Genomic DNA, 461373 nt, shown 5'->3' on the forward strand with positions numbered 1-461373 from the left:
ACCAATTGCATTATTCCAGAAACCTTTTACAGCAATAATCAGCGAACCGATGGCTATACCAGGCCAAACCCTGCGCCCGAGCAGCATAACCAACGCCAGACCAATGCCGGCAGGCGGCCACAGCGGCAGAACTCCTGTAGTGCCAAAGTACAGAAAGTACCCGAGCTCGGCCATCAGGTAATATGCCAGAGCAACCAGCAAAATCATCAAATCGGGCGATTGCCAAATCATCAACTTTTTCATAGGGGCAGGTTTTCCAACCTACATATTAAGCTGTTCATGTTTGTGGCAACAGAATTATTGTATCAAGAGATTAAAAGTCCGATATAAAGACAGATTACCCGCTAAACAGCAGGTACTTATCGTTTCATGAACAAAAAATACTTCAAATAGCATTTAACTATAAACTAACTCTAAACACAAATACGCTCTCAATATTTGATTTATTGAATCGATAGAATAACTTAACTACTGAATATAACCCGATAACTCATGAAAACGACCTCCCCTCTCCTTATCCTTACGGTCTGGTTACTAACAGCCTGCTCCTTTAGTGCCGGAACCAAGAAAGACTTAACCACGGGTCTCTCCTACTCCTACAATGGATTTACGGTTTCGGAGGTTTATTTTGTTGATGCCGAAAACATACCCAAAGGCACAAACGAAGTTGACCTCAACACCGAAGTGGCCCTGGTTGTACAGGGCATCTCAAACTATACGCTGGTTGATGAAAAAGCCTACCCCGGTATGAGCCTTTATGTTACCGATAACAACGGAAACCAGGTTATTGCAGAAGCCGATATGTTTGCAAGTAACATTGGTTACTCGGCCGAAGATGCGTCCGTGCTGCGGGGCACCATCACGGTTGGGGAGCCGATGGTGTCAGGCGAAACCTACCATGTAGAAATGAAAATATGGGATAAAAATAAAACCGATAACACTATTTCGGTCGGGGTTGACCTACGCGTTAAGTAATTGGCTGCAACCAAAATCGCTATTCGCGGAACAACCATTTTTTGAATTTACCCCACAAGCTATCGGGTTGCTGTATGGAAGTAATTGGTTGTGATTGAACAACTCTTTTAGCTGATGACTTACCTGTCTTTACACGCTTATAGCCTGAAACTTTAGCCTGGTATTTCTGCGTACGTCTTTGCTTTTGCTGTTCTGCTTCAAGTTGCTTTTGTTTTTCAAGGTCGCGCTGTTGGCGTTCACGGGCTATGGCAATAGGATTTTTCTGCTGGCGTCTAAACCGTTGGCGATTCTGGAATGTTTCCTTAATCGATAACTCAGCAGTCTTTTTATTTTCATTTTCAGTCGGGACAACTTCCTTTTTCTTCTTTTCAGGCAAATCTATCTTACCAATTACTTTAAGCCCGGGCAGTTCAACCTTTGGCGCTTTTATCAATTCAGGTTTTTGTTCTGATGCCTGATTCATTTCTTCGGTAAATGCTGGGGAGTCAGGAATCACCTCCTCTTGCACGGGTGGCACACCACTTTCCTGGGGTACTATATCAACCTCATCTTCTGCTAAAACTTCTGGTAAAAGGTTTGCCCAATTTTCAGGTTTAAAAAACTGCACAACCTCCTTAACCTGGCCATCGGTAAGCCGGGTATTTGAAGTAGTATCAGGCGGTACGCTTCCGGCCGGGAGCGCAGCCATTACATCGGCAGGGCGAAGATTTAGCTTTCGGGCAAGTTGTCCGAGACGCATAATAGGTTCGTTAAAAGAAGGCAAAAATAGATACAGCCCGGCAATTGTAAAAATCAACTGAATGACCCGAAATACAACGGATAGTGGTTGGAACAACCGGGGTTAAACAGCGCCCCGCAATGCAGACACTGGTTGTTACACGCCAGGTATTGGTTAATCGTCAGGGTTCGTTTACATACTCCGCATAGCACCGCCTGCTCCTCATATTCCTCAGTAAGCCAAACGGTTGCCGGGTGGCCGGCCGCCTCATGGTGGCAGTAGTAACAGGCATACCACGTATTACAGCATTTAAACTTGATGGCTATAACATCGCGGTGAGTATGATAATGAATACAGCGGGTCTGTTCATCTACCAATGTACCTTTAACCATGTCAGTAAAGTTTCTTTCGCCATTGTTTCTTTTCGGCTTTACGCTTTTTCCCTTCCAACCGTTTCAGGCGGGAGGCACTGGTTGGCCGGGTTGCCATCCGCTTCTTTTTTACAGCAAACGCCTTTTGCAGCAGGGTGTCAAGTTTTTGAATAACCTGAGATTTGTTTTGAAGTTGCGACCGGCTAGTTTGGGCGTGCAAAACAAGGTCACCGTCATGCGAAATGTATCGTGCCAGCTTTTGTATACTCAAAAGCCGTTGCTCGTGAGTTAATGCTGTTGAGTTGGCCACATTCCAGCGCAACGTTACACGCGAATTGGTTTTGTTAATATGTTGCCCACCCGGACCGCTGCTGCGCGAGGTTACAAAATGAAGTTCATGGACTATATTTTGGCTTGTTATTCTTTGCATTATCCTACTTCTACGGCTCGCCCGTTTTCCCAAATTAACCCGAAAAGATGACCGTACCGCTTAACCCAATCGCGATCGGTTGCAAAATCAAAAAGTTCGATTAACCCTTTCTGGTACAGTTCTTTTAACTCCTCATCCGGCAAACCGGTTATCGAAATGAATCCGCCCGGTGAAAAGTTAAAGCGGGCGCGGTTAAACAAACGGGCTTCATTAACCAGTTTCTTTAATTCTGCTAACCGGGCATTGATCTCTTCAATAAGGCGGATGGCTTCATCAAGGGTTTTGGTTATATCGGGTATTTCACCTTCATTATTAAAATCGTGGTGGCGCAATATCGGAACGGGGTTCAGGTGAATTTCACCTGTGTAGCGGTTAATCATAGATTTCGAAGAAAAAATTGAACTCCAAGGTAATTATTTTACCTAAGAGTAATCCGGCCGTTAACTGCCCTGACTTTCAGCCAGCCGGAAAAAGATGGGAATAACCATTCGCTGGCGTACCGGTTTGCCGCGTTGTTTGCCGGGGTTCCACGGTGGCGCGTTTTTCAAAACGCGCACCGCTTCTTCATCGCAACCGGCACCGATGCCTTTTACCACCGTAAACTGAGTTAGGGTACCATCGCGATCAACCACAAACTCAACAAATACTTTCCCCTCAATACCCATGCGCCTGGCCTGTGCCGGATAGCGGATGTTATCGCTGACATATTTATAGAATGCAGCCATACCGCCTGTTGGCGATGCCGACTGCTCAACCACCAGAAAAATCTTATCCGCTTCTTCTTCGGGTTCTTCAATCTTCGGGGTTTCGATAACCGGCAACTCCTGGATGACGGTTTTATCGGTAACATCAATATCAAACTCCACTTTAATTTCTTCCTTTATTTCCTCTTCATTGGGCACTTCCACAATCCGGGGCTGCTGCAAAACAGGTGGTGGTGGCGGAGGTATTTCAGTTTGAGGAATTTCGGTCATTTCCTCAAACGTGTTACTGCTGCGGGAAATAGCTTTTACATCAGGCTTATCGATGGTTTTCCACTCAAAAGCCAAAACCACCATCAGCATCGTAATGGTTAAACTTATGCTTAACAACAGGGGCTTTATTTTTTCCAAATCGGCCCCGCTATATTTTTTCGGTTCATAAAAAGGGCCCATAAAAAAATCATTTGCCGATTTTACCTCATTATTTCAAAACACTAAATGATATTTGTTAGGAACCGGTATGACAATTAGCAGGATATGATGACAGCCAATTATATTTGAATTAACTTCCAGTTTATGAAAGCCGTTGTAATCGTTTTACTTCTTAGTAGTCTTTATCCCGCTCTTGCCCAGGACAGCCTGGTTTATTTAAATGAAATACAATTCGATTCGCCTTTCGAAAAATATGTATTTGGTACAGTGAATGCCAGTAAAGATTTTGCTCCATTTGATCTGCTTATTGCAAACGGGACTCTGTTGAACGAAGCGCAGATTGCCAAATCCAGGAACCGATTTTATGACTACCTGAAGTCACAAGACAACGAAAAATTTCATAAGAAAAGTGCTCCTGCCAAAATAAAAATCTTAACAACCGACTTTCGAAAGGACTACCTTTTGAAATATGTTGCACTAAGCCGGTTTGAAGACATCTTTGCGGCCGGTCATTTTAGTGAAGTTTCAGGTACAGCGCTTTATTGTATCGCCTTTGAGTACCTGAACATTCCCTATAACATTCGTGAAGAACAGGCAAATACCTATGTGATTGCCTACCCGGAAACAAGCCGAATTGTTGTAGAATCGACAACCGCAGCCATAACATTCTTTACTTACGATGCTACTTTTAAACAGGAGTATGTACAATCTTTACGAAGGCAAAGGATTATTAGCGAGCAGGAGTTTGCCAAATCAACTATCAATACGCTGTTTGATAAATATTACATCGGGCAAAACCAGTTTATTACCATCAGGGATCTGGCAGGACTTCAATACCTGAACGAAGGTGTTATGCTGCTTCAAAACAACAATCCGGAAGGGGCATTCAGCAAATTGGAAAAGGCTTATTTTCTTTCACCATCACCAAAGATTACTTATATGCTCATGCAGGCGGGTAGTCGTGCATTTTTAAATCGTTCAAAAAGAGATTTAAACCATGCTGCGTTACTTGGTAAGCTAAGCCGGTATTCGGGAATTGGGATAACGGACGATGCTGTTAGTGGAGAATTTTATCAGGTAATCCAGGACCTGCTTTTTGACCGGGGCCAACCTGACCAATTGGAAGCATATTATAACGTTCTTGCTGAAACCATCCGCAAACCCGAAACAAAGCAAGAAATTGATTTCATCTATCAGTTTGAGAAGGGCCTATATTATTACAATAAGGATCGATGCTATTCTGCCCTCACCCATTTCGAAAATGCCCTGAAACTAAAGCCTGCCAACCAACAGGCAGCCAACATGATTATTGGGTGCATGGGTACGCTTGCCGAAAGCTGGGTACATGATGAAGACTTTATTAACAAGTTGGCGTTCTTCCGACAACAATATCCATCACTGGCAGATAATAACACTTACAATGCACTGGTAGCCCATGCTTACCTCATTAACTGCGCTTCGAATTTTGAAGACAATAAACCGACCGAAGCCGAGCGGTTCAGGAATATGTTTGAAGAATTAGTGAAGATGGAACCGGACCTCAATCTGCGTAGTGACCTGGTTGGCCGCGCTTACTCAGCAGGCGTTGTATATTATTTCCGGAAGGGGCAAACCAAACGCGCCCAGGCTTTACTGGATGCCGGATTAAAAATTTCGCCAGGAAATTACGAGCTTACGGTAAGAAAAAACATGATTCGTTGAATACCCTGCTAATTGTGCTCAATAGCAATGTTGTACCGTTTCTCGGTAATGTAATAGTTATCCTGAACCGTTTTTACTTTAGCAATTACATTAATGGTTCTCATCATAAAAGTTCCTTTCGGCAAGTAGAAGTCAAGCGTTGCCACACCATCCCGATCAAAATCATCAACCTTCTCAAGCCGGTTGATCATACAGCCTTCCTTGCTTAATTCCCCTATAAAAAATTCGACCGCCCGATGATTATCGGATAACGAAAAACGGAGCGTATATGTATCGTTCTTTAATAAACTATTAATCGCGGTTATCACGATGGTGGGATAGTTTTTCTTAATAGTTCCATCGCGCAAATATTCTACTAAACCCCTACAAGGCTCATCCTCATAGTAGGTTGCAACCGAAAGCACAGAGCCGTCTGACTTGAATTTTTCGAGTTTGCCATGCCGCCTGTTTGAATCGTAAGTAGTTACCTGATGGATAGCACCGTTTTCATAGTACCGTTTGGCAAGGCCGTGTTTTAACCCGTTTCTATATTCAATTTCCTGGTAAATAATGCCGGTTTCATAAAATTCCCTGCCAATACCGCTCTTCTTCCCCTTTTGATAGGGTATCTCCACCTTCAGTTTTCCATTTTTGAAGTAAGCCTTGTAAACACCATCAGTAACGGCAGGTTCATTTTGCGTTGCCTCGCTTATTCCTTTCGTTTTCTTTCGCTGGGCCTGCGTGTCGCACGACAATTGACTGAGTGACACGATTAGGCAAAAAAGCGAAAATAAAACACTTGCTCTTTCTACCATCGGATACACCAGTATCCGACTCATTTCGCAGAATGATAATCTGAACTTTTGCATAAACACAAAACAGAAAACTGGAACAAAACAGTCTTAAAATTAAACCGTATCTTTGAGGCTGACAATACAACTCCATTACCCCTCCTTTGCGGCCTAAGGCCTCTAACCGGGAAATAGACTGTAGTTCCCAAACAAACTTAAATCCAACTCATGAAATCATTTCAAAGCCTGGGGTTATCCCGGGAATTAACACAAGCCGTTGAACTAATCGGCTTTGAAACACCCACACCCATCCAGGAAAAAGCCATTCCGGTACTGCTTAAAGGCAATCGCGACTTTATCGGGCTGGCTCAAACCGGAACCGGCAAAACAGCCGCCTTCGGCTTGCCGCTGCTAGAACTGGTGGATGAAAAAATTGAAACTACCCAGGCGCTGGTGCTTGCCCCAACACGCGAACTGGGCCTTCAGATTGTGAGTGACCTTGAAAACTTTACCGAAAATTTCAAAAACCTTAGCATTGTTGCCATTTACGGTGGGGCCAGCATCAGCGAACAAATCCGAAAGGTTAAACGCGGAGCACAACTTATTGTAGCCACACCCGGCCGGCTGATTGACATGCTCGGCCGTAAAGCCGTTAACCTCAGTTCCATCCGCTATGTTATCCTTGACGAAGCCGATGAAATGCTTAACATGGGCTTCAAAGAAGATATTGACGAAATCCTGTCAAAAACTCCGGATGAAAAAATAACCTGGCTCTTTTCGGCTACCATGCCCGCAGAAGTACGGGGCATAGCCAGCAACTACATGGATAATCCGGTTGAACTAACCGTTGGCGAAAAAAATACAGGTAATGTTAACATTGAGCATCAGTATATGGTGGTTAATGAAAGCGACAAGTATATCGCCTTAAAGCGATTGCTTGACTTTACCCCCGATATCTTCGGATTAATCTTCTGCCGCACACGCATCGACACCCAGCGCATTGCCGAAAACCTGCTGAAAGACGGGTACAATGCCGATTCACTGCATGGCGATTTAAACCAGGCCCAACGCGATAGGGTGATGATGAAATTCAGAAACCGGTCGCTGAACATCCTGGTTGCCACCGATGTTGCAGCCCGTGGCATTGATGTAGAAAGCATCAGCCACGTCATCCACATGAATTTGCCCGATGAGATGGAATTTTATACGCACCGCAGCGGACGTACGGCACGTGCCGGTAAAAAAGGAATTTCCATAGCGTTAATAACACCTAAGGAACAGGGCAAGATCAAGCAGATAGAGAAGCGGCTGAAAAGTCCCTTCAGGCAAATACCAATTCCAACCGGGGCAGCAGTATGCCAAAAACAGTTATTGGCTTTGATGCGAAAAGTACATGAGGTGAAGATTAACGAAGACGAAATTGAATCCTTCTTACCTGCTGTATATGAGGAACTTAAGGACCTATCAAAAAATGAACTGATTAAGCGCTTCGCCTCAATTGAATTTAACCGGTTTCTGGATTACTACCGCGATGCCCCGGATTTGAATGTTAAAATACGGGAAACCCAAGCCGCAGAACGGTATACCACAGGTACGCGTTTTTTTATTAACCTGGGAAAAATGGACAACCTGGACAAGGCTACCCTGCTGGAAATGCTGGACGACTGTTGCGGAGTTAGCAAAAAGTACATTGGAAAAATTGACATCAAGGGTGCATACTCCTTTTTTGAAATTGAGCCCGGCAAAGCAGATGACATACTGGCCGGATTGAACGGGATCGAATTCAGAAACCGACCCGTTCGTGTTGAACGAACCGATGATCGAAAATCAGCATCCAGCGGATGGCCCGGCAGAAAAAATAAGAAGAAAAAAACGTTAACCGGAAACAGTACCAGGCCGGTTAAACCACGTTAACATGATATACATCCTGCCGGTTTCGGCAAATGCCGGAAACAAAAAAACCGCCCGGCTGGGGTATATCCTCAACCAGATTAAAAACCCGGCATGATTTGCTTAGGCCCTCAAATATTAACAGAAAGGAATACGCCTGACCTGGCGGCACCAACGTCCACACCGGGGCATAGGTAATATTTTCAGCATGGAGTAAGGCCCGCCCGATTTGGTGCATGTTGATCAATGAGATAGGTACTTTTCCATATCCGGATAAGCACTTCCTGCACGGACACCGGAACATGGCAATGGATGTAGATGCAGGCTTCATTCAGTAAATCGGGTCTTTCCGAAAACAATTTATTAAGGTCAATGCGGGGCTTTGCCGTAACCGGCAGGGTTTCGGTATGCGATATTGGTATAGAACCCATTTCCAAAAATACCAATGGAGCCGGTAATCCTGACGATTGACGGCAAGCATCCTGATTTTACTCATACCCGCCTGTTTATTAAGCAATTACCTTGGCTTCTAAAATTAAAGGCATATGAAACGGATACTTGTTACCCTTAAAAAGAAAGTGGACCCCGCCCCAAAACTAATGGTTACCGAATGGGTAACCGAAGAGGAACTGAAGGCCATCCGCAAAAAATACGGTAACCAGTTTGATCCGGAGGAACCCATAATTAATTTCCTCAGCGACCAGCTTGTACTGGTTTCGTTTACCGTTTGGGTGAATAGCTGAGTAAAAAAAATTAAAGCCCAACGGTTAACGGAGCACTGAAATATTTTATACTTTTCAGTTCTAAATTTTAAGTTGCTATGGCTAAGAAAAAAGCTACCAAAAAGTCGAAAGCGAAACCCAAAAAGGCTGCGAAGAAATCAAAAGCCAAGGGTAAGAAGGCGGCAAAACCGGCTAAAAAGAAAGTGGTAAAGAAAGCTGCAAAGAAAAAGGCTGCCCCCGGCAAGAAGGCCGCCCCTAAACCTGCCCCAGCCCCCGCACCACAACCGGCCGCCCCTGCTCCAGCCCCCACCTTGTTCGGTACAAGCGAAGGCAGCGGAACGGGTATGTAATACCGGGTTTCCCGACACAAAAAAGAAGCGACCGTGGGTGGTCGCTTTTTTTATAAATGCCCCAGGCCATATTCGGGAATTTTACCCTGAATCGGCCTGAAAAACGAAAGTATCTTTTCAAAATCGGCAGCCGGATTGTCCGTAACCTTAAACGGCTCAGAAAAAATTACCTGTTTATTTCCAAAATCCAACGCCACCATAACAATCGGCACATTTGCCTGCTTTGCAATATTGTAAAATCCGGTGCGCAGCCGGTCAACCCGTTTACGGGTACCTTCGGGCGACAAGGCCAGTGCAAATTCAGTATTAGCGTTAAACAGTTTTACCACCTCTTCAACCGCATTCTGGCTCGAGGTGCGGTCAACAGGTGTACCGCCAAGCCACCGGAAGATGAACCCAAAAGGCGGCCTGAACAACTCTTTCTTACCCAGGTAGCGGGCGTGCTCAAGCCGAAGTACACTGCGGTAAAGTACACCTATAACGAAATCCCAGTTGCTGGTATGCGGAGCCACAATAACCACGTATTTTTTTTCATTTACCGGAAAAGCACCAAGCGGTTTTGTTTGCCAACCCAACACCATTAAAATAAATTTTGCAAGCCAGCGAAACATAGAGATTACACGGCAATCATACTGAGTTTGGTATTACGCGGCAACACAACTTTAAACGTTGTACCTAAATCAATCTGGGAGGTAAAAGATATTTGGCCATCCAGTTTTTCAACGGCTTTCTTAACAATATAAAGTCCCAGTCCATTGCCTTTCGAATAATGGCTGGCCCTGAAGTACATATCAAAAATTTTATCGTGGTAGGCCGCATCTATCCCATGGCCGTTATCAGTCAGTTCCAATACTACCTTGTCGCCTTCTTCATAAACCTGTAAACTTAGTTTAGGATTTACGGGTGAGGCAAACTGAAGGGAGTTCTCAACCAGGTTTTCTAGAATAACTTTTATCAGCACCGGGTATGATGTAAAGGGGGTTGCCAGGTTAACGGTGCAGTCTATCAAAAAATGTTTGCGTGTCAATTCTTCACGGTAACTGTCGCAAACCGAATCAAACAGTTCCCGTACTGCCACTTCTTTGTAATACAGTTCCAGGGTACCCACATCGCTGATGGATTGAAGTTTTACCAGCATTTTATCCAGGTTCATGGCTGTTTCGCGCACGCGTTCAAACAATTCAAGCGCGGCCGGATCTTTAACGGTAATCTTAGCAACCTCGGCCAAACCCAAAAAAGTGGTAAGCGGCCGCCTGAAATCGTGCGATGAGCGGTAAAAAAAGGTGTCTAACTCTTTATAGGCCTGTTTTAACTCGTTGGTACGCCTGCTCACCTCTTCTTCAAGGCCGCGGTTAATTTCGTTAATGGTTTGGTTGGCCTCCATCAGTTCTTCCGACTGGGCCTGGATTTCTTCCTGCTTTTCGGCCAATTGCTGATTAAGTTTAGAAAGTTCACGGTTCGCCTCAGTTAGTTCTTCCGTTTGGGTTTGAATCTCCTCATGCTGCTCTTTTATTTCCAGGTGGGCCCGCTGGATAGTTTGCTTTGACTTGTAAATATTCCAGGCCAATGCACTTATCAGTACAAAAGCAAAAATTGCAGATGCAATAACCAGCCGCTGTGTTTGAATTTGAGTTTGTTGTATTGACAATTGGTTCTCACGGATTTGCTTCTCCTGGTTTAGTAGTTTAATCTGCTGTTCTTTCTGTTCAATCTGGTAGATAGCCTGCATCTCGGCCATCTTGGCCCGGCTGCTGGTAGTATAAATACTGTCGCTCAGTACCTTTGCCTTTCGCTGGTATTCGAACGCCTTTTTATAATCGTTACGGCTACTGTAAAACTCCGCATAATTTTCATAATTATTTTTTAGAAGCAATCGTGAGTTCGTCTCAATGGCTGCCTTGTTGGCCATGCGTAAATAGCCTTCAGCTTCGCCCAGCCGGTTAAGCCGCATTAAGGTTTTGGCAATGGCATTGTACGAAATACCCTGACTGAGTTTACTGGTTACCCGCTCTTCAATACTGATGGCCTGTTTTTGAAGAGCTAATGCTTTTTCCAGTTGCCCCATGTCTTCATATACCAGCGACAGGTTGAAAATGGTTGCCGATACACCTTCAAGGTGCCCGATAACTTCCCTGATTTGTTTTGATTTCTCCAATTCCTGAATAGCCTCGGCATGCCGTTTCTGCAGGAGGTAAATGAGCCCGCGCACATTGTGGCAATACGAAACACCGTGCTGGTTGCCAATTGCCGCATGGATGGACTGCGAACGATTTACATAATCTAAGGCCAAGTCATAATTACTTAATTCCTTATACACCCAGGCCAACTCGCTATAAGCCGTTGCAGTACGCAAACGCAGGTTGTGCTTTTCGGTAATTTTAAGCGTTTCGTAAAAATATCTGGCTGCCATCTCAAACTGACCAAGTTCCTCATAAATTTCACCAATGCGTTGAAGTACTTCGGCCTGCTGGGGCGGGTATTGGTACTGCTTTAGTATCTCAAAGGCCTCAAAAGCTTCTTCAAGCGCTTCGGAGTAATTGCTTTGGCGCATGGCCAGATCGGCCAGGTTAAGATGGTACTGAATGAGTTGATAGCGATTTGCAATCCTGTTTACCAGGGTCAGGCTTTTAAGGTAGTATTCCTTTGCCTTATCATATTGCAAAAGGTTGGCATAGGCCTTTCCGGTATATAACCAGATGCCTATTTGAACAACAGGATCAGAAACCTCATCGGTATATTGTTGGGCTAACGCCAGTGCTTCCAGCGCTTCAACATTCCGATACCGGACTACATTAGTTAAACCAATGTTTTTATACGCTGTGGCAATGGATTTTCTATCGTTTGTGGCCAGCGCCTCTTTCAGGGCCAGGTTGTAATAATGCTCGGCTGAATCAAAATTGGACAGATCGCGGTAGGCGCTTCCCATCATAGAATAATTATACAGCGTCAATTCGGTTGAATTTTCAACCTTTACCGAATCCGATAACCGATAGTACCGGAAAGCTGTTGGAAAATCGGATTTACTAACATAGCCTATGCCCACATAACAGTAACTGCGTTTAATGCCTTTAAGGTAATTTGCAGCCAATGCCTGCTTCAGGGCTTTTTCAGCAAACTCAAGGGCTAAAGAATCATCAAAATCATAAAGTTCATAGGCAATATCGCAGAGAATGTCAACCCGTTTTGCCGGGTCTCGCTCAATCGTAAGTATCGTACGAAGACTATCGGCAACAGGGGTTTGACCCAAAAGGCTGTTTGTAATGAGTAAAGCAAAAAAGCCACCCAGCCAAAACCTACTACGAAACCTCACTGCAGACAATTTAATGACCTCAAGCTAAGAGTTTTATACGGCTCAATCAATAGATTTAATTTCACAGCAAAATCCTTATTAACTTTCAGCCTGATGCTTGGTAAATTATCATTTGTTGGAAGCAAAGGACTTCAGCAGGAAAAACAAAAGGACTACCGCAACGTGGTGCTCATCCAGGTAGCTATTATTACCATGGGGATGCTCCTGTCGGGTCCACTGCTGGAGGATTCCCGGAGCGAGATTTCTAAATTCATTATTTCGGTTTTCTCATTTTTTGGTGCGCTTTATGCATTTTTGCTATGGGACCTGCTTCGGAATTTCACCACCAGCAACCTGCTCATCCGGGTCATCCTCTTCATCTTAATAGGCATTGTGGTATTCGGCATTCTGATTGAATTCCCCTATTATAAGCTAATAGAAATTGAAAACAGGCGGGCTGCCCTGCTGGTTATCCACGGCTTGCTCTTCCCTATTGAAATCATCGTCATTGCCTTTACGATACGGGATATATTCGGGTCAGAATTTCTAACCCCCGATAAACTTTGGGGCTCGGCCTGTGTTTACCTCATGACGGGTATTTCGTTTGGAAGTTTGTACGACCTAATCTGCATCAGCGGCTTTGGCAACCTGGGTATCGATTTGGAGCTGGGCATACCCAACTATGCCGAGTGCGTTGGCCATAGCCTGAGCCTGCTGGGCGGAATAGACTCACGTTATCCGGATGCTACCTACCTGATTAAAAACCTGGGCGTAATTGAAGGACTGTGGGGCAGTTTGTTTACCGTGCTCATTATTGGCAAATTGCTGGGCTTACCCAAACCCACTGAGAAAAGTTAACATGCACTTAAACCAAAATTAAAATACCACTATGAAAGGAAACCGTTTCTTACCCTTTATTATCCTCGGTGTAATCGCCCTGTTTGTGATAGCCGGGATATCATCAAGCTTATTTTACACCGTTCAGGCCGATGAGCGCGCTGTTATTTTTTACAAGTTTGGCAGCGGGCTGGATAAAGAAAATGTGATTCAACCCGGGTTTCATACCAAAGCCCCGTGGAACGATGTGTACATCTATACCGTAAGGGAAACAGCCACCGATGAAAACATGGATGTACTTGATAAAAATGGCTTACCCATCCATGTAGATGTAACGGTTCGTTTCTTTCCTGTGCCTGAAAAAATCGGCTACATCCACGAAAAGTTTAACCGCGGTTATGTAAACACCCTTATTATACCCGAAGCCCGCTCGGCCGTGCGCCAGGTGATGGGTCGTTACACTGCCGAAGAAATTTACTCGACCAAACGGGCCGAAGTAGAAAACACCATCAAGTCTGAATGTGAAAACATCCTCAGCCAGAACAATGTACACATGGCCGCCCTGCTTATCCGGTCTATCCAGTTGCCCGAACAGATTCGGGTGGCGATCCAGAACAAATTGCAACAGGAACAGGAGGCGCTGGCCTACCAGTTCAGACTTGAAAAAGAAAAAAGCGAAGCCGAGCGTAAGCGCATCCAGGCCGAGGGTGAGGCCAGGGCCAATAACATTATTAACAACAGCCTTACCGATAAACTGCTAAAAATGAGGGGGATAGAGGCAACTTTAGAATTGGCTAAATCGCCTAACTCAAAGGTGGTTGTTGTCGGCTCCGGCAAGGATGGTTTGCCGATGATACTGGGAAATAATTAATTACAACAACCATATTTTTTTGAAAAAGGCAACCTGTTATCTTTAAAAGCATCAGAAAAAAATACTAAGCACCAGAAAAACAAACTGACATGGCAAAAACGGTTGAACTTATTATTGAGGGTAAATCCTACACCTTCCCTGTAGTTGAAGGCAGTGAAAAAGAACTGGCCATCGACATCAGCGACCTGCGCGACAAAACCGGGTACATAACGCTCGACATCGGGTATAAAAATACCGGTTCAACCAAAAGCGCCATTACGTTTCTGGATGGTGAACAGGGCATATTGCACTACAGAGGGTATGCCATCGAAGAACTGGCCGAAAAATCGACTTTTCTTGAAGTTGCCTATCTGTTGATCTTCGGTGAGTTGCCTACCAAGGCTGAGTACGAAAAGTTTACAACCGACATCACCAAGCGCACGCTGGTGCATGAGGACATTAAAAAAATATTGGATGGGTTTCCGTCCACCTCCCACCCGATGGGTGTGCTTTCTTCGCTTTTCTGTGCGCAAACGGCCTTCTACCCCGAATCGCTTAACCCAAACCGGCCTCCGGATGGCGTGTACCTGAGCATCATCCGCTCGCTGGGCAAAATGCCCACCTTCGCGGCCTGGTCGTACAAAAATGCCATCGGCCACCCCGTGAATTACCCCGACAACAAGCTGGATTACTGTGCCCGTTTTTTAAAGATGATGTTTGCATTACCCGGGCAGGACTATGAAGTTGACCCTGTTGTTGCCGATGCCCTGGATAAACTCTTCATTCTGCATGCCGACCACGAGCAGAACTGCTCCACCTCTACGGTTCGCATAGTAGGGTCATCCAAAGCAAGTATCTATTCAGCCATATCAGCAGGTATTAATGCGCTGTGGGGCCCCTTGCATGGTGGCGCCAACCAGGAAGTGATCATTATGCTGGAAAACATCCGCAAAGACGGTGGCAACATTGATAAGTGGATCGCCAAAGCAAAAGACAAAAACGATCCGTTCCGGCTGATGGGTTTCGGCCACCGTGTGTACAAAAACTTCGACCCCCGTGCTAAAATCATCAAGAAAGCTGCCGATGACGTGTTGACAAAACTAGGCGTTAATGACCCGATATTGGACATAGCCAAGCAATTGGAAGAAATTGCATTGAAGGACCCTTATTTCGTTGAGCGCAAGCTCTACCCGAATGTTGACTTCTATTCAGGTATTATTTATCGGGCATTGGGCATTCCTGTAGACATGTTTACCGTAATGTTTGCCATGGGCAGGCTGCCCGGCTGGATTGCCCAATGGAAAGAACTGCGCGACCAGGGCGAACCAATTGGCCGGCCGCGCCAGGTGTACACCGGCAAAACCATCCGGCCGTTTGTGCCCATTGATAAACGGTGAGCCGCGTTCGTCATTTGAATTTCTAAGGCTGAAGGATTACTTTCAGCCTTATTTTTTTTATGGAACTCAGCGAACAATTTAACCAGGCCGTAGGCCGCTCGAAAGAACTGACCAAACGGCCGACCAACGAGGAACTGCTTCAACTCTATGCTTTGTACAAACAAGGATCCGAGGGCGATGTCAGCGGAGAGCGACCCGGTGGCTTTGATTTTAAGGCGATTGCTAAGTACAATGCGTGGGCCGAACTCAAAGGTAAAACCCGCGAACAGGCTATGCAGGAATACATCATCCTTGTAAAAAAACTGGAGGAAACCTATCGGTAACGGGTATGCAAACCCTGTTTTATCAGCCCGGCATTCTAACAGGAGTAACACACCTAAATCCGGAAGACTCGCGTCACTGCGTTAAAGTACTCCGAAAAAAAAGCGGAGATACGATTTATATTACCGATGGTGCCGGGTCAATTGCTGAGGCTGTTATTAACGATGCTTCGTCCGACCGATGCATTTTTAGAATACAGCAAACAATACAGCATGCTCCCCGTGGCTATTTCTTTTGGTTGGCCGTTGCCCCCACAAAAAACACCGATCGGATGGAATGGCTTGTTGAAAAATGTGTTGAAATCGGGATTGACCGCATTTCGTTTATTCAAACCGTGCATTCAGAACGAACGAATGTAAATATAGAGCGAATACAGAAAATTGCCGTCAGTGCAATGAAGCAGGCCCTTCTACCCTTTTGTCCGGTCATTGATCCGGTGCTTTCCTTTGATCAGTTTATAGGCAGCATAACCAGTGGCCAGCGGTTTATTGCAAAAGGTAATGCCGGTAACATGCACCTGATGGATAGTGCAAAAGCCGGCCAGGCGTGTACGGTTTTGATTGGCCCGGAGGGCGATTTCACCGATGATGAACTTTCGATGGCCATCCATTCCGGTTTCATCCCTGTTTCATTGGGTAATTCCCGGTTGCGTACAGAAACGGCAGGGCTGTCTGCCTGCCTCACCATCAGCTTGATAAACAGGCATTTGAACCAAAACCTTACACAGCCATGAAAATGGACACACCGCCCGTGGAGGATGTCAATGTTTCTAAGTAACATTGTGGTATGGAACGAAAAGCCGAAATTCAAAAAACCATCTACGACAACGCCAAGTCGCACTTTTTAGGAAATTTTCCGGACTCACTGCCAATCGAACAAGCCTATGTGCACATTGGCATGTACCTGGGTTGGATTATCGACAATGACCTGTACTCAGAATACTTTGAGGAAGAAGCCTCCATCCAGATTTTCCGGTTTAAACGAAGAGAAATTTCATGTACAATATTAAGCGAGATATGGGACGGATACCTTGGTTATGAATTGTTTAACCGGCAGGGCAATATGTTTACGTACTACTACTACGGTGGCGGCCTGTATCGCAACGATTATGATGAAATCCTGGTAAAATCCTTACCCTCCATTTACCACGTTACCGATAGCTGGGAGAATTACGAAAAGATGAAAACGCGGATTGACATGCGTTTTCAGGATTGGAAAAAACTGGTGGGCAACTAAGCTATTTTATCTTTCCGGATTTATCCACTACGATTCGCTGCTCGCCAGCCCGCAGTATTAAATCGCCAGTATCAACTTGAAATTGTAGTTCTTCCGGAACAAAGTCCATCGGCAGGTTAATAGCCCACGATAACCCATCGGATCGGTAAATTTTTGTAAGCGTAGCCGGGTATTTTTCTTTAACCTTCTGGCCCCACCAAATAAGCACGAAAAATATATTTTCTCCTTGATCCACAGTAAGACGTGCCCTGATACCTTCCAATCTGCGTTCTTTCAGGTTCGCTTTATCAATAGGAAACTTTACTTTGATAGTTGGTTTACGCGAGGGGGTAATGTTATAAAAGTATCCTTCGCCATTCAGTGAATCCGTAAAAACAATGCCTGCCGAGTATCGCTGTTCAATAAGCAGGGGCTTAAATTTAGATTTACGCTGAATGGTGAGCGGAATGGAATCTGAACCGGCCAGCAGCCAATTGATGGCTTCTGTCCGCTGTGCCAACTCCTCGAATTTTTTCTTCATTTCACGGTCGGCAAATTCACGTTCAGCTTTTATCCAGCTTTTAAGCAACGAAGTACTGTTGTAGGTGCTGGTAACAAAGTGCTGATAGTTCAGGGCTTCTTCATCCACATTGCGCATCAACAACTTAACAGCCAGACTATCAACCTTTTTCAGTTGCTTAATCTCACGTTTGATCAGTTCAAGCTGCAAAAAAACATCGGCTGAATCTTTTAATTTTCTTGAATCCACCAGGGCCGATTTATATTCCAAATCAGCCATCTTCAATGCTAAAACATCCATGGGCAATGGTTCCGGATCCAGCTTTTTGAGTTTGTCGTTCAGTAAACTTTCGGCCAACCGGGCCAAACCGCTTTGCACCGATACCGAGTCGGCCTTTAACTTATCGGAAAGTTTATTGATTTCGATGTCGTAAGTAACCAGATCAGCTTTTACCGGCTTGAGTTCATTGTCAATTATCTTAATGGCCTGTTCAGCAAACAATTTATAGTTCCAAATCAGCAGGTTGTTTTGGTAAAAATCTGTCATTTCGGCTCCATCAGTTTTGAAGTCCTTAATCTCGCGAAGATTCCATTGTTGATTATAGGGTGTTTTGCCCAGGTTGCTGATACTGGTTTTATAGTTTTCGAATGACTTTGAAGCTGCGTCAAACGTTGTTGAAAGTTCCTTCAACTGAGCCACTACACGGTCATCGGCCCGCAGGTAAAATTCGCGTAAACCCGGATAGCCCTGTTGCAGGCCCACAAACAACTCGTTGCAGCGGGTATAGGCTGATTGTGTTTCCGTAAAGTAATGTTTAACCATGTTTACCTTATCCTTCCGCTCGCGCATACCGTTAATGCGGTTTTGTAAATCGAACTGGATATGCGCCAGTTTTATTTCCATAACACCGGTGCGCAGGTCGCGCTGTGAATACATGGCATAATAATCCTTCTCCTTTTTAATTTCCTTATCGGTAATCATGGCGTTGGCCTTGTTAAATAACAGAATGGCCGAATCCATGTTGACCAGCGCCTGCTGGGTATTCTTCAGCACGTCCTCTTTAATGGCTTTTTGTTCATAAATTAAGCCCAGGTACAGGTACGCGTTTGGATTGTCGGTAGTTTCTTTAAGGTACTTTTTAAGAAAGGGTTCAGCCGCTTCGTACTGGTTGGTGCTGAGCAGAGAAAAAATATCCTTATACTTCAGTTTTTGCGGAAAGGCCACCACCGAAGCTAAAGCAAAAAGAAGAAGATTGAAGGCTCTAATCATTCGTTACTACGGGTTTTCGGTCGAAATTAAGTATTTTCCGAATATTGCATAATTTGTACCAACAACGCGTCCAAAATGAAAATTTTTAAAGCTCAATACAAAACTACAGGCCTATACCGTTTTGCCAAACCACTTTTAACGGTGTTGGTTATTATGCTTATCCTCCATTACTCTGGAATGCTTGCCGGGGTGACGGGCTTAACCAACAGCCAACCGGCCTATTCGGGCAAAAGAGAATTTAGCGAAGAAAGTACCGCAACAACCGAACGCTTTAATTACGACTTTATGGTTAAGGATATGGATGGTAACCGGTTTAGCTTTACTGACTACAAAGGCAAGGTTGTATTCCTTAACCTGTGGGCAACCTGGTGCGGCCCCTGCCGGGCTGAGATGCCCGGTATTCAAAGCCTGTATTCAAAAATTAAAAACGAAAATGTTCGATTTGTTATGCTCTCTATTGATGAGGACAGGCAGCAGGCAAAGGTAAAAAAGTACGTAAGCGACAAGCGGTTTACTTTTCCTGTATTTATGCCCAGCGGCCAGTTAACGCAGCAATTGTCAGTACCATCTATTCCTACCACGTTTATCATCAATAAATACGGCATAGTGGTTCAAAAAAAAATCGGAACCACCAATTTCGATACACCTAAATTCAAGAAATTTCTTGAGGACCTGGCCGCTGAATAAAATTTAAACACGCTCCCCCACCAGCCGGAGGCCGTCAAGTGTCAGGTTTGGATCAACCGCTGTAAATGTTCCGTTTAACGGTGTGATAATGGACGATAATCCGCCTGTTGCAATGGATTTTATTTCCGGATCATTGAGTTCTGTTTTGATCCGCGTAAGCATGGATTTAACCAATCCTTCATAACCCATCAGAATACCCGCCTGAATGGCGTGCACGGTATTTTTACCGAGCACCGAGTGGGGTAGCTCCAGCGGAACATCAAAAAGCTTAGCCGTATTTTGCGAGAGCGCCCGGATAGCGGTTTTTAAACCGGGCACGATGGCCACACCTTCAATGCTGCCAGCCCCCGAAATGGTAGTGAACGTTAGTGCAGTACCAAAATCAACCACTACACAGTTGGCTTTGTACTTATCGTAAGCAGCCACTGCATTGGCTACCAGGTCGCTGCCGATTTCATAGGGATTAAGCACTTTAATGTTCAGCTTAGGATACACGTCAGGGCCCAGCACAACCGGGTTCTTTTCAAAAAGTGTAACCGTTACGTTAATAATTTTTCCGGTAAGGTTTGGCACTACGCTGCTCATGATGATGCGGGCCACATCGGCAGTCTGAATACCGGCTTCAGAAAAAAACTCACGGATTTTAATACCATAAAACAATTCAGGCCTATCAGCCACGGCTGGAATACGCCATACGTGCAACCAGGAAGTACCTTTGGCAAGGCCAATGGTTACATCCGAATTGCCGATATCAATTACGAGTATCATGCCAGTTCGATGAGTTGTTTTTTTAATTTCTTCATTCCGCTACTGGCTTTATCGGCTATTCCGGTCAGTTTGGAAATACCGTAAACATCCGGAAGTTTTGGATCAACAACAAATTTAGGGGTATCATAAGGAACATAATGGATGAGTCCGGCTGCCGGATAAACCACCAGCGAAGTTCCCACCACCAGAAAGACATCGGCTTGCTGAGCATACAGAATGGCCTCGTCCATACGAGGCACCAGTTCGCCAAACCAGACAATGTTGGGCCGCAACTGCGATCCTCTTTCGCATAAATCGCCAGGGTTAAGCTGCCAGCCGGTTATGGGATACACCAGGCTTTCATCGGCTGTACTGCGCGATTCAAACAGGCTTCCGTGCAGGTGAATGACACGGGTTGAACCCGCGCGTTCATGAAGGTCATCCACATTCTGCGTAACAACCGTTACATGAAAATACTCCTCAAGTTCGGCAATTACCCGATGCCCTTCGTTAGGTTCTGCTTCACGAGCGCGCTTTCTGCGTTGATTATAAAAATCCAACACCATAGCCGGGTTACGCGCCCAGCCTTCAGGTGAGGCCACGTCTTCAACACGGTAGCCTTCCCACAAGCCACCGTTGTCGCGGAAGGTGGGTATGCCGCTTTCGGCACTGATGCCCGCCCCTGTAAGCACCACCAGTTTTTTCATGTTTATTCAACCGCTTTCTTCCTGCGCGTAAATCCACGGCCTTTTCTTTCGGGTGCAGCATCGGCAAGAGCTACACACTCCTCCAGAGTTAATTCCTTAGGGTTTTTATCTTTCGGGATCTTTACATTCTTCTTCCCCGCCTTTATGTACGGACCAAACCGGCCATTCAATACCTGGATATCCGGGTTCTCATCAAATACCTTAATGGTTTTGTTGGCATCGGCTATACGCTTGTTTTGTATTAACTCAATGCACCGATCATAAGTAACGGTGTAAGGATCATCTTCTTTCGGGATGGAGACATACTTCTTATCGTGCAATACATAAGGACCGAAGCGGCCAATGCCTACAACCACAGGCTTGCCTTCAAACTCGCCCATCTGCCGGGGCATCTTCATTAACTCCAGCGCCTCTTCAAGGGTAATGCTTTCGATAAACTGCCCTGGCCGCAGGCTTGCAAATTTTGGTTTTTCACCGCCATTATCATCGGGGTTTTCGCCTATTTGCACATAGGCACCAAACCTGCCCAGCTTGGCATACACGTTCTTACCCGTTTTCGGGTCAACACCCAACTCACGACTTTTACCTACCGATGATCGCTCAACCTGCTCGGTCTTCCGCACCTTTTTGCTGAACGGCTTGTAAAAGTTATCAATCATTTTACGCCATTCCAGCTTCCCTTCGGCAATCTCATCAAACTCCAGTTCTATCTCCGAAGTAAAGGAGTAGTCGGTAATATCGGGGAAATGTTCTACCAGAAAATCGTTTACCACCATGGCGGTGTTGGTCGGGAACAATTTATTCTTCTCAGCACCAGTAATCTCAGTCTCCTTCGTCTTGGTTACTGAGTTATTTTTCAAAATAAACACATTGTATTCCCGCTCAACGCCCTCGCGGTTCTCTTTAACAACGTACCCGCGTTTCTGAATGGTGGAAATTGTAGGTGCATACGTTGACGGCCGGCCAATACCCATTTCTTCCAGCTTTTTAACCAGGCTGGCTTCGGTATACCGTGGCGGTGTTCGCGAAAAAGCCTGCCGCGCCAGCATTTCGTTCAGGTTTAGAGTCTGTCCCATGGTAAGTGGTGGCAGTACTTTACCGTTTTCCTGCTCATCATCCTCATCGCCCGACTCCATATATACTTTCAGAAACCCTTCAAACTTCACCACCTCGCCAGTGGCCGATAGTGTTTGCGGATTGGTGGATATTGAAATAGTGGCCGTGGTTTTTTCCAGTTCCGCATCGGCCATTTGTGAGGCGATGGCGCGTTTCCAGATTAACTCGTACAACCGGAGGGCGTTTCGGTCCATGTTGGGATCCAACACCGAAAAATCCGTAGGCCTGATGGCTTCGTGTGCCTCCTGGGCTGAAGATGATTTGTTTTTATACTGGCGCAGTTGAACAAATTCATTTCCATAAGCCGAAATGATTTGCTGCCGGGCCCCCTGTTGGGCTTCGTCCGAGAGGTTAACCGAGTCGGTACGCATGTAGCTGATCTTACCGGCTTCATACAACTTCTGAGCAACCACCATGGTTTGCGATACCGAAAAACCAAGTTTGCGTGCCGCTTCCTGTTGCAGGGTTGACGTTGTAAACGGAGGCGCTGGCGAACGCTTAACGGGGCGGGTTTGTAAATCAGCAATGGTATAAACTGCCCCTTTGCATGACTCAAGAAATTCAAGCGCTTCTTTTTCCGTTTCAAAACGCTCACCTAATTCGGCCTGCAATTGCTTACCATTGCCTAAATCAAACTGGGCGGTTACCCGGTAAGCACTCTTTATTTTAAAGTCGGCTATTTCACGTTCGCGTTCCACCACCAAACGCACAGCCACCGACTGCACCCGGCCGGCCGAAAGACCGGTTTTAATTTTCTTCCAAAGAATAGGCGATAGCTCATAGCCCACCAGCCTGTCAAGCACCCTGCGTGCCTGTTGCGCATTAACCAGGTCGGTATCAATGCCGCGAGGATTTTCAATGGCGTTGAGAATGGCCTTTTTGGTTATCTCGGTAAAAACAATACGCCTGGTTTTCTTATCATTCAGGTTCAGTACTTCCTTCAGGTGCCAGGATATAGCCTCTCCTTCGCGATCTTCATCGCTGGCGAGATAGACCATCTCCGCATCCTCAGAAAGTTTTTTAAGTTTATCAATAACCTCCTTTTTATCGGGGCTTATTTCATAGGTAGGCTCATATCCATTCTCCACATCAATGGCATCACCGCCCTTGGGTAAATCGCGCACATGCCCCATGCTGGAAGCAACTTTATATTCCTTTCCCAGGTAGCTTTCTATTGTTTTTGCTTTCGCAGGAGACTCAACAATTACAAGGTTTTTTGCCATGCTTTGGGTTTATCAACGGTTTCAAATATCTGTAAAATTTTAAATAATCAAATTTTGATCAGTACAGCATGTACACGAACCGGATAACTAAGTAACTGAATTACACCAAGGTTATTGCAACTTTACACACACGTTTGATAATTCTTTTTTGATGTATGTATCATCCGATTTGCTGGTAAAATCTCTGATAAAGTACTTCGCGGGCTGTGCACAGAAGATATAGTATATTCACGCAAAATTTTTGTTCGTATGACGCACGATGAGTCAATACAATCCTTTAATCCGAATGCTCCCGGTCTTACGGGAAATGTATTTGGATTACCATTTACGCCAGAAAATGCGGAACTCATTATTGTACCGGTTCCATGGGAAGTAACAGTATCGTACCAAACGGGTGCGGCACAAGGGCCGGAAGCTATACTACAGGCATCGGTACAGGTTGATTTATACGACAGAAACATTGCCGATGCCTGGAAGATTGGAATTGCCATGGTTCCGGTTAATGATGAAATTTTAAAGGAAAACATCCGCCTGCGCGAATTGGCTGCCCAGCACATCGCATCGCTTGAAGGGGGAGACGAAACAGGCGCCAACAATCCGCTGCTCAGAAAAATCAATGAAGGGTGCGAAAACCTGAATGTATATGTAAAAGCCACCACCACAAACTACCTGAAAGAAGGCAAACTCGTTGCTTTGCTGGGAGGCGACCACAGCACACCGCTGGGTTTCATCAGGGCGCTAAGCGAACGGTACGACCGGTTCGGTATTTTGCAGATTGATGCCCATGCCGATTTGCGAAAAGCATACGAAGGATTTATTTACTCGCATGCCTCTATCATGTACAACGCACTAAAACTTCCGTCAGTAAACCGCCTGGTACAAGTGGGAATCCGCGATTTTTGTGAAGAAGAAATACAGGTGATGGATCGATCGATGGGGCGCATAAAAACATTTTTTGATGAAGACCTTAAAGCCCAGCAATTTGCCGGAAAAACCTGGGATGCCCTGTGCGATGAAATCATCCGTGAATTGCCTGAACTGGTGTACATCAGTTTTGATATTGACGGCCTCGACCCGAAACTTTGTCCCAACACAGGTACTCCTGTTGCCGGTGGGTTTGAGTTTCACCAGATTACCTACCTGCTAAGGAAGCTGGTTCAGTCCGGACGGAAAATCATCGGTTTTGATTTAAACGAAGTGGCTCCGGGTAGTGACGAGTGGGATGCCAACGTAGGCGCCCGCATGCTGTACCAATTATGTAACTGGATGGCCGTCTCGCAAGGTAAAGCAAAACCTGCACGCTGATGCTAACGGGTAATTTCCTATTTTGCTGCCTTAACACCTCTTCATGAGCCAACTTATTCAAACCATTGCCAACGGCATCTGGACGCCCGTACTCTTCCTGTTAATACTTGGCGGCCTGTTCTTCTTTTTCTACTCACGGTTTATTCAGTATAAATATTTTTTTCATGCCATCGCCATTTTACGCGGCAAGTACGACAACCCGAACGATCCGGGTTACATTAATGCCTACCAGGCATTATCCACTGCCCTGGCTTCAACAGTTGGCATGGGCAATATTGCCGGAGTAGCCTTTGCCATTAGTATTGGCGGGCCGGGCGCGTTGTTCTGGATGTGGGTAGCCGCATTTGTAGGTATGTCATCTAACTTTTTTACCAGCACACTTTCGGTTATGTACCGTGGTAAAGATTCGGAGGGTAATATTCAGGGCGGCCCGATGTATGTTATCCGCGAAGCACTGGGAAAAAACTGGTATCCGCTTGCCGTAATTTTCAGTGTGTGCTGTTTAATCGGATGTTTACCCATCTTTCAGGCTAACCAGCTTACGCAGGCTATTATTGATATCGGATTTCCTGCAGTTTCGTTCGGTGAATTTGTTATCGGTGACTTTGCAGTTAACAATTTTAAATTACTGATTGGTGTGGTGCTGACAGTTTTTGCCGGTATTGTTATTCTGGGCGGCATTCAGCGCATTGGTAACTGGGCCGGTAAAATGGTGCCGCTGATGATTGTGCTGTACTTTCTTTCGGTACTAGCAATTTTGCTGCTCAATATTGAGGTCGTTCCCAAATACCTCTGGATGATCTTTACCGATGCCTTTTCAGCCGAATACTATAAAGGACCGCTGTTTGGTGGTGTTGTTGGCGGACTCATTCAAACCGGAGTGCGCAGGGCATCGTTTTCAAATGAAGCCGGGATTGGTACAGCACCCATGGCGCTGGGTGCATCACGCAGTACGGAGCCCATCCGCGAAGGACTCGTATCCATGCTGAGCCCGGCCATCGATACGCTGCTGGTTTGCACGCTTACGGCACTTGCCATACTTGTAACCGGTGTATGGCAGTCGAGCGACTCAAACGGAGTAACGCTAACGGCTACCGCGTTTCAAAACGCCTTGCCCGGCTTTGGTAAATACCTGTTGCTGTTGTGCTGCTTCTTTTTTGCGGTTACTTCGCTGTTCTCGTACAGCTATTATGGCAGCAAGGCCATGTCGTTTCTTGTTGGCGTTAAAAATGGAGAGCTGTATAACTATTTTTACCTGGCCACTATTATTTTCGGAGCTGTGGTTTCCATGGAAACCATCATCAATATTATTGATATCGCCTACGCCATCATGGCGTTTCCTACCATGATCTCGGGGTTTATACTGGCACCTAAGGTTATGGAAGAAGCAAAACGGTATTTTGCCCGCTTAAAATCAACCACCTAAAAACAAAAAGGGCTGTTTGCAAAAACAACCCTTTCTGTATCAGGTAGTACCTTAATCAGTAGGTGCGCTTTGCACTCCATGTACCACTGCCCTCGCCTTGCGCCCAGGTACCGCTCATCGAGTTACCGCTTATCGTTCCGGTAAATTCCATATCGCCTGTACCATCGCCATCTATGTCGCAATCGCAACCCAAGGTATTGCCATTCAGTTCGCCGTCCAGTTCAGCCTCATCATCAGATGAGCCACCGTCAGGACGTGCCAGGGCTGCCCATTCATCATCAACAATTAAAAAATTGATAATACCCGAGTCGGAGCCGGAAAATGTTCCTTCAAAACACCGCACCAGGGCGTTGGATTTCTCCTTAACAAGAATGAAGGATACATCGGGATGGCCCGGGATTTCTACGCCAAAAAACCCGAATTCGGTACCCGTGGTATTGGTATAAAATCCAACGGTAGCAAGGCCACCGGTTACTGCCCCGGTGAAGTATCCCTGAAACCCAACATCCGGATTGTATGTCTGCTCAGTTTCCAGATCATAGGATTCACCATCCAGATTTAAGGTTAAGGAGATTACGCCATCGCCAAGGTTATCAAGGTTAACTTTAATAAAGCCGGATGAGCCGATAAATACACCTTTGTAAACTCCTTTGCCGCTGGCATCGTTTTCAGAGCGTGCTTCCGGAGTAGTTACGAAAGAAGGCCCGGAATCATCATCACCACAGCCTGTGTAAACAAGCAGGGATAAAAGCAAAAATAACGATGAAATTTTTGTTCGCATAAGGTTTAAAATTTGGTTTAACATTTATGGCCGTCCATCCTGCCATTTGCTGAAAAGTAACCCCGTAAGCGGCTGCTCATCGGACATCCACGGAAAAAAATCCTGTAAATCAGGGCTTAAGAAGTAACCGGGGTTGGACTATTTTTTTAGATAATCAACGGCAGCCGGATTTTCCATTTTAGTGAGCGGGTACTCAAATAAGCCGTTTTCTTTAATGGCTTCTTCTACCTTGTGCGGCACAAACTTTTCCCAGCCCGGTTCACCCTTCTTAATCATGGCCAGTACGTTATCGCTGATGATGTGCAGGTTATTCACGTTGGCATCGTCAATATCTTCAAGTTTGTTATTGTCCATCAGGTAGCGGAACAGGTTTTTAAGGTTTTTGGGAAGTGTGTGTTCAAAATCACGTAGGGTGAACAACTTACCCGTATCGTTAATCAGGGCAGGATAAATATAAAGTTTAACATTTGTGCCGAATAGGGAAGCGAAGCACTCAAGAATACCTCCCCGGATATTGACATAGGTACGCTCATCGAATACTTTCTGTAAAGCATTTATCCCCATCACAATGCCTATTTTTTTACCTTTCGTAATGCGCGACAGGTAATCCATCAGCCGGTAGTATTCAAAGTAATTTGAAATCAGCACGTTCTGGCCAAGCGAACACAGAATATCAGCCCGGTTTAAAAAGTCTTTTTCATCAATGGCGCCATCCGGCCCAAGGTCGTTCAACGTAAGTTCGGTAAGAAGCACCATTTTTGACCGATCAACATCCGGTTCATTCTTAAAATGCCTGCGCGAGGTAAGCAGCATATCCACGTTTACGTGGGTTGGCGGTCGAAACCTGCCACGCAGCACCAGCACATTTTTTTTGTACAATTCATCGGAGGGTTGCATTACCTCGCCATCGGGGCCAAACATGGCGGCACGGGTCAGGCCGTTCTTCACCAGCTTCAGTGCCATTAACCGGTTATCAACATGTTTAAAATCCGGTCCGGTAATACGAAACATGTCAATTTCTATCCTGCGGGTACTCAGCCCATCCATTAACGCCATCAGAATCTGCTCCGGATCAGTATAAAACGAGCAGGCATAAATCATATTAACTCCCACAATGCCCAATGCCAGTTGCTGCTGTATCGAATCATTATCATGCATCTTTACATGAATGATGCAATCGTTGGGTTCGGCTTCAGGCCGCAACTGAAAACGCAGGCCCATCCAGCCATGCGCCTGGTTGGTACGCTCGAAGTTTAAAACCTCCACGGTATCGGCAAAGGCAAAGAAGCGGGTATCATTAACACGGTGAGGCAGCCGCTCCGGTAACAATTCGTATTCGTGGTCGAGCATTTTAAAAAGCCGTTCTTCGCACACATAGCGTTCGCAATAACCATAAATGGCATCGCTGAATTTCATGTCGTAAGCGCTGATGGTTTTGGCAATGGTGCCGGAGGCTCCACCGGCTTTAAAGAAGTTTGCGGCTACTTCCTGCCCTGCCCCGATTTCGGCAAAGGCCCCGTAAATATCTTTTTTGAGATTGATGCGGAGGGCTTTCTCCTGTGTGGTTAGTTTCCTGAATTCATCCATATCCAACTGCGACAGTAAAAGTAAATCAAATTAATCAGGTCATCAAAATGCAATACAAAGTTTACTGTATAAGTAACCTGTTTTTGATTATTAAGGTTTAAGGTCTATTTTTCGAAATTCAACCCCCCTCACTGCATGGAGTTACGTGGTAGTTTTACGAGTCGGATTGGTTTTATTCTGGCCGCTGCAGGTTCAGCCGTTGGGCTTGGCAATATCTGGCGGTTCCCCTACCTGGCCGGCCAAAATGGTGGTGCGGCTTTTTTGCTTATCTATCTGATCTTCATCTTCTTACTCTGCTTCCCGGTACTTGTTGGTGAAATAGCCATTGGACGTGCAGCCGGGCGTGATGCCTATGGGTCGTACTCCCACCTGGGTGGTAAACGCTGGGGGTACCTGGGTATATTTGGTATTCTGGCCGGGATTTTCATACTCTCCTTTTATAATGTAGTGGCCGGTTGGGCTTTTGGCTATTTTTTGGAGATATCCTTCGGCAACCTGCTTGGCGAACCGGATTTCGGGAAATTCTTCGGCAATTATGTAAACGACATCAGCGACAATTTTTGGTTTTCGCTTGGTTTTATGGTCATCACTGCCCTGATCGTTTCACGGGGCATTCAAAAAGGTGTTGAAGCGGCCAACAAAATCATGATGCCGGCACTTTATATAATTTTGATTCTGCTTATCGCATACAGCCTCACCTTACCCAACGCCTGGGCCGGTGTACGGTTTTACCTGGTACCGGAATTGAATGAAATCAACGCTCAAACTATTTATGACGGCCTCAAACAAGCATTCTTTTCGCTCTCTCTTGGAATGGGGTGCCTAATTACCTATGGTTCGTATGTTAGCAAAACCCAAAACGTAATAAAGTCGGCTGCCATTATATCTGTGGCCGATTCGATGGTAGCTTTTCTGGCGGGATTTATGATTTTCCCGATGGTCTTTTCTCAGAACATCTCTCCTACCGAAGGACCTGCCCTGGTGTTTATTGTTTTACCCGATGTATTCCGGGACATGGGCCCGCTGCTCGGGCGCATTGTGGGCGGTTCATTCTTTCTGCTACTTTGTTTTGCTGCCCTTACTTCAACCATTTCATTGTTGGAGGTGCCCACAACTTACGTGGTTGACCAACTTAAGTTCAGGCGCACACGCGTGGTTTGGTTTCTGGCATTACTCATTTTTGTACTGGGCTTACCCACCATGTTTAGCCAGGGCATGATACCCGCATTGAACAAGTTACCGTTTTACCTTAACCGCGACTGGCTGTCGTTTGTATCGGATATGTGCGACATCAGTTTAACTGTGGGGGGCTGCCTGATGTGCATTTTCATCGTCAGACAATGGAAGATTAATAACATGGATGCCGAACTGGTTAACGGAAACCCCGGTTACATGAATTCCTTTATGCGGAAGTATCTGCATGTTATGATAACGTGGGTTTGCCCGGTACTTTTAGGCGGACTATCGGTGTTGATAATTGACCGGTATTTCGGTTTAGGCGTGTTCTTTTAGCCTTTCTTTTTATTAAGATATTTTTCCTGGGCTTCGCGTTTTATTTCGGTCCATTCATCGGGCGGTGGCGGGGTTCCGTTTTCGAAGACCTGGAGCAACCAGGGCACAATTTCTTTTTTCATCCCAAACCGTTTGGCTACATCCTGGCAAAATTCAATCTCCCGTTTTTCTACTTTTTCATCGGCATACACCATTAAAATCAAATCGTACAGCAGGTTCATCCGATCGTTAAAGTTATCAGGGATGTTCAGCTCAAATTTCTCTTGGCTGTCCACCAGGTTTTTTACCTGCCATTCTTTAAGGCCGTACCGCTGCCCGATTTTGTAAAGCAGCTCAACTTCTTTTTTGTGCATGTGTCCATCGGCATTGGCCAGGGCCAGCAGGTTGCGGATGTGATTTTTTTTGTACGACAGGTACTGGTGTTCAAAGAAACCGATCATAACCGTTGGATGTGTTAGAGACTCACCTTCAAAAGTATCAAACAAATCCTTAAAGGCCAATTGCAGTTATTCAACCCAATCGGCCACAAACAGGTTGGTATCGCGGGTACCGTTATTGTTGCGGTTGCTTGAAAAAATAATCCGCTTGCCGTCAGGCGAAAACATGGGGAACGAATCGAATACCTTGTCGTAGGTAATTTGCTCCAGGCCGGTGCCGTCTTCATTAATCATAAAAAGATTAAACTGAAAACCGCGCTGGCTGTGGTGGTTCGAGCTGAAAATGATCTTCTTTCCGGAGGGATGGTAAAACGGAGCCCAGTTTGCTTTCCCCAGGTTAGTAACCTGGCGAAGATTAGAGCCATCGGCATTGCAAACAAAAATTTCCATGGCCGTAGGTGCTACCAGCCCCTGCTTCAGGTAATCAATATATTCCTGTTTCTCCTCCGCTGTTTTAAACCGAGAAGCCCTGAATACAATTTTGGAGCCATCGGGTGAAAAGAAGGCGCCTCCGTCATAACCCAATTCATTTGTAATCTGCTTAACGCCAGAACCATCAATGTTCATCACATATAAATCCAGGTCACCGTTTCGCATGGAGGTAAACACAATTTTATCGCCTTTAGGCGACACGGTAGCCTCAGCATCATAGCCGGGTGTTGTTGTAAGTTGCTTCCTGATTTTTCCTTTAAGATCAGCAACAAAAACATCGTAGCTATCATAGATGGGCCACAGGTATTTTCCGCCCGGGGTGCGGCCCGGTTCGGGTGGGCACGCTTTGTCGCCCAGGTGTGTGGAAGCATAAAGTATTCGTTTGTCGCCCGGAAGAAAATACGAGCAGGTAGTACGGCCTGAACCGGTACTGATAAGTTGCGGCTTCTTACCCGGCTGCAGGGCGGGGCCATCCACATTCAGGTAAAAAATCTGATCGCACGCAAGGCCCCAGGCCTTGTTGTTGGATTGAAAGGCTACCATCTTGCCGTTAAAACTCCAATAGGCCTCGGCATTATCGCCACCAAAAGTAAGTTGGCGTAAATTTCTCAGGTGCTTTTCCTGTGAATAGCGCAGAGAGTCAGTTGAAGTACCTCTGTTTGCAGGCGCCTTATCTATAAACGATAAACACAGCCCCAATACAAAAACAAGCAGCAAAACCGAATAAAGCCGTTTCATACCAAAAAATTTGGCAAAAATAGATTCTTTAGTTGAGGTAAAATATCCTTCTGCGTAATAATTATGCCGCCCGGGCTGGTTCTTCTTCACGCAATAGCCTTCGCATAATTTTACCAACATTCGACTTTGGCAGTTCATTCCGGAAGACAAAGTACTTGGGAACTTTATAGTTGGTCAGGTTTTTATGGCAATACTCCCTGAGTTCGTCTTCGGTAAGACTTTGATCGCGTTTCACTACAAAAGCTTTTATCACCTCACCCGACCGCTCATCAGGCACACCAATAGCGGCCACCTCCAGGACTTTCGGATGGGCGGCAATTATGTTTTCGATTTCGTTCGGATAAACATTAAAGCCCGATACTTTGATCATATCCTTTTTCCGATCGACAATTTTGAAAAAGCCCTGCTCATCCATCAGGCCGATGTCGCCTGTTTTAAACCACCCGCCCGGATAGAACACATCCGAGTTATCTTTCTCCCAATAGCCGGAAAACACCTGGGGCCCTCTTGCACAAATCTCACCGGTTTGTCCTTGTGGTAGTTGGTTGCCGTTGTCATCGAAGATGGCTACTTCCGTGCTGGGCATCGGCAAACCGATGGTACCCAGTTTGTGGGTGCCATCCAGCGGATTGCAACAGAGCACTGGCGATGTTTCGCTCAGTCCGTACCCTTCAACCAGGGGCTTACCGGTAACTTGCTCCCACTTTTTGGCTACCACATCCTGAACGGCCATGCCTCCGCCAACGGCTCCTTTCAGTTTCGAAAAGTCGAGATTTTTGAAATCCGGATTATTCAACAGGCCGTTGAATAATGTGTTCACCCCGGTTATGATGGTAAACTTGTGCTTCTTAAGTTCTTTTATAAATCCCGGTATATCGCGTGGGTTAGTAATCAATACATTTTTGGCACCAACGCTAAGCTTCAAAATTCCATTAACCGTTAGTGCAAATATGTGGTACATCGGGATGGCCGTGATAATAATATCCTGTTCAGCCGACTGGCTGTGGTACGGTTTAAACCATTGGGTAATCATGGAGTTGTGTGCCACCAGGTTAGCGTGTGTTAACGCAGCGCCTTTTGAAAGACCGGTGGTGCCACCGGTATATTGAAGTACGGCAACATCGGTAAGCGAAAATGATGGTTTAGTAAATGCAAGCACTGCACCTTTTTTAAGAGCCGAATTGAATGAAACAGCGCCCGGCAGATGGTAAGCCGGTACCATTTTCTTTACACGCTTAACCACAAAATTTACCAGGGCACCTTTCAGGCCACCAAGCATATCGCCCAACTCAGTAATAATTACATGTTTTATTGGTGTGTTATGAATAATCTGCTGCAGGTTGTTGGCGAAGTTGGCTACGATAACAATAGCCTTGGCACCCGAATCTTTAAATTGGTGCTCCATTTCGCGTGGTGTATAAAGCGGATTCGTATTGACAACAATCAGGCCGGCACGGAGCGCACCAATAAAAGCAACCGGAAATTGAAGCAGGTTAGGCATTTGTATAGCAATCCTATCACCTTTCTGTAATCCTATCGACTGAAGGTAGGCCGCAAAATGTCTCGACAGTTCATCAACCTGTTCATAGGTTAACTGTTTACCCATATTTTCATAAGCAACACGACTACTGTACTTTTTAAATGAATCTTCAAACAACTCAACAATGGAGTTGTAGTCGTAAAGGTTAATTTCAGCGGGAATACCTGTTGGGTAGCTTTTTATCCAGGGAAAATCTTTCATGATTAGTTGTGGTTAATGCCGAACGATTGTTTGTTTTCAAATATAGGCATCGGAACAAAAAAGTCCTGACCGTTGGTCAGGACTTTACCCTAAATAATAACCGCGAAAAAGTGGCTGTAGAGGGAGGGCTCGAACCTCCACGGGGAAGTTAGCTACAGAACAACCAGTGGTGGTCAACCCCTGTCTGCCGCAGTACCTTCGGCAGGCTATATCCTGCGTTTATCCTTGACTCCCCACCCCCGAGACAGGAGGGCTTGTCTGCCAATTTCAACACCCTACAGTGTACAAACGTTGACAAAGAGAAAAATTGTTATGTTTTTATTCAACATATTCATTTTTTTTTATAAAATATTTAATTAATTTGATATTAAATGAATATTTTTTATAAATGAAAGAGATGTATGCCCCAGAATTATAAAATTGACAATACCGATTTGAAGATTCTTGAAATCTTAATGCGTGATGCCAGCAGGCCGCTTAGCGAGATAGCCAACAAGGTTCATGTTTCAGTAGGCACGGTACATGTGCGCACCAACAAGCTTCGTGAGTCCGGCATTATCGAGAAGACAACCCTGAAGGTAAACTACGCAAAACTCGGTTACGACATTACGGCATTCATAGGTATCTTCCTGGAAAAGAGTGCTTTATACGATTCAGTGATGGCTAAACTTAAAGCCATACCGGAAATTACCAATATCCATTATACCACAGGTAACTACAGCATGTTCGTAAAAATCCACTGTAAAGACACTAACCACCTCAAACTGGTATTGCACGATAAAATCCAGCAGGTTGATGGAATTGAGCGTACAGAAACCATGATTTCGCTGGAAGAAAGCCTGGATCGTAACCTTAACCTGCTTTAAACAAAGGTTCGAAAAGAACCTATTTACCGCATTTCTGTTATATCTTTGAGCTTTATTTGAAATTAGTCTAAATAATTACCCTTACATGAGCAAAGACAACCAGATTCTGGAAGAGCTGACCTCCAGGGAATACGAGCACGGCTGGACTTCCAACATCGAAATGGAGTCGGCTCCTAAGGGCCTTAACGAGGATATCATCCGGTTTATAAGTGCTAAAAAACATGAACCCGAATGGCTGCTGGAATGGCGCCTGAAAGCTTACCGGCAATGGACAAAGATGGCCGAACCAAAATGGCCAAACGTAACCTACCCGGAAATCAACTACCAGGACATTATATATTACGCAGCCCCTAAACAGAAAGTAAAGCCGAAGAGCCTGGAAGAGGTGGACCCGGAGTTATTAAAGACTTTCGAGAAGCTGGGTATCTCTCTTACCGAGCAAAAACGCCTGACGGGAGTGGCCGTTGATGCCGTACTGGACAGTGTATCAGTAGCAACAACGTTTAAAGAAAAGCTTGCCGAACTGGGTATCATCTTTTGCTCGTTCAGCGAGGCGGTGCGTGAACATCCGGAACTGGTAAAAAAATACCTGGGCTCGGTTGTGCCAATGAATGACAACTATTTCGCAGCTCTTAATTCGGCCGTCTTCAGCGATGGTTCTTTCTGCTACATACCCAAAGGCGTTCGCTGCCCGATGGAATTGTCAACCTACTTCCGGATCAACGCGGCCAACACAGGTCAGTTTGAGCGTACGCTTATTGTTGCCGATGAAGGATCATACGTAAGTTACCTGGAAGGCTGCACCGCACCCCAGCGTGACGAAAACCAACTTCATGCGGCTGTGGTAGAGATTTATGCAATGAAAGAGGCGCATGTAAAATATTCAACCGTGCAAAACTGGTACCCGGGCGATAAAGAAGGCAAAGGCGGCATCTATAATTTCGTTACCAAGCGGGCCTTGTGTGCCGGAGAAAGCTCCAAAGTTTCGTGGACACAGGTTGAAACCGGTTCGGCCATCACCTGGAAATATCCTTCGTGTGTACTCAAAGGCGATAACTCCAGCGGTGAGTTTTACTCCGTGGCCGTTACCAACAACCACCAGCAAGCCGACACCGGCACGAAAATGATTCACATCGGCCGAAACACCAAATCGCGAATTGTCTCAAAAGGTATTTCAGCCGGTCATTCACAAAACAGCTACCGCGGCCAGGTGCATGTACTGAAGCGTGCCGAAAATGCCCGCAACTTCTCGCAGTGCGACTCGCTGCTGATGGGCAACAAATGCGGGGCGCACACCTTCCCCTATATTGATGTGGAGAACAATACGGCCCGCGTTGAGCATGAAGCAACCACATCGAAAATTGGTGAAGACCAGATTTTTTATTGCCAGCAGCGCGGTATCGATGAAGAGTCGGCTGTTGCCCTGATTGTAAATGGCTATGCAAAAGAAGTATTGAATCAATTACCGATGGAATTTGCCGTAGAAGCGCAAAAACTGTTGGCGCTCACACTTGAAGGAAGTGTAGGGTAATCGATTCAGCACCCGTATCAATAACCTTGAACCTTGAACCTTGAACTTTGAACCTTGAACTTTGAACTAAGCATATGTTATCAATAAAAAACTTAAGCGCCCAGATTGACGGCAAACAAATTCTTAACGGAATAAACCTTGAAGTAAAAGCCGGTGAAGTGCACGCCATTATGGGGCCAAACGGCTCAGGAAAGAGCACCCTGGCTTCGGTTCTTGCCGGCCGCGAAGAGTTTGAAGTAACCGGTGGCACCGTTGAGTACCTGGGAAAAAATTTACTCGACCTGGAACCAGACGAACGTGCCCGCGAAGGTGTATTCCTCGCATTTCAGTACCCGGTTGAAATACCCGGGGTGAGCACCATCAACTTTATGAAAACAGCGGTGAACCAGGTGCGGGAGCACCGCGGACAAGATCCATTGGATGCTGTTTCTTTTTTGGGGCTGATGAAAGAAAAAATGAAACTCGTTGAAATCGATCAGTCGCTTTTAAACCGGTCGCTCAACGAGGGCTTCTCGGGCGGAGAAAAAAAACGCAACGAAATTTTTCAGATGGCCATGCTGGAACCCAAACTGGCTATACTGGATGAAACCGATTCAGGGCTTGATATTGACGCCTTGAAAATTGTTGCTAACGGTGTAAACAAACTACGGTCGAAAAATAATGCCATTATTGTAGTTACCCACTACCAGCGCCTGCTTAATTACATTGTTCCTGATTTTGTGCATGTGCTTTATAAAGGAAAGATTGTAAAATCAGGTGGCAAAGAGCTTGCGCTCGAGTTAGAGTCGAAAGGATACGATTGGATTAAAGCCGAAGCAGAAGTTGCATGAGCGAAAATTTAATACATACCAACCTGCTGGATACACTTACCGAATCTGTTTATCCGCAAACTGATTTACAAAAAGAAGCCTTATCGGTTCTACGCCAACTTGGACTACCGGGTAATAAAAACGAAGAGTATAAGTATACACCCCTGACCCGTGCATTGGAAAAGGGCCTACAGTTAGGCCACTCATTTGTAACCAGCGGGGATTTACCAACGGATGAACACTGGAAAATACCCGGGCTGGATGCTTACGAGGTTATTTTAGTGAATGGTAAATTCATTGCCGAAAAATCCTCCCTGCCGGTTACAGCAAAAGCAACTCCCATGCACCAGGCCTCCGATCGCCTGCATGCCGATAAACTTATCGGAAGGTATGCTGATTTCAAAACCGATGCTTTTGCGGCCTGGAATACTGCAACGTGGAATGACGGCCTTTACCTGGAAATTCCGGATGGCATAAAACTGGATAAGCCACTCATTATATATTACCTCCACGATTCCGCCAACGGACAAGTTAAATCAGTAAGCCGGAACATGGTAGTGGCCGGTGCATCAAGCGAAGCTACTTTAATTGAAAAATGGTGTTCATTCGGAAACAACACCGCCCTATCTAATACGCTTTCGGAGATTGTGCTGCACGAACATGCTCAGCTAAATCACCTGGTCATTCAAAACGATGTACCTACACATATTCAATACCTTTTTAACCAGTTCTGGCAGCGCACCGGCAGTAAACTTAACAGTCATGTAGTTACGTTAGACGGTGCCTTCATCCGCAACAACACGCGCGTTTCATTAGATGGTGAAAACTGCGATAGTCACCTTTACGGATTATACCTGCTTCATAACCATACGCTGGCCGATAATCATACGGTGGTTGATCACCGGAAGCCGAACTCATACAGTAATGAACTGTATAAAGGGATTCTGGAAGACCAGTCGAAAGGTGTATTTAACGGAAAAATTTTTGTGCGGCCGGATGCACAAAAAACCAATGCCTTCCAATCCAACCGTAACATCCTGCTTTCGGATAAAGCAACAATCAATACTAAACCGCAGCTTGAAATATGGGCCGATGATGTAAAGTGCTCGCACGGTTGCACCACCGGTCAGTTGGATGAAGAAGCCATCTTTTATCTGCGCTCGCGTGGTATTAACCAAGAAACTGCCCGGGCCATGGTACTGTACGCTTTTGCCAGCGAAGTGCTTGAAACAATAACTGACACTTCACTGAGAACCTATATTGATAACCTTGTCAGCGAGAGGCTGCATAAAAACTTCTGAAGATGGATAGTCAGGTTATTGCGGCTAATGTTGCGGAAATCCGGAAGCAATTTCCGGTACTGAACCAGCAGGTAAATGGCCGTGACCTGGTTTATTTTGATAATGCCGCCACCACGCAAAAACCTTTGCGGGTCATCAACGCATTAACTGAGTACTACAAGGGCTATAATGCCAATATCCACAGGGGTATTCACACCCTGGCCGAAAAGGCAACCAAAGCCTATGAAGAGACACGGCAGGCAGGTAAAGACTTCATTAATGCTAATTCTGCTGAAGAAATAATTTTTGTTCGTGGCGTAACAGAGGCCATAAATCTTGTTGCTTCTTCATACGGAAGAACTTTTCTGAAGCCGGGTGATGAAGTAATCATCTCCGGTCTTGAACATCACTCCAACATAGTTCCCTGGCAATTGGTTTGCGGAGAAAAGAGAGCCCATCTTAAAATCATTCCGGTTTTAGAAAATGGCGAACTTAATCTAAATGCCTACCGGAAATTGCTTTCCGATAAGACCAGAATTGTGGCCGTCAATCACGCATCAAACAGCCTGGGCACGATTAATCCTGTTAAAGAAATTATTGATTTGGCTCATCAGGTTGGTGCGGTGGTTCTGATTGACGGAGCCCAGGCGGGCGCACATGTACCCATTGATGTGCAATACCTCGGTTGCGATTTCTATTGCCTCTCCTCACATAAAATGTACGGGCCAACCGGCACGGGCATTCTGTACGGAAAAAAAGAACTGCTTGAAAAAATGCCTCCTTACCAGGGCGGAGGGGAAATGATCAAAGAAGTTACCTTCGCAAAAACAACGTATAACGACCTGCCCTACAAATTCGAAGCCGGCACACCCAACATTGCCGATACCATTGCCTTTAAAAGTGCTATAGACTTTATTAATGAAACCGGAAAGGAAAATATAGCTGCTCACGAAAGTAATTTGCTTGCTTATGCTACAGGAAAAGTGGAAGCCTTACCCCGTACTCGGATTATCGGCCAGGCATCACAAAAAGTAAGTGTTCTCTCATTTATTATCGATGGCATTCATCCGTTCGACATCGGCCAGATGCTGGATGCGCGAGGTATTGCCGTTCGTACCGGGCATCATTGCACGCAACCCCTGATGGACCAGTTTGGTATTGATGGAACTGTTCGCGCCTCATTCGCAGTTTATAACACAAAAGAAGAAATTGATCAACTGGTGGAGGCACTTAACCGCATCATCAACTTTATGAGATGAAATCCATCGTTGACATACAAAACGAGATTATACAGGAGTTCTCGCTGCTGGATGGCGACATGGAGATGACTGTATTTTACATCATGGAGCTGGGTCAAAAACTGCCTCCAATGAACGAATCGGGTAAAACGGATGAAAACCTGGTGAAAGGATGCCAATCAAAAGTTTGGCTAACAGCCCGATTGCAGAACGACAGTGTGTACTTTGAGGCCGACAGCAACACAGCCATTACCAAAGGCCTGGTAAGTTTGCTGGTACGTATTTTCAACGGCCAAACTCCTGAAGCTATACTAAATGCCGATTTGTACTTCATGAACAAAATCGGGATGGAGCGGTTTATCGGTACGCAGCGGTCAAACGGTTTTGCCGCCATGATTAAACAAATGAAGTTGTACGCACTGGCTTTTAAAACAAAACAGGAAGTATGAAAGAAGAAAACCAAACAGACGTACAGCAAACCGAAATAGCCAACCTGCGTGAGAAGGTGATAGGCGCGATTAAGAGCGTGTATGATCCGGAAATACCCGTTGATATCTATGAACTTGGCCTGATATATGAAATCAACGTCTATCCTATCAATAATGTGTATGTACTGATGACGCTCACCTCACCCTCCTGCCCCTCGGCTGAGGTAATACCCGGTGAAGTGGAACAGAAGATAAAAGCCATAGAAGGCGTAAACGATGTGAAAGTTGAAATCACATTCGATCCACCCTACTCGCAGGACATGATGAGCGAAGCGGCTAAACTGGAACTTGGCTTTTTATAATTCAAGGTTTAAAATTCAAGGCTCAAGGTTTAAGGTTTAAGATTGAAAGGAAAGTGGCAACAATAAATTCATTCGAAGACCTGGAGGTTTGGAAAAAAGCCAGAACGCTGGCCAGGGAAATTTTTGAAATTACGCTACGTGGAAATTTGAGGAAGGATTTTTCGCTTAAAGAAGCAATCAATAAAACTACCGGTAGCATTATGGATAATATTGCCGAAGGTTTTGATCGGGGAGGAAATAAGGAGTTTATTCAATTTCTATTTATTGCCAAGGGCTCTGCCGCAGAATTGCGATCTCAACTTTACCGTGCACTTGACAGAAACCACCTGGAGCAAGGTGAATTTGAATCACTGAAAGTCCAGGTAGAAACCATCAGTAAACAATTATCTGCATTAATCACCTATTTGAAGTGTTCAGATCTCAAAGGTCCGAAATACGTAAACGAACCACTTGAAAATTATGGAAACCTGAAATAAACCTTAAACCCGAAACTTTGAACCTTGAACTTTGAACTTTGAACTTTGAACTTTGAACCTTGAATCTCTAACGAATGTTGAACCAAAAAAAAAATGAAGTATGTATCCCGAACCACTTGTAGCCCCCATGCGCTCCGACCTGACCAGCGCAGGCTTTAAAGAGTTGCGCACCCCTGCCGATGTTGACACAACCCTGAAAGACAGCAAGGGCACCATCTTGCTCGTATTTAATTCTGTATGCGGGTGTGCTGCAGGCGCTGCACGCCCCGGTATTAAATGGGCATTACAAAACAGTACTAAAAAGCCCGACCAGCTAACAACCGTATTTGCCGGTGCCGATATTGAGGCGGTGGCCCGTGCCAGAGAATATACATTGCCTTACCCGCCATCATCGCCATCCATCGCGTTATTTAAAGATGGCGAACTGGTGCACTTCATTGAACGCCACCATATTGAAGGCCGCAACGCCCAGATGATTGGCGAGCATCTGGTAGAAGTGTTTGATGAGTATTGCTGATTTTAGTTTAGCATTGTATTTAATAAAAGCGACTGATTGAGTCGCTTTTATTGTTTAAAACGTTGAGTATCTTCTACAAGATTACCAAAAGGTTAACTGATAATCCGTAAAGATACCTAAGCTGAATACGCTCCCGGGCCGTATGGCCCCGCATACTCGTTCAACGCTGTGCCCAATCCGCACCTGCCCCGCCAGTCCAAAGATTGGCCAAGGCGTTGTCTGAGTATACTGAAAATAAACTCACATTCAATGGTTAGTGAATTATAGTGGTATGATTGCGAGCCATCAGAAAAGGTTAATAGTAAAATTAACAAATCAACCATTTGCATAAGTGCCAAAATATAATGAAACTGGAAGAGGAAATTTACAATTTATGAAGCAGGCTTGGCTACTAACAGCTCTGTTACTTTTTATTCTCGGGGGCGTATTCAATATCCAGGCGCAGACAAAAAAGGTTAAAGAATCATTTAAGGTACTGGATGATGGTACTGTTCATATCCAAAACGAAGCCGTGCAGGATGAGAACTGCTTGTTTGGCAGTGATGGTGAAATCGATATCAGTGTGTATGGTGGTGTTTCACCTTATACCTACGAATGGACAGATGGTATCGGTACGGTGGTTGCCACAACGCAAGACCTGATTGGCGTTGTTGCCGGTGACTATTCGGTTACCGTTACCGACAACACCGGGTGCTCCTCCTCGGCAAATTTTACCCTGGGTTATTTTTGTCCCTATACCTGCTCCGGCCTGCTGGAAGTTACCACTATTGATCCAAGTTCCTGCCAGGCATCTGATGGGGAGATTAACGCCACTTTACTGGAGCCGGGCCCCTACGTGTACAACCTTTACCGCTATGATCAATACAACAATTCCTACACCCTAATTGATAATGGCTCATCAGTAGGCGCCACCTTCAACCGGCTGTTTACCAATTTACCGCCCGGTCGGTATGAACTTGAAGTTACCGCAGCCGGACCCTGTACGTATACTACATCAGCCGACCTTGCCGGCACCGACTTTTACCTTACCGGTTCTTCAAGTACAAACAATACTTCGTGTGTAACACCCAACGGATCCATTACTGTTGATATTCTTGACACTACCCTTCCGCATAATTTTCAGGTTCGCTGGAAAAACATTTATACCGGGGCTGAAGATTCGCAGCTCGAAAACTCCACAACCATAACAATCAGTAATCTGGTGGCCGGTTATTATGTTGTTGAGGTGCGCGACCTGGATACCGGGTGTATGATTCAGCATGGATTATTTGTTAATAGTTCAGCTCCTTTTCTTACCGTTACCACCAACAGCATTGTGCCACAATCCACCTGTACACCTCCTAATGGCTCAATTAGTATTGACGTAACCGGAGGAAGCGGGTCATATACCTTTACCTGGTTCACTCCTTCGGGTGTACAGTCCACCAAAGACATCACAAATCTTACGGCTGGGTCTCATTTTCTTTATGTTAATGATTTGGTGAGTGGCTGCACCAATGACGTTGCCAGCAACACCTTTACAGTTGCTAATACTGCCGTTACCCCTTCAGCAATCTATGTGGTAACGCCAAATACATCCTGTACCGGAAATAATGGCGCCATCGACCTTACACCCATTGGAATAGGCCCCTTTACAATTACCTGGTACAACGAGATGTTGGATCCGATAGCCGGCACCGAGGATTTGATTAATGTTGCGCCCGGAATTTATGGCGTGCGTATTACAGACCAATCCAACGGATGCTCGCGCTTTTTGTTTCCGGGAGACGGTAGTCCGGAAGTTACCGACCATTCCTTGCCGGCCATATCCCTCACCAGCCAGGTGTTTAACAGCACCGATTGCAACGGTATTCCCGGTAATGGAGCTATTGACTTAACCGTAACTACTGCTGCACCAACAGTAACCTACCTGTGGAACGGGCCTTTTGGCTTTACTTCGCCCGATGAAGATATTGCCAACCTTCCGGCAGGCGACTATACAGTTACTGTTGAAGTGACCTGCATTGCCAACACGCCTCCTGTAATTACTCCTGATCCTTTATCGGCAACCAGCGGCCAAACCCTCATTGACCTTGACCTGCTGGCTATTATTACCGATGCCGAAAACAACTTTGTGATTGACTCCCTCAAAATCATTCGCCAGCCGGTTAGCGGAGCCTTTGCCGAACTGATTAAAACACCCACTACGGCATCGCTTCGCATTGATTATTCCGGCATCAGCTACCTTGGTATTGATTCGGTTCGCATTGAAGCCTGCGATGCCCTGGGCGCCTGTTCGCAGCAGGAAATTTTTATTACGGTAGAGGTAACCTCATCCATAGTTATCTACAATGCCGTTTCACCGGTTGGGGCCCCCGGCAACCAATACCTCCGTATTGATGGACTACCACAATCCGCAAACCGGGTTAGCATTTACAACCGCTGGGGTGATCTGGTCTTTAGTATTAATGATTATGATAACCTGACCAGACGGTTTGAGGGTATTAGTAATTCAGGAAAAGATTTACCTTCCGGTACTTATTTCTATAAAATTGAAATCAGTGGTGGCCCGGTAGTAACCGGCTTCCTTTCATTAAAACGCTAAGGTTATGAAACTGCGCTACATCACATTAGTTCTCCTGTTCTTTTACTCGGCAGCTAAAGCACAGGTTGACCCGCTTTACGCCCAATACCTGAACAATCCATTCCTGATAAACCCTGCTTATGCCGGCATGAACAAATACCTTAATGTAATGGCGGGTTTCCGCAAGCAGTGGACTGGTTTTGATGGCAGCCCCACCACCCTGGCACTCACCGGGCACACCAGCGTGGCCGATAATAAGATGGGGCTGGGAATACTCATATCGCAGGATAGAATCGGTGAAAACACCAACACACTTGTTCAGGCGGTGTATGCCTATAAAATAAATCTGAATCAAAGCACGTTGTTGTCATTTGGGTTACAGGCCGGCATGATGAATTACCGAACCGACAACAGTGAACTGAATCCCTACGACCCGACCGACCCGCTCTTCTCGGGCGTGCAAAACACCACCAAGCCAACGTTTGGCGCAGGTGTTTTGGTCAAAAGCGATAAGTATTTTGTTGGCCTGGCGGTGCCCCGGTTACTAAAAGCAACAACCGATTTTGAATCAACTTCCGGTACCGGTGAGGTTGACCTGTACACCCAGCATTTCTATGGATTTGCCTCCTATTTATTTATGATCTCAGACCGGCTTCGGTTTAAACCTGGTGTTTTGGTGCGAGCGGTTTCCGGTTCACCGCTTTCAGCGGATATCAACGCACAATTGAATATCGAGGATCGTTATGCAGTAGGATTATTCACACGTAATTTCAATACCTATGGGCTGTTGGCCCAAATCAAATTCAATCAATTCCGATTTGGGTATACCTTCGAACTACCTACCAACAAATCGGTGGGTACTAATTTTACCACCCATGACCTGACCGTGGGTATCAACCTGGGATTGCTCCGCTTTCACGATACGCTTGAACTGAGTGATTTTTAGAGACGGAAGATTTTACCAAAGCCATAAACTTTAGCATACCAACCACGCTTCATTATTCCGAAAGTTATTCAAAGAGGTTACTCGCAACCTAAAAACCCGCTTGTGGAACCATGGGCCTCTTTTTCATTTCTCAATAAACCGGTAGTAATGCCGCTGCATAAATGAATCTGGTATTTCAGATTTGAAATAAACTCCGTGTTGGCGGACAAACGAAAAAAGCGCAAAAGCGCTGGGCCCTTCCAAGTTGCATTGATGCAGATCTAGTTCTATTGGGCTTTTTGATTCTGACTTATAAAAAATCAATACCGGCAGCGGATATACGTGATTTCCTCTATCGATCTCCTGATTAAACTTTGCGTACACATTACCGAGTTCTTTTTGATTATTCATTTCATTTAATTGAAGAAATTCCTCTACTGAAATAACTCCATTTACAGTTGCCCTACTTAAGAAATCAGCGAACTTAAGAACAAACTCATCATAAACGCTCTTATCTGACAATTGGGCTTGATGAAGGTACCAGTACTGGTACACAGGAGGATGGACTGGTTGAGGCAAAGCCCCCCCATATGTGCCGCTTTTATAGTCACCAAAACTAATACCGGCATATAGATGTGTGGTTACATTCATCATAAAAAGTGAGTATGTAAAAAACAACTATTGTTACAAACGGTTATAAAGCTAAAGTTATTACTTTGCAAGTACTAGTAGAAATTAAAATTCGAAATAATGAAAATTAGCAAACAGTTTTTAAGGGAAGCACTGGCCATCATTTTTAACGACCAACTCTTCACATTCAGTCCTTCCGATGATTTTCATCATGCGGATCCTTATCTTTTCGAGCAAAGTTTAAAGAAGCTTGCCGCCTTAATAAACAATAATCCACATTCCCTGTATTACTTCAGGGCAGGCTTGGCATTTCTTTATAATAATCCAAAGCTTGTTCACCCTGGTTTACTTTCTTTGCACGCTATTCCATTTACAACACAAGAAATAAAACCTATTCTAGCCAAGGCATTTAATCACTTTTGGCCTGATGAGGATATTGCCTCATACAACATTGATCATTTGCTTCCTGTTGAAATTGTAGAGATGAGCGAGGATGAGTGGAGAGTTCGCACAACCCCTGATTCCTCAGAAGGCGGCCTGTTTAAGAGTTAAGCTGGCTTAACTAACATTTAGAAACTGAATTTATCCAGAAACGCACGTAGTTCCGCTTTGAACGTTTCAGCGTTGCGTATATCCAGAGACTGGTTAACTAACTGATTAACTTTTATGCTCAACTGACTAAACCGGATATGCTGGTTAATCATAATAAATTCCAGGTCGGGAATGAGTTGCTTTAATTCATCCACAATATCAATCACCTTCAGGTTGCGGCTTACCAGGTTATAGGTGCCGCCCGGCAGGTTGGTATGCAGGGTTGCCGCCAGCGCCTGTGCTACCTGGTTGATGTGAATAAACGCGCGCGCCTGGTTGCCATCGCCATGAATGGTGATGCGCTTTTCAAAGTTGGCTTCAAACACAAACTTGTTGATAACAGCATCGAACCGCATGCTGCGGCTGTAGCCATATACGTTGCCGCACCGGAAAATAAAGGTATCCATCCGGCCGGCCAGCCTGCGCACATGTTCCTCACCACGAAGTTTGGATATCGCATAAAAGGTAGTCGGGTGGGGTTTGTATAATTCATCAATTTCATCATCCGAAGAACCATACACCCCTGCGCTGCTGGTATAGATGAATCGGTTAACCTTGCTCTCTTCAACGGCATACACCAGTTCAGCCGTACCCCAGTGATTTACCTGTTCGTACAAATGCGCATCGGCATTGGCAAACGGTGTGGTAACCCGTGCAGCCAGGTGATACACTACATCTATTCCCTGCAGTGATCTTTTAAGTCCGCGGCTATCCAGCAGTTCGCCTTTCTGGAAATGAATCTTTCCGTGCTCTTCAATCTTGCCGCCCAGAAACAAATTAAAATTGCTTCGGCTCAGGTTATCAAAAATCACAATCCGGTCAACAGCCGGATTGCGGGCCAGCAGTTCAACCAGTTCCGTTCCGATATACCCGGCTCCACCGGTAACAAGCACATTCATTGCTTAACCATTTACTTCGAAACTAATTCTGTATGCAGTCCGCATTCTACTTTCTTCAGTCCAAACCAGCGCGCCTCACGCTCCTGCATGTTGGGGTCTAACCTTCGGGTGCATGGCTCACAACCAATGCTTACATAGCCCTGTTCTTCCAGCGGATGCCTGGGCAGTTTAAATTCCTTCTGGTATTCCCAAATCATTTTGCTTGTCCAGTCGAGCATCGGGTGAAACCGCAGTTTTCCATACGGGGCCGGTTGTTCCACCCGCATGGCGGCTCGCACCGAACTTTGGTCGGCCCGCACCCCGTTTATCCACACATCGAACTCGCGCAATACGCCATCCATGGGCTGGGTTTTATTCAGGTAGCAGCAATGGTCCGGGTCGGACGTAAACAGTAACTTTCCTTCGGCATCGCGCTGCATAAACTTGGGCACTTCGGGCTTTAAATCAATGGTATTTATACCAAACAATGCGGTCACTTCATCGCGAAAGCGGATTGTTTCAGGAAAGTGGTAGCCGGTATTAATAAAGTACACGGGTATGGTGCGGTCTATCCGGCTCAGCATGTGCAGCAACACCAGGCTGTGCGACTGGAACGATGAACTTGTAAACAGTTTCTTACCGGCTGCCTGGTAACGGTGAATCTGGTCATATAGAGCTTCGAAAGTCATAAAAGCTGTACCCAATATTAAAAATATTAATCGGCAAACCGGTAATTCCTGAACCTTTTAACCGCAATCCTGTTTAACTTTAGACGCCACAAATGAAAGTAAAGATTTCGCGCAAGGAGCACTTTAACGCAGCCCACCGCCTGTTTAATCCGGCCTGGACTGACGAACAAAACCAAAAGGTATTTGGCAAATGTGCCAACCCGAATTATCACGGCCATAACTATGAAATTATTGTAAGCCTTACCGGAGCGCCTGATAAAGAGACCGGGTATGTGTATGATATGAAAGAACTTAGCGACCTGATACGCGAACAGGTAACATCAAAGTTTGACCACAAAAACCTTAACCTTGATACCGAGCATTTTAAAAACCTGAACCCCACTGCCGAAAATATTGCCATGGTTATCTGGAATATTCTTCGAAGCAAAATTGATAAATCACTTGACCTGAAAATCACACTTTATGAGACAGAAAGAAATTTCGTTGAATATCCGGCCGATTAATCCTGAAGTTTATCTTGACGACCAGGGCGATGACCATGTAGGCACCTCGTACAACACACCCCTTCGAGCCGATGCCTTTGATATGCCCGATGACGAGAAAGTGGAGAAGATTGAAAAGCATTTCCGCGAAATCATGCACATTCTCGGGCTTGACCTCACAGACGACAGCCTGCAAGGTACACCACGAAGGGTGGCGAAGATGTATGTAAAAGAAGTGTTCAGCGGACTGAACCCGAAAAACCGCCCCCATGCGAGGCTGTTCGAAAACAAATACAAGTACAACCAGATGTTGGTAGAGAAGGAGATCACCTTCTACTCACATTGCGAACACCACTTTGTGCCTATTTACGGCAAGGCCCATGTGGCCTACTTCTCAAGTGGTAAGGTTATCGGCCTTTCGAAAATCAACCGCATTGTTCAGTATTTTTCAAAACGCCCGCAGGTACAGGAGCGCCTTACCGTACAGATTGCCCGCGAAATGATGCGCGTACTAAAAACCGAAGATGTTGGTGTGGTGATTGACGCTACCCATTTGTGTGTTGCCTCCCGGGGTGTGGGCGATACGAACAGCCGCACGGGAACGGCCTATTTTTCGGGTAAGTTTAACGATGAGAATATCAAACGGGAGTTTTTGAATTATATCAACAGCAAATAGGCCCTCCACATAATTTGCCCGGAATCCCGACAGGCCACCGGCCAGATCGCAAATAATCCAATTACTTAGTAGATTAGCGGGTCTAATTAAATTACGCATATGGTATTCGACCTCGACATGATTAAAGCGGTTTACCGGGAACTGCCCGGCCGCATTGCGAAAGCCCGCAAAACAGTAAACCGCCCACTCACCCTATCTGAAAAAATCCTGTTTTCGCACCTGCACAGCGACCAGAAACTGGAAGATTTTGCGCGGGGCAAATCCTATGTAAACTTCTCGCCCGATCGCGTTGCCATGCAGGACGCTACCGCCCAGATGGCCCTGCTCCAATTTATGTCGGCCGGAATACCCAAGGTACGCGTTCCCTCAACCGTGCACTGCGACCATCTGATTCTGGCTAAAAACGGAGCTGCCCAGGATTTGAAAGAATCGCTTACCGCCAGCGGTGAAGTGTTTAATTTTCTTGAATCGGTATCCAATAAATACGGCATCGGTTTCTGGAAACCGGGGGCCGGCATTATCCACCAGGTTGTTTTGGAGAACTACGCTTTTCCGGGCGGTATGATGATTGGTACCGATTCGCACACGGTAAATGCCGGAGGGCTGGGCATGGTAGCCATTGGCGTTGGCGGAGCCGATGCAGTTGATGTGATGTCGGGCATGCCATGGGAACTGAAGTGGCCTAAACTGATTGGCGTCAAACTAACCGGTAAACTAAGCGGATGGACTTCTTCAAAAGATGTGATTCTAAAAGTGGCGGGCATTCTAACTGTAAAAGGAGGAACCGGTGCCATTGTCGAGTATTTCGGACCGGGTGCGTTAACCCTTTCGTGTACCGGCAAAGGAACCATCTGTAATATGGGTGCAGAGATTGGTGCCACCACCTCCACTTTCGGTTACGATGAAAAGATGGCACAATACCTGCGCGGCACCGGCCGCAAAGAAGTGGCCGACCTGGCCAACAAGGTAAAAGAACATTTAACGGGCGACCCGGAAGTATATGCCAACCCCGAAAAGTATTTCGACCAGGTAATTGAAATTGATCTTTCCACACTTGAACCGCATGTAAACGGACCCTTCACCCCCGACCGCGCCATACCGGTTTCGAAGTTTGCTGATGAGGTGCGTAAGAACGGCTGGCCGCAACAATTGGAAGTCGGCCTGATTGGTTCTTGTACCAACTCCTCGTACGAAGACATAACACGTTCGGCATCGCTGGCAAAACAGGCGGTGGATAAAAAACTAAAAGCAAAAGCCGAGTTCACCATTACACCGGGTTCGGAACAAGTTCGCTACACGGTTGAACGTGACGGCTACCTGGGCATATTCGAAAAGATGGGTGGCGTTGTGCTTGCCAACGCGTGCGGCCCGTGCATCGGGCAGTGGGCGCGGCACACCAACGATCCGAACAGAAAAAATTCCATCATCACTTCGTTTAACCGGAATTTCGCCAAGCGCAACGATGGCAACCCGAATACCCATGCGTTTGTTGCTTCACCTGAAATAACAACTGCTTTTGCTATTGCCGGAGATTTAACCTTTAATCCCCTAAAGGATACCTTAATTAACGAAGAAGGCAAGCCTGTAAAACTGGACGAGCCCACTGGTGTTGAGTTTCCGCCAAAAGGCTTCGATGTGAAAGACCCGGGCTACATTGCCCCGGCCAAAGACGGCAGCAAAGTAAAGGTAAAGATCGATCCGAAATCAAACCGCCTGCAGGCGTTAAGTCCGTTTGCCCCGTGGGACGGCAAGAACCTGACCGGCATGAAGCTGCTGATTAAAGCCAAAGGAAAATGCACCACCGACCATATTTCCATGGCCGGCCCGTGGCTGCGCTTCCGTGGGCACCTCGATAACATCAGCAACAATACCTTAACGGGAGCAGTGAACTACTTTAACGATAAGACCGACAGCGTGAAGAATCAATTAACCGGTGAGTATGGTCCTGTTCCTGCTACACAGCGCGCGTACAAAGCGGCTGGTATCCCGACCATCGTGGTGGGCGACCATAACTATGGCGAGGGATCCTCGCGCGAGCATGCTGCCATGCAGCCCCGCCACCTGGGCATCCGGGTTATTCTGGTCAAATCATTTGCGCGCATTCACGAAACCAATCTGAAAAAACAAGGCATGCTGGCGCTGACGTTTGCCAACGAAGCGGATTACGATAAAATTCAGGAAGACGATACCATTGATATTGTTGACCTGACTTCCTTTGCTCCGGATAAACCGCTTACACTGGTGCTGAAGCACAAAAACGGAACTACTGACACCATTAAAGCCAACCATAGCTACAATGCCGGGCAGATTGAGTGGTTCAAGGCGGGCTCAGCCCTTAACCTGATGGCTAAGCAAATTGCCGCATCAGAGAAAAAGCCTGCCAGCAAAAAAGTGAAGAAGAAACCGGCTAAGAAGAAACCGGCAAAAAAAGCTGCACGCAAGACAGCTAAAAAGTCAGTTGCCAAAAAGAAAGCAAAGAAAGTTGCCAAACCGAAGAAAGCTGTGAAGAAACCTGCAAAAAAGAAAAAGGAACGGTAAACCGGTAAACCAATGAAACAACAAATCGTTACTCCGGCCCGGTCGCTTACCAAAGAAACCGAGGCGCTGCTGAACAAGCAGATAGTGATGGAAGGCAAATCGGCTGCCGCTTATTTGTCGATGGGCTCCTGGTGCGAAACCAAAGGGTATGAAGTCTCATCGCAGTTTCTGTTTAAACATAGTGATGAAGAGCGCATGCATATGCTGAAGCTTATTCACTATGTGAACACAGCCGGGGGTCATGGCCTGCAACCCGAGATCACTAAAATAAAGCATACCTTTAAAAGCCTGCGCGAAGTTTTTGAAACCGTGCTCAACCACGAACTTGAAGTAACCAAATCCATCAACAGCATTGTTGACCATTGCTTTACCATCAAGGATTTTGCCACGTTTAATTTTCTGCAATGGTATGTGATGGAACAACGCGAAGAAGAGACCCTGGCCCGCAGGGCAGTTGAACTGTTCGACCTGATTGGCGAAGAGGGTGTTGGTTTGTGGATGATTGACCAGGAAATCGGTAAACTGGAAATGTACGCTGCGAAAGTTTCGGGTAAACCGGCCTGAGTATTTACAGTACATCGCGAAGCACAAGCCTGAACTCATTCAGCATCATGGCGGTAGCGCCCCACACGATTTCGCCATCAATTTCGAAGTGGGGCGCCAGCATGGTGTAGCGGTTAGCGACAACAATCTCTTTTGATTTGATGGCGCTGTCATCAAGAATGTCCGACAGTTTACCCATCAGAATCTTTACAACTTCATGCTGATCCGGCTTGAATACCGGTGTTGCTTTTGCAAAGCCCACGACAGGCGTTACCATAAAGTTGCTGGGGACGACAAAAAAATCTGTCAGTCTGCCAAGTACGTTTACCTGAGCGGGGTCAATACCGATTTCTTCTTGTGCCTCGCGCAAAGCGGTTTCAACGGCTGTTTCCCCGGATTCAGCCTTCCCTCCCGGCAAACTTATCTGGCCACTGTGCAAACCGGAATAATCCGGTCGCTTGATGAGCGGAAAAATAAAGCTATCGGTTTGCGGGCACAGCAGAATCAACACACTGCCGGGCCTTGGCGGAGTTTTATGCTCAAACCGCGGAATAACCTGCCCCACCGGCTTTGCCCGCAGGGGTTCGTGGGCAAAAGAACCAGGAAGTTTACCTGCCAAACGTTTGGTAAGCGTCTTTAAAAAAGATTCATCGGTCAGGTACATGACATGGTGAAGTATATTCGATAAACTTTTGAAAGTAATACAAGTATTACAAAAAAAATACTTATAAATTTGATAAGGTGCGGATTATCCACACCTACAGGCGTATCTAAACCAATAATCTATGAAGAAAATGTACCACTTAAAAAGTGCTGCCTTGTTGCTACTGATTTTAGTAACAGGGTTTGTTTATGCACAAAACTACACGGTTACCGGAACCGTGAAAGACGCAAAAACAGGTGAGGGAATGGCCGGAGTGAACGTTGTTGTGAAAGGCACTTCACAGGGAACGATCACTGACAATACCGGTGCCTTTACCATCAGTGTTCCAACCAGTCCAGCGACCCTTCAAATCTCATTTATCGGCTACAGGACTGCTGAGGTTCAAGTAAGTACATCTGTAACAAGCATCAGTGCATCATTAGAAGAAGATGTTACCAGCCTTGAAGAAGTTGTAATATCAGGGCTGGCAACAACGGTAAAACGAACAAATCTTGCTAATGCCGTTGCCAGTGTTGATGGAAAAGAGTTGATGGGGACTACAAATCCACAAACATTAGATTATGCATTGTATGGCAAAATGACAGGGGTAAACATGAACTCTAATGGAGGTGCTCCTGGCGGAGGTGTAAACGTTAACTTCAGAGGGATAACCACATTGGGTGCCGGTTCTTCACAACCCTTATACATTATTGATGGCGTTTACATGAATAACTCAGCCATTCGTAATGGACGTTCGGAAGCAAATCAGGCCGGAGCCGGTTCAAACACCAGCAATCAGGATGATGCCGCAAATCGACTGGCCGACCTGAACCCGGATGATGTTGAGCGCGTAGAAGTATTAAAAGGCCCATCAGCGGCTGCCATCTATGGAACCCGGGCCAATGCCGGTGTAGTTATCATTACCACCAAGAAAGGAAAGCAGGGCAAAACCAAAATTTCGTTTAACCAGGATTTGGGTTTTGCAAAAGCACAAAACCTCAATTTCTACGAGCCATGGAACGAAGACAAAGTGACTTACTATCAAACTGAGTACTTAGGTAATCCGGGAGCAATACCAACAGAAGTTGCTGCGCTGAATCAGGCCCTTGCAGAGGGTAGAAATCTAGATTTAGAAAAAGAGATGTACGGAGAAACCGGATTTCTAACCAATACCCAAATCAGCGCCTCAGGTGGAAATGAAAAAACCTCATTCTTTGTATCCGCAGGCATTCAGGATGAAGATGGAATAATCAAGCATACAGGTTTCAAAAGGTATTCAATAAGAACAAACATCGACCATAGTATTTCAGACCGGATTAAGCTTGGTTTGAATACAAACTATGTTAAAACAGACAATCAACGGGGTTTCACCGGGAACCAGAACAACACCGGGGGTAGCCTGGGTTATGCCATTGCTTATACACGGTCATACCGAAACTTAAAGCCCGATGCCAATGGAAATTATCCTGATAACCCCGATTTCAATGATAATCCATTCGCCATACGCGACTTAGCAGAAAATAACCAAACAGTAAACAGGTTCATTACTGCCGGAAACCTGAGCGTTGGCATCTTACAAAAACCAAACTACGACCTTAAAGTTATTCTGAATGGCGGTGTTGACTATATGGGAGCCAACACAAAAGTTTATATGCCTGAAATTCTGCAACACCAGCGCGCATTACCAAATCCGGGCGATGTTATTTATGGTAACCAGAATGACCTGAACTCGAATATCCAGGGCTTTCTTGTATTCAACCTGTCGCAGGGCGCCACAACTTTCACAACGCAGGCCGGTGCTGTTCGGCTTGACCAAAATTCCAGATACCAACTAATCCGTGGGCAGGGACTCAATGGCGGCCAAAGCAATTTGGCCTACGCTCAGGTTGTTTCAAACATGTCACAGATAAATCAACGAACTTCGGATGTCGGATTATATGCACAGCAGGAAGTGAATTGGGGCGATAAAATAATTGGTACACTCGGGCTACGCTTCGATAAATCAACCCTAAACCTCGATCAGGATAAGTTCTACTCATTCTATAAAGGCTCAATTGCAGCAAATATTTCCAATTTTGAGTTCTGGAATGTTGAACAGGTTAATCAATTAAAACTTCGTATGGCATTTGGTCAATCCGGTGGTCTGCCCCTTTATAACAGAACGTTTGTTGTAATGAATTCTCAACTAATTGGTGGCGAGATTGGCTTTCAGGTTGGAACAAGAGATGTTGACCCTAACCTTAAACCCGAAATTGCGAATGAGTTGGAATTTGGAGTTGATGCCGGGTTTTTGAATAACAAAATCTCGCTTGAGGCCAGTTACTACATCAAAAATGTAAATGACTTAATTATCGACCTGGTACCAGCCGAATCAACCGGCATTACTGCCATTGCCACCAATGGTGCTGACTTACAAAACAAAGGTATCGAACTTGCATTGGGGGCAACGCCTGTTAGTACAAATCAAATCAACTGGTTTACACGCGTTGCGTGGTGGCGGAACAGAGCTGAAATAACTGATTTAAAAATTCCAGCATACACATTTGGAGGATTCGGTACGGCACTCGGAACGTACATTATTGCGGAAGGCTACTCACCAACCACCATTGTTGGAACACCTGCCGATGTTGACAACCCAACACCAGTTCCGGGGGTACAGGTTATCGGTGACCGCCAAGCTGATTTTGATATGTCGTGGTACAATTCAGTAACCTTCCTTAAAAACTTTGAATTTTCGTTCTTATTGCACTATAAAAAAGGTGGTGATAACATTAACCTATCAGCCTTACTTTGGGATGATGGAGGCTCAACACAAGGGTATATGAATGATCCGGATGGCGATGGGCTGGTTTTTGGATTAGGTCGCTTATTGGATTGGGTCGGTACCGGACAGGGGCGCGTTCCGGCTACCTATATTCAAGATGCCAGCTACTTGAAACTTCGTGAAGTTGGTCTTTATTACAATGTTCCGAAATCAATCACAACAGGATGGTTTAACGGAGCTATTAGCAATGTAAAAATTGGTTTTTCAGCTAACAACATCCTGGTTTCAACTAAATATGGCAGCTACGACCCTGAAGTTTCAAACTTTGGCGCACAACCCATTAACTCGAACGTTGAGGTTACTCCTTATCCCAGTTCAAGGAGATACTTCTTCCACTTAAGTGTTGACTTCTAACAATTAACCATGATTACTATGAAAATTAAAGTTATAATCTTATCCATCAGTTTGGTGATACTCACGCAGACTGCCTGTGAAATAGAGCCTGTAGTTGACCCGGATAACCCAACACTGGCCGGTGTGCTTACCAATGCATCCAAAGCTCAATTACGGGTGTTGGTTACAGGCCTGGAAGCACGAAGCCGCGGGTATTTTGAGAATGCGACAGAAATGTTTGGAAGTTTTGCACGCGAAGTCGCACCTTTTTTTGCTTCCGATCCGCGGTTCGGCAACGATTGGTATGGAACAACCACGTACCCTGATTTCTTTGCTTCGAATGGCACGTACCTGACTCCCTATCTTGCAGTGAAACAGGCTAACATTCTTATTCAATCTGTAAATAATACTTCAGCAGTAACTGCCACAGAGGCCGCTGGCTATATTGGGTTTGCCAAGACCATGAAAGCCTACCAACTTTTATGGCCTCTTATGCAGCAATATCAAAATGGTATCCGTATTGACGTAGAACAAACGCTTAATCCCGGGCCAATCGTTGATTACAATACTGCACTTGCTGCCATTCGTTCGCTACTTGATGAGGCAAAAACCGATTTACAGGCTGCCGGAAGTTCCTTTGACTTCAGTTTGACAATGGGTTTCTCATCTCCCGCTGAATTTTTGAAGGTTAATCGGGCAATAGCCGCTCGTGTTGCACTTTATGCAGAAGATTTCGCTGGTGCATTAACTGCGCTAAATGAATCATTTATAGACCTTAGTGTAACACCCGGAACCAGCGATAAGATGTTTATCGGGCCGGTGCATGTTTACGGAAATAACCCCGATGTTGAGAATCCCTTGTTCTATACCAGAAATACCCCGACAAATACTATTCTTATCGTTCACCCTGCCATGATTGATGACCTCCTGCCTGGTGACACCCGGGCCAGTAAATTCTATCAGCGAACAAACCTTGTTACTTATGGACCGATTCCTTTTCCAGGCGAGTATCAGGATAATCGCTGGGATTCAAACACAGACCCAATTCCATTCATCCGAAATGAAGAGCTGATATTAATTAAAGCCGAAGCCGAAGCCAGAAAGGCTGCCCCAGACTTTGCAGCTGCCTTTGCAGCTATTAATGTTGTTCGTAATACATGGGGATTGACTGACTACACCGATGGTACTCCCACCGTTGATGAAACCATTGAGGAGATATTATTCCAGAGAAGATATTCCTTGTGGGCTGAAGCTGGTCACCGTTGGATTGATCTCCGAAGAACCGGACGGCTGGACGCTGCTCATGTTGACCTGACGTATGACAGAGGTGATCCACCTTCAAGTACTCAGTTAATAACACAAGTAGCCCGGAGGGCATCTGAAACCAACTGGGACGAAAACAATTAAAGCATAGAATTTCAGTAAGGGGCTCAGGCCCCTTACTTATTTACAATAACTTAAACGCAACTTTCTGCTTTCATTCCGAGTGATTGATTCCTTAACCGCTTTACAAGCTTCAGCCTCATTACCGGCAAGCCAATACGCTTCGGCCAGGTATGAAAAGACATCATCTACAAACGGGTCCATATCAGCAGCCTGCTTAAGCAGCCGTATTGCGGCTTCTGCATCGTTTATTTTCAGGTAATAAATCCCCTTGTTACGATAAGCCCACGCGTTGGCCGGACCGTTGGCAATACTTTGGTTAATATCTTCAACAGCAGCCTGTAATTCACCCTTCATCAGGTTAATGTAGCCGCGGTTATTAAGATAATATGAATCTCCGGGTTTCAGAAGCAATGCCTGGGCGATGAACTTTTCAGCGTTTACTAAGTCTGATTGGGCAGCATAAACCAACGCCAGCGCATTATAGGCGTTGGATTCATCGGCATTAATGATTAACGCTTCCTGAAGTGCCCATCTGGCGCTGTCGTACTGGCGGGCATAAAAGTGCACCGTACCCAGGTTTATCCATAGTTCCGTGTTTTTTGAATCCAGCACAAGGGCTCTTCTGAACGAAGCCTTCGCCCGGTTATACTCGCGCATTTTGGTGTGAATCAACCCTTGCAAAAAGTAAACGGGCATCGAATCAGGCTTAAGCTCTGCCAGCCGGCTAACATCCTGCAATGCTTTATCAGCAAAATTTAACTCATAATACGTGTTCGCCCTGTTAAATAAACTGTTTATGAAGTCGGGCATACACCCCAGGGCGCGGTTATAGTATTCCAATGCTTCAGCATAATTCTTTTGCCTGAACTGTACCGTACCCAGGTTATTCAGCGCATCGGCATAACACGAATCGAACTCCAGGGCTGCGTTGAAATTTTTTACGGCCGATTCAAAGTCTTGTTTAAGCAAGGCCTCATTGCCGATTAGAAGAAATCGTTGTTTGCGTGTTTGGTCTGACTCACAGGCCGAAGCAACCCCAAGTACCCCCAAGATAACAGGTGTGTACAGCTTAGAAGCCCAGCGGATTTTTAATATAAAATTCTTTACTTGCATTGGCACGTTATGGCTATTAACCCGGAATACGAAAACGAAGTAAGGCTGCTCCTGAAACAAAATAAACGTTTCGAGGCCGTTCGCTATTTACAAAACACACTTAACGTTTCAAACACCGATGCCGACCGGCTGGTTCAGGCTGTAGAAAATGAAATTGCACTGGAAAAGCAACAGGTATTAAACCCTGCTGCTGAAACGGCAAAAGGCTGCGGCAGTATGGTTATAAAGGTTATCAGTTTCGGGTTTGGCTTTTTCGGTGTAGTGTTTATACTGATTGGCATTGGTGCCTACCTGCTGTTTAACTATATCGAGGCTGATGCCGTAGAAGTTCAGGGCCACGTGGTTGACCTGCGTCCCAGCCCGAACGGAGGCGATGGCTTCGCACCCGTTATTGAATACGAATGGAACGGCCAGACCAAAACCCATCAAAGCGAAGTGTACTCCTCCCCTCCCGATTTTGAAACCGGGCAAATGGTGCCGGTTTATGTTAACCCGTCAAACCCGGATATTGTTACGATTATCTATGAGGAAACAGGCTGGATATTCATTTCAGTTTTTGGAGGCATCGGGGCCGTCTTTATCGTAATCGCCATTGTATTATTCCGGTTTGGAAAGAAAATGAACCGCCCGCTTTGAAAATTGATACGTGTTTTGTTGCTTTGGCCCTGCAATGAGTTACCGGAATAACATAAACAATCATCACCACCACCATGTTAACACCATGTTGCGTGGCAGGTTTATGTTTTAACTGAACTATAAAGACTTTACTTAAAGGCTTGCCGCGATAACGGCAGGCCTTTTTTGTTTTATACCCGATAACAAATTACTCTAATTTACATGAACGAAACAGTACGGATTGCCATTCAGAAATCAGGACGGCTGCAGGAAGGATCCCTGAAACTGCTTAAAGACTGCGGCCTGAGCATCAGCAACGGCAAAGACCAACTCAAAACGCAGGCATCCAATTTTCCTGTTGAAGTACTTTTTCTGCGCGATGATGACATACCCCAATACATTGAAGACGGGGTGGCCGATGCCGGAATAATTGGCGAAAATATATTCGCTGAAAAACAGAAAAACGGAGCAATCATTAAGCGACTCGATTTCGCGAAATGCCGCCTGGCCCTGGCTGTTCCCCGCACAACCGACTACCCGGGTTTAGCATGGTTTAACGGCAAAAACATCGCTACCTCGTACCCGAACATCGTCAGCAACTACCTGAAAAGGAATACCATTACTGCAGGTATTCATGAGATCAGCGGCTCAGTTGAAATTGCCCCGGGCATTGGTTTGGCAGATGCCATCTGTGATATCGTGAGCACAGGCAGCACCTTGCTCAGTAACGGACTTAAAGAAGTTGAAGTGGTTATGCAGTCGGAAGCTGTTTTGATTGGCGGAAATCTTAGCACAACAAAAAAGCAAATCCTTGACAAACTGGTGTTCCGCATCGAAGCTGTACAGCAGGCCCGAAACAACAAATACATTCTGCTAAACTGCCCAAACGAAGCCATTGAACCCATTACCCGAATTATACCGGGTATGAAAAGCCCCACTATCCTGCCGCTGGGCAAACCCGGCTGGAGTTCACTGCACTCAGTGGTAAACGAAAATGACTTTTGGGAAAAAATCGATCGGCTAAAACATTTGGGTGCCGAGGGAATTTTAGTAGTACCGATTGAGAAGATGATTAAGTAGACATTAGTAAGAAGACGCAAGACTTAAGACCTATGAATGCAGGTAACTAAGAACCAAGAACTTTGAACTAAGAACTAAGAACCCAAGAACTAAGAACTAAGAACTAAGAACCAAGAACCAAGAACCAACAGCACACAAACCCAATGAAACTTTATATCAATCCCTCCCGCGACACCTGGCCGCAACTGTGCGAACGCCCGCAATTGCAGCTGGAGTTCCTGGAGAGTTCGGTAAGAAATATTCTGGCCAGAGTTAAACAGAGTGGCGATTACGCTCTTAAAGAATTTACCCGCCAGTTTGATAACCTGGAACTGGAGAACCTTATCGTAACCAAAGCCGAAATACAAAAGGCTGCTACCCTGGTTGAACCCGCACTAAAGACTGCTGTACAAACTGCTGCATCGAATGTTAAAAAATTTCATCAGGCACAACTGCCATTGGCAATTCAAGTAGAAACAATGCCGGGTGTAACCTGCTGGCGCAAAAGCGTACCGATTGAAAAAGTTGGTATTTATATACCCGGAGGAACTGCCCCGTTATTTTCAACCGTACTCATGCTGACAATTCCGGCTGCGCTGGCGGGCTGCCACGAAATAGTGCTGGTTACTCCTCCTGATAAACAGGGCCTAATCCACCCGGCCATCCTGTACGCTGCACAACTAACGGGTGTAAAAAAAATTTATAAAGTCGGGGGCGCACAAGCCATTGCTGCCCTCGCTTACGGCACGGAAACCATTCCGAAAGTGAACAAAATTTTCGGGCCCGGTAACCAGTATGTAACCAAAGCCAAGCAACTGGTTAACCAGGAGGGAACGGCAATTGATTTGCCGGCCGGGCCCAGCGAATTGCTGGTATGGGCCGATGACTCGGCAATACCTGAATTTGTTGCTGCCGACCTCCTGTCGCAAGCCGAACATGGTACCGACAGTCAGGTGATGCTGGTTACCAACAAATCAATACTTGCCGAAAAAGTTTTCGATGAGATAGACCGCCAAGTTGCGCTATTACCCCGGATGGAAATTGCCGGGCTTGCCCTGCAAAACAGTCGGGCACTTGTTTTTGGTAACGATAATGAGGCATTGGATTTTATAAATACCTATGCACCCGAACATCTGATTATTAACAAAAGACAGGCGGATGAACTGGCAGAAAAAATCACCAATGCCGGTTCGGTGTTTATCGGCAACTACACGCCCGAAGCAGCCGGTGATTATGCCTCAGGAACAAATCACACGCTGCCGACCAATGGATTTGCTACTACGTATGGCGGTGTCTCAGTTGAAAGTTTTTTAAAGCACATCACCTTTCAGAAAATCTCAGAAGAGGGTATCCGGCAGGTTGGTCCGGCAGTTGAAGTGATGGCACAGGCTGAAGAATTAATTGCGCACAAAAATGCGATCACCATCAGGCTTAACTACCTGTCAACCCGAAAACAGAATCCATAACATGGACATACAATCGCTACTCAGAGAAAATATAAGAGCACTAACGCCCTATTCAACTGCAAGAGATGAATACAAGGGAACAGCCGAAGTGTACCTGGATGCCAATGAAAACCCTTTCCCTTCCGGTTACAACCGGTACCCCGATCCACATCAGCAAAAACTAAAAGAAAAAATCAGTACCCTAAAAAATATGCCGGTAAAAAATATTTTTCTGGGTAACGGCAGCGATGAAGTTATTGACTTGATTATTCGTGCATTCTGTGAACCAGCAGCCGATTCCATACTCATCACCGAACCAACGTACGGCATGTATGCCGTTTGTGCTAACATTAATAATGTACCGGTTAAGCGGGCCCTACTGAGTTCCGGTTTCGATTTGGATTTGCAGGCTATAAACAAAAGGCTGGATAAATCGGTAAAAATTATTTTTCTGTGTTCCCCCAACAATCCATCGGGTAACCTGCTGAACAAAGAAAAAGTAAGAAGCCTGATTACCAGCTTTGCCGGCATTGTGGTGATTGATGAGGCCTATATCGACTTTGCAAACGATGCAGGTTTTTTACCGGTTTTGGATAACCATGCTAACCTCATCATTCTGCAAACATTTTCAAAAGCATGGGGTTTAGCGGGCCTCAGAATGGGCATGGCATTCGCTTCCGAAGAAATAGTTTCGGTGCTGAATAAAATAAAGTTCCCATACAACATTAATACCCTAACCCAGCAAACAGTTATGGAAAAACTTTCCTCGGATGAAAATAAAAAACGGCAGGTAGAAATAGTTATAACTGAGCGTAACAAACTATCCCGGCAGCTGGCCGGTATACCGGGTGTAACTAAAATATTCCCCTCCGATGCCAACTTTATCCTGGTACGATTTAACAATGCTGCCCATGCGTATAATCAATTGTTAAAGCAAAAGATTATTGTACGCGATCGCTCGTCCTTAACATTATGCGAAGGTTGTTTACGGATAACCGTAGGCACACCTGAAGAGAATACTAAACTTATCGAAACACTGAAAACGTTATGAAACGGGTATTGTTTATTGACCGGGATGGAACCCTTATCATCGAACCAGCAGACGAACAAATCGACAGCCTGGAAAAACTGGAATTTTATCCGGGCGTTATCCAATGGCTGGGCCGTATTGCCAGCAAAACGGATTTCGAACTGGTGATTGTAACCAACCAGGATGGATTGGGTACCGCCAGGTTCCCTGAAGAATCATTCTGGCCGGCTCATACCAAAATGCTTAAAACTTTTGAAGGAGAGGGTATCCGGTTTTCAAACGTATTTATTGATCGATCATTTGCACACGAAAACAAGCCCACCCGAAAGCCGGGTACTGCCATGCTTACCGAATACATTACCGGAAATTATGACTTAGCCAACTCGTATGTTATTGGCGACCGGCTTACGGATGTGGAACTTGCTTATAATCTCGGCTGCAAATCAATCCTTATAAACGATGGCCGGCTTACAGAAAAATTAAGTGAAAAGCCTTACGCGTACGTAAATCAGCTAAGTACAACCAGTTGGAAAGAAGTGTATGAATGGCTCTCAAAACCCATGCGTGAAGCAACAAGTACCCGAAAAACCAATGAAACCGAAATAACTATCTCGCTTAATCTTGATGGAAGCGGAAAGTCGTTTATCCATACCGGCATTGGCTTTTTCGATCACATGCTGGATCAATTGGCAAAACATGGAAATATGGATTTGCAAATTCAGGTTCAGGGCGACCTGCATGTAGATGAACACCATACCATTGAAGACACCGCCCTTTTACTGGGCGAAACTTTTTATAAAGCACTGGGCACCAAGCTTGGTATTGAACGATACGGGTTTGTGTTGCCGATGGACGATTGTCTGGCGCAGGTAGCGGTTGACTTTGGCGGAAGACCCTGGTTGGTTTGGGAGGCAGAATTCAAGCGCGAGAAAATCGGTGAAATGCCAACTGAAATGTTTTACCACTTTTTTAAATCATTCTCCGATACGGCACGGTGTAACCTGAATATTAAAGCTGAAGGAACAAACGAGCACCATAAAATTGAAGCCATCTTCAAAGCCTTTGCCCGGGCCCTGCGCATGGCAGTGAAACGAAGCGGAAATGAATTACCAACTACCAAAGGAACGTTGTAACATCAAATGAAAACAGCCATTATAAAATATAACGCAGGCAACATTCAATCAGTAGCTTACGCACTGGAACGGCTTGGGGCCAGCTTTATTATAACTGATATCCCTGAAGAAATTGCATCGGCTGACAATGTAATTTTCCCCGGTGTAGGCCAGGCACAAACCACAATGGCGTATTTACGAAAGCAGAACCTGGATAAACTAATCCGTAAACTTAATCAACCCGTATTAGGCATTTGCCTCGGCATGCAACTACTATGTGGTTTCTCCGAAGAAGGAAACACCCCATGCCTCGGAATATTTGATGAGACCGTAAAACGTTTTGCGCCCGATGCGCAACATAAAGTTCCGCACATGGGCTGGAATCAGGTGGAGTTCAAAACTAATGGAATAGGGCTATTCATGCAGCCGGCTAACTTCTATTTTGTTCATAGCTATTATGTTCCTGTAAACAAATACACCATCGCCCAATGTCATTACGGAGAACCCTTCAGCGCCATGATGCGAAAGGACAATTTTCTGGCGGTGCAGTTCCATCCGGAAAAATCAGGTCAAGCCGGTGAACATGTTTTACGCTATTTTCTACAATCGTTTTAGTTGTACCTATGAAAATGAAAATCATACCAGCAATTGATATCATCAATGGAAAATGTGTCCGCCTTGTTCAGGGCAACTTTGGCAAAGTAACGGTGTACAGCAAAGATCCTGTTAAAGTTGCCCGCCAGTTCGAAGAAGACGGATTTGAATTCCTGCACCTGGTTGACCTTGACGGTGCCCGGCTGGGCGGTGTAACAAACTGGAAGGTAATTGAAAAAATTGCGGAGAACACGGCCTTAAAAACCGATTTTGGCGGTGGTGTAAAAACCGATGAAGAGATTGAGCGGCTACTGGGTTTAGGCATTGACTACATTAATGCAGGCAGCCTGGCTGTTCAGCAACCTGACACGTTTAATGCGTGGCTGAAGAAATACGGCTCAGATAACTTTATCCTTAGCGCAGATGTACAGCATGAAATGGTAAAAATTTCAGGATGGCAGAAGGAGGCCGGTATTTCGGTCTTTGATCTGATCAGGAAATTCAAGGCTGTACGGCACGTAACCTGCACCGACATCAGCACCGATGGCATGTTAAACGGACCGAACATTACACTCTATAAAAAGCTGAAAATAAAATTCCCGAACCTGGGCATCATCGCCAGCGGTGGAATAAGTACTGCTGATGATGTGGAGGAACTGAATTACCTTAAACTGGAGGGTATTATTATCGGAAAAGCGCTTTACGAAAAAACAATTTCAGCCGAAGAATTAAAAAACAGAAACCTGTTGTAAATGCTTGGTAAACGCATTATACCATGCCTTGACGTTGCGGGCGGCCGAACCGTTAAAGGCGTCAACTTCAGCAACCTTCGCGATGCAGGCGATCCGGTTGAATTGGCCGCCACGTATGCCAGCCAGGGAGCCGATGAACTGGTATTTCTGGATATTTCGGCTACGCTGGAAGAGCGTAAACCGATGACCACCTGGGTTAAAGCCGTTGCGCGCCAAATCAACATTCCGTTCACCGTGGGCGGAGGAATTTCGACCCTGAATGATGTTGATGTTCTGCTCAATGCCGGAGCCGATAAAGTAAGCATCAATTCGGCAGCCGTCCGCAACCCGCACGTGCTCGATGAACTGGCCGGCCATTTTGGCTCTCAGTGTATTGTGCTGGCCATCGATGCACGCAAAATCCATAATAGCTGGGTAGTCCATACCCATGGCGGCAAAAACCCGACTGACAAAAAGCTTTTCAGTTGGGCAAAAGAAGGCCAGGAGCGCGGTGCCGGAGAAATTCTGTTTACCAGCATGGACCACGATGGCACAAAAAACGGATTTGCCCTTGACCCACTGGAAAAGCTGCATCACTTGCTTACCATACCCGTTATCGCTTCGGGTGGAGCAGGCACCATGGGGCACTTTGCCGATGCATTTGCCTTGGCTAAGGCTGATGCTGCATTGGCGGCCAGCATTTTTCATTTTGGCGAGATTAGCATACCGGAACTGAAAAAATTTTTACACAAACACCATATACCCGTTCGGCTATGAAACCCGATTTTTCTAAAAACAACGGACTGCTGCCTTGTATAATTCAGGATTACAGAACGCAAAAAGTGTTAACGTTAGGGTACATGAATGAAGAAGCGTGGTTAAAAACACAAGCTGAACAGCGGGTAACTTTTTTCAGCCGGTCTAAAAACCGGTTGTGGACGAAAGGTGAAACCTCCGGAAATTTCCTTTATGTGGTTGATATGCTTCCTGATTGTGATAAGGATACGCTGCTGATTAAGGTGAAACCAGCAGGGCCTGTATGCCATACCGGCACCGATACCTGCTTTGGTGAAACAAATAACGTGTTTAGCCTTGCTACGCTTGAAGAGGTCATCCGGTTTCGCAAGGAAAAACCTGAAGGGGCCTCATATACCTCTGCATTATTTCAGGCCGGCATTAATAAAATAGCCCAAAAAGTGGGCGAAGAGGCAGTTGAATTGGTTATTGAAGCGAAAGATTACAATGATGAAGGATTCCTCAATGAAGCAGCTGATTTACTATACCATTACCTGGTTTTGCTGGCCGCACGCAATAAAACACTGGCCGATGTGGAGCAGGTGCTGAAAGACAGGCACCGTTAATTTCAACATAACCGAAAGAATTGTCAACCGGCTTACACTTTAAAACAACGGATATAGCGGGGGATTTTTATCTTCGTGAATGAAATTACCCGAAACAAAAACCATCAACGGCTTTTCTTTTATCCGATACACGCGTGAACCCTATCCGGAATCTGAAGTAACTTCACGTAGTCAATGGTTTTACGAATGGATGAACCAACGCAGAACCGTGCGCGAGTTTTCTGATAAACCCGTTTCTAAGGAAGTCATCACCAACCTGGTATTAACGGCCTCAACAGCACCCAGTGGTGCACACAAACAACCATGGACATTTTGCGTGGTTGAACGGCCGGAACTAAAGAAAAAAATACGCGAAGCAGCCGAACAAGAGGAGTACGAAAGTTACACTAACCGGATGAGTGAGGAGTGGCTTAACGCCATTAAACCGCTGCAAACCGACTGGCATAAACCCTTTCTGGAAACGGCCCCCTATCTGATTGTTGTTTTCAAAAAGCTTTACGATTTACATCCTGATGGCTCCAAAAGCAACAATTACTATGTAAGCGAATCGGTTGGCCTTGCCTGCGGCTTTCTACTGGCTGCCATCCACTATGCCGGGCTTGTTGCTTTAACACATACGCCCAGTCCGATGAATTTTCTTACCAAAATCCTTAACAGACCTGAAAACGAAAGACCGTTTCTGTTAATACCGGTAGGTTACCCAACTGAAGAATCTTATGTACCCGATTTAAAACGGAAGGATTTATCAGAAATAGCGGTGTACTGCTAATTTTTGTTAATTAAGCGATTGTTCTTGGGGTATGTTTTAAGATAAGTCAATGTATAGGTAATTGTTTGGTTTCCTTTTACAAATGAATAAACGCCCTCCAGAATATCAGGCTTCATCGAATCATAAACAAAGGTAAACGTCATCACCTTTCCATCGGGTTCAAAATGCTTGTATATAAATCCTCCTCCTTCTGATAAACTGTTTACTTCGGCCACCACCGGATACTCAGCGCCATCTTTATTTGTAATGGCAATTTCTATGTATTCGTTTTTTGATTCGGGCCAGTCTTTTAAAATGGCTACCGTGGCATAGTTTTCCTTTCTAACCAGTGTTCTCTCACGTTCTGTGGATGACAACAGGGTTGGTCCTTTCTTTTTTATCACACAGGATACCGAATAAATGCCTTCGATAGACGTTTCAACAAAATCACGGGCGATATACCGCCTGATCATCTCTTCGGCATTAACCATTTTATAAACAGATTTCTTCTGAGGCACCTTGAAAGAAAACAGTTGTGCTTCGCAGTGAAAGCTGAGAAGCAGCAACAAGCATGTGAAGCGTATAGTCATGCTAAAAATGCAGGTCCTGGTAAACGCCCTGCGTGGAGGTTCGGCACGAAAGCTTACCGGTTAAAGCGCTGGGTTTAAACATGGATTTACCCAGCAGCATACGCACACACTCCTGAATGCCCTCCGTGATAGACGGATGCGGGTGCACACATTCGGCCAGTTCTTCAATCCCTTTATCCATAGAAATTAACAAGGCTACCGCCTGGATGGCACTGGAGGCATGGTTGCCCACTACCTTCATACCCAGAATTTTCATGTGCTCATCGTTGGTAACAAGTAATTTAATAAAACCCTGCGTATTACGCTTGGCAATGGCTCGTGGAATGCAACTGTAATCCAGGGTAACTACTTTATAGTCAATACCCTTTTCGCGCGCTTGTGTTTCATTAAGGCCCACACCTGCCACTTCCGGATTTAAAAACATAATGGTACTGATGTTTTCATACACCAGTTTACGTTCCGGTTTTCCAAAAATCTTTTCAACTGCATAGCGGCCTTCCAGTTCGCCAACGTTTACCAATGAAATATCCGCTGTAATATCGCCAACGGCATAAATATTCGACACATTGGTTTGGGTGTCGTTATCTTCAATACCGCGCTTCGAGATGTGTATATCCACCCGGTTTTCATCCCATAATTCCTCATAATTAGGTGTACGCCCTACGGCCACCAACGCCTTTTCAACATTAAAAATTTCTTTGCCTCCATCGGTGTACTCCAGTTCATACTCCACACGCCCGTTCTTTATTTCCATCCGAACCAGCCGCGAGTTCCGGTGTATCAGCACACCGCTGTTTTCCATATTCCGCTCAATAACACGCACCACGTCTTCATCTTCAAACGGCAGTATGCGATCGCCCTTGTCAATCAGGTGAACCTTGGTTTTGCCGAATCCGGAAAAAATGGTGGCGTATTCGCAGCCGATAACTCCGGCACCGACAATCACCATGCTTTCTGGAAAATCTTCCATATTTTCAATTCCCTCACTTGTCATAACAATCTTTTCATCAAGGGGCAGTTCGGGCAAATGGCGAGGGCGGCTACCGGTGGCCAGAATGATATAATCGGTTTTAACTACTTCCTTGTGTGCTCCGTTAACAATTTCAACTTCGTGCTGGCTTATTAACCTGGCTGTTCCGGTTTTAAAGGTCAGCAGCCTGGCGTAGGCCGAATCCTGCAGCAGGTGCATATGCTCTTCCAGCAAAGACTTTCGTTCGTTTACAGCTCTTCGAACTTCGGCCTGAATTTCTTTATAGGAGATGCTGGGCGCCTGAATGTTGTACCGTTTTAAACTTTTACGAAAACTGGCTGCCTCCCGCGATAGTTCCCACCAGGTTTTTGATGAAAGTGCACCGTTGGTAACACCGGCACCCCCTACGCGGTTGCGTTCAATGAGTAGAACCTTCTTTTTGAAATCAAGTGCGCGCATAGCCGCAGCATAGCCTGAGGGACCGGCACCTATAACCACCAAATCGAATTTTTCCATACGAAAAAAGCTTAACTATAATTGACCGGTTGCCAAGTTACTTGTTTATAACATCAATGCTTATCCCGTAAAGGCAAAAAATTACCGGCTATCATACACCGCACACTGCCACCACCGTATTTTTCAATAGTTGGTATGGGGATGGGGATCATCTCGGCAAAGCGTGAAATGGCATTAACCTGACCGGGTAACAGCGAATTGAAAGCCTGTTCAGATAGCAGCACGTACGGCTCATTATTTCGGTTTCTTACTTCCATCATATTTCCGGCAAACGCCCGCATCTGCGCATAACTAATAGCTACTACTTTATGGCCGGTTGTTAAAAAACTGTTTAAAAGAAGCTCCTGGTCTTCATCATCCCTTACAGCATCAAGACAGATAACCGCAAAACCAGAACCCACGCACATCATCACGTTAGTATGATAAATAGGAATCTTCTGCTCATCAACAGCATTGAAAATCAATGAAGTGAAACCCAATTTGTTGGTTACAGTTGCAACCAATGCTTCGTTTGTTCTGGACGAGCGGGCTGCGTAAGCTATCCGGTTAACGTAATCAAATACAAGACTTCCGGTTCCTTCCAGAAAGCGGTTTTGTTTTTCTTCACCGGTTATATCAACCACTCCATTAATAATAAACTGCTTTTTTAGCTGGTCAATAATATCGGCCCTGCGCTCAGATCTGCGGTTTGGGGCCAGCATCGGGTACAGCACCAGGGTACCGTCTTCGTGTAACGAAATCCAGTTGTTTGGAAACTGGGCATCAGGCTTTACCGGCTGGGGCGTGTCATCAAATACCTGCACATCAATATCATGCGAACGCAACAAATCAACCATCCTATCAAATTCCAAAAGCGCTTTATGCCTTACTTCTTCTCTGACTGGGCTTTCCAAGGGTTGTTGAAACATATTGGAGCCGGCCGTATCCGGATTATAGCCGAATGCGGCCGGGCGTACCATAAAAACAGAAGCGGGAGCCTGATGCATGCCGTTGCAGTTACAATTATAAACTTAATTTTGCAGCAGCAATAACGCTTACTCCCTATACCTAAACAGTATGCTGGATACCCTGCTGGAACTTGATAAACAACTTCTGCTATGGCTTAACGGTTTTCATGCCCCCTGGCTGGATCCGATAATGCTTGTTCTTACTAAAACCATCGCCTGGTTGCCCTTGTATCTCTTCCTGCTCTATCTTGTAATTAAAGATTATCAGAAAGAAAGCTGGCGGGTATTGCTGGTTATTGCTGTAACTATTCTCCTGACCGACCAGCTGACAAGTAGTGTGATGAAGCCGTTTTTTGAACGGCTTCGCCCATCGCGCGACCCGGAACTGGCCGGACTGATTCACCTGGTTAACGGATACAAAGGTGGATTGTACGGTTTTGTCTCAGGCCATGCTGCCAACAGCTTTGGCATTGCCATGTTGTTTTGGTTATTATACAAACAAAGTCGGAAGTGGATTTGGACACTGTTTATCTGGGCAGGTTTTCTTACTTATACACGCATTTATCTGGGGGTACATTTCCCCGGTGATGTATTAGTTGGGGCTCTTGTCGGCATTGGCTGTGCACTCCTAAGCCATTACCTGTATAAGCGTTTTTTAGAACCCGCTAAATTAACTCAAGCTTAATTGTCTCTTCCCCTTACCTCGGCACCAAAATTGGTGTTGGTATGGCGCACGGCCGGGCTTCCTGCGTAATCAACCACAGCACCCAACCCGGCTGAAACCTCAATCTCATCGGTTACGGAAACAAAAACTTCTGACCCCATGCTGGCTTTTACATAAGCCGATTTACTCTGCAATTGCCGGGCTTTAATAACACCACCCATACTGGATTTCACTTCAAGATATTCTGTACGGCCATTTAAGCGCAGAACTGAACCCATGTTTGACTTGAGATACAAATTCTTCGCCAGCACCTCCATTGATATTTCAGCGCCCATGCTGCAATCAATTGCCAGGTTCTTTGATTTTAACCTGTCGGATGTGGTAACCACGGCACCCGCGCTCGCTTTGATCTCGTCAATATCGGTGTAATAAACTTTTACACGGATGTACTCATCCCACTTCGAATCGGAACCCCAGTCGTTAAAATAATGGCGGTTGCGAAGTTTAAGTTTTAACGTGTTACCACTAACACCGGCTACAACGTCCTTCGAATCAACTCCTTTATACTCCAGTTCAACACGGTTTTTGTCGGAGTAAATCAGTTCCACATCGAAAGGTCCAAATACATCAATAGCATTAAAAGTTTCCAGGTTAACCGATTGCCGTTGTGCCATGGCACTAACCGGGAGACTGAAAAGAAGGGCAAGAATAAGGTTTTTCGCCATAATTAATCAAGTATATGCGAATGACGACAACAACCGCCTAAAGGTTGCATCACTCCCGTTGTTTTATCAGCCGTTGCACGTACTTGCCAATGATATCAAACTCAAGATTCACACGGTCACCGGGCTGCAGACTTTGAAAACTGGTGTTTTCGAAGGTGTAAGGAATAATAGTAACCCTAAAGCCATTCGCTTTAGTATTAAAGCAGGTTAGGCTAACCCCGTCAACACTAATGGAGCCTTTTTCAACCGTAATGTTTCCTGTTGCGGAGTCATACTCAAAGTCAAACAACCAACTGCCCCCAACTTCCTGAACGCGCACGCAAGTACCTACCTGGTCAACATGCCCCTGAACAATGTGGCCATCGAAGCGGCCATTGGCTACCATGCATCGCTCAAGGTTAATAAGGCTTCCCTCTTTCCATAGACCCAGTGTTGATTTCTTTAATGTTTCATCCACTGCGGTAACCCAATGTTTACCACCTTCGGCCTTCGTTACCGTAAGGCACACCCCATTATGTGAAACACTTTGATCAGTTCTTAATTCTTGGGAGATCGGGCTACTGATACAAAAATGTTTGTTGGTTTGATCGGTAACAATCCGCTCAACTCTTCCTAAGGCTTCAATAATACCGGTAAACATGCTATCTCTTCGACTCTAATCTTTGAAGTGCGTCTTTCTGGTCAGGCCGCAAGGTAGGATATTGAATACCCAATTGATCAAGATAGGTTTTATATTTTGCCGGATTGTAATACAGCGGCTTGAGTTTGGGCTTGTATTCTTCCATGATTTTCTGGTTCAGGTAAATGGCTGGATTGTCTTTTTCTCCTACCAGTGGTGTATACTGGATTTCTTTAGTTTGCTCGTTTTTATAATACGTCCACGCATTGGCTATGATTTCGGGCTTCAATAACATATCGAGCAGCGTCATCGCTTCGGCCCTCGCTCCGTAAAGAATTCCTTTGTGTGCAATGGGCGTGGCCATGGTAATGGCATTACTCCAATGATGACCCGGCAAGCCGGGGATATTCGATGGGTAACGAAGAACGATTGTAGGCAACGACCAACTAATGTCGGCAATGTCATCAGAACCACCGCCCATGGCCATAAGCTGGCGCCCCATAATGTTGATTGACCCGGTAGGACTTGGAAGGCCAAGCGTATCCAGTTTTACCGCCAGGCCTTCCACTTTAGGTGCTTTCATTTCCAGCTGTACCGCTTTGGCCAACAGTTGGTCTTCGGCCGACCATTTTGGCAGACCAACTTTCTTGATGTTTTCGTACATCGCTTCGGCCAGCGGTTTGTTAAAATGACCGGGCCATGCCGAGCCAAGAATTTCGTAGGTAAACTTTGTGTCCGTCATCATGGCCGCACCTTCGGCAATCTTTACACCGGTGTCGAACAATTTTTTGATATCCGGATAGGTGCGCTCGCGGAAATAATACCATACCGATGCTTTAGAGGGAACAACATTCGGCTGATCGCCTCCATCGGAAATAACGTAGTGCGATCGCTGGGTAAGTTCCAGGTGCTCACGCCTGAAGTTCCAGCCTATGTTCATTAACTCCACAGCATCAAGCGCACTTCGCCCCCGCCACGGTGCGCCCGCGGCATGAGCAGCTGATCCTTCAAAATTAAAGCGAACAGAAACCAATCCGTTCATACCCGAATCGCCATATGAAACGCCCAGGTTGTTGCCAACGTGAGTGAAAATACAGGCGTCAACATCTTTGAAATATCCCGCACGCACGTAATACGCTTTTGTACCCACCAACTCCTCGGCAATGCCGGGCCACAACATCAATGTTCCTGAAATTTTTTCGCGCTCCATTATTTTTTTGAGCGCCAGTGCAGCGATAATGTTAACGGCCTGGCCGGAGTTATGCCCTTCACCATGGCCGGGTGCACCTTCGACTAATGGATCATGGTAGGCTACACCAGGTTTTTGCGAAGCTTTGGGAATACAATCCACATCTGAACCTAATGCGATTAATGGCTTGCCGGAACCCCAGGTGGCAATCCATGCCGTGGGCACACCGGCTATCCCCTTCTGCACGTTAAACCCGTTTTTCTCCAGCAGTGTGGTGAGGTAATTAAAGGTTTCAAATTCTTGGAAGCCAAGCTCGGCAAAACTGAAAAGCATATCGTTTATTTGCTGGCCAAGCGGGGCAAGTTTTTCAACTTCAGCAACAGCTTCCGTTTTAAGTTTTTCAAGCCGCTGCACTTCCGGTTGGGAATAAAGCAACAGCGATGAGCACAACAGGAAGAAGGTAAAAATCCGCGTCATAGGTTAATCGGGTTTAGATGTGGTTTCCGAAAGTAGCGGATTATACCAGCCCAAACAAATGCATTTTTATTACCGTAAACATGCGATTTTGGCCTAAAATCAAACAAAATTTTAATATTTGGTTTATAATATAAACTATTTTATGTTTGTATCGTTAATGCCGTATATGGAAACCAAAAACGACAACCTGAAGCCGCAAGAAAGCCTGGAACTGATTGCCGCTATGATCAACCAAGCCAAGGGAAACATCGGACGCAGCAGCTTTTACTTTTTATTGTGGGGCTGGGTCATTGCCATCTGCAATTTCAGCATGTATGGGATTTTTAAATTTTCAAGTTTTCCACAATACGCACCCTTTGTTTGGATACTTGTTGTACCGGCCTGGATTGCCACTGTGATCTATGCCAATAAGCAACAAAAGCAAAAAGGCGCTACTACACATCTTGACGAGATAAATAAGTGGCTCTGGATTACCATGGCCATCAGTATTTTGCCGGTTTGGTTTTTTGGAGCCCAATTAAACTGGATGATTAACGCCATTGTTATGATGCCCATAGGCTCAGCTACTTTCCTTTCGGGAATCATTCTTCGATTCAGGCCGCTCATACTTGGTGGCATAACATTTTGGTTAGCAGGCATTGCCTGTTACCTGGTCAATCCCACCGAGCAAATTCTGATTGGCGGCTTGGCTGTTTTGCTGGGCTATTTAATTCCGGGTTACATGTTAAAAAATCAGCGGGAGAACAATGTTTAAAGAACTTGATCCGTTGCTGCATTCACAATTACGACTGGGCGTCATGTCCTTACTGATGAGTGTGGAGTCAGCTGAGTTTACCTTTCTGAAAGAAAAAACAAACTCAACGGCCGGAAACTTAAGTGTGCAATTGGATAAACTTTCGGAAGCAGGTTATATAACCATTGAAAAATCATTTAAAGGAAAAAAACCGCTGACTACGTGCAAAGTGACAAAAAAGGGGATGAAAGCTTTTGAAGACTATGTAAATGCACTGAAGCAATACATCAAACCATAATTTTTTTACCCATTTAGTTTATAAAATAAACCAGTTTAATAATGAGAACAAAAACAAAGAAAATCTACCTCATAGCCGGCTTGATTACCTGTATAATCGCCCTCTGCATGCTTCAATCAGAAGCAACTGCCCGTCCGCCATTTAAAGTTGAAAAAGTTGGAAAAGGAAAACAGCACATCATTCTTATTCCCGGGCTTACCAGCCCGGGTGAAGTGTGGAATGAAACCATAGCCCGGTATAAAACCAACTACACCTTGCATGTGATTTCACTTCCAGGTTTTGCCGGAACGCCCGCCATTGAAACCAGTGAGTATCTGAAAACCATGCGTGATGAATTGATTAGGTACATCAAAGACAACAAACTAAAGCAGCCAATCCTGATTGGTCATAGTTTGGGTGGTTTTTTAAGCTTGTGGATTAGCGCAACCGAACCGGACTTAGTTGGTGCAAATTTCATTGTTGATGCGCTCCCCTTTCTGCCGGCTATTCAAAATCCTTCCGCTACTGTGGAGTCTATAAAACCCATGGCCGCCAGCATGCGCGACATGATGAAGAACGCAACACCTGAACAAACCAAACAAAGTCAGCAATATTACCTGAGCAGCATGGCCACCGCACCCGATAAACTTGAATTGATTGGCCGCTGGGGCATTGAATCGCACGCACCTACAGTGGCGCAAGCCCTGTACGAACTGCACACCATCGACTTGCGGAATGATGTTGCCGCCATCAAAGTGCCCGTAACCGTCTTAGGTGCATGGATAGCCTACAAAAGCTATGGTGCAACCCATGAGAGCACGTTGAAAAATTTCTCCGACCAATATCAGAAAGTAAAAAACGTAACCATCCGGTTAACCGATACCGCAAAACACTTCATCATGTATGATGATCCGATGTGGTTCTTTGAACAGCTGGACAATTTTCTTAGAAACAACAAATAAATACTACCTATGAAATCACTGATTATCATTGCCATCACTTTTCTGGGAACGTTGCTGGCAAAAGCCCAGGGAACCGCACCCGAAGGTTTAAAGCAGGAAATGCAAAAGCTGGCCTTCATGGCCGGCAAGTGGCGGGGTGTGGCCGCCATCAGGCAACCAAACGGAACGTTGCTCAAAGTAAACCAGGAGGAAGACGTCCAATTTAAACTGGATGGAACTGTATTACTGATTGAGGGTATCGGAAGAAATACAGTTGACAATTCGATATCATTCAACGCGCTCGCCATACTTTCATTCAATCAGCAAACCAAAGAATACGTATTCAAATCTTATGTAATGGACGGTAACCAGACTGATGCCTACTTTAAAATCATTGAAGAAAACCACTTTGAATGGGGATTTGACTTACCAACCAAAGCCAAAATCCGCTATGATCTCGTTCTGAACCCGCAGAAAAAATTATGGTTTGAAAAAGGAGAATATTCACCTGATGGCAATACCTGGTTTCCGTTTATTGAAATGACTTTAACCAAACTTGAAAAATGAATTCATTAGTACACAGTCCTACAGGACTCATTCATTTATTCAGTGCAATCATGGCGCTAATCACAGGAACAGTCGTTCTCTTCAGCACGAAAGGAACACGGTCGCATCGTATTACCGGTTACTGGTATGTTGCTTCGATGCTCATACTAAACGGCACCGCCTTTGGATTATATCAGCTATTCGGGCGGTTTGGGCCCTTTCATGTTGCGGCATTGGTGAGTATGTTAACGCTATTGATGGGAATATTACCGTTGATTAACCGGCAGCCATCAGGCAAGTGGTTGATGCGCCACTTAACCTGGATGTACTATTCCGTCATCGGGCTGTACGCAGCCTTTGCATCAGAAATCATTGTGCGCATCCCGGGCCTACCTTTCGCTGCCATGGTGGTTACTGCTTCCGTTACCATAACTGCTGTGGGAATCTTTATCTTTATAAAAAACCATCGATCGTGGATTAAAAATATTCATACACATAAACCCCATTCATATGAACAACACCGATGACAAACTTTACCGCGAAGCACGCAAACGGGTAAAGCGCAAGAAAGAATTTTACAGCCACCTGCTAAGTTATTTAACCATTGGCTTATTCCTAACTTTTATCAATTGGTACTCTAACCCGGGTGGCTGGTGGGTACAATGGGTATGGCTTGGCTGGGGCATCGGTATTTTCTTCCACGGCATGAGCCTGTTCCGGAAAAACATCGTGTTTGGCGATGAATGGGAAGAGAAGGAAATACAGAAAGAGATAAAGAGGATGAGAAAACAATGATTCAATTTTCAATTAGCCAATTTGGAGACCCATCGGCTAATTGATACATTGGCTAATTGAAAATTGAACAATGGAATTCGGCCGCGTTTCTTCTGATGAGTTAGAAAAAACAGATTTCACCCTCCCACCCGATCATCCCGGAACTACAGCCATCCTTAAAAATCAGAAGAAAAAATCTAAGTCCACTGTTTTTGTCGGGTGCGCCAAATGGGGCCGGCCCGACTGGGTTGGCAAAATTTATCCCAAGGGAACAAAGGCTGGTGATTTCCTTGAACATTATGCGCGACAATTCAACTGCATTGAGTTAAATGCCACCTTTTACCGCATGCCCACACGCAAGCAAACCAGCGGGTGGAAAAGCAAAGTAGGCGATGATTTTAAGTTTTGCCCCAAGTTTGTTGACCAGATTACGCACATCAAACGATTAAAAGATGTTGATGAACTAACCGATCGTTTTTTAGACGGCATCTCCGGCTTTGAAAAAAATCTTGGCCCGGTTTTCCTGATGCCGCACCCGGGCATGGGACCTAAAACGCTGGAGGTCCTTGAAACTTTTATCCAGTCCCTTCCCAAAGACATTGAACTCTATACCGAGTTGCGTCATAAAGACTGGTTCGCCAACCCGGAAGCGTTTGAAGCTGTTTTCACCATGCTCGAACGGAACCAATCGGGCTCCATTATTACCGATGCTTCCGGCCGCAGGGATTGCCTGCACATGCGGCTTACCACACCATCGGCATTTATCCGCTTTGTCGGTAATGGGCTCCACCCCACAGACTACACGCGCTGTGATGACTGGATCAACCGGATGAAAGCGTGGGCTCAGCAAGGCATTGAATCCATGTACTTTTTTATGCACCAGCATGAAGAACTTCACTCACCCGAACTTTGCCGGTACCTCATCCCGAAAATCAATGAACAACTGGGAACAACCATCCATGTTCCGGAGTTTGTTAGCCAGTAAAGTTTATTACGAAAAACCAACAACCAACAACCATCAACTATTCACTTTTTAGTAGTTTCGCTCCGACTTTTGTATTATGACTTTGTTTGAAAAATACCCGGTTTCCATAACCAATTCGCTTTCGGGCAAGAAAGAAGTATTCATTCCGCTGAAATCGCCTTTTGTTGGACTGTACTCCTGCGGACCTACCGTATATAATGAAGTACACCTGGGCAACCTGCGCACCTTTACAGCTTTTGATGTGGTGTACCGCTACTTAACACACATCGGCTACAAAGTCCGCTACGTGCGCAACATTACCGATGCCGGCCACCTGACCAACGATGCCGGTGAAGGGGTTGACCGCATTGAAGAAAGCGCCAAGCTTGAACAACTGGAGCCCATGGAAATTGTTCAAAAGTACACCTTCAGTTTCCATGAAGTATGCCGGATATTCAACATCCTTCCGCCCTCTATTGAGCCCACCGCAACCGGGCACATTGTTGAGCAGATTGAGATGGTGAAGAAAATTTTAGCAAACGGCTATGCCTACGCGGTAAACGGCTCGGTGTATTTCGATGTGCGCAAGTTCATGGAAAAGTATAAGTACGGAGAACTCAGCGGCCGCAATATTGATGAACTACTGGAAGGCACACGCGAACTGGACAGGCAGGATGAAAAACGACATGCCGTTGACTTTGCCATCTGGAAGGCCGTATCGCCAAATCACATCCAGCGTTGGCCCTCACCCTGGGGCGAAGGCATACCCGGCTGGCATTTGGAGTGCTCGGCCATGGGAACAAAATACCTGGGTGAACAATTTGATATTCATGGCGGTGGAATGGATTTAAAATTTCCGCACCACGAATGTGAGATCGCTCAAAGTATAGGCGCTTACGGAAAAGCACCGGTGCGCTACTGGATGCACGCCAACATGCTTACCGTAAACGGTGAGAAGATGAGCAAGTCGAAAGGCAACTCGTTTTTGCCGCGCGAATTATTCACAGGCTCGCATCCCCTGCTGGCAAAAGCCTACAGTCCCATGGCTGTACGTTTTTTTATGTTGCAATCGCATTACTCCAGCACCCTTGATTTTTCGAACGAAGCCCTGCAGGCCGCAGAGAAGGGATACAAGAAACTGAGTAACGCACTGAGTACAATTAAAAAAATTGATCACCCGGGTGGGTCAGGCAAACAAAATGAAGAGTTGTTAAAGCTGATTGATGAAGCTTACCAGAACATGAGCGATGATTTCAATACAGCAAAAACGCTTGCTGTATTGTTTGAGATGTCATCCCGAATCAACGACATTAAATCAGGTAATTACAAATTAACCGACCTTGATTCGGATACCTTCCAAAAATTCAAGTCGGGTTACATTACGTTTATGGAAGACGTATTGGGCTTGCAGGAAGAAGGCAGCCAGAACCAGGAGTTGCTGGATGGTGTTATCCGGGTGATGATTGAACTCCGCAAAAAAGCCCGCACCGACCGGAATTATGCTCTGTCCGATAAAATCAGGGATGATTTGAAAGCCCTGGGTGTTCAGTTAATGGATGGGAAAGATGGGGAAATCAGTTACACGATTGAATAGCTGCAAGCTGTTAGCTGCGAGCTACAAGCCTCGAGCTTGTGACTCGAAGCTGACAGCTTGAGGCTTGTAGCTTAGCTATGTTAAAAAAAATTCTCATCCTCCCCATCCGCTTTTACCAGCTCAGCATTTCTCCCCTGTTGGGTGCGCATTGCCGGCATACACCTACCTGTTCGCAATACACCATCGAAGCCATACAGGAATGGGGCGCTTTAAAAGGTATTTGGCTGGGCATGAAGCGTATAGCACGATGCCACCCGTGGGGAACAAGTGGGTATGATCCGGTGCCAAAGAAAAAACACATCGCTGATTAAACCTTTTCGGGTGAGTTCAATCAAAGACAGCGTTAAAACACAACTACAATGAAAGCCAGGATTTTAATCAGCCTTTTTGCACTATTTCTAATCACTGCCAACACTGCTATGGCTCAGTCTGACCAAAACATACGCCAGAAGAATTTGCAAAAGCGTGAAAACGTAAACCAAAATCGCCAGGAACGTATTGAGAAGCGCAACCCCAATGGTTACGGACGTGTTGACAACCGCGTTGAAAGGCGGGGCGACCGGATTGACCGCAAACAAAAACGAACCGACAGGCGCGTGAAACGCAAAAAGGGAGAATAGAAGACTCCAGCAAATAGTACTTAGCCTTATTCCATATTTGAATTCGGCTGATTTCAGTTAGGAAAAAAGCGTTACAGAAAGTATCTTAGCTGTAACCAAACTGAAATCAGAACATGAAGTACTTACTATCACTTATTGTCATTTTTTTTACCGTTGAAAATGTATTGGGTCAACGATGTGAAAAGAGGGTAGATGCCTTTACCAACGAGTCAGTTTCTACTTTTGAATGGCGGCCCCGTGGAATGCGCACAATCTTTTTTGAATCCAGAAACAAAGTAAACATAATGGAATTCAGAACGTCCGAACTTATTGCCGTTGAATACACCGTACCAAAAGGATCGGAGGTTCTGCTCAAATTAGAAAACGGAGAGGTTATAGAACTGAAGACAATAAACGATAGCAAATCTACAGTTGCCAGCATGACCATGTCTGAATCCGATAATCTTGTTTATTCAACCTATTTTCTGAAAATGGAAGTTACACCGGAACACCTGCAAAAAATGGCGGCTTATAAAGTAACCGACCTCCGGTATCCGGATCTGCACGGTGGTTCCAGGAGCCTTAGCGATAAAGAACTAAGGAATAAATGGCAGCGATTGATTATGGATGGATCAAAATGTATGTTGGGCCTTAAATAGGTAAGATACACCTGGGTGCCAACTGCATTCAGTCCTTAAAGTAATACAGCTTTACTTCGGCTAACACCGGAGGTGATTTAGATTCGAGTATTCTCACCCTGATTTTAGATGTAGAAGTATTATTCAATTGTAATATTCGTTTATAGCCGATTGTTGTGTGACGATCAATCTCTTCATAACGGCCATCTTTCAAAACATCAACGGCAAATTTCTTTACCCGTTGGCCAAACTCAATGCCTTCCTGAAGAATAATCCTGTTAAACATTACCGGCTCTTTAAACTCAAGTTCTATTTCAGATAAAACATCAACTGACGCCCAGTACGAACGGGCATTCTCATCAATTAAATTGCTCACCCTATAATTTCCGAGAGTAGTGGATGCACTCGTGTTGGCTTTTATTGCTAAATTTTCTTTAAAAGATTTATTGATCACCTCAGCCAATTCCATCAGCCGTACCGAGTCAGCATACGGAATCAACCCTCTCCTGTCCACCGGCACATTCAACAGTAAGCTAGCCCCCCGGCCAACCGAACCGTAGTAAATATCAACCAACTCCTCCAATGATTTCACTTTGCTGTCCGTATCCGGACTGTAAAACCAACCCGGGCGTATCGACACATCACATTCGGCAGGCACCCAATGCGTGCCATTTTCATGGCCTTCGGTTAGCTCATGATAATCCGGGTAACCGGGATAGACTTTTTCAACATTCAGCGTGTTCCAGTTGGTGATCCCTGCAAAACCCTTTTCATTGCCAACCCACCGGCAGCCCGGACCTGCATCACTGAAAATGATAGCATTCGGTTGATGTTTATACACTGTACCATTAAATAATGGCCAGTCATATTCCTGCTTTTTACCATTTGGCCCTTCCCCGTTTGCACCATCAAACCATTGTTCAAAAACCTCACCATAATTGGTAAGCACTTCTCCTAACATATTCACAAAAACCTGGTTGTATTCAGGCGTTCCGTAAGCCGGATGATTGCGGTCCCACGGAGAAAGATAAACCCCAAACTTCAATCCATACTCCCGGCAGGCATCCGAAAGCTCGCGCAACACATCGCCTTCTCCGTTTTTCCATAAACTTTCGCGAACGGTATGCGTGCTGAATTTACTCGGCCACAAACAAAATCCATCGTGGTGCTTGGCTGTAATAATAATTCCTTTCATTCCGGCCAGTTTTGCAGTTGCTGCCCACTGCCTGCAATCCAGTTGGGTAGGATTAAAAACTTTCGGATCCTCATGGCCATGCCCCCATTCAACATTGGTAAAAGTGTTCGGCCCGAAATGAATAAACATGTAATACTCAAGTTCGTGCCAGTTTAACTGGCTTACAGAAGGCACAGCTCCAAACGGTTTTAGTTGAGGTGGTGAGCAACCGGCCATGAGTAATAAAGTGGCAATGAAGAAACGTCTCATAAAACAGTCCATCAGGCAAAAAGCGGTTTTTAAACTTAAAAGAAAATTTTACATTTAGCGAACTCATAAAATCTTCTCATGCCTTTTCAGATTAAAGAGAACAGTACCGTGTACGATGTCTGCATTGTCGGGTCTGGTGCCGGAGGCGGCATGGCCGCCTATGTGCTTACACAAGCCGGTTTAAAAGTTTGTGTACTGGAAGCCGGGCCCTGGTACGATCCTGCAAAAAATGTAACCCAATTAAAATGGCCCTGGGAATCGCTGCGCAGAGGTGCCGGTACCACCTTCCGGCCGTTTGGTGATTTCGATGCTGCCTACGGTGGCTGGGAAATGGAAGGTGAGCCGTACACGCGGGTGCCTGGAACACAATTCGACTGGTTTCGTTCACGCATGCTGGGCGGAAGAACCAACCACTGGGGAAGAATTTCACTTCGGTTTGGCCCGAAAGATTTCAAAGGAAAAAGTCATGATGGGCTGGGTGAAGACTGGCCAATCGGTTATGAAGATGTTGCCCCGTATTATGATAAGGTAGATGAACTTATTGGAGTATTCGGAAGCAAAGAAGGAATCCCTAACGAGCCCGATGGAAAATTTCTTCCTCCACCAAAGCCCAGGCTGCATGAACTCATTATAAAAGAGGGCGCAAAAAAGCAGAACATTCCGGTTATTCCCTCACGCCTATCGATTCTCACCAAAAAAATTAATGACGACCGTGGCGCATGCTTTTATTGTGCACAATGCAACAGAGGTTGCACTGTATATGGTGATTTTTCATCCTCATCCTGCCTCATTAAACCGGCTGCAAAAACCAATAACCTGGATGTGATCGTTAATGCCATGGTGCGCGAAGTACTAACCGATGAAAACGGAAAAGCCACTGGCGTTTCATACGTAGCAAAAGATGATTTGCAGGAATACCAGGTAAAAGCAAAAGTTGTGGTGTTGGCCGCCAGCGCATGCGAGTCGGCCCGGTTGCTGCTGAATTCAAAATCAAAAGCACATCCTAGCGGCCTGGCAAACTCCAGCAATGTGGTTGGAAAATATTTGCATGACTCAACCGGTGCAGCTATTGGCGGTGTGCTGCCGCAACTATTTGGCCGCAAACGATACAACGAAGACGGTGTGGGCGGCATGCACGTCTACACACCTTGGTGGTTAGACAATAAGAAACTGGATTTTCCAAGAGGATACCACATTGAATACTGGGGCGGCATGGGCATGCCCGGTTACGGATTCGGTTTTGGTATTCAGGGATTGAACGGTCGCTTTCCCGATAGAAACGGAAACCAGAAAACAGGTGGTGGTTATGGTACATCTTTGAAAGATGACTACCGCTATTACTGGGGCGCATCGGTAGGTATGGCCGGCCGGGGTGAAGCAATCGCCCTGGAAAGTAACTATTGCGAAATTGACCCGAATGGTGTAGTCGATAAATACGGTATTCCTGTTTTACGCTTCCATTATAAATGGAGTGACCACGAAATAAAACAGGCCAAACACATGCAGGAAACCTTTCAGGAACTGATGCACAACATGGGCGCAGTGATTACCTGGGGAGTTGCCGGCCCTGAAACAAATTACGGACTGGAAACACCCGGAAGAATCATTCACGAAGTGGGAACAACACGCATGGGGAATGATCCAAAACGTTCGGTGGTCAATAAATTTAACCAGGCCCACGATTGTAAAAATCTTTTTGTTGTAGATGGCGGGCCGTTTGTTTCACAGGCTGATAAAAATCCAACATGGACCATACTCGCATTATCCTGGAGAGCATCTGATTATATTATTGAGCAGTTTAAACAACAGAACATATGAAGAGAAGAGAGTCTCTCAAAGCAATAGCCTTAACGGCCATATCATCCGGTGTGCTGCTGCAGTCGTGCGACACTGATAAAAAAGAAACAGCATCAATTCCGGTAAAAACATCCGGAATTGACAGGCATCCCTTTGAACAGGTGCGCGATGAAAAACTGTTAGCTGACAAATTCTTTGATGACCATGAAATGAATACAATCAAAGTATTAATCGATATCATCATACCAAAAGATGAAACCAGTGGCAGCGCTACCGATGCAGGCGTTCACGATTTCATTGAATTTATTGTAAAGGATATGCCGCGCCATCAGCTGCCGCTTCGCGGTGGACTTAAGTGGCTTGATGTTCAGTGTTTAAAGCGATTCAACAAAAACTTTATTGAGTGCTCACCGCAGAATCAATTGGGTATTATTGATGACATTGCCTACCCATCAACCGCTAAACCCGAAATGAAACAAGGAGTAACTTTTTTCAACTTGCTACGCGATTTAACCGCTACCGGGTTTTTTACCAGCGAAATCGGATTGAAAGATTTGGGGTATGCCGGCAACCGGCCCAATCAATGGGATGGCGTACCACAGGAGGTACTCGATCAGTACGGACTTAACTATTCGGATCGCGAACTTACCGAAAGTGTAAAATTTAACTCATAAGATTTATGGTATCACGCAGAAAGTTTATTCAACAGGCGGGAGCAGCAGCAGCTTTTACTATAGTTCCTCGTTTTGTACTGGGTGGTAATGGTTTTATTCCGCCAAGCGATACACTCTATTTAGCCGGAATCGGTGTGGGCGGCAAGGGTACTTCCGACCTGACGGAATGTGCTAAAAGCCCGAACGTAAAAGTGGTCTTTCTCTGCGATGTGGACGACCGCCAGGCGGTGAAATCAAAGGATAATTTTCCGCAAGCGAAGTATTATAAGGACTTCCGTGTTATGCTCGATAAAGAGGAAAAAGGCATTGATGCAGTTACCATCTCTACACCCGACCATACCCATGCCGTTGCAGCCCTTAATGCCATGCAACGCGGTAAACACGTGTACGTTCAAAAACCACTCACGTGGAGTATACACGAAGCACGAACACTGGCCGAGGCAGCAGGAAAATACAAAGTAGTCACTCAAATGGGTAACCAGGGCGGCTCAGGAGAAGGCGTTCGTAAAGGAAAAGAAATTTACCAGGCTGGTTTGATTGGTGATGTTACCCGCGTTTACGCCTGGACGAACCGGCCTGTTTGGCCACAGGGAATTCCCACCCCATCAGGTAATCACCAAATACCTGCCGAACTGGATTGGGATCTGTGGCTCGGCCCGGCTGATGCGATTGACTATAACCCCGCTTATCATCCGTTTAACTGGCGCGGCTGGTGGAATTTTGGAACGGGCGCATTGGGCGATATGGCCTGCCATATTCTGGATCCTGCCTTCAGAATTTTACCGATTGATTATCCTTCAGAAGTTGAGTGCAGCACCGGAACGGTATGGACCGGATTTTTCCAGGAGGGTTATTTCCCCGACAGTTGTCCGCCCTCTTCTATCGTTCACCTGAAATTTCCCGGAAAAAATGGCAAGCCGGATATTAAAGTAACCTGGATGGATGGCGGTGTATTGCCCGAACGACCCGAAGAACTCTTACCCGATGAGCCGATGGGCAACTGGGATGGCGGACTGATAATGGTGGGCACCAAAGGCAAACTTATGTTCGACTGCTATGGAGCAAATCCCCGGCTTTTGCCAACAACAAAAATGAAAGACCTCAACATTAAAGAATCCATTCCGCGCGTTAAAGAAGGTCACTATGTACAATGGGTTAATGCCTGCATGAAGGGCTATGGAAAAACTGAACTCAGCTCACCTTTCGATTTTGCCGGCCCGATGACCGAAGCCATTCTGATGGGTAATCTGGCTATCCGCAGTTATGGTTTGCGGGTTAAAAATGATAAGGGACAGAATACTTACCCCGGACGGAAAAAACTTTTGTGGGACTGGAAGAGCATGAAGATTACAAACTTTGATGAAGCTAATAGTTTTGTTAAGAGAGTGTATCGCAACGGGTGGAGTTTGTAATCCTTTAGTCACCGCTGAATTATCTTCTAAATCTCCGATATTGCAGGATTGTTCGGTCAATCCATGCTCAAAATCGATACCCATACGCACATCATCCCTAAAAAGCTGCCCAACTGGGCTGAGAAATTCGGGTATGGCGATTTCATCTACTTACAGCATCATAAAAAAGGCTTTGCCAAAATGATGCGGGGCAACCAGTTCTTCCGCGAGATAAAAGAAAATGCCTGGAACCCGAAATTAAGAATTGATGAGTATGCCCAATTCAATACGCAGGTCCAGGTAGTGTGCACAATACCTGTTATGTTTTCGTACTGGGCCAAGCCGATGGATTGCCTGGACGTATCGAAGTTCTTAAATGACCAGATCGCTGACCTTACTGAAAAATATCCAAAGCATTATGTAGGCCTGGGTACTATACCCATGCAAGACACCGAACTGGCTATTCAGGAACTTGAACGTTGTAAAAAAATCGGATTACTCGGAATTCAGATCGGCTCAAACATCAACGACCTGAACCTGAACGAGGATCGCTTCTTCCCTGTTTTCGAAGCATGCGAAAAACTAAGCATGGCCGTGCTGGTGCACCCCTGGAATATGATGGGCATGAAAAGTATGCAACGCTATTGGCTGCCCTGGCTGGTGGGCATGCCGGCCGAAACTTCCCGGGCAATCTGTTCCATGATCTTCGGAGGAATCTTTGAAAGGTTACCAAAACTCAGGGTAAACTTTGCACATGCAGGAGGATCTTTTTTGGGAACCATCGGACGGATTGAACACGGCTTTATCTGCCGCCCCGATCTGGTGGCTATTGATAATCCGGTTAACCCGCGAAATTATTTAGGTAAATTCTGGGTTGATTGCATTACGCACGATGCCATGATGCTTGAATATGTATTAAAATTGCAAGGCTCAAAACACATTACATTGGGCTCGGATTACCCCTTCCCGCTTGGCGACCTGGAAATTGGCCGGTTTATTGAAGAAATGAACATCGATAAGTCGGTTAAGGAAGATATTTTTTGCAATGCCCCGTTAAGCTGGTTAGGGATAACTAAAGACCGATTTACCTGATGACTATGACTGTACGTTACACATTGGTTTTTATCGTTGCTTTATTATTTTCTGATGCACCGGCACAAGACCGTAGTGCAGCCGAAGAATACCGCATTCAACTGGAGCAACGCAAACGTGCCGATTTACTTCGGGTGATGGATTCGGCTGTTGTGATGATGGAGGAAGGACGATACGAAGTTGCCGATCAAAAACTGATTTATGTGCTAAACAACATAAAAAGCATCCCCTCAGACCTGACCTTTTACTTTGGTAAAAATTCGTTCTACCTCAACAAGTTTAAACAAAGTATTGACTGGCTGAACAAGTACATTCAATTAAAAGGGGTAACCGGCCAATTTTATACCGAGGCCGTGAATTTACTTAAGAAAGCTGAAACCGAAATTGTAAAAGAGCAAACCAGGAATACCGCTAAAGTAAAAGAAATTCTGTCATCTGAATATGAAATTGACTGTGGCCCGGCAGGCAAAGTTACCTGTCCGGTTTGCAAAGGTACTACCGTACTTATTCGCAAGGGCGCTTTCGAAAATCAATACAAAACGTGCCCGTATTGCGACAAGCATGGATTTCTGACTTGCGCAGAGTATAACTTGCTCATTAAAGGACAACTGGAGCCACGCTAATCTTTCGTTTCATCACTCAGTCAAGAAATCGTATCTTTGTGCCCGTTAGGTTTTCCTGCAAAAAACACTAATGACTTTGTATAACCGAATTGAGGGAAGGTTGCTCAAGGAGCAGCTTCACTCAGCACCCCGAATTGACCGCACTACGCTGTCGTTTTACAAGTATCATCACCTGGCCGATCCCAAAGTTTTTCGCGATGACCTGTATAAAATGTTTAGCAACATGGGTGTACTGGGTCGCATTTATGTGGCACCCGAAGGAATTAACGCCCAAATCAGTGTACCTGCCAACAACCTAAACACCTTCCGCGAAGCCCTCTACTCCATTTCATTTTTGAATGGGACACGATTAAATATTGCTGTGGATGACAACGGAAAATCATTTTTTAAACTGAAAATTTTAGTCAGAAAAAAAATTGTTGCCGATGGACTGGACGACTCCTCCTTTGATGTAACCAACTGTGGTAAACATGTTTCTGCGGCTGAGTTTAATAAATTGGCTGATGATCCGAACACGATTATCATCGACATGCGCAACCATTACGAAAGTGAGGTAGGTCATTTTAAAAACGCCATCTGCCCCGATGTCGATACCTTTCGGGAAGAATTGCAGGTAGCCGAAGATTTGATGGCACAGCATAAGGATAAAAATCTGCTGATGTACTGCACAGGCGGTATCCGCTGCGAAAAGGCCAGCGCCTGGATGAAGCACAAAGGATTCAAAAACGTTTTCCAACTGGATGGCGGCATCATTGAATATGCGCGTCAGGTAAAGGCGCACGGACTTGAAAACAAATTCATAGGGAAAAACTTTGTGTTTGATGAGCGCCTAGGCGAAAGAATAACTGATGACATAATCAGTTCATGCCACCAGTGCGGTACCCCATGCGATGACCACACCAACTGCAAAAACGATGGCTGTCATTTGCTGTTCATCCAATGTAAAACTTGCGCTGAGAAGTTTGATGGATGCTGCTCCGAAGAATGCAAATCCATCATCAGGTTGCCCAATGAAAAGCAAAAAGAAATACGAAGAGGCATCAATAAAGGACGCCAGGTATTTAAGAAAGGCCGGCCGCAACACCTCCTTAAAAAATCAGATTCGGTTTTATGACCATTCGCATCGGCATCATCAACGTGTCCGACAGGGCCAGCCAGGGCATCTATGAGGATATTCCCGGGAAGGAAATTGTTGCGACATTAACAGAATACATAAAAAGCCCTTGGGAAAAAGAGTATGCCGTTATCCCGGATGAACAACACCTGATTGAGCAATGCCTGATTGAGATGGCTGATAAAAAGCAATGCTGCCTCATAATAACCTGCGGAGGAACAGGCCCCGCCAAACGCGATGTGACCCCCGAAGCCACTGAAAATGTCTGTGAAAAAATGCTGCCCGGATTTGGCGAACTGATGCGCACAGAAAGCCTGAAATATGTGCCCACAGCCATCCTCTCCAGGCAAACAGCCGGAATTCGTGGAAAATCACTAATTTTGAACCTGCCGGGAAAGCCAAAAGCCATCCGGCAGTGCCTGAATGCTGTTTTCCCAGCGGTCCCTTATTGCATTGACCTGCTGGAAGGACCGTTCATCGAATGCAATGAGGAGGTTGTTAAGCCATTCAGGCCGCATTCCGTATAATTGCAGGCTTTATGAAAATTAAATACTACTACGATACCGAAACCTGTAAGTACGAGAGAGTTCGTACCAAAACCAGCGACATCGTACTGAACGGGTTAGGCCTATTCTTCCTTACCTTGTTGCTGGCCAGCGGTATATACCTGATGTTCAGTACGTACTTCGAATCACCCAAAGAACTCTTCCTGAAAAACGAAGTAAAAGAACTTGAGTACTATTATGCCAGCTTAAAAAGGCAGGTTGACGAACTTGAAAAAACCGTACAGGGACTGGAGCATCGCGATGACAACATTTACCGCGTGGTATTAGGCTCCGAACCTATCGATAAATCAATACGAAATGCCGGTGTGGGCGGTGTTGAACGGTACAGCGATATCCTTAACAAACCGATCGAACATAAAGATCTTATTCTTGAATTAAGTAAGCGCGTAGATTTACTGCGCAGAAAAGTGTACATCGAATCAAAATCACAAGATGAAGTTGTTGAACTGGCCGAAAATAAAGAAAAACAATTTGCTGCTACCCCCGCCATTCAACCTATCGCCAACAAACAACTCATCGCGCTGGCTTCAGGTTTTGGTATGCGCATACACCCGGTGTACAAAGTAAAGAAAATGCATACCGGTATTGATTTTGCCGCGCCCATTGGAACACCCATCTATGCTACAGCCGATGGCGTTGTGGAAGAAGTGGACATTCGCTTTAGCGGCTATGGTAAAATGATTACCATCGATCATGGCTTTGGCTACCAGACCCGGTACGCCCACATGCACGATTTTGCCGTGCGCAAAGGCCAGAAAGTTAAACGCGGAGATTTAATTGGCTACGTAGGCAATACAGGGCTTTCAACTGCTCCGCACCTGCATTATGAGGTATTGCTGAATGGTGTGCTGATTAACCCGGTACATTATTTCTACAACGATCTGTCGCCTTCGGAATACGAAAAAATCATCGAACTGGCCTCCATTGAAAATCAGTCACTGGGAATGTAATTCAGCATCAAAGTTTTTATAAGAAAGCCTGCCCGGTTGCAGGCTTTTTTATTAACGTGGATTTAGTAATTTCATATTTTAAAGCTATATCCTGCCGGCAATGCGATTCGCACTTTTGTTTTCCATAATGGTTAGTACTTTACGTATTGCACTTACACAGGGCTGCAGTGATGCCGGATTTTGCACCATGGGAGCCATGAAACCCGACCAGCCGTTTAATAAGAAAATACCTGTAAAGTTGCGTTCCATGGAGGTAAGTTTTTACCGGGGCACCACCACCCTTTCACCCATCGTATATGTAGCCAACCTGGACATGAGTTTCAACATTATTGACAGCAAAACCTTTTTTCAGATAAAACTTCCATACCAGGCTGTTACCGGGAATTTCGGAAACACCGCAGGGCTTGGGGATATTTCGTATTGCATAACCCGTAACCTGTTTTCTTCCGAACAATTCGATATCAGTTTTACGGTAGGTGGCAAAATACCATCCAATAATTCCAACCTGAAAGACGATAAATTTAACCTGCCCTTACCGATGTACTACCAAACCAGTTTAGGCACCTACGATGCCATTGCCGGTATTTCGTTGGTTAGCCGTAAATGGCTGTTTGCTACGGGCATTCAACATCCGTTTAACAAAAATGGAAATAGGTTTCAGTGGGCCGATTGGGATCCGGTTTATAAAAATGGTGAAGGTGTGGACTATGTTCATAAATACGACAAAGCCTATAAACTTAAAAGAGGAACAGATGTTATGCTGCGTATTGAACGCAACTTCCGCTTCTCACGATTTAATTTCACAGCAGGCTTGCTTCCTATATTCAGAATTACCCGAGACGAAATTGAAGACCCCCCGGCATCCGGTACACGCATAAAACCCGATGGCACCACCGGCATGGCCCTGTCGGGAATTGTAACAGCCGGCTACAGTTTTAATGTAAAAACCGGTGTACGGCTTTTAGTAGGTCATAAAATCACCCAGCGCGATGTGAACCCGGACGGCCTGACCCGAAACATGGTTACCACATTAAGTTATTTTTACCGATTCTGATGGCACGCAGCAGCTTACTTCCTGGGCTTCTCCTGTTCGTTGTAAATTTGCTGCAGGCTCAAAATTCACAATCCGCTTCAGAGCAAATTGACGAATTACTGTATGACTCAAAATTTGAAGACGCCATTGCTTTTGCTGATAAGTTTACTGGCGGTACCTCCGAAATAAGTATCCTTATCGGTAATAAAAAGGCTGAAGCACTTATTCAATTAGGCCGATATGAGCAGGCTACAGCCCTGCTTGACCAACTACAAAGCCAGGCCGAAAAATCCAATAAACCCGATGCCCTCGGGGCTATCGTTCAATCCACCCGCGGATTTCTTTACCTCAACCAGGGAAGAAGTGATTTGGCATTAGAGCTCCTTGAAAATGCCGTAATCACACTTAATGAAACCGGGGATCCGCTTTATCAGGCACGGGCAATGGCATACCTGGGGCAAGCGTACTCCGCCACCGGTAAGTACGCCCAGGCCGAAGAGCAATTACAAATGGCACTTACCATCCGATTAGATAAGTTGCCCGAATCACATGAACTGATTGCCGCATCGTACAACGATCTGGGCATGGCCTTTAGTCAGACTGATGTTGACAAAGCACTCGACTATTTTGACAAAGCGATTGAATTATACACCCGGCTGCACGGTGCCACCCATCCGAAAACAGCAATTGTTAATACCAACATGGGCCTTGCCTACCGGTCTTTGAAACTGTATGGTGATGCCATTACTGTATTTGAAGATGCCCTTAAGATATGGCAAACCGTTTACGTGAACCCACACCCCTCACAGGCTTTCGTATTGCTGAACCTGGGGCAAACCTATGCCAGCATGGGCGAATTAAACACAGCCCTCAGCTTTTACGCGAAAGCTCTGGCTATTTATCAGCAAACTCACGGAAGAAAACATCCGGATATCGCCTCCACCTATAATCTTATCGGCAAAATAAAGGTTACACAAGGCAACTTTAACGAAGGCCTGGCGAGCTATCAGCAGGCGCTGATTGCCAACGTGAGTACTTTTGAAAGTACCGATGTTAACCAGAATCCGGATGGCAGCACATTTTATAACGGCAACCAGTTGCTGTACTCCATCATGTATAAGGCACAGGCGCTTGAAGGTCGTTATTTCGGCAAAACTCTAAAACAAACCGATTTGAACAACGCCATTACCCACTTACAAAACTGCGATGCCCTTATTGACCGGCTACGCCAGCAAACCATTAAAGAGTCGGATAAAATTACCCTGGGTGCTATTGCCAATGAAGTGTATGCCGATGGTGCACGAATAGCCTTTGAACTAAGTGATGTGGCCTTCCGTAAAAGATCATACTACCGTGAATTAAGTTTTTATTTTGCCGAAAAAAGTAAAGCAGCCGTTTTACTGGATGCCATTTCGGATACAAATGCCAAGTCGTTTGCCGGAATTCCCGAAGAGTTACTGGAAGAAGAACGCGGCCTTAAATCGGCTTTGGCCCTGGTCAATCAAAAACTGGCACAAAAACCATCGGAGGATGAAGAGAAATACCTTCGCGAAACAGCTTTTCACCTCAACCAAAGCTACCAGGCCTTTATTAAAAACCTGGAAAATCAATACCCCGAGTATTTTAACCTGAAATATAATTCTACCGCACCTTCTATAAGTCAGGTACAGGCTGTCCTTCCGGGTAATTCAGCTGTTCTTAGTTACTTTATTGATGATTACAACGGCAGGGCAAGGCTTTACACGTATGTTATCACTAAAAAGTCGTTCCGAATTGTAAGTAAACCGCTGCCGGCAGCCTATAACAAAAATTTAACAGGTTACCGTAACAGTATTTTTTTTCGCGATCAACATTCGTTTATCGAAACGGCTACCGCGCTTCATCGAACACTTATTCCCGGGCTTCCGCGCCACATAAACGATCTGATTATACTTCCGGCCGGCCGTATGGGTGTAATTCCTTTCGAAGCATTACTAACACAGAAAGTGAAAAACGAAGATGAACCCTATCCGGTACTGCCTTACCTGGTAAAAAAATTCAGTACGCGTTATGAATTCTCTACCGGCCTGATGTTACAACGAAAATCGGACAAGCCCGGGCCGATACAATCGGCCATGTTGTGCGCCCCGGTTACTTTTCCTGAAAAAGACAACTTAAGCGATTTGCCAGGCACGGCCGCAGAAGTAAATACCCTAAATGAACTGTTCGCAACTAAAAAAATTTCCTGCGAATTACTCACCAATCACCTGGCCAGTGAATCGGCAATAAAAACCAAAGCACTTAAAAATTATAATCTGCTGCATTTTGCAACCCACGGCATTGTGGATGAAAACAACCCGGAGCTATCGCGGATATTTCTTCAAAACGATTCGGAAGCAGAAGATGGCAACCTGTTCTCTGGCGAAATTTATAACCTGCAGTTAAACGCCAGCCTGGTTACGCTATCGGCTTGCCAAACCGGGCTGGGCAAAATATCAAAAGGCGAAGGGGTAATTGGTTTATCGCGCGCATTGGTTTATGCCGGTGCAAAAAATATTATTGTTACATTCTGGAGTGTTTCTGATGAATCAACCGCCCAACTTATGACTGATTTTTATAAGTTGCTGTTGGAAAATCCTTCTCTACCGTTTAGTTCAACTTTGCGCCAGGCAAAACTTAATTTGCTAAGCAGCCACTATTCAGCACCGTATTACTGGGCACCCTTTGTTCTTATTGGCTTCTGACAAAGGAGAACAAATTAAAGCATAAGCCATCTCAAAAATAAACATAACCACAAAGGTCACTAAGTGCACTCAAAGAACACAGAGAATTACATTTATACTAACCACTTTCTTTGTGACTTTTATGCCATATCTGTGCTACTTTGTGGTTAGCCTGATTTTGAGATGGCTGCTGGTTATCCCGCAGACTTGGACAAATAATCGGATAATCTGCATCGCCTGCGGGATAAGCTATCATTTTATCCGGTAACGAAAGCCGGCATAGGCCATGCGTCCGAATATCGGTCCCCAAACCATTGATGAATCAAAGTACGGACTAAAAGGCTGGTCGGCCGCAACAATCGGGTTTGCCAGTGTAAAGTTATTAAGGTTCTCAACACCAAGGTAAACACTCCAGCGATCGTTGAAATCTTTAGTTACCTGTGCATTCATCAAAAAATAATCAGTTGAATAACTACTGAGCTGGTACTCGGACGGGTTCTCGGACGTATCCGGAATACGCTGCGGGCCAAGCCATTGTACAGTATAATCAAACTTCCATTTACTTTTGGTTTCATACGCCAGATTAATAAACGCGCGATGCTTTGAAATCAGCGGGCGGGCCAGCCGCGCCTCAGTATAATCCGTCTGAACATCCAGCCACCGGTAAGCCAGGCGTAAATCGAACCGCCTGATTAATTCGTAATCAACCTGCACCTGCATACTGTGTGAAAATGACCTGCCGGTAAGGCCAAAAAAACGTGCTTGTCTTGCCGAGAAGTCGTAATCCAATACCACCTGATTCTGAAAATCGGTAAAGAAATAATCCACCGTAAGCGATCCGCTCCGGTAATCAATGGTAAAATCCTGCGACAGGTTCACCCCGTAATTCCAGGCCTCATCGGGTTTAAAACCATATCCGTACGCGCTTTGCAAGCCGGTAAATACAAATTGACGGGAAGAAACCATGATGCCGGTATTTTCTGCCAGAATATTGGCCACCCGTATTCCTTTGCCTGCCGATGCTCTCAGCGTTGTTAAATCGGTTAAGTTGTACCGTATATGCAGGCGTGGTGTAAAAAAGGTTCCAAACAAATTGTGCTGGTCAACCCGCACACCGGCAATCAGCGAAAACTTATTCTGATTGTCGTAATTGTATTCGGCAAATGCCCCCGGTACAATTTCGGCTCTTTTAAAAGCCATACCCGGAGCCGGCAATCCATCGTAATTAACACCAACTATCGGGTTAGCCAGATTCTCCTCTACATCATCATACAAGAAACTTAAACCCGCTTTAAACTTATGCGCGGTATTACTTACGATGGACTGATAGATTAGGTTAGCATAGAATGAATTTTGGTTTGCAAAATGCTCGGTAAAGCCATAATAACTTTCATGATCATGGGCTGTTCCGCTAACCTGCAGACCGATACTTTTATAGGGCTTGCCCGGAAACTGATATCCTAACTTACCCCACAACTCGTATCGTTTTGTGTTTATTTCAAAGCCATACCGGTTGGTAGTAAACTTATCGTGAGGTGGGTGAAAGCCGGTTTGGCCTCCCAGTTTATTATCCCCAAGCAGCTTAATCCCAATTTGTCCAAGCAGGCCTTTGCCATTGTTATACACCCACCGGTTTATAAAGTTAAGCTGGCTTCCTACGGGAAAATCAAGGAAGGAGTCCTCATTACTGTCCATCTCCATAGGCCTTGCACTGCCATGAATCAAAAAAGTAGTTGCCCATTTTGGCCCTGTGTGTACGGTGTAATTCAGGTTCAACTCGGCACGTGCGGCCTGGTTAACATACCCGTTGAGGTAAAACTTTTCGCTTTCTTCGGGCTTTTTTAACTCAACGTTTATCTGGCCGGCAATGCTTTCATAGCCATTAACCACCGAACCCACGCCTTTTGTTACCTGAATGGAATTTATCCAGGTGCCGGGAATGAACTGAATGCCCTGGCTGGCAGCAAGCCCGCGAACCCCCGGCATATTTTCAATAGAGATCAGCGTATTAGGACCGGCAAGACCGAGCATCTGAATCTGTCGAGTTCCGGTAATGGCATCGGTAAAGGCCACATCCACCGAGGGATTGGTTTCAAAGCTTTCAGACAGGTTACAACAGGCTGCTTTGAACAACTCTTTTTCCGACATGATTACCGTATTGATATTTCTGGCCTGATCCAATCCGCTGGCGGGCCGCCATCCTTGAACCGTAATCTCCTCAAGCACCTGTTCAGAAACAAGGTAAATCTTCACGCTGGTTTGATTGGTTACATCAACCGTATCGGATTTAAAGCCCACATAACTCACCACTAACTTTTGATGATTACCCACACGTTCAATCATAAATATGCCGTTGGCACCCGTAGTTGTTCCGATAGTGGTGCCGAGCCAAAACACACTGGCTCCGGCCAAGGGCTCATCAGCCCCTTGCGTATTCTTCTCTACAACCAGTCCCATTAGTTTCTGGCCGTACGCGTATTGACAGGCCATCAACAGGATGGTGATCAAAAACTTACTCATAGGTAAAGCTGTTAATGATCGCTTTTCTTACCATCCTGTATGCCGGAGTGGTCGTGATCTCTGTATAAACAACAAAAGGGAAGTTCGGCATACACTTCATCTTTTGCCTTAACCGTGTCTGTATCATGCCCGACTGAAGCAACCAGTTCGCAGATTTTTTGCTCAGTGACTTTAGAGGGAACATAAACCACATGCAGATTTTTAGTGGCAACGTCCCAGGTGGCTTTCTTTATTCCATTGTGGTCAAGCACACCTTCAATGCGCTCCTTACACATGCCGCAGTTGCCGTAAACTTTAATTGTAGCTGTAACTACTTTTGATTTCGACTGACCAAAGGAAGAAATTGTGACTAAGGACAGTAAAAGGATATAAATAAGATTTGATTTCATGATGAATAAAAGTTAAAAATGAGTAAAAACGAATAGCTTCCGTAAAACCTAAGAGGCTACCTAAGCCCTGGCCGCACACGGTTCATCATAAAAAACTAAGGAGCAATTAACCTTATAAAGTGGTTTTGGAGGGGGTGAGTAATCGCTAAAGCAATTATTAACACTTGCCTTAGCGGGTTTAATTATTATTTCTTCAGGAACTCTTAGCTCAGCAAGGAGGTATAATTCCGGTGCAACATGAGCTAAATGCGATGTAAAAACCTGATTTTCACTTAGCCTAAAGATTTCGTGGTTATCATCGCAACAGGAGTTTTCGGGTGAAAACAGACTGCAGGCGCATTTTTTAGCCTCAAAACTGAAAAGTTCAGCGGATTTTGCCCGCCCCATGCAGTAGTGAGTGGTTTTAACCACGCCTACTGACAGGAGCAGGTAAATACACGTGAACGCTATGGCAAAAAGCTTATTCACTGTGCATGAGAGAACCCTAAAGTACGCGGTAAGGTTTCAATTTTCCTAAAGAATTTCTGAAACTTTGTTTAGCCCCGAAAAATGCCCTTTTTTGCATGAATACCGCATGTTGGAGGATAATTACAAGCAACGGGGCCTGCGCAAAAAACTGGTTAAAATTCTTGAAAAAAAGGGTATTTCCGACCCCCATGTACTCCAGGCCATTGGCAAAGTGCCCAGGCACGTATTTTTTGATAATGCCCTGCTGGAGCATGCTTATCAGGATAAGGCATTTCCGATTGGCGAAGGGCAAACCATATCGCAGCCCTATACGGTAGCGTTTCAGACAGAGAAACTGGAAATCAAGCCGGGCGACAAGGTGCTGGAAATAGGTACAGGGTCGGGCTATCAGGCCTGCATCCTGCTTGAACTGGGTGCACAGGTTTATACCATCGAATACAACAAAAAGCTGTACGATAAAGCAAAATCATTTTTACCCCGCATCGGGTATAAACCCTGGTTCTATTTGGGTGATGGCTCAAAAGGTTTACCCGCGAAAGCACCTTTCGATAAAATTTTAGTAACGGCCGGTGCTCCGGTAGTACCCGAGGCGCTTATCAGCCAATTGGCAGATAATGGCGTGCTGGTTATTCCGGTTGGCAATCGCGAGAAACAACGTATGGTGCGAATACGGAAAAAGAATGGTCGGCTTACAAAAGAAGAGTTCGATTACTTTAGTTTTGTGCCGCTGCTTGGCGAAAAAGGCTGGACCAGGTAGTTAAATGAATCAATTATGCCAAGAAAAAAGAAGCATCCGCGTGAATCATTTGTGAGTATGACCGAACTGGTTTTGCCCAACGACACCAACACGCTCAACAACCTGATGGGCGGAAGGCTGATGCACTGGATGGACATTGTATCGGCCATTGCCGCCCAAAAGCATTCTAACCGCATTGTTGTTACTGCCTCTGTTGATAATATTTCGTTCAGGCATCCCATTCTATTGGGTAATGTGGTTACGCTGAAAGCACGGGTAACCCGCTCGTTTAATTCATCAATGGAAGTGCGTATTGATGTGGAAGCCGAAGACATCCCTTCGGGAAAAAAAATTGAAAGCAACAGTGCTTACTTTACGTTCGTTGCTGTTGACCAGAGCGGAAGACCCATTGACGTGCCTGAAATTGAACCTGAAACTGACGAAGAAAAAGAATATTACAATGGCGCACTTCGCAGAAGGCAGTTGCGCCTGATTCTGGCCGGCCGCATGAAACCGCAGGATGCTCACGAACTAAAATCTATCTTTGACATAAAGCAATGAACGGTGTGCTTGACGTTGCCGCTGAAATCTATTCCGAAGATCTTTACTGCATCGCAAACCAAACGTTGGTTGTAATCCCTGAGAATTGGTCCAACATGGCAGTATCAGAAAAAGATCTGATAACAAGGTTTGTTGATGCACTTAAACAACACTTTTCAGTTACAAAAATCAATGTAGTTACCGAATCAACTATTACGCTATCCGTAATGAATCAATACCAAACCAGCCTCATTATTAGTTTTGGAGTTCCCCTGCCGGAAATTAATGACCAATACTCACCCTTAAAGTATCAAAACACAGAGTTAATTCTGGCGGATAGACCAGCCGAAATGAACCAGGAACGGAAAGAAAAATTATGGGCCGCCCTTAAAAAACGATATCCTCGCTGACCATAGTTCTTGACCTGTTGGCCTTTTTGCCGAATAGGTCAGTTCTTCTATCTTTGCGCAGTTTTTTTAAGGGGTCTCGGCTTAACGTATAATTACCCGATTGACCTTGAAACTCTTAATCAATAACCTGTAAACGTTACAATGGAAAACCTACATTACTACTTGCCGGCATTCGGAGTGCTGGGGATTATTTTTGTTTTATGGAAAAGCGCCTGGGTTAATAAGCAGGATGCCGGCTCAGATAAAATGAAAAAGATTGCCGGCCACATAGCCGAAGGCGCCATGGCTTTTCTGAAAGCTGAATACAAAATCTTAGCAGTGTTTGTTGTTTGCGTAGCTATTCTGCTCGGGGTAACGGCCAATACCGAATCCTCCTCCCCCCTGGTAGCTGTTTCATTTGTACTTGGAGCCTTCTGCTCCGCACTTGCCGGTTTTATCGGTATGCGGGTAGCAACAAAAGCCAATGTTCGTACCACCCATGCGGCCCGCACCAGCTTGGGCCGTGCGCTGGAAGTTGCCTTTGCCGGAGGTTCAGTGATGGGTATGGGGGTTGTAGGACTTGGCGTACTGGGGCTAAGCACGCTATTTATCATCTACTCCAATATTTTCGGTATTGATTCACAAGCCAATCTTACACAGGTTATTACCATCATTACTGGTTTTTCATTTGGCGCTTCTTCTATCGCATTATTTGCCCGTGTTGGCGGAGGTATCTACACCAAAGCGGCCGATGTTGGTGCTGACCTTGTAGGCAAAGTTGAAGCCGGTATCCCTGAAGACCACCCGCTTAATCCGGCTACCATTGCCGATAACGTGGGCGATAACGTGGGTGATGTAGCCGGCATGGGAGCCGATTTGTTTGAATCGTATGTAGGCTCCATTGTGGGTACGATGGTACTGGGTGCCGCTTTTATGGTACCTGGATTTGTCGATAACTTCAATGGCTTGTCTGCCGTGCTATTACCTCTTGTACTGGCCGGTGTTGGTATTGTTATGTCCTTTATCGGAACATTTTTCGTTCGCGTTAAAGAAGGGGGCGATCCGCAAAAAGCCCTGAACATGGGCGAGTTTGTTTCATCAGGTATTATGATTGCCGCCTCTTACTTTATTATTACAAGCATGCTGCCGGCCCAGTGGAGCTTTACGGACCCGCTGTATACCGATGGAGAAGGAAATGCTGTAGTAAGGACGATGACCGCCTTGGGTGTATTCTGGGCAACAGTCATCGGGTTAATTGCCGGCTTACTTGTTGGACTTATTACCGAATATTACACCGGTATGGGTAAAAAGCCCGTACTCTCCATTGTTCGGCAGTCGTCAACCGGGGCTGCTACAAATATTATAGCCGGCCTGGGCGTTGGTATGATGTCCACCGCATTACCCATAATCATTATTGCATTATCCATTATTGGTGCATTTTACTTTGGCGGCTTGTACGGCATTGCGATTGCCGCTGTGGGCATGCTTTCTAACCTGGGTATTCAACTGGCCGTTGATGCCTATGGTCCCATTTCGGATAATGCCGGTGGTATTGCCGAAATGTCGGAATTACCCAAAGAAGTTCGCTCCCGCACCGACAAACTGGATGCCGTTGGTAATACTACAGCCGCAATTGGAAAAGGTTTTGCTATTGCTTCGGCCGCACTAACTGCACTAGCGTTGTTTGGCGCTTTTATGACTACGGCAAAACTCGGATCGATTGACGTTTCAAAAGCCAATGTAATGGCCGGCTTATTTATCGGTGGTATGCTCCCATTTGTATTCTCCGCACTTGCTATGGGCGCAGTAGGCCGGGCAGCCATGTCCATGATTGAAGAGGTAAGGAGGCAGTTCACATCCATACCCGCTTTAAAAGCCGCGTTGGACGTAATGAAGCGCAACGGTGATAAAAGCAAAGAAGAATGGTCGGCTGAAGACCAGAAAATTTTTAATGATGCCGATGGCAAGGCCGAGTACGGAAAGTGTGTTGAAATCTCCACGCAGGCAGCAATCCGCCAGATGGTCGTTCCCGGGCTGATGGCAGTTATTGCTCCGGTTTTAATTGCCTTTTTGCCTGGCTTTGGCGTTGAAGCCTTGGGGGGTATGTTGGCCGGAGTAACTGTGTCCGGTGTACTGATGGCCATTTTCCAGTCTAATGCCGGTGGTGCCTGGGATAACGCCAAGAAAAGTTTTGAAGAGGGAGTTGAAATAAACGGCCAGAAGTATTACAAAAAATCCGACCCCCACAAAGCAGCCGTGGTTGGCGATACCGTAGGCGATCCGTTTAAGGACACTTCTGGGCCTTCACTGAATATTCTTTTAAAACTTATGTCGGTAGTAGCCCTGGTTATTGCCCCGTTGCTCGCACAGGATACTAACACCAGTCAGTCGCAGGTTGAAGAAAATAAGCTCAAAATGGAAGTCATAAGCGTTACTCCATTAGATAACGCCCAGGCAAAGTAGCCTCTGTTTATTATAAAAGAACCCTGGCCGTGCCGGTCAGGGTTTTTTGTTTATTTTACACCATGCTTAAACTCGTTGTTTTTGCTCTACTTTCGCTAAGCGCCTCGGGCCAAACAGTCTTTGGAAAATGGAAGACCATTGACGACACCTCCGGAGAGCTTAAATCGGTTGTTGAGATTTATGAACGAAACGGTAAGGTGTTCGGAAGGGTCATTCAAACGTTTCCGAAACCCGGGCAAAACCCCGACCCCGTATGTTCCAAATGCGATTCGGAGGATGAGCGGTACAATAAAAAGATTATTGGTATGGAGATTATGAAAGACCTGATAAAATCTGGCAACGAGTACACAAACGGAAATATTCTTGACCCGGAAAATGGTAAAGTTTACCGGTGCAAAGTATGGCTGGAAGGTGTAAATCTTAAACTCAGGGGTTATTGGGGACCATTTTGGCGAACCCAAACCTGGCTTAAAGCCGATTAATCTGCCTATGCAACATTTTAACGATAATATAGTACATTAAACCACGTTTACGGTTACCAAATTGACACAGGATGGTATTCAAGTCGAGCTCTGCAATGGACGAAAAGGAAATTTTCGAGCGCATCTGTAAAGGTGATGAACGAGCTCTGGAGTTCTTATACAAAAAATACTACCGGATGATGACCAAGTTGGTCATTACCAACAGCGGAACCGAGGAAGAAGCCCGCGATATCTACCAGGAAGCCCTGGTAGTATTCTGGCAAAAGGCCGTTTCGGGTAAGTTGGTGCTCACCTCAAAAATGAGTACGTTTATCTACAGCATTTGCCAGAATTTATGGCGAAAAGAGCTGGACCGGAAAAAACGGCTGAGCAGCGAAGAGAAAGACCTGCCGGTTACCCTTGATACAGAAACCGAAGAAAGGAATAAAATCATCGCCCGGTGTATTGATCAGTTAGGCGATACCTGCAAAAAAGTGCTGATGTACTACTATTTCGATGAGATGTCAATGCAGGAAATTGCTGACAAGTTGGGGTTTGCCAATACCGATACCGCAAAAACCAAAAAGTATAAGTGCAAACAAAAACTGGATGAATTAATTAAAGCTCAGTATTCTGAGATGGATTTTTTAGATTAGAACATGGCCTCCGAAAACGAATTACGCTTACTGGATGATTACCTGGCCAACCGGCTCACCGGACAGGACAAAACCGCCTTTGAACAGCAATTACAGGGTAGTCCTGAGTTGCAGCAAGAGTTAAGATTCCAGCAGGAGCTTATACAAGGCATCCGCCAGGCGCGTGTGACTGAGTTAAAAGCCATGCTTAACAATGTTCCGGTACCTCCGGCACATGTTGGTACAGCCTCCGTTGCTAAAATTATTTCAGCTATTGCCGTTGTGGGTGTAGTGTCAACTGCCCTGTATTATTACTTTGTTAATAAAGACAACGAGCAGCCACAGGTTAATAAAAAAGAAGCAACTAATGTTGGCCCTGTAACCCCGGCTGGCACTGAATCAATATCGCAGGACCCGGCAGCAGGTAATACTGACGAAGGCGCAGTGAATACCAAACCCGCAGAAAAGCCGGTTGTTTCCGAGTCAACTGCACCGGCTGTACAACCTAAACTCGAGGTTTATTCACCCGAGGATGAAGCAGACCAATTGCAGCTGCAAAAAGAACAAGCTCAACTGGAAATAATCTCAAAAGCGTTTGTAACTTCTTCCATTGAAGTTGCAACCGAAGAAGGTACCCGCAAGCACGGTTTCCACTATATGTTTAAAGACAACAAACTGGTGTTGTTCGGATCATTCGATGACAACCTGTATGAAATTCTTGAATTCATAGCAGGCGATCAGCGCACCGTGGTGCTCTACTACAATAGTGCATACTACCTGCTTGACCTTGATAAGTCAGTGCCAACTCCGCTGGTGCCCATCAAAGACAAAGCACTCCTCAACAAGTTAAAACAATACCGAGGCAATTAACAGGAGGCCCCGCTTATGGCGGGGTTTTTTGTTGGTATGTTTATTTGCTACCGGCTTTACAGAATTAAATAGTTACCTTTGCCCCGATGCAGAGGGGCTACGTAACCAAAAAACTTGGCAGCTATCCGTTAATTGGGGTAATCCTAAGCATTACGCTTGCCCTCTTTGTAACGGGTCTTTTTGGACTGCTCATTATCTACTCCAGCCAACTTGAAAAACTGGTGCGCGAAAATGTACGCATACAGGTTTATTTAAAGAACGGCTTAACCGAAAGTCAGCGTACGCAAATCCAAAGAAAACTAGAAGCACTCCCTTACCTTACCAAAAATGCAACTAATACTCAGCCGGTAACGTTCATGTCGAAAGACGAAGCAGCCAGGAAATTTATTGCCGAAACGGGTGAAGACTTTACCAAATTTCTTGGTGAAAATCCGCTGCATGATGCCTACCTGATTACTATTGACCCGGCTTATCACAGCCCCGAAGACCTGAATAAAATAAAGAAGGAGATCGAAGGCATGAATGGCATCTTTCAGGTTTACTACGTTGAAGAACTGATAACCGCCATTAATAACAATGTAGCCCGTATTAGCCTGATTCTGCTGGGTCTTATCCTTATCTTTTTACTGGTAGTTATTCTACTTATCAATAATACCATACGGCTGGCCTTATTTTCTCAGCGCTTCCTTATCCGCAGCATGCAACTGGTTGGAGCAAAGAATTGGTTTATTCAAAAACCCTTCTTACTTCGGGCAATGATTTATGGTTCGGTTGGCGGATTATTGGCATCCGTTGCGCTTGCCGGTGTTATTGAAACCGCTAACCGTAAAATTGAAGATCTTAAAGTACTTCAGAGTTTACCTCATTTCGCAATGCTGATGGGTGGCCTGCTTTTGCTTGGAATAATTATTTCTGTGGTCAGCACCCAGGCGTCCATTCGCAGGTATCTCCGCATGTCGTTAGATGAACTATATTGATAAGTTATGGAGCACAAATTACCCTTTAGCCGAAAAAACTACATCCTGATGATTGCCGGTCTGATAACGCTGATCGTTGGTTTTATTGTTATGTCGCTGGATAAAGAACCACATGGCTTCGGATTTCTCGGCCTGACGCTGGGGCCAATTATAGTTGTAGCCGGGTTTATCATCCAACTCGTTGCTATTCTGTACCGGGCCGAAGAGAAAAAGTAACCGCAGTTTCCATGACGGTTATCCAGGCTATTCTGCTGGCCATCATAGAAGGCCTTACCGAATTTCTTCCTGTATCATCAACAGGGCATATTATAATTGGCTCCTCGCTGATGGGTATTGCTACCCAACCTTTCACAAAATTGTTTACCGTGGCCGTTCAGTTTGGGGCTATTCTTTCGGTGGTTGTGCTTTATTGGAAGAAATTCATTCAATCGGTCGATTTCTATTTCAACTTATTTATTGCCTTTATACCTGCTGCACTCATCGGCCTTTTGTTGGATAACTTTATCGATGCCTGGCTTGAACGGGTTGATGTGGTGGGTTATGCCCTGGTGGCCGGAGGATTCTTTTTCTTGTTTGTCGACAACCTGTTTGTAATGAACGAAAAGAATATTGAGCAGCGAATAACAAACCCGGTTGCCCTGCGCATCGGACTGTTCCAATGCCTGGCGCTTATTCCCGGGGTTTCGCGTTCAGCAGCCACCATCATTGGTGGACTTACTCAAAAATTGAATAAAAAGAACGCAGCAGAATTTTCTTTCTTTCTGGCCGTTCCTACCTTATTTGCAGCAGCAGCCTACAAGCTTTATTCATTCGCAAAATCCGGAACAACCATTTCATCGGATGATGTTCTCCTGCTGGTAGTCGGTAACCTGGTGGCGTTTGTGGTTGCCATGCTGGCAATGAAGTCGTTCATTGGCTTTTTGACACGACACGGCTTTAAGGCATTTGGCTACTATCGCATTGTGGTTGGCCTCACTATTTTGCTGCTTTACCACCTTGGTTTCGACCTCGTTATCTGATGGTGAATCAGGAATTATCCGATACCGACCGCCTGCTGCTTGTTAACAAGCCACTGGGGTGGACCTCCTTTGATGTAGTTAACAAGCTGCGTTATAAACTGAAAATAAAAAAAATTGGCCATGCCGGCACACTTGACCCGCTGGCAACAGGTCTGCTAATTATCTGCACCGGCAAAATGACCAAACGAATTGAAGAGTTTATGGGGTTAGAAAAAGAATATACAGGTACACTTATTCTGGGGCAAACAACGCCCTCGCACGACCTGGAAACACCGGTATCAGAAAAAAGGGAACTAAGTCACCTTACCGAAAGGGTTATCCGTGAAACTGCTAAAAAATTTACCGGCACAATCCTTCAAACGCCCCCTGCACACTCGGCCATCCGTATTGGCGGTAAACGCGCGTATGTCCTGGCCCGGAAAGGAAAGGATCCGGCTTTACAACCGCGCGAAGTTTTAATAAAAGACTTCACCATCACAACCATCAATCTGCCTGCTGTACAATTTAAGGTAGTGTGCTCAAAAGGCACTTACATCCGCAGCCTGGTACGCGACTTCGGTGACACTCTTGGTGTTGGCGCCCATCTTTCGCAACTTTGCCGAACACGTATCGGTACGTATCAACTGGCCGATGCGCTAAGCCCCGAACAAGTTCAATGAAAATATACCACCACCTTGATGACTTTAACCGGCTGCCCTATGCCGTGGTTACCAGCGGAACTTTTGACGGTGTTCATTTGGGGCACCAGCGCATATTAACACGCCTGAAAGAAATAGCCCAAAAGAACCATGGCGAAACCGTGGTTCTTACCTTTTGGCCGCATCCGCGGCTGGTACTGTATCCGGAAGACAACAGCCTGAAATTATTAAACACGTTCGAGGAAAAAGCCGAACTCATTAAAGAGCAAGGCATTCAGCACCTGGTACGGATCCCATTCACCCGTGAATTCTCTAATTTATCATCAGTAGAATTTATTACTCATATACTTGTACAAACCATCGGAACTAAAAAACTGGTTATCGGGTACGACCACCGGTTTGGGCACAACCGCGAAGGAAGTTTTGAGGAATTAAAAACCAATGGCCCCCGGTATGGCTTTGATGTTGAAGAAATTCCCCGGCAGGATGTTGACCACGTTACGGTTAGTTCAACAAAAATCCGTCAGGCGCTGGAGCAAGGCGATGTTTCATCGGCTAACCAGCTGTTGGGCAAGCCTTACCTGCTAACCGGGCGCGTGATTAAAGGCGATAAAATCGGCAGGCTGATTGGATTTCCTACAGCCAATCTGGAAATTGACTCACAACACAAACTCATTCCGGCTGATGGCATCTATGCCGTTACGGTTGTATATGGAAATAACACATTTGGCGGCATGCTTTACATCGGTTACCGCCCCACTATCGGAGGTAATCAAAAATCAATCGAGGTAAACATCTTTAATTTTGCCAAAGATATCTATGGAGAAACCCTTACACTGTACCTGCATGCTCTTATCCGCAAGGATACGAAGTTCAATGACCTCGAACAGTTACGCCTGCAACTGGAGCAGGATAAGATTGAAGTCAGTCGGATTTTAAAATTGGATTAGATTTGTAAAAATCAGTTGCACATGATTAATAAAGTTGTTCGCGATGCCGATGAAGCCGTGCGGGATATTCCCGATAATGCCGTGTTAATGCTGGGTGGCTTCGGCTTATCGGGTATCCCCGAAAATTGCATCGCAGCCCTGCTCCGCAAGGGCGTAAAAGGTTTAACGTGTATTTCGAACAACGCAGGCGTTGATGATTTTGGCATTGGGTTATTACTAAAAACCCGGCAGGTAAAAAAAATGATTTCATCGTATGTAGGTGAAAACGAGGAGTTTGAGCGGCAACTGTTGTCGGGAGAACTGGAAGTTGAACTCATTCCGCAGGGAACACTGGCCGAACGCTGCCGTGCGGGCGGTGCCGGCATACCCGCTTTTTACACACCGGCAGGTGTAGGTACTGAAGTGGCTCAGGGAAAAGAAGTAAGGGAGTTTAATGGAAAAAAATACCTATTGGAACACTGGCTTCGGGCTGATTTTTCGCTGGTAAAAGCCTGGAAAGGCGATACAACCGGCAACTTAATTTACCGGGGCACCTCCCGAAATTTTAACCCGATGATGGCTGCGGCCGGAAAAATTACGATTGCCGAAGTAGAAGAACTGGTGCCTGTGGGGCAGTTGGATCCCAACCAAGTTCATACCCCCGGAATTTATGTACAGCGCATATTCCAGGGTAAGAATTACGAAAAACGGATTGAACAACGTACAATTCGAAAATAAGCCGGTTATGTTAGACAAAATAGGTATAGCCAAACGCATTGCCCGCGAAGTAAAAGACGGCATGTATATTAACCTGGGTATCGGTATTCCCACCCTGGTAGCCAATTATATACCGGCCAACCTCAACGTAGTTCTTCAATCAGAAAACGGATTGCTGGGGATTGGCCCCTTCCCTACCGAGGATCAGGTTGACCCGGATTTAATCAATGCCGGCAAGCAAACCATCACCATGTTGCCCGGTTCAGCATTGTTTAGTTCGGCCGAAAGTTTTGCCATGATTCGGGGCGGGCATATCGATCTGACAATCCTTGGCGCCATGGAGGTGAGCGAACAGGGCGACATCGCCAACTGGAAAGTACCAGGCAAAATGGTAAAAGGAATGGGGGGTGCCATGGATCTGGTGGCTTCAGCTGAACACATTATTGTAGCCATGCAACACTGCAGTAAAGACGGAGCCTCCAAACTTTTAAAAGAATGTACCCTGCCCCTTACCGGCCTCCGTTGCGTGAAACGAATTGTTACTGATATGGCCGTGTTGGATATCGTGCCCACCGGAGGCTTTAAACTGCTTGAACGCGCACCGGGCGTAAGTGTAGAGCAAATAAAAAATGCAACAGCAGGCAAACTGATTACCGAGGGCGAAATTCCCGAAATGACTTTCTGATTTACTACCTGACCGACATGAGAAAAACAACCATCAACTTTAGCGTAGAACTGGACAGCAACAACGTACCCGATAAAATCCTGTGGGATGCTTCTGACAAGCCTGAAGCGGCACCTGCCCAAACCAAGTCCATCAGTATATCCCTGTGGGACCAATCGCAAAAAAATACCCTACGCATTGATTTATGGACCAAAGACATGCCGGTTGATGAAATGAAACGATTTTACATTGATTGCCTTGGCGGGCTTGCCCAGAGCATCTTAACGGCTACTGGCGATGAATACATGGCCAGCGAAACCCACGCCCTGTGCGACAGGTTGGTTGACCACCTTCGCTCCGAAAACCTTAAAAACGGGTAACACCTCAAGCAGCCCTTTAACGAAATCACAGGCGTTTACTTTGTTTTTTACTAAAATTTTGTACTTTTCAGGATAGTACAAAGAAGATCCTTTTACCATAACCAAACACAATTAATTATTTCACAAAACCAACCAACTAAAGAAAACCGTATGGAGAAGTTTTACAAACGTTCGTGGGCTCTATCACTACTGATGATACTGGGCTATACGACAACTTTTGCTCAAACCACTGTTTCCGGCAAGGTGAAAGACGAAACCGGAACACCTATGCCAGGTGTAAACATCATCGTTAAAGGCACAACCGATGGAACCGTAACGGATGCCAATGGTGATTATACGTTAAGCACCAGCAAAACTCCGCCTTTTACCCTTCGATTTTCCTTTATCGGATACCGGGGCTTGGAGGTGGAGGTTACCGGTGCCACATCAGGTATTGATGTTTCTATGGAATCAGACCCACTAGGCCTTGATGAGATTGTGGTAATCGGCCAGGGCCAGCGGGCTGAGTTTATGAAAGCGCCCGTAACAGCCTACCGTGTCGGGTCGCTGGATATCCGCAACGTACCTGCCCCTGACTTTTATGAATCCGTTTCCTATCAGCCGGGTGTTCAGATGACTGCCGGCAGCTTAAACTTCCAGGCCATGAATACTCGTGGCTTCGCTACCATTGCCAACACACGGTTCGTTCAGTTGGTTGATGGAATGGATACCTCCGCACCCATTCTCAATTTCCCCACCGGTAACCTTGTAGGTATCAGTGAACTGGATGCAGAAAGCATGGACTTACTACCCGGGGCTTCCTCTGCTTTGTACGGACCTAACGCCTTTAACGGCATCATTCTGATGAACAGCAAATCGCCTTTTGAGTACCAAGGGCTTAGCGTAACAGCAAAAGGTGGCGTAACCCGTTCGGATGCACAAGGCGAGGCCAACCCGATGTACAACTTCGGCCTCCGGTATGCCAAAGCCTTTAATAACAAATTCGCTTTTAAAATTAACTTCTCGATGGCTGATGCAACCGACTGGAAAGGAAATGACTACCGCACCCACCGGCCCGATCCGGAAAATCCGGTAAGTCAAACCAGTCTGCCGTACTTTGACGGTCTTAACCTATACGGAGATGAAACCGTGATTAACACAGGAATTCCTGGCTTTTCTCCGCTTACGCGTACCGGCTTCAGGGAAGAAGATCTTGTTGATAACTATGATGCCAGCAGTATGAAGTATGATGCTGCTTTGCATTACCGATTCAATCCTAACCTTGAGCTTAGCTACGCTTATCGTTTTGGTGGAGGTAATACCGTTTACCAGGGTAGTGAAAAATACGCCATTCGTGACTTTACTCAGCAGTTTCACAAAGTAGAACTTAGGGGCAAGAATTTCTTTATTCGCGGTTACAATACACGTACCGATGCAGGAAACTCGTATAACATGAGTGCACTTGGTGCTTTTGTAAATGAGGCTTTCCGTACTTCAGCAACGGGTCCATCAGGCGGTTGGGTACAAGATTATGTATTGGCATACAGTGGTGCAATCCCAACGGTTACACCGGGCGATCATGCTGCAGCAAGGACATTTGCCGACAGGTTTATGTTAAACGCTACTCCTGAACAGATTCAGGATACCATTAATGCTGTACGCAACCGATTCTTTCAGCGCACTCCTCCAGGCGCCAAATTCATTGACAACTCCAGGCTCTACCATGCCGAGTTTAACTACCGGTTTGACGATATGATTACATGGGCCGAAGTGCAGATTGGCGGTAACTTCAGAAGGTATGATCTTTTCTCTGATGCCACAGTGTATAATGAGGATCCGGATGGGGACGGTAATGCATCGCGTATTACCATTGACGAGTATGGCGCATACCTGCAAATGGCGAAAGAATTCGGTAAACTAAAACTTACCGGTTCAATCCGTCATGATAAAAACCAGAACTTTGACGGCTTGTGGACACCCCGGCTTTCAGCCGTATTCTCAGCCAGCGAAAACAGTTTCTTCCGGGCTTCGTTCCAAACCGGTTTTCGTAACCCCGACACGCAAGCTCAGTACATTTACTTCCCTACAGGGTCAGGCATCCTGCTGGGAAGCACCAAGGACAATGCCGAACCGTACGGTGTACACAATGGAGGAGCCTACACCGAAAGCTCATGGCTCGCCTACAGAGCCTCAGGTGGTAGTATTGACGGTGCAACCGGAACACTTATCGGAGGTAATCAATCGCTTTTAGAAACCGCTGACATCCCGTACATTAAACCAGAGAAACTGCAAACCATTGAAGTTGGTTATAAAGGTTCCTTCAACAAAAGCCTGCTGGTAGATGCCTATGCATTTTACAATACCTACAAAAATTTTCTTGGCGACCAACTGGTGTATAGCAAACTGCCCACTACCCATAAAGGAAATACGGTGCCAGCAGGTACGCTGTGGTCCCCGTATGTGAACTCACCCGAATCCATTACCTCACTGGGTGCGGGTCTTAACCTGAGTTATTCCTTCCTGAAAGGCTATGTGGCCATGGCCAACTATACCTTTCAGAACTACGATGCCAACGAAGAAGAATTTATTGCCGGCTTTAACACACCCGAAAACAAAATTATGGTTGGCCTCAGTAACCGGAATATCAATAACACAGGTTTTGGATTTAACCTGAACTTCCGCTGGCAGGAATCCTTCATGTGGAACTCGGGTTTTGGGAACTGGATTGTTCCTGAATATGGAGTTTTTGATGCGATGCTGAGCTACCAGATCACCTCCATGAAGGCCATACTAAAACTGGGTGGCACCAACCTGCTGGGTGGCGACTACCGGCCGAACTTTGGTAGCAGTTTTGTAGGGCAGCAATACTACCTGTCGATAACCTTTGATGAACTTTTTAAATAGTAAATGTTAATAAGCAGTTTATGAAAAAGATGAAATTTTTAAGCATACTACTTACCCTGCTCTTTGTGTTTGGTTGTGAGCAGGAAATATTGGTGCAACAAGATCCTGACCCGGATCCGGATCCGACCGGGGAGTCCGGCAGTGCAAACTTTACCAAGTTTGTTTCAATTGGCAATTCATTAACGGCCGGTTACATGGCCAGTGCACTGTTTGCATTTGGTCAGCAAAATTCTTACCCGGCTATTATGGCTGAGCACTTTGCCTATGTAAGCGAAAACGATCCGTTCGATCAGCCCATGGTTAACTCGGTAAACGGGTGCTTTAATCCATCTGCCGGGTGTACATTGGGCCGGTTGATTTTGTTTGACCCTGACGGCCCGACCGGACCTTTATCTGCATCGCCAACACCTGCAGGTACAACCGGAGTGCCGGCTCCATATAACACCACCTCAACTGATCACTTATTGGCTTTGGCACCGTATGCAGGCAACAAAGACAACCTGAACAACTTCGGTGTTCCGGGCATTATCCTCGCACAAGCACTTACACCGGCAACCGGTGGACCTCCGCCACCGGCACCGAACCCTGCCTACAACCCGTACTTTGCCCGCTTTGCCAAAACCCCTAGTACGGATGGTTCTACCGGCTCCACAATTATCAGTGATGCATTAGCCACCAATCCAACCTTTGTATCTTTCTGGCTTGGAAATAATGATGTACTGGGTTATGCAGTAGGTGGTGCTTCTAATCCATCTATTTTAACCAGTGTGCCAGCCTTTACAGCCCAGTATTCAGCGGCTATTGATGCCATTCTGGCCCACCCAAACAACGTGAAAATGGTGGTTGGCAACATACCCAATGTTACTACTATTCCGTATTTCAGGTTGGTTCCCTATAATCCTGTGGTGATTACTAACCAGGCCCAGATTGATGCGATTAATGCGGGGTATGCTCCCTACAATGCAGGTCTTGAAGCCGCATTTGGCGGTGGCTTTATTACCGCTGAAGAACGTGATAAGAGAAAAGTTATCTTCTCAGTTGGGCAAAACCCGGTGGTAATTGTTGATGAATCTTTGACTAATTTGGGCGGGATGGGATTACCCAGTTACCGGGAAGCTACAGCCCAGGATTTACTGGTTCTTCCTGCTGCTTCGTTTATTGGAACTTTGGTAAGTGGTGACCCCACGTTGATTAATGGAGTTACTGTGCCACTGGCCGACCAGTGGGTACTGATTCCTTCTGAAATTACGGAAATTACTACCCGCATAAACGACTTCAATACAGCTATAGCCGCAAAAGTTGCAGCCAACAGCAGCCGCATGGCGCTGGCAGATATATTCACCAAGTTTAATGAGATTGCCACCAGCCCTACCGGTGGCATTGTAGTGGATGGCTTGTTTATCCGGTCAACCTTGGCTCCCCCGAACGGAGTTTTCTCGGAAGATGGTGTTCACCCCAACCCGCGTGGATCGGCTTACATTGCTAAAATCTTTATTCAGGCAATTAATGCCAAGTTCGGTTCAACAGTGCCTGAACCAAACATTTCGAAGTATTTTGGAACCTTCTTCCCGGTAAGCCCTCCACTTTAATTCTGAATTGCACCCAAAAAACCCTGACGGCCTTCGTCAGGGTTTTTTTTATAAATAACCGGCCATCCAATAGGCCGCAAAGCCAGTCCACTCTTTAACTAGTTTACTCCAAATCAGCAGGGCGTCAACCTTCGGAATGAACAATACATCCGGAGTATAGTAACGGGGGTGGGTGTAAAAATCCGTTGAAAAGGGAGTAACATGGAGGCCGGCTTTGCGAAAACAGGCCAGCGACCTGCGCATATGAAAGCCCGAGGTGATCAGTACGATACCACCGGTCGTATCAGCAGACACCATCCGCATAACATTTACAGCCGACTCGTATGTGTTTCGCGATTTATTTTCAATAATAAGGCTGTCGGCTGGCACACCCATCAATACCAATGCCCTGGCAATCTCATCGGCCTCTTTGCGGCTTTTAGTAATTAAGCGGCCGGTACCACCTGAAACAATAAGCTTCCGTACAAGGCCGCGCTTATACAAATCAACCGCATGCACTACCCGGTCGGCACCGTGCTCAAAAAAAACGCGATCGGTTAAAGCTGCATCGTTGCTGGTTACTCCGGTTAAAATGATACCATACCTATAGCTGCCGGTCATCTGCGCATACGGGGTTGGGGGTACCTCCCACCGTTGCATAATTTCATTGGCAATAAATTCATTGGAAAAAAAGTACAGTAATCCGAAAGCGATCCAAAAAAGCCGCTTGCGCCACTGCTGTGTCGGCAGGAAAGCTGATAGAAGAAACAACAGGCTTATCAGCACCAGCGGCATAACCAGATAGCCCAATGTTTTGGAGAGAAAAAAGAACATGCCGGATTTTAGAAAATCCTTACCAGAATCAAAAGCAGCAGGATAAGTATCAAAATAATCATGGTCTTTTTATTACGGCCGTAAAGGTATTATTTTTTATATAACGGGTTCGATAAATTTCCTATCCCATCAATAATTCTTCGTAAAACGTCAAAATACAGGGTTATAGCCAGCACCAGCGTCATCGACCAGATTACCCCGGTGTTAAAAATCAAGGTACTAACGTTTCGGTTAAGGAAATGTTTAGCCGGCATGTAAAACTGGGCATCAAAATCAACAATATGCTCAGGTTCAGGGTCTTTATAAATCGGGTAAATTTTCTGGATGAGTTTACCGTCTTTCTCGATAATCCGATGGGTTTCCGACAGGTTCTTGACAAATTCGGCTATGGCCTCGTTACGGTACCTTTCGCGAAAGAGTTCGTATTCACGCTCCTTTTCTGGGGAGTCAGTCATCGAAGCCACCAGTTTTTCTTTCTCGTCATCGGCTTTATTATAGAGTCTTATATAGAATCGCCTCAGGCTTACTAAAAACTCAGATGCACGGACATAGGTAAGCGAATCAAAATGTTTCAGGGTAATGTTATCAGTCCATACCATGTCTTGTGAGGTATTAACAAAAAGAGCTTCTTTACGCAATTCGTTCCGTATCAAATCCAGATCGCGCATAACCTTGGCAATCACATCACGGTCGATAGCTTTGAGGTTATTCAGGCAATACTGCAGTCGGGTTTCCAGTTCGGGCAGGTAGTACACCTTTTTATAATCCGACTCGGCCATGATTTTATCGTACAGGTAAAATTTTTTCTCGTACCGGTTATCCTTAAACTGCGTAACCATGGCCGCCTCAAATGCCCAGCGCGAGGCCATCAAATCACCAACAAACGGTACGGTAGCCGTGTTACCTATCACCGGGTTTAGTTTATCAAACTTTACCACCACACCGCTTAAAATAAGCTGAGGTATTATCAACAACGGAATAAGAATGTAAATAGTAACGGCCGAGTTGAACGCAGATGAAATATTTAAACCGAGTACATTGGCAAAACACGATACCGTAAACAGGATCATCCAATGTTCAGGTAGCATACCGCGGATCTCAAGAATATAATTACCCACCACCACAAACGTGAGTGTTTGGATGGCCGATAAAGTAAACAGGATGGAAATTTTGGAAAGGAGATAACTGCTGCGGCTTAAATGCAGAAAGGCTTCACGTTTAAGAATTTTACGATCACGAATAATTTCTTCAGCACTCACCGTCAGGCCCATAAACAGGGCTACAATGACACTCATAAACAGGTAAGCGGGCAGGTTGAGGTTTTTGGCAAAAACATATCCCGACAGCAGTTTGTCGTCAACATTGTAATACCGAACGATAAAGGCGAGTATAAATGCAAGCAACGGTGCTTCCAGCAAATTAATAATCATGTATTGCCGGTTGTGCAGTTTGGCTTTCAGGTCGCGCATGGAAAAAAGCAGGGTTTGCTTAAGCCTGCCTGGTATTTGCAGCGATGATTTAATGGGTTCATGCGCGGTTTCGATTGGAGGAAGTTTAGCTGAATTTTTATAGATGCGGCTCCATTGCTCCGGGGTTATTTTGCGCTCGTTGGTAAAGTGTCCGTATTCGTTAATAATTTTAGTTTCAATAATATTAAAAATCTGCTCGGGGTTAACATTGCCGCACGCGTAGCACTCGCCTTCATCACTACTTACCAGGTCGATACTCTTTTTAAAATAAACAATGGCATCAACGGGATTTCCGTAATAAATCTGGTAACCACCCGTGTCGAGAATCAGTAACCGGTCGAACTTTTTGAAAATATCAGAAGAGGGCTGATGAATAACGGCAAAAACGAGTTTTCCTTTTAACGAAAGTTCTTTGAGTAAATCGATAATATTCTCCGAGTCGCGTGAAGAAAGCCCGCTGGTGGGCTCATCACAAAAAAGTACTGCAGGCTCGCGAAGCAATTCCAACCCGATGTTCAGGCGTTTGCGTTGCCCACCACTGATGGTTTTTCGCAGGGGTGAGCCGACTTTTAAATCCTTAATTTCGGCCAGGCCTAGATCTTCCAACGTCTTCATCACCAGGAAGTGAATTGATTCCTCTTCCTTATCGTTAAAACAAAGTTTAGCCGCATAATAAAGGTTTTCATAAACCGTCAGGTCCTCAATAAGCAGGTCGTCTTGCGGAACAAAGCCAATAACACCCTCAATTTTTTCGGGCTCCTTATGTATATCAATTCCGTTTATTAAAACCTGCCCTTCACTTGGTTTTTCCGTGCCATTAAGAACATAAAGCAGGGTTGATTTGCCGGCACCGCTGGCGCCCATCAATGCTACAAGGTTACCGGATTGTTCGGCCAGGTTTACCTGGCGCAAGCCGAGTTTACCATTTTTAAACTTGAAAGTGATATTTTTTGCCTCAAATGATATCCGGCCACTCTCACTGAATTTTTTAAAGGCATTCAAAATTTCACCGTAGTAAACGGGGTCATCCTTTTCCCACCGCAGGGTACTGCCAACGGCCAGTACCGAAATAAATCCCGGCTTAATCGGAACTCCGTTAAGGTAAACATCAGAGTTGCCGATGTACTTAACAAAATACAATTCGACATTTCGGAAATAGAGCACGGCAATGAACCCGTTAAGACTTTTACGGCTAATCCGTTTGCTTTGGCCTGATGATGGAGCTGATGCACTACTGATGATGAGGATGGAATCACTTTCCAATAAAGTGGCATCTTTACCTAGAACAAACAGGAGTGCCGCCTGAATATCAGCTTCACTTATTTTAAACTCGCTGCCAATAACCTTCAGCAAATCCTTTTCACGGGTAGTAATCATTTCATCGGCCAGTACAATTCGGATAAGTTCAAGAGTAATGATAACCTTTTGCTTTTGCGTAATCTCCAGGTTAAGACCAGCACATATTTTCTGTATGGTTTGAATGTCGCGCTGCTGATCCTGAGAACTTACCTCGCGCGAGTATTCATCAAAGCGGATAAGATAATGGTCGAGTTTGCTTATGCTGACATGCTCGGCAAGAAATGCACGAATTTGCTCACGCTCCTGTCGGGTGACTTCATCCTGACGGGCAACAACGGCAAACAATTTAAGGATAGCATTCAGTACAACTTCACTCATAGGCTGAGGGTGTTAAGCAAGGTTAAATATACGTCAAACCCATGGATTATAGCGAAATAAAAAGGCCCTGGCGTTTGTTCACCAGGGCCTTCAGAGATTTTTATTTACAAAGTTATTCTGTAATACCTTTTCGAATCTTACCGACAATAGAACTAATCTGTGTCAGGTTCTTATCCGAAAGGACCATATCAGCCCGGTTGTTGCGAATCTGCTCTTCGATATTCAATGCTGCATAGGCTTTTTCAAGTTCCTGTAAATCAACAACAATACCGGCCACGGGTTCAGTTTGTTCAACTGAACTGAGCATTTTTAAAAGTTCAGTTACTGATTTCTTTTGGTTAAGAATAACCTGAATTACCGGAGTAAGAATAAGGTTGCGGGCATCATCCGGAAGCAAATTTTTCGGATACGAATTAACTAAACCGGTTGAGATATAAAGACCCTCAATGAAACTTCCTGTAACCACCAATGCGGCCAGGCGGTTGCGGCTGTCGTCTTTCAGCAGGCGCTCGGTTTGCTTAAGGGTTTGATCCAACAAGGACGTAAGTGAGTCTTTATTGGAGATGTTAGCCTCAAAGCGCTTAAGGATTTCCATATCAAACGTACCGATTACACCCAGAATATCAGCCAGGTTCTTACAGGAGTTGAGGTAGTCAATGGCTTCCTGGGTTTTATCGTAGGAGGCCAGGTACCCGATATCAGCCGCATAAACACCCAGGTTAAGGGCAGCTTTATCGTTCCTGCGGGTGTACCGCTCGGCATTATTAATCGGGTTAACAAGGCTTTGGTTAAATTCGGCCCCGGTTTGCTGTATCATATAAGGAATTTCTGACGGTGAAGGGATGCCGTAAACGACTTCTTCAATGGACTGCTTAAGGTTCTTATTCGCTTCGTCAAACTCAGCGGAATTTTTATCGGTGCCGCTTCCGCCTGAACCGCAAGCAGATAACACAAGTATTGAAATAAAAGCGAAAATACTGAGGAGGTAAACGGGTTGTTTAAAGTTCATTGGGTTAATGGTTTAGAGTTCAATTTTACTACATTTTTTAATCCTAAAAAACCTCAAAAAGCCAATTTTCAATTAAATTTAATGTGAATGGCATTATATTGCCTGCTTAAAACCAACTGAGTTCCGATGGTTAATGTTACTCTGCTAATTGACGACAGCGATATAGACCTGTTTATCCAGCGGAGGTTCCTGGAAGTATACCATTTCAGCCGAACACTAATTAGCTACAAATCGGCAGATGACGCATTAAGCTGGCTTGGTTCACTAACCAACGGATTTCCTGATGTAATTTTTTTGGATTTGAATATGCCTAAAACGGATGGTTTTGCCTTTCTCGAAAAGTTTTCCGGCTTACCTGAAACCATGACAGCAAAATCAAAAATCATCATCCTCACCAGTTCGAACAGCAAAGCCGATGTAGAGAGGGCCATGGTTAATAAAAATGTTGTTCACTTTATCACCAAGCCCATCAAACAATCGGATATTGAAGAACTCAAAGCAAAGTTTACCTCTTTGTAACAGGCCAGGTTACCGGTCTAATCACGGTCCCGCATTTAATCCTTTAAGCACGAGCCGAATACGGCTGTTACTAAAGTAAAAATCAAATTGAACGTTGCCTTAAAACTGCAATGTTCCATTTTGCCGGATTCCGTTATTTTTGCGACCTCATACTCCTGCCCGAAGGGCAAGGGAGGTGCCTAACCGAAATAACCATTTATTTAACAGAATTACTGTGGCGGAATACAGCAAAGAAGAGATCAAACGAATTGAAGAGAAATGGCGCAAACACTGGGAAGACCGGCAGGTTTATAAAGTTGAAACAGACCCGGCTAAACCAAAATACTACGTGTTGGACATGTTCCCTTATCCTTCGGGTGCAGGACTTCATGTGGGCCACCCGTTAGGTTACATTGCCTCTGATATTGTTGCCCGGTTTAAGCGGCTAAAAGGATACAATGTGTTGCACCCGATGGGCTTCGATGCATTTGGCCTCCCGGCTGAACAGTATGCCATCCAAACCGGCCAGCACCCCGCAATTACCACAGCAAAGAACATCGAAACTTACAAACGGCAGCTGCGCAATATCGGATTCTCATACGACTGGTCGCGCGAGGTACAAACCTGCGATCCAAACTATTACAAATGGACACAGTGGATTTTCATGCAGCTCTTCAATGCCTGGTATAATAATACCTCAGACAAAACAGAACCCATCAGCACATTAATTAAAGAATTGGAAAAAAACGGAAATACCCGTGTTAACGGTGCATGCGATGAAGACACACCACGCATTACACCTGAGCAGTGGCACGCCTTCAATGAAAAAGAGCGCGAAACTTTTCTGCAGCATTACCGCATTGCCTACCAACGCGAAGCCATGGTAAACTGGTGCCCCGCACTTGGTACGGTACTCTCGAATGACGAAGTAAAAGATGGGGTAAGCGAGCGGGGTGGTTACCCGGTAGAACGGATAAACATGCTGCAATGGAGCATGCGCATCTCAGCATACGCAGAAAGATTACTTACCGGTTTAGACACCATCGACTGGCCTGAACCCCTTAAGGAAATGCAGCGCAACTGGATTGGAAAGAGCAAGGGCGCGCAACTCCGCTTCAAAGTTCAAAGTTCTGAGTTGAATATTGAAGTCTTTACTACCCGCATTGACACTATTTTTGGCGCCACATTTTTAGTGCTGGCCCCTGAGCATGAATTGGTGCAACCCATTACAACGGCAGAACACCGTAATGAGGTAACAAAATATGTGGAAGTTGCCAAAAACCGCAGCGAGCGCGAACGCATGAGCGAGGTAAAACAGGTAAGCGGTGTATTTACCGGTGCCTATGCCACCAACCCGTTCAACAACGATCGTATTCCCATCTGGATTTCGGATTACGTGCTGGCCGGTTACGGAACAGGCGCAGTAATGGCCGTACCCGGCCATGATGAACGCGACCACCGCTTTGCGAAGCACTTTGGCTTGCCGATAACACAGGTGGTTGAAGGACCCGATGTGCAGGAAAAAGCCTTCGACAGCTGGGATGCACGCATCATCAACTCCGGCTTTATGAATGGCCTTACGGTGCATGAAGCCATTGAAGCCGGAATAAAATTTATTGAAGACCGCGGCATCGGTAAAGGCAAGATAAACTACCGCATGCGCGATGCCATTTTCGGAAGACAGCGTTACTGGGGCGAACCGTTCCCCGTTTATTTTGTGAACGGTATTCCGAAACTTGTTGAAGAAAAAGACCTGCCGATAACGCTGCCTGAAATTGATGAGTACAAACCTACAGCCACCGGTGAGCCCCCGTTGGCCCGGGCAAAAAACTGGAAATACAACGGCCACAACTTTGAACTTACCACCATGCCCGGCTGGGCGGGTTCAAGTTGGTACTGGTACCGCTACATGGACCCATCCAACCAAAAAGAGTTTTGTGCAAAAGAACATGAGCAGTATTGGCGGGATGTTGATCTATACATTGGCGGCTCCGAACATGCTACCGGACATCTGCTGTACTCGCGTTTCTGGTGCAAAGCGTTGAAAGATTTAGGGTATGTACGTGCCGAAGAGCCGTTTAAGAAACTGATTAACCAAGGACACATCCAGGGTATGTCGAAATTTGTTTACCGGATTAACGGCACAAACAAGTTTGTCTCAAAAAATCTGAAGGATAAGTACAAAACCACAGCCCTGCATGTGGATATTTCGCTGGTTGACGGTGATGTACTTAACATTGAAGGTTTTAAGCAATGGCGCACCGATTTTTCAAATGCAGAATTCATTTTTGAAGGCGATAAATACATCTGCGGAACCGAGGTGGAGAAAATGTCGAAATCAAAACACAACGTAGTAAACCCTGATGAAATTATTACCAACTATGGGGCCGATACGCTGCGTATGTACGAAATGTTCCTCGGGCCGCTGGAACAATCCAAACCCTGGAATACCCACGGCATTGACGGAGTATTTAAATTTTTGCGCAGGTTCTGGAACCTGTTTCATGATACCAGCGGAAATTTCACTATAAGCAACGATGAACCCACCCGCGAGGAACTGAAGGTACTGCACAAAACCATTAAAAAGGTCGAAAGGGATATTGACAGTTTTTCATTCAACACTTCGGTTAGCGAATTTATGATATGCGCTAATGAACTGTCTGCCCTGAAGTGCAACAAACGGAAAATATTGGAACCCCTTGTTATTGCCTTATCGCCCTTTGCACCGCATGTAGCCGAAGAGTTGTGGGAAAAACTGGGGCATACCAAAACTGTTTTTGATGCCGCCTTCCCCGCGTATGATGAGCAATACCTTACTGAGTCATCCTTCAACTACCCGATTTCCATTAACGGTAAAGTACGGGCGCAAATGAATTTTGCACTGGATATGCCCCGCGAAGACATTGAGAAAACCGTACTGGCCTCTGAAATTGTTAAAAAGTGGACGGATGGAAAAACACCGAAAAAAGTAATTGTAGTGCCCGGCAAAATTGTAAATGTGGTAATTTGATCCATGAAATAAATCAGCCATTGTACTGATCCCCGTCAGGTCATTCGTTACCGGTTATCCCGACTTTCAAATCAATAAAATCTGAACGTTATGATATCGGTTACCGGACAATCCGGAAAATACATTCTTCAACCCAGCCTGGTGGGCATGCACCACGAAACCACCGGGTGGATATCGGCCTGTGAACTTTGGAAGCGTGAACTGGCCTTCTTCCAGAAACTGCTAGACCAGCACGCACCGAAAATGACTGAAGTTGAGTTTAAAAAACAAATTGATCACTACCAGCACCTGATTACCTACTACCAGGGTGAACTGGTTGATCAGCTTCGAAAAAAACTCAAAGACCACGAAAAGAAGCTTGCCGTGATGCTGAAAGAACTCAACGAATCCGATACGGAGTATTTTAAAGAACATGCCGGTATTATGGATGAAGTGGCTGGCTTTGCACGGGTATTTGCAGAATTCAAAAACGGCTTTTTTACCTTTATTGAGAGGGGCTTTAGTGCGTATTAGTTTCCTCCTAACATGCATTAGGGAATCCGTAACAATTCCTTAATTTAGGCCGCCTTTATACTATTTTATGTACGCATCAAAAATTGTCGGCCTGGGCCACCACCTTCCTGAACAGGTTATCACCAATCAGTATTTGTCATCCCTGATGGATACCAGCGATGAGTGGATCATTGAACGAACCGGTATAAAAGAACGCAGGTGGATAGACCCCGCCAAAGACACCGTTGGCAACATGGCGGCCAAAGCAGCACGCATGGCTTTGCAACGGGCCGGCCTCACCGAAAAGGATGTTGACTTTATCGTATTCGCCACCATCACCTCCGATTACTACTTTCCGGGTTCGGGTGTTATCATGCAGCGCGAACTCGGCCTTGAAGGCATCGGTGCGATGGATATAAAAAATGCCTGCTCCGGTTTCATTTATGCACTTTCAACGGCCGATCAGTTTATCAAAACCGGCATGTACAAAACCGTGCTGGTGGTGGGCGCTGAAATCCAATCGACTGCGCTGGATGTGACAACCCGCGGCAGAAACACGGCTGTTATTTTTGGCGATGGTGCCGGAGCCGCTGTACTGCAGCGGGCCGATAAACCGGGGGTGCTCTCCACCCACCTCCATGCCGATGGACGTTTTGCCGAAGAGTTATATGTACGAGACCCCGGCAGCAGCCGGCCACGGGAGGAACGCCAGCCTGAACAGATACTCGATACCACAGGTTTTAAAGTGGTAATGAATGGCAACCAGGTTTTTAAACATGCTGTAGTGCGTTTTATGGAAGCCATTCAGGAGGCGCTGGCGGCCAACAACATGAAAAAGGAAGACATCAGCTTGCTGATACCGCACCAGGCCAACCTGCGGATTAGCCAGTACATACAGGAAAAATTTGGTTTACGCGATGACCAGGTGTATAACAATATTCAACGGTATGGAAACACTACGGCAGCATCCATTCCGATTGCCATGAGCGAAGCCTGGGCAGAAGGAAAGATCAAAGAAAATGACGTAATTTGTTTAGCCGCGTTTGGCAGTGGCTTTACATGGGCCTCTGCGCTAATCCGGTGGTAATGATGCGGTTCGGGGTTAGAAGAACCTGAACGCAGAACCAGATTGTAACCCCATGAAAACATCAACGTACAACCCCAGCCCGCTGGAAGTGGATTTCGCCAATGCCCTCTACCTCCTGCAAAAAGAAATTGAAAAGCACCTGCAGGATAATGAAGTCGTAAACGTTGAAAGCAATATCCGGAAAGACAACCCGATGGTTCGGTTCAGCCTGATGGATAAAGATGGCGACCCGCATGAAGTGGTCATCCGGATTATTCAGATTCCGGATAAATTCTGAACGATTAGCTTTAGTCTTTCATGTAACTCATTACTGCATTGTTACGATGTTGCTTTATTCTGTTCTTTTATAGCCAAACAGTTCATCGAGGGATACTTCCTTCACTTCTCCGTATCGGGCCAGGTCTTTAAAATTAATTTTTTCACGGTTGCCTATTAAAACAAGATTATACTTTTTGTTTTTAATATTCTCTGCATGAAATTTTAATAAATCACTAAGCGTCAAGGATTGAATTTGATTATAAACATCCCTCCGGATATCATAATCTAAGCCCAGTTTTTGGGCCGATAAGTAGTTAAATAATACGCTTTGTTTGATTATCCGCTGACTTTCTATCCGTTTCAAAAGAGATTCCCTGGCCTCCTTAAAGCCATCTTCTGTTTCAGGCAGATTGTACAGAATATTTTTTAATGCACTAAGCGATTCGACCTGCTTGTCGGCTTGTGTGCCAACATATCCGTAGATTACATCATAATCCTGTGATTTTTGGGGAGTTACGTAATAAGCATATGTACTGTAAGCAAGGCCCTGAGCTTCGCGTAATTCGCGGAAAACCTGTGTGCTGATAAATGTGCTAAACAATTCAGCGGCCGGAATTCTATTTTTATCATATTTTGCGGCCTTCATAATGAATAGTGCATCAGTTTGTACCATGTCATAATGCGTCCAGTAGACAGTTGGCTTAATAACATCCTGGAGGGTAAATATTCTGGAAGCAGGAACCTCATTTAGCTGATCGGGCAACTGATGATGCTTCTTCAAAATAGCTGTAAGTTCGTCTTCTTTTTTTGGCCCATAGTAAAGTATTATATGATTCATTGTTGTAAAATCGCGGATAATACTGACTAATTCTTCCGATGAAATGTCCTGAAGTACATCGTTAGTTAGCACGTTGGTAAAAGGCGATATCGGGCCATATTTTCCGTAATTCATTAATCCTTCATAAAAAATAGCGTAGCGATCCTTTTTGGCATCTTCGCGCTTTTTAAGTATATCATCTTTCAAATTCCGAAGGGCATCCTCATCAGGTTTGGCATACTTCAAAAGGTCTTCCATAATAACAATGGCTTTTTCCATGTTTTCCGAAAGACCTTCAAGCATAATATAAGTCTGCTCGGTGCTCGCAAAAACTGAGAAATCACATCCAAGCTTATATAGTTCCTTCTTTAACTGTTCAGCAGATAATTTATCTGTACCGAGAAACTCCAGATACTCAATTGCAACACGAAGTCTCGGATCATTGTTACTTCCTGCATCGAGTAAATAATACATTCTGAAAAGTTCATTCTCCATATTTTGGTTATACAGAACAGAAACACCTGGATGCAACTTCCATTTTCGAACGTCTTTACGACACTGCCTAATTAAGTGTGTAAGTGCTGGGTAACGACTAAGCAACTGCGTAAAGGTTTTATATTTTGCATCTGCCTTCGAAGATAGTTAAAAATTGATTTACGATTAGTGGCCAGTTTCTCACGGGCAAGGTCCATTTTTTGGTGATCTCCCGTAAAGCCAGGTACACCGCTTTCACCACCGCCTGGTCGTCAGGGAACGAAAGTTTGTTGTTGGTATACTTGCGGATTTTTCCGTTGAGATTTTCGATAATGTTCGTGGTATAGATCAGCGTTCGGATTTCGATCGGATAATCGAAGAAGTGCGTGAGGTTATCCCAATTCGTTTTCCACGACTTGATAGCATGCGGATATTTTTTGCCCCATGTTACTTCAAGCTGCTCTAAGGCTTGAGCAGCCAGCTCTTTGTTTGGTGCTCCGTAAACAGTCTTCAAATCGGCTACAAATTGTTTCTTGTCTTTCCAGACAACGTAGCGAAGCGCATTTCTGATCTGATGAACTACACAAATCTGGGTTACCGATTGGGTAAACACGCTGGTGATTGCATCGGTGAAGCCCTTCAGATTATCGGTGCTGGTGATGAGAATATCTTCCACGCCACGGCTTTTTAAATCAGTAAGTACACTTATCCAGAATGAAGCACTTTCGCTTTCACCCAGCCACATGCCCAATACTTCCTTAAACCCCTGAGCATTAAGGCCTACGGCCAGGTAAATGGTTTTGTTGATCACCTTCCCATTCTGCCGGACTTTGAATACGATCCCATCCATCCACACCACAAAGTACACCGATGAAAGAGGCCTGCTTTGCCACTCCGTTACCAACGTATGTACCCGCGAGGTAACGTTGGAAATAGTGGCATCCGAAACATTCACACCATAGATTTCCCGGATTTGTATTTCAATGTCGCGTACGCTCATACCCCGGGCATATAAGGAGATGATAATTTCTTCGATGCCTTCTACGAACCGGCTGCGCTTGGGAACCAGGACGGGCTCAAACGTGCTGTTCCGATCCCGAGGTACTTCTATCTGTAGTTCACCTCGCGTGGTCTTGATGGTCTTACGGGTTTTTCCGTTCCGTGAGTTCCCGGAGTTAATCCCTTCTGGTGAATGTTTGGCATAGCCCAAATGGCCATCGAGTTCACCTTCCAGCATTTGCTCCATGCCCTTTTTGAAAAGTTCATCGATAAAGCTGTTGAGGTCTTTCGAATTCTTAAATTGCTTGAGAAACTCAGGGGTGAGCATCTCTTTGAGTAGTGGGTGTTGTTCTTGATTTTCCATGGTAACTGTGTTTAAAGTTAAGTCTTTAAATGCAACCGATTCGGCTGAAAGTGGTACATTCCACATCCCCTTTCAGCAAGGCCGAATCGGGCCTTTACACAGTTGCTTAGTCGTTACCGTCTTTACCGTAATCGATAAATACCGGTTTCAATCGCTCAACGGAATTATTCATTATCGCCTGATGAAAAGGCGAACGGGCCTCTTTGTTCAAATCAACCTTGGTGATAACCGGCTTATCTACCTTCCGCTTGTATGGATCCTTACCCGTTTTTTTTCTAACATAAACGTAGTTGTTACCGTAGTACTGATTGGCAAACTTAACAATGTCTTCTTTAGTAAACTTTCGTAGCGCTTCAATTGATGCGATATACTCAGCCCAGTTACTATTTGTGGTGAAGGCCATAACCATTTCATTGGTTCTTGACCAGTTGTCTTCATATTGACTAATCTTACTTTTCTTTAGATCGTTAATAACCGCGTCAATCAGCCAATCTTCAAATTCACCTCTCTTCAATAATTCAATCTGACTAAGCAAATGTTCCTTCACCTCATCCAGGCTTTGACCTTCTTTTGGCTTGGCCTGAAAAATATGTATCGAGTAATCATTATTACGCTGGACGTAACAGAAGGGATCAATAACCAACTGTTTCTGCTTTAAATTCAAATCAATCAGGCCGGCACGCGCATTAGCTAAAATATTGTCACAAAGCCTAAGCAATGCCGCATCGCGTAAAGTACCTACCGGAAACCGATAGGCCAGAAAAACCCACTCGGCATCAGGTCCATATACATCACATTCCACTGGCTTGGTAATGGGATCTTCCTGAACAACTATCCATGGTTTAAGATTGTCATTCGGAAGCCAGTTAGAAAAATATTTGTCAATAAGTGCGATTGTTTTATCATAATCCAAATCTCCGCTTAGGCAGATGGCAACATTGTTTGGTTTATAATAGGTATCAAAGTATCTCTTAATTTCCGTAATAGATGGATTCTTTAGATGATCAATTGTACCAATTACTGTTTGAGTGCCATAGGGATGCTTTTTAAACATAGCTTGCATCATTACCTCAAAACTTTTAGAATAATCATCATCCAGGTTTTGATTTTTCTCCTCGTAAACAGCTTCAAGTTCTGTATGAAAAAGCCTGGGTACAATAGTACGGAAACGGCTTGCTTCAATCTTCAACCAATTTTCCAGCTGGTTTGAAGGTATATCATTAATGTAGACTGTACGGTCTTCGGTAGTATAGGCATTCAATCCTTGGCCCCCCAACTCAATAATCATTTTATCATATTCGTTAGCTATGGCCAGTTTGGCCGCTTCATTGGAATAGGCATCGATTTTTTTGTAGTAGTTCAAGCGCTGCATTGAATCAGTTAATGTCCGATAGTATTGGAACATTCGCTCAATACTATCAAGCATCACTTTCTCCTTTCCCCAGTCCAGTGTGCCAAATTCATCACTTCCTTTAAACATTATGTGTTCCAAATAATGGGCCAACCCTGTGTTTTCAGGGGGGTCGTTTTTTCCATCAGCCTTTACAGCTATTTGCGTATAAATCCGGGGCTCAGCATCGTACCGGCTCAGATACACCTTTAACCCATTCTTAAGGGTATAAATACGGGCTTGAAGCGGATCGTTTGTTACGTATTCATACGCGTATCCACCGCTTTCTGCAGTTTTGGGTTGAAAGTGTTCTATTTTTGAACATGAACCTATCAGACCTAAAGCTATGCACAAGACAAAGAGGCGATTCATACTTAAGGAGTTGTTGAGTTTGCATGAAAATTTCAGAAAATAGGCTAAAAATTCAAAATTGAAAATATTTCAGATGTAATAATTACCTGGCTTGCTGCATTATCCCGTTATTCAATTGTACAAACACCAGGGCTTCACTAACTCTCAAATCATTAACTTGCCATAGAAATTCAATCATGACACCTTTTTAACCGCTTTTTCGTTTCTTAAGCATTATATGACATTCAAACCCAGGTATATCATTATTATCATTCTGCTGGCCGGCTTTATTTTTTCGTTTACCCCTCCGGCCGAACGCTACTTCGAAATCGCCAAAAACCTCGACATTTTCGCCACCCTTTTTAAAGAGGTAAACAAGAGCTACGTAGATGAGGTAAATCCGAGTACACTCATTAAAACGGGTATTGATGCGATGCTCGAATCGCTTGACCCCTACACCAACTACATACCCGAAGACTTGATTGAAGATTTTCGCACGGTTAATACCGGGCAGTATGGCGGCATCGGGGCCATCACGCGCGAAATTGGTAACCGCACGGTAGTAACCATGGTGATGGGCGGTTTTCCGGCAGAGAAAGGCGGACTGAAAATCGGGGATGAAGTATTAAAAATTGATAACGTTGACCTGTCAAAAATTTCGCGCGAAGCAGCCGGCAACCTGATGAAAGGTGAGGTTGGCAAACCCGTTCGGTTAACTGTAAAACGCTATGGTGTTGACCAACCCCTTGTGCTTGAATTTAAGCGCGAAAGAATAAAAATTAACAATGTGCCTTATTATGGAATGGTTAACGAAACTACCGGCTACATAAAACTTACCGAATTTACTCCGGAAGCTGGTAAAAATGTGAAGAACGCTGTGTTAAAACTAAAAGAGCTAAATGCCCGCTCCATTATTCTGGACATGCGCGGTAACCCCGGAGGATTGCTGATGGAAGCCGTTAATGTTTGCAATGTGTTTATACCCCGTGCCAAAAAAGTAGTGTTTACCAAAGGTAAAATACCCGAACAAAATACCAGCTATGAAACACTTGATAACCCGGTTGACACGGAAATTCCGGTGGCGGTATTAATCGATCGCGGGAGCGCTTCGGCTGCTGAAATTGTTGCCGGTACCTTGCAGGATTATGATAGAGGCATCGTTCTTGGTGAACGCTCTTTCGGTAAGGGATTGGTACAGGTAACCCGGCCGCTCTCCTACAATTCGCAACTTAAGGTTACTACCGCTAAATATTACACCCCTTCAGGTCGCTGCATCCAGGTGCTTGACTATACACACAGGCGCGAAGACGGCAGCGTGGCCTCGGTACCTGATTCCATTAAGCAGGCTTTTAAAACCACCAACGGCCGGACTGTGTATGACGGTGGAGGTATCGAACCGGATATCGCTGTTGAGCAAACCGAACTTCATCCGATAGTGCAGACCATTTATGAACACGGTTTTATTTTCGACTACGCTACCCGTTATGCCAATACGCACACGGCTCCTGAAAATCCAAAGAGTTTTAACCTTTCCGAATCGGATTATCAGCAATTTGTTGCCTGGATGAAGGATCAGAAATACGATTATTCCTCAGCACTGGAAGAAAAACTCTTAAGCTTGCAGGACCTCGCCAAACGGGAACGCTATTTTGCCGACCTTAAGCCTCAGCTGGATCACCTGAAAAGTGTAATTTCCGACAACCGGAAAAAAGAACTCCTCATCTACAAAGATCAAGTCAAGATGATGCTCCAAGCCGACATCATGCTGCGGTACTTTAATGAACGGGGCGCTATTGAATCAGGCTTTAAGCACGACACCGACCTGAAGAAGGCTATAGACGTGCTTACTAACACCGCGCAATACAGAAAAACGCTCAACCTGCCCTGACCATGGTAAAGTATCGGGCAAAGACAGGCATCCTGGTTACGCTTTTAGTTTGCGCCCTCTTACTTGTTACAAGCCATGCCTGCATGACATTCCGGATGAGTTCAAAAGAAATAGATTCCTATTTCAGTAAGCATAACATTAATGGAAGCCAGCATACTACCGACCAACGCATTCACTATATCAAAGCGGGCAACCCAACTGGCCCCCTGGTGCTGTTTGTACACGGTTCTCCGGGGTCGTTAAGTGAATTCATTCATTTTCTTAACGATACCTTGCTAAACCGGGAACTATTACTTATTTCAACCGACAGGCCCGGCTTCGGGTACTCCGATTTTGGTATGCCCCAACCTTCATTAAGCAAACAGGCAGCCGCTCTGGCACCTATCTTGAAAATTCACCTGCATAACCGGCCGATAATACTGGTTGGCCATTCGCTGGGAGGGCCGCTGGTGGGGCGTATGGCCATCGACTACCCTGAACTGGTAGATGGCCTGATACTGGTTGCACCGTCTATCGACCCGGAATTAGAGCCCAACGAAACCTGGTGGCGTGCTCCTTTTGCTTCGCCCTTTCTGAGTTGGGTGTTGCCACGATCGCTACGCGCTTCAAACGAAGAAATCTACCAGCTAAAACCCCAACTAGAAAACATGGTAACCGAATGGGCCAATATAACCTGCCCGGTAATTGTAATTCAGGGAGAAAAGGATTCGTTGGTAGCCCCCGGCAATGCAGACTTCGCAAAAGCAAAACTCGTTCATGCACCGATTGAAATCATCCGAAAACCCGATATGAACCACTTTGTTCCGTGGACAAACCCGGAAATAATAAGCGAGGCTATTCTGAAACTCGCTAAACCCCCGGCCGCCCACCTGTCCGGCAACTAATCAGCGACCGTAAAGTTTTTTAGCTTCAGCCTCAAACTTATCCCCTGCCTTCCAAACCGGTGCCTGCGGGTTATTGGCCAGCAATACATTGGCGTAAACGTAAGCCCGGTAGTATTTAATCAGGTAATCGAAATCAAGCGAACTCACCTCATCGGCCGGTTGGTGATAATATTTATTCAGCTCAGCATCAAATGCCTTAATACCGGGGGCAAACGTGATTGCCGGAACACCTTTAACGGCAAAATTGTAATTGTCCGAGCGCTCAAAAAGATTCTGCTCGGGCACCGGATCAACTGATGCCTTTATACCAAATGCCGCACAGGCCTTGGCCAAGTCAGTTTCGGCTGTAGTTCGTTCCATACCAATTATAGTGGCAATGGTTACATCGTTGTAGCCGGCACCATCGCAGTTAAAATTGAAAACCGTTTTGTTAAGAGGCACAACCGGGTTATCCGAATAATACTTGCTTCCCAGCAGTCCTTTTTCTTCACCGGTTAATGCCATAAACAACACCGAACGTTTGGGGCGGAATTGCGAAAGGTATTTTGCTGTTTCCAGCATACCCACCACACCAATGGCATTATCGCGTGCTCCGTTAAATATCGAGTCGGCCTGGTTACCCCGTTTGCTTACACCTACATGATCATAGTGTGCCGAAACCACCAGGTATTCTTCTTTCAGTTTTGGATCAGTTCCTTCCAGAATTCCGATTACATTTTTTGAACCAACCACTACCTCACGAACACCTTCAACCTTTAACGAGCCCGTTAATGAGGCAGACTCCTTCAGCTTTTTTATACCGGCTGCATCGCTATCCTTTAACCATAAATGTACAGCACCGCCTTCGTTGCTTTTTACTTTCATGGAAACGTTGGATGCAAAATAGTTTACCAGTGCAGGCCACGGAATCTGGGGCACGGCAAAAATTTCAATCAGACCCGCAGCACCGGCATTCGTGGCATCCCTGAATTTATCACCGGCAGCATAGAATATCGCCATGGGATTTCCTTCCGAATCTTTTTTGCCGGCCAGCGCAACAACCAACTTACCCTTTACATTGGCCCTGGCCAGTTCTTCCGCGCTGCCGTACCCGGCATAAACCACTTCGCCTGACCAATCAAAATTGCCGCCTTCAAACTGGATGAAATGTTCTTTAAATTGAAATGTGTCATCACCGATAACCAGTTTTCCTGCGGTTGCAGGGTGCACATTCACAAAACTTACCGGCTGAAAGTAGGTGTCTAACCCTGGTGCTTTTTTCAGGCCTAGCAATTTAAACTGGGCAGCCAGGTAATTGGCGGCAATGTCCAGTTCGGGCGAGCCGGTATCACGTCCGCGCATTTCATCGGCTGCCAGAAAGGTGAGGTGGGCTTCCACCTCTTCTTTGGTAATTAACTTTGTGATTTGCTCCACCGGGTTTTTCTGGGCCGAGGCACTTACCCACCCTACAAAAAGTAAAAGGTTAACGATGCGTAGTCTTTTCATTTGCCAAAGGTTTAATGTATTACAAACAAAAAGCGGAAAACCCAAAGGATTATCCGCTTTTCACAGGTTTAGGTTTATTCCTTAGCGAAGGAACAAAAGTTCCCGGTATTTTACAAGCGGCCAGTCTTCATCATCAACCAAAAGTTCAAGCTCATCAACCGCTTCGCGGATTTTATCAAAGTATTTCTCCTTAATATCATCGCAGTAGGCAATGGCACGGGCGTGTGTATCGGTAATTTTATTAACCCGCTTTCGTTCTTCAATCATATTGCGAACACCGGTTTTAATGGTTTCGATGTGGCCGGATATTTCCTTAATGGTTTGGATTACTGCCTTATTTTCAATTCCCAAACCTTTCAGCCCATTGGCGTTGGCAATGAGTTTGTTCTGATAAGCAATGGCGGTAGGAATGATATGGTTCATGGCTAAATCACCCATCACACGGGCTTCAATCTGCACCCGTTTAATGTAGGATTCCAACCGGATTTCATTGCGGGCTTCGAGTTCCTTATGGCTAAGAACACCATGGCGCTCGTACATCTCAACGCATTTCTTGTCGAGATAGGCATCCAAAGCGCGTGGCATGTTTTTAATGTTCTTGAGCTTTCGTTTTGCCGCTTCTTTTACCCATTCATCAGAATAACCGTCACCCTCAAACCGTATATCTTTTGATTCCTTTATGTATTTGCGGAGCAGGTTAACGATGGCAATCCGCTTTTCGGTGCCTTTTTCAATTTCCTTCGATACCACATCGTAAAAATGCGTTAATTGATTAGCCACTATCAGGTTGAGGGCTGTCATGGCTACCGCACAGTTATCGCTTCCGCCCACAGCCCGGAACTCAAATTTGTTACCGGTAAAAGCAAAAGGCGAGGTCCGGTTGCGGTCGGTGGCGTCCAGAATAATTTCGGGAATCTGATCAATACCCAGTTTCATGTACATGTTGTCGCCTTTCTCAATTTTTACATTGCCCTTCTTCTCTAATTCATCCAGCACGGCCGACATCTGCGAACCGATAAATACCGACATGATGGCCGGAGGTGCTTCGTTGGCACCTAACCGGAAATCATTACCGGGAGTAGCGATGCTTGCGCGCAGCAAATCGGCATGTTCATGAACAGCCTTGATAGTTGTAACAAAGAAAGTAAGGAACAGCAGGTTATCGCGCGCGCTGCTGGAAGGTGCAAACAGGTTTATGCCGGTATCGGTTATCAGCGACCAGTTATTGTGTTTACCGGTACCGTTAAGGCCAGCAAAAGGTTTTTCATGAAATAAAACTTTGAGTTTGTGCTTTCCGGCCACACGCCACATCACATCCATCATCAATTGGTTGTGATCGTTGGCCACATTTACTTCCTCAAACAAGGGGGCAACCTCAAACTGGCTGGGAGCCACCTCATTGTGGCGGGTACGCACGGGAATGCCGAGTTTCCAGCATTCAATTTCAAAATCCTTCATGAAATCATAAACACGCGAAGGAATGGATGCGAAATAGTGATCCTCCATTTGTTGCCCGCGGGCAGGCGAATGACCAAAAACAGTACGGCCGGCCATGATCAGGTCGGGGCGCGCATTGTAAAGGGCCTCGTCAATCACAAAATATTCCTGCTCGGGTCCCAATGAAGCCGTTACATGTTGTATGTCTTTGTCAAACAACTGGCATACCTGGGTGGCTGCCTTATCCACTGCTTTGAGCGCTTTCAGGAGAGGGCCCTTGGTATCGAGTGTTTCACCGGTATAAGAAACAAATACGGTAGGGATACAGAGTGTTTTTCCGTAAAGGAACATTGGGCTGGTTGGATCCCATGCCGTATAACCCCGCGCTTCAAAGGTGCTGCGGATACCTCCGCTAGGAAAAGAGGATGCGTCCGGCTCTTGTTGTACGAGTTCGCTTCCTTTAAACCGTTCGATGCGTGCATGCGCATCAAAAAAGGAATCGTGCTTCTCGGCTGTACCACCGGTTAATGGTTGAAACCAGTGGGTGAAGTGGGTTGCGCCTTTTGAAAGGGCCCAGCTTTTTACGGCCGAGGCCACGGCATCGGCCGTAGCTTCATCAATTTTCTCGTGGTTGATGATGGCCTGGCTTACTTTTTTAAAGACAGCAGCCGAAAGTGCGCCCCGCATCTGGTCGAGGCTGAATACATTTTCACCAAAAAAATCAGAAACTTTGGGGGAAGGGGCATCAACATGAACCCGGGGTTGTTCACTAAGCCTTTTTAAGGCCTCAAATCGTAAGTGCGCCATAGTGGTTGTGGGTTTATTAAACTATGGGCACAAAAGTAGCACTTTTTAAAACACAGGCTATATTTTATCCATCAAATTGAATTATTTTATCATTTTTTTATACAACTAGGTTAATTTTTAACCTAAATAGCACAAAAAGTATTAAAAATTTATCAGAATAGGTTAAAAATTCAACTGATCTTCTTCACCGATCCTCCACTGCTGGCGTTGGTGTTGCTGCGCGATGGGTTTCCTTTGTATCGCACGCTACCGGCACTGCTGGCCTGGGCATTTAATTCAGAAGTAACATGAACCTTTGCCGAACCGGCACTGCTGGCCTGCACACTAACGTTTTCGGCCTGCAGGTCAAAGGCATCGACTTCACCTGAACTGCTCACATCTATAGAAAGCCGGGTAGCTTTTCCGCGTAATTCCACATCCGCTGCGCTGGAGGCGTTAATAGTCAAGGATTCGGCCTCAACAGGAAGGTCAACACTGGCTGCGCTGCTGGCGCTTATCGAGAGATTTTGGGCTTTAACTGTTCCTTCCGAAAAGATGTTTGCAGCTGAACTGGCTGATATCTTCTCTAATTCAACATAAGTAACATACACTTTTACGGTACGGCTACGGTAACTACCCGATGCCATGTGAATCTTGAGATACCCGCCCACGGTTTCGGTTATAACGTTTTCCGGGTCAGTACCACTTACTTCGAGCCGGACAGCCGGCCTGTCCCCTTTTTTTAAGTAAACATCTATTCCTTCAGCTACCTTAATGCCTGTAAATGAACCTACTACCCGGTTTTGGCTTGTCTGGGCAATTGCCATCAGACTTGAAACCAGGAAAACAACCACCAGGAATTTATTCATCATATGCAAAATTTTACGTAAAGACAGAGCGCTGTGGCAAAGGTTGCAAACGCCCCTGGCCGACAGCCTAATTTTTTGTTTGTTGCTAAAACAAAGTAAATTTCGCTATATTTCATCGATTTATAGCAGTTTAAACCCATACCCACACCATGACATTCAATAAGCAAGCTGAACTTAACGTACTGATTAACCTGGCTGCCAGCGACAGCAAAATTGAAGAAAAGGAGTCAAAACTCATCCATATGATTGGTAAGGCCAATGGCCTGAGCCGCGAAGAGGTTGACCAATTAATAAAAAACCCTAAACCCATAACCAGCCTCAGCGCAATGACCAACGATGAGAAGTTTGAACACCTGTACTACCTCATCCAGATGATGAAAATGGATGGCCAGGTTTTCAAAGCCGAAATTGTTTTTTGTGAGAATATTGCTGAGAAACTGGGGTACAAAAAATCTGTAGTTATGGAACTTTCGCAACACATTTACAGCGACCCTTCAATTACTTCAGACCGGGACCTGCTTCGCAAAAAAGCCGAAAAGTATATCCGATCCTGAACACAACGATAGGATATAAACATTCAAGGGGGCGGCAGCCCCCATTTTTATTTTCGGAATACCACCTTACCTCCTACTATCGTCATGACAACCTCCGTATTCAGGATTTCATTTTCAGGAACCCCCATAATATCGGCTGAAAAGACGGTGAAATCAGCCAGTTTACCCACTTCAATTGACCCTTTAATTTTCTCTTCAAAAGCGCCATAGGCGGCATCCAGCGTGTAGGAACGCAGGGCCTGTTCGCGGGTCATTTTTTCTTCAGGCTCATAGCCTCCTTCGGGCTGTCCTTTTAATGTTTTTCGTGTAACCGATGCATAAAAACTCGGTATCGGATTGAGCGGCTCAACCGGTGCATCGGTACCGTTAACGATTACCGCTCCGGTTTTCAACAACGACTGCCACATGTAAGCCCCTTCCTTAATACGTTTCTCCCCCAGCCGTTCAATGGCCCAGGGTCGGTCGCTCGACATGTGGATGGCCTGCATGGCGGGTACTACACCTAGTTTACCGAAGCGGGGTATGTCGGCAGGATGCAGGTGTTGCGCATGCTCAATGCGGAACCGGTGATCCTGAACTGAAGGATTTTCTTTAAAGGCTGTTTCGTACCGATCGAGTATTTCGCGGTTGGCCCTGTCGCCAATGGCATGCGAGCAAACCTGAAAGCCCGACTTAAGGGCTGCGCGCGAAGTGGCCAGCACCGTATCCATTGGAAGCGTTGCCATTCCGTAAAAATCGGGCCGATCAGAATACGGCTCAAGGAGCCAGGCTCCGCGTGAGCCTAAGGCCCCATCGCAGTTTAATTTTATCGACCGAATAGTAAGCCAGTGAGAAGGATCGACTTCAGGACCCTTTTTCATCCACTCGTGTACCAACTCACGGTCCCATCCGGTAAGCATTACAAATAATCGTACGCCAAGTTTTCCCTCATCGCGAAATGATCGGTACAACTCAATATTTTCGCGGCTGGTGCCGGCATCATGAAAACCGGTAATGCCGTTGCGCCAGCAAGCCTGTATGGCCAGTTCCAGTGCCTGCCGGTCGCGTTCCTCATTATCCTCCGGAATATGACGGGCAACAAGCGACATAGCACGTTCATTAAAAATGCCGGTAGGGTTACCCTGTTCATCGGTAATTATCTCTCCGCCTTCAACATTGCCTTTAGCGGTTTGCTCTTTTGCTAACTGATTCACCCCGGCTATTTCCATGGCCTTGGCGTTAGCCATAGCTGCATGGCCGCTGGCATGCCTCAGAAATACCGGATTGTTGGGTGTTGCTTCGCTAAGTTTTTGGTGAGTCTGGAATCCCTTTACCGTCCGATCGGGCTTAACGTCCCACTTATCCTGGTGCCAGCCCCTACCCACTATCCACTGCCCGGGCTGCGCTTTGCCGGCTGCTTCCTTTACCCGTTCAATCAATTCATCGTAACTTTTCACATCCATCAGGTCAAGGTTCAGTTCGTTGTAACCTACACCCATCAGGTGGCCATGGCCTTCAATTAAACCGGGTGTCATTACTTTTCCTTCCAGGTTAATCATCTCGGTTTTTTCTCCCTTCCACCGAAAGGCCTCTTGTTGCGAACCAACGTACTCAATTTTATCGCCACGCACTGCTACGGCTTCTACTACGGGCTGGTTGTCATTAACGGTATAAATGGTTCCTCCATAAATAATGAGATCAGCCGGAGCAGGCTTTTTACTGCACGATGTGACCACAACCCAAATTACCATCAGAAGCAACGCAGATTTTTTCATCAGTAGTATGATTTAGGCATTAATGGTAAGGATATTTTCAATCACCATCAAGCGGGTTTATCTTTACCGTTATTTGACCAGAGTAACGGTAAATACATGCGTGAGCGCTTCCGTATTTTCATTGGGTTGATTGTTTTTTGGATGATATTTTTTTCGCTATCCCGTTGGCTGTTTCTGGCGTACAATTACCAGCTTACTACCCAACTCAATGGATTCGAGATTCTCAAAACCTGTCTGTACGGGCTTGTAATGGATGCCAGCATGACCGGATACTTTACTGCGGTTTCGGGTTTATTTCTTATCGCCAGCGTTTTCCATCAATCAAAACTATCAACAGCGTTGTTCATCGGAATAAACCTGGTACTAATTTTGTTATCCGGCCTGGTGGTGGTTGTGGATTTTGAACTTTACCGCCATTGGGGCTTCCGCATGAATACCGCACCCATTTTTTACATGGGCACTGAAGCTGCCGGTACTGTTGATGTACTTGTTGTACTCCGGTTAATGCTGCTTTTAACCGGCCTTGCCGGCCTTGCCGCTTATGCATTTGTTAAAATTGTTGGTAAAAGGTTTGCGCTTCAACGCCCAAACTACAACTGGCCTGCCTTTATCGCTTTGATAGCCCTGGTGTGTGCACTGCTTGTACCTATCCGGGGCAGTTTTAGTGTTTCAACCATGAATGTCAGCCGGGTTTACTACCACAAATCAAAATCGTATGCCAACCATGCCGGGATTAATGTGGTTTGGAATTTTTTATACAGCCTGCAAACAGATAACAAACTTATCTATCCTGAAAACTTCTTTGATAAAACGCTCACTAAAAAATATTTCAATGAATTGTATCCTCAATCACATTCAACCAGTAACCTGATTACAACCACCCGGCCTAATATTCTGCTAATCATTCTTGAAGGCATTACTACCGAAGTTATTGAACCGCTGGGAGGACGCCCCGGGGTTATGCCAAATCTTAACTCGCTTTGTAAAGAAAACATATTGTTCGATCATTTTTATGCCAATGGCGACCGTACCGATAAAGGATTGGTCAGCCTGCTGGCAGCCTATCCGGCACAACCGCGCGGTTCCATTATAAAATATCCTCAAAAAACCCAGCAACTTAGTTTTTTAAGTAAGGCCCTTGAACGACTCGGGTATACGGCTTCATTCGTTTACGGGGGTGATGTTGACTTTGCTAATTACCGGTCGTTTTTAACCAATGGCGGTTTCACACACATCACTTCAGTAGATGATTTTCCGGACGAAGCTGCGACCTTTAAATGGGGCGTGCATGATGAGTATGTTTATCAGCAAACTTTACTGGAGATTGATACCACCCGGCAACTTCCGTTTTTCAAAACAGTTCTTACACTCAGCAGTCATGAACCTTTTACCGTACCCATGCAGCCTCAACTACCCGGAACAGATGAAGCCTCAAAATATTTAAACGCCTGTTACTATGCTGATAAGGCTTTGGGCAACTTCATCAGCGCAGCAAAAGAAAAAAACTGGTGGAAGAATACACTGGTAATCATTACAGCCGATCACGGGCACCGGCTGCCGGGCATGAAGAAACCTGAAACACGCGAAAAATTTCACATTCCTATGATTTGGACAGGCGGAGTAATTGCACGCGATACGGTCATTAACACCTATGCCAACCACACCGACCTGGCCAACACATTACTCGGGCAACTAGACAGCGCCAATCCAGAATTTCGCTTCAGTAAGGATATTTTCGCCCCCAATGCACAGGATTTTGCGATCTACATTTTCAATGATGGTTACGGCTACCTTACCCCCGACCTGTATGCCGTTTATGATAACCCCGGAAGACATTACCTTATTACGCAGGGTAACATGAATGAAGAATCATTAAACCGGGCAAAGGCGTACATACAAACTCTTTACTCAGACTACAACTCAAAAAAATGAAAAAGCAATTGACTATACTGTTTATATGCATTACCGGCTTGGCGGGTTATGCCCAGGAGTTTGGTTTATCCTTCTCTTACTTCATACCAAAGAACGGGTACTTCTCTGCGCCCATCAGTCCGTTTTCGCTGCGCGGAGTGGGTGTGGATTTAAACCGGTTTATTGCAATTGAAACAGGCGCCTCGCTTTACCGTATGTCGGGCCTGGGCATGAAGGGCTTGCCATTTAAAACCAAACAGCCGCTGGTCGGTCCGAATTTTACCGTTTTTATACCGGTTGAACTCGTTTTAATGTTGAAAGGAACTACCCTGGAGTTTGATGTAAAAGCGGGGGGTTTTGGTTTTTATGGTCTTGGGCAGAAAATTAATTACGGCAACCTCGACAGAGCTTTACGTGAAACGGAAGGCTGGGATGTAGCCAACGCACAGGTTCAATTTGACAACACTCCGGGTTTCGGTTATCATGTGGGCGCGGAGGTAACAGTGTATGTTACCAATGAGATAGGCGTTTCGCTGGAAACAAATTACCTTGTGGGCGAATCGCGATTTCCGTTGTCGGGAACATACACCGGTGGAAACACCACCCTGGAAACAAAACCGATTGAGTACGCGGATGCCCGGATAGACTTTACTGGCCTTGAATTTTCCATCGGAGTTTTTTATAACACGGCCAATGCTCCGGCCAGGAAGAAGAAAAGAAAATAACGAACGGGGAACCTCAGAACTTCCTGTTAACCAACTCTTGTAGCTGCGCGTCAGGAAAACGCTTTCTGATGCGTTCCAAATACGTTTCGGCATCGCGCTTCTTGCGGAAACTGCCGGCCGTCATTTGTTGATTACCAGCGGCATCGGTTGTTACTTCAATTCCAAAATAAAAATCGGCCGGTTCAAGCCCTGCAGTAAGATCTTTCTCCAAAGCCGGTATCGTCCACCTGATTCGGTACCGTAGTACGGTATCGGCAGCAGGCATACTTATCTCGTGTATTTTATTACTACGGGCCTGCAGCAACGCACGGGCATCGGTTATGAATGTTTTAAATGCCTGTTTAGAAGGCTCATCGTAAATAAACCCGGTGGTATCGTTTTCAAAGTCGGGCACAGGCAACACATAAAAGTTACGCCTGCTGGCTGGCGTACGGTACACCCAATGAAGAACATAACCGGCACTATTGATGTAGGTGCCGGCAGTAGTGTCAGAATAATACACTTTATTCAACTCAATCTTTACCATCGCTGCGCCATCGCGGAAGCGGTCGCGCTGACCTGAGATAAAATTTCCGAGCGAAAAGGCCACCAACTGTTTGTCATTGCGTAATTCCATATGCTGTAGCACATGCGGATGTGCCCCGATAACAAGGTTGGCGCCATACCGAAAACAAAATTCGGCCAGGTGCTTTTGTTGCTTCGATGGTTGACTCTGATATTCGTTACCCCAGTGCAAAAATACAATTACCAAATCGGGTTTAAGTTCACCCGCCCGGGCAAGGTCCTTTCGGATAATAACCGTGTCAATCAGGTTAACTACATTGGGTTTGGTAACCGGTATGCCGTTAGTGCCATAGGTGTAATTGAGTAAGGCAAGGCTAATTCCGTTTCTTGAAATCATCAGCGGGTAATCATTCATTCGCTCAACCGTATCCCGAAAGGTACCGGTATGCATAATTTGCAGGCTATCCAGTACGCGTATTGTCCGCTCCAGCCCCTTTCTTCTGCGGTCGAGGCTGTGGTTGTTGGCGGTAACGAGCACGTCTACTCCGGCATTCTTCAATTCAACAGCCAGTGCATCGGGGGCACTGAACTCGGGGTATCCCTTGTAGGGTTTTCCACCAAGTGTAAGTTCAAGGTTGCCGATGGTGAGATCGGCATCCATAAAATACTTTTTTGCATAACGGAAACAGGGCTCATAGTTATAGCGGCCGGTATTGGCCTCATAGGCTGATTGCAGTTGCGAATCATGCTGCATAATGTCGCCCAGAAACAACAGTGAAAGGCGGGTAGTATCCTGCGCCATGCAGGATGAGGCCAACCAGTAAACGACTAAAGTTATCCTTAGCATGCGTGTTAAACTTTTATAATTTTCTCATCCACTACGGCAAAAAGCCTATCCGACTTTTTCGGACAAATTCGGTAAAGCCCCGTAAACGAGCCGAATGCCGGCAGGCAGGCGTACTGTTCGCTAAAATAAAAGCATGGCAACACAACGGATTGCCTGCCCCGCCCGGTTAGCTGAATACCGGGGTGAACATGGCCGGCAATGTTGTACCGGTTATCAGGTACTGTATCCAACGGATGGTGCGTAAATACAAACGGGCCGTGTTCAAATTTTTCAGGGTGAAGTTGCAAACCGCTGCGTATATAGCTGTTAACGCTTAGAATGTCGTGGTTGCCCGGTACCAATTCAAACGAAATGTGTTGGTATGAAAAAATCAATTGCTTTATGCTTTCCCATGCCGAATTATAGTGGCTATGAAACAAGTCGCCAAGAAAGAGCACCCGCTGCGGCTTGCGCTGAATTATCAGTGAAGTCAGGTGTTCCAGGTTTTTGAAATCGGCTTTCAGCGGAACGGGAATCCCTGCTTTACGGAAGTGGTTAACCTTCCCCAGGTGAAGGTCAGCCACTACCAACAGGCCTTCCCGCTTCCAGAAAATGGCTTTCTGCCAAAGTAATTCAATCTTTTCGTTACAAACATCAATTTCCACAAGCTGATTCTAACTGAGCAGAAACAAAAAAATAAGCGGAAACACGATGCCTGCCAATGCCAGTTTCCATCCGCGGGCCCGAAAACTGTTTTTTCCCTTCTCAATGAACATACCGGTAACCGCAATGACCAGCATAGCCACACCAAACACATCGGAGTAATAAATCCACCACTTGCTGGTATCGACATGTAAGATGGTCATCTGCCCGAGCAGCGGGGTTATTTTGTAGTGGATAATTGTTGCTTTCCCTGTCTCCAAATCAATGTCGGCATCGTGGTTCACATACGAAATGCGCAATACGTTACCATTAACCGAAAATCTTCTGAGGTTATCATCAATATTCTGATCACGGGTAAACTGTGTTATGAAGGATTCATTAACCGAATCTTTTGGTATTGGGGCAACGACAGTCTCTTTACTATCTGCTTTATACCTGCGGGGGTGCCATGCTTGCCGGTGATTGAGGAATATCCCGGAAAAAGCGAAGGCAATTATCAATCCCAGGTAGAAATACGCAATGTCGCGGTGAACTGAACGGAAAGTAAGTTTCATGGTAGTTAACTGGTTTTACAGCTTAAATGTATAAGTCCGCAAACAATTTCAAGCCGGTACTACTGATTTTTTTATCTTGCCGCAATGTCCATCACACTTGTTTTGATACTAATCACTTCCGGCATAAGTTTTTACGCCTGGAAACAGCCCGCTGTACTTAGCGGCTTTTTAATGAACCCCTACATGGTGCTCAGGCGGGGGCAATACTACCGGCTGGTTACGAGCGGGTTTGTGCATGGCAGCCACCTGCACCTGTTGTTCAACATGTTTTCGTTTTATTTTTTCGGCTCGGCCGTGGAAGTTTTGTTTTCCTATATCTTCGGCAGCCTGGGTGGAATCTACTACATTCTGTTGTATCTGCTGGCTATTGTATTTTCAGATGTACCCACATTAATTAAGCATCAAAACAATCCGGCTTATAATTCGCTGGGGGCATCGGGCGGAGTAGCGGCCGTTATCTTTGCCTTTATTTTGTTTCTTCCACTCGAAGACATCTGCTTTTATGGGGTGTTGTGTTTTCCGGGTTTTATCCTGGGCCTGGCCTACATCATTTATTCGTACGTTCAGGGTAAGCGCTCAGCGGACAAAATTAATCACGATGCCCACCTTTATGGCGCCCTTTTCGGTGTGGTGTATTGTGCCGTGCTCTATCCGGCTTCGCTGCAAATTTTTATTGAGCAGATAAAGAACTGGCATTGGTAGCACCCCTTTAAAATGCAGGCGGGCAGCACAAGGTGCCGCCCGTTACTCCTGCTCGTCCTAAACCAAAATCATTCACGAATTACCAGTACGGGTACTTCGGCCTGCCTGGCAATTTCATCCGCTACGCTTTCGCCAAGGGCGCGTGTTATAAAATTCTTGTTTCTACGAATGGTGCATAGCAAATCAACGGGGTTTGATTTAAGGTAACTGATAACTCCGTGTACTACACTATTGCCGCCATGCTGTTGGAGGCGGGTATCCATACCATACTTTCGCTCCAACCTGGTTATCCAATCCTGCTTTTCCGGATGAGCCGGGGCGCCATCTATCTGAATATTAAGTAATTCAATTTCACTGGCCGATTTACTAAGCAAGCGAAATGCGGTATCCAGTTCACCATTTTCCGGCCGTAAATCGGTAGCCACCACGGCACGCTCAGGCGCCTGCGGAACAAACGATTCGGGTACGACCAGCAAAGGCATCCTACAGTTCTTTGATAAATAGTTAAACAAGCCGGGGTTCTGATTCTCGAAGGTTTTTCTGGGAAGCACAATCACATCGGGGGCACAGCGTTCAATCATTTTCAGCAATTCGCTGCGTACATTTCCAAAACCGATTTCTTTTTTTACCGGAATACCCGTACCGGTAATAATTTCCTTAAGCGACTGCATCCGGTCGCTGGCCTTTTGTTCGAGGCGGGTAAGGCTCCACTGCACGACCACCGGGTTATCCGATTCCGTAATCTCATCAGCCGGAATGATATGCCCCAGTTGAATGGCTCCGCTGGTGCGGCCGGCCAGCAAGCTGGCATACTGAATAGCCCGATAAGAGGCCTCCGAAAAATCAACCGGAATAAAATAACGTATGGAATTCATGGCACCTGCGTTAATTGTTATGGAGTTCCAGCTCTACTTTGTGCGCAGCTTTATCGGGCTTCTTGCCGTTACTACGAATTACTTCTACATTAATATTCTTTGCCTTTGCTCCTTCTTTAAACTCCTTAATCAACTCCAGCACATCGTGATCAACAATTACCGATTTACTCATATCAATGGTAACATCCGTACCGGGTTGTATCAGGCTGAGTTCGCGGGCAATAGAGCCTTTATTCAGGAAAATCACTTCTTCGGCCAGAGTCATCTTTATCCGGTTACCATTGTTGTCGGATTCCTTGTGAAGAAAGTGCGAGTTCCGGTAGCTGTTACGCAGAATAATGATAACCGCCACCACCATGCCAATGCCGATACCTTTCAGTAAATCGGTAAATACAACACCCGTAATAGTGGCCATAAACGGAAGAAACTGGCTCCAGCCCAGGTTATACATTTGCCTGAAGGTGGCAGGTTTGGCCAGCTTATACCCTACCGAGAACAGGATAGCAGCAAGAACGGCAAGCGGTATCAGATTTAAAATTGTAGGAATGGAAACAACACACACCAGCAGCAAAAAGCCGTGAATAATAGTTGAAAGTTTTGTTTTTCCGCCCGATTGAATATTGGCTGAACTGCGAATAATAACCTGGGTAACCGGCAGGCCTCCAATCAATCCGCTAATCAGGTTGCCGCTGCCCTGGGCCACCAGTTCGCGGTTGGTATTGGTTGTACGTTTGTAAGGGTCGAGCTTATCAGTTGCTTCAACCGAAAGCAACGTTTCAACACTGGCCACAACAGCCAGTGTTAGCGCCACTATCCATACCTCCGGATTTAGGATGGCGCCAAATGCCGGAAAAGAAAAGTTTGATAAGAAATCGCCAAGGCTTGACGATACCGGCACACTAACCAGGTGCTTTTGCTCCAACGACCATGAAGGAAAATAAGCCTTAGTAATCAGCTGGTAAGCAACACCAACCAGGATTGCCACCAACGGCCCTTGTATAAGTTTAAAGAGGGTATACTTTTTACTCAGGTGCGCTTCCCATATAAAGAGGATAGCGATGGAAATAAGGGTAACAACCACCGCACCCGGTGTAATATACCCGAACATATTGAGCAATTCGCTGAACGTATTTTCACCATCGGCCTGCACAAAACTCAGGTCGCCTTCGTAGTCGGCATCGTAACCAAAGGCATGGGGTATTTGCTTCAGTATAATGATAATGCCAATGGCAGTGAGCATTCCTTTTATTACAGAAGAAGGAAAATAATGCCCGATAATGCCCGCCTGCATAAGTCCCAGTACAATCTGAACGATACCGGCCAGCACTACGGCCACCAGAAAAATTTCAAATGCACCCAGCTGCTGGATGGACGAGAGGACAATAACGGTAAGGCCGGCAGCCGGACCGCTAACGCCTAAACTTGAGTTACTGATGGCCCCCACCACAATACCGCCAACCACTCCGGCAATAATGCCCGAAAACAGGGGCGCTCCACTGGCCAGTGCAATTCCCAAACACAGGGGTACCGCAACAAAAAAAACCACCATGGCAGCCGGAAAATCGCTTTTGATATTTGCAAAAAACCCTGTAGGATGCAGTAAAGGTGATTTCATTTTAACACGTTAATTACGCACTGAAAGTAGGGCAATTGCATTAGCACCCCATTAAACCGGTATTAGAAACAGATTAGAAAAATCAGGCTCAGTTCACTTATCGGCATTATCCGCAAGGCAACACCATTCTGGCCACTGTGCCCTGGTTGAGCTTAGAATGGACTTCAAACCGGCCCTGGTGCAACTCAATAATACGAACCGTTAAGGGTATACCAATGCCGGTGCCCCTGATGTTGCGTACGTTCTCCGACCGGAAAAAAGGCTGATAGATTTTAGGAATATCTTCTTCGGGAATGCCCATGCCTTTATCCGTAACGGTTATCTCAACTTCATCCATCATCTTTTCAACCGAAAGGTTTACCGGAGCATTGCCCGAAAACTTCGAGGCATTATCGAGCAGGTTAATAAAAGCTGTTTGTAACAGGTTTTTATTGCCAAGTACCCGTGGGTTATGGTTGCTTAATGATACGCTAACCTGACATTCGGGATTCATAGTACGATAAACCGACAAGGCTTCCTCCACCAGGGTATTGACTGCCAGCGGTTCGCGCTTAACATCACTGAGATTGGAGCTTACTGCCGAAAGCTGCAGCAGATTATTTACCAGCCGGTTTAACCGCTCCGCCTCGGCCTGTATGTGCACCAGTGCTTCTTTATACTCCTCCACCCCCCTGTTCTTTTCAAGCGCCACATCGGCCTCTCCGATAATTGCCGTTAACGGATTTCGGATTTCGTGCGAAGCATTGGCCACAAAAAGCTTCTGGGCATTAAATGCCAAATCAATCCGATCCAGTAACCGGTTAAACGCAAGTGCCAGCTGACCGAGCTCATCATCCGGATTGAAAACCCGAAGTCGTTCGTGCAGGTTTTTGGCGCTGATGGTGTTTGCTTTCTGAATCTTAGCCGAAATCGGCTGAAGAATGCGACCAGAAAGGTAGTGACTCATGAGGGTCATACCAATAATACCGATAACAATAGCCAGCACCAGAATGGTTTGCAGGTTAGCCAGCATGCTGATGCCCACCCGGTCAACCGCGGTGATGATTACCGCATAATTACCCCCAGCCAGGTGAAAGATGCGGCCGGCCCCCTGCCGCTCCTGTTCAAAAAAATAAGCCTCTTCATTCTGCTGCAACGATATCAGAAAATCTTCCGGATAGGGTTGCTTCAGTTGCTTTTCCCAGCCAGCCGTTACTTCAACCACTTCCTCAGTTTCATCAGGCAGCGTGTTAAGAAACTGGTTGCGGATAAGTTCGTAACCTTGGGGCGAAAAACTTTCCTTTTCCAGAAACATTTTTTCGGTAATATCTACGCGTTTCAGCAGCCGGTTGTAAAATTCGCTGGTGCGGTACTGGGCCGAAAAAAAATAAACCGAAAGGCCAAACGTAAGTATCAACAGACCTGCGGCCACACTGAAGAAAAGAGTAAGTTTATCCCTCAGTTTCACGGTCAACCTCCTTTATTATATACCCCATGCCCACTACAGTTTTTATCAGCGGCTTGCCGAAGTCGGCATCTATTTTTTTACGCAGGTAATTAATGTACACATCCACCACATTGGTACCCAGGTCGTGGTTTATGTCCCATACATTTTCCAGAATATCAACACGCGAAACGACTCTGTTTTTGTTTATCAACAGGTATTCCAACAGCCTGAATTCGCGGGCGGTCAGTTCAATGGGTCTATTATTACGGGTTACCTCCTTCGATTCGCGGTTCAGTTCGAGGTCGGCCACGCGCAGCACCTGGCTTACTGTTTTACCCCTGCGGGTAAGCGCGTTAATGCGGGCCAGCAGCTCTTTAAACTTAAAAGGCTTAGGCAGGTAATCGTCAGCCCCGGTGGTTAAGCCTTCAACAATGTCTTCGGTAGTTCCCAGCGCGGTAAGCATAAGGATGGGGGTTTTCATGCCGTGCTTTGTGCGTATTTGTTTGCATACATCCAGGCCGTTCATACCGGGCATCACAATGTCGAGAACAATTACATCAAATTCTTCGCGCAAAGCCAATGTAAGGCCGGTGGCCCCATCAAACGCCTGGGTTACCAGCATGCCGTTTTCTTCTAATCCTTTCCGGATAAAAGAGGCAACAGAGGGTTCGTCTTCAATCAGCAGGATGCGCATGGTTTATTTCATGCCTAAAGTTAGTCATTAATGATACATTGTAGCGCTGTTGGCAGTCAACGTTTAAGACTTGTGATGGTACGGCATTTCAGTATTTCTTCTATGCAGGATCCATGTACCAGCTTATACCTAAGGCTTGAGGCGAGGCAATATTTTCAGATTGCTCCTCACCCGCCACTTAACCAAGGCCTGTGGTAGTTGCGGTGCATCCGTTTTATGTTGTTCCTGATTTTTTAGTACGGCTCATGTTTCAACACTAGGCCATTTCCATGCATAACGGATAATGAAGCCAAGCAGAACGGTTTCTGCAACCGCACCAAATACCATGTGCGCCCAGACTTCGCCTGCCAGATTAAACAAACTATAGGGAATATACAGCACAGCAATACTGATATTTACCGGGCGATTTACCTTAGCCGGCAGGGCAACAGAAAGAAAAATCAGTAAAGCCGGAATGGTTACTGATACGAGTGCCGCCAAAATAAAACCTTGTGTAATGTTAAATACATACACTTTGCCCTGGAGTATATCTTCTAATTTTCCGGGCATATACAGGGCGAAATAATCTACGTATAGGTAGAGAAACATAAAACCCGACCACAATGCAGCGAGTTTTAGCTTTACGCTGACCGTGCTGTCTTCCAGCATAGCAGGTGGTACATTTTGAGTCCTCATAATTGCCATTTAAAAATTGTCCTTTTTAAAACTACTGTAAGCGAGGTTGCAAAAATAAACTGGCCAACCACCCTAACCCATTCACTTAAGTTAAGAAATGACACTACGCTTGCCCTTTTTCCAGGATTCTTGCCCGCAGCCTGCTTAATGATTGAGGTTTTATGCCCAAATAGCTCGCCAACTGGTGTTGTGGAACACGTTGGATAAGGTCAGGTCGTTTTTGCACTAAGTTCAGGTAGCGTTGTTCAGGCGAAGAGGTCTTAAATTCATCAAAGTCTGTACGCTGTTTAGCCAGGAGTTCTTCGGACAGCATGCGGCATAAGGACTCAAACTTTGGAAAGCTGGCGTTAATTGCTGCTTCCATATCAGCATTTGAAACAGCCAGTATAGTATCATCTATACAACTTATATAATACTCAGAAGGCGTTTTGCTTATTACGCAATGAGGCGTTAAGGCATCCAGTTCAGTATAGAAAGCCGTTGTCTTTTCTTCTCCGTTTATGATGTAATAAACCCGGATACAACCCTTTAATACAAAATAGCTGTTTTGCGATTTCTGTCCTTCTTTAAGTAAAACAGTCCCTTTCTTTACCGTGCGAAACAGGTCTAGCGAACGTATTGCGTTTTTCTCATCCTCTGTAAGAGAAACATATCTTGATATAAAGCTAAAAAGTATGTCCTGCATTGGTTTTTGTTTGTACTGCCACCGGGGGCACCTGTGTTGCTAACGGTTTCGGGCCCGGTTGGTTGTTGTTTAACTTCTGCTCTTTATAACTACCGTTTGATTTAGTCAGGCAAAGAAATCAACAAAATAGGTGTGTTTAAACAATAGCGCTAATATGACTGCGTATGTAACCAGTTCGGCTACCATTGCATAGTATTTTGTCTGGCTGGTCATAAATCCGAAGGTTTCAATAACACAAATGGTGAACAGCATTGTGTAGGCGGCAAGCATAAACTCAGGCGTTTTGCTCCATGCGGTAAAATAGCCAAGCAAGAAGCCTGCTGAGGTAATTATTACCGAACCCCAATGAATGGGAAGGAGCCACCTGGGAAAATCAAGGTTGGTGTACGGAGTCCAGGGTACTTTTGCTGAAGCCAATTCTATGAAGCCACCCGTAGCCCAAAGCAGCAAAAAAGTGTGAACCAGAACTAAGAGATATCCAACGTATTGCATAGTATGTGGGTCATTTGCTGGTTTAATCTTGCTACCGTTTTTGGGTGTTGCCGCAGTTGGCGATTTCGGGGCACGGAATTTATCCCGCTTACAACGAAGCTGTCAACCTGCACTTGAACTGAATAGAGGCACCTGCCTGTGGCCGACAGGCGCCATACCCGCGTTAGTGACAGTGTCTTCGTCTGCTAATTTTAGTCATTTATCTTTTCTGCTTGTCTTTGGTTAATAATGAAATCTTGTCCAAAAGTAAGTTTCTTAGATAATGTTGAGTTAGGTTCTACCACTCTCCAAAATGGTGTGATGCCTTTTAGTGAATTAGCTTGTTTATATTTTTCAAAATTTGCTTCCGCCACTATTCGTAAAAAAATTCCTGTAGTAACCGGACAAGTATAGTCAGCTTTGTATTCAATAGCAAGGTCTTTCCGCATTGTTTGAACTGTTACCATCTTGCCTTTTGGGATTTGCTTGATGTAATTGTCAATTATTTGCGGTGTTGTAATGAACATATTACTGTTTGCCGGGATGTCAGCAAATTCAAAATCAATTCGTTTGATTTTCGGTTCTTTCTTTTCGCTTAGTTTGTCAAGCCAAGTCTTTTTTGAAGCCATTTTATTCGCCCAATTTTTGTTTTAAGTTTTGAAGGTATAAGTCCATCGTTTTATCCAAGTCAACAAATAAATAGGATAATGTCCTGAAAAACGGATTTGAAATAGTAACAACTTCTTTAAATTCTATAGCAGTTTCATCCTGCTTCGTTTGCTTAAAAATTCCAACCCAATACCCGTTGAAGTTTTTTGGTTCAATGATTTCAATTTCAAAAATTTTGTTTTCTACTTTCTGTTTTACTTTAAAAGTTATAGCTGTTCCTTTTTCTGGAACTTCCGTCCACGTATTGTCGTCAATTGCGATAATTTCTTTAACATCATTTCGCCACGTTGTTTGATTTTAAAATCAGTTACTAAGTTAAATACTTTGGTTACATCTGAATTAAGTACAGCCGTTTTTGTAAAGGTTCTTTCTTTGGGAAGAAACAACCCCACAATAAATACGATTGCAGTGATTGCACCAATAGAAACAAGCAAAAAAGTCATCATTTTTTTCATTTTTTTAAATACTTGTGCTGCAAATCTTCAATTAGAATTGAAAAGTTATTTGACGTTTTTTGCTATTTTATAGGAACATAAAAATCAGTTACATAATTTTCAGGCTTATAGAATGGTGGCGATTTAACATACCATTCAAGTGCCGGCTTGTCGGCTAAGTCAAACTTATACCCGAACAAGCAAACGTTGTAGATGTAGTCATAAACGGGATAAAATCCTTCATAAGCTCCTTTGTAGGTAAACACAGCAAACTTGCCCCCTTCAATGACACTGCCTAATTAAGTGTGTAAGTGCTGGGTAACGACTAAGCAACTGCGTAAAGGTTTTATATTTTGCATCTGCCTTCGAAGATAGTTAAAAATTGATTTACGATTAGTGGCCAGTTTCTCACGGGCAAGGTCCATTTTTTGGTGATCTCCCGTAAAGCCAGGTACACCGCTTTCACCACCGCCTGGTCGTCAGGGAACGAAAGTTTGTTGTTGGTATACTTGCGGATTTTTCCGTTGAGATTTTCGATAATGTTCGTGGTATAGATCAGCGTTCGGATTTCGATCGGATAATCGAAGAAGTGCGTGAGGTTATCCCAATTCGTTTTCCACGACTTGATAGCATGCGGATATTTTTTGCCCCATGTTACTTCAAGCTGCTCTAAGGCTTGAGCAGCCAGCTCTTTGTTTGGTGCTCCGTAAACAGTCTTCAAATCGGCTACAAATTGTTTCTTGTCTTTCCAGACAACGTAGCGAAGCGCATTTCTGATCTGATGAACTACACAAATCTGGGTTACCGATTGGGTAAACACGCTGGTGATTGCATCGGTGAAGCCCTTCAGATTATCGGTGCTGGTGATGAGAATATCTTCCACGCCACGGCTTTTTAAATCAGTAAGTACACTTATCCAGAATGAAGCACTTTCGCTTTCACCCAGCCACATGCCCAATACTTCCTTAAACCCCTGAGCATTAAGGCCTACGGCCAGGTAAATGGTTTTGTTGATCACCTTCCCATTCTGCCGGACTTTGAATACGATCCCATCCATCCACACCACAAAGTACACCGATGAAAGAGGCCTGCTTTGCCACTCCGTTACCAACGTATGTACCCGCGAGGTAACGTTGGAAATAGTGGCATCCGAAACATTCACACCATAGATTTCCCGGATTTGTATTTCAATGTCGCGTACGCTCATACCCCGGGCATATAAGGAGATGATAATTTCTTCGATGCCTTCTACGAACCGGCTGCGCTTGGGAACCAGGACGGGCTCAAACGTGCTGTTCCGATCCCGAGGTACTTCTATCTGTAGTTCACCTCGCGTGGTCTTGATGGTCTTACGGGTTTTTCCGTTCCGTGAGTTCCCGGAGTTAATCCCTTCTGGTGAATGTTTGGCATAGCCCAAATGGCCATCGAGTTCACCTTCCAGCATTTGCTCCATGCCCTTTTTGAAAAGTTCATCGATAAAGCTGTTGAGGTCTTTCGAATTCTTAAATTGCTTGAGAAACTCAGGGGTGAGCATCTCTTTGAGTAGTGGGTGTTGTTCTTGATTTTCCATGGTAACTGTGTTTAAAGTTAAGTCTTTAAATGCAACCGATTCGGCTGAAAGTGGTACATTCCACATCCCCTTTCAGCAAGGCCGAATCGGGCCTTTACACAGTTGCTTAGTCGTTACCCCTTCAATTTTTTTGTAACCAATTTCTCCACTTGGTTTTATTTCTTTGGAAACTAAAACACAAGCGTCAAAACGGATATGTGGTTCTGCTGTTAAGTCGGGATTGTCGTGAACAATACCAATTGTAACAGGCTTTAATCTTAAAACTAAATGAGTTGCAGCCCAAAACATTAGTCGCTGAAATGAACTGCCAACTTTGTCATACGAGCCTGTGTGTCGTATGTAAGCAAGGTGCAGGCCGGGTATTGTTTTGATAATTGGACCTTGAACGTTGAGTGAATTTAAGTCAATGTTTTCCTTTTCGTACTCGTTTTGTTTGTTTGCCGTAAGCCCTGCAATTGAATTCCGGTATTCTAATGGTGAAAGGCAAAAATAGTCTTTAAATGCTCTTGTAAATGTTTCGTGATTTTGATAGCCACAGTCAAACGCAATTTGTCCGATGTCGGTTTGTGAATGTTTAAGTTTTAGAGCTGCTTTTTCAAGTCGAAGTCTTGTCAAAAAGTTTTTTGTTGTGTCGCCTGTCAGTGATTTGAAAACCCGATGAAAATGGTATTGCGAAAGGTTTGCTTGAGTTGCAATATCTTTTAGTTGAATGTCGGTTGTTGAATTACTTTCTATGAATGCAATTGCCTTATTTATACTTTCGAGATAAGAATTTCTGGTGTCTGTTCTCATTCCGCAAAGATACCATTGTCATTTGATTGTTTTTTGATGTTTCTTGCTCGTTTCGGGGTCGTCCGACCATTGTCACTAACGGTTTGGCGCCTGGCGCAGTGGCCAATTTCGGTGCACAAAACTGCCAACCCAGCACTAAAGTTGAGTTGAAAAACTGAACTTGAATTTAAGCACGTCACCCCGCCTGACGCCAAACGCATGTTACCAGTAGGCCTTCTGTCTGTCCACCGTTGCAAACCATTGTCGTTATTGAGTTTCAGCGTCATTGTCTGTGTCGTGTTGGTCTGTGCGGTTGCGTATTTTTTATTTTACTCACGGGTTGTTTAATTCTTTATGGTGTTCGTGAATGCTTCGCATTTCAGAAGGGAGGAGATTTTTTTTAATTACTCACTTCATAATTGTTTTTCAAGGGTGTTCGTGAACCGTAAACGGTTTCAATTTTGTCTGCGTGGGAAAGGTGGAAGCTCTTTTGTCCCGCCTGTGGCGGGAACTTTACACCTACTTGTTTTAAAGCCCATTTATTGAGTTTTGATTGATATTTAATTTGGATAAAGTTCATTTGTCAGCATAAATTCATAACCAAATAATATTTCATCTTCTGTAAATTTCTTTTTCTCCTTATGAAATTGATAAAAGGATTTTACTAAGGAATTCTTTGAAATCATTGTGTTTGCTATAATCAATTCTTTCCAAGCAAAATACAAGGTTGCCACTATCTCAGTTGTTTGTGTTTTTTCTTTTCTGAAAAGTTCGATAATCCTATTAATGGTATCAGTCTCTGATTCAAAATAATTGTCGAAGTGTTTTTTATACAACAATGATTTGTCTGTTTTTCTATAAACTGTTGCTTCTCTTTGCTGACCGTTTATTGAAAAAGTTTTCTTCTCAATTACGAACCATTTATTTTTCGCAAATTCTTGGTCAATCAGGGTAAGCGTTTTACCATCAAAAGGGCCTGCAGCGAATTTTTTATAATTGGTTTGCAATGCCATTCCGCCTGCTTGTTCAGATAAGTATAACAGCTTCATTAATTTTGTGTGTCCAAATGTGGGTTCTTCACACAATTCATGGATAATGTGTGAAGCCAACATCAACTTTCTCAAAAATGCTTGTTGCTTGTTAAGTTCTGGTTGCACAAGTTTAGGTTCAGGAGTCAAGGCAATAACCTTAGCTTCTTTTTTCTTGCTTACCAACTCCCCCCTAAATGCCTTTTGGCTTAAACTGCCATACAAATTCTCTAACTCCTGCAAGCTTTGTTGGTATTGGGTTTTGAGGGCTTCTGTTTTTTCTACGATTTGGGCAAATTGGGTTTGGAGTTGGAATGGGGGAACAGGAATTTTAAGATTTTCAATAATACCAGAATTCAAATTCTTCATCGTTATTCCTTTAGCCGAATTTTCTAAAACCTTTCTCATTGAAGCAGAGGAAATAATGTTGTAGAGAAAAATAGGATTTAATTTCTCTGTTGGTCTTATGAAAATACTGCCCGTTCCGCATAAATAACCATCTTCCTTTTTTGTAACAACTGCACATCTTCCAATTTCGCCACGTCTTCCTAAAACAACATCTCCCGCATGCATCACATATGCAGAAAGTTCTTTCATTTTGCTTTTTGAAATTGTCAATTCAGGGTCAATTGCAATTTTCCCTTCCCCAATGTGGCTTGGATTTACTAACGGAACGCCATTCTGAACATAATCTTCTCTATGCAACAAACTACCAAAAGGACCTATTCTCACTTTTGCGTAATTCTTTAATTCCGATTTATTCCATTTCTTCTCATTCCTCACCGGGTCACCAAACATCTCCAAAAAGGTGCTTTTCAAAAATTCATCCAGCAGGCGGATGCTTTCTTTGCGTTGGGCTATCAGGTTTTCGGCTTTGCTTAAGAGATTGGCGATGTGGAGTTGGTTCTCTATGCCTTCCAAAAGAGGAATTTGTAATGCATTTAGTGAGGCAGTATTTAAAGTTGCACCTTTAACCGCAACATTAGAACCAACAAGTTTTGTGTTCTTTAGAGCATAGTATAAGTATTCAGTTGCAACTTTTGATTTGTCTTTCAGAATAATCCCACAAATCGCTTCATTCGTAAACAAATCCTTTCCTGCAAAAGCAACTTTCCCAATACTTAATTTGAAACTCATCAATAGAGTGTCTTTCGGAATCTTTTTACACCCGCATTCGATTACTGCCAAATCTGTAATTTCTTCCTTAGTCGAGCATATGGTTGAACTTTTTAAATCAGAAATGCTGACCCAAGAATTTCCTTTTCCCCAATACTTTGCAATTCCTCTTGGAGGTGTTTTGCCTATTTGTATTCTTGCAATATTTCCTAATTTTTCAAATTTCATCTTAGGAGAGATTTTAATTCTGATATACCATTTTGAATTTCGACCTCAATGGTTTCGATTTGTCTTATTATTTCGTTAGGCTTTTGATAAACTACTTCTTCATAAACATCTTCTTTATACTTTCCAAAACTTAAATCATAGTCATTGTCGATGATTTCTTTTTTAGGAACAAAAAAGTATTTCTGCTTTCTATCATTGTCTTTCTTAGCATCTCTTCCTTTGTAACGTTGCACAATGTCGGGCAGGTCGCTTTCTGCAATTTTGTTTCGCTTATCGTCTAAGGTGTAGCCGTCTGCCTGCATGTCGTAAAACCACACGTTGTTAGTTTCGCCATTTGGTGGTCGGCAGTTTCAGCCCTTCGTTTATATCACCTTTATCAATGTTTCCTGTAAAAGGCGGATTCGCCATAATGATGTCGAACTGGCTGTCTTCGTTGTAGCTTTTGCTCAGCGTGTCTTTGTAGTCAATTTTGGGTTCGTCAATGCCGTGCATCATCATGTTCATCAATCCCAAACGCACCATAGTGGTGTCAATGTCATAACCCACAAAACTCTGGTCGAGTATGGTTTTTACTTTTTGCGTCAGCACGGCACTGATGGCGGCACGTTCAAAACCGTCTTCGTCTTTGCTCAGTTTTGCAGGGTCTTTTTTTCGCACCAAATCGGTGAGAATGTATTGATAAGCTCCCAACAAAAAACCGCCTGTTCCGCAGGCAGGGTCGGCAATGCGTTGTCCCAATTGAGGAGCCACCAGTTCAGCCATCAGTTTAATGATGTGTCGGGGAGTGCGGAACTGTCCGTTTTTACCTGCCGTGGCTATTTCACTGAGCAGCATTTCATACACATCGCCCTGTATGTCCTGAAAAGCATGGCCGCCTTCGGTGGCATCTTTTTCAATTTCCTTAAAAATGTCTTCCACAATGTTGATGGCCGAAACCAGCAAACTGGCTTTGGGCATGATGAACACGGCATTGGCCATGTGTTTGGTGAAAGGCGAAGTTTCTCCGTTCAGTTCTTTCAAAAACGGAAACACTTTCATTTGCACATGCATCAGCATTTCGTCAGCGGGCTTGTGTTTGAACACACTCCAACGCAATTCGTTTTTGTCAATGCTTTCGTTGCTGCCCGGTATCTGAAATTTGCCTTTGAAACGGCTCGTGTATTTTTCGCCTGTAAACTCGGCATCCCTTTCACGTTTGGCTTCCAAATCGTCCAAACGTTTCATAAAAATGAGGTAGGTAATTTGCTCAATGGCGGTTAAAGGATTGGCAATGCCGCCTTCCCAAAAGTTTTGCCAGAGCTTATCTATCAGTGATTTTAGGGTTGAATTATTTTGCAGCATACAATTTTGAATTTAATCCTGAAGGGATTTGATGTTTATAGAAAATATGAATAGAGGATTTATGCGACCCCGAAGGGGTCGTATGAAAACCTGCAATTTTGGTATTATAAACATTTGACCCTTTCAGGGTCGATTTTGTATTTTTTAATCCCGGAGGGATTCGATGTTTATAGAAAATATGAACAGCGGATTTATGCGACCCCGAGGGGGTCGTATGAATATCGTACAATCCATTTCTATGAACATTTGAATCCTTCGGATTCTTTATTCTTCTATCCATTTGAATAAATATTCATCTTTAAAGTCTATTTCAAACTTTCTTAAAAAATCCAGATACTCATCTCTGAATGTTTGCTTCTTATGATGCTCCTTTTGATTCATGATGTACTTAATCACTGAATCAATTTGTGAATGACTATATGAAAATGCACCATAACCTTCCTGCCAATTAAATTTGAATTTTGATAGCTTCTTTTCCTTGATAAACTCGGTTGAGGATTTCTTTACTTCTCTTACCAAATCCGATAAACAACAAGATGGCCTCATGCCAATTAAAAAATGTATATGGTCGGGCATACCATTTATGGTAAGCATTTTTTGGTCTTTATTTTTAACGATTCCGGAAATATATTTATACAACTCTTCTTCCCAGGATGCATGAATCAGACAATCCCTGTTCTGAACAGCAAAGACAACCTGAATATAGATTTGCGAAAAAGTTCCGGGCATGTATTACTTCTTTTTCTTTTTCGGAATTTTCTTGTCGCCTTCGTTCAATTGCAAGGCAGTTTTTGCATTCAGCGAGGTAACTACCTTTTTTCCTGTTTTTGCTTCCAGTTCCTTGCGTGCAACCTTTGCTACATTACCGCCTTGCTTTGCGACCTTCTTGCTTTCTTCAAAATCTTTGGGGTTGGTTGCGGCTGAGATGTCTTTTGTGGATGCTTCTGCCAGCATGTTCAGAATAAGTTCTGTATTGGTCATGTTATCCCTCAGGTTTTCCTTTTTCAGCCCTTTCAGGATTTTGTATTCTTTGGTGGTTTTATCACTCCAGGCTTTGGTGATGATGTCGGTAAGCGTAGCAAACTGAACGCCTTCTTTCAAGCCTCTCTTTTTCCATTCGTCTGTTAATTCTTTCCGTATCTCAATGCTTTTAAGGCGTTGGTTTATCCAGCTTTCAGAATAACCCAACTTCATGTATTGCTCCAATGCTCTGTCAATGCTTAGTTCAGGGTCTTGCATTTCATCCAATCTTTCGGATGCTACCTGAGCCAGCCAAAGTTTAAAGGGTTCTGCTTTGGGCGATGGAATGGATTGAATCAGACGGAAGAGTTGTTCGGTATCGGCAACATCGGTTAATCGCATTTTACCATCAGAAGCAGGCATTTTCAACCCGTGACAATTCGTCACGGTTTCATTTCCTTCCTCTTTAAGTCGTTGTTTTAACTTTCTCCAGTATGCATTGGGGTCAACGCTTTCTGTTAATGCAGCAATTACATCAACAATGGAGATATACCATTTCTCTTTTTCATTGTCCCAAAGAGAACGCACTTTTTTGTCTTCAAAGATTTTGATATCAGTTTGTTTGCTCATGCTGCTAATACTTGTTCGGTTAAACTTAAAATTTCGTCAATCTCTTTTTGATTGAAAATTCCTCTGATGCCTTCGGGGTGAAGCATGGTAAAAGGAGATTCAATCAGGTTGCGTTTGCTCACATCACCTTTTTCCAACACAAAATTCTTGAGCAAGTCCAAAAATTGAAGTTGACGGCTGGTGAGGTAACTGTGTTTGGCAATAAAATCATCAAATGCTTTGGTCACGGTTTCGGCAAAGGTTTCCAATTGTTCAATACCCAAAATGTGTTTGATGAATTGCACCAATGCCGCTTTGCGGTGGTTGTAAACCTTGCGAAGCAAATCAATGGTAATGTGCGGATGTTCGTTGTGCAGTTCTTCGGCTAACTGTTCGGCTTCTTCTGTTGTGATTTCCTGTCCTTGTTTTAGTTTTTGCAAAATCGGACTGCTTGAAACCAGTTCGTTGATTTTCTTTTCCACCAGTTCACGGTATTTGGCTACACTCAATGCTTCGTGTTGCGGACCAAACTCTACAAATTCTTTTTCGGCAACTATGTCTTTCAGATTGAATTTGGCAGGAGCTAACGGAATAACTGCTTCACGGAATTTCATCAAAGGCGAAAGCTTCTGAATCAGTTCTTCAAACTTATCCTCATTGATGGTTGCCCAATAATGATTGTTTTGTGCCTGCCGAATTAATTCTTGCTCTCTTGCCACAATGTTGATGCTCAAAGGCAGTTCGCCAATTTCTTCAATGATGCTTTCTTTTAGTGTTTCAAATTTTTCGGTTTCACCAGCCAAATGAGCCAAAGAAACTTCCACAATGTCTTTTTCAAACCGCATGGCTTTGAAATCCACATCCGAAACCGTGCGAAGCAATGGTTTTACAACGGCTTCCAAGAATTCCATTTTGTCAGCAGTCAGGTTGTTCCAGAAGTTTTCATCTTCCAGGCGTTGCAGTTCGTGTTTGGCTTCCATAATCACTACCGAATTTTTCGGAAGTGCTTCAACTTGCTTTCTGATTTTCTGAACTTCTTTGCTTACAATTTCTGTATTGCTTTGCGTTCGGGCTTCTTCAATCTTTTCCAATCGCACACCAAACAAACGAACAGGCAATGGAATTTGTGCTTTCAGTTCTTTGCCTCTCGGATTCAGTTTGAAATATTCAAAGTTGTCCCAACAGTCAAGAATCAGGAAATTGTCTTTTTGGGTGCACCAAGGTTTTATTTTTTCAGGTTCAAGCAAACGGGTTCCTCTGCCTATCATCTGCCAAAATTTGGTGTAGCTGTAAACAGGTTTTGCGAAAACCAAATTCACCAATTCACGAACATCAATACCCGTGTCGAGCATATCCACACTAACGGCAATGCGGGGCATGTCGTTGCTCACAAACTGGTCAAGCAAACCGCCTTTGCCATAAACCCGTGGGTCTTCGCTTACCAATACTTTGGCTAATTCACCTTTGTATTCAGGATAAAGCGAATCAAAAATTTCTTCCACCCGTTTTGCATGGGCTTTACTGATGCAAAAGAAAATTGTTTTCCCCGGCAACACTCCGTTGGCATCTTTGATACATTCTTCCATGAATTCACGAACAATCAAGGCATTTGTGCCACGGTTGATTACCTTCTTTTCAATCTCTGTTCCTTCATAATTGATTTCTTCAATTTCCTTTCCTTCCAACATGAGTTTCTGTTGGTCTTCCAAAGTAATTGTCCGCTTATTTATGCCTTCGTCCTGAAACTTGGTTTTGATTTTCATTACCTGAAAATTGCTCAGGAATGGCGGTATGTGATTTACCGCTTCATCATAGGAATAAGCAAAAGTCGGAACGCCATCTTCGCACTCAAACAACTGAAACGTGTTGTGGTCAATTACATCCGTTGGTGTGGCTGTCAAGCCAAGCGTAATGGTATTGAAGTAATCAAGAATTTCCTGATAGGTGTTGTAAATGCTTCGGTGGCTTTCGTCCACCACAATCATGTCAAAGAAATGCGGACTCAATGATTTTTCTTCATTGCGAATTACATTCAACATAGTCGGATAAGTTGAAACATAAATTCGTCTGTCGGTCGCAATTTCTTTCTCGCCTTGTTTTGGCCAGCGTGGTTCGTTGGGCAAATGCTCTTTGAATGCTTCCAGTGTTTGGTCACGCAATGCAATTCTGTCAACAAGGAATAAAACTCTTTCTGCCCAACCTGCTCTCATCAATGCGTCAACTAAGGCTATGCAAGTTCTTGTCTTGCCCGTGCCTGTCGCCATTACCAATAAGAATTTGCGTTTCCTTTTTTCAACGGCTTCCATTACGGCACGGATAGAAGCAATTTGATAATTCCGTCCTGCAATTTTGGTATTGATGAGTTCTCCTGCTAATTGTTTTCTCGCCTTGCGGATGTATGCGTAACGTTCAAGGTCGTCCCGTGTCGGAAAACCATAGACTTTCTTTGGCGGATAATTGTCTAAGTCCCAAAAGTAAATGTCGTGTCCGTTAGTATAAAAGCAGAAAGGCAAGTCAACGCCCTGTGTTGATTGAATGTTGTAGCAATATTGTTTGGCTTGTTCTCGTCCAAGTGCAGCGTCCACCGAAGTCTTTTTGGCTTCGACAACGGCAAGAGGTTTGCCGTCCTTACCTAATAAAACATAGTCGCTGTATTGGTGTCCAGCGTATGGCGTTGTCGGTTCTTCAACAACAGTCAACTGAATATCAAATTCCTCAATTACCTGAGTTCGGTCAGTCACATTCCAGCCCGCTTGTTTTAAGCGGTTGTCAATGATTTCTTTCCTTGTCAGTTTTTCGTTCTTCACTTTTAAATTCTAAAATTTATAGTTGGTCAAAATACGTAAAAAATCCGTTTTGTTGTCCGAATGCTCTGTCGGTGCGATGGCAGAAACGGCATAAAATTGAATTAAAAAAAATGTATCGAAGATATTTATTTGTACACAATTACTCATCATACCGCACTGTCATTTTGGCTATGCGGTCTTTCAACTGTTCGGTGGTTAGCTTTTCGCGCAGGCGGTCAACCATAATGGGGAAGGCAAACGGTGTGGGTTTGTGGGGCCGGGTAATGATTATCTTCTGGTGGCTTATCCGCTCCAGCGCGCTGCGCAGCCGCGCCTCTTCCAACTGAAAATCCATTACCTCCTCATAGGCCTGCCTGAACAACAGGTTGTGCGCCTCGTATTCATGAAACACATCAAAAAATAACTGCGCGGTCGATTGCAGGTGGCGGTCCTTCACCGGCTTGCCCGGGTAGCCTTTAAACACCAGCCCGGCAATGGCGGCAATTTCCCTGAACTTCCTGCGGGCCATTTCGGTAGCGTTAATGCTGGCCTGTATGTCTTTCATCAAATGCTCTGCACCCAGCAGGTTTGTTTCAATAGCCTCTTCTATCGGTATCGGCTGGTCGCTGAGCAATTCAAAACCATAGTCGTTCATGGCAATGGAAAAGGTAATGGGTTTTATACGTGCAATACGATACGCCACCAGGGCGGCCATGCCTTCGTGTACAAAGCGCCCTTCAAACGGGTACATCAGCACATGGTACCCCTCTCCGGTTTCAATGTACTCAATCAGAAATTCGCTTTTACCAGGCAGGTGCGACCGTTGTTGCTGTAAAGCAAACAGGGGGTTTAAAAATTTCAGTTCACTATCGCTTTCATTTCCTTTCACTACTTCATCAAGTTTGTAGCGTATCCGTTCGCTGAGCTGCGATGACAAGGGCATCCTTCCGCCCTGCCACGAGGGCACCAGTCCGGATTTTCGTTTGCTCTTCCGCACCTGGGCGTCCATGTCTTTAATGCGCACCAGTTCCAGCACCTGGCCGGCAAACCAAAATGTATCGCCTGCATTCAGACGCGAGATAAAATATTCTTCAATGGTGCCGAGGTACTTTCCGGAAAGCAATTTTACATTCAGCGAAGGATCACTTACAATGGTACCGATAGACAGCCGATGGCGCTGCGCAATGTACCGGCTCTCAATACGGTAGCGTCCGTCATGGTCAATTATCACCTTCCGGTATTCATCATAAGCCTGTAATGAGTCACCTCCGGTGGTTATAAAATTTAAGATCCACGCCCACTCGTCATCGGTTATGGAGTTATAGCTGAACGTGGTTCTTATTTCTTTCAAAATCTCATCCGGATAAAACCCGTCTGATACGGCCAGCGTAACCAGATACTGCATCAGCACATCGAACGAGCGGATGTAGGGAATCCGTTCTTCCATAATTCCTTTACGCATGGCTTCGCGCAGTGCAGCCGCTTCGGTTAACTCGAGTGAGTGCGTTGGCACAAAATAAATGCGGCTGACGGCACCGGGCTGGTGACCGCTGCGGCCGGCCCGCTGAAGAAAACGGGCAACACCTTTCGGACTTCCCACCTGGATGACTGTTTCCACCGGACTGAAATCAACACCGAGATCAAGGCTTGACGTGCACACCACCGCTTTCAGGTTTCCTTCGTAGAGTTGGTCTTCTACCCAGTGCCGCATCTCTTTGCTGATGGAACCGTGGTGCATGGCCACCAGCCCTGAAAGTTCGGGTGCCTTATCGAGCATTTTCTGGTACCAGATTTCAGCGAAGGAGCGCGTGTTGGTAAAGATGAGCGTGCTGGTACTTTGTTTTACAATCTCCACCACCTTATCAAGCAACTGAATACCCAGGTGCCCGGCCCACGGCATCGTCTCCACCGAGTCGGGAAGGATGGAGACGACTTCAATTTTTTTAGAGATGCTTCCTTTGATAAACACCCCCCTCTGTCCCCCCTTGAGGGGGGAAGAGGACAACTCACCTCCCTTGTGGGGAGAAAGGGAGGTGTGGTCTTTCCCTAATAACATCTCCACTGCCTGCTCCATATTTCCAATGGTGGCTGATATTCCCCACACCTTCAGTTGCGGAACAAGCGCTTTCAACCGCGATAAGGCCAGTTCAACCTGCACGCCCCGCTTTGAACCCATCAGCTCATGCCATTCATCGGCCACCACCACCTTCAGGTTTTTAAAAAAATCAGCGTAGCCTTTTTGAGTAAGCAGTAAATGCAAACTCTCAGGCGTAATAATGAGAAACTCGGGAGGCTTTGTTTTCTGACGCTCGCGTTCTTTAACAGAAGTGTCTCCTGAACGAACGCCAACTTGCCAGTGTAAACCTAAACCCGCAATGGCCCGGGTAGCTGAAAGCTCTATTTCCTTTGCCAGGGCACGGATAGGTGTAATCCAGATGGCCCGTAAGCCATTACCTTTCTTGCTACAGCCATGCTTGCGGATAAATTCAAGCAGAATAGGCACCACCAGCGAATAAGTTTTTCCGCTGCCGGTAGGGGCATTAACCAGTCCGCTGTGCCCGGCCAGGTAAGCCTGCCAGGCTTCATACTGAAACGGAAAGGGCTTCCAGCCTTTAACCTGAAACCAGGCTTCGGCTTTGCTTATCAGCGTGGCTTGATCCATTGCCCAAGGTAGTTTTTCATTACTTTCGGAATCCGATTTAAACAATATTTCCACAGGGTTGTTTTAGGTGGTTATGGGTCAGTACTCTATTAAAGAACTCGAAAAATTGTCGGGCATAAAAGCCCATACTATCCGCATCTGGGAAAAGCGGCACCATATTGTTGAGCCCCAGCGTACAGGCACCAATATCAGGTTGTATTCGGATGACGACCTGAAGCGCATCATCAACGTGGCCTTGCTCAATAATCATGGCATCCGCATCTCGCAGATTGCCCGGATGACGCGCGAACAAATCAGCAATAAGATAAAGGAACTCAGCGATCAGAAATCAGCCAACGAAATCTTCATTGATCAACTGGTGGTGGCCATGGTGGATATGGATGAGGAGAAGTTCAATGAAATCGCAACAGCACTCGTTAAGCGCTATGGATTTGAGCGAACCATTATTGAAACCATCTACCCCTTTCTTGAAAAAATCGGGGTGCTGTGGCAGGCCGGAACGGTAAACCCTGCACAAGAACATTTTATTTCCAACCTTATCCGCCAGCAATTGATTACGGCCGGAGCATCGCTGCCTGTACCACCAAAAAGTGCGCGCAAGGCCATACTTTTTCTGCCGGAAGGCGAGTTCCATGAATTCGGATTACTCTTCTTTAATTATATCGCCCGAAGCAAAGGTATTTACACGTACTACCTGGGGCAGTCGGTACCTTTTGCCGATTTGAAGGCGGTCTATGAAATCCACAAACCGCAATTCATTATCACTTCATTTGTGTCAACCCCTTCAGCCACCGAAGTTAAATCGTACGTAGAAAAAATGTCGCGCGAATTTGCCGATGCCACCATTATTGCATCGGGTAACAACCTGCGCAACACGGCCTTTATTGTACCCCGTAATTTTAAGGTTATCTATAAGTCAACGGAACTGGCCGGTGTACTCGAATCGGCCTGATGCGGGTCTGCCCACACAGTTTTGTTTAACCTTCCTTCGTAAGGAAATCCAAAAAGCGGATCTTTTAACTAATCCGTTGAACAAACCTTTACTTTAAGCCTGTAATCGCGTAAAGCTTGCTAAAATTGTTTAACAATTTAATTAAAAAATTAAACAGTTTTAGCCATGTCAGCACTGGAATTTGACTACCAGATAGCCGGATTAAGGAGTACCCTCAAGGCATTTACCCGCAGGTTTACCTCCAACCGCGAAGAATCAAACGACCTGGTTCAGGACACTATCCTGAAAGCCCTTACCTACCGGAATAAGTTCAGAGAAGATACCAACCTGAAAGGCTGGCTGTTTACTATTATGCGCAACACGTTTATCAATAATTACCGCAAAAACCAGCGCGCCAAAACCTCGCATGACGACACCAGGGAATTATATTATCTGAATGTTGAAGACACACATACATTTAACAGCCCGGGATCACGCTTTGAATACAAAGACATCTGGAACCACATAAACCAGTTGCGCGAAGAATTGCTGGTGCCTTTTAAAATGCACACCAGCGGTTACAAGTACCACGAAATTGCCGAACACCTGGGCATACCCATCGGCACCGTGAAGAACCGCATCTTCCACGCACGTAAGGAAATTCAAAGCCGGTTGGCGGGATATTGATTATCTTAGCTGACCGTGCTTTCTATTAAACATGACTAAAGTTGCTGTAATCGGTTCCGGTTTTTCGGGTTTATCAGCCGCCTGCCACCTGGCAAAAGCAGGCTTTGAGGTAACCGTGTTTGAAAAAAACAGCACACCGGGTGGCCGTGCCCGGAAATTTGAAGCCCAGGGCTTTACCTTTGATATGGGACCCAGCTGGTACTGGATGCCCGATGTGTTTGAAAAATTTTTTGCAGCATTCGGTAAATCGCCTTCCGATTATTATCAGCTCGAAAGGTTGGATCCCTCCTATCGGATTTATTATTCAGCCGATGACCAACTGGATATTCCCGCGGGAATCAGTGCCCTGTGCGCCATGTTCGAACGGCTGGAGCCCGGAAGCAGTAAAAACCTGCTGAAGTTCCTGGATGAAGGTAAATTCAAATACGAAATCGGCATTAATAAACTGGTTTATAAACCGGGGCGGTCGCTATTGGAACTGGCCGATCCACAAGTAATGACCGGGGTATTCAGGCTTCATGTATTCCAATCCATTTCAACCTACATACGGAAATACTTTAAAGAAAAGAAACTTATTCAACTGCTCGAATTTCCGGTTTTGTTTCTGGGGGCCACGCCACAAAACACCCCGGCCCTCTATAGCCTGATGAACTATGCCGACATGGCCCTGGGTACCTGGTACCCGAAAGGCGGCATGCATAAAATCATCGAAGGAATGGTACAACTGGCCACCGAATTGGGCGTAACCTTTGAGTTTAACAGCGCAGTACAGCAACTTGAACTGAATGCTATTAAAGCAAAAGGTGTAATTGTTAACGGGCACTTCAGGGCGTTCGACTACATCGTAGCCGGGGCCGATTATCACCACGTGGAACAAACCCTGCTGCCGGAAAATTTCAGACGGTACACACCAACGTACTGGAACAGCCGGACCCTGGCGCCTTCCAGCCTGATTTTTTACCTGGGCATCGGCAAAAAACTGGAGGGCCTGCTGCACCACACCTTATTCTTTGATGAGGATTTTGGAAAACATGCGGAAGAAATTTACGAAAACCCGCAATGGCCAACCCGTCCTCAGTTTTACATCAGTTGTACTTCCATAACCGATCCGGACGCAGCGCCTGCCGGATGTGAAAACCTGATGATTCTGATTCCGGTTGCCCCGGGCTTATCCGATACGGATGAAATCCGGGAAAAGTACTTCCACATGGTTATTGAACGACTGGAAAAACTTACCGGGCAATCCATTAAAGAAAACATCATTTACAAACGCAGTTATGCCCACAACGATTTTACGGCCGATTACAATGCGTTTAAAGGAAATGCCTACGGACTGGCCAATACGCTGCGGCAAACGGCCAACCTGAAGCCGGCTATTCATAACAAAAAGGTGAACAATTTGTTTTATACAGGACAGCTAACGGTGCCGGGACCGGGCGTACCGCCCAGCATCATCAGCGGCCACGTTGTTGCCGGTGAAGTCATTAAACGATCAAAACGTAGTAACTAATTTTATCCCGATGAAGGAACTCTACGACAAAGTATCCTTGCGTTGCAGCCGGCTTACCACGCGGGCGTACAGCACCTCGTTTTCGCTGGGTATCCTGTGTCTTCGTAAGGAACTCCGCGACCCGATTTACGCCATCTACGGTTTTGTGCGCTTTGCCGATGAGATTGTGGATACTTTTCACCAGTATAATAAAGAAGATCTGTTAACCCGCTTTAAACAGGAAACCTACCAGGCAATTGATGCCGGGATAAGCCTTAACCCGATTCTGAACAGTTTCCAGCATGCGGTACGGCAATACAACATTGATCGTTCATCCATTGATCTTTTTTTGCGCAGTATGGAAATGGACTTGAGCCGCAAGGTATACGATGATCATGGCCTGAAAGAATACATCCTGGGTTCAGCCGAAGTAGTTGGCCTGATGTGCCTGCGTGTTTTTGTAAACGGTGATGATGCACTGTATGAAAAATTAAAGCCCTATGCCATGAGCCTGGGTTCGGCCTTCCAGAAAGTGAACTTCCTGCGCGACCTGCAGGCCGATTACACAAACATGGGCCGAACGTATTTCCCGGGCGTGGATTTCAAAAATTTTAATGAAACGCAGAAGCAACTAATTGAAACCGGCATCCGGGCCGATTTTGACCATGCGCTTGAAGGAATTAAAATGCTTCCGAGATCATCCCGCTTCGGGGTGTATGTTGCCTATGTGTACTACACGGCACTATTCAGGAAAATACAAAACACCCCGTGTGAAAAAGTGCTGGAGAGCCGCATCCGCATCCGCAACCGGTATAAAGCCAGCCTGCTGGCCTATTCGTATGTAAAACATCAGTTCAACCTTATCTGATATGGAGCACGTTATTCTGGTTGATGAACATGACAACGAAGTGGGAACCATGGAAAAAATGGAAGCGCACCAAAAAGGCGTTTTACACCGGGCTTTTTCCGTGCTGGTGTTCAATTCAAAAGGCGAAATGCTGATTCAGAAACGGGCCGATTGCAAATACCATAGTGGCGGCTTATGGACGAATACCTGTTGCAGCCACCCGCGCCCCGGAGAACGCATTGAAGAAGCCGCCAAACGCAGGTTACAGGAGGAAATGGGCATACTTGCTAATCCTGAAAAAGCGTACTCATTCATTTATAAAACACAACTTGACGGTGGACTTACCGAGCATGAACTGGATCATGTGTTGTTTGCCTATAGCGATAGCGTTCCTGACGTGAATTACAACGAAGTTCAGGATTGGCAATTCATCAGCATTGCGCAGCTAAAGCAGCGCATCAAAAAAAATCCCGAGTTGTTTACGTATTGGTTCCGTCTGATTATAAATCATCCGCAAATAAATTCAACCGTATCGGCTTAGGCATGAGCCTTTACCTGATGTGGACATTTTTTAGTTACCCTGACAAAAAGTTTTTTAGAAATGTTTAGTTTCCTGAAGAAAGTTCAGTTGAAAGTCTTTCAGAAAAAACGACTGATGATGCTGGAAGAAGCCATGCACATTCAACGCTCGGGCGACCTGAAACTGTACGCATTAAAGATGGAAGCCATCGATAAACTGGAAAAGGAAATTGAGGCGCTTCGAAAATAAACAGGCTGAATCTGCCATTAACAAAACCGTAACCCTTTTCTGGTTCAGGCGCGACCTGCGCCTGCAGGATAATGCCGGGTTATATCATGCCCTCAAAGAAAACAACAACGTACTACCCATCTTTATTTTTGATACGGAAATCCTCGATAAACTCGAAGATGAAAAAGACGCCCGCGTGGAGTTCATCCACCAGTCGCTAAACCACTTGAAGAAAGAACTGGAAGACCTGGGCGGCTCGTTAGCCGTGTTTCATGGCAATCCCGTTAAGATTTTTAACAACCTTAACCCAAAAGCGGTTTACACCAACCACGATTATGAACCGTACGGCAAGCAGCGCGATGCACAGATAAAAAAAATACTCGAAGCAAAGGGGGTGCGGTTTAAATCCTTTAAAGACATCGTGATTTTTGAAAAAGATGAGATTATAAAAGACGATGGCACACCCTATACGGTATACACCCCGTACAGTAAAAAATGGAAAGCCACCTTAAACAACTTTTACAGTAAAAGCTATCCCGTTGAAAAATACACAGGCAACCTGCTTACCATTAGTCCGCTTCCCTTTCCGGAACTTCCAGCGATTGGATTTAAAAAGTCGGGTATTACATTTCCGGAAAGAAAAATAAAATTATCGGTTATTGAAAAATACCACCTGCAGCGCGATATACCCGGCATTGAAGGAACCTCGCGCCTGAGTGTTCACCTGCGGTTTGGTACGGTGAGTATTCGCAAACTCGTTCAGGTTGCTTTAAAGAAAAATGAAAAGTGGCTTAACGAACTTATCTGGCGCGATTTCTACCACATGATTCTCTGGCACTTTCCGCATGTGGCAATAAAAGCGTTTAAACCCGCTTACGACCAGATTGAATGGCGGAACAACCCGGAAGAGTTTAGGGCCTGGTGCGAGGGTAAAACCGGCTACCCTATTGTAGATGCCGGCATGCGCGAACTGAATGCCACCGGCTACATGCACAACCGCGTGCGCATGATTGTGGCCAGCTTCCTTACCAAACACCTGCTCATCGATTGGCGGTGGGGCGAGGCCTACTTTGCTAAAAAGCTTCTTGATTTTGATTTAGCCGCCAACAATGGGGGCTGGCAGTGGGCTGCCGGTTCGGGCTGCGATGCCGCACCATATTTCAGGGTGTTCAACCCGTACATCCAAACTGAAAAATTTGATCCCGACCGGAAGTATATTAAAAAGTGGGTACCCGAAGTTGATACTCCTGATTATCCCAAACCCATTGTCGATCATGCTATTGCCCGTGAACGCGTATTAAAAGCGTACCAGGTTGCATTGAGATAAGCAGTGATATGAGGTCACACTTTATTTCGAGAAAAAGTCCTACGACCGCCTGCAGCCTGGCCCAGGACAAAATTTTATGTACTATGCTGATCCCCGCTCACAGCGTGGCGAAGCATCTCTTAGAGCGAACAAATAATTAAACGTTCATCAGGTATTGTATTAGCCGTGTGTTTGCGGATTACCAGAAAAACATAAATCGGATTTCGCTGTTTTCTCTTATATGAAGATATACTGCCTTAAACGGACACAATTCCTCCCAATTACAATCAGAGAAGCGTGGGAATTTTTCTCCACTCCGGCCAACCTCACCAAAATAACACCCGAACATATGGGATTTAAAATACTATATATGTCGGGTGGACCAAAAATGTATGCCGGTCAACTAATCCGATATATTGTTTACGGCCTGCCCGGAGTACCCATGAACTGGACAACCGAAATTACCCATGTACAGGAACCTTATTATTTTGTTGATGAGCAACGCTTTGGGCCTTATGCACTGTGGCACCACCAGCACCATTTTAAAGAAGTGGCAGGAGGTGTTGAAATGACCGATGAAGTAAATTATGCTATTCCGCTCGGTTTTATTGGACGACTGGCCCACTGGCTTTTTGTAGAGCGTGAGCTAAATCGTATTTTTGACTTCCGGTATCAGGTATTGGAAACCTATTTCAAACAACCCAAGCCGCAGTACGCATGAGCATAACCACCATTTTGATTTGTGCTGCCATTACCGTGGCTACTTTTCTGTTCTGGGAATTTGTAGCCTGGCTCACCCACAAGTATGTAATGCATGGTTTTTTATGGGTGTGGCACAAATCGCACCATACCGTGCACGATCATACGCTTGAAAAAAATGATTGGTTTGCTGTTGTATTCAGCATCCCTTCCATTGCATTGTTCTATTATTTCAGCCTGGTGAAGTATAATCCTTACGGACTGGCCGTAGGCCTGGGCATATTTTGCTATGGTGTATTTTATATTGTTTTTCACGACATCATCGTACACCAGCGCATCCGGTGGCGCCCCGCCAAACGAAGCAAGTACCTTCAGCGAATGATTAACGCGCATTATATTCATCACGCCAAACACACCAAAGAAGGCTGCGAGGCCTTTGGTTTTTTGTATGCACCTAAAAAATATGAACCGAAGCAGTTTATATTTAAGAAAGAAAGACAGGAAACCCAATAACTGCCTTTGAACGACCGCTACCTTTACCTTGCGCTTGACCTGGCCTCCATCAGCATTCCGCTGCTGTTCAGTTTTTATAAACCGGCTCCGTTTTACAAAACATGGAAAAATCTTTGGCCTGCTATTATAATACCAGCCGTCATATTCATGGTATGGGATGAATGGTTTACTCGTATGGGCGTTTGGGGGTTTAATCCACGGTACCTTACCGGAGTGTATGTGGGTAATCTTCCTTTAGAGGAAATTCTTTTCTTTATCTGTATTCCGTATGCCTGTGTATTTACCTACTTCGCTTTAAAATACCTCATTGAAAAAGATTACCTGTTCCCTCATCAGGAGTTAATCAGCAGCACCATTATTATACTGATGTTACTGATTGGCATGCACCAGATTGAAAAATGGTACACCGGAGTAACATTTATGTTGCTTGGTCTTTTCCTGGCTTTTCAAATGTTGAAAATACGACCCCGCTATATGGGTAGGTTCTACCTGGCATATGCCGTTATCCTGATACCTTTTTTTATCATCAACGGTATCTTAACCGGTTCCTTTATTGAAGAAGAAGTAGTGTGGTATAATAACAATGAAAATCTGGGCTTTCGGCTGGGCACCATTCCGGTGGAGGACATTTTTTACGGCATGCTCCTCATCCTGATGAATGTGGTTATATACGAATGGCTGCAAGAAAAAAATCCCGCCAGAAAGCGGGATTCATAATTGAAAATTTTCCTTAGCTAAACGACTAGTTCAATAGGTTTTTCGCGCTTTTCCTTTTTGGGTTTTGCCGCCTTCTCGGCTTTACGCTCGGCTTTTTCCGCTTTCTTCATGGCCTTTTTGGTATCGCTGGCAACCGCAGCAGCCAGTTTTTTACTGGTGCGTTTGATTAGCTTTTTCACTTTCTTGGAAGGACTCGGATCTTCTTTACTTACAACTTCCTGGATAGTACCCGAAAACTTATTTTTCAGATCCTTCTTTAATGCTTTAGTCTTGTTCATAAAATGGATAATTGGGATTTGAAAATAAGGAATTGTTACAAGAAGGTTAACTGCTTAATAAAAATTTAATATTAAAAAATAAAAGGCGCTCATAATGAGCGCCTTAGGTTCATTCAGCCAATACCGGTTACTCGTAGCGCAGCGAGGTTACAGGGTTAAGTTTTGCTGCTTTAATGGCCTGGTAACCGATGGTTAATGCGGCAACAATAAAGGCCATTACCCCTGCCAGCAGAAATACCCACCCACTCAGTTCAATCCGGTAGGCAAAACCGGCAAGCCATTGCCCCATAAAATACCAGGCTGGTACCACGGCTACTATAAAGGCAATGCCTACCAACAGTAAAAATTCCTTCGAAAGGGTTATAACCAGGCCGCCTACAGGGGCACCGAGCGCCTTCCGGATACCGATTTCCTTTGTCCGCTGCTCAGTTAAAAAGGCAGCCAATGCAAACAGGCCAAGGCAGGCAATGAATATAGCCAGCGAAGAAAATACGGTGAACAGATCACGCATACGCATTTCGGCTCGGAACAGGGCATCAAAATCCTGGTCAAGAAAACTGTACTCAAACGGAATACCCGGAGCAAACTCTTTCCATAACGCTTCCATTTTTGCAACGGCTTCAGAAGGACTGCCTTCGTACCGCACCATTAGTTGACGGGAAACATCCACCAACTGAACAATCAACGGCCGCACTTTAGTCTTTAATGATTCGTAATTAAAATCTTCAAGAACACCAACTACCGTAATCTTTTTGGACTGTTCTCCGGAAAAATCAAGAATTTCTGAACCAACGGCCGTCTCTATAGTCCAACCCAATTCGCGAACGGCCGATTCATTTATCAGGCAGGCTGACGAATCAGACGCCAAATCCCGACTGAAAAACCTGCCTTCCTTCAGGTTAAACTTCATCACCTCCTGGTGATCCCAATCAGCAAAGTATGATGCCAGTAACCGATCCTGGTTCGAACCTGCTGTTCTGAATACGTTGATGTTGTTAATCCCGGGAAACAAATTATTTGTGTACGATGAAGCCGTTATACCCGAGAGCTGATCCAGTTTCTCTTTGAATGACTTTCGGCTTTCGCCAAGGTTCCGCATATTCTGAATAGTAATAACGCGGTTCTTATCAATACCCAGGCTTTTCTGCTGCATAAAACTTAGTTGCTGATAAACAACCAGCGTTGCCGCAATTAAGAAGATGGATACACTAAACTGCACCACCACCAGCAAGCTGCGCACGCCTTTGGTTTTCATCCCCGCCCGCAATTTGCCTTTCAGCACCTCTACGGGATTAAACGAAGTGAGATAAAGAGCCGGGTAGCTGCCCGCCAACAAGCCTACCAGTAAAAGCAAGACAACTACCATCGTCATAAACTCTACGCTCCACAGTGAACTAAATGTTAACGATTTACCAGCCAGTATATTGAACGAGGGTAATAATGCCCAGGTAAGTGCACAGGCAAAGAGAATAGCGACTACACTATAGATAAAGGATTCGGCATAAAACTGCCCAATCAGCTGCCTGCGAAAAGAGCCGAGTGTTTTGCGTAAGCCAACTTCTTTAGCCCGCCCTGCCGAACGCGCTGTGGAAAGGTTCATAAAATTGATGCACGCGATAACCAAAATGAATAAACCCACGGCAGCAAAAATGTAAACATACTTAATATCGCCAGCCGGCTCAGGGTCGCCTTCCAGTTTACTGTACAGGTGGGTATCCACCATCGGGTAAACAAAGTAACTGTATTTGCCTCCCTGCGCTTTAAACTGCTCGAATGTGAGGCCAAGTTGCTCAATTTCAGGCCCCACATGTTTTAGTACCAGTTCTTCCAACCGGGCATCTACAAAGCCGGGCGTTGTCTTGTCATCAAGTTTAACATACGTATAAAGCGAATTGCCCGTCCAGCCTTTGTATATCTGATTATCCACTGTGCTAAACGACAATAGCGCGTTGAATTGAAAATGCGAGTTTAGCGGTACTCTTTTGGCCACGCCTGTAACCTTAAATGATTTCTTGTCAGGCCCGATAACCAAAAGTTTGCCCACCGGATTACCGGCACCAAAATATTTTGTGGATAATTCCTCGGTAATCACCACCGAGTTGGGTTCAGTAAGCATACTGCCTGCATCGCCATGAATCAACTCAAAACTGAAAAAAGAAAAGAAATTGGAATCCACATAAAACACTTTCTTTTCGCTGAAGGACAATTCTTCGAACGAAAAAACAACTGTATTCGAAGCCGGCCAGATTCGGGTATACTCGGTTACACCCGGAATCTCCTCAACCATGGCGCGACCCACCGGGTAACAGGAGTTACTAACATTAAATTCCTGCCCGGCCATTTTACCCATTAACCCCACACGGTAAATACGGTTGGCATCGCGATGAAACCGATCAAAACTCAGTTCATCTTTTACATAAATAAAAATAAAGAGGCATGCAGCCACACCTACTGTTAAGCCGGCAATGTTAATAGCTGAAAATAGTTTGTACTTAAGGATGTTACGAATGGCAATGGTAATGTAATTACGCAGCATAAGGTTTAATGAAATAGTAGTTAGTTAGTTAAACAAGTCAATCAGGATTTATCCAAACAGCAGACGCTTTTACAGAGCATAAGGTTACACTTACTCATCCCTCAATACGTTAACCGGATTCATACGGGCCGTATTGTAGGTTTTTAAACTTACCGTTAAGGTTGCTGCCGCAAGAATAATAACCGATGAAATAACAAGGGTAGCCAGCGTAGCTTTCTGGTAAAAATCCCAAATGCTGTCCATCAGCATCTCCGACATCCAGGCCCCACCCCATGAACCGAACAAACAGGCTATCAATAATATAACAACAAACTCGGCATTAATAACCCTGGAAATGTTGGCTACCGATGCACCCAGCACTTTACGAACCCCAATCTCTTTCATCTTTTTTATGATGTTTAATGAAACCAGGGTAAACAAGCCGGTAATGGAAAGCAATACGGCCACAATACCCAGGAAGATGAACATCTTAACGATATTGTTGTTCACCGTGGTTGCCTCAACCAGTTGGTCGTCCATATACCGGCTGGCAAATTTCCGGTTAGGAAAAATAGTTTTCCACTTCTCCTCCATATAGGAATTTACACCTACAATCTTATCAAGTGGAGCGGTAAGCACCAGGTGCCGGTAGTTTTCTGTTGCGGAGTACCTGAACATTACCGGATCAAAGTCTTCCCACAGGCCGTTATTGTAAATATCTTTCACCACGCCAACCACAAATAATTTAACCGTGTCCATCCAAATAATTTCCTTACCGAGGGGTTTATCCCATCCGAAAAGCGAAGCGACACGTTCGGTTATGATTACTGATTCTTTACGGTCAGTTTCCGAATCCTTTATGAAATCCCTTCCCTGTAAAAGGGTAAGGCCGGCCGTTGCGAGGTAGTTGTCGCCCACATTCAGAATATCCGCTTCAATTTCTTTATCCTCATGCTTAATCGGATCGTTGTACGCATTTGAAAACAAGTGATGTTCAGCGCCCGCTATGGAAATCACATCCGGGTTTTGAGCCATTACATCGCGAAGGGCATTGAATTCCGATTCGCTGTTTACCCAGGTGAATAGCACTTCCCGCTGCTTAAAGCCCATATCAAATTCCTGCTGGTATTTTGCGTTTTGGGTAAACGCGATGCTGCAAACAATCCCGATTAACGAAATAGCAAACTGAAGTGCCAGGAGAATACGGGTAAAATAATTCGTGCCACCAAACTTCAATTTCCCTTTCAGAATTGCGGTAGGTTGAAACTTACTGATGTAGAAAGCAGGATAACTGCCGGCTAATAACCCGGTAAACAGCAGCGTTAACATCATCACGATGGTAAAATCGGGTTTACCCAGGTAGTTGGTGGTAAGTTTCATGTAAGGCCATAGCGCATTGAAGGCAGGGAGGAGCAGCAGGTCAGCAATAACCATCCCAAGCAGAAGGGCCATAAAACACACCAGCATGGTTTCACCGATGAACTGAACAATTAATTGCTGGCGCATACTGCCCATTACTTTACGGATACCGATTTCCTTTAGCCTGCGCGAGGAAATGGCGATGGACGTGTTGGTGAGGTTAAAGCAGGCAATAAGCAGTACAAAAATTCCCATCACTCCTACCCCTACTACTGCTGCAAGTGGCGAGGCGTTGCGCGTCCACCTGCCCGGCCGGCTCGCGTATTCATCGCGAACAGCCATTCCCACCAGCGGGTCAAGCGCAAAGCCGCTGATTATAAAGTCTTCGCGCACCTTATTGTTGTTCTCTTTATACGGTTTAAGCTGCTCTTCAATGGCGTTAATCCGGCTAACGTCTTTCAGCTGCACAAACACGGTATTGCGGAAATACCAATTACTGCCTTGATTAAAGTCGGCATTAAGATCCCAGAAGTTTTCATAATGGGTAAATGCGTTGTCGTTAAAACTGGAGTTGGTAGGTGGTAATTTATAAACACCTCCTACTTCATACTCCCGCACACGTCCTTCGGTTAGTATATGGGTAAAGGGTTTTCCTGCGGCCTGTACGGTTCCATATAATCGCAGCGCCAGTTCATCGCTGATGAGCACGCGCGACTTATCCTGAATAGCATTTAATGATCCGTCCAGTACTTCAAGGGTGAACATGGTTATAAAATCAGAATCCACATAGGAAAGACGGGTGTCAAAAATTTCATCGCCTATACGCACATCGGCATAAACACTCGAATACCGTGTAACGGCTTCAACGTCTTTAACATTCTCCCGCAAGGCTGCGCCTAAAGGCAACGGAACATAACCGTACTCAGTAAATTTTCCTTGAAATTCCCGGATAAGGTTTACCCTGTAAATTTCATGCCGGTTGGTATGGTATTCGTCAAAGCTCGCATTAAAGTCGTAGTTGTAGTAACCTACAATACAGCAAGCGATGGCTATGGCCATACCGAGTATATTGATAAAGAGATAAATCTTATTCTTCATCATACTACGGATGGTGATAAGCAGATAGTTTTTAATCATGCCGGGGTTGGTTTCGGAGGATAGACGAACATTTAATAAACATGGTTGCATGATACCCAAAGAAAATGCCAGCCTTTTAAAGGCACGAAATTGTTTGAATAACGGATATCAATCCAAAAAAATGTTCACTTCTGAACAAGGCACTGTTCGGAGATTGACTCTAAAAAAATGAACCCCGGCAGTTTCCCGCCAGGGTCCGAAACAACCTAAACCTGTAAACTTTTAAATATGAAAATGTTCTTTGATGTTTTCGGTTACAACCTTGCCGTCAAACAGGTTAACAATGCGGTGGGCATAGTTGGCATCGTATGGCGAGTGCGTTACCATTACAATGGTGGTCCCCTCCTCATTTAATTGAGAAAGAAGCTTCATTACCTCTTCGCCATTGGCCGAATCGAGGTTACCGGTGGGTTCGTCAGCCAGAATAACTTTGGGTTTGGCTACAATCGCCCGTGAAATGGCCACACGCTGTTGCTGGCCGCCCGACAATTGCTGAGGGAAGTGATTTCTGCGATGCATGATGTTCATGCGCTCCAGTACTTCTTCAACGCGTTGCTTACGCTCGGAAGAAGGAACCTTCATGTACAACAGAGGCAGTTCAACGTTTTCAAAAACGGTAAGTTCATCAATGAGATTAAAACTTTGAAACACAAAGCCTATGGAACCTTTCCGTAACTGTGCCCGCTGGCGTTCGGAGTATTTTGATACCTCATGGTCTCCGAAGTAATATTCTCCATTAGTGGGGTTATCGAGCAGGCCCAGAATATTTAACAAGGTTGACTTACCACAACCCGAAGGCCCCATAATGGCAACAAACTCGCCTCCTTTAATCTCCAGGTTAATGTTGTTCAATGCAGTCGTTTCCACTTCTTCGGTGGTATAGACTTTTTCAAGGTTTTTCAGTTTGATCATGGTAGTTGTATTTCGGTTTATGATGTTCGTTAAGTTGATTTTGTTTTATACGATTTACTCTAATATTTGTTCAAGGTTCTTGGTTCAAGGTTCTTGGTTCTTGGTTCAAGGTTCTTGGTTCAAGGTTCTTGGTTCTTGGTTCAAAGTTCCTGGTTCAGAATATAACCAAGAACCTTGAACCTTGAACTTTGAACCTTGAACTTTGAACCTCAAACTTTGAACTCCAAATCAGTTCAGCACCAACACTTCATTATTTCCAAAATTCTCGTACGAAGAAGTTATCACCCTGTCGCCAGGCTTTAACCCCTCCAGTATTTCAAAGTGTTCAGTATTCTTACGGCCCAGTTTGACGCTCCTTTTTACCGCCCGGTTACCATCGCCCTCCAGTACATATACCCAGTTGCCACCCGTATCCTTATAGAATCCGCCAACCGGCAATAATACCTCTTCGCTTGACTGGCCCAACTCAATGCGCAGGCGTAACGACAGGCCACGCCTGATTCCCTGCGGAGTTTCATTCACAAAATTCATATCTACCGGAAAACGACCGTTGGTAACATTCGGATAAACATACACAATTACTAACTCGTATTCTTTGCCTGCATAGGTTGTTGTTGCGCGCAATCCTTCAGAAATTCTTGGAAGGTACAACTCATCAATCTCTACGCGCACTTTATAACTTCCTACAACATCAACCTGGCCTAACCGCTGACCGGTATTTATGCTTTGACCCACATCCAGTTGCGGACGGGTTAGCTGGCCATCAATAGGTGCCCGTATAACCAGATTATCCAGAATTTTACTCACCCCATCCAGGCTCATCATCATGCGCTTTTCCGAAGCAGCCGTTTCGCGTAACTGGCGGATGCGATCGATGGAATCGGCTTTATATACTTCGTAGGTTATGCGCTTGCGCTCGAGGTTAAACTTGTAATCCGCTTCGGTGCGTTCAAATTCCTGTTTCGAAATCAGCTTCTTCTCAAATAATTGCTTCTGCCGGTAATACTGAGGCTCCAGAATTGCCAACTGGTTATCTATTGCCGCCAATAATTGCCGCTGCTCCAGGTCGTTCCGCATAATGTTCAAACGGGTTTCGCGTGCACGGTTAATGCTTTCATTGAATGAAGCCTCTTGCTGCAAGACCGATAATTCGCGGTTAAGGTTGCTTAGTTCAAGAATAACATCGCCTTTTTTCAGCATGGCTCCGCTTTCAGCAACAACCCGTTTAATAATCCCCCCCTCAACAGCATCCAGGTATACCGTGCGGCTGGGCTCAACGGTTCCGGTTTGGGGTATAAACTCCTGAAACACTCCGCGTTTTACTTCCGATATCGTGATTTTATCTTTCTCAACTTTCAATCTGGAACGCCTGTCGGCAAACAAAGCCTGGTAGCCAACAAATACCACTACCAGCCCGATACCCCCATAGGTGGCTATCCGCTTAAGCGTCCATTTTTTCTTTTTAATCTGCCGATCCATTAATCAATAATTCAATAATTAAGCCCACGATTGCCAACAAACGTGCCAAGGGGCTTTTAATGGAATTTCAATCGGTTACTATGCTAAAATCGAAAATATTCCGTTCACAAATGAACGTGATTGTCCGTATGCGGACGAAAACTGCTACTTTTAAATGCCCAAATGCAGCTATTTCAAGCAAGACAGGGGCCATACAGGCTTCGGTACCAACTTTGTAACCGGTAGCCCGAAAACGGACGAAAGCGAACGGATATGGAACAAAAACAAGGTAAGCTGCTGATTGTAGATGACAACGAAGACCTGCTGAAGGCGGCCAAAATGTTTCTGAAAAGGCACTTTGCGCAGGTTGATACGGAGAAGAATCCGGAGGCAATACCTGCGCTGATGAGCAATGAAGATTACGATGTGATTCTGCTCGATATGAATTTTACCAAAGATGTAAGCAGTGGCAAAGAAGGGTATTACTGGCTGGGTAAAATTCTGGAGCTCGATCCCTCGGCCGTGGTTGTATTAATTACTGCCTACGGTGATGTGCAGATGGCCGTTAAAGCCATTAAAGCCGGTGCCACCGATTTTGTACTAAAACCCTGGGAAAACGAAAAGCTGCTGGCTACGCTGTACTCGTCCATGCGCCTGCGCGAATCGCGCGATGAAATTGAAACGCTGAAAATAAAGAACCAGGAAATTAATAAAGAACTCAACAGCCGCTTTAGCGAAATCATCGGTTCCAGTGCAATAATGCAGCGCATTTTTCAAACCATCGACCGGGTGGCCAAAACCGATGCCAACGTGCTGATACTTGGCGAAAACGGAACCGGAAAAGAATTGATAGCGCGCGCCATCCACCGGAATTCGGCACGCAGTCATGAAAACTTTGCAAGTGTTGATTTGGGTTCAATAACCGAAACACTTTTTGAAAGCGAACTTTTTGGTCATAAGAAAGGTGCCTTTACCGATGCCAAGGAAGACAGGGCCGGTCGCTTTGAACTGGCTAATGGCGGCACGCTTTTTCTCGATGAAATCGGAAATCTTTCCATGCCGCTTCAGGCCAAGCTGCTCACGGTTATTCAAAACCGAAAAGTAAGTCGCGTTGGGTCTAACAAGGAAACACCCATTGATATTCGGTTAATCTGTGCCACCAACCTGCCGCTTTATGAAATGGTAAAGGAAAATAAATTCCGGCAGGACCTCCTCTACCGCATTAACACAATTGAAATTGAAATACCGGCCTTGCGCGATCGGCTGGAAGACATCCCGCTGCTGGCAAATCACTTTTTAAAACATTATGCCGGCAAATACAATAAGCCGGTTTCCAAAATCAGCGATGCGGCCCTTACCAGGATGCACAAACATCCGTGGCCCGGAAATATCCGTGAATTACAACATGCTATTGAGCGAGCCGTTATTCTAAGCAATGGCAATGTGTTGCAACCGGAAGATTTTACTTTTACCACGCAGCCGGCTAAAGATGACGGCCAGCTAAATCTGGATCAGTACAACCTGGATGAAGTAGAAAAACTGCTCATCCGCAAAGTACTGAAAAAGGTTAACGGAAACATTACCCAGGCAGCAGCCGAACTGGGCCTGACCCGATCATCGCTTTACCGCAGACTGGAAAAACATGGCCTGTAAAAAAGATCTGCCCAAATGAACGTGTTCCGCGACTTCCGCTCAAGGATAATCCTGCGCGTTGTATTGCTGGGCGCATCCATGGCACTCTTTACCTACATGCTCGGGCAGGTAAATATGTTGTTTGCAGCCTTGCTGACCGGGGTGGTAATCCTGCTGCAGTTGCTGGAACTGTTTCGGTTTGTAAGCCTAACCAACCGCAAACTTACCCGCTTTCTGGAGTCCGTTAAATACTCCGATTTTATATCGGGCTTCACCACCGATAACAAACTTGGAAAAAGTTTTAAGGATCTGAACATCGCATTTAATGAAGTACTGGAAGCTTTCAGAAAAGCACGAAGCGAAAAGGAAGAACACTGGCAATACCTGAATACCGTGGTGCAACAGGTGCGAACCGGCATATTGTCCTTTGATGAAACGGGCGTCATCCAGTTAATCAATGCCAATGCAAAGAAATTTCTTGGTGTACAGGCTATCAAGAACATTAACGAACTACAGGATCGAAACCTGAAACTGCACGAAGCCATCACCACTACCCAACCGGGCAGAAGCACCCTTTACAAGGGAGGCAATGAACTGTACCTGACTATCCAGGTTACCGAATTACGTATACGCGGTAAGGATGTGAAACTGATAACCCTGCAGAACATACAGCCGGAACTGCAGCGACAGGAAGTTGAAGCCTGGCAAAATTTAACACGGGTGCTCCGTCACGAAATCATGAACTCCATCACGCCCATTTCCTCGCTTACCTCAACACTAAAAGATGTGCTGGAGTACGACATGATAAAAACCAATAATCATTATGAATTGAAAAAAGAAGGAGCGGAAGATCTGAAAGAAGGGCTGGAAACCATTGAAACACGTAGCAAAGGGTTAATTAAATTTATTGATGCTTACCGCGAATACACCTCGCTTCCAAAACCTAAAGTAAAGTCGGTTCGGCTAAAGGACCTGATCGAGAAGGTAGCCTTACTGATGAAGCCGGAAATAAAAGTCCGCAACATAAACTTTACATACGAATGCACATCGGAGTACCTGACCATCCAGGCTGATGAAGAAATGATTGAGCAGGTGCTGATTAACCTGCTTAAAAATGCACTGGAGGCATTAGCGGATACGCCCTCGCCCCGATTGCAGCTTATTGGCCGGTATGATGAAAGCGCAGTGCTTGTAGAAATAATCGACAACGGCTCGGGGATTATTAAAGAAGCTATTGAAAAAATATTCATTCCCTTTTTTACAACAAAAAAAACAGGCTCAGGTATTGGCCTGAGCCTGTCTCGGCAGATTATGCAGTTGCACAACGGCTCCATCAGCGTGGAATCGGAGCCCGATGTACGAACGGTGTTTACGCTGAGGTTTTAATCGAACTCAACTTCAATGAGTTGACCGGAAAAAGAGCCTTTAACAACAACATCATTACCGCTGTCGTCTTCCATTTGCAAATCGAATTTGATCGTCCAGGTGTTGCCCGAGCGGGAAATGGTAACACTGCCATCAACCGTGTAATAGCCGGTGCCGGTGCCGCTGTCAAAATCCGCATCAGCCGCGAAAGCGTCATACAAGGTTGACTCGATAAATCCATCACTGTAATCATAGGTACCGGGCTTCAGTTCAATGGTGCTCCCCGAAAACAGCGTCATCACCAAAATCTGACCTTCACCACCAAGGTTATCACCATCAACAGTAATTCCGCTCGAGGTCAGCAGGATATCGTAAAGAGAACCCTGGTTGCCGTTATCATCAAATTCGATGCCGTAACCGGCAATGTAGCCATTGGTAAGTTTAAACGAGGTACCGTCAATAATTATGCGATCAGGAACTTCATCGTCTTTGCTGCAAGAGGATAAAACAAGTACAAAAAACAATAACGATGCGAAATAGCTAAATAAAGTTTTCATTGGTAAGGGTTTATTATTTAAAGATAGGCAATAAAAACCTTATCAGAAAATTACTTCAGAAAGTACCCCTAAACTAATCTGGAAAATCGGGCCAAAGGAAAGACCCTAAATACAATAAACACTTAGAGAGGACACTGCATTAAGAGTTTCATGCTGCTTGATTAGAGGTCCTTCGCAAGCTCATGACAACCAGAGAGTTTGTTATGCTGAGGCCGCTCAATGAGCGGGCGAAGCATCTCTCAATCACAACGAGTTAGTTATTGACACATCAGTGGTAATTTGACTTACTGGAACATTTACTGTTTATCTGATTAATTTATTGTTTGCTGATAAAAACAAAATCACTCAGTTTCTGGTCATCACCGAATGAACCGGTGCGGGGTACCTGCTTCAGCACATCCATACTGGCAATCAGTTCCTGCAACGTAAGCACGCGGTCGGTACCACCATACGTGCGCAGTGATTCTATAAACTTTGACGCAAACGGTGAATGCTTGCCCGGAATGCCATCGGAAACATATTCCTTACCTCCGGATGTAAGATACTTTCTTGTTTTCTGACTCAGCTTACGCACCACCATTTCGGTTGGAGTATCTTCGTATGCCTCCGCACTACGGGCGCGTGCTATCTCCGGATCCAGTGTTCCGCCAAAGCAAACATCCATAGCCAGCAGAATGTGTTCACTCGGTATATTGTTGATGATGCCGCGCAACCGGTTGTGCGAGATGTAGGTAGTCTTGGCCTTGTCGTTGGCCAGTGAGTTTTTAGCTACGACATAACCTTCGCCAAAGGTCTCATCAAAGGTGCCGTGTCCGGCAAAGAAAATCAGCAACTGATCCTGCGGCTTGAACTTACGCTGGTTGTAGTCGCGCAATTTTTCAAATACCTGCTCCACATTCGGGTTCTCTACAATCTCCACTTCAAAACCATACTTCTCTTTCAGTTCACGGGCTATAGCCCGCGTGTCATCAATCGGGTTTACCAGGTCGTTCCAGTGGTCGTACTTGTCGGTAGCAAACATCAGCGCATAGTCCTTGCGGTCGATGGCCAGGGCAACGGCATCCATACCGATAATAATGGTGCGTGTGCTCGACACCACCGCTCCATCGGCATTCTCGGTTTTTATGCGAACGAAGTTGGAGCCGTTTTCAGGGATATTGATTAACTGCTTAATGGTTACTACCCGTGGGTCGGCCAGGTCAATGTTCTTCATAAACTTCTCTTCGCCCGTGGTATTATCGCCCACGATCAGTTGCACTGACTTGAGTGCGATGGAAGACGACACGGTTGCCTCGATGGTAAACCGGTGCTCCTGCGAATTGCTGTACTCAAACTGCGGGAAAATCCAACTGATGACCGGCAGGCTTGATGAGTTGGGAACGCCCTTTTTGAAATCAAGTTGCACTTCGTTGGTTTTTGATACAAACCCCTGGGCGTAGGCTGACCAACCGGCTACAGCCATTGCGAACAAAAGCATTACAGTTGTTTTCATGATTTTAATATTATGATTATCAATTGGTTTGCTCCAGGGCCGCTTGGCCCCGCATGCTCATCCAGCGCTGTGCCCAATCCGCACCTGCCACTGCCAGTCCGAAGATTGGCCAAGGCGCAGTCTGAGCATGCTGAATATTTTTGATTCATCGTATATCTCATTGCTTGCGGTTCACAACAACCCTCGAAAACTCAGGCAAATACCTGCCGTTTACTTTCAGTTTAATAATGTAGATAGCGTTGGGCATTTCACTTCCTGTACCATCGCGCGTATCCCACACGCTTACATGCGCACCCGCCTGCAACTGAGCCAGACTCAGTGTGGCTACTTTAACGCCCTTCAGATCGAACACATCCATCTCTACCTGGTATGGCCCGTTACTTTCTGCAAGAATAAATGGGATGTTCACCTCCCGGCCGGCCGGGTTAGGCCATGGCGTTCCAAGCCGGGTGCGACCGGGTATGTATTCGCCCCTATGCGTGTACACCAGTTTCAGTTCTTTCCGGTCGGTATTTGTAAATGCAATGGACGACTCCGTGCGCATGTCAAATACCCGTGCGTCTTCTTCATCCACAAGGAACAGGGCCGACTGTGCATGGGCAATGGCCCCGGCATCCCACCGCAGTTCTATCGGGCCGCTGCCGTTGCTTTCAATGGTTAGGCTCCATGCATACTCTTCGGTGATAGGCACCACATCGCGCGAAAATTTGGGCCAGAAAAACTCCGGGTGGTAAAAGTTGGTTTCCAGGTACTGCACAAACCGCGGCACGGTAACATCATCAAACCGGTCTTTACTCAAACTGGCCTGCGGATGCATGCCGATGCCGCCCAGTTCGTTCACCGCATCATCCTGCACCAGCTTAAGCGGCAGCAGCCATTTCTCAGAATCAATGTCTTTGCTGAGTTCTTCGTCATGCTTTATTCTTCCTCCTGCTGTGTTCTTTAATGTTACCGGGAAGCTGAGTGATGGCACGGCATTATCGGCAAACACAAACCCGCCTTCAAACGGTTTCATGGAGTTGACAACATCAAAACTCAGTTGATTGGAATTAAAGACTTTATAGCTGCCTACTGCCGGATTTCCGTTGGCGGCCAGCACATCATCCCAGTCGATGGCAAACGGATACGGGGTGGCAATCTGGTTCCAGCCTTGCGCCAGCGGCATTGTAAAGGGTGTTGCCTGGTTGTTGTTGGGTGTGGTGCCTGCCCCTGTTTTTACTGTTACCTCGCTTACCGAGTTGAACCAATAACTCTTGCCCCGATCGATAGCATTGATGCCCTCCTTGTAATCGGTATTTTTATTATTCTGGAAGCGCACCAGCCTCCACTTGGTTTTGTCGTAGGCACCAAGCTCGGGTACAGGCTCAAAAATATCGGCAATGCTATTCTTCGTCAGTGCTAAGGGTATCGATATAATCTGATATGACTTTTGCGTGCCACCATGCCGCACAATGGAAGTAATTGCTTGAGCAGTTTGATCAGTAAACGACTTATAAACATAGCGTATCGCAGAGTTTTCAACCGGTGGAACTGCTGTTGCGTCCGATGCCCGGATAAAGAACTCAGCCCCCAGTTCATCAAAGGCACTTGCGGGTAAGTCAGCCTCCCAAATATTACCGCTAGTATTTGACATGGATAAGGGTGCAGATGCTCCCGTACTGGTAATTTTCCTATGATACACTTCAACCGTTTTAGACCCTGTACCACCGGTAACTGTTACGCTGATGGGTACTTGAGTTTGGCCGGTAACCAGGTCGGTATAGGTTGGAATGCCAATAACCATGTTTTGTGGGCCCGGATCCGGCTGAGTTTGTACCGGTTTGATATTCGAGTAAGGTGACTCACCGGTAGCATTAACCGCTTTAACCCTGTAGTAATACGATGAGTTGGCAGTTAAGCCAGTGATCAGTTTCTCCAGCGTATTACCTTCATTGTTTGGATATCCCGTAAGGTGCGTGGAGAAATCATTTTGCGTGGATACATCAAGAATGTATGAAGCTGCTCCGTTGGCCGGATCCCACTTTGCTGTAAATGAATTGATGCCAATAGGATTCGCATCCAAAGCAAGCGGTGTGGCAGGCTTTAACAATTGAGTGGCTGTTGATGAATTGGGCGAAGTACCTCCGGCATTCCGTGAACGAACACGAACCTGGTATGTGTTACCGGCAGCCAGTCCGGTAGTTACATTCTCAGAAGTACCCGTAATAACCTTGCCATTGTAACCGGTAACAAATGTTGAGAAGTTATCCATGGAAATATCCAGCAGGTAATCCACCGCACCCAGGCTGGAAGTCCAGGCAACAGCAAACTGGGTTTGCTCAGCGCCCGTAATGTTTACTCCAACCGGAGTTGGCGGAACGGTGATTTGAGAAATGGTGTTTGAGTTAACCGACTGGCCGCTGGCATTGGCTGCACGTACGCGGTACTGGTAGGTTGTTCCGGCAGTCAACCCGGTTACCGCATCGGATGTACCGGTAACCGTTTTTGAATTATACCCGCTGACGAACGAACTGAAATTATCCAAGGAAACATCCAGCAGATAATTAGCAGCACCGGTTACGCTGTTCCAGTTGGCCGTAAACTGGAACTGACCAACACCCGATGCTGCACTGGCCGTTGGTGCAACCGGCAAGGTAATGGTAAAACCTGTAAGGGGTGAACTGGTTAGGTAGTTCACCGCCTGCCCTGCCCCGTTATACGAGAATACCGTGTAGTGATAACCTGTTCCGGCCGACAGACCCGTGTCATCAAACTGGGTAAAGTTTCCGATAGCCACAATTGTTCCATCCAGTGAATTGCCTACAGAATAAAATGTTCCATCAACCGGAATACCGCTGGAAGCTGATCCTGCTTTGCGAATAATCAGGTAGCCTGTTGGCGAACCGGTAGCTGCAGTATAGGATAACCGGAGGGATGTGGTAGTTTGAAGTGTGAAAAGGGCAGCCGTAGGCTGGGCAGTGGGTTCGGTTGCCAGGGTGGTGCGACTTGCCGGATTTCCGGTAGCGGTTGACAAGAGATAATTAGTACTTACCCCTGATCCATTCAGTTCATACACCCGGAAGTGATAAACCGTGTTGGCTGCAAGATTAGTAACGGCAACAGAATTGCCTGCACCCCTGAAAACCACTTTGTTGCCCGAACCAATATCCGTTGCGGTTGAGAAATTCGCATTGCCGGTATAGCTGGCACCATCAGCCGGGTCAACATTCACCGCGCTGCCCTGCCGGGCAAGCACCAGTCGCTCGGCACCGTTTCCGTTGGTCCAGTTTATAGAGAGTGAGTTATCCGTAAATGCAGTGAACGTAATGTTTGTTGCCTGAATGGTGGGCTCACCAATCAAGGTTGTGGCATTCGAAGGATTATTCGTGGCAGTGGTTACATTATAATTTTCTGCAGCCGAAGTTCCGTTAAATTCATACACCCGGAAGTGGTAGGTGTTACCCGAGGATAATCCGGTTATGGTAATTGGTCCTGAACCTGCACCCACCACAAAATTTCCTGTACCGATTTCACTTCCTGAACCGAAAGCAGTATTTGCCGTATACGAACTGCCATCTGCCGGATCGGCATTCACCGCTGAGCCTGCTCTGGCCACCAGCAACCGTGAAGTACCGTTGCCATTGGTAAAGTTTACGGACATCGAGTTAGGTGTTATAGAAGAGAAGTTAATACCCGAAGCCTGAGTTAATGGCTCATTGGCCAATGTGGTACGGCTGCCGGGGTTACCGGTTGCCGTTGAAGTAAGGTAATTGGCTGAAGCTGAAGATCCGTTCAACTCATATACCCTGAAATGATAAACTGTACTAGCTGCAAGATTGGTTACCGTAACGGAGTTGCCGTTACCCCTGTAAACCACCTTGTTGCCTGACCCCACATCGGTGGCCAATGAAAAATCCGCATTACCTGTGTATCCGGTCCCGTCAGCGGGATTGACACTTACGGTGGCGCCCTGTCTGGCCATTACTAAACGCTCCGCTCCGTTTCCGTTGGTCCAGTTAATGGTAAGTGAATTTGGCGCAAGGGAACTGAAACTTATGTTGGTGGCCTGGGTTGTGGGCTCATTCGCTAACGTAAACTGGTTACCTGCAAGCGGGGTTGTGGTAAAGTAATTGATGTTTCCGCCCGAACCGTTATAGGACAGGATCAGGTAAAAGTACTGTGTTGCAGGTGTGAGGCTTGACTGAGCAAACGACAGTGAGCTACCCACGTATGCTACTGCACTCCCTCCGATCGGATCATTAACTGCATAGGTTGTTCCGTCAACAGGCAAATCAGCAGGTTGTGCCGGTGCCGAACCTGCTTTCCGAATGGCAATATATCCGGAGGGTGAGCCTGTGGCTGTCGTGTACCCAACTGTAAATGATGCGTTGGTTATGCTTGTAAAATTAATGGCAGTGGGCTGTGCAGTCGGCTCCGCTGATAATGTGGTTTGCGAACCGATGCTTCCGGCAACTGAATTGGTATTGTAGTTGGTGAGCGTTCCTGTTCCATTAAATTCGAATACACGGAAGTGGTACACCGTGGCCAGTGAAAGGCCCGAAACAGTCACACTACCTGTTCCGCTTCCGACTACAAAGTTGGATGATCCCAGGTTTGGAGCCAGGGTAATGTTGTTATTGGGTGTGTAGGAAACCCCGTCAACCGGAAATACATCCACCGCACTGCCTGCCTTGGCTACCAGAAGCCTGTTGGTGCCATTGCCTGCCGAAAGATTGATTGTGACGGAACTTGTTCCAAAAGAGGTAACTGACAAAGTTCCCTGAGTTGTTGGCTCAGAAAACAAAGTTGTAGCATTACCTTCCAGTGGACTTACCGTTCGGTAGTTAGTAGCTGAGTTTACTCCGTTGTAGCTGAAGAAGTCATAAAAATACTGCGTGTTGGGGCTTAAGCCGGATTGTGTAAATGAAGTCGCACTGCCTACATGCACAACCGTGCTGGTACCGATGAAACTACCAACAGTATATACCTGCTGGTCTGTAGGTACATCGGTTGGTGATGAGCCTGCCTTGCGCAATACCAGGTACCCATCGGGCGAACCGGTGGCAGCCGTAAAACTTACATTAAGCGAAGATGATGTAATTGATGTAAAAACAGGAGTCGTTGGTTGGCTGGTTGGATCGATTGAAGTTTCAGCAAAGCGTTGCCCCCAAATTTCAATTTCGTTGTCAATAGTAGTTGTGTAATTATCATCTCCCTGCCATAGCACAAGGAATTCCCGATAACTTCCATTATAACATACTGCAGGAAGTGTTGCATTAAAAGAAGTATTTCCTGTGCCACCTGCATCGCTTAATCTGAAGTTTGATCCAACTATTACACCATCATTACGGATCAGTTGTCCGAAAATTTCAAATTCATTGTCCACCAATCCTCCCACATTATGATCACCATGCCATGTGACAAGAAATTGACTCAAATTTGGGTCATATGCTATGGCAGGAGCCGAAGCTCCAAAATTCTGAAAGCCATCTGTACCCATAAAACTAATTCTGAAAAAGTTATGGATGCTTGATACGGTTCCGGTATTACTAACAAATTGGCCGAAAATTTCAAACTCATCATTAACAAGGGGTGCGGTATCATCATCTCCACGCCACACCACCAGGTAATTGTTATTGGTAACATTATACGCAATCGCTACGTCAGTTGCTGTATATAAAGTACTGCCGGTTGGACCCATGTCGCTAATCAATACCATTGTTCCAATAGTATTTCCATGATTTGCGACAGATCCATCAACTCGTCTTATAAATACCTCATTTTGACCATCGCCAATAGCGTCAATATCCCCGTGCCATGCAATCATGTATTGATTGCTGGTGCTATTCCAGGCAACATCAGGATTAAACGCGTCATATAAAGTATTTGGATCAGGTCCCATTGTCGAAATCCTTACATTCGATCCTACCAATGTACCATTCGCTTCAAGTCCCTGGGAGTATATTTCAAATTGATTATCAGAAACATGATCAGAGTACCATGTAACAAGATATCTGTTTGAAGTAGCATTGTACGCAACTGCCGGATTAGCCGCATCAAAAGCAGCCAGGCCATCCGTATTCGTATTACTAATTCTTATTCTTGTGCCCACCAAAGAACCCGAGGTGGCGATAATTCGTTGACCGTAAATCTCGTACTCATCATTTACTAATGAACCGCTATTATCATCTCCTTGCCACACCACAAAAAATTCCGTAGAGGATGCAGCTACATCAGGACTGGAGCCTCCATAGTTTACATCTGTACTTGGGACACCCATGAAACTCACCCGAATCTCAGAACCAATCAACGCTCCAGTGGCTCCATTAACACGTTGGGCATACACTTCCTCTTTAGAAGAATTTGAAGCAGCCCAGACAACCAGGTAAATACCACCAGGGTAAGTAGCCGGGTCATCGGTTACACAATGAGCTACAGTGGCATTGTTTGCACCAAAACCAAGATCCCCGTCAGGACCAGTAAAACTTACCCGAAAATCATTTGCACCGATTTCCGGATCTACTGTTACCGGATAAACTGCGTCCACCAAATCTGAGGCAACTATTTCAATAACTGACTCAGAATGCGTTACATGCATTACTGCTGGTATTTGCCTGTGCTTATTATCAAACACAAAAACATTGCCCAGTGTAACGCTCCCCTTTTCGTTTTGCCAACTCCAGCCACTTTTAAGCGATTTGAATTCTCCTTCCGAAGATATTTTTCCCGTAAAACGGACTACACCACTCTGACTTACTGGTGGCTCGTAAAGGACAAATTGTTGTTCAATATTCTTTTCTTTAATAACATATCGCTCGGCCCAGGTGTTGTGTTCATAAAACACGGTGTCATCCCGGTAAATTGGAGAGACGCTTTTTGTGTACTCGTTAGACCAACTCCAAATTGGTCCTCCTGACGTAGGTTTAACGGTTACCCCTAACTTATCAAAATTCACCGTATATGATGGATGCTTAAGGGTTATCCCATTTTCATCACACTCCACTTTGTTTAATACTTTCCGGATGACCCATTGATCATGCCTTTGCTGAACCGAATGATTTCTAGTCGGAACATCCGAATTTGAATTTGGTTTATATCCAGCGGAGATTAACTCAAAAAGTATCGGAATGAAAACTGCTGCAATTCCGGAACAAGTATATCTGACATTGACCTTCATTGGGGTAACAAATTACAATCTAACAAGGATCAAGAGCCTCGGTATCGGGAGTAAAGCATACTACAGTAGTATCACTGTAAACGGCCGATATCACCGGACCTAAACGTATCCTGAATTTATACTGCCTTGATCCATCCGCAATTAGACTCGAAAGCAAAACATGAAAATTATGATGATTTGTATTACCGGTTGGTAATGAATACGTGCCGTGTACCGTTACAAAGTCGTTATATGACCACTCAATATGATAGTCCTTTGGTGGATTCGTGTATGTGGGGGGTGGTCCTTCAATATATACCCATGAAATTTTTACATCCGAGCCTGACTTATCAATTGCTATTATGGGTTTATTCATTGTACCATTCGCGTTCATATAGGAAGGGATACTGACCCAATTAACATTTACAGGCCCTCCGCACCCGGCATAGTTTACCGGAGAGGAACAGTTAATTGCATTTATACCACTGTTACCGGTAATAAATACATAACTGGAAACAATTTGATTAGTATTGCCATTAAAAAGCCTTACACCAATCGGAGTATTTGGCTTCATGTTGTTTATTGCAAATGCTTCACCACCAGTGCCGCATCCACCATCTCCACCGCATTGAGTATTACCAAACGGTAGATCTTTAACATGACCTGGTATATCACCTGTGATCTGAATTCTTGCACCACCAGGGTAACTTCCTGTTGGTCTTGTATCAAAACTGCAAATCTTGTAACATACAGCCACACCAGAAGCAAACTCCTCATCCATATTAAACACTGAGAAATGAGAAATCTTTGCTTCGTAAGCTGTATTTGAATTGTTTAGTGTGCCTACATTATTACCATCACGCTGCCATAGCCCGGTCTCTTTGTCATATACCAACAACGGAATGGTTGGCGGAAGTTTTTCACCATAAAGCAGCGCCAACGTATCAACCGGTATCGAAATCGTGGCAAACTTTCCCTTCTTTAACTGCAGGGGTTTTCCGTTACTGTAAAAATTTACATCTACCGCGCCATAGGTAACCATAAAGCCACGGTCACCATTTTGCATACGGGTAGTGTAATCACCTGGCATACCGTCTGGCGAATAAACGTCAACAGTACTTACCGATCCGGTTACCGGGCCTAACGATGATTTTGATGCCTGAAAAAATGTACCTCGTTGTTCGCGATCAGCCGTTGGATCTTCCAACGCATCCGGTTCAACCATTACGGTTGCGCCTCTGCGTTGCGGCCGAAATTGATCGATTGCCTGGTATGTCCGCTCAACTTCGGGTGGCGCTCCAAAAGCAATCAGCTTTCCATCTGCATCGTAAACAAAAGGAATGGTATCCAATGGACTGGAAATCCGTGAGTAATCGGGCTGAGCGGGCGATGATGTATTAGGTGCAATGTCAGTTATCGTAATGTTGTCATTTGGATTGAGTTCCTTCACAACGGTGGCCTGCTCCATTGCAATCAGTATATCGTCTGTTGTGGATGAATAGATTTTTGACACCAATCCGAAACCAAGTTTTTCAACGTTGAGCACATATCGTTGGTCTTTATTTGGCTTTGAGCAAATTTTAAATTCACCCATTTTATCCGTTTCAATGTTCCTTCCCTTTTGCCCGCCTATTGATATTTGGGCACCCTGAATCGGGTTCCCTTTTCCATCAACCACTTTGCCTGAGAAGCATTGGGTATTCTTGTCTTTAAAAAAATCGCACCGGATAATCAACAGGTTGGACATAAGGAGAACAAGAAGGGTTGCGATGATTGTTTTACGTTTCATATAAGAGGGTTAGTCTATTTAATCAATTAGGGTTTTATTGGGTCAGGTATCTTCTTCTTTCCATCATCACCACTAAGCAGCACCACCAAATAACCTGAAGCCAATACCGGTAACACTTTTAACAACAAGGGTGTCTTGCGCTTTACTGCAAAATTGCCCGTATAAACAACTTCGTCTTTATTTTTCGTATCACTTATTTTAAACCGGTAGTCTTTGCCGGGTTTGGTATCGGTAGGCAGTGTGAGCTTGTAGTTACCCACATTGGCGATATTCGAAAAGGTGGTAACCTTTTTATCGCCTTTATACAAATCGAAGTTTAAAATGTTTTGCTGCGTGCCCCCACTCCAGGTAAGCTGGTAGGGTTTGCCTCTTTTCAGCACGCGGTAATCTTCAAAACCGGTAAAGCGTACAAACGGTATGTACAGGCGGCCGCGCACTTCCAGCGCCACACTGCCGCTGAAATCTTCTCCCAACTCGGCTTTGGGGTCCCAACTAAATTTCTTGTTTAAACCCGGCTTAACCTCCAATCCAAAATCACCTGAAAGTTTCTGAAGGGGATTCAGGTAGTTATCATGCGAACCATAAACATTCAGGGTATACGTACGGCCACTAACATCATCGGTCAAGTCAAAATGAACAATTACCTGTTGATTCAACAGCTCTACCCGCTTTATTGTAAACTGCTGGGCAATGCAGAACTGGCCTGTTACCAAAAGCAGGCAAGCACTGAGGATAACCCCTAATGGAGTTGCGGAGGGTCTCATAGGTTATGATTTATGTATGAGTCAACTATTCATCCTTGTTAAGCTTTCTTATGTAGTAGATTATGTTTATTGTTTCTCTTCCATACCATTCCAAAAAGCCGGGCCCCGGCCATCTGCCGGGCGCCCGGGCTTAGCCAACCTATGAAGAGTCTTTTTTGGTTATTTCATAATGGCATACTCACAGGCCAGGTTCAGCACCGCCACGGCCTCCGCCCGCGAACAGTGGTTAAGCACCATCAGCGCCTGCACATCGGTTTCGGCATAACAGGCATTGGGTTTAACCGGTTCATCCCCTACCTTCTTCACAGGCGGCACTCCTGCGGTAATCACGGCAACGGTCAGCCCGACCAGCACTACGATAATTCTGAATCTTGCTTTCATGAGTGTCGTTTTTAAGGGTTGTTGTTGATTTCGGTAGTTAGTGTACAATTCCCCGGAAGGTCACCCGGTAATCGGTTAATTAATTTTTAACTTGAACTGGGTTACTTAACTCTATTTAATACACTAAGGGCGTATGACCGATATAGAACTCATTAATCTGATTAAAAATGACGACCCGCGGGGCCTGAGTATGGTGTACGAAACCTTCCGGTCGGAATTTGTGCATTGGATTATGCGGATACAACGCTGCGGAAATGAGGATGCCCGCGAATATTACCAGGCCTCTATTATAATATTATACGACAACGCCAAGGCCGGCAAGTTAGACGGACTGCGCAGTAGCCTGAAAACGTACCTGTTTGGCATCGGCAAAAACCTGGTGTGGCAGCGGTATCGTACCAACCACAGAGACCAGGTGATTGGTGCCGAATTTTACATCAAGAATTACCTGTTTGAAGATGGCGACAGCCAGGCCGCTGAAGAGGTGAACCTGGAAATAATAAGCCACAGTTACGACCAACTGGGCGAGCCCTGCCACGAATTGCTGGGCCACTATTATTTCGGCCGGAAAAACATGGAAGAAATATCAGCCATTATGGGTTATAAGAACCCGGAAACGGCAAAGAATCAAAAATATAAGTGTATGGAGCGGTTGCGGAAGATGGTATTTGGAAACATGCCATCGCAACCGGCCGACCCTAAACCTGTAATTGAAGAATAACCACAATAAACAACAACACGATGAACTCAAATTTACACGATATCGACCTGATTCAACGGTACCTCGACCGGAGCCTGACTGATGCTGAAAAAGTAAACCTGGAAGAAAGGCTTAAAAACGAACCCCTATTAAAAACCATGTACCTGGAGCACCAGCAACTGATAAAAGGTATCCGCTACAGCTACCTGCAAAACAGGTTGCACCAACTGCGCACATTGGAGAATGCATTGCCACAAATTCATGCTGAGAAAAAAGCCAGGCAAGTTTGGCTGGTAACCAATTGGAAACAGGTTACAGCCGTTGCGGCAACCGTGGCTTTTTTTGCAATCGGTTTTGTATTATGGAACAAGCCTGCCACCCCCCAGGAATTGTTCGCGGAGAATTTTAAATTATACCCTAACGTATTTGAGCCCATAACCCGAGGAGAAACCCAACAGTCGAAACGCACGGTAGCATTTGCTGCTTATGAAGCTGGCAACTACACCGAAGCCGCTGCACTTTTCACTGACTTGCTGGCCGAAAAAGAAGAAGCCGGCATGCTGATGCTGCTGGGCAACTGCAACCTGGTGTTGGGCAACACAGCCGAAGCCCGTAACCAGTTTATCAAACTCATTAATGATTTTGACGACCTGGACAACCAGGCCAAGTGGTACCTGGGGCTGAGCTACCTGAAAGAAGGCGATGCAAAAACCGCACAGTTAATCTTCCAGGAACTGAGCAACAGCGAGTATTCGTATTCCTCAAAGGCTAAACAATTATTGAACAAACTTGATTAACAGGCTACCCTAAAAACTCATCCCATTCGTTGCCGTGGTGGCCCGAAAGTTCGCGGAGAAATAATGCATAGGATGGTTTGTGAGGTTTGCGCAGCAGGGGCATACCCGCTTCTTCGGGGGTGTAATCTCCTTTGCGTGTGTTACAACTTTTGCAGGCAGTCACCAGGTTGTGCCAGGTGTGCTGCCCGCCTCTTGAGCTGGGAATTAAATGGTCTAACGTTAAATCTTTTTTGGTGCCGCAATACTGGCACTCAAAATTATCGCGTTTAAAAATGTTTTGCCGCGTGAGGGTTACTCCTTTATATGGAGCGCTGACATACCGGTTTAGCCGGATAACCGAGGGCATGGGAAAACTTTTGGTAACCGAGTGCAGCTTATGTCCGTTAGCAGGCCTTACCAGTTCACTCTTATTCAGGTAAACCAGTATGAAGGCACGCTGCACCGAGCACACCATCAGCGGGCTGAAATCCTGATTAAGTACCAGAACACGGTTATTCATACAGGAAAGATAAAGGCATTCCCGCACAGAAGCAATACAGGAAAATTTTAAACCGGACTATTCGGGCAACAACATTCTGCGAGCCTGGGTAAAGGAATGAGTGTAAACCCGGTTGTCGGCATTGAGAATGCCTTCTTCATCGAAATAATCAATACGGACTTTTTCAGCAACGTGAATAACCCTGTCTTCGGCAAGCAAAATCCCGGCATGGAGATTTTTATCCTTCAGATTATTAAAGAAGACAAGGTCACCGGCAGCCAAATCGCCAAAACTTTTAACCGGCCGGCCGTTATCCTGCTGGGCTGCGGTGGTGCGGCTCAGGGTGTAGCCGCAAATCTTAAATACCATTTGCGTAAAGCCTGAAGCATCAATACCAAAGGGGTTTCGGCCTCCTGGTAAAAATGGGGCATTGATATACTTCAAAGCAATGCTTTTAAGAAATTCAACATCGCGTTTTTGCCCCAGGTTTTTTGATTCACCGTTAAAGGCAAACTGCTCCTCCATTTTAAACAATTCAGCACCCGAAATAGGAATAATGCTGCCCAGTAATATCTGCAACGGACTTTTATTATACAGAATACTGGACGTGATATCGGTGGTAATTTTAAAGTTAGCGCCATTGATGTAATCAAAATGTTCGCGTGTTATCGGGTGATGTTGCGTAATATCCAGCCATCCTGCAAACTGATCGAAATAGTTTCGAATGCGGAGCCATTTGTTATCCGCACTTACTTCTATCGCTTCATAATGTTCGCCAAACAAAAGCTGGCTGGTCTGCGCTGCACCATGGCTGGGTTCGGCACGTAGCGCTACCAGGCTGAGCCGGCAAACTCCGTAATTGGTATCCGTGGTATTCACAGGCTAGCGTTTAAGTCGTTCGAGTTGTTGTTTGGCATCGCGCTCTTTAATGGCCTCGCGCTTATCAAACATCTTCTTTCCGCGGGCCAGGGCAATTTCCAGCTTAGCATAACCCCTGTCGTTTATAAACATACGCAACGGCACAATGGTTAAGCCTTTATCCTGTTTCTGTTCCAACTTCCGCAGTTCATTTTTTTTAAGCAGCAGTTTTCGTTCACGCTGAGCCTCGTGATTATAGTGTGTGCCTTGTGCATAGGGATTGATGTTAATGCCCTTGGCGAACAATTCACCGTTCGAAAAGTAACAATACCCATCCTGTAGGTTTACCTTACCCTCTCGGATGGACTTAATCTCCGTTCCTTTCAGCACCATTCCGGCTACATACTTATCGAGCAACTCGTACTGAAAAGAGGCCTGCCGGTTACGGATATTTATATCGTTTGAAAATCGTTTGCTCATCGCTGATGAATCATGCCGTTTTAAACAAAGCAGCAAGTTTTTTTCTTGGTAAAATTTTCTGGCCCGTTTTACCGGTAGCAATTAACCGGTCACCAACTCTGGCTTCGTAGGTACAAATCAACTCATTGGCTTTTAAGGATTCAACCGCTGCAATTATGGCTACAGTTTCGCCAATAAAAGCCGGGCTTTTATGGTCAATACTTAAAAATGTGCCCACCCCTTCTTCATCGTCATCACGCATATCAAGAACAAATTGCCGCGTTGTCCATTCAATCTCACGGGCCAGGGTAAATGTTGAGCATACCGGATGAACTACGTTTCCGTGGAAAGCAGCAACATCCGAGGTTTGTACCACAAAACTGTATTGTTTCGAATCTCCTTTTTTAAAAACCGGTTTCATCTATTGTGCTAACGGATAACGCGCCAACGGAACAGTATCAATCGAAGCAAACAAGCCTTGCTGATATTTGTAATGAGCTGCCATGGCAATCATGGCGGCATTATCGGTACAATACTCAAATGCCGGCAGGTAGATGTTCCATCCCAGTTTTGATGCACGCTCCTGCAATTGTGCCCGTAATGCTGAGTTTGCTGAAACTCCACCCGCAATTCCAATTTCTTTAATGCCGGTTTGTTGTGCCGCTTCCTCCAGCCTGTCGAGCAGCATACCCACCAGGTGGTGCTGTAGGCTGGCACATAGGTCGGGCAGGTTCTCTTCTATAAAATCAGGGTTAGTTTGTTTCTGATCCCGTAAAAAATACAGGAAGGCTGTTTTAATACCACTAAAAGAAAAATCCAGTCCGGGCATATCGGTTTTAGGAAATGAAAAAGCTTTTGGGTTACCTTGCCGGGCATACTGATCAATCAGCGGACCTCCGGGATATGGAAGGCCCATCAGTTTTGCTGCTTTATCAAATGCTTCACCGGCCGCGTCATCGCGGGTCTCGCCAATAATTTCCATAGTCAGGTAATCTGTAACCCGGACAAGTTGAGTATGGCCTCCGCTAACTGTAAGGCATAGGAAGGGAAAGGCCGGCTTTGGCTCCTCAATAAAATGTGCCAGCACATGTGCCTCCATGTGGTTTACTTCGATAAGGGGTTTATTCAGGGCAAGGGCCATTCCTTTGGCAAACGATGCCCCCACCAGCAAGGCGCCCATCAGGCCCGGCCCGCGGGTAAAAGCAATTGCATCCAAAGAAGATATTGAAACCCCAGCCTGTTGAACAGCCTCCTCCACTACAGCAATAATATTTTTCTGGTGGGCCCGCGAGGCCAACTCGGGCACCACACCCCCATATTTCCGGTGTACTGCCTGTGAGGCAATAATATTATTAAGTACCTTGCCGTTACAAATTACCGCAGCAGCGGTTTCATCGCATGACGATTCGATGGCAAGGATGACGGGACCCATAGTGTAACGCATGAAACTGCAAGTTATCAAAAATCAGGTATTGTATTGGCTCAAAAGCCTTGCGCTTTACGGTATCTATATCAGTGTGTTGCTCCTCCTTTCCTCCTTTTTCCTTCTGCAGATACCGGCCGTTCAAACACGCATTACCAAAGGAATTCTCTCATCTGTTTCGAACAAAACCGGTTTTAAAACTACGGTCGGCCAGGTTGAATTCTACTGGTTCGACCGGATTATGATTGAGCGTTTCGCCATTGTCGACCCGGAAGGAAACACCATGATAGGCGCACACCGGCTGCAGGTAAACTTTTCATTTAACGGGATTTTCGGTGATAAGAACATCCGTATTGATGCTGTGGCAGCCGACAGCGCAAGGGTTTTCTTAACCCGCATTCAGGAAACCGATTCAACCCGTAACCTCAACATCAATGTGTTTTCTAAACGACTCCGGAGCGCTGACAGCAAATCAACGGCAACAAGCAGCAGTATAAACATAGGCGAAGCTATTCTGCAGCATTCAACCTTTGCATATGCAACCGACCAGGACAGTGTTCCGTCAGGCTTCGATTACAATCATTTTACAGTAAACCTGCACGAGGCTGAACTGCAGCGACTTTTATTGCAGGGCGATACAGTGCAATTTAATGTGGCTTCATTCCAGGCAACTGAAACCCATAACAATTTTAACATCCGGCAACTGGAAACGTTCTTTCGTTATTCCGAGAATTGCCTGGAGTTCAGGGGACTGAACTTACAAGCCGGTAAAAGCCTAATTTCTGATACGTTGGTGTTTACGTTTGCCGATGATGATGACCTGGATGACTTTGTAAACAAAGTATCCATTCGCGCACATTTCACCAAAACCATACTCCATCCAAATGATCTGGCGTTGTTTTTTCCGGAAACCCGAATACTACCCCACCCGCTGCAGCTAAGCGGAAACATTACCGGTAGCATCAGCGATTTCCACTTTACGGATATGGCCGTTGAGACCGGGAATACCCGGCTAAACGGAACGCTGCAAATGGAGGGACTGCCGGATATTAACGAAACGTTTATTGTACTCACGCTGCAACAATCGCAGGTTGATTTTACCGACCTGGGCTTTGTTATGAATGAGGCAGTTACCAAACGGTTAAAACCCTTAGGCCGCGTAAAACTTACCGGCCAATTTCTGGGTTACCCTACCGACTTTGTGGCTACGGGCAATTTTGCCAGCAGCATCGGGCACATCCACTCCGACATAAACCTGAAATTAGACGAAAGCGATTTTGATCAATCAACGTACAGAGGCCGCCTTGCGCTAACTGATTTTCATTTAGGAAAATACCTGAACGATACAACCAATTTTCAATTGGTAAGCATGGACGGGCAAATAGACGGATACGGACTGACTTTTAACGCTGCTGATTTTACGCTCAAGGGAAGCATATCAGCCCTCGGAATAAAGGGGTACACTTATACAGCCATCGAAACCAACGCCCGGTTTGCCAGTCAGTTGTTTAAAGGCAAACTATCGGTGGATGATCCGAACCTGCAGCTGAGTATTAACGGCTCGGTTGACCTTCGCAATTCTGTTAACCGGTTTGACTTTACCGGAGTAATCGATACACTGAACCTGGATAAAATCAACCTTGCCCCCAGGCCGTTATTCATACATACAAAAATGGACGTGGCTATGCAAGGCCTGGTGCTTGACAGCCTCCGGGGTAAAGCAACACTCAGTGACATAACCGTGGTTTATAAGGACGAGTCGCTTAACCTTAACCAGATTACACTGGAAGCCCTGCGGAACCAACAACAACGAAGATTGAATTTATACACAACCGTAGCGGATGCAGCAGTATCGGGCAATTTCTATTTCTCTGATTTATTTACCGATTTGCAGCGGCTACTAAAGGAATTTTACCTGAACATTGAAAACAACCAGGAGAACATTACCGCATACTATGCCAATAAGAAACAAGTGCTTAAACAATACCATGCTGATTTTTCGATACAGTTAAAGGATATTCAATCCGTAATGGAACTTTCTGATATCCCGCTTTCGATTAGTAAAAATACCCACATTGAAGGACGTTTTTCAAACGGCCAAACCACCAATCTACAGGCCTTTACCCGGTTCGATTCAATAACCTATGGATCACAATCGTTCTTTAAAAACCAGGTTGAAATAAGTGCATCGAAAATTGCCGACAGCACCCGTACCCTGGCGATGATATACATTCAATCGGCCAGCCAACAACTTGCAAGTAACACGGTAACTGATAACCTGACGTTGGAGGCCATCTGGGACAGCCATGAAATTAATATTGAATTTGGCCTTCGGCAAAAAGATGCCCTTGCGGTTACTATGCATACATCAGTAAACTTTCTCGATAGCACCTATATCCGCTTCAGACCCTCCGCGATTAAACTGCTGGAACAAACCTGGTCGTTCGATCCAACAAACGAGATTGTAATTAAAGGAAAAGAATGGGCCTTCAGGCATGTAACCCTGACGAACCAACGACAAACCATCGGCCTGACCGGCAAGTTATCTGCTGACTCAGCACGTACGCTAACCCTGTTTGTAAAAGATTTTGACATGCAATCGATTAACCCCCTGATTGCACGCAAAATTCAGGGAATAACCAATGCCACGGTTATACTTACCAACTACTACGGCCAGCCCACTATTCAGAACAAACTAACCATCCGAGAACTTATCGTTGATGGTTTTCTTATTGGTGATATCACCGGGAATAACCTGTGGGATCCGGAGGTTAATCTTTTTAATCTTAATTTTTTCATCGACCGCCTGGGTAACCGCATTGTAAATTGTGACGGCCACTATAATCCGGCCGAAACAAGCAGCCCGCTTAACGTAACTGCCCGATTAAAACAGGCTAACCTGAAAATTTTTGAACCTTTTTTAGACGAATTGTTCAGCAAATTTGAGGGAACAATTACCGGAAATTACTCCGTTACCGGAACAGTATCCGATCCGAAACTTAACGGTTCAGGTCGTGTAGAAAACGGTGGACTGGTAATCAATTACCTGAACACAGCCTACCAATTTAATGGCCTTATCGGGCTAACCCCATCATCCATTTATTTTGAGGAGGTTAATCTTACCGATGCATTTCGTAATCGCGGAGAACTGCAGGGCACGATTACACATTATAATTTCGGAAACATGGAAGTAAACCTGGTGGCAAAATTTACCGACTTCCAGGTATTAAATACCACCGCCCAGGACAATACCCTGTTTTATGGCCAGGCCTATGCAACGGGCGATGTTAGCATTACCGGCCCGGTTAATAACCTTAAAATAACCGCCAATGCCACCACCCGAAAAAACACAAAGCTGTTTATTCCTGTTAGCGGAATGACAACTACTGAACAAAAAGACTTTATCACCTTTGTTAGCTTTACTGACTCAACCTACCTGGTGAACCAGCAAAAAGAAATCGACAAGCGGATAAACCTGACCGGTTTAACAATTGATTTCAATATTGATGTTACCCCGGATGCCTACTGCGAAATCATTTTCGATCTAAAGGCCGGAGACATCATACGCGGCCGCGGTACCGGCAAACTTAAACTGCAACTCGATACCCAGGGCGAATTCAACATGTTTGGCCCTCTTGAGTTTACTGAAGGCTGGTATAACTTTACACTCTACGACATCATTAACAAGGAATTTCAGGTTAAACCAGGCAGCCGCATCACCTGGTATGGCGATCCCTACCAGGCCGTTCTCAACATTGATGCAGCCTATAACCAATTGGCTTCGCTTGCCCCTATACTGTCAGATCCAACACTTAGCGAAGTCACACAAATCAAGCGCAAATATCCTGTTCAGGTATTATTGAAACTGGAGGGACCCATGCTGGCACCGCAAATTACATTTGATATTGATGCGAAAGACCTTCCAAAATCCATACCCGTTGATGGCCGGCCTCCGGTAGCGTTGGATCTGGAATTCTACTCGTTCAAAAGCAAGATGGACGAACAGGAATTAAAGAAGCAGGTATTCAGCCTGATTATTCTGAGAAGGTTTTCGCCCCTGGAATCCTCTATCAGCATGAGCGGATCAGTTGCCAACAGTGTAAGCGAACTACTCTCCAACCAATTAAGCTACTGGATGAGCCAGGTGGATGAAAATCTGGTTATTGATGTTGACCTGGGCACCATGGATCAGGAAACCTTTAACACCTTTCAACTCCGGTTATCATACACCTTTCTCAACGGGAGGCTTCGGGTAACCGGTGACGGCACCTTTAACAACCAACCCGGTTCAACCACCTCCGGCAATCAGCAGAGTAATGCAGCGCCCGTTGCCGGTGACTGGACTGTGGATTACCTGCTTACGCCCGATGGAACATTCAAGGTAAAAATGTTTAGCCGTACCAATGTAAACCAACTCGCTACCAATACAGCCAACCAAACTACCCTTACCACCGGTGTGAGCCTGATGTACACCCGCAGTTTTAATGAATTAAAAGACCTGCTGAAAGCCAGCCGAAACAGGAACTTACGCAAACCGGAAGAAGACACCATCGATGAACCGGCTAAAGAAAATGAAGGCAACTAATTTTTTTGTTTTTACCTGGCTTTCATTATTACCGGTATATGCCCAGGATTCGACAACCGTAATTAACCAAAAACGACTTTATACGGTACTCATTGCGGGTGGTGCAGGTTATACAGCCACACTCATCGGGCTAAACCAGCTCTGGTACGCCCAAAGCGAAAGGCAATCCTTCCGGTTCTTTAATGATAATAAAGAATGGAAGCAGGTGGATAAGGTGGGGCATTTTTTTGCCGCCTTCCATTTCAGTTCAGCCACTTCGGCAACATTGCAATGGAGTAACATAGAAAAGCATAAAGCCAACCTTTGGGGATCGGTTACCGGATTTCTCATCCTGCTGCCCATTGAAATACTGGATGGATTTTCAGCCGATTATGGCGCATCCGGTGGCGACTTATTGGCCAATGCCGCAGGGTCTGCCTTCTTTCTGGGACAATCATTAATTTGGAATGAGATACGAATCCAACCCAAGTTTTCCTTCCAACGTACCGGCTACCCCGCCCTTCGTACAGACGGAACCCTGGGTACGGGAATGCCCAGCGAAATCATTAAAGATTATAACGGGCAAACTTACTGGCTCTCGGTTAACCTTGATAAATTCCTTCATTTTCCAAAATGGCTCAACCTTGCTTTTGGGTATGGTGCCCACGAAATGGTATATGCCCGTGATCATGACAACCAGGCTGCCGGCTACAATGCCTTTCGCCAGTATTATGTTGGCCTTGATTTCGACCTTTCACACATCAGAACAAAATCAAAAGTTTTTAACACCATCCTATTCCTTGTTAATATGGTCAGGCTGCCGGCTCCGGCCTTTCAGTTTTCAAAAAATGGAACCAGCTTTCGCCTTTTTCAATTCTGAAAATTGTACTTTTTTTCTACCTTCCAACCCATTAAACCTTCTTGTTATGAGCATCCTTCAGGCTGTTAAACAATATGCCGACCAGATTGGCGGCACATTTACCGATTATGATCACACCAAAGGTATTATCGTTGTGCCCCTGAACAACGGGCGCTTTCAAACAGTACTGGTGGTTATTGAAAAGAGTAAAACGTCAGGCAAAGAGCGGGCTGTATTCATCTCAAAGGTTACTGAATACAATGCGTCAATTGATGCCTACGATTTACTTGTTCAGAATGGCCATTTTGATTACAGCAAGTTTATTATAGATGAGGGCCAGATTAAGGTTGTAGCCTCGAGCCTTGTCGATACAACAACCGCTGATGACGTTAGATACATGGTTCAGGAAGTGGCTCAACTTGCCGATCATTACGAATTGAAGTTTACCGGTAAAGACATACACTAAACCATACTAACCACCATTTCGTTATTTTTGCATGAGCAAGCCGGCTTACCGCCCTGCCTGTGGCAGGGAGGAAAGTCCGGGCAACTTCAGGAAGCATACCCCGGGAAAGCCGGGGGGTTTGGCGGAAAGCGCCAAATACAGATAGTGCCACAGAAAAAAGGTAGCCCTGACGGTTACCGTCAGGGTGATAGTGAAAAGGCGGGGTAAGAGCCCACCGCCCCGGTGGTGAACATCGGGGGCACGGAAAACCTTATGCGTTGAAAGGTCAAATAAATCCCGGCTTTGAATTTCCTGATTCAACTCCGACTTGCCTCGGATGCCGGATGGGTAGACCGATTGATCCCGCGCGCAAGAGCGGGACCAGATAAATGGTAAGCCATCCGCATGTTGCGGAGGACAGAACCCGGCTTACAGGCTTGCGCTATAAACCTTCCGGAAACAACCGGAAGGTTTATTTTTAAATGAATTTATACCCTATGGCTAAAATTCTGATTGTTGACGACATGCCGGCTATCCGCGCCTCCCTTCGCGAAATACTGGAGCACGAAGGGCACGAGGTACTGGAAGCCAAAGATGGTGAAGAAGCACTAAAAGTACTGGAGCAGCACGAAATTGCTGTTGCCTTTTGTGATGTAAAAATGCCTAAGCTAGATGGTATTGAGGTTTTAGAACGCGTAAAAAAAGCAGGCCTACCTACGGCTTTCATTATGATTTCGGCACACGGCACAAAAGAAACAGCACTTGATAGCATCAGGCGTGGCGCGTACTTCTTTATTCAAAAACCTTTTGAAAGTATTGAAACTATTCTGATTCATCTTCGGAATGTGCTTGAACGAAACAGTTTAAGAGAAGAGAACCGGGTGTTGAAGAAGAAAATCAACAAAGACTGTGCAATCATTGGAGAATCCGAGGCCATCCGGCAGGTAAAGGCGATGATTGAAAAGGTTGCCCCCACCGAAGCCCGTGTACTAATTACTGGTCCTAATGGTTCGGGTAAAGAATTAGTGGCCCGTCAGATCCACCAACAAAGCAGGCGTGCCGATATGCCCCTGGTAGAAGTAAACTGTGCGGCCATCCCATCTGAACTGATAGAAAGCGAATTATTTGGCCACGAAAAAGGATCATTTACCTCAGCCATTAAACAGCGTATCGGCAAATTTGAACAGGCCGAAGGAGGCACCTTGTTTCTTGACGAAATCGGGGATATGAGTCTATCAGCTCAGGCCAAAGTGCTTAGAGCCTTGCAAGAAAATAAAATTACCCGGGTGGGTGGCGAAAAAGAGATTACCGTAAATGTGCGGATTATTGCTGCCACCAATAAAGACCTGAAAAAAGAGATTACCGAAAACCGGTTCAGGGAAGACCTGTATCACCGGTTAAGCGTAATTGTGATTAAAGTACCCGCCCTGGCCGACCGGAAGGAGGATATCCCGCTTTTAGCAGATAAGTTTCTGACAGACATAGCCGATGAGCACGGTAATAAAAAGAAACGAATTAGCCAGGAAGCATTAAAAGCCTTAAAAAACTATGGTTGGACCGGAAATGTTAGAGAGTTACGTAATGTTATTGAGCGACTCGTGATTATGTCAGGAGAGGAAATTACCTCGAAAGATGTAGATGATTTCCTGTAAGGAAATTAGATTCGCTTTTCAGTCGATGGACGGGCAGGAACGTCTTTCTTGCTGTACGTAGGACAGGTGTATTGGCTGCAGGCAGAGATAAAACCGGCCAAAAGGAGGAAAATAACAAGCTTTTTCATTCAACGTGGCTTTTGATTGAAACAAAAATAGAACAGTTCGGCAACAAAACAAATTCAACGTACTTTTTTACCGTTAATCGTAAAATCCGGCTATTCAACCAGCAGGTTACAGCCCCGTATTTCAGCATTATCCAGGCGGCCCAGCACCTCAAATGAACCATCCTCAAATACAATACCCATATCAGCGGTTTCAATAAACGCTGCCGTGTGAATATTAGCCAGGTCAATAACGTTAAGGCCACCGGTTTTGTTTTGCTGGCCTACCTGCAGCGGGTCGGTCATATCCCTTGCCATAACCCGCATCCAGGGCGGGCATTTAAACCGGGCACCTCCTCCGGTATAAGCCTGCGACAGCAATTCGGTCATTCCGTATTCTGAAAAAATCCGCTCCACGTGCAATCCCTGCTTTAAAGCCTGGTGAAGTTCCTCGCGGGTTATTTCCCTTCGCCTGCCCTTCATTCCACCGGTTTCAAAAACAAGGCAATTACTAAAATCAGGCGCTACCTTTTCAGCCAGGTCCAGCAAAGCAAAGGAAACACCCCATACCACAATTTTGCGCTTACCTTCATCCTGCAATTTCATTACATCATCCACTAACTGAGTAAAGTTGTTCAGGTAAAAACCGGAACCCTGAAGGCCGGATAATTCAATAAAATACCGAATCATAGACACCAGCGATGAATTTGAGCGCTCCAGATACGAGGGCAGCAAGGCCAGAAAGTAATGGTCGGTTAAAGACCCGAAAAAATACTCAAAACACAAACGGGCGTTATTGTGGTAGAAAGAAGCATCGCAAATATGGTGACTGCTGGCAGCCGTTCCGGTTGTACCACTGCTGGTAAAAATTGTTTCCTCATTCCAGTTACCGGTTTTCACCGGATGGGTCTTAAAAAAATCGATTGGCAGAAAAGGGATTTCATGGACAGCATTTACTTCCTGTAATTTTATGCCAAGGGCTTTAATATATTCACTGTAAACAGGGTTATATAATGCCTGGTAACGGAACACAGAAAGTGCAATATTTCCGAAAGTTGCTTCGTTAACTGTGTATATTTGAGATTGAAAACTATTAGGCTTTTCCAAGTGTTGATAAGCGATAAAGGTGTGTCAGACTATGAAGGTAAGTAAGAGTTTTGGTTTATTCTGCCTTTTGCTTTTAGGTATCAGTTCCTGCTTTGAGCCACCGGAATTTAGTGATGGCCCCGAAATATCGCTCAATAAAATTGAGTTTAAAGTTACGCCCGCCTTTGAGGAAGCGGATACCCTCATACTATATATCGATTTTAAAGACGGTGATGGCGACCTTGGCTTTAATAAGAACAACCTCCAACATTTCAGCGATCCATATCATCCGTACACGTATTTTCTCGAAACTGCAGACGGGGGCATCCGCCCGGTAGCTACTGAAGAGGTGCAGATTACCGCCCCTTCCCCCATTCCTCAAAAGGTTTCTCTGCTAAAGGCATCAGGGCCTGCGGGTAAACTTGTTACGAACCGTACGCGTTCCAAACCCGGTTATGGATTTTTACCTCCGCTGGATCCATCCAAACTGGCATGCCAGGACTACATTGTATCATACCTGATTATTCCCCCTGAATTATTGAGCAGCATTGATACCACGTACAATGTTGTAGCCACGAGCGGATCAGGGGCAGTACTAATTCAAGATACGCTGTATTTCGACACCAATCGAAATTATTTCAATATTCGTGTGCGCTTTTACCAGAAAATTAACGGAGTGCTTCAGGAGTTTAGTTGGGAAGATGAATTCTGCTCTACGTTCAACGGGCGCCTTCCTATACTCTCCGACAGCAACAACCCTCTTGAAGGAACAATCAAATACAACATGCAGTCGCTGGGTTTTCTCTCTTTGTTCAGCGTTAAGACGCTTGCCCTGGATATTATTATATCAGACCGATCATTGAAATCAGATTCAATACGATCGGATGAATTTACACTGGATCAGAAACGGGTTAACTAGTATAACGAACTAAACCGGTTAGGCTCGGCTTCTTGCATCAGCGCATACACTTTTTCCACTACATCATCCTTGTTTGGCTTGGAGAAGTAATCACCATCCGATGAATAGGCCGGCCGGTGTTCTTTAGCTGTGATAGTCACGGGGCGGGAATCAAGGTACCTGTAGCCATCCTGCCCTTCAAGCACCTGCTGCATCATATAGGCAGTTGCTCCACCGGGCACATCCTCATCGGCAAACACAACACGGCTTGTTTTTTTTATGGATTCAACTATAGTGTGGTTACTATCAAACGGGAGCAGCGTTTGCGCATCAATTACTTCACACGAAATGCCCAAATCCGCCAGTTCATCGGCTGCCTCCAGTACAATGCGGCACATGGAGCCATATGTAACAATGGTTACATCGCTGCCCTCGCGTAACAATTCAGGCATACCGAGTGGTACAGTAAATTCACCGATATTTTCCGGCAGTTGTTCTTTCAAGCGGTAACCATTGAGGCATTCTATAATAAGAGCCGGATCATCCGATTGCAGCATGGTATTGTAAAAACCGGCAGCCTGCGTCATATTCCGGGGAACCAGCACGTAAATACCCCGCAGGCTATGTAAAATCATCCCGATGGGTGAGCCGGAGTGCCACACACCTTCAAGCCGGTGGCCGCGTGTGCGAATAATAAGGGGCGCCTTCTGCCCACCTTTGGTACGGTATTGTAAACAGGCCAGGTCATCACTCAGTATCTGTAGTGCATACAGCAGGTAATCGAGGTATTGTATTTCCGTTATGGGCCGTAAGCCCCGAAGGGCCGCACCAATGCCCTGGCCAACAATGGTACATTCGCGGATGCCGGTATCCGTTACCCGTAACACTCCAAACTTTTCCTGAAGGCCCGCAAAGCCTTGGTTCACATCACCAATCTTGCCAACATCTTCTCCGATAGCAAACACCCGCGGATCGCGGCTTAAAGCGGCTTCAAAGCAGGCACGAACAACTTCGCGTCCATCTACTTCCGGTGATTTTTCAGAATATACGGGCTTGATTTCGGCAACCTTCAATGCCGACTTTGCCGATTGACTATACAAGTGAGAACTGTATTGATCGGTAGCCTTTTCAAATGCCTGGTTAACCCACGTAACCAATTCATCTCGTGCAGGTCCTTCCGTACGGAGCATGCGCAGTACCTTGCGCGCTGTACGCATTGAATCAAGTTTTGTAGGGTTAATGGCTTTTTCCAGTTGCTCCTTTAACTGAGCTATCTCCTGATCGACACCTGTACCTTGACTGATAATGTTACCCAAAATAGTGGTCAGTCTTTTCTGGTCAGTCTGAATATCCTGATTAAAGGCTTTCCAGGCTTTTTCCTTCGCCACCCTGGCTGTTTGTTTTGCCTCTGCTTCTATGGCATCCAGTTCTTCGGGTAACACCAGTACTTCTTCAACAATCCACTCACGCATTTTGCGTATGCAATCGTAGGCGGCCTCCCATTCCAGCCGTTCGGCCGATTTGTACCGTTCGTGCGAACCACTGGTGGAGTGCCCCTGGGGTTGTGTCATTTCTTCAACATGAACCAGTACCGGCACGTGTTCTTCACGGCAAATACTTGCAGCACGCTGGTAGGTGGTTATCAATGCAGGATAATCCCAACCTTTTACAGTCATAATTTCAAAGCCCTTCTCCGTTGCTGTTCGCTGAAGACCGGCCATTAATTTTGAAATGCTACCCTTGGTAGTGTGGTATTCCTGAGGTACTGAGATTCCATAATTATCATCCCATACCGACACGAGCATGGGCACCTGTAAAACTCCCGCAGCATTTAATGCTTCAAAGAACATGCCTTCGGATGTGGACGCATTACCAATTGTTCCGAACGCAATCTCGCTGCCATTATTAGATAAGGTAGTAAATTGCTTAAGTTCCGGGAGATTGCGGAACAACTTCGAGGCATAAGCCATCCCCAAGAGGCGGGGCATCTGGCCGGCTGTAGGGCTTATATCGGCACTGCTGTTTTTCAGCTTTGTCAAATCCTTTAACTCTCCCTGCTCATCAAGCATCCGCGTAGCAAAGTGGCCATTCATCAACCGGCCTGCTGAAGCAGGTTCGGCCTCCACATCGGTATGTGCATACAGCTGTGCAAAGTATTGCTGCAGGGTAAGTTCACCTATAGCGAACATAAAGGTTTGGTCGCGATAGTACCCCGCACGGAAATCACCGGGGCGAAATACTTTAGCCATGGCCAGTTGGGCAACCTCCTTGCCGTCACCAAAAATGCCAAACTTGGCCTTACCCATAAAAACCTCTTTGCGACCAATCAGACTTGCTTCACGACTCTCGCAAGCCAGGCGGTAATCGGCCAGAATTTCCTTTACACGGGCTTGTGAATATTTAATTTTAGATTCTTTTATAATGCTCACCGTTTGGACTGATCAGGCTCAAAAATAGCCAATAGGCAGGCAAATGACAATTGTGAATTGCCCGATGACGGTTATCTTTGCTGCCGCTTAAACATTTCAGTATATGATTATTGGCGTTCCAAAAGAAATCAAGAATAATGAAAACCGTGTTGCATTAACACCAGCCGGAACTCAGGAACTGGTAAAGCGCGGTCATACAGTTTATGTGGAGCAATCTGCCGGTGTAGGCAGCGGGTTTTCGGATGCCGAATATTCAAAAGCGGGCGCCAAACTTATTGCCACGGCCGCTGAGGTATTTAACCTCGCTGAAATGATTATAAAAGTAAAAGAGCCTATTGAGCAGGAATACAAGCTCATCAGAAAAGATCAACTGGTTTTTACCTATTTCCATTTCGCCTCATACGAGCCGCTTACCAAAGCCATGATTGCCAGCGGTGCGGTGTGCCTGGCTTACGAAACCGTTGAACGGGTTGACGGCAGCCTGCCGTTGCTTATTCCTATGTCGGAAGTTGCCGGCCGCATGGCTGTGCAGGAGGGCGCCAAGTACCTGGAAAAACCATTGAAGGGCCGTGGAATTTTATTGGGCGGAGTGCCGGGTGTAAAACCGGCCAAAGTGCTCATTCTGGGCGGTGGCGTGGTTGGTACCAATGCCGCCAAAATTGCAGCCGGTATGGGCGCTGATGTTACTATAATGGATGTAAATCTTAACCGCCTGCGTTACCTCGATGACGTTATGCCCAAGAATGTGCACACCATGGTATCGAACGAATATGCCATCCGCGAATTGGTAAAAGATCACGACCTGATTATTGGAGGTGTTTTAATTCCTGGCGCAAAAGCCCCCAAACTGATTACCCGCGATATGCTGAAAACCATGAGGCCTGGTACCGTACTGGTTGATGTGGCCGTTGATCAGGGGGGTTGTATTGAAACCTGTACACCCACCACCCACGAAAACCCCACGTTTATTATTGATGATGTTGTTCATTATTGCGTGGCCAACATGCCGGGTGCTGTGCCCTATACTTCTACCTTAGCCTTAACCAACGCCACATTACCGTACGCCATCCGCCTGGCCAACCAGGGATGGAAACGGGCCTGCCAGGAGAGTACCGAATTGCGCAGCGGTCTTAATGTGATGTTCGGTGAGGTGGTTTACAAAGGTGTAGCCGATGCATTTAATCTGCCCTACGCAGACGTAAAGAAGTTTTTGTAAAAAACTCAATGCAGTTAACGTATTGTAACCGGATACGCTGGGATATCCTCCAGCGGATACACTTTCTTTGTTGCAAAATCAGCGGCAAAGCAAAAATGCTGCAGCCCATTTGAAATAAGAACATAAGGCGCCTTCAGGCTTGAATTGTAAACAGCCACCTGCATGGCCGTGGCCTGTGTTATTTGCTGTTGTGGCGATTTACATTCGACCACCATAAAGTTGCTTCCATCCTGATTAACTACAGCAATGTCTGAACGCTTACTTAGGGTATTAAATCGCAAACCGGTTTCCACCTTAATTAGTCCCTTCGGGTACTTCAGGTGGTTAACGAGGTAATTCACAAGGTGCTGGCGCACCCATTCTTCGGGTGTAAGCACAACAAACTTTTTCCGAATGCCATCAAAAATATATACTTTACCACCTGCTCTTTTAAGCCGATATTCGTAAGCCGGCAAATTGAGTTGTTGCATACGGCAAAGTAAACCAACAAATGAAGACGAAACAGGAAATTGTAGAAAACTGGCTGCCCCGTTATACCGGTCAGCCGCTTGACCAGTTTGGGCAGTATATTTTACTGACTAATTTCGATAATTATGTTACCATGTTTGCCGAGTGGCATGGTGTGCCGGTTAACGGCAAAGACCGGCCTATGCGCAACGCCACCGCTGATGGCATTACCATTATAAACTTTGGGATGGGCAGCCCGAATGCAGCCACCATTATGGATTGCCTGAGTGCAATACAACCCAAAGGCGCTTTGTTTCTTGGTAAATGTGGCGGCCTTAAAAAGAAAAACGATATCGGTGATCTGATCCTGCCCATTGCAGCAATACGGGGCGAAGGTACCTCAAACGATTATTACCCGCCCGAAGTACCGGCTCTGCCCGCATTCGCCCTGCAAAAAGCCATTTCTACAACCATCCGCGATTACAATCAGGATTACTGGACTGGCACCGTGTACACAACCAACCGCAGGGTATGGGAGTGGGATGAAGACTTTAAAGCCTACCTCCGAAAAATCCGGGCGCAGGCAATTGATATGGAAACAGCAACTATTTTTATCACGGCCTTTAAAAACAAAATTCCGGCCGGAGCCCTCCTACTCGTCTCTGATCAGCCGATGATCCCCGAAGGGGTTAAAACCGAAATCAGCGATAAAGCAGTAACAAAAAATTTCGTTGAGCTACATCTTAAAATCGGCATTGATTCCTTACGCCAGCTGATTAACAACGGCATGACGGTAAAACACCTGAGGTATTAATGGACTGTGGATTTTGGCGAGGCAATGTCAGTTGACTTTATCTGATTCAATACAATCAACCCGATAACAAAATACAGAGCCAGCGCCAATGCACTGTTGCGCATACTGCCAGTTACCTGGTTTATTAAACCATACGAAAATGTTCCAAATACGATGGAAAGGTTATAGGTAACATCGTAAAAACTAAAGTACGATGCATGGTCGATGGTGTTTTCCGGAATCAGTTTGGCATAGGTAGCCCGTGAGAGCGACTGAATGCCGCCCATTATCATGCCCACCACGGTGGCCAGCGCATAAAACTGCAATTCGTGGTTAATGAAATAAGCCGCAAAACACACAGCAATCCAGCAAATAATCATAAACGACAGCGCAAAGGCATTCCCTTTTTGCCGGGATACGCGGGCAAAAACCCAGGCTCCGAATGCAGCAACCAACTGAATGAGCAGTATGGTTGCAATAAGCTTTTCGCTGGGCAGGTTCAGCACATCGGTGCCAAACAGGGTGGCCAGGTACATTACGGTTTGAACACCCATATTGTAAAAAAAGAAGGCTGTAAGAAACCGCTTCAGGTCGGGTGTATTTTTCAAACTCCGAAAAACTTTCATTACCTCCTGGTAGCCTTTTGTCCAGATATTTTCTGTGCGGCCCCGATATAGCTGCTGAGGTAACACGTTAAACGACACCAGTGAAAAAAGTATCCACCAGATGCCAACCAGCAGAAAACTAAACCGGGTTGCGGCTCCTTCGGTACGGAAGCCGAAGGCACTGTAATTCAGCACCAGTACCAGGCAAACCACCATCAGGATAACGCTGCCGTAGTAACCCATGGAGTAGCCGCGGGCACTTACTTCATCGTAGCGATCTTCTGAAACGATTTCCGGTAAAAAGGCATCATAAAATACCAAACTACCGGAGTAACCGATGCTGGCCATTACCGAACAGAGCAGCCCCCACCATAATGTTTCAATGCCTGTAAAAAAATACAGGCCCATGCACGAAAAGCTGCCAACAAAAACAAACATTTTCATGAACTGCTTTTTGCGACCGGTGTAATCCGACACTCCGGAGAGTAACGGAAGCATGGCTGCTACCATCAGAAACGATACTGATAGCGCATACGAGTACAATACCGAATTCTTTACAGTAAAGCCCAGAAAGGGTATATCATCGCTGCCATTAGCAGTAACGGCCACCGCTTTGTAATACACCGGAAAAATGGCCGAAGTGATTACCAGCGAGTACACCGAATTTGCCCAGTCGTACATGCACCAGGCACGCACCGTTTTCGGATTATTCAGTTTGGCAACGGTTGCGGTAGGCTTCATAATAAAAAGCCCCGCCCGCTTGGCGTACGGGACGGGGCAAAACGTATCAGACTACGAAAAAACGATTTTAATTCTCAACCCGTTTTTGCAATGTGGAATAAAGCAAAAGTCGCGCGTTGGCTTTACGCAATTCCGTTTCCACATCGGCAATAATGCCGCGCTTGGCTTCACTGTCAACTTTCATGCTTACCGTGAGCTGATCGCGCTCAAACTCATTGAGTTTAGCCTTTTCGGAATTAACCCATTGAATTACATCCTTCGGTTCAATGAACACGTCATTAACCTGTATTTTAGGTTCCTTACCCCACTGGTCGGTCTTTTTAGGTTCACCGATATACATATACGCCACCAGCGACTTACGCGCCAGTTTCTTCAACTGGGTAGCTTCGGGCAATTGCTGCTTTACGTTGATAGATGTTTCACGCATCTGTGTAGTAACCATGAAGAAGAACAACAACATAAACACCACATCGGGCATGGATGATGTTGGTATCTCCTGCTTAACGGCTGCCTTCTTTTTGAACTTCGACATACTACTTCCCTCCTATTTTAGTTGGTTCAGCAATGGATAAGGCCATCGGGATTTCAACCGAGCCATCCGGTCTCTTCTTACGGCCCAAATCGTATAATCTTCTGTTTTCAGGATCATTCAAATCAGATGAAAGATCGAGCCACTTTTTAACGGTTACCCCGGCATTATCAGCATAAATCTGGTAATAAGCTGCCTGGATGGCATCCAGAATCTCAATGAATTTTTTATGACTTGTCCCACGGTCTGTTTTATACGAAACAATCGCCTTCTCCGGATTATCCGATGAGTTGGGATCGGCTCCATAATTCAAAACAAACTTTTTAATCATATCCGTAAGTTCAGCCGGTGAGCCGGTAAACGGGTCTCCTTCAACCAGTACATTATCGAACGAGTTCACCTGAATTTTAAACAAGTTCCGCTCTTTGATCTTTATATCCATATCGGGCGGCATGGCTTCGGGCGGAGGCGGCAGTTGTATGCTCAACCCCTTATCGTTCGCCACTGTAGTGGTTACTAAAAAGAACACCAACAACAGAAAGGCGATATCGGCCATCGAAGCATTGGGAATATCAGGAACCGGACGAGGCATTACTTTAAGGCTTTATTAATTTCAGAATAAATAAGTCCGAGAACCGCAATACCCGAAACCAGGTAGAACATGGTTAACCCGGCACCAACAAGTTTTGACGTACTCTCGGTTACCCCTTTTGCGGCCTGAACGGTAGAAACTTCTGAACCCGACAGCGCATAGGATATAACAAACAATACCACCATAGCAGCCAGTGCCATGAGGGGCTTCTTCAACTCCCCCGGGGACTTGAGTGCGTTGACTAACGGTAATATTACAACAGAAGCTATGGCTATACCAAAGAGCACGTATGTACCATACAGGCCCGCATCAACTGAAAATAATGCAGCGACTACTAATACTACCGATACACCTATAATTAAAAGACCTCTCATAGTTACTTACTTTTGAGAAACCAGCTTGTGCTTCACCAGGATGTCCACCAGCGAAATAGAAGCATCTTCCATGCTGTTCACCAGGGAATCAATTTTGGAAACGAGGTAGTTGTAAAACACCTGCAGTACCATACCTACTATAAGACCACCCACGGTAGTTATAAGGGCCACTTTCATACCACCCGCCACAATGTTGGGCGAAATATCACCGGCCGCTTCAATATCAGAGAAGGCCTGCACCATACCCACAACCGTTCCGAAGAAACCGAGCATAGGCCCCAGAGCAATAAACAACGAAATCCAGATAAGGCCGCGTTCGAGCTTACCCATCTCCACACCGCCATACGAAACGATTGATTTCTCAACCATATCAATACCTTCGCTGTAACGCATTAAGCCTTGGGTAAAGATAGAAGCCACCGGGCCGCGGGTATTACGGGTAACGTCAAGTGCCGCATTAACACCGCCTTTTGCGAGGGCATCTTCAATTTGTCCAAGTAATTTTTTGGTATTGGTCGTAGCCAGATTCAGGGTGATAATTCTTTCAATACTGAAAGCCAACCCCAGAATAAGACAGATTAGCACTGGGGTCATAAAGCGAACATCCCCATCAATGAATTTTTCTTTTAATACCTGGTGAAATGAGGCCTCATCTGCTGCTGCAGCCTCTTCGGTTGCAGGCTCAGATTGCGGAGCCGGTTCGGCATAAAGCGCAGAGGACGCCAGTACCCCTGCAAAAGCTAAAATAGCAAGTAGTTTTTTCATAGTTTGAGGTTTAAGTAAATCCTTGAAGAGGCCAAAATTAAAGGTTTTGCGGATTTAACGATATTTTTTAAAAAATTTTTCTACCGGTGGTTAATGCCTTATTCTATACACGAAATAATGCCGCCTACCAAATAAAGACACGGCTGGGCCCTGCAGGTTAAGGCGTTGTTTATTCATACTATTTATTAACTAAATCGCAGCATCCGAATTACTACAGGGTATTTGGGAACCCTGCCAATATTAATTTATTTTGCGTCCCGGTTTTCCCGGAGAGGTGTCCGAGTGGTTGAAGGAGCACGCCTGGAAAGTGTGTATCCCGCCAAAGCGGGATCGCGGGTTCGAATCCCGCTCTCTCCGCCACATCCTCTTTACTCAAGTTCTGTTAATTCTCCGGCAAGGTTCTTTACAATAAGGTGACGGGCTGAATCACCAAATTCACCCAGCAATAGCATGAGTTTCGTAACAGCCGCCTCGGTGGTCATATCTACACCGCTGATAACCCCTGCCTTGACAAGTTCACGACTGGTTGCATACCTGCCTTGAAGCACCGTACCGCCAGGGCACTGCGAAATGTTTAGTACCACTATGCCATTCCGTACTGCGTGCTCCAGGCCGCTTATCAGCCACGGGGCAGTAGGCGCGTTACCCGAACCATAGGTTTCCAGTATCAGTGCTTTAAGTCCTTCGCTATGCAATACCGATTGAAATACCCGCTCAGAAATACCCGGAAAAAGTTTGAGAACAGCAATGCGGGTTTCAAACCGGGTACGCAAAACCAAGGGGTTATTGGATGGTTTGCGGATTACCGCATGGTTATAATTGATTTTAACCCCGGCCTTAGCCAACGCGGGGTAGTTACCTGAATCGAAGGCATCAAACTGCATACTCTCAACTTTTTTCGACCGGTTGCCCCGCAGCAGTTCGTAATCAAAATAAATACAAACCTCGGGCACAACAGCCTGCCCGTTCTGCCTGGCCGAAGCTATTTCCAGAGATGTTATCAGGTTTTCGCGTGCATCGGAGCGCGGTTCGCTGATAGGCAGTTGCGCACCGGTAAGTATTACAGGTTTACTAAGATTTTCGAGCATAAAACTTAATGCCGAGGCTGTATAGGCCATAGTATCCGTTCCGTGTAAAATCACAAAGCCGTCATGTGCGTGATAATGCTCGGCAATCAGCCGGGCCATTAGTTGCCAATGCTCCGGCTGTACATTGGAAGAATCAATGGGGGTCTCAAATGAAAAAACGGTGAATGCCAAACCAAGATTTTTAACGGTGGGCAGGTGCTCAAGGATTGAAGCAAAGTCGAACGGAACCAGTACCCCGTCCTTATCGGGTGTCATTCCGAATGTACCCCCTGTGTAAATAATCAACAGCCGTGCGCGGGCCTCACTGGTGCTTTCCAGATCAACACGTTTAAGATTCATAATGAAAAAAGATTGTAAGCGTTTTGCATTGTGAGCTTCATTACCTCATCTACTGATTGCCCGGTAAGTTGCGCCACCCGTTGGCCAACGTTTACAATATACGCAGGTTCGTTACGTTTACCGCGATGCGGCACCGGGGCCAGGTAGGGGCTATCTGTCTCCAGTATTATCCGGCTCAAGCCCATGTATGGTAAAACTGTATCCAGTCCTCCGTTTTTAAATGTGGCTACTCCGCCAATGCCCAGGTAAAAATTCAACTGTATAATGCGCTCAGCCTGCTGCCGGTTACCGGTAAAGCAATGAAATACACCGGAAAGGCTTCCATCCTGCATGCGTTCAATCATCGATATGGTTTCATCCAAAGTTTCGCGGCAATGGATAACTACTGGAAGTTTGTATTTCTTTGCCAGGTTAACCTGAATAGTGAAGGCTTCCTTTTGCTGTTCCCAAAAAGTTTTGTCCCAGTAAAGGTCGGTACCGATCTCACCAACCGCAGTAAACTTTCGCTTGGCCAGCCAGTTTTCAACTTCATATAACTGATGCTCAAAATCATTTTTTACAGAACAGGGATGCAGCCCCATCATGGCGTAACAGCTATCGGGATTTTCTGCCTCCACTTCAAGCATGGTGTTAATAGATGCTGTATCGATGTTGGGCATCAGAATTTTGCCTACTGCATGCTGCTTTGCCCGCTCCAGAATATCGTGAAGGTCAGCCTGAAACTCATTCAAATAAATATGTGCATGCGTGTCTACCCAATAGTTCATGGTAACAAATATCGGCCAAAGATGATGAAACCCACCACAGCAGCAAAGAAGCTTGCCACGAGCACAGCCGCTGCGGCAATGTCTTTAACCCGGCCGGCCTTCGGGTGGTGCTCTGGCGAAACGAAATCAACCAGTTCTTCCATGGCTGTGTTCATCAACTCAGCCACGATAACCACCGTGGCAGCCAGCAACAGAACACACCATTCCGTAGCGGTTACCTGCCAATACAGGCCGGCAACAACCACAACCAATAAAGCCGCAACATGCGTGCGCATGTTGAATTGACTTCGAAGTGCGTAAATCAATCCACTCCAAGCAAACCGAAAACTTCTGAAAAACTTCATTGCAACAGTTCCTCCACAACAGCAGGTAACCGGGAAGTCGCAAATTCACCGGCCGGAAATCCTGAAATATTCTTTGCCTGCGCAAAAGCACTCTTTACGCTCAAAACATGTTGATGCATTGAGACAGCATAACCTTTTTCCATCGCCTGGGTGGCCAGGTACTCCTGCTCAGGTTGCCCGGGTGTGGGAATGAGAATTGCTTTTTTGCCTAGCTTATACAAGTCCATAATCGTACTGTAACCTGACCTGGCCAATACGACTGCAGTTTCATTTATTAGTTTGTTTAATTTATAAGCCGGCAGGTAATCCAATATAGCTGCTTGTCCATCTTCAGTTGAGTTATCCTTCACTACTCCCCGCACAAGCCGCCATGCTAAACCGCTTTCAGGCAACTGTTCCCTTAGAATTTGCTCCAGCAGGGAACGCTGTGGTTCCGGACCGGATAAAACTGCCACCAGATCATACCGGTACGAAAAATCCACTGGAGGCATTAACCGTGACAGCGGCCCGATAAACCGAACATTTTCTATTTGTGGAGTAGCTGATAATTTTCCTGTCAATGCCGAATCTTCGGTGTCAGGCACCCAGATAAACTTGAATCTGCGCATTAACCTCCGATGAAGCGCATTAACAACCGGGCTTATCCACCTGACTGGTGCAGGCATGAGCAGGTTTAACTGATGGATGATTAAGGCTGAAGGTATTTTATCCGACCATGCACCATAGCGATTATCTGAAATAACAGCATGTATGTTTTCCTTATCAATTAGTCCGGCAAGTTGCTCATGTTCATCACGAATGGCCGACCTGAACTTAGGCAACTGCCGGGCTATAACCGGCACCAGGGAATTGCTTTCGGTATACCTGGGGCTATAGGCCGGCAATTCAAAATTCCTGCATCCCGGAAATTCTTCGCTTAACAATTTCAATGCCTCACCATCGCTGGCCAGCAAAACCTCATGCCCCTGCTCAAGTAAATGCCGTATCACCGGCATGCAACGGGTGGCATGACCAAGCCCCCAGTTTAACGGGGCCACCAATACACGCTTGCACTTTTGCATTATGCCAATTTACTAAAGGTGTAACCTTTTTGCTGACAGGCTTCAATAAAGCGGGGCAATACAAATTGCAGATTACGCTCAGCTTTAACACTATCATGAAATACAACGATGGAACCATTCCGAACAGCTTTCAGGCTATTTCGCAGACAACGTTCGGGCGACACAATATGATGGTAATCGTGGGTGAGCACATCCCACATGATAATCTGATACTGTTGCAACAACCGGATTTGCCTGCGCGTGATGCGACCATAAGGCGGGCGAAATAAATGAGTGCGTAACGCAGGATTGATTTTTGTTACCGCTTGATTAAACAGTTCGGTATTGGCCAGGTAATCGGCATCTTCAGTTTTCCAACCGTTAAGGTGATTAAACGTATGGTTACCGATAACATGTCCTTCGGTTATTGTGCGCTGAAAAATACCCGGATGCTTCCGGATGTTATCGCCTATACAGAAAAAAGTGGCTTTAAGTTGTTGCTGCTTTAGTACATCCAGCACAAACTCAGTCGGGCCGGGCACGGGGCCATCATCAAACGTTAAATAGACAATTTTCTCACGGGCTGACATTCGCCAGATAAGCCCTGGGTATAACCAGGGAAGAAAAAAAGGAGTACGGAAAACCATAACCTGCAGGTTAGCCTACCCGGCAAGATAGCATGGTTATATCATCATGGTATCCGTTGCGGCCCTTAAATGCATCCAGACTTACAATAATATCCTGATGGATTTCATTCAACCCTTTTACATTCACAGCCGGATCGGAAAAGTAGTGGTGCAACCGGTCGATACCATATTCTTTACCTTGTTCATTTATAGTTTCGGTAAGGCCATCGGTATAGCAAAACAGCAGAAAGTCATCAATATCGGTAACAAAGCCTTCGTTGATGAAGGGTAACGGATGCATGGCGCCCAGCACGGTGGAACCCTCTTCGAGCAGGCGCAGGCCGTTTTTCCTGTCTGACAAGATGGGCGGATTATGGCCGGCATTAACGTATACCATTGTTTTCAGGCTGATGTCGTAAATGGCACCGAAAAACGTGATAAATTTTTCGCCTTTTGTATTTTCAAGCACCTGGTAGTTCAACGCTTCAACAATGTCGCGCAGGTTTGGGGTTTGCCGGAGCAGCGTACGCAGCGAAGCCTGGAAGTTCGACATCATCAATGCAGCCGGAATGCCTTTGCCGCTTACATCGGCTACGCAAAGCAAAAATTGATTTTTGTTTATCGGGATGTAATCATAATAATCACCGCCAATCATATCGTGCGGCAGGTAACTGGCTTCTACTTTTAAGCGCTCGGTTTGCGGAAGCCGCTCCGGAAAAAGAAACTGCTGCACATCGCTGGCAATTTCCAGTTCCTTCCGAAAAGCCTCCTGTTGCAACTGCTTGCGCACCAGTTTTTTGTTTTCGATGGCCACTACAATGATGTTGCTCAGGGCCTGGATAAATTTAAGCCCCTCAGCATGTTCAAAATAATGGTCGGTATGCTCATCGCCCAGAAAGACCAGCGCCAGCGTAGTGCTTTTATGGGCCACCGGTAACACAATATCAAATTCGCTGAATTGTGTTTCTTCAAATTTTTTCAGTGAACATATGTCGCGCACCTGCTTAAAACAATCCGGCAGCTTAACCCCGGCAAACTTTGCCTGCGTACCGAAGTTTGCTTTGCACTCCCACTGGTCATCCAGCACGTAAAGGGCGAGTTTCTTTAGTTTAAGATTAGACCGGAGGGTAAAGGTGAAAATTTTGTAAAGCGATTCTTCCGGCACGTTGCTGTTAATGGCCTGCGTAACCTCCAGCAACGCATTCAGTTCAAGCTCCTTTAGTTCGTACCGGTTTTTTATCGAAAGGTCTTCCATACCGAACACCCAAAGTTACTGCTTAATTATGGTAACAGCCGATTAAATTTTTCTGCCCTTCCAGGTTACGGATAACCAATTGGAAATGAGTCCGAAAAAAACAACGTAGGGCGGATAAAGAAATTGCAAGGCGGCAAAGGCGTGGCTATTAAAGGGCATGTTCATCCGGTTGCTAATGCGCTTAAGACAGATAAACTCCAGTAAAAGTTTTAAAAGTACCAGAGCCGAAAGGGTACCCAGGCTTACCACCCAAAATAAACCCAAAACCGGCAGGAATAAATATGTGGTATGAAATAAGAAAATAAATAACGCCACCAGCGATGAAATCCCAACCGGCTGCTGACGCCATTTGCCGGCCCACCGGATTCGCTGACTAATAAATTCGCTGACGCCAGATGCCGGTTGTGTTGTAACTATGCCAGCGGGATCATAATTAAACGCGATACCTTGCGGATACCGGGAAGCAATTTTTTTCAGCAAAAACTCATCATCCCCTGATGCAACATGATCATTACCCTCATAACCTTTCACCTCAAAAAATACTTCCTTACGGTAAGCCAGGTTAGCCCCACTGCACATTATCGGTTTGCCTGCTGTAATAAAGGCTGCAGTTATACCGGTTAATGCCGCCAGTTCCAGTTGCTGCAACTCGCCAAAGAAATTTTGCGGACGAAGTTTTACAGCACCGGCAACCAGCTTTACAGTTTCATCCGAAAAACAGGTTGCGATGGATTTCAGCCAACCCTTCCCCACCCGGCAATCGCCATCGGTGGCAACCACCACATCACCTTTTGCCTGTGCAATAGCTTCGGTAACGGCTTTCTTTTTACCAAAAACACCGTCCTTCATCTCAATAATCCGTACAGCTAACGCATTGCTTTGTTGAAGCCAAGCTTCAACAACCGATTTTGTATTGTCGGTGGAATGATCGTTCACTACGATCACCTCAAGCGGCTTATGCGTTTGTTTTGAAATATCATCCAGCAGGTCAGTAATAGTTCTCTCTTCATTCCGTACCGGTATAATCACCGAAACTGAATTAGCTGCTGAATCACGGGGTATTACCTTCACCGGTCTGTTCCAGCTTAGAATTAAAAAGACAAGCAGCAAAAAATAGAGAGTAACTATACTTAATACAACTACCGCCATACTGCAAGTTGTGATTATTAACTGAATTGGAAAACCGCGGAGTTTTGAAGTATCTTGGCACGTGGGCAAACTGATTCGGGAGAAGATTATCCTTGGACTTGACCCGGGCACCAACGTAACGGGCTACGGCATCATCTGCATCCGCGGTAGCGCCATTCAGCTTCTCCAGTTTGGCGTTATCCAGTTAGGCAAAACGGATAACCATGAAGTGAAACTGAAAAGAATCTTTGAGCGTGTACTGGCGCTTATTGATGAATACCACCCCGATGAGGTTGCCCTCGAAGCTCCATTTTATGGCAAGAATGTTCAGTCCATGCTGAAACTCGGCCGCGCGCAGGGCGTGGCTATGTCGGCCGCGTTGTACCGGCAGATTCCGATTGTGGAGTATGCACCAAAAAAAGTTAAGCAGTCGGTTACCGGTAACGGCAATGCTTCGAAAGAACAGGTAGCCAAAATGCTGATGTCGCTGTTTACCTTACGCGAAGTGCCTAAATTGCTGGATGCCACTGATGCGCTGGCTGTAGCTGTGTGCCATCATTTTCAAAAAGGAAAATCAACAACAAAGCGATCGGGCTGGGCCAGCTTTGTAAAAGCCAATCCGCATCGCATTAAATCAAGATAACCGGAGCAACTCAGCTACAATCCGTTCAGCAGTTTTGCCATCCCAATATTTCGGAATACCTCCGTCCTTCCATTGGCCGGATTTTATTTTAGCCACCAACTTTTCAAGCAACGGGTAATCATCGCCAATCACTTCGTTCGTTCCAACAGTAACCGTTTCAGGCCGTTCGGTACTTTTACGAAGTGTAATGCACGGGATATCCAGCCAGGTGGTTTCCTCCTGAATACCCCCGCTGTCGGTAATTACACCCGCACAGTGTTGTACCAGGTAAATAAACTCAAGGTAGCTGAGGGGGTCGGAAAGGATGATATTATCAATGCCCTTGATTTCTTTTGCATTGCGCTGCGTACGGGGGTGTACCGGAAACACCACGTTGCTGCTGCCCGCGCTCTTCGAAATGGCTTTGATAAGTTGCGAAAACACAGCCGGGTCATCCACATTCGATGGCCGGTGAAGCGTTAACACAAAATAGTTTTTGGGTTCAAGCCGGTGCTGATCCCATAATGCCGGTTTACGGGTTTTGTTCAGGTTACCCGCCAGCGAGTCGATCATAGTATTGCCTACAAAAAACAGCTGTTCATTACGAACACCCGTTTTTCTCAAATTTTCGTTGGCCACTTCGCTGGTGGTAAAAAAATAATCCGCCAGCGAATCGGTTACTATCCGGTTGATTTCTTCGGGCATGGTCATGTCAAACGAGCGGATGCCGCCTTCCACGTGCGCCACTTTGGTGTTCAGCTTCTTTGCTACAATAGTACAGGCCATGGTAGAGTTTACATCGCCCACCACCACCACCAGATCGCACGGGTTAGCCAGCAGGTCTTTCTCAAAGGCCATCATAATGCGGGCAGTTTGTTCAGCCTGCGAACCTGAACCCACCCCCAGGTTTACATGGGGTTCAGGAATTTCCAGTTCTTTAAAAAACACTTCGCTTAACTTTTCATCATAATGCTGGCCGGTATGCACCAGCCGGTAGGTTATCGGCTTATTACCGGCCCGGTTCGACTTTTCAATGGCCCGGATGATGGGGGCAATCTTCATGAAATTCGGGCGCGCCCCTGCCACTAAAGTAATTTTCACGCCTGCGCTGTTAGTGAGTCAAAATGATTTTCTTTGCCAAATTAATTCAATTTACCCGAATATGACCATCGGCATGCTGTTAAACGCTCCTTACCCGGCCGATGTACGCATCCGCAAAGAAGCCGCAGCCCTGCAGGCAGCCGGCCACCGCATTCATCTGTTGTGCCTCCGCAGAAAAGACGAGCCGTATCAGGATACTTCAGACGGCATTGCAATTACCCGTATTGATGCCGGTAAAAATAATATTGCACTTGCCCTTTGGGATATCATGATGTCGCTGACATTTGAGCACCCTGTTTTCAAAAAAAAAATACCGGCCTGGATTTCTGAAAACAACATCGAAGTACTGCATGTGCACGACTTACCCCTGGCGGGTACCGCGCTTGCGACAAAGAAAAAAATCAACATTCCGGTTATTGCTGATTTTCATGAAAACTACCCGGATGCCCTGCAGGTGTGGTTTAAATGGAAGAAAAACCCGCTGGCGCACCTGAAGAATGTTTTGTTTATGAACCCGACTCGCTGGAGGAAGCATGAAGCAAAAACAGTAAGGCATGCCGATTATGTAATTGCCGTAGTGGATGAAATGCGCAACAGGCTAATCAGTGAGTACCGTGCTGATCCAAACAAAATCATAATCGTTACCAACTCAGAAGACCAATCGTTTCTTCAGCAGCCGCTTGACTCTGCCATTTATAAAGAGTACGAAGGCAAATTCATTGTAACCTACACCGGTGGAATAGGCCCGCACCGCGGTGTGGATACCGCCATCGGGGCCATGCAATACCTCAAGGATAAAAACGTGGTACTAATCGTGGCCGGCTTCGGCAACGAAACGGTAATGAAAAACCTTCGCCACCTTGCTGACGAACTGGGCGTAGCACACAAGGTGCACTTCCTTGGCAAGCAGTCCTTCTCGCGCTTTTATTCACTCATGCACTTTGCCGATGTTAACATCATTCCGCATAAATCAACACCGCATACCGATAATACCATTCCACACAAACTCTTTCAGGGCATGATGGCCGGCAAACCCATGCTGGTTAGTTCAAGTGCACCGCTAAAACGGATAATCGAAAATACAAAAGCAGGATTGGTTTTTACCGCTGGCGATGCCAACGACCTGAGCGAAAAAATTCTACAACTGATTCACGACAACGCCTTGTGCCGGCAACTTGGGCAAAACGGTGTTCAGGCTACCGCCTCCGGTGGGATGAACTGGGAAACCGATCAGCAATCCTTACTTCACCTGTATCAACAGCTTGAGTACTCATTGAAAAAATGAAAAACACCGAACACTGGAAACCCACCAAATATGAACTGCGCAACGGCAGGCTGCGCGCTTCGCGCAATCCGCAATTCGTTTCGGTATCATCGCGCCTGATGATTGACGTTACCGCCTCGTTCTACCAATCGGCTTTACCCGAGTACGCCCGCGGCAGCCTGGCCGATATGGGGTGCGGCAATGTTCCGTTTTACATGATTTACAAAAACCTGGTTTCTGAAATTACCTGCATCGACTGGCCCAACACACTCCATAAAAATCAATACCTTGATTTGGAATGCGACCTGAACAAACCCCTCTCTCTGCCAGACAATCAGTTTGATACAATTATTATTTCGGAAGTATTCGAACACATTGCCGAACCCGAGGTACTTTGGAGTGAATTAGCCCGCATACTAAAGCCAAACGGAAAAATGCTGGTAAGCGTACCCTTTCTCTATAAAATTCACGAAGCACCCCACGATTACTTCCGGTACACCGAGTTTGCCCTTAAAAACTATGCAACAAAAAACAACCTGCATGTTTTAGAATTACGGAGCTTTGGCGGGCTTCCGCTTGTGCTGACGGATTTATACGCCAAGATGCTCGTAAAAATTCCGCTTATCGGCAATGCGCTTGCGGCCTTTATACAATCGCTTTGCCTGTGGTTTATTCATACCCGGTTAGGTAAACGCCTATCGGCCAACACGGGTAAAGCCTATCCGCTCGGTTATTTTTTGGTTGTTGAAAAAAGAGGGTAACACCATGTTCTGGTTTCTCAGTAAGTGCATTCAAAAATTTGGTGTCGCGGGCGGACTTTCCGTTTATGTGCAGATTAAAATTTTAAGGCAGCCGGTAATAAAACTACCCGGATACCGGCAGCCCATTCATTACCGGCCGGGCACAGCCGACCTGACCACCTTCAGGGAAATATTTTTACGCGAAGAATACAACCTGGATTTACCGGCTTCTATCAAGCCAAAAACCATTATCGATGTGGGGGCCAATATCGGGTTTACTTCGTTGTTTTTTTCACGGCACCATCCCGATGCAACCATTTACTCACTTGAGCCGGAACCGGGTAATTTTAAGTTGCTGCAAAAAAATGTGGAAGGTTATTCCAACATCACGGCCATGCAGGCGGCTTTGTGGAACGAAAACGGCACCATCGGAATAGAGGACCATGGCTACGGCTTGCGCGGATTTATGGTTGAAAAACCCTCGGGTAAAAGCCAAACCATGCAGGCGCTTACTCTACAATCACTTATTGAGCAACACAACATTACTTCAATCGATATTCTGAAAATTGATATTGAAGGAAGCGAGAAGGAAGTTTTCAGTGGCGATACCGGTTGGTTACGAATTACCAAATGCCTGGTTATTGAGTTACACGACCGGATGAAGCCGGGGTGCTCGGAAGCGGTGTTCGGTGCACTAAGCCGGCATCACTTTTCCAAACGCGTTAAAGGCGAAAACCTGGTATTTATTAATCAGGAAATTATTTCCTCACCTGGCCTGCAATAACTTCCTGATAGTGCGCTTCGAGTTGTTGGGTAAGCACGGCAACATTAAACTCCCGTTCTACTTTGCCCCTTCCGTGCGAGCCAAATTTTCCAATCAGCTCCGGGTTATCAAGAATTTTTTGAAAGCATGCCTGTAAACTCACCACATCATTTTCTTCAGCCAGCAACCCGGTAATGTCCTCCTCCACAATCTCAGGGATATCCGAATGACGGGTAGCCACCACCGCCATACCGGTTGCCATGGCATCCATAATGGCTACGGGTGTTCCTTCTTTGCGGTTGTCGGGTGTAGTAATGCTGGCCTGGATGAGCACATCGCACTGGTACATTTTTTCAATGACAAAAGAATAGGGCTGGTATCCATGCCAGGTTAACCGATCAGCCACGCCAAGCTGTACTGCCAAATGTTGCAGCGACTCGCGCAGCGGACCATCACCCACCAGGTCGAGCGTAAACGCATAGTTATCCTTTAAGGCCGCCAACGCCCTGATAGCAATGCCTACACCTTTCTTTTCCAGCAAGCTGCAGGAAGTCATAAAGCGAACAGGCTCGCCCGGCTTTCGCTGCCGCGGTTTAAACGCAACAGTTCCTGCATCAATACCAAGGTGGTGAATGCTGATTTTCTTTTCATTGCATCCCAGGGTAATAAGATGATTTTTCATGTACGGCCCCAGTACCAGAATACGATCGGCTTCCGTAAATAACTTTTGATATTGTTTTACCACGCCCCCTTTTAACGGGTAATGAAAGGCATCATCGCCATAAAAACTGCATACCATCGGCAGGCCGGTTTTCTTTTTGAGTCCGATAAGTTTTACCCCCTGGTAGCCAAAGTGAACATGCAGAACGGAGGCAGCCGATTTTTTGCTGATGGAATAAAAGAATGGTATATACCCGGCAAGTTTCGAAAAAATAAGTTGAACAATCTGAATTACTCTATTCAGATTTTCCAACGCATAAACTTCCGGCAACGGAAACAGGTGCAGGTTTTGGATTTTACGGGTAATGAAAACCGGCTGAAACGTTTTATGATGACGCAAGATACTGTGGATCCAGTTTTCGGTTAGCGGCAGGTACCGCGAATTGTAATGCAGTACTACGGGCTTTTTATCAACTGAAGGCTCCATAATTCAACGCACTATTCGCAGGGGGTCAATCAACCGGAATTCGTTGCGGTAAACCCATAGCAACAACGCCAGGGCAACAACCACGTACGCAAAATGAATGATGGTTTCGCTTACGGTAATTCCGGAGAACTCCGTTAACAGCACGACCAATCCAAAAACCACCGGCACAGCAATCAGTTTATATACATTCAGGTTATTGAAAGCAAACCGGTTGCGGCTGCCGGAATACAGCAAAATAATTTCAACTACCAAGGCAAAGGCTGAGGCCATAATTACTCCATACACTTCCATTACAGGTATCGCCAAAATCATCACACTGATTTTAACAGCCGTTACCACCAGGTAATACAGCGGCAACGGTTTGGTGTACTTAAGTGCCGAGTACGGCATGGCCGCATATAACCGTAAGGGCTTAAGCAAATAAATAAGCCCGATGAAAGGTATAAACACCAGGGCTTCCAGGTATCCTGATTTAATCTCGAAAAAACCGAGGATAACAGGGAACAGAAAAATACATCCGGCCACCAACATAACAGCCGCAGCCGTGAGACCGTGAAAGTACCGGTTAATTTCGATAGAGGTTCCTTTATCCTGTTGCGCTGCCACCTTACTCAGCACCTTCGGATAAAAAGAGTTAAATAATCCGTTAAGCGAAAACTCCACCACCAGCATGCACTTAAAGGCAAAGTCATAAACACCTACGCGGTCAAGCGGCAAAAAGAAAACCATCAGTATCCGGTCGAAATAGTTTACTGCCCATAGCTGAAGCTGGTAGATAAACGAATAGGTATTAAAACCAAACGTTGAGCGCAACAGCGGGTAATTAAACCGCACGCCAAATTCGCGGTAAATGCGAACGAGTGCACCAACACCCGAAACCATGGCAGCAACCACCCTTGCCCCTACCGGCCCTGCCAGACTGCTCGGAAAGAGTTTTAAACCCGCGATAGTAAGAACAGCAATGAGTGAAAAGTTTATCAGGTTGGCCCAGAAGAAACGCGTAGGTTGCTCGCGGCTCTGCAATAAACTGGTATTTACCTTAAACAAAGCCTGGAATACACCGGTAATTACCGACAGCATCCCGTAAGGAAAAAAAGCGAGGCCCTGCCCGGTGAAGAGCTTCACGAAAACAAACTCACCGGTTAGTGCCGCAACAACCGCCACCGCTAAGCCAAGCAGCAGCATAAAACTGAAACACGAACTGATAAAGGCTGATAATCTTCTGTTATCGGTTTTAAAGTCGTGGTAATGAACATACAGTGAGGTATCGAAGCTATAGGTTACCATAATCTGCACCAGCATGGACAAAGCCAGATAGATAGCCAGTGCCCCATAAAGTTCGGTGGGCAGGCAGGCCACATAAAACGGCAATAACACCACCGCGCTGGCCATGGGCAATGTGCCGGCCACGGTATAGATAAACGAACTTTTGATGAATTGCCTGCTGATCAACTGCGGTAAAATTCAGCGCAACATACAAAACCTAAAGCGAATTAAGCAGGGCAGCAAGTTCAGCCGTAAGCGACCTGCGGCTATAATGTTCAACTCCACTTCCAGTTGTGGCGGTGTTGTTCTTCCAACCGGAAAACAACCGGAGCAAGCCCGCTTTTATTTCCTGCAGGTTATTCCGCTCAACAACAATTCCGGCTCCGGTTTTACTCAGGATGGATGCCGCATCGCCATCTGCAGGACCAATACCAAGTATGGGTCTTTTTGAACCCAGGTACTCAAATAACTTACCCGGTATATTTCCGGGAGCTATAACGCTGTTGGCAAGTACCAGCAGTAACACATCCGTTTGGTTGTACACATCAACCAGTTGACCATGAGGTACCTGGTTGCGGAAAGAGGTGATTCTTGATAACACGTCATCCGCTTGCACCCAACGCTGAAACGCACTGTTTACCTGACCAACAAATTCAATGGCTAGCACGGCTGCAAGTTCATTGTTTTCTTTACATGCCTCACGTGCGGCCAGCATAAACGGGCGCGGGTCGCGCAGTTCATCCACAACACCAAGGTGGCGTACCGTAAACTTATTGCCTTTTGAGTAACAGAGATTCGAAAAATCATCTTCATCATACCCGTTGGTTATCAAAACGGTTTTACGGGCACCGAGCTCTTTAAACCAGTTTACATAATGCGGGGTAACCGTCAGTACACCATCAGCGGCAACAAGTACACGGTGCTCAAGCTGGCGATGGCGGGCGCGGGCCAGCAAAGTGAGGTGAAGTGTATCGAGCAAATCCCACCGGCTCCACGGATCGCGGAAATCGGCTATCCATTTCAGGGAAGGGTTTTTCTTTTTTAGTGCTAACCCGATAAGGTGCATCGAGTGTGGCGGCCCGGTAGTAACAATAATGCGGATGTGATTATGCTGAATAAAATCGTTCAGAAATTTTACAGCCGGCCGCTTCCAGAAAATTTTCGGATCGGGAATAAAAAAATTCCCGCGAATGAAAGCCGCGATAGTTTGAAAAACCGATTTTTTTCCTGTGGAAACATAGTCGGATGATTTCACCGGTCGCCCGGTTAACCAACCCGAGAGCCGGGCATAAGCCGAATAAGGTTCCCAGATCGGCAGTTTGATTATGTCTGCCTCCGGGGGAACATCCTTCAGCAACGATTCATCCTTTAATTCAAACGAAGGGTTCTCCGGTGTAAACACAAACGGTTCCCACCCAAATTGCGGCAGGTATTTTACAAACTTCAGCCACCGCTGCACCCCGCTCCCTCCGCTGGGCGGCCAGTAGTACGTAATAATCAGCACCCGTTTATTCATGCTACGTCTGGTTGCCTGTTACCGGTAACCCGCAACAGGCAACCGGCAACAAGTTTATCCGATCAATCTAAGAATTTCATCCCAATCATCAGGGTTAACCCAATTAATTTCCGCATCGCGCCTGAACCACGTGAGTTGCCGCTTGGCATAGCGCCTGGAATTTCGCTTCAGCAGGCGGATGGCTTCGGTGCGATCGTACTTACCCTCCATAAAATCAAAAACCTCCTGGTAGCCTACCGTTTGCAGCGCATTTTTTGTACGGAAGGGATACAATTGCTCAGCTTCAGTAAACAGTCCGGCTTCAATCATGCTGTCCATTCGTTCATCAATGCGCTTGTACAATAATTCGCGTTCAACATCCAATCCGATTTTAATCACCCGAAAGGGCAACTGCCGCTTTTGTTTTTTCTGAAACTCTTTAATGGACTTGCCCGTTGCCAGTTTCACCTCCAGGGCGCGCAGCAACCGTTGCGGATTTTGCGCATCCAGCGTGTTAAAACTTTCAGGATCCACTTCGTTCAGTTTCGCCTGCAACCAGCTCAGTCCGTATTCAGCATAACGGTCAGTGAGTTCGTCACGAATCTCATCCGGAACTTCGGGTATATCATCAAAGCCTTCAAGCAGTGCTTTTACGTACAAGCCCGAACCTCCGCACACTATCAACCAATTGTATTTTTCAAACAGCCGGCAGGTTAATGCAAATGCCTCCTCGCCATAAGTAGCGGCATCATAATCCTCGGTAATAGTAAGGGAATTAATAAAGTGATGGCGTATTGCGGCAAGCTCTTCGGCAGAGGGCTTTGCGGTTCCGATTGTCAATTCCCTGTAAACCTGTCGCGAATCGGCCGAGATAATTTCCGTTTGCAGATGACGGGCCAGTTTAACAGCCAAGGCTGTTTTACCCGAAGCCGTTGGCCCGACAAGCACAATCAGTTTTTTTTTACTCCAATCCACCGGCCAAAAGTACAAACCTTCAATCATTTGCGGTTATCCATTATCTTCGCGCCAAACAACCACGTATGATTAAGTACACCGTACCCTTTCTTACCAAACTGGAGGAGCTGCTGGCCGAATCGGATTACACGCTGCGTTATGAAAAGGGTAATTTCAAATCGGGTTACTGCCTGCTGCGCGATCAGAAGATTATGATTGTCAATAAGTTCTATACAACCGAAGGCAAGATTAACGCCCTCCTCGATATTTTAAAGTCGGTGGAACTGGATAAGTCGCGCTTTTCTGAAAAAAGCCTGCGGTTGTATGAAGAGCTTACTCAAACAGAAGTAAAAGCTTGACCATTACCTTTCTCGGCACCGGCACCTCCCAGGGCGTACCCGTTATCGGGTGCACTTGCGAAGTGTGTACTTCGGTTGATTTCCGCGACAAACGCCTTCGTTCTTCCGTGCACATCCAAACCGGCAACCTAAGCCTGGTAATTGATACCGGTCCTGACTTCCGCCAGCAGATGCTACGCGAAAACATCGGGCAAATAGATGCCATTTTATTTACCCATGCCCACCGCGACCATACTGCCGGGCTTGACGATGTGCGCGCCTATAACTTCAAGCAAAACATCAATATGCCGGTGTATGGCACAACCGAAACACTTCATCAGATTCAGTCCGACTTTGCCTATATCTTCGGCCCCGACAATTACCCCGGCCTGCCGCGCATTACCTTATTCCCAATTACCTCAAAACCTTTTTCCATTAACAATGTTGAAATTATTCCGTTACCGGTGCTGCACCTTAAGCTACCGGTTCTTGGTTTCCGCATCGGCAGTTTCGCATACATTACCGATGCCAATTACATTCCCGAGGAAACCCTGGAAAAGCTTCGCGGAATAAAACACCTTGTACTCAATGCCCTGCAGCGCGAGCCGCACATTTCGCACTTTAACCTGGACGAAGCCATCGGCATGGTAAAAAAAATCAATCCCGAAAAGGCCTGGTTTACACACATCAGCCATAAACTGGGTACACAGCGGAACATCGAAAAAGAATTGCCCGAAGGAATTGCACTGGCGTGGGATGGGTTACAGCTTTCAATAGCGTAACCGTGCATAACAATTACTACTTTCTGCGACAACTTACCGGGGCGTTGGCCAGCCGGCTAACGGGCAGTGTCGTTTCGCAATGTTATAGTCAGCATGCTGACGAACTGATACTGCAATTTGAAACAGCTAAAAAACCGTTCTTCATACGGGCCTCGCTGCAGCCGCAGTTTTGCTGCCTTTCCTTTCCGGATGATGTAAAGCGGGCACGCAAAAACAGCATCGATCTCTTTCAGGAAATCATCGGTTGCCGGGTTACAAAGCTAAACCAGTTTATGAACGAGCGGAGCTTCAGCATAGAACTGGAGGATAATCATTTACTCTTATTCAAAATGCATGGCAACCGGGCCAACATCATCTTATTTATTGAGTTGAAACCGGTAAAACTGTTTCGGAATCAATTGGTACAGGATTACTCCCTCCGACTGGAAGATCTGAATCAATCAATCGATTTTTCGCGGGCATCGTTCGAAAAGAACTTACCGAACCTGCAACATTGCTATTTCACCTTCGGTAAACCCGTATGGCACTACCTGGCTGCACAAAATTTTTATTCAAAATCAACTGAAATAAAGTGGAGCCTGTTTAACGAAACAATTAAGTTACTCGAAAACCCGAGCTACTTTATTATAAACGAACAGAATTCAGTACACTTCTCCCTGCTTCCGGTTTACGAAGTGAGCCGGTCATTTACAGATCCAATCATTGCTATTAATGAGTTTTTCATGGTGCACCAGGCCACCCAAGCACTGATGTGTGAAAGACAGCAGGCAATACACCTGTTGAATAAAAAAATTGAGCAAAGCAGAAGTTACATTGAGCGCAACGAAGCAAAACTAAACGAAATTGAGCACGACAACCATTTCAACGTTTGGGCCGACCTGCTGATGGCCAACCTGACCAACCTGAAAGCCGGAATAGAAACTGCAACGGTTTTAAACTTTTATACCAACCAGCCCGAAGTGATTAAGCTTAAAAAAGAATTATCCATTCAGAAAAATGCCGAAATTTTTTACCGCAAAGCCAAAAACAGGTTGCTTGAAATTCAGCAGTTAAAACAAGGTATAACCCTGAAACATCAGCAGGTTGCTATGCTTGAAGGCCAGCTAAAGCAGGTGCAGCAGGCCGATGACCTGCGTGCCCTCAGGCTGTTGATGAAGGAGTTTAATCTTATTCAAACAGGAAAAGAAAAAACAATCGCATTACCGTATCGTGAAGTGGAATTTAACGGCTTTAAAATCTGGATTGGCAAAAACGCACAAAGCAACGATGAACTCACACAGAAGTACTCCTACAAAGACGACCTGTGGCTGCACGCCAAAGATGTTGCCGGGTCGCACGTACTGGTAAAGCACCAGGCCGGCAAACCTTTCCCGAAGCCGGTTATTGAACGGGCCGCGCAACTGGCGGCTTATCATTCCAAACGAAAAAGTGATTCGCTTTGCCCGGTAACCATTACCGCAAAAAAATATGTACGCAAACGCAAGGGCGATCCTCCCGGAATGGTTGTTGTAGAGCGGGAGGATGTTGTTATGGTTGAACCCAGGCAATGATTTGATTTTACGCCTCAACCAATCAAGAGGTGCTTCGTCACACCCTTAAGCGTGACTCAGCACAACAGTCAATTTACTTCACAACATTTATCCGCAATGTATTGGTGCGCTGGCGTTCCTGTATGGGCATGCTGGCCAGCACAATAAAAATATCACCTGGTTGCACGTGCCCTTCCTGCTTCAGGATTTTTTCCACATCGGCAATGGTTTCATCGGTAGAATTATGCTTATCGTAATGGTAAGCGCGGGCGCCCCACACCAGGTTAATGGTATTCAGCAGCGACTTGTTTCCGGTAAACACAAAAATGTTGGTGTTGGGTCGGTGCGAAGATGATTTGAATGCCGTGTATCCCGATGAGGTCATTCCCACAATCGCTTTTGCGCCTACATCCTTGGCCAATTTGCAGGCAGCCAGCACCAGGCTGTCGTTCAGGTAAATGGGCGACTTCGGATCTACATCGCGGAAGCGGTAATACATCTTCTCATTCTTCTCAACCGAGGCAATTGTACGCACCATGCTTCGGATAACTTCAATCGGATATTTTCCGGCTGCCGTTTCAGCCGAAAGCATCACAGCATCTGCACCATCCATTACCGCATTGGCCACATCGTTGGTCTCGGCTCGGGTAGGCCGTGGGTTTTCAATCATGCTCTCCATCATCTGGGTGGCCACAATCACGGGTTTGCTGGCTTTGTTGCATTTCTCAACAAGCATTTTCTGCACCATAGGCACTTCTTCCAGCCATATTTCAACACCCAGATCGCCCCGCGCCACCATTACGGCATCGGTGGCATTGATGATGTCATCAATGTTGCTTAACGCTTCGGGCTTTTCAATCTTGGCCACGATGCGCGATGTTGATTTTTTCTTTTCGATGATGTCGCGAAGTATTTTAATATCCTGCGCTTTGCGTACAAATGACAGGGCAATCCACTCAATGTTATTCTTCAGGCCAAACTCCAAATCTTCCATATCCTTCTCGGTAAGCGAGGGTGCCGTTACTTTACTGAAGGGCAGGTTTATGCCTTTGCGTGATTTAATCGGTCCGCCATACACCACTTCGGTAACAATGTCTACATCCCGTACTTCCACTACCTTCAATTCAATCTTACCGTCATCAATCAGCACCAGGTCGCCCACCTTTACATCTTTCGGTAAATTTTTGTATGAAGTGCTGGCGATTTCATTGTTGCCTATCAGTTCGCGGGTGGTGATAATGAACGTTTGCCCGCGCTGAATCTCCACATCGGGTTTCATTTCCTGGATGCGTATTTTCGGGCCTTGCAAATCGAGCAGCAGGGCTACGGTAGAGCCGAGTTCTTCATTGATTTCACGGACGTTATTAATCACGCTCTGGTGGTCGGCATGGGTGCCGTGCGAAAAGTTCAGCCTGAAAACATCCACACCTTCTTTCACCAGGGCACGCAGCATTTCCTTCGAGTTGGATGCCGGGCCAATGGTGGCTACAATTTTTGTTTTGTTGTACGAAATTTTCTCCGTTATCATGGTTAAAAAATAAAATTCACTTTCGACTTCAGACTCTCCAGCGGAATAGGAGCTACCAGTTCAACCATCGGCAGGTTACGCACCTTTTCAACCACCATGGCGGTAAAGCCGGGTTCCTCAGCCTGAGTCAAAAGTATAAAATCGAAGTGAGGAAATTCAGGTACCAATAAATGCCTGGCGGCTGTCTGATCAACCGGTTTGTTTTTGAACAATTTCAATCGGTTGAGGCGTGTTTCATACGCGAAAAAATTAAAATACTTTTCACCTTCTTTCTTAAAGCCAACGGCAAGGTCGGGCTGGCGCACCAGGCGGAAACCCGTTTGCCGGTTTATGGCCCATGCCAGTTTGTACCCCTTAGCCGTACTGGCAATACCGGTTAGTTTAAAGTTGTACGCGTACTCAATAACCAGCTTGTTTTTCTTCATTTTTATCAGGCAATTGCCGGTTTTTACAATTCAGGCGGGCATTAAAAAAGTTTGACAATATTGCATTAAATCTCTTTCTTTGCACTGAATTTTTAAAATCCTAAAACTCACAAACATGTCTGAAATCGCACAAAAAGTAAAACAGATCATCATCGACAAACTGGGCGTTGAAGAATCTGAAGTTACTCCTGAAGCAAGTTTTACAAACGACCTTGGCGCTGACTCTCTTGACACCGTGGAACTCATTATGGAGTTCGAGAAAGAATTTAACATCTCCATTCCTGACGATCAGGCTGAGAACATCTCAACCGTTGGCCAGGCTATTTCTTACCTGGAGCAAAACGTAAAGAAATAACAAGGGCGGTTACGCTCTTTTAATTCAACTTTTAACATGACCTTAAAACGAGTAGTCGTTACCGGGCTTGGTGCACTCACACCCATTGGCAACACCCTCACCGAATATTGGGAGGGGCTGAAAAAGGGTGTAAGCGGAGCTGCGCCCATTACCCGGTTTGACGCCTCGCAGTTTAAGACCAGGTTTGCCTGCGAAATAAAAAACTTCGACATCGGCAACCACATGGATCGCAAAGAGGCCCGCAAGATGGACCCCTTTGCCCAGTACGCCATGGTGGTGGTTGATGAAGCTATCAAAGATTCACAGCTTCCCCTGAATGAACTTAACCCTAACCGGGTGGGTGTAATCTGGGGATCGGGCATTGGCGGGCTGCTTACCTTTCAGGAAGAGGTAAAGTCGTACGCCAAAGGCGATGGCACCCCGCGTTTTAACCCGTTCTTCATACCGAAAATGATCCCTGACCTGAGTGCCGGGCATATTTCCATCAAGTACGGCTTTCGCGGACCTAACTTTGTTACTGTTTCAGCCTGCGCTTCATCAACCAATGCCATCTACGATGCCTTTACCTACATTCGCTTAGGCAAAGCCGATGTAATTGTATCGGGGGGGTCTGAGGCAGCTGTTTGCGAAGCGGGTGTTGGCGGTTTCAACGCCATGAAAGCGCTTAGCGAACGCAACGATGACCCGGCAACCGCTTCACGCCCATACGATAAAGACCGCGATGGTTTTGTGTTGGGCGAAGGTGCAGGCGCTTTGATTCTGGAAGAATACGAGCACGCCAAAAAGCGTGGTGCTAAAATCTATGCCGAAGTAATTGGCGGGGGTATGTCGGCCGATGCTTACCACATTACCGCACCGCACCCCGAAGGTGCCGGAATAACCCAGGTAATGTTTAATGCACTTGAGGATGCCGGCATAGCGCCAACCGAAGTAGATTACATAAATACACATGGCACTTCTACTCCGCTGGGCGATATTGGCGAGATTAAAGCCATACAACAGGTATTTGGTAACCATGCGTACAAAATGAACATCAGTTCAACCAAATCGATGACGGGCCACCTGCTCGGGGCAGCGGGCGCCATCGAAAGCATTGCCTGCCTGCTGGCCATTAACCAATCGGTGGTGCCGCCCACCATCAACCATTTTACCGATGATGACGGGCTTGATCCAAAACTCAACCTAACGTTTAACAAAGCCCAGCAGCGCGAAGTAAAGGTTGCCCTGAGCAATACATTCGGGTTTGGCGGGCATAACTTCTCCATTTTGCTTAAAAAGGTGTAGTTCCTTTTTTGCCTCAATGCCGTACCTTCTGCCATTTTCGTGTTATCTTTCGTACCGGTAAAACGAATTCAGCGCAGTTGTGTGGCGTTTACTTAAAATCCCAAAAAACAAATGCACTACCGATAAAAAACTGATTACCGCCATAAAAACGGTGGCCGGTTTTACGCCTTCTAATCTTGAACTGTACAGGTTAGCTACTTTACACAGCTCCATCGCCAAAGAAAACGGCCATGGCTTTAAAGAAAGCAATGAACGGCTGGAGTACCTGGGCGATGCCATTTTGGGCGCAGCTGTAGCCGATTACCTGTTTATGAAGTTCCCTTACAAAAGCGAGGGCTTTCTTACTGAAATCCGGTCGCGTATTGTGAACCGTGAATCGCTAAACCTGCTGGCCCGCAAAATCGGCATTGGCTCTATTGTTCAGTTCGACCAGAAGAATACCCAACTGCAACAGGTTATCCTGGGTAATACACTGGAAGCGATTGTTGGCGCCATTTATCTTGATAAGGGCTACCTCCGCTGCAAACGGTTTGTTATCAACAAACTAATAGTACCTCATTACGATATCGAAGAACTGATTGCCACCCATTCCAACTTTAAAAGCAAAGTAATTGAGTGGGGCCAACGTGAAGGAAAAGAAATCCGGTTTGAAATTGTAAGCATTAAAAAAGGCAGGCAGCATAAAGAATTTACCGCCCAGGTATTTGTTAATGGCCAGCCGCAAGGCACCGGCCACGGCATCAGCAAGAAAAAAGCCGAGCAGGATGCGGCCTTTAAAACCTGCGAAATGCTCAACATCCTCAGCGAAACTTCCGGTTAATTACCGTTTATTGCACACTGATTACCTGACTCGTGAGAAAACTGAAAATTGCCGGTGCTGCACTAAACCAAACCCCGCTTAACTGGAAGGGGAATCTGGATAACATTATCCAGGCCACTACCCAGGCCCGGCAGCAACAAGCCGATATTTTACTGCTGCCCGAACTGTGTATTACCGGCTACGGCTGTGAGGACTGGTTTCTTAGTGATTGGCTTTCCGAAAAAGCCTGGAAAATATTGCTGCAATTGCTGCCCCACAGTGCCGGCATAACCGTGTGTGCCGGCCTGCCTGTTCGCATCAAAAACAAAACATACAACGGAGTGGCCGTTATCAGCAACGAAAAACTTTTGGGCATTACGCTGAAGCAAAACCTGGCCAAAGACGGTGTGCATTACGAACCCCGCTGGTTCGAAGCGTGGAAACCCAATGAAGTGATTGAGCTTAACAAGCACAACACGACTGTACGGGCTGGCGATCTTATTTATGAAGTTTTGGGGATACCATTTGGTTTTGAGATTTGCGAAGACGCCTGGCGGGTAAACCGGCCGGGCTATGCGCTTAAACAGCGAAATGTTGAGCTGATTCTGAATCCCAGCGCCAGTCACTTTGCACTGGGCAAAAGCAGTGAGCGCGAGAGCCTGGTTACTGAAAGTTCATCTCAATTAAAATGTGTTTATGCCTACGTAAACCTGCTGGGCAACGAGGCCGGCCGCATGATTTACGATGGCGATATCCTGATTGCACAACACGGAAAACTGCTGGTACAAAATGCACGACTTTCCTTTAAGCCGGTAAACGTGCTCTGCTGTGAAGTAGATGTTGATAATGTAAATGCCAGCGAGCAGAAACCGGTAACCGACAACAAAGAGCGATACGAAGAGTTGACGCGTGCCGTAACGCTTGCCTTGTTCGACTATTTGCGAAAAAGCAAAGCCAGGGGGTATGTGGTCTCACTAAGTGGCGGGGCTGACTCGGCCACCTGCACAGTAATGGTGGCAGAAATGATCAAGCGCGCATCGGCTGAACTGGGCTGGCCTGAATTTTCACGTCTTATTTTTCGTGATAAGCACGTAACCGGTTATCAGCAGGCTATTCAGCAACTACTAACCACGGCTTACCAGTCAACACAAAATTCTTCAACAACTACATTCGAGGCGGCAAAGCAATTGGCCGAATCGGTTGGAGCAGTGTTCTATCACTGGTCGGTGAATGATGAAGTAAAATCCTATACCGAAAAAATCGAAAAAGCCCTGGGCCGTAAACTGGAATGGAATGCCGATGGCATTGCCCTGCAAAACATCCAGGCCCGTGCGCGTTCGCCCATCATCTGGCTGCTGGCCAATGTTAAACAAAGTATTCTGTTAACCACCAGCAACCGCAGCGAAGGCGATGTGGGGTACTCCACCATGGATGGCGACACCAGCGGCAGCCTTGCGCCTATTTCTGCCATTGATAAACCCACTATTCTGGAATGGCTGAAGTGGGCAGAAAAAAATTTAGGCTACACGTCTCTTAAACTCATCAACCAATTAAAACCGACAGCCGAGTTACGCCCCGGCAAACAGACTGATGAGGACGACCTGATGCCTTACACGGTTTTAGTAGCTATTGAAAAAGAGGCTATCCGGCAGCATAAATCACCGGCAGAAGTTTATCATGCCCTGAAAAATTTTTATGAAGACAAAGCCGCGTTGAAGAAAAACATACGTAAGTTTTTTACGCTTTGGGCATCTACCCAGTGGAAACGCGAGCGCCTGGCGCCCTCCTTTCACCTGGACGAAATGAATGTAGACCCGCGCACCTGGTGCCGCTTTCCGATTCTCTCATCAGGATTTACCGATGAACTGAACGAATTAGAAAGCCTGTAGCCCCTTTACACTGAAAATTTACATTTAATAATGGGAACCTTGAACATGGAACCTTGAACCTTTTATATTTGCGCCCGTCTGAACCAAACTTTTTAACTCGTTAAACCGATGAATGCACTCAGTTTTATTATCTGGAACGGCAGTCCTGAAATTTTTTCCATACCCATACCTTTTCTGGATACAACCCTTACCCTTCGCTGGTACGGGCTGTTGTTTGCCCTCGGTTTTCTGATAAGCCAGCAGTTGCTGTATTACATGTTTAAAAAAGAGGGCAAGCCCGAAAGCGATGTGGACGTGCTTACCGTGTATATGGTCATTGCCACTATTATTGGTGCACGGCTGGGCCACGTATTCTTTTACGAACCCGCCCGGTACCTGGCCAACCCCATTGACATTTTGAAAGTTTGGGAAGGCGGCCTGGCCAGCCACGGTGCTGCCATCGGTATTTTAGTTGCCCTGTGGTTGTACTCGCGCAAGAAAAAGCCTGGCCAGAGCTACCTGCAAACACTCGACCGGATTGTTATTTTGGTTGCGTTAACCGGTGCACTTATCCGCTTCGGCAACTTCTTCAATTCCGAAATCATCGGTAAGCAAACCCGCAGCACCAACGGAGTGTTTTTTGCCCGTACTGTTACCGATATTTTAAAACGCAAAGACATTTTTACCGATGTGCAGTACGCCAAGATTCCTGACCCGAAAGGCATCTATCCCTACCCGCCCATTAAAATCCTGTGTCAGTTTAACAAAGCCAACAATTACACCGAGCAGGACATGAGGCGTTTTCTGGTAAACGAAGTTGCCGATGTGCTGATGTACAACGGGCGGATACGGGAGCACATCAGCCAGGGCGATTTTATTTATGACCTTGTGCAGGATGAAGACGGAACCTGGTATGCCATCATCAGTACGCTGGCCGTACCGCGGTACCCGGCCCAGCTTTACGAAGCCGCATCCTGCATCCTGTTGTTTATTTTTCTGTTCTGGCTCTGGAGCCGCACAAAAGAGAACACCAGGCCGGGTATCATCTTCGGATACTTTATGATTATCCTGTGGAGTTTGCGATTTGCATATGAATTTCTTAAAGAACCGCAGGTAGATTTTGAGATAGATATGCCGCTCAACATGGGCCAACTCCTCAGCATTCCCATGGTTATCGTTGGTATCATTATATTGGTGTATGCTTACCGGCAAAAACAACAACCGCCAGCGGTAAGCAAGTAAGCCTGCACAGGCTGCGTTGGTTATACCGGGTAAGCATGCTGAACATACTATGCGGTTTTTTAATTTCATTTTCAGTATCGGGGTACGATAGCGCGGTTGCCATTCATTATGATTCACTGAAAAAACCTGCTAAGGAAAAAAAATACTATAACAAAGACACCACCGGGTACTACCTGCACATCAACCGTATCTTTATTATCGGTAACCGCAGAACGCGCGAGCGCATCATTCTGCGCGAACTCACCCTGAAACCGGGCGATTCGGTACATACCCGCGAACTGCCGGTAATTATTGAAAAAGATAAGTATAAACTGTTTAACCTTGCCCTCTTCAACACCACCAACATCCGTACGCTGGAACTAACCAGCGGCCAGGCCGACCTGCTGGTTGAAGTGGACGAGCGTTGGTACACTTTTCCAGTACCGATTTTTCAGTTATCTGACAGGAACTTTAACGAATGGTGGGAGAATTATAACCACGATTTCGATCGCATTAATTATGGCCTTAAGCTATACCAATACAACATGCGAGGCCGGAATGAAACACTTATCTTTACTGCACAGTTTGGTTACGTTAAACGATTTGAACTGCTCTATCGCGTTCCGTATTTCGACCGAAGGCAGAAACAGGGTTTAATATTTGAATCGGATTACATCGATGCCAAAAACCTGCCCGTACAAACAGTTAACCATAAACTCGACTTCCTGGAGATGCGCAGCCTGCTGCGCAATACACGAGGCATAGGCTTAACCTACACCTACCGCAACGGATTTTATAAACAGCATCGCTGGAAGTACGGATACCGAACCACCCACATTGCCGATACGGTGGCAAAGATTAACGAAAACTACCTGGGTACCGAAACAAATCTTCGCCAGCGGTACGATTTATTCAGTTACCAGTTTATCAGCGATCACCGCGATGTGGTTGCTTACCCGCTAAAAGGCCATCAGCTAAATGCTCAGGTACAAAAAACGGGTGTCTTTGTAAATTCCGATATTTCGAAGATAGATGTATCCTTCAGTTATTCCCGGTTTTTCGACCTGAAAAAAAACTTCTTTCTGTCTAACCTGTCGTTTGCCTATTGGAGTAACCGCGATGATATTCCTTACTTTAATTATGGTGTGATGGGTTATAACAAAATCTTTGTACGCGGCTACGAACTATTTGTTATTGAAGGACCCTGGTACGTACTGAATAAAACCACTCTTAAAAAACGAATTTTCAGCCGAACCTGGAACTGGACTGATATGCCCTTCCGCCAGTTTCAGTACATCCCGTTTGCCATTTATGTAAAAACCTATGCCGACTTCGGGTATGTAAAAAATTACCCGTACTACATCAGCAATAACTTAAACAAAATGCTCTCTGATAAATTAATTTTCGGTACAGGCTTTGGAGTTGACCTGGTTAGTTCATACGATGTTGTACTCCGGTTTGAGTATTCATTTAATGCCGAGGGCAACAGCGGATTGTTCTTCCACATCAAAAAGGAGTTCTAATCAGTGTACTTCCACTCCTTTGGCTTACCGGCACGGTTGTACCGATACCACTTGCCGCTACGCTTACCCGCAGTATAATTCCCACTATAGGCTAATCTTCCCTCATCATCGTAAAACTTCCATTCACCATACTCCTGTCCACTTACATAGTATCCTTGCTGATTTAAAATTCCCCTTTCATTAAAAACCTCTATACGCCCGTTTGGTAATCCGTTTTCATACTCAATAATGCGTTGCTTATTTCCGTTCGGATGGAAGTAAACCCATGTACCGGCATACCTGCTATGATCGAAAACACCCTTTCGATGCAACTGTCCGTTGTCGTAATAGTAAAAGGCCGAATCCTGCAACACTCCGTTGTGCCAGTTTTCTACCGACTCGGTTTTACCATTTATATAGTAGTAGTGAACACGCCCATGGAGTACATCGTGGTTAAAGGTTTGCACGGCATTTAATTCACCGGTTGGATAATAATATTTCCATGGTCCTTCTCTTTTACCATTAAGAAAAGCACCACGTGACTTTATCAGGCCGTTCGGATAGCGGACGATAACTGTATCTTGTGCAGATACCTGAATAGCTATTCCAAATGTAAACAGCAGGAGAATATTTTTCATTTGCTCAAAGGTGTACTAAATTATAACACCAAATCCACATGATGTTGATCCGGCTGGCCTTTCTTCTGTTAACCATAAGTGCTTACACACAAAGCGTAAGTACGCTAATGGGCGCACGTGGCAACGGAATGGGGTATATAACAGCTACACTGGCCGATGGTTTTTCCATGCTGAACAACGTAGCCGGCCTGGCAACTTTTACGCAACCTTTAGGTGCAGCCGCTTATAACCTGGCCGCAACACTGCCGGGCGCTAACCGCGCTGCTTTTACAGTGGGCGTACCGGTAAAACCGGGGGTAGCGGGGTTCAGCCTGTTTCGCTTTGGCGATAACGTGTATAACGAAAGCATGGTATCAGCAGGTTTCAGCAATCAGTTTGGTTTGGCAGCCTTGGGGGTTAAGGTAAACTATATACAATACCAGGCCGAAGGTTTCGGAACAAAAGGTGTTTTTACCATCGGTATGGGCGGTATTGCTAAACTTACCAGGCAAATTTCTGTTGGAGCTTACATTACCAACTTCAACCGACCTGAAATTTCTGCCGATGGTGACAAGGTTCCGGCATTGCTTACTGCATCGCTCGCTTTTACACCAACAGAAAATGTATTGCTTGCTGCCGAAGTTCAGAAAGACCTCGATTACGAAACCACCTGGAAGGCCGGCCTGGAGTACGCCTTTCACCGAAAATTTTTTGCACGAACGGGCTTCAACCTTAAACCCAATGCCTCCTTCTTCGGCCTTGGTTTTAAAACAGGGGTGTTCAATTTTGATTATGCTGTTCAATACAGCACAGTGTTGCAGTTCAGTCATCAGGCTTCAGCAACTTATAAGTTTGGCAAACCATGAGGTGGCCGGTATGTATGGTACTGCTAACCTGCATTGTAGCAAATGCGCAGGAATATCCCCGAAAGGAAGTTGACCTGGAACGGCTGGCCGATGAGTTATTTGGATACCAGGATTTGGATTTAAACTACGAAGAACTATACGAAAACCTCGCCTTGCTATTGAGCAATCCTATTAACATAAACACGGCCAATACAGAACAGCTTCGCTTTTTGAATTTACTAACTGAAGCCCAGGTTCAAAGTCTGGTTAACTATCGAACCGAAAACGGACCGTTAATCAGCATGTACGAACTACAGGCTGTGCCGGGTTTTGAAGTGCCTGACATACTGCGGATAACGCCTTTTTTTATTGTCAGCAACCCGGCAACCGGTTTCGACCGTTCCTTTCTGAAACGGATTACCCAATCAGATAACAGCTATTTTATTATGCGATACGACCGCACCCTCGAAACAAAAGCCGGATTTACAAATTCTGTAAGTGAATCGCAGCAGTTTAAAGGCAAAGAGGATAAACTATACCTGCGCTTTCGATCGGCCAGACCGGGCGATTACAGTTTTGGGTTTACCATGGAGAAAGATGCGGGCGAACAAATGGCCTGGAGTTCTTCAAAAAAACAGTATGGATTTGACTACAACTCATTTCATGCACAGGTATTGAACAAAGGCCGGGTTAAGAACCTTATTGTTGGCGATTACCAGGCACAGTTTGCACAGGGATTACTGCTTGGAGGAAACTTTGGATTTGGCAAAGGTGGCGAAACCGTTACCACTGTGCGCAGAAGCAACCTCGGCTTTATGCCGTATACTTCAGTAAATGAACTGGGTTACCTGCGGGGTGCGGCTGTTACTTACGAACTGCATAAAAATATTTTCGTCTCATCATTTTACTCCAATGCCTTTCGTGATGCCAGTATTGCCGATGACTCCACCGAACAATCATTTGCTGCCGCGTTTCAAACCACAGGCCTGCACAGAAACGAGGCCGAATTGAGTTCACGTAAACGAATACGGGAACAACAATACGGAGTGATAATAAATTACCGAATCAGGCAGACCGAAGCCGGTTTTATATTTAACCACATTGACTACAACTTAATCATCAGTCGTACCCCAAGAGCGTACAACCAATTTGCATTCTCAGGTAATGGCCTTGATAACATCGGAATATTTCTGAATCATACAGTTAAGAATTTTACCTTTTTCAGCGAAGCCGGTAAAACCCTAAACCGTGGGTACGGTGTGGTTGCCGGACTGTTGGGTAGTATTACGCAACAATTTGATTTAGTGCTTCACTTCCGCAACTACCAGCGCAATTTTTACAGTTTGTATGCCAATGCTTTTGCCGAGGGTTCATTGCCCATTAATGAGGGCGGCATCTATTGGGGCTGGAAGTACCGATGGAACAAAAAATACAACGTGGCCGGCTATGCCGACCTGTTTCACTTCCCATGGCTTCGCTATCGAAGCTACACACCTTCCGATGGGCACGAGTGGTTGTTGCGCTTTACCTATCAGCCGGTACGGAGTGTACTGTTGTTTGTACAGGTACGCGAAGAGTCGAAAGTACGTAACCTGAGTACCTCCGAAAGCAACTTATACCTTACCGGTGAAGGCATTAAACGAAACCTGTGGCTGAACGCTGACTATGGTTTGGGCACAAAACTTCGCTTAAAAACACGGGCACAATTCAGTTCCTATATAATTAACAACCGTAAAACATACGGTATGGCTTTGTTGCAGGATGTAGCCATCAACTTTGGCAGGCTATCGGTAACAGCCCGGTATGCCCTATTCGATACCGATGATTACGACAACCGGCAATATGTATATGAGCGCGATGTGTGGCTGGCTTACAGTTTACCGGCTTACAGTGGCATTGGCATACGGAGTTACATTCTGGCTGAGTACGGGCTGTCGCGTAGGTTAAGCATTTGGTTACGATGGGCCCGAACAACCTATACCCACCAGGAAGTGATTGGCAGCGGTGCCGATGCCATAACCGGAAACAAGCGTAACGATTTGCGGATGCAAGTAAGGTTTCGGTTCTGAATTTTTTAAGAATATAGTATTTTGCACTGCATGCATGCGGTTAGCCAGATAACCCCCGAAGTTTTGCTGATGCTTTGCCTTGGCGGGATAATCTTTATTACTGTTTTTTGGATGATTTTCCGCAAAAGCAAAAGGTAAACGACTTCTGGTAGCGACTAACCGCTTTCCTGCAAATTCTTTTCGTTGTAATTTTCAACGCATAAACAAAAACCTAAACCTGATAACTATGAAAACCGGTTCATTTCTTTCTTTCCTGATGTTTCTGATGGTAACCACCTTTGCGCAAACCACCAAGAAAACACTTGAACTACCCGACTTTAAAGCAATTTATAATAACTCGAACTATACCGTTTACCTTAAACAAACCAATAAACAGGAAGTTACGGTAGAAGCTTTAACTGAGATTTATGACCTGACCAAGATTACGGTTGAAGACGGTGTATTAATGATTAACATGGAGCGCAAACCCGATAACCAGAACAAAAGTATCTGGGCCAAGATTGACGATATTAAGCTAAACCCCACCATGAAGGTATTTGTTAGCGTTAAAAACATAACCGACTTGCAAGTAAATGGGGGTGGCAAAATCATATCTGAAAATTCGCTGGCCGCAAATGCTTTAAATCTGGCCATAGGCGGAAGCGGCAGTATGGATTTGGACATTAAGGGCGATGTGGTAACTGCCGAAGTGAGTGGTTCAGGCAAAATGGCAATAAAAGGGTACGCTACCGCATTGGATGGTGTAGTAAGCGGCAGCGGCAGCATTAACGCCTTTAACTGTCCGCTTGAAAAAGCAAAAATTAAAGTTAGTGGTTCTGGCCTTGCAGAATTAAATGTTACCGAAACCATTGAAGCCACTGTGGTGGGCAGCGGTTCGGTAAAACACAAGGGTAACACAAAGAATGCCACTAAAAAAGTGTACGGCTCCGGCACGGTTGACAGGGCCTATTAAACCCGGAATCCCCTATGGGTCAGCGTTCAAAAACCGTAGTACTTAAGCCGGTTGAACACCGGGGGATGGACTGCATTGCCATACAGTTTCCATACGATGAAACATTACTGCCTGCGGTAAGAAAAGTACCCGGAGCTACTTTTAGCAAAACCATGAAGTGCTGGTACACGCCAGCCTCCAGGGCAGGGATTAGCCAAATATTAAACGCTTTTAGGGGTATTGCCTGGGTTGATCTTAAACAAATCAGTTCACACAAGGGGCAACCAGGGCCGGTGGAACAACCAACTGCCAAACCCGAAGCCGGAACTATGCCGGTATTGATTGAGCCCGAAATTATTACCATTCATGAATTACAAACCGAGGCCCTGGAGGCCATGCGCAAAAAGCTTAAACTTAAAAATTATAGTCCTTCAACTATACGTACCTACACCGAACAGTTTAAACTTTTCATGCAATTTTTTCCTGACAGCAATCCGGAAGATTTAGGCGAGGAAGAAATAGTGCACTACCTGATGCACCTCATTGAAAAAAGAAAGCTGAGTGTTTCAACACAAAACCAAGCCATTAACGCCATTAAGTTTTATTATGAAAAGGTATTGAAGCAAGAGAAAAAGGTTTATGAGCTTGAACGGCCCATGCAAGAGAAGAAGCTGCCCGAAGTACTTAGCCAGGAAGAAGTGATGCTGATTTTTGAAGCTACAGAAAACCTGAAGCACCGCACCATGCTCATGCTGCTGTATGCATCGGGTTTAAGGCGTAGTGAGCTGCTTAACCTGCGTGTTGGCGATGTGGATGTTGATCGCGGGGTAGTTTTGATACGCGGAGGCAAAGGCCGCAAAGACCGGCACAGTGTACTGGCCCAAAGCCTTATCCCGATTATTGAAAAGTACATAGCTAAGTACAGGCCTGCCTTCTGGTTATTTGAAGGTGTGCAGGGCGAGCGTTACAGTGCCACAAGTTTACAGCAAATCCTGAAGCGCGCAGTAGCAAAAGCTGGTATCCGCAAAAATGTGCGGTTGCATATGCTGCGGCATTCGTTTGCAACCCACCTGCTGGAAGCGGGCACTTCAACCCGGTACATACAGGTTTTACTGGGTCACCAGTCGCCCAAGACCACCGAGGTGTACGCAAAAGTTACCCGATTTGGGTTAGATAAAGTGGTTAGCCCGCTAGACCAGATAGTGGCCTCAAAACAGTTGCGGAGCGACTCGGAATAATGATGTGTACAAAAAATATATCACCCGAATTTGGGTCATTTTGCTACTTTTTAAGGCAACCTCTTGTGCTTATGCCATATATCATATACATTCAATAGCAGAAGCACAAGTGTTAGTCGGCAATTGGGCCTGTTTCAAATGGCCAACGCGCGAGCGTGTTCCTAAACACCGGACGATTGAGTTAATGGCTCTTCATCTTCGAATCTCCCATCGCACAGAACGCAAGCATTTCATCTGAACAGACAGTTAGCCGCTCCTGCGTAGCGCACGCATTTCATAGAACTACCCTACCCCGCGACCGGCTATCCGAAACCCACGCGCATGTACAGCCAAACCGACTGGCACTCTCCTCCGAAAACACCAGCCGCACAGAACGAGCGCATTTCAGCTGAACGGACACCTAGCCGCTCCTGCACAACAGGACGCATTCCATAGAGCGACCGTACCCCGCGACCGGCTGACCCGACTATGCCCAACTGCCGCTAACAACGTGTTTGTGGCATGCCTTGCTTCGGTGTTGACTAAAATACCTTTCTTCGTATATTCGTTTGCGCTTGTGGACGCCCTAACGCACGCGCGGCTAAGCTGACGCCAATTTAGCCGCGCTACGAATACCAGGCACGTCCACAAACACAAACGTTGTAGGCAATTTTCATTCGGACAATTGAGACTCCTAAAAAATGCACGAACCTTACGATAACAAATTCGGACACACTTACGACTTCAAAGTAAAGTATAGACTTTATAGACCCGAAGAAGGTGGACGAAAGACAGGAGTGACATATCAAGGAATTAGATACGACTTTGCATATGAGGACTTTGGAAAAAGTGATTTCAATGTCTACATGATTTGGCCTGAATTTGAAAATGAGGACAAACAAATAATAACAAAAGACTTTGAATTAGTGAGAGACTCCGGGACTGCGAGAATGTGGATATTGATGGACAACATGAGAGCATTTCACAAGGACAAAATGAAACTTGGGACAAAAGGATATTTAATGGAGGGAAACCGAAAGATGGGAGAATGTGAAATAATAGAAATTAATGGACTGTTGACAAATAGTTCGGACAAATGAAAACTGCCTACAACAATGTGCATAAGTCATGGCGGTGGGACATCAAGGTATTCAATGTATTTTCTTAATTTCGTTTACACCCGTGGATAGGACGCGGCTTCGAAAACCGCCACGCCTTATGCACTCACGTTAGCTGCAAGGCTGTGATGACAGTAAAGTATTAAAATCTTGGACAAAATAATGGAACAGAACAAGGACAAATCTTCAAACAGACAACAGGAAATTGTTACACAGTACCTGCACGAACTGGACAAGCATTTAGCTGAGTTGAAAATAGGCAAAGCTGAAAACACATTCGAAATAAAGGACTTGGCAAGTTTGCTTTTTATACACCCGACACATTTAAGTAATACTATCCACGAGGTTTTAGGAAAATCGCCTTGTGACATTTATGAAGAAAGACTTATTGAAATCGCCAAAGAACTTATCCTTTCGTCTGACAGACCTATTGCCCAAATAGCGCAATCCATGACTTTTGACCCTTCAAATTTTACCAAATTCTTTAAAAGTTATGTAGGAACGACACCAAAGAAATTCAGACAAATGGCCAAATCTGAACTTAACACCATTTAATCTGAACTTAACACCATAACCATACAGCGAATTGGGAGGACTTTTGTGTCAACAAAACTTCAACAAAATGACACAAAAGATACTAATAACAGGCGCGAGTGGTGGTTTCGGAAAACTAACCGTAAAAACTTTAATCGGTAGGGGGCATTATGTAGCAGCAGCGATGCGAGACATTAACGGAAAAAATAAAGCCGTTGCTAATGAATTGGGTAAAGCAGGAGCAAAAATTATTGATTTGGACATCACAAATGACCAAAGCGTAATAAACGGAGTAAACAAAGCAATAGCAGATTTAGGTGGTTTGGACGTTCTGATTAATAATGCGGGTGTTGGCACACTTGGTATGCAGGAGTTCTTCACCACTTCTGACTATCAAAGACTTTTTGATGTAAACGTTTTTGGAGTTCAACGAATGAACCGAGCGGTCGCGCCATATTTTCGTAAGAATAGAAAAGGACTAATCATTTACACTTCAAGTCTATTAGGTAGAATTGCGTTACCATTTTACGGTCCTTATCAATCCTCAAAGTGGGCATTAGAAGCAATGGCAGAAAATTATCGGGTGGAACTTTCGTCATTCGGAATTGAAAACTGTATTGTTGAGCCTGGTGGTTATCCGACAACATTTATGGAAAACTTATTAAAGCCAACCGATAATAGTCAAACGACTTCATATGGAGATTTCATGAAGTTTCCTGAACAAATGTTTGGCAATTTTGAAAACGTACTGAAGAGTAATCCACAACAAAACCCACAACGAGTTGCTGACGCTATTGCTGACCTAATCGAAAAACCGTATGGCGAAAAAGCTTTTCGAACAACGGTTGATTTCTTAGGCATGGGTGACCACGTACAAAAATACAATGAACACTTGGAACAGGTGATGACGGGACTTTATACGAATTTTGGAATCAACGGGCTGCTGACTGTAAAGAAATAAGCATTCCTAAGCCAAAAACTCCAAGGTCGACACTGCAAAAAGTGTTGACCTTTCATGTTTATGGAGACAGCCCTGCAGCTAACAAAATGTTTATGCAATGCGGGGGTTCAATGTAGGTATTAAAAGTAATTTCTTAATTTAGTTCAGTGTCGGGGGACAGAGACGTGCAGGTCGGGCTAAACATTCCGCTGCGCTACATTTTTTAGCCCTCCTATTCCCCGCACTGCATAAACATAAACGTTGGTAGCAATAGGGCCCGGACAAATTTGTGTTTCAAAAAAATACGGACGACAATTTCTAACAAAGATTTCCCACGGGGGCAAGTGAACGACTTCGGGACATCGTGGACTTTGAAAAAATTAAGGCGAGGGACAGATTAAAAAATAATACAGCCGACCCTTCGCATTTTTAAGAGTATTGTGCTCCGAATTGCCCCGCGCATTTGGCACATGCCATAGCCGCGCAAACCCAACGCGACACCAAAGCTATGGCAAGAGCCAAATTTCCGCCCGCGCCACAAACTGTCACGAGAATTTGATTATTTTAAGGCTGAAACTAATAAAATGAGATTTATAGACTTATTTGCTGGACTTGGGGGGTTTCATAAAGCACTTCATGAATTAGGGCATAAATGTGTTTTTGCAAGCGAACTGAATCAACCGCTTCGAGAAATTTATAAAGCCAATTGGGGGATTGAGCCTAAAGGTGATATAAGAAAAGTGGTCAAAAGTAGTATAGACTTAATTCCACCTCATGACATCTTATGTGCGGGTTTCCCGTGTCAGCCATTCTCTAAAGCTGGAAATCAACGTGGTTTAATGGACGAAGAGCGGGGTACACTATTCGATGACATTGTTAAGATATTAAAGCACAGAAGACCCAAATATTTCATCCTTGAAAATGTTCCTCATTTAGCTAAGCATAATGATGAGCAGACGTGGACGTACATGCAAAACAAACTTAAACGATTAGGATATGAAGTAGACCATAGAAATTATTCACCTCACCACTTTGGAATACCGCAGCATCGTCTACGTATTTTTATTGTGGGCTCACTTAACGGACTTTCTCATTTCAGTTTTGATGAGGTGGATAAACAAAAAAGGAAAGTTGTGGACATCCATTCTTTTCTAAATGGTTATTCCAATTCAGTTAGAAAACTCCCTAAATCAAATATTGAATGTCTGGAACTATGGCAGGAATTTATTGATAGTATCCCCGAAGATGTACCCATGCCAGGCTTCCCCATTTGGTCCATGGAGTTTGGAGCTACTTATCCTTATGAGAATACAAATCCACACAAACTCTCAGAAAAAGAACTTGGGCAATACAAGGGGAATTTTGGAATCAGCCTTAAAGGATTATCGAAAGAAGAACAATTGAAGCTATTGCCAAGCTATGCTAGAACTAAAACAAAGTTTCCTGATTGGAAGGTCAAATACATTAGATTCAATCGGGAATTCTATCAACAGAATATCAAACAACTAAGAGCAGCCGTTTCAAAGTTGGCGACATATGAATTTCAGAGTTGGCAAAAATTAGAATGGAATGTTGGTCGCGAAAAGGGTAACATATTTGACTATATAATACAGTTTAGAGCTTCAGGAGTCCGAATCAAAAAAGTTGATTTTTTCCCCTCTCTAGTATGTACAAAAACTCAAATACCAATCATAGGATGGCAAAAAAGATACCTAACAAAAACTGAAGGATTAAAACTCCAGTCGTTAACAGGCATTGAACTTCCAGAACAGGAAAATGCAGCGTTTAGAGCATTAGGAAATGCAGTCAATGCAAAAATTGTAAGACTAATAGCGGAGCAACTAATTAAGGAGACTCATAAAAATGGGAATCATAAGAATGGGAATCATAAAAACGGGCAACACATAAAAACTAAGAAAGTCTTGCATGAAGCAGAGTAATAAAATCAACATTCGTCCAAATGTATCAATGCTTTCTGTTCTAAAATTTTTAGAATACGAGACATGGTTTGCTTTGGCAGAATTTGTGGATAATGCTATTGCAAGTTTTCAAGCAAATGAGAAAGAACTTAAAAAGTTACACGGCAAAGACTTTCGCTTAAAGGTTAGTATTGAAATAAATGATTCCGAGAATCGGATAAAAATAAGAGACAATGCCGCGGGCATTGACGAAGCAAATTACCCTAGAGCATTCAGGGCAGCAGAAATACCGGCAGACACATCAGGGTTGTCGGAATTTGGAATGGGGATGAAGTCGGCCTCCTGCTGGTTTTCTGATTACTGGATTGTGCGTACAACGGCATTAGGTGAACCCTATGAGAAAACGGTCAAGTTTGATATGACCAAAATCTTTGAGGACAAAATCGAAGAACTTGAGTTTGAAAGTACGGTAGTGGATAAAAATAAACATTATACTGTAATCGAACTCTTTAATGTTCAGAAGATGCCCCGAAGAAAGGGATTAGGAAAAGTTAAATCACACCTTTCAAGCATTTATCGGGAGTTCATTCGTAACGGTCTTCTCGAACTTACAGTAGAGGGAGAATTACTGAGTTACACTGAACCAAATATTCTTAATGTACCGAGATATGACAATCAAAAAGGTGAAAACGTACTATGGAAAAAAGAAATAAATTTCCCTATTGAAGATGGATTAAGCGTTCGCGGTTTTGTCGCAATAAGAGAGAAAGCTTCAACTTCTGAAGCTGGCTTCGCACTATTCCGGAGAGGCAGGGTAATTGAAGGGAGTTTTGATAATGGCTTCAGACCAGAGTTCATATTCGGAAATCCCAATAGTTTCAGATACCAGCGTGTTTTTGGAGAATTACATCTTGAGGGGTTTGACGTGAGTTTCACTAAAAAGGGAATTCAATGGGACGAAAATCTTGATTTGTTTTTGAGATTACTCAAAGAAGACATAAGCCACAAGTCATTCCCGTTGCTTCAACAGGCGGAACAGTACAGAGTTAGAGCGACCGAAAAGGAATATAAAGACGCCAAAAAGGTTTTAGATGTGACGGCCAACGACCTAGAACAGAAAGCCCCAAAGGCGGTTGCTGATATTGTCAATGCCCCCTCGAGAGTTGCGGAGCCCGACCAAGTTGAACTAGCAAAGACTGAAAAAACACTTCATAGAGAATTTGACATTCGGTTTAATAAAATCAATTGGAGAGTTTCAATTGAACTTTCATATGACCCATCATTGAATGAACTAATCGAAGTTGGAGACACTTTTATAAAAGAGAAGTCCAATGATTCCTCAGTTCGACAAATAGGAATTAGACTTTCACTTACTCATCCTTTTATGGTTGAGTACGCAGGCGTGGATGCAACAAAAATTGAACCCATTCTAAGAATGGCAGCTGCTCTTGGTCTCGCAGAAGCTATTGCAAAGAGTTCCAGAATCGTTGGTGATGTAAGAAGAAATTTTAATGAGTTGATTACAAACCTTTCAAAGCAAACGTAATTATGTCTGAAATAATAGAAATACAGAACAATTCAAATAGCGATGATTGGAATCCTTTCGTTGGAGAAGAGACTCTAGGGCTACTTCGGGGCAATTCAAAACTAATAGATAATGGAAATCTAAATGATGCTGGGAATAGAGTTTTGAATGAAACACTGAGCATAATGCAAGCTTGTGGCAATCCAAGAGCGTCAAGCAACAATGAAACAGGAATCATCATCGGTTACGTTCAAAGTGGAAAAACCCTTTCATTTACAACACTGACTGCCCTTGCAAGAGATAATAACTATCGAATTGTAATCATACTCGGAGGCACTTCAAAAATATTACTACAGCAATCAACTTTAAGATTAAGGCGGGATTTAAGAATTGACAGCCGCTATGGGTTTGAGCAGAAATGGACACAGCTAACTAATCCTGAAACACAAGAAGATTTTGACACCATTTCAAATATTCTTGACCAATGGGCTAATCCCACTTTTCAAAAAGATAGATGCAGAACTGCCTTGATAACCGTCATGAAAAACGGAAGTCGCTTACGAAATCTCACAAATCTATTAAGTGGGATGAATTTGCAAGGCGTTCCGACTTTGATAATTGACGATGAAGGAGACCAAGCAAGTTTAAATACAAGGGCATCATGGGCAGCTAGGCAGGGAATAGATGTTGAGGATTTAACCGAAAATGATGTTTCAACCATTTACAGAAGAATAAATGCTTTGAGAGCCATTCTCCCACATCACACATTTTTACAATATACAGCTACACCACAGGCGAACCTGTTTATCAATATAATGGATAGACTATCCCCAAACTTCATTAAACTACTTACACCAGGAGATGAGTATACAGGAGGAATCACTTTTTTTCAGGATAATCCAAACTTAATAGTAGAGATTCCACCATCCGATTTACCAACCTTGCAGCCATTACACGAAGCACCAAACAGTCTGCTACGCGCTTTGAAAATCTACTACCTTGGAGTTGTAGCAGGGCAGATTTTACAACTGTATAGAGACCCAAGCCAGCGAAATCGCTCCATGCTTATCCATCCATCAAGATTACAAGGAGACCATAATACCTTTTATGGATGGGTGAATGATACAAAAGAAAGTTGGAGACGTTTGCTATCAAGTGAGGATAATGAGGACAAAAGAGAATTGCTAATTGATTTTCAGTTGGCATACAACGACCTTCAAATGACGGTTCAAAATTTGCCAACATTCCAGCAATTAACAGACTCAAATCTAATTCATGCAATTCAATACACACCTATTGTTGAAGTCAATGCTAGGCAAGGGGCTACACCACAAATCAATTGGCAAGACTCCTATTCATGGATTTTAGTCGGTGGCCAGTCAATGGACAGGGGTTTCACAGTTGAAGGATTAACTGTAACATACATGCCGAGAAATATTGGAGTTGGAAATGTGGACACAATTCAACAGCGTGCAAGGTTCTACGGCTATAAAAGAACTTACCTAGGTTACTGCCGAGTCTTCCTAGACCAAGTAACAATTGACTCCTACCACAGCATCATTGACCATGAGGAAGATGTTAGAGAGCAACTTCAACCTTTCAGTGAAAATAACCGACATCTAAATGATTGGGACAGAAAGACAGTTCTTGACGGTATGCTGAATCTCACACGAGCCAATGTTCTTTATGACGATTTAAATAGAGACTATTTTGGAGATGAATGGTTCAGAATAAATGCACCCCATGACACAGAAGAATTCATTGAGACCAACAGAGATTCAGTCTTTAACTTTCTAAACCCTAGAGCATCTCAATTTGCAGAAGATGCGGGACATTTACAAAGAACAGATGACCAAAGGCATTTGGTGGCAACCCTCTCAATTCAAGATTGCATAGACAATTTGCTCAATGATTTGCGATTCACACGGGAGAGTGATTCAGCAACCTATTCAAGTTTAAGAGGAATTTTAAAAAGATATTTGAGAGACCATCCTACCGAAAATTGTCTGGTGTATTTGATGAGTGCAAGGAGTTTGACCAACTGGACCAGAAGGACTCGTAGATTGGTTAATAACGAAATACAACAATTATTTCAAGGACGAAACCCGAGAGTTGGCGATGTGATTTATCCCGGTGATGCTGAAATAAAGAACGACAATACTCTTACTATTCAAATTCACTTGCTTGATTTAAGAGATACTCAATTCACTAGCGTTCCAACACTGGCAATTTGGATTCCTGAGCACATTGGAAGAGATATTATAAGACAAGCATGAATCTGATTGAACTATATGATAAACTTGAATTTGCGGAGGAAGGAAGCGGTAAAACGTTCAACGCCATTCAAATTCCTGAGCAACCAAACTTCCGAGTTGCTGTAAATAATGAAGGCAACCCTGTATTACTTCTATCAGTTGCAAATGCCGTTAAAGGAAATACTCTAAAAAACTTTAGATTAAAGTATTTACAACTTGAACAAAATGTCGAGTGTAAAATTACAGAGAATGATAAAAGTAGTTATCAAACCTTTACTGTCATTACATTTACGAGTGATGACCGAAACTTACAGGAATATTTTTTGAGGATTTCGGAGACCTTGATTAAAACACTTAGTAACAAGCCGACACAACAACAGATTGTCGATTCGATAAACAAATTTGTTGAAGTGTTTCGTTCACTCGCTGACACGCCAACAAATACGGTTCACGGACTGTGGACCGAATTATTTTTAATTGAGAATAGCTCGAATCCAAAGATTCTTTTAAACTATTGGCACAATCTGCCAGAAGAAAGATTTGATTTTAATTCAGGTCTAGAGAAAATTGAAGTCAAAAGCAATTCAAACTTTGAACGCATACATACCTTTTCGGCTGAACAGCTAAGCCCCCCCATAGGTACACAAGTATTGGTTGCTTCAATTTTCATCCGCCAACATAACAATGGACAAAGCATTCAACAACTTGTTCAAAGTATTACGAATAAAATTAAAGACGACATCGAATTGACCGAAAAACTAAACAATATTATTTTCAGAACCCTTGGAAATTCTCTTGAGCAATCAATCAAAATCAAGTTTGACTATAACATCGCAAAAGATTCATTGCGCTTTTTTAGTCAACAAGATATAAGCAAGATTGAAGAAGTGCACATACCCGACAAGGTATCAGAGGTAAGATTTAAATCAGATTTAACCGACTTGACACCTATTGACGTGAGAGCAATGAAAACGACTAGTGAACTTTTTAGAGGTATTTAAATTGGAGAACCAAATATCGCACACACATTGTCTGGCCGCACATGCAGCCCACAACCAAAGCCAGCCAATAAGTGTGCTCAGTGCAGTGAAAGTGGACAATAACGTCAATGAAAAATGCCCCACCGCACGACTGAAAAACAAAGAGACGTGTAACATTAACGGGTGACGAAAGACAAGGCTTCGAATGAAGTTCGGAGAAGGGGGTAACGACTAAGCAACTGTGTAAAGGCCCGATTCGGCCTTGCTGAAAGGGGATGTGGAATGTACCACTTTCAGCCGAATCGGTTGCATTTAAAGACTTAACTTTAAACACAGTTACCATGGAAAATCAAGAACAACACCCACTACTCAAAGAGATGCTCACCCCTGAGTTTCTCAAGCAATTTAAGAATTCGAAAGACCTCAACAGCTTTATCGATGAACTTTTCAAAAAGGGCATGGAGCAAATGCTGGAAGGTGAACTCGATGGCCATTTGGGCTATGCCAAACATTCACCAGAAGGGATTAACTCCGGGAACTCACGGAACGGAAAAACCCGTAAGACCATCAAGACCACGCGAGGTGAACTACAGATAGAAGTACCTCGGGATCGGAACAGCACGTTTGAGCCCGTCCTGGTTCCCAAGCGCAGCCGGTTCGTAGAAGGCATCGAAGAAATTATCATCTCCTTATATGCCCGGGGTATGAGCGTACGCGACATTGAAATACAAATCCGGGAAATCTATGGTGTGAATGTTTCGGATGCCACTATTTCCAACGTTACCTCGCGGGTACATACGTTGGTAACGGAGTGGCAAAGCAGGCCTCTTTCATCGGTGTACTTTGTGGTGTGGATGGATGGGATCGTATTCAAAGTCCGGCAGAATGGGAAGGTGATCAACAAAACCATTTACCTGGCCGTAGGCCTTAATGCTCAGGGGTTTAAGGAAGTATTGGGCATGTGGCTGGGTGAAAGCGAAAGTGCTTCATTCTGGATAAGTGTACTTACTGATTTAAAAAGCCGTGGCGTGGAAGATATTCTCATCACCAGCACCGATAATCTGAAGGGCTTCACCGATGCAATCACCAGCGTGTTTACCCAATCGGTAACCCAGATTTGTGTAGTTCATCAGATCAGAAATGCGCTTCGCTACGTTGTCTGGAAAGACAAGAAACAATTTGTAGCCGATTTGAAGACTGTTTACGGAGCACCAAACAAAGAGCTGGCTGCTCAAGCCTTAGAGCAGCTTGAAGTAACATGGGGCAAAAAATATCCGCATGCTATCAAGTCGTGGAAAACGAATTGGGATAACCTCACGCACTTCTTCGATTATCCGATCGAAATCCGAACGCTGATCTATACCACGAACATTATCGAAAATCTCAACGGAAAAATCCGCAAGTATACCAACAACAAACTTTCGTTCCCTGACGACCAGGCGGTGGTGAAAGCGGTGTACCTGGCTTTACGGGAGATCACCAAAAAATGGACCTTGCCCGTGAGAAACTGGCCACTAATCGTAAATCAATTTTTAACTATCTTCGAAGGCAGATGCAAAATATAAAACCTTTACGCAGTTGCTTAGTCGTTACCCAGCACTTACACACTTAATTAGGCAGTGTCGAGAAGGGCCCTACAGCTACCAACAAAAAGTTTATGCAATGTGGGGGTTCAGTGTAGCTATTAAAAGTAATTTCTTAATTTCGTTCAGTAACGTTGGACAGTTCGGAGCAGGTCGGGCTTAACATTTCGCTGCGCTACATTTTTAAGCCCTCCTATTCCCCACACTGCATAAACTCAAACGTTGGTAGCAATAGGGCCCGGACAAATTTGTGTTTCAAAAAACAACGGACGACAATCAACTAACAAAGATTTCCCACGTGAACAAGTAACTGCTTCGGGACAACTTGGCTTTGAAAAAAACTCGGGACAGATTAAAAATAATACAGCCGACCCTTCGCATTTTTAAAAAGGTTCTCCTCCGAATTGCCCCACACATTTGGCACATGCCATAGCCGCGCAAACCCACCGCGACACCAAAGCTATGGCAAGAGCCAAATCCCCCACCGCATTACATTTTTCATTAAATTGCTTGTTGACTTAACAATGGCATGCAAATCAAATTACTTGGACAAGGATTCAAACCCTCATCTTCACAATCAGTCGGGCAAGAGCTAATCAAGCTTTTGGCGGATAAAGACTTTCATACTTTTACTGGAATTTCAGCATTTGCAAGCCAAGCTGGTGTAAATGGCCTCTCCAAATACATTTCAAATGCCAAGAAGCATCTTAAAGTAATTACCATTGTTACAGGAGTTGACCAAAAGGGTACATCAAAGGAAGCATTGGAAGCTCTTTTGAATTTGGATGTTGAAGCATACGTTTTCTACCAGCCATCAATAACAATTTTTCACCCAAAAATCTATCTCTTTGAAGGAGACAACAAATCTGAGTTAATTCTCGGTTCATCGAACCTCACTTCTCAAGGACTTTTTACAAATGTTGAAGCTTCATTGCTGGTAAGCATTGACAATAAAAATGCAGGCGACCAACAAATTATCAAACAACTGAAAGATTATTTTAGCGGAATATTTGACCACACTGACCCGAACATAAAGAAGCTGACAAAGCAGCTAATAGATGACTTGGTTAAATCACGAGTTGTTCCAACAGAAGCAGAGCGTAAGGCAATTCAAGATAAGGCTGAAAAGCCTGAGAATATCTCCACAGAAAGTTTAATCTCTAAGATTTTCCCTAAGCGGGCAATTGCACAAATACCAAGTGAGTTTAGAGGAGTTCAAAAGCCATCAACAAAAGCTAAAGTCAAGGTATCACCAGCAGTAGCTCCAGTTAAAAGCAAGCCATCAGAATTGCTATGGAAAAGTGGGCGTTTAACACAACGCGACTTAAATATTCCAAAAGGTTCAAATACCAATCCTACTGGGTCAATGCTCTTTAAAAAAGGTAAGACTGGGGATATTGACCAACGACATTATTTCAGAGACAACGTGTTTTCATCTCTCAAGTGGGTAAGAGACAAAGACCCAAAAACATCTCACCTTGAAAGAGCAAATGCACTATTCAAGATAATTATTGATGGTAAAGAAGTTGGTGACTATGAACTGACCCTTACCCATAACACAAAAACAGATACGAGGTCTTACAAGCAGAAGAATTCGATGACCCAAATAAGTTGGGGGAAAGCAAAGAAGGTAATTGCTAAAGATGCATTGATTGGCAAAAGCGCTTCATTGTTTAAGAACGCTGGCAAAAAGGACGAGTTTACTTTAACCATCGAATAACCTAATCAAAATTTTGAAGTCACACTTTGGTATTTAGCGGCTCATTTCATACTTTTGGACTGAAGTAGTCCAAAAAAGATGAATTTCGAAAACACGTTTGGTGAGACTGTTAAGAAGCTAAGAGAGGACAAAAACCTCACTCTCAAAGAAGTAGCTAAGCACTTAAAAATTGATACTTCAATGCTTGGCAAAATCGAAAAGAATAGCCGAAAGCCAACAAAGAAGCTCATTGAGCGAATTTCAAAACTCTTTGATGTAAGTGAGAAGGACTTAACCATTGCTTTTCTCAGCGATACGGTTGCTTCCCAAATTCTATATGAAAACGAATTCACCTCAGAGGTTCTAAAAGCCGCTGAGAAAAAAGTTAAATATATGAAGGCCAAAAAGACATCTTTGAAATGAAGCTAATCTCTGAGGCATCGGCTGAAAAACTAAGAGGCGGTTTTTATACCCCTGAAAAGATTGCTGAATTTGTACTCCGCTGGGGAATCAATGGAAGTACTACATCCGACATATTAGAGCCAAGTTGTGGCGATGGTATTTTCTTAGAGCAGCTTCATAAAAATAAGCTAAAATATAAATCTATAACAGCTGTTGAGTTAGATGAAGTTGAGGCAGAAAAGGCAAATTCAATTCCCCTTAAGAATCGACAAATAATCAATGCGGACTTTCACACTTATTGCAATAGCACCAACAAACGTTTTGATTTAATTGTTGGTAATCCACCTTACATACGTTATCAGTTTTTTGACAGAAAGCAACAAGTAGAAGCTGAGGATATTTTTATCAAAGCTGGTTTGACCTATTCAAAACTCACAAATGCTTGGGTATCGTTTGTTGTTGGGTCTTCTCTTTTACTTAAAGAGGAAGGCGGAAAAATTGGTTTTGTCCTTCCAGCAGAAATATTGCAAGTTTCATTTGCTCAGCAGTTGAGACAGTTTATAGCTCACTACTATAACAAAATCAATATTATTTCTTTTGAGAAGTTGGTATTTCCCAACATTCAACAAGAGGTAGTTTTGTTGTTATGTGAAAAAAATAACACTAAAGACCATCTCATTGAACACATTGAATTAAAGGACGCTGACAGTTTAGCATCCCTTGATGTTGCGAGGTTAAAGAGTCCGAAAAAGAGAATAGACTTTAAGTCTAATAAATGGACTTTTTATTTTTTAGAGCAAGAAGAGATTGACTTCTTGGAGGATATAGCAACAAGTAGAAACGTTCCAATACTTGGCAAGTTTGCTAATGTTGAGGTTGGAATTACGACAGGTTCAAATGACTTTTTCACGGTTCCGCTTTCGACAATTGAGGAGTATGACCTTGAGGACTATGCGAGGCCAATGGTTGGAAGGAGTGTTCAGGTCAACAGCGTTATTTTCACAGAAAAAGATTGGGAGAAGAATAGATTGTCTGAGGCCAAAGCTCACTTATTGGTTTTTCCTGAACGTAAAAATCTGAACAAAAGAAATGGAGCTGTAAAATATATTGCTTTCGGAGAGAGCAAAGAAATTCACAAAGGTTACAAAACAGGAATTCGAGATGATTGGTTTGTAGTTCCTTCGTTAAAAATCTCTGACGCTTTATTTATTCGGAGAAGCAATCTCTATCCACGCTTAATCATTAATCAAGCTAAAGCATACACGACAGACACAATGCACAGAGTCTTTCTGAAGACAGGCACAAATATCAAGGCACTAACAGCAAGCTATTATAATTCACTTTCACTGGCATTTACTGAGGTCTCTGGTAGAAGTCATGGAGGTGGAGTTCTCGAACTTATGCCGAATGAAGCAGAACGCGTTTTACTTCCGTACCATAAAGACAACTCATCTTTACTTCCTACAATTGACAAACTGATAAGGAGTAAAACGGACATTGATGACGTGCTAAAGATTACAAATCAAGTTATCCTTAAAGAGCACTATGGCTTTACTCAAAAAGAGATAAAATTGGCTCACAATATTTGGAAGAAATTATCGTACAGACGATTGAATCGAGGAAAGTAATTATTCAAAACCGCACACACATTACCTTGGCCGCACATACAGCCCGCATCCAAAGCCAGTCAATAAGTGTGCTCAGTTTAGTGTAAGCTGACAGTGTAGTCAACGAAAAATGCCCCACCGCACGGCTGACAATTAAGAGTGGTGTAACATTAACGGGGACAAAAGACAAGGCTACGAATGAAGTGCGGAGAAGGGCCCTACAGCTACCAACAAAATGCTTGTGCAATGGCCTGGTTCGGTGTCCTCATTACTTTCGGTTTCTTTATTTAAATTTATCAGTGGGACAGGTCGCAACTGGTCAGCCCTTGTCAGCCGCTGAGGCGGCTTTAACAAGGCTTCCTATTCCGGCCACTGCACAAGCACAAACGTTGCCGCCAATACGCAAAAAGACCTATAAATAAAATTCTACAGACATGAAATTTATTACAAGACTATTTCTCCTGACAATAACTCTGTTAATGAGTTGCTCAGACGATGAAACTTTTGAGACAAAGACTAATCTTTTGGTTGGTGTATTCTGGTTTAACCCCGAAATAATTGGGACATCACCAAGTGGGTATATAGTAGCATCACCATTAGTTTTTAATAGAGACAAGAGCGCCAGTGTTGGTGCAAACAGAGCAAGATGGAGGTTTATTGAAAATGGAAACTCTATACAATTAACATATTTATATACAAATTATTCAGACAAGTACGAAATTATAAATCTCTCAGACACCGAATTTCACTTTAAGCATTACAGCAGTTCAGGACAATTTCTGATTGAACTAAAATATGACAGGTGTCATAAGGGAGCGTTAGACCCTTGCCTTTAAAAAATTTTTAGGCAGTTTTACCGACATAGACCGACCAACCCGATAACGTTTTGTAAAAGTGGAGCCAGACGCGTCCAAAACTAGTTTTCGGTGGACTTCTTATCAGAAGTCCAAAATAAAGTAACGGTGGACGCGTACTGGCGGCAACACCAGGTTTATGCCAGCTGCGGGTGACAGGTGGAATTGTAGTTTGGTTTCACTAACTTCGTTTCGCACACCCGGGACAAATACGGCTTCGAAAACCGCAGCCGTCATAAACCCAAAACGTTACCAGCCATTATAAAAGACGACACAGCTAAAAACGAAAAACAGAAAATATGAATTATACAGACAGGATATTTCCGACAAACAAAGGACTAACAACTTACCTTGACGAGTTGATAGCCAAGAATTATCAAATCCCGACATTTCAGCGTGACGTAGTTTGGGAACAAGAAAACGTAAAAAAACTTTGGGACAGTATTTACAAGTTTTATCCTTTGGGTAGTATCCTGATTTGGAAAACAGATTTAAAACTTCAAAACCATAGACAAATAGGTGGACACCAAATAACGGACACAAATTTCAGTCGGACTGAATATCAATACATACTTGACGGACAGCAAAGAACGACTTCGCTTCTTACTTCTTTATATGGTGGCAGCATTGAAGGACGACCAGGATTTAATCCATTGCTTTATGTTGACTTAACTGTTCCCATTGACAGCGATACAGATGATGAAAGCTACCGTAACCGCTTTTTGTTCTGGACAGAAATTGACGACCGCAACGGAGAAATTAGACCAAACATTGGCAAAAAGAAAAGATTTGACGAAGGTTTGATTGTGAAATTGATTGACATTAAAAACAACTTCACAACTGTTCAAACAAGCGTATTTAACAGCGATACAGTTAACAAAGATTTTAACCACCCAATTTTAGCAGAACTTTCAAAAATTAAGGGCGTTCTTGACAACTATCGAATTTCATTTATTGAAGTTAAAGGCATTCAAGTTTCAGAAGTTTGCCAAATATTTGAAAGAATAAATCAAGCAGGCAAACCACTTAACATTTTTGATATAGTAGTTGCAAAAACATTCAAACCTGCAACACAACAGACAGCGACCACGCCAGCCGACAATGGATTTTACCTTCGTGACTTGATTGATAATTTTAGAAGTCACAACAACAGCGAGTTTTTAAAAATCAGCGACCTTGATTATCTGCAAATATTAGCAGTCATTATCAATCACAATGTTCCAAATAGCGGAGTGAGAAATATCACAGACCGTTACCTAAACGAAATTAAAACTGAACATATTTTGGCGGTTTGGGAAGAAACAAAAAAGGCAATGCTTAAAACATTCGACTTTTTTGAAAATCACTTACACATAAAAACTCCTTACCTAATTCCCTTCCGCTATTTTTATTTCACGATTACCGCATACTTCTATAAAAACAGTTCGCCTGACTATGGCTTACTCAAAAAGTATTTCTGGTTTAACAGCTTTCACAATGATGACTTGTTAAGCAACACAACTCAATTAGGTCAACACATTGAGTTCTTGAATAAAGGAAAAGCTAACGAGCCAGTTGTGTTTGACAGGTTCTTAATTGATAAGCAAAAACTCCGCACCGCAACTTACAGCTCAAAAGGGCGAATGAGTAGAGCAGTTTTGGCTTTATATTCAAGTGCTCAACCAAAAGATTGGGAACATTGCGACAGAGAAGTATTAGTTCAAAACTTCTTCTTCTCGACAGACAAACCAAACTTGCACCACATTTTTCCGACCAATTCAGAGTATGTGCTGAATAATCAGCATAAAAACAAAATTACAAGCGACAGTTTGATGAACATTGCTTATCTAACTCAGATAACAAACCTTGACATTACAAACAGAAATCCGCTTGAGTATATGAAGGACTATGACAAACCGGAATTTGAAGCAATAATGCCTTCACACTTACTTTCAAGCGACATTTTAGATTGGGCAAGAAATGGAACATTACCCGACAATGCAATTGACCAGTTTATAGAAAGTAGAGTAAACAACATTTTAACTGACTTAAAAACAAAATTAAGCGGACTGACATTTGACGAAATGGACACAATGGAAATTAAAGAAGCTGTGACGACAGAACAAGAATAACGGCTGGTAACAGCAGTTTGGCGTAATGGCGGGTGACGTGCTACTATGACAATTTAGTGCTAACCCAAAGTGCAGTTCTTCAATTGAACATTTGTGCTAAAAATCCGCCACTACGCCAAGCTGCCAAACGTTGCCGGCAAGCCATTAAAGTGACATGAGAATCATAAACTACTTGTTGATTTTACAACTTTGTACAATCTTCTCTTGTACTACTGAGACTGACTACAGATTTCAGATAAAAAATACGACAAGGTTTAACCTAGATAAAATTCAACTAAATGGACGGGAAGGAATTATTGTCAACGTTGGACCTTATGGAATCAGTGACACTTTTGTAATCGCTAGACAAAATAGTCTTGCAAACATTTTTAGTGAACCTCAAATGGTAATCACCGTATTGGAATTCTCAGATTCAGTTTCAAAGTACGACAACCATATAGGTGAAGTAATCAGTATTAGTAAACTCAAACCAGATGAAGTAAACATCTTGACATTTAGACTAGACAAAAGGACGACATATATAACCAAAAAATTTACTATTCACACAACAGACTGACAAACATAAGCATGACGGACAGACAAAATGGCCAGCCGGCAACACCGGGTTTGTTTAATGGCGGGCGACACAGTCGCCCGTAGTGTCAGCAAGTTTATTTATATTCGTGTAGGCGGACAAATCCTCCGGATTTATCCGCCACTAAACAAACCCAAAACGTTGTGTGCCATTGGCTTTTGGACAGATGAGATACCTAACAACAATATTGATTTTGACATTTCTCGCCTCGTGTAACCGCGGACAAGATTTGCAAGAAGAGAAGTTTAAGACAGCCGTTGCCAATCTTCGACAAGTCGGACTCTTTGAGAACTTCAAAGACTTGGACGATGAACAATTGACGACATTACTAATTGAGAAAGCCCAACAGAAGTACAAGGTTGACGGTTATGATGAGTTCAATGAAATATTTGATCCAAAGTATAACGCGGACTTCTTTGATCTTCACGTAGCAGAGTTGGACGAGACAAGAGTGTGGTGGGGAGATTTGGAGGCTGACGTTCTAAACGGAAATAATGTTTACGCAATGACAGTTGAAAAATTTGGAAAGCTATCAGGTGGTTATTTAAATACAGACAGGATTAAAGAGGAATGGACATCTGACGAAGGACCTGTTAAGGTTTCGTTCTGGGACAGTGATACATTACGAGTCTTCAACTTAAAATTTCATGACGACTGGTACGACACCGACTTCTTCAAATACTTAGAATCATCAATGAAGAACAATGGTTCGCCTTATCAACTTTATATGCACCACCAGACAGGACAAGACGTTTTTGTAATTCGACTGACGGAGGACGAAAAAGATAAGGTTGAAAAGAAGATGAACTGGAAATTAGTGAAGTTCTAAAGCCAACGGCACACAACAAAATGCATAATCAATGGCGGGGTTCGGTATAAATTTGTAGTTTTAGTTTTCAAACAACGTTCGGTGTCGTGGGACAAGTCGCGGCAGGTCGGTCTTAGCATTCCGCTTCGCTACATTGCTAAGCCCTCCTAAACCCGCCACTGCTTATGCACTCACGTTGGCGCCAATACGCGGGACAAGAAATCAATGAGGACGTTATTAGTAAGTTGGGTTTTTAGTTTGGTCGCGGTGACAGTGAGTGGACAACTTAAGTCTACGAAGTACGGACTCGACATGATGCTAGGCGATGCTTCGAAAGAGCAGCTGATAAGTGACATTAGGTTTGAAGACGGGACTGACGACACCGTTGGCGTAGTACGTTTTGACCACGTGGGACCGAACCTTTACCCACTCTTAGTTTCTTCCAAATTACCGGTACCGACAGACTCATTGGGGCTATTGTCTTTCAAGCTCCATCCTGACACACTACGAAAGCTTCTTTGGACGATTGACAACGTTAATCCCAAACTAAAAACAAGAAACATGGACGGCATCTTAGTTCGTGTGACTTACAGAATCCAAGGACGACTGGAGCAATACTATGTGACGAACCAAAAGATCACGACCGGCTTTTTTATGATCATTGAGAAGCGATTGATTTCTAACAATGACAAAGACGCCTTAGACAAATTTTATCATTTTGTTTCACGGACCGGACTTTTGACATCAGACTACGGAAAGAGAAAATGGAAATACATGAACTAAGCGTACTGGCGCCAACAATATGTATGTGACCATTGCCGGGTTTAGGTTCAAACAAATAGCTATCTTCGCAAGCACGTTCTGTCACGGTGGACAATGTCGGAGCAGGTCGCCAAAATCATTCCCTACGGTCATTCATTTTGGCTCCTAGTCCGGCAACGGCACATACACAGACGTTGTGCGCAAGCTGGCTGGACAAAATATTCGTATGAAATCGAAATTTATATTGACGTTTCTTCTTCTAGTACAATGCGGACAAATTTACGCATGTAAATGCGGTGGTACTGGGACAATAAGGGAATCCTTGAATTCCGCTGACGGTGTGATATTTGGTAAAGTTGTAAAAAAAGAATTGGTCTCTTTTGCAGAAACACTAAAAGCCGATAAAGCAAATTCTATCCGAGATAACATTAAAAATGAAAAACGACAGGCTCAATCATTTGATTACAAACAGATTATTAAGGTTGACATTCAAGTGATAGAATTTTTCAAGGGTCAAATAACAAGTGACACTGTGACAATTTTCACGAGTGAGGGAGGGGCTTCCTGTGGTTTTGACTTTGAATTAAACAAAGAGTACATAGTATACGGTACTATAAAAGGTCACACTTATTCCTTTTTCCTCAATGAATCAGAAAAGCTTGATAATATCGAAAAAGAAAACTGCTACTGGACAAATAGGTGTACCCGGACAAAAGAATTCAGCAAAACCGAAATAGACGGACTAAAAGAATTAAAAAAATGAGATGGTTAGCCAGCCAGCGCACAACACCAGGTTTGGTCAATGGCGGGGTGACGAGTATGTAAAAAGTTTTATCTTCGCTACAACGTTTGCCCACTGCGGACAGTGACGACCTTGTCGGCCTTAGCATTCCGCGATGCTCCATTGCTAAGGCCTCCTAAGCCCGCCACTGCCCAAACCCAAACGTTGGTAGCAATAGGGCCCGGACAAATTTGTGTTTCAAAAAAACGGACGACAATTTTTAAACAAAGTTTTCTCACGTGGACAAGTGAACGGCTTCGCAGACAACTTGGTCTTGGAAAATTAATACGTGGGACAGACTAAAAATTAATGCAGCCGACCCTTCGCATTTTTGAGAAGATTGTGCTTCGACTTGCCCCCCGCATTTGGCACATGCCATAGCTGCACAAACCCACCGCGACTCCAAAGCTATGGCAAGAGCCAAACCAGTCCGCGTGACCCAGATATTTAATTAAAGTGAACCCAAACTTAACCCGCCAGAACCACCAGAAAAGTCGATTATTTTATTAAATTTGGCCAAATCCTTTGAACAGATGGAAAAAATTAGATTCATAGACTTGTTTTGTGGAATTGGCGGATTTAGAGTTGCAATGGATGAAGCATGCCGTGAGAATGATTTGATACCTGAGTGTGTTTTTTCGTCTGACATTGACACATATTGCCAAGACAGTTATGAGGCAAATTTCGGCCATCGTCCATCTGGCGACATAACTAAAGTTGACGAAAAAGATATACCAGACCACGATATTTTATTTGCAGGTTTCCCATGCCAACCTTTCAGCATAATAGGTCAAATGCAAGGATTCAATGATATCAGAGGAACACTTTTTTTTGATATTGTTAGAATTATAAAGCACAAAAAACCGAAAGCCTTTGTTCTTGAAAATGTAAAACAACTCGTTGGTCACGATGGAGGTAAAACTTTGAAGACCATTATAAATACTCTTCAAAAAAAATTAGGCTATCATGTTCAATATGCAGTCCTAAATGCGCTCGACTATGGCCTTCCGCAAAAAAGAGAAAGGGTTATAATTGTAGGGCACCGAGACCCGATTCTTTTTAGCTACCCATCACCAATAAGACCTTTCAAACCTCTGTCTCAAATTTTAGAAAGAAAGGTTGATAAAAAACACTATGCTTCGGACTACATTGTTGAAAAGCGGAAGCAAAAGCATAAGTCAGCTTATAAACTTTCGATATGGCATGAGAATAAAGCAGGCAACATTTGTTCTTATCCATACTCATGTGCTTTGCGAGCCGGAGCATCTTACAATTATTTACTTGTAAACGGTGAAAGACGGCTAACACCAAGGGAAATGTTTAGACTACAAGGTTTTCCCGATACATACAAAATTGTAGTTAATGATGGTCAAGCAAGAAAACAAGCTGGTAATGCAGTTCCAGTCAATCTAGTGAAAGCAGTAATCTTAAAGCTATTACCATATGTTGCAACCTCACTTGATATGACATCTGTTTTAAGAGAATACGAAGTAAGTTATAATAAAGGTTAATGGATAAAAACTCACCCAAACTAAGGACTGTTAATAAATCTGTTCCTCCCTTTCTTCTAAACGATTTTCCAAAAGATTTTCCTTACAAAGTAGGTGAACAGCTTATCTATATTTTAGCAACAAGAGGAGCAACAGATATTGAAGGCAAAGAATGGGAACAAATATTTGCAAATTCAATTGGAGCAAAATGGAAACCCTCTGTTGTTGGGCTAGATGACATTGCGTTAGGTAATACAGCTTGGGGAGCAAAATCAGTAAAATTCAAAAAGCCATCTAAGAGGAAATCCATCCGATTAATTAGTGGAAGAAACGACTTAATAAATTCTTACGACTATAATGTTCAACCGGGGAAACTTCCAAATGAGCATGGTGAATTAGTTCTGAATATTTATAATGAAAGGGTCTCAAAAATGAGAGAAACCTATAAACATTTGAGAACTGTTGTCTTGATACGCTCCGAAGACCTAATTGAAAATGTAATTTTTGAAATTGACACAATTAGATACGACCCGGAGCTATATTACTGGGAGTGGAAAGGTAAAAACCTGTACGGGTTTAATAAAAAAACCAAAGACCAAAAATTTACGTGGCAATCAGGAGGACAGCAATTCACTATTTTTGAGGACGTGCCAGAAGACAGTTTAATCATTAGAGTAAAGAGACCGACCTTAATACCTAAAGACTTTATTCTTTCAAAAATTGGGTTTGATAGTTCTTGGATTAATGTAATAAAATATACTTCTCCAAGTCCGAAAAAGGAATCAGCCAAAGGTAAGAAGTCATCTTAATACTTAATCATCTTAATTGTGGACACGTTCTCAAAAGAAGAACGAACTAAAATAATGCGACAAGTAAAAAGCAGTCGCAATAAGTCAACGGAACTCGCGCTAATACATTTTTTCAAACAAAATAAAATTATTGGCTGGAGAAGAAATTACAAACTTTTAGGAAAACCTGATTTTACATTCCCAACAAAACACATCACAGTATTTGTTGACGGCTGTTTTTGGCATGGCCACAACTGCAGAAACACAAAGCCAAGCAATGACAAGGAATACTGGGATAAAAAAATTAAAAGGAATAAAGAGCGAGACAAAGATGTAAGTAAGGCTTTGACGACTAAAGGTTGGAAAGTCTATCGCATTTGGGAATGTGAGCTAAGAAAATCAAAAAAGTTGAGAAACCTGAGTTTACATTTGCAGAGATAGGTCAAAGAAATCGCACACACATTGCCTGGCCGCACTTACAGCCCACATCCAAAGCCAGTCAATAAGTGTGCTCAGTACAGCGTAAACGGAGAATGACGTCAATGAAAAATGCCCCACCGCACGACTAAATGATAAAGTGACGTGTAACATTAGCGGGGACGAAAGACAAGGCTACGAATGAAGTTCGTAGAAGGGCCCTACAGCTACCAACAAAATGTTTATGCAATGCGGGGGTTTAGTGTAGGTATTAAAAGTAATTTCTTAATTTAGATCGGTGTCGGGGGACAGAGACGTGCAGGTCGGGCAAAACATTTCGCTGCGCTACATTTTTTTGCCCTCCTATTCCCCGCACTGCATAAACACAAACGTTAGTGGCAACCGTGCGACCGACAGTTCAACAGTTAACGAGAGTAACAATTAGACACTGAATGACTGTCCCTTTTGCGTTCTTTATATGTTGACTTTGACTTAGGTTGTAAGAGTTGTGCTTTTAACCTCAGTTCGGTTTCGGGGGACAGTAATTCATTGTCTTACGGACTTGGTTGACGGCAGGACAATCAATCACACGACAGCAACTAACGTTCGTAAAATCGTGTTTACATTTACAACAAACTAACAAAAAAATATGCTGACAGAAATAAATCCAAAATTACCAATGCGTGACAAAGCCGTAACGAAAGACTATTACATAAATAGTTTAGGTTTTCAACTTTGGGGCGACAATGACTTTGATGGTTATTTAATGGTTCACAAAGACAACATTCAAATTCACTTTTTTGAGTTTAAAGACCTTAACCCAACAGAAAACTACGGACAGGTTTATATTAGAACAAACGACATTGATAAACTTTACCAAACAATTTTGGACAACAAAGTTTTAATTCACCCAAATGGACATTTAGAAACAAAACCTTGGAGACAAAGAGAGTTTTCATTGCTTGACCCGGACAACAACCTACTAACTTTTGGACAGAGCATAAAATGAGAAACAAAAATTTGCATAAAGCGACAAGAACGGCAGCCACTAACATCGGTTTTGCGTCAGGCGGGGTGACGTGCTTCTATTGACAATTTTGTGTATAATTGAAGTGCGGTTCTTCGTATCGAGTGTAGTGCTAAAAAGCCCGCCCGAACGCAAAGCCGAAAAACGTTAGGCAACATTGTAAAAAGACAGGACAAAAATGATAAGAACAATTTTAATATTCATTATTTCGACAGTTTTCTTTTCTTGCTCAAAAGAAAAGCGATCAGACAAAGCAGCGGAAAAAATGCAGGACTTTGTTATTGCCATTTCTAATTACGCAAGAGGATATGACCCAGACTTTATAGTTATTCCTCAAAATGGAATTGAACTATGTTTTAATAATATTGCCCCAAATGACGGACAAAACTCATCTTATATGAGTTCAATAAACGGAATTGGCGTTGAAGAACTTTTTTACAATGGCACTTATGCGTTAGATGGTGAACGACTTTCTATGCTTCAACAACTAAAAACATCGAAAAAAATAATGGTATCCGAATTCGTTTCTGACAACAATTATACCTCAGACGCTTTTCTCAGAAATTATAATGAAGGGTTTATATGCTTTACAAGGAGTAGCGACAATTATCATTATAAACAAATCCCTGACAGCATTCCTTATGAAAACACCTCCAACATTACAAATCTATCACTTGCACAAAATCATTTATATCTTATCAGCACAGACAATTACTCATCGAAGCAAGAAATGATTAGCGCCATTTCAGCAACAAATTTTGATGTAGTCCTAATTGACCTGTTCTTTGAGGGGACAGAATTTACATTGTCTGAAATAAATCAATTAAAAACAAAAGCAAATGGCGGACAAAGACTTGTAATTTCTTACATAAATATTGGCTCAGCAGAAAAATTTCGATACTACTGGAAAAAAGGTTGGGGACTACATCACCCGCTTTGGCTCAAAAGAAAGTATAACGGTTATGAAGATGAGTTTTGGGTTAAGTTTTGGAAAAAAGATTGGCAGGACATCATTTATGGCAATGACAAGTCGTATATGAAAAAAATATTGAATGCAGGTTTTGACGGTGCTTATCTTGACAATGTTGAGGCATATTATTTTTTATACTACAAGGACTAAACAACGATTGCCTAACAGCACCTTTGCGTTATGGCGGGGAAAGTGGGTATATAAACAGTAGTGCAATTAATAAACATTGTGCGTTTAGACAGGTTATCGCATCTAATCCGCCACAACGCAAAGCTGCAAAACGTTATAGGGCATTGTAAAACGACACGAATAAAAAGAAATAAATGGCAAAGACAACATTTTGGGACGTTATAGAAAAGACGATTGAAAAAGTCGGGACACCACTTTCCGCAAAGGAAATTTGGGACAAGGCAAATGAACTGGGAACGCTTGGTGACTTTTCAACAACTGGCAAGACACCCTGGGCGACAATAGCAGCATATTGCTACACAGACATTAACAACAATGCCGACAACTCGACTGTAATTCAGACAAGTGAGCGACCTGCACAATTCTTTTTAAGACGACTTGCAAGCCAAATAGACTTACAAAAAGTTCAAAAGCAGAAAGACACAGAAATCGCAAAAAAGGAAAAAATAGAGACTAAGAAATTTAATGAAGGTAACGACTAAGCAACTGTGTAAAGGCCCGATTCGGCCTTGCTGAAAGGGGATGTGGAATGTACCACTTTCAGCCGAATCGGTTGCATTTAAAGACTTAACTTTAAACACAGTTACCATGGAAAATCAAGAACAACACCCACTACTCAAAGAGATGCTCACCCCTGAGTTTCTCAAGCAATTTAAGAATTCGAAAGACCTCAACAGCTTTATCGATGAACTTTTCAAAAAGGGCATGGAGCAAATGCTGGAAGGTGAACTCGATGGCCATTTGGGCTATGCCAAACATTCACCAGAAGGGATTAACTCCGGGAACTCACGGAACGGAAAAACCCGTAAGACCATCAAGACCACGCGAGGTGAACTACAGATAGAAGTACCTCGGGATCGGAACAGCACGTTTGAGCCCGTCCTGGTTCCCAAGCGCAGCCGGTTCGTAGAAGGCATCGAAGAAATTATCATCTCCTTATATGCCCGGGGTATGAGCGTACGCGACATTGAAATACAAATCCGGGAAATCTATGGTGTGAATGTTTCGGATGCCACTATTTCCAACGTTACCTCGCGGGTACATACGTTGGTAACGGAGTGGCAAAGCAGGCCTCTTTCATCGGTGTACTTTGTGGTGTGGATGGATGGGATCGTATTCAAAGTCCGGCAGAATGGGAAGGTGATCAACAAAACCATTTACCTGGCCGTAGGCCTTAATGCTCAGGGGTTTAAGGAAGTATTGGGCATGTGGCTGGGTGAAAGCGAAAGTGCTTCATTCTGGATAAGTGTACTTACTGATTTAAAAAGCCGTGGCGTGGAAGATATTCTCATCACCAGCACCGATAATCTGAAGGGCTTCACCGATGCAATCACCAGCGTGTTTACCCAATCGGTAACCCAGATTTGTGTAGTTCATCAGATCAGAAATGCGCTTCGCTACGTTGTCTGGAAAGACAAGAAACAATTTGTAGCCGATTTGAAGACTGTTTACGGAGCACCAAACAAAGAGCTGGCTGCTCAAGCCTTAGAGCAGCTTGAAGTAACATGGGGCAAAAAATATCCGCATGCTATCAAGTCGTGGAAAACGAATTGGGATAACCTCACGCACTTCTTCGATTATCCGATCGAAATCCGAACGCTGATCTATACCACGAACATTATCGAAAATCTCAACGGAAAAATCCGCAAGTATACCAACAACAAACTTTCGTTCCCTGACGACCAGGCGGTGGTGAAAGCGGTGTACCTGGCTTTACGGGAGATCACCAAAAAATGGACCTTGCCCGTGAGAAACTGGCCACTAATCGTAAATCAATTTTTAACTATCTTCGAAGGCAGATGCAAAATATAAAACCTTTACGCAGTTGCTTAGTCGTTACCCAGCACTTACACACTTAATTAGGCAGTGTCTTAATGAAAGAGACCTTCATTCCTTATTAGTTGCTTATGCTTTTGGTGACAGCCATTTCAAAGCCAACCTTAAGACAGTCTTTCACGAGAACTCTTCCAAAGCTACCAAAGGACAAAACGAGTGGTTACATCCTGACCTAGTTGGCGTTTATTTCCCATTTCGTGACTACAAATCAGAAACGCTTGAAATCCAAAACCATTTGTCAATAACCTCAATAAAGTTGTTTTCTTTTGAGTTAAAGGTTTCTTTGAACTTCGGCAACTTACGCCAATCATACTTTCAAGCCGTTTCAAATTCAAGTTGGGCAAATGAAGGTTACTTAGTGACACTTAACATAGATGACGACCCGACTTTTAAAGATGAAGTAAGACGACTTAACAATGCATTTGGAATAGGAATTATTAAACTAAATCCAGAGAACATATTTGAGAGTGAAATACTTTTCCCTTCAAGAATAAATCAAGAAATAGATTGGGACACAGTAAACCGACTTGCAAACGAAAATTCTGACTTCAATGACTTTTTGAAATTGATAACTGAAGACTGTAAACTTGGGAAAGTAAAAAGTCAATATGACAAGGTTTTAAAAATGGACGAACTAACAAAATATATAAAGGACAAAGGAATAAACAACGCCCTATAACAGCCGTTTGCCACAATGGGGGCTGACGTGGTTAAATCAAGTTCAGTGCTTCTATCAACATTTGTGCTTGGTTGACAGTGAAGTGCTCCGAAATCCCCCACTGCGGCAAGCGGCCAACCGTTAGCGCCAATGCCTTTAAAAAAGAGTTAGTTTTACTGACAATGACTCGTTGGACAGATAAACAAAAAATAACGGTTGACAGAAAAGTGAATAATTCGGGACTTCAAATTAAGAGCGGGGTAACAACAATAAAGTTTTTTTCCACCGCGCACCACGCGCCAAGCAAGAGTGTGGCAGTAGCTGCCGACACACAAGCCCACGCGCACGCTACTCCCACACACTTGCTTTCCCCATCTCTTTAGGACATCAAAATAAGACCATGACAAAAATTAAGTTAGCCATCACTGATGACCATGAGAAATTCCGAAAAGCTATTATTAGGACAATTCACCTCGAAGAAGACATTGAAGTAATAATAGAGGCTGAAAACGGTGCTGATTTACTTGAACAACTTAAAATCAAAACTCCCGATATTGTTCTGATGGATATACGGATGCCAGTCATGAATGGCGTTGAAGCAACTGATGAAATTAAAGAGCATTATCCCCATCTCAAGGTTATTGCCTATTCGCAATACGATCTGGAGAGTAACATAATTGAAATGTACGCTCATGGCGTAAAAAGTTTTATTGGTAAAGAGGACGAGCCGGAAGAACTTTTTAAAGCTATCAGACTAGTTTATGACGGTGGCGCTTATTTGACAAGTCGTTCTGCTCAGATCGTTCAGAATTATCTTAAAAATGTATCCATCAAAAAGAAATGCCCTTACAGATTAACTGAATTGGAAAAGAAACTTATAAAGGGTATTTCGAATGGTCTTACAAGTACTCAACTTGCCGAAAAAATCCATAAAAGCCATCGAACTGTCGAAAAGTACATCGCAGGAATATATAAGAAATTCAGTGTGAGTAATAAAGTTCAATTGATAAAGGTCGTGGTAGAGTGGGATATGAAAGATTGGTGACCTTATTTTAATTTACTTTAACTATGTGAGTGAAAAAAGCGTAGTTCTACGATAAAAATTTGGGTAGAATTACGATTGCAGGTTTCGTTTATTGTAAATATGATTGCGCAGTTCTTTGCAAAGACAACCTGAGCTGAACAGATTTTCGGCAACCGCTTGCCAGTCGGATACTGGCAATTACTAAACTATTTTATTCTTATGAAAGAATTGTCTTCTGAAAAAATGCAAAACCTTCAAGGTGAAGGTTGGTTTGCTTGTGCTGCTATGGTAGGCTGGGGCATTTTAGCCGTTGGAACAACTGTAGCTGTAACTGCAGGCGGTCCTATAACTTGGGGTGGTGCTGGTCTTATTGTGGGAGAAGTTGCTGCCATGATGGATTCAGCAGATTCCTGTGTTAACTAAAACCAGCGTTACAAGAAAGGGTCTGAATTATTTCAGACCCTTTATTTACTAATTTGAGGAATATGGCTAACCTTTTTTTTATTTTATACATTATACTAATTGCAGTTGGTGCAATTTCCAATTTTTTTGGTGGTAGTGAGCAAAATGAAGGCTATCAAGTAGCACTAATTGTGACATTTCACTACGGGGCGATTCTGATGTATATTTTAAGCCAAATCAATAACGCAAAAGTTCGAACGCTAATCGTTCCGAAATATTTTTATTGCTTTGCTATATCATATAAGGAATTTACCCTTAATGTCTTTTCAAATTTAATTTTGATGAGAACTGCAATTATTCCTCTATTGCTTTCTCCAATCTTTCTTCTTATCTCAAGATTTTCTTTTTCCAAAATATTGTCGATTTCCATTGTCTTATATTTAATGACCGCATATACGTTGTTTGTTGTATTTATATTATTTCACCTTTGGACAATCAAAAAAAATAAATTAAACTTTAATTACTTACTAATATTGACATTTGCTGTTCCATTTTACTTTGCTGACAAATTTGATAACCCCTTAGCTTTGGCAGTAAATCCTATTGGCACTTTCATTAGTGCGCCACTTTTTGCAAACAGTAATATCTTACCATATGTACTGATTATACAAGTTTTATTCGTGTCATCGTTGACATTTTTAATTTTTAAAAGAGTTCTTAAGGAATGGCCAGTCTATTGACACTACTTGCCTTTTATGCTAGGTATTGGCAAAAGGAAGCAAAGATATTTAACGGACTGATTCAAGTCCATGCCATAATTCTTGGATTCAATTTTCTGTACCCTAAGCTCGCAGCTCTAACTATTCCTATTATAGTTTTGTTTTTAATGCAGGTCTTTTATCATGATTGGGAGTTGAGGAATGATTTCTATAATATTTTTCGGATTAGGCCAATTGATAGGCACTACATTAAGATTCTGTTAACCGACATATTAATATTGACTTTTGTCTTTCATCTCCAAGTAAAAAACACTCTTTCCTTACCTACAGATCATATGTTGCTTGCAATATTTTATTGCTCGTTACTTTTTGCATTAGCTCACTCTATCGACAAGAAAGCATGGAGCATCGTTGTCTATATTTTAGCGTGTTCTATTTCAGTATTATTAACTAAAACAGAATTGGATATAAAATTCCATCTACTGTTTATATCTGGTTTAATTTTTACAAACGTGATTTATTATAGGGTTCAAACAAGAAAATATCAATGATAGAGGTAAAAAAGGTAAGCAAACGGTATTTGTTCAGTAAAAGCAGCGCCCTTGAGGGTTTAAGCTTTAAAATCGATCGCTTTGATAATTGTGCTTTAGTGGGGAACAATGGTTGTGGTAAAACAACGATAATTAAAATACTATGTAATCTGATAGGCTATGACTCGGGTGACATATTCATAAAAAGTAATAGGCTTACCACTAATTTCGTCTCTTACAAGAAAGATTGGGGTATTGTGTTAAGTAAACCATATTTTATAGAAGAGTTTGGCGTGTTAGAATATCTCGGCTTTGTAGCCAAATTTCAAAAGGTTGAAAATCAAATTATCAAATCAAGAATTGATGATTTGATCCAATTGCTATCGCTAGAAGATCATCAGAACAAGAGGATTAAAGATCTCTCTTCTGGGAATCAAATGAAAGTGACTTTGGCATCAATCCTTATTCATAATCCTGAATTTTTAATTCTCGATGAACCATTTGTGAATCTTGATATTTCCACAACTGAAAGATTTATGGCAATTCTAAAATCATTCAGAGGTAAGAAAACAACGATGATAACTTCTCATAACCTTGAAATAATAACTGAGCTAAGCGATAGAATTTATATCATGGACAAAGGTCGCATCGTCTCTGAATTGGAAAATAAGTCATTCGGGCAGTCTGAAGAACTGAAAAAGAGGATTAAAGATCAACTTAAACAAGAGGATAAAATAATAAACGCTGATTGGTTAATATGAGAAGCTTTCGTTTTAGTGAAGTCAACAAGACTTATCTTTTTCTCTTGTTTATACTTCTATTGGTCTTGATATCATTGATTTCAGATACATTTATTTATTCAGAAAATTTGTATTACGAATATTTTAAGGATCGATTGACTTATGATCAAGTAACTGAAATTCTCCAATTTAAAAGTGACTGGTTCTTTCTCGATTACATTATTATACCAATTGTTTATTTGCTAAAGTTCTTCATTCTTTCCATGTGGCTTCTGACCGGTATAATTTTATTTGGTTATAAGGCTTCATTCAGAAGGGTTTTTCACGCATGCATACTTGCTGAGTTTGTACTAATAATTCCGTCCATAATTGGATTGATTTGGTTTGGGCTTGTGGTAAAGGATTATACTATATCAGATGTTCAAGAATTTCATCCATTGTCGGTGCTGAGTTTATTTGAAGCAAATGACTTGGAATCATGGATTATATACCCACTTCAATCACTTAGTTTGTTTCAACTTGGTTATTCATTAGCGCTGGCATACGGCATTAAATATGCTATAGATAAACCTTATGGGCAATCATTGTCATTGACTCTACCAGTATACGCAAGTGGAATTTTTATTTGGCTTATTTTTATTACGTTTCTTTCAATAAGTTATATGCCATGAACACGAAGCGTATTATTAGATTCATCGCAATTCTGTCTTTCATAGCACTATCGCTTTTCTGGATAATGCGGAGTGTTAGTAATCTAAAACAAAAGGAAAAAGCTCTCCATAATAAAAAAGAGTTGTCCCGCATTATGGGCTCCTTAAGTGAAGCTTCAAGTCATGCGACTGAGCTTAATTATGAGAAACCCACGCTGGTTTTATACTTTAATTCAGAATGTGAATATTGCCAAGAAGAATTTGCGGAATTAGAGAGTAATATTTCAGGTACAGAAGACCTACAGATTTGTGCCGTTTCTTATCAAACGATAAATGAGATTGAGTCTTTTGCTATGAAATATAGACTTCTCGGGAGGCCTAATTTCTTTTTATTTCAAATTAGACCTGATCAAGTTGTATCAACATTTGGAAAAGCTAATGTGCCCCAGATTTTTGTTTATAAAAACAATTCACTGGTAAACGAATACAAAGGCAAAACAGAACTGAAAGCAATATTGAGAGCTTTGAATGATGAATTATAAAAAAATCAAAAGGACCTTTGTAAGGCAGCACGGACAATCTGATTGCGGAATTTCATGCCTGGCATCAATATTAAAATTTCATGGTGGCTTCGCCACTTTAGACTATCTACGACAAATAAGCGGGACAACCAAATTTGGCACAAGCATGATTGGCCTCAAGGAAGCTTCTGAATCGGTTGGGTTTCAGGCAAAGGGTTTAGAAGCAACTTCCGTGGATAACCTAAAAGAATTGGCTCAGCCAGCAATATTGCATGTTTTACTTCATGGCAAGTTTCAGCACTACGTAGTATATTATGGATTTAAAGGAGAAGATATAATAATTGGCGACCCTCAGAGTGGTATTGAAACATGGTCAAAGAGTAAACTTGATGACATGTGGCAATCAAAAGCATTAATAAAATTAACTCCGACTGACCAAATTGAGAAAAGACGACATCAAGAAAAGAGTCTCCGATGGTTCTTAACTATTCTTAAAGAAGATTTGAACATTTTATCGTCTTCGCTGTTTCTCGGAATTCTTATAGCACTCTTTTCAATATCAACAGCAATATTTAGCCAACAGCTAATTGACACAATACTCCCAGAAAAAAACCTATTCAAACTTACATTGGGTCTCTCCTTGTTTGCGTTGATCCTCTTTATCAAAACAGGTTTGGGTTACGTCAGAGGATTATTTCTTATCACACAAGGCAGAGAGTTCAATAAACGTTTGATCAAACAATTTTACAATGCTCTTCTGTTTCTCCCAAAGCAATTTTTCGATTCAAAGAAAACTGGTGAATTGGTATCGAGAATGAACGATACCAACAGAATTCAAACCGTCATAGGTAATATGGTTGGGAATATTCTTGTTGAGTTATTCTTAACAATAGTGTCTGTCATTGCTATTTTTATCTATAATAGCGAATTGGGTTTTATCGTACTAACATTTATCCCATTTAGCGCGCTATTTCTTTTCTTCTTTACAAAATCCATAACATCTAATCAAAAGGAAGTTATGGTATTACAAGCTGCAAATGAAAGCAACTACATTGATTCAATTACTGGAATTTCTGAAATCAAATCGTTGAATAAGCAGTCCTTCTTTTCAGAGGTTACATCCATTATTTATGAAAATTTTCAAAATAGAATATTGCAGCTTGGGAAAATTAAGATACGATTTGGTCTTTTTCTTGAGCTTGTCAGTATCTTAATTACAGTCATATCTATTGGATATGCTTCACTACTAATTTTTCACGATAAACTTAAAATAGGTGAATTAGTAGCAGTAATTTCTTTAGTAGGAACAATAGTTCCAGCGTTAACAAGAACCGCTAGCTTTTATGTTCAGGTACAGGAAGCCAAAGTTGCATTTGATCGGATGAAAGAATTTACATCTCTGCAACCGGAAAATAATAATGGCAAGCGCGATAACCTAAGCTTCGGAGAAAGCTTAATAATCAAGAATCTTAGTTTCAATTATCCTGGTAATCCCGCTCTTTTACATAATATTTCATTATCCATTAACCCTCAGAATCTAACTGTGTTGTTGGGAGAGAGTGGTTCTGGAAAAAGCACATTGATACAATTGATTCAAAGATTTTATCTGCCGCAATCTGGAAAAATCTGCTATGGAGATTGTAACATATTAGACATTGAGTTATATGCGTACAGAGGCAAGCTTGGAGTTGTTTCACAACATACCAAATTGTTTAATAATTTCTTATTATTCAATATTGCACTCTCAGACGATCCAATTGAACTAGAAAACGCAAAGTCGTGGTGTGAGGCAAATGGGTTCGGTAATTACTTCAAAAATTTTCCAAGAGGCTATATGACTTTGCTGGGTGAGGAGGGTATCAATATCTCAGGAGGGCAAAGACAGTTGGTTGCGTTTGCGAGGGCTCTTTACCATAACCCAAGTCTCTTAATAGTTGACGAAGGCACCTCTGCAATGGATAAAAATACTGAGAATTTTATTCTTGAACTGCTTCATATTAAGAAGAAGGAATTAGCGATTTTAATGGTGACACATAAAATTAAATCAGCTCTAAGGGCCGATGTGGTTTATATTTTAGAAAAAGGGAGTATAGTTCAAAACGGTCATCCCAGAGAGTTGATAAAAAGCGATAATTTCTTTAGTGAATCATATCGTGAACTTCAATATCATTTATAACATTGACAGGGTCTTTTTCCAAACTGAAATGATTACTTTTGACAGCTATGACTTTTTTACTTTATTTCTTTTCGAAAGCAAGAAAAAATTTTGATAAGCGTCCGGGTGCAGGCATGAGGGGTGTTAAGGTTGTTTTATGGATGCTTTTTACAATTGCCGTTCTTTATTTTGTCATTTATCTTATAGCGTTTTCGCAAGTAGCATAAGTGTTAAGTATAAGCTTTACCTCTCTGATCACTTGACCCTATAAGAAAAATTACCGTCCCCTAAATTCCGCCACACACATTAAGCAAGCCGCACATGCGACACTCAATCCAAAGCTTACTTAAAGAGTGTAGCTGGTTATCCCAAGTGGACAAAGTTGTATATAATACTCCTACGCTTCAAAAAACTTTATTGTTGTTTGAGAGTTTCAAAAATAAAAGTGGACAAAGGAATATGACTTCAAAATAGATTGGGAACAAAGGCACATGGCGCTAACAAAATGCTTGTGCAATGGCCGGGTTCAGAGTCGGTATTAAGTTTCGGTTTCATTAGTTACATTTATCACGGTGGACAGGTCGCAACTGGTCAGGCTTAACATTCCGCTACGCTACATTTTTAAGCCTTTCTATTCCGGCCACTGCACAAGCACAAACGTTGCCAACAATTTGCGGACGACAAATAAGACTACGCAGACTGTTGACCGTTTGACGACAACGACTCGTTTCCGCTGACAACGTTTGTAGAATTAACAACTAAGGTGTCGTGCGACAGCACGACATTTTTTTTATCCGCGCGACAGCGCGAAGTTTTGAAAACTGACGACAAATCGACTCCGGTCGACAATGAATACTTAAATATGGCCATTTTGCTTCGTGACTTCCATTCCGGTCGACACGAAACGGTCGACACCAACGTGACGGACGAAGCAAACTGTTGGCAACAACAAGTTTGTGCAACGGCTGTTTGACGACTAATATTTTCATTATTTTTACTCTACAAAGTTTAGTCACGTGGGAGAAAGACTGTTTCACTAACAGCCGATGCACAAACTCAAACGTTGGCAGTAATAGGGCCCGGACAATTTGGTCATCTAACGGCTGACACCAGTAACAAAGATTTCCCACGAGTGAATGGCTTCGAGTCAACTTGGACTTTAAGAAATTTAAAACGTGGGACAAATTAAAAAGTAATACAGCCGGCCCTTCGCATTTTTAAGAAGATTATGCTTCGACTTGCCCCGCACATTTGGCACATGCCATAGCCGCGCAAACCCATCGCGACACCAAAGCTATGGCAAGAGCCAAATTTGCTAACGCGCCCACTTAATACTATGAATACTTTTCGCATCTGCTATCTTGGCGATAAATCAGAAAATTTCAACGTATAGGACTTGTAGAAAATTTATGCTTTTATTAATTTCAAAACGTCCGGAGTATCTCTCAATCCTAAAAAAGGTACACAACCAAATTACCGGTTTAGGTGTCAAAGTAGGAGGTAGGCATTATGCTGAGAGTCTTTTCAACCATATTAATCATTGTGATTCTTGGTCTTTTCAGCTGTGAAAATGACGATAATCTAATATTTCCGAAGTGCCCACCATATGATATTGTCCCCACCTCTCCATATGACGACCCAATATGGCATCCAAATGGACAACTTATTGGATTCAACCACAGGCCTATCAAAGAAATACAATATACTAATGGGTATGAGTGCCCTCGTCAGGCAATCTATATTTATAAAGAAGACTCTGTAGGATTTTGGTTGATCAATTCCGATGGAACTGGTAAACGAAGAGCACTGCCGTTTTTTTTGCATAACCCCGACTGGAGCCCTGACGGAAACTGGATAGCATTTATGAACGGAGCACAAATTTTCAAAATGCCATTTGACGGAGCAAATTTCGATACAACGGCTATTGAGCAGCTCACATTTGAGGGCCGGAATTTCTTTCCAGCATGGAGTCCCGATGGGGAATTTATTGCTTATGACAATACCAATTGCGGAAGCGCCTCAACCCCCATACCCCCCAATAGTTGTGGTGTATTGATAATGGGTGCCGATGGAAGTAACAAAAGATTTGTAGGAAAAGGGCGAGTTCCTTATTGGAGGGATGATAGCAATTATTTATTTACATACGGAACGAGGTATAACATACATCAAGCCACATCAGAAATCTTTTTTGACCCCAAAGAAAACAATATTTCCTTTTACCCACGTGTAAGATTCAACCCGCAGGGTACAAAAATTGCGTTTATCGGCAACTACACAAATACCTCTACTCAATTCGCTAAGCTCTTCACAATTACACCGGACGGTTCTGATTTGAAGACAGTAAGTAATAACAACATAATGAATTTCTCATGGGCGCCAGACGGAAGGATTGTGTACCTGAATTTTGATTATATGAGAATAGATAACGAAAAGGGCACTCTTTGGATAATGGACGCTAACGGAAAAAATCAATTTCAACTAACCCGAAATAATTTTATAATGAGTTATTAACACCTTTAACCCTAAACGCCATGAAAAAGCTGATAATCTTTACACTATTTATGCTTCAGGTATGGATTGCTACAGCACAACGGAATCCCCAAAAGGAAATTTTGGTCTTCTTTACCGAAGGTGCGGCTCTGGAAACAAAAATACAGAATGATAAGACTATCACTCTGCCGGTTTTTAGCTCGGAAATATTGAAGCAGAATTTATTACGTCTTGGGTTAACCGAAAGTTCATTTGAGCCAGCTAATCCACGATTCGTTGAAGCCGACACGCTAAAAGTACTTGCAGATGGTACAAGACTACAGCAATTGAATATGACAAAACTGTTTCGACTGCGAGTTGATGATGATGATGCGCGTAATACACTCATCAAAGAGTTGAATAAAATTCCTGAAGTTCTATATGCTGAGCAAAATGGTACGGTTACCCCTTACCTTATTCCAAGCGATGACCGGTTTAATGAACAGTGGGGATTAAGGAACACAATATTCCCGGGGAGAGATATTCACGCAGAACAAGCGTGGGATATATTCACGGGTAATCCCACCAACATCATAGCTATTGTTGATGGTGGTGTCGATGTCAATCACGAAGATTTGAATGAAAAGGTGACAGGTGGCGATACCGGGTTCGGATGGGATGGGCATGGTATTCACGTAGCAGGAATTGCAGCTGCTGAATCAAATAATGGGCAGGGCGTTTCAGGTGTTGACTGGAATGCTCAAATCCATCCTCAGCGCATCGACAACGTACAGGATGATGTTGACACTTATAATGCTATTGTGGACGCAGTTAATTTTTCTCCCAATGTTCATGTGCTAAATCACAGTTGGGGGCTTACCTTTCCGGACGAGTCTCCCGGACGAAACTCCATTACTGTACGTCAAGCATTTGCCCTGGCTTACAAAGCGAACCGTACATCAGTTGTGGCTATGGGCAATCATCAGCAAACCAATCCAGGCGTAGTTGCTTTTCCAGCCGGTTTTGATAATGTAATCGCTGTTGGCGCTTCAAATATTCAGGATGTGGTTGCTGGCTTTTCGGCAAGGGGAAATCATATTGATGTTGCTGCCCCGGGAGTGACAATTTTATCAACGTTTACAGCAGGTGGTTACGGCAATAACTCTGGAACTTCGATGGCAACACCTCATGTTTCTGGTATCGCATCATTATTAAAGGGGTTTAACGCTAATCTGTCGAACGATGATATTGAAAATATTATTCGACTCAGTGCTGACGATCTTGACAATCCCGGAGCTGGTGACGGAACTACCCCTGGATTTGACCAGAGTAGTGGAGCAGGACGAGTGAATGCAGAAAGAGCTTTGGGGTTTTTGGTCGCACCATTTTCTTTGAACAGATTGAGTTCGCAAGGCGGTGCAACTTTTGGTTCGCCAACCAATTATTATAATGTACTATTTCTAACAGCAGCAGGGCTAAGTTCTGCCTGGTATTCTGTACAACGGTATGAGGTTCGTAAATCAGTAACTTTTCCTCAGTCATATTGTCAATTTGTGGGCGCATGGGGTCGTGGAGTTGGTACTACGGGTTGGAGTGTTGCAAATCCAAACTATGGTGAGGGCTTCTGCGAGGTTGTGCCCGGAACGCTTACAAGCACTGGTGCAGTATTAAGAACTTACGTGTATAAAGTTTATACAATCTTAGGTCAATATGTAGGGTGGTATCCAACCAGCCCGGGTAATGTTACTTTTCAATACTCCGTACTCGGTATCCCTAATCCCAACGCAGGGATATCAGGGCCATCTCTTGTTTGTGATAATGGTCAATACAGTTTTCAAACTATGCCGCAAGGAGCAACTGGTATCTATTGGCAATCAAATAATCCTACCAATTTTCCAATTAACTCAAATGGTCTTGCCACACGCGTTGGTGGTTTTAATGGTGGTGTTTCTATTTGGGGTACCTATCTTGGTGGTGTTTGTAATGGGGTAACCATGACAAAGCCAGTACATGTCGGATTACCTACTGGTCAGATTTCGGGACCTTCAACAGTTTATCCTGGTCAGGTTTATACGTATAACGGAACATTTCATGATGGAACCTATGCATTTGAGTGGAGCGTAAATGGAGGTGGAAGCATATTTGCAGGCGGCTCTCCCAATAATTGGGTGAGCATTTATTGGAACACAGATGGTTCCGTTGACTTACAAACTACCAACCAGTGTGGCACAACCTATTCAAGTTTAAATGTAACAGTATCATCAGAGGGGGGGTGTGACCCTTGCCAGAGAAAACGATCAGAAGATCATACTGGAAATTTGGCTGATGAGAGTTTAGAAGAAGAGAATATCTCAGGCATATTAGCCGCTTATCCAAATCCATCTGATGATATCTTTACTGTCAGGTTCAATAATGAGTTAGAGATAAGTAAACCTATAAGCATAACTATATTCGATATAAAAGGTCAACCAATAAAATTGCTGTCTACCGACAAGAAAAAATTTACTTTCAGTTTGAGTGAATATCCAACAGGACTTTATTATCTGAGAGCAGATCTTCTTGACAAAAGAGCATTCGTTAAGCTTATCCGAAAGTAATTTGTCTTACCAACTCGCACACACATTGCCTGGCCGCACATTCAGTCCACAACCAAAGCCAGTCAATAAGTGTGCTCAGTGCAGTGTAAGTGGACAAAGTAGAAATGAAAAATGTCCCATCGCACGACTGACAAATAAAGCTTGGTGTAAGATTAACGTGTGACAAAAGACAAGGCTACGAATAAAATTTAGAGTAGGGCCCTACTACTGCCAACAATATGCATGTGACCATAGCGGGGGCTAGGTGTTGCGTTATAGTTTTTGTTTATTAATTTCGCTCACCCACGTGGGACAGGTCGCAGCAGGTCGGCTTTGCCATTCCCTACGGTCATTTGGCAAAGCCTCCTAAACCCCGCTACGGCACATGCACAAACGTTAGGCGGCATACTGGACAGACCTAAAAAAGTTATGTAATTTTATAATATTCGACATATAAGCATAAAACCTCATAGACATGAAAACAAAATCAATTTTAACAATGCTCCTGCTGACTTTGACGACATTCATTTTCGGCCAAACAAATCAATTAGACTCTAACGGAAAAAAAGATGGTAAATGGATAGTCTATCTTGACAAAGACTGGAAAAAAGTTGACGACAGCACTAAAGCAATTTATCACCGTTACACTTATTTTGACCACGGGACAAATATTTATCCAATGGGGCCATGTGGCGGAAAAGGTTACAAATTAGAGGGCGACACAAAAAACAAAATACTTAATGGTGAATACAAGTGGTATGACGCAAAAGGAAAATTAAGTTCCGTTCACGTTTTTAAAGACGGTGAATACATTTCTTGCAAAGAATATTTTCCAACAGGTGAATTAAGTCAACATTTTGACTATACAAAAAAGTGTGAAGGACAACCACACGGTTGGACAGTTTATATTTACGACAAAAAAGGAAATTTAACTTTGACATCCCCTACTTGTAAGGACAAAAATGGTAATTGGCCAAAAATGCGTGGTTAGACAAAAGTACGCCCGCCTAACACGGGTTTTGCGTTAGTGGGCGGACAGTGCATATAGAAACATTTGAGCAATAAATAAACTTTGGTGCTGGCAGACAGTTTACGGTTTCAAAAGCCCACCAACGCAAAGCCCGAAAACGTTAGTGGCAAGGCTATGACGACACAACCCGACAGACAAATCGGGTTCTTTTTGACATTTCATATTTTAGCAATTGCTTAAATAAACAAATTAACTATCTTTGCTCAATGGACAATAATTCTTGCATACGACAACAAGCAGACATTAAACAAATAAATCGCTGTAAAGACCGAGTTTCAGAACTCAACGGCTCGTTTGACTATTTATCGAACGGACTTGAATTAGCGGGAAACAACGTAAGACTCAAAATTCTGTTTCTGCTCTATGAAGAAAAACGACTTTGTGTCTGTGATATAAGCGACATTCTTGGAATGACAATTTCAGCAGTTTCACAACACTTGCGAAAACTAAAAGACAGAAAACTAATTGAAACAGAAAGAGAAGCTCAAACCATTTTTTACTCATTGACAAAAGAGTATGAAAAAATGCTGAGACCGTTTTTCAAAATACTTGACGAGAATAAAATATTAGAAACAATATGAAAACAGACAACAAACTAATTGGAGCAGGGCTTTTGACAGCAATTGCCGCTTCATTGTGTTGCATTACACCAGTCTTGGCTCTCATTGCAGGGACAAGCGGACTTGCTTCAACTTTTTCTTGGCTTGAACCTTTCCGACCGTATTTTATCGGTTTGACAATTTTGGTTCTTGGTTTTGCTTGGTATCAAAAGTTGAAACCAAAAAAACAAATTAACTGTAACTGTGAAACAGAAGTAAAACCTAAATTCATTCAATCAAAAAAGTTTTTAGGAATTGTAACAGCATTTGCAATCGTTATGCTTGCCTTTCCACACTACTCCAACATTTTCTATCCAAAGTCAGAAAAGCAAATCATAGTAGTAGACAAATCCAATATTCAAAAAGTAGAATTTACCATTAGCGGAATGACTTGTGCAAGTTGTGGCGAACACGTAAATCACGAAGTAAATAAATTGACAGGAATAATAAGTTCAAACGCTTCATACGAAAATGGAAACGCAATTGTAGAATTTGACAACTCAAAAACTAACATTGCAGACATTGAAAAAGCAATTAACTCAACAGGATATTCTGTAACCGACAAAAAAGAAAATTAAAATGGAAGTAATATTACAATCAACAATCACTTGCCCCAACTGCGGACACAAAAAAGAAGAAACAATGCCGACAGACGCTTGTCAATATTTTTACGAATGTGAAAAATGTAAGCAAGTTCTTAAACCAAAACAAGGCGACTGTTGTGTATATTGCAGTTACGGAAGTGTAGCTTGTCCACCAATTCAGCAAGACAAAAAATGTTGCTAACGGACAGAAATAAAGAAGCCCAGCCACTAACAGCGGTTTGGCGTAATGGCGGGTGTATTGCTTCGTATGACAGTTTTGTGGTAGGTTCAAGTGCAGTGCTTCGATTGAACTTTTGTGCTAAAAATCCGCCACTACGCCAAGCCGCAAAACGTTACCACCAATGCTAAAAGACGACACACTAGAAAATGAATTTAGAATTTGAAATATACGCTGAACAGCTAAAGTCATACTTATATAGACTGACAGCAAATAAAGAAGATGCGGAAGATTTGCTGCATGACACTTTTATAAAGGCTCATGAGAAAATTGAAACCTTTAAGGGAAATTCATCTTTAAAAACTTGGGTGTTTAGTATTGCTACCAATCTTGCCAAGGACAATCAAAGAGTTAAAAATCGTTGGGACTTAGATGTTCAAGACAAATGCAAAAATGCGGCAGTCGAAAACCCGAAAGTTGCGGAAAGAATAGTTTTATCGTTTAATAGCCAATCGGACTTACACTTTGAATTAAAGGAACATATCAACTATTGCTTCACTTGTGTTGCCAAAAACCTGACTTTGGAGAAACAAATAGCAATAATTTTAAAAGAAATATATGATTTCAAACGGACTGAAATTGCCAAAATACTGAATGTAACAGAAGGTGTGGTAAAACACCTATTGCATGACGGCAGAAAAGAACTTCAATTAAAATATGAAAACAGATGTGCTCTGATTAACAAAACCGGGGTATGTTATCAATGTGCTGAGTTAAACGACTATTTACAAACCGAGAAAAATTCAACTGAAAAAATTTCCAAATTAGGTTTAAGTCGGGATAAATCACCAGAAGAAAACCTTAAGCTGCGATTTCAAATCATCAATCAAATCAACCCTTTACACAGCAATGGTGCCGACTTAGAAGACACTATAATGCAAATATTAAGAGAAACCATAATTGACCGGTAGTTTCCGACCGTTTTAATGGCTCAAAACGTCTAATGAAGAAAACACAATAAAGACGTTTTTAACATTAACTCTAATTTCAATTATGACGACAACAACAAACGGCAAATCCAATCAACCTAAATGGCTCGATAAAAACGAGTATCCATTTAAAAATCATTTTTTCACCTTGCCTGAGGGAAATATGCACTATGTGGACGAAGGGGAAGGAGACCCCATAGTAATGGTGCATGGCAACCCAGCATGGAGTTTTGAGTTTAGAAATGTGATTAAGGAAATGTCCAAAACACATCGCTGTTTAGCTCCTGACCATATTGGGTTTGGGCTATCGGACAAACCTGAAAATTGGACGTACCTACCCGAACAACACGCCAAAAACTTTGAGCTTTGGATGGACAGCTTGGATTTACACAATATTACCCTTGTTGTAAATGACTGGGGTGGCCCTATTGGACTATCTTATGCCCTTAAACATCCTGAGAGAATAAAGAAAATTGTCATTTTGAACACATGGCTTTGGAGTGTAGAAAATGACCCGCATTTCAAAAAGTTCAGCAATTTTATGGGAAGCTGGTTTGGACGACTTCTGATAAAAAGATTTAATTTCTTTGGCAAACAAGTGGTTAAGAAAGCTGTTGGCGACTCAAAGAAATTGAGCAAAAATATACACAAGCATTACTATCTTCATTTGGAAACACCTGCACAACGAAAAGGATGTTACGTTTTCCCAAAACAAATCATCGGCTCAAGCAAGTGGTTAGACAGTTTGTGGCAACAGAAAGACAAAATCATCAGTATTCCCACAACCTTTGTATGGGGTATGAAAGATATTGCTTTCAGAGAACAGGATTTGAACTTTTGGCTTGACAATTGGAAAAATACAACTGTAGTCAAACTTCCTGAAATAGGGCATTTCCCGCAAGAAGAAGCACCAGAAGAAGTAATTAAGGTTTTAAAAGCAAAGTAATTTAAAAAAATGAAAAGTGTTTATCGTAAGAGTAGGGTTCTAAAACTAGCTGCTCTTATACTATATTTATCAATTTTTGAAACAGCATCAGGACAAGATAATACCGACAAAAGCATGACTGAGAAAGAAAAATCACTTCAGGCCGTTTTAGATAAAACGGTTGATAATAAAAAAGTGTTTGGGGCATCTTTTGCCTTCAAAAAAGACACTTTAACTTGGCAAGGTTCATCGGGGAATATGAGCATAGACCAACCCTATTTTATTGCAAGTACAACCAAACTTTTTACAACTGCGATTATCTTGAAACTAAGGGCAGATGGCAAATTAAATCTTGATGACAAAATCAGCAAATACATTGAACAATCAATCTTATCGGGACTGCATGTTTATAAAGGGAAAGACTATTCTCAAGAACTAACTATTCAACATTTGCTTTCTCATACTTCGGGCTTACCAGACTATTTTCAAGACAAAGGCTCCAATGGTAAAAGTCTGGAAGACGAGTTGATAAGTGGCCATGACCAATACTGGACTTTTGAGCAGACTATAGAGAGAACCAAATCAATTGAACCTCATTTTGCACCGGGTAGAAAGGGAAAGGCTCATTATTCAGATGCTAATTTTCAACTTTTGGGTAAAATAATTGAGAACATAACTCACAAGCCGTATACTGAAAACTGCCAAGACATAATTATTAAACCACTTGGCTTGATAAACACCTATCTATATCAAGACTCAACTGACAAAACACCTAAAACATTATATTACAAAAGCACTGAGTTAAATATACCCAAAGCAATGACTTCATTTGGGGCAGACGGTGGTATCGTTTCTACTTCAAACGATATGCTTATTTTTATTGAAGCATTTTTTATAGGCAAATTATTTCCACAGACTTACATTGACGAATTGCAAGAATGGAACAGAATCTTTTTTCCAATGCAATCCGGTATCGGAATTCATTTATTCAAGCTTCCTTGGATTTTTAATCCGACAGGTGCTGTACCATACTTCATTGGCCATTCAGGACTTTCGGGTGCTTTGGCATATTACAGTCCGAAAGAAAATATCTTCATAGTTGGAACCGTAAATCAAGTTGCAAACCCTGAGATTTCCTTTAAGACAATGATTAAATTAACTCAACAAATAAAGAAACAATGAGAAGCACTGGTGGTAACAGCGTGTTGCCTCAATTGGCGGTGACGTGCTAAATTGAAGCTGAGTGCTCCTATCAAACTTTAGTGCAGTTTGACAGTGAAGTGCTCCGAAATCGCCAACTGCGGCAACACGCAAAACGTTGGGTGCAAGCTTAAAAAACGACAACACAAAGAAATTACGATATGGGATTTTACTTTAGAAAATCAAAAGGTTTACTCGGTGGACTTTTCCGACTGAACTTCTCAAAACGGGGCGTTGGTGTCTCGACAGGTGTTAAAGGTGCAAGATTTGTAGTTGGACCAGCAGGGACATATGTTCACCTTGGACGGAAAGGTTTTTATTACAAAAAATATCTTGGTAAAGGACTTTTTAAATCTGACAAAGAGAAAGAACAATATAACCAATTAGCCAAAGATTTTCATATTCCAGCGGCTGACGAAATTCCTGCAACAATTACAACGAGCAATTTTGACAGAATTACAGATAGCGAATCTACTGACTTTATAAATGAATTACAGGAAAAAGATAAAAAGATACGACTGCAAAAGATTTTGGGTTTATATCCTTCAATCATCATTTTATTATTTGTTGCTTACAAATTATTTGAAGTAACAAACACTATTGAAGAGCATCAGAACTTTGCTACAATCAAAAATGAAACCGTAAACCTTAGAGACCAACCCAAAACCGAAAACTCAAAAATTCTTGACAAATCTCACAAAGGTGATAAGTTTGTTTTACTTGGAGAAACTGAAAATCATTGGTTCAAAGTTTTAACTGCGAACAATGACACTGCTTATGTTCACGGTGACTTGGTAACAACATCAAATGAATTAATTAAATCAGAAACAATAAGACGGTTTGATGACAATCCCAATATGAGATATATTTTATTTGGAACAGCTTTCATACCTCTCCTCCTTTTAAATCTTTTTCTATACAGTAACGATAAAAGAAGAAAATCTATTTTCATTACATACGAGCTTGATGAAATTGTTCAAGAATTACAAAAAGATATGCTTACAGGATTTAAACAGTTTACAAACTCAAATAAAAAATGGCAAGTAGTAAATGCTCGTAGAACAAATGATGCAAAATACAGTGCAGGAGCTACTGTAACAGTAGACAGAAAAGAAATAAAGGAAATTTCAAGTCACAAATTGCCGTCTCCTTTTTTTGAAACGAATGTCAAAATACCATTTATAGGATTGCAAAATACCGAGCTTTACTTTCTGCCTGACCGCTTATTGCTCAAACGAAACAATAAATTTGCAGCAGTTCAATACAGTAATCTAAACATTGACATTTTGCCAGTAAGTTTTAGGGAATATAATGGGGTTCCATCTGATGCAACAGTTGCAGATTACACTTATAAATATGTAAATAAAAGTGGCGGAGCAGATAGGAGATTTTCAAATAATCCAAGAATCCCAATTTGCGCTTATACTGAATACCACTTTTCATCTGATGAAGGAATTAATGAAATAATTATGCCATCAAAGTCAGATGCTTTAGATGATTTTGTAATACAGTTAAGGACTATTGGAAAACTCCAAAGTGGAAATTTAGGTCGTAACATAAATAATTCAGCTTCCCAATTTTCAACTTCAACATTCACAAACTACGACATTCCTGAATATGACCCCCTTTTTCAAGAAGCTGCTGAATTAGTTGTTTTGCATCAATCAGCTTCGACATCACTAATTCAAAGGAAATTAAAATTGGGATACAATCGAGCGGGCAGAATTATGGATGAATTAGAGCAAGCAAAAATTGTTGGAAGATTTGATGATTCTAATGGCAGAGAACTTTTAATAAAAGACCAAGATGAATTGAATAGAGTTCTTTCAAGCTTATCAAGTAAATTACCCACTTCTATAAGCACTTCAAATGTGAAGGGAACATTATCAAAAGAGTATTTCAATTTACTATCTGACTTATCAAAGCATCTTTCAGACATAACTGATAAATTAAAATTTGATGAAGCATTTACAGATTGTAAGCTCCCCCTTTTTAGGACAACTCTAAATTAGAAAATTTATTCATTGTTATCATAGTAACCGGCTGTGGGTTTGTGGGAAACTCGTTTCGAGTTTTCCATAAATCCACTGCCAGCATGTCCGCAGGACTGCGACCTTCTAGCGCGTCATGGGGACGGTGGTAGTTATAATCATTCATCCACTCGTCTGCCAGGATTCTAACCTGGGTCAGCGATTCGAATACGTATGCATCAAGCACATCCTTCCGAAAGCTCCCATTAAAACGCTCGATGTATGTGTAAGCTCCCCCTTTTTAGGACAACTCTAAATTAGAAAATTTATTCATTGTTATCATAGTAACCGGCTGTGGGTTTGTGGGAAACTCGTTTCGAGTTTTCCATAAATCCACTGCCAGCATGTCCGCAGGACTGCGACCTTCTAGCGCGTCATGGGGACGGTGGTAGTTATAATCATTCATCCACTCGTCTGCCAGGATTCTAACCTGGGTCAGCGATTCGAATACGTATGCATCAAGCACATCCTTCCGAAAGCTCCCATTAAAACGCTCGATGTATGCATTTTGGGAAGGTTTGCCTGGTTGAATGAATTGTAAATGGATACCATTCTCCTCGCACCATAAGCCAAGTTTGCTTGATATGAATTCGGGCCCATTATCAACCCTGATTCGCTTGGGTTTCCCTCTCCACCCAATGACTTGTTCCAGCACCCGTATCACCCGTTCGGCTCTCATTGAGGTGTCCACTTCAATAGCCAGAGCCTCGCGGTTAAAGTCATCCAGCAGGTTCAGCACCCTGAACTTACGACCTGACAAAAGAGAATCACTCATAAAATCCATCGACCATTTTGCATTGATATGGCTAACCGCCTCCAGGGGCTGGAGCGCGCGTGCCGGTAACCTCTTTTTCCTTTTCGCTTCATATTCAATTTCAATAGTTTATACACCCGGTGGATGCGTTTATGGTTCCATAATAATCCTTCCTTTCGTATCCTGAAGTACATTTTCCAAAACCCTCCGTAGGCCGTTTCTCCGCTAAATCCTGAAGTTTGTCAATCACCACATGATCGTCCTTCTTACTTTGGTAGTAGTAAACCGAACGTGAGATATCCATCACTTTACAGGCCCGACCGAGGCTGACTTTAAATGTCGTTCTCAGATGGTCTACATGGGTTCGCTTCTCAGCGGGCCTTAATACTTTTTTCCCAAAACATCTTTAAGCATCTTGTTGTCCAGGGCCAGGTCGGCATACATCTGCTTGAGTTTCCGGTTTTCTTCCTCAAGTTCCTTAACCCGCTTGAGTTCGCTCATCTCCATGCCCCCGTATTTTGCCTTCCAGTTATAAATGGTGGCTTTCGAAATCCCCTGATCGCGGGCAATATCCTGGATGTTTTTGCCAGCATCAAACTCCTTGAGAATGTTGAAAATCTGGACTTCGGTGAATCGTGTTCTTTTCATAGTTAACAGTTTAAAGTTAGACCTTTTGTCTAATTCAAAACTGTCCTATTTTCGGGGGAGCTTACATATGCATTTTGGGAAGGTTTGCCTGGTTGAATGAATTGTAAATGGATACCATTCTCCTCGCACCATAAGCCAAGTTTGCTTGATATGAATTCGGGCCCATTATCAACCCTGATTCGCTTGGGTTTCCCTCTCCACCCAATGACTTGTTCCAGCACCCGTATCACCCGTTCGGCTCTCATTGAGGTGTCCACTTCAATAGCCAGAGCCTCGCGGTTAAAGTCATCCAGCAGGTTCAGCACCCTGAACTTACGACCTGACAAAAGAGAATCACTCATAAAATCCATCGACCAGCTTGCATTGATATGGCTAACCGCCTCCAGGGGCTGGAGCGCGCGTGCCGGTAACCTCTTTTTCCTTTTCGCTTCATATTCAATTTCAATAGTTTATACACCCGGTGGATGCGTTTATGGTTCCATAATAATCCTTCCTTTCGTATCCTGAAGTACATTTTCCAAAACCCTCCGTAGGCCGTTTCTCCGCTAAATCCTGAAGTTTGTCAATCACCACATGATCGTCCTTCTTACTTTGGTAGTAGTAAACCGAACGTGAGATATCCATCACTTTACAGGCCCGACCGAGGCTGACTTTAAATGTCGTTCTCAGATGGTCTACATGGGTTCGCTTCTCAGCGGGCCTTAATACTTTTTTCCCAAAACATCTTTAAGCATCTTGTTGTCCAGGGCCAGGTCGGCATACATCTGCTTGAGTTTCCGGTTTTCTTCCTCAAGTTCCTTAACCCGCTTGAGTTCGCTCATCTCCATGCCCCCGTATTTTGCCTTCCAGTTATAAATGGTGGCTTTCGAAATCCCCTGATCGCGGGCAATATCCTGGATGTTTTTGCCAGCATCAAACTCCTTGAGAATGTTGAAAATCTGGACTTCGGTGAATCGTGTTCTTTTCATAGTTAACAGTTTAAAGTTAGACCTTTTGTCTAATTCAAAACTGTCCTATTTTCGGGGGAGCTTACAAGATAATTTTAAACATACATTAACTGAATCTACCCCCGAAACATTTGTTCCTTATTGTGTCCTTTACGATATGACACAAATTTTCAAAATTTTAACAAACGGAAAAATTATACTTGATAGCGTGGAAATGTCAGGATTAGTTCTTCTATCAATGAGAATTATTGAAACAGAAACAGATTTTTTATCGCTTGATTATGAAACAATAGCCAATTCGCATTCATCAGGAAAGTTTAAAAATATGGCTGACACAATTTTAGAAATTGCAGACAAAAGCAACCCTCTAAAAATTGACATTCAAGAAACCAAAGATGGAGAGCCAGTTTCCTCTACTAAAGTTCAAAACAATCTTTCTTTACCAGCTACATTAAAGCTTTTAGACCATCCCCTTTTTGATGATTATGTTACAACTTTATATCGTTTTGCAACGATAATCGCAAAAGCTGATAATATAGTAACCAAAAAAGAAGAAACTGCCTTGAAAGAAATATATCAGATAACGCACAAACCAGTTCCAGAAGATGAAAACAAAGCAGTTAATATTTCAGAAGCTGAAGAATCAGAAAGCTTAGAACAAGTTTTGGCGGAACTTGAAAGTTTGATAGGACTTGATGATGTAAAGCGAGAAGTTAAGTCTTTAATCAACTTTATACAAATTCAAAAAGAACGTGAAAAGCAAGGACTTAAAAACTCACAAGTATCTTACCATTGTGTTTTTACAGGCTCACCAGGAACAGGAAAAACTACAATTGCTCGTTTAGTTGCCAAAATTTACAAGCATTTAGGGATATTAGAGAAAGGTCAATTAGTAGAAACAGACCGTTCAGGACTTGTTGCAGAATATTTAGGTCAGACATCAACCAAAGTTGACAAAGTTGTTAAATCTGCTCTTGACGGAATCCTTTTTATAGATGAAGCTTATGCGTTAGTTGGACAAGGAAATGATGATTATGGGAAAGAAGCCGTTGCAGCTTTAATAAAACGAATGGAAGACAATCGAGACAAATTGGTTTTAATTGTAGCAGGATATTCGGAAGAAATGAAAACATTCATTGATACTAATCCCGGCTTCAAATCTCGGTTTAACAGATATATTCATTTCCCTGACTATACGCCAGACGAAATGATAAAAATTTATGAATTGCTATGTTCTAAATCTGAATATAACATTTCACCAAGTGCTAAAACCCTTTTGACAGACGCTTTTAAACACCTTTACGAGACAAAAACAAAGGACTTTGGCAACGGTAGACTTGTAAGAAATATTTTTGAGAAGTCAATCGAAAACCAATCAAACAGAATTGCTTTGACAGACCAACAGTTGACTAAAGAGATATTAACAACAATAGAATCAGAAGACATACCAAACGTGACAATATATGCAAGTTGACAAACAAACAAGAAAGCCAGCACCCAACAGGCGTTTGGCTCAATGGCGGGTGACGTGGTTAATTGAACATTCTACCTCGCATCAACTTTTGTGGTGTATTGACAGTTTTGTACTCCGAAATCCGCCACTGCGCCAAGCGCCAAAACGTTGGGCACAATAGCCAAATGAAAAAGTACCTCATTATATCAGGACTCTTAATTACCATTTCCTGTTCCGGACAAAGTAATTTATCAAAGCGGACTGTTTATTCTCACTTTATAAATGACAACATAAAAGAATATGACTCAATGTTTAATAAACGGACTGACTTAATACTTTTGACAACCATAGATAAGTTCGAGTCAGTTATTGACAGCCTTTACCTGTTTGACTTTTTATCTGGAAATATTGAAAACAATGAGTTCTATCAAAAGACATTCATAGGACAAGAACCTACTTTGTATTTTGACATGCCTCCTACCTATGGACTAGGTAAAATGCTAAAACATGACACAGAACTAGGACAATTGATGTTAAAATTATTTTCGAACTATAAACAAGACCTTTCGGCTATTTCCGACATAGACACAAACTACAACATAAAAGTAATTAAGAAGGCTAAACCCTACTTTAAAATGGGTTGGACTAAGTTTCACAAAAAGCACAAGGACTGCTATGGAATAATTCGTTTTTCAAATATCATATTCAATGACAGTTATGACCGAGCTATGTTTTACGTGGAAAACTACAAAGGAAGTCTTGATGCCTCAGGTGACATAGTTGTTATGAGAAAAATAAACGACAAGTGGACAATTGAGTATTATATTAATCAATGGATGAGTTAAGGCTACTGTGCCCAACACCAGGTTTATGCCAGCTGCGGGTGACAGGTTGAAATGTAGTTTTGTTTTACTAATTTCGTTTACGTAACGGTGGACAATGACGGCTTCGATAGCCGCAGCCGTCATAAACCCAAAACGTTGTGCACCATGCGGTCGGACAAAATAATCTTACGCATCTGGTGACAACGTAAACAAGATAAATTCATCCCCGCAGACAATAACGGCAGACAAGCAATCAATTACGTTCGGGCTTCACACTGCGACCGCGCGACAATCAAGTTTCAAAATTACGTTCCGGCTTTCGGGACAGTTTGGGCTTCGGTCGACAATAACTGACTAAAACAAAATACATCGGACTCATTTACGCAGACAGTTTTACATCCAGTCGTCAAGATTTCGCTCCGCGGATAGTTTCTGGATTTCTCCCACGCGCACGTGTTGGCACCGTACAGTCTGTCTATTACGTGGGACTTAGAATAAGTTTCAAAATAAAGTTAAGGTTTGCCGACAGCATTTTATCTTTATATAACGTACGACAGACCGCACGGTGCACAACAACAAGTTTGCGCAACGGCTGGTTGACGACCAACTATTTAGTATATTTACTTTACAACGTTTGGTTTCGTGGGACAAGGAATGTTTCACTAACAGCCGATGCGCAAACTCAAACGTTGTGGGTTATATTGGCTGGACATAGATGAGTACTGTAAACATTCAGACATTTATAAAATTTGGTTCTGAGGAGAACATTCGAGACCTCCAAGAAAATGGGACTATTTACTGTAATACAATTGAGTACTTCAGACAACTTGAAGACTCTTATTTAAGAGGAGACAGTTACGAGGGGACTTTTAAGATTACTAACTACCCTCCTGACAGTAAAATAACTCTTTATCTTCCAGACAAAAAAGAAATAGAACTCAAGACAGCCAAACTACATCTTCGAGAATTTTATACCGACATCAAAGGAAATATCTATTGCTTGACCGCAATTACAAGAGAGGAGATTATAAAACTTGAGACTCTAAAGTTGGACTTAAAGAATTCAAGATTTGGGACACACTTTTTATTAATCAAGGACAACCAACAATTTTTCGACCGACTGATGAAAGGGTTCGAAAATGAAAAATTGAGCATTAAGACTGGCTTTGTGAAATATTACGACAAACATTTAATAAACGGAGAGTTGGACTTATTTCATAAAAGCAAAGAATTTGAGTATCAAAAGGAGTTTCGAATAATTGTTAAGAATGACAGGCAAAATCCAATTAAGTTTCAGATTGGTTCACTAAAAGAGATTTCTGAAATATTTGAAACAAAGGACTTAGAAACACTGGTGTGCCAATACAACCCCCAACACCGTGTTTAAGTAATTGCGGGGTGTTGTGTGCCAATTCAAATTCGTTTCTTAATTTAGTCCCACAACGTGGGACAGTTGCGCAGCAGGTCGGGTTTAACATTCCGTTTCACTCCATTTTTAAACCCTCCTATGCCCGCAACTCCTTAAACACAAAACGTTGGCAGCAAGGCAACCAAAGACAATGAAGATTTCAAATGACAGACATAAAATTAGAAATCGAGACAAGGACAAATGAAAGAATTGAATACCGAATCCCAGACGGTTTAATTCTAATGAAAAGTGACGACCAATCAACGAGAGACATAACAGTTTATGATTTAATAGCACATCACGTTGGACTCTCTTACGTTGGACAAGACATTTACGTTAATGAATCCGGAGAAGAATATATTAGAACAAAGTACGGGTTTGAGTCAGCCATTCGCTATAACCAAAACATAAAAATATTAGAATCTGAACGACTAATAGACGAACTGCAGTACAAACTGAAAATTGCAAGAGAGAAGACCGAAAAGTACGGAGAGATAATAAAAGTTTTGGAAGCAAAAAGCCGAGAACAAAAGGAGAAATTAAAAAAAGTGACTAGTCCTTTTCAAGATGAAAATGAAGCATTGAGACAAGAAATTAAGCAACTAATAAGAGAATTGCCTGAGTTCAAACAGATAAATGAATCAGTAATCGGTAAACTGAAAAGATTAATCAAGCAAGCTAACGAAAGGACTTCGACAGAAAGTTCAAATAAAAGTAAATTGGACTGGTCAACATATAATGACTTGCTTGCCGACAATGACGAGTAAATTGGAGCTACTAATAAAGAGCGGTGTGGGTTGCCCAGCTGCCAACAGCAGGTTTGCGCAATGGCGGGGTTCGGACACTGCCTAATTAAGTGTGTAAGTGCTGGGTAACGACTAAGCAACTGCGTAAAGGTTTTATATTTTGCATCTGCCTTCGAAGATAGTTAAAAATTGATTTACGATTAGTGGCCAGTTTCTCACGGGCAAGGTCCATTTTTTGGTGATCTCCCGTAAAGCCAGGTACACCGCTTTCACCACCGCCTGGTCGTCAGGGAACGAAAGTTTGTTGTTGGTATACTTGCGGATTTTTCCGTTGAGATTTTCGATAATGTTCGTGGTATAGATCAGCGTTCGGATTTCGATCGGATAATCGAAGAAGTGCGTGAGGTTATCCCAATTCGTTTTCCACGACTTGATAGCATGCGGATATTTTTGCCCCATGTTACTTCAAAGGTTGCTCTAAGGCTTGAGCAGCCAGGCTCTTTGTTTGGTGCTCCGTAAACAGTCTTCAAATCGGCTACAAATTGTTTCTTGTCTTTCCAGACAACGTAGCGAAGCGCATTTCTGATCTGATGAACTACACAAATCTGGGTTACCGATTGGGTAAACACGCTGGTGATTGCATCGGTGAAGCCCTTCAGATTATCGGTGCTGGTGATGAGAATATCTTCCACGCCACGGCTTTTAAATCAGTAAGTACACTTATCCAGAATGAAGCACTTTCGCTTTCACCCAGCCACATGCCCAATACTTCCTTAAACCCCTGAGCATTAAGGCCTACGGCCAGGTAAATGGTTTTGTTGATCACCTTCCCATTCTGCCGGACTTTGAATACGATCCCATCCATCCACACCACAAAGTACACCGATGAAAGAGGCCTGCTTTGCCACTCCGTTACCAACGTATGTACCCGCGAGGTAACGTTGAAATAGTGGCATCCGAAACATTCACACCATAGATTTCCCGGATTTGTATTTCAATGTCGCGTACGCTCATACCCCGGGCATATAAGGAGATGATAATTTCTTCGATGCCTTCTACGAACCGGCTGCGCTTGGGAACCAGGACGGGCTCAAACGTGCTGTTCCGATCCCGAGGTACTTCTATCTGTAGTTCACCTCGCGTGGTCTTGATGGTCTTACGGGTTTTTCCGTTCCGTGAGTTCCCGGAGTTAATCCCTTCTGGTGAATGTTTGGCATAGCCCAAATGGCCATCGAGTTCACCTTCCAGCATTTGCTCCATGCCCTTTTTGAAAAGTTCATCGATAAAGCTGTTGAGGTCTTTCGAATTCTTAAATTGCTTGAGAAACTCAGGGGTGAGCATCTCTTTGAGTAGTGGGTGTTGTTCTTGATTTTCCATGGTAACTGTGTTTAAAGTTAAGTCTTTAAATGCAACCGATTCGGCTGAAAGTGGTACATTCCACATCCCCTTTCAGCAAGGCCGAATCGGGCCTTTACACAGTTGCTTAGTCGTTACCGGGGTTCGGTGTTTATTTGTAAATTGGTTTTCAAATTACGTTTGGTCACGGTTGACAGTGACGTGTAGGTCGCGCTAAACATTCCGCTATGCTCCATTTTTTAGCGCTCCTATACCCGCCACTGCACAAACCCAAACGTTGCCGGCAATTGGGTTGGCTACGTGGACAGAGTAGACCAAGCCGACAACATTTCGGCCGACAAATGCAAAATGACTTTTGAGTAATGGAAACACGATTGATGTACATCGAATTAAAATCTGGCTACTCGGACAATGGACCAGCATGGATTGGACTCGTGACATTCTCGCGGACAAAGACGACAATTTATTTTAACAACAAGTCATTTAAAAAGAGTCGAGGAGTTGGTTCCAACTTTTACGACATCGAGACAGGTGACGCGTACTGGATTTCAGGAGTTAAGAAAAACGGAGAAGACCGACACTGGGCAGGGAACGGAAAAATACTAATCGACAAAAAAGTAGTTGACGACTACTTGAAAATCACGGGTGACGAGCGACTCGACAAATCCAAATTTGAAATAACAGAAATAAAGGAGACGCGAGACAAAAAGGACTTTGTTGAGATAGAAAATCAAATCAAAGAATAAGGAATTGGGTTTCGTGACAGCCGACAACTCGCGGACTAAAAACTAAACGACTGACAAAAAATTGAACGCACGACTTACGATAACGGACGAAACCCAACAGCCGGCAACAATGTGCATGAGCCATAGCGGGGGTTCGGTGTTGCGTTGCGGTTTCGGTTTCAATATTTAAATTTATCACGTGGGACAAGTCGCAGCAGGTCGGCCTTGGCATTCCGCTTCGCTTCATTGCCAAGTCCTCCTAAACCCCGCTACGGCTCATGCACTCACGTTGCCGCCAATACGCGAAAAATCTACGCAGACAACGTTTGACTAACTGACAAAGACTCATCTCCGCGGACAATAAATTAGCTCTTGACAAAGACTTTTATAAAATCCAGTGTACGCGGATACGCGGACAAAATTTCGGACTTTAAAACAAAGGGCTTTTGACAAAAGACTTATAACTCAAATTCACCTACGCGGACACGCGGAAAAGTTTTAGACTAATTGAATATTTGACAACGGACTTTAAATAAATGCCCTTGTCGCGCGCGACACGCGCGAAAGCAGCCCCCCCCTACCGTAGACAAGAAAATCGCGCGAAGCGCGAATTTTTTTGCGGTTTGGTGAAGGAAATTTTGAAAAATTGACCTTAAATAAATTTTTTTGGACATTTTCTTGTGAACCAGAGGTAAGTGGCTGGGAATTTTGACAGGTTGTAATTATAGATTAAGGTTTTGAGTTTTGCAATAGCTTTACCTGCGTGGCTGCGATTGGAAACCTCAGCGAACAAGCAGGGTTTGCACTGAAAAAAGTTTTGGGCTGTCATACTGATGGCCCATACTTTTTTTAGGGAAACAGAAAAAGAGTTTCCCATGTAGGTATCACGCAGCATAGGCCATGGGTGTTTGATAGTTGAGCGCCTGGTGTGGCCTTTTATGGTTGTAATCATCGACCCACTTGTGAGTGACTTGCCGGGCGTTATCCAGTGAAATTGAATACGTTGGCATCCAACACATCTTCGCGATAAGTTTTGTTGAATCGTTCGATGATGGCGTTCTGTTGCGGCTTTCCTTTCTGTATCGGGTTCCACTGGATGTGGTTGTTGTGCATCCAGTTCATAAAGCGTTTGGCGCGGAACTCAGGGCCGTTGTCGGTACGGATGCTGAGCGGTTTGCCGTACCGCTCAATGGCACGCTCCAATGCTTCTATTACCCTTCTGGCCGGCAGGTTAAAGTCCACCTCAATACCCATACACTGGCGGTTGAAATGGTCCACGATGTTGAGTGTGCGGAATGTACGCCCGCTATCCAGGGCATCGCTCATAAAGTCCATGGCCCACTCGATATTGGCCTGCAGGGGTATAGAAAGGGGTTGGCGGGGTTGTCTTTGATGCGCTTGCGCAGTTTGCGGTGAAGGGAAAACCCTTCACGCTCATATACTCTGCGAATTTTACTGTCGCCCCATTCCGGGTGATTCTTTTGTACCAGCTTGATTACCTTCATCCTTCCCTTACGGCTTGTTCCGATGACTTGTTCGATTGCTTTTTACCACGGCATCTTTGGCCGGCATCCGCTTGCGGTAATACTTTTTAGTACGCGAACAGCCCACCAGTTTGCACGCCCGGACATGGCTCATTCGAAACTGCTTCTTCAAATGGGCCAGGCCGTGTTCTTTTGTCCGGGCGTCAGAACTTTTTGAGAGCAGGTCTTTTATGGCATCAATCTCCAGGCTCTGGTTGGCCACAATTTTCTTGAGCCTCGCATTTTCATACTCAAGTTCTTTAAGTCGCTTAAGTTCGTCAACGGTCATGCCCGCGTACTTGCTGCGCCAATTGTAGAACGTAGCCTCGCTAATACCATGCTTGCGGCATACTTCGGCCACCTTCTGGTCTTGTTGGATTTGTTCGTTGAGGATGCCAATAATCTGGGCCTCGGTAAATTTGCTCTTCTTCATTTTGACTTTTTTTGGTCGGTTAAATTAGAAAATCCTACTTTTAACCTGTTCAAAAAAAGCAGCCTAGTACCCAGACAACGTTTTGTAAAAGTGGAGCCAGACGCGTCCAAAAAATAGTTTTTGGTGGACTTCTTAACAGAAGTCCAAAACAAGGTTAACGGTGGACGCGTACTGGCGGCAACACCAGGTTTATGCCAGCTGCGGGCGACCGGTGGAAATGTAGTTTGGTTTTACTAACTTCGTTTTCAACACGTGGGACAAATTCGGCTTCGAAAACCGCAGCCGTCATAAACCCAAAACGTTGGCGCCAAGCCGGTGACCTGCAAAAAACGACAGGTAAACTGACCAAAATTTATTAACTTGTGACAAACATTTAAGCTTATGTCGACAGTAGAATTGAGAAAGCGGTTAATTGACAAAATTCAAAAGACCCAAGACGGAAGAATCCTCGAAGAAGCATATAGACTTCTGAAATTGAAACAGACGACATTGAAGTCTATAAATTAAATGACGACCAAAAAATGCAATTAGTGAAGCCAGACAGCAGATTAAAACGGACAATTTTGACTGAAGAACAAGCTAATAAAGAGATTGACGAATGGTTAAACAAATAATTTGGTCTCAAAAAGAAACTCAGAACGACAGAAAGCAAATTTTAGAATACTGGAGAAATAGAAATAAATCAAATACTTACAGTAAAAATTGGACAAGAGATTAGAGAGAAGCACTCAATATTATTCAGGACTACCCACAAATAGGCAAACAGACTGACGACCAAAAGCCAGAATCAAAATAGTAAAGGACTACTTCCTAATATACGAAGAGACCGCTGACGCAATAATTCTCCTTACAATTTGGGACAGCAGACAAGACCCAGAAAAATTAGAAAAGATTTTAAAGTGACCGGCCAGGCGCCAACACCAGGTTTGTTTAATGGCGGGCGACACAGTCGCCCGTAGTGTAAACAAGTTTATGTATATTCGTGTAGGCGGACAAATCCGTTGGATTTATCCGCCACTAAACAAACCCAAAACGTTGCCGGCAAGCCATTTCGGACAGAGACTCGTCACACATTAACGGTTGACAGAAATGAAATTCGAGCTAATTCCAATAATTGACACAATGTTGGACTTGTATGCAAAACCTCGTTCAAAGGAGAGGTTTCAAGAATACATTTCAATGCTTCGGGACGGAAAAATGGAGATTTGACTTTGCCCATTGTTGGTTTCAACCCAATGGCAAAAGAACACATTCTGCAGAAACTGATGGAATTAAAAGAACTGAAGGCGGAACAGGTTATTCAAGATACACTTAAAAGTATCAACATAATATTGAAAGAAGGGCAAGACCAAAGGACATTCAAAGTGGTTTTAAATTTGGCGGACGACTTGAAAGGTGGATGGACAAATTCCTACACTACTGATTATGACAGTAAGTTTAAAATCAATGCACTTGTTACCAGAGCCTTTTGTACCCCATTCTTTTGGACAAGTGAAAGTTACTCGGAACAACTGATTAGGAGAAGGACTCTTGAATATGCTTTCAGAACAATCTATTGGCTGACAAATCCAAAACCAAAAACTCTTAAAGACCATATTGAGCAAGAAATGTACGTGGCTAAAATGAGTAAAATAGATTCTGACAATCTTGACTCAAATGAATTTGAGCTACTGGACAACTTCTTTTCAAAATATCAAGAGTCGGAGGACTATGGAATTGTTTTCAATTTTCTATACGGGGACAATGCCTCAAAGTCATTAGAATTTTCTACGCATGGAGTAACTGGAAAGGCAAACGGATTTGACTATGCAAAAGTCATCCATTCGCGGAGAATTTAGTTTAAACCGACTAGACTTCTGTACGCGGACAATTTGGAAACAAGGGCTAACGATTCAAGTTGCAGTGGTAGAAATGGCCAGCCGGCAACAAAATGTTTATGCAATGCGGGGTTTGGTGTTAAATTAAAGTTTATGTTTCAAAATGTAGTTTGGTCACGGGGACAGTTTGGAGCAGGTCGGGCTTAACATTCCGCTGCGCTCCATTTTAAGTCCTCCTATTCCCCGCACTGCATAAACACAAGTGTTGGCGGTAATTGCAAGACAAACAAAATTATTATGAGAAACATTTTACTTTTGACATTATTGACATTATTTGCTTGCGGAAATGATGAACTAATGAATGAAGTCACATTTTCAGGACTGGTTATTGAAACTGATAAACGACAAAAACAATTGCAAGGAATAAAGATTGATTTACTCGTTCCGGTTTCCATAGGTATTGACAGTATTCTCCAATCGACAACTACAGATTCAGAAGGAAAATATTTGTTTCAAGTAGACAATTTGAATAACAGATTCGAGTTATATAAAATTGATATTTCAGACGCTTATTATAAAAGATGTATTGAGCTTTTAGACCCTGATATGACATCCTCAGGGCATAGGACAATCAAAAGAAATTCAGTCAATATTTGGAATTTAAATGCTTGCGTGACTGGTAAGGTCGAAACAATTGTATCCAAGCAGTCAACGCTGACAAAGGACACAATCAGTATCGTTGTGAGTACAAAGTATCCAAACGGAACTTATTTTACGGATTCAAACCCAATTTCAGTGACTCACAATAAACAATGGACAAATGTTTACTTTTACAATGTTGTAAGGTCAGTAAGATACACAATTGAATTAAAGAAAGAGAACGGGGACATAATTTCGTGGACAGAAGAGAAGGAACTAATACCAAAGGAGACAATTACGTTTGATATTGAGGACACTGCCTAATTAAGTGTGTAAGTGCTGGGTAACGACTAAGCAACTGCGTAAAGGTTTTATATTTTGCATCTGCCTTCGAAGATAGTTAAAAATTGATTTACGATTAGTGGCCAGTTTCTCACGGGCAAGGTCCATTTTTTGGTGATCTCCCGTAAAGCCAGGTACACCGCTTTCACCACCGCCTGGTCGTCAGGGAACGAAAGTTTGTTGTTGGTATACTTGCGGATTTTTCCGTTGAGATTTTCGATAATGTTCGTGGTATAGATCAGCGTTCGGATTTCGATCGGATAATCGAAGAAGTGCGTGAGGTTATCCCAATTCGTTTTCCACGACTTGATAGCATGCGGATATTTTTGCCCCATGTTACTTCAAATTTGCTCTAAGGCTTGAGCAGCCAGGCTCTTTGTTTGGTGCTCCGTAAACAGTCTTCAAATCGGCTACAAATTGTTTCTTGTCTTTCCAGACAACGTAGCGAAGCGCATTTCTGATCTGATGAACTACACAAATCTGGGTTACCGATTGGGTAAACACGCTGGTGATTGCATCGGTGAAGCCCTTCAGATTATCGGTGCTGGTGATGAGAATATCTTCCACGCCACGGCTTTTTAAATCAGTAAGTACACTTATCCAGAATGAAGCACTTTCGCTTTCACCCAGCCACATGCCCAATACTTCCTTAAACCCCTGAGCATTAAGGCCTACGGCCAGGTAAATGGTTTTGTTGATCACCTTCCCATTCTGCCGGACTTTGAATACGATCCCATCCATCCACACCACAAAGTACACCGATGAAAGAGGCCTGCTTTGCCACTCCGTTACCAACGTATGTACCCGCGAGGTAACGTTGAAATAGTGGCATCCGAAACATTCACACCATAGATTTCCCGGATTTGTATTTCAATGTCGCGTACGCTCATACCCCGGGCATATAAGGAGATGATGATTTCTTCGATGCCTTCTACGAACCGGCTGCGCTTGGGAACCAGGACGGGCTCAAACGTGCTGTTCCGATCCGAGGTACTTCTATCTGTAGTTCACCTCGCGTGGTCTTGATGGTCTTACGGGTTTTTCCGTTCCGTGAGTTCCCGGAGTTAATCCCTTCTGGTGAATGTTTGGCATAGCCCAAATGGCCATCGAGTTCACCTTCCAGCATTTGCTCCATGCCCTTTTTGAAAAGTTCATCGATAAAGCTGTTGAGGTCTTTCGAATTCTTAAATTGCTTGAGAAACTCAGGGGTGAGCATCTCTTTGAGTAGTGGGTGTTGTTCTTGATTTTCCATGGTAACTGTGTTTAAAGTTAAGTCTTTAAATGCAACCGATTCGGCTGAAAGTGGTACATTCCACATCCCCTTTCAGCAAGGCCGAATCGGGCCTTTACACAGTTGCTTAGTCGTTACCATATTGAGTTTTAAGATTGCAACTACCGCCAACACTAGGTTTGTTTAATGGCGGGCGACACAGTCGCCCGTAGTGTCAGCAAGTTTATTTATATTCGTGTAAGCGGACAAATCCGTTGGATTTATCCGCCACTAAACAAACCCAAAACGTTGGCGGTTATGCCTCCAGGACGTCCAAAAAATCTAGAAAAATACTTAAAATAAAATTTCCCAATACGGGAACTTTCGCGTACCTTTGACAAAAGATTAATACTTGAGAGTAATTGCTAAAAAGGTACTCCGAGAGTTTTGGATTAAACATTCGGACTGTGAACAACAACTTAAATCTTGGTATCGAGAAGCTCAAAAGAGTGAGTGGAAAAATACCAATGAAATCAAAAAGGAGTATCCAACAGCAAGTATTCTTGGGGACAATAGAGTAGTTTTCAACATAAAGGGGAACAACTACCGACTAATTGTTAAGATTAATTTCCATTATCAAATGATGTGGATTCGATTTGTCGGGACTCATAAAGAATATGACAGAATTGATGCGAATAAAATTTGACGACTATGAACTTAAAACCAATAAAAACTAAAAAGGACTACCAACAAGCATTGGACAGACTTGAGCTAATCTTTGACGCAAAAAAAGGGACAAAGGAAGGAGACGAACTTGAGATATTGGGTATTTTAATTGACCAATACGAAAATGAACATTTCCCAATTGACCTACCAGACCCTATTGAAGCGATAAAATTCAGAATGGAACAACTTGGTTATACTCAGACAGATTTAGCGAAAGTCGTTGGACTTAAGAGTAGAGCAAGTGAAATACTAAACAAAAAAAGAAAACTATCATTGGACATGATTAGACAACTTCATGAAAAATTAAATATTCCGACAGACGTTTTAATACAGGTCTACTAAAACGGCACAAACCGCCAACACCGGGTTTGTTTAATGGCGGGCGACCGTGTCGCCCGTAGTGTCAACAAGTTTATTTATATTCGTGTAAGCGGAAAAATCCGTTGGATTTATCCGCCACTAAACAAACCCAAAACGTTGTGCACCATGCGGGGACTAATTAGTCCTACGCAACCGGTGACAACGTTAACGACTAAGACGCTTTCCGCTGGACAATAACGGCTGACCTCTGTTCAATAAAGCTTTAGGTACACACTGCCAACGCGCGACTTGTGTAAGCTCCCCCGAAAATAGGACAGTTTTGAATTAGACAAAAGGTCTAACTTTAAACTGTTAACTATGAAAAGAACACGATTCACCGAAGTCCAGATTTTCAACATTCTCAAGGAGTTTGATGCTGGCAAAAACATCCAGGATATTGCCCGCGATCAGGGGATTTCGAAATGTAAGCTCCCCCTTTTTAGGACAACTCTAAATTAGAAAATTTATTCATTGTTATCATAGTAACCGGCTGTGGGTTTGTGGGAAACTCGTTTCGAGTTTTCCATAAATCCACTGCCAGCATGTCCGCAGGACTGCGACCTTCTAGCGCGTCATGGGGACGGTGGTAGTTATAATCATTCATCCACTCGTCTGCCAGGATTCTAACCTGGGTCAGCGATTCGAATACGTATGCATCAAGCACATCCTTCCGAAAGCTCCCATTAAAACGCTCGATGTATGCATTTTGGGAAGGTTTGCCTGGTTGAATGAATTGTAAATGGATACCATTCTCCTCGCACCATAAGCCAAGTTTGCTTGATATGAATTCGGGCCCATTATCAACCCTGATTCGCTTGGTTTCCCTCTCCACCCAATGACTTGTTCCAGCACCCGTATCACCCGTTCGGCTCTCATTGAGGTGTCCACTTCAATAGCCAGAGCCTCGCGGTTAAAGTCATCCAGCAGGTTCAGCACCCTGAACTTACGACCTGACAAAAGAGAATCACTCATAAAATCCATCGACCAGGCTTTGCATTGATATGGCTAACCGCCTCCAGGGGCTGGAGCGCGCGTGCCGGTAACCTCTTTTTCCTTTTCGCTTCATATTCAATTTCAATAGTTTATACACCCGGTGGATGCGTTTATGGTTCCATAATAATCCTTCCTTTCGTATCCTGAAGTACATTTTCCAAAACCCTCCGTAGGCCGTTTCTCCGCTAAATCCTGAAGTTTGTCAATCACCACATGATCGTCCTTCTTACTTTGGTAGTAGTAAACCGAACGTGAGATATCCATCACTTTACAGGCCCGACCGAGGCTGACTTTAAATGTCGTTCTCAGATGGTCTACATGGGTTCGCTTCTCAGCGGGCCTTAATACTTTTTCCCAAAACATCTTTAAGCATCTTGTTGTCCAGGGCCAGGTCGGCATACATCTGCTTGAGTTTCCGGTTTTCTTCCTCAAGTTCCTTAACCCGCTTGAGTTCGCTCATCTCCATGCCCCCGTATTTTGCCTTCCAGTTATAAATGGTGGCTTTCGAAATCCCCTGATCGCGGGCAATATCCTGGATGTTTTTGCCAGCATCAAACTCCTTGAGAATGTTGAAAATCTGGACTTCGGTGAATCGTGTTCTTTTCATAGTTAACAGTTTAAAGTTAGACCTTTTGTCTAATTCAAAACTGTCCTATTTTCGGGGGAGCTTACACTTGGACGTTTCAAAATTACGTTTGCTGACTACGAAACAATTTGGGTCTCAACAGACAAGAGCGGACTGAAAAATAAAAAAATGGACTCGGTTACGCGGAGATTTTTACAGTCGGTGGACAAGTGTTCGTTCCGCGGAGAGTGTCAGCAACTGCCCACCCGCACGTGTTGACACCGTACGGCCTGTCTATAGCCGTTGACTTTGACCTGGCTTCAATATGAAATCTCGGACAGTGGACTCAGACTCGTATTTCTTACAACGTTCGACAGACCGCACGGTGCACAACACTGCGCATATTGCATGGCGGGGGACAATTGACTATTTCTCGAATCTCTCCTATCTTCACTCAACAACGGTGGACCTTGCGCATTTGCACAAACGCCACGCAATATGCGCCAAACGTTGTGCGCAAGGCCGTGGGACAAATAGGTTTCAATAATAAATGACCGGACAACAACTTTTAACGCTTTTCATCACAACGACAATTTTGACCATTGGGACCTTAACCGCATTTGGACAAGATTGTGAAAAGCTTGGTGACGGACAATATCTATTTAAACATAAAACTAAAGGACATAAAAAGTCGGACTTCAGATTGTTAATTACGGGTGACAGGTATAACATTAAAAGAGAAGGACAAGAAGAATTAAAAGGGGACATAAAATGGTCGTCTGACAACTGTATGTTCCAACTCCACGGGGACAATGAAGTTCCAATAAATATTGACTCGTTGGACTCAGTTTCAAAGTTACTTATGAAGACCTCTTCATCATATGGCGGTGCATGTTATGAAATAACTGATAAAGAAAAATTTCGACTGACTTATTGTGGAAATCTTCATATAACAATGAGTGAAGGACGGATTTCAAAAAGAAGACGGTGAAACGGCCCAGCGCACAACAAAATGTTTATGCAATGTGGGGGTTTGGTATTAAACTAAAGTTTATGTTTCACAATGTAGTTTGGTCACGGGGGACAGTTCGGAGCAGGTCGGGCTTAACATTCCGCTGCGCTTCATTTTTAAGCCCTCCTATTCCCCACACTGCATAAACCCAAACGTTGTGCACCATGCGGTTGGACAAAATAATCTTACGCATCTGGTGACAACGTAAACGAAACAAATTCATCCCCGCATACAATTACGGCAGACAAGCAATCAATTACGTTCGGGCTTCACACTGCGACCGCGCGACAATCAAGTTTCAAAATTACATTCCGGCTTTCGGGACAGTTACGGCTTCGGTCGACAATGACTGACTAAAACAAAATACATCGGACTCATTTACGCGGACTATTTTGCAGCTGGTCGACAAGCTTTCACACCGCAGAGAGTTTCGGGATTTCTCCCCCGCGCACGTGTTGGCACCGTACAGTCCGTCTATTACGTGGACTTAGAATAAGTTTCAAAATAAAGTTCTGGTTTGCCGACAGCAATTTATCTTTATACAACGTACGACAGACCGCACGGTGCACAACAACAAGTTTGCGCAACGGCTGGTTGACGACCAACTATTTAGTATATTTACTTTACAACGTTTGGTTTCGTGGGACATGGACTGTTTCATTAACAGCCGATGCACAAACTCAAACGTTGTGCACAATGCCGCTGGACAGTTCAGTCCAACTTAAAACGAGTGACATCTTGACAGTCATTTCAAGTTGGCACGACAATAGACAAAGGATTACGAAACAATTTCGACTATGGCTGACTTTAGCGACAAACAAATACAGGACGTTTGGAATAAAGGAACGACTGTTGAGAACTATGACAGTGTAAAATATAGAAAGGATGTATGCGGAGCTTTGGATGCAACGCGACAAGTACGGGAAAGAGGAAACTTTAGGCTGGGAAATAGACCATGTTTATCCAGAGTCAAAAGGGGTGATGAGACCTTAATAAATCTCAGACCTATGCATTGGGAAAATAATAGAAGTAAAGCAGACGACTTTCCATCCTACACTGCAGTAAAGACATCGAATGATACGAAGAATGTTGACAAAGAAGAGCGCAAAACGGTGAATGATGCGCTGCTAGCAGAGTTGAAAAAATTATACAGACTTAAATAGACATTAAATATTCTCCGAGAATGTATGCAAACGCTACATTGTCGGAGATGGCAAAGCGGCTGATTGCGACAGACTGATAATCTGTTAGTCCGAAAGGACTCGGGGTTCGAATCCCTCTCTCACCGCTACACACATTGGGGACAGGCACGAATCAAGTTAGACGATTGGTGCTTGTCCCCTAATGGTTTATAGACGTCATAATTCCCATTTGAGACTTATTCCAAATTTGAGACTAAAATTTGCAGCTAGTAAATTTATTAGTAGTGATTGAAACCATAGTGAAATAAGAATAGTTATTATTGTGGTATAAATTTACCACACATAAAACAAGAACTAGTTATGAAACATTTCCATCAGTTTATAAAGGAAAAGAGGATGGAGAAAGAGGTCTCTTTAAGACATCTGTAGACAACGTGAACTTTGACCCATCAAACTGGAGCAAGGTTGAACAAGAGGTTTGGCCGACCCTCCAAGAAGTGCTGAAATTTAGATAGAATAGCTAATGTTCGGCTTTTAATGAGGAAGAACGGCTTCGGTGTGACAATGACTGACTTAAAACAAAATAATGACTCAATACCTCAAGATTTAAGACCTCAAGAAAATTTTCTTGAAAAGTTTCAATATTTCTTTAGCGCACGTGTTGGCAAAACAAACGACGTGGAATTAAAGAAATTAAGTAAGACAAAATGAGAGTTCTGCTTTATGGTCTTTAAACAGCAATTTAACTTTATTCAACGTACAAACTGACGAAGCACGGTGCACAACAACAAGTTTGAAACAACGGCTGGTTGACGACCAAATATTTAGTATATTTACTTTACAACGTTTGGTTTCGTGGGACATGGACTGTTTCATTAACAGCCGATGCACAAACTCAAACGTTGTGCACAATGCCGCTGGACAGTTCAGTCCAACTTAAAACGAGTGACATCTTGACAGTCATTTCAAGTTGGCACGACAATAGACAAAGGATTACGAAACAATTTCGACTATGGCTGACTTTAGCGACAAACAAATACAGGACGTTTGGAATAAAGGAACGACTGTTGAGAACTATGACAGTGTAAAATATAGAAAGGATGTATGCGGAGCTTGGATGCAACGCGACAAGTACGGGAAAGAGGAAACTTTAGGCTGGGAAATAGACCATGTTTATCCAGAGTCAAAAGGGGGTGATGAGACCTTAATAAATCTCAGACCTATGCATTGGGAAAATAATAGAAGTAAAGCAGACGACTTTCCATCCTACACTGCAGTAAAGACATCGAATGATACGAAGAATGTTGACAAAGAAGAGCGCAAAACGGTGAATGATGCGCTGCTAGCAGAGTTGAAAAAATTATACAGACTTAAATAGACATTAAATATTCTCCGAGAATGTATGCAAACGCTACATTGTCGGAGATGGCAGAGCGGCTGATTGCGACAGACTGATAATCTGTTAGTCCGAAAGGACTCGGGGGTTCGAATCCCTCTCTCACCGCTACACACATTGGGGACAGGCACGAATCAAGTTAGACGATTGGTGCTTGTCCCCTAATGGTTTATAGACGTCATAATTCCCATTTGAGACTTATTCCAAATTTGAGACTAAAATTTGCAGCTAGTAAATTTATTAGTAGTGATTGAAACCATAGTGAAATAAGAATAGTTATTATTGTGGTATAAATTTACCACACATAAAACAAGAACTAGTTATGAAACATTTCCATCAGTTTATAAAGGAAAAGAGGATGGAGAAAGAGGTCTCTTTAAGACAATTCTGTAGAGAAGCTGAACTTGACCCATCAAACTGGAGCAAGGTTGAACGAGGTTTGGCCGACCCTCCAAGAAGTGCTGAAATTTTAGATAGAATAGCTAATGTCTTAAATTTTAATGAGGAAGAAATTGTGACAATGAAGGACTTAGCCTTAATTGACTCAATACCTCAAGATTTAAGACCTCAAGAAAATGTTCTTGAAAAATTACCAATATTCTTTAGAACCGTCCGTGGAGAAAAACCAAACGAAGAAGAATTAAAGAAATTAATTAAGACAATTATTGAGAGTTAAGCTTTATGGTCTTTAAACATTATAGCTTTAACTCTATTCGGGACAAAGCTGACGAAGTTAGGTCACAGTATTGGAAAGGAAACAAAATCCCCGTTGACATTGACAAAATAATAGAATTTGGGTTTGGCCTAGAAGTTAGACCAGTTGCTGGACTTAAGAGTCAACTTGATATCGAAGGAATGCTTTCTAACGACCTATCGGTAATCTTTGTCGACAACAATATGTTTAGTGACGCAAGATTTGAATCAAGACTTAGATTCACTCTTGCCCATGAACTAGGACATCTTATCCTTCATCGTGAATTCTATGAAAGTGTAGAGTTCAAATCTCCTGAGGATTGGTTTAAGTTAATGGAAGGGATTGACCAGGCAGACTTAAGTTGGTATGAAACTCATGCCAACGAGTTTGCTGGACGCCTTCTTGTTCCGCCTGACCATTTGGAAAATGAAATCAAAAGCCTTCAAGAGGACATTGAAAAAGTTTACAAGAAAGCAAAAGAGCAAGGACTTGGGGAAGAAACAGACAAGTGGGTACAATCATTCGTTGCAAATAAAATAAGTTCAAAATTTCACGTATCACCCCAGACAATTGAGACAAGGTTAAGGCGAGAGAAAACCACTTTACTAAAGTAAGAGCATAGCGGCACTGTGCACAACACCGTGTTTATTTAATTGCGGGGTTTTGTGTGCCTGTAAGCTCCCCCGAAAATAGGACAGTTTTGAATTAGACAAAAGGTCTAACTTTAAACTGTTAACTATGAAAAGAACACGATTCACCGAAGTCCAGATTTTCAACATTCTCAAGGAGTTTGATGCTGGCAAAAACATCCAGGATATTGCCCGCGATCAGGGGATTTCGAAAGCCACCATTTATAACTGGAAGGCAAAATACGGGGGCATGGAGATGAGCGAACTCAAGCGGGTTAAGGAACTTGAGGAAGAAAACCGGAAACTCAAGCAGATGTATGCCGACCTGGCCCTGGACAACAAGATGCTTAAAGATGTTTTGGGAAAAAAGTATTAAGGCCCGCTGAGAAGCGAACCCATGTAGACCATCTGAGAACGACATTTAAAGTCAGCCTCGGTCGGGCCTGTAAAGTGATGGATATCTCACGTTCGGTTTACTACTACCAAAGTAAGAAGGACGATCATGTGGTGATTGACAAACTTCAGGATTTAGCGGAGAAACGGCCTACGGAGGGTTTTGGAAAATGTACTTCAGGATACGAAAGGAAGGATTATTATGGAACCATAAACGCATCCACCGGGTGTATAAACTATTGAAATTGAATATGAAGCGAAAAGGAAAAAGAGGTTACCGGCACGCGCGCTCCAGCCCCCGGAGGCGGTTAGCCATATCAATGCAAGCTGGTCGATGGATTTTATGAGTGATTCTCTTTGTCAGGTCGTAAGTTCAGGGTGCTGAACCTGCTGGATGACTTTAACCGCGAGGCTCTGGCTATTGAAGTGGACACCTCAATGAGAGCCGAACGGGTGATACGGGTGCTGGAACAAGTCATTGGGTGGAGAGGGAAACCCAAGCGAATCAGGGTTGATAATGGGCCCGAATTCATATCAAGCAAACTTGGCTTATGGTGCGAGGAGAATGGTATCCATTTACAATTCATTCAACCAGGCAAACCTTCCCAAAATGCATACATCGAGCGTTTTAATGGGAGCTTTCGGAAGGATGTGCTTGATGCATACGTATTCGAATCGCTGACCCAGGTTAGAATCCTGGCAGACGAGTGGATGAATGATTATAACTACCACCGTCCCCATGACGCGCTAGAAGGTCGCAGTCCTGCGGACATGCTGGCAGTGGATTTATGGAAAACTCGAAACGAGTTTCCCACAAACCCACAGCCGGTTACTATGATAACAATGAATAAATTTTCTAATTTAGAGTTGTCCTAAAAAGGGGGAGCTTACAGGGTGACAGCTTTACGACCAGTATTATCCACCTGACAAGGGAGGACTTAAAAACCGTTACTAAGAAAAACGGTTGGGTTTTTAACTGGAAATTCGAATTGAACCAACCTGAGAGAGAGGTTTATAAACTAACCACGACTGAGAATCAGAATGTTATTCAGGGACTGATAAGTCTGGAGATAAAATTTGACCATGTTTACATGCACTTGGTCGAGAGTGCCCCTTTTAATAAGGGTAAAGAAAAAGTCTACGAAGGAGTTCCTGGCAATTTAGTAGCATTTGCTTGTAGACTTTCATTTCAACGCGGATTTGAAGGAAACATTTCATTCGTTTCAAAAACCCAATTAATCAATCACTACATTGACACATTAGGAGCCTTCCATGCAGGTGGACGATTAATGATTATAGAAACAAGAGCAGCTTTAAAGTTGTTGGACAAATATTTTAAAAACACGGAATTATGAGAACAAGAAAAAAAGAATTGGACGTGGACTTCATTGGTGGTGTTGGACCGTTGACAAAAGACGAAGAGAAAAGAATAAGCGAAGTAATTAAAATGCTTAAGGCCAAGAAAAGCGCGACACGTAAGCCGACAAGAAAGCTGACTACCAAGAAGAAAGTAACAGCATAGCGGCACTACTGCCAACACCAGGTTTATGCCAGCTGCGGGTGACAAGTTGAAATGTAGTTTGGTTTTATTAATTTCGTTTACTCACGTGGGACAAATTCGGCTCGAAAACCGCAGCCGTCATAAACCCAAAACGTTGTGCACCATGCGGTCGGACAAAATAATCTTACGCATCTGGTGACAACGTAAACAAGATAAATTCATCCCCGCAGACAATAACGGCAGACAAGCAATCAATTACGTTCGGGCTTCACACTGCGACCGCGCGACAATCAAGTTTCAAAATTACGTTCCGGCTTTCGGGACAGTTTGGGCTTCGGTCGACAATAACTGACTAAAACAAAATACATCGGACTCATTTACGCAGACAGTTTTACATCCAGTCGTCAAGATTTCGCTCCGCGGATAGTTTCTGGATTTCTCCCACGCGCACGTGTTGGCACCGTACAGTCTGTCTATTACGTGGGACTTAGAATAAGTTTCAAAATAAAGTTAAGGTTTGCCGACAGCATTTTATCTTTATATAACGTACGACAGACCGCACGGTGCACAACAACAAGTTTGCGCAACGGCTGGTTGACGACCAACTATTTAGTATATTTACTTTACAACGTTTGGTTTCGTGGGACAAGGAATGTTTCACTAACAGCCGATGCGCAAACTCAAACGTTGCCAGCCATTTATTTTAGATAGAGTATGTTACTACTACTTAATACCGACAGACCAGAGTACACAGAGCTCGACATCTATTTAAAGTTTGACCAATTGGACAATGGAGACGTTGTTGAATTGCTGAGCGGACTCGATCGACTTTACAATGACATAATTGGACGACCATTCAATTACTATTACCAGAGACGACCATTCTTCGACTACTTCTATCCGTTCAAGAATATTCTAGAAGTTCAAAGTATTAATACTGGACAGTCAATCAGGTTTCGATTCAAAGAGGGCTGGAAACCAAACATTAGAATAAAGAAAGGGGAACTCAAAATAGATGTCCCTAGGAAACTTGGGATTCCGATTCTTGTATTGTATTTCCTATTGGCAGGTGTTCAAAAGGTCGCTGAACTAAGAAATGACATCTTGGACAATGAATTGAAACAATTGGAGATTCAAATGAAGAAAATGGAAATCTATCGAGAAATAGAAGACCAAAGAAATTCGGACGACAAAGACGAAGATTTTGTAAGACTGCAAAGACAAGCCGACAAGACAATTGAATTTCTTTATTACAACAACTCAATAAATCACGTAGAGATTAACGGACTGACAATTAAGAGTGAGGAGAAAAAATAAACGGCTGGCAACAAAGTGTATGTGTCATTGTGGGGGACGGTGTAAATTTGTAGTTTGTGTTTCAAAATAACGTTCGGTCACGGTTGACAGTGACGGAGCAAGTCGCCAAAATCATTCCCTTCGGTCATTCATTTTGGCTCCTATCCCCACAACGTCACATACACGAACGTTAGCAGCCATTTTAAAGACAACGACAACCAACAATGACAGAATATGAAATGTGATGTGTTTAACATTTGGACAGCCTACAAGGACGACTTAAAAGGGTATATTAACAAGCGTGTTCACGACAGAGACGATGTTAATGACATACTGCAATCGGTGCTAATAAAATTTACAAAGTATTGCGAGACTAAAAATGACGTGCAAAACATTAAAGGGTGGCTCTACAGAATAACACATAACACTATCATTGACTATTTCAAACAATCAAATCGGACAGCAAAGACGGAGCTGAACGGACTTGAAGTTCAGGATTATCAAACTGACAATGAAAATATTTTTATCTGGCTTCACAACTTTATTGACAGTTTACCGACAAAGTACTCTTTGCCTTTGAGACTTTCCGACCTAGAGAGAAAACCTCAAAAAGAAATTGCTGACCAACTCGGCTTGACATTAGAAGCTACTAAATCACGAATTCAAAGAGCAAGAAGAATGTTGAGAGATAAATTTGAAGAATGTGGGATTGTTGAACACATTGAAAATCAAATGCTTTATACTATAACTAAGTCCTGTTGTCTGACATAGTCCGAAGTTTTTTTTGCATCTTTTGACATGTTTTTAAGTCTTGAAGAAACATTTAAAATTCAAGACAATGGAAGTTCAAACAAAAAAGCAATTAAGGGTTGAGCTATTTCAAGTAGAAATGCCAACCAACGGAGACAATTCCTGCACAGCTTGCGACACGGTTCAAGTTAAACTTGTGTCTGCAATTCAAGAAGTTCAAAAACTTTTTGATAAAATCGGTTGTGAAATACTCTTCAAGCACACGACAGTGAAATCACTTGAAGAAGCCGAAAAGTTCAATATCAATGCATCGCCAACGATTAGGGTAGGTCATTTTGATTTCTATCCCAATCACGTTTCAGAATGTTCGGAAGCAAGAGAATGGTTTTGGGACGATGAGACTTTAGCAGAACCAAATGAAGTAATCCTAATTCAAGTTTTGCTTAAAGGTTATTTTAGTAAGACAGAAAATACAGAGAGAAAAAAGCTCTCACCGTATATTTTGAAACACCTTACAGACAAGGAAATTCAAAAGACAAACTGCGGATGTAAATAGAGAGAAAAACGGCTGCTAACAGCGGTTTTGCGTAATGGGGGCTGACGAGCTTAATTGAACGTTAGTTCCTTTTATTTACATTTGTTCAAGGCTGACAGTTTAGTGCTTCTAATGCCCCCACTACGCAAAGCCGCAAAACGTTGTGCACCATGCGGTCGGACAAAATAATCTTACGCATCTGGTGACAACGTAAACAAGATAAATTCATCCCCGCAGACAATAACGGCAGACAAGCAATCAATTACGTTCGGGCTTCACACTGCTACCGCGCGACAATCAAGTTTCAAAATTACGTTCCGGCTTTCGGGACAGTTTGGGTTTCGGTCGACAATAACTGACTAAAACAAAATACATCGGACTCATTTACGCAGACAGTTTTACATCCAGTCGTCAAGATTTCGCTCCGCGGATAGTTTCTGGATTTCTCCCACGCGCACGTGTTGGTACCGTACAGTCTGTCTATTACGTGGGACTTAGAATAAGTTTCAAAATAAAGTTAAGATTTGCCGACAGCATTTTATCTTTATATAACGTACGACAGACCGCACGGTGCACAACAACAAGTTTGCGCAACGGCTGGTTGACGACCAATATTTAATTATCTTTACTTTACACCGTTTGGGTTCGTGGGACAAAGACTGTTTTACTAACAGCCGATGCGCAAACTCAAACGTTGTGCACCATGCGGGGACTAATTAGTCCTACGCAACCGGTGACAACGTTAACGACTAAGACGCTTTCCGCTGGACAATAACGGCTGACCTCTGTTCAATAAAGCTTTAGGTACACACTGCCAACGCGCGACAAGTGAGTTCCAAAAATACGTTTGCTGACTACGAAACAATTTCGGTCTCAACAGACAAGGGCGGACTGAAAAATAAAAAAAATGGACTCGGTTACGCGGAGAGTTTTTCAGTCGGTGGACAAGAGTTCGTTCCGCGGAGAGTGTCAGCAGCTGCCCACCCGCACGTGTTGACACCGTACGGCCTGTCTATAGCGGTTGACTTTGACCTGGCTTCAAAATGAAATCTCGGACAATGGACTCAGACTCGTATTTCTTACAACGTTCGACAGACCGCACGGTGCACAACACTGCGCATATTGCATGGCGGGGGACAATTGACTATTTCTCGAATCTCTCCTATCTTCACTCAACAACGGTGGACCTTGCGCATTTGCACAAACGCCACGCAATATGCGCCAAACGTTAGCGCCAATACGCGGACAAAAAAAATAAATGACACGTCCGCAGACAGCAACTGACTAACGTTTTCCGACACGTTAATGCAGACAATAACTCGACTTCTGACAAATGACTATTTAAAAGTTCGGTGTACGCGGACTCGCGGGTGGGTTTCAGACTTCTATACAATTGACAACGGACTCTTAATAAAAATTCAGTACCGCACGCGACACGCGCGAAACCGCCCCCCACCGTAAACAAGAGAATCGCGCGAAGCGCCAATTTTTTTTCGGTTTGGTGAAGGGAAATTTGAAAAATCGACCTTAAATAAATTTTTTCGACATTTTAACCGACACAGACTGACCAATTCCGACAACGTTTCGTAAAAGCGGAGCCAGACGCGTCCAAAAATCAGTTTCCGGTGGACTTCTTATCAGAAGTCCAAATTAAAGTAACGGTGGACGCGTACTGGCGCTAACAACAGGTTTGTGCCAGCTTGCGGGTGATGTGTGGCTATGAAGTTTTCGTTTCTTTACTTAGTTTCGTAACGGTAGACTGTTTGCAATTGGTCGGGCTTGCCATTTCGTTCCTCATTTAGCAAGCCCTCCTATCCGCAAGCCGTCACAAACCCAAAACGTTAGCGGTAAGCGTAAAGACGACATTGCACCAAACGGACATTCCAAAAACAACACGTCAGACAAAGAACTTAACAACTAAAATATAAACAACATGAGAAAAGTAATCTTAGGACTTGCCGTCAGCTTAGACGGTTTTATCGAAGGTAAAAACGGTGAATACGACTGGTGCTTTACTGATCAGGACTATGGTATGTCGGACTTCATGAGCAGAATTGACGCTGTTTTTGTAGGACGAAAGACCTATGAAATGTCGCTGGGTATGGAAGCAGACACAAGTGGAATGCCCAAAATGGAAGAGTATGTTTTTTCTAACACGCTTGACAAAGTAAAAGAGGGAGCAATTCTTGTAAATGGCGACCTGAAAACAGAAGTTGAAAAAATAAAAAAGAAAGACGGCAAAGACATTTGGCTGTTTGGTGGAGCGGGACTGACAAGCTCTTTAATGAATCTGAAACTTGTTGACGAAGTACATCTTTCTGTTCACCCGATTATACTTGGCGGAGGTAAACCACTTTTTCGGGACATAACTGACCGAATAAATCTGAAACATATTGACACGAAAACGTATTCGACAGGGCTTGTTTCAATGAAATACAGCTTGACAGATTAACTGATAAAAAAGTTCTGACAGACGAACGCCATACCGCTAACACGGGTTTTGCGTCAGGCGGGCTGACGTGCAAACTTGGAGTTGAGTGCTTCTAATGAACTTTAGTAATAAATTGAAACTTTGTGCTCCGAAATCCGCCCGAACGCAAAGCCCGAAACCGTTGCCGGCAAGCCACCCGCTCCGTAGACAAATCCGGTCAAACAGACTAAAATCCGGCTAAAAAAGGCCTTTTTAAAAGTTTCACTTTAGGACAACTCTTCCTATCTTTGCCTCGTGGACAAAAAGAAGAAACAGAGGACAATTATTTTCTATAAGACCTACTTTGACGACTTCTTCAAAGGACAAAAGCAAAAGGTTAAGGATAAAATCATTTGGACTTTTGATTTGATTGAAGAATTGCAAAGAGTACCTGAGACGTATCTCAAGCACATTGAGAATACAGACGGACTATTTGAAATAAGAGTTCAATTAGCGAGCGACATCTTTAGAATATTCTGTTTCTTCGACCAAGGACAATTGGTTGTTTTAGCCAATGGATTTCAAAAGAAAACGCAGAAGACACCGAAAAAGGAAATTGAGAAAGCACTTAAAATAAAGGAGGAGTATGAAAACGAAAAAAGGTAACATTATGACGCTTGACCAATTTAAGGACAAGCATTACGGAAAAAAGGGAACTGCCAAGCGAGACAAACTTGAAGCAGGTTATGAGAGTTTTAAAATTGGAGCTCTTCTTTATGAGGCTCGTCTCGAAAAAGGATTGACACAAGAGGAACTTGCAGAAAAAGTGGGGACAACGAAATCATATATTTCAAAGATTGAGAATAACATCAAAGAAGCTAGACTTTCGACACTTCAAAAGATAATTGAACTTGGACTTGGTGGACATTTGGAACTCTCTATTAAACTTTGACCTATTGACAAATGAGATAAGGAAGGTGGCCAGCCGGCAACACCAGGTTTATGCCAGCTGCGGGTGATGTGTTGTTATGAAGTTTAGTTTTATTAAATTCGTTTCTGCCACGTGGTGTAAGCTCCCCCTTTTTAGGACAACTCTAAATTAGAAAATTTATTCATTGTTATCATAGTAACCGGCTGTGGGTTTGTGGGAAACTCGTTTCGAGTTTTCCATAAATCCACTGCCAGCATGTCCGCAGGACTGCGACCTTCTAGCGCGTCATGGGGACGGTGGTAGTTATAATCATTCATCCACTCGTCTGCCAGGATTCTAACCTGGGTCAGCGATTCGAATACGTATGCATCAAGCACATCCTTCCGAAAGCTCCCATTAAAACGCTCGATGTATGCATTTTGGGAAGGTTTGCCTGGTTGAATGAATTGTAAATGGATACCATTCTCCTCGCACCATAAGCCAAGTTTGCTTGATATGAATTCGGGCCCATTATCAACCCTGATTCGCTTGGGTTTCCCTCTCCACCCAATGACTTGTTCCAGCACCCGTATCACCCGTTCGGCTCTCATTGAGGTGTCCACTTCAATAGCCAGAGCCTCGCGGTTAAAGTCATCCAGCAGGTTCAGCACCCTGAACTTACGACCTGACAAAAGAGAATCACTCATAAAATCCATCGACCATTTTGCATTGATATGGCTAACCGCCTCCAGGGGCTGGAGCGCGCGTGCCGGTAACCTCTTTTTCCTTTTCGCTTCATATTCAATTTCAATAGTTTATACACCCGGTGGATGCGTTTATGGTTCCATAATAATCCTTCCTTTCGTATCCTGAAGTACATTTTCCAAAACCCTCCGTAGGCCGTTTCTCCGCTAAATCCTGAAGTTTGTCAATCACCACATGATCGTCCTTCTTACTTTGGTAGTAGTAAACCGAACGTGAGATATCCATCACTTTACAGGCCCGACCGAGGCTGACTTTAAATGTCGTTCTCAGATGGTCTACATGGGTTCGCTTCTCAGCGGGCCTTAATACTTTTTTCCCAAAACATCTTTAAGCATCTTGTTGTCCAGGGCCAGGTCGGCATACATCTGCTTGAGTTTCCGGTTTTCTTCCTCAAGTTCCTTAACCCGCTTGAGTTCGCTCATCTCCATGCCCCCGTATTTTGCCTTCCAGTTATAAATGGTGGCTTTCGAAATCCCCTGATCGCGGGCAATATCCTGGATGTTTTTGCCAGCATCAAACTCCTTGAGAATGTTGAAAATCTGGACTTCGGTGAATCGTGTTCTTTTCATAGTTAACAGTTTAAAGTTAGACCTTTTGTCTAATTCAAAACTGTCCTATTTTCGGGGGAGCTTACAGTGGGACAAATACGCGCTTCGAAAGCCGCAGCCGTCATAAACCCAAAACGTTAGCGCCAATACGCGGACAAAAAAAATAAATGACACGTCCGCAGACAGCAACTGACTAACGTTTTCCGACACGTTAATGCAGACAATAACTCGACTTCTGACAGATGATTATTATGTAGTTCGGTGTACGCGGACACGCGGGAAAGTTTCGGACTCCTAAACAATTGACAACGGACTTTTTAACAAAGTTCACTGCCGCGCGCGACACGCACGAAACCAGCCCCCCCCCACCGTAGACAAGAGAATCGCGCGAAGCGCGAATTTTTTTTCGGTTTGGTGAAGGAAAATTTGAAAAATCGACCTTAAAAAATTTTTTGGACATTTTAACCGACACAGACTGACCAATTCCGACAACGTTTTGTTAAAGTGGAGCCAGACGCGTCCAAAAATAGCTTTCGGTGGACTTCTTATCAGAAGTCCAAATTAAAATAACGGTGGACGCGTACTGGCGCTAACACCAGGTTTATGCCAGCTGCGGGCGACAGGTTGAAATGTAGTTTGGTTTTATTAATTTCGTTTTCAACACGTGGGACATATTCGGCTTCGAAAACCGCAGCCGTCATAAACCCAAAACGTTGTGCGTAATGTTTTTATGACGACAAAGACTAAGAATATATTACCGGGTTGGACTTTCAAGGTTGACGAATTCAGTCCTGGAGTTTGTAGAGTAACATTGACTGATGAGGACGGCAGGAAAGCTGAAATTGTTGACGACTGTATTGAAGCGACCGTGGACAAATGCATTGGTTACGCATTTGACGTTGAAAGACAGACAAAAAGGAATTGGAATAAATTTCTTTATGACCTCTCCAACTTGCGAATAACGGACTTGGAAATTGAAAAGAATGAGTACCACGACAAAGCTTTTGGCTCGTGGACTATTCAAACAAAAGCCAAACGACTTCTATTGGACGGAAAAGACGGCTGGTTGATTTATCAAGAAAAACAAAATGGTGACTGGGTTGACAAAGAAGTAATTAAGGACTTCAAACGAGTGACATTTGAACAGTTTAGAAGTTTCATAAAGAAAATAGAGTAAAAAACACTACGCACAACAATGTGCATGTGCCATAGCGCTGGTTCAGTGTTGCATTGTAGTTATAGTTTCATAATTTAGTTTCAGTGTGTGGGACAGAACGCAGCAGGTCGCTAAAGCCATTCGTTCCTCATTTGGCTTTAGCTCCTAAACCGCGCTACGTCACATGCACTCACGTTGTGCACCATGCGGGGACTAATTAGTCCTACGCAACCGGTGACAACGTTAACGACTAAGACGCTTTCCGCTGGACAATAACGGCTGACCTCTGTTCAATAAAGCTTTAGGTACACACTGCCAACGCGCGACTTGGACGTTTCAAAATTACGTTTGCTGACTACGAAACAATTTGGGTCTCAACAGACAAGAGCGGACTGAAAAATAAAAAAATGGACTCGGTTACGCGGAGATTTTTACAGTCGGTGGACAAGTGTTCGTTCCGCGGAGAGTGTCAGCAACTGCCCACCCGCACGTGTTGACACCGTACGGCCTGTCTATAGCCGTTGACTTTGACCTGGCTTCAATATGAAATCTCGGACAGTGGACTCAGACTCGTATTTCTTACAACGTTCGACAGACCGCACGGTGCACAACACTGCGCATATTGCATGGCGGGGGACAATTGACTATTTCTCGAATCTCTCCTATCTTCACTCAACAACGGTGGACCTTGCGCATTTGCACAAACGCCACGCAATATGCGCCAAACGTTGCCGCCAATACGCATAAAATCTACGCAGACAACGTTTGACTAACTGACAAAGACTCAGCTCCGCGGACAATAAATTAACTCCTGACAAAGACTTTTATAAAGTCCAGTGTACGCGGACACGCAAAAAAGTTTTGGACTAATTGAATAATTGACAACGGACTTTAAATAAATACCCTTGTCCCGCGCGACACGCGCGAAACCAGCCCCCCACCGTAGACGAGAGAATCGCGCGAAGCGCGAATTTTTTTTCGGTTTGGTGAAGGAAAATTTGAAAAATCGACCTTAAAAATTTTTTTCGACATTTTAAGCTACACAATGCTGACCAACCCGACAACGTTTTGTAAAAGTGGAGCCAGACGCGTCCAAAAACTATTTTCGGTGGACTTCTTATCAGAAGTCCAAATAAGGTAACGATGGACGCGTACTGGCGGCAACACCAGGTTTATGCCAGCTACGGGCGACAGGTTGAAATGTAGTTTGGTTTTACTAACTTCGTTTTCAACACATGGGACAAACTCGGCTTCGAAAACCGCAGCCGTCATAAACCCAAAACGTTAGCGCCAATACGCGGACAAAAAATAAATGACACGTCCGCAGACAACAACTGACTAACGTTTACCGACCCATTCACGCAGACAATAACTCGACTTCTGACAAATGACAATTAAAAAGTTCGGTGTACGCGGACACGCGGGAGAGTTTCGGACTTCTTAACAATTGACAACGGACTCTTAATAAAAATTCAGTATCGCGCGCGACACGCGCGAAACCGCCCCCCACCGTAGACAAGAGAATCGCGCGAAGCGCGAATTTGTTTTCGGTTTGGTGAAGGAAAATTTGAAAAATCGACCTTAAATAAATTTTTTGGACATTTTAACCGATACAGACTAGTAACCCGACAACGTTTCGTAAAAGTGGAGCCAGACGCGTCCAAAAATCAGTTTTCGGTGGACTTCTTATCAGAAGTCCAAATTAAAGTAACGGTGGACGCGTACTGGCGCTAACACCAGGTTTATGCCAGCTGCGGGTGACTGGTGGAAATGTAGTTTGGTTTTACTAACTTCGTTTTAAACACGTGGGACAAATTCGGCTTCGAAAACCGCAGCCGTCATAAACCCAAAACGTTGTGCACCATGCAGTCGGACAAAATAATCTTACGCATCTGGTGACAACGTAAACAAGATAAATTCATCCCCGCAGACAATAACGGCAGACAAGCAATCAATTACGTTCGGGCTTCACACTGCGACCGCGCGACAATCAAGTTTCAAAATTACGTTATTGTTTTCGGGACAGTTACGGCTTCGGTCGAGAATGACTGACTAAAACAGAATACATCGGACTCATTTACGCAGACAGTTTTACATCCAGTCGACAAGATTATATTCCGCAGAGAGTTTCGGGACTTCTCCCCCGCGCACGTGTTGGCACCGTACAGTCTGTCTATTACGTGGGACTTAGAATAAGTTTCAAAATAAAGTTAAGATTTGCCGACAGCATTTTATCTTTATATAACGTACGACAGACCGCACGGTGCACAACAACAAGTTTGCGCAACGGCTGGTTGACGACCAATATTTAATTATCTTTACTTTACACCGTTTGGGTTCGTGGGACAAAGACTGTTTTACTAACAGCCGATGCGCAAACTCAAACGTTAGCGCCAATACGCGGACAAAAAAAATAAATGACACGTCCGCAGACAGCAACTGACTAACGTTTTCCGACACGTTAATGCAGACAATAACTCGACTTCTGACAGATGATTATTATGTAGTTCGGTGTACGCGGACACGCGGGAAAGTTTCGGACTCCTAAACAATTGACAACGGACTTTTTAACAAAGTTCACTGCCGCGCGCGACACGCACGAAACCAGCCCCCCCCCACCGTAGACAAGAGAATCGCGCGAAGCGCGAATTTTTTTTCGGTTTGGTGAAGGAAAATTTGAAAAATCGACCTTAAAAAATTTTTTGGACATTTTAACCGACACAGACTGACCAATTCCGACAACGTTTTGTTAAAGTGGAGCCAGACGCGTCCAAAAATAGCTTTCGGTGGACTTCTTATCAGAAGTCCAAATTAAAATAACGGTGGACGCGTACTGGCGCTAACACCAGGTTTATGCCAGCTGCGGGCGACAGGTTGAAATGTAGTTTGGTTTTATTAATTTCGTTTTCAACACGTGGGACATATTCGGCTTCGAAAACCGCAGCCGTCATAAACCCAAAACGTTGTAGGCAAGGCGCAAAAAATTTGACTAACGAAAATGATCCAGAGAATTTATATTGACACATCAGTTGTAGGTGGATTTTTGATGATGAATTCAAAGAACCGACTCAACGACTTTTAAGAGACTTGAGGACAATGAAGTTAAATTCATAATATCTGACCTATTGGAATTAGAACTAATTCAGGCCCCAAAACACGTTAATGAGTTACTGTTAAACTATCCAACCGACAGATTTGAAAGAATTGAATTGACTGAAGAAATTATGAATCTGGCCGACAGGTACATTATTGAGAAAGTTGTTGGGCGGACAAGTCTGGAAGATTGCCGACATATTGCCCTGGCGACAGTAAATCGAGTAGATGTACTAGCTAGCTGGAACTTTAAACACATTGTTAACCTTGATAGAATAAAAGGGTATAATTCAGTAAATTTGAGACTGGGTTACCCGACAATTGAGATAAGGACACCACAAGAATTAGTGAGATATGGAGACTAAAGAGAAAATAAAGACATTTGATGCAGTGAAAATGATGCGGGACATTCGCGACAAGATTAGTGAAGAAACCCAAAACATGACTTTAGAGCAATTGAAAAGTACATCGCGGACAGATTAAAAATTCCAACTTAAAAACAGTGGGACGATAGCGCCTGCCTACAACACCAGGTTTATGCCAGCTGCGGGTGACAGGTTGAAATGTAGTTTGGTTTTACTAATTTCGTTTACCCACGTGGGACAAAGACGGCTTCGAAAACCGCAGCCGTCATAAACCCAAAACGTTGTGGCGCATACATTTATAACTCTCGGACTTCAAACACATGGACGACAAACTGAATATACTCTCAAACATCAAAGCAATAGGCTGGACGACCTTGACTATTTTGGCACTGTGACTCTTTGGGTGGTATTTCAAATTATAGGCACAATAATATTTGACAATTCCATCGACAATTTTACTGCTGGACAAGAAGAGTATAATGATGTCGCAACAAATATGAGAGACGCAGCAATTCAAATGCGAGTAATTCTTTTTATTGCGGGTGGACTTACTCTTCTCACATCTATTGGCTCCTTGGGACTCCTCAGACTTAAGAACTGGGGACTGATTTTGTATCAATCATCGACAATAGCGGTAATACTTGTTTTTATCGGTGGACTAGGATACTATGTCTACGATGTACAGACTAAAATGGACGAGCGTTATGACCGAGCCCTAGAATTTGAATGTCAACTAACTTCGTAGCGGCCCAAAACTATACGACAATTTCTTACGGGACTTTTTATTGTTGTTTTCGTGGATGTTGACCCGAGCGAATATTTTCCTAAGTAAGAAGGACAGCAGAATAGAGTTCCGATGAAATGTACGCGCCACAACACAATGCTTGTGCCAGGCGGGGTTCGGTGTCCTCATAACTATCGTTATCTTTATGCAGTGTCGGCACGGGGACACGTTACAACTGGTCGGCCTTAGCATTTCGCTTCGCTGCATTGCTAAGGCCTCCTAAACCCCGCCCGTCACAAGCACCAACGTTGGGCGAGCCGCGGACTCCAAATAACGTGACGACTAATTTTGAGAGTCGGTTTCAAATCACGGGCGACTTGAATGCAAAAATAAATTCGAGACTACATCTCCAACGAGCGACTTGGACCTTTTCAAAATTCACTTTCAACACGGGGACTAATTTTCACTCGGCCGACAATTGGTGTAATATTTAATCGGTTTCCGTGGAGAGTTTTCAGCACGTGGACTTAATTTCGGTTACGCGGACAGTAACGGTGGAATTCGCCCAAGCTCAAATTTATGGTGCGCTGACCTTTCCGTCTGACCTTAATTAGCAACTATAACAAAGTAACGGTTGACTAAAAACATTTCACAACCGACAACGACTGACCAAATAAATAACGGTCGACTGAACGGCCAGCGCCCAACAATGTGTTTGCGTCAGGCGGGGTTCGGTGTCCTCATAAAGTGTCGTTTTCATTATTTACATTTGGCACGTGGGACAGGGCGCAACTGGTCGGTCTTGGCATTCCGCTTCGCTGCATTGCCAAGCCCTCCTATTCCCCGCCCGACCGCAAACACCAGCGTTAGCGCCAATACGCGGACAAAAATAAATGACACGTCCGCAGACAACGACTGACTAACCTTTTCCGACCCGTTCACGCAGACAATAACTCGACTTCTGACAAATGACAATTATGTAGTTCGGTGTACGCGGACACGCGGGAGAGTTTCAGGCTTCTTTACAATTGACAACGGACATTTTAACAAAATTCAGTCCCGCGCGACACGCGCGAAACCAGCCCCCACCGTAGACTAGAGAATCGCGCGAAGCGCGAATTTTTTCGGTTTGGTGAAGGAAATTTTGAAAATCGACCTTAAAAAAATTTTTAGACATTTTAACCGACACAGACTGGCCAACACGACAACGTTTTGTAAAAGTGGAGCCAGACGCGTCCAAAAATTAGTTTTCGGTGGACTTCTTATCAGAAGTCCAAAATGAAGTAACGGTGGACGCGTACTGGCGCTAACACCAGGTTTATATGCCAGCTGCGGGTGGCAGGTTGAAATTTAGTTTGGTTTTACTAACTTCGTTTTCAACACGTGGGACGAATTTGGCTTCGAAAACCGCAGCCGTCATAAACCCAAAACGTTGCCGCCAATACGCGAAAAATCTACGCAGACAACGTTTGACTAACTGACAAAGACTCATCTCCGCGGACAATAAATTAGCTCTTGACAAAGACTTTTATAAAATCCAGTGTACGCGGATACGCGGACAAAATTTCGGACTTTAAAACAAAGGGCTTTTGACAAAAGACTTATAACTCAAATTCACCTACGCGGACACGCGGAAAAGTTTTAGACTAATTGAATATTTGACAACGGACTTTAAATAAATGCCCTTGTCGCGCGCGACACGCGCGAAAGCAGCCCCCTACCGTAGACAAGAAAATCGCGCGAAGCGCGAATTTTTTTGCGGTTTGGTGAAGGAAATTTTGAAAAATTGACCTTAAATAAATTTTTTTGGACATTTTCTTGTGAACCAGACAACGTTTTGTAAAAGTGGAGCCAGACGCGTCCAAAAAATAGTTTTTGGTGGACTTCTTAACAGAAGTCCAAAACAAGGTTAACGGTGGACGCGTACTGGCGGCAACACCAGGTTTATGCCAGCTGCGGGCGACCGGTGGAAATGTAGTTTGGTTTTACTAACTTCGTTTTCAACACGTGGGACAAATTCGGCTTCGAAAACCGCAGCCGTCATAAACCCAAAACGTTGGCAGCAATGGGGCGGCTCCGTGGACAGTTAATCGTATTTATTAAAACATGACACAAACAGTCGACAAGGAATTAGAAAAATTGAAGTATCGACTGAATTTAATTCTGATTGCGCTTCTGTGTTCAACGACATTAGCGCCATGTGTTATATTTTATATAAGGGGTGATGTAAGCTCCCCCTTTTTAGGACAACTCTAAATTAGAAAATTTATTCATTGTTATCATAGTAACCGGCTGTGGGTTTGTGGGAAACTCGTTTCGAGTTTTCCATAAATCCACTGCCAGCATGTCCGCAGGACTGCGACCTTCTAGCGCGTCATGGGGACGGTGGTAGTTATAATCATTCATCCACTCGTCTGCCAGGATTCTAACCTGGGTCAGCGATTCGAATACGTATGCATCAAGCACATCCTTCCGAAAGCTCCCATTAAAACGCTCGATGTATGCATTTTGGGAAGGTTTGCCTGGTTGAATGAATTGTAAATGGATACCATTCTCCTCGCACCATAAGCCAAGTTTGCTTGATATGAATTCGGGCCCATTATCAACCCTGATTCGCTTGGGTTTCCCTCTCCACCCAATGACTTGTTCCAGCACCCGTATCACCCGTTCGGCTCTCATTGAGGTGTCCACTTCAATAGCCAGAGCCTCGCGGTTAAAGTCATCCAGCAGGTTCAGCACCCTGAACTTACGACCTGACAAAAGAGAATCACTCATAAAATCCATCGACCAGGCTTGCATTGATATGGCTAACCGCCTCCAGGGGCTGGAGCGCGCGTGCCGGTAACCTCTTTTTCCTTTTCGCTTCATATTCAATTTCAATAGTTTATACACCCGGTGGATGCGTTTATGGTTCCATAATAATCCTTCCTTTCGTATCCTGAAGTACATTTTCCAAAACCCTCCGTAGGCCGTTTCTCCGCTAAATCCTGAAGTTTGTCAATCACCACATGATCGTCCTTCTTACTTTGGTAGTAGTAAACCGAACGTGAGATATCCATCACTTTACAGGCCCGACCGAGGCTGACTTTAAATGTCGTTCTCAGATGGTCTACATGGGTTCGCTTCTCAGCGGGCCTTAATACTTTTTTCCCAAAACATCTTTAAGCATCTTGTTGTCCAGGGCCAGGTCGGCATACATCTGCTTGAGTTTCCGGTTTTCTTCCTCAAGTTCCTTAACCCGCTTGAGTTCGCTCATCTCCATGCCCCCGTATTTTGCCTTCCAGTTATAAATGGTGGCTTTCGAAATCCCCTGATCGCGGGCAATATCCTGGATGTTTTTGCCAGCATCAAACTCCTTGAGAATGTTGAAAATCTGGACTTCGGTGAATCGTGTTCTTTTCATAGTTAACAGTTTAAAGTTAGACCTTTTGTCTAATTCAAAACTGTCCTATTTTCGGGGGAGCTTACAGTGACGGTGAATTCAAATGGCTGATTGTATTTGTCGTCATAAGCTATTTAGTAAGCCGACTTCCAAAGACATTTTATGACCGATTTCAAATCTCGACTGACTTGAATATTTATAAAAAACTGGGGGTTGACAAATTCAAGAAACTTTCGACTAACGGGGACTTAATAAATAGAAGAATCAGAAAGAAGTACCCGACTCATCGTAACGTGACGAATTATGAAACGATAAAAGAAAAGCTCAACGAGACATATACTATTGAGAAGTCGCACACAGTTCTATTTATTTTCTGCTTATTGACAAATATTTATGCCTTTTGGACAAATTCAATTGGGACAGCAATTATTTTGTTAATTGGGAATATTCTATTCAATTACTACCCGAACCTTTTACAACAATACAACAGGATAAGGTATACGAGAGTTGTGAATAACTTCTCTTGACGGACAAGATAGAATGACGAGATAATTTGAGACAAGAATGCCCCACAGCTGCCAACAAAATGTTTCTGCAATGGCGGGGTTCGGTGTCCTCATTACTTTCGGTTTCATTATTTACATTTGTCACGTGGGACAAGGCGCAACTGGTCGGTCTTGGCATTCCGCTTCGCTTCATTGCCAAGCCCTCCTATGCCCGCCACTGCAGAAACACCAACGTTGTAGCCCATGCCCTGGGACAGCCCAACCGACAGAGAAATTTGAACTTTTGAGACTTTGGTTTTGTTAACTTTTAAGTTAACTTTGCCGAATGGAGAAAATACGACAGATTATATTCTACAAAGACTATTTTCTTGACTTCTATAATGACCAGACCGAGAAGGTAAAGGACAAAATTGAACACGTTTTATTTGTAATTTCAGTAGCCGACAGAATTCCGGTTAAGTTTTTTCAACATTTGACCGGGACTGATGGACTTTATGAGGTTAGAGTGGAATATCAAGGAAATATCTATCGAATCTTCTCATGCTTTGACGAAGGTAACTTAGTTGTGTTATTCAACGGATTCCAAAAGAAATCTCAGAAAACACCGACAGGAGAAATTGAGAAAGCATTAAAAATTAAGACAGAGTATTTTATTGAAAAAGTTAAATCAAAAGGACATGGAAAGAAAAAGTAAAAGGAAGAAAACAGTGACGACTTTTGATGAGCTCATTGAAAAGCGTCATGGAAAAATCGGGACAAAAAAACGGACTGAATTTGAGATTAAGGCCAAGTCATTTGCAATTGGAGAAATTATTAAAGAAGAGAGAAGGCTTGCTAACATGACACAAGACGAATTAGCCGACAAGACTGGGACAAAGAAAAGCTTTATTTCAAGAATTGAGAATGGACACAGTGACATTCAACTATCGACATTGTTCAAGTTAATTGAACTTGGACTCGGTAGAAAGGTTTCATTGACAATTGAGTAAAGAGTAAGGGCACGGGCTACAACACCAGGTTTGTTTAATGGCGGGCGACACAGTCGCCCGTAGTGTCAACAAGTTTATTTATATTCGTGTAGGCGGACAAATCCGTTGGATTTATCCGCCACTAAACAAACCCAAAACGTTGTGTGCAAGGCGTCCACCGACATTAAAGTGACGACTAAATTTTAAAGAGTCGGGGACTTTACGACTTCAAACAACGTTTCTCCAAGCCAACAAATCGCGGCCGACTGACAAAACAAGTAACGCGCGAAGCGCGCGATTTTTTAGGTTTTTGAGAAGGGAATCCTGAAAAATCGGACTCAAGAAAAAAATTTTGACACCGTTGCCCACGCGCGACTTGGACTCCGTTTCAAAAAACCATTTCAACACGTGGACAAGACGACAGCTCGTCCGACAGTAACGTTTGACTCCAACGCGCATTAATGGTGTGCCGGACGTTCCGTCTGACCTTAAAGCGCAACTGCGACAAAGACTCGTTTGATTTTAAAGTTTTCACCACCGACAACGACTCTCAAATTAAAACGGTCGACAGAACGCCCAGCACACAACAAAATGTTTATGCAATGTGGGGGTTTGGTGTTAAATTAAAGTTTATGTTTCACAATGTAGCTTGGTCACGGTGGACAGTTCGGAGCAGGTCGCGCTTAACATTCCGCTGCGCTTCATTTTTAAGCCCTCCTATTCCCCACACTGCATAAACACAAACGTTGGCGCCAATGCCTTTTGAAAAATTCGACTAAATTCAAGCCGATAAAACCGGCTGACAGAATTAAACGACTTATAGACCTGAAGACTATGAGAAGGGTTATGAAGGACTTATCAATCAGGACAGATAATCTACCAAAGTCAAGTCTGACAATAAGTAAAGTTTTTTCCCTTTGCGCATCACGCACAAACCAAGAGTGTGGGGGTAGCTGCCAACACACGAGCCTAAACAATACTACCCCCACACACTTGGTTTTTCAAACACAATAACAATTTCACATTTTTTCAATTATCTAAACATAAAACTGATCCTTATGAGAACATATTGCAAAACTAACTCTCACTTCAAAAGTTTAATTTTTATCGCTCTTTTAACTTGCGGAATAACACTAAGTTCAGCGCAGAACTATTCAGCTCCTTCCGGGGCCGGTAATTCTGGAACAGATAATGTTTCATTAGGAACCTCCGCGGGTAATGGAGGATCATATAACTCAGCTGTTGGCAAGCAAGCAGGTGATGTTGTTACAGGCAGTTATAATGCTTTCTTTGGAAATTTATCGGGTAGAGTCAATAATTCAGCATCGAACAATTCTTTTTTCGGAGCCCGATCAGGCTATAGCACAACCACTGGTGGTAATAATACATTTCTTGGTGCTTACGCTGGGTATTCCAATGTTTCGGGAACTGGAAATATATTTATAGGTGCAAATGCCGGGTATTATGAAACGGGGTCCAATAAGCTCTATATAGATAATACAAATACTGGTACCCCTCTTATTTTCGGAGATTTTAGTTCGCGCAGAGTTGGAATTAATGCACTACCCGGAAATTATACGCTTAATGTTGGAGGTAGTATAAATGCCACGGGTACAATTAGCACGAGCGGAACACTAAATATCGGTGCGACTGCTGTACCGAATGGTTATAAGCTTGCAGTTGCTGGAAAAATTATTACCGAAGAGATTGTTGTAAAGTTGCAAAACGCTTGGCCAGATTATGTTTTTAAACCTGATTATAATCGTTTATCTCTTGTTGAATTAGCTGAATACATTAGCAAGAATGGACATCTTCCCGGCATTCCAATGGAGACCCAAATAAAAGAAGAAGGAATAAACTTGTCGCAAATGACTATAAAGCTTCTTGAGAAAGTTGAAGAACTTAGCTTATATATCATTGAGTGACACTGCCTAATTAAGTGTGTAAGTGCTGGGTAACGACTAAGCAACTGCGTAAAGGTTTTATATTTTGCATCTGCCTTCGAAGATAGTTAAAAATTGATTTACGATTAGTGGCCAGTTTCTCACGGGCAAGGTCCATTTTTTGGTGATCTCCCGTAAAGCCAGGTACACCGCTTTCACCACCGCCTGGTCGTCAGGGAACGAAAGTTTGTTGTTGGTATACTTGCGGATTTTTCCGTTGAGATTTTCGATAATGTTCGTGGTATAGATCAGCGTTCGGATTTCGATCGGATAATCGAAGAAGTGCGTGAGGTTATCCCAATTCGTTTTCCACGACTTGATAGCATGCGGATATTTTTGCCCCATGTTACTTCAAAGGCTGCTCTAAGGCTTGAGCAGCCAGGCTCTTTGTTTGGTGCTCCGTAAACAGTCTTCAAATCGGCTACAAATTGTTTCTTGTCTTTCCAGACAACGTAGCGAAGCGCATTTCTGATCTGATGAACTACACAAATCTGGGTTACCGATTGGGTAAACACGCTGGTGATTGCATCGGTGAAGCCCTTCAGATTATCGGTGCTGGTGATGAGAATATCTTCCACGCCACGGCTTTTAAATCAGTAAGTACACTTATCCAGAATGAAGCACTTTCGCTTTCACCCAGCCACATGCCCAATACTTCCTTAAACCCCTGAGCATTAAGGCCTACGGCCAGGTAAATGGTTTTGTTGATCACCTTCCCATTCTGCCGGACTTTGAATACGATCCCATCCATCCACACCACAAAGTACACCGATGAAAGAGGCCTGCTTTGCCACTCCGTTACCAACGTATGTACCCGCGAGGTAACGTTGGAAATAGTGGCATCCGAAACATTCACACCATAGATTTCCCGGATTTGTATTTCAATGTCGCGTACGCTCATACCCCGGGCATATAAGGAGATGATAATTTCTTCGATGCCTTCTACGAACCGGCTGCGCTTGGGAACCAGGACGGGCTCAAACGTGCTGTTCCGATCCCGAGGTACTTCTATCTGTAGTTCACCTCGCGTGGTCTTGATGGTCTTACGGGTTTTTCCGTTCCGTGAGTTCCCGGAGTTAATCCCTTCTGGTGAATGTTTGGCATAGCCCAAATGGCCATCGAGTTCACCTTCCAGCATTTGCTCCATGCCCTTTTTGAAAAGTTCATCGATAAAGCTGTTGAGGTCTTTCGAATTCTTAAATTGCTTGAGAAACTCAGGGGTGAGCATCTCTTTGAGTAGTGGGTGTTGTTCTTGATTTTCCATGGTAACTGTGTTTAAAGTTAAGTCTTTAAATGCAACCGATTCGGCTGAAAGTGGTACATTCCACATCCCCTTTCAGCAAGGCCGAATCGGGCCTTTACACAGTTGCTTAGTCGTTACCCATTGAGTTGAATAACGCAAATGAATTACTTAGAAGGAGAATCGAATTATTGGAGGTTAAACAATGAATTGGCACATGAAAACAATTGAAAAATTTGCTTTCGTAACACTACATCTGTCACTTTGGTTGAAATCCCCGGTGCAAGCACAACTTGAGAGGTCACATATTTACCCTTCCCCAAACGTTTCAGCAGCCGTATCAGCCTCTGCCATTGATATGAATTATTATACTGGTACCGCTAATATCTCAATTCCTTTTCATACGCTTAACGGAAGAGATTTTGCAATACCCATATCAGTCGATTACAGAACAACCGGGATAAAAGTGCACGATGTTTCTTCACCGGTTGGTTTAGGCTGGAGTTTGAACGCAAATGCTTTTGCTGTTACAAGAGTTGTGCGAGGCCTTCCAGACGATTCAAAACCGAACTGTAGTGTTGATGGAACAGGAAAAGTTACGAGGCAATCAATGTGGAACAGTCACTTTGAGCACTGTGATTCAGAACGGGATGTCTTTTATTTTAATCATCCTTTCGGAAACGGTAAATTATTTATTGATAACACAGGCCAACCACGTACTATGCCATATCAGGATATTATAATTCAACCAGGGGCTGGGAGTGCAAGCATTGGTTACTGGAAAATCACAGACGAGCAAGGCTACACATATTATTTTGGAGAGAGTACTGCCAGCCGTGAGGAAACAACCTATTCAGTTGGCAACATAGCAACGAATTCATTTACCGACAAATATACTTTCACATCAACTTGGTATTTAACCCGAATCATGGTAACGACTAAGCAACTGTGTAAAGGCCCGATTCGGCCTTGCTGAAAGGGGATGTGGAATGTACCACTTTCAGCCGAATCGGTTGCATTTAAAGACTTAACTTTAAACACAGTTACCATGGAAAATCAAGAACAACACCCACTACTCAAAGAGATGCTCACCCCTGAGTTTCTCAAGCAATTTAAGAATTCGAAAGACCTCAACAGCTTTATCGATGAACTTTTCAAAAAGGGCATGGAGCAAATGCTGGAAGGTGAACTCGATGGCCATTTGGGCTATGCCAAACATTCACCAGAAGGGATTAACTCCGGGAACTCACGGAACGGAAAAACCCGTAAGACCATCAAGACCACGCGAGGTGAACTACAGATAGAAGTACCTCGGGATCGGAACAGCACGTTTGAGCCCGTCCTGGTTCCCAAGCGCAGCCGGTTCGTAGAAGGCATCGAAGAAATTATCATCTCCTTATATGCCCGGGGTATGAGCGTACGCGACATTGAAATACAAATCCGGGAAATCTATGGTGTGAATGTTTCGGATGCCACTATTTCCAACGTTACCTCGCGGGTACATACGTTGGTAACGGAGTGGCAAAGCAGGCCTCTTTCATCGGTGTACTTTGTGGTGTGGATGGATGGGATCGTATTCAAAGTCCGGCAGAATGGGAAGGTGATCAACAAAACCATTTACCTGGCCGTAGGCCTTAATGCTCAGGGGTTTAAGGAAGTATTGGGCATGTGGCTGGGTGAAAGCGAAAGTGCTTCATTCTGGATAAGTGTACTTACTGATTTAAAAAGCCGTGGCGTGGAAGATATTCTCATCACCAGCACCGATAATCTGAAGGGCTTCACCGATGCAATCACCAGCGTGTTTACCCAATCGGTAACCCAGATTTGTGTAGTTCATCAGATCAGAAATGCGCTTCGCTACGTTGTCTGGAAAGACAAGAAACAATTTGTAGCCGATTTGAAGACTGTTTACGGAGCACCAAACAAAAAGGCTGGCTGCTCAAGCCTTAGAGCAATTTTGAAGTAACATGGGGCAAAAATATCCGCATGCTATCAAGTCGTGGAAAACGAATTGGGATAACCTCACGCACTTCTTCGATTATCCGATCGAAATCCGAACGCTGATCTATACCACGAACATTATCGAAAATCTCAACGGAAAAATCCGCAAGTATACCAACAACAAACTTTCGTTCCCTGACGACCAGGCGGTGGTGAAAGCGGTGTACCTGGCTTTACGGGAGATCACCAAAAAATGGACCTTGCCCGTGAGAAACTGGCCACTAATCGTAAATCAATTTTTAACTATCTTCGAAGGCAGATGCAAAATATAAAACCTTTACGCAGTTGCTTAGTCGTTACCCAGCACTTACACACTTAATTAGGCAGTGTCGAAATGAACAAGCATTTAATTTTCTTATGCATCTGTTTAAATCTTACTTCTTGTAAGAATGCTTTCTTTTACACAGACTTATACACTCGTGCAAATAGGAAATCTACCTTCTTTGAAAAGAATTATGATGCTATTAATACCCTTACCATCAATGATATCAGGATATGTCGTGAATTTGATTGGCCTGGCACTAGGTACCAAACACGCGGCAGAATCCTCTTCCAACGAGATTCGCTGGAAGAATCAATCAGAAATGCGTTAGAGAACCATTTCAGCAAAGTCATTTATGAGACCAGCCAAAAGCCTTTTTGGGATGAAAACTGTGATTCGATTGTCGTAAAAAATTATCGTAGCAAAGCCAGAGCGTTTGTGGGATCGAAACACAAAGAGCATTCGATTTTTGCAGCACTAAATATTACTCCACGAACCGCAAAAAATATTGATGCCGGTATACTTATAGAAGCCCCCTTCCCTGACCTAGGAAATGATATTCATAGGATAGAGTATAAATTCATTGTCGCAATTTTCAAGAACGAATCATTAATTTATATGGATTCCCGCTCCCATTGGACGGAAGTATTCAGTGAACGAGATGAGCAATTACATTACCAGGTGCCACAAGAGATTATTGAGACATTGGTAACATTATCCTTAGAGGAGTATTTTAAGAGGGTGAAGAAATAGTTCGGCATTAAAAACACCATAAGCAAATAAAGCAGTAAGGGAATTAATAATAGTATGTAAAGGGAATAAGAATAAGAATAAGAATGAGAATAGTACGGTACTAGGCTGCTTTTTTTGAACAGGTTAAAAGTAGGATTTTCTAATTTAACCGACCAAAAAAAGTCAAAATGAAGAAGAGCAAATTTACCGAGGCCCAGATTATTGGCATCCTCAACGAACAAATCCAACAAGACCAGAAGGTGGCCGAAGTATGCCGCAAGCATGGTATTAGCGAGGCTACGTTCTACAATTGGCGCAGCAAGTACGCGGGCATGACCGTTGACGAACTTAAGCGACTTAAAGAACTTGAGTATGAAAATGCGAGGCTCAAGAAAATTGTGGCCAACCAGAGCCTGGAGATTGATGCCATAAAAGACCTGCTCTCAAAAAAGTTCTGACGCCCGGACAAAAAGAACACGGCCTGGCCCATTTGAAGAAGCAGTTTCGAATGAGCCATGTCCGGGCGTGCAAACTGGTGGGCTGTTCGCGTACTAAAAAGTATTACCGCAAGCGGATGCCGGCCAAAGATGCCGTGGTAAAAAGCAATCGAACAAGTCATCGGAACAAGCCGTAAGGGAAGGATGAAGGTAATCAAAGCTGGTACAAAAGAATCACCCGGAATGGGGCGACAGTAAAATTCGCAGAGTATATGAGCGTGAAGGGTTTTCCTTCACCGCAAACTGCGCAAGCGCATCAAAGACAACCCCGCCAACCCCTTTCTATACCCCTGCAGGCCAATATCGAGTGGGCCATGGACTTTATGAGCGATGCCCTGGATAGCGGGCGTACATTCCGCACACTCAACATCGTGGACCATTTCAACCGCCAGTGTATGGGTATTGAGGTGGACTTTAACCTGCCGGCCAGAAGGGTAATAGAAGCATTGGAGCGTGCCATTGAGCGGTACGGCAAACCGCTCAGCATCCGTACCGACAACGGCCCTGAGTTCCGCGCCAAACGCTTTATGAACTGGATGCACAACAACCACATCCAGTGGAACCCGATACAGAAAGGAAAGCCGCAACAGAACGCCATCATCGAACGATTCAACAAAACTTATCGCGAAGATGTGTTGGATGCCAACGTATTCAGCTCACTGGATAACGCCCGGCAAGTCACTCACAAGTGGGTCGATGATTACAACCATAAAAGGCCACACCAGGCGCTCAACTATCAAACACCCATGGCCTATGCTGCGTGATACCTACATGGGAAACTCTTTTTCTGTTTCCCTAAAAAAAGTATGGGCCATCAGTATGACAGCCCAAAACTTTTTTCAGTGCAAACCCTGCTTGTTCGCTGAGGTTTCCAATCGCAGCCACGCAGGTAAAGCTATTGCAAAACTCAAAACCTTAATCTATAATTACAACCTGTCAAAATTCCCAGCCACTTACCGAAGTACAGATAGAAATAATTCAGACTGTAAGCTCCCCCTTTTTAGGACAACTCTAAATTAGAAAATTTATTCATTGTTATCATAGTAACCGGCTGTGGGTTTGTGGGAAACTCGTTTCGAGTTTTCCATAAATCCACTGCCAGCATGTCCGCAGGACTGCGACCTTCTAGCGCGTCATGGGGACGGTGGTAGTTATAATCATTCATCCACTCGTCTGCCAGGATTCTAACCTGGGTCAGCGATTCGAATACGTATGCATCAAGCACATCCTTCCGAAAGCTCCCATTAAAACGCTCGATGTATGCATTTTGGGAAGGTTTGCCTGGTTGAATGAATTGTAAATGGATACCATTCTCCTCGCACCATAAGCCAAGTTTGCTTGATATGAATTCGGGCCCATTATCAACCCTGATTCGCTTGGGTTTCCCTCCACCCAATGACTTGTTCCAGCACCCGTATCACCCGTTCGGCTCTCATTGAGGTGTCCACTTCAATAGCCAGAGCCTCGCGGTTAAAGTCATCCAGCAGGTTCAGCACCCTGAACTTACGACCTGACAAAAGAGAATCACTCATAAAATCCATCGACCAGCTTTGCATTGATATGGCTAACCGCCTCCAGGGGCTGGAGCGCGCGTGCCGGTAACCTCTTTTTCCTTTTCGCTTCATATTCAATTTCAATAGTTTATACACCCGGTGGATGCGTTTATGGTTCCATAATAATCCTTCCTTTCGTATCCTGAAGTACATTTTCCAAAACCCTCCGTAGGCCGTTTCTCCGCTAAATCCTGAAGTTTGTCAATCACCACATGATCGTCCTTCTTACTTTGGTAGTAGTAAACCGAACGTGAGATATCCATCACTTTACAGGCCCGACCGAGGCTGACTTTAAATGTCGTTCTCAGATGGTCTACATGGGTTCGCTTCTCAGCGGGCCTTAATACTTTTTCCCAAAACATCTTTAAGCATCTTGTTGTCCAGGGCCAGGTCGGCATACATCTGCTTGAGTTTCCGGTTTTCTTCCTCAAGTTCCTTAACCCGCTTGAGTTCGCTCATCTCCATGCCCCCGTATTTTGCCTTCCAGTTATAAATGGTGGCTTTCGAAATCCCCTGATCGCGGGCAATATCCTGGATGTTTTTGCCAGCATCAAACTCCTTGAGAATGTTGAAAATCTGGACTTCGGTGAATCGTGTTCTTTTCATAGTTAACAGTTTAAAGTTAGACCTTTTGTCTAATTCAAAACTGTCCTATTTTCGGGGGAGCTTACAGTGCCATGTATCGGCTGTGCGCAAACGCCTTCATTTTTAGTAAGAGATAAAGCCGGCAACCATGCACAACAAACGCTCACCTTGTATTACTATTTCAAAAAACTGGAGTTACATGGCGATATCAAGCAATTCATGATAAATGAACAAGAAAGCTTTGTTTATGTACTGGCCCGGCATTACAATCCGAACAAAGTTTCATTGAATGTCATTTCATTGGAAACGCAAACGGTAGTGGGCGTTTATACGCTTGACTTTTTTATTGATTATGGATACATACTCAGTATGGCCTACAATCCATTCAATAATTTGTTTTACTTCTTTACTGAACGTCAATCTTATCTCTATGCTTATTCACCTACGCAAAGGAAGTTGGTGAAAACAGTTGAAATAACCGATGATCACAAGTATTACCCGCGTAAATATCCAGTCTACCTGGCTTTCACGCGTTCAGGTAAAGGCCTCTTGGTTACGCAACCCCAGGATCATTCTGCTCCAAGGTTAAAACTAATTGACAGCGCTGTAGATGATGAGCTTGTTGCCATGCCTGATTTTAACAACGCTTCGTTTCACGGCTTTTCGGAGGATTTAGATTGGGCAAATATATTTATGGGTGTAAATCGGACGGGGCCCTCAAATCCGGTTCTTGTCTTTACGGAAACAGGCCAGTTTGAAACTTTACCATTCACCACTACAGGCGATGCCGGACGGATAAAACGAAACAAGAATGCCCCGAATACGCTATTGGTGCAACTGGGGCAGAAGATTTTTATTAAGAAGCTGGATACCGGAGGTGAATCGGTACACGCATATGCAAATTCAGGAGAAGCGTCTTTTGATTTCAGCTACGCACCAGGCGAAACAAACTTTGCATGGGTCTATGCTGAAGACAACGCGTTGGTATTACTTAATTATGATGAGACGATAACCGAGATAGAGTATATTCCCGGTGCAGAGTTTCATGGCCTTACTACAACCAATGATAATAAATGGCTTTTAATGTCAACTTTTTCGGATTTCTATTTTTACAGAATTGAAGACATCAGAAGAACCTCATTTGATGAACCGTGATCAGGGGCAGTATTATATTATTCTTTTTGATTATAGCCTGGATCAGTCATGCGCAGACTCCCATCGACACAACGAATAATTTTAATTCTTTGTCTTTGTTGACACAGGATTCTTTAAGGCAACTATTACTGGTCAGGCAAGATTCTATCAGACAAGTATCTGAAGAAATGGCAAAGCGATTGGATAGCCTAATGCAAAAAAGGAATCGGATGGCAGGGTTGATTGCCGCTGAACAGCATCGGATAGCTTTAACACTGGATAGCCTGGAGTCAATTAAGAACCCTGATACTCTTTTACTCAGCAGATACTCGGCCTTTCAAATGAAATTAGACAGCCTTAAAGCAGAAATAGAAACAGGTGGGATGTTAAACGAAATAGAAAGAAAAGTTTCCCATGCAGAGGATATTGCTAACTCAAAGTTTGATGCTTTAAATGACAAGGTGAACCGTATTACCCAGGGCAAAGTAAATTTGCAAGGTGAGGTGGATGTAAATTATGCAAGTAGCGTTCCATCATTGAATGTACCAGGACTTCCTGTCTCAGATGTAAATTCCCCATTGAGCAACACCAATTTACAAAATTCAATCCCTTCCGATGTTAATGTTTCTAAGCCCGAAATACCCGGTACCAGATTGCCGAAATTGGAAGTGAATGAATTGGGGAAAAAAACACAATATCTTGATGGATTAATCGGTCAGGTTAGACAATATAAGGAGGAGTTGGAAAAAGTGAAGGATCAAGAATTTGATGTTAATAAAATATCCAATGAAATTGAAAGGCAAATTATTGAGCTAGATGCGGTAAAGGCTTTTGAGAAAGAGATTGGACTCAATCCTTTTGCAAAAAGCTGGAACGATCCTGAAGTGATGAAGGAAATGGCCTTTAACAAAGGCAAAGAGCAAGCAATGAATCATTTTGCCGGACACGAACAGGAGTTAATGGCTGCAATGGAACAGTTTTCAAAAATTCGGGCGCAAATGAAGAACCCGGAAGGCACTATTGACATGCTAAAAAAACAAAACAACCCAATGAAGGACAAGAAGTTTGTTGAGCGTTTGGTACCTGGATTGGCCTTGCAGTTACAAAAGCCTGGTCCTTTCTGGTTTGATCTTAATCCTTCATTGGGCTACAAACTGTCGGGTAAGTTCACCCTTCATGCCGGCTGGAATTACCGGTGGGCCTACGCAAACGATGAAGGCTGGTTAAAAAGCGAAAGGATTTATGGCCCCCGCACCATGTTGGAATACACCTGGCGGCAATATTTTTCTTTTGTGGGAATAGCCGAAGTGATGAGCAGCCCGCTGAAATTATTTGGCAATCCTTCCAACCCAGAGTATACCAGTCGCGATTGGATATGGAGTTATATGGTTGGCACCAAGACTTCCTATAACATTACTAAATCCATTAAAGGTAATGCCCAGGTGCTTTATAATTTATACGACCCCGACCATCAAAGTCCATATGGCGATCGGCTGAACGTGAGAATGGGGGTTGAGTATGTAATTAAGTTAAAGAAGAATGCGACCGAGGGATCGGCTGATTATTGAAGTAGATATTGTAAGCTCCCCCGAAAATAGGACTGTAAGTGGCTGGGAATTTTGACAGGTTGTAATTATAGATTAAGGTTTTGAGTTTTTGCAATAGCTTTACCTATTCCGGGTGGCTCTTTTGTACCAGCTTGATTACTTTCATCCTTCCCTAACGGCTTGTTCCGATGACTTGTTCGATTGCTTTTTTTACCACGGCATCTTTGGTCGGCATCCGCTTGCGGTAATACTTTTTAGTACGCGAACAGCCCACCAGCTTACACGCCTGGGCATGGCTCATTCGAAACTGCTTCTTCACAAATGGGCCAGGCCGTGTTCTTTTTGCCCAGGCGTCAGAACTTTTTTGAGAGCAGGTCTTTTATGGCATCAATCTCCAGACTCTGGTTGGCCACAATTTTCTTGAGCCTCGCATTTTCATACTCAAGTTCTTTAAGTCGCTTAAGTTCGTCAACGGTCATGCCTGCGTACTTGCTGCGCCAATTGTAGAACGTAGCCTCGCTAATACCATGCTTGCGGCATACTTCGGCCACCTTCTGGTCTTGTTGGATTTGTTCGTTGAGGATGCCAATAATCTGGGCCTCGGTAAATTTGCTCTTCTTCATTTTGACTTTTTTTGGTCGGTTAAATTAGAAAATCCTACTTTTAACCTGTTCAAAAAAAGCAGCCTAGTACCGTCTTATCCTAATTTTTTCTTTGGGTCTTGTCTAACATCAAAGAATGAAAGGATTATAATCTTGTTGTCCCTTATTCTATAGAGTATCCTTGTCTGCCGTGATAGTTGAAAACCTCTTATGTCGTTGTTTTCAATTTGTCCCATTAAAGGATAGTCTTTTAGGAGTTTGAAAATCTCATCAACTTTTTGAACAAACTCTTTAGCTGTCCTTTCTCCCCATTTTTGTTTTATATAATCTACAATTGAGTCGAAGTTTCGTTCCGCTCTCGGGGTAATATAAACTTGCATTAATACTTTTTCTTAACAGTCTCCCAATCAATCAAATTTTTATCGTCTTGAGATTCTTCATAGGATAAATAGACTTCTTTCTTTTGTTCTTCGGTCATAGTTTTCCATATCTGTCCCTCTTTTGCGGTCTCCCTTTGTTTTAGAAAGTCATAAATTGTCCGCAGTAACTGCTCATTTTCAATCCTGTCCAGGATTTTGTGAAGGTCTGATTTCAGCTCAAGTGTCCCCATGTTATTCTCTTTTTTAAGTAAGCCAAATTTACGTCTTTTTACTTAATTTTTTCGCGATCGACCTATTGCCCCACAACGGTTAAGTGTAGCTGCCGTGCGGGCTTAGATGCTGTTCACTGTCCGCCAGCACAAGACAAGCAAAGTGGTACAACGGTTCAAGTTTGCACATCCTCCCGCATGGAAGCTACACAGCTGCCGACACTCTCCGCGGAACGAACTCTTGTCCACTGACTGAAAAACTCTCCGCGTAACCGAGTCCATTTTTTTTATTTTTCAGTCCGCCCTTGTCTGTTGAGACCGAAATTGTTTCGTAGTCAGCAAACGTATTTTTGGAACTCACTTGTCGCGCGTTGGTGTAAGCTCCCCCGAAAATAGGACAGTTTTGAATTAGACAAAAGGTCTAACTTTAAACTGTTAACTATGAAAAGAACACGATTCACCGAAGTCCAGATTTTCAACATTCTCAAGGAGTTTGATGCTGGCAAAAACATCCAGGATATTGCCCGCGATCAGGGGATTTCGAAAGCCACCATTTATAACTGGAAGGCAAAATACGGGGGCATGGAGATGAGCGAACTCAAGCGGGTTAAGGAACTTGAGGAAGAAAACCGGAAACTCAAGCAGATGTATGCCGACCTGGCCCTGGACAACAAGATGCTTAAAGATGTTTTGGGAAAAAAGTATTAAGGCCCGCTGAGAAGCGAACCCATGTAGACCATCTGAGAACGACATTTAAAGTCAGCCTCGGTCGGGCCTGTAAAGTGATGGATATCTCACGTTCGGTTTACTACTACCAAAGTAAGAAGGACGATCATGTGGTGATTGACAAACTTCAGGATTTAGCGGAGAAACGGCCTACGGAGGGTTTTGGAAAATGTACTTCAGGATACGAAAGGAAGGATTATTATGGAACCATAAACGCATCCACCGGGTGTATAAACTATTGAAATTGAATATGAAGCGAAAAGGAAAAAGAGGTTACCGGCACGCGCGCTCCAGCCCCTGGAGGCGGTTAGCCATATCAATGCAAAGCTGGTCGATGGATTTTATGAGTGATTCTCTTTTGTCAGGTCGTAAGTTCAGGGTGCTGAACCTGCTGGATGACTTTAACCGCGAGGCTCTGGCTATTGAAGTGGACACCTCAATGAGAGCCGAACGGGTGATACGGGTGCTGGAACAAGTCATTGGGTGGAGAGGGAAACCCAAGCGAATCAGGGTTGATAATGGGCCCGAATTCATATCAAGCAAACTTGGCTTATGGTGCGAGGAGAATGGTATCCATTTACAATTCATTCAACCAGGCAAACCTTCCCAAAATGCATACATCGAGCGTTTTAATGGGAGCTTTCGGAAGGATGTGCTTGATGCATACGTATTCGAATCGCTGACCCAGGTTAGAATCCTGGCAGACGAGTGGATGAATGATTATAACTACCACCGTCCCCATGACGCGCTAGAAGGTCGCAGTCCTGCGGACATGCTGGCAGTGGATTTATGGAAAACTCGAAACGAGTTTCCCACAAACCCACAGCCGGTTACTATGATAACAATGAATAAATTTTCTAATTTAGAGTTGTCCTAAAAAGGGGGAGCTTACATTGGCAGTGTGTACCTAAAACTCTATTGAACAGAGGTCAGCCGTTATTGTCCAGCGGAAACGCGTCTTAGTCGTTAACGTTGTCACCGGTTGCGTAGGACTAATTAGTCCCCGCATGGTGCACAACGTTTTGGGTTTGTTTAGTGGCGGATAAATCCAACGGATTTGTCCGCCTACACGAGTATAAATAAACTTGCTGACACTACGGGCGACTGTGTCGCCCGCCATTAAACAAACCTGGTGTTGTGCCCCGTTGCCTTACTTTGAATTGTCCTTAATCCAGGTTTTAATTTGCTCAAATGTCACCTGGCCGCTTGCTGCTTTAAGCACAAAGTCATACTTATCATTTTGTCCTAAGTGAATGTCAATGTTATTAGTTTTGAGCATCAGTCGCATGAGTACGTATGCTGTCCGTTTATTACCGTCTATGAACGGATGATTTATTATTATGCTTTCAAAAATTGCAGCGGCTTTGTCTATCGGGTCAGGGTATAATTCCTGTCCGTCAAATGTTTGATAAGGTCTATTTATTGCTGATTCAAGAAGTCCTTTGTCCCGAATGCCTTTTGCTCCGCCAAACTTGTCTATAAGAATGTCGTGTATTTTTTCGACTTCATTAATGTCAATCATTTAGCTAGTCTTTCTAGGAGTTCTTTGTCTTCTGTTAGTATGTCCCTTAAATTCCTAGTCAGGTTCACCTTGTCGATGGGTTGATTTTCAACTTGCTTTAAAAAGTCCAACACGTCTTGAAGTACGCTTTCTGGCACTTTGTCAAGTGATTTTTGTATCTCTGATTTTATGTCTTTAGTAGTCATTTTTAGTCCATTATTTCAGTTCGAAGTTACTAAATTTTACTCTTACTTTTTTCGGTCGGGCAATGAGCCACAACGTTTGGGTTTGTGACGGCTTGCGGATAGGAGGGCTTGCTAAATGAGGAACGAAATGGCAAGCCCGACCAGTTGCAAACAGTCTTCCGTTACGAAACTAAGTAAAGAAACGAAAACTTCATAGCCACACATCACCTGCAAGCTGGCACAAACCTGTTGTTAGCGCCAGTACGCGTCCACCGTTTACTTTATTTTGGACTCGAAAGAGTCCACCGATAATTTAATTTGGACGCGTCTGGCTCCATATTGAACAAAAACGTTGTCTTGTTGGTCTGTCATTGTCGGTCAAACTGTCTAAAAAAAATTTTTAAGGTCAATTTTTCAAATTTTCCTTCACCAAACCGAAAAAAAAATTCGCGCTTCGCGCGATTCTCTTGTCTACGGTGGGGGGCTGGTTTCGCGCGTGTCGCGCGCGACAAGGGTATTTATTTAAAGTCCGTTGTCAATTATTCAATTAGTCTAAAACTTTTCCGCGTGTCCGCGTACACTGGATTTTATAAAAGTCTTTGTCAGGAGTTAATTTATTGTCCGCGGAGCTGAGTCTTTGTCAGTTAGTCAAACGTTGTCTGCGTAGATTTTATGCGTATTGGCGGCAACGTTTGGCGCATATTGCGTGGCGTTTGTGCAAATGCGCAAGGTCCACCGTTGTTGAGTGAAGATAGGAGAGGTACTAGGCTGCTTTTTTTGAACAGGTTAAAAGTAGGATTTTCTAATTTAACCGACCAAAAAAAGTCAAAATGAAGAAGAGCAAATTTACCGAGGCCCAGATTATTGGCATCCTCAACGAACAAATCCAACAAGACCAGAAGGTGGCCGAAGTATGCCGCAAGCATGGTATTAGCGAGGCTACGTTCTACAATTGGCGCAGCAAGTACGCGGGCATGACCGTTGACGAACTTAAGCGACTTAAAGAACTTGAGTATGAAAATGCGAGGCTCAAGAAAATTGTGGCCAACCAGAGCCTGGAGATTGATGCCATAAAAGACCTGCTCTCAAAAAAGTTCTGACGCCCGGACAAAAAGAACACGGCCTGGCCCATTTGAAGAAGCAGTTTCGAATGAGCCATGCCCAGGCGTGTAAGCTGGTGGGCTGTTCGCGTACTAAAAAGTATTACCGCAAGCGGATGCCGGCCAAAGATGCCGTGGTAAAAAAAGCAATCGAACAAGTCATCGGAACAAGCCGTAAGGGAAGGATGAAGGTAATCAAGCTGGTACAAAAGAATCACCCGGAATGGGGCGACAGTAAAATTCGCAGGGTCTATGAGCGTGAAGGTTTTTCCCTTCACCGCAAACTGCGCAAGCGCATCAAAGACAACCCCGCCAACCCCCTTTCTATACCCCTGCAGGCCAATATCGAGTGGGCCATGGACTTCATGAGCGATGCCCTGGATAGCGGGCGTACATTCCGCACACTCAACATCGTGGACCATTTTAACCGCCAGTGTATGGGTATTGAGGTGGACTTTAACCTGCCGGCCAGAAGGGTAATAGAAGCATTGGAGCGTGCCATTGAGCGGTACGGCAAACCGCTCAGCATCCGTACCGACAACGGCCCCGAGTTCCGCGCCAAACGCTTTATGAACTGGATGCACAACAACCACATCCAGTGGAACCCGATACAGAAAGGAAAGCCGCAACAGAACGCCATCATCGAACGATTCAACAAAACTTATCGCGAAGATGTGTTGGATGCCAACGTGTTCAGCTCACTGGATAACGCCCGGCAAGTCACTCACAAGTGGGTCGATGAGTACAACCATAAAAGGCCACACCAGGCGCTCAACTATCAAACACCCATGGCCTATGCTGCGTGATACCTACATGGGAAACTCTTTTTCTGTTTCCCTAAAAAAAGTATGGGCCATCAGTATGACAGCCCAAAACTTTTTTCAGTGCAAACCCTGCTTGTTCGCTGAGGTTTCCAATCGCAGCCACGCAGGTAAAGCTATTGCAAAACTCAAAACCTTAATCTATAATTACAACCTGTCAAAATTCCCAGCCACTTACCCCAGCAACATTCTCAAGGAGTTTAATGCTGGCAAAAACATCCCGGATATTGCCCGCGATCACGGGATTTCGAAAACCACCATTTACAACTGGAAGGCAAAATACGGAGGCATGGAGATGAGCGAACTCAAGCGGGTTAAGGAGCTTGAGGAAGAAAACCGGAAACTCAAGCAGATGTATGCCGACCTGGCCCTGGACAACAAGATGCTTAAAGATGTTTTGGGAAAAAAGTATTAAGGCCCGCTGAGAAGCGAACCCATGTAGACCATCTGAGAACGACATTTAAAGTCAGCCTCGGTCGGGCCTGTAAAGTGATGGATATTCAATCTTTAATGACCTGTACGGATTTGATTAGATTATGTGACTTTATCCTTTTAGAAAGATTATGAAATGTCCGATAAGGTCCCTCCGCTATTGAAAAGTTAATCAACCAGGAAGGAACTGAGCCTCCCGGATCGACAATAAAACTGTAATCAATTTTTAACCGATTATTCAGCGGGGTAATAACCCATTTACCTTCGGATTTCGGTACACGAACGATACCGTCATAAGGCGGGATGTAATCAGGTATACTTACTATAGAAAAAGTCATTACCCGTGTAGCGGGGTCTTGGGTTATCCTCAATCGTACTACCAGGTCGCGGTTGGATACCGGCCAAGGTGCCTTTACTTCGGCTCGATAAATCAACTCAAGATCGCCAATAACCTCAAGAACTTCTGCCTTAATAATGTTGTACTGCCATTCGGTATAGGCCTCTACATTCAGAATATGCGCAGCGAGTACTGAAGGAGTTGTAGGCAATGTAAAAGACGCACGGATGGCTTTTACTTTAGAGTCAGTTAGCTTGCATGCATAAACAAAAATACTGTCTTGTGAGCGTTTAAGTTCACAATCAGTTTGCCCCATAGATAACAAACTGATTAGAAGAAATACCGGAGAAAGCCGCATCTTACCTTAGGATATCCCACTCCTCATTTAACACCGCTATAGCCGCATGAGCTGTTAGATCAAATTGACATGGAACCACCGAAACATAATTGTTTGCAATAGCCCACTCATCATTATCTTCTCCCTTATCAAAATTTACAAAATTACCGGCCATCCAAAAATAGCGCCTGCCGTTTGGGTCGAAGCGTTCATCAAATTCTTCCACCCACTTGGCATTTGCCTGCCGGCAGATGCGAATGCCTTTAAGGTTTTCATTGCGTTTTGGAGGAAAATTGACATTGAGCGCAACGCCTTTGGGCAACCCTTTGCGTAGTACCTGCTCCGTTATCCGCAATACAGGTTCTTCAGTGTGCGAGAAATCAGCATCATGGGAGTAGTCGCACAACGAAAAACCGATAGCCGGTGTACCCTCGATAGCGCCTTCAATTGCTGCTGACATGGTGCCGGAATACAGAACACTTATCGAAGTATTACTTCCATGATTAATGCCGCTTACCACTACATCAGGCTGTATCTTATCTCTCAACACATAATGCCTGGCCATTTTTACACAATCAGCCGGTGTACCTGAACACTCAAACGCCTTCACTCCATCAAAAATAAAATTTTCCTCCAGCCGCAGGGTCTCACCAACGGTAATGGCGTGCCCCATTCCCGACTGTGGGCTGTCGGGTGCTACTACCAGCACATCGCCAAGCTTTTTCATCAGCTGAACCAGCGTACGAATCCCTTTTGAGGTAATTCCATCATCATTTGAAACCAGAATAAGGGGTCTTTTCATACAGACAAGAAACAATCGGTGTAGCGCAAGCTAAACCTTAAATACCAAATCAAAAAGCCTCATCAATTAACAAAGAGCGAATTGTAATAGGCGATGATTTTAATAAAATCATCTTTGTTTTCTATCCGTAGCCGATTTGCCCGTATATACTTATCAACATCCGGAGCTTGCCGGCCCATCAGGTTCATTAATTCCGGGCGCTTTCCGCTAAACTCTGAAATTCTGCCTTTTTCATCCATAAAGAAATAGCGATAAACCATGACCAGACGAGAATATGAGCCATAATAATAAGGCGAGCTGTAAGTACGGTATTCCAGTGATTCGCGACAAAGCAAAGTAAGTTTACCTTCAGTTAGCAACTCAAAAAATGAAAGAACTCCGTAGGAGGATGACGGGGAGTACGGCAGGGAATAAAAATTACGGTATTTTTTTGCAGTAGCATCAAAAATTTCGAACATCAATACTTTACGAGGTGCAAAGGCTTCTACCCGGCTTTCATTTTTGTAGCCAAACTGAATCAAATCCTGTTGCAGATCGTATTTAATTACTCCACGAAGAGTATCGCCCGATGTCAGAATAACCTTGCCATCATGCCAAAGCTCAAAAGGCCATTCCTGTGCCAAGGCCTTACTACTGAACAATATCAGTATAACGACTGCCCGTACCCGTATCCTGTGCATCACCCCTTTAATATAGTATGCCCCAGCCGGTCACGCTTGGTTTTGAGATACCTCTCGTTATGCGGGTTGGGAGCAATTTCAATCGGAATATTCTCAACAATTTCCAGGCCATAGCCCATCAGGCCTACCCGCTTTTTAGGGTTGTTGGTTAACAGTCGGATTTTGGTTACCCCCAGGTCGCGAAGTATCTGTGCACCAACGCCATAATCGCGCTCATCCATATCAAAGCCCAGTTGAAGGTTCGCTTCTACTGTATCCATGCCATTTTCTTGCAGCTTATAGGCTTTCAGTTTATTTAACAGGCCAATGCCTCTGCCTTCTTGTTTCATATAGAGCACCACGCCTTTGCCTTCGCGTTCAACCATTTGCATTGCCGCGTGAAGCTGTGAGCCACAGTCGCACCGGCACGAACCGAAAATATCACCGGTAACACACGAGGAGTGCACACGCACCAGCACCGGCTCATCTTTTTTCCAACTTCCTTTTACCAGGGCCAGGTGGGTTTCCTGTGTACTGGTTTGTTTATAGGCAATCAGTTTAAAATGACCGTACTCCGTGGGCATGTCCACATCCACTTCGCGTTCAATCAGCGACTCGGCTTTGATACGATACTCAATTAAATCTTTAATGGAAACTAATTTCAGGTTAAATCGTTCAGCAACTTTCTTAAGGTCAGGAAGACGCGCCATGGTGCCGTCATCTTTCAATATTTCTACCAGCACCCCTGCCGGCTTAAAACCAGCCAGTCTCGCGAAGTCAATAGCGGCTTCGGTATGCCCGGCCCTGCGCAGTACACCGCCACGCTTAGCCCGTAACGGAAAAATATGACCTGGCCGCCCCAGATCTTCCGGTTTGGTTTCCGGATCCACAAGGGCACGTATCGTTTTAAAACGGTCGTGTGCTGAAATACCGGTAGTGCATCCATGACCGATCAAATCAACCGAAACGGTAAATGGGGTTTCAAATGCTGCGGTATTCTGCCCTACCATTAAATCCAGTTTCAATTCATCGCACCGATCTTCAATTAACGAGGCACAAATAAGCCCGCGGCCATGGGTAGCCATAAAGTTTACAATCTCCGGAGTGATGCACTCGGCCGCGCAGATAAAATCGCCTTCATTTTCGCGGTCTTCATCATCCACAACAATAATTACCTTACCATTCTTGATATCGTCAATGGCCTCCTCAATTGTATTCAGTTTAAAATCAGTCTGCATCAATTTTACATTTTCTTCAAAACAATATTAAAAGCAAGATGGTTTACCGGGGCACAACAATGCCCAGTGCATCGGCTAACTCCTTTTCGGCCAGCTTAAGCTGTTCATGCCGAAGGAGATACTGGTCAACATGCTTATCGTCCTTTCCTTTCATTTCCGCGAGATTCTCCTCCATCATCTTCTGAATGATCCTGAATTTAAGTCGTAATACATTGCTTAATGTTACCTGCTGCATGACATCCCGTTCATGCGGAAAATAAATGTGGTATTTCTCACTCCAGTGCGGGCTGGTTTCGTAACGCGAAGTAATCAGGTCTGCTACCGCTTTCTTCACTTCAGCCGAACCATTTTCAAGAAAATAAAAGTTATCAATGCGTTCACCGGTGGCCGAGCCATTTTTAAATACGGTGAATATCTCTTTATACACCGGGTTGGTAAACTCTACATCATCTAATTCATTCAGCAAAAAATCGATAACCGTCTGTTCACCGTTTTCGTCCGTCATATTGTTTTCGGCATAGTTAAGCAGTAACCGGATGGTTTCGCGCTCCTGCATCTGCACCATGGTTTGCGAATCGGTCCGGGCAAGCGGTTGTGCCTCGTGCAACGATTCAATCGGCTCAGGCTGTTCTTCACGCCAGCGTTCCTGCTCGCGTCTTTTCCTTTCCTGAATCAGAATTTTATTTAACTCGGTAAGTAAAACCGCTTCCTGTATGTTTAGCAAGTCGCTGGTTTCTTTAATGTAAACCGAGCGTTTAATCGGGTCGGGTATCAGGGCGATACTGGTTACGATTTCGCGTATAGCCTCGGCTTTCTTTATCGGATCGTTAACCGAGCCGGCCGAATACAAATCAATTTTAAAGGAGATGAAATCGCGTGTGTGGGTTTTAAGGTTGTGCTGAAACTCGGTGCTACCCATTTTGCGCGAGTAGCTGTCGGGGTCTTCACCATCGGGCAGTAACACTACACGTACGTTCAACCCGCCTTTCAAAATCAAATCAATTCCCCGAAGGGCTGCCTTCACTCCGGCCGCATCGCCATCAAATAATACCGTTACGTTTTCGGTAAACCTGCGCATCAGGCGTATTTGTTCTTCGGTAAGCGCAGTGCCCGATGAAGCCACCACATTTTCAATGCCCGCCTGGTGCAATGAAATCACATCGGTGTATCCTTCAACCAAATAACAGAAATCGAGTTTCCGGATTTCATTCTTTGCCTGAAACAAGCCGTATAAAACATTGCTCTTATGGTAGATTTCTGTTTCGGGTGAGTTGATGTATTTAGGCTGATCTTTTTCTTTGGTTAATATCCGGGCACCAAAAGCAACAACTTTACCGGCCAGGTTGTGCACCGGAAAAATAACTCTTCCGCGAAAGCGATCGTACCGCTTCCGCGGCCCCTCTTCTTTTGAAATGATTAGCCCGGCTCGTTCCAAAACCTCAGCGCTGAACCCGCTGCGCAGTGCATGCTTCTCAAAATGATCCCATTCATTGAGGCTGTAGCCTAAATCAAACTTATCGAGGGTTCGATCGTTAAAGCCGCGCTCACGGAAATAGCTCAACCCTATGCTTTGCCCCTCTTCGGTATTATGCAAAAGATCTTTAAAGTACTCTTTTGCAAAATTCATAACGATGTACAGGCTGTCTCGTTCATTTTGTGCAGCCTGGTCTTCTGCCGAAACAGCCTCCTCCTTAATTTCAACACCATACTTTTTAGCCAGGTACCGGATGGCCTCCAGGTAGCCCAGCCCTTCGTGTTCCATAACAAAAGTAATGGCATCACCGCCCTTTCCGCTGCTGAAATCTTTAAAGATGCCTTTTGAAGGAACTACATAAAAAGAGGGTGTTTTTTCATTGGTAAACGGACTGAGCGCTTTATAATTCTGGCCCGACCGTTTCAGCGACACGAAATCACTCACCACATCATAAATATCCATGCGGTTTTTAACTTCGTCAATGGTGCTGGGCGAAATCATGGCCTCAAAGATACCTTTTCCAACCCGCCCCTGAAACCTCGGTGTATAATCTTTGTTTTAGGATAGAATGCGGCCTAAATTCACCGCCAAATTTACGGCATGAATATTACAAAAGAAGACGTTTTAAAGGCATTGAGTGGGGTTCAGGACCCGGACCTGAAACGAGACCTGGTTAGCTTGGGCATGATTAAGGATGTGTCGGTTTCACAAGGCCGGATTTCCTTTACCGTGGTGCTTACAACCCCGGCTTGTCCGCTTAAAGAAAAAATCCGGCAGGATTGCCTGGATGCCGTCAGTGCTATTGCCGGAGCATTGCCTGTAGATATTACCATAACCTCTTCTGTTACCTCCTCGCGCAGTCAGGAGCCGCTGTTGCCGCAGGTAAAAAATATTGTGGCCATCGCATCGGGTAAAGGAGGCGTGGGCAAATCAACAGTAACCACCAACCTGGCTGTAGCCCTGGCGCAAAGTGGAGCCAAAGTAGGTTTAATTGATGCCGACATTTTCGGACCTTCAATACCCACCATGTTTAATTGCGAGTATGAACAACCCGGTGTTGAGGCAGTGAACGGTAAAAACATGATCGTTCCGTTGCAGCAATACGGTGTAAAACTGATGTCCATTGGGTTTCTTGCTCCTCCCGATAGTGCCGTAGTATGGCGCGGACCGATGGCGAGCTCAGCCCTGAAACAGTTTTTCAGCGAAACACTGTGGGGTGAACTGGATTACCTGTTAATTGATCTGCCTCCCGGCACCAGCGACATTCACCTGACGTTGGTTCAAACTGTGCCGGTAACAGGGGCCGTTATTGTAACCACACCTCAAAATGTTGCTCTGGCCGATGCACAAAAAGCAGTGGCCATGTTCAGGCAACCGCAAATCAATGTGCCCGTGCTTGGCATTGTCGAGAATATGGCGTGGTTTACACCGGAAGAACTCCCGCAAAACCGCTACTACATATTCGGAAAAGAAGGCGGGAAGAACTTATCCGAAAAACACAACGTTCCGCTACTGGGTCAAATTCCGTTGGTGCAGGGGATCCGCGAAAGCGGAGACACAGGCTTACCGGCTGTGATGAAGGCGGGTGAAACAGCAAATGCATTCCGTTTATTGGCTGAAACCCTGGCCCGGCAAATTGCCATCAGAAATGCTACCTTTGAACAAACAAAACGCGTTGAACTGAAAACTGTATGAGTAAACGCATTACCGAGCTAACCCAACGCATTGAAGCTTCGCTGGATACCATCCGGCCCTACCTGGAAGCCGATGGCGGCAATGTAAAAATTACCAAGGTAACCGATGACCACATTGTAAAACTGGAGTTTGTGGGTGCATGCGGAACCTGCCCGATGTCAACCATGACGTTTAAGGCCGGTGTGGAAGAAGCCATTAAAAAGGCCGTTCCTGAAATTAAGGCCATTGAGGTTATCAACCTCACCGAAAATTAACTTCCATTTTTGGTTACACTGCTTATCTTTGGCTTATCCAGATAATGTAATCGGTGTTTTGTGTTAAAAGTATCTTTTACCTTTCTTTTATTGTTATTAAATGGAGCAGCCTGGGCACAACAACGATGTGGCACGGTGGAGTACATGCAGTGGTTGCAAAAGGAAGGAAAGATAAAGCAAACCGATGCCCAGTTTGAACAGTGGCTGGAACACAAAAAAAGTTTACAGTTTCAACAACAGCAAAGCGCCCGCCAGCAAGCAGGACCGTACCAGATTCCGGTTGTTGTCCATGTAATTCACAACGGAGAACCAATTGGAGTTGGCCGGAATATTCCGGATGCACAGATACTTTCACAAATTAATGTTATCAACAAAGATTTTCAACGACTGAATGCAGATGCCGGCAATACCCCACCCCTGTTTTCACCGGTGGCCGGCAGCATGGACATTGAGTTTGTGTTGGCACAACGCGATCCGAACGGCTTGCCCACCACCGGTATCGTTCGGGTTAACGGAGGCCAGTCGGCCTGGTCGCTTTCACAGGAAACAACTTTCAAAGCACTAAGTTACTGGCCGGCTGAAGACTACCTGAACATCTGGGTGTTGAACTTCAGTGGTGGATTTATCGGCTACGCGCAATTTCCGGTTTCCACCTTGCCGGGATTGGAGGAATATCTGGACGGCCTGGCCGAAACCGATGGAGTAGTAGTTGACTACCAGGCCTTCGGATCGATTGACGATGGCAGTTTCGACCTGGACCCTAATTTCAACAAAGGCCGTACACTTACGCACGAGTTAGGACACTTCTTCGGATTAAGACACATCTGGGGCGATAATCTTTGTGGTACTGATTATATTGATGATACACCAACTCAACGCAATGAAACTACTGGATGCCCGGTGCATCCAGTAAGCACAGTTTGCGGAACTCCAATCATAACAATGTTTCAAAATTATATGGACTATACGGATGATGCCTGCATGAATCTGTACACACAAGGGCAGGTTACCCGCATGGAATTAATTCTGGATGATCCTTCCGTTCCGCGAAGGAACAGCCTGCTCTCCTCTCCGGGCCTGCTGCCACCCGACTGCGGTGTACTGGATGCAGCCATTATTGAAAAAATTTCACCCGGCCCGGTTACCTGTGGCGCCAATACACAACTGAAGTTGAAAATTCGTAATTACAGTTGTGATCCAATCACTGCATTAAAGTTAAATTATTCCATTAACGGAAGTGCTCCGCTCACTACCATATTTACCGGGCTTAATCTTATCCCAAATGCTGTAGCCGAACTTACACTGGGCACTGTGGTGCTTACATCGGGTTTAAATTCGTTAGCAACAACCATTACAGAAGTAAACGGAATACCCGATGGCCGGCCAGACAACAGTACGTTAACTACAAATGTACTTGTTGATAATACACACGAACGCATCCCCTTACGCGAAACATTCGACCAACTAACGTGGCCAGTTATTAACCCTACCGAGGGCACATTATGGACACTTAACCCCACCAACTTTGAGCAATCAGCATCCTTCCGCGCCTTCGATGCACCTGATGGGCCCAACGAATCGTGGTTGACAACACCCCTATTGGATTTTTCAACCACAACAACTGCCAGTGTTTTTTTTGATTTATCATACGCCTGGAACGGCAGTCAAAATGATCGACTCCGTATTCTGGTATCGGAGGACTGCGGCAATACCTATCAAAACCTCAGCCCCACTCCGTTTGATAAAAGCGGGTTGCAGTTGGCCAACACTATTTCCACCGAATTCTGGCAACCTATTGTAGAGTCCGACTGGCAGTTGCGTAAATTTATTAACCTGTCAAACTATGCCGGCCAGGAAGCCATTCGTCTGGCATTTGTTTTCACCAACAAAAACGGTAATAATATTTTTCTTGATAACATTGAGTTTTTTGTTTCCGAAGATCCCCATCCCGTTGATATTGGTGATGACCTGTACTCGGTGTACTGGCATTCTGATTTTGAAGCCTCGGTTACGTTTAATTTGCCTGAACGCAATTCGGTGCGCATTGACGTTATGGACGTTATGGGCAGATTGTATATCAGCACAAGTGCACCCGATATTCTAAATCAGACGTTTCCGATTGATATCGGCAATGTAGCTGCAGGCATTTACATTCTGCGCGTTCAGATTGGGTCGAAATTCTACGCTACCAAATTTTTCATGTCGCGTTAACGGCCGGCTGTTGCTGTGGAATGATTATCTTTGAGTGTAATATGTACTCTGCATGTCGGTAAAAAGGAAAGTAGCCATTCTTTACGGAGGTCGTTCGGTTGAGCACGCAGTTTCGGTTAATTCAGCCAAAAATATTTATGAGTTTATCGATAAAAGCATATTTGAACCGGTACCCATCGGCATCAGCAGCCAGGGGCAATGGTTCCTTACGCAAACCGTAAATAAAGAAATAGAACAGGGCAAGGCCCTTGGATTGATTCTTGACCCAAAAAACGCGGGCTTTATGTTACTTGCCAGTGGCGACCGGTTTAAGGTAGATATTGTTTTTCCGGCCCTGCACGGCACCGATGGCGAAGACGGAAGCATACAGGGTTTGCTTGCCGCAATGGATATTCCCATGGTAGGCACCGGTGTGCTGGGTTCATCAATCTCCATGAATAAAATCGTAGCCAAGCGAATGCTGAAAGAAGCCGGGTTGCCGGTAGGTGATTTCTTATCCTTTCACTTCAGCGAAAAGAACAAAATCCGCTTTGATGTTATGGAAAAGCGATTCAGCCTGCCCTTTATGGTCAAGTCGGCCAGCCTTGGTTCTTCGGTTGGTATCACCAAGGTAAGCCGCAAAAGCCAGTTTAAGCAAGCCATTGAGGAGGCCTTTCGATACGACCAGGAAGTAATTATTGAAGAATTTATTAACGGCCGGGAAATTGAGTGCGCCATTCTCGGCAATGAACCACCGGAGGCTTCTAACCCCGGTGAAATTATTGTGAAAGGTAACTATGAATTTTATACATTCGATGCCAAGTATGTTGATAAGGAGGCTGTAACGATTCAGGTACCTGCAGCATTGGATAAGAAGACCATAAAACTTATACGCGAAATTTCAATAAAGGCATTTAAAGCGCTTTATTGTCAGGACTTCGCACGGGTTGATTTATTTCTGACGAAAAAGGGTAAAGCGTATGTAAACGAAATCAATACCATCCCCGGCTTTACCAACTCAAGCATGTACCCCATGATGTGGAACGAGCGGGGTATCGGCTTTAGTGAATTGATTACCAGGCTCATCAACCTGGCTCAGGATCGTTATGAGGCAAACCAGCGTATCTCACGCGACTTCACATCGGCTTTGCAGTATTAACTTTAACCTCTACCCGTACCTCTGCCCATGATAAAACGGTTTCAGCAATATACTTCAACGGTTGGCGGTTTGCTCATCAGCCTGGCTATTACAACAGGTACAGGTCTTATTCTTTTGCTCTTCTACTTTTACCTATACCTGCCGGCTTCAACCAACCATGGCGAAACGATTACGGTGCCAAATGTAGAAGGAATGAACATTACTGACCTGAATGAATTTTTGGTAAAGCGCAACCTGAGGTTTGAAGTAAACGATAGCTCTTATTCTGAGGATTATGCACCCCTTACCGTGCTGAAGCAATACCCGCAGGCCGGCTCAAAAGTAAAGGAGAACCGCGTGATATACCTCTCGATTAACCGCGTGAACCCGCCAAGCGTACCGGTTCCCAACTTAATCGATGGGTCGCTGGTAAATGCGGAGGCCGTACTGCGCGGAAACGAATTAAAGAGAGGGAAGATACAACTGGTGCGCGGGCCTTTTCTAAACCTTGTAAAAGAAATGCGGTTTGAAGGCAAAAAAATTGAACCCGGAACCCGAATACCTAAAGGTTCGGTAATTGATCTGGTGGTGGAAGATGGCGGCAGTAATGTGGTACCCATGCCTGATGTGATAGGTTATACACTCGAAGATGCCAAGATTCCCATCTTTGGTTCTAACCTCAACCTGGGGCAAATTCACCTGGTGGGCGATACCCTTACTGTATCACCGGTTGTTGTGCTCAAGCAAAAGCCTGCACCAAAAGAAAATATTAAAGTGGGGGATGTCGTTGAATTATGGGTAGGAAAAAAAGGCACTGTGGTTATTCTGGATGAGGACGAAGACGGCAACAATAACAACCTCCGGTAAGGTGGTGAAACAAATAATTTTTATTGTCCTGATGGCCATGCCGATGGTGGCACTAAAGGCTCAGTTTGTAGTAACGCCTGTATCCAAACCAGCAACAATAAACAATGCTTCACGTAAACAAAGCCTGCCGGCCATGGCCCTACCCTTCTGGGACGACTTTTCCGCCCGCACCAACACCGATACGCTGTGGGAAAGCAATACTACTGTTTGGATTAACACTGATACTGGTATCAATCCGCCAACGGTAGAGGTTTGCAGTTTTGATGGATTAAACGAACTTGGATTACCTTACAACCTTACCGACCCGCAAGCCGTAGGGTACACCGACAGCCTGGTATCAAGAAGAATCAGAATGGCCGATGTGCCGTTAGCCCTTCGAAATACGGTATTTTTCAGTTTTTTTTATCAATGGGGTGGTTATGGCGAGACACCTGATGGAAATGACTTCTTTCTACTCGAGTTTAAAACCAACACCGGAGTTTGGGAAACAATTGTAACCCTCACCTCGAATGACGATGAGCAGCCGGATGTATTCTACGACACACTCATCCGCATAAACCAGGACAGGTTTTTTCATAATGATTTTCAGTTTCGCTTTCGTTCGTTCGGCAGGCAATCAGGCCGGTACGATACCTGGCATATTGATTATGTGTATATAAATGTTAACCGAACGGAAACAAACAAATTTTATCCCGATCGGGCTGTATTTAAACACATCAGCAGTCCGCTTGGGCCATTCTATGCCATACCCTATAAGCATTTTACCGACCCGGTAACCAATCCGGCATTTACCAATCCTTCCGTTGGGTTGTATAACCTCTCGGCTATAAACCAACCCATGAACTTTGATTCGTTCTTTAAACTACAGGTTTACGAAAATGGTACATCTATTATAACAAATAGCCCGTTGAGTGATTCCGTACCTTCTTCGCTGGCCAGTCTTGAACGTAAATTCTTTTCACTTCCCGATCTTCCGCCAAAAACCTTGTTTAATTTATCAGCTGATTCCGCCTTTTTAAAAGTATACCTCCGTGTTAACACGCGCGATACACTGGTAAAAAAACCCGACTTTCAGCTAAACGATTCCAGTTTTACAGAAACCGTTTTTAAAGATTACTATGCCTATGATGACGGAACTGCCGAATATGCCGCAGGCCTTACTCAGGCAGGTAACATGGCTGCCTGCAGGTTTGTGCTTAAAACAGCAGGCCAGGATACCCTCAATGGCGGATATATTCACTATCCATATACGGGTTCGGCCAGTCCAAATATTGTAACCTTAATGATATGGGCAAATAGAAACGGTAAACCCGGTACACTGCTTACCGAACAAACCATTCCGGTAAGGCGCGAACCCAACAGTAAATTCACATCATTTACGCTAAATCCTGCTGTAATTGTAAAAGACACCGTATTTATCGGCTGGGTTCAGGGCAATGCCGGGCTGGTCCGAATCGGGCTTGATACCAGCCACAATACGGGTGATCAGATTTATGTGAATACCAACGGAACCTGGGTGCAGAATGACCTGGTTATCGGCAGCCTGATGATACGACCACGTTTCGGAACCGGTGAAATTGTTACGAGTTTACCAGAAGAAAAGCAACCCATTGTTGACCTATACCCCAATCCAAGCTCAGGAGAATTTTACCTTAGGGGCGATGTAAGTGCCATTGAAGTTTTATCGGTAACCGGGCAACGCATTGAAATAGAAACTGAACAAGTCAATTCAGAAACATTGATTCGGATACTAACGCCTCAAACAGGTCTTTACCTGGTACGTTACCGGGCGGGAAATTTTATGCAAGCAAAAAAAGTACTCATTACCCACTAAGTTTTACTTCAGTTCTATTGGATTGGGGCTGAAACTGACAATAAAAATAATCAGCGCAATCCAGCCCAGTACCTGCCGGTTGGCATCAAGCGGTTCTTCAATTTCAGAGGGCGGATGTTGTACGCCAATAAAACGACCCAGCACAAAGCCAAACACCAGCCAGCCCGAATAGCCCTGAATAGTTGGAAAACTCCAGCTTAGCAGAAACTGCAGTGCAAAAACAACAAGCGCATACATAAGCGTATCGCGCCAGGGCAAGGCCAACCCGGTAAAACACAGATAAAGAAATATCACATACGCAGGTACATAAATAATCAGGTCGTTTAAAGGTTGGCCGGGGTGTACCAGGCCCAACCCTGCATAAAACATAAAGGCGATGAAAAAAGCAGAGGCAATCAACCGGTGCCACCTGTAACCAACCAATCCGTAAAGTACATGGCCGCCATCCAACTGGCCGATGGGTAATAAATTAAGACTTGTAAAAATCAATGCAAGAAAACCGGCAAAGAGGTACGGGTAGTGCATTATCTCGTGCGGGTTAGGCATGCGTTCAGGATCGGCCACAACCGTTTCGAAAAATGTAAACAACAGGTTTTTACCGATAACCACATCCAGTATCTGTTCGTTGGGTTCGTAAACATGCTCGGCATAATTCAATCCGTATTGTTCATATTCCGGGTGAATCTGAAAAATGTATTCGGCAGGCGGCAGATTAGTAAAACCATAGAACAATACAAACAGCGCCATAATAAAACCTGCCAGCGGCCCGGCAATACCAATATCGAAGTTGATGCGCATGGAAGGAACTTTACTACGCAAGCGTATGATGGCACCCATGGTGCCAATGGACAATGGAAATGGCGGTATCGGAATATAATATGGAAGGCTGGAGTCGATACGGTTTATCCGGGCCGTAAAATAATGACCAAATTCATGCACTGTAAGAATTAGCAGAAACGGAACAGAAAAGTGCATGCCGCTTAAAAAATCCTGCCAGGTAAACTCAACGTAAATGGATTTGCCATACGTCCACTCTGCTCCGGCAATGGTAGTGGTAATAAAAGTAGTCAGGAATAGGAGTACCTGGATTAGGCGGATGCGGGTTTCTCTGTTCATAAAACAAAAGGACTCATTATTCTGAGTCCTCGATGGTGGTGGGCCCAGCAGGGCACGATCCTGCGACCCCCTGATTATGAGTCAGGTGCTCTAACCAGCTGAGCTATGGGCCCTGAAACGGGAGTGCAATTTTAGCTATAAGACCAATAAATACCAATCTGAATATGTTGATTTCAGCTTCAAGCAATTCCGATCCCGCTTTAAAATCCCGAGATTCACTTAATCACATGTACCCAACTTTTGCAGGTAGCGTAATCACCCACCTTCACTTCGTAAAAGTAAATGCCGCTGTCTAAATCTTTTGCAGCCCAGGTATTCCGGTAGTCATTCGACTCGTAAACTTTCCTTCCCCATCGATTAAATACTTTCAGCCGAACCGGTATATCAAAATCAGCAGGCGATTGAAGGGCCTCGCCATATTGAACAAAAAACGTATCGTTATCTCCAGGGGTATCTTCCGGAGTAATTACATTGGGAACTTTTAGTGTAAAGATGGGTACGGTAACAACCTGCTCGTACACACAGGTTTCTTTCACACCTACCAGCTTTACCCCGTAAAAGCCATCGAAATCGTAAGCATGATTTGCGGTAGGCTGGTCGGAAGTAAACCCATCGCCAAAATCAAAAAAATAAGTTTCACCGGGTTGTTGATTGGTATTGTTAGTTAGCCGGATAGCCGGCCTTGAAAAACAGTTGGTAATAAACTCGTATTGCATCTTCAGGTCAATACCGGGAACCACATTAATTTGCACAGTATCCTTTTTTACGCAACCCTCGGCATCGGTAATTGTAACGATATACAATGTTGTATCCTCCGGATTAATAAAAGGCCGTTGCAGATTGGATTGGAAAGTACTGTCTTTGCTAATCCACTGGTATTGAACCCCGCCCGAGGCATCGAGCTGGTAATTGGTGTACTGGCAAATAGTGGTATCGTCCTGGGCAGTGCCATCATTTTTATAGTACATAATCAGCTTTTGTACTGAATCAACGGCTGTACAGGTATTTAAATCAATAGCTTTTAATTTTATCAGGTAGGCGCCCTCTTGCTGGTACTGATGCAGAAATGATTCCTTATCGGTTTTTGTAAGTTTGGTGCCGTCACCTAAATCCCATTCAAAAATTTCTCCCCCCGTGCTGAAGTTTTCAAGCCGCAGTGTATCCGGGTAACACAGTTCGGCAATACCAGGCATTGAAAAATCAACTTTATTGGTTTGCAGGCGGGCGCGAAGCGAGGCCAAATCAAACTTGAACGCAGCATTATTGCAACTCAAACTGTTGTTGGTGTTGGACCAGGCGCCAGGTGTAGTCGGGAAGTCATCGAAGCTGCCACCGCAGCCGGCACAAACGGCATGGTAAACAATTCCGCTCTTATCAAAGCGGCTGGTACCGCCATCCACATGCGTAGCGGTTTGCGGACCGCCTAAAAAAGTAGCGTACAATAATTCCGAAGCATCTTCGGTTAGCACGATAAAATAAAAATCCGAACCAAATGTGGTTGATTGCAACGCATCAGGCGTTACCGGCATGCCGGTGGTTCGGCTAGTGGCCGGCCAATATCCTCGCGATATGTTCACGGCTCCTCCCCAGCCTGACATATACAGGTTGTTGCATTCACTAACCAGGAAGGCCGTTGGTGAAATATTTGGGATGCCAATACCGGAACCGAATACAGTGGAAAATACCAGCGTGGATAAATCACCTGAAAGTTTTTGCACAAACTGCCCGCTGTTCGGATTTTTATATACACGCGGTGTTACCGGCATGGGGCCGGTAGTCTGGCCGTACACATACACATCGCCTGTAGTACCCACATCCAGGAAATAAATCTGATCATATTGATTCGTACCCGTAAATGTTGAGTGCAGCAAAGTGGTTCCGGTTGCATTAACCAAGGCCATCCAGCCATCGGCATTACCGGCATACGTGGCCTGATAAGCACCCGGTGTAATCGGAAAATTGGCACTGGTTGTGCCTCCGCCTGTATAAATATTACCAAGACTATCGAACTTAATTGTATAGGCAGCATCGTGCCCATTGCCCCCGATAAAGGTTGACCACTCAATCTGCGTAAGTGCAGAATTAAGTTTTACAAGCACGGCATCGGTACCACCGCCATTGTAAACTGGCGAAAAGCCATTTACAATAGGAAAGTTTGCTGATGAAGTAACCGAACTGATATACACATTACCCTGGCCATCCGTAATGATATCGCCCCGCATTTCATCGCCATAGTTGCGGGTCAACGGCCCGGATGGCCAGGTATTTAGTCCGTCATTTAACGACCCCCCCAAATATGTACATGCTTTTAGCTGATCACCAGCCGGACTGATCCTTGCCACAAACATGTCCGATCCGTTTGGATACTGTTCAATAACATCGGAGAAAACGAAAAATCCGCCATTAAATGACGGGCTCACTACCCCGGCAGTAACAGGAAAATTCAGTGAACTGGTGGTGCCAAACATCAGCAAATCGCCATTACTATCCATTACCATGCTGTGTGGCGTTTCATTGCTTGAACCGCCCAGATAACTGGCATACAACAACTGGCTGCCGGTGGAGTCGTACTTCAGTAGCGCCACATCATAACCACCGGCATAAAAAGTTTGAAATGCGCCCGGTGTGGCCGGAAAGGTTCCGCCTAGAGCCCCCCGCATGATACCTGAAGAATAGAGGGTTCCGTTTTCTCCGGGTGTGGCTGTACTTCCCCAATTATCGGCCGTGCTACCCGAAAAGGTAGAGAAGATTAGCAGCGGATCGATAACCAGTTCGTAACAGGAGTCATAACCATTTGGAAACTCGAACCAGAGTACGTCTTCGGTAAGGCGGTACCGGCTGGTCACTTCAACTTTTTTATTATTAATCAACTGATAGGTATAGGGCTTTTTTTCAATTACGGTACCCACTGAAGTTTTTATAACGAGGTTTCCGCTTTCGAGTGCAAGCGCATCGGCACCGCAATACTGAAGCAAAAGCCGGGATGGGTCGGCTCCGGGTGTAACAATAAAATCATATTTGAGATGCTGGCCAACCGATGAGATTTTCAGATCGATTCCCTCATAAATGCCCGGATAGAGAACACCGTTATATGCAGCCGCACGCGGAGCCCATGTTGCCTGACTGTTACCGAGAAAAAAATTGTAATACGTCTTTACTGTACCAAAGGGCTCCGGCCTCACCGATTCATCGGCACCGATGAAATTAATCTGAACACTATGCCCGTTTACGGGACGGTTTTCTGAAATGTGTTTGCCATTTGATTCACTTATTGCCGTTGGCTGTTCATCAACATGATGATGAGTAGCCTGTTCCTCAAGCAGGGTTATAGTAAATTGATCAGGTTTTATAAATACGCGCCCTCCCGGAACGCTGGCAGCAAAATGTACATCGGCAGGCCACTGGTTTTTATTCTCAATAAACCGTAAGCCGGGTTGTGCACCGGCCAGTTGGCTGAAAGAAGCCAACATGCAGATTAAAATCAGGCAACCTATACCTCGCTTCAACATCAGTAACCAAGATAATGATTTTCACCGACCGGTCAGCCCTCTTTGCGCAGTACCTGCAACGGGGGTGTGGCAATCACTTCGCGGGAGTTCCACCAGCCGATGAGCATGGTAAGAAATACTACTCCCGCAATGGTTGTAACCAACTCCGGCCAGCTGAAAGCAAAGGTAATTTTAAAGAAGAAGGTTGTAAGCAGGTACCCACCGCCCAGCGACAGAATCATACCTGTTAAGGCCGAGAATAATCCTACATATCCATATTCTATTAACGTTATCAGGTTTATTTGCCCGGTACGGGCACCCAGCGTGCGCAGTAACACATTTTCTCTTATCCGGATAAACTTGCTGTTAGTGACTGATCCGGCCAATACAACCAGTCCGGTAATGATGCTGAACAACGCCATAAAACGAATTACTGCGCCCAGTTTATCAAACAATTCATTGACGGTACTCAAAATCAACCGAAGATCAATTAGTGATATATTGGGGTACTCATTCACCAACCGCTGCTGAAACTGATTGGCCCGTTGCTGGTCGGTAATGCGTGTGGAGGTAACAAAAACCTGCGGAGCCTCCTCCAGTACTCCTGCCGGAAAGACAAATATGAAGTTCGGAGGATCTTTAGGCCAGTCAACCTTGCGGATGCCGCTGATGCGCACTTTAACCGGCACACCCTGCACATCAAACACCAGCGAATCGCCCACGGCTACTTCGAGGTTCTCGTGCATACCCTCCGAAATAGTTACCCACACCGAGTCACGACCGGAAGTTTTGCGCTGCAACTCGCCTTTAATCAATTCTTCGGAATGATGCAGGCTGTCGCGATAGGTTACACGGTACTCACGTGTTAGCGCCCAGTTGGGTATGCCATCGGTGGTGTCGCGTTGCAACAGATCAATTGGTTTCCCTTTTACCTCGGCCAGGCGGCATGTAACAATCGGCACCACCTGGTTTACCGGAAGGTCATTGGCTTTTATCAGCGCAATAACACCCTCTTTTTGCGAAGGCTGGATATCAAACAGTATGGTATTCGATTGATTTTCACGACCACTGAATTCAACCTGGCTGAGTAAACTCTTTTCAATAATATTGAGTGTAGCCACTAAAAATGCACCGAGACCGATGGTTACCATCAGCACACGACTCTGGTTATTTGGCCTGAACAGGTTGGCAAGTGCATGCCGCCAAACAAAGGAAGCCCGGACCGGAAAAAACTTTTGCACGGCCCGCAACAAAAGCAATGCTACCAATGCCAGCATACCCAGTGCCACCAGAAAACCAGTAACAAAAAAGAAACCCGTTACCGTTTCACCGGTTTGCCAAACTGCAAACGCAACCGGGAACAATACTACACCGGCAAGCGCTGCAACTTTTGCTTTTGAAAAAATTTTTCCGGCCTCAAACTCCCCCCGGAGTACCGTAAGCGGAGGCACAAACCGGATCGACAGTAGCGGCAACATTGAAAACAACGTGCCCATAAGCGTACCCAGCAACATACCTTTTATAACCGATAGCCACGAAACTGATAAATTAATCTCCACCGGCACCAGGTTACCAAAGAGGATTGGAAGTAGTTGGTGAATACCAATACCGAGCAATGAACCAACAAAACTGCCAAGTATGCTTAGAAAAAATATCTGAATAAAGAAAATATTAAAGGCTTGCCAGCCTGAGGAACCAACACAGCGGAGCACAGCTACCTCGGCTCTTTTTTCGCGTGAATACAGGTGCACCGAGCTGGCAATACCAATGCAGCCCAGAATAAGCGCTATAAATGCCAGTAACGAAAAAAAACGATATACCGATTGAAACGCTTCGCCCAACTCGCGCTTGCGTTCCTCCACATCATCAAATCCATGGCCGTATTTGCGCGCCAGTGGTTTAAGTTTACCGGCCAATTCAACTGCCTGTGCATCACTGGCGGTTTTTATGTATTTTCGGTAGTTAACCCTACTGCCATACTGCACCAGCCGGGTTGAATCCAAATCGGCCCATGCGATATATACCGAGGGGGTGAAGGTTGCTAATATCCCTCCCCCACCCGGAATCTTGGTTACCACACCGGCCACCGGAAATCTATAGTTCCCAATCTTAATCGTGTCGCCTGAACTCACTTCATACTGGCTGGCTAAGGTTTCATCAAGCAAAGCATGTCCTCCGGTCTTCATCTTTTCGTAAGCATCAGCAGGCAGTGTCTCTATCTTTCCGTAAAAAGGAAATGCACCGCGCAGAGCAACCAACCTGATTAATCTTGAGTTTCCTGAATTGACAAACAGCACCATCGATGCCATATCGGCTTCATCGGCCTGTGGATGAGGAATGGAATCAAACAGGCTTATCAATTCCGGTTCAAATGGCCTGCTGGCATTTACCAGCATATCCGCACCCAGTAATTCTTTGGCATTGCGGTCGATGTCTTTCTGCAGCCCGTTGTTCAGCGAATCGAGCGCCACCATGGCCATGATACCGGCCACCAGCGATGCCATGAATAGAGCCAACCGTGAACCATTATGGCGCGCATCGCGCAAGGCCATGCGCCAAACCCAGCCGTCTCCAAAAATGTTTTTTGATTTCCGTTTTAACCGGATGGTGTATTCAATCATGATTCTACAATTGAAACAGCGGATGAATCTTCAATCAATTCACCACCGCGCATACGCAGGATGCGGTTGGTTTTTTGAGCCAGCTCCAGGTTGTGCGTTACCAATACCAGTGTAGTACCTTCCTCCTGGTTTAGTTTAAACAACAACTCGGTAAGATGCCTGGCATTTTCATCATCTAAATTACCGGTAGGCTCGTCAGCAAACAGAATTTTAGGGTTTGTGATAAACGCCCGCGCCATGGCTACCCGCTGCTGCTCACCACCTGATAGTTGTGACGGGTAATGATGGAGCCGATCAGCCAATCCTACGCGTTTCAGTAATTCAACCGCCCTTGCGGCTACATTTTTTTCACCACGCAATTCCAGCGGAACCATCACATTTTCAAGTGCTGTTAAGGTTTGTAATAGTTGAAAATTCTGAAATACAAAGCCCAGGAACTGATTGCGGATGTAAGCCCGATCGTCTTCGGTCATGGAATTAAGTTTAAAGCCCATTAGTGTTATCGTACCACTGGTGGGTACATCCAGGCCCGCACACAGCCCAAGCAAGGTGGTTTTGCCGCTTCCGGATGGGCCGATAATGGCCAGTGTATCACCTTGCCTCACAGCGAAACTTACGTTGTTGAGTACTGTTAGCGGGGCGCTACCTGATAAATAGGTTTTTGTTAGGTTATCGGCCTGAAGAACGGGTTGTGTCATGGTTTTTTGCTTGTCGTATTCAGTAATAAAAGTGTAATGTCTTAAAATTGTTTCAATCTTGGGGCTTAAGTTTGATTTATGGTATTAAAATCCGTGTTGTTTATTGTTGGACTGATGCTGTTGCAGGATACAATCCCGAAACGGACCATCCTTTTTTTTGGCGACAGCCTGACGGCCGGCTATGGGCTTTCGCCCGAAGAGGCGTTTCCGGCCCTGGTAGAGAAGCAACTCAATGCGAAAGGCAAGCCCTGCCGGGTGATTAATGCCGGGTTGAGCGGTGAAACTTCGGCAGGCGGGCTTACCCGGATTGACTGGATGCTGCGGCAACCCGTTGACATTTTTATTTTGGAGTTAGGCGCTAATGACGGCCTTCGCGGCCTGCCGCTTGAGCAAACACGCGCCAACCTGCAGGCTATTATTAACAAAGTGAAAGCAAAATTCCCGAAAACAAAAATTGTCGTTGCAGGTATGCTGGTTCCACCCAACATGGGGCCTGAATATTCAGCAGGTTTTAAAGCACTGTTTCCGGATTTAGCCAAAAAAAACAATGCGGTGCTTATCCCCTTTCTGCTTGAAGGTGTTGCGGGTAACGAAAAACTCAATCTGCCAGACGGCATTCACCCTAATATTGAAGGGCATAAAATTGTAGCCGCCAACCTGGTAAAAATTATCGAGCCACTGCTCTGAAGATCAGCGCAGGCATTCATGGAGGAATACAAGAATATCCTCAGCAACCTTATCATCGTCTTTACCGAGTTCTTTGTTTATCGATAAGTTACTTTTCTTACTGTAATTCATCACTTTGTTTTTGATGCCGGCTTCGGTTAGTTTTTTGGCGAGTAACACAGCATCCTTTTCGGTTGGACTTTTTGTACCGGCATAAATAATTAAATGGGGTGGCGCCATGCCACCGGCTTTAACATAGCTCACCGGGCTGGCATCGGCCCAGTTATCGGGCGAATCGCCAAACGTATCAATACACCACTCGCGTACTTTACTAACAGCATCGGGCATGGTAGATACCATGTCGAACCCAACACCATCTAACAACACCACACCTTTAATAAAATTCAACGAACCGCCAGCTTCCTTTAACAGGTGCTCGTTAAGCGAGACCAGTGCCGCCAGGTGGGCGCCTGATGCATAGCCCATTAAAAAAATCTTTGACGGATCTCCGCTGTAATGAACCAGGTTGTTATAAACCCATACAACTGCATCGGCAACATCCTGCACATGTACCGGAAATTTTGCATCAGGCGAAAGCCGGTGGTTAATGGAAATAAAAACGTATCCGCGAGAAGTAAAATATTCCGGCTTATTATCCACATCAGTTTTATCACCGAATGTCCATACACCGCCATGAATCCAGATGATTACGGGAGAATTGCTGCCCTTACGGGGCATATAAATATCAAGGGAATTAAACCGTGCGTCTTTAGCCTTTTGAGAATATCTAACGTCTGAAACCTTGAAATAAGACGTTTCGCCTTTTTTTTGCGCCTGTACCTGGTTTAGAAAGATGCCAGAAAAGCAGAATAACGCTAGCAGGAGAGCCTTTAACCGTGGCATTATACTTAAGAATGCGAACTTCATAAACGCTAAATATGCCGTTTTAATACTAAAAACACAATTCAGGCAATTATCAAACCAGCATTAACGAGTTGTGACAGAGGCACCATCAGCCAAAGACACCCGGTACGTCATTAAGGTTTTTCCTGTTTCCAGGCGATAAGCGGAGGATGCGCTGTCAATAACGGATTGAACCTGATCGGAGTTTATCAGATTGATGGTGCAACCGCCAAAACCTCCGCCCATCATGCGGGCGCCAAGTACTCCGGGCATATTCTTCGTATGCTTAACCAGAAAATCCAGTTCCGGGCAACTTACTTCGTAGAGGTTGGATAGACCGCTATGTGTTTGGAACATTTTTTTACCAAACGCCAGTATATCCCTGTTCATCAGATCATCACAGGCGGCCAGCAGGCGCTCATTTTCCTCCACCACATACCGGCAACGATTATAGATAACTGAGTTGGTTGGAATACACTCATCAACCATTACAGCAGTTGCATCGCGTAAGCTGCTTACCTGTGGGTATTTTTTTGCAATCACCGAAACTCCCTCAGCGCATTCTTGTCTGCGTGTATTATATTCCGATGATGCCAGTGCGTGCTTCACTCCCGTGTCCAATAAAACTACTTCTACACCCGTAAATTGAAATGGCAGGTACTGGTGTTCTAACGAACGGCAATCCAATTTCACCACATGATCTTTTCTGCCAAACAAACTGGCAAACTGGTCCATAATTCCACACATGGTTCCGGCAAATTCGTGTTCGGCACGTTGGGCGATGCGGGCCAATTGCAGCGTTTCAATTTTCAGATCAAAAAGTTTATTCAATGCATAACCAACAGCACATTCAACAGCAGCCGAAGAAGATAGCCCTGCGCCAATGGGTATGTTACTTGTGAGTATCAGGTTAAAGCCACTCAACCGGAAATCGTTTTTCAATAACTGAGCCACAACTCCGGTTACATAATCAGGCCAGTTTTTAACAGGATGAAGGCTCGGTAAATCTGTTTCGTAAGTTTCATGAAATTCAGCCGAATAGAGCACCACCCGGTTGTCGTTACGCCTGGCTATTGCAACATGGGCCGTAAAATTAATGGCAGCCGGTAACACAAAGCCTTCATTGTAATCGGTATGTTCGCCAAGCAGGTTTATTCGCCCGGGTGCCCGAACAACAAGAGGTGAAGAACTAAATATATCGGCAAACTGCTGATGAAGTCTGGTGGTAATCAAACAGAATACGGTTAGCGGAGAGAGAGGGATTCGAACCCTCGGTACAGTTGCCCGTACAACGGTTTTCGAGACCGTCCCATTCGACCGCTCTGGCATCTCTCCGGGAGCGCAAAAATAAAAACTCCTGCCCGAAGACAGGAGTTTTAGTTCAACGAGTTTTTTGCTTATTCAAAGCGAAGCGATTCGATCGGATCGAGCTTGGATGCCTTATGAGCCGGGTAGTATCCGGAAAGCAGGCCGACCACCACGCACACAAACAACCCGAAGAAAATCCAGAACCAGGGTATAATGTAATTCTTCATGCCCATAAACTTGGCCCCGGCATTGCCTGCTAAAATGCCCAACAAAATTCCCAGCAATCCTCCCAGCACGCATACCACAATGGCTTCGATAACAAACTGTTGCCGGATGCGCAGCGGAGTGGCACCCAGCGCCTTGCGTACGCCAATTTCGCGGGTACGCTCGGTAACCGAAACCAGCATAATATTCATAAGCGCAATGGCCGAACCAAGCAGCGTTACAAACCCCAACCCAAAACCGGCCGTGCGAATGTACCCGGCTATCTCGGAGGTGCGCTCCAGCAAGGTAATGTTGTTGTCCACCACAAACGAATCTTCCCGGCCCGGCTGGTCGCCCCGGATGCGCCTCATCAGCGCAGTGGCTTCGCCCATGGCAAAGTCAACCTGCGTGGGGTCTGTAATGGCTACGGTTATCCGGTACCATAAACTGCGACCTTTGGCCATCTGGTTAGCTTTTTTTAACGGGATGATAATCATGTTATCAAAATTGGAACTCGGATCGCCAAATCCTCCTTTTGGAGCCAGTGCGCCAATTACCCGAAAACGTGATCCCAAAATAGTTACTTCAGTTCCTTCTACCGGCTCGTTTTCATCATAAAGCGCTTGCCTGATCTTATCTCCCAAAATGGCTACCTGGGCCCCGTAGTTAAACTCCAACTCCGAAATGTTGCGGCCCTGCACAAACTCAAGCCCTTTAATCATGGCATAATCTGCATTAGCGCCCATCACATTAACGTTCGGGTTGGTTTTCTTTGAGTTGCGGCTTATCTCAGCCACCATCGTTAGCATTGCCGATATACTTACGTTGGCCGGATATTCAAACTCATCGGCAAACATCTGCGCCTGCCGCATGGTTATACGCGGGTAACTTTTTTCAAGCACACCCTGCTGGCTTTGCCCCCGGTTGGATTTCGACTCAATGTCGAACGAATTGGCACCAAGCGATGTGAGGCTTTCAGTAACCGACTTTTCAATACCATCAACAGCCGTTAAGGCGCCCACCAACGCAGTAATACCAATAGCTACGATCAGAGCTGTAATGACCGAGCGAAGCATATTGGCCTGCACTGACCGCAACCCTTCTTTTACGTTTTCCAGCAGATTCATGAAACAGATTTAGTGTGCTAATACGTTGAAAAGAACAGCCAAATGTTACACTACAGGCCTGTTTTTTGAAGTTATAACCGGTAACTTTGGCATTCGGTTTTAAAAGTAAGCAAAATACCATGCGTGCAGCGGTTTTATTCGGGTTGTTGCTTGTGATAAGGGTGGCAGTAGCCAATTACATCTTTATACCCATGGACGAGCGGCAGGCCAACCACCTGAAGGCCTATGGCATCGCCTACTGGATTTTACGCTCCGAAACCGAGGTTGACTGGCTGCTGAATTACCGGGGAGGCAGCTTTATGTGCCAGTATCACCCGGCCATCCAGAACGAACTGGTGGTGCGCGGGGTTAGTTTTGAAATCATCTCTTCTGCCCAGGCCAACCAAATCATCAGCGAGATTGCCAGCCCAGCCCTGAACTACGACATAATGAAACTGGAAAAGTACCCGCGCATTGCCGTGTACTCGCCAAAAACTGCTCAGCCATGGGATGATGCCGTTACCCTGGTGCTGAACTATGCCGAGATACCGTATGATGTTGTTTATGATGATGAAGTACTGGCCGGCATGTTGCCGAAATACGACTGGCTGCACCTGCACCACGAAGATTTTACCGGCCAGTATGGAAAATTTTACAACTCGTTTGGCCATATGCCCTGGTATATTGAGCAGCAAAAGGAAGCCGAAGAGATGGCCCGTAAACACGGGTTTCATAAAGTATCGCAACTGAAACTGGCGGTGGCAAAAAAGATAAAAGAGTTTGTGGCCGGTGGCGGTTTTATGTTTGCCATGTGCTCAGCCACCGACAGCTACGATATTGCCCTGGCAGCCGAAGGTATTGACATCTGCGAGCGTATGTACGATGGCGACCCGGCCGACCCGCGCGCGCAGGAGAAACTTGACTTTGAACGTACGCTGGCCTTTGCCGATTTCAAGCTGGTGCGCGACCCCTACCAATATGAATTTTCCAATATTGACAACCAACCGCACGAGCGCGGGCTGCGACAGGATAATGACTACTTTACATTGTTTGAATTCTCAGCCAAGTGGGACCCGATACCTACCATGCTCACCCAAAATCACTCAAAAGTGATTAAAGGATTTTTCGGACAGACCACCGGCTTTAAAAAGCACCTCATCAAACCCGATGTAGTGATTATGGCCGAGAACAAAGAAATAAAAGAAGCCAAATACCTGCATGGCGTTTTAGGCAAAGGATTCTGGACGTTTTATGGCGGCCACGACCCGGAAGATTACCAGCACCAGGTAGGCGAAGAACATACCGACCTGAACCAGCACCCCAATTCTGCCGGATACAGGCTTATTCTGAACAATGTGCTGTTCCCTGCGGCAAAAAAGAAAAAGCAGAAAACCTGATTGACTGCCAGTTGTTATCTTTGACAGATGCCACTACCATTAATTGTACTCATTGGCAGTTTTGCCCTCCTTCAATCGTGCCAACCGACAAAGCCGATTAAACAATCTTCTTTTGAAAATTTTATCCAAACCCAATTACCCGGTTCTGTTTTAGTCTATAATGAATCAAAAGACATTGCGTTGTGTATTGCAGAAAATGCGGAACCCGCAACAGGTCGGAAAGACTACCTTGTTGTTGAAGCGGCCTCCCGAAAAATAATAACACGGGGCTCTTTTTTGCCGGGTTACATCAAATGGCTTAACGATAATGAACTGGAAGTTGTTGACTCTCCGGGTATTATAAAAGATACAGAACCAGAAAACATACACAGGAAAATCATCAGCGTACAGACAAGAAAACCCTGAACACGATGTCATTCAATAAAATCATTTTACTAACAACTGCATTTTGTGTTTCCATTCTGGGGGTTATTTATTTTAATCCGCTTAACAATGCAGCAGGTGTTTCAGTAAACAACAAAGAAACTGCTGAAGACCATGTGGATGCTCCTGAACAGTTTATACTTTTCCACAGAGGCATACGCACAAGGGAGAGCCAGGATAAACCCGGCTATCAGCAGGGTTATAAGATAAAAGAGCTACTGAAAGCCAAAACCGAGGCCGCACGCAAAAAAGCCGGCCGCCAGCAAAGCAATGGTGTATTGGCATGGACCGAACGCGGACCTGCCAACGTGCCGGGCCGTACCCGTGGACTGATAGTTGACCCGATTGACCCACAGCGCAACACGTGGTATGCCGGCTCGGTGGCCGGAGGCATCTGGAGAACCACCAATGCCGGCCAGAGCTGGACGCTGCTTACTCCGGATTTACCCAACCTGGCTACCACCGTTATCGCCATGGCCGAATCAAACAATAACATTATGTACTGCGGTACAGGCGAAGGATTTGGTAATGTAGATGGCGTAAATGGCAACGGTATATTTAAATCAACCGATCGGGGTATTACCTGGACTTACCTTCCATCTACCGCTGGCTTCAATGATGTAAATCGGCTAATTATCGATCCGGCCGATGCCGATGTTGTAATTGTTGCTACCAACAACGGCATTTACCGTACCACCAATGGCGGAACCAGTTGGACGCAGACTTCAACGCTTTCGTTTATTCAGGATTTAAAGGCCACGCCCGGTAATTTTAACATTCAGTATGCTACCCGTAACGGCTTTGGCGTGCTCAAATCTACCGATGGCGGGCAAACCTGGTCCGCATCAAACACCGGGATGAACATAACCGGCCGCGTGGAGATTGCGGTATCACCGGTAAACCCTAACCGAATATTTGCCAGCACTGAGGGTAGCCTTTCGGGCACCAATTCTGATTTATACATGTCGGATAATGGCGGAACAAGCTGGTCACTGGTTGATGTAACCTTTAACGGAACCGGTGTTAACTTTTTGGGCGGACAAGGCTGGTATGATAACACCATTGCCTGCGATCCGTTTAATGCGAACATTGTTTATTATGGCGGTGTAAATCTTTTTCGCACCCAACTAACGGGGGGCTCAACCAGCGTGGGCTCCTATTCGCTGCAACAAAATGCCACACAAAGTTTTATGGAACTGGTCACGTTTACCGGGGCTTCCAACGGCAACTTTCAGGTAGGGCCGCAGGCCAATTCCATATCAGTGGAACTCCGCTTCGGGCCGGGCAAATCACAGAAAGCACACCGGTTCTTGGTCCCTGAAGGAGCCACTTCAGGTGTGCCCGAAGCAAATTATTCTTACACCGATTACGTAGATGTTCCTTTTGAAGTTTGGGATATTACAAACAACCGGCAACTGATGGTTTCTTTCCGCGACCAGGGCCGTGACGGCCAATTCAACCTGATCAACTTCAATACAGATGGCACAGCCCTTCAGCAAAGCCGCGAGTATGTTTATGTAAATAACGTAACCTATAATGCTTCAGCGCCAAGCCCCAGCATTGCAGTTAATGGAGGGCAGGTATTCAATATGATGTACAACATCTGGCCTTACCTGGCCGAGGGAAAATCGTGGCCGGGTGATGTAGTTGAGTCGCAATTGAGGTTTTTGTTTACGTCCGTTCCTAAACTTAATGCCTCCACCATAACCGTTTCGGATGCGTACAACCAGTTCGATGGTAAAAACCGTTTCCAGACTTTTGGGGTGGATATGCACCCTGATCAACACAATATTGTAATCATCCCCATGTCCGGAAGCACCTACAAAATTTTGGTAGCCAACGATGGCGGATTATTCGTTTCGAATACCTCCTCATCGCCAGGCATCGCACAAGGTAACTGGACGATGGCGGGCAACACGTACAACACCAGCCAGTTTTACGGTGCTGACAAACGGCCCGGCAAAGACGAATATTTTGGTGGTATGCAGGATAACGGCACGTGGAAATCACCAGCCAACACAGTCGCATCCGCCACTACCAACTACGTGTTTAACCTGGGCGGTGATGGGTTTGAAGTATTGTGGCACAGCCTGGACGACCAGAAACTGATTGGCGGCTCGCAGTTTAATAATTTCTCCAGGTCGACCAATGGTGGCAACAGTTGGACGCCCGCAACATCAGGCATTACCGGAACATCGCCCTTTATTTCAAAGCTTGCCAACTCCAAGCTCAACCCCGAAACGATTTTTACGGTAACCTCATCAGGAGTTTTCCGGTCAACCAACTTTGGCACCAGTTGGACACTCACCCCGATAACCGAAAAATGGGGCGCCAGTACATTTCTCGATGTAGAGGTTTCACAGGCCAATGCCAACATTGTATGGGCCGGCAGCGGCATGTCGGCCACACGAAACTTACACGTATCAACCAATGGCGGACTTTCCTTTACCCTAACAAACAACTTCACGGATGTCACTCTGGGCACCATCAGCAAACTGGCATCGCATCCGTTTGAACCGAACACGGCCTATGCCCTGTTCTCCTTTGCTGATGCACCAAAAGTGCTGCGCACGACCGATCTGGGCCAAACCTGGCAGGATATTTCCGGCTTCGGCAACAATGCTGAGAGCAGTACCGGGTTCCCTGATGTTGCCGTGTATTGCCTGTACGTAAGGCCCGATAATCCGAACATCATCTGGGTAGGTTCTGAAATTGGCATTATTGAGTCCCTGGATAACGGCCAAACGTGGGCCCTGATTGATGAATTTCCAAAAGTTTCCGTGTGGGATATGAAAGGCCAGGACGACCAGGTAGTAATTGCCACTCACGGCCGCGGCATCTGGACAGCTACGATTGATGCCCTGCAAACTCCTTTCAAAAAGCCTGAGGTAGTTGCATCAGGAACTTCGCCCCAAGAGGACCTAAAACTGAAAGTAAAAGTGGAGGAAAACTTCGACAGCGTACAGGTTTTTGCGGGAGCAACAAAAATAGGTAGTCTGCCGGCCACCGTTCCTTCCGAAATAGTCCTTAGCGTTTCTGACCTGACCCCGGGAAACAAGGACTTAAAACTAATTGGTTTCAAGGGTAACGGCCCGGTACATTCGATAACCTATCCACTGAACCACCTCGATATACTGTCGTTGGAAGACACCTATTCAACGTATTTCAAAACTACATCGGATTTAACCGTTACCGGACTTTCGTTGCAAACCACACCGGGTGGCAACAACAACGAACGCAGTAACCTGCAAACACAACATAGTTACGTAAATAATTTTGAATATCAGTTAATCATCCGGCACCCGGTAAAAGTAAATGCCGCCTCACCGCTTCTTCACTATCGCGATATCGCCATTGTTGAGCCGGTTAACGATTATGTGGTAGTTGAAGCAACTACCAACGGATTGGACTGGATTGCCCTGGCTCCAGCCTACGATGCCGCCCATGATCCGGCCTGGCTTTCGGCATATACGGCCGGCCAGCCGGGAAATAAATCGATGTTTGTTGATCATGTAATTGACCTTACTGAAACATTTAACGATGGTGATGAGGTGCTCATCCGTTTTCGTATAAAAACCAGTCCAACCACCAATGCATGGGGATGGGCCATTGATTTTGTGAACATACAGATGGCGCCCACCGGCATAGAAAATCCTGAAACCGTTGTTCAGCAATTCAGCCTGTACCCGAATCCGGCTAATGATTTTATAACGGCTGCGTTTGAATTGAAACAACGTTCGTATGTAAACCTGAAAGTTATTGATCCGACCGGCAAATTGTTAACTCAGCAAAACCTGGGGCAAAAGCCTGCCGGAAAACATGAGCAAAGCCTTGAATTGGGTAACCGGCCTGATGGAGTTTACTTTTTTTTATTACAAACTTCCGGAGGCACCTCAAGCTCTAAATTTGTCATTAAAAAATAATCAGTGCATCCGGTCGGGGCGGACTTTCAGGTGGCGGATAATCTCCGCTTCCTGTTCAAGCAATTCGCGCCAGCGCCTGTCTACTTCGGCAGCGGGGCGGTATTGCCTGGCTAATGAAAGAAAGTTTTTGTAATGACCCGCTTCGGATACCATCAGTTCATAATAAAATTCCGAAAGGGCTTTATCCGGTATGTTTTTCCATAACATTTTAAACCGCTCGCAACTGCGCGCTTCAATCAGCGCATTCAGCAGCAGTTTTTCAACCAGTTGTTCTTCGCGGCTACCTCCTTTGCGGATAATTTTCTGAAGAGCCTCCACGTATTCGTCCTTGCGTTGCCTGCCCAGCGGCAGTTTCCGTTTCTTCAATTCATCTACCACCCGTTCAAAGTGATTCCACTCTTCAGCAACCACCGGGGTTAGCACTTCAACCAGTTTTTCTTTATCCGGGTATTGAACGATAAGCGAAATGCATGACGATGCCGCCTTCTGTTCGCAGTAGGCATGATCAACAAGTACATCGTGTATATTCTTACCGGCCATATCGGCCCAGCGTGGATCGGTGGGCAATTCCAACCCAAGTGTGTATTTATCCTTAGCGGTTTTCTTAGTCATAAAACGACCAGTCAAATCCAAAATCAACTACGTTGCGCACACCCGGATAACCAGGCGTAGGTACCGGGCCTGTGTTGCTGAAAGCCTTAAATAAATTATGGTACCGTAAAAAAATACGGCCACGCAGCACCTTGGCATTCAGAAAGACATCAATCACGGGGAAATCGGGTGCTTTAACTTCTTTTTGCTGATAGAACTGCTGAATAACGGGGTCATAACCGTATGCATAATATGTAGACTTCCAATGAGCATCCACCCCAACCTGAAAATCGAAATTGCCGCCAAACCAGATATTTGAATAGGCCAACTGGCTGTTTACAAAAAGACGCGGCACCTGAATCGCATCACCGGCATTCTCAAGCACTTCTGTATAAATACCCGTAACATTAAAGGACAGATTTTTTATTACCGTAGCAGTTAGCCGCAGTTCCGGATTGATCAGGGTCTGAAATCCTTCGGTTTGAATCGGTAACACGGTCTGATCAATACCGTAATCACCTTTCTTAAAGAAGACCAGATTCCGAAAGGTGCTTAAGCTGACACCGGGATAGAAACCCAATCGCCTCGACTTAACAATCAGGTTGCCTTTTATCCGGCTGGCTTCAGTATTATTAAAATTATTCATCCACACATCATGACTGCCCCGGTAGGCCTGTTGCAAGAAGGAGGGTGAGTAAACTGACCGCTCGATAGAAGTTTCAAACCACCGGGATTGAATGGCTGCGTTAATCCGGTAGCGATCGTCAAGCATCCATTCGGCCTGTCCAAAAACCTTTACCCACGATTTCACATCCACTATCATCCGGCCGCCTACATAAAACTCGGTGCCTGTGGTTGGCCAATAAAAATAATCTTCGTTGAAGTATTTGTAGTTCATTGCAAAGTTTCTGAATGTAACAAACCCGTTGTAGAAAATTTTAAGTACATTTCCTTTAACACCCAGTTCGTTTCGAAGAGTATTAAACTTGACCTGGTCTTTCGTGGTGGCGCTATCCACTACAACGGCATCAAAAAAAACAGTTCCGTTTGGCTCGGTACCGTCAAGAAACTGGTTACGCTGACGGTGGCTGTCAAACTGATGATACAGTTGAAACGCGTTACCCAGTTTATACTGATGGTACAGGTGATAATTTCTTCGCAAATCGTTGCTCTCGGCATTTTCAAGCCAGGGTTGGGCATTGATCTTGAATAAGTCTTCAACAACATATGTACTATCCAGCTTTACTCCGCCATATTCAAAAACCCGGTGATACATTCGTCTGAAATTCGCCAGCAGCACATACGAACTGTCTCTGCTGTGATAACTTAAAAAGATATCATAATAATTACTTCTTACATTCCTGTCGCCCTTACCTTGTCGCTGTACCTGTTTATCAATAAATAATCCGTTGAAGGAAAAACCAAAATTCAGGCGGGGATTGATATTGCGGCTGTAGGTTACATGTGTAACCGAGCGGCCTTTACCACCTAATATAACGTGCATGTTGGAGTAAGGTGAACGGGTGTTGAAATACAACGGTACCTCAGTATTCCAATACAAATTATAGGAATCAAATCCTGAACGGGCGCCAATTGTTTCAGCGGGCCCGCCATAGATTGGGGTTATGGCTGTACCTATATTTCCGAGGTCCTGATACATATTTTCGTACCAATCAACATACCCAAAGCGGTGAAAATTACGGATGACTGTGTCAATCGGGTAGGTTTGCCAACGGTTGTAAAAAATTTCATCCCTGGTAAAAAACCGTGAAGTTGTCGGTCCGTAAATCTGCCGGGTGGTGTCGTCAATAATGCGGGAGCCAACGCGCGGACGTTCCTCTTCTTCCTGCGCCAGAACTGCGCAGGGGATGACCATCAGCCCCACTACCATTAAACCAAAAAATTTATTGCGGAGTTGCACGTTTTAAATAGTCCAGTACCAGCGTATCAAAATCCTTACCATTTCGGATAATCTCCATTTCAATAGGCAGGTAAAAAAGATTAAGCTTACCGGCCCAGAAACGGTTATTATTAGCAATCAGTTTAACAACATCCTTCTCGGTAGTAAGTACCGAAACAGGTTTAGTTTGCTTCGAAATAAAGTTTACTATTTTTCTCAACTCTGCTGTTGAATAGTTGTGGTGATCGCGAAACCGGAAATGATGAAGGAGTGTAAAATTTTTTACAACATAATTTTCCAGCACCATGGGATTGGCTATTCCTGAAACAAGCACAACATCAGGTATAAAAGTACCCGCATCAGCAGCAGGTACCGGCTCGCCATAGCGTATAGTTGAAAAAAATACCGGCCGGTGAGCAACTGTGTGAATGGCATTTTCCATTATCATCATCTGCTCTTCCGAAATGTCATGCGGGCATTTGGTTACTATAATCACATTGGCACGCAACGCACCTTCCCTGCCCTCGCGCAGGCGTCCGTACGGCAGCACATGGTCCGCATAAAAAGGACGATGGTAGTCTGTCAATAAAATCATAAATCCTGGCGTTACCCTGCGGTGCTGCAGGGCATCATCCAGCACAATAACTCCAACCTCCGGATGTTCCTGCAAAATATGCGGAATGGCGAAGGCCCGATCTTCGCACACGGTAACAACAATCTGGTTGCCGTATTTTGAAAATAGCTGCATGGGTTCATCACCAATGGTAGCAGGTGTATCCTGTTTACCGGCAAAGCGCAGGCCGCTGCTTTTACGTCCATATCCCCTGCTTAAAGTGGCTACCTTTACCCGGGATGAAAGCAGGCGGATGAGGTGCTCAACCATGGGTGTTTTACCGGTCCCTCCTACGGCCAGGTTACCGATGCCGATTATCGGAAAATCAAACCGGGCCGAAGGCTTCAACTGGCGATCGTACAGGCTGTTACGAATACTGGTTACCACATCGTACAACATGGCCAGCGGAAGCAGAAGAAACTTAAAAACCGACATGAAATGCTTTAACTTGAGGACGCATTTAAACACCCTTGCAAAAATACGATTAACCACCACATAGTTATGAAGGTTAAAGAGGTTACCCGCTACCTGGAGTCAATAGCTCCACTGGCTTATCAGGAAACGTATGATAACTCCGGCCTGTTAACCGGTTCGCCCGAACAGGACGTAACCGGCATTCTGGTAACATTAGATTGTTTAGAGGCGGTTGTTGACGAGGCGATCAAAACCAACTGTAACCTGGTTGTTGCCCACCATCCAATTATCTTTAAAGGGCTGAAAAAGCTAACCGGAAGCAATTACGTGGAGCGCACCGTCATCAAAGCAGTACAGCATAATATCGCTATCTATTCCATTCACACCAACCTTGATAATGTTCATACAGGCGTGAACCGGAAAATTGCCGAAAAGATTGGCCTCACAAACCTGCAGATACTCGCTCCGAAATCCGGCACCCTGGTTAAACTGGTAACATTTATTCCACACCACCATACCGAAGCCGTACTTACCGCGCTGTATAGCGCAGGTGCCGGTCAGATTGGCAATTACAAAAACTGCAGTTTTCAAACCGAAGGTACAGGAACATTCATGCCGAACCAGGAAGCCAATCCGCATATCGGCAAGGTCAATACGCAAGAGGTTGTAAATGAAACAAGAGCTGAAGTGATATTTCCAGCCTATAAAGAAAGCGAGATAGTAACCGCGCTTAAAAAAAGCCATCCGTATGAAGAAGTAGCCTACTACCTTACCCCGCTAAATAACCTGAACCAGGAGGTCGGCTCCGGAATAATCGGTGAGCTGGCTGAAGCCGAAGAGCCTATTGCCTTCCTGAAAAGGCTAAAAAATGCAATGAACCTTCCTATTATCCGTCATACATCAATTATCAATAACCCCGTTAAAAAAATTGCTGTTTGCGGGGGCTCCGGGGTTTTTCTTTTACCCCAGGCCATCCGGGCCGGGGCCCAGGTTTTTATTTCGGCCGACTTTAAGTACCATGAATTTTTTGATGCCGATAACCGGATTATTGTTGCTGATATCGGCCATTACGAAAGCGAGGTATTCACCAAAGAGTTGTTGGTAGCACTTTTAAGCCAAAAATTTCCTACTTTTGCAGTCAATTTTTCCGGAACTATCACAAATCCAATAAGTTACATTACCTGAATGGAAACCCAGACCGTAGCACAAAAACTCGAAGCGCTTGTAAAACTGCAAACCATTGACAGCAAACTTGACGAACTTAAAAAACTGCGGGGCGACCTGCCCGATGAGGTGCAGGACCTGGAAGACGAAATCGAGGGGTATAATACCCGCCTGCAGCGCCACCAGGCCGAACTGAAAGAAATCGAGGACAATATCAAAAAAAGCAAGGAAGGCATTAAAGAAGCCGAAAAGCTCATAAAAAAGTACAACGAACAGCAAAAGAACGTACGCAACAACCGCGAGTTCGATGCCATTACCAAGGAAGTTGAACTGCAGGAATTGGAAATCCAGATTTGCGAAAAGAAAGTAAAGGAAGGCAAAGAGTTGACAGCTGCCAAAAAAGAAGAAATAGAGAAAACCGAAGCCTTGATTAAAGAACGCAGCGAGCACCTGGCCAACAAAAAGCAGGAATTGGACGGCATCCTGCAGGAGAGCGAGGAAGAGGAAAAGAAACTGCTGGCCGAACGTGAAAAAGCTGTTAAAAAAATTGAAGACAAAAACCTGCTGAAATATTACGACCGGCTGCGCAGCAGCCTGTCTAACGGGCTGGCCGTAGTTCGCGTGGTGCGCGGTGCTGCCGAAGGGTGTAATATTGTTATTCCGCCCCAAAAAATCGCAGAAATACGGGAGAAGAAAAAAATCGTGATTGACGAACATTCCGGTCGTATCTTAGCTGATGTGGATATGGATTCGCTGGACGACAGCGATAAGCCAAAAAAAGCCGGTGCGCCCGCCACAACAACCCGCAGACGAAAAGCCGTTGGATAAACTGATTACATTACAACTACGAAAGGCAGGCTTAACCGTCTGCCTTTTTTTATTCATCATTAAACTGGCTGCTCAGCCTGAGGGCTGGCTTACAAAACCTGCCGAGCAGGAAGCCTTCCGCATGGCGCTTAACCTGGAACTGGCCGAAGTGCGCACGGAATTTCAAAACCTCAATAACCCGCAAGCGCTCTACCTGACTTCGTTAACCGAGATACTGGAATTACTGATAACTGAAGACGAATCGTTATTTGATAAATATGAAAACGCTTATGAAAAAAGACTACAATCTATAAGTAAAATCACGCCAAAAACTCCCGAAGCGTTGTATATCAGTGCGGAGCTTCGCCTGCAATGGGCTTTTGTTTACCTCAAATTCCAGCACGAATTCGATGCTGCCTGGAACATCCGGCAGAGTTATCTCCTTGCACAGGAGTGCCTGAATCGTTTTCCGGTATTTACACCCGCAAAAAAAACGTACGGTTTACTCAACATCATGCTCGGTTCAGTTCCCGACAAATATCAATGGGTGCTCTCGGTGTTGGGTATGCGTGGTTCAGTTGATAAAGGCCTTGAAGATTTACGGTTAATTCAGGCTTCTGATAATCCTACGCTGGCAACGGAGGCATCGCTTATTTTATATCTCGCCCAGGGGTTAATCCTTCAGCAACCACAACTTGCCTTGCAGGAACTTTCGGCATGGCCGATGGATCGCCATACCAGATTAAGCTTGTTCCTGGCCGCTGTGCTTGCCATCAAAAATTCAGAAAGTGAGAAGGCACTTTCATATCTGGACGCTTTGTCGTTACAGCAAGAAGGGATCTCAATTAGCTATGCCGATTACCTGAAGGGCGAAGTTTATCTTCACAAGGGAGATTATCCAACGGCAATTGCCTCGTATAAAAATTTTCTGCAAACCTATTCCGGTAAAAATTTTGTAAAGGATGCGCTTTACAAAATGGCCATATGCTACTGGCTGCCGGGCGATAAATCCAATGCAGAAGTATATGCCCGTAGGGCACGAACCTCAGGACTTGAGTATGCCGAAGCCGATCGCTATGCAGCCAGAAGCCTGGCAGAAAACGAATTACCAAACCCGAAACTTACCAAAATACGATATGCCACCGATGGCGGTTACTATGAAACAGCCACACGAATTATTGAATCCGTTAAAGACGAAGACCTGCCTGGCTTGAAAGATCGAACAGAATTTACCTACCGCAAAGCCCGCCTTTACCATAAGCTGGATGACTCAGAGAATAGTAAAAAATTTTATCTGCAAACCATTAATCTGGCAGGAACCAATCCCTGGTACTTTGCTCCAAATGCCTGCCTTCAGTTAGGATACCTTTACATGGCTGAGGGCGACAGCAAACGGGCCGCATCGTATTTTAGAAAAGCCCTTGAGTATAAAAAGCATGAATACAAAAACAGTATTGATAGCAAGGCCCGATCAGCATTAGGTCAGCTACAAACTGAAAAGTAATCAGACTTTTACAGCAGGTACAGATAAACTTTCCAGGTGATGGGTATCATTGTATGTTTCTACCGAAGCCATGGTGCCGGTGTGGTTTAGCACGTATAAACACAGGTTTTCATGCTCGAAGACATCCATGCTTTTCAACGGGTAGTTAAGCAGGTAACAGAGCAGAATGCGCATGGCCCTTCCATGCATGCAAATCAGGATAGTTCGTTCTTCTATTCGGCTTAGGAAAGTCTTGACTGAGGGTACCATTCGCCTGACAACATCTTCAGGACTTTCACCACCTTCAATGCGCAAGCCGGTGTTACCCTTTCGCCATTCATTAAGAACGTAATGGTAATAGGCATCCTCTTCGGGTGTAATGGGTTGCCCCTCTTTTCTGCCCCACGAAATCTCGTTAAGGCCGGGCAAAATTTCGTGTGGTGTTCCGAAGGCAATAAAATCCGAGACTGTTTCAATGCTTCGCTTCAGGGCAGAGGTATATACTTTATCAAACGCTACGTGGCCGTAGGCCTGGTAAAACGCTTTTGCCTGAAGGCGACCGAAATCGTTCAGGCTGCTGTCAACTCCACTACCCTGCACAATACCTTTCAGGTTAAAATCGGTTTGCCCGTGGCGGATGATGTATATCTTTTTTGTGCTCAAATTTTTGCGCTATTTTGCCCCGCTTGCTGCTGGCGGGCGCAAAAATAGGGAAATACCGGTAAGAACAATCATTACGGCATATGTCACTTTTTCAACCAGGCATTACGCAGGAATCGCTCAACCGCCTCTCGGCCAATACCTTGGCAGAGCATCTGGGCATTGAGTTTGTAGCAATCGGAAGCGATCAGCTTACTGCACGGATGCCGGTTGACAAACGCACTCACCAACCCTATGGCCTGTTGCATGGGGGCGCATCGGTAGCGCTGGCCGAAACGCTGGGAAGTGTAGCTGCGCATTGTTGCATCGATATTACCAAACAATACTGCGTAGGGCTGGAGATAAATGCAAATCACATCAAAAGTGTGCGTACAGGTTATGTGACCGGCACGGCAAAACCCATCCATGTTGGAAGGCGAACGCAGGTGTGGGAAATACGCATCGTCAATGATCAGCATGAATTAGTTTGCATTAGCCGCATAACCATGGCGGTATTGGATAAGCAAGGATGAAATCAACTGAATTCTTTTTTGATACACACACGTTAACCGATGAAGCCATCCATCGGATTACACAGGCCGGCCTGTGCAGCGGATACGCCCTGGCGGCCTGGAAACTTCCCGGTTCAACAATAAAATCTGTTCTGCTGGCCGATGGGGCGCGTACCTTTTCAGCCGGAGATCAACTTGAAAACCTTGAAGGTGGATTTGTGTTTTGCCCGTTTAATCGGCAGGAGCCTGGTTACTATCTGCAAGCCGATTTGTTATTCAAGCTTAAGGACGAAAAAATCAGCTATGAAGAAAACCCGTTAGCGGTTACTTCGGCAGAGTGGCTGAAGAATCAGGCGGAACCGGCAGAACCCGTTTCGTTTTACCGGCCCGCATCAGAGGCGCCCTTGTTCCGGCAACAACAGCCTGATTTTAAAAAGCTGGTTGCCGAGTGCGTGCAGTACATCGCCACAGGCAGTGTTGAAAAAATTGTTCCTTCCCGGTATAAAGCTATTCCATTGCCATCGGAGTTTAACCCGATTATGGCTTTTCAAAAACTATGCGCAGCACATCCCCACGCGCTGGTTTCACTGGTAAGCATACCCGAAGTGGGCACCTGGCTTGGCGCATCGCCCGAAATTCTGGTGCAGGTTGAAGACCATTCGATATTCCGCACGGTGGCGTTAGCCGGAACACAACCCTATACACCCGGTGCCAACCTGAAGGAGGTGGCGTGGACACAAAAAGAAATTGAAGAACAGGCCCTGGTAAGCCGGTACATCATTAACTGTTTTAAAAAAATACGGCTGCGCGAATTTGAAGAACACGGACCCAAAACCGTAGTGGCCGGAAACCTGCTGCACCTGAAAACCGATTTTGCCGTTGACCTGAAGGCAACCAACTTTCCGCAATTAGCATCCGTTATGCTGAACCTGCTTCACCCCACCTCGGCCATTTGCGGCATGCCGATGGAACCCGCACTTCAGTTTTTAAAAAATCATGAAGGCTATACCCGGCAATTTTACGCGGGCTTTCTCGGCCCGGTAAACATTGATAACGCTATACGGGTTTACGTTAATCTACGGTGTATGCAGGTAACCGCCCAAAGTCTGGTTTGTTATGCCGGCTGCGGTGTAACAATCGACTCAGTACCTCAGAAAGAGTGGGAAGAAACTGAAATGAAACTAAATAGTTTATTAACTGTAGTATTATAAAATCGGTGAGCAATCAGCCTATTTACGATATAGCCGAAATCTGTGCCCGTAAAGGCATTATACAGGTCGTGCTCTGTCCCGGTTCCCGGTGTGCACCGTTAACGCTTGCATTTACACGGCATCCAAAAATTCGATGCCGCACCTTCAGCGATGAGCGGAGTGCAGGGTTTGTTGCGCTGGGTATCGCCCGGCAAACAAAACAGGCAGTTGTATTGGTAAGCACCTCAGGTACGGCAGGCTACAACTATGCACCGGCTGTAGCCGAAGCTTTTTTCTCAGAAACTCCGCTGGTCGTGATCACGGCCGACCGGCCGACCGAATGGATTGCACAGCATGACGGTCAGACCATTTATCAGCACAACCTCTATGGAAAGCATGTAAAAAATTCTTACACGCTTCCACAGAATTACGATCACCCGGATGACTGCTGGCACATTAACCGGATAATTAACCAAGCCATTAACCTGGCCAACGCGCAACCAAAAGGCCCCGTACATGTAAATGCACCGTTTCGGGAACCGTTTTATCCGGAACACGGGGAAACATTTTCGTACAGTAAAGATATTCGCATTATTGACGAAGACAGCCCGGTTTTCCTCGCTGAATCGTTAAAAGAAAAACTGACAGCAGCACTTGAAGGGAAGCGTAAAATTCTTGTAGTAGCCGGACAGCACGATGGAAATCCTGCATTAACCGATGTGTTACAAACCACAGCAGCAAACCTGCCTGTAATAACCGGTGTTCTTTCAAACCTGCACAACCTTAAAAAAGGTATTCGTTATGCCGATTCATTTCTGGGTAAAATACCTGCTGAAACAGAAATCAAACTAAAGCCCGACCTGTTGATTAGCTTTGGCAAATCCGTCATCAGCAAAAACCTGAAACTCTTTTTACGAAAATTCCCCGATCTTGAACATTGGCATATTCAGCCTTACACCACGGCTACGGATCCGTTTCAAAACCTGAGAAAGACTATTGTTGCTGACCCGACCGACTTTTTTGACTTTCTGAACAGCATCAGGCTTACACTATCCATACCGTATGCTGAAGACTGGAAAGCAGAGGAGAATCGGATCGCTCAACTTCATAAACACTATTTTTCACAGTTGCGGATAAGTGAACTCGACCTGGTTAGCCGTGTACTTGCAAAACTACCTGCAGGGTGTAACCTCCACCTGGCCAACAGCATGAGCGTTCGGTATGCCGAATTGATCGGACTTCAACCACACCAACAAGTTACTGTGTACAGCAACCGGGGCACCAGCGGCATTGACGGTTGCACCAGTACCGCAGTGGGGCATTGCCTTTCATCCGATGCACTGCAAGTGTTAATTACCGGAGACCTGGCTTTCTTTTACGATCGCAATGCCTTCTGGCACAGCTATCCCATGGCTAACCTGCGGGTTGTGCTGCTGAACAACCATGGCGGTATTATCTTTAAACTCATTGATGGACCTGCCGATCTGCCCGAAGCGGATGAATATTTTGTTACCCGGCAGCCGCTTACCGCAAAAAACATTTGTGCCGAATTCGGGTTTGACTATTTGCCGGTTAAATCGGCCGAAAGTTTACGAACTTTGCTTGAAGATTTTTTTATGCCCGATTCAAAAACAAAACTACTTGAACTGGAAAGCCGCATAGATTTAAATAAACAGGTTTTTGAAAATTTCAAACAAATTTTATCACAACGCCATGAAACTTAACTATCCCTGGAAACCAGTAAAAGAATACAAAGAAATTCTGTTTCATAAACTGGATGGCATCGCCCGCATCAGTATAAACCGGCCGGCTGTGCATAACGCCTTTACTCCGCTTACCGTACTGGAAATGATTGATGCCATGGGTATCTGCCGAGAAGATGCCGACATCCGCGTGGTGATACTTACCGGAGAGGGCGGCCAGGCCTTTTGCAGCGGTGGCGACCAGAGTGTACGCGGCCATGGCGGTTATGTTGGCCAGGATGCCGTACCCCGGCTCAATGTGCTCGACTTACAAAAACTTATTCGCTCCATACCCAAACCGGTTATTGCAGCCGTAGCAGGCTGGGCTATTGGCGGAGGACATGTGTTGCATGTGGTGTGCGACTTAACCATTGCCGCTGAGAACGCCCGCTTCGGACAAACTGGCCCCAAGGTAGGCAGTTTTGATGGTGGTTTTGGCGCGTCTTACCTGGCACGCATCGTAGGACAGAAAAAAGCACGTGAAATCTGGTACCTCTGCGATCAGTACAATGCACAGGAAGCATTGGAAATGGGCCTTGTCAACAAAGTTGTTCCGCTCGATAAACTGGAAGAAACCTATATACAGTGGGCAAAAAAAATAATTGCCAAAAGTCCGTTGGCTATACGAATGCTCAAAGCCTCCTTCAATGCCGAATTGGATGGCCAGGCCGGCATCCAGGAACTGGCCGGCAATGCTACGTTATTGTATTATTTAAGTGATGAAGCGAAGGAGGGAAAAAATGCCTTTATGGAGAAACGCGATCCAGACTGGTCGAAATTTCCTAAATTCCCGTAATCAAATCCTTAACCGGCTTATGGACATTCAGAAACGGGAGATATTCCGCTCAATTGCCGAAGTTGCTTACGTAATTGCCAAGGCCGATAAAGGCCTTAGCCCAGCTGAGCGCATGGCGTTTACCAATATCATCAAAGAAGAACTTGAGTACGACTCCTGGGTTGCCCAAAGCCGGTTCGAATTACTGGATGAAGTAACGAAACCTTCACCGGAAGAAGCATATAAAGATGCAATGAACGATTTTAAGAGATATAAATCTCATCTTACACCGGAACTGAAAGAAACAGCCAAGCGGGTGGTAAGGCGTGTAGCCGACTCCTGTTGCGGATTTTCCGCTAAAGAAGCCATGATCCTGGGTCGCTTTGAAAACGATCTTGCCGAACTATAGCGATCCGTTCACTTGAGCTACCTGTTTGATTCCATTCACAGTAACCAAAGCGTAGTAGCCGTTAACGACATCCTTTCCGGAAAAGAAAGCGGCCGTACCGCGTTTGAATCGGCCGTATTTGATTTTATCAGGCTGTGGTTAAAAGGCACAACTACGTTTACGCAAAGAACCAGCGGATCCACCGGGGCACCTAAAGAGATCACAATCACCCGAAATCAAATGATTGCCAGTGCTGGTCGTACGCTGAAAGCGGTAGGAATTGCCGAGGGCGACCCGGCCCTGGTTTGCCTTCATCCGGATTACATTGCCGGCAAAATGATGCTTGTTCGTGCGCTGGCATTCAATTTAAAAATATACCTGGCAGAACCCTCCTCCGATCCACTCCAAAACCTATCCGATGATTTTGAACATGGGTTTGCTGCATTTGTCCCCGTTCAACTTCAAAATATGCTGGCCATTCCGCAACGGATTAATCAACTAAACCGGATGAAGGCTGTACTGCTCGGTGGTGCTCCGGTAAGCGAAACACTCGCTAAAAAAATAAGCTCGCTGCAATGCCCGGTTTATGCCACTTATGGGATGACGGAAACTGTTTCAAACATAGCCCTTCAAAAACTTAACGGACCCGCTGCACAAGAAAAGTTTTTTACCACACTGCCGCAAATTTCAGTGAGTACCGATGAGCGGGGTTGCCTGGTAATTCATTTGCCTGGTGCTGATGCGCCTGTTAAAACAAACGATGTGGCCGAACTGGTATCGAAAACTTCCTTTCGCATTCGCGGACGGTGGGACCATGTTATCAACAGTGGAGGCATCAAAATCAATCCCGAAGAACTGGAGCAACAAGCAGAAGCAATTTTACAAGCAAAGGGCATCGATCGCCCCTTTCTTATCGGCAGCCTGCCCCATGAAAAACTGGGAGAACAGCCCGTACTGATTATGGAGGGCGAGCCGCTTGGGCCGGAAGCCGAAGCCGAACTTATAGAGGACTTAAAGCAACAATTAAAGCGGCACGAAGCACCGCGTCAAATCCGATACCTGACTCAGTTTTTTTATACAGCCTCCGGTAAATTAAACAGACCCGAAATTTTGAAAGGCATACGGTAACCGCAGCCTTGCCGGCTGTTGTTTCTCTGCTAATTTTGCCTTGCTGAATTTTAGTTATCATGGGCCGGATATTTGAAAAACGAAAGCACAAAATGTTCGCGCGGTTCGACCGCATGGCGAAAGCCTTTACCCGTATTGGCAAAGACATTGCCATAGCGGTAAAACAAGGCGGGCCAAACCCCGAGTATAATCCAAAACTCAGGATGGCCATTCAAAACGCCAAAGGTGTAAACATGCCCAAGGATAAAGTAGAAGCAGCCATTAAACGGGCCAGTTCAAAAGAGGAAAAAGATTACCAGGAGATAACCTACGAAGGATATGGTCCGCACGGTGTACCTATTTTGGTGGAGTGTGCAACCGATAACCCAACACGCACTGTTGCCAACATCAGGCTCCACTTTTCGAAAAACGGTGGCAACATGGGTAACTCCGGGTCAGTAGCTTTTCTGTTTGAACGCAAAGGGGTTTTTAAATTTGATGCCGGCAAACTTAACCTGGATGAACTGGAATTAGACTTGATTGACGCAGGTGCCGATGACATTGAACGGGCCGAGGAAGAAATTACCATCTATACAAAATTTACCGAGTTCGGACAGATGCAGAAATTTCTGGAATCACGGAACCTTGAACCGAAAAGTGCTGAGCTGCAATACATACCAACCACCACCAAAGAATTGCCCGAAGACCAGGTGGATGACGTATTGAAGTGCGTAGAAGCCCTGGAAGGTGATGACGATGTACAGAAAGTACACCACAATCTGGCATAGCCCTTGCATAAATAGCGGATATGTCAAACCATCTCCTACCCTACCTTTTAATGCTGCTTGGGTTGTCAGCATTGGCACAAGAATCCACCCAGGTATCGCTGCAGGTTAATGCGGGCATACCCGATAAAGAATTCAAGCGGGCTGTCGATAATTCCATTGGCGGTACCGCAGTGGGTTTTGGAGCAAACGTTCTTCTTAACCCGAAAGGCAAAAAGGGCTACTCGCCCCTTTTCCTGGGCGCTGATTTTTCATACATGACCTTCGGCCGCGACAAGATTGAAGCCACTAATGATGCGCCACCGTTTAAAACCACCTTTAATTACTACGCCATCAATGGGATAACACGGTTATTTCTATCAACAAAACAATCAGGCTTTGTACCGTTTATTGACGGCACCCTGGGTTTAAAAATTTTTAACACACGCACAAAAGTAGATAAGAATGTAAGCCATATCATCCTTGATGATAACCAACCGGTTGTAATCAACACCACCAATGATAATGGCTTGGGCCATGGAGTAGGCCTGGGCTTTTACAACCGCCAACCGATGGAAAGTGAAGACAAAACACGTGCTTCATTTACCCTTCGGGTTATGTACCTCTGGGGCGATCCTACTTCCTATGTTAAGCGCGGTTCGGTTAGGGTAGAAAATGGTTTTGTAACCTTCGAAGAAGGTACCACAAAAACCAACATGATTATGGTACAGTTGGGTATACTGATATTTTAAGATTACTATTGGACTGTTAACCGGTTATCCACCATCCTGTTCTTATATTGCTGAATTATCCCTTTAAGTTTTACCTCCATCTGCGAAACGATTAAGGGTTGTTGTTCCTTCAAATCGGCCGACAACATTTTATCGGCTTTGAAATCATACAATGCCGTAGTTTTCTCACCATCGAAACAGAGCAGGTAATTTTCTGAAAAAAGATTGTACGTATCACGATAAACGAAAGCAAAAGGTTCTGATTGTGAAAATACATCCCTACCAAATGCTACATACGGCTTTTCATAACCCAGGTACCCCAATACCGTTGGCATTATATCAATGTGTTGCACCAGGCTGTTTTCAACCCCGGTAAGTGAATTATCCGGCCTAAAGAAAATTACCGGTACACTGTGCAATCCCCAAATAGTACGCGATTCCGGAAAAATAATATCCGATGAACAGTGGTCGGCCGTAATTACAAACAGGGTATTTTCATACCAGGGCATCCTTCTTACCGTTTGGAAAAAATTACGCAGGGCATAATCGGTATATTGAATACATTTTAAAATGGGTTGTGCACCGCCTTTAAATTCTCCTTCAAACTCAACAGGTATTTTAAACGGATGATGCGAACTGACCGAAAAAAATGTTGAAATAAAAGGCTGGGGAAAAGAATTAAGTTTTTCAGCATAGAACGGCATAAACCGATGATCCCAAATACCCCACATGCTGTCAAAATCAGCATCGTTGCCGTATTCGCTCATTCCGTAATAGTGATCAAAGCCGGCCAGGTTCATAAATGAATTAAAGCCCATTGAGCCATTAGGGGCGCCATGAAAAAACGAAGTATGGTACCCCTTTTCTTTAAGCAAGGTGCCCAAGGCACGAATTTTATTATTTGAAAAGGGAGTGAGCACATAAGGAATATCCACAGATGGTATTCCGGCTATAATGGAGGGCAGTCCGTCAATAGACTTCCGGCCATTAGCAAAGGAATACGCAAATGTTCTGCTGTGTTGCAGCAACGAGTCAAGAAATGGAGTATAACCCGTATAACCGGGTTTTTCAGCATTTAGCGAACCAATAAATTCCTTAGAGAAGCTTTCCAGTATAATTATTACCACATTGAACGATTTAAATTTGGTGGTATCAGCCGGCCTATGCACCGGGCTGTATATTGCCTCCACTTCCTGCTCATCGAAATAGTTAACCTTTCGAATCTTGGTTTTACCCAGGGTACGAAAAATCGCGAAAGGGGTATTAAGCACAATACTCACCTCATTGGCCTGCTGAACAAACTCACCGGCATTGCTCAGGGTTATCGGTCGCGTGCTGTGCCGGAAGCCACCCCGAACACCACCAATAAAAAGGTAAATTATAATTGGCAGGCTCAGCACACCAAAGCCATAATATGCCAGCCGGTTTTTTATCATGGGCCCGGTAACCCGTGTGCGTTGGTAAAAAGCTACCATCAGCCACACCAAGGCTATCCAAAAGAGTACCGCATACCAGTAATCAAACAAAAAACGTATGCTCAGTGCACCCAGATTTTGTTCATTCTCAAACTGACTGAAAATATCAGCAGTGGTTCTTCGCAGCGTGAATCGATAATAAATAAAGTCGGCTACATTGGTTGCGATAGCGATACCATTAAAAAAGAAAAAAATGACTTTCACCACCCGCTGATAACCCGTGGTAAACCGCAGGTCAATGGGTAAAATCATCAACACAATAAACAAGGCATTTACATACAGCACCGCAGTTAAATCGAACATCAGGCCTCCGTATAAGATCTTTAAAAAACCGGTTAGTGTAATGTCAGGGAAATACGCGTAGTTAAATAAGTAAAATCCTATGCGGCATATCGTATAGAGCAGCATAGCAAGGAGTAAGCGTTGCACCAGTACCAGGTAAATGTTACCCCGCAGGGTCATGCCCTTCCAAAAAGTAATCCGGCTTATCATGGCGCAGCGAATTACGGAAAAATTAAAGAATTTCACTCACTAGGTTAACGCCTTAATAATCAGTTGATTATAGGGGTTAAATATTAATTATTATTTTGCTATTTAAAGTATCTTTTTTTAATGACCCTTAAACCCAAACCTGTTGTTCTGCTTACGTTAGCCCTGATTTGTTTCAGAGCAGAATACATGCATGCACAGGAGGTCCATTCTATTGGTTTTTTTACCGGTTTAACTGTACCCTATACATGGGATGAAGGCCTTCAAAAAGATCCGCGTTACCGCGAAAAATACAGAGTGCGCTTTGCTCCCTTTGGCTTCCATTACGGCATCGATTACCAGGGCTATGGATTTACGTTTGACCCGGCCGTTTTTAATACAGGGCAGTACTTCAACGTAGTAAATGTAGCCGGTGGAGAAGTGGGCGAGCGAAAAATAGATCTTACCTACATACACGCTCCATTCGGTTTTAAATTGCATATGATTGACCTGGGCTTTTTTAAAGTGAGTTTTGTTGCTTCTGTTAGTGCAGCCTTTATGCTACGCGGACAGGAAACAATAACGCATTCAGGTGCAGTTTTGAAATTTCAACCCTCGGTTATTCCAAACCTGCCACCGGATTACATACCTACATTTCCCGGATCCACAGAAATTATCAGCCCGGTAATAAGCAATCAACAATTACTTCAGGTATCTGATTACAACCGCTTTCAGGCCTACGGAGCCATTGGCTTTCGTACCGACTGGGATGTTACCGAAACCCTGCGCTTGTCGATGGATCTGCGGGGAAGTTACGGTATACTGGAACCGCGTAACTCAGTTTACCTTGGCAGGGTAAATAATTATGAAGCTATTTATGATTTACCCGGTTCACGAAGAGACTTACTGGTTTTGTTTACCATTGGCGCTTCGCGCATAAATGAAATCGATCCGAAAGAAAAGCGAGCCATTGTTAACAAAAGAAAAGAGCGCAAACCCAGACGAACAACCAAGTACCCCTGGCCGGGCCCGCGTAACTCCAAACTGCCTAAGAATTAGTAATGACAAAGAAAACTGTATTAATAACCGGTGCCGGAGGCAATCTGGGTAAGGCTACCGTAACTTACTTTTTGAATAAGGGCTGGCGGGTAATTGCTACTGTTTCGCCTGGTAAATCGATGCCCGGTCTTGTTCACAACGATTTATATGTATATGCCATCGACCTAACGGACGAAGAGGCAGTTGCCGATTGGATACGGGTTATCCTTTCTGAATTCCGGCAAATTCATGCAGCCTTGTTGCTTGCTGGCGGTTACAAAGGAAATACTTTAGCCGATACCACAGTTGCCGACCTGAGACACATGTTTACCCTGAATGTTGAAACTGCCTGGAATGTTGCTCGTCCTGTTTTTCTTCACATGAAAAGGGGCAACTCCGGCCGGATAATTTTAATCGGAGCAAAACCTGCTATCGAGATGGATGCGGCCGGTTATTCAGTCGCTTACGCATTATCAAAAGCTCAACTAATTAAGCTAACTGAATTGATATCTGCAGAAGGAAAAAATTCTGGTGTTGCCGGGTATTGCCTGGTTCCCTCGATTATTGATACCCCCGATAACCGGCAGGCCATGCCACATGCTGATTATAGCCTGTGGATTAAACCGGAAAAAATGGCTGAAGTAATGCTCAGGCTGTGTGATGAGCAAGTAATGGTAACAGATACCATTATTAAACTCTACTAATCACTTCTTTAAAAGACTTTAAAATCAACCCTCCGGTGCTTTTGATTATCCTCCTTGGCGGTGGTGCCGGAGGCCTGTTCTTCGCCATAACCCACTACAGAAATCTGTTCATCCGGAACGCCCATATCGTGCATCAACTTCCTGATTTTCTGAACGCGCTTTATAGACAACTGAACATTATAGGAATCAGCTCCCTGACTATCGGTATGTCCCTCAATAAGAATATGCCTGCCCTGCAAAGCGTACTCAACGGCATACAAAAAAGGCTCCGTGTCTACCATCGAGAGTTCATCCTGGTTAAAATTGAAATACAACGGTTTCAACTCAATGGCTTCACCCTCCTTTTTGTTTTTCAAATTCTCCATAACGTTTTTTCGTATCTCAGCATGTTTTGAAGAGGTAGGTACGGGTAACTGGTTTTCGGCTAAAACACGATCTTCAGTATTTTCCTGTTCCAACTGGGTAAGCAAATCAGTATCCTGTTGAACCTCCACGCTCTTGGTCTTTACTTCTGATTTGTTATAAGTACGTGCGTATCCCGGTGGGTCAATTTCAGCCATTGGCTTATGCTTTACGGGCTGTCGGCTTGCCTGTACCGGCTGATTTTTCGGTTTTGCATAGCGCTTCTTTTCCAAAATATCACAGGCATCGGCATAATAATTTACTTGCGCCCGGTAACGCTCTTTATAGTATCGGGCCTTATTTCGATGAAATGCATGCTGGCCATTTGTCTCAACAAAACAAACGCTGCCGAGTATCAATATTACCACGGAAAGAAAATGACTAACCTGCCCGATTGGAACAAAATAAACTGCTTTCATAAGGATCTTTGCTTTTCATGGCAAGGTGGTGCAATGAAATGGATCTGACTTTTGATCTTTGCGTCAAATCCTACATCTGTAAAAAGTGTGGCGTGTTTAAATTAACCGCAAATAAAAACGGCCATCCTAATGTTCAGGACAGCCGTTTATCAAACAACCCAAAAAATATTAACGCTTTAATGACTTTTCATCCTTTTCCTTACGCGCTGACATCCGGTACGCAGCAGGTGCATCCATTTCGGCCATCGGCTTGTACTTTACTTTTTTTACCGACACCCTGATGTTGTCCGTTTCATTTCGCTTTCGTGCAAGTTGCTGGCAACCGGTTTTCGACTTGATAACTTTATGCTTTGGCTCCTGTGCATTGGCCACACTCGACAGCATAATACCCAGCAAAATAACAATGACCAGAATGACCACCTGCTTGATACGGGTTGAAATTCGGGCGTTGGCTATTTCCTTAAATTCCACATTCATCATCTCCATACGGGTAAAGGAATACAGTACAAAAGTGGGGTATTGATCTGCAACCTATCCGTCTAAACTGCCTTAAACCCTACATCTGTAGTTAATTGATGCAAGTCCCCTGCGTACTCAATTCACCGGTAAAATCAGCCGGTTTCAGTTGATTTATTCAGTTGGAGGCACACCCAAATTCGGCTGTTTTGGTATAAAATCACATATTACTGAGCCAAAGTATCTCAGAATCAGGGTTGTTGATTCACTTCGGGTTTACCTTCTGAAAATCACAGAAATGTGTTACAGATGCGCCTGAAACTTACATGGCAAAGAGCCCTTATAAGTTATGAACCTTAAGGAATTCGAGCACTTCCTCACGCACATTCCAGGGCTTGTTGGTATCACTGGCCACCGTGGCAATTGACTTGAATAATTCACTTACCACGGCAGGTTTAAAGCCAAGTTTGTCGGCATAAATGGTAGCCACTTCAAGTTCAATGTCTTCAACTACCTTATCGAGGTAAATCATGTACACCAAATGGTAAATTGCTTCAAGCCGGGTTACTTTATCATTGGGTAATGAAAAACGAATGTTGGACAAGTCAGTATTTTTTGACAGATCAACAGGCCCAACCTGTAACTGAAAACCCCATTTAAGCAGGCACCGCAGGTAGCGGCTTTCGATCAGCGGTTTATCCAGAAACAACGCCAGGATGTTGAGGTATGTATTTTTCAACGAACTTAATTGATCGGCTGTGAGTGCGGGTAACATGGTGGCTTTTGTGTCGAATTTCGGAAAAAATAGATTAGCGGCAATATTGCCGCTGTAGTTCATTAATGCCCTGGGCGCCCAACTTTCTGGCTACTTGTAAATCACTACAAAGGGTGCGATACTGGCCGGCTCCGGCTTTTGAAAGTGCCCGTAATTTGTACCCTTCAGCTTTCTTTGGGCGCAGGAATACAGCCCAGTTACAATCAGTAATAGCCTCTTCGTAATTGGCCAGTATCAGGTTGGCCTTAGCCCGCGCTTCGAATAAATCATAGTAACTATCCGGAGCATCGGCCGGATTCATTACTATTTCAAATGCCTGCCCGTATTTTCTTGAAAGGCTTTCCTTAAACATTCGTTTACCCAATGTAAAATAATCAAGGGCTTCGGCTGCATTGTTTGTATTAACCAGGTTAATGAGACCGATTTGATAAACCAGTTCGAAATTCCAGGGTTGTACATGATGCAGTTCTTTTAACGTAAGCAGGGCGCTGTCGTACTGCGCCAGGTTGTATTGGCAAATGGCAATTCTGCGTAATGTTTCAAACCGGGTAGGCATTTCATATTTCTTGATAACCTTCAAGTGATTTAATGAAGTGCCCAGGTTACTCTCATCAAATTCTTTATCAGCTTTTTTCCGTAACTCATCCAGCAAACTATCATAGGCAATAACAAAACGATATTCAAAGGGATATTGCTTCATCAAGGTGCTAACCATTGAAAAGGCATCGTCTTCACGGCCGGAAGTGAATAAAGCATTTACCTGGTTAACCAGCAGGGTGTTTTGCCGGGCCTCTTCCTGTTGCTTCAGTGCATAGAAGTAATTTACGGTATGAATGAGGCCATAACAGAACCCAGCAATAATCAGAAATGTAAGAAAAGCAAGGCCCTGAATTTTAAAATACTCTTTGTCAAAGGTGTACCGCTTTTCGTGCGCCTGCCTCCATCGCTGGTATTGCTGATGACGGTAAGCGCGCCATTGTGTTTCGGAATAATCAGTATAGCCCTGGTATGAATTGAGGCGGGCATCATACCTTGACTTTTTAATCGGATCGGATAGGGTATGATAGGCCTCGTTTATTTGTTTAAAAAGTTCTTCGGCACGGGCATTTCCCGGATTCAAATCAGGGTGATAGTGGAATGCTAATCGCTTATAGGCCGCCCGTATTTGCGTAGAGTCGGCATTTCGCGGAATCTCTAAAAGTGTGTAGAAATCGGCCATAAGCAGCAACCCAGTTATATAACGAAGATACAGCGATTTTTGCGCCTTATCGACACCGGTTTTTTTAAATAAAAATAGGGGCGCTAGCCCCTATTTTTTTAAAAATCTGAGGTGGTGAATTAAACTTTTGCCAGTACTTCCACCAAATCAATAAGCTTATTGGAGTAACCCCACTCGTTATCGTACCAGGCCACCACCTTCACAAAATGGTCGTTTAGCGAAATGCCAGCCTTGGCATCAAAAATCGAGGTGCGCTTATCGCCAATAAAATCCTGCGACACCACATCGTCTTCGGTATAACCCAAAATACCTTTTAGCTCTCCGTTGGCTGCTTCTTTCATGGCTTCCTTAATCTGATCATAAGTTGCAGGCTTATTCAGCCTTACTGTAAAATCCACTACCGAAACATTGGCCACCGGTACACGGAACGACATGCCGGTTAGTTTTCCTTTCAGTTCTGGAATAACCAATGCTACTGCTTTAGCGGCTCCGGTTGATGAGGGAATTATATTTTGGTAAGCGCCCCGGCCCCCGCGCCAATCCTTGGCTGAAGGGCTGTCAACTGTTTTTTGTGTTGCTGTTACGGCATGTACGGTGCTCATCAATCCCTCAACAATCCCAAACTTATCGTTCAGCACTTTGGCTACCGGGGCAATGCAATTGGTTGTGCACGAGGCATTAGAAACGATGGTGTGCTGGGGGGTAAGTTTTTTATGGTTAACACCCATCACAAATGTTGGGGTGTCATCTTTGGCCGGGGCCGACATTACAACTTTTTTAGCACCCGCTGCAAGGTGTTTTTGAGCATCTGCCTGCGTAAGAAATAACCCGGTTGATTCAACAACTATCTCAGCGCCAACATCGGACCATTTCAGATTTGCCGGATCTTTTTCGGCAGTAACTCGTATTTTCTTACCATTAACTACCAGGTTGCCGTTAACAACCTCAACAGTGCCTTCAAAGGGTCCATGGGTCGAATCGTACTTTAACATGTAGGCCATGTAATTGGGATCAAGCAGGTCGTTAATACCAACCACATCAAGACCTGGGCGGTTAATGGCAGCCCGGAAAGCCATGCGGCCGATTCGGCCGAAACCGTTAATACCGATTTTTGTCATTGTAGTTAAATGATTTTAATTGTACTTGAAGCAGGCAAAATTAAAGAATGACATCTGAAAACCAACAGTTGGGCATCTTTAAAAATGCTTGTAATCAATAACCACCGTACTTTCATTCAGCAACAAAAAAGGGCAGGCGTAGCTGCCTGCCCAACACCTAAAAGCACTTAAAAGATTAGCGCGGCCAATCAGCAATTCCTCCGGCCAGGTTATAGACCTTGTATCCTTCTTTCGAAAGAATGGCGCACGCCTGGCCGCTGCGGCTGCCGCTGCGGCAAAACAAGAAATACTCCTTTTCCTTATTGAGTTTTAAAAATTGGCTTTTAAATGATGACGACAAAAAGTCTATGTTTTTGGCACCTTTAATTGTACCGGCATTAAACTCACCGGCAGTCCGGACATCTATCAGCTCAGCTCCGGCTGTAGCCTGATATCGTTCCTTAAACTCCTTACCCGATAAGTCTTCGTACGTTTTTGAACCTATTGAAAACAGATTGAACATATGTTGATTGGTTTAAAATTTTACTTTTTTATCCGGTTACAACCGGATTTCCTTCATTTATCCATTCACTAATTCCGCCCGCATAATTTTTTACGTTCGTGTAGCCGTGCTTTGCCAGAAGGGAATACCCGATGGAGGAGCGATCACCGGACTGACAATGGATAACTACCTGCTGATCCCTTTTTATTTTACTTAGATTTTTCTCAAGTGTGCCAATGAATACATTGTCGGTTCCTTTAATGTGACCCGATTTGTATTCGCTGGCTCCGCGCAGGTCAACTACCTGGGTGTGGTTGGTCTTTACTATCTCTTTGAATTCATCTAATGAAATAACCTTTGCTTTTTCAAGTACATTTCCATTGCCGGCCCAGGTTGAAACATCGGGGATGTATCCATAGATGTTATCCATGCCTATCCGCATTAACTTACGAACGAGGTCATCGTGCTTGCTCTCATCAGCAACCAGGATAAACGGCTCTTCGTACGATAAAAACCAGCCCATCCAGGTAGCGAAGGCGTTATTTCCCTGAATGTTTATCGAACCCGGAATAAACCCTGCTGCAAATTCCTGCTTCAGGCGGGTATCTATTACTTTAATACCTTTTGCCATTGCCGCCAGAAGTTCATCTTTCGATAGTTTCTTAAGTTTTGGAACTTCTGTAAGGAGCGGGCGATTCACCTTGTTCAATTTCTTCATCATGGCGAAGTACTTAGGCGGCTCAGGCTGGTCTTCCAGTAAATACTTAACAAATCCCTGCTCATCATTTTTGTACTGAAGAGCCCAGTTACGCACTTTCTCATAACCTACTGTTGTGCTGGGTACCGCGCCCAACGCTTTACCACAGGCAGAGCCTGCGCCATGGCCGGGCCACACCTGAATGTAATCTGCCAACTCGCGGAAACGTTCAACCGATTTATACATTTGTTTAGCGCCAACATCTTTGGTTCCTACCAAACCGGCAGCCTCTTCAAGCAAATCAGGCCGGCCAATATCGCCTACAAACACAAAGTCACCGGTAAATAACATCACAGGCTTGTCGCTGGCCGGTGTATCGGTCAGTAAAAAACTGATGCTTTCAGGAGTATGACCCGGTGTGTGCAGCACTTCTATTTTCAGGTTGCCTACCATTATCACATCACCATCCTTTAATCCTTCGTGGGGAAACTCATACTGCCAGCCGTCACCGCCTTCGTCCGACAGGTACATTTTCGCTCCGGTAAGGGCAGCCAATTCTCGCGAACCTGACAGAAAATCAGCATGAATGTGCGTTTCGGCTATGTGCGTAATTTTCATATTGTTCTGCCTGGCAATTTCCAGGTACGTATCCACATCCCGCTTGGGATCGATAACCATGGCTACACCGGCCTTCTGACAACCGATAAAGTAGCTTGCCTGTGCAAGTGATTTGTCGTAAACGTGTTGGAAATACATAGTTGTTATTTTTGGTTATGAAGTTACAAAGTTAGATAAGCTGCAGAAAAAGTTACGTGATTCCAGTCACCAAGAACCACGGATTTATACCCGCAACATCCGCTATTTTGGTTTTTGTTCACTAAAAATCTGTAAGCGTACCAAAATAACGGGTATCTATCTAAGGCAATTGTTTAAATACTTTTAACATGAGAACGGCAAACAACAACGGTATGCTTAAGGACTTATTTCACCTTTATTAATCCGTTTCTTGAAAATAAAATTAATTTACCTGAACTCATACCCAAAGCCCATGAGTTGAGTAAGCAATGTATTAGGTGCATCGGTAGCTGTTGCCCGGCCTTCTAATTTCGGTTCGATGGGCGAGTGCTTGGCCAGGTATTCCTGGATAACACTGTGAAGTGTAACACCTAATCGCTTTGGTTCCGCTACATTGTCTACACGGCATATTGTGGTATCAGGGTCGCCCTCGCGTTCGCAGGCAACAAAACTATACACACGGTCCAACTCCAAGGGTTTGCCTTTTACTTTTATCCAGTTTACACGCTTACCGGCATCGTTGGCAATGGTAAAGTTTACTTCCATGCCTTTGAAGCGTACCACCCACCCGCCAAAACGTTTGGCCGGATCTTTGGCAAACGCATTTTGAAGTTCTTTTTCCATCCAGTCCCACAGTTGTTTGCCGGTAATGTTTCCTCGCTTGGCTTCGCTGTCAACCGGCAGCATGCTCCACAGGTAGTCCATGGTAATATCGGCAACACCTGTTTTAGAATCAGGTACTAATGGCGGGCAAAACCGGAAGCCATTGCTGAGCGCTATATCGGGTTTAAATTTCCACATAATGGCATCGGTAATAAAATTATCCATCGGTGTTTCAATTACGTAGTAACGAACCAACGGAGTCTTGGTCTTACCGATTACCCTATCCAACTCTTTTTTGTAGGGCTCACGCGCTTTCTCTACAAGCAACTTCATTTCTTCATCTTCTTTGTATCGATCCGGATCGACATCGAGTAACTGATACGACTGGTCTTTAATCTGCCCGTCTTCCACCACAAAATCAAGCTTGGCTACAAACGACCCGAAAGCACCCGGCTCGGTTACTTTTGCGTGCACTGCATGAATAGGTTCGCGAACCCGTTCATGAGTATCGGCACCCAGAATGTAATCAACCCCTTTCACAAAGGGCATGTTAGCCAAACCAATTTGCTGGGCAAGGCCCATGTGTGTGAGGAGTATTACAATGTGGCAACCTTCGTACTCGCGAAGCAGCTTGATGTATTTCGCCACATTTTTCTCAGGGTTTGTAAACTGGATGCCTTCGCTGTAGGCAGGCGATTGCCTCTTGGGCGTGAGTGGGTCGTTGTAGCCGATAAAGCCAATTTTAATCTCGCCAAATCGTTTTACGTAGTAAGGTGGAAAGATCAGGTCGCCATTCAGGCTGTCGTTGGTTTGATGAAACATGTTGGCACATACTTTCGGGCAATTGTACCCGAACATATCTTTCATCATCATCTCCTTGCCATACACTACTTCCCAGTTGCCCGGCAGCATCAGGTCGTACCCGATGTTGTTCATGAGTGGGATAATCGCTCTGCCTTCGCTCAATGCTGCTACGCCTCCGCCCTGAAAGCAATCGCCCCCGTCAATCAACAAGGTATTTTTTGGATTCTCTGCCCGCAGTGAATTAACCATCGACTTTAACGTGGCAAAGCCTCCACGCTTTTTATAAACCACCTTATCATGCTCAATAAAAAATTCATCGTGGGTTAAAAGCTGCGCATGTATATCAGCTGTATGAAGCAGCGTTATACGTTGGGCTTTGCCCTGCATAACCGCTTTGTTAGAAGCCATCTCTTTACTTCTACGGCTGGCGTCACTTTCATAAAGTGCTGATGCAGAAACAGGTGTAACCAAACCGCCACCCACGCCAAGGGCCAATCCTAAACTACCTGCTTTGCGCAAAAATTCTCTGCGGCTGTTTTCTGAAAGTTCAATATTGTACTTTATTTCATTGTCAGTAACAAGGTTTTGCTGGCAATTATGGCACAAGCAGGCAGATGTGTTGGTGTGCTCCATAGTATTTACTTTGAGATAATTTGTTTATTACCGAATGATTTCGCCAGCTGCCAACTTGTAGTTGCCAGAAAAACCCATTAAAAGCCTGTTTTAATGTAAAGCCAGCCGGCCTGTTGCAACTTTACAATTTCAACCAACCCATACGGTACCGTAGTGGCATACGGCACCAATTGTTCGGGTTTTATTTGTCGTTGCTTCATGGTAAACTCACAGCCTATAAAAGCTACTTCTCTAAGCCGTGCATGGTGAATTCTTTCCGCATATTCTGATTGACTTTTTAACAGAAAACCCATTCCCGGACCATGGCATACTATTTTTACTGCAGCCTGTGGAATTTCTTTTTTAAGGTTTACAATCTGATTAACAAGTGCTTTGTAAACCAGGGTGTCACCGGTTTGCAGGTGTAACAACACCTGTGGATTTGCTTGACCTGAAGCAGCACCTGATAAACCGGTTAACACAAGTAACAATGCCAGGTATTTCATAATGTTATTTTTTAACTTTAAAAATAATAATCCAGCACAACAGAAAGCAGGTGGGCATCAACTTTGTTATGATAAGTAGCCGGGCTTACTTCTACATTTCGATCCAGATTACCTTTGTACGAATACATGATATCACCCTGTAAGCCGTGCATAAACCCCTTAAATTTGTACCGCGCCCTCACATTGATGTGATAAAAACCTGGCATTGTGTATTTGTTCAAAACTGCGTTTGATACCGAGGGCATCCAATACACGCCACCCTGCGTTTGCAGCGAAAGGTTTTTTCCTTTACCAAGTGGGCGTTGATTCTGCAGCATAATAGCATGCACATCGCCAGCACCCTCTACCCGTTCACGAAACATAAAGGTATAAAAGGGTTCAACTCCCCACTCGCGCGGGAAGAGAAAGCGGCCATGAGCCGTAATGCGTGTGTAGTTCAAATCCCAACTATCGCCACGTGTTACTTGGGTAGTGCCTACCCGGGCACTTAACGCATGCGCTTTTTCATCGGCTGGTGTGTATTGCTTTTCAAGTGCCACTGTATCGGAATACAGCGAGTGCTGCGTAAGGTATTGCATACCCACAAACCACTGCTTGTTGTTTTTCCTTGTTTTGTATTCAGCCTTTAACAGAGAGGTATTGAATACGTTTGTTACCCGGTAGTTCCAGGCTTGAACTTCCAGTCCTTTTACAGGCAGAAGTGTAACATTGGCGATGGCAATACCATCGGATTTTACATTACCGGCATAGGCAGACTTTAATCCGTTGGTAGCTCTTCCGCCCGGATATACGCCCAACGATTCGCCAATGTCAAACCACCGTATTGTACTACGCGGTGATGTTCTCCACAACCAGCCTCCGCTTAGTTTTATCTTTTTAAACTCATTCCATTCACCCCATATTCCTTGCTGAAGATTAGGCCGCATGCGGCCATCTTGCAGGTTGATGAGCGGGGTTTTTAAATGAAATTTCCCTACCTGAAAATACGAGTGATTCTCTTGCGAGATGTAATACCTCAGGTAAAGGTCTTCCAGCCGATCCAAATCATCGTGGTTATCCGGATTGTTGATATCAAATAAGCCCAGTTCATATCGGTTAGTATATGGTGGTTGTGGCCCCAGGTGAGAAGATGCCATATTGTAGATAATAAACCCCGACATGCCCACCTGAAAGTTTTTTATAACCGGAGAGAAGTAAGCCAGTCCCCCACCCATCGCCAAGGCATAATAATCAGGATAGTCCTCATGGTTAACTGTACCCATAAAGAAAGTACGCAGGTGGCCTTCGAATGTACCCATTTTATGAAGCACATTGCATAAACTGTCAGCCTGTATGCATTGCTGATTAATAATAGCACGCCTAACTGACCAACTTGGATCCTGGTGTTGGGCTTTTATACTGCCCACTATGGCTGTAACTGAAAACCAATAAATTAAAATCCTCTTCATTTTGCCTTTCCCTTACTCTGTTCTTTTCTTTTCTCCATTATCGGTTTAAAGGGGCCGAATTTGTGTTGCTGTTCATTAAATCCATCCGCGAAAGGCCCGAATGGGTGGTCAACGGGTTTCGTTGATATATCGGGCCAGTCGTGAGTGATATCTTTTTTAGGCCGGGGCATGGAGTTTACATATGCCGCAATATGCCACGCCTCTTCATCGGTTAGTTGTGGTTCTTCATAAGTTGCCCCCAGCGGCATATTTGCTTTTATGTAACCGGCAAATCGCGATAGCCGGTACAAACCGGCCCCATTGTTGTAACTATGCTCGCCCCACAGCGGAGGATACGTCCACGACTTGGCCTCCGTGTTCCTTATACCCCCACCATTTTTTCCATGACACACTGTACACTTTTCATCGTAAAGAATTTTTCCTTTAACAGGATCGGCCGGGGTTTCCAAAAATGATAACTCAACCAAGCCTGAGCCCTTCGGACTTTCTCCTTTTGGTACATCTTTACCCAGCCATTTGATGTAGGCAACAATTGCCTGCATTTCGCGTGAATCATCAGCCAGTGGTTGACCATTCAAACTACGTTCGAAGCAATCATTTACGCGCTTCTCAATGGTTTCTTCAGTGCCCGAACGCGCCCGGAATTTCGGATAGGTGGAAGCCACCGCACTGTAGTTATTGCCAAAAGGCCTGGTGCCGGCATCTAAATGGCAATTCTGGCAATTCATGCCATTGCTTACAGCCATTACTGAACCGTTGGGACCGAGATATTCGGCCGTACGGCTTATCAGTTCTCGACCATACTTTATTTTTTCACCTGCTTCACCCGCTGGTATGGTATTCTCTGCCGGTGGCATCCACACACCCGCAACCGGTTCAACCACGGTTTCAGTCATTTTGGAGGGCGCCAGAAATGCCATCAATTTGGTGGGACCAATCACTATTACACCGATTATACCGGTTATTGCAGCCACCAGTAATACCACCAATGCAACAAGGGCTTGTACTATTTTTAAAAAGCGATGATGGATAAGCTCTTCTTCCATACATAGAAAAAGGTTAGTGCTGCGCGTGCCGCAGAAACCTACTTTTAATGAGGCAGTCTTTCACGGAGCAAACCGTACACCCACGTACCGGCAATGGCACTGATAAGTGTTACCACAACAACCAGAAAGCCGCTGCCGATTTGCGCAAACAAAGGGCCGGGACACGCCCCGGTAATAGCCCAGCCTAACCCGAACATACCCGCACCAATTACATTACCCCAGTGAAACTGCTTGTCATGAAACACAACGGTTTCCTTTTGCATGGTTTTTATCTTAAATTTTTTTATTGCCCACACTGAAATCATGCCCACCACAACAGCCGTACCGATAACACCGTACATGTGGAATGAGTGCAAGCGGAACATCTCCTGAATGCGGTACCATGAGATAATCTCAGCTTTGACGAACACGATGCCAAACAACACACCCACCACTGCATATTTGATGTTGGAACCTATGAGCGATTCCTTTGCCACCTGATCATTGGGAGCTTCACACTCTACCGGATGTTCTACCACTAGGGGTGTTGATTTTAAATCTTGATTTGATGCTTGCATAACAATTCTGATTTTTTAAAGTACGCGTAACAACCAGGGGAAAACCAAATGAACCATAGCAAAACCTCCTGCCATAAAACAGCAGGTTGCCACTAACGAAGGCCATTGTAAGGTTGACAGGCCCATGATGGCATGGCCGGAAGTGCAACCTCCGGCATAACGTGTACCGAAGCCAACCAAAAAGCCACCCACAACAAAAAATACCAACCCCTTTAAACTAAAAAGTGATTCAAAGCTGAAGAGTGAAGCAGGCATCAATTCATTATCGGTAGCGATGTTGAGCGCTTGCAATTCTTGTATAGTTTGTTCAGCCACCACAATCGGTTCAGGATTACTTAGAAACTGCATGGCTACAAAGCCCCCCAGCAATACTCCTCCAACAAAAAAGAGGTTCCAGACTTCCTTTTTCCAATCGTATTGGAAGAATGGAATTTTGGCAGGTACACAAGCCGCACAGATATGCCGGAGTGATGACGAAATGCCAAAATGCTTGTTGCCCAGGAGCAGCAAAGCCGGCACTGTTAAACCAATTAGGGCCCCGGCAACATACCAGGGCCATGGCTTTTGTATGATTTCAATCATAGGATAGCAAGTTGTTTTTTAGTATAGGTTTACAAAACTAATATCATGATTTTCGTCAGTTCGTAACATTTGTCACATAGCTTATTCATGTAAATAAGTATACAGGATCACGCACTTTACAGGGGATAAAATCAGAAATGAGGAACTCCACTTAAAGAGTTACTCCGTAATCCGGAAGGCCAACGCCAGCACGCAAAGCCTTCCTTCAGGCAAGCAATTCCTTGGCAAGAATGTATACGCCCATTACCAGAACAAACCAGCCAAAACCGGGTTTCAGTTTCTCGTTAGGGATAAAGCGCTGGAGGTAACTGCCCAGCAGAATGCCCGCAATAGCAAATCCGGAGAATAACAACATAAAGCCGTAATCAATCGGCTGACCGGACTCCAAATCGCCCGTAAAACCAATAAGTGATTTTAGTGCGATAATTAACAATGAGGTTCCTACAGCTTGCTTCATAGGCAGACCGGCAAGCAACACAAGGGCTGGAATAATTAAAAAGCCTCCACCTGCGCCTACCAGGCCGGTTACACCACCCACCAATATTCCTTCAGCAAAAATTAATGGGAAATTATACTTTTGCTCACCTTCCTTCCTTTTAAGCCCTGCGGATTTTCGAATCATTGAAACGGATGCCAGAAGCATGAGCACAGCAAATAACACCATTAAAAAAAGTGGCTTAGTCATGGTAAATGAACCCATCGTAAAAAGCGTATCGGGTATAACGGGTACTATAAACTTCCGGGTAGCATATACCGCCACAATAGAAGGCACACCAAAAACCAAGGCTGTTTTTAAATCAACATTTCCGCTTTTAAAATGACTGAACGAACCAACCAGGCTGGTAAGACCAACCACAAAAAGTGAATACGCAGTGGCTAAAACCGGATCAACCCCAAATAAATATACCAGGATAGGTACGGTAAGAATGGAACCCCCTCCGCCAATCAATCCTAACGATAATCCCATAACAATAGAAGCTGCAAATCCAATTATTTCCATAATGACTTAGTAAATAGTGTAGAGGAGGTTTAATCCAGGTTGTAAAACGAAGCGGCTAAAAATTCAAGTTGCAATTTTTATTGCAAAACTATCCTTCGAAAACGCTGCCATCCGTAACCTGTGTCACACTATAAAAGAAATTCACGGAAGCAACTGATGCCCGGATAGAAACATGTACCACCACAAGCACTTTGCCCCCGTAAAACACAACCTGACAGGCACAAAAAAAGGCGCTGGATGCGCCTTTCTGTACTGTAGCCCGTAGGGGAATCGAACCCCTGTTACCAGAATGAAAATCTGATGTCCTAACCCCTAGACGAACGGGCCCCTGAAAAAGAGTTGCAAAGATAGACTGGCACATATTATTTACAAATACTGCCCGCAAAAAATGGGTAAAAACCCCATACCATCCGGTTTTAAACCCAAATGCCTTAACCACGACAATTTATCATAAACCAAAACCACTTTTTTGTGCTAAATCCAAAAAACAATGAAATACCTTCTTTTAGTTTTAGTTGTACTATTGCCGGGCTATAGAGCCTACGCACAAAGCAAAATTTTTACCACCAATGGCGTAGCCATTGGCGGCTACGACCCAGTTGCCTATTTTTTAAATGCTGCACCCGTTAAAGGCAACCCAGCGTTTAGCTGGGTTTGGAGCGAGGCCACCTGGCACTTTCAATCGGCCGAAAACCGGGAGTTGTTTATGAAAAACCCTGGGCAGTATACCCCGCAATTCGGAGGTTTCTGTGCGTACGGGGTTTCCAGAAATTACAAAGTTAAGTCCGAACCGGACGCATGGAGCATTGTGGACGATAAACTCTATCTCAATTACAATACCGAGGTTCAGAAAAAATGGCTTGCCGACAAAGAAACCTATATCAAGCGGGCCGGTGCGAACTGGACTACCTTGGAGAATACCCGGTAGGTATTTCAAAAAAACTTAGCGGAAAAAGAAAACCTTTGCACAGGTATTCCGTTGAAACTTACCTGGTTTTTTAATGTACCCGATGTCTGAAATAACCCGCCCCCGAAAGGTGATTATCAGTAGCAGGCAGCAGGATGGTGTTAAGGAGGTGATGGAACCCGATGTATTGCAAGATATTTTTACCAGCATTATTGAAGATGCTGAAGCCAACATTCTGCTGGTTGATGAGCAATTTAAAATCTTAACCCTAAACCCCGGGTTTTACTGGATTTTTTATGAATCCTATGGAATTGACCTGCGGCCGGGAGTTTCCATGATTGATTCCATGGAACTGGTAAACCCCAGACTTGCTCAGGTGTGGCGAGAAAGGTGCGTGAATGCTACAACAGGTGTACCTTACAAAATTGAAGAAACCTATGAACTGGACGGCAAGCAATTTCAGTGGGAGATTTACTATAAACGAATCAATTATCAGAATCGATTTCTAATCTCCGTTTTCAGCCGGGACATTACACTACGCAAAAATTACTACAAAAGAATACTGGAAAACGAAGCTAACCTTCGATCTATTTTCAACACCCTTGAAAACAGCATATGGTTAATTAATACAAACTTTGAGCTGATTGACTTTAATCGACAGTTTTACCGCTATTTTAAACAGGTTAAAGGTGTGCGGCCCGTAAAGGGTAAAAACGTAATTGACCTAATACCCGAACGCCTGGCATCCCGGAAAGCCGTCTGGCGAGAACGTTATGCAGCCGGTTTACAAGGTAAGCCCGGCAAATATTTCGATACCTGCACGCTGGCCGATGAATTAAAAACATTCGAAATCAAAACCTATCCGATTAAAGACGAAAACAACGTGTGCGGGCTTACTGTTTACATGCGCGATATTACCCAGCAAAAGAAAACAGAAGATATACTGAAAACTCAAAACGAAGAACTCCACCGGATTAACAGTGAACTTGACCGGTTTGTGTACAGCGCCTCGCACGACTTACGCGCACCACTGATGTCGGTTAAGGGATTGGTAAATGTTTTACGACTTGACAACGACCCCGAGAGCACCCAAAAATATCTCGACCTGATTGAACAAAGTGTAAACCGGTTGGATAACTTCATCTCCGACATTATTCACCATTCGCGCAACTCCCGCATGGACATCCTGGTGAAAGAAATCAACTTCGATGAACTGCTGTCGGAATCCATCGCCTCTTTAAAATATATGGAGGGCGCAGACCGGGTAGCCAGTTTCCGCGACATCCGGATAACCGCACCCTTCTACTCTGATCCAAGCCGGTTACTCATCATCTTTAACAACATTATTGCCAATGCCGTGCGTTACCGCGATGCACGAAAAAGCCACTCATACATTAAAATTCAAATTCAGGCATCGGCCGAAAACGCCATCATACGCTTTTCTGATAATGGTATAGGCATTGCCAAAGAATATCAGGGCAACCTGTTTAAAATGTTCTTTCGGGCATCGGCCGACAGCAAAGGTTCCGGTCTCGGATTGTACATTGTAAAATCGGTGGTTGAAAAACTGGGCGGCAGCATCCATGTGCACTCAGAATTGGGCCACGGCACCACCTTTGAAGTTTTACTTCCTAACAAAATCAACACAACGGTTAATCTGAACTGATTTTTGGTGATGGGATGGAATTTATAGTTTTGACTAATGGATTTCAGTCCTGAAACCTTTCTGAACCAACTGGCCCAGACCACCGAATCGCCCTACCTGATCTCGGTTGAACGTGCCGAAGGAGTTTACCTCTATGCTCCGGATGGTAAACGATACACCGACCTGATTTCGGGTATCGGGGTAACTAACATAGGCCACCGTCATCCAAAAGTTGTTGACGCCATTAAACAGCAACTGGATAAACACCTTCACGTAATGGTGTTTGGCGAATACATTCAGGACGCACCAAATAAACTGGCTAAGAAATTAACCAGCCTGTTACCGCCAACCCTCAATTGCTGCTATTTTGTCAATTCAGGTACCGAAGCCAACGAGGGCGCCCTGAAACTGGCGAAGCGCTTTACCGGAAGAACCGAAATTATTTCGTGCTACAAATCGTATCACGGCAGCACGCACGGCTCACTGAGTGTTTCGGGCAATGAGCAGAAAAAATACGCGTTCAGACCCCTGTTGCCCGATATACGGTTTATCCGCTTCAACGAAACGGATGATCTGAACATGATAACAGAACGAACCGCCTGTGTGATTATTGAAACCATTCAGGGCGATGCCGGAGTACGTATTCCATCGAAAACCTATTTGAAAGCCCTGCGTGAAAAATGCTCGGGCACCGGCACGCTGCTTATCATGGACGAGATCCAATGCGGTATGGGCCGCACGGGTACGCTGTTTGCCTTTGAACAATTTGGTGTGACACCGGATATACTCACCATTGGTAAAGCGTTCGGTGGCGGATTGCCCATCGGTGCATTTATTTCCGATAAAAGAATAATGCATACACTCACCCACAACCCGCCCCTGGGGCACATCACCACGTTTGGCGGCAACCCGGTGTGCTGCGCCTCGGCCCTGGCTACCCTTGAGGTTATCGAAGAAGAGAATCTGCTGGCCGGTGTGGAACGGAAAGGAAAACTTTTTGAAGAACTGCTGGTACACCCTTCGATTAAAGAAATCAGGCGGATTGGACTGATGTTTGCCATTGATTTTGACTCTCCCGAACGAGTCAACCGAATCGTACACCTGGCAAAAGAAAAAGGAATCATTTGTTATTGGTTCCTGTCGCACCCGCATAGTTTCCGCATCGCTCCACCGCTAACCATTACCGAAGAACAAATACGTGAATCATGTACCATACTTCTCGAATGCATAGAGCAAGCCTGACGATGAAAACCACAATCCTTATGCTGACCCTACTTACCTGTCTTTCGGTAAGTGCACAACCAATCGAAGAAAAAATCAAACAGCGTGTTGATTATCAGGAAACCCCCGGTATTGTGGTTGGAATTTTTGAAAATGAAAAAGTTACTTATTATGCTTTCGGTGTCGCTAACCTTGAAACCGGAGTTCCTGTAACATCAAAAACAATTTTCGAAATCGGCTCAATTACAAAAACATTTACCACTGGATTGGCCGCGTTGCTTTCGCTTCAGGGAAAGCTGAAGTTCTCCGATAAAGCTCAAAGCTACCTTCCGGCCACGATGGTGCTGCCCGAAAAAAACGGCAAGGCCGTCACCCTGGAACACCTGGCCACGGCCCATTCCGGCTTACCCCGCATGCCCATGAATTTCAGCCCGGACGATCCGGCCAATCCGTACATTGACTACCGCGAGAACGATCTGACTGGTTTTATCAACCACATGGAACTGGCGCGCGAACCCGGCAGCCAATACGAGTACTCCAACCTGGGCATGGGGTTGCTTGGTTATATTTTAACACGAATAGAAAATAAACCGTATGGCCGGCTGGTCCATGAACTTATTCTGCAACCACTTACCATGACGAGCACCTGGGTTAGCGGGCAACACTCTGAACAACCTGTTGCTACCGGTTATTCCGGCATTCAGCCGGTAAAGGCCTGGACGTGGGACGACCAAAGTGTGCTGACAGGCGCAGGTGGGTTGGTTTCCACCGCTGAAGACATGATGAAATTTCTCGTAGCCAACCTGCGCGCTTCTAACAAAAAATCCATTCTTGATAATGCCTTTGCACTTACCCACCAGCCCAGGGGCGAGGCCGGTAAAATGCAGATCGGATACGGTTGGCACATTCGCGATGGAGAAATTGTTTGGCACAATGGCGGCACGGGTGGCTTTCGCTCGTTTGCCGGATTTTCCAAAGCAAAGAACAAAGCCGTTGTGGTGCTCACCAATTCAAACACCGGGGCCGATGACCTGGGCTTTCATCTGCTGGATAGTAAGTATGAACTGAAAGAACTTAAAAAACCGTTCGTGGTAGCCGAAGAAGTTTTAAAATCGTATGTCGGCCGTTATGAGCTGGCTCCGAATTTTGTGATTACAGTTACCTACGAAGCCGGCCAGCTTGCCATTCAGGCAACCAATCAACCGAAGGCAACAGTTTACGCTGAATCAGAAACAAAGTTTTATCTGAAAGTAGTTAATGCCCAGATTGAATTTGTGCGCGATGAAAACCAACAGATTTCAAAACTTATTTTATACCAGAACGGTGCAGTAATGCCGGGTAAACGGATTAACTAAGAAAGCTTTTCTACAACCACATTGTGGTTTGTGTAAATGCAGATGTCGGCAGCAATATTCAGGCTTTCCCGTACAATCTCCTCTGCAGTTAACGATGGGGCATGCTTTTTAAGAGCAAGGGCAGCCGATTGGGCATACATGGCACCCGAACCGATAGCCGCTACTTCGTTATCCGGTTCAAGTACATCGCCCGTGCCAGACAAAATCAGCACCTCCTCTTTACTGATGGTAATCAGCATTGCCTCCAGCCTGCGCAGGTACCTATCCATGCGCCAGTCTTTGGCCAGCTCAATGGCTGCACGCTTCATGTTGCCGCCATAGCTGTTCAGTTTTTCTTCAAATCGCTCAAGCAAAGTAAACGCATCGGCTGTTGAACCGGCAAAACCGGCTATCACGTTGCCATCCATCAGTTTACGGATTTTCTTCACATTGCTTTTGGCTACATAGTTATTCATGGTAGCCTGGCCGTCAGCGCCAATGGCTACCTGGCCGTTGTGCTTTACGGCTATAACGGTGGTTGAGTGGATCTTCTTCATCAGATTAAAATCCTAACCGGATCTTCAAGCAGTCCTTTCAGTGTTTTAAGGAATGCCGCACCAACTGCTCCATCCACCGCCCGGTGATCACACGACAGGGTAACCTTCATTACATTGCCCGGAACAAGTTGTCCGTTCTTTACAACGGCTGTTTCCTTAATACCTCCAACAGCAAGGATACATGCATCAGGCGGATTGATGATGGCTGTAAATTCTTCAATGCCAAACATGCCCAGGTTGGAGATGGTAAACGTACTTCCTTCCCAATCGCTGGGCTGTAATTTTTTGTCGTGGGCTTTTTGCGCCATGTCTTTAACTTCTGTGGCTATATGCGATAGCGACTTGTTATCAGCAAAACGAATTACAGGCACTACCAGCCCGTCTTTCACCGCCACAGCCACACCAATGTGGATGTGGTGGTTTTTTCTGATTTTATCGCCCAGCCACGAAACATTTACATCGGGGTGTTGCCGCAACGCGGCCGCCACAGCTTTCAGCACCATGTCATTGAACGAAATTTTCACCGGGCTAACCTCATTGATGCTCTTTCTTGCCTCAACGGCCTTGTCCATGTTAATCTCCATGGTGAGGTAAAAATGCGGGGCAGTAAACTTGCTTTCGGATAACCTGCGGGCAATGGTTTTACGCATCTGCGATACAGGCACTTCCTCAAAACGCTCCTGCCCGACAACCGGTGGCAATGCTACCGATGCCGCAACCTTACCAGTACCTTCGGCAGCCGGTTTGTAATTTTCTACATCGCGTTTGGTAATACGACCCTGGTCGCCTGAACCCGGAATTTTGCCGATATCATATCCTCTCTCTTTTGCTAGTCGCTTGGCTAAGGGCGAAGCTTTTACCCTACCATTCGACTGCCCGCTTGTAACGGGCTGTGGCTGCGTGTGGCTGGACGCTGATGTAACTGTGGCCCCGGATGAAACTGCTGCAGTGGTTGGTTTTACCGGTGCACTGCCTGAACTTTTTGCCTGATGAGCTTTTAACAGCGTTTGCCAATCGGCCCCTTTTTCGCCAATGATAGCCAGCACACCATTAACCGGAACGGATTTTCCGGCATCGGCACCGATGTATAATAAAATACCGGTGTTGTACGATTCATATTCCATGGTGGCCTTATCGGTTTCTATTTCGGCCAGCAGCTCGCCCGATTTTACAGGGTCGCCTACTTTTTTATGCCAGGCCGCTATCACCCCCTCACTCATGGTGTCACTCATTTTAGGCATCAGCACAATCTCTGCCTTTATTGATGCCGTATCCATAGAAGGTTGAACAGCAGCCTCTGTTTTCGGAGGTTCAGGTTTACTTCCTCCGCTGTCGGCCGATTGTTTAGCACCCTCCAGCAAGGCTTTATAGTCCTCACCTTTTTTGCCGATAATGGCCAGCACATCGTTTACTTTAACAGCCTGCCCTTCGTTGGCACCGATGTACAGGATAGTTCCTTCATTAAAGGACTCATAATCCATCGTGGCCTTGTCGGTTTCAATTTCAGCCATGAGTTCGCCCGACTTCACCTGGTCGCCTACTTTTTTATGCCATTTGGCGATAACCCCTTCAGTCATCGTGTCGCTCATCTTGGGCATGCGTACAATCTCCGCCATCCGAATAAAATGTTTTTAACGAAGGTCAAAAATAGGGTTTAATACCCCTATTATCAAACCGGATGAAACCTTAAAAGTTAATAGTGCCCAGAAGGAACTCAACGGTTGTAACCGGATTGGGAAGGATGCCCACCGAGTAACGCACACCAATATCGAACTGTGGTAAAAACCGGAGGATGTTGATATCCAGTTTTATTTCAAGTCCGGTTGAAAGGTAGGTGGTTGAGCGTGGCGGATTTTGGCCAAACTGGCTGGTGCCGAAGCCGTAATCTGCAAATCCGTTCATGCGCAGCCGCTGGATGTTGAGCAGCGGCCCGAAGGCGGCATCGGGGTACCAGACAGGCAACGTATAGTTTGCCGACATGGAATAGAATTTTTCAGCGCGAAAAACGGCTAAACCACGTGGCAACGGAATCTGATTTGGGAAGATGTATGAATTATTGTCGGCATAAGGTTGTGATGACGATGAACGGGAAAGCAACTCAAGCTTTGTTTGCTGATAGCCCCAGTAGCCCCACAGCGAATGATGCCGGAATAAACCAGGAAAGTAAAGTACTGAGTAGAAGGAAAATTGATTGCCTGTATAATCTGAATTAAACGGTGTTCCATAACCGTGAAGTTCAACTGCCTGGCCCCACTTGCTGTTGATATCGCGCCTGTTGCGCTTGAGCAGCCGGTAGGCCGACATGGAGAAATGATTGTACAACAACGTTCCGTTACCAGGGCTGGTGCGCAACCAATACTGCGGCAACTCCGGTGTAATCAGTCGGCCTGTACCGGTAATGGAGTTGGCGAAATCAGTTACCTGCGTATAACCTACATAATTGCTCACTGTAAAATTTCCAAAAAAACGTGAGCTGGTGGTGATTAGCGGAATACGCAATCCGGCTTCCAGTGTTTTTTCATACCAACTATACGTAAGATTACCGGATGTAAGAACAGTATCTGAACCGACAATATCATAATAGCTAATGGTACCTTCATTTAATTTGCGCGGCCCGAACAACACGTTGACATCAATAATCGGAAACCAGTTTTGATAACTCAACCCAATCCGATACAAACCGGTTTGCTCCGGTACATTGAAGAGATAACCGGCTCGCCAGGATACCGTACTCAGGGCATCCTGCGAAACAAGACCAATATCGGCCTGGGTAACGGTTGTGTTAAAGTAAGCGCCCCAGCTATAGGGGTTGAAGAGCCCGGAAATTTTCCGGTATTTTTTGGAAGGATACTTCGTTTGCGGAAGGCCGTCAAGTAAATTCGGATTTCCCTCCTGCTCAACGAGGTACTGAAAGAATGATTTGGGCTCAGGTTTGGGTTGAAAGTCCGGCCAGGCTTCAACATCAAACGGAATTTTTACCACATCAAAGCCATCGCGGGTTTGTTCGTTGTAGTAAATGGTTCTTCCATCGGTTGAAATTACCGGGTTGTACGCGCCATACCGGCTTACCGTAACCTGCTTGCGTTTTCCGATAGTTAAATCCATAACATAAATGTTATCAACACCCGAAGCCGGTGAATTGAAAAACAGGTAGTTTTTGTATAACACAGGATGCCCGATGTTCTCATCCGATGGCGGAATTATTTCCTTTTCGCTGCCGGTACGCACATCAAATGCAACTACTGACCGATTATGTTGTTTTGTTTTAAGCGCCACAATTTTTGAACCATCGTCCGACCACCGTGGCATAGAGTACATGGCATCAGTAGCACTGGCCAGTTTTTTAACAATATGTCCTTCGGTATCCAGAATGAGGAGTGACACAGTATAGTCTGGTGCGGATTCGACAGTAACAATTCGGGTAGTGTCGGGCGAAATTGCCGCACCGGTATAGCGGGAATTGCGGCTCACAATTTTTAATCGCCTGGTTTCATAGTCGTACATCTTAATTAACGAATAGGTTACCCTGCGCCACCGCGGGTGAAATCCATATTCATTCCACACCACACGCGTGCCGGCTGCCGAAAGCATGCCGTTGTCATTCACAATACCCGGTATAAACACACGCTTATCTTTTTGGGTGCCGATTTTCACAAACTGCTCAATATCACCGATGCCCCGCTTCATGGCCAGCACCGATCCATCGGCCATCACCTGCGGATACTTGTAATCGGTGTATCCTTTTCGTTCACTTGCAGGTACTTGTTCAAAACCTGAAGGATGAATATTGCTCAATGATTCCTCCCATTCCTTTTTCAGGTCCGCCACTGTGGCGCGATACAAATCTGTAACGTACAAGCCGGTCTCTTTATGGACCGCATTTGAAAAAGCAAACGGCCAGAATGGAAATTTCCACGCGCGCTGGGTAATCTTATCCCAAATCAGCGGGTCACCGGTGTGCTTGCGTAGGTAGCCTACCAGGTGGTACCCCAGCACATAATGATCAGGAATAGCGTGCTTATACGAACGGAGGTATTGCTTATGGTAATTAAATTCACGGCCTTCCAACAAATTGGTTTTCATCAGCAACCCGAAGTTGGGTATGCGGCCACGGCCGCTGTTGGTAAACGCAGTTTCGGTAGCAACGGCATCGCCTTCCCAGAACCACAGGGGAGCCGCCATTTGCGAAACCCCGGCAAGGGTTGCCGGGCCAAAGGCATAGTACAGCCACTTGCTTAAACCCGTACGGGCCCTATCGAACTGCACCATGTGGCGGTATTCGTGTACAGCCAACTGGTTAAGCCAGTCGAGGGTACCGGTAAAATTGTAGTCCTGCGGGGGCATGGTAAAAAACTCCGAGCGCCTGGGCAGCAGGCTGACAAAGCCATTGGATAGGGCTGTTTGATTTTGAAGGATAACGGTAAATTTGCGTGGAGGCTTGCTGAGCGAAGCAGCCTCAGGCAGGCGGATATGCTCCAGGGTATTGGCTATGCGTTGAGCCTGCGCCTCGAAACCAGGGATGTACAACACGCGGAAATTCGGGGTTGTAATTTTATTCCATTTCAGCGAGGGAGGATTATTTTCAAGCACCTCTTGGGCAAGGCCATTCAGTGCAATTGTCAGCAATACACCCGCAAAAGCTAAAGTCTTCATCGGCAAAAGATGAAATATTAAACTCTGCATTAACAATTGCAACTGATTGCCAACAAAAGTTGTTTATCAGGCAATGATGCAATCATCCGGTTGAATTAACGGAGTAAAATTTAAAACTTGAGCCCCATGTTCAAAAAACTTCTCGAATTATACAAAGAATACAAGCCGTACGTACGGGTGGATTTAATTATGTATGGCGTGCTCATCCTGCTGATTATACTATACTTCATTGTAAGCAGTTTGTTTTAAAGAAAAAGAGGCTGCCTGATCAGACAGCCTCTCAGAAGTAAACAATAATGACTACTAAAAACGGTAATTCAACTGGATTAAAAACATTGATCCCATCTGGCTGAACTGTGAGCCGTCATAGGTTAACACCGGGTAGCGCCCGTTAAAGGTGATGTTGTTAATCTGGTCTTTAACCTGCACCGGGTCAGCCAAAATAGATTCTCCTGCAGGATTTTCGGCCTTGAGTTTGTATTCAGGGAATACATTCAGCAGGTTCTGCAAGGTAAGGGATGCACTGAATTGTGGAGTAAAATTGTAAAGAATCCCCAGGTCAGTGACAACGTTGGGTGTAAACTCGAGGAACAGGTTTTCATCTAAATCCGCGTTATTGAACGTGGTTTTTCCAAACAAGGTATTGTTCAGGTTAAACGAAAATTTGCCTAAAGCGTAATCAATGCCAAGAATAAACTTTGTTTTGGGCCGACTCGTAGTCAGTAATGACTCCTGTGTTTGATTGTATATGTCATAACCGAAATTAGTGTTAAGCGACTGGTAGCCTCCTACTAATTCGTTCTCAATAGTATAGTTGCCCGCCAGGTTTACCGCCATGCGGCCCTGGCCTACGGGTAGGTTTCTGTAACTGGCTACAATATCAATACCACTGGTTTGTGTTTCGGCCGCATTGATAAAGAAACTGATGTTATCGATCTGAACACCTTGTATAACATCACTTACCTCATTACTGTAAATAATCCGGTCTTTAATCCGAATCTGGTAATAGTCAACGGTTAACGACAGGTTTGAATTTGGATTAAATCCGAAGCCGAATGAAATGTTATTTGCTTTTTCTGCTTTCAAACGGGGTACCCCCAGTAACCGGGCTTCTTTACTGAAGTTGTTGGCAAGCCCTGTGTTTACAATGTCCCCTGACACAAACGAAGCCTGTGTTAACTGCAGGTACTGCTGGTGCAGCGTTGGTGCCCTGAATCCTGTGGAAACCGAACCACGAAGCGTAAACGAATCAGCTACTTTGTAACGTGAAGTGAGCTTATATACATTGGCAGAGCCAAAGTCGGAATAAATTTCTGATCGGAGGGTGCCACCAATTAAAAAGTTTTCCGTGATATCCCAGGTCAGATCAACATAGGCACCAAAGTTAAAGCGGTTGGCCTTAATGGCGTTGTTCTGTTGGAAGCCCGGAAAGGAGTTGGCGCCTTCACTGCTGTACGATGCAGTATCACCGGCAATAAGTTCCCAGTTCTCTGAACGGAACTCAGAGCCAATTGCAATAAAGAACTTATCGGAAATGGGTTTGGAGAAGTCAATATTTCCTACGAGGTGATTAAAGGCAAAGCCACCGGGTTTAAACGAGGTTGGGCTGTTCTTAACCAGCGCCCGGTTTACTGTGTTATCCACAGTAAACAGCATTTTATTACCGCCCACTGTTAAACTCATGTCCTGTTTCCATCCACCCATATCGGCTGATCGGAAACCAATAGTTCCATTGTAATCGCTCAAGTCTCCGTCAAACGAAGGTTGATAGCCGATGTAACCCTCATACAGTCCAGCGGCTTTATCAGCAGCGAAAGCTGCCTGCACCGCTGCGCCATTCGGTCCTCCGGTATAGTCATCGCCTGTATAATCCGGTGCACCGGGTATGCGCTTGTGCAACAGACCCTGATCGATACGCCAATAGGGCTGGCGGTAGTTTGCAAAACTTTTTGTTTTACGGTAAACATAGGCCGCGTTGGCATACACCTCGGAGTTAACCCCAACCGGTATAGCTGTATTAATTAAAAATTTTGCCGAGGTGTTATCCGGTGTACCGTTTTTATTCAATCCGTCCGGATACCGGGCCAGGAAGGCGTTAACGCCAGCCTGGGCATTGGCCGACCCATCCGTCAAATCAGTAAAATCACGTGCCGGATCAATGGGATCTTTTCGGATGGCTGCTTCTAAATGTTGAGCCGGAGTTTACTGATATCGTTGTTCCCTCATAACGGTCTTTGAGAATCACGTTCATTACACCGGCAATGGCATCTGAACCATATTGCGCAGAGGCGCCATCACGCAGAATTTCAACACGCTTGATGGCATCGGTGGGTATTGCCGATAAATCAGCACCGGTCTCCCCCCGCCCCGGAGATGTTTGCGTATAAACCAAAGCCGTAAGATTTTTCCGCTTGCCGTTAATCAGTATCAATGTACGGCTGGGTCCAAGATTCCTGATTTCGTAAGGATCGAATAATGAAGTGGCATCGTTTACCGGTGTATTTACCGTGTTGAACGAAGGTACCCGGTATTGGAGCGCTTTATCGAAAGTAATCTGACCGGTTGTTTGCAATTCCTTTACAGCCAGGTTATCCACCGGCAACGGGGTGTCAGTAATGGTGCGCTGCGGACCGCGACTACCAACCGCAATAACAATCTCCTGCAATTCGCTGGCCGAGGGTACCAGGATTACGGAAACCACATTGGATGATGGTATTGCTACTTCCTGCGTGACATAACCCACAAAGGAAACCACCAGTGTAGATGCAGAAGATGGTACCTGTAAACTAAAACGGCCGGTGGCATCGGTTGAGGTACCTGTAGATGTACCCTTTACCACCACATTTACGCCTGAAATCGGTGACCCGTCTGATTGATCGGTAACTGTACCGGTAACCTCGCGGGTTTGAGCCATTGCCTGCATACTAACAAACAACAGCAACATGAGTTTTGGTAATACGTGTTTCATAGTTGGTTTGGTTTAAGACAATATGAAAGTTAGCTATCTAACCTTAAAATCCAACAAGGCCTTTACTTAATTTAAGATCTCACGCACATGTTCCCGTATTTTACGGGCCAGTTCATCAGTGGGCAGGTCGTTCACATCGCGGCCAAAGGGATCTTCAATTTCTTCTGAAATCAGTTCAACGCTCAGCAATACAAACGCGATGAGCAATACGGCCGGAATAGTTACATATTTAAACGTGGTAACAAAACCAAACGGAAGGGTAATGATGTACGTGAAAACAAACTTCTTTATGTACATGCTGTACGAATAGGGAATCGGTGTGTTTTTTATGCGCTCGCAGGCTCCGATAATATCGATAAAATCCTTTAGCTCTTTATCGAGGTTAAAAAACTGATCGCCCGTGAGCCTGCCGGCTTTGTAAAGTTCATTGACCCTGCTGTATAACATACCCGAAATAGCATTGGGTTTATGGTTTCGTGCTTTTATGGCTTCGAGGAAACTATCATCCGGTTCTTCCAGCTCAGTCAGCTGCACACCCTTCCGCAAATGTTCTTTGGAGGCATATACAAAGTTGGGGATCATCTTCGAAAACCAGGTGCGGTTTTCATGGTCGTTTTTATCAAGGTAGGCGCTCAACTTTAAGGCAAAATTGCGGGTACTGTTTACCATAGCGCCCCATAACTTCCGCCCTTCCCACCACCGGTCGTAGGCGCTGTTTATTCTAAAGACAAGAAACAAGCCAAGCACAATACCAAGGAGCGAATGCAGGGCCGTTGTACTGGTAAACTCTTCCTTGTCAGGATGGATTACCTCCAGAATAACATAGCAGACCCCGAAGGTAAAAAAGGCCATAAAAATCAGGGCCGGCAACAGGGTTTTCATCACAAACCGGCTGTACGAATGAAATATAAGGGAGAGCCAGGCTTTGGGGTTATACTGCACCATAGGTTGGTAATTCAGGCCCAAATAAAACCCATGATTTTTTTAATTCCAATCATGAAACCATCGGGGTGGCCTTGCGTTATATATTCAAAATAGTATATTTGTAATATCATTTTAATATCAAACTTATGACACGCGAAAAAGACTACGCGCCTGCTTCAGGCTATGTTATGCTAACCATTATGCTGGTGCTGCTAATCGCAGGAATCTGGGGCATTATTGCCATGCGAAATCCGGTATTTGTATGGCCCATAGCCATTGCCCTGTTGCTTATGCCGGGGTTCTTCTTTCTTAACCCAAATGCCTCAATGGTCTTGGTTCTGTTTGGCGATTACAAAGGCACCGTGAAAAAAAACGGATTCTATTGGGTTAATCCCCTGTTTAGCAAAAAATCCATTTCACTTCGGGCACGCAATTTCGACAGTGAAAAAATTAAAGTAAACGACAAAGTAGGCAACCCCATCCAGATTGGCGTAATTCTGGTTTGGCAGGTACGCGATACATTTAAGGCTGCTTTTGAAGTGGATAATTATGAAAACTTTGTGCGTATTCAGAGCGATGCGGCTGTACGCAAGCTGGCCGGTATGTATCCGTATGATAATTTTGATGACGACTCGGAAGTTACGCTGCGCTCCGGCCATGATGAAGTGAACCACACTCTGGAAGAAAACCTCCGCAACCGGTTGGAAATAGCCGGCATCCATGTTATTGAGGCGCGCATTGGTTATTTAGCCTATGCAGCAGAAATTGCCAGCGCCATGTTGCGCAGGCAACAGGCTGCAGCGGTGGTTTCTGCCCGTTATAAAATTGTAGAAGGTGCCGTAAGCATGGTGCAGATGGCGCTTGACCACCTGTCGAAACAACAGGTTATTGAGTTGGACGAGGAACGCAAAGCCGCCATGGTTAGTAACCTGATGGTGGTGCTCTGTGCCGATAAAGATGTGAGTCCCGTTGTAAATACCGGAACATTACATAACTGATAAACCGCCATCAACCGCATGGCTCAGAAAAAACCATTTGTTCTTCGCCTTGACCCGGAATTACTTAAAGCCGTTGAGAAATGGGCTGCGGATGAATTCCGCAGCACCAACGGGCAACTGGAATGGATAATTGCCCGCGCATTAAAAGAGGCCGGCCGATTAAAACAAAAATAGTACAAGCCAGGCAGGCTCGGATTCAAAAAATAGTATCCGTTACTTTGTGTAGTATAAAGCCTGCAAACATGCACATAAGAATGATTCAAATTTTATTGCTGCTAATTTGTCTTTTTGCGTACCGCGCATCGGCTCAACCCGACTACGTGGTAACGGTTAAAGGCGATACTGTGTACGGCAAGATTCGGTTACTAAATTACAACAACGATCAAAAAATCCAGCTGACGGACGCCTCGCGTAAGAAAACAATTTATGGAAAACTGCAGTTTAAAGTATTTACCATAGCGGGAGACCTTTACCACCCTATTCGCACGCCACAGGGCTATGTGATTATGAAGCTGCTTAAGCCGGGTTACCTGAGCCTCTATGCCTTTCAGATGGAAAATCAAATCACCTGGGACGGGCAATACCTGTATAAACGCGATGGAGCAGGCCTTGAGGTTTCCAGTTTGCTGTTTAAAAAACGACTCACAAACTTTCTTGCCGAGTGCAGCGAATTGGCAGCTAAAATCGAGAGCAAAGAATTATCGCGAAACGATTTGGAAGAAATTATCGATCAGTTTAACGAATGCATTGACCAGCGAACAAAAGAAGCTGCAACGCAATCAGCCATTGCCAGCAAACTGGATGAGTTGGAAACGGCTGTTAAGGCACTGGAAGAATCAGAAAATAAAACAACAGCACTTGAAGTGATTACCGAATTACGATTGAAGGTGCAGCGGGGCGAAAAGGTGCCCTCGTTATTTGGCAAAACCCTGCTCGATGCCTTGACGGCTTATCCGGAGCTTACGGAACTCGCTCAGGCCGCCTTGCGCGAAGTACAACGTTAAGACCGACCAGTAATTCTTTTTACAAAAGCGCTGCCGGTTTGGCGGTTCATCCAAATAACAACAACTGCACAAACCGCCACCAGTACCGCATAGAAAAACAACAACCCGTCATCATCCTGCACTTCAATACCCAAAAATGCAAGATGCATACCAATGGCTCCTGCCATAAGCCCAAGAGCAAGTACGCCACCTGCCCAGGCTGTAGCATTGATTAACAGCAGTACCGAAGCACTTAATTCCAATACGCCCACCATATACCGGCCCCAGGGTTCCATGCCAACGGTTGTAAAAATTTCTACCGATTCAGGGGCGCCTGTAAACTTGAAATACAGCGTTTGCAGCATGATGACAGCAGCTAATAAACGGGCAAGCCAGTAAATAATATTTTTTGTTTTCATTTTGCAATCATACGATTAGGAAACCTCCGGGGTTTGTCAAGTAAATGACATTGCTTTAGTTTAGATTATTAAAACCCTGTTATCACATAAACCATGAGATCTCTCTTCCTTTTACTGATAATACTCCCGGCATGCCGGCCCGACTCGTCAACCCACAAACACACGGCTGAGGTTGCAGATAGTGCAATCAGCTTCAAGAATGAGGATCCGGAATTAAAAGTGAGTTACGAAAATCTTTACGGGCAGTATCTCCATGAAAGCAACACCCGCGGATTTACCGCCTTGTTAGAATTGTCTCCACTGGGTAATGATTTATCATTTACAGTAAGCCTGCAGCACAGCAGTTGCGAAAGCAACCTGAACGGCACCATTGGCATGGTGTATCATGGTGAGGATGAATATGCCGGTTTTTTCGACAGCGAACCGTGCCGGCTTGCCTTTAATTTCTTTCTTGCCGAAAACAAAATCAGGATTGACGAAATCGGGATATGCCAGGCACATCCTACGGGATGCTCTTTTGGCGGCACCTATGTTAAAAGAAAAACCGATTAATCATTCTGTTCAAGGCTGCTTAGCTCCCATTGTCCGGAAACATCAAACTTCAACTGACCGTTACCCGCAACCAGAGGCGAAGGAAAGTTATCGTTATACAACCGGCCGGTACCCAACCCCTGGTGTAGCTGTACCGGATAGTTGGCCGTAAACTGGGCAATGGCATTTAACCCGATGTTCGATTCGAGGGCTGAAGTTATCCACCACCCGATGCCGGCCGCTTCGGCCAGGCTAATCCATTCGGCACACGACTGAAGGCCGCCATGCAGGGTTGGCTTTAGAATAATAAATTGAGGTTTTATCCTTTTCAATACTTTCTCTTTTGTCTGAGCAGCCCCAATCAATTCCTCATCCAGTGCAATGGGTATGGGCGATTTCCGGCAAAGTTCTTCTACTTCTTCAGAACCGGGTTTGATGGGCTGTTCGATGGAGTGAATGTTGAATTTCGCCAATTCATTCAGCTTATATAAAGCCTCATCGGGTTTAAATGATCCGTTGGCATCCAGCCGAAGGAGGATATTTTCGCGGAAATACTTTTTTCGGATATAATGAAGAATATCACATTCCTTTTCAAAGTTCAGTCCGCCTACTTTAATTTTTATACACCGGTAACCTTCCGAAATTTTTATAGAGGCCTGCTGCAGCATATAGTCCAGGTCGCCCATCCATACCAACCCATTGATTGGAATGGGTACGCCCCGGATAAACGAATTATCGTAAAGCATACGCCTGCCGCCATTTTGCAAATCAAGAATGGCGCTCTCTAACGCAAACGTTACGGATGGAAAGCCTGTGGGTACCAGATGCCTCACATCGTCTAAAACAACATGGGTCCGGTTATTTATTTTTTTCCCGATTTCATCCAGCAATGCTTCCAAATCAGGTACAGCCTCCGGGCTTAGCCCTGGTAGTGGGCTGCACTCACCCAGGCCGAAAACTTGCGGGTTGCGATCATCAAAAAGTTTAATGAACCACGATGTTTTATCCTTCATCCTTCCGCGCGAGGTGCGCGCATCGAAGTTAAAGTGAAATACTTTTTTATAAATACTTGCCTGTAATGCCATGCGTACGCGAAAATAGGAAATAATTGAAAGGCTTACCTTTACGGTAATTCATGCTGCGCATAACAGACTTTACTTACGATTTACCGCAGGGGCGAATCGCCACACACCCATTACCCGAACGCGATACCTCCAAATTGCTGATTTACCGCAGCGGAATAATTGACCATGCTGCCTTTAAATCGCTGGCGCAATACCTTCCGGCTGAGACAACACTTTATTTTAATAACACCCGGGTAATACGTGCACGGTTACTGTTTACGAAAAGCACCGGTGCGGTAATCGAAATTTTTCTGCTCCACCCTGTCGAACCATCACCTGACCTTGCCTTGGCCATGCAAACACCGGGTACTTGCATCTGGCAATGCACCATCGGCAACCTGAAACGATGGAAGCCCGACACCGTTCTTGATGCTGTTGCCGGCAACCTGAATGTACAGGCCGAATTAATTGATCGTGAAAAGGGCCTGGTTAAATTAAGCTGGCACCCCGCAGCATATACATTTAGCGAAGTACTGGAACAGATTGGTGCCGTACCGTTACCCCCTTATATCAGGCGGGATTCCGAACCGGAAGATGCCACCCGGTACCAAACCGTTTATTCGGTAAATGAAGGCGCAGTAGCCGCACCTACAGCCGGTTTGCATTTTACGGATGCTGTTTTTGAATCACTGAAATCAAAAGGAATACAAAGTAATTTTTTAACGCTGCATGTAAGTGCAGGAACCTTTTTGCCGGTTAAGACTGACGATGCTCTGCAGCATGAAATGCACAACGAACAAATTATTATTACTAAAGAAAATATCCTCTCCTTACTTCAACCCAACCGACTGACCGTAGCGGTTGGCACCACGGCCATGCGCACGCTGGAAAGTTTGTACTGGTATGGCATTAAATTATTGAAGAAACCTGATTCAGAGTTTTTTATAACGCAATCCGATCCTTATCGGCAGTACAGCAATCTTCCTTCGGCTAACGAAGCCCTGCAGGCAATTGTAAACCGATTCGATAAACTTCAGACCAATACGCTTACCGGCAACACCTCCATCTACATTTACCCGGGATATACGTTTAAAATTTGCAAGGGCCTCATCACAAACTTTCATCTACCGGCTTCAACGCTCATTTTACTGGTTGCCGCCTTTGTGGGCGATGATTGGAAACGGATTTATGAGGAAGCTTTGAAAAACGATTACCGCTTCCTCAGCTATGGCGATAGTTCGTTACTAATCCCTTAAAAAATCAGTCGTCCTACGACTTCAAGTCGTAGGACGACTACACACGCCAAGAATTAATCAAAAATTTACAAGGCAGCCGTATCTACAATGCGCACCTCTACCCTTCGGCCTTCTTCCTTGCTGCTTTCGGTTTTCGTTGCGCCATACCCCTTGGCCACAATTCTTCTGCGCACAATACCTCTGTGATTCAGGTAGTTAAGCACTTCAATAGCCCGCTTGTTCGAGAGTTCACGATTCATTTCTTCTGACCCTTCCTGTGAGGCAAACCCTGAAATTTCCACACTCAAATCCGGGTACTTATTTAATATGGCCAACACGTCATCAAGTTGCGGGTTGTATTGCGTCTTCAGGCTACTCTTACCGGCATCAAAATAGATTTTTACCTGCTTGGCAAGAACAGCTTTATCATAAACAGCTGCTTTTTTTGCCGGTTGGTTTTTCTGCTGCAACGCCTCCTTCGTTACTTCAAAAGTAGGCAACGACAGGATGGTTTTATCGCCTACATTTTTCTGTTCAAATTTACTTTCATCGCTCTCATCATAGTAATACGTACGAGTGGCTACTTCCAGTTTTTTGTTGCCGTCAGAAAAATCAACATTATCAATGGTATTGCTTAAGCGGATAAGTTCCAGCACATAATCCACACCCTCGTCATCACCGGCAGCAATCAGGTCAAACATCAAATCGTACACATCCACCTTGCCGGTTTGTGCCAGCTTCACTTCATGTGATTTCCGCAAGTCGGCCTTCACATCCTGGTTGGCATCATAAAACGCATTTTTCACTTCCACTTCCTGGCCCACCACCACATCAAACTGCCGGATGGCCTTCAGGTTTATCTGCTGATACAATTCGTAGAAATAATCCTGGTTAGGCACGTTAACATTTACGGTGTAAGGCAGAAAATCTTCCGACTCAATTACGATATCATAATTTTTTGCCGGAGGCAAGATGATCAGATAACTGCCGGTTTCCGGATCGGGATCGTACACAAAGTCGAGGCGCTTGTTTGTTTCATTATCAATCACATAAATTTTAGTAGGCATTGGTTTACCCGTTTCGCCATTTAATATTTTTCCCTTGATCATGGTTAACGGAATGTTCGATGAGTGGGGAGGCATATCCAGGTAGTAAATATCCTGCGCGCCAAATCCGCCTTTCCGGTCGGATGAAAAATACCCACGCGTTCCGTTGGCAATGAGTGTAAAATAATTGTCGTTGGCTGTGGTGTTTACCGGGTACCCCATGTTTTCGGGCTTGGTCCATTTGCCGTTAACCAGTTTAGTTGTAAAAATATCGCGGCCGCCCATGGTGTTATGCCCATTGGAAGTAAAGAACAACGTTTTCTGATCGGGATGAATAAACGGAGCATCCTCATCGTCTTTGGTATTGATGGGTTCGCCCAGGTTAACCGGAGCACCCCATGTACCATTAGGCAGTAACTCGGTTTTATAGATATCAAGGCCACCCTTTCCACCTAACCTGTCGCTGGCGAAATAAATCGTTTTCCCATCCGGTGTAATGCTGGCGGTGGTTTCGAGGTACTTGCTGTTAATGGCTGGAGCAAGTACGGTTGGCTTTGACCAGGTTTCACCGGAGCGGTTTATCATAAAAATATTACCGGGGTCATCCACACCCCCCATAAAGATCATCATCTTCTGGCCATCGGCCGAGATACCGGCAGTACCCACGTTCTTTTCAGACGAAACCGGAATAGGAACAGGCTCCGACCAGTTACCCGAGTTGTTATAGGCAATGTAAATTTCTTCAATAAACTTATCACCCGAACGGGTTTTGCCCGTATTGGGGCGCAAAGCCGTAAACGCCATGGTGCTCTCGTCAGCCGAAACCACCGGGTTGTATTCGGTATAGGTTGTGTTGACCACCGAACTGAAGTTGTGCACAGTAACCGAACGCGGTACCGACATCAAGGCGATGGCGTTGTGGCAAATTTCAATGGCGCGATCGGCTCTGGCAACGGCAGCCTTATCGGCTTTAACCAGTGCTTTGTACTGGTTAAATGATTCAATGGCGCGCTGAAGATCTTCGCTGCGCAGGTATAGTTCACCTAAATCGTAATAGGCCACAGGAGGAACCGGGGCTTTGTTCTTAAGCGCAAAAACATAGTAGCCAATAGCCTTGGATTGATCCTGGATAGTGCTTGATTTCTGGTAACACACCCCGGTTTTATAGTGTACCATCGGGTCCTTCTCACCCGACTGGATGGCTTCCAGAAACAACGGCAGTGCCTGTTCATAATTTTTAATACTGAAATACCGTTCGGCTTCGGCCAATGCTTTGCCGGATTGCGCAACGGCCGGTATTGCCAGCGGCATGCTAACAACAAGAAACAAAAGGAGTCTTTTCATAACCATAGATTATTTGGCTGCAATGTTAAACACATTGTTTAGGGAAAAACCTCCGTTTTTAGAAGCAATCTTACAGGGATGTAAAAAACAGGCTGATTAAGTCATTATTAATTGATAGTTAAAGTATTTCTTAAACAGAATCAGGCATAAGTAACTGGAATCGAAAAAATTGGGCTATTGTAGGAATTGATTTGAAGAATATCGAATTTTAGGTTGCTTAGCCGAGTTTCATGAAGAAAAGTCTGCTCACCCGCCTGTTTGATCTGGAGGAAGGGGAAGAGGGTCGCGTAGTCCTTCTTCTTATTATGAGTTTTTTTATGGGGGCCTTTCTGGCCACCTTCTCCGTTGCCGCCCAAACCCTCTTCCTGAACAACCATAATGCAAAAACCGACCTGCCACCCGCCTTTGCCATTGCCGGCCTGTTTGGTATGGCCGCTACGATTACCTACAATTTTCTCCAGCGAAGGATTCCCTTTCAGTTGCTGGGTATACTCAGCCTTATAACCATAACCATTATTACAGCCACAATCGAATTTGCCGATCATTTTATTAATGACAAGGAAAGCATTTATTATTTCGGTTTTACACAACTGGCACCCTTTACCCTTATCGTATTGCTTGTTTTCTGGGGGGCATTTAACCGCATGTTTAATGTGCGGCAAACCAAGCGCCTCTTTGGTAATGTTGACCAGGGAGCCCTGATTGCTTCACTGATTTCATTCTTTGCCATTCCGGTAGTACTGCCCTTGCTGCCCGATATTGATTCGCTGTACACCATTAGCCTGGTGAGTATTGCCATTTTCACCATTCTGTTCTTCATCCTTTCTTCAAAATATGGTGGCGAAAACTGGTCGTTAAAAAAAGAGCAACAGGCCAATCAGAAGATAAGCATCATTGGCTTTTTCAAAAACAAGTACCTGGTATTCCTCTCGGTATTTATCGTGATTGGAATGGTAACCTTAAAATTTATCGATTACCTGTTTCTGAACGTATCAACACAACAATTCAAACCGGAAGAGCTTGCCAACTTCCTTTCCTTGTTTGAGGCCACAGTGGTTATCTTCAGCTTCCTTTTCCAGACGTTTGCAGCCGATCGGGTGATTGCCGATTACGGCCTCCGGGTCGCTATATTGGTTAACCCTATCCTCATCGCCATTTTTACTGTGGCTGCCCTGGTCATCGGTATCATTTTCGGGTATACACTGGAAAGCCCCTCCTTCACGATCTTTTTCGTGATGATTGCCATGAGCCAGTTGTTTATTCTTTCCGTAAAAGAATCGCTGGACGAACCCGCACTTAAACTCTACCAACTGCCCTTCGAAACCAATATTAAAATCGATATTCAAACCAAACTGGAAGGCACCGTGGCCGCTTTTGCCATGGTTATTGCCGGGGGCCTGATTGCCTTAATAAACCGGGTTGAGCTTTTCGATATTTTCTACATCACCCTGTTTACCCTGCCCGTAATCGGCATCTGGTATTTTGTAGGCAGCCGCATATACAACAGTTACAGGCAAACGCTTCAAACAACCCTCGTTAAAAATAAGACCAAGGTTGTTGGCCATGTTGAAAGGGAATACACCGTTGACAAAGTGCTGGAAAAAGAAGTAAATGGCACGGCCGAGGACAAAGTGATTTATGGCCTCCGGCTGATGGAGAAACTGGAACCTGCGTTGTTTGAAAATGCCATTATCCGGATGACGGGCAGCACCAATCCGCCTATTAAAGCATTTGCTGTTGAACGTGTTAAAGCACTGGGCATTGAAAAAGACCTGGAGAAAAATCCGGAGTTGCACGATCTGGCTCAAACCGCAAAGGGCTCTGCCGAAGACAGCGATGTGCTTTCCATTGCGCCCGACCGGCTGATGAAACTGAGCAAATCGGTAAAACCGGCCGACCGCATACTGGCCGTCAAACTATTGCGAAAACTTATCAGTCAACGCACCATTTTTGTCTTACTGGAATTATTGCGCGATGTTGATTACAATGTGCGCAACGAAGCCATCGTAACTGCGCGGAAGGTTAAACGGCCCGAAACATTTCCGGTACTCATTGACCTGCTTTCTTCCCCCTCCTATGGCCACCAGGCCGCATCGGCATTGATTGAAGCGGGAGAGGCAGCATTGGATTCACTGGAAACTGCTTTTCATAAATCCGGCCAGACTGACCTGGTGATGTTACGCATTGTGCAAATTATGGGGCGCATTGGAGGCGATAAGGCGTTGCAACTACTATGGAAAAAAGCCGATTACCCGGACAAGCGTATTGTGAAGCAAATTCTTTATTCGCTGCGATACATCAACTACCGGGCTACCGGCAGGCAGGCACGCGAAGTAATGGACCTGCTGGAAACCGAAATTGGGAAAACCCTTTGGAACCTGGCTGCTTTAAGCGAACTGCCCGACCAGGAAGAGTATATGTTATTGCGCGAAGCTGTGCGCGAGGAGATTCGGCTAAACTACGATCAGATTACCATCCTGCTCTCGATTCTGTACGACCCCGAAGCTGTACAACTGGTACGCGAAAACATCCAATCGGGCGACCCCAACGGTATTGCCTATGCCATTGAACTGATGGATTTGTTTGTTGACCAGGACCTGAAACCCAAACTCTTTCCGCTTTTCGATGACATCGCTATCGAAAAAAAACTTGAACAACTGCAGATTTACTTTCCGCGCGAAAGCTATAACCCCATCCAGGTTATCAACTACATCCTGAATCGCGATTTCAATCAAAACAACCGCTGGACGAAAGTGTGTGCCGTTTACACCTCAGCCTTTATTAAAGACTTTCGCATCAGCCGCGGGCTCATCGCCCAGATGTTCAACAAAGACAAGTTGCTTCAGGAAACCGCTGCCTGGGTTATTTATAACAAAGACCGGGCCGCCTACACCGTTATCAGCCAGCGCCTGCCCAACCGCGACAAAAAGTTTCTGGACTCGGCAATCGAAAACAACCAGTTGCTGGACGGCTTGAATGACGGCTTCTTCCTCGGCATTGAAATGGTGCTCTTTTTAAAACAGCTACCCGAATTTAAAAACATCAGCGGGGTGTTGCTGGCCGACCTGTTCGATAAAATTATTCCGCTTGACCTTACACCTGGCGAGAAAGTAAACTTTACCTCCGACCAGAACGCCCCTATTTTTATTGTTGCCCACGGTGCTGTAACACTCAAAGAAGGCGACCTGGTCCGATTGACACTGCAAACAGGCAGTGTGTATGGCGATATTTTCCGGCAGAACGGTGCCGGCATTCACCCTGATTCACTGGAAGCAACGGAACGTTCCGTGGTATTCAGAATAAACCTCGTTGACTTCTATTTTGTGATTGCCAACCACCATGAATTGGTGGAGCAACTGATTAAAAATGCAACTGAACAAAAAACTATAGCCTAACCGATAACCTTAACCAACATGAAGTTCGATATTGATGTACTCATCATCTTTGCCGATAGGGATAACGAAAAAAACAAAGATCAGGCCGGCTGGGTTACCCAGTTCAAAAAGTTCCTCGATCTGATGCTGTCGCAGGTGCTGGGCGAAAAACCAAACATTATGCTGAAGAGTGAGTTCGACAGCATGACCTCGCCTAAACTGGATAACGCAGCAACCCTTGTCAGCATACTGTCGCCAGATTTTATCCGTTCCGGTCAGTGCCTGGATAATCTTGAGACGTTCTATAAAACTACCGAAGCCTCGGGCAAAAACCGCAACCGGGTCTTTAAAGTTTTTAAAACACCCCTTTCGCTGCAGGAGCAACCACCCCGCCTGCGCGAATTAATCGGATATGAGATGTACCAACTCGATAATGAAACGGGTGAAGTACGCGAATACACCGATTACTTCAGCACCGATGCGGAGCGGCAATACTGGATGAAAATGGTTGACCTGGCCTATGACATTTACGATACCCTGGCCGAACTGAAGGGAGCCGAGAAAACCGAGGTTAAAAATATACACCGCAGAAAAACCATCTACTTAGCCGAAACCGGCCACGACTTATCGGTGCAGCGCAACATCATCAAGCGCGAACTACAGCGACACGGGTACATTGTACTTCCGAACAAAACCCTGCCCGATAACATCAATGAATTTGAGCGGATTGTACGAAGGGATGTTGACGAAGCCAGTTTATCCATACACCTCATCGGCAGTGCCTATGGTGAAATCCCGGAAGGAGCCGAACGCTCAATTATTGATTTACAAAACCGGTATGCTGCGGAGAAAAGCCATCGGGTAAGCAAAGATGAATTTACCCGACTCATCTGGATCTCACCCAACCTCGTCAATGCCAGCGAAAGACAGAAAGCATTCATCGAAAACATTAAGCGCGACACCGAGGCACAGGAGGGTGCCGAAATCCTGCAAACCCCGCTGGAAGATTTTAAGAATATTGTTCGCGAAGAACTGATGGATTCTCCGGAAAAGCGTTCGCTGGATGAAACCGGTGGTAAATCCGTTTACCTGGTACATGATAAAGTGGATGCAAACGAAGTAAAACCCATTATCGAAACAATCGAAAAATCAGGATATAAAGTTTTAACACCCGAGTTTAATGGTGAACTACTTGACCTGCGGCAAAAACACATTGAGAACTTACGCAACTTCGACAGCGCTATTATTTATAAAGGAAAGGTAAACGACCAGTGGGTGCGTATGAAAGTGCTGGACCTGCTGAAGGCGCCCGGCTTTGGCCGAAAGAAACCGATTAAAGGAAAGGCGGTAGTAACAACACCAGGCTCAAAACTCAATCTGGATGCATTTAAAAACCAAAACATCCGGTTGGTTGAATCGGACCCGAGAGACACACCCCAGTCAATTAAGTCATTATTGGATGAGTTTAATGGATGAACCTATGTGTCTTATGTCTAATCATCTCATATCTAAAATCATAAATGGGTTTTAAAATCTTACAAGTATGAACCCCTCCACCACACAAAAAACCGCCACCCTTAATCCCTTCCCGGGGTTGCGGCCATTCAAAATTGAAGAGAGTCATCTCTTTTTCGGCCGTGAAGGACAAAGCGATGAGGTCCTCTTGAAGTTATCGAAGAACCGCTTCGTGGGCGTTATCGGCCCTTCCGGAAGCGGTAAATCATCATTTATTTACTGCGGAGTGCTTCCCATATTATATGGTGGCTTCCTCACCGATGCCAGCCCTAATTGGGAAGTTGTGGTAACCCGTCCGGGGGCCGGGCCGATTGATAATTTGGCCGAGTCGCTGTTGAAGAATAATAAGGAGTATCTTGATGCCGATGCGGATGAGCGCAAAATCAAACGCACCATCTTCTCAACCCTGCTGCGAAGCAGTTCGCTGGGGCTGGTGGAGGCCGTGGAACAATCGCGCAGATCGGCCGATGTGAACTACCTGATTCTGGTTGACCAGTTTGAAGAATTGTTCCGCTTTAAAGACAGCACCGATCCGAATTCAGTAAATGAAACGCTGGCCTTTGTAAACCTGCTCATTGAAGCTATTAACTATCCGGACTCCCCAATTTATGTTGCTATCACTATGCGATCGGATTTCATTGGCGACTGTGCGCAATTTCCGGAACTTACCCGCAAAATCAACGACAGCCACTACCTGATACCCCAACTCACCCGTGAACAAAAACGCAGGGCTATTGAAGGCCCCGTTGCTGTAGGCGGTGCGCAGATAACCCCGCGACTGGTTCAGCAACTGCTTAATGATCTGGGCGATAACCCCGACCAGTTGCCCATTCTTCAGCACGCGCTGATGCGTACCTGGAGTTATTGGGCTAACTACCGCGATTATGAAGATGAGCCCGTTGACCTGAAACATTACGAGGCAATCGGCACCATGCGCGAAGCCTTGAGCATGCACGCCAATGAAGCCTTCGATGAACTGACCGAAGACCAGCAACGCATTTGCGAAGTACTGTTTAAAGCCATTACCGAAAAACGCGGTGAAAACTTCGGCATCCGCAGACCTACCCGGCTCAACGAAATAGCAGCCATTGCCGATTGCTCGGAAGATGAAGTTATTGAAGTGATCGAGAAGTTCCGGGAACCCGGCAGGTCCTTACTCACCCCGGCACACGGCTCGCCTATTACGTCCAAATCCATGATCGACATCTCGCACGAGAGTCTGATGCGGATTTGGGTGCGGTTGAAAAACTGGGTGGATGACGAAGCCGATGCCGTGCAGATGTACCTGCGCCTGGCCGAAGCCGCTTCCATGTACCAGGTGGGTAAATCAGGCCTGTGGCGCCCACCCGATTTGCAACTGGCGCTGAACTGGCAGGCCAAGCACAAGCCTACGTTAATCTGGGGGCAGCGCTACCACCCGGCCTTCGAGCGTACGATGGTGTTCCTCGAATACTCCAAAAAAGAATTCGAGACCGAGCAACGTATCCGCGAACTCGAGCAGAAACGCAAACTGCAGCGTGCCCGTATCACGGCCATCGTGTTCGGAACACTTACGGTAATCGCCTTAATGTTTCTGGTGTACGCCTTCATTCAGAAAACCGCAGCCGAGAAGAACTTCCAGGAAGCAGAAAAGCAGCGCCTCCGGGCTGAATTTCTTAAAAAGGAAGCCGAAACAGCACGTGACGATGCACGAGAACAACGCGACCTTGCATTAGCCGCACAAAAGGCCGAAGCCGAACAACGTGCTGCCGCTGAAGAAGCAAAAAAACAAGCTGAACAAAATGCGGAAGAAGCCCGCAGGCAGGAAGCCGAAGCAAAACGCCAGGAGGAGTTAGCCAGGCAAAACCAACGCAAAGCCGAAGAAAATGAATTGAAGGCTAACCTGAATGCCGAGGCCGCGCGCAGGGCCGAAGCCGATGCCCGGAACAAACGCTACGTGGCGCAGGCCAAAGCTATGGCCCTAAAATCGCAGGAACTGAACAATGACCTTTCCCTCGAGGCCGCACTTGCACAACAGGCCTACTATTTTAACAAGGATCATGGTGGCGAGGAGTACGACAACGATATTTACAATGGCCTGTTTTATGCCCTTCGCAACACCAATCACCCGCTTACGGAAAGTTTGAGAGGCCACGAGTATGGCGCTGCCCGCGCGCTGGTTACCCACCGCAGTGATGCGGATATTTACTCGGGCGGCAGCGATGGCAAAATCATCCGGTGGAATAATGAAAACGGTAAATGGGTAGGCACTGAACTGGTGAAAAAGCGCAGTGACTACCAGGTGTATGCTATGGACATTGACCCCGCTGAGACAAGGTTGGCTGCTGCCGGTTTAAACTTTGTAGATGATACCCGTAACTACATTGAATTGTACGACCTTAAGACCATGGGCAGTCCGAAAAAAATAACCGGGTTTTACAAAGCTGTTGAAAATGTGCAGTTTACTCCCGATGGCAAAGGGCTGTACGCCCGCGACAACGGGGGCCACAGCATCAAATACTCCGACTTTTCCACTACGCGTGAAGTAATTTCCCCGCCCGAAAAAATCAACTCCATTGAACTGAGTGCTGACGGCACAAAGCTGGCCGGTGTAGGCGACAAAGGCACTTTATATATATGGGATATTGCCAATAGTTATAAAGCCACTGAAATCAAACTCGGTAATTCACCCCTTACCGCATTAACCTGGCATCCTACCGATAACCTGCTGATTGTGGGTAATAACGCTGGCCTGTTACGCATTGTAAGGGCAGGCATTGTAGTGCGAACCCTCTCAGGGCACCGTGGTCCGATTGAACAAATCCGGTATAACCATACGGCCACATTCTTTGCTTCGGCCAGCAAAGACAAAACCGTACGCCTGTGGAATGTCAGCAAGCTTACCGTGCCACCCATTGAATTAAAAGATCACCTGGATTGGGTGTGGACGCTCACCTTCTCGCCCGATGACCAGCAGATTATGGTAGGCCTGCACAGCGCCCAGCAAACCATCCGGCAAGACCAGTTAAAAAACGAAGAAAGCATCCGGGCTTACCCCACTAAACTTGCTACCATGTCAAATATTTTGTGCGACTGGGCCATTAAACAAAATATGAGTGACGATGACTGGAACACGTATGTGGGGGCTGACCTGCCCAAGGAATTAACCTGCAAAAATCTTCCACCCAATAAAAACTGATAGTGCATGAATAGACTTTACCCGGTTATAGTTTTACTAAGTGTTGCCTTTCCTGCTCTTGCACAGGATTGCGTGCAAACCCTGCGGCTGGCACGCGCTACGTACGAACAAGGTCGCCTTCATGAAATAGAAGGACAGTTGGCTAAATGTTTAGAGCCGTCTGGTTTCGGAAAAGACCAAAAACAGGAACGTGTAGAGGCCTACAAACTCCTTTGCCTGAGTTACATCTACCTGGAAGAACCGGATAAGGCCGATGAGGCCATGCTCAACATGAAAAAGACAGACCCCTACTACGAGCCCAACGAAGCCGTTGACCCGGCCGAGTTTGTGGCCCTGTACAACACATTCAGAAAAGAACCTGTTTACCGGATTGGCGCAGCGCTTGGCGGAAATTTTTCGCAACCCAATATTTCAGAACTGGTTTACGTAACCGAGTTTACCGGTGACAGCAAGTATAAACGGTCGTTTGCTATTCAGTTTGGCGCAGTGGCCGATGTACCGCTTTCGCTGTTTGGCACCAAAAAGAAGTGGACACTGCACGGTGAACTCCTCTACCAGCAGCGAAAATTTCAAATCAACCAGCAGGAAAGCCGCGGTACTGAGCCGACTACAGGCGTTGAGTTGTTTAATCAGTTACAAGGTGTGGAAACCCAAAACCTGCTGACCCTGCCGGTTATACTACAATACCGCTTTATCAACAACGACAAATTCAACCCGTATGTCGGTCTTGGTATTTCGCCCGAACTGATGCTGAACCGGAAACTCACGGCCGAAAAACTGCGCGATGGCCAGCCCTCCGTACCTGAAAAAAGTGAAGACTTTCAATTCAACGCCATCAACCTGAATGCATTGGTCACAGCCGGGGTTAAATGGCCGTTGCGCCCCGGGGTAATTATACTGGAGTTACGCTATGCCCACGGCCTTACCAACATTACTACTGCCGAACATGCGTATGCCAACGAAGCGCTGGTGTTGGATTACGGCTTTGCCGACTCTATCTTCAAAATGTCATCGCTATCGCTCAGCGTGGGCTATGTGTATGAAGTGTTCATCCCTAAAAAACTGAAACATAAAAAATGAGAGTTTACGCAACCCTATTTGCACTTATTACGCTCACCACCTGCAATAACCTGGAAGACGCTGAACCTTCGGAGCGCGCAACGTTTATGAAGGTGTTCAACGGCATCCAGGGCATTGAGGCTGCGGCTGCCGAACTTACTCCGGACGGTTTTATTGTGGTAGGCAATATGACCATTGCCCGGGACTCGGTGGTTACCGTGGTGTTTAAAACCGACAAACGGGGAAACCGCATCGGCAATATGCACTATTACCAGGGCGGGTCGGGAAACGCCATTAAAGCCTTACCGAATGGCAACGGTTACCTGGTTGTTGGCGAGAAGATTAAAACAGACCCGAACGCCACACCAACCGACAACATTGATATCGTTTCGGCCCGCATGCTGCACATCAGTAACGATTTGGATAGCATCAAAACAATTTACCTGAACGATGGTACTGCCAATACCGTTAAAACAGATTACCGGGCGGTATCGCTTACCGTAACTCCGGCAGGAAAGGTGGTTGTTCTGGGTACCTACCAAACCTCAATTACGGCACCTGAACGGCCGTACCTACAACGATATAATGCCGACCTCTCAACCATAGAGTGGTACGAAGAATTTGCCTCCATCAACCGGAGTTACCGGAACGCCAAGTCCCTACACTTTATAAACGGCAACTACATTTGGGCAAGCGCAGTAGCGCAGGAACAACAAAATTTCGATTTTTCTTATGTTAGTGTACCCTTTGTACAGGAGGGCTCAGTATTTGTTAACTACAGTTTACTCGGAGAAACAACATCTCAATCGTTAAGACCAAATGATATCCAGCCAGCAAAGTCCGTAGCCTTCGGCTATGGCATTACCGGTACCAGGGCAAGCACGAATGGCTCAGGCGCTAATGTCTTCTTTGCGCGAACCGATGCGTCAGGTAATATTATTCCGGCCACGGTAAAGTTTTTTGACGCTATACTTTCGGAGCAAACAGGCGCCATCGGAGAAACAAATTCAGAAATACAGGATTATGGAACTGCTATTACCGGCACCAGCGATGGCACTTTTGTGATAGCCGGCCATTTTGTTACCAACCCGCAAAAAGGAAACGGTGCAAATGATTTGGTGCTGATTAAAACAGATATCAACGGCAACATGCGCTGGATGAAATCTCTGGGCGGCACAGGCAGCGAAACAGTAAGTACCATCTGCGAAACAGAAGACCAGGGTTTGCTGATTTGCGGAACAAACCTAGTGGGGAGCGTACCCTCCATTTTTTTGATTAAAACGGATAAAAACGGTGAACTGAAGAACTGATGAATATGAATACGTACAAGTATCTTTTTCTTAAATTATTATTTTTGTTATTAAGTATATCCTTTTCACCGGCATTCTCACAGGTTTCCGGTGGGTCATTCACAGCTACAACATGTGCCGATGGCGATGTTACGTGGACAAATCCGGGAACAATAAACACCATTTTAATTTTTGCAAAGGCAGGTTCGGCCATTACCGTTGGCACTCCAACGAGTAATGAATCTAGTTATACAGCAAGTACAACATTCGGCAGTGGGACAGTCTATCAAAATGATCCTGAGGCATTTTGTATTTACAAATCATCAACATCAGGCACCTCTGTTTCAATAACCAATCTAACCCCTGGAACGACCTATCATTTTCTTGCATACAATGTAAACGGTACAACATACTCTGCTCCCCATACTTTCAGCGGGGGGCCTACCTCCACTCTGGCTAATGCCTCATCGGTACAAACAATTTCGGATAACAATCAGGTTACCTTAAACTGGACAAATCCAACCTGTTTTGATGAGGTTATGGTTATTGCAAAGCCAACAACAACTATTGCCGGAACACCAACGGGCGATGGAAGTGCATATACTGCAGATGCTGATTTTGGGGGTAGCGGAACGAGTTTTGATGTAACCGGTAAAGTGGTGTATAAAAACAATGGAACTTCTGTTTCTGTAACTGGCCTAACCAATGGAACAACTTACTTTTTTAGAATTTTTACTCGCAAAGGAACTACATGGTCAAATGGTGTTGAAGTCAGTGCGATTCCATTTGCACCAGCATCCGGAGGTTCATTTTCCCAAGCATGTTTAAATACCGGTACTCCAATTTGGACAAATCCAGGTACAGTCGGCACAATTGTAGTCTTTGCAAAATCTGGATCAGCAATTACCGTTGGAACTCCAACAAGTAATATCTCAACGTATACAAATAATGCTGCATTTGGTTCCGGGACGCCTTATCAACACGATGCAAATGCATATTGTATTTATAAAGGAACGGGAACTTCCATTAATATTACAGCACTTAGCCCAGGTACAACTTATCATTTTCTGGTATTTAATGCTAACGGAACGTCCTATTCGCCAGCTCATACATTTAGTGGTAACACGCTTACAACACCCCCAAATGTTACAGGCTTGGCAGGTAGTCCATCCGCTAACTCTGTTTCATTATCATGGACTAACCCAGCATGCTTTGACGAAGTACTGATGGTTGCCAAAACTTCAACAATTTCCGGGACTCCTACCGGAGATGGCTCAGGCTATACGGCCGAATCAGATTTTAGTGGTGCCGGAACAATCTTTGATACGTCAGGAAAAGTGGTTTACAAGGGCTCTGGTAATTCCGTAAATGTTACAGGCCTTTCAATCAGCACTACATACTTTTTTAAGGTCTTTACTCGGAAAGGAACCACTTGGTCAGCCGGGATTGAAATCAGTACAACTACCATTTGTACGCCTACCAATGCAACAGGCTTGACCATCAGTGACACAAATACAACCGGTACTATTGGCTGGACCAACCCCGCCTGTCTTGATGAAGTAATGATAGTAGTTAAACAGGGTTCAGCTGTAACAGGTACACCCACTGGAGATGGCACAGCATATACTGCAAATTTGGACTTTACCAGTGGTTCAAGTTCTGTTTTTGACGGGGGCAAGGTGGTTTACAAAGGAAGTACAAGCACACAAACAGTAACAAACCTGACAGCAGGTAATGTATATTACTTTACGATATTTACCCGGAAAGGAACCTTGTGGTCATCCGGTATTTCAATCAGTACAGCAACTGGTCCCCCATTGGTAACTGGATTTAATCCAGTTGATAATTCAACAGGTATTCCGACCGACCAAGTTTTCACAATTACGTTTAATGAAGATGTGTTTATTTCATCGGCTGCATTTACAGGATCAAATAACCTAATTGAATTTGATAAATCCGGATCAGGCGACCTTGTCGTTAACCGGGATGGGTCAGGTCCCGATGGCTCAATAAGTATTGTTGGCAATGTGGCTACAATAACCCTCTCCACACAACTTGAAGTAAACACAGCTTATAATATACTTATTGGAAACAGGGTTTTCAGAGACGGTTCAACAAATCATTATACCGGAACAACTGCAGGGAACTGGAATTTCACAACAACATCCGGTGTAACAATTACAGCGCCTGTAGTAGGTACATGCCTTGGACAATTTTCAACATTAGGAGACATTGTAATTGCTGAGGTAAATAACAACAACCTCCAGGGTACAAATAGTGGAACCTTAACATTGGTACTAGGATTCGATAAAACTGGTTACGTGTTCAATCCTAGTGTTTCCGGTGTAACTGCTACCTTTAGTCCAGGTGGTGACATCCAGGCAATAACAGTTACATCCATTACCTTTACACAGGCTACTTTTTCCATTCAATTTGATGCATCTGCCCGAAATGAAACGGATATAATAACTATTTCAGGACTAAAGGTTTCGCGTGACGGATCAATGGCTCCACCGGCCATCGTTGTTGTTAAACCAACCTCTACCCTGAGCATCCAGGGCATCTCACCGGATATAACCACGTTAGCAACAATTAATGGCGGCACTGCACCATCTGCACCAACAGTTGTTTACCCTGCCGGAGATAATTCCTATTGTGTGAACGATAATTTCTCAAGCATCTCAATATCAGCTACCGATCCAGACCCTGCCCCTGAAACGTTCAATTGGTATAATGACGCAGCACTGACTTCAGTCAATGCTATTAACGCAAGCTCAAGAACGGTTGCGCAATTAATAGGTGCCAGTCCATCACCAGGTACCTATATACGATACGTTACCCAGGTTGATGGATGCGAAAGTGTGGCTTCTACTGTAACTATTATAATTACTTCATTGCCTGTTGCAAATGCAGGGCCTAATTTAACAGGTGTAAATGCCGTTTGCTCTGGCAGCAGTGTTACGTTAGGAGGTTCGCCAACGGCATCGGGAGGTTCTGGTTCCTACTCATATACTTGGACAGGTCCTGGCTCACCAGCTTCGACTGCCAACCCGGTTCACACCATGCCTGACCCCGGGGCAACCGATCAAACGTATAACTACCAGATTATTGTAACTGATGGCAATAATTGCTCCTCAACGCCTTCCATTAAGCAAATTACGGTAAAGAATTTATCTCAAAATGTAACTATCGACCAACCTACCACCTACTTTTTTACCGTTAATAGTAACCCTGTTGAACTCGTTGGAAACCCGCCTGGAGGTGTTTTCTCTGGTGTGGGTGTAACACAACTTAGCGGCACCTATCAGTTCGATCCAGAACTGGCTGGTGTAAATACCTCTCCTGGCTGGCCAGTAACGTACACAGCCACCCTTTCGAACGGATGCACTAAAAGTGTGGTTCAGAATTTTGAAGTAGCCAATGCCTATGATGTTTTTCCTAACCTCGAAGTACAGTATTGTAACAATGAAGGTTCCGTGCTCCTGGAGATCTCGCCTGCCATTATCACCGAAATTCAAAATTTTATAAATACCTGGAATACAGTTTATGTACCAAATTATGGTTACTCGCCCCTTAAGTCTACTATTTCAGGAATCATCCGTAATGAATATGCTACTTACTATGGGCAAAATAATGGCGTTCAAAAGGTGCCGGGAACCTATACTGTAGGCGGATGGACACTTGACAACTATCGATTCTATCCATCCCAGTTCCTTACCGACCAAGCCTATCCGCCTGGTGGCGGAATCTATGGAACTTGCCCTACTTGCACATACGCTTTTATTTCTGTTTTCGTTGAGTTTGCCAATCCACTGGCAACTGCACCATATAATATGCCGATTGGTTCTGATTTCGGTTGGCGATTTAATAATGGTTCTGTTGCTGCCTTTTCATTTAACGGTGAATTTGTAAATATTAATCCTGTACCAATAGTAAGTTTTGCAGGACTTAATACCAGCTACTGTAATATTAATACAAATTTTACCTTAACCGGAAATAAACCAGGCGGATCATTTGAAATCAGTAATGACCCGTATAACGAAAACCCTTCTACTTTTGGGGATGTTGTAGGTGACGGTATTAAAGATGTAACCGAAGGAATTGCTCCGGGTTTAGGTGAATTTAATCCGCAAGAAGCCTTTGAAGGAGCTGCTTCAGCAGTTACAAAATGGATACGATATTCAGTTGACCCAGGTACGGTGGGTTCGGATGGCGTAACCGGTTGTGTGGGAAGGCAAATCAGAGGAACCACCATTTATCCATCCGATCCGGTTGTATTCCGGTCAATTGTACCACCCAACAATACCGAATTTTGTTACGAAGGAGCGAGTATTAATATTACCATGGGATTTACAGCAGGAGGTCCGGCTATTACCAGCGGAATTTCATACAGCGGTTACGGAATATCGGACAGCGGAAATGGTGTTGGGGTATTCACACCTAAAACTGCGTTCGACCAACAAGCCCCCGGAGCAACAACGCCACAAACCATAGTTATCACCGCCAACTACACAAATGCCCAGGGTTGTGTTTACTCAATAAACCGTAGTTACATTGTACGACCAAAGCCTGCACTTACAGTAACGGTAACTGATGTCTCAACGAACAATCCACCTCCCGACAATAATTTCTGTTATAATGACGCTGACCTGACTGTACTTGGGAATCAGCCACCCAGCAGCACCTATAAGTATGAAATTGAATACCTGACTTTGGGTTATGTACAAACTATAAATTCACACACTTTCACATTTGATCCAAGTTTTTACTTTGACGATGCTGTAACACGAGGAGCAAGCAACACCAGTGACGCAACTTTTAGAGTTACCTACATTGTAACAGACGCAGTCATTGGGTGTACTGCCTCTACATCATTCATTTTTGCCGTCTCTCCGTTAGCTGAGATCACAATCAGCGGAATAAATGACGGGGACATTTTCTGTTCTAATGTCCAACCTTTCCCAATTACATTTGCCCCTATAAATGGTGTACTGCGAATCAATGGTGCCCCCACTCCATTAAATCCAGTAACAAGCAGTATCAGTTCAGTTCAACTTCCTGTAAATGACAACGTAACGATAAGTTATGAATATTTCTCAGGGGTCTCCCAGTGTGTTACTACTAAAACCTATACAATCAGCCAGGTAGATGCTCCAAAGGCAACATTTTCAACTACTCCGATTTGTGATGGCGATCCTGCCACTTATACAGCCGGACCTGATCCTGATAACCATTCGTGGAAATGGGTCCTTGGTGATTCCATACGATCAGGAACAACCACTGAAACAATTAACCATGTTTTTCCAGGTCTTGCAGGAGCTACTCAAACTTCTTATCTAATACGACTCATTGTAACAAATGGTCCCAGTGCTCTTAAAGTTTGTCGTGATAGTACTGAGGCCATTCAGGTAATTGGAGCTTATCCTCGCGTAGACTTTGACTATTCTAATGTTTGTAAAAACGATTTCACTAAATTCTCCATTAGTTCCAATATACCAATTGCGTCCGCTCAATGGAATTTTGGCGATGGTTTTACCTTACCGAACAATCCATTAAACAACAGTATTCCCGGTGGAACACATGGTGGGCAAACTACTGCAACATACGGAGCACCTGAACATCGCTATTCTACGGCCAACAACCGTTACCTGGTAAGTTTAATCGGACGTACTGCAACAAATGTTGGTGCATGCCCCGACACTATACAACACCAAGTTGGAATTCTTGAAAAACTAAAGCCGAATATTACCTATCCCTATAAAATGGATTCTATTCCGGGAGGTTTATGGATTGAAGAAGATCGTTCCAACACATCAACATGGTCATTCGCTGCACTAACAGGTAAAACAGTGATGACCAATACTATAGGTAATGTCTGGATAACTAATCCTTCTGGAAATTACAGAGAGTCTGACAATTCTTATGTCAACAGCCCTTGTTTTGACCTATCGGCATTTACTAAACCTGTATTTTCCATGCAATATTGGGCCAACACCGATCCGGGTAAAGACGGTGCATTACTACAATCTTCGATTGATGGAGGCGCAACCTGGCAAGTAGTTGGAACTACAACCTCAGGGATCAACTGGTATGAAAACCAAACAATCTCTTCAGCTCCTGGCGGTTTTAATCAATACGGATGGACAGGAAGAACACAACAGGATTGGCTGACAGCAAAAAACTCTATTGATGTATTGGCCGGCAACAACAACGTACGTTTTAGAATTGCTTTTTCAAGCGATGAGCGTGATGAATTTGATGGCTTTGCCTTCAATGATGTTATCATTGAAGAACGTAACCGGATAATGCTGGTTGAACATTTCAGCAATAGTGATGTCGACAATCCGCTTATTCCGGCAAGTAATAATAATTACAATTCTCATTTACCTCTAAATGATGCTGAGGTTGTTAAAGTTCAATACCATGCTAGCTTTCCCGATGCCGATGCTATAAATGCGGCCAACCCTTCCGATCATAATGCCCGAATAGCTTATTACGGGGTAACAAATCAAACCATTCCAATCGGTTTCATAGATGGCGCACGCGATCTTACTGCCCCATTTGGATTTGCTTTACCTGCTAATCCTAATAATGGATGGTGGAACGATTTTAAACTAAAGCGATCACTAACTTCCTCACCTTATTCACTTTCAGTTAAAACACTTCCACTGCTTGGATCAGATACCTTAAGAGTAAATGTTGTTTTTTCAAAAATAGGTACTGTTCTAGGGAACAAAGCCACTTTGCTCGTTGCCGTAGTTGAAAAGAATGTTTCAGGAAACCAGCATGTACTACGCAAATTTTTACCTTCACCTGCCGGTACACTGATTGACCAGATCACTTCAGACTCTCTTGTGTTTGATTGGCGACCGGTTGACATTACTAACCTAAATAATATCGCCATTGTTGCCTTTATTCAGGATATGACCACCAAAGAAGTTCATCAGGCAACAATTGACATTGCGCCAACCTTCATACCCAGTGGAGTGATCACCGCCATCGAAGATGCGGCCTTTGCCGAAAAAATTGAGTTGTACCCTAACCCGGCCAGCCATGAACTGAACATTCTGCTGCCCGAACCGGCACGCTCAACTACACCGTTTGTGCTGATGGATGCCCACGGCCGCAGTCTGGTTGAACAACAGTTTTCAGCCGGCCAGCAGATGAAAACCATCAACACCAGCCAACTGGCTGCTGGCCTGTACATTCTGCAGATTAAATCGCAACAGGGCACGGCACGGAAGAAAGTGATGATTGTGCACGGCCGGTAGTACTTACCCACTTTATCAGCATCCCTGAAAATCGAAAGCTTAACTTTCGATTTTCAGGTTAAATATGTAGCTTCAACCCTGAAAAACAGAAGTATAACTATCAATTTTCAGGGTATGATAGCCAGAATGGCGGAAAATGAGGTTTTAGAATTGCTGAGCACTTTCCCGGTGGTAGGCCTGGTAGGCCCGCGGCAGGTAGGCAAAACCACCCTTGCACATCAGGTAACTGGCCGGATGAATCGGGAAGTGGTTTACCTCGACCTGGAGCTACCCGAAGATATTGCTAAACTGCAACAGCCTGCCCTATACCTTAAAGAACATACCGATAAATGCGTTGTGTTGGACGAAATTCAGCGAATGCCCGAACTGTTTCCGGTATTACGCTCCCTTATTGACCAGAACCGCATCCCCGGGCGATTCATCATCCTGGGTTCCGCTACTCCCAATTTACTCATCAACAGTTCTGAATCCTTTGCCGGGAGAATTGCCTACAAAGAATTGATGCCGCTAAGCCTGTCAGAAATAAACCACACAACTACTTTGGAGAAACATTGGCTACAGGGTGGCTTTCCCGATTCGCTGTTAGCGGCCAACAGCCAGGCCAGTTTCAGGTGGCGAAGAAACTTTATCCAGACATACCTTGAAAAGGATTTACCCTTACTCGGCTTACAAACTAACCTGAACCGGCTCCGTGAGTTTGTTACCATGCTGGCCTCAGCCCAGGCACAGTTATGGAAAGCTGAAGCTTTTGCCAGAGCCCTGGGAGTAACAGCACCGGTCATTAAGCGTTACCTGCATTACCTTGAGAACGCATTTCTGGTTGAAGTACTTCAGCCTTACTATGTTAATATAAAAAAACGGTTGGTCAAATCTCCGAAAGTGTACATCCGCGATACCGGCTTACTTCATACCTTATTGCGAATTGAGACTTTCGAAGAACTCCAGAATCAGGTTGCTATTGGCCAATCCTGGGAAACCTATGTGATCAGTCAGGTAAAATGCCAACTTCCGGATAATTGGTCCATGTATTTTTACCGCACGCACGAAGGTGCCGAAGCAGATCTTGTGCTGGTAAAAGGTACCCAACCCGCAGCATGCTTGGAAATAAAGTACTCCAATGCACCCATGGTCAGCAAGGGTTTACACCATGTAATTGCTGACCTGAAAACAGATAAGAACTTCATTATTACACCATCCTCTGAAAAATACCCGGTCGCCCAGAAAATTCAGGTCGTAAATATTCAGGATTTCCTCTCCATTCTTAACGGATGGAAATAAGGGTCTCTATTGGTATTCGGTTAACAATCAGCCACTTAAAAGAACCATCAAACCGTTGCGCGATTGCCTGCCTTCGCCTATTTTTAGAGTTCAAACAACCCCTCAATGGAAATCTTTCTCCATGCCGAAACCTGGCTGGCTCTGCTAACGCTTACCTTTTTTGAGGTTGTTCTCGGCATTGACAACATCATTTTTATTTCCATCATCTCCAACCGGCTGCCGGTTGAAATACGCGCCCGCACCCGCAACATGGGCCTGATGCTGGCCATGATTGTACGTATTGTGCTGCTGCTGGGCATCACCTGGGTTATTACCTTTACCGAACCGCTCTTTACCGTAGGCGATATTATGCCGGCATTCCTGCACAAATACGTTAACATTGAACACGGGTTCAGCGGTCGCGACCTGATACTTGGTTTTGGCGGATTATTTCTGATAGCTAAAAGTACCCGCGAGATAAACCACGAAATGGAAGGTGAAGACGAAGTAATCAATGTAGGAAAAGCCAAAGTAAACGTTACCGGAATCATCATCCAGATAATTCTCATCGACATTATCTTTTCCTTCGATTCAATCCTCACAGCCGTTGGTTTAACCAACCAGGTGCTTATCATGATCTTCGCTGTAATCATATCCATTGGTATTATGATGGTTTTCTCAGGCAAAATAAGCGACTTCATCAACCGCCACCCTTCCATGGAGGTGCTTGCCCTCGGCTTTTTGATTCTTATCGGCTTTATGTTATTCCTTGAAGGATTAGAGTACGAAATCCCGAAAGGGTACATCTACTTTGCCGTGGCCTTTTCACTGCTGATTGAAATGGTGAACATACGGGTACGCGGACGAAGGGATAAGAAACGCAAGAAGGAAGAAGAGGAAGAAAAAATGGCTGCTGCCGATCAGTCGGCCGTTCAGCCTTAAAAAAATGCCCGCTTCATCGCACCAATACCCCATCGGAAAATTTGAACCCAGGGAAACCTATACGCCTCAGGAAATTACTGCCTTTCTGCTGAATATTAAATTATTACCTTCTAAGATTGAAGCTCTGTATCGGCAATTTAAACCCGCGCAACTTGACCTGACTTACCGTGAAGATGGATGGACAGCCCGACAGATTATTCATCACCTGGCCGACAGCCACATGAACGCTTACATCCGTACCAAGTGGACGCTAACAGAAGACACACCCTTGATTAAAGCCTATGATGAAAAAAACTGGGCTAAAACACCGGATGTTCAAACCGACCCGGTTGTTTCCATTGAACTGCTCCATGTACTCCATAAGAAGTGGGTCAGCTTGTTGCGCACACTCAAACCATCCGACCTCGAACGAAGTTTTATCCATCCGGAAACAAAAAAGCACATCC

General features: G+C 44.6%; 400 protein-coding genes, 6 tRNA genes, 1 other RNA gene and 15 pseudogenes (2 of these 422 running past the window's edge). 257 read left to right on the top strand and 165 right to left on the bottom strand.

Features of this window, described 5'->3' with window-relative positions; genetic code table 11:
• Window positions 1–243, bottom strand: partial view of an MASE1 domain-containing protein gene (locus tag HRU69_12525; GenBank protein ID QOI98257.1) — the beginning only. Its footprint begins 1200 nt before the window's first position; the window shows 243 of its 1443 coding nt (coding positions 1–243); its start codon is at window positions 241–243; its stop codon lies off the left edge, out of view.
• Between the two features lie 249 nt (window positions 244–492).
• Between HRU69_12525 and HRU69_12530 the strand changes: the two genes are divergently transcribed.
• Window positions 493–975 (top strand): hypothetical protein, encoded by a 483-nt coding sequence (locus HRU69_12530; protein ID QOI98258.1) that lies wholly within the window; start codon window positions 493–495, stop codon window positions 973–975.
• A 19-nt stretch (window positions 976–994) separates the two neighbouring features.
• On the opposite strand, the gene HRU69_12535 is transcribed toward HRU69_12530, so the two are convergent.
• The 5 genes from HRU69_12535 to HRU69_12555 form a co-directional block, all read right to left on the bottom strand.
• Window positions 995–1582 (bottom strand): hypothetical protein, encoded by a 588-nt coding sequence (locus HRU69_12535; GenBank protein ID QOI98259.1) that lies wholly within the window; start codon window positions 1580–1582, stop codon window positions 995–997.
• Between the two features lie 185 nt (window positions 1583–1767).
• Window positions 1768–2085 (bottom strand): hypothetical protein, encoded by a 318-nt coding sequence (locus tag HRU69_12540; GenBank protein QOI98260.1) that lies wholly within the window; start codon window positions 2083–2085, stop codon window positions 1768–1770.
• Window position 2086: 1 nt separating this feature from the next.
• Window positions 2087–2494, bottom strand: coding sequence for an aminoacyl-tRNA hydrolase (gene arfB, locus HRU69_12545; protein QOI98261.1), 408 nt, complete (start codon window positions 2492–2494; stop codon window positions 2087–2089).
• Window positions 2494–2874, bottom strand: coding sequence for a hypothetical protein (locus HRU69_12550; GenBank protein ID QOI98262.1), 381 nt, complete (start codon window positions 2872–2874; stop codon window positions 2494–2496). The genes arfB and HRU69_12550 overlap by 1 nt, the downstream gene beginning before the upstream one ends.
• 60 nt (window positions 2875–2934) lie before the next feature.
• Entirely contained in the window at window positions 2935–3648 is a 714-nt protein-coding gene (locus HRU69_12555; protein QOI98263.1) for a TonB family protein, read from the bottom strand.
• A gap of 123 nt (window positions 3649–3771) precedes the next feature.
• On the opposite strand from HRU69_12555, the gene HRU69_12560 reads away from it, so the two are divergent.
• On the top strand, window positions 3772–5328 hold the full coding sequence (locus tag HRU69_12560) for a hypothetical protein (GenBank protein ID QOI98264.1): 1557 nt from the start codon (window positions 3772–3774) through the stop codon (window positions 5326–5328).
• An 8-nt stretch (window positions 5329–5336) separates the two neighbouring features.
• On the opposite strand, the gene HRU69_12565 is transcribed toward HRU69_12560, so the two are convergent.
• The gene (locus HRU69_12565) at window positions 5337–6146 is read right to left on the bottom strand and encodes a toxin-antitoxin system YwqK family antitoxin (GenBank protein QOI98265.1); all 810 of its coding nucleotides are present in this window, start codon (window positions 6144–6146) and stop codon (window positions 5337–5339) included.
• 180 nt (window positions 6147–6326) lie between these two features.
• Between HRU69_12565 and HRU69_12570 the strand changes: the two genes are divergently transcribed.
• Window positions 6327–8012: a DEAD/DEAH box helicase gene (locus tag HRU69_12570; GenBank protein QOI98266.1), complete on the top strand. Its 1686-nt coding sequence runs from the start codon at window positions 6327–6329 to the stop codon at window positions 8010–8012.
• Between the two features lie 179 nt (window positions 8013–8191).
• Here the strand turns inward: HRU69_12570 and HRU69_12575 are convergent, their stop codons facing one another.
• Entirely contained in the window at window positions 8192–8419 is a 228-nt protein-coding gene (locus tag HRU69_12575) for a hypothetical protein (protein QOI98267.1), read from the bottom strand.
• 114 nt (window positions 8420–8533) lie between these two features.
• Here HRU69_12575 and HRU69_12580 point away from each other — a divergent pair, with 114 nt between their 5' ends.
• Both HRU69_12580 and HRU69_12585 read left to right on the top strand, forming a co-directional pair.
• The gene (locus HRU69_12580; protein QOI98268.1) at window positions 8534–8731 is read left to right on the top strand and encodes a hypothetical protein; all 198 of its coding nucleotides are present in this window, start codon (window positions 8534–8536) and stop codon (window positions 8729–8731) included.
• 77 nt (window positions 8732–8808) lie between these two features.
• Window positions 8809–9060: a hypothetical protein gene (locus tag HRU69_12585; protein ID QOI98269.1), complete on the top strand. Its 252-nt coding sequence runs from the start codon at window positions 8809–8811 to the stop codon at window positions 9058–9060.
• Window positions 9061–9110: 50 nt separating this feature from the next.
• Here the strand turns inward: HRU69_12585 and HRU69_12590 are convergent, their stop codons facing one another.
• Together HRU69_12590 and HRU69_12595 are read right to left on the bottom strand one after the other, a co-directional pair.
• On the bottom strand, window positions 9111–9671 hold the full coding sequence (locus tag HRU69_12590) for a 1-acyl-sn-glycerol-3-phosphate acyltransferase (GenBank protein ID QOI98270.1): 561 nt from the start codon (window positions 9669–9671) through the stop codon (window positions 9111–9113).
• Between the two features lie 5 nt (window positions 9672–9676).
• Window positions 9677–12370 (bottom strand): tetratricopeptide repeat protein, encoded by a 2694-nt coding sequence (locus HRU69_12595; protein QOI98271.1) that lies wholly within the window; start codon window positions 12368–12370, stop codon window positions 9677–9679.
• Window positions 12371–12463: 93 nt separating this feature from the next.
• On the opposite strand from HRU69_12595, the gene HRU69_12600 reads away from it, so the two are divergent.
• From HRU69_12600 to HRU69_12625, 6 genes are all read left to right on the top strand, one after another.
• Complete coding sequence (locus HRU69_12600; GenBank protein QOI98272.1) at window positions 12464–13207, top strand: hypothetical protein; 744 nt, start codon at window positions 12464–12466, stop codon at window positions 13205–13207.
• A 31-nt stretch (window positions 13208–13238) separates the two neighbouring features.
• Window positions 13239–14057 carry a prohibitin family protein gene (locus HRU69_12605; protein ID QOI98273.1) on the top strand — a complete coding sequence of 273 codons (819 nt, stop codon included), beginning with the start codon at window positions 13239–13241 and terminating at the stop codon, window positions 14055–14057.
• 89 nt (window positions 14058–14146) lie between these two features.
• Entirely contained in the window at window positions 14147–15433 is a 1287-nt protein-coding gene (locus HRU69_12610) for a citrate synthase (GenBank protein QOI98274.1), read from the top strand.
• Between the two features lie 59 nt (window positions 15434–15492).
• On the top strand, window positions 15493–15756 hold the full coding sequence (locus tag HRU69_12615) for an acyl-CoA-binding protein (GenBank protein ID QOI98275.1): 264 nt from the start codon (window positions 15493–15495) through the stop codon (window positions 15754–15756).
• A 5-nt stretch (window positions 15757–15761) separates the two neighbouring features.
• A complete protein-coding gene (locus tag HRU69_12620; protein ID QOI98276.1) occupies window positions 15762–16487 on the top strand; it encodes a 16S rRNA (uracil(1498)-N(3))-methyltransferase in 726 nt (241 codons plus the stop codon).
• A 53-nt stretch (window positions 16488–16540) separates the two neighbouring features.
• On the top strand, window positions 16541–16990 hold the full coding sequence (locus HRU69_12625) for a hypothetical protein (GenBank protein ID QOI98277.1): 450 nt from the start codon (window positions 16541–16543) through the stop codon (window positions 16988–16990).
• A 1-nt stretch (window position 16991) separates the two neighbouring features.
• Here the strand turns inward: HRU69_12625 and HRU69_12630 are convergent, their stop codons facing one another.
• The gene (locus HRU69_12630; protein ID QOI98278.1) at window positions 16992–18758 is read right to left on the bottom strand and encodes a hypothetical protein; all 1767 of its coding nucleotides are present in this window, start codon (window positions 18756–18758) and stop codon (window positions 16992–16994) included.
• A gap of 75 nt (window positions 18759–18833) precedes the next feature.
• On the opposite strand from HRU69_12630, the gene HRU69_12635 reads away from it, so the two are divergent.
• Entirely contained in the window at window positions 18834–19445 is a 612-nt protein-coding gene (locus HRU69_12635; GenBank protein ID QOI98279.1) for a TlpA family protein disulfide reductase, read from the top strand.
• A 3-nt stretch (window positions 19446–19448) separates the two neighbouring features.
• On the opposite strand, the gene HRU69_12640 is transcribed toward HRU69_12635, so the two are convergent.
• Genes HRU69_12640 through topA form a run of 3 tightly spaced genes read right to left on the bottom strand, consistent with a single transcriptional unit; the run spans window position 19449 to window position 23238 of the window.
• Entirely contained in the window at window positions 19449–20213 is a 765-nt protein-coding gene (locus tag HRU69_12640) for a type III pantothenate kinase (protein ID QOI98280.1), read from the bottom strand.
• A complete protein-coding gene (locus tag HRU69_12645; GenBank protein QOI98281.1) occupies window positions 20210–20899 on the bottom strand; it encodes an NAD-dependent deacylase in 690 nt (229 codons plus the stop codon). The genes HRU69_12640 and HRU69_12645 overlap by 4 nt, the downstream gene beginning before the upstream one ends.
• A 2-nt stretch (window positions 20900–20901) precedes the next feature.
• A complete protein-coding gene (gene topA / locus HRU69_12650) occupies window positions 20902–23238 on the bottom strand; it encodes a type I DNA topoisomerase (protein ID QOI98282.1) in 2337 nt (778 codons plus the stop codon).
• Between the two features lie 249 nt (window positions 23239–23487).
• Here topA and HRU69_12655 point away from each other — a divergent pair, with 249 nt between their 5' ends.
• Window positions 23488–24543, top strand: a complete 1056-nt coding sequence (locus tag HRU69_12655) for an agmatinase family protein (GenBank protein ID QOI98283.1) — start codon at window positions 23488–23490, stop codon at window positions 24541–24543.
• Window positions 24544–24586: 43 nt separating this feature from the next.
• Window positions 24587–25969: an alanine:cation symporter family protein gene (locus HRU69_12660; GenBank protein ID QOI98284.1), complete on the top strand. Its 1383-nt coding sequence runs from the start codon at window positions 24587–24589 to the stop codon at window positions 25967–25969.
• A gap of 55 nt (window positions 25970–26024) precedes the next feature.
• On the opposite strand, the gene HRU69_12665 is transcribed toward HRU69_12660, so the two are convergent.
• Window positions 26025–26750, bottom strand: coding sequence for a hypothetical protein (locus HRU69_12665; protein ID QOI98285.1), 726 nt, complete (start codon window positions 26748–26750; stop codon window positions 26025–26027).
• 138 nt (window positions 26751–26888) lie between these two features.
• Complete coding sequence (locus HRU69_12670; GenBank protein QOI98286.1) at window positions 26889–28337, bottom strand: TonB-dependent receptor; 1449 nt, start codon at window positions 28335–28337, stop codon at window positions 26889–26891.
• Window positions 28338–28472: 135 nt separating this feature from the next.
• On the opposite strand from HRU69_12670, the gene HRU69_12675 reads away from it, so the two are divergent.
• On the top strand, window positions 28473–29849 hold the full coding sequence (locus HRU69_12675; GenBank protein ID QOI98287.1) for a sodium-dependent transporter: 1377 nt from the start codon (window positions 28473–28475) through the stop codon (window positions 29847–29849).
• Here HRU69_12675 and HRU69_12680 read toward each other — a convergent pair.
• From HRU69_12680 to HRU69_12690, 3 genes are all read right to left on the bottom strand, one after another.
• Window positions 29846–30289, bottom strand: coding sequence for a TerB family tellurite resistance protein (locus HRU69_12680; protein QOI98288.1), 444 nt, complete (start codon window positions 30287–30289; stop codon window positions 29846–29848). The genes HRU69_12675 and HRU69_12680 overlap by 4 nt on opposite strands.
• Before the next feature lie 66 nt (window positions 30290–30355).
• Window positions 30356–31456: a PD40 domain-containing protein gene (locus HRU69_12685; protein QOI98289.1), complete on the bottom strand. Its 1101-nt coding sequence runs from the start codon at window positions 31454–31456 to the stop codon at window positions 30356–30358.
• A 61-nt stretch (window positions 31457–31517) separates the two neighbouring features.
• Window positions 31518–33197, bottom strand: a complete 1680-nt coding sequence (locus HRU69_12690) for an AMP-binding protein (protein QOI98290.1) — start codon at window positions 33195–33197, stop codon at window positions 31518–31520.
• Between the two features lie 401 nt (window positions 33198–33598).
• Here HRU69_12690 and HRU69_12695 point away from each other — a divergent pair, with 401 nt between their 5' ends.
• The 11 genes from HRU69_12695 to HRU69_12745 all read left to right on the top strand — a co-directional run bounded on the left by HRU69_12695 (window position 33599) and on the right by HRU69_12745 (window position 44213).
• Window positions 33599–34063, top strand: a complete 465-nt coding sequence (locus tag HRU69_12695) for an Lrp/AsnC ligand binding domain-containing protein (GenBank protein ID QOI98291.1) — start codon at window positions 33599–33601, stop codon at window positions 34061–34063.
• A gap of 85 nt (window positions 34064–34148) precedes the next feature.
• A complete protein-coding gene (gene sufB, locus HRU69_12700; GenBank protein QOI98292.1) occupies window positions 34149–35594 on the top strand; it encodes a Fe-S cluster assembly protein SufB in 1446 nt (481 codons plus the stop codon).
• Window positions 35595–35668: 74 nt separating this feature from the next.
• A complete protein-coding gene (sufC, locus tag HRU69_12705) occupies window positions 35669–36424 on the top strand; it encodes a Fe-S cluster assembly ATPase SufC (protein QOI98293.1) in 756 nt (251 codons plus the stop codon).
• Window positions 36421–37704 (top strand): Fe-S cluster assembly protein SufD, encoded by a 1284-nt coding sequence (gene sufD, locus HRU69_12710; protein QOI98294.1) that lies wholly within the window; start codon window positions 36421–36423, stop codon window positions 37702–37704. Before sufC ends, sufD begins: the two co-directional genes overlap by 4 nt.
• A 2-nt stretch (window positions 37705–37706) precedes the next feature.
• A complete protein-coding gene (locus tag HRU69_12715) occupies window positions 37707–38942 on the top strand; it encodes a cysteine desulfurase (protein QOI98295.1) in 1236 nt (411 codons plus the stop codon).
• The gene (locus HRU69_12720; GenBank protein ID QOI98296.1) at window positions 38939–39370 is read left to right on the top strand and encodes a SufE family protein; all 432 of its coding nucleotides are present in this window, start codon (window positions 38939–38941) and stop codon (window positions 39368–39370) included. The genes HRU69_12715 and HRU69_12720 overlap by 4 nt, the downstream gene beginning before the upstream one ends.
• A complete protein-coding gene (locus tag HRU69_12725) occupies window positions 39367–39711 on the top strand; it encodes an SUF system Fe-S cluster assembly protein (GenBank protein QOI98297.1) in 345 nt (114 codons plus the stop codon). Before HRU69_12720 ends, HRU69_12725 begins: the two co-directional genes overlap by 4 nt.
• 53 nt (window positions 39712–39764) lie before the next feature.
• Window positions 39765–40187 carry a four helix bundle protein gene (locus HRU69_12730; GenBank protein QOI98298.1) on the top strand — a complete coding sequence of 141 codons (423 nt, stop codon included), beginning with the start codon at window positions 39765–39767 and terminating at the stop codon, window positions 40185–40187.
• Window positions 40188–40287: 100 nt separating this feature from the next.
• Window positions 40288–40704, top strand: a complete 417-nt coding sequence (locus tag HRU69_12735; protein QOI98299.1) for a BrxA/BrxB family bacilliredoxin — start codon at window positions 40288–40290, stop codon at window positions 40702–40704.
• Window positions 40705–41077: 373 nt separating this feature from the next.
• Complete coding sequence (locus tag HRU69_12740) at window positions 41078–43288, top strand: gliding motility-associated C-terminal domain-containing protein (GenBank protein ID QOI98300.1); 2211 nt, start codon at window positions 41078–41080, stop codon at window positions 43286–43288.
• Between the two features lie 4 nt (window positions 43289–43292).
• On the top strand, window positions 43293–44213 hold the full coding sequence (locus tag HRU69_12745; GenBank protein ID QOI98301.1) for a type IX secretion system membrane protein PorP/SprF: 921 nt from the start codon (window positions 43293–43295) through the stop codon (window positions 44211–44213).
• Between the two features lie 123 nt (window positions 44214–44336).
• On the opposite strand, the gene HRU69_12750 is transcribed toward HRU69_12745, so the two are convergent.
• Entirely contained in the window at window positions 44337–44846 is a 510-nt protein-coding gene (locus tag HRU69_12750; GenBank protein QOI98302.1) for a hypothetical protein, read from the bottom strand.
• A gap of 96 nt (window positions 44847–44942) precedes the next feature.
• On the opposite strand from HRU69_12750, the gene HRU69_12755 reads away from it, so the two are divergent.
• The gene (locus HRU69_12755; protein QOI98303.1) at window positions 44943–45374 is read left to right on the top strand and encodes a hypothetical protein; all 432 of its coding nucleotides are present in this window, start codon (window positions 44943–44945) and stop codon (window positions 45372–45374) included.
• Window positions 45375–45391: 17 nt separating this feature from the next.
• On the opposite strand, the gene HRU69_12760 is transcribed toward HRU69_12755, so the two are convergent.
• Together HRU69_12760 and HRU69_12765 are read right to left on the bottom strand one after the other, a co-directional pair.
• A complete protein-coding gene (locus HRU69_12760; GenBank protein QOI98304.1) occupies window positions 45392–46312 on the bottom strand; it encodes an NAD-dependent epimerase/dehydratase in 921 nt (306 codons plus the stop codon).
• Between the two features lie 11 nt (window positions 46313–46323).
• Entirely contained in the window at window positions 46324–46980 is a 657-nt protein-coding gene (locus HRU69_12765) for a phosphoadenylyl-sulfate reductase (GenBank protein QOI98305.1), read from the bottom strand.
• A gap of 92 nt (window positions 46981–47072) precedes the next feature.
• On the opposite strand from HRU69_12765, the gene HRU69_12770 reads away from it, so the two are divergent.
• From HRU69_12770 to HRU69_12785, 4 genes are all read left to right on the top strand, one after another.
• Complete coding sequence (locus HRU69_12770; GenBank protein ID QOI98306.1) at window positions 47073–47483, top strand: 6-carboxytetrahydropterin synthase; 411 nt, start codon at window positions 47073–47075, stop codon at window positions 47481–47483.
• Window positions 47443–48138, top strand: a complete 696-nt coding sequence (folE, locus tag HRU69_12775; protein QOI98307.1) for a GTP cyclohydrolase I FolE — start codon at window positions 47443–47445, stop codon at window positions 48136–48138. The genes HRU69_12770 and folE overlap by 41 nt, the downstream gene beginning before the upstream one ends.
• Before the next feature lie 99 nt (window positions 48139–48237).
• Window positions 48238–50676 carry an aconitate hydratase gene (locus tag HRU69_12780; GenBank protein QOI98308.1) on the top strand — a complete coding sequence of 813 codons (2439 nt, stop codon included), beginning with the start codon at window positions 48238–48240 and terminating at the stop codon, window positions 50674–50676.
• A 12-nt stretch (window positions 50677–50688) separates the two neighbouring features.
• Window positions 50689–51240: a ferritin gene (locus HRU69_12785; GenBank protein ID QOI98309.1), complete on the top strand. Its 552-nt coding sequence runs from the start codon at window positions 50689–50691 to the stop codon at window positions 51238–51240.
• Window positions 51241–51244: 4 nt separating this feature from the next.
• Here the strand turns inward: HRU69_12785 and HRU69_12790 are convergent, their stop codons facing one another.
• Window positions 51245–51883, bottom strand: a complete 639-nt coding sequence (locus tag HRU69_12790) for a CoA pyrophosphatase (protein QOI98310.1) — start codon at window positions 51881–51883, stop codon at window positions 51245–51247.
• A 121-nt stretch (window positions 51884–52004) separates the two neighbouring features.
• Here HRU69_12790 and HRU69_12795 point away from each other — a divergent pair, with 121 nt between their 5' ends.
• Window positions 52005–55040: a SusC/RagA family TonB-linked outer membrane protein gene (locus tag HRU69_12795; protein ID QOI98311.1), complete on the top strand. Its 3036-nt coding sequence runs from the start codon at window positions 52005–52007 to the stop codon at window positions 55038–55040.
• 18 nt (window positions 55041–55058) lie between these two features.
• Window positions 55059–56426, top strand: a complete 1368-nt coding sequence (locus HRU69_12800; protein QOI98312.1) for a RagB/SusD family nutrient uptake outer membrane protein — start codon at window positions 55059–55061, stop codon at window positions 56424–56426.
• Between the two features lie 36 nt (window positions 56427–56462).
• Here HRU69_12800 and HRU69_12805 read toward each other — a convergent pair whose 3' ends face one another.
• The gene (locus tag HRU69_12805) at window positions 56463–57518 is read right to left on the bottom strand and encodes a tetratricopeptide repeat protein (protein QOI98313.1); all 1056 of its coding nucleotides are present in this window, start codon (window positions 57516–57518) and stop codon (window positions 56463–56465) included.
• A gap of 9 nt (window positions 57519–57527) precedes the next feature.
• Here HRU69_12805 and HRU69_12810 point away from each other — a divergent pair, with 9 nt between their 5' ends.
• From HRU69_12810 to HRU69_12855, 10 genes are all read left to right on the top strand, one after another.
• Complete coding sequence (locus tag HRU69_12810) at window positions 57528–58154, top strand: DUF3592 domain-containing protein (protein ID QOI98314.1); 627 nt, start codon at window positions 57528–57530, stop codon at window positions 58152–58154.
• Window positions 58155–58355: 201 nt separating this feature from the next.
• Window positions 58356–59213, top strand: coding sequence for an ATP phosphoribosyltransferase (locus tag HRU69_12815; GenBank protein QOI98315.1), 858 nt, complete (start codon window positions 58356–58358; stop codon window positions 59211–59213).
• A gap of 143 nt (window positions 59214–59356) precedes the next feature.
• The gene (gene hisD / locus HRU69_12820) at window positions 59357–60658 is read left to right on the top strand and encodes a histidinol dehydrogenase (GenBank protein QOI98316.1); all 1302 of its coding nucleotides are present in this window, start codon (window positions 59357–59359) and stop codon (window positions 60656–60658) included.
• A gap of 1 nt (window position 60659) precedes the next feature.
• Window positions 60660–61688, top strand: coding sequence for a histidinol-phosphate transaminase (gene hisC / locus HRU69_12825; protein ID QOI98317.1), 1029 nt, complete (start codon window positions 60660–60662; stop codon window positions 61686–61688).
• The gene (gene hisB / locus HRU69_12830; protein ID QOI98318.1) at window positions 61685–62800 is read left to right on the top strand and encodes a bifunctional histidinol-phosphatase/imidazoleglycerol-phosphate dehydratase HisB; all 1116 of its coding nucleotides are present in this window, start codon (window positions 61685–61687) and stop codon (window positions 62798–62800) included. Before hisC ends, hisB begins: the two co-directional genes overlap by 4 nt.
• Window positions 62801–62806: 6 nt before the next feature.
• Complete coding sequence (gene hisH / locus HRU69_12835; GenBank protein ID QOI98319.1) at window positions 62807–63394, top strand: imidazole glycerol phosphate synthase subunit HisH; 588 nt, start codon at window positions 62807–62809, stop codon at window positions 63392–63394.
• A gap of 14 nt (window positions 63395–63408) precedes the next feature.
• On the top strand, window positions 63409–64125 hold the full coding sequence (gene hisA / locus HRU69_12840; protein ID QOI98320.1) for a 1-(5-phosphoribosyl)-5-[(5-phosphoribosylamino)methylideneamino]imidazole-4-carboxamide isomerase: 717 nt from the start codon (window positions 63409–63411) through the stop codon (window positions 64123–64125).
• On the top strand, window positions 64126–64881 hold the full coding sequence (hisF, locus tag HRU69_12845; GenBank protein ID QOI98321.1) for an imidazole glycerol phosphate synthase subunit HisF: 756 nt from the start codon (window positions 64126–64128) through the stop codon (window positions 64879–64881).
• Window positions 64878–65465, top strand: a complete 588-nt coding sequence (locus tag HRU69_12850) for a bifunctional phosphoribosyl-AMP cyclohydrolase/phosphoribosyl-ATP diphosphatase HisIE (protein QOI98322.1) — start codon at window positions 64878–64880, stop codon at window positions 65463–65465. Before hisF ends, HRU69_12850 begins: the two co-directional genes overlap by 4 nt.
• Window positions 65466–65544: 79 nt before the next feature.
• Window positions 65545–66234: a nitroreductase family protein gene (locus HRU69_12855; GenBank protein ID QOI98323.1), complete on the top strand. Its 690-nt coding sequence runs from the start codon at window positions 65545–65547 to the stop codon at window positions 66232–66234.
• Here the strand turns inward: HRU69_12855 and HRU69_12860 are convergent.
• The 3 genes from HRU69_12860 to HRU69_12870 are packed head-to-tail and all read right to left on the bottom strand — an operon-like array spanning window position 66231 to window position 69275.
• Entirely contained in the window at window positions 66231–66803 is a 573-nt protein-coding gene (locus HRU69_12860; protein ID QOI98324.1) for a hypothetical protein, read from the bottom strand. The genes HRU69_12855 and HRU69_12860 overlap by 4 nt on opposite strands.
• A 1-nt stretch (window position 66804) precedes the next feature.
• Entirely contained in the window at window positions 66805–68289 is a 1485-nt protein-coding gene (locus tag HRU69_12865) for an NAD(P)/FAD-dependent oxidoreductase (GenBank protein QOI98325.1), read from the bottom strand.
• A gap of 53 nt (window positions 68290–68342) precedes the next feature.
• Window positions 68343–69275: an amidinotransferase gene (locus HRU69_12870; GenBank protein QOI98326.1), complete on the bottom strand. Its 933-nt coding sequence runs from the start codon at window positions 69273–69275 to the stop codon at window positions 68343–68345.
• Between the two features lie 70 nt (window positions 69276–69345).
• Between HRU69_12870 and HRU69_12875 the strand changes: the two genes are divergently transcribed.
• On the top strand, window positions 69346–69921 hold the full coding sequence (locus HRU69_12875) for a phosphatase PAP2 family protein (protein ID QOI98327.1): 576 nt from the start codon (window positions 69346–69348) through the stop codon (window positions 69919–69921).
• On the opposite strand, the gene HRU69_12880 is transcribed toward HRU69_12875, so the two are convergent.
• The 3 genes from HRU69_12880 to HRU69_12890 are packed head-to-tail and all read right to left on the bottom strand — an operon-like array spanning window position 69918 to window position 72910.
• Window positions 69918–70625, bottom strand: a complete 708-nt coding sequence (locus HRU69_12880; protein ID QOI98328.1) for a DUF2807 domain-containing protein — start codon at window positions 70623–70625, stop codon at window positions 69918–69920. The genes HRU69_12875 and HRU69_12880 overlap by 4 nt on opposite strands.
• A gap of 49 nt (window positions 70626–70674) precedes the next feature.
• Window positions 70675–71265 (bottom strand): riboflavin synthase, encoded by a 591-nt coding sequence (locus HRU69_12885; protein QOI98329.1) that lies wholly within the window; start codon window positions 71263–71265, stop codon window positions 70675–70677.
• 1 nt (window position 71266) lies between these two features.
• Window positions 71267–72910 (bottom strand): amidohydrolase, encoded by a 1644-nt coding sequence (locus tag HRU69_12890; protein ID QOI98330.1) that lies wholly within the window; start codon window positions 72908–72910, stop codon window positions 71267–71269.
• 142 nt (window positions 72911–73052) lie between these two features.
• Between HRU69_12890 and HRU69_12895 the strand changes: the two genes are divergently transcribed.
• From HRU69_12895 to HRU69_12945, 11 genes are all read left to right on the top strand, one after another.
• On the top strand, window positions 73053–73664 hold the full coding sequence (locus HRU69_12895; protein QOI98331.1) for a hypothetical protein: 612 nt from the start codon (window positions 73053–73055) through the stop codon (window positions 73662–73664).
• Window positions 73657–73941, top strand: a complete 285-nt coding sequence (locus tag HRU69_12900) for a transcriptional regulator (protein QOI98332.1) — start codon at window positions 73657–73659, stop codon at window positions 73939–73941. The genes HRU69_12895 and HRU69_12900 overlap by 8 nt, the downstream gene beginning before the upstream one ends.
• 41 nt (window positions 73942–73982) lie before the next feature.
• The gene (locus HRU69_12905) at window positions 73983–74882 is read left to right on the top strand and encodes an alpha/beta hydrolase (protein ID QOI98333.1); all 900 of its coding nucleotides are present in this window, start codon (window positions 73983–73985) and stop codon (window positions 74880–74882) included.
• A gap of 9 nt (window positions 74883–74891) precedes the next feature.
• Complete coding sequence (locus tag HRU69_12910; GenBank protein ID QOI98334.1) at window positions 74892–75428, top strand: hypothetical protein; 537 nt, start codon at window positions 74892–74894, stop codon at window positions 75426–75428.
• Window positions 75425–75934: a DUF2306 domain-containing protein gene (locus tag HRU69_12915; GenBank protein QOI98335.1), complete on the top strand. Its 510-nt coding sequence runs from the start codon at window positions 75425–75427 to the stop codon at window positions 75932–75934. Before HRU69_12910 ends, HRU69_12915 begins: the two co-directional genes overlap by 4 nt.
• A complete protein-coding gene (locus HRU69_12920; protein ID QOI98336.1) occupies window positions 75918–76202 on the top strand; it encodes a 2TM domain-containing protein in 285 nt (94 codons plus the stop codon). Before HRU69_12915 ends, HRU69_12920 begins: the two co-directional genes overlap by 17 nt.
• Before the next feature lie 70 nt (window positions 76203–76272).
• Window positions 76273–77166, top strand: a complete 894-nt coding sequence (locus HRU69_12925) for a DUF72 domain-containing protein (protein QOI98337.1) — start codon at window positions 76273–76275, stop codon at window positions 77164–77166.
• A 76-nt stretch (window positions 77167–77242) separates the two neighbouring features.
• The gene (locus HRU69_12930; GenBank protein ID QOI98338.1) at window positions 77243–78739 is read left to right on the top strand and encodes a cysteine--tRNA ligase; all 1497 of its coding nucleotides are present in this window, start codon (window positions 77243–77245) and stop codon (window positions 78737–78739) included.
• Between the two features lie 77 nt (window positions 78740–78816).
• Window positions 78817–79050, top strand: a complete 234-nt coding sequence (yidD, locus tag HRU69_12935; protein QOI98339.1) for a membrane protein insertion efficiency factor YidD — start codon at window positions 78817–78819, stop codon at window positions 79048–79050.
• 48 nt (window positions 79051–79098) lie between these two features.
• Window positions 79099–79359, top strand: a complete 261-nt coding sequence (locus HRU69_12940; GenBank protein QOI98340.1) for a hypothetical protein — start codon at window positions 79099–79101, stop codon at window positions 79357–79359.
• 113 nt (window positions 79360–79472) lie between these two features.
• Window positions 79473–79997 carry a hypothetical protein gene (locus tag HRU69_12945; GenBank protein ID QOI98341.1) on the top strand — a complete coding sequence of 175 codons (525 nt, stop codon included), beginning with the start codon at window positions 79473–79475 and terminating at the stop codon, window positions 79995–79997.
• A 28-nt stretch (window positions 79998–80025) separates the two neighbouring features.
• Here HRU69_12945 and HRU69_12950 read toward each other — a convergent pair whose 3' ends face one another.
• Window positions 80026–81420 carry an alpha-L-fucosidase gene (locus HRU69_12950; protein ID QOI98342.1) on the bottom strand — a complete coding sequence of 465 codons (1395 nt, stop codon included), beginning with the start codon at window positions 81418–81420 and terminating at the stop codon, window positions 80026–80028.
• A 78-nt stretch (window positions 81421–81498) separates the two neighbouring features.
• Between HRU69_12950 and HRU69_12955 the strand changes: the two genes are divergently transcribed.
• The 10 genes from HRU69_12955 to HRU69_13000 all read left to right on the top strand — a co-directional run bounded on the left by HRU69_12955 (window position 81499) and on the right by HRU69_13000 (window position 93383).
• Window positions 81499–83238, top strand: coding sequence for a GMC family oxidoreductase (locus HRU69_12955; GenBank protein QOI98343.1), 1740 nt, complete (start codon window positions 81499–81501; stop codon window positions 83236–83238).
• Entirely contained in the window at window positions 83235–83891 is a 657-nt protein-coding gene (locus HRU69_12960) for a gluconate 2-dehydrogenase subunit 3 family protein (protein ID QOI98344.1), read from the top strand. Before HRU69_12955 ends, HRU69_12960 begins: the two co-directional genes overlap by 4 nt.
• A gap of 5 nt (window positions 83892–83896) precedes the next feature.
• A complete protein-coding gene (locus HRU69_12965) occupies window positions 83897–85303 on the top strand; it encodes a Gfo/Idh/MocA family oxidoreductase (GenBank protein QOI98345.1) in 1407 nt (468 codons plus the stop codon).
• Between the two features lie 63 nt (window positions 85304–85366).
• Window positions 85367–86374 carry an amidohydrolase gene (locus HRU69_12970; protein QOI98346.1) on the top strand — a complete coding sequence of 336 codons (1008 nt, stop codon included), beginning with the start codon at window positions 85367–85369 and terminating at the stop codon, window positions 86372–86374.
• A 5-nt stretch (window positions 86375–86379) separates the two neighbouring features.
• Window positions 86380–86997 (top strand): hypothetical protein, encoded by a 618-nt coding sequence (locus HRU69_12975; protein QOI98347.1) that lies wholly within the window; start codon window positions 86380–86382, stop codon window positions 86995–86997.
• 70 nt (window positions 86998–87067) lie between these two features.
• On the top strand, window positions 87068–88111 hold the full coding sequence (locus HRU69_12980; GenBank protein QOI98348.1) for a rhodanese-related sulfurtransferase: 1044 nt from the start codon (window positions 87068–87070) through the stop codon (window positions 88109–88111).
• Window positions 88108–88638, top strand: a complete 531-nt coding sequence (gene mog, locus HRU69_12985; GenBank protein QOI98349.1) for a molybdopterin adenylyltransferase — start codon at window positions 88108–88110, stop codon at window positions 88636–88638. The genes HRU69_12980 and mog overlap by 4 nt, the downstream gene beginning before the upstream one ends.
• 11 nt (window positions 88639–88649) lie before the next feature.
• Complete coding sequence (locus tag HRU69_12990) at window positions 88650–89627, top strand: M23 family metallopeptidase (GenBank protein ID QOI98350.1); 978 nt, start codon at window positions 88650–88652, stop codon at window positions 89625–89627.
• Between the two features lie 100 nt (window positions 89628–89727).
• A complete protein-coding gene (locus tag HRU69_12995) occupies window positions 89728–90681 on the top strand; it encodes a hypothetical protein (protein QOI98351.1) in 954 nt (317 codons plus the stop codon).
• Window positions 90681–93383, top strand: coding sequence for a CHAT domain-containing protein (locus HRU69_13000; protein QOI98352.1), 2703 nt, complete (start codon window positions 90681–90683; stop codon window positions 93381–93383). The genes HRU69_12995 and HRU69_13000 overlap by 1 nt, the downstream gene beginning before the upstream one ends.
• Before the next feature lie 231 nt (window positions 93384–93614).
• Here the strand turns inward: HRU69_13000 and HRU69_13005 are convergent, their stop codons facing one another.
• Both HRU69_13005 and HRU69_13010 read right to left on the bottom strand, forming a co-directional pair.
• On the bottom strand, window positions 93615–95882 hold the full coding sequence (locus tag HRU69_13005; GenBank protein QOI98353.1) for a TonB-dependent receptor: 2268 nt from the start codon (window positions 95880–95882) through the stop codon (window positions 93615–93617).
• An 11-nt stretch (window positions 95883–95893) separates the two neighbouring features.
• The gene (locus HRU69_13010) at window positions 95894–96271 is read right to left on the bottom strand and encodes a cation transporter (GenBank protein QOI98354.1); all 378 of its coding nucleotides are present in this window, start codon (window positions 96269–96271) and stop codon (window positions 95894–95896) included.
• Window positions 96272–96845: 574 nt separating this feature from the next.
• Between HRU69_13010 and HRU69_13015 the strand changes: the two genes are divergently transcribed.
• The 17 genes from HRU69_13015 (at window position 96846) to HRU69_13095 (ending at window position 112629) form a co-directional block, all read left to right on the top strand.
• Window positions 96846–97496: a protein-L-isoaspartate(D-aspartate) O-methyltransferase gene (locus HRU69_13015; protein QOI98929.1), complete on the top strand. Its 651-nt coding sequence runs from the start codon at window positions 96846–96848 to the stop codon at window positions 97494–97496.
• Between the two features lie 15 nt (window positions 97497–97511).
• Window positions 97512–98036, top strand: coding sequence for an acyl-CoA thioesterase (locus HRU69_13020; GenBank protein QOI98355.1), 525 nt, complete (start codon window positions 97512–97514; stop codon window positions 98034–98036).
• Between the two features lie 95 nt (window positions 98037–98131).
• Complete coding sequence (locus HRU69_13025) at window positions 98132–98425, top strand: hypothetical protein (GenBank protein ID QOI98356.1); 294 nt, start codon at window positions 98132–98134, stop codon at window positions 98423–98425.
• Window positions 98426–98566: 141 nt separating this feature from the next.
• Window positions 98567–100867, top strand: a complete 2301-nt coding sequence (locus tag HRU69_13030; protein QOI98357.1) for a sodium-translocating pyrophosphatase — start codon at window positions 98567–98569, stop codon at window positions 100865–100867.
• A 62-nt stretch (window positions 100868–100929) separates the two neighbouring features.
• Window positions 100930–101349 (top strand): DUF2147 domain-containing protein, encoded by a 420-nt coding sequence (locus tag HRU69_13035; protein ID QOI98358.1) that lies wholly within the window; start codon window positions 100930–100932, stop codon window positions 101347–101349.
• A gap of 95 nt (window positions 101350–101444) precedes the next feature.
• The gene (locus tag HRU69_13040; protein QOI98359.1) at window positions 101445–101984 is read left to right on the top strand and encodes a sigma-70 family RNA polymerase sigma factor; all 540 of its coding nucleotides are present in this window, start codon (window positions 101445–101447) and stop codon (window positions 101982–101984) included.
• 3 nt (window positions 101985–101987) lie between these two features.
• Window positions 101988–102833 (top strand): hypothetical protein, encoded by an 846-nt coding sequence (locus HRU69_13045; protein QOI98360.1) that lies wholly within the window; start codon window positions 101988–101990, stop codon window positions 102831–102833.
• 86 nt (window positions 102834–102919) lie between these two features.
• Window positions 102920–103810, top strand: coding sequence for an ABC transporter permease (locus HRU69_13050; GenBank protein ID QOI98361.1), 891 nt, complete (start codon window positions 102920–102922; stop codon window positions 103808–103810).
• Between the two features lie 6 nt (window positions 103811–103816).
• Window positions 103817–104026 (top strand): DUF3098 domain-containing protein, encoded by a 210-nt coding sequence (locus HRU69_13055; GenBank protein ID QOI98362.1) that lies wholly within the window; start codon window positions 103817–103819, stop codon window positions 104024–104026.
• An 11-nt stretch (window positions 104027–104037) separates the two neighbouring features.
• Entirely contained in the window at window positions 104038–104829 is a 792-nt protein-coding gene (locus HRU69_13060; GenBank protein ID QOI98363.1) for an undecaprenyl-diphosphate phosphatase, read from the top strand.
• Window positions 104829–105488, top strand: a complete 660-nt coding sequence (gene truB / locus HRU69_13065; protein QOI98364.1) for a tRNA pseudouridine(55) synthase TruB — start codon at window positions 104829–104831, stop codon at window positions 105486–105488. The genes HRU69_13060 and truB overlap by 1 nt, the downstream gene beginning before the upstream one ends.
• The gene (locus tag HRU69_13070) at window positions 105485–106417 is read left to right on the top strand and encodes a bifunctional riboflavin kinase/FAD synthetase (protein ID QOI98365.1); all 933 of its coding nucleotides are present in this window, start codon (window positions 105485–105487) and stop codon (window positions 106415–106417) included. Before truB ends, HRU69_13070 begins: the two co-directional genes overlap by 4 nt.
• Before the next feature lie 21 nt (window positions 106418–106438).
• On the top strand, window positions 106439–107134 hold the full coding sequence (locus HRU69_13075; GenBank protein QOI98366.1) for a CoA transferase subunit A: 696 nt from the start codon (window positions 106439–106441) through the stop codon (window positions 107132–107134).
• 7 nt (window positions 107135–107141) lie between these two features.
• Entirely contained in the window at window positions 107142–107798 is a 657-nt protein-coding gene (locus HRU69_13080) for a CoA transferase subunit B (protein QOI98367.1), read from the top strand.
• Between the two features lie 17 nt (window positions 107799–107815).
• Window positions 107816–108157, top strand: coding sequence for a gliding motility protein GldC (gene gldC / locus HRU69_13085; protein QOI98368.1), 342 nt, complete (start codon window positions 107816–107818; stop codon window positions 108155–108157).
• A 150-nt stretch (window positions 108158–108307) separates the two neighbouring features.
• Window positions 108308–111040 carry a TonB-dependent receptor gene (locus HRU69_13090; GenBank protein ID QOI98369.1) on the top strand — a complete coding sequence of 911 codons (2733 nt, stop codon included), beginning with the start codon at window positions 108308–108310 and terminating at the stop codon, window positions 111038–111040.
• Between the two features lie 20 nt (window positions 111041–111060).
• Window positions 111061–112629, top strand: coding sequence for a hypothetical protein (locus tag HRU69_13095; GenBank protein QOI98370.1), 1569 nt, complete (start codon window positions 111061–111063; stop codon window positions 112627–112629).
• A gap of 48 nt (window positions 112630–112677) precedes the next feature.
• On the opposite strand, the gene HRU69_13100 is transcribed toward HRU69_13095, so the two are convergent.
• The 3 genes from HRU69_13100 to HRU69_13110 all read right to left on the bottom strand — a co-directional run bounded on the left by HRU69_13100 (window position 112678) and on the right by HRU69_13110 (window position 117597).
• Complete coding sequence (locus HRU69_13100) at window positions 112678–113442, bottom strand: YdcF family protein (GenBank protein ID QOI98371.1); 765 nt, start codon at window positions 113440–113442, stop codon at window positions 112678–112680.
• Between the two features lie 89 nt (window positions 113443–113531).
• Window positions 113532–116588 (bottom strand): ATP-binding cassette domain-containing protein, encoded by a 3057-nt coding sequence (locus HRU69_13105; protein ID QOI98372.1) that lies wholly within the window; start codon window positions 116586–116588, stop codon window positions 113532–113534.
• Between the two features lie 112 nt (window positions 116589–116700).
• Complete coding sequence (locus tag HRU69_13110; protein QOI98373.1) at window positions 116701–117597, bottom strand: hypothetical protein; 897 nt, start codon at window positions 117595–117597, stop codon at window positions 116701–116703.
• A 126-nt stretch (window positions 117598–117723) separates the two neighbouring features.
• On the opposite strand from HRU69_13110, the gene HRU69_13115 reads away from it, so the two are divergent.
• From HRU69_13115 to HRU69_13135, 5 genes are all read left to right on the top strand, one after another.
• Window positions 117724–118116 (top strand): response regulator, encoded by a 393-nt coding sequence (locus tag HRU69_13115; GenBank protein ID QOI98374.1) that lies wholly within the window; start codon window positions 117724–117726, stop codon window positions 118114–118116.
• A gap of 214 nt (window positions 118117–118330) precedes the next feature.
• A complete protein-coding gene (locus HRU69_13120) occupies window positions 118331–121105 on the top strand; it encodes a leucine--tRNA ligase (protein QOI98375.1) in 2775 nt (924 codons plus the stop codon).
• A gap of 90 nt (window positions 121106–121195) precedes the next feature.
• On the top strand, window positions 121196–121618 hold the full coding sequence (locus tag HRU69_13125) for a hypothetical protein (protein QOI98376.1): 423 nt from the start codon (window positions 121196–121198) through the stop codon (window positions 121616–121618).
• 67 nt (window positions 121619–121685) lie between these two features.
• Entirely contained in the window at window positions 121686–122684 is a 999-nt protein-coding gene (locus HRU69_13130; protein QOI98377.1) for a ketoacyl-ACP synthase III, read from the top strand.
• Between the two features lie 52 nt (window positions 122685–122736).
• Entirely contained in the window at window positions 122737–122961 is a 225-nt protein-coding gene (locus HRU69_13135; protein QOI98378.1) for a hypothetical protein, read from the top strand.
• Between the two features lie 54 nt (window positions 122962–123015).
• Here HRU69_13135 and HRU69_13140 read toward each other — a convergent pair whose 3' ends face one another.
• From HRU69_13140 to HRU69_13150, 3 genes are all read right to left on the bottom strand, one after another.
• A complete protein-coding gene (locus HRU69_13140) occupies window positions 123016–124254 on the bottom strand; it encodes an insulinase family protein (protein ID QOI98379.1) in 1239 nt (412 codons plus the stop codon).
• Between the two features lie 118 nt (window positions 124255–124372).
• Complete coding sequence (locus HRU69_13145) at window positions 124373–125560, bottom strand: IS256 family transposase (protein QOI98930.1); 1188 nt, start codon at window positions 125558–125560, stop codon at window positions 124373–124375.
• A gap of 142 nt (window positions 125561–125702) precedes the next feature.
• Window positions 125703–127358 (bottom strand): insulinase family protein, encoded by a 1656-nt coding sequence (locus tag HRU69_13150; protein QOI98380.1) that lies wholly within the window; start codon window positions 127356–127358, stop codon window positions 125703–125705.
• Between the two features lie 217 nt (window positions 127359–127575).
• Here HRU69_13150 and HRU69_13155 point away from each other — a divergent pair, with 217 nt between their 5' ends.
• A complete protein-coding gene (locus HRU69_13155) occupies window positions 127576–129225 on the top strand; it encodes a S41 family peptidase (protein QOI98381.1) in 1650 nt (549 codons plus the stop codon).
• 83 nt (window positions 129226–129308) lie between these two features.
• Entirely contained in the window at window positions 129309–130109 is an 801-nt protein-coding gene (locus HRU69_13160; GenBank protein ID QOI98382.1) for an alpha/beta hydrolase, read from the top strand.
• On the opposite strand, the gene HRU69_13165 is transcribed toward HRU69_13160, so the two are convergent.
• The 3 genes from HRU69_13165 to HRU69_13175 all read right to left on the bottom strand — a co-directional run bounded on the left by HRU69_13165 (window position 130110) and on the right by HRU69_13175 (window position 134689).
• Window positions 130110–131594, bottom strand: coding sequence for a M28 family peptidase (locus HRU69_13165; protein QOI98383.1), 1485 nt, complete (start codon window positions 131592–131594; stop codon window positions 130110–130112). It abuts the gene before it with no gap.
• Between the two features lie 81 nt (window positions 131595–131675).
• On the bottom strand, window positions 131676–133838 hold the full coding sequence (locus tag HRU69_13170) for a glutamine synthetase III (GenBank protein ID QOI98384.1): 2163 nt from the start codon (window positions 133836–133838) through the stop codon (window positions 131676–131678).
• Between the two features lie 170 nt (window positions 133839–134008).
• Window positions 134009–134689, bottom strand: a complete 681-nt coding sequence (locus tag HRU69_13175) for a DUF2807 domain-containing protein (protein ID QOI98385.1) — start codon at window positions 134687–134689, stop codon at window positions 134009–134011.
• 146 nt (window positions 134690–134835) lie between these two features.
• On the opposite strand from HRU69_13175, the gene HRU69_13180 reads away from it, so the two are divergent.
• Window positions 134836–135240 carry a TerB family tellurite resistance protein gene (locus HRU69_13180; GenBank protein QOI98386.1) on the top strand — a complete coding sequence of 135 codons (405 nt, stop codon included), beginning with the start codon at window positions 134836–134838 and terminating at the stop codon, window positions 135238–135240.
• Window positions 135241–135287: 47 nt separating this feature from the next.
• Here the strand turns inward: HRU69_13180 and HRU69_13185 are convergent, their stop codons facing one another.
• On the bottom strand, window positions 135288–136994 hold the full coding sequence (locus tag HRU69_13185; GenBank protein ID QOI98387.1) for an amidohydrolase: 1707 nt from the start codon (window positions 136992–136994) through the stop codon (window positions 135288–135290).
• Between the two features lie 96 nt (window positions 136995–137090).
• Between HRU69_13185 and HRU69_13190 the strand changes: the two genes are divergently transcribed.
• Both HRU69_13190 and HRU69_13195 read left to right on the top strand, forming a co-directional pair.
• On the top strand, window positions 137091–138926 hold the full coding sequence (locus tag HRU69_13190; protein ID QOI98388.1) for an LTA synthase family protein: 1836 nt from the start codon (window positions 137091–137093) through the stop codon (window positions 138924–138926).
• The gene (locus HRU69_13195) at window positions 138923–139630 is read left to right on the top strand and encodes a hypothetical protein (GenBank protein QOI98389.1); all 708 of its coding nucleotides are present in this window, start codon (window positions 138923–138925) and stop codon (window positions 139628–139630) included. Before HRU69_13190 ends, HRU69_13195 begins: the two co-directional genes overlap by 4 nt.
• A gap of 13 nt (window positions 139631–139643) precedes the next feature.
• Here HRU69_13195 and HRU69_13200 read toward each other — a convergent pair whose 3' ends face one another.
• The 3 genes from HRU69_13200 to HRU69_13210 are packed head-to-tail and all read right to left on the bottom strand — an operon-like array spanning window position 139644 to window position 142177.
• On the bottom strand, window positions 139644–140936 hold the full coding sequence (locus HRU69_13200) for a CapA family protein (protein ID QOI98931.1): 1293 nt from the start codon (window positions 140934–140936) through the stop codon (window positions 139644–139646).
• Between the two features lie 50 nt (window positions 140937–140986).
• Window positions 140987–141625 (bottom strand): ligase-associated DNA damage response endonuclease PdeM, encoded by a 639-nt coding sequence (pdeM, locus tag HRU69_13205; GenBank protein QOI98390.1) that lies wholly within the window; start codon window positions 141623–141625, stop codon window positions 140987–140989.
• A gap of 9 nt (window positions 141626–141634) precedes the next feature.
• Window positions 141635–142177, bottom strand: coding sequence for a PepSY-associated TM helix domain-containing protein (locus tag HRU69_13210; GenBank protein ID QOI98391.1), 543 nt, complete (start codon window positions 142175–142177; stop codon window positions 141635–141637).
• 84 nt (window positions 142178–142261) lie between these two features.
• Between HRU69_13210 and HRU69_13215 the strand changes: the two genes are divergently transcribed.
• On the top strand, window positions 142262–142879 hold the full coding sequence (locus tag HRU69_13215) for a rhomboid family intramembrane serine protease (protein QOI98392.1): 618 nt from the start codon (window positions 142262–142264) through the stop codon (window positions 142877–142879).
• Between the two features lie 68 nt (window positions 142880–142947).
• Here HRU69_13215 and HRU69_13220 read toward each other — a convergent pair whose 3' ends face one another.
• From HRU69_13220 to HRU69_13305, 18 genes and pseudogenes are all read right to left on the bottom strand, one after another.
• A complete protein-coding gene (locus tag HRU69_13220; protein QOI98393.1) occupies window positions 142948–143754 on the bottom strand; it encodes a universal stress protein in 807 nt (268 codons plus the stop codon).
• Window positions 143755–143764: 10 nt separating this feature from the next.
• Complete coding sequence (locus HRU69_13225) at window positions 143765–145369, bottom strand: SulP family inorganic anion transporter (protein ID QOI98394.1); 1605 nt, start codon at window positions 145367–145369, stop codon at window positions 143765–143767.
• Between the two features lie 106 nt (window positions 145370–145475).
• Window positions 145476–146816, bottom strand: a complete 1341-nt coding sequence (locus HRU69_13230) for a HAMP domain-containing histidine kinase (GenBank protein QOI98395.1) — start codon at window positions 146814–146816, stop codon at window positions 145476–145478.
• Window positions 146800–147489, bottom strand: a complete 690-nt coding sequence (locus HRU69_13235; protein QOI98396.1) for a response regulator transcription factor — start codon at window positions 147487–147489, stop codon at window positions 146800–146802. Before HRU69_13235 ends, HRU69_13230 begins: the two co-directional genes overlap by 17 nt.
• Window positions 147490–147732: 243 nt before the next feature.
• A complete protein-coding gene (locus HRU69_13240; GenBank protein ID QOI98397.1) occupies window positions 147733–148164 on the bottom strand; it encodes a hypothetical protein in 432 nt (143 codons plus the stop codon).
• A 103-nt stretch (window positions 148165–148267) separates the two neighbouring features.
• Window positions 148268–148849, bottom strand: coding sequence for a Crp/Fnr family transcriptional regulator (locus HRU69_13245; protein QOI98398.1), 582 nt, complete (start codon window positions 148847–148849; stop codon window positions 148268–148270).
• Window positions 148850–148954: 105 nt separating this feature from the next.
• A complete protein-coding gene (locus tag HRU69_13250; protein QOI98399.1) occupies window positions 148955–149341 on the bottom strand; it encodes a hypothetical protein in 387 nt (128 codons plus the stop codon).
• Window positions 149342–149532: 191 nt separating this feature from the next.
• On the bottom strand, window positions 149533–149949 hold the full coding sequence (locus HRU69_13255; GenBank protein ID QOI98400.1) for a hypothetical protein: 417 nt from the start codon (window positions 149947–149949) through the stop codon (window positions 149533–149535).
• A gap of 246 nt (window positions 149950–150195) precedes the next feature.
• On the bottom strand, window positions 150196–150444 hold the full coding sequence (locus tag HRU69_13260; GenBank protein QOI98401.1) for a hypothetical protein: 249 nt from the start codon (window positions 150442–150444) through the stop codon (window positions 150196–150198).
• Between the two features lie 62 nt (window positions 150445–150506).
• Complete coding sequence (locus HRU69_13265; protein QOI98402.1) at window positions 150507–150689, bottom strand: GyrI-like domain-containing protein; 183 nt, start codon at window positions 150687–150689, stop codon at window positions 150507–150509.
• A gap of 80 nt (window positions 150690–150769) precedes the next feature.
• Window positions 150770–151957, bottom strand: a complete 1188-nt coding sequence (locus HRU69_13270) for an IS256 family transposase (protein ID QOI98932.1) — start codon at window positions 151955–151957, stop codon at window positions 150770–150772.
• Window positions 151958–152065: 108 nt separating this feature from the next.
• Window positions 152066–152785: an AraC family transcriptional regulator gene (locus tag HRU69_13275; protein ID QOI98403.1), complete on the bottom strand. Its 720-nt coding sequence runs from the start codon at window positions 152783–152785 to the stop codon at window positions 152066–152068.
• 539 nt (window positions 152786–153324) lie between these two features.
• Window positions 153325–155136: a restriction endonuclease subunit S gene (locus HRU69_13280; protein QOI98404.1), complete on the bottom strand. Its 1812-nt coding sequence runs from the start codon at window positions 155134–155136 to the stop codon at window positions 153325–153327.
• Window positions 155133–156477 (bottom strand): annotated as a pseudogene (locus tag HRU69_13285) (N-6 DNA methylase). The gene HRU69_13280 and the pseudogene HRU69_13285 overlap by 4 nt, the downstream one beginning before the upstream one ends.
• 264 nt (window positions 156478–156741) lie before the next feature.
• The gene (tnpA, locus tag HRU69_13290; protein ID QOI98405.1) at window positions 156742–157206 is read right to left on the bottom strand and encodes an IS200/IS605 family transposase; all 465 of its coding nucleotides are present in this window, start codon (window positions 157204–157206) and stop codon (window positions 156742–156744) included.
• A gap of 3 nt (window positions 157207–157209) precedes the next feature.
• Window positions 157210–158067 (bottom strand): Bro-N domain-containing protein, encoded by an 858-nt coding sequence (locus tag HRU69_13295; protein QOI98406.1) that lies wholly within the window; start codon window positions 158065–158067, stop codon window positions 157210–157212.
• Window positions 158064–160853, bottom strand: a complete 2790-nt coding sequence (locus tag HRU69_13300) for a DEAD/DEAH box helicase family protein (protein QOI98407.1) — start codon at window positions 160851–160853, stop codon at window positions 158064–158066. Before HRU69_13300 ends, HRU69_13295 begins: the two co-directional genes overlap by 4 nt.
• A gap of 139 nt (window positions 160854–160992) precedes the next feature.
• Window positions 160993–163494, bottom strand: a complete 2502-nt coding sequence (locus tag HRU69_13305) for a ligase-associated DNA damage response DEXH box helicase (GenBank protein ID QOI98408.1) — start codon at window positions 163492–163494, stop codon at window positions 160993–160995.
• Between the two features lie 73 nt (window positions 163495–163567).
• Here HRU69_13305 and HRU69_13310 point away from each other — a divergent pair, with 73 nt between their 5' ends.
• The 10 genes from HRU69_13310 to HRU69_13355 all read left to right on the top strand — a co-directional run bounded on the left by HRU69_13310 (window position 163568) and on the right by HRU69_13355 (window position 171431).
• On the top strand, window positions 163568–164446 hold the full coding sequence (locus HRU69_13310; GenBank protein QOI98409.1) for a MerR family transcriptional regulator: 879 nt from the start codon (window positions 163568–163570) through the stop codon (window positions 164444–164446).
• A 165-nt stretch (window positions 164447–164611) separates the two neighbouring features.
• On the top strand, window positions 164612–165112 hold the full coding sequence (locus HRU69_13315; protein QOI98410.1) for an RNA polymerase sigma factor: 501 nt from the start codon (window positions 164612–164614) through the stop codon (window positions 165110–165112).
• A 31-nt stretch (window positions 165113–165143) separates the two neighbouring features.
• Window positions 165144–166622 (top strand): phytoene desaturase, encoded by a 1479-nt coding sequence (crtI, locus tag HRU69_13320; protein QOI98411.1) that lies wholly within the window; start codon window positions 165144–165146, stop codon window positions 166620–166622.
• Window positions 166623–166632: 10 nt separating this feature from the next.
• Window positions 166633–167469, top strand: coding sequence for a phytoene/squalene synthase family protein (locus HRU69_13325; GenBank protein ID QOI98412.1), 837 nt, complete (start codon window positions 166633–166635; stop codon window positions 167467–167469).
• A 1-nt stretch (window position 167470) separates the two neighbouring features.
• The gene (gene idi / locus HRU69_13330) at window positions 167471–167989 is read left to right on the top strand and encodes an isopentenyl-diphosphate Delta-isomerase (GenBank protein ID QOI98413.1); all 519 of its coding nucleotides are present in this window, start codon (window positions 167471–167473) and stop codon (window positions 167987–167989) included.
• Between the two features lie 60 nt (window positions 167990–168049).
• A complete protein-coding gene (locus HRU69_13335) occupies window positions 168050–168217 on the top strand; it encodes a hypothetical protein (GenBank protein QOI98414.1) in 168 nt (55 codons plus the stop codon).
• Between the two features lie 16 nt (window positions 168218–168233).
• Window positions 168234–169523, top strand: coding sequence for a deoxyribodipyrimidine photo-lyase (locus HRU69_13340; GenBank protein QOI98933.1), 1290 nt, complete (start codon window positions 168234–168236; stop codon window positions 169521–169523).
• A 220-nt stretch (window positions 169524–169743) separates the two neighbouring features.
• Window positions 169744–170223, top strand: coding sequence for an SRPBCC family protein (locus HRU69_13345; GenBank protein ID QOI98415.1), 480 nt, complete (start codon window positions 169744–169746; stop codon window positions 170221–170223).
• Entirely contained in the window at window positions 170220–170714 is a 495-nt protein-coding gene (locus HRU69_13350; GenBank protein ID QOI98416.1) for a sterol desaturase family protein, read from the top strand. Before HRU69_13345 ends, HRU69_13350 begins: the two co-directional genes overlap by 4 nt.
• A gap of 6 nt (window positions 170715–170720) precedes the next feature.
• Complete coding sequence (locus HRU69_13355) at window positions 170721–171431, top strand: lycopene cyclase domain-containing protein (protein ID QOI98417.1); 711 nt, start codon at window positions 170721–170723, stop codon at window positions 171429–171431.
• Between the two features lie 17 nt (window positions 171432–171448).
• Here the strand turns inward: HRU69_13355 and HRU69_13360 are convergent, their stop codons facing one another.
• The 5 genes from HRU69_13360 to HRU69_13380 form a co-directional block, all read right to left on the bottom strand.
• Window positions 171449–171709 (bottom strand): hypothetical protein, encoded by a 261-nt coding sequence (locus tag HRU69_13360; GenBank protein ID QOI98418.1) that lies wholly within the window; start codon window positions 171707–171709, stop codon window positions 171449–171451.
• 127 nt (window positions 171710–171836) lie between these two features.
• A complete protein-coding gene (locus HRU69_13365) occupies window positions 171837–174245 on the bottom strand; it encodes an ABC transporter permease (protein QOI98419.1) in 2409 nt (802 codons plus the stop codon).
• Window positions 174246–174335: 90 nt separating this feature from the next.
• On the bottom strand, window positions 174336–176720 hold the full coding sequence (locus tag HRU69_13370; protein ID QOI98420.1) for an ABC transporter permease: 2385 nt from the start codon (window positions 176718–176720) through the stop codon (window positions 174336–174338).
• 222 nt (window positions 176721–176942) lie between these two features.
• Window positions 176943–177632: an ABC transporter ATP-binding protein gene (locus tag HRU69_13375; GenBank protein ID QOI98421.1), complete on the bottom strand. Its 690-nt coding sequence runs from the start codon at window positions 177630–177632 to the stop codon at window positions 176943–176945.
• A gap of 228 nt (window positions 177633–177860) precedes the next feature.
• Complete coding sequence (locus HRU69_13380; GenBank protein ID QOI98422.1) at window positions 177861–179111, bottom strand: efflux RND transporter periplasmic adaptor subunit; 1251 nt, start codon at window positions 179109–179111, stop codon at window positions 177861–177863.
• A gap of 252 nt (window positions 179112–179363) precedes the next feature.
• Here HRU69_13380 and HRU69_13385 point away from each other — a divergent pair, with 252 nt between their 5' ends.
• Complete coding sequence (locus HRU69_13385) at window positions 179364–180743, top strand: sigma-54-dependent Fis family transcriptional regulator (GenBank protein ID QOI98423.1); 1380 nt, start codon at window positions 179364–179366, stop codon at window positions 180741–180743.
• Between the two features lie 15 nt (window positions 180744–180758).
• Window positions 180759–182108, top strand: coding sequence for a GHKL domain-containing protein (locus HRU69_13390; GenBank protein ID QOI98424.1), 1350 nt, complete (start codon window positions 180759–180761; stop codon window positions 182106–182108).
• On the opposite strand, the gene HRU69_13395 is transcribed toward HRU69_13390, so the two are convergent.
• The 6 genes from HRU69_13395 to HRU69_13420 all read right to left on the bottom strand — a co-directional run bounded on the left by HRU69_13395 (window position 182105) and on the right by HRU69_13420 (window position 194205).
• Entirely contained in the window at window positions 182105–182644 is a 540-nt protein-coding gene (locus HRU69_13395) for a hypothetical protein (GenBank protein QOI98425.1), read from the bottom strand. The two genes, HRU69_13390 and HRU69_13395, sit on opposite strands and share 4 nt — an antisense overlap.
• Window positions 182645–182960: 316 nt before the next feature.
• Entirely contained in the window at window positions 182961–184136 is a 1176-nt protein-coding gene (locus HRU69_13400) for a caspase family protein (GenBank protein QOI98426.1), read from the bottom strand.
• A 157-nt stretch (window positions 184137–184293) separates the two neighbouring features.
• Window positions 184294–191118, bottom strand: a complete 6825-nt coding sequence (locus tag HRU69_13405; protein ID QOI98427.1) for a fibronectin type III domain-containing protein — start codon at window positions 191116–191118, stop codon at window positions 184294–184296.
• Window positions 191119–191311: 193 nt separating this feature from the next.
• On the bottom strand, window positions 191312–193060 hold the full coding sequence (locus HRU69_13410; GenBank protein QOI98428.1) for a carboxypeptidase regulatory-like domain-containing protein: 1749 nt from the start codon (window positions 193058–193060) through the stop codon (window positions 191312–191314).
• Window positions 193061–193086: 26 nt separating this feature from the next.
• A complete protein-coding gene (locus HRU69_13415) occupies window positions 193087–193824 on the bottom strand; it encodes a hypothetical protein (protein ID QOI98429.1) in 738 nt (245 codons plus the stop codon).
• Between the two features lie 159 nt (window positions 193825–193983).
• Window positions 193984–194205, bottom strand: a complete 222-nt coding sequence (locus HRU69_13420) for a hypothetical protein (GenBank protein QOI98430.1) — start codon at window positions 194203–194205, stop codon at window positions 193984–193986.
• A 133-nt stretch (window positions 194206–194338) separates the two neighbouring features.
• Between HRU69_13420 and HRU69_13425 the strand changes: the two genes are divergently transcribed.
• Together HRU69_13425 and HRU69_13430 are read left to right on the top strand one after the other, a co-directional pair.
• Window positions 194339–194926 carry a sigma-70 family RNA polymerase sigma factor gene (locus HRU69_13425; protein QOI98431.1) on the top strand — a complete coding sequence of 196 codons (588 nt, stop codon included), beginning with the start codon at window positions 194339–194341 and terminating at the stop codon, window positions 194924–194926.
• A 20-nt stretch (window positions 194927–194946) separates the two neighbouring features.
• Complete coding sequence (locus HRU69_13430) at window positions 194947–195702, top strand: tetratricopeptide repeat protein (GenBank protein ID QOI98432.1); 756 nt, start codon at window positions 194947–194949, stop codon at window positions 195700–195702.
• Window positions 195703–195706: 4 nt separating this feature from the next.
• On the opposite strand, the gene HRU69_13435 is transcribed toward HRU69_13430, so the two are convergent.
• From HRU69_13435 to tsaD, 5 genes are read right to left on the bottom strand one after another with little or no spacing between them, the layout of a single operon-like run.
• Window positions 195707–196201: an HNH endonuclease gene (locus HRU69_13435; GenBank protein QOI98433.1), complete on the bottom strand. Its 495-nt coding sequence runs from the start codon at window positions 196199–196201 to the stop codon at window positions 195707–195709.
• A gap of 57 nt (window positions 196202–196258) precedes the next feature.
• Window positions 196259–197059 carry a C40 family peptidase gene (locus tag HRU69_13440; protein ID QOI98434.1) on the bottom strand — a complete coding sequence of 267 codons (801 nt, stop codon included), beginning with the start codon at window positions 197057–197059 and terminating at the stop codon, window positions 196259–196261.
• A gap of 3 nt (window positions 197060–197062) precedes the next feature.
• Window positions 197063–197518, bottom strand: coding sequence for an SsrA-binding protein SmpB (gene smpB, locus HRU69_13445; protein ID QOI98435.1), 456 nt, complete (start codon window positions 197516–197518; stop codon window positions 197063–197065).
• Window positions 197519–197528: 10 nt separating this feature from the next.
• Window positions 197529–197918, bottom strand: coding sequence for a hypothetical protein (locus tag HRU69_13450; protein ID QOI98436.1), 390 nt, complete (start codon window positions 197916–197918; stop codon window positions 197529–197531).
• Entirely contained in the window at window positions 197919–198929 is a 1011-nt protein-coding gene (tsaD, locus tag HRU69_13455) for a tRNA (adenosine(37)-N6)-threonylcarbamoyltransferase complex transferase subunit TsaD (protein QOI98934.1), read from the bottom strand.
• A 10-nt stretch (window positions 198930–198939) separates the two neighbouring features.
• Between tsaD and HRU69_13460 the strand changes: the two genes are divergently transcribed.
• The 5 genes from HRU69_13460 to HRU69_13480 all read left to right on the top strand — a co-directional run bounded on the left by HRU69_13460 (window position 198940) and on the right by HRU69_13480 (window position 206440).
• On the top strand, window positions 198940–203505 hold the full coding sequence (locus tag HRU69_13460) for a translocation/assembly module TamB (GenBank protein ID QOI98437.1): 4566 nt from the start codon (window positions 198940–198942) through the stop codon (window positions 203503–203505).
• The gene (locus HRU69_13465; GenBank protein QOI98438.1) at window positions 203492–204364 is read left to right on the top strand and encodes a DUF2279 domain-containing protein; all 873 of its coding nucleotides are present in this window, start codon (window positions 203492–203494) and stop codon (window positions 204362–204364) included. Before HRU69_13460 ends, HRU69_13465 begins: the two co-directional genes overlap by 14 nt.
• Window positions 204365–204410: 46 nt before the next feature.
• The gene (locus HRU69_13470) at window positions 204411–204809 is read left to right on the top strand and encodes a hypothetical protein (GenBank protein QOI98439.1); all 399 of its coding nucleotides are present in this window, start codon (window positions 204411–204413) and stop codon (window positions 204807–204809) included.
• 32 nt (window positions 204810–204841) lie between these two features.
• Window positions 204842–205236, top strand: an RNA gene (gene rnpB / locus HRU69_13475) — RNase P RNA component class A.
• 49 nt (window positions 205237–205285) lie between these two features.
• Window positions 205286–206440 (top strand): sigma-54-dependent Fis family transcriptional regulator, encoded by a 1155-nt coding sequence (locus HRU69_13480; GenBank protein QOI98440.1) that lies wholly within the window; start codon window positions 205286–205288, stop codon window positions 206438–206440.
• 218 nt (window positions 206441–206658) lie between these two features.
• Here the strand turns inward: HRU69_13480 and HRU69_13485 are convergent, their stop codons facing one another.
• Complete coding sequence (locus HRU69_13485) at window positions 206659–207651, bottom strand: acyl transferase (protein ID QOI98441.1); 993 nt, start codon at window positions 207649–207651, stop codon at window positions 206659–206661.
• A gap of 31 nt (window positions 207652–207682) precedes the next feature.
• On the opposite strand from HRU69_13485, the gene HRU69_13490 reads away from it, so the two are divergent.
• Window positions 207683–208549 (top strand): hypothetical protein, encoded by an 867-nt coding sequence (locus HRU69_13490; protein ID QOI98442.1) that lies wholly within the window; start codon window positions 207683–207685, stop codon window positions 208547–208549.
• Here HRU69_13490 and HRU69_13495 read toward each other — a convergent pair.
• A complete protein-coding gene (locus tag HRU69_13495; protein ID QOI98935.1) occupies window positions 208546–210834 on the bottom strand; it encodes a transketolase in 2289 nt (762 codons plus the stop codon). The genes HRU69_13490 and HRU69_13495 overlap by 4 nt on opposite strands.
• Before the next feature lie 226 nt (window positions 210835–211060).
• Between HRU69_13495 and ald the strand changes: the two genes are divergently transcribed.
• Window positions 211061–212173, top strand: a complete 1113-nt coding sequence (ald, locus tag HRU69_13500) for an alanine dehydrogenase (protein QOI98443.1) — start codon at window positions 211061–211063, stop codon at window positions 212171–212173.
• A 14-nt stretch (window positions 212174–212187) separates the two neighbouring features.
• Here ald and HRU69_13505 read toward each other — a convergent pair whose 3' ends face one another.
• Window positions 212188–212643, bottom strand: coding sequence for a type I restriction enzyme HsdR N-terminal domain-containing protein (locus HRU69_13505; GenBank protein ID QOI98444.1), 456 nt, complete (start codon window positions 212641–212643; stop codon window positions 212188–212190).
• A 20-nt stretch (window positions 212644–212663) separates the two neighbouring features.
• On the opposite strand from HRU69_13505, the gene HRU69_13510 reads away from it, so the two are divergent.
• Window positions 212664–213434: an AMP nucleosidase gene (locus tag HRU69_13510; protein QOI98445.1), complete on the top strand. Its 771-nt coding sequence runs from the start codon at window positions 212664–212666 to the stop codon at window positions 213432–213434.
• On the opposite strand, the gene HRU69_13515 is transcribed toward HRU69_13510, so the two are convergent.
• From HRU69_13515 to HRU69_13535, 5 genes are all read right to left on the bottom strand, one after another.
• Window positions 213431–214759 (bottom strand): MFS transporter, encoded by a 1329-nt coding sequence (locus HRU69_13515; protein ID QOI98446.1) that lies wholly within the window; start codon window positions 214757–214759, stop codon window positions 213431–213433. The genes HRU69_13510 and HRU69_13515 overlap by 4 nt on opposite strands.
• Before the next feature lie 67 nt (window positions 214760–214826).
• Entirely contained in the window at window positions 214827–215291 is a 465-nt protein-coding gene (locus HRU69_13520; protein ID QOI98447.1) for a biopolymer transporter ExbD, read from the bottom strand.
• A 1-nt stretch (window position 215292) separates the two neighbouring features.
• Entirely contained in the window at window positions 215293–215880 is a 588-nt protein-coding gene (locus HRU69_13525; GenBank protein ID QOI98448.1) for a biopolymer transporter ExbD, read from the bottom strand.
• A complete protein-coding gene (locus tag HRU69_13530) occupies window positions 215880–216254 on the bottom strand; it encodes a hypothetical protein (GenBank protein ID QOI98449.1) in 375 nt (124 codons plus the stop codon). The genes HRU69_13525 and HRU69_13530 overlap by 1 nt, the downstream gene beginning before the upstream one ends.
• Before the next feature lie 6 nt (window positions 216255–216260).
• Complete coding sequence (locus tag HRU69_13535) at window positions 216261–217019, bottom strand: MotA/TolQ/ExbB proton channel family protein (protein ID QOI98450.1); 759 nt, start codon at window positions 217017–217019, stop codon at window positions 216261–216263.
• Between the two features lie 268 nt (window positions 217020–217287).
• Here HRU69_13535 and HRU69_13540 point away from each other — a divergent pair.
• Window positions 217288–217379 (top strand) — tRNA-Ser (locus HRU69_13540).
• Window positions 217380–217387: 8 nt separating this feature from the next.
• On the opposite strand, the gene HRU69_13545 is transcribed toward HRU69_13540, so the two are convergent.
• From HRU69_13545 to HRU69_13575, 7 genes are read right to left on the bottom strand one after another with little or no spacing between them, the layout of a single operon-like run.
• Window positions 217388–218446: an asparaginase gene (locus tag HRU69_13545; protein QOI98451.1), complete on the bottom strand. Its 1059-nt coding sequence runs from the start codon at window positions 218444–218446 to the stop codon at window positions 217388–217390.
• Window positions 218443–219213, bottom strand: coding sequence for a TatD family hydrolase (locus HRU69_13550; protein QOI98452.1), 771 nt, complete (start codon window positions 219211–219213; stop codon window positions 218443–218445). Before HRU69_13550 ends, HRU69_13545 begins: the two co-directional genes overlap by 4 nt.
• Entirely contained in the window at window positions 219210–219557 is a 348-nt protein-coding gene (locus HRU69_13555) for a diacylglycerol kinase family protein (protein ID QOI98453.1), read from the bottom strand. The genes HRU69_13550 and HRU69_13555 overlap by 4 nt, the downstream gene beginning before the upstream one ends.
• On the bottom strand, window positions 219554–220618 hold the full coding sequence (locus HRU69_13560; GenBank protein QOI98454.1) for a glycosyltransferase: 1065 nt from the start codon (window positions 220616–220618) through the stop codon (window positions 219554–219556). The genes HRU69_13555 and HRU69_13560 overlap by 4 nt, the downstream gene beginning before the upstream one ends.
• Entirely contained in the window at window positions 220618–221244 is a 627-nt protein-coding gene (locus HRU69_13565; protein QOI98455.1) for a polysaccharide deacetylase family protein, read from the bottom strand. Before HRU69_13565 ends, HRU69_13560 begins: the two co-directional genes overlap by 1 nt.
• Before the next feature lie 10 nt (window positions 221245–221254).
• Entirely contained in the window at window positions 221255–222478 is a 1224-nt protein-coding gene (locus tag HRU69_13570) for a PP2C family protein-serine/threonine phosphatase (protein ID QOI98456.1), read from the bottom strand.
• Between the two features lie 42 nt (window positions 222479–222520).
• Window positions 222521–223627: a glycosyltransferase gene (locus HRU69_13575; GenBank protein ID QOI98457.1), complete on the bottom strand. Its 1107-nt coding sequence runs from the start codon at window positions 223625–223627 to the stop codon at window positions 222521–222523.
• A gap of 61 nt (window positions 223628–223688) precedes the next feature.
• Between HRU69_13575 and ruvC the strand changes: the two genes are divergently transcribed.
• On the top strand, window positions 223689–224249 hold the full coding sequence (gene ruvC / locus HRU69_13580; protein QOI98458.1) for a crossover junction endodeoxyribonuclease RuvC: 561 nt from the start codon (window positions 223689–223691) through the stop codon (window positions 224247–224249).
• On the opposite strand, the gene wecB is transcribed toward ruvC, so the two are convergent.
• On the bottom strand, window positions 224241–225329 hold the full coding sequence (gene wecB / locus HRU69_13585; GenBank protein QOI98459.1) for a UDP-N-acetylglucosamine 2-epimerase (non-hydrolyzing): 1089 nt from the start codon (window positions 225327–225329) through the stop codon (window positions 224241–224243). The genes ruvC and wecB overlap by 9 nt on opposite strands.
• A gap of 61 nt (window positions 225330–225390) precedes the next feature.
• On the opposite strand from wecB, the gene HRU69_13590 reads away from it, so the two are divergent.
• The 3 genes from HRU69_13590 to HRU69_13600 are packed head-to-tail and all read left to right on the top strand — an operon-like array spanning window position 225391 to window position 228117.
• A complete protein-coding gene (locus tag HRU69_13590; GenBank protein ID QOI98460.1) occupies window positions 225391–226614 on the top strand; it encodes a glycosyltransferase family 4 protein in 1224 nt (407 codons plus the stop codon).
• The gene (locus HRU69_13595) at window positions 226611–227354 is read left to right on the top strand and encodes a methyltransferase domain-containing protein (GenBank protein QOI98461.1); all 744 of its coding nucleotides are present in this window, start codon (window positions 226611–226613) and stop codon (window positions 227352–227354) included. Before HRU69_13590 ends, HRU69_13595 begins: the two co-directional genes overlap by 4 nt.
• A gap of 4 nt (window positions 227355–227358) precedes the next feature.
• Window positions 227359–228117 (top strand): FkbM family methyltransferase, encoded by a 759-nt coding sequence (locus HRU69_13600; protein QOI98462.1) that lies wholly within the window; start codon window positions 227359–227361, stop codon window positions 228115–228117.
• Here the strand turns inward: HRU69_13600 and HRU69_13605 are convergent.
• The 4 genes from HRU69_13605 to miaA are packed head-to-tail and all read right to left on the bottom strand — an operon-like array spanning window position 228092 to window position 233006.
• Complete coding sequence (locus HRU69_13605; protein QOI98463.1) at window positions 228092–229243, bottom strand: glycosyltransferase; 1152 nt, start codon at window positions 229241–229243, stop codon at window positions 228092–228094. The two genes, HRU69_13600 and HRU69_13605, sit on opposite strands and share 26 nt — an antisense overlap.
• 3 nt (window positions 229244–229246) lie before the next feature.
• Window positions 229247–230695, bottom strand: coding sequence for an oligosaccharide flippase family protein (locus tag HRU69_13610; GenBank protein QOI98464.1), 1449 nt, complete (start codon window positions 230693–230695; stop codon window positions 229247–229249).
• Window positions 230696–230726: 31 nt separating this feature from the next.
• Complete coding sequence (locus tag HRU69_13615) at window positions 230727–232025, bottom strand: glycosyltransferase family 4 protein (protein QOI98465.1); 1299 nt, start codon at window positions 232023–232025, stop codon at window positions 230727–230729.
• Window positions 232026–232079: 54 nt separating this feature from the next.
• The gene (gene miaA, locus HRU69_13620) at window positions 232080–233006 is read right to left on the bottom strand and encodes a tRNA (adenosine(37)-N6)-dimethylallyltransferase MiaA (GenBank protein QOI98466.1); all 927 of its coding nucleotides are present in this window, start codon (window positions 233004–233006) and stop codon (window positions 232080–232082) included.
• A 38-nt stretch (window positions 233007–233044) separates the two neighbouring features.
• Here miaA and HRU69_13625 point away from each other — a divergent pair, with 38 nt between their 5' ends.
• From HRU69_13625 to HRU69_13635, 3 genes are read left to right on the top strand one after another with little or no spacing between them, the layout of a single operon-like run.
• The gene (locus HRU69_13625) at window positions 233045–233317 is read left to right on the top strand and encodes a hypothetical protein (protein QOI98467.1); all 273 of its coding nucleotides are present in this window, start codon (window positions 233045–233047) and stop codon (window positions 233315–233317) included.
• A complete protein-coding gene (locus tag HRU69_13630; protein ID QOI98468.1) occupies window positions 233314–234078 on the top strand; it encodes an MBL fold metallo-hydrolase in 765 nt (254 codons plus the stop codon). Before HRU69_13625 ends, HRU69_13630 begins: the two co-directional genes overlap by 4 nt.
• A complete protein-coding gene (locus HRU69_13635) occupies window positions 234048–235628 on the top strand; it encodes a fibronectin/fibrinogen-binding protein (GenBank protein ID QOI98469.1) in 1581 nt (526 codons plus the stop codon). Before HRU69_13630 ends, HRU69_13635 begins: the two co-directional genes overlap by 31 nt.
• A gap of 73 nt (window positions 235629–235701) precedes the next feature.
• Here HRU69_13635 and pyk read toward each other — a convergent pair whose 3' ends face one another.
• The gene (gene pyk / locus HRU69_13640) at window positions 235702–237135 is read right to left on the bottom strand and encodes a pyruvate kinase (protein QOI98470.1); all 1434 of its coding nucleotides are present in this window, start codon (window positions 237133–237135) and stop codon (window positions 235702–235704) included.
• Between the two features lie 2 nt (window positions 237136–237137).
• Window positions 237138–237560 (bottom strand): IPExxxVDY family protein, encoded by a 423-nt coding sequence (locus HRU69_13645; GenBank protein QOI98471.1) that lies wholly within the window; start codon window positions 237558–237560, stop codon window positions 237138–237140.
• A 115-nt stretch (window positions 237561–237675) separates the two neighbouring features.
• Here HRU69_13645 and HRU69_13650 point away from each other — a divergent pair, with 115 nt between their 5' ends.
• The 6 genes from HRU69_13650 (at window position 237676) to HRU69_13675 (ending at window position 244610) form a co-directional block, all read left to right on the top strand.
• Window positions 237676–237915, top strand: a complete 240-nt coding sequence (locus HRU69_13650; protein ID QOI98472.1) for an acyl carrier protein — start codon at window positions 237676–237678, stop codon at window positions 237913–237915.
• Window positions 237916–237951: 36 nt separating this feature from the next.
• Complete coding sequence (gene fabF / locus HRU69_13655) at window positions 237952–239199, top strand: beta-ketoacyl-ACP synthase II (GenBank protein ID QOI98473.1); 1248 nt, start codon at window positions 237952–237954, stop codon at window positions 239197–239199.
• 79 nt (window positions 239200–239278) lie between these two features.
• Window positions 239279–240019 (top strand): ribonuclease III, encoded by a 741-nt coding sequence (gene rnc, locus HRU69_13660; protein QOI98474.1) that lies wholly within the window; start codon window positions 239279–239281, stop codon window positions 240017–240019.
• 32 nt (window positions 240020–240051) lie between these two features.
• Window positions 240052–241887, top strand: coding sequence for an NAD(+) synthase (nadE, locus tag HRU69_13665; protein ID QOI98475.1), 1836 nt, complete (start codon window positions 240052–240054; stop codon window positions 241885–241887).
• 108 nt (window positions 241888–241995) lie between these two features.
• Complete coding sequence (locus HRU69_13670; protein QOI98476.1) at window positions 241996–243108, top strand: prolipoprotein diacylglyceryl transferase; 1113 nt, start codon at window positions 241996–241998, stop codon at window positions 243106–243108.
• A 35-nt stretch (window positions 243109–243143) separates the two neighbouring features.
• Complete coding sequence (locus HRU69_13675) at window positions 243144–244610, top strand: BamA/TamA family outer membrane protein (protein QOI98477.1); 1467 nt, start codon at window positions 243144–243146, stop codon at window positions 244608–244610.
• On the opposite strand, the gene HRU69_13680 is transcribed toward HRU69_13675, so the two are convergent.
• On the bottom strand, window positions 244607–245227 hold the full coding sequence (locus HRU69_13680; protein ID QOI98478.1) for a toxin-antitoxin system YwqK family antitoxin: 621 nt from the start codon (window positions 245225–245227) through the stop codon (window positions 244607–244609). The genes HRU69_13675 and HRU69_13680 overlap by 4 nt on opposite strands.
• Window positions 245228–245265: 38 nt before the next feature.
• Here HRU69_13680 and HRU69_13685 point away from each other — a divergent pair, with 38 nt between their 5' ends.
• The 44 genes and pseudogenes from HRU69_13685 to HRU69_13900 all read left to right on the top strand — a co-directional run bounded on the left by HRU69_13685 (window position 245266) and on the right by HRU69_13900 (window position 297398).
• Window positions 245266–246072: a hypothetical protein gene (locus tag HRU69_13685; GenBank protein ID QOI98479.1), complete on the top strand. Its 807-nt coding sequence runs from the start codon at window positions 245266–245268 to the stop codon at window positions 246070–246072.
• Window positions 246069–248120: a helix-hairpin-helix domain-containing protein gene (locus HRU69_13690; protein ID QOI98480.1), complete on the top strand. Its 2052-nt coding sequence runs from the start codon at window positions 246069–246071 to the stop codon at window positions 248118–248120. The genes HRU69_13685 and HRU69_13690 overlap by 4 nt, the downstream gene beginning before the upstream one ends.
• Window positions 248121–248346: 226 nt before the next feature.
• Window positions 248347–249072, top strand: a complete 726-nt coding sequence (locus HRU69_13695) for a DUF2807 domain-containing protein (protein ID QOI98481.1) — start codon at window positions 248347–248349, stop codon at window positions 249070–249072.
• Between the two features lie 14 nt (window positions 249073–249086).
• Window positions 249087–250289, top strand: a complete 1203-nt coding sequence (locus HRU69_13700; protein ID QOI98482.1) for a tyrosine-type recombinase/integrase — start codon at window positions 249087–249089, stop codon at window positions 250287–250289.
• Between the two features lie 680 nt (window positions 250290–250969).
• A complete protein-coding gene (locus HRU69_13705; protein QOI98483.1) occupies window positions 250970–251368 on the top strand; it encodes a hypothetical protein in 399 nt (132 codons plus the stop codon).
• 180 nt (window positions 251369–251548) lie between these two features.
• Complete coding sequence (locus HRU69_13710; protein ID QOI98484.1) at window positions 251549–251941, top strand: helix-turn-helix transcriptional regulator; 393 nt, start codon at window positions 251549–251551, stop codon at window positions 251939–251941.
• A 67-nt stretch (window positions 251942–252008) separates the two neighbouring features.
• On the top strand, window positions 252009–252881 hold the full coding sequence (locus tag HRU69_13715) for an SDR family oxidoreductase (protein ID QOI98485.1): 873 nt from the start codon (window positions 252009–252011) through the stop codon (window positions 252879–252881).
• Between the two features lie 563 nt (window positions 252882–253444).
• The gene (dcm, locus tag HRU69_13720) at window positions 253445–254800 is read left to right on the top strand and encodes a DNA (cytosine-5-)-methyltransferase (protein QOI98486.1); all 1356 of its coding nucleotides are present in this window, start codon (window positions 253445–253447) and stop codon (window positions 254798–254800) included.
• Complete coding sequence (locus HRU69_13725) at window positions 254787–256325, top strand: ATP-binding protein (GenBank protein QOI98487.1); 1539 nt, start codon at window positions 254787–254789, stop codon at window positions 256323–256325. Before dcm (HRU69_13720) ends, HRU69_13725 begins: the two co-directional genes overlap by 14 nt.
• 2 nt (window positions 256326–256327) lie before the next feature.
• Entirely contained in the window at window positions 256328–258580 is a 2253-nt protein-coding gene (locus HRU69_13730; protein ID QOI98488.1) for an alpha-1,4 polygalactosaminidase, read from the top strand.
• Entirely contained in the window at window positions 258577–259560 is a 984-nt protein-coding gene (locus tag HRU69_13735; protein QOI98489.1) for a PD-(D/E)XK motif protein, read from the top strand. Before HRU69_13730 ends, HRU69_13735 begins: the two co-directional genes overlap by 4 nt.
• A 356-nt stretch (window positions 259561–259916) precedes the next feature.
• Complete coding sequence (locus HRU69_13740) at window positions 259917–261104, top strand: IS256 family transposase (GenBank protein QOI98936.1); 1188 nt, start codon at window positions 259917–259919, stop codon at window positions 261102–261104.
• Between the two features lie 547 nt (window positions 261105–261651).
• The gene (locus tag HRU69_13745; protein QOI98490.1) at window positions 261652–262842 is read left to right on the top strand and encodes an NgoFVII family restriction endonuclease; all 1191 of its coding nucleotides are present in this window, start codon (window positions 261652–261654) and stop codon (window positions 262840–262842) included.
• A 78-nt stretch (window positions 262843–262920) separates the two neighbouring features.
• A complete protein-coding gene (locus tag HRU69_13750; protein QOI98491.1) occupies window positions 262921–263244 on the top strand; it encodes a helix-turn-helix transcriptional regulator in 324 nt (107 codons plus the stop codon).
• Window positions 263241–264851: a class I SAM-dependent methyltransferase gene (locus tag HRU69_13755; GenBank protein ID QOI98492.1), complete on the top strand. Its 1611-nt coding sequence runs from the start codon at window positions 263241–263243 to the stop codon at window positions 264849–264851. Before HRU69_13750 ends, HRU69_13755 begins: the two co-directional genes overlap by 4 nt.
• 1132 nt (window positions 264852–265983) lie before the next feature.
• Window positions 265984–267795, top strand: coding sequence for a DUF262 domain-containing protein (locus HRU69_13760; GenBank protein ID QOI98493.1), 1812 nt, complete (start codon window positions 265984–265986; stop codon window positions 267793–267795).
• Window positions 267796–268598: 803 nt separating this feature from the next.
• On the top strand, window positions 268599–269198 hold the full coding sequence (locus HRU69_13765) for a hypothetical protein (protein QOI98494.1): 600 nt from the start codon (window positions 268599–268601) through the stop codon (window positions 269196–269198).
• Window positions 269199–270165: 967 nt separating this feature from the next.
• On the top strand, window positions 270166–270702 hold the full coding sequence (locus HRU69_13770) for a hypothetical protein (protein ID QOI98495.1): 537 nt from the start codon (window positions 270166–270168) through the stop codon (window positions 270700–270702).
• A gap of 551 nt (window positions 270703–271253) precedes the next feature.
• Window positions 271254–272231, top strand: a complete 978-nt coding sequence (gene dcm / locus HRU69_13775; protein QOI98496.1) for a DNA (cytosine-5-)-methyltransferase — start codon at window positions 271254–271256, stop codon at window positions 272229–272231.
• Window positions 272231–273019: a hypothetical protein gene (locus tag HRU69_13780; protein ID QOI98497.1), complete on the top strand. Its 789-nt coding sequence runs from the start codon at window positions 272231–272233 to the stop codon at window positions 273017–273019. Before dcm (HRU69_13775) ends, HRU69_13780 begins: the two co-directional genes overlap by 1 nt.
• A 15-nt stretch (window positions 273020–273034) precedes the next feature.
• The gene (gene vsr / locus HRU69_13785; protein ID QOI98937.1) at window positions 273035–273439 is read left to right on the top strand and encodes a DNA mismatch endonuclease Vsr; all 405 of its coding nucleotides are present in this window, start codon (window positions 273035–273037) and stop codon (window positions 273437–273439) included.
• Between the two features lie 625 nt (window positions 273440–274064).
• Window positions 274065–274424, top strand: a complete 360-nt coding sequence (locus HRU69_13790; protein QOI98498.1) for a VOC family protein — start codon at window positions 274065–274067, stop codon at window positions 274422–274424.
• Window positions 274425–274620: 196 nt separating this feature from the next.
• Complete coding sequence (locus HRU69_13795; GenBank protein QOI98499.1) at window positions 274621–275562, top strand: endo alpha-1,4 polygalactosaminidase; 942 nt, start codon at window positions 274621–274623, stop codon at window positions 275560–275562.
• A gap of 173 nt (window positions 275563–275735) precedes the next feature.
• Complete coding sequence (locus HRU69_13800) at window positions 275736–276083, top strand: hypothetical protein (GenBank protein ID QOI98500.1); 348 nt, start codon at window positions 275736–275738, stop codon at window positions 276081–276083.
• 142 nt (window positions 276084–276225) lie between these two features.
• Window positions 276226–277413 carry an IS256 family transposase gene (locus tag HRU69_13805; protein QOI98938.1) on the top strand — a complete coding sequence of 396 codons (1188 nt, stop codon included), beginning with the start codon at window positions 276226–276228 and terminating at the stop codon, window positions 277411–277413.
• Between the two features lie 13 nt (window positions 277414–277426).
• Entirely contained in the window at window positions 277427–278116 is a 690-nt protein-coding gene (locus tag HRU69_13810; protein ID QOI98501.1) for a hypothetical protein, read from the top strand.
• Window positions 278117–278495: 379 nt separating this feature from the next.
• Entirely contained in the window at window positions 278496–279140 is a 645-nt protein-coding gene (locus HRU69_13815) for a response regulator transcription factor (GenBank protein QOI98502.1), read from the top strand.
• A gap of 198 nt (window positions 279141–279338) precedes the next feature.
• Entirely contained in the window at window positions 279339–279542 is a 204-nt protein-coding gene (locus tag HRU69_13820; protein QOI98503.1) for a hypothetical protein, read from the top strand.
• Between the two features lie 62 nt (window positions 279543–279604).
• The gene (locus HRU69_13825) at window positions 279605–280261 is read left to right on the top strand and encodes a hypothetical protein (protein ID QOI98504.1); all 657 of its coding nucleotides are present in this window, start codon (window positions 279605–279607) and stop codon (window positions 280259–280261) included.
• 526 nt (window positions 280262–280787) lie between these two features.
• Window positions 280788–281531, top strand: coding sequence for an ABC transporter ATP-binding protein (locus HRU69_13830; GenBank protein QOI98505.1), 744 nt, complete (start codon window positions 280788–280790; stop codon window positions 281529–281531).
• A gap of 242 nt (window positions 281532–281773) precedes the next feature.
• Window positions 281774–282181 carry a hypothetical protein gene (locus HRU69_13835; GenBank protein QOI98506.1) on the top strand — a complete coding sequence of 136 codons (408 nt, stop codon included), beginning with the start codon at window positions 281774–281776 and terminating at the stop codon, window positions 282179–282181.
• Window positions 282178–282702 carry a redoxin domain-containing protein gene (locus HRU69_13840; protein ID QOI98507.1) on the top strand — a complete coding sequence of 175 codons (525 nt, stop codon included), beginning with the start codon at window positions 282178–282180 and terminating at the stop codon, window positions 282700–282702. The genes HRU69_13835 and HRU69_13840 overlap by 4 nt, the downstream gene beginning before the upstream one ends.
• The gene (locus tag HRU69_13845; GenBank protein ID QOI98508.1) at window positions 282689–284857 is read left to right on the top strand and encodes a peptidase domain-containing ABC transporter; all 2169 of its coding nucleotides are present in this window, start codon (window positions 282689–282691) and stop codon (window positions 284855–284857) included. Before HRU69_13840 ends, HRU69_13845 begins: the two co-directional genes overlap by 14 nt.
• Window positions 284858–286345: 1488 nt before the next feature.
• The gene (locus HRU69_13850) at window positions 286346–287347 is read left to right on the top strand and encodes a PD40 domain-containing protein (GenBank protein ID QOI98509.1); all 1002 of its coding nucleotides are present in this window, start codon (window positions 286346–286348) and stop codon (window positions 287345–287347) included.
• A 20-nt stretch (window positions 287348–287367) separates the two neighbouring features.
• A complete protein-coding gene (locus tag HRU69_13855; GenBank protein ID QOI98510.1) occupies window positions 287368–289902 on the top strand; it encodes a S8 family serine peptidase in 2535 nt (844 codons plus the stop codon).
• Between the two features lie 454 nt (window positions 289903–290356).
• Complete coding sequence (locus tag HRU69_13860) at window positions 290357–290872, top strand: hypothetical protein (protein ID QOI98511.1); 516 nt, start codon at window positions 290357–290359, stop codon at window positions 290870–290872.
• A gap of 245 nt (window positions 290873–291117) precedes the next feature.
• Window positions 291118–291492, top strand: coding sequence for a winged helix-turn-helix transcriptional regulator (locus HRU69_13865; GenBank protein QOI98512.1), 375 nt, complete (start codon window positions 291118–291120; stop codon window positions 291490–291492).
• Complete coding sequence (merTP, locus tag HRU69_13870; GenBank protein ID QOI98513.1) at window positions 291489–292088, top strand: mercuric transport protein MerTP; 600 nt, start codon at window positions 291489–291491, stop codon at window positions 292086–292088. Before HRU69_13865 ends, merTP begins: the two co-directional genes overlap by 4 nt.
• Window positions 292089–292481: 393 nt before the next feature.
• On the top strand, window positions 292482–293243 hold the full coding sequence (locus HRU69_13875) for an RNA polymerase sigma factor (GenBank protein ID QOI98514.1): 762 nt from the start codon (window positions 292482–292484) through the stop codon (window positions 293241–293243).
• Window positions 293244–293325: 82 nt separating this feature from the next.
• The gene (locus tag HRU69_13880) at window positions 293326–294207 is read left to right on the top strand and encodes an alpha/beta fold hydrolase (GenBank protein ID QOI98515.1); all 882 of its coding nucleotides are present in this window, start codon (window positions 293326–293328) and stop codon (window positions 294205–294207) included.
• Window positions 294208–294321: 114 nt separating this feature from the next.
• The gene (locus HRU69_13885) at window positions 294322–295368 is read left to right on the top strand and encodes a beta-lactamase family protein (protein QOI98939.1); all 1047 of its coding nucleotides are present in this window, start codon (window positions 294322–294324) and stop codon (window positions 295366–295368) included.
• A 179-nt stretch (window positions 295369–295547) separates the two neighbouring features.
• Window positions 295548–295724, top strand: a pseudogene (locus tag HRU69_13890) (DUF4236 domain-containing protein).
• 63 nt (window positions 295725–295787) lie between these two features.
• Window positions 295788–296183, top strand: a pseudogene (locus HRU69_13895) (SH3 domain-containing protein).
• A gap of 60 nt (window positions 296184–296243) precedes the next feature.
• Window positions 296244–297398, top strand: coding sequence for a hypothetical protein (locus HRU69_13900; GenBank protein QOI98940.1), 1155 nt, complete (start codon window positions 296244–296246; stop codon window positions 297396–297398).
• Here the strand turns inward: HRU69_13900 and HRU69_13905 are convergent.
• The 5 genes and pseudogenes from HRU69_13905 to HRU69_13925 all read right to left on the bottom strand — a co-directional run bounded on the left by HRU69_13905 (window position 297379) and on the right by HRU69_13925 (window position 299786).
• A complete protein-coding gene (locus tag HRU69_13905) occupies window positions 297379–297603 on the bottom strand; it encodes a transposase (protein QOI98516.1) in 225 nt (74 codons plus the stop codon). The genes HRU69_13900 and HRU69_13905 overlap by 20 nt on opposite strands.
• A 153-nt stretch (window positions 297604–297756) precedes the next feature.
• A pseudogene (locus HRU69_13910) lies at window positions 297757–298818 on the bottom strand (IS3 family transposase).
• Between the two features lie 29 nt (window positions 298819–298847).
• Window positions 298848–299159 (bottom strand): transposase family protein, encoded by a 312-nt coding sequence (locus tag HRU69_13915; protein QOI98517.1) that lies wholly within the window; start codon window positions 299157–299159, stop codon window positions 298848–298850.
• 100 nt (window positions 299160–299259) lie between these two features.
• Entirely contained in the window at window positions 299260–299442 is a 183-nt protein-coding gene (locus HRU69_13920; GenBank protein ID QOI98518.1) for a hypothetical protein, read from the bottom strand.
• A gap of 77 nt (window positions 299443–299519) precedes the next feature.
• Window positions 299520–299786, bottom strand: a complete 267-nt coding sequence (locus tag HRU69_13925; GenBank protein QOI98519.1) for a transposase — start codon at window positions 299784–299786, stop codon at window positions 299520–299522.
• Window positions 299787–300090: 304 nt separating this feature from the next.
• Between HRU69_13925 and HRU69_13930 the strand changes: the two genes are divergently transcribed.
• The 4 genes from HRU69_13930 (at window position 300091) to HRU69_13945 (ending at window position 304217) form a co-directional block, all read left to right on the top strand.
• A complete protein-coding gene (locus HRU69_13930; protein QOI98941.1) occupies window positions 300091–301239 on the top strand; it encodes an AAA family ATPase in 1149 nt (382 codons plus the stop codon).
• Window positions 301240–301403: 164 nt separating this feature from the next.
• Window positions 301404–302063: a hypothetical protein gene (locus HRU69_13935; protein ID QOI98520.1), complete on the top strand. Its 660-nt coding sequence runs from the start codon at window positions 301404–301406 to the stop codon at window positions 302061–302063.
• A 694-nt stretch (window positions 302064–302757) separates the two neighbouring features.
• A complete protein-coding gene (locus tag HRU69_13940; GenBank protein ID QOI98521.1) occupies window positions 302758–303429 on the top strand; it encodes a hypothetical protein in 672 nt (223 codons plus the stop codon).
• A gap of 185 nt (window positions 303430–303614) precedes the next feature.
• On the top strand, window positions 303615–304217 hold the full coding sequence (locus tag HRU69_13945) for a hypothetical protein (protein ID QOI98522.1): 603 nt from the start codon (window positions 303615–303617) through the stop codon (window positions 304215–304217).
• Between the two features lie 132 nt (window positions 304218–304349).
• Here HRU69_13945 and HRU69_13950 read toward each other — a convergent pair.
• A pseudogene (locus tag HRU69_13950) lies at window positions 304350–305537 on the bottom strand (IS256 family transposase).
• 377 nt (window positions 305538–305914) lie between these two features.
• On the opposite strand from HRU69_13950, the gene HRU69_13955 reads away from it, so the two are divergent.
• Entirely contained in the window at window positions 305915–306298 is a 384-nt protein-coding gene (locus HRU69_13955) for a hypothetical protein (protein QOI98523.1), read from the top strand.
• An 863-nt stretch (window positions 306299–307161) separates the two neighbouring features.
• Here HRU69_13955 and HRU69_13960 read toward each other — a convergent pair.
• The 4 genes from HRU69_13960 to HRU69_13975 are packed head-to-tail and all read right to left on the bottom strand — an operon-like array spanning window position 307162 to window position 308233.
• On the bottom strand, window positions 307162–307287 hold the full coding sequence (locus HRU69_13960; protein ID QOI98524.1) for a transposase: 126 nt from the start codon (window positions 307285–307287) through the stop codon (window positions 307162–307164).
• The gene (locus tag HRU69_13965; protein ID QOI98525.1) at window positions 307259–307612 is read right to left on the bottom strand and encodes a transposase family protein; all 354 of its coding nucleotides are present in this window, start codon (window positions 307610–307612) and stop codon (window positions 307259–307261) included. Before HRU69_13965 ends, HRU69_13960 begins: the two co-directional genes overlap by 29 nt.
• Window positions 307600–307782, bottom strand: coding sequence for a hypothetical protein (locus HRU69_13970; protein ID QOI98526.1), 183 nt, complete (start codon window positions 307780–307782; stop codon window positions 307600–307602). The genes HRU69_13965 and HRU69_13970 overlap by 13 nt, the downstream gene beginning before the upstream one ends.
• A gap of 7 nt (window positions 307783–307789) precedes the next feature.
• A complete protein-coding gene (locus HRU69_13975; protein ID QOI98527.1) occupies window positions 307790–308233 on the bottom strand; it encodes a transposase in 444 nt (147 codons plus the stop codon).
• Window positions 308234–309468: 1235 nt separating this feature from the next.
• Here HRU69_13975 and HRU69_13980 point away from each other — a divergent pair.
• Entirely contained in the window at window positions 309469–310071 is a 603-nt protein-coding gene (locus tag HRU69_13980; protein QOI98528.1) for a hypothetical protein, read from the top strand.
• 276 nt (window positions 310072–310347) lie between these two features.
• Window positions 310348–311013 carry a hypothetical protein gene (locus HRU69_13985; GenBank protein ID QOI98529.1) on the top strand — a complete coding sequence of 222 codons (666 nt, stop codon included), beginning with the start codon at window positions 310348–310350 and terminating at the stop codon, window positions 311011–311013.
• Window positions 311014–311060: 47 nt separating this feature from the next.
• Here HRU69_13985 and HRU69_13990 read toward each other — a convergent pair.
• Window positions 311061–312247 (bottom strand): annotated as a pseudogene (locus tag HRU69_13990) (IS256 family transposase).
• A gap of 406 nt (window positions 312248–312653) precedes the next feature.
• On the opposite strand from HRU69_13990, the gene HRU69_13995 reads away from it, so the two are divergent.
• The 3 genes from HRU69_13995 (at window position 312654) to HRU69_14005 (ending at window position 313786) form a co-directional block, all read left to right on the top strand.
• Complete coding sequence (locus tag HRU69_13995) at window positions 312654–312947, top strand: type II toxin-antitoxin system HigB family toxin (protein ID QOI98530.1); 294 nt, start codon at window positions 312654–312656, stop codon at window positions 312945–312947.
• A 5-nt stretch (window positions 312948–312952) separates the two neighbouring features.
• Window positions 312953–313309, top strand: a complete 357-nt coding sequence (locus tag HRU69_14000) for a helix-turn-helix domain-containing protein (protein ID QOI98531.1) — start codon at window positions 312953–312955, stop codon at window positions 313307–313309.
• Window positions 313310–313645: 336 nt separating this feature from the next.
• Window positions 313646–313786, top strand: a complete 141-nt coding sequence (locus HRU69_14005; GenBank protein ID QOI98532.1) for a transposase — start codon at window positions 313646–313648, stop codon at window positions 313784–313786.
• Window positions 313787–313862: 76 nt separating this feature from the next.
• Here HRU69_14005 and HRU69_14010 read toward each other — a convergent pair.
• Window positions 313863–314927, bottom strand: a pseudogene (locus HRU69_14010) (IS3 family transposase).
• A 508-nt stretch (window positions 314928–315435) separates the two neighbouring features.
• Here HRU69_14010 and HRU69_14015 point away from each other — a divergent pair.
• From HRU69_14015 to HRU69_14090, 16 genes and pseudogenes are all read left to right on the top strand, one after another.
• Entirely contained in the window at window positions 315436–315876 is a 441-nt protein-coding gene (locus tag HRU69_14015; GenBank protein QOI98533.1) for a hypothetical protein, read from the top strand.
• Window positions 315877–316694: 818 nt separating this feature from the next.
• Window positions 316695–317060: a hypothetical protein gene (locus HRU69_14020; protein ID QOI98534.1), complete on the top strand. Its 366-nt coding sequence runs from the start codon at window positions 316695–316697 to the stop codon at window positions 317058–317060.
• A 44-nt stretch (window positions 317061–317104) separates the two neighbouring features.
• Window positions 317105–317182: transfer RNA gene (locus HRU69_14025), tRNA-Ile, on the top strand.
• Between the two features lie 869 nt (window positions 317183–318051).
• On the top strand, window positions 318052–318417 hold the full coding sequence (locus tag HRU69_14030; protein QOI98535.1) for an HNH endonuclease: 366 nt from the start codon (window positions 318052–318054) through the stop codon (window positions 318415–318417).
• A gap of 44 nt (window positions 318418–318461) precedes the next feature.
• A tRNA-Ile gene (locus HRU69_14035) sits at window positions 318462–318540 on the top strand.
• A 217-nt stretch (window positions 318541–318757) separates the two neighbouring features.
• A complete protein-coding gene (locus HRU69_14040; protein ID QOI98536.1) occupies window positions 318758–319111 on the top strand; it encodes a helix-turn-helix transcriptional regulator in 354 nt (117 codons plus the stop codon).
• Window positions 319112–319116: 5 nt separating this feature from the next.
• On the top strand, window positions 319117–319743 hold the full coding sequence (locus HRU69_14045; GenBank protein QOI98537.1) for an ImmA/IrrE family metallo-endopeptidase: 627 nt from the start codon (window positions 319117–319119) through the stop codon (window positions 319741–319743).
• Window positions 319744–319867: 124 nt separating this feature from the next.
• Window positions 319868–320928: pseudogene (locus HRU69_14050) on the top strand (IS3 family transposase).
• A gap of 212 nt (window positions 320929–321140) precedes the next feature.
• Window positions 321141–321506: a hypothetical protein gene (locus HRU69_14055; protein QOI98538.1), complete on the top strand. Its 366-nt coding sequence runs from the start codon at window positions 321141–321143 to the stop codon at window positions 321504–321506.
• Window positions 321503–321673 carry a hypothetical protein gene (locus tag HRU69_14060; GenBank protein QOI98539.1) on the top strand — a complete coding sequence of 57 codons (171 nt, stop codon included), beginning with the start codon at window positions 321503–321505 and terminating at the stop codon, window positions 321671–321673. Before HRU69_14055 ends, HRU69_14060 begins: the two co-directional genes overlap by 4 nt.
• Window positions 321674–322366: 693 nt before the next feature.
• Window positions 322367–322969: a hypothetical protein gene (locus tag HRU69_14065; protein ID QOI98540.1), complete on the top strand. Its 603-nt coding sequence runs from the start codon at window positions 322367–322369 to the stop codon at window positions 322967–322969.
• 213 nt (window positions 322970–323182) lie between these two features.
• Window positions 323183–323719, top strand: a complete 537-nt coding sequence (locus tag HRU69_14070) for a sigma-70 family RNA polymerase sigma factor (GenBank protein QOI98541.1) — start codon at window positions 323183–323185, stop codon at window positions 323717–323719.
• Window positions 323720–323786: 67 nt separating this feature from the next.
• Complete coding sequence (locus HRU69_14075) at window positions 323787–324254, top strand: DUF2703 domain-containing protein (GenBank protein ID QOI98542.1); 468 nt, start codon at window positions 323787–323789, stop codon at window positions 324252–324254.
• A 1912-nt stretch (window positions 324255–326166) separates the two neighbouring features.
• Window positions 326167–326685 carry a dihydrofolate reductase gene (locus tag HRU69_14080; GenBank protein ID QOI98543.1) on the top strand — a complete coding sequence of 173 codons (519 nt, stop codon included), beginning with the start codon at window positions 326167–326169 and terminating at the stop codon, window positions 326683–326685.
• 273 nt (window positions 326686–326958) lie between these two features.
• Window positions 326959–327309 (top strand): type II toxin-antitoxin system RelE/ParE family toxin, encoded by a 351-nt coding sequence (locus HRU69_14085; protein ID QOI98544.1) that lies wholly within the window; start codon window positions 326959–326961, stop codon window positions 327307–327309.
• Window positions 327290–327595 carry a helix-turn-helix transcriptional regulator gene (locus HRU69_14090; GenBank protein ID QOI98545.1) on the top strand — a complete coding sequence of 102 codons (306 nt, stop codon included), beginning with the start codon at window positions 327290–327292 and terminating at the stop codon, window positions 327593–327595. The genes HRU69_14085 and HRU69_14090 overlap by 20 nt, the downstream gene beginning before the upstream one ends.
• A 230-nt stretch (window positions 327596–327825) precedes the next feature.
• Here HRU69_14090 and HRU69_14095 read toward each other — a convergent pair.
• Window positions 327826–328887 (bottom strand): annotated as a pseudogene (locus HRU69_14095) (IS3 family transposase).
• 694 nt (window positions 328888–329581) lie between these two features.
• Between HRU69_14095 and HRU69_14100 the strand changes: the two are divergent.
• On the top strand, window positions 329582–330043 hold the full coding sequence (locus HRU69_14100) for a hypothetical protein (GenBank protein QOI98546.1): 462 nt from the start codon (window positions 329582–329584) through the stop codon (window positions 330041–330043).
• A 3720-nt stretch (window positions 330044–333763) separates the two neighbouring features.
• A complete protein-coding gene (locus HRU69_14105) occupies window positions 333764–334225 on the top strand; it encodes a hypothetical protein (protein ID QOI98547.1) in 462 nt (153 codons plus the stop codon).
• A 2319-nt stretch (window positions 334226–336544) separates the two neighbouring features.
• Here the strand turns inward: HRU69_14105 and HRU69_14110 are convergent.
• Window positions 336545–337607: pseudogene (locus HRU69_14110) on the bottom strand (IS3 family transposase).
• A gap of 565 nt (window positions 337608–338172) precedes the next feature.
• Between HRU69_14110 and HRU69_14115 the strand changes: the two are divergent.
• The 4 genes from HRU69_14115 to HRU69_14130 all read left to right on the top strand — a co-directional run bounded on the left by HRU69_14115 (window position 338173) and on the right by HRU69_14130 (window position 340985).
• Entirely contained in the window at window positions 338173–338379 is a 207-nt protein-coding gene (locus tag HRU69_14115; protein QOI98548.1) for a hypothetical protein, read from the top strand.
• Window positions 338380–338417: 38 nt separating this feature from the next.
• Window positions 338418–338786, top strand: a complete 369-nt coding sequence (locus tag HRU69_14120; GenBank protein QOI98549.1) for a type II toxin-antitoxin system RelE/ParE family toxin — start codon at window positions 338418–338420, stop codon at window positions 338784–338786.
• Window positions 338770–339081, top strand: a complete 312-nt coding sequence (locus tag HRU69_14125) for a helix-turn-helix transcriptional regulator (GenBank protein ID QOI98550.1) — start codon at window positions 338770–338772, stop codon at window positions 339079–339081. Before HRU69_14120 ends, HRU69_14125 begins: the two co-directional genes overlap by 17 nt.
• A 1037-nt stretch (window positions 339082–340118) precedes the next feature.
• Window positions 340119–340985 carry a hypothetical protein gene (locus HRU69_14130; protein QOI98551.1) on the top strand — a complete coding sequence of 289 codons (867 nt, stop codon included), beginning with the start codon at window positions 340119–340121 and terminating at the stop codon, window positions 340983–340985.
• A gap of 57 nt (window positions 340986–341042) precedes the next feature.
• Here HRU69_14130 and HRU69_14135 read toward each other — a convergent pair.
• A pseudogene (locus HRU69_14135) lies at window positions 341043–342231 on the bottom strand (IS256 family transposase).
• Between the two features lie 229 nt (window positions 342232–342460).
• Here HRU69_14135 and HRU69_14140 point away from each other — a divergent pair.
• The 5 genes and pseudogenes from HRU69_14140 to HRU69_14160 all read left to right on the top strand — a co-directional run bounded on the left by HRU69_14140 (window position 342461) and on the right by HRU69_14160 (window position 346499).
• Complete coding sequence (locus tag HRU69_14140) at window positions 342461–343219, top strand: hypothetical protein (protein ID QOI98552.1); 759 nt, start codon at window positions 342461–342463, stop codon at window positions 343217–343219.
• Window positions 343220–343327: 108 nt separating this feature from the next.
• A pseudogene (locus HRU69_14145) lies at window positions 343328–344516 on the top strand (IS256 family transposase).
• Between the two features lie 62 nt (window positions 344517–344578).
• Window positions 344579–345259: a hypothetical protein gene (locus HRU69_14150; GenBank protein ID QOI98553.1), complete on the top strand. Its 681-nt coding sequence runs from the start codon at window positions 344579–344581 to the stop codon at window positions 345257–345259.
• 167 nt (window positions 345260–345426) lie between these two features.
• The gene (locus tag HRU69_14155; protein ID QOI98554.1) at window positions 345427–345696 is read left to right on the top strand and encodes a transposase; all 270 of its coding nucleotides are present in this window, start codon (window positions 345427–345429) and stop codon (window positions 345694–345696) included.
• A 251-nt stretch (window positions 345697–345947) separates the two neighbouring features.
• Window positions 345948–346499, top strand: a complete 552-nt coding sequence (locus HRU69_14160) for an IS3 family transposase (protein ID QOI98555.1) — start codon at window positions 345948–345950, stop codon at window positions 346497–346499.
• A gap of 335 nt (window positions 346500–346834) precedes the next feature.
• Here the strand turns inward: HRU69_14160 and HRU69_14165 are convergent.
• A pseudogene (locus HRU69_14165) lies at window positions 346835–347894 on the bottom strand (IS3 family transposase).
• A 66-nt stretch (window positions 347895–347960) separates the two neighbouring features.
• On the opposite strand from HRU69_14165, the gene HRU69_14170 reads away from it, so the two are divergent.
• Together HRU69_14170 and HRU69_14175 are read left to right on the top strand one after the other, a co-directional pair.
• Entirely contained in the window at window positions 347961–349028 is a 1068-nt protein-coding gene (locus tag HRU69_14170) for a hypothetical protein (protein QOI98556.1), read from the top strand.
• Between the two features lie 209 nt (window positions 349029–349237).
• Window positions 349238–350575, top strand: a complete 1338-nt coding sequence (locus tag HRU69_14175) for a hypothetical protein (GenBank protein QOI98557.1) — start codon at window positions 349238–349240, stop codon at window positions 350573–350575.
• 332 nt (window positions 350576–350907) lie between these two features.
• Here HRU69_14175 and HRU69_14180 read toward each other — a convergent pair whose 3' ends face one another.
• From HRU69_14180 to HRU69_14190, 3 genes are all read right to left on the bottom strand, one after another.
• Entirely contained in the window at window positions 350908–351177 is a 270-nt protein-coding gene (locus HRU69_14180; protein ID QOI98558.1) for a transposase, read from the bottom strand.
• Window positions 351178–351251: 74 nt separating this feature from the next.
• Window positions 351252–351536 carry a type II toxin-antitoxin system RelE/ParE family toxin gene (locus HRU69_14185; GenBank protein ID QOI98559.1) on the bottom strand — a complete coding sequence of 95 codons (285 nt, stop codon included), beginning with the start codon at window positions 351534–351536 and terminating at the stop codon, window positions 351252–351254.
• A complete protein-coding gene (locus HRU69_14190; protein ID QOI98560.1) occupies window positions 351536–351766 on the bottom strand; it encodes a hypothetical protein in 231 nt (76 codons plus the stop codon). Before HRU69_14190 ends, HRU69_14185 begins: the two co-directional genes overlap by 1 nt.
• Before the next feature lie 420 nt (window positions 351767–352186).
• On the opposite strand from HRU69_14190, the pseudogene HRU69_14195 reads away from it, so the two are divergent.
• Window positions 352187–353249 (top strand): annotated as a pseudogene (locus HRU69_14195) (IS3 family transposase).
• Window positions 353250–353621: 372 nt separating this feature from the next.
• On the opposite strand, the gene HRU69_14200 reads toward HRU69_14195, so the two are convergent.
• The gene (locus HRU69_14200; GenBank protein QOI98561.1) at window positions 353622–353993 is read right to left on the bottom strand and encodes a type II toxin-antitoxin system death-on-curing family toxin; all 372 of its coding nucleotides are present in this window, start codon (window positions 353991–353993) and stop codon (window positions 353622–353624) included.
• A gap of 994 nt (window positions 353994–354987) precedes the next feature.
• Here HRU69_14200 and HRU69_14205 point away from each other — a divergent pair.
• Genes HRU69_14205 through HRU69_14215 form a run of 3 tightly spaced genes read left to right on the top strand, consistent with a single transcriptional unit; the run spans window position 354988 to window position 356493 of the window.
• Window positions 354988–355257 carry a transposase gene (locus tag HRU69_14205; GenBank protein QOI98562.1) on the top strand — a complete coding sequence of 90 codons (270 nt, stop codon included), beginning with the start codon at window positions 354988–354990 and terminating at the stop codon, window positions 355255–355257.
• Window positions 355254–356063 (top strand): IS3 family transposase, encoded by an 810-nt coding sequence (locus HRU69_14210; GenBank protein QOI98942.1) that lies wholly within the window; start codon window positions 355254–355256, stop codon window positions 356061–356063. Before HRU69_14205 ends, HRU69_14210 begins: the two co-directional genes overlap by 4 nt.
• Complete coding sequence (locus HRU69_14215) at window positions 356053–356493, top strand: transposase (protein QOI98563.1); 441 nt, start codon at window positions 356053–356055, stop codon at window positions 356491–356493. Before HRU69_14210 ends, HRU69_14215 begins: the two co-directional genes overlap by 11 nt.
• A gap of 85 nt (window positions 356494–356578) precedes the next feature.
• Here the strand turns inward: HRU69_14215 and HRU69_14220 are convergent, their stop codons facing one another.
• The 5 genes from HRU69_14220 to HRU69_14240 form a co-directional block, all read right to left on the bottom strand.
• Window positions 356579–357163, bottom strand: a complete 585-nt coding sequence (locus HRU69_14220; protein ID QOI98564.1) for a hypothetical protein — start codon at window positions 357161–357163, stop codon at window positions 356579–356581.
• 43 nt (window positions 357164–357206) lie between these two features.
• The gene (surE, locus tag HRU69_14225; protein QOI98565.1) at window positions 357207–357986 is read right to left on the bottom strand and encodes a 5'/3'-nucleotidase SurE; all 780 of its coding nucleotides are present in this window, start codon (window positions 357984–357986) and stop codon (window positions 357207–357209) included.
• A 62-nt stretch (window positions 357987–358048) separates the two neighbouring features.
• Window positions 358049–358666 (bottom strand): hypothetical protein, encoded by a 618-nt coding sequence (locus HRU69_14230; protein QOI98566.1) that lies wholly within the window; start codon window positions 358664–358666, stop codon window positions 358049–358051.
• A complete protein-coding gene (locus HRU69_14235; GenBank protein ID QOI98567.1) occupies window positions 358666–359883 on the bottom strand; it encodes a bifunctional 3,4-dihydroxy-2-butanone-4-phosphate synthase/GTP cyclohydrolase II in 1218 nt (405 codons plus the stop codon). Before HRU69_14235 ends, HRU69_14230 begins: the two co-directional genes overlap by 1 nt.
• Window positions 359884–359926: 43 nt before the next feature.
• Window positions 359927–361858, bottom strand: a complete 1932-nt coding sequence (locus tag HRU69_14240; protein ID QOI98568.1) for a DNA primase — start codon at window positions 361856–361858, stop codon at window positions 359927–359929.
• Between the two features lie 99 nt (window positions 361859–361957).
• Here HRU69_14240 and HRU69_14245 point away from each other — a divergent pair, with 99 nt between their 5' ends.
• The 6 genes from HRU69_14245 to HRU69_14270 are packed head-to-tail and all read left to right on the top strand — an operon-like array spanning window position 361958 to window position 369335.
• Window positions 361958–363052: an Mrp/NBP35 family ATP-binding protein gene (locus HRU69_14245; protein QOI98569.1), complete on the top strand. Its 1095-nt coding sequence runs from the start codon at window positions 361958–361960 to the stop codon at window positions 363050–363052.
• Window positions 363049–363306: a NifU family protein gene (locus tag HRU69_14250; GenBank protein QOI98570.1), complete on the top strand. Its 258-nt coding sequence runs from the start codon at window positions 363049–363051 to the stop codon at window positions 363304–363306. Before HRU69_14245 ends, HRU69_14250 begins: the two co-directional genes overlap by 4 nt.
• 60 nt (window positions 363307–363366) lie before the next feature.
• Complete coding sequence (locus tag HRU69_14255) at window positions 363367–365517, top strand: hypothetical protein (GenBank protein QOI98571.1); 2151 nt, start codon at window positions 363367–363369, stop codon at window positions 365515–365517.
• A 52-nt stretch (window positions 365518–365569) separates the two neighbouring features.
• Complete coding sequence (locus HRU69_14260) at window positions 365570–366655, top strand: D-alanine--D-alanine ligase (GenBank protein QOI98572.1); 1086 nt, start codon at window positions 365570–365572, stop codon at window positions 366653–366655.
• A 27-nt stretch (window positions 366656–366682) separates the two neighbouring features.
• Entirely contained in the window at window positions 366683–367501 is an 819-nt protein-coding gene (locus tag HRU69_14265) for a PASTA domain-containing protein (protein QOI98573.1), read from the top strand.
• Between the two features lie 4 nt (window positions 367502–367505).
• Window positions 367506–369335 (top strand): T9SS type A sorting domain-containing protein, encoded by a 1830-nt coding sequence (locus tag HRU69_14270; protein QOI98574.1) that lies wholly within the window; start codon window positions 367506–367508, stop codon window positions 369333–369335.
• A 3-nt stretch (window positions 369336–369338) separates the two neighbouring features.
• Here the strand turns inward: HRU69_14270 and HRU69_14275 are convergent, their stop codons facing one another.
• The 5 genes from HRU69_14275 to HRU69_14295 all read right to left on the bottom strand — a co-directional run bounded on the left by HRU69_14275 (window position 369339) and on the right by HRU69_14295 (window position 377258).
• Window positions 369339–370451, bottom strand: coding sequence for a site-2 protease family protein (locus HRU69_14275; protein ID QOI98575.1), 1113 nt, complete (start codon window positions 370449–370451; stop codon window positions 369339–369341).
• A 36-nt stretch (window positions 370452–370487) separates the two neighbouring features.
• A tRNA-Ile gene (locus tag HRU69_14280) sits at window positions 370488–370564 on the bottom strand.
• Between the two features lie 102 nt (window positions 370565–370666).
• The gene (locus HRU69_14285) at window positions 370667–373921 is read right to left on the bottom strand and encodes a gliding motility-associated C-terminal domain-containing protein (GenBank protein ID QOI98576.1); all 3255 of its coding nucleotides are present in this window, start codon (window positions 373919–373921) and stop codon (window positions 370667–370669) included.
• 71 nt (window positions 373922–373992) lie between these two features.
• Window positions 373993–376560, bottom strand: coding sequence for an ABC transporter permease (locus HRU69_14290; GenBank protein ID QOI98577.1), 2568 nt, complete (start codon window positions 376558–376560; stop codon window positions 373993–373995).
• Window positions 376557–377258: an ABC transporter ATP-binding protein gene (locus tag HRU69_14295; protein ID QOI98578.1), complete on the bottom strand. Its 702-nt coding sequence runs from the start codon at window positions 377256–377258 to the stop codon at window positions 376557–376559. Before HRU69_14295 ends, HRU69_14290 begins: the two co-directional genes overlap by 4 nt.
• 78 nt (window positions 377259–377336) lie before the next feature.
• Here HRU69_14295 and HRU69_14300 point away from each other — a divergent pair, with 78 nt between their 5' ends.
• Entirely contained in the window at window positions 377337–377945 is a 609-nt protein-coding gene (locus tag HRU69_14300) for an arylesterase (protein QOI98579.1), read from the top strand.
• 3 nt (window positions 377946–377948) lie between these two features.
• Here HRU69_14300 and HRU69_14305 read toward each other — a convergent pair whose 3' ends face one another.
• The 4 genes from HRU69_14305 to HRU69_14320 all read right to left on the bottom strand — a co-directional run bounded on the left by HRU69_14305 (window position 377949) and on the right by HRU69_14320 (window position 381466).
• The gene (locus HRU69_14305) at window positions 377949–378662 is read right to left on the bottom strand and encodes an alpha/beta hydrolase (protein QOI98580.1); all 714 of its coding nucleotides are present in this window, start codon (window positions 378660–378662) and stop codon (window positions 377949–377951) included.
• Between the two features lie 249 nt (window positions 378663–378911).
• Window positions 378912–380060: a galactokinase gene (galK, locus tag HRU69_14310; protein QOI98581.1), complete on the bottom strand. Its 1149-nt coding sequence runs from the start codon at window positions 380058–380060 to the stop codon at window positions 378912–378914.
• A gap of 15 nt (window positions 380061–380075) precedes the next feature.
• A tRNA-Ser gene (locus HRU69_14315) sits at window positions 380076–380162 on the bottom strand.
• Window positions 380163–380224: 62 nt separating this feature from the next.
• A complete protein-coding gene (locus HRU69_14320) occupies window positions 380225–381466 on the bottom strand; it encodes an ABC transporter permease (protein QOI98582.1) in 1242 nt (413 codons plus the stop codon).
• Window positions 381467–381585: 119 nt separating this feature from the next.
• On the opposite strand from HRU69_14320, the gene HRU69_14325 reads away from it, so the two are divergent.
• From HRU69_14325 to HRU69_14335, 3 genes are read left to right on the top strand one after another with little or no spacing between them, the layout of a single operon-like run.
• Window positions 381586–382842 carry an asparagine synthetase B gene (locus HRU69_14325; protein ID QOI98583.1) on the top strand — a complete coding sequence of 419 codons (1257 nt, stop codon included), beginning with the start codon at window positions 381586–381588 and terminating at the stop codon, window positions 382840–382842.
• Window positions 382843–382869: 27 nt separating this feature from the next.
• On the top strand, window positions 382870–383247 hold the full coding sequence (locus tag HRU69_14330) for a hypothetical protein (protein ID QOI98584.1): 378 nt from the start codon (window positions 382870–382872) through the stop codon (window positions 383245–383247).
• 5 nt (window positions 383248–383252) lie between these two features.
• Window positions 383253–387188 (top strand): T9SS type A sorting domain-containing protein, encoded by a 3936-nt coding sequence (locus HRU69_14335; GenBank protein ID QOI98585.1) that lies wholly within the window; start codon window positions 383253–383255, stop codon window positions 387186–387188.
• On the opposite strand, the gene HRU69_14340 is transcribed toward HRU69_14335, so the two are convergent.
• From HRU69_14340 to lpxK, 3 genes are read right to left on the bottom strand one after another with little or no spacing between them, the layout of a single operon-like run.
• Window positions 387189–387800, bottom strand: a complete 612-nt coding sequence (locus HRU69_14340) for a tRNA-(ms[2]io[6]A)-hydroxylase (protein ID QOI98586.1) — start codon at window positions 387798–387800, stop codon at window positions 387189–387191.
• Window positions 387793–389700, bottom strand: a complete 1908-nt coding sequence (locus tag HRU69_14345) for a hypothetical protein (GenBank protein QOI98587.1) — start codon at window positions 389698–389700, stop codon at window positions 387793–387795. The genes HRU69_14340 and HRU69_14345 overlap by 8 nt, the downstream gene beginning before the upstream one ends.
• On the bottom strand, window positions 389684–390727 hold the full coding sequence (gene lpxK / locus HRU69_14350) for a tetraacyldisaccharide 4'-kinase (protein ID QOI98588.1): 1044 nt from the start codon (window positions 390725–390727) through the stop codon (window positions 389684–389686). Before lpxK ends, HRU69_14345 begins: the two co-directional genes overlap by 17 nt.
• A 66-nt stretch (window positions 390728–390793) precedes the next feature.
• Between lpxK and HRU69_14355 the strand changes: the two genes are divergently transcribed.
• From HRU69_14355 to HRU69_14365, 3 genes are read left to right on the top strand one after another with little or no spacing between them, the layout of a single operon-like run.
• The gene (locus HRU69_14355; protein QOI98589.1) at window positions 390794–391891 is read left to right on the top strand and encodes a Nif3-like dinuclear metal center hexameric protein; all 1098 of its coding nucleotides are present in this window, start codon (window positions 390794–390796) and stop codon (window positions 391889–391891) included.
• Complete coding sequence (locus tag HRU69_14360) at window positions 391892–392698, top strand: hypothetical protein (GenBank protein ID QOI98590.1); 807 nt, start codon at window positions 391892–391894, stop codon at window positions 392696–392698.
• Entirely contained in the window at window positions 392607–394181 is a 1575-nt protein-coding gene (locus tag HRU69_14365) for a tetratricopeptide repeat protein (protein QOI98591.1), read from the top strand. Before HRU69_14360 ends, HRU69_14365 begins: the two co-directional genes overlap by 92 nt.
• Here the strand turns inward: HRU69_14365 and HRU69_14370 are convergent, their stop codons facing one another.
• Window positions 394182–394823: a histidine phosphatase family protein gene (locus HRU69_14370; protein ID QOI98592.1), complete on the bottom strand. Its 642-nt coding sequence runs from the start codon at window positions 394821–394823 to the stop codon at window positions 394182–394184.
• 80 nt (window positions 394824–394903) lie between these two features.
• Here HRU69_14370 and HRU69_14375 point away from each other — a divergent pair, with 80 nt between their 5' ends.
• The 8 genes from HRU69_14375 to HRU69_14410 are packed head-to-tail and all read left to right on the top strand — an operon-like array spanning window position 394904 to window position 402029.
• A complete protein-coding gene (locus HRU69_14375; protein ID QOI98593.1) occupies window positions 394904–395332 on the top strand; it encodes a PaaI family thioesterase in 429 nt (142 codons plus the stop codon).
• Window positions 395329–396522: a chorismate-binding protein gene (locus tag HRU69_14380; protein ID QOI98594.1), complete on the top strand. Its 1194-nt coding sequence runs from the start codon at window positions 395329–395331 to the stop codon at window positions 396520–396522. The genes HRU69_14375 and HRU69_14380 overlap by 4 nt, the downstream gene beginning before the upstream one ends.
• A 5-nt stretch (window positions 396523–396527) precedes the next feature.
• On the top strand, window positions 396528–398225 hold the full coding sequence (gene menD, locus HRU69_14385; GenBank protein ID QOI98595.1) for a 2-succinyl-5-enolpyruvyl-6-hydroxy-3-cyclohexene-1-carboxylic-acid synthase: 1698 nt from the start codon (window positions 396528–396530) through the stop codon (window positions 398223–398225).
• A complete protein-coding gene (gene menB / locus HRU69_14390) occupies window positions 398215–399039 on the top strand; it encodes a 1,4-dihydroxy-2-naphthoyl-CoA synthase (GenBank protein ID QOI98596.1) in 825 nt (274 codons plus the stop codon). Before menD ends, menB begins: the two co-directional genes overlap by 11 nt.
• Before the next feature lie 19 nt (window positions 399040–399058).
• Complete coding sequence (locus HRU69_14395; protein ID QOI98597.1) at window positions 399059–399427, top strand: hypothetical protein; 369 nt, start codon at window positions 399059–399061, stop codon at window positions 399425–399427.
• Window positions 399428–399439: 12 nt separating this feature from the next.
• Window positions 399440–400534 carry an AMP-binding protein gene (locus HRU69_14400; protein ID QOI98598.1) on the top strand — a complete coding sequence of 365 codons (1095 nt, stop codon included), beginning with the start codon at window positions 399440–399442 and terminating at the stop codon, window positions 400532–400534.
• A 59-nt stretch (window positions 400535–400593) separates the two neighbouring features.
• Window positions 400594–401301: a YebC/PmpR family DNA-binding transcriptional regulator gene (locus tag HRU69_14405; protein ID QOI98599.1), complete on the top strand. Its 708-nt coding sequence runs from the start codon at window positions 400594–400596 to the stop codon at window positions 401299–401301.
• 20 nt (window positions 401302–401321) lie between these two features.
• Complete coding sequence (locus HRU69_14410) at window positions 401322–402029, top strand: hypothetical protein (protein ID QOI98600.1); 708 nt, start codon at window positions 401322–401324, stop codon at window positions 402027–402029.
• Window positions 402030–402034: 5 nt separating this feature from the next.
• Here the strand turns inward: HRU69_14410 and HRU69_14415 are convergent, their stop codons facing one another.
• The gene (locus tag HRU69_14415; protein ID QOI98943.1) at window positions 402035–403945 is read right to left on the bottom strand and encodes a sulfatase-like hydrolase/transferase; all 1911 of its coding nucleotides are present in this window, start codon (window positions 403943–403945) and stop codon (window positions 402035–402037) included.
• A gap of 150 nt (window positions 403946–404095) precedes the next feature.
• On the opposite strand from HRU69_14415, the gene HRU69_14420 reads away from it, so the two are divergent.
• Together HRU69_14420 and HRU69_14425 are read left to right on the top strand one after the other, a co-directional pair.
• Window positions 404096–405010 (top strand): hypothetical protein, encoded by a 915-nt coding sequence (locus HRU69_14420; protein QOI98601.1) that lies wholly within the window; start codon window positions 404096–404098, stop codon window positions 405008–405010.
• A gap of 2 nt (window positions 405011–405012) precedes the next feature.
• Window positions 405013–405693, top strand: a complete 681-nt coding sequence (locus HRU69_14425) for an SDR family NAD(P)-dependent oxidoreductase (GenBank protein QOI98602.1) — start codon at window positions 405013–405015, stop codon at window positions 405691–405693.
• Between the two features lie 8 nt (window positions 405694–405701).
• Here HRU69_14425 and HRU69_14430 read toward each other — a convergent pair whose 3' ends face one another.
• The 15 genes from HRU69_14430 to HRU69_14500 all read right to left on the bottom strand — a co-directional run bounded on the left by HRU69_14430 (window position 405702) and on the right by HRU69_14500 (window position 419540).
• Window positions 405702–406514 carry an OmpA family protein gene (locus HRU69_14430; protein ID QOI98603.1) on the bottom strand — a complete coding sequence of 271 codons (813 nt, stop codon included), beginning with the start codon at window positions 406512–406514 and terminating at the stop codon, window positions 405702–405704.
• Between the two features lie 168 nt (window positions 406515–406682).
• On the bottom strand, window positions 406683–406994 hold the full coding sequence (locus tag HRU69_14435; GenBank protein ID QOI98604.1) for a hypothetical protein: 312 nt from the start codon (window positions 406992–406994) through the stop codon (window positions 406683–406685).
• A 316-nt stretch (window positions 406995–407310) separates the two neighbouring features.
• Complete coding sequence (locus HRU69_14440) at window positions 407311–407745, bottom strand: hypothetical protein (GenBank protein ID QOI98605.1); 435 nt, start codon at window positions 407743–407745, stop codon at window positions 407311–407313.
• Window positions 407746–407779: 34 nt separating this feature from the next.
• Window positions 407780–408964: a DnaJ domain-containing protein gene (locus tag HRU69_14445; GenBank protein ID QOI98606.1), complete on the bottom strand. Its 1185-nt coding sequence runs from the start codon at window positions 408962–408964 to the stop codon at window positions 407780–407782.
• A gap of 119 nt (window positions 408965–409083) precedes the next feature.
• Complete coding sequence (gene gap / locus HRU69_14450) at window positions 409084–410082, bottom strand: type I glyceraldehyde-3-phosphate dehydrogenase (protein ID QOI98607.1); 999 nt, start codon at window positions 410080–410082, stop codon at window positions 409084–409086.
• A 175-nt stretch (window positions 410083–410257) separates the two neighbouring features.
• A complete protein-coding gene (locus tag HRU69_14455) occupies window positions 410258–410584 on the bottom strand; it encodes a rhodanese-like domain-containing protein (protein ID QOI98608.1) in 327 nt (108 codons plus the stop codon).
• Between the two features lie 28 nt (window positions 410585–410612).
• Window positions 410613–412016, bottom strand: a complete 1404-nt coding sequence (locus HRU69_14460) for an MBL fold metallo-hydrolase (GenBank protein QOI98609.1) — start codon at window positions 412014–412016, stop codon at window positions 410613–410615.
• 267 nt (window positions 412017–412283) lie between these two features.
• On the bottom strand, window positions 412284–414095 hold the full coding sequence (locus HRU69_14465; GenBank protein QOI98610.1) for a 5'-nucleotidase C-terminal domain-containing protein: 1812 nt from the start codon (window positions 414093–414095) through the stop codon (window positions 412284–412286).
• Window positions 414096–414172: 77 nt separating this feature from the next.
• Window positions 414173–414580, bottom strand: coding sequence for a DsrE family protein (locus HRU69_14470; protein QOI98611.1), 408 nt, complete (start codon window positions 414578–414580; stop codon window positions 414173–414175).
• Between the two features lie 17 nt (window positions 414581–414597).
• Entirely contained in the window at window positions 414598–416028 is a 1431-nt protein-coding gene (locus HRU69_14475; GenBank protein ID QOI98612.1) for an outer membrane porin, OprD family, read from the bottom strand.
• Window positions 416025–417074: a c-type cytochrome gene (locus HRU69_14480; GenBank protein ID QOI98613.1), complete on the bottom strand. Its 1050-nt coding sequence runs from the start codon at window positions 417072–417074 to the stop codon at window positions 416025–416027. The genes HRU69_14475 and HRU69_14480 overlap by 4 nt, the downstream gene beginning before the upstream one ends.
• Before the next feature lie 44 nt (window positions 417075–417118).
• Window positions 417119–417631: a YeeE/YedE family protein gene (locus tag HRU69_14485; protein ID QOI98614.1), complete on the bottom strand. Its 513-nt coding sequence runs from the start codon at window positions 417629–417631 to the stop codon at window positions 417119–417121.
• Between the two features lie 15 nt (window positions 417632–417646).
• A complete protein-coding gene (locus HRU69_14490) occupies window positions 417647–418213 on the bottom strand; it encodes a YeeE/YedE family protein (protein QOI98615.1) in 567 nt (188 codons plus the stop codon).
• Between the two features lie 205 nt (window positions 418214–418418).
• A complete protein-coding gene (locus tag HRU69_14495; GenBank protein QOI98616.1) occupies window positions 418419–419213 on the bottom strand; it encodes a sulfite exporter TauE/SafE family protein in 795 nt (264 codons plus the stop codon).
• Window positions 419214–419468: 255 nt separating this feature from the next.
• Window positions 419469–419540 (bottom strand) — tRNA-Glu (locus tag HRU69_14500).
• A gap of 163 nt (window positions 419541–419703) precedes the next feature.
• Between HRU69_14500 and HRU69_14505 the strand changes: the two genes are divergently transcribed.
• The 4 genes from HRU69_14505 (at window position 419704) to HRU69_14520 (ending at window position 424341) form a co-directional block, all read left to right on the top strand.
• The gene (locus HRU69_14505) at window positions 419704–420141 is read left to right on the top strand and encodes a hypothetical protein (GenBank protein QOI98617.1); all 438 of its coding nucleotides are present in this window, start codon (window positions 419704–419706) and stop codon (window positions 420139–420141) included.
• 82 nt (window positions 420142–420223) lie between these two features.
• Window positions 420224–421786 carry a PAS domain-containing sensor histidine kinase gene (locus tag HRU69_14510; GenBank protein ID QOI98618.1) on the top strand — a complete coding sequence of 521 codons (1563 nt, stop codon included), beginning with the start codon at window positions 420224–420226 and terminating at the stop codon, window positions 421784–421786.
• A gap of 36 nt (window positions 421787–421822) precedes the next feature.
• Entirely contained in the window at window positions 421823–423007 is a 1185-nt protein-coding gene (locus tag HRU69_14515; protein ID QOI98619.1) for an aspartate aminotransferase family protein, read from the top strand.
• A gap of 20 nt (window positions 423008–423027) precedes the next feature.
• Complete coding sequence (locus tag HRU69_14520; protein QOI98620.1) at window positions 423028–424341, top strand: serine hydrolase; 1314 nt, start codon at window positions 423028–423030, stop codon at window positions 424339–424341.
• Here the strand turns inward: HRU69_14520 and hslV are convergent.
• The 5 genes and pseudogenes from hslV to HRU69_14545 form a co-directional block, all read right to left on the bottom strand.
• A complete protein-coding gene (gene hslV, locus HRU69_14525) occupies window positions 424338–424877 on the bottom strand; it encodes an ATP-dependent protease subunit HslV (protein QOI98621.1) in 540 nt (179 codons plus the stop codon). The genes HRU69_14520 and hslV overlap by 4 nt on opposite strands.
• Complete coding sequence (locus tag HRU69_14530) at window positions 424877–426493, bottom strand: pyruvate dehydrogenase complex dihydrolipoamide acetyltransferase (protein ID QOI98622.1); 1617 nt, start codon at window positions 426491–426493, stop codon at window positions 424877–424879. Before HRU69_14530 ends, hslV begins: the two co-directional genes overlap by 1 nt.
• A 70-nt stretch (window positions 426494–426563) precedes the next feature.
• The gene (locus HRU69_14535) at window positions 426564–429530 is read right to left on the bottom strand and encodes a hypothetical protein (protein QOI98623.1); all 2967 of its coding nucleotides are present in this window, start codon (window positions 429528–429530) and stop codon (window positions 426564–426566) included.
• 303 nt (window positions 429531–429833) lie between these two features.
• Window positions 429834–432498 (bottom strand): annotated as a pseudogene (locus HRU69_14540) (TonB-dependent receptor).
• A 66-nt stretch (window positions 432499–432564) separates the two neighbouring features.
• Complete coding sequence (locus tag HRU69_14545) at window positions 432565–433443, bottom strand: bestrophin (protein ID QOI98624.1); 879 nt, start codon at window positions 433441–433443, stop codon at window positions 432565–432567.
• A 125-nt stretch (window positions 433444–433568) separates the two neighbouring features.
• On the opposite strand from HRU69_14545, the gene HRU69_14550 reads away from it, so the two are divergent.
• From HRU69_14550 to HRU69_14560, 3 genes are all read left to right on the top strand, one after another.
• A complete protein-coding gene (locus HRU69_14550) occupies window positions 433569–434420 on the top strand; it encodes an SPFH domain-containing protein (protein QOI98625.1) in 852 nt (283 codons plus the stop codon).
• 18 nt (window positions 434421–434438) lie between these two features.
• Window positions 434439–434594, top strand: a complete 156-nt coding sequence (locus HRU69_14555; GenBank protein ID QOI98626.1) for an Arc family DNA binding domain-containing protein — start codon at window positions 434439–434441, stop codon at window positions 434592–434594.
• Between the two features lie 80 nt (window positions 434595–434674).
• Window positions 434675–435424 (top strand): hypothetical protein, encoded by a 750-nt coding sequence (locus HRU69_14560; protein ID QOI98627.1) that lies wholly within the window; start codon window positions 434675–434677, stop codon window positions 435422–435424.
• Here the strand turns inward: HRU69_14560 and HRU69_14565 are convergent.
• On the bottom strand, window positions 435421–435822 hold the full coding sequence (locus HRU69_14565; GenBank protein ID QOI98628.1) for a DoxX family protein: 402 nt from the start codon (window positions 435820–435822) through the stop codon (window positions 435421–435423). The genes HRU69_14560 and HRU69_14565 overlap by 4 nt on opposite strands.
• Window positions 435823–435915: 93 nt before the next feature.
• On the opposite strand from HRU69_14565, the gene HRU69_14570 reads away from it, so the two are divergent.
• Window positions 435916–436374: a hypothetical protein gene (locus HRU69_14570; protein ID QOI98629.1), complete on the top strand. Its 459-nt coding sequence runs from the start codon at window positions 435916–435918 to the stop codon at window positions 436372–436374.
• On the opposite strand, the gene HRU69_14575 is transcribed toward HRU69_14570, so the two are convergent.
• Window positions 436371–437438 carry an o-succinylbenzoate synthase gene (locus HRU69_14575; protein QOI98630.1) on the bottom strand — a complete coding sequence of 356 codons (1068 nt, stop codon included), beginning with the start codon at window positions 437436–437438 and terminating at the stop codon, window positions 436371–436373. The genes HRU69_14570 and HRU69_14575 overlap by 4 nt on opposite strands.
• Before the next feature lie 50 nt (window positions 437439–437488).
• On the opposite strand from HRU69_14575, the gene queA reads away from it, so the two are divergent.
• Window positions 437489–438673: a tRNA preQ1(34) S-adenosylmethionine ribosyltransferase-isomerase QueA gene (gene queA, locus HRU69_14580; protein QOI98631.1), complete on the top strand. Its 1185-nt coding sequence runs from the start codon at window positions 437489–437491 to the stop codon at window positions 438671–438673.
• A 65-nt stretch (window positions 438674–438738) separates the two neighbouring features.
• Here the strand turns inward: queA and HRU69_14585 are convergent, their stop codons facing one another.
• Window positions 438739–441048: a PD40 domain-containing protein gene (locus tag HRU69_14585; protein QOI98632.1), complete on the bottom strand. Its 2310-nt coding sequence runs from the start codon at window positions 441046–441048 to the stop codon at window positions 438739–438741.
• Window positions 441049–441272: 224 nt separating this feature from the next.
• On the opposite strand from HRU69_14585, the gene HRU69_14590 reads away from it, so the two are divergent.
• The 9 genes from HRU69_14590 to HRU69_14630 all read left to right on the top strand — a co-directional run.
• Window positions 441273–444437: a HEAT repeat domain-containing protein gene (locus tag HRU69_14590; GenBank protein QOI98633.1), complete on the top strand. Its 3165-nt coding sequence runs from the start codon at window positions 441273–441275 to the stop codon at window positions 444435–444437.
• An 18-nt stretch (window positions 444438–444455) separates the two neighbouring features.
• Window positions 444456–445892 (top strand): hypothetical protein, encoded by a 1437-nt coding sequence (locus HRU69_14595; protein QOI98634.1) that lies wholly within the window; start codon window positions 444456–444458, stop codon window positions 445890–445892.
• A gap of 67 nt (window positions 445893–445959) precedes the next feature.
• Window positions 445960–449109, top strand: coding sequence for a High-affnity carbon uptake protein Hat/HatR (locus tag HRU69_14600; protein ID QOI98635.1), 3150 nt, complete (start codon window positions 445960–445962; stop codon window positions 449107–449109).
• Window positions 449110–449115: 6 nt separating this feature from the next.
• Entirely contained in the window at window positions 449116–450189 is a 1074-nt protein-coding gene (locus HRU69_14605) for a PorT family protein (GenBank protein QOI98636.1), read from the top strand.
• Complete coding sequence (locus tag HRU69_14610; GenBank protein QOI98637.1) at window positions 450186–451478, top strand: hypothetical protein; 1293 nt, start codon at window positions 450186–450188, stop codon at window positions 451476–451478. Before HRU69_14605 ends, HRU69_14610 begins: the two co-directional genes overlap by 4 nt.
• A gap of 518 nt (window positions 451479–451996) precedes the next feature.
• Window positions 451997–458728, top strand: a complete 6732-nt coding sequence (locus tag HRU69_14615) for a T9SS type A sorting domain-containing protein (protein ID QOI98638.1) — start codon at window positions 451997–451999, stop codon at window positions 458726–458728.
• A 114-nt stretch (window positions 458729–458842) separates the two neighbouring features.
• Complete coding sequence (locus HRU69_14620; GenBank protein ID QOI98639.1) at window positions 458843–460006, top strand: ATP-binding protein; 1164 nt, start codon at window positions 458843–458845, stop codon at window positions 460004–460006.
• A gap of 105 nt (window positions 460007–460111) precedes the next feature.
• Entirely contained in the window at window positions 460112–460927 is an 816-nt protein-coding gene (locus tag HRU69_14625; protein ID QOI98640.1) for a TerC family protein, read from the top strand.
• A 4-nt stretch (window positions 460928–460931) separates the two neighbouring features.
• Window positions 460932–461373, top strand: the 5' portion of a protein-coding gene (locus HRU69_14630) for a putative metal-dependent hydrolase (GenBank protein QOI98641.1). The gene runs 86 nt beyond the window's last position; the window shows 442 of its 528 coding nt (coding positions 1–442); its start codon is at window positions 460932–460934; its stop codon lies beyond the right edge, outside the window.

This window comes from Flammeovirgaceae bacterium (assembly GCA_015180985.1).
GTDB lineage: Bacteria > Bacteroidota > Bacteroidia > Cytophagales > Cyclobacteriaceae > UBA2336.

Bases quoted from the DNA above. Each gene is read 5' to 3' on its own strand.
- HRU69_12590 (QOI98270.1), bottom strand. From the start codon at position 9,671: ATGTTTCGCTGGCTTGCAAAATTTATTTTAATGGTGTTGGGTTGGCAA.
- HRU69_12675 (QOI98287.1), top strand. From the start codon at position 28,473: ATGGAGTTACGTGGTAGTTTTACGAGTCGGATTGGTTTTATTCTGGCC.
- HRU69_14175 (QOI98557.1), top strand. From the start codon at position 349,238: ATGGCAGGGTTGATTGCCGCTGAACAGCATCGGATAGCTTTAACACTG.
- folE (QOI98307.1), top strand. From the start codon at position 47,443: ATGAGACAGAAAGAAATTTCGTTGAATATCCGGCCGATTAATCCTGAA.
- HRU69_12800 (QOI98312.1), top strand. From the start codon at position 55,059: ATGAAAATTAAAGTTATAATCTTATCCATCAGTTTGGTGATACTCACG.
- HRU69_13000 (QOI98352.1), top strand. From the start codon at position 90,681: ATGGCACGCAGCAGCTTACTTCCTGGGCTTCTCCTGTTCGTTGTAAAT.
- HRU69_14465 (QOI98610.1), bottom strand. From the start codon at position 414,095: ATGGAGCACACCAACACATCTGCCTGCTTGTGCCATAATTGCCAGCAA.
- HRU69_13020 (QOI98355.1), top strand. From the start codon at position 97,512: ATGCCAAGAAAAAAGAAGCATCCGCGTGAATCATTTGTGAGTATGACC.
- HRU69_13360 (QOI98418.1), bottom strand. From the start codon at position 171,709: ATGAACAAGACTAAAGCATTAAAGAAGGATCTGAAAAATAAGTTTTCG.
- HRU69_13090 (QOI98369.1), top strand. From the start codon at position 108,308: ATGGAGAAGTTTTACAAACGTTCGTGGGCTCTATCACTACTGATGATA.
- HRU69_14560 (QOI98627.1), top strand. From the start codon at position 434,675: ATGATTCAAATTTTATTGCTGCTAATTTGTCTTTTTGCGTACCGCGCA.
- HRU69_12915 (QOI98335.1), top strand. From the start codon at position 75,425: ATGAATTCATTAGTACACAGTCCTACAGGACTCATTCATTTATTCAGT.
- HRU69_14185 (QOI98559.1), bottom strand. From the start codon at position 351,536: ATGCAAGTTTATATTACCCCGAGAGCGGAACGAAACTTCGACTCAATT.
- HRU69_14120 (QOI98549.1), top strand. From the start codon at position 338,418: ATGGAGAAAATACGACAGATTATATTCTACAAAGACTATTTTCTTGAC.
- HRU69_13700 (QOI98482.1), top strand. From the start codon at position 249,087: ATGGGTCAGCGTTCAAAAACCGTAGTACTTAAGCCGGTTGAACACCGG.
- HRU69_13030 (QOI98357.1), top strand. From the start codon at position 98,567: ATGGAAAACCTACATTACTACTTGCCGGCATTCGGAGTGCTGGGGATT.
- HRU69_14150 (QOI98553.1), top strand. From the start codon at position 344,579: ATGAACAAGCATTTAATTTTCTTATGCATCTGTTTAAATCTTACTTCT.
- HRU69_13750 (QOI98491.1), top strand. From the start codon at position 262,921: ATGAATTTCGAAAACACGTTTGGTGAGACTGTTAAGAAGCTAAGAGAG.
- HRU69_13930 (QOI98941.1), top strand. From the start codon at position 300,091: ATGGCTGACACAATTTTAGAAATTGCAGACAAAAGCAACCCTCTAAAA.
- HRU69_13985 (QOI98529.1), top strand. From the start codon at position 310,348: ATGAGAAACATTTTACTTTTGACATTATTGACATTATTTGCTTGCGGA.
- HRU69_12565 (QOI98265.1), bottom strand. From the start codon at position 6,146: ATGAGTCGGATACTGGTGTATCCGATGGTAGAAAGAGCAAGTGTTTTA.
- HRU69_12560 (QOI98264.1), top strand. From the start codon at position 3,772: ATGAAAGCCGTTGTAATCGTTTTACTTCTTAGTAGTCTTTATCCCGCT.
- HRU69_12895 (QOI98331.1), top strand. From the start codon at position 73,053: ATGTTTGTATCGTTAATGCCGTATATGGAAACCAAAAACGACAACCTG.
- truB (QOI98364.1), top strand. From the start codon at position 104,829: ATGGTGAATCAGGAATTATCCGATACCGACCGCCTGCTGCTTGTTAAC.
- HRU69_12600 (QOI98272.1), top strand. From the start codon at position 12,464: ATGCTTGGTAAATTATCATTTGTTGGAAGCAAAGGACTTCAGCAGGAA.
- HRU69_13770 (QOI98495.1), top strand. From the start codon at position 270,166: ATGAAATCGAAATTTATATTGACGTTTCTTCTTCTAGTACAATGCGGA.
- HRU69_12795 (QOI98311.1), top strand. From the start codon at position 52,005: ATGAAGAAAATGTACCACTTAAAAAGTGCTGCCTTGTTGCTACTGATT.
- HRU69_14375 (QOI98593.1), top strand. From the start codon at position 394,904: ATGTCACTTTTTCAACCAGGCATTACGCAGGAATCGCTCAACCGCCTC.
- HRU69_13075 (QOI98366.1), top strand. From the start codon at position 106,439: ATGATTAATAAAGTTGTTCGCGATGCCGATGAAGCCGTGCGGGATATT.
- HRU69_14380 (QOI98594.1), top strand. From the start codon at position 395,329: ATGAAATCAACTGAATTCTTTTTTGATACACACACGTTAACCGATGAA.
- HRU69_14625 (QOI98640.1), top strand. From the start codon at position 460,112: ATGGAAATCTTTCTCCATGCCGAAACCTGGCTGGCTCTGCTAACGCTT.
- HRU69_14415 (QOI98943.1), bottom strand. From the start codon at position 403,945: ATGACCCTGCGGGGTAACATTTACCTGGTACTGGTGCAACGCTTACTC.
- HRU69_13790 (QOI98498.1), top strand. From the start codon at position 274,065: ATGCTGACAGAAATAAATCCAAAATTACCAATGCGTGACAAAGCCGTA.
- HRU69_13740 (QOI98936.1), top strand. From the start codon at position 259,917: ATGCTCACCCCTGAGTTTCTCAAGCAATTTAAGAATTCGAAAGACCTC.
- HRU69_14360 (QOI98590.1), top strand. From the start codon at position 391,892: ATGGAAACCCAGACCGTAGCACAAAAACTCGAAGCGCTTGTAAAACTG.
- HRU69_13465 (QOI98438.1), top strand. From the start codon at position 203,492: ATGAAGGCAACTAATTTTTTTGTTTTTACCTGGCTTTCATTATTACCG.
- HRU69_14355 (QOI98589.1), top strand. From the start codon at position 390,794: ATGAAGGTTAAAGAGGTTACCCGCTACCTGGAGTCAATAGCTCCACTG.
- HRU69_12550 (QOI98262.1), bottom strand. From the start codon at position 2,874: ATGATTAACCGCTACACAGGTGAAATTCACCTGAACCCCGTTCCGATA.
- HRU69_12655 (QOI98283.1), top strand. From the start codon at position 23,488: ATGACGCACGATGAGTCAATACAATCCTTTAATCCGAATGCTCCCGGT.
- HRU69_12635 (QOI98279.1), top strand. From the start codon at position 18,834: ATGAAAATTTTTAAAGCTCAATACAAAACTACAGGCCTATACCGTTTT.
- HRU69_12920 (QOI98336.1), top strand. From the start codon at position 75,918: ATGAACAACACCGATGACAAACTTTACCGCGAAGCACGCAAACGGGTA.
- HRU69_14180 (QOI98558.1), bottom strand. From the start codon at position 351,177: ATGAAGAAGAGCAAATTTACCGAGGCCCAGATTATTGGCATCCTCAAC.
- HRU69_14585 (QOI98632.1), bottom strand. From the start codon at position 441,048: ATGGTTATGAAAAGACTCCTTTTGTTTCTTGTTGTTAGCATGCCGCTG.
- HRU69_14530 (QOI98622.1), bottom strand. From the start codon at position 426,493: ATGGCGGAGATTGTACGCATGCCCAAGATGAGCGACACGATGACTGAA.
- HRU69_13645 (QOI98471.1), bottom strand. From the start codon at position 237,560: ATGAAGAAAAACAAGCTGGTTATTGAGTACGCGTACAACTTTAAACTA.
- HRU69_14435 (QOI98604.1), bottom strand. From the start codon at position 406,994: ATGATGAATGTGGAATTTAAGGAAATAGCCAACGCCCGAATTTCAACC.
- HRU69_13855 (QOI98510.1), top strand. From the start codon at position 287,368: ATGAAAAAGCTGATAATCTTTACACTATTTATGCTTCAGGTATGGATT.
- HRU69_13815 (QOI98502.1), top strand. From the start codon at position 278,496: ATGACAAAAATTAAGTTAGCCATCACTGATGACCATGAGAAATTCCGA.
- HRU69_13535 (QOI98450.1), bottom strand. From the start codon at position 217,019: ATGAAAAAACTACTTGCTATTTTAGCTTTTGCAGGGGTACTGGCGTCC.
- HRU69_13160 (QOI98382.1), top strand. From the start codon at position 129,309: ATGACATTCCGGATGAGTTCAAAAGAAATAGATTCCTATTTCAGTAAG.
- HRU69_12575 (QOI98267.1), bottom strand. From the start codon at position 8,419: ATGGGTTCTATACCAATATCGCATACCGAAACCCTGCCGGTTACGGCA.
- HRU69_13490 (QOI98442.1), top strand. From the start codon at position 207,683: ATGAAGGTAAGTAAGAGTTTTGGTTTATTCTGCCTTTTGCTTTTAGGT.
- HRU69_13380 (QOI98422.1), bottom strand. From the start codon at position 179,111: ATGGATCGGCAGATTAAAAAGAAAAAATGGACGCTTAAGCGGATAGCC.
- HRU69_12555 (QOI98263.1), bottom strand. From the start codon at position 3,648: ATGGGCCCTTTTTATGAACCGAAAAAATATAGCGGGGCCGATTTGGAA.
- HRU69_13095 (QOI98370.1), top strand. From the start codon at position 111,061: ATGAAAAAGATGAAATTTTTAAGCATACTACTTACCCTGCTCTTTGTG.
- tnpA (QOI98405.1), bottom strand. From the start codon at position 157,206: ATGCCCGGAACTTTTTCGCAAATCTATATTCAGGTTGTCTTTGCTGTT.
- HRU69_12770 (QOI98306.1), top strand. From the start codon at position 47,073: ATGAAAGTAAAGATTTCGCGCAAGGAGCACTTTAACGCAGCCCACCGC.
- HRU69_12740 (QOI98300.1), top strand. From the start codon at position 41,078: ATGAAGCAGGCTTGGCTACTAACAGCTCTGTTACTTTTTATTCTCGGG.
- smpB (QOI98435.1), bottom strand. From the start codon at position 197,518: ATGAGCAAACGATTTTCAAACGATATAAATATCCGTAACCGGCAGGCC.
- HRU69_13900 (QOI98940.1), top strand. From the start codon at position 296,244: ATGAGATATATTTTATTTGGAACAGCTTTCATACCTCTCCTCCTTTTA.
- HRU69_14305 (QOI98580.1), bottom strand. From the start codon at position 378,662: ATGCCCCGTAAGGGCAGCAATTCTCCCGTAATCATCTGGATTCATGGC.
- HRU69_12865 (QOI98325.1), bottom strand. From the start codon at position 68,289: ATGGAAAAATTCGATTTGGTGGTTATAGGTGCCGGTCCCTCAGGCTAT.
- HRU69_14215 (QOI98563.1), top strand. From the start codon at position 356,053: ATGCTGCGTGATACCTACATGGGAAACTCTTTTTCTGTTTCCCTAAAA.
- HRU69_13055 (QOI98362.1), top strand. From the start codon at position 103,817: ATGGAGCACAAATTACCCTTTAGCCGAAAAAACTACATCCTGATGATT.
- HRU69_14070 (QOI98541.1), top strand. From the start codon at position 323,183: ATGAAATGTGATGTGTTTAACATTTGGACAGCCTACAAGGACGACTTA.
- HRU69_13680 (QOI98478.1), bottom strand. From the start codon at position 245,227: ATGAAAAATATTCTCCTGCTGTTTACATTTGGAATAGCTATTCAGGTA.
- pyk (QOI98470.1), bottom strand. From the start codon at position 237,135: ATGATAACGGAGAAAATTTCGTACAACAAAACAAAAATTGTAGCCACC.
- HRU69_13345 (QOI98415.1), top strand. From the start codon at position 169,744: ATGAAGATATACTGCCTTAAACGGACACAATTCCTCCCAATTACAATC.
- HRU69_13780 (QOI98497.1), top strand. From the start codon at position 272,231: ATGGATAAAAACTCACCCAAACTAAGGACTGTTAATAAATCTGTTCCT.
- HRU69_13295 (QOI98406.1), bottom strand. From the start codon at position 158,067: ATGAGCAAACAAACTGATATCAAAATCTTTGAAGACAAAAAAGTGCGT.
- HRU69_14205 (QOI98562.1), top strand. From the start codon at position 354,988: ATGAAGAAGAGCAAATTTACCGAGGCCCAGATTATTGGCATCCTCAAC.
- HRU69_12640 (QOI98280.1), bottom strand. From the start codon at position 20,213: ATGATACTCGTAATTGATATCGGCAATTCGGATGTAACCATTGGCCTT.
- HRU69_13675 (QOI98477.1), top strand. From the start codon at position 243,144: ATGCTGAACATACTATGCGGTTTTTTAATTTCATTTTCAGTATCGGGG.
- HRU69_13125 (QOI98376.1), top strand. From the start codon at position 121,196: ATGATATCGGTTACCGGACAATCCGGAAAATACATTCTTCAACCCAGC.
- HRU69_14410 (QOI98600.1), top strand. From the start codon at position 401,322: ATGTCAAACCATCTCCTACCCTACCTTTTAATGCTGCTTGGGTTGTCA.
- HRU69_14485 (QOI98614.1), bottom strand. From the start codon at position 417,631: ATGCAAGCATCAAATCAAGATTTAAAATCAACACCCCTAGTGGTAGAA.
- HRU69_13495 (QOI98935.1), bottom strand. From the start codon at position 210,834: ATGGGTAAGGCCAAGTTTGGCATTTTTGGTGACGGCAAGGAGGTTGCC.
- HRU69_12850 (QOI98322.1), top strand. From the start codon at position 64,878: ATGAAACCCGATTTTTCTAAAAACAACGGACTGCTGCCTTGTATAATT.
- HRU69_13615 (QOI98465.1), bottom strand. From the start codon at position 232,025: ATGAATAAACGGGTGCTGATTATTACGTACTACTGGCCGCCCAGCGGA.
- HRU69_12685 (QOI98289.1), bottom strand. From the start codon at position 31,456: ATGAAACGGCTTTATTCGGTTTTGCTGCTTGTTTTTGTATTGGGGCTG.
- HRU69_13885 (QOI98939.1), top strand. From the start codon at position 294,322: ATGACTGAGAAAGAAAAATCACTTCAGGCCGTTTTAGATAAAACGGTT.
- HRU69_14505 (QOI98617.1), top strand. From the start codon at position 419,704: ATGAAATACCTTCTTTTAGTTTTAGTTGTACTATTGCCGGGCTATAGA.
- HRU69_12930 (QOI98338.1), top strand. From the start codon at position 77,243: ATGACTTTGTTTGAAAAATACCCGGTTTCCATAACCAATTCGCTTTCG.
- gldC (QOI98368.1), top strand. From the start codon at position 107,816: ATGAGAAAAACAACCATCAACTTTAGCGTAGAACTGGACAGCAACAAC.
- HRU69_13520 (QOI98447.1), bottom strand. From the start codon at position 215,291: ATGTCGAAGTTCAAAAAGAAGGCAGCCGTTAAGCAGGAGATACCAACA.
- HRU69_13980 (QOI98528.1), top strand. From the start codon at position 309,469: ATGGCAAAAGAACACATTCTGCAGAAACTGATGGAATTAAAAGAACTG.
- HRU69_13100 (QOI98371.1), bottom strand. From the start codon at position 113,442: ATGTTCTTTTTTCTCTCCAAAACATTGGGCTATCTGGTTATGCCGCTG.
- HRU69_13690 (QOI98480.1), top strand. From the start codon at position 246,069: ATGAGGTGGCCGGTATGTATGGTACTGCTAACCTGCATTGTAGCAAAT.
- HRU69_14080 (QOI98543.1), top strand. From the start codon at position 326,167: ATGAGAAAAGTAATCTTAGGACTTGCCGTCAGCTTAGACGGTTTTATC.
- HRU69_13955 (QOI98523.1), top strand. From the start codon at position 305,915: ATGGAAACACGATTGATGTACATCGAATTAAAATCTGGCTACTCGGAC.
- sufD (QOI98294.1), top strand. From the start codon at position 36,421: ATGAGCGAAAATTTAATACATACCAACCTGCTGGATACACTTACCGAA.
- HRU69_14480 (QOI98613.1), bottom strand. From the start codon at position 417,074: ATGGAAGAAGAGCTTATCCATCATCGCTTTTTAAAAATAGTACAAGCC.
- HRU69_13730 (QOI98488.1), top strand. From the start codon at position 256,328: ATGTCTGAAATAATAGAAATACAGAACAATTCAAATAGCGATGATTGG.
- HRU69_13170 (QOI98384.1), bottom strand. From the start codon at position 133,838: ATGGCGCACTTACGATTTGAGGCCTTAAAAAGGCTTAGTGAACAACCC.
- HRU69_13390 (QOI98424.1), top strand. From the start codon at position 180,759: ATGAACGTGTTCCGCGACTTCCGCTCAAGGATAATCCTGCGCGTTGTA.
- crtI (QOI98411.1), top strand. From the start codon at position 165,144: ATGACTAAAGTTGCTGTAATCGGTTCCGGTTTTTCGGGTTTATCAGCC.
- HRU69_12580 (QOI98268.1), top strand. From the start codon at position 8,534: ATGAAACGGATACTTGTTACCCTTAAAAAGAAAGTGGACCCCGCCCCA.
- arfB (QOI98261.1), bottom strand. From the start codon at position 2,494: ATGCAAAGAATAACAAGCCAAAATATAGTCCATGAACTTCATTTTGTA.
- HRU69_14615 (QOI98638.1), top strand. From the start codon at position 451,997: ATGGTTATTGCAAAGCCAACAACAACTATTGCCGGAACACCAACGGGC.
- HRU69_14515 (QOI98619.1), top strand. From the start codon at position 421,823: ATGGATTTCAGTCCTGAAACCTTTCTGAACCAACTGGCCCAGACCACC.
- HRU69_13180 (QOI98386.1), top strand. From the start codon at position 134,836: ATGACATTCAATAAGCAAGCTGAACTTAACGTACTGATTAACCTGGCT.
- HRU69_13755 (QOI98492.1), top strand. From the start codon at position 263,241: ATGAAGCTAATCTCTGAGGCATCGGCTGAAAAACTAAGAGGCGGTTTT.
- HRU69_13925 (QOI98519.1), bottom strand. From the start codon at position 299,786: ATGAAAAGAACACGATTCACCGAAGTCCAGATTTTCAACATTCTCAAG.
- HRU69_13795 (QOI98499.1), top strand. From the start codon at position 274,621: ATGATAAGAACAATTTTAATATTCATTATTTCGACAGTTTTCTTTTCT.
- HRU69_13220 (QOI98393.1), bottom strand. From the start codon at position 143,754: ATGAATTCCATACGTTATTTTATTCCGGTTGATTTTTCGGAGGCCTCT.
- HRU69_13060 (QOI98363.1), top strand. From the start codon at position 104,038: ATGACGGTTATCCAGGCTATTCTGCTGGCCATCATAGAAGGCCTTACC.
- HRU69_14520 (QOI98620.1), top strand. From the start codon at position 423,028: ATGCTGACCCTACTTACCTGTCTTTCGGTAAGTGCACAACCAATCGAA.
- merTP (QOI98513.1), top strand. From the start codon at position 291,489: ATGAAAACAGACAACAAACTAATTGGAGCAGGGCTTTTGACAGCAATT.
- HRU69_14600 (QOI98635.1), top strand. From the start codon at position 445,960: ATGAACCCCTCCACCACACAAAAAACCGCCACCCTTAATCCCTTCCCG.
- HRU69_12610 (QOI98274.1), top strand. From the start codon at position 14,147: ATGGCAAAAACGGTTGAACTTATTATTGAGGGTAAATCCTACACCTTC.
- HRU69_13850 (QOI98509.1), top strand. From the start codon at position 286,346: ATGCTGAGAGTCTTTTCAACCATATTAATCATTGTGATTCTTGGTCTT.
- HRU69_13625 (QOI98467.1), top strand. From the start codon at position 233,045: ATGATTAAGTACACCGTACCCTTTCTTACCAAACTGGAGGAGCTGCTG.
- HRU69_13800 (QOI98500.1), top strand. From the start codon at position 275,736: ATGGCAAAGACAACATTTTGGGACGTTATAGAAAAGACGATTGAAAAA.
- HRU69_14365 (QOI98591.1), top strand. From the start codon at position 392,607: ATGTGGATATGGATTCGCTGGACGACAGCGATAAGCCAAAAAAAGCCG.
- HRU69_14220 (QOI98564.1), bottom strand. From the start codon at position 357,163: ATGGGGCAAACTGATTGTGAACTTAAACGCTCACAAGACAGTATTTTT.
- HRU69_14065 (QOI98540.1), top strand. From the start codon at position 322,367: ATGTTACTACTACTTAATACCGACAGACCAGAGTACACAGAGCTCGAC.
- HRU69_13335 (QOI98414.1), top strand. From the start codon at position 168,050: ATGTTTAGTTTCCTGAAGAAAGTTCAGTTGAAAGTCTTTCAGAAAAAA.
- mog (QOI98349.1), top strand. From the start codon at position 88,108: ATGACCATTCGCATCGGCATCATCAACGTGTCCGACAGGGCCAGCCAG.
- HRU69_14555 (QOI98626.1), top strand. From the start codon at position 434,439: ATGGCTCAGAAAAAACCATTTGTTCTTCGCCTTGACCCGGAATTACTT.
- HRU69_12810 (QOI98314.1), top strand. From the start codon at position 57,528: ATGGCTATTAACCCGGAATACGAAAACGAAGTAAGGCTGCTCCTGAAA.
- HRU69_13370 (QOI98420.1), bottom strand. From the start codon at position 176,720: ATGATTAAAAACTATCTGCTTATCACCATCCGTAGTATGATGAAGAAT.
- HRU69_13525 (QOI98448.1), bottom strand. From the start codon at position 215,880: ATGCCTCGTCCGGTTCCTGATATTCCCAATGCTTCGATGGCCGATATC.
- HRU69_13600 (QOI98462.1), top strand. From the start codon at position 227,359: ATGTTCTGGTTTCTCAGTAAGTGCATTCAAAAATTTGGTGTCGCGGGC.
- HRU69_12720 (QOI98296.1), top strand. From the start codon at position 38,939: ATGAAATCCATCGTTGACATACAAAACGAGATTATACAGGAGTTCTCG.
- HRU69_14445 (QOI98606.1), bottom strand. From the start codon at position 408,964: ATGGCCGATTTCTACACACTTTTAGAGATTCCGCGAAATGCCGACTCT.
- miaA (QOI98466.1), bottom strand. From the start codon at position 233,006: ATGATTGAAGGTTTGTACTTTTGGCCGGTGGATTGGAGTAAAAAAAAA.
- HRU69_13845 (QOI98508.1), top strand. From the start codon at position 282,689: ATGATGAATTATAAAAAAATCAAAAGGACCTTTGTAAGGCAGCACGGA.
- HRU69_13130 (QOI98377.1), top strand. From the start codon at position 121,686: ATGTACGCATCAAAAATTGTCGGCCTGGGCCACCACCTTCCTGAACAG.
- HRU69_14470 (QOI98611.1), bottom strand. From the start codon at position 414,580: ATGAAATACCTGGCATTGTTACTTGTGTTAACCGGTTTATCAGGTGCT.
- HRU69_13245 (QOI98398.1), bottom strand. From the start codon at position 148,849: ATGCAGGACATACTTTTTAGCTTTATATCAAGATATGTTTCTCTTACA.
- HRU69_13425 (QOI98431.1), top strand. From the start codon at position 194,339: ATGACCGATATAGAACTCATTAATCTGATTAAAAATGACGACCCGCGG.
- HRU69_13825 (QOI98504.1), top strand. From the start codon at position 279,605: ATGGCTAACCTTTTTTTTATTTTATACATTATACTAATTGCAGTTGGT.
- HRU69_13155 (QOI98381.1), top strand. From the start codon at position 127,576: ATGACATTCAAACCCAGGTATATCATTATTATCATTCTGCTGGCCGGC.
- HRU69_14090 (QOI98545.1), top strand. From the start codon at position 327,290: ATGAAAACGAAAAAAGGTAACATTATGACGCTTGACCAATTTAAGGAC.
- HRU69_12990 (QOI98350.1), top strand. From the start codon at position 88,650: ATGAAAATTAAATACTACTACGATACCGAAACCTGTAAGTACGAGAGA.
- HRU69_14620 (QOI98639.1), top strand. From the start codon at position 458,843: ATGATAGCCAGAATGGCGGAAAATGAGGTTTTAGAATTGCTGAGCACT.
- gap (QOI98607.1), bottom strand. From the start codon at position 410,082: ATGACAAAAATCGGTATTAACGGTTTCGGCCGAATCGGCCGCATGGCT.
- HRU69_13225 (QOI98394.1), bottom strand. From the start codon at position 145,369: ATGAAATCACCTTTACTGCATCCTACAGGGTTTTTTGCAAATATCAAA.
- HRU69_14260 (QOI98572.1), top strand. From the start codon at position 365,570: ATGTCGGTAAAAAGGAAAGTAGCCATTCTTTACGGAGGTCGTTCGGTT.
- HRU69_12860 (QOI98324.1), bottom strand. From the start codon at position 66,803: ATGACTATACGCTTCACATGCTTGTTGCTGCTTCTCAGCTTTCACTGC.
- HRU69_13880 (QOI98515.1), top strand. From the start codon at position 293,326: ATGACGACAACAACAAACGGCAAATCCAATCAACCTAAATGGCTCGAT.
- HRU69_13470 (QOI98439.1), top strand. From the start codon at position 204,411: ATGAGCATCCTTCAGGCTGTTAAACAATATGCCGACCAGATTGGCGGC.
- HRU69_12665 (QOI98285.1), bottom strand. From the start codon at position 26,750: ATGCGAACAAAAATTTCATCGTTATTTTTGCTTTTATCCCTGCTTGTT.
- HRU69_13840 (QOI98507.1), top strand. From the start codon at position 282,178: ATGAACACGAAGCGTATTATTAGATTCATCGCAATTCTGTCTTTCATA.
- HRU69_13965 (QOI98525.1), bottom strand. From the start codon at position 307,612: ATGGACTTTATGAGCGATGCCCTGGATAGCGGGCGTACATTCCGCACA.
- HRU69_14290 (QOI98577.1), bottom strand. From the start codon at position 376,560: ATGATTGAATACACCATCCGGTTAAAACGGAAATCAAAAAACATTTTT.
- HRU69_14550 (QOI98625.1), top strand. From the start codon at position 433,569: ATGACACGCGAAAAAGACTACGCGCCTGCTTCAGGCTATGTTATGCTA.
- HRU69_13835 (QOI98506.1), top strand. From the start codon at position 281,774: ATGTGGCTTCTGACCGGTATAATTTTATTTGGTTATAAGGCTTCATTC.
- HRU69_14340 (QOI98586.1), bottom strand. From the start codon at position 387,800: ATGACTAAGAAAACCGCTAAGGATAAATACACACTTGGGTTGGAATTG.
- HRU69_14235 (QOI98567.1), bottom strand. From the start codon at position 359,883: ATGCAGACTGATTTTAAACTGAATACAATTGAGGAGGCCATTGACGAT.
- HRU69_13650 (QOI98472.1), top strand. From the start codon at position 237,676: ATGTCTGAAATCGCACAAAAAGTAAAACAGATCATCATCGACAAACTG.
- HRU69_14230 (QOI98566.1), bottom strand. From the start codon at position 358,666: ATGCACAGGATACGGGTACGGGCAGTCGTTATACTGATATTGTTCAGT.
- HRU69_12970 (QOI98346.1), top strand. From the start codon at position 85,367: ATGCTCAAAATCGATACCCATACGCACATCATCCCTAAAAAGCTGCCC.
- HRU69_14405 (QOI98599.1), top strand. From the start codon at position 400,594: ATGGGCCGGATATTTGAAAAACGAAAGCACAAAATGTTCGCGCGGTTC.
- HRU69_12925 (QOI98337.1), top strand. From the start codon at position 76,273: ATGGAATTCGGCCGCGTTTCTTCTGATGAGTTAGAAAAAACAGATTTC.
- hisC (QOI98317.1), top strand. From the start codon at position 60,660: ATGGACATACAATCGCTACTCAGAGAAAATATAAGAGCACTAACGCCC.
- HRU69_14190 (QOI98560.1), bottom strand. From the start codon at position 351,766: ATGGGGACACTTGAGCTGAAATCAGACCTTCACAAAATCCTGGACAGG.
- HRU69_14245 (QOI98569.1), top strand. From the start codon at position 361,958: ATGAATATTACAAAAGAAGACGTTTTAAAGGCATTGAGTGGGGTTCAG.
- HRU69_12625 (QOI98277.1), top strand. From the start codon at position 16,541: ATGGAACGAAAAGCCGAAATTCAAAAAACCATCTACGACAACGCCAAG.
- HRU69_12905 (QOI98333.1), top strand. From the start codon at position 73,983: ATGAGAACAAAAACAAAGAAAATCTACCTCATAGCCGGCTTGATTACC.
- HRU69_13210 (QOI98391.1), bottom strand. From the start codon at position 142,177: ATGAAACTTACTTTCCGTTCAGTTCACCGCGACATTGCGTATTTCTAC.
- HRU69_13510 (QOI98445.1), top strand. From the start codon at position 212,664: ATGAAGACGAAACAGGAAATTGTAGAAAACTGGCTGCCCCGTTATACC.
- HRU69_12605 (QOI98273.1), top strand. From the start codon at position 13,239: ATGAAAGGAAACCGTTTCTTACCCTTTATTATCCTCGGTGTAATCGCC.
- HRU69_13235 (QOI98396.1), bottom strand. From the start codon at position 147,489: ATGCGCATCCTGCTGATTGAAGACGAACCCTCTGTTGCCTCTTTTATC.
- HRU69_14430 (QOI98603.1), bottom strand. From the start codon at position 406,514: ATGAAAGCAGTTTATTTTGTTCCAATCGGGCAGGTTAGTCATTTTCTT.
- HRU69_12805 (QOI98313.1), bottom strand. From the start codon at position 57,518: ATGCAAGTAAAGAATTTTATATTAAAAATCCGCTGGGCTTCTAAGCTG.
- HRU69_12570 (QOI98266.1), top strand. From the start codon at position 6,327: ATGAAATCATTTCAAAGCCTGGGGTTATCCCGGGAATTAACACAAGCC.
- HRU69_13530 (QOI98449.1), bottom strand. From the start codon at position 216,254: ATGAGAGGTCTTTTAATTATAGGTGTATCGGTAGTATTAGTAGTCGCT.
- HRU69_12765 (QOI98305.1), bottom strand. From the start codon at position 46,980: ATGACTTTCGAAGCTCTATATGACCAGATTCACCGTTACCAGGCAGCC.
- HRU69_12945 (QOI98341.1), top strand. From the start codon at position 79,473: ATGAAGTACTTACTATCACTTATTGTCATTTTTTTTACCGTTGAAAAT.
- HRU69_14510 (QOI98618.1), top strand. From the start codon at position 420,224: ATGTCTGAAATAACCCGCCCCCGAAAGGTGATTATCAGTAGCAGGCAG.
- HRU69_12745 (QOI98301.1), top strand. From the start codon at position 43,293: ATGAAACTGCGCTACATCACATTAGTTCTCCTGTTCTTTTACTCGGCA.
- HRU69_14425 (QOI98602.1), top strand. From the start codon at position 405,013: ATGACAAAGAAAACTGTATTAATAACCGGTGCCGGAGGCAATCTGGGT.
- HRU69_13140 (QOI98379.1), bottom strand. From the start codon at position 124,254: ATGGAGAATGAACTTTTCAGAATGTATTATTTACTCGATGCAGGAAGT.
- HRU69_13270 (QOI98932.1), bottom strand. From the start codon at position 151,957: ATGCTCACCCCTGAGTTTCTCAAGCAATTTAAGAATTCGAAAGACCTC.
- HRU69_12890 (QOI98330.1), bottom strand. From the start codon at position 72,910: ATGACGCGGATTTTTACCTTCTTCCTGTTGTGCTCATCGCTGTTGCTT.
- HRU69_13410 (QOI98428.1), bottom strand. From the start codon at position 193,060: ATGAAACGTAAAACAATCATCGCAACCCTTCTTGTTCTCCTTATGTCC.
- fabF (QOI98473.1), top strand. From the start codon at position 237,952: ATGACCTTAAAACGAGTAGTCGTTACCGGGCTTGGTGCACTCACACCC.
- HRU69_12755 (QOI98303.1), top strand. From the start codon at position 44,943: ATGAAAATTAGCAAACAGTTTTTAAGGGAAGCACTGGCCATCATTTTT.
- HRU69_14295 (QOI98578.1), bottom strand. From the start codon at position 377,258: ATGACACAACCCGTTCTTCAGGCCGATAACCTAACAAAAACCTATTTA.
- HRU69_14300 (QOI98579.1), top strand. From the start codon at position 377,337: ATGGTATTAAAATCCGTGTTGTTTATTGTTGGACTGATGCTGTTGCAG.
- HRU69_12955 (QOI98343.1), top strand. From the start codon at position 81,499: ATGCCTTTTCAGATTAAAGAGAACAGTACCGTGTACGATGTCTGCATT.
- sufC (QOI98293.1), top strand. From the start codon at position 35,669: ATGTTATCAATAAAAAACTTAAGCGCCCAGATTGACGGCAAACAAATT.
- HRU69_14570 (QOI98629.1), top strand. From the start codon at position 435,916: ATGAGATCTCTCTTCCTTTTACTGATAATACTCCCGGCATGCCGGCCC.
- HRU69_13695 (QOI98481.1), top strand. From the start codon at position 248,347: ATGAAAACCGGTTCATTTCTTTCTTTCCTGATGTTTCTGATGGTAACC.
- HRU69_14020 (QOI98534.1), top strand. From the start codon at position 316,695: ATGGCTGACTTTAGCGACAAACAAATACAGGACGTTTGGAATAAAGGA.
- HRU69_13515 (QOI98446.1), bottom strand. From the start codon at position 214,759: ATGAAGCCTACCGCAACCGTTGCCAAACTGAATAATCCGAAAACGGTG.
- HRU69_13565 (QOI98455.1), bottom strand. From the start codon at position 221,244: ATGGTTTTCCGTACTCCTTTTTTTCTTCCCTGGTTATACCCAGGGCTT.
- HRU69_14075 (QOI98542.1), top strand. From the start codon at position 323,787: ATGGAAGTTCAAACAAAAAAGCAATTAAGGGTTGAGCTATTTCAAGTA.
- HRU69_14240 (QOI98568.1), bottom strand. From the start codon at position 361,858: ATGATTTCGCCCAGCACCATTGACGAAGTTAAAAACCGCATGGATATT.
- HRU69_12735 (QOI98299.1), top strand. From the start codon at position 40,288: ATGTATCCCGAACCACTTGTAGCCCCCATGCGCTCCGACCTGACCAGC.
- dcm (QOI98496.1), top strand. From the start codon at position 271,254: ATGGAAAAAATTAGATTCATAGACTTGTTTTGTGGAATTGGCGGATTT.
- surE (QOI98565.1), bottom strand. From the start codon at position 357,986: ATGAAAAGACCCCTTATTCTGGTTTCAAATGATGATGGAATTACCTCA.
- HRU69_13960 (QOI98524.1), bottom strand. From the start codon at position 307,287: ATGCCAACGTATTCAATTTCACTGGATAACGCCCGGCAAGTCACTCAC.
- HRU69_12680 (QOI98288.1), bottom strand. From the start codon at position 30,289: ATGATCGGTTTCTTTGAACACCAGTACCTGTCGTACAAAAAAAATCAC.
- HRU69_12900 (QOI98332.1), top strand. From the start codon at position 73,657: ATGTTTAAAGAACTTGATCCGTTGCTGCATTCACAATTACGACTGGGC.
- HRU69_14265 (QOI98573.1), top strand. From the start codon at position 366,683: ATGATAAAACGGTTTCAGCAATATACTTCAACGGTTGGCGGTTTGCTC.
- HRU69_13605 (QOI98463.1), bottom strand. From the start codon at position 229,243: ATGGAGCCTTCAGTTGATAAAAAGCCCGTAGTACTGCATTACAATTCG.
- HRU69_14160 (QOI98555.1), top strand. From the start codon at position 345,948: ATGAGCGTGAAGGGTTTTCCTTCACCGCAAACTGCGCAAGCGCATCAA.
- HRU69_12910 (QOI98334.1), top strand. From the start codon at position 74,892: ATGAAATCACTGATTATCATTGCCATCACTTTTCTGGGAACGTTGCTG.
- HRU69_12875 (QOI98327.1), top strand. From the start codon at position 69,346: ATGCTGGATACCCTGCTGGAACTTGATAAACAACTTCTGCTATGGCTT.
- HRU69_14140 (QOI98552.1), top strand. From the start codon at position 342,461: ATGAAAACAATTGAAAAATTTGCTTTCGTAACACTACATCTGTCACTT.
- HRU69_13315 (QOI98410.1), top strand. From the start codon at position 164,612: ATGTCAGCACTGGAATTTGACTACCAGATAGCCGGATTAAGGAGTACC.
- HRU69_13190 (QOI98388.1), top strand. From the start codon at position 137,091: ATGCGTGAGCGCTTCCGTATTTTCATTGGGTTGATTGTTTTTTGGATG.
- HRU69_12630 (QOI98278.1), bottom strand. From the start codon at position 18,758: ATGATTAGAGCCTTCAATCTTCTTCTTTTTGCTTTAGCTTCGGTGGTG.
- HRU69_14335 (QOI98585.1), top strand. From the start codon at position 383,253: ATGTCATTCAATAAAATCATTTTACTAACAACTGCATTTTGTGTTTCC.
- HRU69_12715 (QOI98295.1), top strand. From the start codon at position 37,707: ATGGATAGTCAGGTTATTGCGGCTAATGTTGCGGAAATCCGGAAGCAA.
- HRU69_13275 (QOI98403.1), bottom strand. From the start codon at position 152,785: ATGAGAACAGACACCAGAAATTCTTATCTCGAAAGTATAAATAAGGCA.
- HRU69_13575 (QOI98457.1), bottom strand. From the start codon at position 223,627: ATGGCGGTAGTTGTATTAAGTATAGTTACTCTCTATTTTTTGCTGCTT.
- HRU69_13175 (QOI98385.1), bottom strand. From the start codon at position 134,689: ATGATGAATAAATTCCTGGTGGTTGTTTTCCTGGTTTCAAGTCTGATG.
- HRU69_13325 (QOI98412.1), top strand. From the start codon at position 166,633: ATGAAGGAACTCTACGACAAAGTATCCTTGCGTTGCAGCCGGCTTACC.
- hisF (QOI98321.1), top strand. From the start codon at position 64,126: ATGCTTGGTAAACGCATTATACCATGCCTTGACGTTGCGGGCGGCCGA.
- topA (QOI98282.1), bottom strand. From the start codon at position 23,238: ATGGCAAAAAACCTTGTAATTGTTGAGTCTCCTGCGAAAGCAAAAACA.
- HRU69_14275 (QOI98575.1), bottom strand. From the start codon at position 370,451: ATGAACAGAGAAACCCGCATCCGCCTAATCCAGGTACTCCTATTCCTG.
- HRU69_13745 (QOI98490.1), top strand. From the start codon at position 261,652: ATGCAAATCAAATTACTTGGACAAGGATTCAAACCCTCATCTTCACAA.
- HRU69_12615 (QOI98275.1), top strand. From the start codon at position 15,493: ATGGAACTCAGCGAACAATTTAACCAGGCCGTAGGCCGCTCGAAAGAA.
- yidD (QOI98339.1), top strand. From the start codon at position 78,817: ATGTTAAAAAAAATTCTCATCCTCCCCATCCGCTTTTACCAGCTCAGC.
- HRU69_13920 (QOI98518.1), bottom strand. From the start codon at position 299,442: ATGGATATCTCACGTTCGGTTTACTACTACCAAAGTAAGAAGGACGAT.
- HRU69_12960 (QOI98344.1), top strand. From the start codon at position 83,235: ATGAAGAGAAGAGAGTCTCTCAAAGCAATAGCCTTAACGGCCATATCA.
- HRU69_13735 (QOI98489.1), top strand. From the start codon at position 258,577: ATGAATCTGATTGAACTATATGATAAACTTGAATTTGCGGAGGAAGGA.
- HRU69_13970 (QOI98526.1), bottom strand. From the start codon at position 307,782: ATGAAGGTAATCAAGCTGGTACAAAAGAATCACCCGGAATGGGGCGAC.
- HRU69_12815 (QOI98315.1), top strand. From the start codon at position 58,356: ATGAACGAAACAGTACGGATTGCCATTCAGAAATCAGGACGGCTGCAG.
- HRU69_13875 (QOI98514.1), top strand. From the start codon at position 292,482: ATGAATTTAGAATTTGAAATATACGCTGAACAGCTAAAGTCATACTTA.
- HRU69_12660 (QOI98284.1), top strand. From the start codon at position 24,587: ATGAGCCAACTTATTCAAACCATTGCCAACGGCATCTGGACGCCCGTA.
- HRU69_13045 (QOI98360.1), top strand. From the start codon at position 101,988: ATGGCCTCCGAAAACGAATTACGCTTACTGGATGATTACCTGGCCAAC.
- HRU69_13915 (QOI98517.1), bottom strand. From the start codon at position 299,159: ATGAGTGATTCTCTTTTGTCAGGTCGTAAGTTCAGGGTGCTGAACCTG.
- HRU69_12885 (QOI98329.1), bottom strand. From the start codon at position 71,265: ATGTTTACCGGTATTATTGAAGCCTTAGGAAGAGTTGAGCGGATTGTT.
- HRU69_14200 (QOI98561.1), bottom strand. From the start codon at position 353,993: ATGATTGACATTAATGAAGTCGAAAAAATACACGACATTCTTATAGAC.
- HRU69_12855 (QOI98323.1), top strand. From the start codon at position 65,545: ATGAAATTACCCGAAACAAAAACCATCAACGGCTTTTCTTTTATCCGA.
- HRU69_13570 (QOI98456.1), bottom strand. From the start codon at position 222,478: ATGGAAGACCTTTCGATAAAAAACCGGTACGAACTAAAGGAGCTTGAA.
- HRU69_12690 (QOI98290.1), bottom strand. From the start codon at position 33,197: ATGAAAGATTTTCCCTGGATAAAAAGCTACCCAACAGGTATTCCCGCT.
- menB (QOI98596.1), top strand. From the start codon at position 398,215: ATGAAACTTAACTATCCCTGGAAACCAGTAAAAGAATACAAAGAAATT.
- HRU69_13550 (QOI98452.1), bottom strand. From the start codon at position 219,213: ATGAACTATTGGGTAGACACGCATGCACATATTTATTTGAATGAGTTT.
- HRU69_13685 (QOI98479.1), top strand. From the start codon at position 245,266: ATGATGTTGATCCGGCTGGCCTTTCTTCTGTTAACCATAAGTGCTTAC.
- HRU69_12620 (QOI98276.1), top strand. From the start codon at position 15,762: ATGCAAACCCTGTTTTATCAGCCCGGCATTCTAACAGGAGTAACACAC.
- HRU69_13385 (QOI98423.1), top strand. From the start codon at position 179,364: ATGGAACAAAAACAAGGTAAGCTGCTGATTGTAGATGACAACGAAGAC.
- HRU69_13945 (QOI98522.1), top strand. From the start codon at position 303,615: ATGACAGACATAAAATTAGAAATCGAGACAAGGACAAATGAAAGAATT.
- HRU69_13185 (QOI98387.1), bottom strand. From the start codon at position 136,994: ATGAAAAAATCTGCGTTGCTTCTGATGGTAATTTGGGTTGTGGTCACA.
- HRU69_13135 (QOI98378.1), top strand. From the start codon at position 122,737: ATGAAAACATCAACGTACAACCCCAGCCCGCTGGAAGTGGATTTCGCC.
- HRU69_13865 (QOI98512.1), top strand. From the start codon at position 291,118: ATGGACAATAATTCTTGCATACGACAACAAGCAGACATTAAACAAATA.
- HRU69_13005 (QOI98353.1), bottom strand. From the start codon at position 95,882: ATGAGTAAGTTTTTGATCACCATCCTGTTGATGGCCTGTCAATACGCG.
- tsaD (QOI98934.1), bottom strand. From the start codon at position 198,929: ATGGGTCCCGTCATCCTTGCCATCGAATCGTCATGCGATGAAACCGCT.
- HRU69_14605 (QOI98636.1), top strand. From the start codon at position 449,116: ATGAATAGACTTTACCCGGTTATAGTTTTACTAAGTGTTGCCTTTCCT.
- HRU69_14330 (QOI98584.1), top strand. From the start codon at position 382,870: ATGCCACTACCATTAATTGTACTCATTGGCAGTTTTGCCCTCCTTCAA.
- HRU69_14030 (QOI98535.1), top strand. From the start codon at position 318,052: ATGGCTGACTTTAGCGACAAACAAATACAGGACGTTTGGAATAAAGGA.
- HRU69_14005 (QOI98532.1), top strand. From the start codon at position 313,646: ATGAAAAGAACACGATTCACCGAAGTCCAGATTTTCAACATTCTCAAG.
- HRU69_14440 (QOI98605.1), bottom strand. From the start codon at position 407,745: ATGTTACCCGCACTCACAGCCGATCAATTAAGTTCGTTGAAAAATACA.
- HRU69_12965 (QOI98345.1), top strand. From the start codon at position 83,897: ATGGTATCACGCAGAAAGTTTATTCAACAGGCGGGAGCAGCAGCAGCT.
- HRU69_13200 (QOI98931.1), bottom strand. From the start codon at position 140,936: ATGGCGCAGGATACTACCCGCCTTTCACTGTTGTTTCTGGGCGACATT.
- HRU69_13150 (QOI98380.1), bottom strand. From the start codon at position 127,358: ATGAATCGCCTCTTTGTCTTGTGCATAGCTTTAGGTCTGATAGGTTCA.
- HRU69_13350 (QOI98416.1), top strand. From the start codon at position 170,220: ATGAGCATAACCACCATTTTGATTTGTGCTGCCATTACCGTGGCTACT.
- idi (QOI98413.1), top strand. From the start codon at position 167,471: ATGGAGCACGTTATTCTGGTTGATGAACATGACAACGAAGTGGGAACC.
- queA (QOI98631.1), top strand. From the start codon at position 437,489: ATGCTGCGCATAACAGACTTTACTTACGATTTACCGCAGGGGCGAATC.
- HRU69_12780 (QOI98308.1), top strand. From the start codon at position 48,238: ATGGTATTCGACCTCGACATGATTAAAGCGGTTTACCGGGAACTGCCC.
- HRU69_12995 (QOI98351.1), top strand. From the start codon at position 89,728: ATGCGATTCGCACTTTTGTTTTCCATAATGGTTAGTACTTTACGTATT.
- HRU69_13310 (QOI98409.1), top strand. From the start codon at position 163,568: ATGGGTCAGTACTCTATTAAAGAACTCGAAAAATTGTCGGGCATAAAA.
- HRU69_13215 (QOI98392.1), top strand. From the start codon at position 142,262: ATGTCCATCACACTTGTTTTGATACTAATCACTTCCGGCATAAGTTTT.
- HRU69_13545 (QOI98451.1), bottom strand. From the start codon at position 218,446: ATGAATCTTAAACGTGTTGATCTGGAAAGCACCAGTGAGGCCCGCGCA.
- HRU69_13165 (QOI98383.1), bottom strand. From the start codon at position 131,594: ATGAAAAGACTACGCATCGTTAACCTTTTACTTTTTGTAGGGTGGGTA.
- HRU69_14115 (QOI98548.1), top strand. From the start codon at position 338,173: ATGTTTCTGCAATGGCGGGGTTCGGTGTCCTCATTACTTTCGGTTTCA.
- hisD (QOI98316.1), top strand. From the start codon at position 59,357: ATGAAACTTTATATCAATCCCTCCCGCGACACCTGGCCGCAACTGTGC.
- HRU69_13050 (QOI98361.1), top strand. From the start codon at position 102,920: ATGCAGAGGGGCTACGTAACCAAAAAACTTGGCAGCTATCCGTTAATT.
- HRU69_13375 (QOI98421.1), bottom strand. From the start codon at position 177,632: ATGATCAAACTGAAAAACCTTGAAAAAGTCTATACCACCGAAGAAGTG.
- HRU69_13935 (QOI98520.1), top strand. From the start codon at position 301,404: ATGAAAAAGTACCTCATTATATCAGGACTCTTAATTACCATTTCCTGT.
- HRU69_14325 (QOI98583.1), top strand. From the start codon at position 381,586: ATGCGTGCAGCGGTTTTATTCGGGTTGTTGCTTGTGATAAGGGTGGCA.
- HRU69_13715 (QOI98485.1), top strand. From the start codon at position 252,009: ATGACACAAAAGATACTAATAACAGGCGCGAGTGGTGGTTTCGGAAAA.
- HRU69_13670 (QOI98476.1), top strand. From the start codon at position 241,996: ATGAATGCACTCAGTTTTATTATCTGGAACGGCAGTCCTGAAATTTTT.
- sufB (QOI98292.1), top strand. From the start codon at position 34,149: ATGAGCAAAGACAACCAGATTCTGGAAGAGCTGACCTCCAGGGAATAC.
- HRU69_14040 (QOI98536.1), top strand. From the start codon at position 318,758: ATGAAACATTTCCATCAGTTTATAAAGGAAAAGAGGATGGAGAAAGAG.
- HRU69_13035 (QOI98358.1), top strand. From the start codon at position 100,930: ATGCTTAAACTCGTTGTTTTTGCTCTACTTTCGCTAAGCGCCTCGGGC.
- HRU69_13365 (QOI98419.1), bottom strand. From the start codon at position 174,245: ATGCTGCGTAATTACATTACCATTGCCATTCGTAACATCCTTAAGTAC.
- HRU69_14460 (QOI98609.1), bottom strand. From the start codon at position 412,016: ATGTATTTCCAACACGTTTACGACAAATCACTTGCACAGGCAAGCTAC.
- HRU69_12880 (QOI98328.1), bottom strand. From the start codon at position 70,625: ATGGCGAAAAACCTTATTCTTGCCCTTCTTTTCAGTCTCCCGGTTAGT.
- HRU69_12975 (QOI98347.1), top strand. From the start codon at position 86,380: ATGACTGTACGTTACACATTGGTTTTTATCGTTGCTTTATTATTTTCT.
- HRU69_14130 (QOI98551.1), top strand. From the start codon at position 340,119: ATGAGAACATATTGCAAAACTAACTCTCACTTCAAAAGTTTAATTTTT.
- HRU69_13435 (QOI98433.1), bottom strand. From the start codon at position 196,201: ATGAATAACCGTGTTCTGGTACTTAATCAGGATTTCAGCCCGCTGATG.
- HRU69_14475 (QOI98612.1), bottom strand. From the start codon at position 416,028: ATGAAGAGGATTTTAATTTATTGGTTTTCAGTTACAGCCATAGTGGGC.
- HRU69_14000 (QOI98531.1), top strand. From the start codon at position 312,953: ATGAACTTAAAACCAATAAAAACTAAAAAGGACTACCAACAAGCATTG.
- HRU69_14455 (QOI98608.1), bottom strand. From the start codon at position 410,584: ATGTTCAATCTGTTTTCAATAGGTTCAAAAACGTACGAAGACTTATCG.
- HRU69_12695 (QOI98291.1), top strand. From the start codon at position 33,599: ATGCCCCAGAATTATAAAATTGACAATACCGATTTGAAGATTCTTGAA.
- HRU69_12760 (QOI98304.1), bottom strand. From the start codon at position 46,312: ATGAATGTGCTTGTTACCGGTGGAGCCGGGTATATCGGAACGGAACTG.
- HRU69_12750 (QOI98302.1), bottom strand. From the start codon at position 44,846: ATGATGAATGTAACCACACATCTATATGCCGGTATTAGTTTTGGTGAC.
- HRU69_13305 (QOI98408.1), bottom strand. From the start codon at position 163,494: ATGGATCAAGCCACGCTGATAAGCAAAGCCGAAGCCTGGTTTCAGGTT.
- HRU69_13590 (QOI98460.1), top strand. From the start codon at position 225,391: ATGACCATCGGCATGCTGTTAAACGCTCCTTACCCGGCCGATGTACGC.
- HRU69_13595 (QOI98461.1), top strand. From the start codon at position 226,611: ATGAAAAACACCGAACACTGGAAACCCACCAAATATGAACTGCGCAAC.
- HRU69_13725 (QOI98487.1), top strand. From the start codon at position 254,787: ATGAAGCAGAGTAATAAAATCAACATTCGTCCAAATGTATCAATGCTT.
- HRU69_13480 (QOI98440.1), top strand. From the start codon at position 205,286: ATGGCTAAAATTCTGATTGTTGACGACATGCCGGCTATCCGCGCCTCC.
- HRU69_14535 (QOI98623.1), bottom strand. From the start codon at position 429,530: ATGAAGACTTTAGCTTTTGCGGGTGTATTGCTGACAATTGCACTGAAT.
- HRU69_14125 (QOI98550.1), top strand. From the start codon at position 338,770: ATGGAAAGAAAAAGTAAAAGGAAGAAAACAGTGACGACTTTTGATGAG.
- HRU69_12585 (QOI98269.1), top strand. From the start codon at position 8,809: ATGGCTAAGAAAAAAGCTACCAAAAAGTCGAAAGCGAAACCCAAAAAG.
- HRU69_12785 (QOI98309.1), top strand. From the start codon at position 50,689: ATGAAACAACAAATCGTTACTCCGGCCCGGTCGCTTACCAAAGAAACC.
- HRU69_13760 (QOI98493.1), top strand. From the start codon at position 265,984: ATGAATTATACAGACAGGATATTTCCGACAAACAAAGGACTAACAACT.
- HRU69_13860 (QOI98511.1), top strand. From the start codon at position 290,357: ATGAAAACAAAATCAATTTTAACAATGCTCCTGCTGACTTTGACGACA.
- HRU69_14045 (QOI98537.1), top strand. From the start codon at position 319,117: ATGGTCTTTAAACATTATAGCTTTAACTCTATTCGGGACAAAGCTGAC.
- HRU69_14565 (QOI98628.1), bottom strand. From the start codon at position 435,822: ATGAAAACAAAAAATATTATTTACTGGCTTGCCCGTTTATTAGCTGCT.
- HRU69_14015 (QOI98533.1), top strand. From the start codon at position 315,436: ATGACCGGACAACAACTTTTAACGCTTTTCATCACAACGACAATTTTG.
- HRU69_13505 (QOI98444.1), bottom strand. From the start codon at position 212,643: ATGCAACAACTCAATTTGCCGGCTTACGAATATCGGCTTAAAAGAGCA.
- HRU69_14250 (QOI98570.1), top strand. From the start codon at position 363,049: ATGAGTAAACGCATTACCGAGCTAACCCAACGCATTGAAGCTTCGCTG.
- HRU69_14420 (QOI98601.1), top strand. From the start codon at position 404,096: ATGACCCTTAAACCCAAACCTGTTGTTCTGCTTACGTTAGCCCTGATT.
- HRU69_13110 (QOI98373.1), bottom strand. From the start codon at position 117,597: ATGAACTTTAAACAACCCGTTTACCTCCTCAGTATTTTCGCTTTTATT.
- HRU69_12670 (QOI98286.1), bottom strand. From the start codon at position 28,337: ATGGATGAATTCAGGAAACTAACCACACAGGAGAAAGCCCTCCGCATC.
- HRU69_13975 (QOI98527.1), bottom strand. From the start codon at position 308,233: ATGAAGAAGAGCAAATTTACCGAGGCCCAGATTATTGGCATCCTCAAC.
- HRU69_13255 (QOI98400.1), bottom strand. From the start codon at position 149,949: ATGGCTTCAAAAAAGACTTGGCTTGACAAACTAAGCGAAAAGAAAGAA.
- HRU69_13250 (QOI98399.1), bottom strand. From the start codon at position 149,341: ATGCAATACGTTGGATATCTCTTAGTTCTGGTTCACACTTTTTTGCTG.
- HRU69_13080 (QOI98367.1), top strand. From the start codon at position 107,142: ATGTTAGACAAAATAGGTATAGCCAAACGCATTGCCCGCGAAGTAAAA.
- HRU69_14595 (QOI98634.1), top strand. From the start codon at position 444,456: ATGAAGTTCGATATTGATGTACTCATCATCTTTGCCGATAGGGATAAC.
- HRU69_14490 (QOI98615.1), bottom strand. From the start codon at position 418,213: ATGATTGAAATCATACAAAAGCCATGGCCCTGGTATGTTGCCGGGGCC.
- HRU69_13805 (QOI98938.1), top strand. From the start codon at position 276,226: ATGCTCACCCCTGAGTTTCTCAAGCAATTTAAGAATTCGAAAGACCTC.
- HRU69_13280 (QOI98404.1), bottom strand. From the start codon at position 155,136: ATGAAATTTGAAAAATTAGGAAATATTGCAAGAATACAAATAGGCAAA.
- HRU69_12790 (QOI98310.1), bottom strand. From the start codon at position 51,883: ATGTACCTGACCGATGAATCTTTTTTAAAGACGCTTACCAAACGTTTG.
- HRU69_13940 (QOI98521.1), top strand. From the start codon at position 302,758: ATGAGTACTGTAAACATTCAGACATTTATAAAATTTGGTTCTGAGGAG.
- hisH (QOI98319.1), top strand. From the start codon at position 62,807: ATGAAAACAGCCATTATAAAATATAACGCAGGCAACATTCAATCAGTA.
- HRU69_12870 (QOI98326.1), bottom strand. From the start codon at position 69,275: ATGCATCAGGCTCCCGCTTCTGTTTTTATGGTACGCCCGGCCGCATTC.
- lpxK (QOI98588.1), bottom strand. From the start codon at position 390,727: ATGTCGGTTTTTAAGTTTCTTCTGCTTCCGCTGGCCATGTTGTACGAT.
- HRU69_12940 (QOI98340.1), top strand. From the start codon at position 79,099: ATGAAAGCCAGGATTTTAATCAGCCTTTTTGCACTATTTCTAATCACT.
- HRU69_13420 (QOI98430.1), bottom strand. From the start codon at position 194,205: ATGAAAGCAAGATTCAGAATTATCGTAGTGCTGGTCGGGCTGACCGTT.
- HRU69_14495 (QOI98616.1), bottom strand. From the start codon at position 419,213: ATGGAAATAATTGGATTTGCAGCTTCTATTGTTATGGGATTATCGTTA.
- HRU69_13115 (QOI98374.1), top strand. From the start codon at position 117,724: ATGGTTAATGTTACTCTGCTAATTGACGACAGCGATATAGACCTGTTT.
- HRU69_12980 (QOI98348.1), top strand. From the start codon at position 87,068: ATGACTTTGTATAACCGAATTGAGGGAAGGTTGCTCAAGGAGCAGCTT.
- HRU69_13560 (QOI98454.1), bottom strand. From the start codon at position 220,618: ATGCAAAAGTGCAAGCGTGTATTGGTGGCCCCGTTAAACTGGGGGCTT.
- HRU69_13015 (QOI98929.1), top strand. From the start codon at position 96,846: ATGTTGGAGGATAATTACAAGCAACGGGGCCTGCGCAAAAAACTGGTT.
- HRU69_13460 (QOI98437.1), top strand. From the start codon at position 198,940: ATGAAACTGCAAGTTATCAAAAATCAGGTATTGTATTGGCTCAAAAGC.
- hisB (QOI98318.1), top strand. From the start codon at position 61,685: ATGAAACGGGTATTGTTTATTGACCGGGATGGAACCCTTATCATCGAA.
- HRU69_13240 (QOI98397.1), bottom strand. From the start codon at position 148,164: ATGAGGACTCAAAATGTACCACCTGCTATGCTGGAAGACAGCACGGTC.
- HRU69_13105 (QOI98372.1), bottom strand. From the start codon at position 116,588: ATGAGTGAAGTTGTACTGAATGCTATCCTTAAATTGTTTGCCGTTGTT.
- HRU69_13010 (QOI98354.1), bottom strand. From the start codon at position 96,271: ATGAAATCAAATCTTATTTATATCCTTTTACTGTCCTTAGTCACAATT.
- HRU69_13555 (QOI98453.1), bottom strand. From the start codon at position 219,557: ATGAAGTTTTTCAGAAGTTTTCGGTTTGCTTGGAGTGGATTGATTTAC.
- HRU69_14590 (QOI98633.1), top strand. From the start codon at position 441,273: ATGAAGAAAAGTCTGCTCACCCGCCTGTTTGATCTGGAGGAAGGGGAA.
- HRU69_14545 (QOI98624.1), bottom strand. From the start codon at position 433,443: ATGGTGCAGTATAACCCCAAAGCCTGGCTCTCCCTTATATTTCATTCG.
- HRU69_13415 (QOI98429.1), bottom strand. From the start codon at position 193,824: ATGAGACCCTCCGCAACTCCATTAGGGGTTATCCTCAGTGCTTGCCTG.
- HRU69_13710 (QOI98484.1), top strand. From the start codon at position 251,549: ATGGAACAGAACAAGGACAAATCTTCAAACAGACAACAGGAAATTGTT.
- HRU69_13830 (QOI98505.1), top strand. From the start codon at position 280,788: ATGATAGAGGTAAAAAAGGTAAGCAAACGGTATTTGTTCAGTAAAAGC.
- HRU69_12950 (QOI98342.1), bottom strand. From the start codon at position 81,420: ATGAGACGTTTCTTCATTGCCACTTTATTACTCATGGCCGGTTGCTCA.
- hisA (QOI98320.1), top strand. From the start codon at position 63,409: ATGAAAATCATACCAGCAATTGATATCATCAATGGAAAATGTGTCCGC.
- HRU69_13195 (QOI98389.1), top strand. From the start codon at position 138,923: ATGAAAAAGCAATTGACTATACTGTTTATATGCATTACCGGCTTGGCG.
- HRU69_13145 (QOI98930.1), bottom strand. From the start codon at position 125,560: ATGCTCACCCCTGAGTTTCTCAAGCAATTTAAGAATTCGAAAGACCTC.
- HRU69_13400 (QOI98426.1), bottom strand. From the start codon at position 184,136: ATGAAAACAACTGTAATGCTTTTGTTCGCAATGGCTGTAGCCGGTTGG.
- HRU69_13430 (QOI98432.1), top strand. From the start codon at position 194,947: ATGAACTCAAATTTACACGATATCGACCTGATTCAACGGTACCTCGAC.
- HRU69_13820 (QOI98503.1), top strand. From the start codon at position 279,339: ATGAAAGAATTGTCTTCTGAAAAAATGCAAAACCTTCAAGGTGAAGGT.
- hslV (QOI98621.1), bottom strand. From the start codon at position 424,877: ATGAAGAAGATCCACTCAACCACCGTTATAGCCGTAAAGCACAACGGC.
- HRU69_12725 (QOI98297.1), top strand. From the start codon at position 39,367: ATGAAAGAAGAAAACCAAACAGACGTACAGCAAACCGAAATAGCCAAC.
- HRU69_14610 (QOI98637.1), top strand. From the start codon at position 450,186: ATGAGAGTTTACGCAACCCTATTTGCACTTATTACGCTCACCACCTGC.
- HRU69_14060 (QOI98539.1), top strand. From the start codon at position 321,503: ATGAGAACAAGAAAAAAAGAATTGGACGTGGACTTCATTGGTGGTGTT.
- HRU69_14575 (QOI98630.1), bottom strand. From the start codon at position 437,438: ATGGCATTACAGGCAAGTATTTATAAAAAAGTATTTCACTTTAACTTC.
- HRU69_13450 (QOI98436.1), bottom strand. From the start codon at position 197,918: ATGAAACCGGTTTTTAAAAAAGGAGATTCGAAACAATACAGTTTTGTG.
- HRU69_13070 (QOI98365.1), top strand. From the start codon at position 105,485: ATGAAAATATACCACCACCTTGATGACTTTAACCGGCTGCCCTATGCC.
- ald (QOI98443.1), top strand. From the start codon at position 211,061: ATGATTATTGGCGTTCCAAAAGAAATCAAGAATAATGAAAACCGTGTT.
- HRU69_13395 (QOI98425.1), bottom strand. From the start codon at position 182,644: ATGAAAACTTTATTTAGCTATTTCGCATCGTTATTGTTTTTTGTACTT.
- HRU69_13025 (QOI98356.1), top strand. From the start codon at position 98,132: ATGGCAGTATCAGAAAAAGATCTGATAACAAGGTTTGTTGATGCACTT.
- HRU69_14395 (QOI98597.1), top strand. From the start codon at position 399,059: ATGGACATTCAGAAACGGGAGATATTCCGCTCAATTGCCGAAGTTGCT.
- HRU69_14285 (QOI98576.1), bottom strand. From the start codon at position 373,921: ATGTTGGCTTCTTTCAGCCAACTGGCCGGTGCACAACCCGGCTTACGG.
- HRU69_14320 (QOI98582.1), bottom strand. From the start codon at position 381,466: ATGAATCTGCTGGAAAACGTAAAAGAAGGGTTGCGGTCAGTGCAGGCC.
- HRU69_12540 (QOI98260.1), bottom strand. From the start codon at position 2,085: ATGGTTAAAGGTACATTGGTAGATGAACAGACCCGCTGTATTCATTAT.
- HRU69_13040 (QOI98359.1), top strand. From the start codon at position 101,445: ATGGACGAAAAGGAAATTTTCGAGCGCATCTGTAAAGGTGATGAACGA.
- dcm (QOI98486.1), top strand. From the start codon at position 253,445: ATGAGATTTATAGACTTATTTGCTGGACTTGGGGGGTTTCATAAAGCA.
- HRU69_13260 (QOI98401.1), bottom strand. From the start codon at position 150,444: ATGAAAAAAATGATGACTTTTTTGCTTGTTTCTATTGGTGCAATCACT.
- HRU69_12530 (QOI98258.1), top strand. From the start codon at position 493: ATGAAAACGACCTCCCCTCTCCTTATCCTTACGGTCTGGTTACTAACA.
- HRU69_12645 (QOI98281.1), bottom strand. From the start codon at position 20,899: ATGAAAAAACTGGTGGTGCTTACAGGGGCGGGCATCAGTGCCGAAAGC.
- HRU69_13705 (QOI98483.1), top strand. From the start codon at position 250,970: ATGCACGAACCTTACGATAACAAATTCGGACACACTTACGACTTCAAA.
- HRU69_14155 (QOI98554.1), top strand. From the start codon at position 345,427: ATGAAGAAGAGCAAATTTACCGAGGCCCAGATTATTGGCATCCTCAAC.